451 protein-coding genes, 4 tRNA genes, 9 pseudogenes and 1 other annotated feature (1 of these 465 only partly in view) are annotated in these 456,669 nt (G+C 53.6%); of the genes and pseudogenes, 272 read left to right on the forward strand and 192 right to left on the reverse strand.

The window, feature by feature from the left end:
- Window positions 1-126: 126 nt before the first annotated feature.
- Window positions 127-360: pseudogene (locus tag MUU46_RS19300) on the reverse strand (fimbrial protein); the annotation flags it as partial.
- A 377-nt stretch (window positions 361-737) separates the two neighbouring features.
- Here MUU46_RS19300 and MUU46_RS19305 point away from each other — a divergent pair.
- The gene (locus MUU46_RS19305) at window positions 738-1,184 is read left to right on the forward strand and encodes a KPN_00521 family repetitive protein (protein WP_159761271.1); all 447 of its coding nucleotides are present in this window, start codon (window positions 738-740) and stop codon (window positions 1,182-1,184) included.
- A 59-nt stretch (window positions 1,185-1,243) separates the two neighbouring features.
- On the opposite strand, the gene MUU46_RS19310 is transcribed toward MUU46_RS19305, so the two are convergent.
- Entirely contained in the window at window positions 1,244-1,432 is a 189-nt protein-coding gene (locus tag MUU46_RS19310) for a YegP family protein (protein WP_110509847.1), read from the reverse strand.
- 293 nt (window positions 1,433-1,725) lie between these two features.
- On the opposite strand from MUU46_RS19310, the gene MUU46_RS19315 reads away from it, so the two are divergent.
- Complete coding sequence (locus MUU46_RS19315; protein ID WP_159761273.1) at window positions 1,726-1,953, forward strand: hypothetical protein; 228 nt, start codon at window positions 1,726-1,728, stop codon at window positions 1,951-1,953.
- Here MUU46_RS19315 and MUU46_RS19320 read toward each other — a convergent pair.
- A pseudogene (locus MUU46_RS19320) lies at window positions 1,886-2,161 on the reverse strand (SDR family NAD(P)-dependent oxidoreductase); the annotation flags it as partial. The gene MUU46_RS19315 and the pseudogene MUU46_RS19320 overlap by 68 nt on opposite strands.
- A gap of 180 nt (window positions 2,162-2,341) precedes the next feature.
- Between MUU46_RS19320 and agp the strand changes: the two are divergent.
- Window positions 2,342-3,583 (forward strand): bifunctional glucose-1-phosphatase/inositol phosphatase, encoded by a 1,242-nt coding sequence (gene agp / locus MUU46_RS19325; RefSeq protein WP_258966389.1) that lies wholly within the window; start codon window positions 2,342-2,344, stop codon window positions 3,581-3,583.
- Between the two features lie 35 nt (window positions 3,584-3,618).
- Here the strand turns inward: agp and MUU46_RS19330 are convergent, their stop codons facing one another.
- Complete coding sequence (locus tag MUU46_RS19330; RefSeq protein ID WP_159761277.1) at window positions 3,619-3,846, reverse strand: YccJ family protein; 228 nt, start codon at window positions 3,844-3,846, stop codon at window positions 3,619-3,621.
- Window positions 3,847-3,867: 21 nt separating this feature from the next.
- Window positions 3,868-4,473: an NAD(P)H:quinone oxidoreductase gene (gene wrbA / locus MUU46_RS19335; protein WP_159761279.1), complete on the reverse strand. Its 606-nt coding sequence runs from the start codon at window positions 4,471-4,473 to the stop codon at window positions 3,868-3,870.
- Between the two features lie 430 nt (window positions 4,474-4,903).
- Here wrbA and MUU46_RS19340 point away from each other — a divergent pair, with 430 nt between their 5' ends.
- From MUU46_RS19340 to rutR, 6 genes are all read left to right on the forward strand, one after another.
- The gene (locus tag MUU46_RS19340; protein ID WP_258966390.1) at window positions 4,904-5,470 is read left to right on the forward strand and encodes a hypothetical protein; all 567 of its coding nucleotides are present in this window, start codon (window positions 4,904-4,906) and stop codon (window positions 5,468-5,470) included.
- Entirely contained in the window at window positions 5,437-5,745 is a 309-nt protein-coding gene (locus MUU46_RS19345; protein ID WP_258966391.1) for a YadA C-terminal domain-containing protein, read from the forward strand. Before MUU46_RS19340 ends, MUU46_RS19345 begins: the two co-directional genes overlap by 34 nt.
- An 80-nt stretch (window positions 5,746-5,825) precedes the next feature.
- Complete coding sequence (locus tag MUU46_RS19350; protein WP_159761281.1) at window positions 5,826-6,098, forward strand: hypothetical protein; 273 nt, start codon at window positions 5,826-5,828, stop codon at window positions 6,096-6,098.
- Between the two features lie 327 nt (window positions 6,099-6,425).
- On the forward strand, window positions 6,426-6,602 hold the full coding sequence (locus tag MUU46_RS19355) for a con-10 family general stress protein (protein WP_015964929.1): 177 nt from the start codon (window positions 6,426-6,428) through the stop codon (window positions 6,600-6,602).
- A gap of 144 nt (window positions 6,603-6,746) precedes the next feature.
- Entirely contained in the window at window positions 6,747-7,679 is a 933-nt protein-coding gene (locus MUU46_RS19360; RefSeq protein ID WP_159761283.1) for a DMT family transporter, read from the forward strand.
- A 10-nt stretch (window positions 7,680-7,689) separates the two neighbouring features.
- On the forward strand, window positions 7,690-8,328 hold the full coding sequence (gene rutR, locus MUU46_RS19365) for an HTH-type transcriptional regulator RutR (protein WP_159761285.1): 639 nt from the start codon (window positions 7,690-7,692) through the stop codon (window positions 8,326-8,328).
- Here the strand turns inward: rutR and MUU46_RS19370 are convergent.
- Together MUU46_RS19370 and putA are read right to left on the reverse strand one after the other, a co-directional pair.
- Window positions 8,325-8,717 (reverse strand): lysozyme inhibitor LprI family protein, encoded by a 393-nt coding sequence (locus tag MUU46_RS19370; RefSeq protein WP_159761287.1) that lies wholly within the window; start codon window positions 8,715-8,717, stop codon window positions 8,325-8,327. The genes rutR and MUU46_RS19370 overlap by 4 nt on opposite strands.
- 138 nt (window positions 8,718-8,855) lie before the next feature.
- Window positions 8,856-12,818 carry a trifunctional transcriptional regulator/proline dehydrogenase/L-glutamate gamma-semialdehyde dehydrogenase gene (gene putA, locus MUU46_RS19375; RefSeq protein WP_159761289.1) on the reverse strand — a complete coding sequence of 1,321 codons (3,963 nt, stop codon included), beginning with the start codon at window positions 12,816-12,818 and terminating at the stop codon, window positions 8,856-8,858.
- A gap of 398 nt (window positions 12,819-13,216) precedes the next feature.
- On the opposite strand from putA, the gene putP reads away from it, so the two are divergent.
- Together putP and MUU46_RS19385 are read left to right on the forward strand one after the other, a co-directional pair.
- Window positions 13,217-14,725, forward strand: a complete 1,509-nt coding sequence (putP, locus tag MUU46_RS19380) for a sodium/proline symporter PutP (RefSeq protein ID WP_258966392.1) — start codon at window positions 13,217-13,219, stop codon at window positions 14,723-14,725.
- 102 nt (window positions 14,726-14,827) lie between these two features.
- Complete coding sequence (locus tag MUU46_RS19385) at window positions 14,828-15,256, forward strand: DUF3574 domain-containing protein (RefSeq protein ID WP_258966393.1); 429 nt, start codon at window positions 14,828-14,830, stop codon at window positions 15,254-15,256.
- Window positions 15,257-15,336: 80 nt separating this feature from the next.
- On the opposite strand, the gene MUU46_RS19390 is transcribed toward MUU46_RS19385, so the two are convergent.
- Window positions 15,337-16,521 carry a NupC/NupG family nucleoside CNT transporter gene (locus MUU46_RS19390; protein ID WP_159761295.1) on the reverse strand — a complete coding sequence of 395 codons (1,185 nt, stop codon included), beginning with the start codon at window positions 16,519-16,521 and terminating at the stop codon, window positions 15,337-15,339.
- 251 nt (window positions 16,522-16,772) lie between these two features.
- Here MUU46_RS19390 and efeU point away from each other — a divergent pair, with 251 nt between their 5' ends.
- The 4 genes from efeU to phoH all read left to right on the forward strand — a co-directional run bounded on the left by efeU (window position 16,773) and on the right by phoH (window position 21,505).
- A complete protein-coding gene (gene efeU / locus MUU46_RS19395; RefSeq protein ID WP_159761297.1) occupies window positions 16,773-17,603 on the forward strand; it encodes an iron uptake transporter permease EfeU in 831 nt (276 codons plus the stop codon).
- Between the two features lie 57 nt (window positions 17,604-17,660).
- Window positions 17,661-18,788 carry an iron uptake system protein EfeO gene (gene efeO / locus MUU46_RS19400; RefSeq protein WP_159761299.1) on the forward strand — a complete coding sequence of 376 codons (1,128 nt, stop codon included), beginning with the start codon at window positions 17,661-17,663 and terminating at the stop codon, window positions 18,786-18,788.
- A gap of 6 nt (window positions 18,789-18,794) precedes the next feature.
- Entirely contained in the window at window positions 18,795-20,078 is a 1,284-nt protein-coding gene (efeB, locus tag MUU46_RS19405) for an iron uptake transporter deferrochelatase/peroxidase subunit (RefSeq protein WP_159761301.1), read from the forward strand.
- Between the two features lie 638 nt (window positions 20,079-20,716).
- Complete coding sequence (gene phoH / locus MUU46_RS19410; protein WP_168713829.1) at window positions 20,717-21,505, forward strand: phosphate starvation-inducible protein PhoH; 789 nt, start codon at window positions 20,717-20,719, stop codon at window positions 21,503-21,505.
- 149 nt (window positions 21,506-21,654) lie between these two features.
- Here the strand turns inward: phoH and MUU46_RS19415 are convergent.
- The 9 genes from MUU46_RS19415 to MUU46_RS19455 form a co-directional block, all read right to left on the reverse strand.
- Window positions 21,655-21,742, reverse strand: a tRNA-Ser gene (locus tag MUU46_RS19415).
- 136 nt (window positions 21,743-21,878) lie between these two features.
- Entirely contained in the window at window positions 21,879-22,835 is a 957-nt protein-coding gene (locus MUU46_RS19420) for an ABC transporter ATP-binding protein (protein WP_258966394.1), read from the reverse strand.
- Window positions 22,828-23,814 carry an ABC transporter ATP-binding protein gene (locus tag MUU46_RS19425; protein WP_258966821.1) on the reverse strand — a complete coding sequence of 329 codons (987 nt, stop codon included), beginning with the start codon at window positions 23,812-23,814 and terminating at the stop codon, window positions 22,828-22,830. Before MUU46_RS19425 ends, MUU46_RS19420 begins: the two co-directional genes overlap by 8 nt.
- Complete coding sequence (gene ddpC / locus MUU46_RS19430; RefSeq protein ID WP_159761325.1) at window positions 23,814-24,707, reverse strand: D,D-dipeptide ABC transporter permease; 894 nt, start codon at window positions 24,705-24,707, stop codon at window positions 23,814-23,816. The genes MUU46_RS19425 and ddpC overlap by 1 nt, the downstream gene beginning before the upstream one ends.
- A complete protein-coding gene (locus MUU46_RS19435; protein WP_258966395.1) occupies window positions 24,704-25,726 on the reverse strand; it encodes an ABC transporter permease in 1,023 nt (340 codons plus the stop codon). Before MUU46_RS19435 ends, ddpC begins: the two co-directional genes overlap by 4 nt.
- 57 nt (window positions 25,727-25,783) lie before the next feature.
- Entirely contained in the window at window positions 25,784-27,346 is a 1,563-nt protein-coding gene (locus MUU46_RS19440) for an ABC transporter substrate-binding protein (protein ID WP_258966396.1), read from the reverse strand.
- A gap of 2 nt (window positions 27,347-27,348) precedes the next feature.
- Window positions 27,349-27,927, reverse strand: a complete 579-nt coding sequence (gene ddpX / locus MUU46_RS19445) for a D-alanyl-D-alanine dipeptidase (protein WP_258966397.1) — start codon at window positions 27,925-27,927, stop codon at window positions 27,349-27,351.
- A gap of 18 nt (window positions 27,928-27,945) precedes the next feature.
- A complete protein-coding gene (locus MUU46_RS19450) occupies window positions 27,946-28,812 on the reverse strand; it encodes a MurR/RpiR family transcriptional regulator (protein ID WP_258966398.1) in 867 nt (288 codons plus the stop codon).
- A 348-nt stretch (window positions 28,813-29,160) separates the two neighbouring features.
- Window positions 29,161-30,390, reverse strand: coding sequence for an MFS transporter (locus MUU46_RS19455; RefSeq protein ID WP_258966399.1), 1,230 nt, complete (start codon window positions 30,388-30,390; stop codon window positions 29,161-29,163).
- A 366-nt stretch (window positions 30,391-30,756) separates the two neighbouring features.
- On the opposite strand from MUU46_RS19455, the gene MUU46_RS19460 reads away from it, so the two are divergent.
- The 4 genes from MUU46_RS19460 (at window position 30,757) to hisD (ending at window position 35,478) form a co-directional block, all read left to right on the forward strand.
- Window positions 30,757-31,827, forward strand: coding sequence for a LacI family DNA-binding transcriptional regulator (locus MUU46_RS19460; RefSeq protein ID WP_159761336.1), 1,071 nt, complete (start codon window positions 30,757-30,759; stop codon window positions 31,825-31,827).
- Window positions 31,824-32,795, forward strand: a complete 972-nt coding sequence (locus MUU46_RS19465; RefSeq protein WP_258966400.1) for a nuclear transport factor 2 family protein — start codon at window positions 31,824-31,826, stop codon at window positions 32,793-32,795. The genes MUU46_RS19460 and MUU46_RS19465 overlap by 4 nt, the downstream gene beginning before the upstream one ends.
- Before the next feature lie 232 nt (window positions 32,796-33,027).
- A complete protein-coding gene (locus MUU46_RS19470; RefSeq protein WP_159761339.1) occupies window positions 33,028-34,167 on the forward strand; it encodes a nuclear transport factor 2 family protein in 1,140 nt (379 codons plus the stop codon).
- 3 nt (window positions 34,168-34,170) lie between these two features.
- Complete coding sequence (gene hisD / locus MUU46_RS19475) at window positions 34,171-35,478, forward strand: histidinol dehydrogenase (RefSeq protein ID WP_258966401.1); 1,308 nt, start codon at window positions 34,171-34,173, stop codon at window positions 35,476-35,478.
- 119 nt (window positions 35,479-35,597) lie between these two features.
- Here hisD and MUU46_RS19480 read toward each other — a convergent pair.
- A tRNA-Ser gene (locus MUU46_RS19480) sits at window positions 35,598-35,685 on the reverse strand.
- 268 nt (window positions 35,686-35,953) lie between these two features.
- Between MUU46_RS19480 and ghrA the strand changes: the two genes are divergently transcribed.
- From ghrA to MUU46_RS19500, 4 genes are all read left to right on the forward strand, one after another.
- On the forward strand, window positions 35,954-36,892 hold the full coding sequence (gene ghrA, locus MUU46_RS19485) for a glyoxylate/hydroxypyruvate reductase GhrA (RefSeq protein ID WP_258966402.1): 939 nt from the start codon (window positions 35,954-35,956) through the stop codon (window positions 36,890-36,892).
- A gap of 86 nt (window positions 36,893-36,978) precedes the next feature.
- Window positions 36,979-37,716, forward strand: a complete 738-nt coding sequence (locus tag MUU46_RS19490; protein WP_185153783.1) for a phosphatase — start codon at window positions 36,979-36,981, stop codon at window positions 37,714-37,716.
- A gap of 21 nt (window positions 37,717-37,737) precedes the next feature.
- Window positions 37,738-38,292: a TorD/DmsD family molecular chaperone gene (locus MUU46_RS19495; protein WP_258966403.1), complete on the forward strand. Its 555-nt coding sequence runs from the start codon at window positions 37,738-37,740 to the stop codon at window positions 38,290-38,292.
- 102 nt (window positions 38,293-38,394) lie between these two features.
- Complete coding sequence (locus tag MUU46_RS19500; protein WP_258966404.1) at window positions 38,395-38,880, forward strand: DUF1097 domain-containing protein; 486 nt, start codon at window positions 38,395-38,397, stop codon at window positions 38,878-38,880.
- 60 nt (window positions 38,881-38,940) lie between these two features.
- Here the strand turns inward: MUU46_RS19500 and csgG are convergent, their stop codons facing one another.
- Genes csgG through csgD form a run of 4 tightly spaced genes read right to left on the reverse strand, consistent with a single transcriptional unit; the run spans window position 38,941 to window position 41,296 of the window.
- The gene (csgG, locus tag MUU46_RS19505; RefSeq protein ID WP_159761345.1) at window positions 38,941-39,774 is read right to left on the reverse strand and encodes a curli production assembly/transport protein CsgG; all 834 of its coding nucleotides are present in this window, start codon (window positions 39,772-39,774) and stop codon (window positions 38,941-38,943) included.
- Between the two features lie 26 nt (window positions 39,775-39,800).
- Window positions 39,801-40,220 (reverse strand): curli production assembly/transport protein CsgF, encoded by a 420-nt coding sequence (gene csgF / locus MUU46_RS19510; RefSeq protein WP_258966405.1) that lies wholly within the window; start codon window positions 40,218-40,220, stop codon window positions 39,801-39,803.
- Window positions 40,221-40,241: 21 nt separating this feature from the next.
- Complete coding sequence (csgE, locus tag MUU46_RS19515; protein ID WP_110509818.1) at window positions 40,242-40,631, reverse strand: curli production assembly/transport protein CsgE; 390 nt, start codon at window positions 40,629-40,631, stop codon at window positions 40,242-40,244.
- A 17-nt stretch (window positions 40,632-40,648) separates the two neighbouring features.
- Window positions 40,649-41,296, reverse strand: a complete 648-nt coding sequence (csgD, locus tag MUU46_RS19520; RefSeq protein ID WP_159761347.1) for a biofilm master transcriptional regulator CsgD — start codon at window positions 41,294-41,296, stop codon at window positions 40,649-40,651.
- 728 nt (window positions 41,297-42,024) lie between these two features.
- On the opposite strand from csgD, the gene csgB reads away from it, so the two are divergent.
- From csgB to MUU46_RS19550, 6 genes are all read left to right on the forward strand, one after another.
- Window positions 42,025-42,483, forward strand: coding sequence for a curli minor subunit CsgB (gene csgB, locus MUU46_RS19525; protein WP_258966406.1), 459 nt, complete (start codon window positions 42,025-42,027; stop codon window positions 42,481-42,483).
- Window positions 42,484-42,523: 40 nt separating this feature from the next.
- Window positions 42,524-43,006, forward strand: a complete 483-nt coding sequence (locus tag MUU46_RS19530) for a curlin (RefSeq protein WP_258966407.1) — start codon at window positions 42,524-42,526, stop codon at window positions 43,004-43,006.
- A gap of 60 nt (window positions 43,007-43,066) precedes the next feature.
- Complete coding sequence (gene csgC, locus MUU46_RS19535) at window positions 43,067-43,396, forward strand: curli assembly chaperone CsgC (RefSeq protein ID WP_258966408.1); 330 nt, start codon at window positions 43,067-43,069, stop codon at window positions 43,394-43,396.
- 155 nt (window positions 43,397-43,551) lie between these two features.
- Window positions 43,552-43,875, forward strand: a complete 324-nt coding sequence (locus MUU46_RS19540) for a YmdA family protein (protein WP_258966409.1) — start codon at window positions 43,552-43,554, stop codon at window positions 43,873-43,875.
- Between the two features lie 75 nt (window positions 43,876-43,950).
- Entirely contained in the window at window positions 43,951-44,481 is a 531-nt protein-coding gene (gene ymdB, locus MUU46_RS19545; protein WP_159761351.1) for an O-acetyl-ADP-ribose deacetylase, read from the forward strand.
- Window positions 44,429-45,901, forward strand: coding sequence for a phospholipase D family protein (locus MUU46_RS19550; RefSeq protein ID WP_258966822.1), 1,473 nt, complete (start codon window positions 44,429-44,431; stop codon window positions 45,899-45,901). Before ymdB ends, MUU46_RS19550 begins: the two co-directional genes overlap by 53 nt.
- 29 nt (window positions 45,902-45,930) lie before the next feature.
- Here the strand turns inward: MUU46_RS19550 and mdoC are convergent, their stop codons facing one another.
- Window positions 45,931-47,091, reverse strand: coding sequence for a glucans biosynthesis protein MdoC (gene mdoC, locus MUU46_RS19555; protein WP_159761352.1), 1,161 nt, complete (start codon window positions 47,089-47,091; stop codon window positions 45,931-45,933).
- A 251-nt stretch (window positions 47,092-47,342) separates the two neighbouring features.
- Between mdoC and mdoG the strand changes: the two genes are divergently transcribed.
- The 3 genes from mdoG (at window position 47,343) to MUU46_RS19570 (ending at window position 51,728) form a co-directional block, all read left to right on the forward strand.
- Window positions 47,343-48,896, forward strand: a complete 1,554-nt coding sequence (mdoG, locus tag MUU46_RS19560; protein ID WP_185153784.1) for a glucans biosynthesis protein MdoG — start codon at window positions 47,343-47,345, stop codon at window positions 48,894-48,896.
- Window positions 48,889-51,417 carry a glucans biosynthesis glucosyltransferase MdoH gene (gene mdoH / locus MUU46_RS19565; protein WP_258966410.1) on the forward strand — a complete coding sequence of 843 codons (2,529 nt, stop codon included), beginning with the start codon at window positions 48,889-48,891 and terminating at the stop codon, window positions 51,415-51,417. Before mdoG ends, mdoH begins: the two co-directional genes overlap by 8 nt.
- Window positions 51,418-51,500: 83 nt before the next feature.
- On the forward strand, window positions 51,501-51,728 hold the full coding sequence (locus tag MUU46_RS19570; protein WP_258966823.1) for a YceK/YidQ family lipoprotein: 228 nt from the start codon (window positions 51,501-51,503) through the stop codon (window positions 51,726-51,728).
- On the opposite strand, the gene MUU46_RS19575 is transcribed toward MUU46_RS19570, so the two are convergent.
- The 3 genes from MUU46_RS19575 to MUU46_RS19585 all read right to left on the reverse strand — a co-directional run bounded on the left by MUU46_RS19575 (window position 51,729) and on the right by MUU46_RS19585 (window position 54,530).
- Complete coding sequence (locus MUU46_RS19575; RefSeq protein ID WP_258966411.1) at window positions 51,729-52,103, reverse strand: MysB family protein; 375 nt, start codon at window positions 52,101-52,103, stop codon at window positions 51,729-51,731.
- Between the two features lie 94 nt (window positions 52,104-52,197).
- Window positions 52,198-53,454 carry a multidrug efflux MFS transporter MdtG gene (gene mdtG, locus MUU46_RS19580; protein WP_159761355.1) on the reverse strand — a complete coding sequence of 419 codons (1,257 nt, stop codon included), beginning with the start codon at window positions 53,452-53,454 and terminating at the stop codon, window positions 52,198-52,200.
- Between the two features lie 152 nt (window positions 53,455-53,606).
- Window positions 53,607-54,530: a Kdo(2)-lipid IV(A) acyltransferase gene (locus tag MUU46_RS19585; RefSeq protein WP_258966412.1), complete on the reverse strand. Its 924-nt coding sequence runs from the start codon at window positions 54,528-54,530 to the stop codon at window positions 53,607-53,609.
- 219 nt (window positions 54,531-54,749) lie between these two features.
- Between MUU46_RS19585 and trhO the strand changes: the two genes are divergently transcribed.
- Window positions 54,750-55,799, forward strand: a complete 1,050-nt coding sequence (gene trhO, locus MUU46_RS19590; protein ID WP_258966413.1) for an oxygen-dependent tRNA uridine(34) hydroxylase TrhO — start codon at window positions 54,750-54,752, stop codon at window positions 55,797-55,799.
- A gap of 66 nt (window positions 55,800-55,865) precedes the next feature.
- On the opposite strand, the gene solA is transcribed toward trhO, so the two are convergent.
- The 6 genes and pseudogenes from solA to MUU46_RS19620 all read right to left on the reverse strand — a co-directional run.
- Entirely contained in the window at window positions 55,866-56,984 is a 1,119-nt protein-coding gene (gene solA / locus MUU46_RS19595; RefSeq protein ID WP_258966414.1) for an N-methyl-L-tryptophan oxidase, read from the reverse strand.
- A 116-nt stretch (window positions 56,985-57,100) separates the two neighbouring features.
- Window positions 57,101-57,355: a biofilm formation regulator BssS gene (bssS, locus tag MUU46_RS19600; protein WP_097161273.1), complete on the reverse strand. Its 255-nt coding sequence runs from the start codon at window positions 57,353-57,355 to the stop codon at window positions 57,101-57,103.
- A 291-nt stretch (window positions 57,356-57,646) separates the two neighbouring features.
- Entirely contained in the window at window positions 57,647-57,892 is a 246-nt protein-coding gene (gene dinI / locus MUU46_RS19605; RefSeq protein ID WP_159761359.1) for a DNA damage-inducible protein I, read from the reverse strand.
- Between the two features lie 76 nt (window positions 57,893-57,968).
- Window positions 57,969-59,015, reverse strand: coding sequence for a dihydroorotase (gene pyrC, locus MUU46_RS19610; protein ID WP_258966415.1), 1,047 nt, complete (start codon window positions 59,013-59,015; stop codon window positions 57,969-57,971).
- Window positions 59,016-59,151: 136 nt separating this feature from the next.
- Window positions 59,152-59,712: a lipoprotein gene (locus MUU46_RS19615; RefSeq protein ID WP_258966416.1), complete on the reverse strand. Its 561-nt coding sequence runs from the start codon at window positions 59,710-59,712 to the stop codon at window positions 59,152-59,154.
- Between the two features lie 191 nt (window positions 59,713-59,903).
- Window positions 59,904-60,020, reverse strand: a pseudogene (locus tag MUU46_RS19620) (hypothetical protein); the annotation flags it as partial.
- Between the two features lie 224 nt (window positions 60,021-60,244).
- On the opposite strand from MUU46_RS19620, the gene rimJ reads away from it, so the two are divergent.
- The 4 genes from rimJ to murJ all read left to right on the forward strand — a co-directional run bounded on the left by rimJ (window position 60,245) and on the right by murJ (window position 64,192).
- Window positions 60,245-60,829 (forward strand): ribosomal protein S5-alanine N-acetyltransferase, encoded by a 585-nt coding sequence (rimJ, locus tag MUU46_RS19625; protein ID WP_258966417.1) that lies wholly within the window; start codon window positions 60,245-60,247, stop codon window positions 60,827-60,829.
- A 9-nt stretch (window positions 60,830-60,838) separates the two neighbouring features.
- Window positions 60,839-61,495, forward strand: a complete 657-nt coding sequence (locus MUU46_RS19630) for a YceH family protein (protein WP_258966418.1) — start codon at window positions 60,839-60,841, stop codon at window positions 61,493-61,495.
- A gap of 2 nt (window positions 61,496-61,497) precedes the next feature.
- Window positions 61,498-62,424 carry a Gfo/Idh/MocA family protein gene (locus tag MUU46_RS19635; protein WP_258966419.1) on the forward strand — a complete coding sequence of 309 codons (927 nt, stop codon included), beginning with the start codon at window positions 61,498-61,500 and terminating at the stop codon, window positions 62,422-62,424.
- A gap of 232 nt (window positions 62,425-62,656) precedes the next feature.
- Window positions 62,657-64,192: a murein biosynthesis integral membrane protein MurJ gene (murJ, locus tag MUU46_RS19640; protein ID WP_159761372.1), complete on the forward strand. Its 1,536-nt coding sequence runs from the start codon at window positions 62,657-62,659 to the stop codon at window positions 64,190-64,192.
- A 101-nt stretch (window positions 64,193-64,293) separates the two neighbouring features.
- Here the strand turns inward: murJ and flgN are convergent, their stop codons facing one another.
- The 3 genes from flgN to flgA form a co-directional block, all read right to left on the reverse strand.
- A complete protein-coding gene (gene flgN, locus MUU46_RS19645) occupies window positions 64,294-64,716 on the reverse strand; it encodes a flagella biosynthesis chaperone FlgN (RefSeq protein WP_159761374.1) in 423 nt (140 codons plus the stop codon).
- Window positions 64,717-64,720: 4 nt separating this feature from the next.
- Entirely contained in the window at window positions 64,721-65,017 is a 297-nt protein-coding gene (flgM, locus tag MUU46_RS19650) for a flagellar biosynthesis anti-sigma factor FlgM (protein ID WP_110509794.1), read from the reverse strand.
- A gap of 93 nt (window positions 65,018-65,110) precedes the next feature.
- Complete coding sequence (flgA, locus tag MUU46_RS19655; RefSeq protein ID WP_258966420.1) at window positions 65,111-65,770, reverse strand: flagellar basal body P-ring formation chaperone FlgA; 660 nt, start codon at window positions 65,768-65,770, stop codon at window positions 65,111-65,113.
- 160 nt (window positions 65,771-65,930) lie between these two features.
- On the opposite strand from flgA, the gene flgB reads away from it, so the two are divergent.
- The 11 genes from flgB (at window position 65,931) to flgL (ending at window position 75,812) form a co-directional block, all read left to right on the forward strand.
- Window positions 65,931-66,344: a flagellar basal body rod protein FlgB gene (flgB, locus tag MUU46_RS19660; RefSeq protein ID WP_125353739.1), complete on the forward strand. Its 414-nt coding sequence runs from the start codon at window positions 65,931-65,933 to the stop codon at window positions 66,342-66,344.
- Between the two features lie 3 nt (window positions 66,345-66,347).
- A complete protein-coding gene (gene flgC / locus MUU46_RS19665) occupies window positions 66,348-66,752 on the forward strand; it encodes a flagellar basal body rod protein FlgC (protein ID WP_110509791.1) in 405 nt (134 codons plus the stop codon).
- An 11-nt stretch (window positions 66,753-66,763) separates the two neighbouring features.
- On the forward strand, window positions 66,764-67,453 hold the full coding sequence (gene flgD, locus MUU46_RS19670; RefSeq protein WP_159761378.1) for a flagellar hook assembly protein FlgD: 690 nt from the start codon (window positions 66,764-66,766) through the stop codon (window positions 67,451-67,453).
- A gap of 26 nt (window positions 67,454-67,479) precedes the next feature.
- Entirely contained in the window at window positions 67,480-68,736 is a 1,257-nt protein-coding gene (gene flgE / locus MUU46_RS19675; RefSeq protein WP_258966421.1) for a flagellar hook protein FlgE, read from the forward strand.
- A gap of 20 nt (window positions 68,737-68,756) precedes the next feature.
- Window positions 68,757-69,515, forward strand: a complete 759-nt coding sequence (locus tag MUU46_RS19680) for a flagellar basal body rod protein FlgF (RefSeq protein ID WP_159775163.1) — start codon at window positions 68,757-68,759, stop codon at window positions 69,513-69,515.
- 12 nt (window positions 69,516-69,527) lie between these two features.
- Window positions 69,528-70,310: a flagellar basal-body rod protein FlgG gene (gene flgG, locus MUU46_RS19685; RefSeq protein ID WP_110509787.1), complete on the forward strand. Its 783-nt coding sequence runs from the start codon at window positions 69,528-69,530 to the stop codon at window positions 70,308-70,310.
- 56 nt (window positions 70,311-70,366) lie between these two features.
- Window positions 70,367-71,065, forward strand: coding sequence for a flagellar basal body L-ring protein FlgH (gene flgH / locus MUU46_RS19690; protein ID WP_159761384.1), 699 nt, complete (start codon window positions 70,367-70,369; stop codon window positions 71,063-71,065).
- 11 nt (window positions 71,066-71,076) lie between these two features.
- Window positions 71,077-72,174, forward strand: coding sequence for a flagellar basal body P-ring protein FlgI (locus tag MUU46_RS19695; RefSeq protein WP_258966422.1), 1,098 nt, complete (start codon window positions 71,077-71,079; stop codon window positions 72,172-72,174).
- Window positions 72,174-73,127, forward strand: coding sequence for a flagellar assembly peptidoglycan hydrolase FlgJ (flgJ, locus tag MUU46_RS19700; protein ID WP_258966423.1), 954 nt, complete (start codon window positions 72,174-72,176; stop codon window positions 73,125-73,127). The genes MUU46_RS19695 and flgJ overlap by 1 nt, the downstream gene beginning before the upstream one ends.
- A 74-nt stretch (window positions 73,128-73,201) precedes the next feature.
- Window positions 73,202-74,848 (forward strand): flagellar hook-associated protein FlgK, encoded by a 1,647-nt coding sequence (flgK, locus tag MUU46_RS19705; protein WP_258966424.1) that lies wholly within the window; start codon window positions 73,202-73,204, stop codon window positions 74,846-74,848.
- Between the two features lie 13 nt (window positions 74,849-74,861).
- On the forward strand, window positions 74,862-75,812 hold the full coding sequence (flgL, locus tag MUU46_RS19710) for a flagellar hook-associated protein FlgL (protein ID WP_258966425.1): 951 nt from the start codon (window positions 74,862-74,864) through the stop codon (window positions 75,810-75,812).
- A gap of 78 nt (window positions 75,813-75,890) precedes the next feature.
- Here flgL and MUU46_RS19715 read toward each other — a convergent pair whose 3' ends face one another.
- The gene (locus MUU46_RS19715) at window positions 75,891-77,102 is read right to left on the reverse strand and encodes an MFS transporter (RefSeq protein ID WP_374685029.1); all 1,212 of its coding nucleotides are present in this window, start codon (window positions 77,100-77,102) and stop codon (window positions 75,891-75,893) included.
- Window positions 77,103-77,210: 108 nt separating this feature from the next.
- Here MUU46_RS19715 and MUU46_RS19720 point away from each other — a divergent pair, with 108 nt between their 5' ends.
- Entirely contained in the window at window positions 77,211-78,146 is a 936-nt protein-coding gene (locus tag MUU46_RS19720) for a LysR family transcriptional regulator (protein WP_159761394.1), read from the forward strand.
- A gap of 39 nt (window positions 78,147-78,185) precedes the next feature.
- On the opposite strand, the gene rne is transcribed toward MUU46_RS19720, so the two are convergent.
- Window positions 78,186-81,389, reverse strand: coding sequence for a ribonuclease E (rne, locus tag MUU46_RS19725; protein ID WP_258966426.1), 3,204 nt, complete (start codon window positions 81,387-81,389; stop codon window positions 78,186-78,188).
- A 692-nt stretch (window positions 81,390-82,081) separates the two neighbouring features.
- Between rne and rluC the strand changes: the two genes are divergently transcribed.
- Window positions 82,082-83,035, forward strand: coding sequence for a 23S rRNA pseudouridine(955/2504/2580) synthase RluC (gene rluC / locus MUU46_RS19730; RefSeq protein WP_159761398.1), 954 nt, complete (start codon window positions 82,082-82,084; stop codon window positions 83,033-83,035).
- A 44-nt stretch (window positions 83,036-83,079) separates the two neighbouring features.
- Here the strand turns inward: rluC and MUU46_RS19735 are convergent, their stop codons facing one another.
- Entirely contained in the window at window positions 83,080-83,664 is a 585-nt protein-coding gene (locus MUU46_RS19735; protein ID WP_159761400.1) for a Maf family protein, read from the reverse strand.
- A 141-nt stretch (window positions 83,665-83,805) separates the two neighbouring features.
- Here MUU46_RS19735 and yceD point away from each other — a divergent pair, with 141 nt between their 5' ends.
- The 14 genes from yceD (at window position 83,806) to ptsG (ending at window position 96,232) form a co-directional block, all read left to right on the forward strand.
- Window positions 83,806-84,327, forward strand: coding sequence for a 23S rRNA accumulation protein YceD (gene yceD, locus MUU46_RS19740; protein ID WP_159761402.1), 522 nt, complete (start codon window positions 83,806-83,808; stop codon window positions 84,325-84,327).
- 16 nt (window positions 84,328-84,343) lie between these two features.
- The gene (gene rpmF / locus MUU46_RS19745; RefSeq protein ID WP_000290724.1) at window positions 84,344-84,517 is read left to right on the forward strand and encodes a 50S ribosomal protein L32; all 174 of its coding nucleotides are present in this window, start codon (window positions 84,344-84,346) and stop codon (window positions 84,515-84,517) included.
- Between the two features lie 79 nt (window positions 84,518-84,596).
- A complete protein-coding gene (gene plsX, locus MUU46_RS19750; protein WP_258966427.1) occupies window positions 84,597-85,631 on the forward strand; it encodes a phosphate acyltransferase PlsX in 1,035 nt (344 codons plus the stop codon).
- Window positions 85,632-85,637: 6 nt separating this feature from the next.
- Window positions 85,638-86,591, forward strand: coding sequence for a beta-ketoacyl-ACP synthase III (locus tag MUU46_RS19755; RefSeq protein ID WP_258966428.1), 954 nt, complete (start codon window positions 85,638-85,640; stop codon window positions 86,589-86,591).
- A gap of 14 nt (window positions 86,592-86,605) precedes the next feature.
- Window positions 86,606-87,535, forward strand: a complete 930-nt coding sequence (gene fabD / locus MUU46_RS19760; protein ID WP_159761408.1) for an ACP S-malonyltransferase — start codon at window positions 86,606-86,608, stop codon at window positions 87,533-87,535.
- A gap of 19 nt (window positions 87,536-87,554) precedes the next feature.
- Entirely contained in the window at window positions 87,555-88,289 is a 735-nt protein-coding gene (fabG, locus tag MUU46_RS19765) for a 3-oxoacyl-ACP reductase FabG (protein ID WP_159761410.1), read from the forward strand.
- Between the two features lie 210 nt (window positions 88,290-88,499).
- Window positions 88,500-88,736, forward strand: coding sequence for an acyl carrier protein (acpP, locus tag MUU46_RS19770; RefSeq protein WP_000103754.1), 237 nt, complete (start codon window positions 88,500-88,502; stop codon window positions 88,734-88,736).
- Window positions 88,737-88,824: 88 nt separating this feature from the next.
- Window positions 88,825-90,066 carry a beta-ketoacyl-ACP synthase II gene (gene fabF / locus MUU46_RS19775; RefSeq protein ID WP_159761412.1) on the forward strand — a complete coding sequence of 414 codons (1,242 nt, stop codon included), beginning with the start codon at window positions 88,825-88,827 and terminating at the stop codon, window positions 90,064-90,066.
- Window positions 90,067-90,179: 113 nt separating this feature from the next.
- Window positions 90,180-90,995 (forward strand): aminodeoxychorismate lyase, encoded by an 816-nt coding sequence (gene pabC, locus MUU46_RS19780; protein WP_258966429.1) that lies wholly within the window; start codon window positions 90,180-90,182, stop codon window positions 90,993-90,995.
- A complete protein-coding gene (yceG, locus tag MUU46_RS19785; RefSeq protein ID WP_258966430.1) occupies window positions 90,992-92,014 on the forward strand; it encodes a cell division protein YceG in 1,023 nt (340 codons plus the stop codon). The genes pabC and yceG overlap by 4 nt, the downstream gene beginning before the upstream one ends.
- Complete coding sequence (tmk, locus tag MUU46_RS19790; RefSeq protein WP_159761418.1) at window positions 92,004-92,645, forward strand: dTMP kinase; 642 nt, start codon at window positions 92,004-92,006, stop codon at window positions 92,643-92,645. The genes yceG and tmk overlap by 11 nt, the downstream gene beginning before the upstream one ends.
- A complete protein-coding gene (holB, locus tag MUU46_RS19795) occupies window positions 92,642-93,646 on the forward strand; it encodes a DNA polymerase III subunit delta' (RefSeq protein ID WP_258966431.1) in 1,005 nt (334 codons plus the stop codon). Before tmk ends, holB begins: the two co-directional genes overlap by 4 nt.
- A 53-nt stretch (window positions 93,647-93,699) precedes the next feature.
- Window positions 93,700-94,494: a metal-dependent hydrolase gene (locus tag MUU46_RS19800; RefSeq protein WP_159761422.1), complete on the forward strand. Its 795-nt coding sequence runs from the start codon at window positions 93,700-93,702 to the stop codon at window positions 94,492-94,494.
- Between the two features lie 301 nt (window positions 94,495-94,795).
- Entirely contained in the window at window positions 94,796-96,232 is a 1,437-nt protein-coding gene (gene ptsG / locus MUU46_RS19805; RefSeq protein WP_159761424.1) for a PTS glucose transporter subunit IIBC, read from the forward strand.
- 124 nt (window positions 96,233-96,356) lie between these two features.
- Here ptsG and fhuE read toward each other — a convergent pair whose 3' ends face one another.
- Entirely contained in the window at window positions 96,357-98,543 is a 2,187-nt protein-coding gene (fhuE, locus tag MUU46_RS19810; protein WP_258966432.1) for a ferric-rhodotorulic acid/ferric-coprogen receptor FhuE, read from the reverse strand.
- Between the two features lie 324 nt (window positions 98,544-98,867).
- Between fhuE and hinT the strand changes: the two genes are divergently transcribed.
- The 8 genes from hinT to MUU46_RS19850 all read left to right on the forward strand — a co-directional run bounded on the left by hinT (window position 98,868) and on the right by MUU46_RS19850 (window position 104,982).
- Complete coding sequence (gene hinT, locus MUU46_RS19815) at window positions 98,868-99,224, forward strand: purine nucleoside phosphoramidase (protein WP_159761428.1); 357 nt, start codon at window positions 98,868-98,870, stop codon at window positions 99,222-99,224.
- A gap of 4 nt (window positions 99,225-99,228) precedes the next feature.
- Window positions 99,229-99,603 carry a YcfL family putative periplasmic lipoprotein gene (locus MUU46_RS19820; protein ID WP_159761430.1) on the forward strand — a complete coding sequence of 125 codons (375 nt, stop codon included), beginning with the start codon at window positions 99,229-99,231 and terminating at the stop codon, window positions 99,601-99,603.
- A 13-nt stretch (window positions 99,604-99,616) separates the two neighbouring features.
- Window positions 99,617-100,258, forward strand: a complete 642-nt coding sequence (lpoB, locus tag MUU46_RS19825; protein WP_159761432.1) for a penicillin-binding protein activator LpoB — start codon at window positions 99,617-99,619, stop codon at window positions 100,256-100,258.
- Window positions 100,239-101,063 carry a thiamine kinase gene (thiK, locus tag MUU46_RS19830; protein WP_258966433.1) on the forward strand — a complete coding sequence of 275 codons (825 nt, stop codon included), beginning with the start codon at window positions 100,239-100,241 and terminating at the stop codon, window positions 101,061-101,063. Before lpoB ends, thiK begins: the two co-directional genes overlap by 20 nt.
- 11 nt (window positions 101,064-101,074) lie before the next feature.
- The gene (gene nagZ / locus MUU46_RS19835; protein WP_258966434.1) at window positions 101,075-102,100 is read left to right on the forward strand and encodes a beta-N-acetylhexosaminidase; all 1,026 of its coding nucleotides are present in this window, start codon (window positions 101,075-101,077) and stop codon (window positions 102,098-102,100) included.
- Window positions 102,101-102,136: 36 nt separating this feature from the next.
- Window positions 102,137-102,679: an alpha/beta hydrolase YcfP gene (ycfP, locus tag MUU46_RS19840; protein WP_159761438.1), complete on the forward strand. Its 543-nt coding sequence runs from the start codon at window positions 102,137-102,139 to the stop codon at window positions 102,677-102,679.
- A gap of 236 nt (window positions 102,680-102,915) precedes the next feature.
- On the forward strand, window positions 102,916-104,220 hold the full coding sequence (locus MUU46_RS19845) for an NAD(P)/FAD-dependent oxidoreductase (protein WP_159761440.1): 1,305 nt from the start codon (window positions 102,916-102,918) through the stop codon (window positions 104,218-104,220).
- Between the two features lie 222 nt (window positions 104,221-104,442).
- Entirely contained in the window at window positions 104,443-104,982 is a 540-nt protein-coding gene (locus MUU46_RS19850; protein WP_159761442.1) for a glycine zipper 2TM domain-containing protein, read from the forward strand.
- A gap of 74 nt (window positions 104,983-105,056) precedes the next feature.
- On the opposite strand, the gene MUU46_RS19855 is transcribed toward MUU46_RS19850, so the two are convergent.
- A complete protein-coding gene (locus MUU46_RS19855; RefSeq protein ID WP_159761444.1) occupies window positions 105,057-105,695 on the reverse strand; it encodes a TetR/AcrR family transcriptional regulator in 639 nt (212 codons plus the stop codon).
- Between the two features lie 246 nt (window positions 105,696-105,941).
- Here MUU46_RS19855 and bhsA point away from each other — a divergent pair, with 246 nt between their 5' ends.
- Window positions 105,942-106,199, forward strand: coding sequence for a multiple stress resistance protein BhsA (gene bhsA / locus MUU46_RS19860; RefSeq protein ID WP_159761446.1), 258 nt, complete (start codon window positions 105,942-105,944; stop codon window positions 106,197-106,199).
- A gap of 90 nt (window positions 106,200-106,289) precedes the next feature.
- Here the strand turns inward: bhsA and ldtC are convergent, their stop codons facing one another.
- The 3 genes from ldtC to MUU46_RS19875 all read right to left on the reverse strand — a co-directional run bounded on the left by ldtC (window position 106,290) and on the right by MUU46_RS19875 (window position 112,028).
- Window positions 106,290-107,255: a L,D-transpeptidase LdtC gene (gene ldtC / locus MUU46_RS19865; RefSeq protein ID WP_258966435.1), complete on the reverse strand. Its 966-nt coding sequence runs from the start codon at window positions 107,253-107,255 to the stop codon at window positions 106,290-106,292.
- 149 nt (window positions 107,256-107,404) lie between these two features.
- Window positions 107,405-110,851: a transcription-repair coupling factor gene (gene mfd / locus MUU46_RS19870; RefSeq protein ID WP_258966436.1), complete on the reverse strand. Its 3,447-nt coding sequence runs from the start codon at window positions 110,849-110,851 to the stop codon at window positions 107,405-107,407.
- Between the two features lie 112 nt (window positions 110,852-110,963).
- On the reverse strand, window positions 110,964-112,028 hold the full coding sequence (locus MUU46_RS19875) for an acyltransferase family protein (RefSeq protein ID WP_258966437.1): 1,065 nt from the start codon (window positions 112,026-112,028) through the stop codon (window positions 110,964-110,966).
- Between the two features lie 194 nt (window positions 112,029-112,222).
- Between MUU46_RS19875 and lolC the strand changes: the two genes are divergently transcribed.
- From lolC to MUU46_RS19925, 10 genes are all read left to right on the forward strand, one after another.
- Window positions 112,223-113,422, forward strand: coding sequence for a lipoprotein-releasing ABC transporter permease subunit LolC (gene lolC / locus MUU46_RS19880; protein WP_258966438.1), 1,200 nt, complete (start codon window positions 112,223-112,225; stop codon window positions 113,420-113,422).
- Window positions 113,415-114,116: a lipoprotein-releasing ABC transporter ATP-binding protein LolD gene (lolD, locus tag MUU46_RS19885; RefSeq protein ID WP_258966439.1), complete on the forward strand. Its 702-nt coding sequence runs from the start codon at window positions 113,415-113,417 to the stop codon at window positions 114,114-114,116. The genes lolC and lolD overlap by 8 nt, the downstream gene beginning before the upstream one ends.
- A complete protein-coding gene (gene lolE / locus MUU46_RS19890) occupies window positions 114,117-115,361 on the forward strand; it encodes a lipoprotein-releasing ABC transporter permease subunit LolE (RefSeq protein WP_159761458.1) in 1,245 nt (414 codons plus the stop codon).
- A gap of 54 nt (window positions 115,362-115,415) precedes the next feature.
- Window positions 115,416-116,327: an N-acetylglucosamine kinase gene (nagK, locus tag MUU46_RS19895; protein WP_258966440.1), complete on the forward strand. Its 912-nt coding sequence runs from the start codon at window positions 115,416-115,418 to the stop codon at window positions 116,325-116,327.
- 13 nt (window positions 116,328-116,340) lie between these two features.
- On the forward strand, window positions 116,341-117,162 hold the full coding sequence (gene cobB / locus MUU46_RS19900) for a Sir2 family NAD+-dependent deacetylase (protein ID WP_258966441.1): 822 nt from the start codon (window positions 116,341-116,343) through the stop codon (window positions 117,160-117,162).
- Window positions 117,163-117,895: 733 nt separating this feature from the next.
- Window positions 117,896-118,996 carry a D-alanyl-lipoteichoic acid biosynthesis protein DltD gene (locus MUU46_RS19905; RefSeq protein WP_258966442.1) on the forward strand — a complete coding sequence of 367 codons (1,101 nt, stop codon included), beginning with the start codon at window positions 117,896-117,898 and terminating at the stop codon, window positions 118,994-118,996.
- Entirely contained in the window at window positions 118,993-119,115 is a 123-nt protein-coding gene (locus MUU46_RS19910) for a hypothetical protein (RefSeq protein ID WP_258966443.1), read from the forward strand. The genes MUU46_RS19905 and MUU46_RS19910 overlap by 4 nt, the downstream gene beginning before the upstream one ends.
- Window positions 119,116-119,125: 10 nt before the next feature.
- The gene (locus MUU46_RS19915; protein WP_159761466.1) at window positions 119,126-120,244 is read left to right on the forward strand and encodes an MBOAT family O-acyltransferase; all 1,119 of its coding nucleotides are present in this window, start codon (window positions 119,126-119,128) and stop codon (window positions 120,242-120,244) included.
- Complete coding sequence (locus MUU46_RS19920; RefSeq protein ID WP_258966444.1) at window positions 120,241-121,674, forward strand: AMP-binding protein; 1,434 nt, start codon at window positions 120,241-120,243, stop codon at window positions 121,672-121,674. The genes MUU46_RS19915 and MUU46_RS19920 overlap by 4 nt, the downstream gene beginning before the upstream one ends.
- A gap of 17 nt (window positions 121,675-121,691) precedes the next feature.
- Window positions 121,692-121,910: an acyl carrier protein gene (locus MUU46_RS19925; protein WP_159761558.1), complete on the forward strand. Its 219-nt coding sequence runs from the start codon at window positions 121,692-121,694 to the stop codon at window positions 121,908-121,910.
- 67 nt (window positions 121,911-121,977) lie between these two features.
- On the opposite strand, the gene potD is transcribed toward MUU46_RS19925, so the two are convergent.
- From potD to potA, 4 genes are read right to left on the reverse strand one after another with little or no spacing between them, the layout of a single operon-like run.
- Window positions 121,978-123,012 (reverse strand): spermidine/putrescine ABC transporter substrate-binding protein PotD, encoded by a 1,035-nt coding sequence (gene potD / locus MUU46_RS19930; RefSeq protein ID WP_258966445.1) that lies wholly within the window; start codon window positions 123,010-123,012, stop codon window positions 121,978-121,980.
- A complete protein-coding gene (gene potC, locus MUU46_RS19935) occupies window positions 123,009-123,800 on the reverse strand; it encodes a spermidine/putrescine ABC transporter permease PotC (protein WP_159761472.1) in 792 nt (263 codons plus the stop codon). The genes potD and potC overlap by 4 nt, the downstream gene beginning before the upstream one ends.
- Window positions 123,797-124,654 carry a spermidine/putrescine ABC transporter permease PotB gene (gene potB, locus MUU46_RS19940; RefSeq protein WP_159761474.1) on the reverse strand — a complete coding sequence of 286 codons (858 nt, stop codon included), beginning with the start codon at window positions 124,652-124,654 and terminating at the stop codon, window positions 123,797-123,799. The genes potC and potB overlap by 4 nt, the downstream gene beginning before the upstream one ends.
- Window positions 124,638-125,774, reverse strand: a complete 1,137-nt coding sequence (gene potA / locus MUU46_RS19945) for a spermidine/putrescine ABC transporter ATP-binding protein PotA (RefSeq protein ID WP_159761476.1) — start codon at window positions 125,772-125,774, stop codon at window positions 124,638-124,640. Before potA ends, potB begins: the two co-directional genes overlap by 17 nt.
- Window positions 125,775-126,029: 255 nt before the next feature.
- On the opposite strand from potA, the gene pepT reads away from it, so the two are divergent.
- On the forward strand, window positions 126,030-127,253 hold the full coding sequence (gene pepT / locus MUU46_RS19950) for a peptidase T (protein ID WP_258966446.1): 1,224 nt from the start codon (window positions 126,030-126,032) through the stop codon (window positions 127,251-127,253).
- Between the two features lie 106 nt (window positions 127,254-127,359).
- Here the strand turns inward: pepT and MUU46_RS19955 are convergent, their stop codons facing one another.
- From MUU46_RS19955 to rluE, 8 genes are all read right to left on the reverse strand, one after another.
- On the reverse strand, window positions 127,360-128,481 hold the full coding sequence (locus MUU46_RS19955) for a ribosomal protein uL16 3-hydroxylase (RefSeq protein WP_258966447.1): 1,122 nt from the start codon (window positions 128,479-128,481) through the stop codon (window positions 127,360-127,362).
- Between the two features lie 124 nt (window positions 128,482-128,605).
- Window positions 128,606-130,069: a two-component system sensor histidine kinase PhoQ gene (gene phoQ / locus MUU46_RS19960; protein ID WP_159761482.1), complete on the reverse strand. Its 1,464-nt coding sequence runs from the start codon at window positions 130,067-130,069 to the stop codon at window positions 128,606-128,608.
- A complete protein-coding gene (phoP, locus tag MUU46_RS19965; RefSeq protein WP_159761484.1) occupies window positions 130,066-130,740 on the reverse strand; it encodes a two-component system response regulator PhoP in 675 nt (224 codons plus the stop codon). The genes phoQ and phoP overlap by 4 nt, the downstream gene beginning before the upstream one ends.
- Window positions 130,741-131,132: 392 nt before the next feature.
- Window positions 131,133-132,503 (reverse strand): adenylosuccinate lyase, encoded by a 1,371-nt coding sequence (purB, locus tag MUU46_RS19970; protein WP_258966448.1) that lies wholly within the window; start codon window positions 132,501-132,503, stop codon window positions 131,133-131,135.
- 3 nt (window positions 132,504-132,506) lie between these two features.
- Entirely contained in the window at window positions 132,507-133,148 is a 642-nt protein-coding gene (gene hflD / locus MUU46_RS19975) for a high frequency lysogenization protein HflD (RefSeq protein WP_125353693.1), read from the reverse strand.
- A 30-nt stretch (window positions 133,149-133,178) separates the two neighbouring features.
- Window positions 133,179-134,285, reverse strand: a complete 1,107-nt coding sequence (mnmA, locus tag MUU46_RS19980) for a tRNA 2-thiouridine(34) synthase MnmA (RefSeq protein WP_258966449.1) — start codon at window positions 134,283-134,285, stop codon at window positions 133,179-133,181.
- Window positions 134,286-134,326: 41 nt separating this feature from the next.
- On the reverse strand, window positions 134,327-134,800 hold the full coding sequence (locus MUU46_RS19985; RefSeq protein WP_159761490.1) for an NUDIX hydrolase: 474 nt from the start codon (window positions 134,798-134,800) through the stop codon (window positions 134,327-134,329).
- A 147-nt stretch (window positions 134,801-134,947) separates the two neighbouring features.
- Window positions 134,948-135,604 (reverse strand): 23S rRNA pseudouridine(2457) synthase RluE, encoded by a 657-nt coding sequence (rluE, locus tag MUU46_RS19990; protein ID WP_258966450.1) that lies wholly within the window; start codon window positions 135,602-135,604, stop codon window positions 134,948-134,950.
- Window positions 135,605-135,778: 174 nt separating this feature from the next.
- Here rluE and icd point away from each other — a divergent pair, with 174 nt between their 5' ends.
- Window positions 135,779-137,029 (forward strand): NADP-dependent isocitrate dehydrogenase, encoded by a 1,251-nt coding sequence (gene icd / locus MUU46_RS19995; RefSeq protein WP_125353689.1) that lies wholly within the window; start codon window positions 135,779-135,781, stop codon window positions 137,027-137,029.
- Between the two features lie 336 nt (window positions 137,030-137,365).
- Here the strand turns inward: icd and MUU46_RS20000 are convergent, their stop codons facing one another.
- From MUU46_RS20000 to MUU46_RS20020, 5 genes are all read right to left on the reverse strand, one after another.
- A complete protein-coding gene (locus tag MUU46_RS20000) occupies window positions 137,366-138,325 on the reverse strand; it encodes a carbohydrate kinase family protein (protein ID WP_258966451.1) in 960 nt (319 codons plus the stop codon).
- Window positions 138,325-139,701, reverse strand: a complete 1,377-nt coding sequence (locus MUU46_RS20005) for a NosD domain-containing protein (RefSeq protein ID WP_258966452.1) — start codon at window positions 139,699-139,701, stop codon at window positions 138,325-138,327. The genes MUU46_RS20000 and MUU46_RS20005 overlap by 1 nt, the downstream gene beginning before the upstream one ends.
- Window positions 139,702-139,802: 101 nt before the next feature.
- Window positions 139,803-141,491 carry a glycoside hydrolase family 32 protein gene (locus MUU46_RS20010; RefSeq protein ID WP_258966453.1) on the reverse strand — a complete coding sequence of 563 codons (1,689 nt, stop codon included), beginning with the start codon at window positions 141,489-141,491 and terminating at the stop codon, window positions 139,803-139,805.
- The gene (locus MUU46_RS20015; RefSeq protein WP_258966454.1) at window positions 141,475-142,896 is read right to left on the reverse strand and encodes a glycoside-pentoside-hexuronide (GPH):cation symporter; all 1,422 of its coding nucleotides are present in this window, start codon (window positions 142,894-142,896) and stop codon (window positions 141,475-141,477) included. The genes MUU46_RS20010 and MUU46_RS20015 overlap by 17 nt, the downstream gene beginning before the upstream one ends.
- 122 nt (window positions 142,897-143,018) lie before the next feature.
- Entirely contained in the window at window positions 143,019-144,029 is a 1,011-nt protein-coding gene (locus MUU46_RS20020) for a LacI family DNA-binding transcriptional regulator (RefSeq protein ID WP_258966455.1), read from the reverse strand.
- A gap of 395 nt (window positions 144,030-144,424) precedes the next feature.
- Here MUU46_RS20020 and MUU46_RS20025 point away from each other — a divergent pair, with 395 nt between their 5' ends.
- Window positions 144,425-145,222 carry a hypothetical protein gene (locus MUU46_RS20025; RefSeq protein ID WP_258966456.1) on the forward strand — a complete coding sequence of 266 codons (798 nt, stop codon included), beginning with the start codon at window positions 144,425-144,427 and terminating at the stop codon, window positions 145,220-145,222.
- Window positions 145,223-145,283: 61 nt separating this feature from the next.
- On the opposite strand, the gene MUU46_RS20030 is transcribed toward MUU46_RS20025, so the two are convergent.
- Window positions 145,284-147,260 (reverse strand): alkyl/aryl-sulfatase, encoded by a 1,977-nt coding sequence (locus tag MUU46_RS20030; protein WP_258966457.1) that lies wholly within the window; start codon window positions 147,258-147,260, stop codon window positions 145,284-145,286.
- 342 nt (window positions 147,261-147,602) lie between these two features.
- Here MUU46_RS20030 and MUU46_RS20035 point away from each other — a divergent pair, with 342 nt between their 5' ends.
- Window positions 147,603-148,241: a helix-turn-helix domain-containing protein gene (locus MUU46_RS20035; RefSeq protein ID WP_258966458.1), complete on the forward strand. Its 639-nt coding sequence runs from the start codon at window positions 147,603-147,605 to the stop codon at window positions 148,239-148,241.
- Window positions 148,242-148,493: 252 nt separating this feature from the next.
- Complete coding sequence (locus MUU46_RS20040) at window positions 148,494-151,076, forward strand: bifunctional diguanylate cyclase/phosphodiesterase (RefSeq protein WP_258966459.1); 2,583 nt, start codon at window positions 148,494-148,496, stop codon at window positions 151,074-151,076.
- A 7-nt stretch (window positions 151,077-151,083) separates the two neighbouring features.
- On the opposite strand, the gene MUU46_RS20045 is transcribed toward MUU46_RS20040, so the two are convergent.
- Window positions 151,084-151,326 (reverse strand): DinI-like family protein, encoded by a 243-nt coding sequence (locus tag MUU46_RS20045; protein WP_159761500.1) that lies wholly within the window; start codon window positions 151,324-151,326, stop codon window positions 151,084-151,086.
- 198 nt (window positions 151,327-151,524) lie between these two features.
- On the opposite strand from MUU46_RS20045, the gene MUU46_RS20050 reads away from it, so the two are divergent.
- Entirely contained in the window at window positions 151,525-151,956 is a 432-nt protein-coding gene (locus tag MUU46_RS20050; protein ID WP_159761502.1) for an outer membrane lipoprotein, read from the forward strand.
- Window positions 151,957-152,073: 117 nt separating this feature from the next.
- Here MUU46_RS20050 and MUU46_RS23005 read toward each other — a convergent pair whose 3' ends face one another.
- Window positions 152,074-152,244, reverse strand: coding sequence for a YnfU family zinc-binding protein (locus tag MUU46_RS23005; protein WP_217448705.1), 171 nt, complete (start codon window positions 152,242-152,244; stop codon window positions 152,074-152,076).
- 309 nt (window positions 152,245-152,553) lie between these two features.
- On the opposite strand from MUU46_RS23005, the gene cspE reads away from it, so the two are divergent.
- The 3 genes from cspE (at window position 152,554) to MUU46_RS20065 (ending at window position 153,272) form a co-directional block, all read left to right on the forward strand.
- The gene (gene cspE, locus MUU46_RS20055; RefSeq protein ID WP_159761504.1) at window positions 152,554-152,766 is read left to right on the forward strand and encodes a transcription antiterminator/RNA stability regulator CspE; all 213 of its coding nucleotides are present in this window, start codon (window positions 152,554-152,556) and stop codon (window positions 152,764-152,766) included.
- Window positions 152,767-152,776: 10 nt separating this feature from the next.
- Window positions 152,777-152,971: a cold shock small protein YmcF gene (gene ymcF / locus MUU46_RS20060; protein WP_185153786.1), complete on the forward strand. Its 195-nt coding sequence runs from the start codon at window positions 152,777-152,779 to the stop codon at window positions 152,969-152,971.
- Window positions 152,972-153,044: 73 nt separating this feature from the next.
- The gene (locus tag MUU46_RS20065) at window positions 153,045-153,272 is read left to right on the forward strand and encodes a hypothetical protein (RefSeq protein ID WP_258966460.1); all 228 of its coding nucleotides are present in this window, start codon (window positions 153,045-153,047) and stop codon (window positions 153,270-153,272) included.
- Between the two features lie 63 nt (window positions 153,273-153,335).
- Here the strand turns inward: MUU46_RS20065 and MUU46_RS20070 are convergent, their stop codons facing one another.
- Window positions 153,336-153,731 (reverse strand): YidB family protein, encoded by a 396-nt coding sequence (locus MUU46_RS20070; protein ID WP_159761508.1) that lies wholly within the window; start codon window positions 153,729-153,731, stop codon window positions 153,336-153,338.
- 280 nt (window positions 153,732-154,011) lie between these two features.
- Here MUU46_RS20070 and MUU46_RS20075 point away from each other — a divergent pair, with 280 nt between their 5' ends.
- On the forward strand, window positions 154,012-154,272 hold the full coding sequence (locus tag MUU46_RS20075) for a DUF2534 family protein (protein WP_159761510.1): 261 nt from the start codon (window positions 154,012-154,014) through the stop codon (window positions 154,270-154,272).
- Between the two features lie 32 nt (window positions 154,273-154,304).
- Here MUU46_RS20075 and MUU46_RS20080 read toward each other — a convergent pair whose 3' ends face one another.
- The gene (locus tag MUU46_RS20080; RefSeq protein WP_258966461.1) at window positions 154,305-155,312 is read right to left on the reverse strand and encodes a sensor domain-containing diguanylate cyclase; all 1,008 of its coding nucleotides are present in this window, start codon (window positions 155,310-155,312) and stop codon (window positions 154,305-154,307) included.
- Between the two features lie 334 nt (window positions 155,313-155,646).
- On the opposite strand from MUU46_RS20080, the gene MUU46_RS20085 reads away from it, so the two are divergent.
- The gene (locus MUU46_RS20085) at window positions 155,647-155,889 is read left to right on the forward strand and encodes a putative hemolysin (RefSeq protein WP_159761523.1); all 243 of its coding nucleotides are present in this window, start codon (window positions 155,647-155,649) and stop codon (window positions 155,887-155,889) included.
- A gap of 69 nt (window positions 155,890-155,958) precedes the next feature.
- Window positions 155,959-156,264 carry a hypothetical protein gene (locus MUU46_RS20090; RefSeq protein ID WP_258966462.1) on the forward strand — a complete coding sequence of 102 codons (306 nt, stop codon included), beginning with the start codon at window positions 155,959-155,961 and terminating at the stop codon, window positions 156,262-156,264.
- 14 nt (window positions 156,265-156,278) lie between these two features.
- Here the strand turns inward: MUU46_RS20090 and MUU46_RS20095 are convergent, their stop codons facing one another.
- Complete coding sequence (locus MUU46_RS20095; protein WP_258966463.1) at window positions 156,279-156,779, reverse strand: 2-thiouracil desulfurase family protein; 501 nt, start codon at window positions 156,777-156,779, stop codon at window positions 156,279-156,281.
- 156 nt (window positions 156,780-156,935) lie between these two features.
- Here MUU46_RS20095 and MUU46_RS20100 point away from each other — a divergent pair, with 156 nt between their 5' ends.
- The gene (locus MUU46_RS20100; RefSeq protein WP_258966464.1) at window positions 156,936-157,643 is read left to right on the forward strand and encodes a CTP synthase C-terminal region-related (seleno)protein; all 708 of its coding nucleotides are present in this window, start codon (window positions 156,936-156,938) and stop codon (window positions 157,641-157,643) included.
- A gap of 77 nt (window positions 157,644-157,720) precedes the next feature.
- Here MUU46_RS20100 and MUU46_RS20105 read toward each other — a convergent pair whose 3' ends face one another.
- Window positions 157,721-158,896 (reverse strand): CynX/NimT family MFS transporter, encoded by a 1,176-nt coding sequence (locus tag MUU46_RS20105; protein WP_374685030.1) that lies wholly within the window; start codon window positions 158,894-158,896, stop codon window positions 157,721-157,723.
- Window positions 158,897-159,011: 115 nt separating this feature from the next.
- Here MUU46_RS20105 and MUU46_RS20110 point away from each other — a divergent pair, with 115 nt between their 5' ends.
- Window positions 159,012-159,806, forward strand: a complete 795-nt coding sequence (locus MUU46_RS20110) for an AraC family transcriptional regulator (protein WP_185153785.1) — start codon at window positions 159,012-159,014, stop codon at window positions 159,804-159,806.
- Here the strand turns inward: MUU46_RS20110 and MUU46_RS20115 are convergent.
- From MUU46_RS20115 to MUU46_RS20125, 3 genes are all read right to left on the reverse strand, one after another.
- On the reverse strand, window positions 159,790-160,236 hold the full coding sequence (locus MUU46_RS20115) for a DUF441 domain-containing protein (protein ID WP_159761533.1): 447 nt from the start codon (window positions 160,234-160,236) through the stop codon (window positions 159,790-159,792). The genes MUU46_RS20110 and MUU46_RS20115 overlap by 17 nt on opposite strands.
- Before the next feature lie 107 nt (window positions 160,237-160,343).
- Window positions 160,344-162,380: a glycoside hydrolase family 31 protein gene (locus tag MUU46_RS20120; RefSeq protein ID WP_258966465.1), complete on the reverse strand. Its 2,037-nt coding sequence runs from the start codon at window positions 162,378-162,380 to the stop codon at window positions 160,344-160,346.
- A gap of 16 nt (window positions 162,381-162,396) precedes the next feature.
- Complete coding sequence (locus MUU46_RS20125) at window positions 162,397-163,731, reverse strand: glycoside-pentoside-hexuronide (GPH):cation symporter (protein WP_258966466.1); 1,335 nt, start codon at window positions 163,729-163,731, stop codon at window positions 162,397-162,399.
- A gap of 296 nt (window positions 163,732-164,027) precedes the next feature.
- Between MUU46_RS20125 and yoaI the strand changes: the two genes are divergently transcribed.
- Window positions 164,028-164,132: a small membrane protein YoaI gene (yoaI, locus tag MUU46_RS22900; protein ID WP_309578239.1), complete on the forward strand. Its 105-nt coding sequence runs from the start codon at window positions 164,028-164,030 to the stop codon at window positions 164,130-164,132.
- Window positions 164,133-164,140: 8 nt separating this feature from the next.
- On the opposite strand, the gene MUU46_RS20130 is transcribed toward yoaI, so the two are convergent.
- Complete coding sequence (locus tag MUU46_RS20130; RefSeq protein ID WP_159761539.1) at window positions 164,141-164,641, reverse strand: YbaK/prolyl-tRNA synthetase associated domain-containing protein; 501 nt, start codon at window positions 164,639-164,641, stop codon at window positions 164,141-164,143.
- Between the two features lie 294 nt (window positions 164,642-164,935).
- The gene (locus MUU46_RS20135; RefSeq protein WP_258966467.1) at window positions 164,936-166,114 is read right to left on the reverse strand and encodes an oligogalacturonate lyase family protein; all 1,179 of its coding nucleotides are present in this window, start codon (window positions 166,112-166,114) and stop codon (window positions 164,936-164,938) included.
- Window positions 166,115-166,463: 349 nt separating this feature from the next.
- Here MUU46_RS20135 and MUU46_RS20140 point away from each other — a divergent pair, with 349 nt between their 5' ends.
- Window positions 166,464-168,029: an MFS transporter gene (locus MUU46_RS20140; RefSeq protein WP_258966468.1), complete on the forward strand. Its 1,566-nt coding sequence runs from the start codon at window positions 166,464-166,466 to the stop codon at window positions 168,027-168,029.
- Window positions 168,030-168,333: 304 nt separating this feature from the next.
- On the forward strand, window positions 168,334-169,053 hold the full coding sequence (locus MUU46_RS20145; protein WP_159758673.1) for an alpha/beta hydrolase: 720 nt from the start codon (window positions 168,334-168,336) through the stop codon (window positions 169,051-169,053).
- Window positions 169,054-169,156: 103 nt separating this feature from the next.
- Here MUU46_RS20145 and MUU46_RS20150 read toward each other — a convergent pair whose 3' ends face one another.
- The 6 genes and pseudogenes from MUU46_RS20150 to yeaG all read right to left on the reverse strand — a co-directional run bounded on the left by MUU46_RS20150 (window position 169,157) and on the right by yeaG (window position 177,654).
- Window positions 169,157-171,154, reverse strand: coding sequence for a BCCT family transporter (locus tag MUU46_RS20150; RefSeq protein WP_159758675.1), 1,998 nt, complete (start codon window positions 171,152-171,154; stop codon window positions 169,157-169,159).
- 316 nt (window positions 171,155-171,470) lie between these two features.
- A pseudogene (locus MUU46_RS20155) lies at window positions 171,471-171,614 on the reverse strand (IS5/IS1182 family transposase); the annotation flags it as partial.
- Window positions 171,615-172,043: 429 nt separating this feature from the next.
- Entirely contained in the window at window positions 172,044-173,075 is a 1,032-nt protein-coding gene (locus tag MUU46_RS20160) for a methionine synthase (protein ID WP_258966469.1), read from the reverse strand.
- A 27-nt stretch (window positions 173,076-173,102) separates the two neighbouring features.
- Window positions 173,103-174,086, reverse strand: coding sequence for a DUF1852 domain-containing protein (locus tag MUU46_RS20165; protein WP_258966470.1), 984 nt, complete (start codon window positions 174,084-174,086; stop codon window positions 173,103-173,105).
- A 274-nt stretch (window positions 174,087-174,360) separates the two neighbouring features.
- Window positions 174,361-175,641 (reverse strand): YeaH/YhbH family protein, encoded by a 1,281-nt coding sequence (locus MUU46_RS20170; RefSeq protein WP_258966471.1) that lies wholly within the window; start codon window positions 175,639-175,641, stop codon window positions 174,361-174,363.
- Window positions 175,642-175,719: 78 nt separating this feature from the next.
- Window positions 175,720-177,654: a protein kinase YeaG gene (gene yeaG / locus MUU46_RS20175; RefSeq protein WP_159758683.1), complete on the reverse strand. Its 1,935-nt coding sequence runs from the start codon at window positions 177,652-177,654 to the stop codon at window positions 175,720-175,722.
- Window positions 177,655-178,082: 428 nt separating this feature from the next.
- Here yeaG and MUU46_RS20180 point away from each other — a divergent pair, with 428 nt between their 5' ends.
- Entirely contained in the window at window positions 178,083-178,832 is a 750-nt protein-coding gene (locus tag MUU46_RS20180) for a MipA/OmpV family protein (protein ID WP_258966472.1), read from the forward strand.
- 81 nt (window positions 178,833-178,913) lie between these two features.
- Here the strand turns inward: MUU46_RS20180 and MUU46_RS20185 are convergent, their stop codons facing one another.
- Both MUU46_RS20185 and gapA read right to left on the reverse strand, forming a co-directional pair.
- The gene (locus MUU46_RS20185) at window positions 178,914-179,798 is read right to left on the reverse strand and encodes a D-hexose-6-phosphate mutarotase (protein ID WP_258966473.1); all 885 of its coding nucleotides are present in this window, start codon (window positions 179,796-179,798) and stop codon (window positions 178,914-178,916) included.
- A 195-nt stretch (window positions 179,799-179,993) separates the two neighbouring features.
- Entirely contained in the window at window positions 179,994-180,989 is a 996-nt protein-coding gene (gapA, locus tag MUU46_RS20190) for a glyceraldehyde-3-phosphate dehydrogenase (protein ID WP_159758689.1), read from the reverse strand.
- A 338-nt stretch (window positions 180,990-181,327) separates the two neighbouring features.
- Here gapA and msrB point away from each other — a divergent pair, with 338 nt between their 5' ends.
- A complete protein-coding gene (gene msrB / locus MUU46_RS20195; RefSeq protein ID WP_258966474.1) occupies window positions 181,328-181,741 on the forward strand; it encodes a peptide-methionine (R)-S-oxide reductase MsrB in 414 nt (137 codons plus the stop codon).
- Between the two features lie 42 nt (window positions 181,742-181,783).
- Window positions 181,784-182,062 carry a YeaC family protein gene (locus MUU46_RS20200; protein WP_258966475.1) on the forward strand — a complete coding sequence of 93 codons (279 nt, stop codon included), beginning with the start codon at window positions 181,784-181,786 and terminating at the stop codon, window positions 182,060-182,062.
- Window positions 182,063-182,115: 53 nt separating this feature from the next.
- Here the strand turns inward: MUU46_RS20200 and chiD are convergent, their stop codons facing one another.
- The 4 genes from chiD to sppA form a co-directional block, all read right to left on the reverse strand.
- Window positions 182,116-183,369 (reverse strand): chitinase ChiD, encoded by a 1,254-nt coding sequence (gene chiD, locus MUU46_RS20205; protein WP_258966476.1) that lies wholly within the window; start codon window positions 183,367-183,369, stop codon window positions 182,116-182,118.
- 158 nt (window positions 183,370-183,527) lie between these two features.
- Window positions 183,528-184,169: a bifunctional nicotinamidase/pyrazinamidase gene (gene pncA, locus MUU46_RS20210; protein WP_258966477.1), complete on the reverse strand. Its 642-nt coding sequence runs from the start codon at window positions 184,167-184,169 to the stop codon at window positions 183,528-183,530.
- 9 nt (window positions 184,170-184,178) lie between these two features.
- Window positions 184,179-185,195, reverse strand: a complete 1,017-nt coding sequence (gene ansA / locus MUU46_RS20215; protein WP_159758699.1) for an asparaginase — start codon at window positions 185,193-185,195, stop codon at window positions 184,179-184,181.
- A 52-nt stretch (window positions 185,196-185,247) separates the two neighbouring features.
- Window positions 185,248-187,098 carry a signal peptide peptidase SppA gene (gene sppA / locus MUU46_RS20220; RefSeq protein WP_258966478.1) on the reverse strand — a complete coding sequence of 617 codons (1,851 nt, stop codon included), beginning with the start codon at window positions 187,096-187,098 and terminating at the stop codon, window positions 185,248-185,250.
- Between the two features lie 164 nt (window positions 187,099-187,262).
- On the opposite strand from sppA, the gene MUU46_RS20225 reads away from it, so the two are divergent.
- Window positions 187,263-187,814 (forward strand): NAD(P)H nitroreductase, encoded by a 552-nt coding sequence (locus tag MUU46_RS20225; protein WP_159758703.1) that lies wholly within the window; start codon window positions 187,263-187,265, stop codon window positions 187,812-187,814.
- A 48-nt stretch (window positions 187,815-187,862) separates the two neighbouring features.
- On the opposite strand, the gene phoC is transcribed toward MUU46_RS20225, so the two are convergent.
- Window positions 187,863-188,609: an acid phosphatase PhoC gene (gene phoC / locus MUU46_RS20230; protein ID WP_159758705.1), complete on the reverse strand. Its 747-nt coding sequence runs from the start codon at window positions 188,607-188,609 to the stop codon at window positions 187,863-187,865.
- Window positions 188,610-188,996: 387 nt separating this feature from the next.
- On the opposite strand from phoC, the gene selD reads away from it, so the two are divergent.
- Together selD and MUU46_RS20240 are read left to right on the forward strand one after the other, a co-directional pair.
- Window positions 188,997-190,040, forward strand: a complete 1,044-nt coding sequence (gene selD / locus MUU46_RS20235) for a selenide, water dikinase SelD (protein WP_258966479.1) — start codon at window positions 188,997-188,999, stop codon at window positions 190,038-190,040.
- Between the two features lie 4 nt (window positions 190,041-190,044).
- Window positions 190,045-191,973: a DNA topoisomerase III gene (locus tag MUU46_RS20240; RefSeq protein WP_258966480.1), complete on the forward strand. Its 1,929-nt coding sequence runs from the start codon at window positions 190,045-190,047 to the stop codon at window positions 191,971-191,973.
- Window positions 191,974-192,065: 92 nt separating this feature from the next.
- On the opposite strand, the gene gdhA is transcribed toward MUU46_RS20240, so the two are convergent.
- On the reverse strand, window positions 192,066-193,409 hold the full coding sequence (gene gdhA, locus MUU46_RS20245; RefSeq protein ID WP_258966481.1) for an NADP-specific glutamate dehydrogenase: 1,344 nt from the start codon (window positions 193,407-193,409) through the stop codon (window positions 192,066-192,068).
- Between the two features lie 235 nt (window positions 193,410-193,644).
- Between gdhA and MUU46_RS20250 the strand changes: the two genes are divergently transcribed.
- Entirely contained in the window at window positions 193,645-193,920 is a 276-nt protein-coding gene (locus MUU46_RS20250) for a YnjH family protein (RefSeq protein WP_258966482.1), read from the forward strand.
- On the opposite strand, the gene MUU46_RS20255 is transcribed toward MUU46_RS20250, so the two are convergent.
- Both MUU46_RS20255 and MUU46_RS20260 read right to left on the reverse strand, forming a co-directional pair.
- Window positions 193,886-194,296 (reverse strand): pyrimidine (deoxy)nucleoside triphosphate diphosphatase, encoded by a 411-nt coding sequence (locus MUU46_RS20255; RefSeq protein WP_309582948.1) that lies wholly within the window; start codon window positions 194,294-194,296, stop codon window positions 193,886-193,888. The genes MUU46_RS20250 and MUU46_RS20255 overlap by 35 nt on opposite strands.
- A gap of 208 nt (window positions 194,297-194,504) precedes the next feature.
- Window positions 194,505-194,792, reverse strand: a complete 288-nt coding sequence (locus MUU46_RS20260) for a Bor family protein (RefSeq protein WP_258966483.1) — start codon at window positions 194,790-194,792, stop codon at window positions 194,505-194,507.
- Window positions 194,793-195,079: 287 nt separating this feature from the next.
- Here MUU46_RS20260 and MUU46_RS20265 point away from each other — a divergent pair, with 287 nt between their 5' ends.
- Window positions 195,080-195,646: a carboxymuconolactone decarboxylase family protein gene (locus MUU46_RS20265; protein WP_258966484.1), complete on the forward strand. Its 567-nt coding sequence runs from the start codon at window positions 195,080-195,082 to the stop codon at window positions 195,644-195,646.
- Entirely contained in the window at window positions 195,639-196,289 is a 651-nt protein-coding gene (locus MUU46_RS20270) for a CDP-alcohol phosphatidyltransferase family protein (RefSeq protein WP_258966485.1), read from the forward strand. The genes MUU46_RS20265 and MUU46_RS20270 overlap by 8 nt, the downstream gene beginning before the upstream one ends.
- Here the strand turns inward: MUU46_RS20270 and MUU46_RS20275 are convergent.
- From MUU46_RS20275 to MUU46_RS20315, 9 genes and pseudogenes are all read right to left on the reverse strand, one after another.
- The gene (locus tag MUU46_RS20275; RefSeq protein WP_258966486.1) at window positions 196,286-197,593 is read right to left on the reverse strand and encodes a sulfurtransferase; all 1,308 of its coding nucleotides are present in this window, start codon (window positions 197,591-197,593) and stop codon (window positions 196,286-196,288) included. The two genes, MUU46_RS20270 and MUU46_RS20275, sit on opposite strands and share 4 nt — an antisense overlap.
- Window positions 197,594-197,668: 75 nt before the next feature.
- Complete coding sequence (locus MUU46_RS20280; RefSeq protein ID WP_258966487.1) at window positions 197,669-198,301, reverse strand: ATP-binding cassette domain-containing protein; 633 nt, start codon at window positions 198,299-198,301, stop codon at window positions 197,669-197,671.
- Entirely contained in the window at window positions 198,301-199,848 is a 1,548-nt protein-coding gene (locus MUU46_RS20285) for an ABC transporter permease subunit (RefSeq protein WP_258966488.1), read from the reverse strand. The genes MUU46_RS20280 and MUU46_RS20285 overlap by 1 nt, the downstream gene beginning before the upstream one ends.
- Entirely contained in the window at window positions 199,821-200,984 is a 1,164-nt protein-coding gene (locus tag MUU46_RS20290; protein WP_258966489.1) for an ABC transporter substrate-binding protein, read from the reverse strand. Before MUU46_RS20290 ends, MUU46_RS20285 begins: the two co-directional genes overlap by 28 nt.
- A pseudogene (locus MUU46_RS20295) lies at window positions 200,984-201,616 on the reverse strand (TVP38/TMEM64 family protein); the annotation flags it as partial. The gene MUU46_RS20290 and the pseudogene MUU46_RS20295, both read right to left, overlap by 1 nt.
- A 56-nt stretch (window positions 201,617-201,672) precedes the next feature.
- Window positions 201,673-202,401, reverse strand: a complete 729-nt coding sequence (locus MUU46_RS20300) for a TVP38/TMEM64 family protein (RefSeq protein WP_258966490.1) — start codon at window positions 202,399-202,401, stop codon at window positions 201,673-201,675.
- 154 nt (window positions 202,402-202,555) lie between these two features.
- A complete protein-coding gene (gene xthA / locus MUU46_RS20305; RefSeq protein ID WP_258966491.1) occupies window positions 202,556-203,362 on the reverse strand; it encodes an exodeoxyribonuclease III in 807 nt (268 codons plus the stop codon).
- 126 nt (window positions 203,363-203,488) lie between these two features.
- Window positions 203,489-203,932 carry a hypothetical protein gene (locus MUU46_RS20310; RefSeq protein WP_258966492.1) on the reverse strand — a complete coding sequence of 148 codons (444 nt, stop codon included), beginning with the start codon at window positions 203,930-203,932 and terminating at the stop codon, window positions 203,489-203,491.
- 185 nt (window positions 203,933-204,117) lie between these two features.
- Window positions 204,118-205,228, reverse strand: a pseudogene (locus MUU46_RS20315) (IS3 family transposase).
- A gap of 395 nt (window positions 205,229-205,623) precedes the next feature.
- Here MUU46_RS20315 and MUU46_RS20320 point away from each other — a divergent pair.
- The 6 genes from MUU46_RS20320 (at window position 205,624) to MUU46_RS20345 (ending at window position 209,544) form a co-directional block, all read left to right on the forward strand.
- A complete protein-coding gene (locus MUU46_RS20320) occupies window positions 205,624-206,259 on the forward strand; it encodes a hypothetical protein (RefSeq protein ID WP_258966493.1) in 636 nt (211 codons plus the stop codon).
- A 463-nt stretch (window positions 206,260-206,722) separates the two neighbouring features.
- A complete protein-coding gene (locus MUU46_RS20325) occupies window positions 206,723-206,956 on the forward strand; it encodes a hypothetical protein (protein WP_258966494.1) in 234 nt (77 codons plus the stop codon).
- Window positions 206,957-207,102: 146 nt separating this feature from the next.
- Window positions 207,103-207,432 carry a TonB family protein gene (locus MUU46_RS20330; protein ID WP_258966495.1) on the forward strand — a complete coding sequence of 110 codons (330 nt, stop codon included), beginning with the start codon at window positions 207,103-207,105 and terminating at the stop codon, window positions 207,430-207,432.
- Window positions 207,433-207,771: 339 nt separating this feature from the next.
- Window positions 207,772-208,662, forward strand: a complete 891-nt coding sequence (locus MUU46_RS20335) for an EcsC family protein (protein ID WP_258966496.1) — start codon at window positions 207,772-207,774, stop codon at window positions 208,660-208,662.
- Window positions 208,663-209,040: 378 nt separating this feature from the next.
- Window positions 209,041-209,268 carry a hypothetical protein gene (locus MUU46_RS20340; RefSeq protein ID WP_258966497.1) on the forward strand — a complete coding sequence of 76 codons (228 nt, stop codon included), beginning with the start codon at window positions 209,041-209,043 and terminating at the stop codon, window positions 209,266-209,268.
- A 51-nt stretch (window positions 209,269-209,319) separates the two neighbouring features.
- Complete coding sequence (locus MUU46_RS20345) at window positions 209,320-209,544, forward strand: hypothetical protein (RefSeq protein ID WP_258966498.1); 225 nt, start codon at window positions 209,320-209,322, stop codon at window positions 209,542-209,544.
- Window positions 209,545-210,150: 606 nt separating this feature from the next.
- Here MUU46_RS20345 and MUU46_RS20350 read toward each other — a convergent pair.
- Window positions 210,151-211,059 (reverse strand): AraC family transcriptional regulator, encoded by a 909-nt coding sequence (locus MUU46_RS20350; protein ID WP_258966499.1) that lies wholly within the window; start codon window positions 211,057-211,059, stop codon window positions 210,151-210,153.
- A 206-nt stretch (window positions 211,060-211,265) separates the two neighbouring features.
- Here MUU46_RS20350 and MUU46_RS20355 point away from each other — a divergent pair, with 206 nt between their 5' ends.
- Together MUU46_RS20355 and MUU46_RS20360 are read left to right on the forward strand one after the other, a co-directional pair.
- The gene (locus tag MUU46_RS20355) at window positions 211,266-212,117 is read left to right on the forward strand and encodes an aldo/keto reductase (protein ID WP_258966500.1); all 852 of its coding nucleotides are present in this window, start codon (window positions 211,266-211,268) and stop codon (window positions 212,115-212,117) included.
- A 560-nt stretch (window positions 212,118-212,677) separates the two neighbouring features.
- Complete coding sequence (locus MUU46_RS20360) at window positions 212,678-213,928, forward strand: MFS transporter (protein ID WP_258966501.1); 1,251 nt, start codon at window positions 212,678-212,680, stop codon at window positions 213,926-213,928.
- Window positions 213,929-214,293: 365 nt separating this feature from the next.
- On the opposite strand, the gene MUU46_RS20365 is transcribed toward MUU46_RS20360, so the two are convergent.
- On the reverse strand, window positions 214,294-214,620 hold the full coding sequence (locus MUU46_RS20365; RefSeq protein ID WP_159758746.1) for a winged helix-turn-helix transcriptional regulator: 327 nt from the start codon (window positions 214,618-214,620) through the stop codon (window positions 214,294-214,296).
- Between the two features lie 90 nt (window positions 214,621-214,710).
- Between MUU46_RS20365 and MUU46_RS20370 the strand changes: the two genes are divergently transcribed.
- From MUU46_RS20370 to MUU46_RS20380, 3 genes are all read left to right on the forward strand, one after another.
- Window positions 214,711-215,037, forward strand: coding sequence for a nuclear transport factor 2 family protein (locus MUU46_RS20370; protein ID WP_258966502.1), 327 nt, complete (start codon window positions 214,711-214,713; stop codon window positions 215,035-215,037).
- On the forward strand, window positions 215,037-215,816 hold the full coding sequence (locus MUU46_RS20375; RefSeq protein ID WP_159758750.1) for an SDR family oxidoreductase: 780 nt from the start codon (window positions 215,037-215,039) through the stop codon (window positions 215,814-215,816). Before MUU46_RS20370 ends, MUU46_RS20375 begins: the two co-directional genes overlap by 1 nt.
- 832 nt (window positions 215,817-216,648) lie before the next feature.
- On the forward strand, window positions 216,649-218,067 hold the full coding sequence (locus MUU46_RS20380; protein ID WP_258966503.1) for a DUF1254 domain-containing protein: 1,419 nt from the start codon (window positions 216,649-216,651) through the stop codon (window positions 218,065-218,067).
- Between the two features lie 160 nt (window positions 218,068-218,227).
- On the opposite strand, the gene MUU46_RS20385 is transcribed toward MUU46_RS20380, so the two are convergent.
- The gene (locus MUU46_RS20385) at window positions 218,228-219,778 is read right to left on the reverse strand and encodes a mercuric reductase (protein WP_258966504.1); all 1,551 of its coding nucleotides are present in this window, start codon (window positions 219,776-219,778) and stop codon (window positions 218,228-218,230) included.
- A 309-nt stretch (window positions 219,779-220,087) separates the two neighbouring features.
- Here MUU46_RS20385 and astC point away from each other — a divergent pair, with 309 nt between their 5' ends.
- The 7 genes from astC to ves all read left to right on the forward strand — a co-directional run bounded on the left by astC (window position 220,088) and on the right by ves (window position 227,839).
- Window positions 220,088-221,308 carry a succinylornithine/acetylornithine transaminase gene (astC, locus tag MUU46_RS20390; protein WP_258966505.1) on the forward strand — a complete coding sequence of 407 codons (1,221 nt, stop codon included), beginning with the start codon at window positions 220,088-220,090 and terminating at the stop codon, window positions 221,306-221,308.
- Window positions 221,305-222,339, forward strand: coding sequence for an arginine N-succinyltransferase (astA, locus tag MUU46_RS20395; RefSeq protein WP_258966506.1), 1,035 nt, complete (start codon window positions 221,305-221,307; stop codon window positions 222,337-222,339). The genes astC and astA overlap by 4 nt, the downstream gene beginning before the upstream one ends.
- Window positions 222,336-223,814, forward strand: a complete 1,479-nt coding sequence (gene astD, locus MUU46_RS20400) for a succinylglutamate-semialdehyde dehydrogenase (protein WP_258966507.1) — start codon at window positions 222,336-222,338, stop codon at window positions 223,812-223,814. Before astA ends, astD begins: the two co-directional genes overlap by 4 nt.
- Window positions 223,811-225,136 carry an N-succinylarginine dihydrolase gene (gene astB, locus MUU46_RS20405; RefSeq protein WP_258966508.1) on the forward strand — a complete coding sequence of 442 codons (1,326 nt, stop codon included), beginning with the start codon at window positions 223,811-223,813 and terminating at the stop codon, window positions 225,134-225,136. Before astD ends, astB begins: the two co-directional genes overlap by 4 nt.
- 10 nt (window positions 225,137-225,146) lie before the next feature.
- Window positions 225,147-226,106, forward strand: coding sequence for a succinylglutamate desuccinylase (gene astE, locus MUU46_RS20410; RefSeq protein ID WP_258966509.1), 960 nt, complete (start codon window positions 225,147-225,149; stop codon window positions 226,104-226,106).
- Window positions 226,107-226,447: 341 nt separating this feature from the next.
- On the forward strand, window positions 226,448-226,936 hold the full coding sequence (gene spy, locus MUU46_RS20415) for an ATP-independent periplasmic protein-refolding chaperone Spy (RefSeq protein ID WP_258966510.1): 489 nt from the start codon (window positions 226,448-226,450) through the stop codon (window positions 226,934-226,936).
- Between the two features lie 300 nt (window positions 226,937-227,236).
- Complete coding sequence (gene ves, locus MUU46_RS20420; RefSeq protein ID WP_159759286.1) at window positions 227,237-227,839, forward strand: environmental stress-induced protein Ves; 603 nt, start codon at window positions 227,237-227,239, stop codon at window positions 227,837-227,839.
- Here ves and cho read toward each other — a convergent pair.
- Both cho and nadE read right to left on the reverse strand, forming a co-directional pair.
- Window positions 227,795-228,667: an excinuclease Cho gene (gene cho, locus MUU46_RS20425; RefSeq protein WP_258966511.1), complete on the reverse strand. Its 873-nt coding sequence runs from the start codon at window positions 228,665-228,667 to the stop codon at window positions 227,795-227,797. The genes ves and cho overlap by 45 nt on opposite strands.
- A gap of 117 nt (window positions 228,668-228,784) precedes the next feature.
- Window positions 228,785-229,612, reverse strand: coding sequence for an NAD(+) synthase (nadE, locus tag MUU46_RS20430; protein ID WP_258966512.1), 828 nt, complete (start codon window positions 229,610-229,612; stop codon window positions 228,785-228,787).
- 345 nt (window positions 229,613-229,957) lie between these two features.
- Here nadE and osmE point away from each other — a divergent pair, with 345 nt between their 5' ends.
- From osmE to chbG, 7 genes are all read left to right on the forward strand, one after another.
- Window positions 229,958-230,296, forward strand: coding sequence for an osmotically-inducible lipoprotein OsmE (gene osmE / locus MUU46_RS20435; protein WP_159758770.1), 339 nt, complete (start codon window positions 229,958-229,960; stop codon window positions 230,294-230,296).
- A 296-nt stretch (window positions 230,297-230,592) separates the two neighbouring features.
- The gene (chbB, locus tag MUU46_RS20440; protein WP_159758772.1) at window positions 230,593-230,910 is read left to right on the forward strand and encodes a PTS N,N'-diacetylchitobiose transporter subunit IIB; all 318 of its coding nucleotides are present in this window, start codon (window positions 230,593-230,595) and stop codon (window positions 230,908-230,910) included.
- Window positions 230,911-231,001: 91 nt separating this feature from the next.
- Complete coding sequence (gene chbC / locus MUU46_RS20445; protein WP_159758774.1) at window positions 231,002-232,360, forward strand: PTS N,N'-diacetylchitobiose transporter subunit IIC; 1,359 nt, start codon at window positions 231,002-231,004, stop codon at window positions 232,358-232,360.
- Window positions 232,361-232,414: 54 nt separating this feature from the next.
- Window positions 232,415-232,762: a PTS N,N'-diacetylchitobiose transporter subunit IIA gene (gene chbA / locus MUU46_RS20450; protein ID WP_110507892.1), complete on the forward strand. Its 348-nt coding sequence runs from the start codon at window positions 232,415-232,417 to the stop codon at window positions 232,760-232,762.
- A gap of 30 nt (window positions 232,763-232,792) precedes the next feature.
- On the forward strand, window positions 232,793-233,617 hold the full coding sequence (chbR, locus tag MUU46_RS20455) for a transcriptional regulator ChbR (RefSeq protein WP_159758778.1): 825 nt from the start codon (window positions 232,793-232,795) through the stop codon (window positions 233,615-233,617).
- A gap of 99 nt (window positions 233,618-233,716) precedes the next feature.
- Window positions 233,717-235,063 (forward strand): 6-phospho-beta-glucosidase, encoded by a 1,347-nt coding sequence (locus tag MUU46_RS20460; protein WP_159758780.1) that lies wholly within the window; start codon window positions 233,717-233,719, stop codon window positions 235,061-235,063.
- A gap of 12 nt (window positions 235,064-235,075) precedes the next feature.
- Entirely contained in the window at window positions 235,076-235,834 is a 759-nt protein-coding gene (gene chbG, locus MUU46_RS20465) for a chitin disaccharide deacetylase (RefSeq protein WP_258966513.1), read from the forward strand.
- A 99-nt stretch (window positions 235,835-235,933) separates the two neighbouring features.
- Here chbG and katE read toward each other — a convergent pair whose 3' ends face one another.
- On the reverse strand, window positions 235,934-238,192 hold the full coding sequence (gene katE / locus MUU46_RS20470) for a catalase HPII (RefSeq protein WP_258966514.1): 2,259 nt from the start codon (window positions 238,190-238,192) through the stop codon (window positions 235,934-235,936).
- Window positions 238,193-238,426: 234 nt separating this feature from the next.
- Between katE and cedA the strand changes: the two genes are divergently transcribed.
- Window positions 238,427-238,669, forward strand: a complete 243-nt coding sequence (cedA, locus tag MUU46_RS20475) for a cell division activator CedA (RefSeq protein ID WP_110507897.1) — start codon at window positions 238,427-238,429, stop codon at window positions 238,667-238,669.
- Between the two features lie 58 nt (window positions 238,670-238,727).
- Here cedA and MUU46_RS20480 read toward each other — a convergent pair whose 3' ends face one another.
- The 4 genes from MUU46_RS20480 to hxpB all read right to left on the reverse strand — a co-directional run bounded on the left by MUU46_RS20480 (window position 238,728) and on the right by hxpB (window position 242,531).
- Window positions 238,728-240,119: an L-cystine transporter gene (locus tag MUU46_RS20480; RefSeq protein ID WP_159758786.1), complete on the reverse strand. Its 1,392-nt coding sequence runs from the start codon at window positions 240,117-240,119 to the stop codon at window positions 238,728-238,730.
- 129 nt (window positions 240,120-240,248) lie between these two features.
- The gene (locus MUU46_RS20485; protein WP_159758788.1) at window positions 240,249-240,839 is read right to left on the reverse strand and encodes a metal-dependent hydrolase; all 591 of its coding nucleotides are present in this window, start codon (window positions 240,837-240,839) and stop codon (window positions 240,249-240,251) included.
- Between the two features lie 95 nt (window positions 240,840-240,934).
- Window positions 240,935-241,696 (reverse strand): 2-dehydro-3-deoxy-D-gluconate 5-dehydrogenase KduD, encoded by a 762-nt coding sequence (gene kduD / locus MUU46_RS20490; RefSeq protein ID WP_159758790.1) that lies wholly within the window; start codon window positions 241,694-241,696, stop codon window positions 240,935-240,937.
- Between the two features lie 166 nt (window positions 241,697-241,862).
- On the reverse strand, window positions 241,863-242,531 hold the full coding sequence (gene hxpB, locus MUU46_RS20495; RefSeq protein WP_258966515.1) for a hexitol phosphatase HxpB: 669 nt from the start codon (window positions 242,529-242,531) through the stop codon (window positions 241,863-241,865).
- Window positions 242,532-242,670: 139 nt separating this feature from the next.
- On the opposite strand from hxpB, the gene MUU46_RS20500 reads away from it, so the two are divergent.
- Entirely contained in the window at window positions 242,671-243,207 is a 537-nt protein-coding gene (locus MUU46_RS20500) for a YniB family protein (RefSeq protein ID WP_159758794.1), read from the forward strand.
- Between the two features lie 35 nt (window positions 243,208-243,242).
- Here MUU46_RS20500 and yciA read toward each other — a convergent pair whose 3' ends face one another.
- The 3 genes from yciA to MUU46_RS20515 are packed head-to-tail and all read right to left on the reverse strand — an operon-like array spanning window position 243,243 to window position 244,974.
- A complete protein-coding gene (gene yciA / locus MUU46_RS20505; RefSeq protein ID WP_159758796.1) occupies window positions 243,243-243,641 on the reverse strand; it encodes an acyl-CoA thioester hydrolase YciA in 399 nt (132 codons plus the stop codon).
- A complete protein-coding gene (locus tag MUU46_RS20510) occupies window positions 243,642-244,178 on the reverse strand; it encodes a septation protein A (protein ID WP_159758798.1) in 537 nt (178 codons plus the stop codon). It lies immediately after the preceding gene.
- A gap of 52 nt (window positions 244,179-244,230) precedes the next feature.
- Window positions 244,231-244,974 (reverse strand): YciC family protein, encoded by a 744-nt coding sequence (locus MUU46_RS20515; RefSeq protein ID WP_159758800.1) that lies wholly within the window; start codon window positions 244,972-244,974, stop codon window positions 244,231-244,233.
- A gap of 396 nt (window positions 244,975-245,370) precedes the next feature.
- Here MUU46_RS20515 and ompW point away from each other — a divergent pair, with 396 nt between their 5' ends.
- Complete coding sequence (ompW, locus tag MUU46_RS20520; protein ID WP_159758802.1) at window positions 245,371-246,003, forward strand: outer membrane protein OmpW; 633 nt, start codon at window positions 245,371-245,373, stop codon at window positions 246,001-246,003.
- Between the two features lie 155 nt (window positions 246,004-246,158).
- The gene (locus MUU46_RS20525) at window positions 246,159-246,746 is read left to right on the forward strand and encodes a YSC84-related protein (protein ID WP_159758804.1); all 588 of its coding nucleotides are present in this window, start codon (window positions 246,159-246,161) and stop codon (window positions 246,744-246,746) included.
- 147 nt (window positions 246,747-246,893) lie between these two features.
- Here the strand turns inward: MUU46_RS20525 and MUU46_RS20530 are convergent, their stop codons facing one another.
- Entirely contained in the window at window positions 246,894-247,841 is a 948-nt protein-coding gene (locus MUU46_RS20530) for a quinone oxidoreductase family protein (RefSeq protein WP_258966516.1), read from the reverse strand.
- A gap of 75 nt (window positions 247,842-247,916) precedes the next feature.
- Between MUU46_RS20530 and MUU46_RS20535 the strand changes: the two genes are divergently transcribed.
- On the forward strand, window positions 247,917-248,387 hold the full coding sequence (locus MUU46_RS20535) for a MarR family winged helix-turn-helix transcriptional regulator (RefSeq protein WP_258966517.1): 471 nt from the start codon (window positions 247,917-247,919) through the stop codon (window positions 248,385-248,387).
- A gap of 17 nt (window positions 248,388-248,404) precedes the next feature.
- Here MUU46_RS20535 and trpA read toward each other — a convergent pair whose 3' ends face one another.
- Genes trpA through MUU46_RS20560 form a run of 5 tightly spaced genes read right to left on the reverse strand, consistent with a single transcriptional unit; the run spans window position 248,405 to window position 254,937 of the window.
- Window positions 248,405-249,214, reverse strand: a complete 810-nt coding sequence (gene trpA, locus MUU46_RS20540) for a tryptophan synthase subunit alpha (RefSeq protein ID WP_159758810.1) — start codon at window positions 249,212-249,214, stop codon at window positions 248,405-248,407.
- Window positions 249,214-250,407, reverse strand: a complete 1,194-nt coding sequence (gene trpB, locus MUU46_RS20545) for a tryptophan synthase subunit beta (RefSeq protein ID WP_258966518.1) — start codon at window positions 250,405-250,407, stop codon at window positions 249,214-249,216. Before trpB ends, trpA begins: the two co-directional genes overlap by 1 nt.
- 10 nt (window positions 250,408-250,417) lie before the next feature.
- Window positions 250,418-251,776, reverse strand: coding sequence for a bifunctional indole-3-glycerol-phosphate synthase TrpC/phosphoribosylanthranilate isomerase TrpF (gene trpCF / locus MUU46_RS20550; RefSeq protein WP_258966519.1), 1,359 nt, complete (start codon window positions 251,774-251,776; stop codon window positions 250,418-250,420).
- 3 nt (window positions 251,777-251,779) lie between these two features.
- Window positions 251,780-253,375, reverse strand: a complete 1,596-nt coding sequence (trpD, locus tag MUU46_RS20555; protein ID WP_258966520.1) for a bifunctional anthranilate synthase glutamate amidotransferase component TrpG/anthranilate phosphoribosyltransferase TrpD — start codon at window positions 253,373-253,375, stop codon at window positions 251,780-251,782.
- Complete coding sequence (locus MUU46_RS20560) at window positions 253,375-254,937, reverse strand: anthranilate synthase component 1 (RefSeq protein WP_159758818.1); 1,563 nt, start codon at window positions 254,935-254,937, stop codon at window positions 253,375-253,377. Before MUU46_RS20560 ends, trpD begins: the two co-directional genes overlap by 1 nt.
- Before the next feature lie 34 nt (window positions 254,938-254,971).
- Window positions 254,972-255,066: a sequence feature (Trp leader region), on the reverse strand.
- A gap of 173 nt (window positions 255,067-255,239) precedes the next feature.
- Here MUU46_RS20560 and rnm point away from each other — a divergent pair.
- Window positions 255,240-256,124 carry an RNase RNM gene (rnm, locus tag MUU46_RS20565; RefSeq protein WP_159758820.1) on the forward strand — a complete coding sequence of 295 codons (885 nt, stop codon included), beginning with the start codon at window positions 255,240-255,242 and terminating at the stop codon, window positions 256,122-256,124.
- Window positions 256,121-256,741 (forward strand): L-threonylcarbamoyladenylate synthase, encoded by a 621-nt coding sequence (locus tag MUU46_RS20570; protein ID WP_258966521.1) that lies wholly within the window; start codon window positions 256,121-256,123, stop codon window positions 256,739-256,741. Before rnm ends, MUU46_RS20570 begins: the two co-directional genes overlap by 4 nt.
- Window positions 256,742-256,839: 98 nt before the next feature.
- On the opposite strand, the gene MUU46_RS20575 is transcribed toward MUU46_RS20570, so the two are convergent.
- Complete coding sequence (locus MUU46_RS20575) at window positions 256,840-257,247, reverse strand: DUF2000 family protein (protein WP_159759288.1); 408 nt, start codon at window positions 257,245-257,247, stop codon at window positions 256,840-256,842.
- A gap of 58 nt (window positions 257,248-257,305) precedes the next feature.
- Entirely contained in the window at window positions 257,306-258,160 is an 855-nt protein-coding gene (locus MUU46_RS20580) for an AraC family transcriptional regulator (RefSeq protein WP_258966522.1), read from the reverse strand.
- Window positions 258,161-258,429: 269 nt separating this feature from the next.
- Here MUU46_RS20580 and rluB point away from each other — a divergent pair, with 269 nt between their 5' ends.
- On the forward strand, window positions 258,430-259,341 hold the full coding sequence (gene rluB, locus MUU46_RS20585) for a 23S rRNA pseudouridine(2605) synthase RluB (protein WP_258966523.1): 912 nt from the start codon (window positions 258,430-258,432) through the stop codon (window positions 259,339-259,341).
- A 25-nt stretch (window positions 259,342-259,366) separates the two neighbouring features.
- Here rluB and cobO read toward each other — a convergent pair whose 3' ends face one another.
- Together cobO and MUU46_RS20595 are read right to left on the reverse strand one after the other, a co-directional pair.
- Window positions 259,367-259,957 carry a cob(I)yrinic acid a,c-diamide adenosyltransferase gene (gene cobO / locus MUU46_RS20590; protein WP_159758828.1) on the reverse strand — a complete coding sequence of 197 codons (591 nt, stop codon included), beginning with the start codon at window positions 259,955-259,957 and terminating at the stop codon, window positions 259,367-259,369.
- A complete protein-coding gene (locus tag MUU46_RS20595) occupies window positions 259,954-260,712 on the reverse strand; it encodes a YciK family oxidoreductase (protein WP_258966524.1) in 759 nt (252 codons plus the stop codon). Before MUU46_RS20595 ends, cobO begins: the two co-directional genes overlap by 4 nt.
- A 262-nt stretch (window positions 260,713-260,974) precedes the next feature.
- On the opposite strand from MUU46_RS20595, the gene sohB reads away from it, so the two are divergent.
- Complete coding sequence (gene sohB / locus MUU46_RS20600) at window positions 260,975-262,021, forward strand: protease SohB (protein WP_159758832.1); 1,047 nt, start codon at window positions 260,975-260,977, stop codon at window positions 262,019-262,021.
- Between the two features lie 31 nt (window positions 262,022-262,052).
- Here sohB and MUU46_RS20605 read toward each other — a convergent pair whose 3' ends face one another.
- Window positions 262,053-262,304, reverse strand: a complete 252-nt coding sequence (locus tag MUU46_RS20605) for a YciN family protein (protein WP_159758834.1) — start codon at window positions 262,302-262,304, stop codon at window positions 262,053-262,055.
- A 422-nt stretch (window positions 262,305-262,726) separates the two neighbouring features.
- Between MUU46_RS20605 and topA the strand changes: the two genes are divergently transcribed.
- From topA to acnA, 6 genes are all read left to right on the forward strand, one after another.
- Window positions 262,727-265,327 (forward strand): type I DNA topoisomerase, encoded by a 2,601-nt coding sequence (gene topA, locus MUU46_RS20610; protein WP_159758836.1) that lies wholly within the window; start codon window positions 262,727-262,729, stop codon window positions 265,325-265,327.
- Window positions 265,328-265,521: 194 nt separating this feature from the next.
- Complete coding sequence (gene cysB / locus MUU46_RS20615) at window positions 265,522-266,496, forward strand: HTH-type transcriptional regulator CysB (protein WP_097161090.1); 975 nt, start codon at window positions 265,522-265,524, stop codon at window positions 266,494-266,496.
- Window positions 266,497-266,819: 323 nt separating this feature from the next.
- On the forward strand, window positions 266,820-266,981 hold the full coding sequence (locus MUU46_RS20620; RefSeq protein WP_110507931.1) for a YmiA family putative membrane protein: 162 nt from the start codon (window positions 266,820-266,822) through the stop codon (window positions 266,979-266,981).
- A gap of 2 nt (window positions 266,982-266,983) precedes the next feature.
- Entirely contained in the window at window positions 266,984-267,151 is a 168-nt protein-coding gene (locus tag MUU46_RS23125; RefSeq protein ID WP_509908884.1) for a YciX family protein, read from the forward strand.
- 129 nt (window positions 267,152-267,280) lie between these two features.
- Window positions 267,281-267,379: a small membrane protein YmiC gene (gene ymiC, locus MUU46_RS20625; protein WP_258966525.1), complete on the forward strand. Its 99-nt coding sequence runs from the start codon at window positions 267,281-267,283 to the stop codon at window positions 267,377-267,379.
- Between the two features lie 173 nt (window positions 267,380-267,552).
- Window positions 267,553-270,228: an aconitate hydratase AcnA gene (gene acnA, locus MUU46_RS20630; protein WP_258966526.1), complete on the forward strand. Its 2,676-nt coding sequence runs from the start codon at window positions 267,553-267,555 to the stop codon at window positions 270,226-270,228.
- An 84-nt stretch (window positions 270,229-270,312) separates the two neighbouring features.
- Here the strand turns inward: acnA and trpS are convergent, their stop codons facing one another.
- Complete coding sequence (gene trpS, locus MUU46_RS20635) at window positions 270,313-271,332, reverse strand: tryptophan--tRNA ligase (RefSeq protein ID WP_258966527.1); 1,020 nt, start codon at window positions 271,330-271,332, stop codon at window positions 270,313-270,315.
- 235 nt (window positions 271,333-271,567) lie between these two features.
- Window positions 271,568-272,158 (reverse strand): GTP cyclohydrolase II, encoded by a 591-nt coding sequence (gene ribA, locus MUU46_RS20640; RefSeq protein WP_159758842.1) that lies wholly within the window; start codon window positions 272,156-272,158, stop codon window positions 271,568-271,570.
- A 179-nt stretch (window positions 272,159-272,337) separates the two neighbouring features.
- On the opposite strand from ribA, the gene pgpB reads away from it, so the two are divergent.
- From pgpB to yciH, 5 genes are all read left to right on the forward strand, one after another.
- The gene (gene pgpB / locus MUU46_RS20645; RefSeq protein ID WP_159759290.1) at window positions 272,338-273,102 is read left to right on the forward strand and encodes a phosphatidylglycerophosphatase B; all 765 of its coding nucleotides are present in this window, start codon (window positions 272,338-272,340) and stop codon (window positions 273,100-273,102) included.
- Window positions 273,103-273,253: 151 nt separating this feature from the next.
- A complete protein-coding gene (locus tag MUU46_RS20650) occupies window positions 273,254-273,562 on the forward strand; it encodes a LapA family protein (protein ID WP_159758844.1) in 309 nt (102 codons plus the stop codon).
- A 6-nt stretch (window positions 273,563-273,568) separates the two neighbouring features.
- The gene (gene lapB, locus MUU46_RS20655; RefSeq protein ID WP_258966528.1) at window positions 273,569-274,738 is read left to right on the forward strand and encodes a lipopolysaccharide assembly protein LapB; all 1,170 of its coding nucleotides are present in this window, start codon (window positions 273,569-273,571) and stop codon (window positions 274,736-274,738) included.
- A gap of 192 nt (window positions 274,739-274,930) precedes the next feature.
- On the forward strand, window positions 274,931-275,656 hold the full coding sequence (gene pyrF, locus MUU46_RS20660; protein ID WP_258966529.1) for an orotidine-5'-phosphate decarboxylase: 726 nt from the start codon (window positions 274,931-274,933) through the stop codon (window positions 275,654-275,656).
- On the forward strand, window positions 275,656-275,982 hold the full coding sequence (gene yciH / locus MUU46_RS20665) for a stress response translation initiation inhibitor YciH (protein ID WP_258966530.1): 327 nt from the start codon (window positions 275,656-275,658) through the stop codon (window positions 275,980-275,982). Before pyrF ends, yciH begins: the two co-directional genes overlap by 1 nt.
- 130 nt (window positions 275,983-276,112) lie before the next feature.
- On the opposite strand, the gene osmB is transcribed toward yciH, so the two are convergent.
- The 3 genes from osmB to MUU46_RS20680 form a co-directional block, all read right to left on the reverse strand.
- Complete coding sequence (gene osmB / locus MUU46_RS20670; RefSeq protein ID WP_159758852.1) at window positions 276,113-276,331, reverse strand: osmotically-inducible lipoprotein OsmB; 219 nt, start codon at window positions 276,329-276,331, stop codon at window positions 276,113-276,115.
- 323 nt (window positions 276,332-276,654) lie between these two features.
- Window positions 276,655-277,404, reverse strand: a complete 750-nt coding sequence (gene yciT / locus MUU46_RS20675) for a DNA-binding transcriptional regulator YciT (protein WP_159758854.1) — start codon at window positions 277,402-277,404, stop codon at window positions 276,655-276,657.
- An 18-nt stretch (window positions 277,405-277,422) separates the two neighbouring features.
- The gene (locus MUU46_RS20680; protein ID WP_133459942.1) at window positions 277,423-277,605 is read right to left on the reverse strand and encodes a YciZ family protein; all 183 of its coding nucleotides are present in this window, start codon (window positions 277,603-277,605) and stop codon (window positions 277,423-277,425) included.
- Window positions 277,606-277,795: 190 nt separating this feature from the next.
- On the opposite strand from MUU46_RS20680, the gene MUU46_RS20685 reads away from it, so the two are divergent.
- Window positions 277,796-278,665: a crotonase/enoyl-CoA hydratase family protein gene (locus tag MUU46_RS20685; protein WP_159758856.1), complete on the forward strand. Its 870-nt coding sequence runs from the start codon at window positions 277,796-277,798 to the stop codon at window positions 278,663-278,665.
- On the opposite strand, the gene pdeR is transcribed toward MUU46_RS20685, so the two are convergent.
- From pdeR to MUU46_RS20735, 10 genes are all read right to left on the reverse strand, one after another.
- A complete protein-coding gene (gene pdeR, locus MUU46_RS20690; RefSeq protein WP_258966531.1) occupies window positions 278,662-280,653 on the reverse strand; it encodes a cyclic di-GMP phosphodiesterase in 1,992 nt (663 codons plus the stop codon). The two genes, MUU46_RS20685 and pdeR, sit on opposite strands and share 4 nt — an antisense overlap.
- A gap of 293 nt (window positions 280,654-280,946) precedes the next feature.
- Entirely contained in the window at window positions 280,947-282,887 is a 1,941-nt protein-coding gene (locus MUU46_RS20695; protein WP_258966532.1) for an exoribonuclease II, read from the reverse strand.
- An 81-nt stretch (window positions 282,888-282,968) separates the two neighbouring features.
- The gene (locus tag MUU46_RS20700) at window positions 282,969-284,114 is read right to left on the reverse strand and encodes a carboxymuconolactone decarboxylase family protein (protein WP_258966533.1); all 1,146 of its coding nucleotides are present in this window, start codon (window positions 284,112-284,114) and stop codon (window positions 282,969-282,971) included.
- Between the two features lie 147 nt (window positions 284,115-284,261).
- Window positions 284,262-285,050 carry an enoyl-ACP reductase FabI gene (gene fabI, locus MUU46_RS20705; protein WP_159758864.1) on the reverse strand — a complete coding sequence of 263 codons (789 nt, stop codon included), beginning with the start codon at window positions 285,048-285,050 and terminating at the stop codon, window positions 284,262-284,264.
- Window positions 285,051-285,170: 120 nt separating this feature from the next.
- Window positions 285,171-285,977, reverse strand: a complete 807-nt coding sequence (gene sapF / locus MUU46_RS20710) for a putrescine export ABC transporter ATP-binding protein SapF (protein WP_159758866.1) — start codon at window positions 285,975-285,977, stop codon at window positions 285,171-285,173.
- Window position 285,978: 1 nt separating this feature from the next.
- On the reverse strand, window positions 285,979-286,971 hold the full coding sequence (gene sapD, locus MUU46_RS20715) for a putrescine export ABC transporter ATP-binding protein SapD (RefSeq protein WP_159758868.1): 993 nt from the start codon (window positions 286,969-286,971) through the stop codon (window positions 285,979-285,981).
- Complete coding sequence (gene sapC, locus MUU46_RS20720; protein WP_159758870.1) at window positions 286,971-287,861, reverse strand: putrescine export ABC transporter permease SapC; 891 nt, start codon at window positions 287,859-287,861, stop codon at window positions 286,971-286,973. Before sapC ends, sapD begins: the two co-directional genes overlap by 1 nt.
- The gene (gene sapB / locus MUU46_RS20725) at window positions 287,848-288,813 is read right to left on the reverse strand and encodes a putrescine export ABC transporter permease SapB (RefSeq protein ID WP_159758872.1); all 966 of its coding nucleotides are present in this window, start codon (window positions 288,811-288,813) and stop codon (window positions 287,848-287,850) included. Before sapB ends, sapC begins: the two co-directional genes overlap by 14 nt.
- A complete protein-coding gene (gene sapA, locus MUU46_RS20730; protein ID WP_258966534.1) occupies window positions 288,810-290,459 on the reverse strand; it encodes an ABC transporter substrate-binding protein SapA in 1,650 nt (549 codons plus the stop codon). Before sapA ends, sapB begins: the two co-directional genes overlap by 4 nt.
- A 90-nt stretch (window positions 290,460-290,549) precedes the next feature.
- Window positions 290,550-292,865, reverse strand: coding sequence for a helix-turn-helix domain-containing protein (locus MUU46_RS20735; RefSeq protein WP_258966535.1), 2,316 nt, complete (start codon window positions 292,863-292,865; stop codon window positions 290,550-290,552).
- Window positions 292,866-293,037: 172 nt separating this feature from the next.
- Here MUU46_RS20735 and MUU46_RS20740 point away from each other — a divergent pair, with 172 nt between their 5' ends.
- Window positions 293,038-294,207, forward strand: a complete 1,170-nt coding sequence (locus MUU46_RS20740; RefSeq protein ID WP_258966536.1) for a M20 aminoacylase family protein — start codon at window positions 293,038-293,040, stop codon at window positions 294,205-294,207.
- Between the two features lie 27 nt (window positions 294,208-294,234).
- The gene (locus tag MUU46_RS20745) at window positions 294,235-295,629 is read left to right on the forward strand and encodes an MFS transporter (protein ID WP_159758880.1); all 1,395 of its coding nucleotides are present in this window, start codon (window positions 294,235-294,237) and stop codon (window positions 295,627-295,629) included.
- Between the two features lie 33 nt (window positions 295,630-295,662).
- On the opposite strand, the gene pspF is transcribed toward MUU46_RS20745, so the two are convergent.
- On the reverse strand, window positions 295,663-296,631 hold the full coding sequence (gene pspF, locus MUU46_RS20750) for a phage shock protein operon transcriptional activator (protein ID WP_258966537.1): 969 nt from the start codon (window positions 296,629-296,631) through the stop codon (window positions 295,663-295,665).
- Window positions 296,632-296,804: 173 nt separating this feature from the next.
- On the opposite strand from pspF, the gene pspA reads away from it, so the two are divergent.
- The 15 genes from pspA (at window position 296,805) to MUU46_RS20825 (ending at window position 311,269) form a co-directional block, all read left to right on the forward strand.
- Complete coding sequence (gene pspA / locus MUU46_RS20755; protein WP_159758884.1) at window positions 296,805-297,473, forward strand: phage shock protein PspA; 669 nt, start codon at window positions 296,805-296,807, stop codon at window positions 297,471-297,473.
- Between the two features lie 54 nt (window positions 297,474-297,527).
- A complete protein-coding gene (gene pspB, locus MUU46_RS20760; protein ID WP_110507958.1) occupies window positions 297,528-297,749 on the forward strand; it encodes an envelope stress response membrane protein PspB in 222 nt (73 codons plus the stop codon).
- Window positions 297,749-298,108: an envelope stress response membrane protein PspC gene (gene pspC / locus MUU46_RS20765; protein ID WP_258966538.1), complete on the forward strand. Its 360-nt coding sequence runs from the start codon at window positions 297,749-297,751 to the stop codon at window positions 298,106-298,108. The genes pspB and pspC overlap by 1 nt, the downstream gene beginning before the upstream one ends.
- Before the next feature lie 16 nt (window positions 298,109-298,124).
- Window positions 298,125-298,346, forward strand: a complete 222-nt coding sequence (pspD, locus tag MUU46_RS20770) for a phage shock protein PspD (RefSeq protein WP_159758888.1) — start codon at window positions 298,125-298,127, stop codon at window positions 298,344-298,346.
- Between the two features lie 192 nt (window positions 298,347-298,538).
- Window positions 298,539-300,251 (forward strand): sugar phosphorylase, encoded by a 1,713-nt coding sequence (locus tag MUU46_RS20775; protein ID WP_309582949.1) that lies wholly within the window; start codon window positions 298,539-298,541, stop codon window positions 300,249-300,251.
- Window positions 300,252-300,263: 12 nt separating this feature from the next.
- On the forward strand, window positions 300,264-301,553 hold the full coding sequence (locus tag MUU46_RS20780; protein WP_258966540.1) for an ABC transporter substrate-binding protein: 1,290 nt from the start codon (window positions 300,264-300,266) through the stop codon (window positions 301,551-301,553).
- Window positions 301,554-301,573: 20 nt separating this feature from the next.
- Entirely contained in the window at window positions 301,574-302,455 is an 882-nt protein-coding gene (locus MUU46_RS20785; RefSeq protein WP_133460298.1) for a carbohydrate ABC transporter permease, read from the forward strand.
- Entirely contained in the window at window positions 302,442-303,287 is an 846-nt protein-coding gene (locus tag MUU46_RS20790) for a carbohydrate ABC transporter permease (protein ID WP_159758894.1), read from the forward strand. Before MUU46_RS20785 ends, MUU46_RS20790 begins: the two co-directional genes overlap by 14 nt.
- Window positions 303,288-303,314: 27 nt before the next feature.
- Window positions 303,315-304,367: a D-guloside 3-dehydrogenase gene (ycjQ, locus tag MUU46_RS20795; protein ID WP_159759292.1), complete on the forward strand. Its 1,053-nt coding sequence runs from the start codon at window positions 303,315-303,317 to the stop codon at window positions 304,365-304,367.
- Window positions 304,368-304,385: 18 nt separating this feature from the next.
- Window positions 304,386-305,174, forward strand: coding sequence for a 3-dehydro-D-guloside 4-epimerase (gene ycjR / locus MUU46_RS20800; protein WP_159758896.1), 789 nt, complete (start codon window positions 304,386-304,388; stop codon window positions 305,172-305,174).
- A gap of 11 nt (window positions 305,175-305,185) precedes the next feature.
- On the forward strand, window positions 305,186-306,244 hold the full coding sequence (ycjS, locus tag MUU46_RS20805; RefSeq protein ID WP_258966541.1) for a D-glucoside 3-dehydrogenase: 1,059 nt from the start codon (window positions 305,186-305,188) through the stop codon (window positions 306,242-306,244).
- A complete protein-coding gene (locus MUU46_RS20810) occupies window positions 306,238-308,511 on the forward strand; it encodes a glycoside hydrolase family 65 protein (RefSeq protein WP_258966828.1) in 2,274 nt (757 codons plus the stop codon). The genes ycjS and MUU46_RS20810 overlap by 7 nt, the downstream gene beginning before the upstream one ends.
- On the forward strand, window positions 308,508-309,194 hold the full coding sequence (pgmB, locus tag MUU46_RS20815; RefSeq protein WP_258966542.1) for a beta-phosphoglucomutase: 687 nt from the start codon (window positions 308,508-308,510) through the stop codon (window positions 309,192-309,194). Before MUU46_RS20810 ends, pgmB begins: the two co-directional genes overlap by 4 nt.
- Window positions 309,195-309,198: 4 nt before the next feature.
- The gene (locus tag MUU46_RS20820) at window positions 309,199-310,284 is read left to right on the forward strand and encodes an ABC transporter ATP-binding protein (protein ID WP_258966543.1); all 1,086 of its coding nucleotides are present in this window, start codon (window positions 309,199-309,201) and stop codon (window positions 310,282-310,284) included.
- 73 nt (window positions 310,285-310,357) lie between these two features.
- Window positions 310,358-311,269, forward strand: a complete 912-nt coding sequence (locus MUU46_RS20825) for an OmpG family monomeric porin (protein ID WP_258966544.1) — start codon at window positions 310,358-310,360, stop codon at window positions 311,267-311,269.
- A 31-nt stretch (window positions 311,270-311,300) separates the two neighbouring features.
- On the opposite strand, the gene MUU46_RS20830 is transcribed toward MUU46_RS20825, so the two are convergent.
- Window positions 311,301-312,311, reverse strand: a complete 1,011-nt coding sequence (locus MUU46_RS20830) for a LacI family DNA-binding transcriptional regulator (RefSeq protein WP_258966545.1) — start codon at window positions 312,309-312,311, stop codon at window positions 311,301-311,303.
- Window positions 312,312-312,462: 151 nt separating this feature from the next.
- Between MUU46_RS20830 and MUU46_RS20835 the strand changes: the two genes are divergently transcribed.
- From MUU46_RS20835 to tyrR, 3 genes are all read left to right on the forward strand, one after another.
- Entirely contained in the window at window positions 312,463-313,860 is a 1,398-nt protein-coding gene (locus tag MUU46_RS20835) for a YcjX family GTP-binding protein (protein ID WP_258966829.1), read from the forward strand.
- Window positions 313,857-314,906: a YcjF family protein gene (locus MUU46_RS20840; protein WP_258966546.1), complete on the forward strand. Its 1,050-nt coding sequence runs from the start codon at window positions 313,857-313,859 to the stop codon at window positions 314,904-314,906. Before MUU46_RS20835 ends, MUU46_RS20840 begins: the two co-directional genes overlap by 4 nt.
- A 225-nt stretch (window positions 314,907-315,131) precedes the next feature.
- Window positions 315,132-316,673, forward strand: coding sequence for a transcriptional regulator TyrR (gene tyrR, locus MUU46_RS20845; RefSeq protein ID WP_159758910.1), 1,542 nt, complete (start codon window positions 315,132-315,134; stop codon window positions 316,671-316,673).
- 39 nt (window positions 316,674-316,712) lie between these two features.
- On the opposite strand, the gene tpx is transcribed toward tyrR, so the two are convergent.
- Window positions 316,713-317,219 carry a thiol peroxidase gene (gene tpx, locus MUU46_RS20850; protein ID WP_258966547.1) on the reverse strand — a complete coding sequence of 169 codons (507 nt, stop codon included), beginning with the start codon at window positions 317,217-317,219 and terminating at the stop codon, window positions 316,713-316,715.
- A 102-nt stretch (window positions 317,220-317,321) separates the two neighbouring features.
- On the opposite strand from tpx, the gene ycjG reads away from it, so the two are divergent.
- On the forward strand, window positions 317,322-318,287 hold the full coding sequence (ycjG, locus tag MUU46_RS20855) for an L-Ala-D/L-Glu epimerase (protein ID WP_258966548.1): 966 nt from the start codon (window positions 317,322-317,324) through the stop codon (window positions 318,285-318,287).
- Between the two features lie 303 nt (window positions 318,288-318,590).
- Here the strand turns inward: ycjG and mpaA are convergent, their stop codons facing one another.
- The gene (gene mpaA / locus MUU46_RS20860) at window positions 318,591-319,316 is read right to left on the reverse strand and encodes a murein tripeptide amidase MpaA (RefSeq protein ID WP_159758916.1); all 726 of its coding nucleotides are present in this window, start codon (window positions 319,314-319,316) and stop codon (window positions 318,591-318,593) included.
- A 233-nt stretch (window positions 319,317-319,549) separates the two neighbouring features.
- Here mpaA and MUU46_RS20865 point away from each other — a divergent pair, with 233 nt between their 5' ends.
- Together MUU46_RS20865 and MUU46_RS20870 are read left to right on the forward strand one after the other, a co-directional pair.
- Window positions 319,550-321,166 (forward strand): peptide ABC transporter substrate-binding protein, encoded by a 1,617-nt coding sequence (locus MUU46_RS20865; RefSeq protein WP_258966549.1) that lies wholly within the window; start codon window positions 319,550-319,552, stop codon window positions 321,164-321,166.
- 132 nt (window positions 321,167-321,298) lie between these two features.
- Complete coding sequence (locus tag MUU46_RS20870) at window positions 321,299-321,511, forward strand: hypothetical protein (protein WP_159758920.1); 213 nt, start codon at window positions 321,299-321,301, stop codon at window positions 321,509-321,511.
- A gap of 37 nt (window positions 321,512-321,548) precedes the next feature.
- Here MUU46_RS20870 and MUU46_RS20875 read toward each other — a convergent pair whose 3' ends face one another.
- On the reverse strand, window positions 321,549-322,781 hold the full coding sequence (locus MUU46_RS20875; RefSeq protein ID WP_258966550.1) for a sensor domain-containing diguanylate cyclase: 1,233 nt from the start codon (window positions 322,779-322,781) through the stop codon (window positions 321,549-321,551).
- A 66-nt stretch (window positions 322,782-322,847) separates the two neighbouring features.
- Complete coding sequence (locus MUU46_RS20880; RefSeq protein ID WP_258966830.1) at window positions 322,848-324,968, reverse strand: putative bifunctional diguanylate cyclase/phosphodiesterase; 2,121 nt, start codon at window positions 324,966-324,968, stop codon at window positions 322,848-322,850.
- Window positions 324,969-325,405: 437 nt separating this feature from the next.
- Here MUU46_RS20880 and MUU46_RS20885 point away from each other — a divergent pair, with 437 nt between their 5' ends.
- The 3 genes from MUU46_RS20885 (at window position 325,406) to ynaL (ending at window position 328,194) form a co-directional block, all read left to right on the forward strand.
- Complete coding sequence (locus MUU46_RS20885; protein WP_258966551.1) at window positions 325,406-326,575, forward strand: methyl-accepting chemotaxis protein; 1,170 nt, start codon at window positions 325,406-325,408, stop codon at window positions 326,573-326,575.
- Window positions 326,576-326,798: 223 nt separating this feature from the next.
- Complete coding sequence (gene zntB, locus MUU46_RS20890) at window positions 326,799-327,782, forward strand: zinc transporter ZntB (RefSeq protein ID WP_258966552.1); 984 nt, start codon at window positions 326,799-326,801, stop codon at window positions 327,780-327,782.
- Between the two features lie 274 nt (window positions 327,783-328,056).
- On the forward strand, window positions 328,057-328,194 hold the full coding sequence (ynaL, locus tag MUU46_RS20895; protein WP_159774631.1) for a proline-rich small protein YnaL: 138 nt from the start codon (window positions 328,057-328,059) through the stop codon (window positions 328,192-328,194).
- A gap of 53 nt (window positions 328,195-328,247) precedes the next feature.
- On the opposite strand, the gene ttcA is transcribed toward ynaL, so the two are convergent.
- From ttcA to MUU46_RS21000, 21 genes are all read right to left on the reverse strand, one after another.
- Entirely contained in the window at window positions 328,248-329,183 is a 936-nt protein-coding gene (gene ttcA / locus MUU46_RS20900; protein ID WP_258966553.1) for a tRNA 2-thiocytidine(32) synthetase TtcA, read from the reverse strand.
- Between the two features lie 170 nt (window positions 329,184-329,353).
- The gene (locus tag MUU46_RS20905) at window positions 329,354-329,518 is read right to left on the reverse strand and encodes a hypothetical protein (RefSeq protein WP_159758930.1); all 165 of its coding nucleotides are present in this window, start codon (window positions 329,516-329,518) and stop codon (window positions 329,354-329,356) included.
- A gap of 377 nt (window positions 329,519-329,895) precedes the next feature.
- Entirely contained in the window at window positions 329,896-331,020 is a 1,125-nt protein-coding gene (ompC, locus tag MUU46_RS20910) for a porin OmpC (RefSeq protein ID WP_159758932.1), read from the reverse strand.
- 361 nt (window positions 331,021-331,381) lie between these two features.
- Complete coding sequence (gene nifJ, locus MUU46_RS20915; RefSeq protein WP_258966554.1) at window positions 331,382-334,906, reverse strand: pyruvate:ferredoxin (flavodoxin) oxidoreductase; 3,525 nt, start codon at window positions 334,904-334,906, stop codon at window positions 331,382-331,384.
- 32 nt (window positions 334,907-334,938) lie between these two features.
- On the reverse strand, window positions 334,939-336,240 hold the full coding sequence (locus MUU46_RS20920; RefSeq protein ID WP_258966555.1) for a site-specific integrase: 1,302 nt from the start codon (window positions 336,238-336,240) through the stop codon (window positions 334,939-334,941).
- 52 nt (window positions 336,241-336,292) lie between these two features.
- Window positions 336,293-336,538 carry an excisionase family protein gene (locus MUU46_RS20925; RefSeq protein ID WP_125353927.1) on the reverse strand — a complete coding sequence of 82 codons (246 nt, stop codon included), beginning with the start codon at window positions 336,536-336,538 and terminating at the stop codon, window positions 336,293-336,295.
- Between the two features lie 209 nt (window positions 336,539-336,747).
- A complete protein-coding gene (locus MUU46_RS20930) occupies window positions 336,748-336,978 on the reverse strand; it encodes a hypothetical protein (protein WP_258966556.1) in 231 nt (76 codons plus the stop codon).
- Window positions 336,979-336,986: 8 nt separating this feature from the next.
- Window positions 336,987-337,226 carry a DUF4222 domain-containing protein gene (locus MUU46_RS20935; RefSeq protein WP_032103556.1) on the reverse strand — a complete coding sequence of 80 codons (240 nt, stop codon included), beginning with the start codon at window positions 337,224-337,226 and terminating at the stop codon, window positions 336,987-336,989.
- Entirely contained in the window at window positions 337,204-337,425 is a 222-nt protein-coding gene (locus tag MUU46_RS20940) for a hypothetical protein (RefSeq protein ID WP_258966557.1), read from the reverse strand. Before MUU46_RS20940 ends, MUU46_RS20935 begins: the two co-directional genes overlap by 23 nt.
- On the reverse strand, window positions 337,425-337,643 hold the full coding sequence (locus tag MUU46_RS20945) for a TraR/DksA family transcriptional regulator (RefSeq protein ID WP_258966558.1): 219 nt from the start codon (window positions 337,641-337,643) through the stop codon (window positions 337,425-337,427). Before MUU46_RS20945 ends, MUU46_RS20940 begins: the two co-directional genes overlap by 1 nt.
- Window positions 337,644-337,933: 290 nt before the next feature.
- On the reverse strand, window positions 337,934-338,593 hold the full coding sequence (locus MUU46_RS20950; protein ID WP_258966559.1) for an MT-A70 family methyltransferase: 660 nt from the start codon (window positions 338,591-338,593) through the stop codon (window positions 337,934-337,936).
- Entirely contained in the window at window positions 338,590-338,754 is a 165-nt protein-coding gene (locus MUU46_RS20955) for a hypothetical protein (protein WP_258966560.1), read from the reverse strand. Before MUU46_RS20955 ends, MUU46_RS20950 begins: the two co-directional genes overlap by 4 nt.
- Entirely contained in the window at window positions 338,751-339,188 is a 438-nt protein-coding gene (locus MUU46_RS20960) for a regulator (protein ID WP_258966561.1), read from the reverse strand. The genes MUU46_RS20955 and MUU46_RS20960 overlap by 4 nt, the downstream gene beginning before the upstream one ends.
- Entirely contained in the window at window positions 339,185-339,805 is a 621-nt protein-coding gene (locus MUU46_RS20965; protein WP_258966562.1) for a lambda exonuclease family protein, read from the reverse strand. Before MUU46_RS20965 ends, MUU46_RS20960 begins: the two co-directional genes overlap by 4 nt.
- Window positions 339,805-340,551 (reverse strand): phage recombination protein Bet, encoded by a 747-nt coding sequence (bet, locus tag MUU46_RS20970; RefSeq protein WP_258966563.1) that lies wholly within the window; start codon window positions 340,549-340,551, stop codon window positions 339,805-339,807. Before bet ends, MUU46_RS20965 begins: the two co-directional genes overlap by 1 nt.
- 15 nt (window positions 340,552-340,566) lie before the next feature.
- Window positions 340,567-340,845, reverse strand: coding sequence for a host nuclease inhibitor GamL (gene gamL, locus MUU46_RS20975; protein ID WP_258966564.1), 279 nt, complete (start codon window positions 340,843-340,845; stop codon window positions 340,567-340,569).
- Between the two features lie 8 nt (window positions 340,846-340,853).
- Entirely contained in the window at window positions 340,854-341,858 is a 1,005-nt protein-coding gene (locus MUU46_RS20980) for a hypothetical protein (RefSeq protein ID WP_258966565.1), read from the reverse strand.
- A gap of 71 nt (window positions 341,859-341,929) precedes the next feature.
- On the reverse strand, window positions 341,930-342,085 hold the full coding sequence (gene kil / locus MUU46_RS20985; RefSeq protein WP_258966566.1) for a host cell division inhibitory peptide Kil: 156 nt from the start codon (window positions 342,083-342,085) through the stop codon (window positions 341,930-341,932).
- The gene (locus MUU46_RS20990) at window positions 342,082-342,657 is read right to left on the reverse strand and encodes an LbetaH domain-containing protein (RefSeq protein WP_258966567.1); all 576 of its coding nucleotides are present in this window, start codon (window positions 342,655-342,657) and stop codon (window positions 342,082-342,084) included. The genes kil and MUU46_RS20990 overlap by 4 nt, the downstream gene beginning before the upstream one ends.
- Before the next feature lie 142 nt (window positions 342,658-342,799).
- Window positions 342,800-343,438, reverse strand: a complete 639-nt coding sequence (locus MUU46_RS20995) for a hypothetical protein (protein WP_258966568.1) — start codon at window positions 343,436-343,438, stop codon at window positions 342,800-342,802.
- Window positions 343,439-343,482: 44 nt separating this feature from the next.
- A tRNA-OTHER gene (locus MUU46_RS21000) sits at window positions 343,483-343,613 on the reverse strand.
- Between the two features lie 348 nt (window positions 343,614-343,961).
- On the opposite strand from MUU46_RS21000, the gene MUU46_RS21005 reads away from it, so the two are divergent.
- Window positions 343,962-344,336 (forward strand): hypothetical protein, encoded by a 375-nt coding sequence (locus tag MUU46_RS21005; RefSeq protein ID WP_258966569.1) that lies wholly within the window; start codon window positions 343,962-343,964, stop codon window positions 344,334-344,336.
- 37 nt (window positions 344,337-344,373) lie between these two features.
- Here the strand turns inward: MUU46_RS21005 and MUU46_RS21010 are convergent, their stop codons facing one another.
- Both MUU46_RS21010 and MUU46_RS21015 read right to left on the reverse strand, forming a co-directional pair.
- The gene (locus MUU46_RS21010) at window positions 344,374-344,754 is read right to left on the reverse strand and encodes an SEN1984 family lipoprotein (RefSeq protein ID WP_258966570.1); all 381 of its coding nucleotides are present in this window, start codon (window positions 344,752-344,754) and stop codon (window positions 344,374-344,376) included.
- Between the two features lie 107 nt (window positions 344,755-344,861).
- Complete coding sequence (locus MUU46_RS21015) at window positions 344,862-345,578, reverse strand: LexA family protein (protein WP_258966571.1); 717 nt, start codon at window positions 345,576-345,578, stop codon at window positions 344,862-344,864.
- 106 nt (window positions 345,579-345,684) lie between these two features.
- Between MUU46_RS21015 and MUU46_RS21020 the strand changes: the two genes are divergently transcribed.
- The 47 genes and pseudogenes from MUU46_RS21020 to MUU46_RS21250 all read left to right on the forward strand — a co-directional run bounded on the left by MUU46_RS21020 (window position 345,685) and on the right by MUU46_RS21250 (window position 379,438).
- Complete coding sequence (locus MUU46_RS21020) at window positions 345,685-345,879, forward strand: Cro/CI family transcriptional regulator (protein ID WP_133459895.1); 195 nt, start codon at window positions 345,685-345,687, stop codon at window positions 345,877-345,879.
- Between the two features lie 9 nt (window positions 345,880-345,888).
- Window positions 345,889-346,428, forward strand: a complete 540-nt coding sequence (locus MUU46_RS21025) for a toxin YdaT family protein (protein WP_258966572.1) — start codon at window positions 345,889-345,891, stop codon at window positions 346,426-346,428.
- 89 nt (window positions 346,429-346,517) lie between these two features.
- Window positions 346,518-346,664: a hypothetical protein gene (locus MUU46_RS21030; protein ID WP_258966573.1), complete on the forward strand. Its 147-nt coding sequence runs from the start codon at window positions 346,518-346,520 to the stop codon at window positions 346,662-346,664.
- Window positions 346,657-347,553: a DNA replication protein gene (locus tag MUU46_RS21035; protein WP_258966574.1), complete on the forward strand. Its 897-nt coding sequence runs from the start codon at window positions 346,657-346,659 to the stop codon at window positions 347,551-347,553. The genes MUU46_RS21030 and MUU46_RS21035 overlap by 8 nt, the downstream gene beginning before the upstream one ends.
- Window positions 347,543-348,976 (forward strand): DnaB-like helicase C-terminal domain-containing protein, encoded by a 1,434-nt coding sequence (locus MUU46_RS21040; RefSeq protein ID WP_258966575.1) that lies wholly within the window; start codon window positions 347,543-347,545, stop codon window positions 348,974-348,976. Before MUU46_RS21035 ends, MUU46_RS21040 begins: the two co-directional genes overlap by 11 nt.
- Complete coding sequence (locus tag MUU46_RS23010) at window positions 348,976-349,329, forward strand: hypothetical protein (protein ID WP_374685022.1); 354 nt, start codon at window positions 348,976-348,978, stop codon at window positions 349,327-349,329. The genes MUU46_RS21040 and MUU46_RS23010 overlap by 1 nt, the downstream gene beginning before the upstream one ends.
- Complete coding sequence (locus MUU46_RS21050) at window positions 349,326-349,622, forward strand: DUF4406 domain-containing protein (protein WP_258966576.1); 297 nt, start codon at window positions 349,326-349,328, stop codon at window positions 349,620-349,622. The genes MUU46_RS23010 and MUU46_RS21050 overlap by 4 nt, the downstream gene beginning before the upstream one ends.
- Complete coding sequence (locus MUU46_RS21055) at window positions 349,619-350,170, forward strand: hypothetical protein (RefSeq protein WP_258966577.1); 552 nt, start codon at window positions 349,619-349,621, stop codon at window positions 350,168-350,170. Before MUU46_RS21050 ends, MUU46_RS21055 begins: the two co-directional genes overlap by 4 nt.
- Complete coding sequence (locus MUU46_RS21060; RefSeq protein ID WP_258966578.1) at window positions 350,167-350,481, forward strand: hypothetical protein; 315 nt, start codon at window positions 350,167-350,169, stop codon at window positions 350,479-350,481. The genes MUU46_RS21055 and MUU46_RS21060 overlap by 4 nt, the downstream gene beginning before the upstream one ends.
- Before the next feature lie 2 nt (window positions 350,482-350,483).
- Window positions 350,484-350,765, forward strand: a pseudogene (locus tag MUU46_RS21065) (ead/Ea22-like family protein); the annotation flags it as partial.
- 540 nt (window positions 350,766-351,305) lie between these two features.
- Window positions 351,306-351,686 (forward strand): annotated as a pseudogene (locus MUU46_RS21070) (DUF550 domain-containing protein); the annotation flags it as partial.
- Window positions 351,687-351,803: 117 nt separating this feature from the next.
- Window positions 351,804-351,989: a hypothetical protein gene (locus tag MUU46_RS21075; protein WP_258966579.1), complete on the forward strand. Its 186-nt coding sequence runs from the start codon at window positions 351,804-351,806 to the stop codon at window positions 351,987-351,989.
- A 192-nt stretch (window positions 351,990-352,181) separates the two neighbouring features.
- Window positions 352,182-352,613, forward strand: a complete 432-nt coding sequence (locus MUU46_RS21080) for a NinB/YbcN family protein (protein WP_258966580.1) — start codon at window positions 352,182-352,184, stop codon at window positions 352,611-352,613.
- The gene (locus MUU46_RS21085; protein WP_258966581.1) at window positions 352,606-353,178 is read left to right on the forward strand and encodes an NUMOD4 domain-containing protein; all 573 of its coding nucleotides are present in this window, start codon (window positions 352,606-352,608) and stop codon (window positions 353,176-353,178) included. Before MUU46_RS21080 ends, MUU46_RS21085 begins: the two co-directional genes overlap by 8 nt.
- Window positions 353,171-353,785, forward strand: coding sequence for a recombination protein NinG (locus MUU46_RS21090; protein ID WP_258966582.1), 615 nt, complete (start codon window positions 353,171-353,173; stop codon window positions 353,783-353,785). The genes MUU46_RS21085 and MUU46_RS21090 overlap by 8 nt, the downstream gene beginning before the upstream one ends.
- The gene (locus tag MUU46_RS21095) at window positions 353,782-353,922 is read left to right on the forward strand and encodes a YlcG family protein (RefSeq protein ID WP_125353954.1); all 141 of its coding nucleotides are present in this window, start codon (window positions 353,782-353,784) and stop codon (window positions 353,920-353,922) included. The genes MUU46_RS21090 and MUU46_RS21095 overlap by 4 nt, the downstream gene beginning before the upstream one ends.
- Window positions 353,919-354,608 (forward strand): bacteriophage antitermination protein Q, encoded by a 690-nt coding sequence (locus MUU46_RS21100; RefSeq protein ID WP_258966583.1) that lies wholly within the window; start codon window positions 353,919-353,921, stop codon window positions 354,606-354,608. The genes MUU46_RS21095 and MUU46_RS21100 overlap by 4 nt, the downstream gene beginning before the upstream one ends.
- A 98-nt stretch (window positions 354,609-354,706) precedes the next feature.
- Window positions 354,707-354,781 (forward strand) — tRNA-Ile (locus MUU46_RS21105).
- A 193-nt stretch (window positions 354,782-354,974) separates the two neighbouring features.
- On the forward strand, window positions 354,975-355,373 hold the full coding sequence (locus tag MUU46_RS21110; protein ID WP_133459882.1) for a putative holin: 399 nt from the start codon (window positions 354,975-354,977) through the stop codon (window positions 355,371-355,373).
- On the forward strand, window positions 355,370-355,645 hold the full coding sequence (locus tag MUU46_RS21115; protein WP_133459881.1) for a phage holin family protein: 276 nt from the start codon (window positions 355,370-355,372) through the stop codon (window positions 355,643-355,645). Before MUU46_RS21110 ends, MUU46_RS21115 begins: the two co-directional genes overlap by 4 nt.
- Window positions 355,646-355,648: 3 nt before the next feature.
- Entirely contained in the window at window positions 355,649-356,125 is a 477-nt protein-coding gene (locus tag MUU46_RS21120; RefSeq protein WP_258966584.1) for a glycoside hydrolase family 24 protein, read from the forward strand.
- Entirely contained in the window at window positions 356,122-356,601 is a 480-nt protein-coding gene (locus MUU46_RS21125) for a lysis protein (protein ID WP_258966585.1), read from the forward strand. The genes MUU46_RS21120 and MUU46_RS21125 overlap by 4 nt, the downstream gene beginning before the upstream one ends.
- A gap of 302 nt (window positions 356,602-356,903) precedes the next feature.
- Complete coding sequence (locus MUU46_RS21130; protein WP_258966586.1) at window positions 356,904-357,431, forward strand: KilA-N domain-containing protein; 528 nt, start codon at window positions 356,904-356,906, stop codon at window positions 357,429-357,431.
- 154 nt (window positions 357,432-357,585) lie between these two features.
- Window positions 357,586-358,200, forward strand: a complete 615-nt coding sequence (locus tag MUU46_RS21135) for a DUF2441 domain-containing protein (protein WP_258966587.1) — start codon at window positions 357,586-357,588, stop codon at window positions 358,198-358,200.
- 88 nt (window positions 358,201-358,288) lie between these two features.
- Window positions 358,289-358,507 carry a hypothetical protein gene (locus MUU46_RS21140; protein WP_258966588.1) on the forward strand — a complete coding sequence of 73 codons (219 nt, stop codon included), beginning with the start codon at window positions 358,289-358,291 and terminating at the stop codon, window positions 358,505-358,507.
- Window positions 358,508-358,510: 3 nt separating this feature from the next.
- Window positions 358,511-359,113, forward strand: a complete 603-nt coding sequence (locus MUU46_RS21145; protein ID WP_258966589.1) for a hypothetical protein — start codon at window positions 358,511-358,513, stop codon at window positions 359,111-359,113.
- Window positions 359,113-360,585 carry a terminase large subunit gene (locus tag MUU46_RS21150; RefSeq protein ID WP_258966590.1) on the forward strand — a complete coding sequence of 491 codons (1,473 nt, stop codon included), beginning with the start codon at window positions 359,113-359,115 and terminating at the stop codon, window positions 360,583-360,585. Before MUU46_RS21145 ends, MUU46_RS21150 begins: the two co-directional genes overlap by 1 nt.
- 12 nt (window positions 360,586-360,597) lie before the next feature.
- Entirely contained in the window at window positions 360,598-362,067 is a 1,470-nt protein-coding gene (locus MUU46_RS21155) for a DUF1073 domain-containing protein (RefSeq protein ID WP_258966591.1), read from the forward strand.
- Entirely contained in the window at window positions 361,994-362,998 is a 1,005-nt protein-coding gene (locus tag MUU46_RS21160) for a phage minor head protein (protein ID WP_258966592.1), read from the forward strand. Before MUU46_RS21155 ends, MUU46_RS21160 begins: the two co-directional genes overlap by 74 nt.
- A 40-nt stretch (window positions 362,999-363,038) precedes the next feature.
- Window positions 363,039-363,551 (forward strand): hypothetical protein, encoded by a 513-nt coding sequence (locus tag MUU46_RS21165; protein WP_258966593.1) that lies wholly within the window; start codon window positions 363,039-363,041, stop codon window positions 363,549-363,551.
- A 71-nt stretch (window positions 363,552-363,622) separates the two neighbouring features.
- A complete protein-coding gene (locus tag MUU46_RS21170) occupies window positions 363,623-365,035 on the forward strand; it encodes a DUF2213 domain-containing protein (protein WP_258966594.1) in 1,413 nt (470 codons plus the stop codon).
- A 3-nt stretch (window positions 365,036-365,038) separates the two neighbouring features.
- Complete coding sequence (locus tag MUU46_RS21175; RefSeq protein WP_258966595.1) at window positions 365,039-365,482, forward strand: hypothetical protein; 444 nt, start codon at window positions 365,039-365,041, stop codon at window positions 365,480-365,482.
- An 11-nt stretch (window positions 365,483-365,493) separates the two neighbouring features.
- Window positions 365,494-366,570: a major capsid protein gene (locus MUU46_RS21180; RefSeq protein WP_258966596.1), complete on the forward strand. Its 1,077-nt coding sequence runs from the start codon at window positions 365,494-365,496 to the stop codon at window positions 366,568-366,570.
- Between the two features lie 10 nt (window positions 366,571-366,580).
- Window positions 366,581-366,949 carry a hypothetical protein gene (locus tag MUU46_RS21185; RefSeq protein ID WP_258966597.1) on the forward strand — a complete coding sequence of 123 codons (369 nt, stop codon included), beginning with the start codon at window positions 366,581-366,583 and terminating at the stop codon, window positions 366,947-366,949.
- Window positions 366,950-366,951: 2 nt separating this feature from the next.
- Entirely contained in the window at window positions 366,952-367,332 is a 381-nt protein-coding gene (locus tag MUU46_RS21190) for a DUF7370 family protein (protein WP_258966598.1), read from the forward strand.
- Window positions 367,332-367,502: a 50S ribosomal protein L13 gene (locus MUU46_RS21195; protein ID WP_159752733.1), complete on the forward strand. Its 171-nt coding sequence runs from the start codon at window positions 367,332-367,334 to the stop codon at window positions 367,500-367,502. The genes MUU46_RS21190 and MUU46_RS21195 overlap by 1 nt, the downstream gene beginning before the upstream one ends.
- A complete protein-coding gene (locus MUU46_RS21200) occupies window positions 367,502-367,852 on the forward strand; it encodes a hypothetical protein (protein ID WP_258966599.1) in 351 nt (116 codons plus the stop codon). The genes MUU46_RS21195 and MUU46_RS21200 overlap by 1 nt, the downstream gene beginning before the upstream one ends.
- A 2-nt stretch (window positions 367,853-367,854) precedes the next feature.
- Window positions 367,855-368,319, forward strand: coding sequence for an HK97 gp10 family phage protein (locus MUU46_RS21205; RefSeq protein ID WP_258966600.1), 465 nt, complete (start codon window positions 367,855-367,857; stop codon window positions 368,317-368,319).
- Entirely contained in the window at window positions 368,316-368,699 is a 384-nt protein-coding gene (locus MUU46_RS21210; protein WP_258966601.1) for a phage tail termination protein, read from the forward strand. Before MUU46_RS21205 ends, MUU46_RS21210 begins: the two co-directional genes overlap by 4 nt.
- 61 nt (window positions 368,700-368,760) lie before the next feature.
- The gene (locus tag MUU46_RS21215) at window positions 368,761-369,510 is read left to right on the forward strand and encodes a phage tail tube protein (RefSeq protein ID WP_258966602.1); all 750 of its coding nucleotides are present in this window, start codon (window positions 368,761-368,763) and stop codon (window positions 369,508-369,510) included.
- Between the two features lie 59 nt (window positions 369,511-369,569).
- On the forward strand, window positions 369,570-370,241 hold the full coding sequence (locus MUU46_RS21220) for a DUF6246 family protein (RefSeq protein WP_258966603.1): 672 nt from the start codon (window positions 369,570-369,572) through the stop codon (window positions 370,239-370,241).
- 12 nt (window positions 370,242-370,253) lie between these two features.
- Window positions 370,254-373,196 (forward strand): tail protein (tape measure), encoded by a 2,943-nt coding sequence (locus tag MUU46_RS21225; protein WP_258966604.1) that lies wholly within the window; start codon window positions 370,254-370,256, stop codon window positions 373,194-373,196.
- 2 nt (window positions 373,197-373,198) lie between these two features.
- Window positions 373,199-373,696: a hypothetical protein gene (locus MUU46_RS21230; protein ID WP_258966605.1), complete on the forward strand. Its 498-nt coding sequence runs from the start codon at window positions 373,199-373,201 to the stop codon at window positions 373,694-373,696.
- The gene (locus tag MUU46_RS21235) at window positions 373,696-374,166 is read left to right on the forward strand and encodes a hypothetical protein (protein ID WP_258966606.1); all 471 of its coding nucleotides are present in this window, start codon (window positions 373,696-373,698) and stop codon (window positions 374,164-374,166) included. Before MUU46_RS21230 ends, MUU46_RS21235 begins: the two co-directional genes overlap by 1 nt.
- Window positions 374,159-374,626, forward strand: coding sequence for an NlpC/P60 family protein (locus MUU46_RS21240; RefSeq protein WP_258966607.1), 468 nt, complete (start codon window positions 374,159-374,161; stop codon window positions 374,624-374,626). The genes MUU46_RS21235 and MUU46_RS21240 overlap by 8 nt, the downstream gene beginning before the upstream one ends.
- Window positions 374,538-377,030 carry a host specificity factor TipJ family phage tail protein gene (locus tag MUU46_RS21245; protein ID WP_258966608.1) on the forward strand — a complete coding sequence of 831 codons (2,493 nt, stop codon included), beginning with the start codon at window positions 374,538-374,540 and terminating at the stop codon, window positions 377,028-377,030. The genes MUU46_RS21240 and MUU46_RS21245 overlap by 89 nt, the downstream gene beginning before the upstream one ends.
- Before the next feature lie 56 nt (window positions 377,031-377,086).
- Entirely contained in the window at window positions 377,087-379,438 is a 2,352-nt protein-coding gene (locus MUU46_RS21250) for a tail fiber/spike domain-containing protein (RefSeq protein WP_258966609.1), read from the forward strand.
- A 22-nt stretch (window positions 379,439-379,460) separates the two neighbouring features.
- Here the strand turns inward: MUU46_RS21250 and MUU46_RS21255 are convergent, their stop codons facing one another.
- On the reverse strand, window positions 379,461-380,615 hold the full coding sequence (locus tag MUU46_RS21255; protein ID WP_258966610.1) for an acyltransferase family protein: 1,155 nt from the start codon (window positions 380,613-380,615) through the stop codon (window positions 379,461-379,463).
- A 216-nt stretch (window positions 380,616-380,831) separates the two neighbouring features.
- Here MUU46_RS21255 and MUU46_RS21260 point away from each other — a divergent pair, with 216 nt between their 5' ends.
- On the forward strand, window positions 380,832-381,152 hold the full coding sequence (locus tag MUU46_RS21260) for a hypothetical protein (protein ID WP_258966611.1): 321 nt from the start codon (window positions 380,832-380,834) through the stop codon (window positions 381,150-381,152).
- On the opposite strand, the gene MUU46_RS21265 is transcribed toward MUU46_RS21260, so the two are convergent.
- Window positions 381,153-381,821 (reverse strand): SOS response-associated peptidase, encoded by a 669-nt coding sequence (locus tag MUU46_RS21265; RefSeq protein ID WP_258966612.1) that lies wholly within the window; start codon window positions 381,819-381,821, stop codon window positions 381,153-381,155. It abuts the gene before it with no gap.
- A gap of 554 nt (window positions 381,822-382,375) precedes the next feature.
- On the opposite strand from MUU46_RS21265, the gene MUU46_RS21270 reads away from it, so the two are divergent.
- A complete protein-coding gene (locus MUU46_RS21270) occupies window positions 382,376-382,642 on the forward strand; it encodes a putative hemolysin (protein WP_159758936.1) in 267 nt (88 codons plus the stop codon).
- Between the two features lie 124 nt (window positions 382,643-382,766).
- On the opposite strand, the gene hslJ is transcribed toward MUU46_RS21270, so the two are convergent.
- The gene (gene hslJ / locus MUU46_RS21275) at window positions 382,767-383,186 is read right to left on the reverse strand and encodes a heat shock protein HslJ (protein ID WP_258966831.1); all 420 of its coding nucleotides are present in this window, start codon (window positions 383,184-383,186) and stop codon (window positions 382,767-382,769) included.
- A 116-nt stretch (window positions 383,187-383,302) separates the two neighbouring features.
- A complete protein-coding gene (locus MUU46_RS21280; RefSeq protein ID WP_159758938.1) occupies window positions 383,303-384,292 on the reverse strand; it encodes a 2-hydroxyacid dehydrogenase in 990 nt (329 codons plus the stop codon).
- 256 nt (window positions 384,293-384,548) lie between these two features.
- On the opposite strand from MUU46_RS21280, the gene MUU46_RS21285 reads away from it, so the two are divergent.
- The 3 genes from MUU46_RS21285 to MUU46_RS21295 are packed head-to-tail and all read left to right on the forward strand — an operon-like array spanning window position 384,549 to window position 387,713.
- On the forward strand, window positions 384,549-387,188 hold the full coding sequence (locus MUU46_RS21285) for a YdbH family protein (RefSeq protein WP_258966613.1): 2,640 nt from the start codon (window positions 384,549-384,551) through the stop codon (window positions 387,186-387,188).
- On the forward strand, window positions 387,188-387,379 hold the full coding sequence (locus MUU46_RS21290) for a YnbE family lipoprotein (RefSeq protein WP_159758942.1): 192 nt from the start codon (window positions 387,188-387,190) through the stop codon (window positions 387,377-387,379). Before MUU46_RS21285 ends, MUU46_RS21290 begins: the two co-directional genes overlap by 1 nt.
- A 10-nt stretch (window positions 387,380-387,389) precedes the next feature.
- Window positions 387,390-387,713 (forward strand): YdbL family probable chaperone protein, encoded by a 324-nt coding sequence (locus MUU46_RS21295; RefSeq protein ID WP_159758944.1) that lies wholly within the window; start codon window positions 387,390-387,392, stop codon window positions 387,711-387,713.
- Here MUU46_RS21295 and feaR read toward each other — a convergent pair whose 3' ends face one another.
- The gene (gene feaR, locus MUU46_RS21300; protein WP_258966614.1) at window positions 387,714-388,622 is read right to left on the reverse strand and encodes a transcriptional regulator FeaR; all 909 of its coding nucleotides are present in this window, start codon (window positions 388,620-388,622) and stop codon (window positions 387,714-387,716) included. It lies immediately after the preceding gene.
- A 232-nt stretch (window positions 388,623-388,854) separates the two neighbouring features.
- Between feaR and MUU46_RS21305 the strand changes: the two genes are divergently transcribed.
- On the forward strand, window positions 388,855-390,354 hold the full coding sequence (locus tag MUU46_RS21305) for an aldehyde dehydrogenase family protein (protein WP_258966615.1): 1,500 nt from the start codon (window positions 388,855-388,857) through the stop codon (window positions 390,352-390,354).
- Window positions 390,355-390,440: 86 nt separating this feature from the next.
- Here the strand turns inward: MUU46_RS21305 and MUU46_RS21310 are convergent, their stop codons facing one another.
- The 4 genes from MUU46_RS21310 to paaZ all read right to left on the reverse strand — a co-directional run bounded on the left by MUU46_RS21310 (window position 390,441) and on the right by paaZ (window position 396,957).
- Complete coding sequence (locus MUU46_RS21310; RefSeq protein WP_258966616.1) at window positions 390,441-390,719, reverse strand: helix-turn-helix domain-containing protein; 279 nt, start codon at window positions 390,717-390,719, stop codon at window positions 390,441-390,443.
- 119 nt (window positions 390,720-390,838) lie between these two features.
- A complete protein-coding gene (gene dgcJ / locus MUU46_RS21315) occupies window positions 390,839-392,365 on the reverse strand; it encodes a diguanylate cyclase DgcJ (RefSeq protein ID WP_258966617.1) in 1,527 nt (508 codons plus the stop codon).
- A 118-nt stretch (window positions 392,366-392,483) separates the two neighbouring features.
- Window positions 392,484-394,751 (reverse strand): primary-amine oxidase, encoded by a 2,268-nt coding sequence (tynA, locus tag MUU46_RS21320; protein ID WP_159758952.1) that lies wholly within the window; start codon window positions 394,749-394,751, stop codon window positions 392,484-392,486.
- Between the two features lie 166 nt (window positions 394,752-394,917).
- A complete protein-coding gene (gene paaZ, locus MUU46_RS21325; RefSeq protein ID WP_258966618.1) occupies window positions 394,918-396,957 on the reverse strand; it encodes a phenylacetic acid degradation bifunctional protein PaaZ in 2,040 nt (679 codons plus the stop codon).
- Between the two features lie 287 nt (window positions 396,958-397,244).
- Between paaZ and paaA the strand changes: the two genes are divergently transcribed.
- From paaA to paaY, 13 genes are all read left to right on the forward strand, one after another.
- Window positions 397,245-398,174: a 1,2-phenylacetyl-CoA epoxidase subunit PaaA gene (paaA, locus tag MUU46_RS21330; RefSeq protein WP_258966619.1), complete on the forward strand. Its 930-nt coding sequence runs from the start codon at window positions 397,245-397,247 to the stop codon at window positions 398,172-398,174.
- An 11-nt stretch (window positions 398,175-398,185) separates the two neighbouring features.
- Window positions 398,186-398,473, forward strand: a complete 288-nt coding sequence (gene paaB / locus MUU46_RS21335; protein WP_258966620.1) for a 1,2-phenylacetyl-CoA epoxidase subunit PaaB — start codon at window positions 398,186-398,188, stop codon at window positions 398,471-398,473.
- Between the two features lie 7 nt (window positions 398,474-398,480).
- Entirely contained in the window at window positions 398,481-399,236 is a 756-nt protein-coding gene (paaC, locus tag MUU46_RS21340; protein ID WP_258966621.1) for a 1,2-phenylacetyl-CoA epoxidase subunit PaaC, read from the forward strand.
- 11 nt (window positions 399,237-399,247) lie between these two features.
- A complete protein-coding gene (gene paaD / locus MUU46_RS21345; protein WP_258966622.1) occupies window positions 399,248-399,745 on the forward strand; it encodes a 1,2-phenylacetyl-CoA epoxidase subunit PaaD in 498 nt (165 codons plus the stop codon).
- Window positions 399,746-399,752: 7 nt separating this feature from the next.
- Window positions 399,753-400,823, forward strand: coding sequence for a 1,2-phenylacetyl-CoA epoxidase subunit PaaE (paaE, locus tag MUU46_RS21350; RefSeq protein WP_258966623.1), 1,071 nt, complete (start codon window positions 399,753-399,755; stop codon window positions 400,821-400,823).
- Window positions 400,820-401,587: a 2,3-dehydroadipyl-CoA hydratase PaaF gene (gene paaF / locus MUU46_RS21355; RefSeq protein ID WP_258966624.1), complete on the forward strand. Its 768-nt coding sequence runs from the start codon at window positions 400,820-400,822 to the stop codon at window positions 401,585-401,587. Before paaE ends, paaF begins: the two co-directional genes overlap by 4 nt.
- 2 nt (window positions 401,588-401,589) lie before the next feature.
- Window positions 401,590-402,378, forward strand: coding sequence for a 2-(1,2-epoxy-1,2-dihydrophenyl)acetyl-CoA isomerase PaaG (gene paaG / locus MUU46_RS21360; protein ID WP_258966625.1), 789 nt, complete (start codon window positions 401,590-401,592; stop codon window positions 402,376-402,378).
- A gap of 2 nt (window positions 402,379-402,380) precedes the next feature.
- A complete protein-coding gene (gene paaH, locus MUU46_RS21365; protein ID WP_258966626.1) occupies window positions 402,381-403,805 on the forward strand; it encodes a 3-hydroxyacyl-CoA dehydrogenase PaaH in 1,425 nt (474 codons plus the stop codon).
- Window positions 403,795-404,220 carry a hydroxyphenylacetyl-CoA thioesterase PaaI gene (paaI, locus tag MUU46_RS21370; protein WP_258966627.1) on the forward strand — a complete coding sequence of 142 codons (426 nt, stop codon included), beginning with the start codon at window positions 403,795-403,797 and terminating at the stop codon, window positions 404,218-404,220. The genes paaH and paaI overlap by 11 nt, the downstream gene beginning before the upstream one ends.
- Window positions 404,220-405,425 (forward strand): 3-oxoadipyl-CoA thiolase, encoded by a 1,206-nt coding sequence (pcaF, locus tag MUU46_RS21375; protein ID WP_258966628.1) that lies wholly within the window; start codon window positions 404,220-404,222, stop codon window positions 405,423-405,425. Before paaI ends, pcaF begins: the two co-directional genes overlap by 1 nt.
- A gap of 26 nt (window positions 405,426-405,451) precedes the next feature.
- Entirely contained in the window at window positions 405,452-406,765 is a 1,314-nt protein-coding gene (gene paaK, locus MUU46_RS21380) for a phenylacetate--CoA ligase PaaK (protein ID WP_258966629.1), read from the forward strand.
- A 92-nt stretch (window positions 406,766-406,857) separates the two neighbouring features.
- Window positions 406,858-407,793 carry a phenylacetic acid degradation operon negative regulatory protein PaaX gene (gene paaX / locus MUU46_RS21385; protein ID WP_258966630.1) on the forward strand — a complete coding sequence of 312 codons (936 nt, stop codon included), beginning with the start codon at window positions 406,858-406,860 and terminating at the stop codon, window positions 407,791-407,793.
- An 11-nt stretch (window positions 407,794-407,804) separates the two neighbouring features.
- Window positions 407,805-408,401, forward strand: coding sequence for a phenylacetic acid degradation protein PaaY (gene paaY, locus MUU46_RS21390; protein WP_159758976.1), 597 nt, complete (start codon window positions 407,805-407,807; stop codon window positions 408,399-408,401).
- A 116-nt stretch (window positions 408,402-408,517) separates the two neighbouring features.
- On the opposite strand, the gene azoR is transcribed toward paaY, so the two are convergent.
- A complete protein-coding gene (azoR, locus tag MUU46_RS21395) occupies window positions 408,518-409,123 on the reverse strand; it encodes an FMN-dependent NADH-azoreductase (RefSeq protein WP_258966631.1) in 606 nt (201 codons plus the stop codon).
- 201 nt (window positions 409,124-409,324) lie between these two features.
- Here azoR and hrpA point away from each other — a divergent pair, with 201 nt between their 5' ends.
- Window positions 409,325-413,227, forward strand: a complete 3,903-nt coding sequence (hrpA, locus tag MUU46_RS21400) for an ATP-dependent RNA helicase HrpA (protein WP_258966632.1) — start codon at window positions 409,325-409,327, stop codon at window positions 413,225-413,227.
- 60 nt (window positions 413,228-413,287) lie between these two features.
- Here the strand turns inward: hrpA and MUU46_RS21405 are convergent, their stop codons facing one another.
- The 4 genes from MUU46_RS21405 to MUU46_RS21420 are packed head-to-tail and all read right to left on the reverse strand — an operon-like array spanning window position 413,288 to window position 418,102.
- Window positions 413,288-413,947 (reverse strand): O-methyltransferase, encoded by a 660-nt coding sequence (locus MUU46_RS21405; RefSeq protein ID WP_258966633.1) that lies wholly within the window; start codon window positions 413,945-413,947, stop codon window positions 413,288-413,290.
- Window positions 413,948-413,968: 21 nt separating this feature from the next.
- Window positions 413,969-415,345: an efflux transporter outer membrane subunit gene (locus MUU46_RS21410; protein ID WP_258966634.1), complete on the reverse strand. Its 1,377-nt coding sequence runs from the start codon at window positions 415,343-415,345 to the stop codon at window positions 413,969-413,971.
- The gene (locus tag MUU46_RS21415) at window positions 415,342-416,424 is read right to left on the reverse strand and encodes an HlyD family secretion protein (protein WP_258966635.1); all 1,083 of its coding nucleotides are present in this window, start codon (window positions 416,422-416,424) and stop codon (window positions 415,342-415,344) included. Before MUU46_RS21415 ends, MUU46_RS21410 begins: the two co-directional genes overlap by 4 nt.
- 25 nt (window positions 416,425-416,449) lie before the next feature.
- Window positions 416,450-418,102, reverse strand: coding sequence for an MFS transporter (locus MUU46_RS21420; protein ID WP_374685023.1), 1,653 nt, complete (start codon window positions 418,100-418,102; stop codon window positions 416,450-416,452).
- Between the two features lie 243 nt (window positions 418,103-418,345).
- Here MUU46_RS21420 and MUU46_RS21425 point away from each other — a divergent pair, with 243 nt between their 5' ends.
- The 4 genes from MUU46_RS21425 (at window position 418,346) to MUU46_RS21440 (ending at window position 422,609) form a co-directional block, all read left to right on the forward strand.
- Entirely contained in the window at window positions 418,346-419,143 is a 798-nt protein-coding gene (locus MUU46_RS21425) for a YdcF family protein (RefSeq protein WP_309582950.1), read from the forward strand.
- A 209-nt stretch (window positions 419,144-419,352) separates the two neighbouring features.
- The gene (gene aldA / locus MUU46_RS21430) at window positions 419,353-420,792 is read left to right on the forward strand and encodes an aldehyde dehydrogenase (protein WP_258966636.1); all 1,440 of its coding nucleotides are present in this window, start codon (window positions 419,353-419,355) and stop codon (window positions 420,790-420,792) included.
- 115 nt (window positions 420,793-420,907) lie between these two features.
- Window positions 420,908-421,324 (forward strand): GFA family protein, encoded by a 417-nt coding sequence (locus MUU46_RS21435; protein ID WP_258966637.1) that lies wholly within the window; start codon window positions 420,908-420,910, stop codon window positions 421,322-421,324.
- A gap of 130 nt (window positions 421,325-421,454) precedes the next feature.
- Window positions 421,455-422,609, forward strand: a complete 1,155-nt coding sequence (locus MUU46_RS21440) for an acyltransferase family protein (protein WP_258966638.1) — start codon at window positions 421,455-421,457, stop codon at window positions 422,607-422,609.
- 37 nt (window positions 422,610-422,646) lie between these two features.
- On the opposite strand, the gene MUU46_RS21445 is transcribed toward MUU46_RS21440, so the two are convergent.
- Together MUU46_RS21445 and gap are read right to left on the reverse strand one after the other, a co-directional pair.
- On the reverse strand, window positions 422,647-423,537 hold the full coding sequence (locus MUU46_RS21445; RefSeq protein WP_374685031.1) for an alpha/beta hydrolase: 891 nt from the start codon (window positions 423,535-423,537) through the stop codon (window positions 422,647-422,649).
- A gap of 144 nt (window positions 423,538-423,681) precedes the next feature.
- Window positions 423,682-424,683 (reverse strand): type I glyceraldehyde-3-phosphate dehydrogenase, encoded by a 1,002-nt coding sequence (gene gap / locus MUU46_RS21450; protein ID WP_258966640.1) that lies wholly within the window; start codon window positions 424,681-424,683, stop codon window positions 423,682-423,684.
- 192 nt (window positions 424,684-424,875) lie between these two features.
- On the opposite strand from gap, the gene cybB reads away from it, so the two are divergent.
- Window positions 424,876-425,403: a cytochrome b561 gene (cybB, locus tag MUU46_RS21455; protein ID WP_159758998.1), complete on the forward strand. Its 528-nt coding sequence runs from the start codon at window positions 424,876-424,878 to the stop codon at window positions 425,401-425,403.
- Window positions 425,404-425,494: 91 nt separating this feature from the next.
- Here cybB and MUU46_RS21460 read toward each other — a convergent pair whose 3' ends face one another.
- From MUU46_RS21460 to pcaH, 3 genes are all read right to left on the reverse strand, one after another.
- Window positions 425,495-426,421, reverse strand: coding sequence for a LysR substrate-binding domain-containing protein (locus MUU46_RS21460; protein ID WP_159759000.1), 927 nt, complete (start codon window positions 426,419-426,421; stop codon window positions 425,495-425,497).
- A 162-nt stretch (window positions 426,422-426,583) separates the two neighbouring features.
- Entirely contained in the window at window positions 426,584-427,204 is a 621-nt protein-coding gene (gene pcaG, locus MUU46_RS21465) for a protocatechuate 3,4-dioxygenase subunit alpha (RefSeq protein ID WP_159759002.1), read from the reverse strand.
- Window positions 427,201-427,941: a protocatechuate 3,4-dioxygenase subunit beta gene (gene pcaH / locus MUU46_RS21470; RefSeq protein ID WP_258966641.1), complete on the reverse strand. Its 741-nt coding sequence runs from the start codon at window positions 427,939-427,941 to the stop codon at window positions 427,201-427,203. The genes pcaG and pcaH overlap by 4 nt, the downstream gene beginning before the upstream one ends.
- Window positions 427,942-428,180: 239 nt before the next feature.
- Between pcaH and hglS the strand changes: the two genes are divergently transcribed.
- Window positions 428,181-429,524, forward strand: coding sequence for a 2-oxoadipate dioxygenase/decarboxylase HglS (gene hglS / locus MUU46_RS21475; protein WP_258966642.1), 1,344 nt, complete (start codon window positions 428,181-428,183; stop codon window positions 429,522-429,524).
- A gap of 76 nt (window positions 429,525-429,600) precedes the next feature.
- Complete coding sequence (locus MUU46_RS21480) at window positions 429,601-431,109, forward strand: carboxylesterase/lipase family protein (protein ID WP_258966643.1); 1,509 nt, start codon at window positions 429,601-429,603, stop codon at window positions 431,107-431,109.
- Here the strand turns inward: MUU46_RS21480 and MUU46_RS21485 are convergent.
- A complete protein-coding gene (locus MUU46_RS21485; protein ID WP_159759010.1) occupies window positions 431,048-431,944 on the reverse strand; it encodes a LysR family transcriptional regulator in 897 nt (298 codons plus the stop codon). The two genes, MUU46_RS21480 and MUU46_RS21485, sit on opposite strands and share 62 nt — an antisense overlap.
- Window positions 431,945-431,990: 46 nt before the next feature.
- Window positions 431,991-433,601, reverse strand: coding sequence for an FAD-NAD(P)-binding protein (locus MUU46_RS21490; RefSeq protein ID WP_258966644.1), 1,611 nt, complete (start codon window positions 433,599-433,601; stop codon window positions 431,991-431,993).
- Between the two features lie 148 nt (window positions 433,602-433,749).
- On the opposite strand from MUU46_RS21490, the gene MUU46_RS21495 reads away from it, so the two are divergent.
- From MUU46_RS21495 to MUU46_RS21505, 3 genes are all read left to right on the forward strand, one after another.
- A complete protein-coding gene (locus MUU46_RS21495) occupies window positions 433,750-434,919 on the forward strand; it encodes a pyridoxal phosphate-dependent aminotransferase (RefSeq protein WP_258966645.1) in 1,170 nt (389 codons plus the stop codon).
- A gap of 12 nt (window positions 434,920-434,931) precedes the next feature.
- Window positions 434,932-435,705: an ABC transporter substrate-binding protein gene (locus tag MUU46_RS21500; RefSeq protein ID WP_159759016.1), complete on the forward strand. Its 774-nt coding sequence runs from the start codon at window positions 434,932-434,934 to the stop codon at window positions 435,703-435,705.
- 224 nt (window positions 435,706-435,929) lie between these two features.
- Window positions 435,930-437,585: a glucan biosynthesis protein D gene (locus tag MUU46_RS21505; RefSeq protein ID WP_159759018.1), complete on the forward strand. Its 1,656-nt coding sequence runs from the start codon at window positions 435,930-435,932 to the stop codon at window positions 437,583-437,585.
- A gap of 93 nt (window positions 437,586-437,678) precedes the next feature.
- Here the strand turns inward: MUU46_RS21505 and MUU46_RS21510 are convergent, their stop codons facing one another.
- Entirely contained in the window at window positions 437,679-438,464 is a 786-nt protein-coding gene (locus tag MUU46_RS21510) for an SDR family NAD(P)-dependent oxidoreductase (RefSeq protein WP_258966646.1), read from the reverse strand.
- A gap of 181 nt (window positions 438,465-438,645) precedes the next feature.
- Here MUU46_RS21510 and MUU46_RS21515 point away from each other — a divergent pair, with 181 nt between their 5' ends.
- Window positions 438,646-439,554: a LysR family transcriptional regulator gene (locus MUU46_RS21515; protein ID WP_258966647.1), complete on the forward strand. Its 909-nt coding sequence runs from the start codon at window positions 438,646-438,648 to the stop codon at window positions 439,552-439,554.
- Between the two features lie 71 nt (window positions 439,555-439,625).
- On the opposite strand, the gene hpxO is transcribed toward MUU46_RS21515, so the two are convergent.
- On the reverse strand, window positions 439,626-440,783 hold the full coding sequence (gene hpxO, locus MUU46_RS21520; protein WP_258966648.1) for an FAD-dependent urate hydroxylase HpxO: 1,158 nt from the start codon (window positions 440,781-440,783) through the stop codon (window positions 439,626-439,628).
- Window positions 440,784-440,947: 164 nt separating this feature from the next.
- Here hpxO and rimL point away from each other — a divergent pair, with 164 nt between their 5' ends.
- Window positions 440,948-441,514 carry a 50S ribosomal protein L7/L12-serine acetyltransferase gene (gene rimL / locus MUU46_RS21525; RefSeq protein ID WP_258966649.1) on the forward strand — a complete coding sequence of 189 codons (567 nt, stop codon included), beginning with the start codon at window positions 440,948-440,950 and terminating at the stop codon, window positions 441,512-441,514.
- Here rimL and ydcK read toward each other — a convergent pair.
- A complete protein-coding gene (ydcK, locus tag MUU46_RS21530; protein ID WP_258966650.1) occupies window positions 441,506-442,486 on the reverse strand; it encodes a YdcK family protein in 981 nt (326 codons plus the stop codon). The genes rimL and ydcK overlap by 9 nt on opposite strands.
- A gap of 192 nt (window positions 442,487-442,678) precedes the next feature.
- Between ydcK and tehB the strand changes: the two genes are divergently transcribed.
- Complete coding sequence (gene tehB / locus MUU46_RS21535; RefSeq protein WP_258966651.1) at window positions 442,679-443,275, forward strand: tellurite resistance methyltransferase TehB; 597 nt, start codon at window positions 442,679-442,681, stop codon at window positions 443,273-443,275.
- A gap of 303 nt (window positions 443,276-443,578) precedes the next feature.
- The gene (locus MUU46_RS21540; RefSeq protein WP_258966652.1) at window positions 443,579-444,253 is read left to right on the forward strand and encodes a DUF3313 domain-containing protein; all 675 of its coding nucleotides are present in this window, start codon (window positions 443,579-443,581) and stop codon (window positions 444,251-444,253) included.
- Window positions 444,254-444,308: 55 nt separating this feature from the next.
- Here MUU46_RS21540 and MUU46_RS21545 read toward each other — a convergent pair whose 3' ends face one another.
- On the reverse strand, window positions 444,309-445,217 hold the full coding sequence (locus tag MUU46_RS21545) for a DMT family transporter (protein ID WP_258966653.1): 909 nt from the start codon (window positions 445,215-445,217) through the stop codon (window positions 444,309-444,311).
- Between the two features lie 186 nt (window positions 445,218-445,403).
- Here MUU46_RS21545 and MUU46_RS21550 point away from each other — a divergent pair, with 186 nt between their 5' ends.
- Entirely contained in the window at window positions 445,404-446,276 is an 873-nt protein-coding gene (locus MUU46_RS21550) for a helix-turn-helix domain-containing protein (protein WP_258966654.1), read from the forward strand.
- Here MUU46_RS21550 and MUU46_RS21555 read toward each other — a convergent pair.
- Entirely contained in the window at window positions 446,256-447,416 is a 1,161-nt protein-coding gene (locus MUU46_RS21555; RefSeq protein ID WP_258966655.1) for a benzoate/H(+) symporter BenE family transporter, read from the reverse strand. The genes MUU46_RS21550 and MUU46_RS21555 overlap by 21 nt on opposite strands.
- Window positions 447,417-447,507: 91 nt before the next feature.
- Between MUU46_RS21555 and MUU46_RS21560 the strand changes: the two genes are divergently transcribed.
- A complete protein-coding gene (locus MUU46_RS21560; protein ID WP_159759034.1) occupies window positions 447,508-448,050 on the forward strand; it encodes a helix-turn-helix domain-containing protein in 543 nt (180 codons plus the stop codon).
- A 211-nt stretch (window positions 448,051-448,261) separates the two neighbouring features.
- Window positions 448,262-450,223, forward strand: coding sequence for a peptidase U32 family protein (locus MUU46_RS21565; protein ID WP_159759035.1), 1,962 nt, complete (start codon window positions 448,262-448,264; stop codon window positions 450,221-450,223).
- 70 nt (window positions 450,224-450,293) lie between these two features.
- On the opposite strand, the pseudogene MUU46_RS22905 reads toward MUU46_RS21565, so the two are convergent.
- Window positions 450,294-450,359 (reverse strand): annotated as a pseudogene (locus MUU46_RS22905) (DUF2474 domain-containing protein); the annotation flags it as partial.
- Between the two features lie 173 nt (window positions 450,360-450,532).
- Here MUU46_RS22905 and MUU46_RS21570 point away from each other — a divergent pair.
- From MUU46_RS21570 to patD, 6 genes are all read left to right on the forward strand, one after another.
- Window positions 450,533-451,948, forward strand: coding sequence for an aminotransferase-like domain-containing protein (locus MUU46_RS21570; protein ID WP_258966656.1), 1,416 nt, complete (start codon window positions 450,533-450,535; stop codon window positions 451,946-451,948).
- A gap of 314 nt (window positions 451,949-452,262) precedes the next feature.
- Window positions 452,263-453,408: a putative ABC transporter substrate-binding protein YdcS gene (gene ydcS, locus MUU46_RS21575; RefSeq protein WP_258966657.1), complete on the forward strand. Its 1,146-nt coding sequence runs from the start codon at window positions 452,263-452,265 to the stop codon at window positions 453,406-453,408.
- A 17-nt stretch (window positions 453,409-453,425) separates the two neighbouring features.
- Window positions 453,426-454,439, forward strand: coding sequence for an ABC transporter ATP-binding protein (locus MUU46_RS21580; protein WP_258966658.1), 1,014 nt, complete (start codon window positions 453,426-453,428; stop codon window positions 454,437-454,439).
- Window position 454,440: 1 nt separating this feature from the next.
- The gene (locus MUU46_RS21585) at window positions 454,441-455,382 is read left to right on the forward strand and encodes an ABC transporter permease (RefSeq protein WP_258966659.1); all 942 of its coding nucleotides are present in this window, start codon (window positions 454,441-454,443) and stop codon (window positions 455,380-455,382) included.
- The gene (locus MUU46_RS21590) at window positions 455,372-456,178 is read left to right on the forward strand and encodes an ABC transporter permease (protein ID WP_159759040.1); all 807 of its coding nucleotides are present in this window, start codon (window positions 455,372-455,374) and stop codon (window positions 456,176-456,178) included. The genes MUU46_RS21585 and MUU46_RS21590 overlap by 11 nt, the downstream gene beginning before the upstream one ends.
- 21 nt (window positions 456,179-456,199) lie before the next feature.
- Window positions 456,200-456,669, forward strand: the beginning of a protein-coding gene (gene patD, locus MUU46_RS21595; RefSeq protein ID WP_159759041.1) for an aminobutyraldehyde dehydrogenase. Its footprint extends 955 nt past the window's final position; the window shows 470 of its 1,425 coding nt (coding positions 1-470); its start codon is at window positions 456,200-456,202; its stop codon lies beyond the right edge, outside the window.

Below are 456,669 nucleotides of genomic sequence, written 5' to 3' on the forward strand. Positions count from 1 at the left end.
TTTGGCCATGGTGCGTGCGCTGAACAAAATGACGAAGGCAGGTATGCCAGAAAGTGTACGTATCGGCTGAGAGCCGGAGCTGTTACAGGGGAAACTCGCCTCAAATCTGATTTATTCAACAAAGCCAAGTGTCAGTTTAAAGCTGGTAGGCGAGGTGGTCGAACCGACACCGGTGAATACCGTTTTTGACACTTTACCTAAATCGACGCTTAATGGGCTGGCGAGTGAATCGACAACCTCACAGGCGGAATCCAGAATTTCGCCCGTAAAATTAACTTGCCCTTCACCGGTGGCGGCAAATGTTGCAGGTGCAGTAATAAATGCCCCTGACAACATAGAGAGAGCGATCAGTCTTTTCATTTAATTTCCTTAAAATGATCTGTTTGATATACACACCCACAGTAGGTGTGGCATCAATGTATTCATATGATGTATGTATAACAATCAATCATTCATAAATGATAAATTCACTAAAATGAACATCGAAAAAATTGGCTATAAAATGATAGGGTTAAGTGAGGAGGGCGCTACATGCACGACGTCAGCAGTGGAATGCGCTTGGGGATAAATATCAGCTCGAAGGCAGGCCTCAGGATCAGAGGATAATGTCCAGTATCGTGCACTGACTTTTGTTTCGGGTCGCCCCCACCCTTGAATCAATTAGGATTTATCGCCTTGTCGTTATCGTTCCTGAAAAATAGAGTAATAGCCGGACTCTGATAAAAGGAATAGTTAAAATGAAAAAGACAGCAATCGCTTTGTCCCTTCTGTTTGTCGCTACCGGTGCCATGGCCCAGGGCGAAATGCAGCATGCAACAGATGAGACCGTTCAGTCCGCCCACGCTGGCGCCGACACAGCTAAAGAAAAACTGCATCAGACCGAACATCGTACTCAGGAACAAATGAGCAAAGCGCAAAGCGACGGCTCAACCACTGACACGATGAAGCAGGATGGTCAGAAAGCCTGGAACAATACCAAAGAAGGCAGCGAAAAGGCCTGGGATAAAACCAAACAGGGTTCTGAAAAAGCCTGGAACGGTACCAAAGAAGGTAGTCAGAAAGCCTGGGATAAAACTAAAGATGGCAGCCAGAAAGCCTGGGATGCCACCAAAGAAGGCAGCACCAAGGCATGGGATAAAACCAAATCTGGTGCTCAGGACGTGAAGAAAAGCGTCTCTGAATAATACGGTTCAACCGTTATAAATAATAAAGCCCGCGTTTATCGCGGGCTTTTGCTTTTGGCTTACTCAGTTTTATCACGCACGTCGGTGCTTGCACCGTTTTTCTGCACTGACGCAATGCCTTTTTGCGCCGCCGCCTTGCTGGAATACATTTCGCTGCGGGCGATCACCTCATGATTGCCGGCCTTTAGCACAAAGTAATACGGTTCTTTCGTATCCTTATCGGATTTTTTGATTTCGAAATAGCCCATCGCCTTCTCCTCAGTTGAGTGCACAAATGATTTTATAATCATAGAACGCCAGGACAGCGGTGGGGGCGAAATACGGTTTTAAGTGCGGAAAGTTTTTTGAATCGTGTTTTCATGACCTCCAATCTGATGCGTAAATGCCATTCGTCTCGGGACCGGTCGATTTCATAGGGTATTTCGGACTCAGGTTTTGGACATGTAGCACGGGCCAGGTAACAATCGGCAAATGGAATTTACAGTAAGCTGCAAAGCAGAATGTTAAGGTTCGCCAGAATGAGCCAAGTTCGGAGAGAAAGATGAAATCGACAACGACCCTAACGTTACTGGTGCTGGCGGGGGCGATGATGGCGGGAGCCGTGCAAGCCGCGTCAACCAGCCAACAACAGATGCGTCAGCATTTTACCGACACGATGGTAAAACCGTGTGAAGGTAAAAAAGCCGGAGACACGGTGACGATTACTGACCGACGTGGCGGGAAACATACGGCAATTTGCACGCTGACCGCCTTGCCTGTTGCGGAATAACGGAATACCAGAATACCACCCTGTTTTCATTCGACGCTTCTGTCGACGTCGCCGTGGGCAATATCGCCTGAATGCATACGTTACTGCTGGCAAATTCTTCCTGTAGTCCACGTGTGAAGTTGACCATCCAGGCTTTGGTCGCGCTGTGAACGGCGCTGCCACTACGGGCGTGGAAGGCGAAGACCGAAGCGATGTTGATAATTGTGCCGCATCAACCGCTGGAAGAGGCGCCGATAATGTCCAGCGCGCGGCCGACAGGGCATTGGTTTTATTATAAAACCATTAGTCACAACAGAAGAGAAAATCGCCAGTTTGCGGCCCGCTTCCCGGTAAGTTGTCATAAATCTGTCACACTTACTGCAGTTCATTAACGCATGAGGACAAAGGGATGAGAAAAAGCGTACTGGCCGTGGCGGTTATCGGCTCGATGATGGCGGGCTTTGCGGCCCAGGCAGAAACTACGCCGGAGGGCTATCAGCTCCAGCAGGTGTTGATCATGAGCCGGCACAACTTGCGTGCGCCGCTCGCCAATAATGGCAGCGTTCTTGAACAGTCCACGCCGAATAAATGGCCGGAGTGGGATGTGCCAGGCGGACAGCTCACGACTAAAGGTGGCGTTCTCGAAGTGTATATGGGCCATTACATGCGGGAATGGTTGGCCGAAAAGGGGATGGTGACCACCGGTGAATGCCCGCCGCCGAATACGGTATATGCTTACGCCAACAGCCTGCAACGTACCGTCGCCACCGCGCAGTTCTTCATTACCGGTGCGTTCCCGGGCTGTGATGTGCCTGTTCATCATCAGGACAAAATGGGCACCATGGACCCGACGTTTAACCCCGTTATTACCGACTCGTCAGTGGCCTTCAGCCAACAGGCGGTAAAGGCGATGGATGAAGAGCGGCAGAAGATGAACCTCGGCGAAAGCTACAAGCTGCTGGAAACGCTCGTTGAATACAAAAACTCCCCATCCTGCAAAGAAAAGAAAGTGTGCTCCCTGACCGACGGCAAAGACACCTTCAGCGCGCCGTTTGAAAAAGAACCCGGCGTCGACGGGCCGCTGAAAGTGGGTAACTCGCTGGTGGATGCTTTCACCCTTCAGTATTACGAAGGTTTCCCGGCCGATCAGGTGGCCTGGGGACAAATCAAAACCGACAAGCAGTGGCGCGTGCTATCAGAGCTGAAAAATGGCTATCAGGACAGCCTGTTTACCTCGCCAGAAGTGGCCCGCAATGTGGCTGCGCCGTTGGTAAAATACATCGATAAAACGCTGGTTATCAACGCCGGAAAAGGCCCAAAGGTGACGCTGCTGGTGGGGCATGACTCGAATATCGCCTCGCTGCTAATGGCACTGGATTTCAAACCGTATACGCTCCACGATCAGTACGAACGCACGCCCATCGGCGGCAAAATTGTGTTTGAACGCTGGCGTGACGCGGCCGGAAACCGCGAGCTGATGAAAATCGAATATCTGTATCAGAGTACGCAGCAGCTGCGGAATGCGAATGTGCTGACGCTACAGGCGCCACCGCAGCGCGTCACGCTGGAGCTCAAAGGGTGTCCGATAGATGCAGACGGATATTGCCCGGTAGATAAGTTCAATGAAGTGCTGCATAACGCGGCGAAGTAAACAGTATTCTCCCCCGCCTGGCGGGGGAGTCTGTTTCAGACATTTTTACGTTCGATGGTTTGTTCGCCCCAGAACAGCGAGTCTTTATCGGTTTTCTTAAAGGCCAGCGCCAGCACTTCATCGCTACCTTCTTCCCAGACTTTTTCAGCCAGTTTTTCGTCGTACTTAACCAGTTCGAAAATGGCCTCGGCGATTTCCGGTGAGGTGTTCCGCAAGCTCGCCCATTCACCTACGTGATGCGCTTTCGATTCCTGTGTTGACATAGTATTCCTCCTGACAGAAGTTTAGCTTTTCAATTTCCGCGCCAGATTGGCAACGTGTTGTCCCTGATAGCGGGCAATTGCCAGTTCTTCCTGGCTGGGCTGGCGCGAACCATCCCCGCCTGCAATCGTGGTTGCGCCATACGGCGTACCGCCGCGAACTTGAGAGACATCAAATAATTCCTGCGCGCCATAGCCGATCGGCACAATCACCATGCCGTGGTGGGCGAGGGTAGTCCATGTCGAGGTAATGGTTTGCTCCTGACCGCCGCCGGTGCCGGTGGAGCTAAAGACGCTGGCGAGTTTGCCGTACAGTGCGCCGGATGCCCACAGGCCGCCGGTTTGATCGAGGAAAGTGCGCATTTGCCCGGCCATGTTGCCGAAGCGGGTTGGTGTACCGAAAATGATGGCGTCGTAATCCGCCAGTTCTTGCGGTGTCGCCACCGGGGCGGTATGTGTTTTGCCGCCCGATTTAGCGAATACCTCCGCCGACATCGTTTCAGGCACGCGTTTCACCGTCACATCAACGCCATCCACCTGGTTCGCACCGTCCGCAATGGCCTGCGCCATTGTTTCGATGTGTCCATACATGGAATAAAAAAGAACCAGAATTTTTGCGTTTCCACTCATAGCCTTATTCTCCGTAATGACACTGTGTATAAGGAAGATACTCCTGAAAGTGTTGGTCACATACCGGGTCTGGTCAACTCCCGGTCGGGATTTAAGCGGCAGTGAACAAAGCGGTGGTGATTTTTCAAATGAAACCCTGTTTCACATCTTTCTTACAACTCCTGCCGTCTAAGCTATTCGTGCTGTAACAATCATAAACAGTTACTGTTCTTAATTATTCACAACTCAAATTTTTCTCATGTGAAACATTTTGAAAAATTATCTTAAATCAAATTTTGTACTTTCCGGTGCCTCTAAAATCACTCCCGCTTCACTGGAGATCACCAGGGGAAAAGGATTTTTATTTGTAAGGTGTCATTCCAGGTTTCAGCTCAAGAATATTTGTACTGATATTCCCTCGACCTTTAAATATTGATCTGATGGTAATTTAATGAAATTCGCAATACCTGCCTGTTTGCTTTTCTCTGCTTTGGTTCCTTCAGCCTATGCGTTAACGGGTGCTGATCTTGATGCGGCCAATAAGTACTTTGCTGATCATCCTGATATTAAAACAAACGCACCCTGGATTTATGATGAGGTCATGAGAAAAAATACCCTTCAGGAAGCCAATGATTATCTGTCGAGCAATAAACCGTGGAATCCTGCGACAAACAATTATTTGACATTAGATCCGATTCCACGCCGCACAACCCAGAGCGTGCCAATGGCCAGTCTTACCTCATCGAGCGCATCGACTGTGTCTGTCACCGATACGCACAGCTACACGGATAATCAAATTGCGCCGTTAAAAGCCACGCTTGATCAAGATAACCAACAAATTGCGCAGAACACAGCAGGTATTACGCAGAACCATAATGATATTGCAGAAAACCATCACGATATCGCGAAAACAGAAGATGACGTTGCCCACAATCAGGATGCGATTCAACGTACCATTCCGAAGTGCGTGCTACGCAAGCGCAGGTGCAGAGTAATACCGGGCAAATTAATAAGCTGAATAACAATTTCAGCAACCTCAAATCTGAAGTCGATGAAAATAAAAAAGAAGCTTCAGCGGGAATATCCGGGGCAATGGCGCAGGCCAATATTCCGCAGGTGATTCAGGGGCAAACTTTCTCCATTGGCGCTGGCGTGGGTGGCTACGCAGGCGAAAATGCCGTCGCAGTAGGGATGTCGGCGCGCGTCTCGCAAAGCGTGATCGTTAAAGCCTCCGTGTCAGACGACACCCAACAAACTGTCGGCTATGGCGCAGGCGTGTCAATCGGTTGGTAATCCATTTCTATCGGGGCGAAGCCCCCACAAAAATAAAATTCCGTCCTGAACGGAAATAAAGAGAGTGAATGATGATGAGCATGAAGTCTGTTATGTCAGGTCTGTTGCTGGCTGGAACCTCGTTGTTCTGCCAGGCGGCAACAAATACGTCGTACAGCTATACAGGGTATGGCGTCAGTTTCCACATGGATAATGGCTATTTCGCCTATCTGGATGACAAGCCGTGTGCGCTGGATGAGAAAACATCCAACGCCACTGTTTACAGTTCCGGTTTGTACCAGGTGATTGTTTATAAAACAGGAAAAGTGGCGCTGATGAAGCAAGGCGTTTACGTCGGCAATTTACACGGTTGATGCTGGGCCAGTTAATTCGGGAAACATTCATTAATTCAGTCGGTTGGATGTGATACAAGCGGCAATGACTCTGTAGCAAAATGACACACTTTCCTGTGCGTTTTTTTCATAAGCCATAAGAGTCGCTTATGCGTCGCGCAGCGGCAAACCCACACTTTCCGCTGAGCGCATGTTGCAAGATATTACCGTTTACTGGAGGAATGAGAGGCTTCCACTAAGCTTAGTTCCACGCGGCGATAAACTGGCCTCTGGCCCGTGACCGCGCAGTGGAATATTCCACATCACGTAATGCAATATGATGTCTGAACAATTGATTGGAGGTCCGTAATGGCAAACCATCGTGGCGGTTCGGGTAATTTCGCCGAAGACCGTGATAGAGCATCAGAAGCAGGTCGTAAAGGTGGCCAGCACAGCGGGGGTAACTTCAAGAACGATCCTCAGCGTGCCTCTGAAGCTGGCAAAAAAGGGGGGAAAAACAGCCACGGCAGCAATCGCAATAGCTAGTGGGCTGACGCCGTGCGATGTGGCGACCTGAGCCCCATCGAATCCCCGCCGCCGGGCTTTCCCGGCGGTTTTTTTATGCCTGCTGGTTGCAGCAGTCCGCGGTAATCTGCACACTGTTGGGCTGAATGTTATCCCGGCGGTACTATGTCCTTTCTTTCTCGCTATCAATTTTCCGTTAAGCCTCAGGAAGCGCTACTGATTGTCATCACCATGTTTTGGGGTGGCACGTTTCTGGCGGTGCAATACGCCGTCACCATGAGCGACCCGTTCTTTTTTGTCGGACTGCGCTTCGCCACCGCGGCTATCGCCGTGGGTCTGCTTTCACTACGCTCTCTGCGTGGGTTAACGCGGCTTGAATTGAAAGCGGGCGTGATGATTGGAATCGCTATCGCATTTGGCTACAGCCTGCAAACCTGGGGCTTACAGTCTATTTCCAGCAGCAAATCCGCCTTTATTACCGCGATGTACGTGCCGCTGGTGCCGTTATTGCAATGGCTGTGTCTCGGGCGTATGCCGGGGTTGATGTCCTGCGTCGGGGTTATGCTGGCATTCATCGGTCTGATTTTACTTGCCGGGCCGGACGGAAACTTACTGGCGCTTGGCGCCGGGGAAATCATTACCCTCGCGGGGGCGCTGGCTATCGCCGCAGAAATTATTCTGATCAGCGCCTGGGCCGGGAAGGTCGATGTGCGCCGGGTCACCGTCGTGCAGCTGGCCACCGCGTCGCTGGTCGCCTTCACCATGATGATCCCCGCCGGAGAATCCGTGCCGTCATTTTCACCGGGCCTGCTGGTGGTAGCCCTGGGTTTAGGGATTTTCAGCGCCATTATTCAGGTGGTGATGAACTGGGCCCAGCGCAGCGTTTCCCCGACGCGTGCGACGGTGATTTATACCGGTGAACCGGTGTGGGCGGGCATCTTTGGCCGTATGGCGGGTGAACGCTTACCAATGCTTGCTCTGCTTGGTGCGGCGTTCATCATCGCGGGCGTTCTGGTCAGCGAACTGAAGTTCAAAAAGAAAAAGGCGTTACCGCAGGTTGTGGATGACGCCGAAAACAAATGTACCGCGCAGGAATAAGGAGAGCGTCATGGCTCAGGCAGCCGTAAAAAAAACCGGGAAACGTAGTCTGGCGGTGAGCGCTAAAAAAGAGGCCATTCTGACGGCAGCGCTGAACACCTTTTCTCAGTTCGGCATTCACGGCTCGCGTCTTGAACAGGTGGCGGAACAGGCGGGCGTCTCGAAAACGAATCTGCTTTATTACTATCCGTCGAAAGAAGTGCTGTACGTGGCGGTAATGCGCAATATCCTCGATATCTGGCTGGCGCCGCTGCGCGCATTTCGCGAAGAATTTACGCCACTGGTGGCTATTGGTGAGTATATCCGCCTCAAGCTGGAAGTCTCGCGAGATTACCCGGAAGCCTCGCGCCTGTTTTGTCTTGAGATGTTGCAGGGCGCGCCGCTGCTGATGGCGGAATTAACCGGAGATTTGAAATCCCTTGTGGCAGAAAAATCAGCGATCATTTCAGGTTGGGTCTCGGAGGGCAAGCTGGCGCCCATCGATCCGAACCATCTGATCTTCATGATTTGGGCCGCCACGCAGCACTATGCGGACTTCTCCACTCAGGTCGAGGCGGTCACCGGTAAAACACTGCGTGATGAGGCGTTCTTCCAGCAAACCGTGGAAAACGTACAGCGCATGATTATTGAAGGGATCCGTCTGCGTTAACGCAGCGGGAAGACGCAGCTCACATCGCCTTCTTCACAGGTGAGTGTGCTTTTCAGCAGTTCGGTACGTTCGCGGGTTTTGTCGGTCATGCACTGCGCGTGAACCATTGGGGCGACGGAGGCACCGTCAGCGCCGGAGGTCAAAAATGCGCAGTCAGCGTCGCGAAAGGCGATCCACGCTTTTTGCGCGGTTACGAGCTGAGTTTTCTGCGCGGCGGTGGCGAGTTTCATCGCCTCTTTATAGGTCTGATTGAGCAACTCATCCTGTTTTTTATATTCATTGCTGGCGCACTCGTTAAGTCCCGCCTGGGACGTGGCGGATTCACAGCTGTCCGCCAAAGCGGAAGTGCTCATCAGCAGGGCGGCAGCGGCGATAATGCTCAATTTCATGATGTTATCTCCAAAGAAAAAAGGCCCGTTTCCGAAGCCTTTTGCCCGGTGGCGCATGCTTTCCGGGCCTACTGGGGCGTGGATTGAAGCCCGGCAGACTTGTACCGCCGGGCGCGTTGCCACTCATTAATCACAAGCTTAGCCGATTGTCATCAGACTGGCGTTGCCGCCCGCCGCCGCAGTGTTGACGCTCAGGGAGCGTTCAACGTACAGGCGCTCCAGCAGCAGATTGGTTTCCCCACGCGCAAAGCCCTGTACCGAGATAATCGCCCCATCGCGAGCCGCCACCTGCTGGCACAGTTCACGCAACTGATCTGAATCACCGTGATAAATCACCGCATCAAAATCCGCGTTCACAATCTGCTCGCGTTTGGCGAAGCGAATACGATCGTTGACCGCTTTCGGCAACTGTTTTGCCAGCCCACGATGCAGACTTTCATCCGGCCACAGGATTTCACTGCCGACGGCTGTTACCCCCGCGAGCTGCACCAGCGCGTCTTCTTCATTATCTGCAAGACACAGTACGCGTTCACGTGGCATCAGCGTCCAGGTATTGCGTTCGCCGGTTGGGCCTGGCAATAACCGCTGGGTCCCGGCCTGGGCCAGTTCGCCGTAACGCTGACAAAGTGTGCTCAGTTCTGGACGGCCGTTAGCCCATTCGCGCAGGGCGATCAGCGGTTGTTCCAGCAGTGTTTTTAGCTGCGAATCCACCGGACGCTCGGCATCCTGACGGTTCAGCGTGGTTAACAGCGCGTCTTCCGGGCGGCTGGAGAGCAGGCGATACAGGTACATTGGACCGCCGGCTTTCGGACCGGTACCGGACAAACCTTCGCCGCCGAACGGCTGCACGCCGACGACCGCGCCTACCATATTACGGTTCACGTACAGGTTGCCGACGTTGGCGCTGCCGGTGACCTGGGCGATGGTTTCGTCGATGCGGGTATGCACCCCAAGGGTCAAACCGTAGCCGGAGGCATTAATCTGCTCGACCAGCGCATTAAGGTTGCTGCGGTTGTAGCGCACCACGTGCAGCACCGGGCCGAACACTTCTTTTTGCAGCTCATCGAAACTTTCCAGTTCAATCAGCGTCGGCGGCACGAAGGTACCGGTGGCCCATTCGCGGCGGTCTTCACTGTTATCGCGCGCGGCCTGGAACACCGGGCGCCCTTTGCTGCGCAGGGTCTGGATATGGCGCTCGATATTGCCTTTGGCTTCGGTATCGATAACCGGGCCAATATCCGTGGTCATGCGGCCAGGGTTGCCCATTCTGCATTCTGCCATCGCACCTTTCAGCATCGTCAGGGTGTGGTCGGCGATATCGTCCTGCAAACACAGCACGCGCAGGGCAGAGCAGCGCTGTCCGGCGCTGTCGAACGCGGAGGCCAGAACGTCAATTACTACCTGCTCGGTCAGCGCAGAGGAATCAACGATCATCGCGTTCATCCCGCCGGTTTCAGCGATAAGCGGTGTCGGACGGCCCTGGGGATCGAGGCGGCTGGCAATATTACGCTGTAACAGCGTGGCGACGTCGGTGGAACCGGTAAACATCACCCCGCGCACGCGGTTGTCAGACGTGAGCTGCGCCCCGACGGTTTCACCGCGACCCGGCAGAAGCTGCACCACACCCGGCGGTACGCCGGCTTCCAGCAGGATATTGATGCCCTGAGCGGCAATCAGCGGCGTCTGCTCTGCAGGTTTCGCCAGCACGCTGTTTCCGGCGGCGAGTGCCGCGGCGATTTGTCCGGTGAAGATGGCCAGCGGGAAGTTCCACGGGCTGATACAGACCACCGGGCCAAGCGGGCGATGGGTTTCGTTGGCGAAATCATCCCGGACCTGTCCGGCGTAGTAATGCAGGAAATCCACCGCTTCACGCACTTCGGCGATAGCGTTACTGAAGGTTTTACCCGCTTCGCGTACCAGAATGCCCATTAGCTGCTGCATCTGGCCTTCCATTAATACGGCGGCGCGTTCAAGAATGGCGGCACGTTCATGCGGCGGCGTGGCGAACCAGATAGGTGCGTTATTGACCGCGTTGGTCAGGGCCTGCTCCACTTCGCGTTCGGACGCATCACGCACATAGCCGACGATATCTTTCGGCTCAGCCGGGTTGATCACTGGCTGCATATCGCCGTCGTCAACCGCCTGTTCCAGTATCGGCAGGGCACGCCATTTTTGCAGCGCGCTGTTGAGCAGTGAAGAGGAGAGAGAGGCCAGACGGTGTTCGTTGGCCAGATCCAGACCGGCGGAGTTATTGCGTCCTTCGCCGTACAGCTCACGCGGCATTGGGATCTTCGGATGTGGCAGACCGGCCTGGCCTTCCTGCTGCGCCAGTTTCTCGACGGCGGATACCGGGTCAGCCACCAGTTCATCCAGCGGCAGGGTGGTATCGGCGATTCGGTTCACGAAGGAGGTATTCGCGCCGTTCTCCAGCAGACGACGCACCAGATACGCCAGCAGCGTTTCGTGCGTGCCTACCGGAGCATAAATGCGGCACGGACGGTTCAGTTTTCCGTCGGCCACTTTGCCCACGACCTGTTCGTACAACGGTTCACCCATTCCATGCAGGCACTGGAATTCATACTGGCCCGGATAATAGTTCTGGCCCGCCAGCTGGTAAATCGCCGCCAGGGTGTGGGCGTTGTGGGTGGCGAATTGTGGATAAATCAGGTTCGGTACCGCCAGCAGTTTTTTGGCGCAGGCGAGGTAGGAGACGTCGGTATACACCTTGCGGGTGTACACCGGATACCCTTCGAGGCCGTCCATCTGTGCGCGTTTGATTTCGCTGTCCCAATACGCGCCTTTTACCAGACGAATCATCAGGCGACGGCGGCTGCGGGTGGCGAGGTCAGTCAGGTAATCAATTACTGCCGGGCAGCGTTTCTGGTACGCCTGAATAACAAAGCCGATGCCGTTCCAGCCCGCCAGTTCCGGTTCGAAACAGAGTTTCTCCAACAGATCGAGGGAGATCTCCAGCCGGTCTGCTTCTTCGGCGTCAATGTTGATGCCGATATCATACTGACGCGCCAGCAGGGTCAGGGATTTCAGACGCGGGTACAGCTCTTCCATCACGCGGTCGAACTGCGCGCGACTGTAGCGCGGGTGCAATGCCGACAGCTTAATTGAGATACCCGGGCCTTCATAAATGCCGCGCCCGTTAGAGGCTTTACCAATCGAATGGATCGCCTGCTGATAGGAGACCATGTAAGCCTGCGCGTCGGCGGCGGTTAGCGCTGCTTCGCCGAGCATATCGTAAGAGTAGCGGAAGCCTTTATCTTCCAGCTTGCGGGCATTGGCCAGCGCTTCGGAAATAGTTTCGCCGGTAACGAACTGTTCGCCCATCAGGCGCATCGCCATGTCCACGCCTTTGCGGATCAGCGGCTCGCCGCTCTTACCGATAATACGGTTCAGGGAGCTCGACAGGCTGGCTTCGTTATGCGTCGACACCAGTTTACCGGTGAACAGCAAGCCCCAGGTGGCGGCGTTGACGAACAGTGACGGGCTGCGGCCAATGTGCGAGTGCCAATTGCCGTTGCTGATTTTGTCGCGGATCAGCGCATCGCGAGTGGCTTTGTCCGGAATACGCAGCAGCGCTTCCGCCAGACACATCAGCGCTACACCTTCCTGCGAGGAGAGTGAAAATTCCTGCAACAGGCTCTGTACCATGCCCGCTCGTCCGCTGGCGGTTTTCTGGTTACGCAGTTTTTCGGCCAGCTGGTAAGCGAGGGAATGCGCTTGTTCCGCGATGTTGTGTGGCAGACGGGCCTGCTCCAGCAGCATTGGCACCGCGTCGGTTTCAGCCCGACGCCAGGCGGCGGTAATCGCAGAACGGGTCACCGATTGCGGCAGGATCTGCTCGGCAAAGTCGAGGAACGGCTGAGGCGACTCTTCGGTCTGCACCAGGCCTTCCTCGCTTTCATTCGCCGCCCCTGACAGCAGGGCAGGCAATTCCGGCAACGCTTCGTCGTTTTCCAGTTTTTCCAGATAATTAAAAATGGCCTGTTTAATCAGCCAATGTGGGGTGCGGTCAATGCGTGTTGCCGCGCTTTTAATTCGTTCGCGCGTGGCGTCGTCCAGTTTTACGCCCATGGTGGTGCTGGCCATAAAAAAACTCCCTTAATATTAATTGCTGCTCTCGTTGCACAGAAATATCCATCATGTTGCAACTTTGTGCAACCGTGTTAAGTGTGACTTCGCCAGCAATCAGGAAAAGCAATGACCTGTTAAATCTTTTTAACACTGATTAAGACATGGAGTTGTTGTAGAGAAGCCAGGTTTTATGCGGCGCTTAACACTTTTTCACGGTGCAACCGCGAAAAGCGTGAGCGAGTGCAACCTATAGGAAATTGATCCTGTTGACGGGATGTTTTATCTGTAAATGCAGTGTTAAATCGTTTGTGAATAAATTCAGCATACGGCAGGATACGCTCCGGCCGTAACAAAGAGCCCATTACTTCGTTCCGGTAATAGGGATAAAAAGAGTTATTCTGGAGAATTTTTTGATGGCTACTAGCACACCTATGGTGGTGACGTTTCTAATTTATATATTTGGTATGATCCTGATTGGGTTTACCGCTTGGCGTAATACCAAAAACTTTGATGACTATATTTTGGGCGGGCGTAGCCTGGGTCCATTTGTCACCGCATTATCGGCGGGGGCATCCGACATGAGCGGCTGGCTGCTGATGGGCTTGCCGGGTGCCATTTTCATTTCCGGTATCTCTGAAAGCTGGATTGCCATTGGTCTGTGCCTTGGCGCATGGATTAACTGGAAACTGGTAGCCGGACGCCTGCGCGTTCACACCGAAGTGAACAATAACGCACTGACGCTGCCGGACTATTTCACCGGTCGTTTCGAAGATAAAAGCCGCTTGCTGCGCATTATCTCCGCGTTGGTCATTCTGTTGTTCTTCACCATCTACTGTGCATCCGGCATTGTGGCGGGGGCGCGTCTGTTCGAAAGCACTTTCGGCATGAGCTATGAAACTGCGCTGTGGGCCGGTGCGGCGGCAACCATCCTCTACACATTCATCGGCGGCTTCCTGGCCGTGAGCTGGACCGACACCGTGCAGGCGAGCCTGATGATTTTCGCGCTGATCCTGACTCCGGTGATTGTGATTATCACCGTCGGCGGTTTCGGCGACTCGCTGGAAGTGATTAAGCAAAAGAGCATTGAAAATATCGATATGCTCAAGGGTCTGAACTTCGTGGCCATCATTTCCCTGCTGGGCTGGGGCCTGGGCTACTTCGGACAGCCGCACATCCTGGCTCGTTTCATGGCAGCGGACTCTCATCACAGTATCGTTCATGCGCGTCGCATCAGTATGACGTGGATGATCTTGTGCCTGATGGGCGCGGTGGGCGTAGGCTTCTTTGGTATCGCCTTCTTCAACACCCACGCTGACCTGGCAGGTGCGGTAAACCAGAACGCTGAGCGCGTGTTTATCGAGCTGGCGCAAATCCTGTTCAACCCGTGGATTGCCGGTATTTTGCTTTCTGCCATTCTGGCGGCAGTCATGTCGACGCTGAGCTGTCAGCTGCTGGTGTGTTCTAGCGCGATTACCGAAGATTTGTACAAAGCGTTCCTGCGTAAAGGCGCGAGCCAAAAAGAGCTGGTGTGGGTCGGTCGTTTTATGGTTCTGGCCGTGGCGCTGGTGGCGATTGCGCTGGCCGCAAACCCTGAAAACCGCGTGCTCGGTCTGGTGAGCTACGCCTGGGCCGGTTTTGGTGCAGCCTTCGGTCCGGTGGTGCTGTTCTCAGTGCTGTGGTCCCGCATGACGCGTAACGGCGCCCTGGCAGGGATGATCATTGGTGCGGTCACGGTTATCGTCTGGAAGCAGTTCGGCTGGCTGGGTCTGTATGAAATTATCCCGGGCTTCGTGTTTGCCAGTATCGGGATTGTGGTCTTTAGCCTGCTGGGTAAAGCGCCATCTGTCTCAATGCAGAAACGCTTTGCCGAAGCGGACGCGCATTATCACTCTGCGCCGCCGTCCCGGTTACAGGCCGAATAATCATTCTTGCTAAAGCCCGCTAAAATGCGGGCTTTTTTCTTGCTAATCACCTGAAAATGCGCTGATATCTTGCGGCTAAAAAAACAATGAGGATAGCAGGCAATGACACTAAAAATGGGGTATGCCGCCATCGCTTTGGCATTCGTGCTCAGCGGTTGTACGGCTCCATCGCAAAAATCCGTCGCAGACACGCAAAGCTGCAAAGCGGATAACCAGATGCAGCAAACCACGCTCTATTTCGGCTTGAGTCGTCCGGCGGGGAAAGATATCACGCCCCAGGAATGGCAGCAGTTTGTGGATAATGACGTCACGCCGCGCTTCCGCGATGGGCTGACGGTGCTTGATGCACGCGGTCAATGGCTTGGTAACGACGGCAAAGTGGCCCGTGAGCAGAGCAAAGCGTTGATGCTTGTCCACGGTATAGATGCGCAGAGCGAAAGCAATATTGAAGCGCTGCGTAACGTTTACAAATCACGCTTTGCCCAGGAATCGGTGATGCGGGTCGATAACCCGGTGTGCGTCCAGTTCTGATAAAAAAACGGCGGGAATAAACTCCGCCGTTGTTATGTTATAGCCCCGCGCAAGCGTAGCGTCGCTGGGCATTTAGACGTTTACAGGAACAACCCCGCAAAACTCGCCGACAGCAAACTCACCAGTGTCGCGCCGTACACCAGGCGTAGACCAAAGCGTGAAACCGCATTTCCCTGCTTCTCGTTCAGTCCTTTAATCGCGCCCGCCACAATGCCGATAGAAGCAAAGTTAGCGAATGACACCAGGAACACTGACAGAATGCCCAGCCCGCGGGGCGTCATCTGTGCGGCAATCTTTTGCAGCTCAATCATCGCCACAAACTCATTCGCCACCAATTTGGTCGCCATGATGCTGCCCGCGTTCAGTGCATCGCTCAGTGGAATGCCAATCAGCCATGCCAGTGGATAGAAAACGTAACCGAGGATCTGTTGGAAGCTCAGGCCAAACACTGTCGAGAATAGGGCGTTCACCGCGCTTATCAGCGCAATAAAACCAATCAGCATTGCCAGAATAATCATCGCCACTTTAAAGCCGGCGAGAATATATTCCCCGAGCATCTCAAAGAAACTCTGCGACTCATGCATTTTCTCGAGTTTAATCTCCGCTTCGGCATCCGGACGCGTCGGGTTAATCACCGACAGGATAATGAAGGTGCTGAACATATTGAGGATCAGCGCCGCAACGACATATTTCGCGTCGAGCATGGTCATGTATGCGCCGACAATCGACAGCGACACCGTCGACATTGCGGTAGCGGCCATGGTGAACAGGCGGCGAGAGGAGAGATCAGACAGCACCCCTTTGTAAGCAATGAAGTTTTCCGACTGACCCAGGATAATTGAACTGACGGCGTTAAACGATTCCAGCTTGCCCATGCCATTTACTTTCGACAACAGGGTGCCGATGACGCGAATAAAAATCGGCAGAATACGCCAATGTTGCAGAATGCCAATCAGCGCGGAAATAAAGATAATCGGGCACAGCACGCCTAAGAAGATAAACGCCAGGCCTTTATCGCTCATGCCGCCGAAGACGAAATTGCTACCTTCTGCGGAGAATTTCAGCAGCGATTCAAATACCCCTGAAACCGATTTAATGAGAACTAAACCGCTTTCGGCGTGCAGGAAAAAGAATGCCAGCGCGATCTCGATAATAATGAGCTGTGCAATATAACGAATACGTATGGTTTTGCGGTCAAAACTGACCAGCCAGGCGAGCGCGAGGATGACCACCAGCGCCAGCAGGAAGTGAAGAATATTAGCCATTTCATTTTTGTTTGCAGGTAAACGGGAGGCATATTTAGCCACAGCGCAGCGGCAGGGTAAACGATTACCTGTTAATAAGCTTAGACAAATTGCTTCGCACGATAACGATGACGCTCGCAATCTTTTACAACCTGACATCATTATCCGCACATTTTGCTTGTGTTTCTTTCTGTCGTAATGATAATCACTATCACTCATATTTACGAAACTTTGCATCGATTGACTGCGGTTCACACTGAAGGGTGTCAGGCATGTTTGTTCCATTTCTCATTATGTTACGCGAAGGGCTGGAAGCGGCGCTGATTGTCAGCCTGATAGCAAGCTACCTTAAACGCACGCAGCGAGGACGCTGGATTGGCGTCATGTGGATTGGCGTGTTTCTCGCCGCCGCGCTGTGCCTGGGACTCGGCATTTTCATCAACGAAACAACCGGCGAGTTTCCGCAGAAAGAGCAGGAAATGTTCGAAGGCATCGTGGCGGTTATTGCGGTGTTCATCCTGACCTGGATGGTGTTCTGGATGCGCAAAGTGTCGCGCAACGTGAAGAAACAGCTGGAAGACGCGGTGGATAATGCGCTGCAAAAGGGCAATAACCACGGTTGGGCGCTGATCCTGATGGTCTTTTTCGCCGTGGCGCGTGAAGGGCTGGAATCGGTATTCTTCCTGCTGGCCGCATTCCAGCAGGATCTTGGCATCTGGCCGCCGCTAGGTGCAATGCTCGGCCTGGCGACCGCGGTGGTCCTTGGTTTTCTGATTTACTGGGGCGGCATTCGCCTGAATCTCGGCGCGTTCTTCAAATGGACCAGCCTGTTTATTTTACTGGTGGCCGCAGGGCTTGCCGCCGGGGCGATTCGGGCCTTCCATGAGGCGGGGCTGTGGAATCACTTCCAGGACGTGGCGTTTGATTTCAGTACCACACTTTCTACCCACACGCTGTTTGGCACCCTGCTGGAAGGTATTTTCGGCTACCAGGAAACGCCAAGTGTCAGCGAAGTTGCGGTGTACTTTATCTATCTGATCCCGGCACTGGTGCTGTTTTCCATGCCGCCGCGGGCCTCCACGAGTCCTTCTCGTACGGTGTAATCAGCGACAGCAATGATTGACTAATAGTTACAACATACTTATTGAAAGGGATGGGTCATGACGATTAATTTCCGCCGTAGTGCGCTGCAGCTGGGTATCGCTGCGTTGTTATCTTCTGCGTTCTCTGCGCAGGCCGCCGATATTCCGCAGGTTAAGGTTACGGTCACCGACAAACAGTGTGAACCGATGAACATTACCGTTAACTCTGGTAAAACCCAGTTCATCATCCAGAACCACAGCCAAAAAGCACTGGAGTGGGAAATCCTCAAAGGGGTGATGGTGGTGGAAGAGCGTGAAAACATTGCGCCAGGTTTCACCCAAAAAATGACCGCCAATCTGCAGCCGGGCCGTTATGAAATGACCTGTGGCCTGCTGACTAACCCGAAAGGCCTGTTGATTGTTAAAGGTGAAGCCACTGCGGACGCGGCGAAAGCCAACGCTGTGCTGAGCCTGGGCGATGCGATTGCCGACTATAAAACCTACGTGACGGCACAAACTGCAGAGCTGGTGAAAGGGACTCAGGCCTTCACCGACGCGGTGAAAGCGGGCGATATCGAGAAAGCCAAAGCGCTGTACGCTCCGACCCGTCAATACTACGAGCGCATCGAACCGATTGCTGAACTGTTCTCTGATCTCGACGGCAGCATCGATGCCCGTGAAGACGATTACGAGAAGAAAGCGGAAGACCCGAAATTCACCGGCTTCCACCGCCTGGAAAAAGCGCTATTTGCTGACAACTCCACCAAAGGCATGGATCACTACGCCACTCAGCTGAACAGCGACGTGCAGGAACTGCAGAAACGCATCAGCGAACTGGCCTTCCCACCGTCAAAAGTGGTAGGCGGTGCTGCCGGTCTGATTGAAGAAGTCGCGGCCAGTAAAATAAGCGGTGAAGAAGATCGTTACAGCCATACCGATCTGTGGGATTTCCAGGCTAACGTCGACGGCGCCCAGAAAATTGTCGACTTGCTGCGTCCTCAGCTGCAGAAAGAAAACAGCGCGCTGCTGGCCAAAGTGGATGCCAACTTCAAGAAAGTCGACACCATTCTGGCGAAGTACAAAACCAAAGACGGCTACGAGACTTACGATAAGTTGACTGACGCTGACCGCAATGCGCTGAAAGGGCCGGTAACGACGCTGGCAGAAGATTTAGCGCAGCTGCGTGGGATCCTCGGACTGGACTAAAGCGTTATGACTCAGAGCAAACCGCACGACGTGACCGAGCCGTCACGTCGTCGCTTACTGAAAAATATCGGCGCGCTGGGAGGCGCGCTGGCGTTGACCGGGGGTTGTCCGGTCGCCCATGCGGCGAAACCGCAAAGTGCGCCGGGGACGCTGTCTCCGGATGCGCGAATGGAAACCCAGCCGTTCCACGGACTGCATCAGGCGGGCGTGCTGACTCCTCAGCAGGCATCGATGATGCTGGTGGCGTTTGACGTGCTGGCGAGCGATAAAGCTGACCTGACACGGCTGTTCAAATTACTGACCGACAGGATAACTTTCCTCACCACCGGTGGGCCCGCGCCCGATACGCCGAATCCGCGGCTGCCGCCGATGGATTCCGGGATCCTCGGGGCGTATATCGCGCCGGATAACCTGACTATTACCGTTTCCGTTGGTCAGTCGCTGTTTGACGAGCGCTACGGGCTGGCGGCGCATACACCGAAAAAACTGCAGCGCATGACGCGTTTCCCCAACGATTCACTGGATGCGGCTCTGTGTCATGGGGATCTGCTGCTGCAAATCTGCGCTAACACCCAGGACACCGTTATTCATGCCCTGCGTGACATCATCAAGCATTCGCCGGATTTACTGAGCGTGCGCTGGAAGCGGGAAGGTTTTATCTCTGATCACGCCGCGCGCAGTAAAGGTAAAGAGACGCCGGTGAATCTATTGGGCTTTAAAGATGGCACCGCGAACCCGGACAGCCACGACGCGAAGCTGATGGATAACATCATCTGGGTGACGGACGGGCAGGGTGAACCCGCGTGGGCTACCGGCGGTTCTTACCAGGCGGTGCGCATCATTCAGTTCCACGTGGAGTTCTGGGATCGTACGCCGCTGAAAGAGCAACAGACTATTTTCGGGCGCGATAAGCATTCAGGTGCGCCGTTGGGAATGCAGCTCGAGCACGATGTGCCGGACTACGCCAACGATCCGAACGGCGATGTGATTGCACTAGACAGCCATATTCGTCTGGCCAACCCGCGCACGCCGGAAACTGAATCCAACCTGATGATGCGACGCGGATACAGTTATTCGCTCGGCGTGACCCACTCCGGCCAACTAGAAATGGGCTTACTGTTCGTTTGCTATCAGCACGACCTGGAGAAAGGATTCCTTACCGTGCAGAAGCGGCTCAACGGCGAGGCGCTGGAAGAGTATATTAAGCCGATTGGCGGCGGGTATTTCTTTGTTCTGCCGGGAGTAAAAGCGCGTACTGATTACCTTGCACAAGGCTTACTTGAAGCCTGAGTTGCTCTCGGTTGCTGAAAAAAAAGGTTCATGTCTGGCATGAACCTTTTTTTTCATGTGCTCTAAAGAGAACAGCGACAGAATTCGCTTTAAGGCCTTTATTGAATTTTTACGCCAGAAAATTTCGACACCCTCGTCATCCGCAGGGACAACTCCGGCGCAATAATCTCGCTTTTTCTACGCCTTAAATGAAGACTGACATCTTTCTGTCATTGTTTTGTCAGAGACTCTCTCTGCTGGTGGAGATAGCATGGTTGCCTGTAGGTAAAAAATATGTTGCATTTATGCTAATTCATGATGTAATTATTACAACAGCGGTAGTTTCCGGCAGTGAGTGAAAGTAGCCACTTAGGAGATCGCGGATGGTAAGGTCCTGTTCTGGACATAAAAGTAAAAATAACTGCACCAAACAGCGCGGAGGCCTCACCTCCGGCAGCGATTTCTTCACCACTGAATTTCCCTCTTCGACAACAACTCATGAATCACCCGATGTGATGCGCGGTGCGCGTAGTCGCGTCATCACGTCCGATCAACCGGCAAGCAATGGCTTAAAAGGAAGCCAAACCTCAGACGTTAGTGCGCATAATCGTGTCGAAACGGACACGTGTAATGTTGACCAACAACTCAAGGTGCTATCCATGGGAAGACAAAAAGCAGTGATCAAAGCTCGTCGTGAAGCAAAACGTGTGCTGAGACGGGATTCACGCAGTCATAAACAACGTGAAGAAGAATCGGTCACCTCGCTTGTGCAGATGAGTGGCGTAGAAGCAATTGGCATGGCAAGAGACAGCCGTGATCATTCTCCAATTGAAGCTCGCAATGAAGCTCAGGCGCACTACCTGAATGCTATCGAGAGTAAACAGCTGATTTTCGCCACCGGCGAGGCAGGGTGTGGGAAGACCTGGATCAGCGCAGCGAAAGCGGCAGAGGCCCTTGTTCATAAGGATGTGGACAGGATAATCGTCACCCGTCCGGTTCTGCAGGCCGATGAAGATCTTGGCTTCTTACCCGGGGATATATCCGAGAAGTTCGCCCCGTATTTCCGCCCGGTCTATGACGTTTTGGTCAGAAGACTGGGGGCGTCCTTCATGCAATACTGCCTGCGCCCGGAAATCGGCAAGGTAGAGATCGCGCCGTTCGCCTATATGCGCGGACGTACATTTGAAAACGCGGTTGTTATTCTGGACGAGGCCCAGAACGTAACCGCGGCGCAAATGAAGATGTTCCTGACGCGCCTCGGGGAAAACGTGACGGTTATCGTTAACGGCGACATCACCCAGTGTGACTTACCACGGGGTGTAGTGTCCGGATTGAGCGATGCGCTGGCACGTTTTGAAGAGGACGATATGGTCGGTATCGTTCGCTTTAATAAAGACGACTGCGTGCGGTCCGCGCTCTGCCAACGAACATTACACGCCTACAACTGAGTCTGATTTGCCGAAGATAAAGCCCGCGAAATGCGGGCTTTGCTGTTTCTGAGGTAGGCTATTGTTGCCTGCTGGTGTAGCGCTTATTAGGCCTACGGGTCATAGACGAAAAAAAAGCCCGCATTTTCATGCGAGCTCTTCTTAAAATATGGCGGTGAGAGAGGGGTTCGAACCCTCGATACGTTGCCGTATACACACTTTCCAGGCGTGCTCCTTCAGCCACTCGGACACCTCACCATATTGTATCGCTGCCTTACCTCTCGGGGGCAACGGGGCGCTACTATAGGGAGTTGGATGAAAACGGTCAAGGATAATTTCTGGCTTTTGACGTATTCGGTTAAGCAATGAACACCGCTGTACGATTCAGCTTCATTTACCTTCCTGTCGCTATCACTTTTTCCGCTTTCCAGCAGCGAGTAGCCTGATTACCAGGAAGAGTGCGCAATGGCTGTGGAGCGCTACAGCCACTTTCTGCCCATGGGCAGCGATCGCGAAAATAGCAGCCAGTCGGGAGGTGACGGTTACCGGGCAGTTCGGTATTTTTTGGGGCTTCACCCAATGGAGTGTCAAGGCGCGGTACCGACTCCATCAACAAGCGGGTATAGGGGTGTGCCGGGGCTTCCAGAACGTGTTGGGTATCCCCCATTTCCACCACCTGGCCGAGATACATCACCGCCACACGGTCGCTCATATGGCGTACCACCGAGACGTTATGCGAAATGAGAATGTAGGTCAGATTTTGCTGTCGCTGCAAGGCCACCAATAGATTCAGGATTTGCGCCTGTACTGAAATATCCAGTGCAGAGGTGGGCTCGTCGAGTACCATAATATCGGGCTGAGCAGATAGCGCGCGGGCGATAGCGATTCGCTGTCGCTGTCCGCCGGAAAAGGCGTGCGGTGGGCGGTCAAGATATTCTGGCCGAACCCCGACCTGTTGCGCCAGTTGTTCTGCCAGCGCCCGGCGAACCTTTTCACTGGAGCGCGATGCAATCCATACCGGCTCCGTAATGATGCGCCAGACCGGCAGGCGTGGATCGAGTGAGGAGAGCGGATCCTGAAACACCATTTGCATTCCACCCCCGGGTCTGTCTGCCGGTAAGCGGGAGCGATCGAGCTGGCCTGTGCCCGGCGTCAACATTCCCATCAACAGTTTTGCCAGGGTGCTTTTGCCGCAGCCAGATTCCCCCACAATACCCAGCGTTTCGCCGCGTCGTACCGTTAAATCGAGGCCATTGAGCGCATGAACATACTCGGTCACCTTACCGAGCCAGTTTCTCCGGGACGGGAAGGCAAGGTGAACATTGGTCAGTTCGAGCAGGCAGTCAGACATGCGCGTTCTCCTGTTGTGGATACCAGCAGGCGATGGCCCGACTGCCGTCATCCAGCGGGCGTAAAGGGGGCACGTTGCCACAGGCTTCCCCCGCGGCGAAACAGCGCTCACGGAAGACACAACCTGCCGGTAAGTTTGCCAGGTTGGGCACCGTTCCAGGAATAGAAGGAAGCGTTGAACGAGGTTCGCGGAATTCTGGCGCGCTGTTCAACAAACCGAGGGTGTAAGGATGTTGTGGATGGTTCAACAGGCTGTGAGTATCCCCGCTTTCGATTACCGATCCGGCGTACATCACATACAAACGGTCACATAGCTGGGCGATGATCGCCATATCATGGCTAATAAACAGGACGGCGGTGCCTGTGGCTTTCGCTTTTTGTTTCAGCAGCCGCAGCACCTGGCGTTGGACCGTGACATCCAGCGCGGTAGTCGGTTCATCGGCAATCAACAGGTCCGGGTCGCAGGAGAAAGCGAGAGCAATCATCACCCGCTGACGCATACCGCCGGAAAGCTCAAAAGGGTAGCGGTCCATCACCTGTAACGGATCGGCTATTTGCATATCCGTTAACAGCGTGGCGGCACGTGCGCGGGCTTCGCGGACGGATAAGCGGCGATGCTGACGGATCACATCGACCATCTGCTTGCCAATGCGACGTGTAGGATTGAGGGCGGTCATCGGCTCCTGAAAGATCATCGCCACCCGACTGCCACGTAGCGTTCGCAAGGTTTTCTCCGGCGCAGTCAGCATGTCGGTACCCAGCAGGTTCACGCTGCCGCTGTTTATATGGTAACTATCGGGCGGGATCAGGCGCATCGCGACCATTGCCGTCACTGATTTGCCAGATCCGGACTCACCCACCACACCGACGATTTCTCCCCGGTTAACGTGCAGAGAGACCGCGTTCAGTACATGCGCCTCGCTTTGATAGAGCGGGAAGCTTAAACACAGGTCTTGAATGCTTAATACCCGTTCGCTCATCATTGACGCCCTCCTGATTTCGGATCCAGCAGGTCCTGAATTCCGTCGCCAAACAGATTAAAGCCCACTGCGGTAATCAGAATGGCTGCGCCAGGAAAGGCGCAATACCACCACTGATCAAGCACATAGTTACGCCCATTAGCGACCATCGCCCCCCATTCTGCCGTCGGTTGTTGCGCTCCCAGGCCGATAAACCCCAGCGTTGCGGCCATCAGGATGGCGCTGCCGATATCCAGAGAGGCCTGAACGACCAGAGGGGGCAGGGCATTACGCAAAATATGCCAGCTGATCAAATGCCAGCGGGAGGCACCAAAGGTGACGGATGCCTCCACAAAGGTGTGTTGACGAACCACCAGCGTCTGGCCGCGCGCCAGGCGTACATAAAACGGAATGCGCACAATGGCGATGGCCAGCATTGCGTTAAACAGGCTGGGGCCGAGTGCCGCCGCCAGCGCCATAGTCAGCACCAGTGAGGGAATCGACAACATAATGTCCATCAGCCGCATAATAAGGGCATCGCTGCGCCCGCCGAGCACGCCGGAAAGGCAGCCCAGCAGCGAACCACTGATCCCGGCGATAAGCACCACCGCCAGTCCGGCGGCCACTGATTGCTGGCTACCAATCAGCACCCGGCTGAACAGGTCCCGTCCAACTTCATCGGTCCCAAACCAATGGACGAGAGAAGGGGCTTGCAAGCGGGCGGACAAATCGATGGCATTCGGATCGTGCGGGACCAGCCAGGGCGAGAAGATCATCATCAGCAACACCAGCACCATGATCCCGCCGCCAATAAGGGTCAACGGACTTTTACGTAACAGCCACAGGCGGCGTTTCCAGATAAGCGTGGGGTTCCTTTTCACCACCGCTAGCGGTGGTTGTTGAGTCATCATCATTGTTTTTCTCCCCTACCGACGCGCGGATCAATCCACAAATACAATAAATCAACGGCCAGATTCACCAGCACGTAAGCAAACGACACCACGATGGCGAAGCCCATCACCGCCGGGAAATCGAGGGACTGAATAGAGGTCACCACGTAAGCCCCCATCCCAGGCCAGGAGAACACCGTTTCGGTGAGTACTGCGCCGTACAGGAGATCACCGAGTGCCAGCCCCAGTACCGTGACGGAAGGGATCAGCGCATTCGGCAGGGCGTAGCGCACCACGATGGTGAATTTGCTCAAGCCGCTTGCCAGCGCGGTGCGGACATAATCTTCGCTCAGTTGCTCCAGCATCGCGGAGCGAATCTGGCGGGCGACAATACCGACGTGGACAAAGGCCAGGGTTAATGCAGGCAATATCAGATGCTGGAGTGCGTTGAAGAACACCTCCATGTCGCCGGCCAGCAAGGAATCAATAAGATAGAAACCGGTGATACGGGCAGGTGGGTCAAGCCAGTCATCAAGTCGTCCGCTACCCGGTAGCAGGTTGAGCTTGCCGTAAAACAGCACGATAACCCCGAGTCCCAGCCAGAATGCTGGGGTGGAAATTCCGGTCAGCGCCATCAGTCGCACCAGATGATCGGTCCAGCGATTGCGATAAACCGCCGACAGCACCCCCAGCGGTACACCGACAATCAACGCAATAAACAAGGCACAGATTGCCAACTCAAGGGTTGCAGGGAAAAAGGCCCGCAAATCTTCCAGCACCGGGCGACCGGTACGGATAGAGGTGCCCAAATCGCCGTGGGCCAGGGCGTTGACATAATGGGCAAATTGCTGCCACAGCGGCAGATCCAGCCCAAGTTGATGACGGATGTGCTGCACAATCTCATCGCTGGCGCGCTCACCGGCCAGCAGTCGCGCCGGGTCACCGGGGATCAGGTGTGAAATAATAAAGGTGATCACACAAACCCCGACGACGACCAGAACCAGTCCCCAGCAGCGCTGGCGTAGTAAACTCCAGAAACTCATATTGACGCCCTCTGCCAGGCCCGGAGGCCTGGCATCGTGTGGTAATGATACTGAGGGTTATTTGTGCATCTCCGCGATATTGAAGATCTGCTCCAGCATGGGGTTAAACACGTAGCCTTTGACGTCTTTATTGACGGCGACCTGATAGTTTTTCTGGAACAGATAGACATAAGCCGCCTCATCGATGACCATTTTTTGCGCCGCCTGGTAATCCTGGGTTCGCGCGGTCTGATCGGTGGTTGAGACGGCTTTTTTCAGCAAAGCATCTACCTGCGGATTGCTATAGAACGAGCGGTTCCCCGGTAGCCCTTTTTTGTCTGATTCGAACCAGTAGTTCATGAACATATACGGATCGGCAAAATCGGGGCTCCAGTTACCGATGGCAATGTCGTAATCCCCTTTACCGATTCGCTCGCGCATAGTGGCATTCGCCAGTTTCTCCAGCTTGACGCTTATCCCCAGTTTTTGCAGGTTTGCCTGCGTCGAGAGGGCAATAGGTTCCCAGTTAGGGTCGCTATCGGAATAGAGGAAGGTCAGCGATGACGGCTTGCTGGCAACTTTCTCGAATGCCGATTTGGCCTTGTCGAGGTCGAAACTGTACTGCATGGCGTTGGCGTCGTAACCCCACATCCCTTCCGGAATAGGCCCACGCATCTGTTTACCATTACCGCCGAGGATCCCCTTCACCATCCCCTGATAATCCGTCGCCCAGGAGACGGCATGACGCAAGTCAACCTGATTCATCGGCGGTTTACTGTTGTTCAGATACAGATAGGTGACACGCAGCGCCGGGTAATCATTGACCGTCACTTTGCCTTCTTTTTTCAGTGCCGCGAACTGATCCACCGGCAGGGCGTCGGCAATATCCACATCACCTTTAGTAACCTGGAGGCGCCGGGCTGCGCTTTCACCGATAATTTTCACGCTGACGCGCTTAAAGGCTGGGGCCGGGCCGCTGAAATGCGGGTTAGGGACGAGGATCAGCTGTTGGCCTTTTTGCCAGCGTTGCAGTTTAAAGGCTCCCGAGCCCGCAGTATGTTCTGCCAGATACCCTCTGGCGTCATCGGCGGCGTGTGCTTTTAATACCGTCGGGTTAATGATGGAAGCCCCGTCATTGGCGAGGGTGTGCAGGAAGGGCGCGAACGGTTCACTGAGGGTAAAGCGCACTGTTGTTGGGTCGACAGCGTCGATTTTCAGACTGGCAGGAAAGGCCTCCGACGGGCCTTGTTTGATACGTAACAGGCGTTCGAAAGAGAGTTTTACCGCGTCAGCAGTCACCGGGGTGCCGTCATCGAATTGTGCATTATTGTGTAGGGTAAAGGTCCAGACTTTACCGTCGTCGGAGGTCTGCCACTTTTCCGCCAGGTCACCCTCGACGTCCGTGGAACCTTTTCCGTCCTCGGTTTTGTACTTCACCAGACGCTGATAAGCCGGATAAGTGACAGTCCAGTCGTTGTTATCAATGGTCACCGCTGGATCCAGGGTTTGTGGATCGGCGGCTTTGCCGATAACCAGCATATCTTTAGGAACGGCCGCTAAAGCCGGATGAGCAAAGGCGGCCAGGGCAGCAGCAAGCAGCAAAGGTCGAAAACGTAATGAGGCTGTGTGGGGCTTGTTCATGGCTAAACTCCGTCGCGTTGGTCTGGAGAAATACAGGTGAATAGATCATCAAGCAGCGGATAACCGGCCGCACCCGGCACTTCAAAATGCCACCATTCACTGGTGATCCCGACAAAGCCGCCACCGAACATAATGGCGTTGAGCAGCAGACGATTACGCTGGGCGGTCAGGGGAACGTCCGGGTGGTATGGATGTGAAAGGACATCCATCTCATCAAAATCGGTACCCATATCCAGCGGTTCACCCTGACCGTCCAGGAGTGTGACGTCGATGGCGGTGCCGCGACTGTGGTTCGACCCGCGTGACAGCGGGACGACATATTCCTGATTAGGACAGGCCTCCCACAGATACGCCTGCGCCTGTTGCGGGCGATAGGCGTCCAATACCAGTAGCGTTAATCCGGCGGCATCGGCAATTACCAGACTTTTCTCCAGTGCCTTTGCGGCCTCAGGGTGCAGCAGACAGCGTGCTTCACTGTAAATCGCCCGACCGGTGATGTTATCGGCGGTGGCGTATTTCAGGTCTATCTTCAGCCCGGGAAAGCGGGCGGCGATATCGACCAGTTGTTGTTCCTCACTCATCTCAACGTTCCTGTTTTATTAACGTTCAAATTGCCCAAATTCCTGCTGAAGCTGGCGATTGTGCGCAAGCCGTCCCGGCAGAGCCGGCCCCAGTTGCTCTACCACCGCCGACAGCAGCAGATTGAAAAGACAACTCACCGGCGCGAGGGAGTCCCAGAAGTGGCCGGTATCGGTTTTGACCTGTAATAAATCCAGTGGGTAATCGCGCGCCCACGGACACCAGATATCGGTGACCAGCGCCATTGGGATGTTGCGTGCTGACGCCGCCTGACAAAACTGGCGTGCGGTGATGGAGTAGGCGCGAGTATCCGTCAGCACAATATAGGGATCGCTGTATTCAGAATTTAGCGACTCCAGCCAGCTACCGGAACTGCCGTCGGCATAGATAACCCGTGGGCGCAGATATTCGAGATGGCTGAAAAAGGTATTGGCGATCCCGCGGGTCGACTGGATGCCGACCACGATGATGGAATCAGCCCGCGCAATTCGCTGGCTGATGCGAGCGAAAGTTTCCTGTGCAGCGAGTTGGTAAACGTAGCGTATGGCATCCAGCTCCATCTGCAGAGAGAGGCTTTCCCGGTCGGGCCGGTGTTGCTGCTGCGCCCAGCTATCCAGCCTGTCGGTCACGCCCCAGTGGCGATATGGCGAGCTGGAATGCACTTTCAGGCTGTTTTTAACATCCTCGAGATTGCGGTAGCCAAGCTTGCGCAAATAGCGTCCCACGGTAATGCCGCTGGTGCCGGTCGCCAGAGCAATGCTGTCGGCCGTCTCAAATGGAATATGTTCCCGATGGCTCAGCAGCCAAGAGCCAATTCGTTTTTCACTCGGCGTAAGGAGGCTGAAAGCGGATTCAATTTTTGTGAACAAGTCTGCGTTATCGCTCATGGTCGCCTCGATGACAGCGTGCTCTCATTGTTTCTTAGCGTGTTACTTGAATAACAAAGCACGATGTATGCCATGTTGCCAGTGACGCGGGAAATGCCGTCTGCACGGGCAAGAGTGATTTTTAAGGTGAACGATCAGCGTAGGTGTGGGGAGGAAAACGCACAAAATGGGTGCAGCAAATCCGGATGTTTCATCACAAAAAGAAAACATTACATTAACATTGGCGACGCTTGCATCTGATTATTGGCCCTTCACGCAGGACCAAAAATATTCCGGCTCAGCACCCCGACAGCCGTCGTCGGGGGCAGAGGCGTTGTGGCCCGTCGCAGGGAGGGCCACGGCCGTGGTTTACTCTCTGGCGGCGCTCAGCGCGGCAGTACCGGTGCTGGTTTTAGGCAGTTGTCTGCGTTGCACACTGCGTGCGGCAAATGGGGTGATGATCAGCGACAGTATCGATAACGCGCCAATCACTAAATATCCAGAGGTCAGGTTCACGTGTTGCAACATGAGCCCCATTAACACCGGGCCGACAAACATGCCGCAGGAATAGATAGTCTGAAACAGTCCCATGCGTGTCGATTGTTCATCTTCGGAGGTGTTCACCACACTCAATGACATGGTGACGGCAAAGGCGGCCCCAAACGAGAAACCTGCCATCGCCTGCCAGAGGTAAATGATATACAGATTACTGGTATAGGGAATGGCGACGCTGGAAACTATCTGCATCACGACAGCAATCAGCGCGGTATTCAGCAGCCCGAAGCGGGTATAAAACACCGAACTACACAGCGCGATAGCCAGCGCGTAAAACAGCAAATGAACATTGCTTAACAGGGTCAGGATGCCGGCTTTGCCGCCAAGTTGCTGGGCATAAATTGGCGTTAAGGTATCGCGGGTGGCAAAGGGCACCAGAATAACCAGGGTCGCGAGTAAACCAATCAGCCAGACTGAGGGATCGGCCAGTTGCCGACGGGCACTTACGATACAGGCATTCAATGTTGGTGCCCGCGTTGCATCATGCACATCCTTAATACGTATCGTCAGGATCAGTGCCATAAACGCGGAGATGCTTGAAACAAAATACCCCGCGGCATGGCCGAAAAAGTGGATCAGCGTGCCGCCGATACAGTTGCCGAGAAAGACGCCCAGCGGCCCCGCGAGTGCCAGTAATGCCACCGCCGCAGGGGCATCTTTGCGATCGAAGTAACGAATAAATAAGACGTTGTACAGCACCCAGGTGGCCGCCGTCACCCCGTCGGCTGCTTTCGCCATATAGAGGGTGACTGAATTAGGTTCCAGCCACGCAATCGGCCAGGTGACCAGCGGCAACAGCAGACTGAGCTGGATAAAAATCTTACGGCTCTTCACCACATCAGAGAGGATGCCGATCGGGAAGCGGACAAACAGCGTCGCCAGACCACTGGCTCCCATAATTAATCCCACAACTTCGGGTTGCATCCCGTCACTGATCAGCATCGGGGCCAGAAACGCATCAATGCTGTGAATACAGATGTAAAACAGAACGCTGATGCTAAAAAAAAGTCTGACGTCTGAACGACGAATGAGTGCACGAAACATGGTGGTGAACCTCTTTTAATGAAGGGGGGGATTACCCATCAAGTACGGCATTAACCGGGATCATCCGCTGTCGCAGACCGCATCTTACCGGTATCACTGACGGCATTTTTTAGTGCTTTGCATACGAATGCAAACATTGAAGTTATGAAAACGTTTCAGAGTTGTAAAGGCTAAGTTTGTAAATGTGAAAAAAATAATTTTGTTTGTTGCATACGCATGCAAAGATGGTGTAAGTATAAAAAAAGGCATTGCGCCGAGGACCAAAAACGCCAGTCAGGCGTTGCCTTGCGAGTCCGTTATACTGATACAACAAGAGGTTAGGGGACTTAAGCGTGATGACTGAAATATTAAAAAGGAACCGCGGCAATGAAACGTAAGACTTTTGGTCCGGTGACGTCGCAACAGGTGGCACAGATAGCGGGCGTGTCTCAATCCGCTGTTTCAAGGACCTTTACGCCAGGGGCGAGTATCTCACCGGCGACGCGTGAAAAAGTGCTGAAAGCAGCACGCGAATTGGGGTATCGGCCTAACGCCATTGCCCGTTCGCTCAATACCGCACGTTCGCGGATTGTTGGGGTGGTGATGTCCTACTTCGACAACCAGTTTTATCCGCAGGTGCTTGAAACGCTGGCGCAAAAACTGGATGAGCTTAATTACCATTTACTGCTGTTTGTCGGCGATCGTGACGGCAACGTCGACCGGATTTTTGACCAAATCATGCAGTATCGCGTCGACGGTATCGTGCTGGCGTCAGTCTCGCTGTCGATGGAGTTATCGCAGGAGTGCGTGGCCGCAGGGATCCCGGTGGTGCTGTTTAACCGCAGCGAGGAGAGCGGTATGGTCTCCAGCGTGAACAGCGATAACGAAACGGCTGCCCGACAAATAGCCCACTTTTTGTTGGCCGGAGGGCATCATCGCTTTGCTTATGTCGCCGGGATTGCCGATTCGTCAGTGAATCAGGCGCGGCAGAAGGGATTTACGGAAACCCTTCACCGTCAGGGTATTGCCTCTGTTCATGTGGTTCAGGGAAATTACGATGCGGAGCAAACCCGACGGGCCGCCAGCGAACTCTTCTCTGTATCGCCCACGCCTGATGCCGTGTTCGCCGCAAACGATCATATGGCCCTGATGGTAATGGATGTTGCGCGCTACGAATTTGGTCTGCGCATCCCGGAAGATGTCTCGGTGATTGGCTATGACGATACCGGGCCTTCTGGCTGGCCTTCTTATGCGCTGACTTCAGCCTCGCAGCCCGTAGAAGCCATGGTTCAGGCAACGGTGGCGTTACTGATGAAACAGATTGATAGCGGAACGATTGAACCTGAGCAGGTGGTGGTGCCCGGACTGCTGGTGGTCCGTCACTCTGCCCGGCGGCCACAAGTGGGCGTGGTGGAAAAAGATGGCGTCTCGCTGTTCCAGTTGCAGGAGGTTGAATGAGCAGGTTACCGGGCTTCAGCCCACAGTTTGATTCTATCCAACAATTTATTTTGACCCTGACGCACGTGGTATGGGAGCAAAAGGATATTGGTCAGTTGGCCGACTTCTACGCCACCCCCGTCGTGTTTCAGACGCCGGAAAAGCGGCTCACCGACCTGTCGCAGTTTATGCGGCTAACGCTGGAAGCGATGCACAGTTTTCCGCAGCGTAAAGTCCTGACTGAAGACATCCTGTGCAGTCATTCCGCGCATAACGAATATTATGCAGCGCAGAGATCGCTGGCCTGTATTCAGCATTCGGGCGAAGGCTTTTATGGCTTACCCAGCGGTAACACTGTGTGGGTGCGCACATTTACTGACCGTATTTGTGCCGAAGGCGCGGTGCGTCAGGAATGGTTGTTACAGGACAGAGCGGCGATCATTAACCAGATTGGACTCAATGTCCGGGAGTTCGCGCGTGAAATGGCGCGGATGCGTCAGGAAGCGGGCGTCGAGATGTTGTCGGCAGAAGAGCTGGACGCGCTCTGGGCCGGCGGTCCGGAAGGTGATGACGTTGAAGGCGCGTTGGCGGGGCTTGTGGAGCGCTATCTGTCAATGTGGGCGGGCGGCAACGGCGGTGTGGTGCCTGGGTTGTACCATCCGGCGGCGACACTGCATGGGCCCGGGCATGTGTTACGCACCGGCGAGCAGGACATCGGTGCCTTCCTGTCAGGCTATCGTGCTTCGTTTGCCGATAGCGAAACGCAGCTTCATCATTTGATTATTCGTCGTGATGCAAATGAACCCGTGAGACTCTCTTTGCGCTGGTCGTTATTAACCTGGCATGATGGATATGGTCAATTTGGTGCTCCGTCTCGTCGCCCAATATCGATTACCGGCATTAGCCAACTTGAATTACGCGACGGGTTAATCATACGTGAATATCTGGGGATTGATGAATTAGCCATCTGGTCGCAGATCTACAGTTAATATAGGGGGAGCAACACTCCCCTTAAAATAAAGAATTCCGAAGCGATAAACTGTTTGTTTATTGCGGGAAGCGTTTGTCTACATTTTTTAATCAGCATTATCACCGCGTAATTGGGTGAGGCGTCACTGTAGCCGTAGTCTGTGTAATAAAACGTTATTTCTGCCGCAACGGGGTGGGCATAAATAACCTGTACAGAATACGACATTATATAAATGCAATGCAGGAGGTTATATGTCTTCAACTGAAACTACCCAAAAAGCACCGGCAGTCGCAGAAAAAAGTAATGTAAAATCCAGCCGTGATGAACCTGTATTACAGGTTGAACGTCATGACTTTGTCGATCTGGTACCGGAAAAACGGCCACGTGCGCAATCACTTCGGGGTTTTGATGATTGCTATACCGATATTGTCGATTATATCGTGCGCTGTACCCATAAAATTTGGGACGAACGTGATGTCGGTTTAATTTATACCCACTATACCCACAACTGCGTGTTATATAACGCACTGGGAACGATGTATAACCGCGAGCAGGTTGTACAGGATACTATACAGCGTCTGGTTGCATTCCCGGACCGCCGAGGAATGGCGACCCAGGTTATCTGGAACGGGGATGATATTAACGGTTTTTATACCTCACATCTGGTCACCGGCACCGGTCGCCATACTCAATACAGTCATTTGGGTAAACCTACCAATCGTACGTTTGTGACCCGGACAGTCGCCGACTGTATGATCCACGAAAATAAAATCTATCGCGAGTGGGTGGTCAGCGACAATATGTCAATGATGCGCCAGTTAGGGCTTGATACCGATGCAGTGGCTTACGGAATGGCGAAGGAGCAATTTGATAAAGGTTTCCGCGTCACCGATATTGGCGAGAACCGCCGTATGGTTGGCCAGTATCCACCGGAAATGACGTGTGATGACTCTATCGCTCATACCGATATCGAAGCGCAATGTCTGCAATGGTTCCATGAAATTTATAACCGCCGCATGCTGGGTAAAATCAAGGATGTCTATGCGCCGAATGTGCAATGGCACGGTCCATTGATGAAAGAACTTTACGGCCAAGCCGCTGTGATTCACCAAACGCTGGCGCTGATTGGAATGATCCCGGACGGCGCATGGATCCCGCAGCACGTGTGCTCGAATCCTTGCGATGAAGGCGGCACCAAAGTGGCGATTCGTTGGATAATGGAAGGGCATCATCTTGGCTATGGCGAACTGGGTAAACCAACCGGCGAGCGACTGTTCGTGATGGGGATGTCCCATTACCACATTGTGAATGGCAAGATTGTGGATGAGTGGGTGATTTACGATCATCTGGCTCTGCTGGCGCAAATCAAACTGGGTCAGATGGAGGCCTGAAAAATGAGTCGGATCAGTGATAACGAGGTCCAGTTCGTCAAGCGACCACAGGGACAAGATCTGCAAGCCGATCTTACGTTGAGTACAACCGTGCAGCAGATTATTGAGCAGGTTCGTGCCCGGGGCGATGAGGCGCTACGTGATTTCTCTGCAAAATTCGACCGTACCGTGCCGGAGGCGTTCGAGGTTTCAGCGCAGGAAATAGAGGAGGCACTTGCCGGTATTGACCCGCAGACCCGTAAGGATAGTGAATTCGCTATTGCTCAGGTCAAACGTTTTGCGCAGGCGCAACTGGCGACAATGCAGCCGCTGGAGGTCGAAACGCTGCCTGGCGTACATCTTGGGCACCGTATTATTCCTATTGAAACGGTAGGTTGCTATGTGCCGGGTGGACGTTACCCGATTCTGTCTGCGCCAATTATGTCCATCGTGCCTGCAGTGGTTGCCGGATGCGACAATATCATCGCCTGCTTACCGCCAGGCGCTCACTCTGCGATGATCGCCATTTGCCATCTGTCGGGGGCGCACCGTATTTTCAAAATTGGGGGCGCTCAGGCCATTGCTGCGATGGCCTGGGGTACAGCCTCGATCCCGGTTGTCGATAAAATCGTGGGTCCTGGCAATGCGTTTGTCAATGAAGCGAAACGCCAGGTGTTTGGCAAAGTGGGTATCGATGCGCTTGCCGGGCCGAGTGAAATCTATATCGTCGCTGATGACAGTGCCGATCCGCGTATTCTGGCGGCCGATTTACTGGCGCAGGCAGAACATGATGTTCACACCCGTGTTGGTATGGCCACCACCAGTCAGCGCGTTGCGCAGCAAACCTTGGCTGAAATTGAAAGGCAGTTGCTGAACCTGCCAACGGCAATCACTGCGGGTGAAGCCTGGAAACGGCAGGGCGAAATAGTGATTTGCAAAGATGAAGAGCAGCTGATTGCATGGGCCGATCATATCGCGACAGAGCACCTGCAGGTCCACACTCGCGACCCGCATGGCACCGCCGGTAAGATCCGTAATTATGGTTCCCTGTTCATTGGACAAAACGCCAGCGTGGTGTTTTCGGACAAATGCTGTGGCACCAACCATACGCTGCCAACCATGGCGGCAGCGCGTTACACCGGCGGACTTTGGGTCGGTGCTTATGTGAAAATTTGCACCCATCAATGGATAGATGACCACGGAATTGCTGCCATTGCAGCACCTGCGGTGCGTCAGAGCCGAACCGAGGGGATGCAGGCGCATCGTCGTGCCGCCGAAATCCGCCTGGATCCTCAGGCAATAGATGAAATTACTGCGGGGAAAAAGGATTGACCTGAGCGACGGTAATGTATTTTCCGTACAGGTGTGCAAGGCCGCATGACGTTATTGTGGCCTTGCACACCACAGACGAAAAAAAAGCCCGCATTTTCATGCGAGCTCTTCTTAAAATATGGCGGTGAGAGAGGGGTTCGAACCCTCGATACGTTGCCGTATACACACTTTCCAGGCGTGCTCCTTCAGCCACTCGGACACCTCACCATATTGTCGCCCCAACGCTGCTGGGACGGGCGCTAATGTAGGGAAAAGCGTAACTTACGTCAATCAACTTTTTCAAAAAAACGTCCAATAAGACAAACTTCGTCCAACCTGCTTTCGTAATAACCGCGATTCGCTTTTTTTCTCAGCATTCGCCTTTCCGCCGACAGGCTGCAAAAATTTGCTATGCTGACAATCCAATATAAAACAACGCGAAATCGACGCGCCGCAGACCTGCATAAGAATGGCGCAGTATATAAAGGAGAGCAGTATGGAGATTATTTTTTACCATCCCACCTTCGACACCCAGTGGTGGATCGCCGCGCTGGAAAAACAACTGCCGGGTGCCCGCGTCCGTGAGTGGAAAAGTGGTGACAATGACCCCGCTGATTACGCGCTGGTGTGGCACCCACCGGTAGAGATGCTGCAAGGCCGTGAGCTGAAAGCCGTCTTTGCGCTGGGCGCAGGCGTCGATTCCATTCTCAGTAAGTTGAGAGAACACCCGGAGATGCTCCCGCTTTCCATTCCGCTGTTCCGCCTCGAAGACACCGGCATGGGTCTGCAGATGCAGGAATACGCCGTCAGTCAGGTGCTGCATTGGTTCCGTCGCTTTGATGATTATCAGGGGCTCAAGCAGCAGACGCGCTGGGAGCCACTGCCAGAATTTACCCGCGAAGAATTTACCATTGGCATCATGGGCGCTGGCGTGCTCGGCAGTAAAGTGGCGGAAAGCCTGCTGGCCTGGGGATTCCCGGTACGGGTCTGGAGCCGCAGCCATAAAGACTGGCCGAATGTGATGAGCTTCGCGGGGGAAAGTGAAATGGCTGACTTCCTGCGTGAAACGCGCGTGCTGATTAATCTGCTGCCGAACACGGCGGAAACGGTCGGCATTATCAATCATGCGTTGCTCAATCAATTGCAGGATCAGAGCTATCTGCTGAACCTCGCGCGCGGCGTGCATGTCAATGAAGACGAACTGCTACGTGCGCTGGAAAATGGCAAGCTAAAGGGCGCAATGCTCGACGTGTTCAGTCGTGAACCATTACCGGTGGAAAGCGCGCTGTGGCGCCATCCTCGCGTGACCATGACGCCGCACATCGCGGCGGTGACTCGTCCGCAGGAAGCCATTGCCTATATCGGTAAAACCATCACTGGTCTGGAGCGCGGAGAGACGGTCACCGGGCAGGTCGACAGAGCCCGCGGATACTGAGTTCAACCCGGCTATGCCGGGTTTTTCGCTAATAAAGGCCGCCCATTCCTGCTATGCTTGGACATATAAAGAAAGAGGAGAATGTGATGTATCCTGTTGACCTGCATATGCACACCGTCGCCAGCACCCACGCTTACAGCACCCTTCATGACTATATCGCCGAAGCGAAACGCAAAGGGATCAAACTGTTTGCCATTACCGATCATGGGCCAGATATGGCCGATGCCCCGCATTATTGGCATTTTGTGAACATGCGTATCTGGCCGCGAATGGTCGATGGCGTGGGCATTCTGCGCGGGATAGAATCCAATATTAAAAACACGCTCGGTGATATCGACTGCACCGGCCCAATGCTGACTTCGCTGGATTTCATCATTGCCGGCTTCCATGAGCCTGTTTTCCCGCCGCAGGATAAAGCGACGCACACCGAAGCGATGATTGCCGCTATCGCCAGTGGCAATGTCCACATGATTAGTCATCCGGGAAATCCAAAGTTCCCGATTGATATCAACGCCGTGGCGGAAGCGGCGGCGAAGCACCATGTCGCGCTGGAAATCAACAACTCCTCGTTTGTATCATCTCGTCTGGGCAGCGAAGATAACTGTCGGGCCGTTGCCGCGGCGGTGCGTGACGCTGGGGGCTGGGTGGCGTTAGGTTCTGATTCCCACACCGCGTTTACTCTGGGTAATTTTACCGAATGCCGTAAGATTCTGGACGCCGTCGAGTTCCCGGAAGACCGTATTCTCAACGTTACGCCGCGCCGCTTCCTGGATTTCCTCGAATCGCGGGGCGTGCCGCCGATAGCCGAATTTGCTGAACTGTAATTCTCTGAATGGAATAATTGAATGAACGAGTTTTCAATCCTCTGCCGCGTTCTGGGCTCATTGTACTATCGCCAGCCGCAGGATCCGCTGCTGGTCCCGCTGTTTAACCTCATTCGTGATGGCAAACTGGCGGCGAGCTGGCCGCTCGAACAGGATGAGCTGCTGGAGCGTCTGCAAAAGAGCTGCGATATGCAACAGATCTCAGCAGACTACAATGCACTGTTTGTTGGCGACGAGTGCAGCGTTTCTCCGTACCGTAGCGCATGGGTTGACGGTGCGACCGAGGCTGAAGTGCGCAGTTTCCTGTCCTCACGCGGCATGCCGCTGAGCGACACGCCTGCCGACCATATCGGTACGCTGCTGCTGGCGGCGTCATGGCTGGAAGACAATTCAGCGGATGATGAAAGTGAAGCGGTCGATACGCTGTTCACTGACTATCTATTGCCGTGGGTCGGCACGTTCCTTGGAAAAGTTGATGCGCACGCCACGACGCCATTCTGGCGCACGCAGTCGACTATCACGCGCGAGGCAATCTCAGCGATGTGGGATGAGATCGAAGAAAGTAGCGAACAGTAAGTGTGATATTAATCACATGTAAAATGTAACGGAGTGACATTCGTTGCAAATTTTGTGCTCGTGATCTCATCTGAAAACCGCGCATCTGCTATGATGCGCGACATGAACATACTTCTCTCTCTCGCACTGACAACAGGCATTCTCTCCGGACTCTGGGGATGGGTAGCCGTGTCGCTCGGCCTGCTCAGTTGGGCGGGTTTCCTCGGCTGTACCGCTTACTTTGCCTGTCCGCAAGGTGGGCTGAAAGGTCTCGCCATCTCAACCGCCACCGTCTTGAGCGGCGTGGTATGGGCGCTGGTGATTATCCACGGCAGCGCGCTGGCGCCGCATCTGGAAATCTTCGGCTATGTCATGACCGGAGTGGTGGCGTTCCTGATGTGCCTGCAGGCCAAACAGCTGCTGCTCTCTTTTGTGCCGGGCACGTTCATCGGGGCGTGTGCCACGTTTGCAGGGCAGGGCGACTGGAAGCTGGTGGTGCCGTCGCTGCTGGTAGGGTTGATATTTGGCTACGCGATGAAAAATAGCGGGCTGTGGCTGGCAGCAAGAAGCGCCAGACGGCAGGCACCGGATAACGCCGTGAAGCAATAACTGTCGCACAACAAAAAAAGCGTAGCCTCGAGGCTACGCTTTTTTTTGTCTGAACCGGAATCAGGATTCCGGCGGTGAAGCCATATCGCGGTATTTCGCGAGAATTGGGTTATTGGCTTCTGAAGAACTTTGCAGGTTCCACAGTCCACGATCGATCCCGTCGTTAATCAGATAAATAACGCCTGTTTCAATCGCTGACATCAGACACAACATGACCGGTTCGTTCGAGGTATACCCAATTTCGCCTTCCAGCAGACGCTGGTAGTCAATAAAGCGGAACACCCCGGCCTGAACTTCATAAGACAATATAGTCTTGCTGGTAGTAACAGAGGAAAGGACTTCGCCGGTACTGACGTTAATCACGCGAAGGTTGACGGCAATCTGATCAAGTTGATATTGCGTGTCGCCACCGATACCAAAATAACGCGCGCCAACACCGCCGGATTTCACGTTACTTTCATAACCGATAATCGACCCTTCAATAATGACGTTCGCAGAACTTAACGATTGTAATGGTGCCCGGTTATTTACGCCGACGGTGCCATTTTCCTGCGCTGCTCGAATGATTTTTCGTTCATTGAGCAGGTTTTGTAATCCCTGACGTTCCAGTGGAATGAACCATTTGGAGTCTTTCAACGCCGTCACCAGCATCGCCGTCGCACTTTGTGGTACCGCCGTTGAGAAGTTACTCGCCGGATAAGGTTTAAATTGCCCGGTTTCATCCTGAATATTGTAGACAGAAACGTACAGCTTGCCCTGCGGAGAAGGCAGGTGGGTAAGGTCACGATAGCTTTGCGCCCGTGGCATTAACGTCGGTTTTGCCGCCTCTTTCGGTGGGGCGGTCAGACAGCCACTGAGTAGGACGACCACCAGAAGTATAAATAAACGCTTCATGATTATTTTCCTGTACGGGTCTGTGACTATTGGTCACTCGTAGACGTCTGTTGCACTCCGGAGACCTGGATAGTCGAGGTTTTCCCCGTACTTCTGTCGGTCACGTTAAGCGTGAGCAGGCCACTGCTGTTTTGTATATCGACAATAAAGTCGTTAGTGACGAGGCGACCCGGTTTCCCGGTAGCGACGTTACCCAACAGGCCACTTAATAATTGTGACTGGATAGCTGACGTGAAGTTATCTAACGCCGACGGCGCGGTATAACCAAAATCGTCACTCCCACCAGGTGCTTTATACGAGTTCTGCGCCTGGGCTTCATTTAGCAAAAAAGCGCCGTTATTCGGGTTTCCACCGAAGTTTGGGTTTACGAACTGGAAAACCATATTACCGGCCCAACTTGCTGGTGTAATAAAAACGAGCAAAGCGACAGTACAGGCGATACGCATGATTGCCTCCACCCTCTATGTTTAAAATTCGTCGTGTGCTAAATCGTCCGTTTTTAATAAGGCCTGGTCGATTTGGCGTTTATTGATACCTTCTTGCGTAATTTGTACAGCTGCGTCTACGGTCTTATCAAATTCCCGTCTTATCGGGAATAAAAAGGTCTGGAATAAAATATCCTGATTAACAGTTATTGTTATCCAACTCCCCCAGCGTGCGCTGGGTCTTTCATTTATGGATATATTCTCTCGGGTAGTACTGGCCCATTTATCAGTAAAGGAACGATAAAAATCGTGCCCTACCGATGATACGGTGTGATCGGCCACGATACCCGGTATCTCCACCTCTCCGGCATGCAGAGAGGGCGCAAGCAGCAGCAGGTTTGCAGCTGCAAGCCAGCACAGGGAACGTTTCATGGTGTCTGCCTGTTAACTTAACGCCTGAGATTATCATTGGCCCAGGAGACGGCCTGGGTCCGGTTTTTTACAGCTAACTTCTTGAAAAGATTATAGAGATGTGTTTTAACGGTGTTTTCGCTAATGAACAACGAGCGGGCAATTTCCACGTTGGAAGAGCCGACCCGCAATTTATTCAAAATTTCCCGTTCACGCTGCGTCAGCATTGCGCTTTCGGCATTGTTGTAACGGTAGTTACCTGAATGCGTAATCAAATAGCTGGCGAGCTTATGCGAAAAGTAACAATCGCCATGCATAATCATGTTTAACCCTTCGATCAAACGTGATTCAGTTTCATTGTTATAAAAGACACCGTTGATATGTGGCCAGTTTTCTATGTCCCTGAAAGGGTACTCCTCGGGTGTATTGAGTAATACCAGTTTCATCCCGTTGTTTTTTCGGCCTAAATTTTCCTGCCAGTGAGTGATCAGCCTTTTATCCGCTTCCATCATATCGAAGATCATGATGCTGTCAGGCAACGTCTCTTCGATAATACGATGAATGTTTTGTACTTTTCCTGAGATATCCAGAGTCGATTTTAAATATTGTAAAAGTGCGCTGGCTTGTAAGGACGGCTTTGTTACAAGTACAAGCGTACTGCCTAAACTATGGACTTCATTTAACATGATGAAACTCCAACGTTTTATAGCAGCTATCAGTTTTCCCCGTAAAAATACGGGGGTCCAGAAGTACTGATTGAGGCTGCATTGCTGTGTATACGTATTGTCGAAAACCCTAAGGAGGGTAAAAAGTCAATAAAACAATATTAGATACTTCAGTGTTCAATCTAGTCATTGCTAAATTTTAAGCAAGATCAAACACTGTAACAAAATGTAAGATGGAATATTAAAATGTAAATATCAACTTCGTGAATCATTTAGAAGTGATGATAAAGTTGTACACGGAAATAAAGTCGCAGCAACTTAATAAGTCACACAAATGATCTAATTCGTTAATATCTAAAGGATATATTATTGGCTGTGCGTTGACTTCCCTCGTTAAAATAATACTTGGGTTTGTAACGCTTTTATCTTTAGAAAATTTTGGTCAAATGAGATCGCGATCCTGATCTTCGTGAGTTGTTTTTTTCTGCCGCGCTAAACACCTTGATTTATAAGATTATCCGTTTTTTTAGATATGTTCTGATAATAGAAACACAAATAATCATATTTAAAGACGGGGACATAGCGTAATTCTAATGCTTAGGAATGATCCGAAAAATTTAAAATCAACCTTGCGGGTGACACCATTTAATTTTGGTCAGCAACATACTGTTCATCGTAACGTCGCATTAACAACAACGTCGGCGTTATTTAACAGCAACAGAATTAGCCAGGATTCAAGCGGGTGGAACATGAACAAGAAAGTGTATTTTCTGTCGTTAACACTGCTGGCGATACCTGGATTAGTAGCTGCATCGGGTTATGATCTGGCAAGTCCAGAATATAATCTGGTCGCCAATGGGCTTAACTCTAATCTTGCTAATGAAACGGCAATTGTCGCTCAGCAAGGTTATGGGAATGGCGCGAATACTCAACAGGATGGAAATCATCAAATAGCCGTTGTTTCTCAACGAGGTAATGGTAATCAGGCTGATGTTTCTCAATCCGGTGGGTACAATCTGGCCTACGTAGATCAGGCCGGAAGTAGTAATGATGCAGATATTAGCCAATCAGGCTATGGGAATACGGGGATTATTATCCAGCGAGGTTCGGGTAATCAGGCCAGTATTTCACAGCAGCAGTCCGTAGGTACTAAAACAGTTATTGTGCAAAACTCGTCGCAAATGGCCGTTCGTGTATTAACACGTTAATGGTTATAAGACGAAACCTAATCAAACCAATGGGGGTTTTATGAATATTAAAATGTCTATGATTGCAATGGTTCTTGTTTCTGGCGCAGCATTTGCGGGTGGTCCTGGCAGCGGTGGTCCTGGTGGTCCTGGTGGTCCTGGCGGCGGCGGTAGTCTGCCACAAGTTAATTCCAGTAATGAAACTGTGAATATTTATCAGGAAGGCGGTAATAACGGCGCCAGCGTGGATCAAAGTGGGTCCAAATACGCAGATGTGAACATCTCACAGAAAGGTCTGAACAACCTGGCAACTGCAACACAAAGCAGTGCCTACAACAGTGATATCAACGTGTCACAGGTTGGTTTTAGCAACAGCTCAAGCAACCTGCAAACCGGCGATAACTCCACTATTAACGTCAGCCAGAACAACCTTTACGGCTGGGGGGCGGGTAACTCTGCCAACGTGAATCAGACCGCTGACAGCTCTATTGTCAACGTGACTCAGAACGGCTCTGCTAACTGGGCGAACGTATACCAGCATTAATCTGGGATTCGCACTATATAAAAACAGGGCCTGTGCCCTGTTTTTTTATTGGAGGAAGTCATGAACAGCTTACTTATTGCGGTCGCGCTCACCAATAGCATTGCCTTCAATGTGACCCATCAAGGGGAAATGTACACCATTACGCCTCAGGTCACTATGTCAGAGCCGTGCCAGTGCCGGGTGAGTATCCAGACGATGCGTGAAGGACAGGGTGGAACCAGCAACATTCAGCAGAGTAAAACGTTAAGTTTGCCCGCTAATCAGCCCATTGATCTCTCGCGGATGCAGTTAAATATCACCCAGAACGACACGGTAAAAGTGGTTGTCACGCTCACGGATGGACAGGCCCTGCATCTTTCGGCGCAATGGCCGAACGCAGAAAGGACGTAGCAACGGCATAATTTTAAGGGATTGAGTGGCGCTAAGCCGCAGTGGTGATTACTTTTACGTTAAGGGTTTGCAGTGTCGTGCTGTTGACTACGCACGGTGAGGGGCAGCGTGCGCATTACTCTCTCAGGGATGATAACATTCCTCGGAGCTACGCGATGAAAACCTTAACTAAACAGCTGTGTGCCCTTGCCTGTCTGTCGTCGGCACTGCTCACTGGCACCGCCACCGTAACAACCTCTCAGGCACAGGGTGGCGTCATTCATTTTGTCGGGTCGATTGTCGAAGATCCTTGCAACATTTCTACCGGTTCTCAGCATATTTCCATGAGCTGCCATCGTGCAGGGCAGGTACAAACTTCCGCTATTTCTTTCCAGCAGGCCGCTACGGGACAAGTCGTGAATAACGAGGCGGCAACTGTTAGCATGCGCTACATTAACCCTCAGAAAACACTCGGTGTCGTCACCATCGCTTATCGTTAACCTCTTTACGGATAAACGCTTTCTCCTGCTTTTGACTAAACTTGAACTCAAGTGAACGTTCGGCAGGAGAAATTTATGAACGCGCGGATCCAAATCCTTCAGGCCGATATCACTCTCCTCGATGTCGATGTTATCGTCAACGCCGCCAATCCGTCGTTACTGGGCGGAGGGGGTGTGGATGGGGCCATTCACCGGGCTGCAGGCCCGGCATTACTGGAAGCGTGCAAAAAAGTGCGCCAGCAGCAAGGAGAGTGTCCCGCTGGTCACGCGGTGATAACCGAGGCCGGTAATCTAAACGCCAAAGCGGTTATCCACGCCGTTGGGCCAGTGTGGCGTGGTGGCGAACAGCACGAGGCAGCGTTGCTGGAGGACGCTTACCGCAACAGTCTGCAGCTGGCGGAAGCCAATGGCTATCGTACCCTTGCTTTTCCCACTATCAGTACCGGCGTTTACGGTTATCCTAAAGCCGCTGCGGCAGCGATTGCGTTTACGACCGTGGATCGCTGGCTTGCCAGCCACGCGTTACCTGAACAGGTAACTTTCGTTTGCTTTGATGAGGACAGTGCACATTTATATGCACGATTACTTAGCCAGCAGGGAAACTGACACCCGCCTGCACCAGGCGCTGGCTTCTTCAGAGAACGCCTCGGCAACAGTCTGTGGGATCCACACGCTTGAAGACAGTCTTGAAGCTTTTGCGGCGCGCTATCAGCTCGCTGCCCTGGCAGATCGCACCCTCGATGTGCAGTACTATATTTGGGAAGACGACGTCTCCGGGCGATTGCTGTTTCAGGCATTGATGGACGCCGCAGACCGGGGCGTGAAGGTGCGATTATTACTGGATGACAACAATACCAGCGGGCTGGACGACACGCTCAAAATACTGGATGCCCATCCCAATATCGACGTGCGGCTGTTCAATCCGTTTTCATTTCGTACTCTGCGGATGCTGGGTTATCTGACAGATTTCGCGCGCCTCAACCGCCGGATGCATAACAAAAGTTTTAGTGCGGACTGTCTGGCGACCATCATCGGTGGACGCAACGTGGGTGATGCCTATTTCGGTATCGGTGAAGAACCGCTGTTTACCGATCTCGACGTGCTGGCGACAGGGCATGTCGTCGCAGAAGTGGAACGGGATTTCGAGCGGTACTGGCAGTGTGAATCAGTGAAAACTCTAAAACAGGTGCTTCCGGTGGACAACACGGTAAGGGTAACGTCATCTTTGCCGGGGTTTTCCGACGAACAGCAGATTGCCGCTGAGCGCTATCTGGAAAAACTGACGACAACCGAAATCGCCCGACGCATGTCGCAGGGGGATTTATCCTTTATCCACGCGGAAACCAAACTGCTCAGCGACGATCCGCGCAAAGGGGAGGGGAGAGCCGCCCCGCGCAGTTTGCTGCCTGAACGATTACGCCGCGCAATGGGTACGCCAGAATCAAATATCGATATTATCTCTTCTTATTTTGTGCCGGGCCGCGCGGGCGTGGCGCAAATTCTACAGCTGGTGCGTAAAGGGGTGAAAGTCGCAATTCTGACGAACTCTCTGGCGGCGAATGATGTGGCGGTGGTTCACGCGGGGTATGCGCGCTGGCGTAAAAAGTTGCTTCGTCACGGCGTCGAACTTTACGAGCTAAAACCTACGCAACATCCTCGGCCAGGCATCCGCGATCGCGGTTTGACCGGTAACTCCGGCTCCAGCCTGCACGCCAAAACGTTCAGTATTGATGGCAAAAAAGTATTTATAGGCTCGTTTAATTTCGACCCGCGTTCGGCGCTGCTCAATACCGAAATGGGGCTGGTTATCGATAGCGAGCACCTTGCCCAGCGTATTCACCATCGTTTTCTGAAAAGTCAACGCGACGCCGCCTGGAAGCTCAAGCTAACGCGTTGGGGAAAAATTCACTGGATAGACAGGGAAAACGGGCAGGAAACCGAACTGCGCAAAGAGCCGCAGGCCAAAATCTGGCAGCGTATTTTAGTGCTGATAGCGTATGTGTTGCCGGTGGAGTGGTTGTTGTAATCGGGCCGCACAGAGGGCGGCCCGTTTTATTACTGTGCGGAAGGCTGAACTTTATTCGGCGGCGTCTGCGGTTTGCCTGAGAACAGGAAGCGCAGCAGCGGAATGCGAAGGTGAATTTCGTACAGGATAATTGCAATCCCAACCACGAACACCAGACCGGTGATAAAGCCGACCAGGTTGGAATGGATGTACGGGGTGATCCACGCGCCGTACAACAGGGTCAGCGGATGGTGTACCAGATAAATAAACAGCGAGGCGTTGACGAAATAGGTCACGCGGCTGGATTTGAAATTCAACATCCGGTGGCCAAATGCAAACACCACGTTCACCATCCACAGACCTAACACCATCGTGATTACGTACTCGGTTTCATACATCCAGGCCTCGCCAGAGCCGTATTGCTGGTTCAGACGATAGGCGATAAAGCCGAGAGCCGCGCCGACCATGCACCACGGTGAAGGGGTAGTGAACACATCTTTGAGGCGTGGATTCACGAACGCCTGCGCGCCAAGAATAAAGAACGGCAGATAGAACAGGGTCTGCATCACCACAAAATTAAAAATACCGTCGCTGAGTATCGGGGGGTACACGATGAACAGCGTCCGGCGGATAATGGCGTACACAATGCCCAGTGCAAGGAACAGCCCGGTCAGTTGGCCCATGTTGACATTACTGAAGAACGCCAGAATCGAGGCCTGCTGACGCTTTTTAATCCAATGGAACAGCGCCAGCCCGAGCGTCGTTAGCACCACCAGAACCAACAGGAACCACAGGTGAGACACCAGTTCCCACGCCAGGGTGTTGAATTTTTGATAGCCGGTCAACGTATGCCAGGTTGCCGATTTTCCCTCAACGTGCTGAAGCATTAAAAATTGCGGCAGCGTCAGCAGGGGAATGGCGGTCAACATCGGGATGCCGACGCGCTCCACGCGTACCGTCCACCATTTCTTCATCGGATAGCGCAAAAACAGCATGTACGAGAAATAGCCGGAAATGACGAAAAAGACCTGCATACGGAAGGAGTGCACAAAATCGTTGAACAGCGTCAGCCACCACGAAGGTTCAGCACTGTTGACGTGCCAGGTGTGGCTGGAATAAATCAGGGAAATATGGAAAGGGATACCCAACAGCATCAGCCAGGCGCGGATGGAGTCGAGGAAATATTCGCGTTGCGGTGGTGTATTATTCATAAAGTTAATGAAATCTCAGACTAATCGTCTTATCGGTCAGTACGAAAACAGTTAGATTCGAGCAACCCTACACGAAGTCCGGGAACCTGTCTTTAGGAGTAGCACGCAAAGTGCATCCCGGTGTGGAACGTTGCTTATTCCATAGGCCATTGAGCCGAACAAAATGGGGATTATGTTGTCGGATTGCTTGAGTTTCCATTAAAATGGATCGGATCGATTTAAGCACACAAAGGGGGAAGTGCTTACTACTTATGAAAAATAAACCACAGATGATGAAACTGCGTTGGATAGGCGCAGCCATAATGTTGTCCCTGTGTACTTCATCTGCATGGGCGTTCAGTATTGATGATGTAGCGAAGGAAGCGAAATCGCTAGCCGGCAAGGGCTATGAAGCGCCAAAAAGTAACCTGCCCTCCGTTTTCCGCGACATGAAATACGCGGATTATCAGCAAATTCAGTTCAATCACGACAAAGCTTACTGGAGCAAGGTCAAGACTCCGTTCAAGCTTGAGTTCTACCATCAGGGGATGTATTTCGACACGCCAGTCGCGATTAATGAAGTGACGGCCACGTCGGTGAAGAAAATCAAATACAGCCCGGATTACTTCAATTTTGGCAATGTCCAGCATGATAAAGACACCGTCAAGGATCTGGGTTTTGCCGGGTTTAAAGTGCTGTATCCGATCAACAGCAAAGATAAAAACGACGAAATCGTCAGCATGCTCGGAGCCAGCTATTTCCGTGTTTTAGGCCAGGGTCAAACCTATGGCTTGTCTGCCCGCGGCCTTGCTATTGATACGGCTTTGCCATCTGGCGAAGAGTTCCCGCGTTTTCGTGAGTTCTGGATTGAGCGTCCAAAAGCGAGCGACAAACGTCTGACTATTTATGCATTACTGGATTCCCCACGTGCGACCGGTGCCTATCGCTTTGTGGTGATGCCTGGCCGCGATACCGTGGTTGATGTGCAGTCTAAAGTTTACCTGCGCGATAAAGTGGGCAAACTGGGCGTGGCACCACTGACCAGCATGTTCCTGTTTGGGCCGAATCAGCCATCTCCAACCACCAACTTCCGTCCTGAACTCCACGACTCTAACGGTCTGTCGATTCATGCAGGTAACGGAGAGTGGATCTGGCGTCCTCTGAATAACCCGAAACACCTGGCAGTCAGCAGTTACGCGACCGAAAATCCGCAAGGCTTTGGTCTGTTGCAGCGTGGCCGTCAGTTCTCACGTTATGAAGATCTTGACGATCGTTATGACCTGCGCCCAAGCGCGTGGATAACCCCGAAAGGCGATTGGGGCAAAGGGAAGGTCGAGTTGGTGGAAATTCCAACCAATGACGAAACCAACGATAACATCGTCGCTTACTGGACGCCGGATCAGCTGCCGGAACCAGGTAAAGAGATGAACTTCAAATACACCATCACTTTCAGCCGTGACGAAGACAAACTGCACGCCCCGGATAGCGCGTATGTCATGCAGACGCGTCGTTCAACGGGGGATGTGAAGCAGTCGAACCTCATTCGTCAGCCGGATGGCACTATCGCGTTTGTCGTCGACTACACTGGCGCGGACATGAAAAAGTTGCCGCAGGATACGCCGGTTACTGCCCAGACCAGTATTGGTGACAACGGGGAAATCGTGGACAGCAATGTTCGCTATAACCCGATGACTAAAGGCTGGCGTCTGACGATGCGTGTGAAAGTCAAAGATGTGAAGAAAACGACTGACATGCGTGCGGCCCTGGTCAATGGCGATCAGACGCTGAGTGAAACCTGGAGCTATCAGCTACCTGCCAATGAATAAGATAAACGAATACATCGATGCAATGCCCCTCTCTGATACTGAGAAGGCGGCATTGCCGACCACTGATTTTCGTGCTCTGCATCAGGCGCTGGATACCGAACAGACCCCGATTGCGCGTGAAGATGATTCATCGCTGGGTTCGGTAAAAGTACGTCTTGAGCAGGCGTGGCCGGATTCGCTGGCTGAAGGGCAGTTAATCAAAGACGCGGAAGGACGTACACAGCTTGAGGCCATGCCAAAAGCGACACGGTCTTCAATGTTCCCGGATCCGTGGCGCACTAACCCGATTGGTCGCTTCTGGGACAAAATGCTGGGCCGTGAGGTTCAGCCGCGTTATTTGTCGCGTCTGACTCAGGAAGAGCGTGAGCGTGAAGACAAGTGGCGTACTGCCGGGACTATCCGTCGTTACATCCTGTTGTTGCTGACGCTGGCGCAAACCGTCGTCGCGACCTGGTACATGAAAACCATTCTGCCGTATCAGGGCTGGGCGCTGGTCAACCCGCTGGATATGCGTGGTCAGGACCTGTGGGTTTCCTTTATGCAGCTGCTGCCGTACGTGCTGCAAACGGGGATCCTTATTCTGTTCGCCATTCTGTTCTGTTGGGTATCTGCCGGGTTCTGGACCGCGCTGATGGGCTTCCTGCAATTGCTAATGGGTCGCGATAAATACAGTATTTCAGCGTCAACCGTCGGTGACGAAGCGCTGAATCCTGAGCATCGCACCGCGCTTATCATGCCTATCTGTAACGAAGATGTAGACCGCGTATTCGCGGGCCTGCGTGCGACCTGGGAATCGGTGAAAGCGACCGGTAACCACAAGCATTTCGACGTTTACGTGCTGAGCGACAGTTATGATCCTGATATCTGCATGCGTGAGCAGAAAGCGTGGATGGAGCTGATTGCGGAAGTCGGGGGCGAAGGACAGATTTTCTACCGTCGTCGTCGTCGTCGTGTGAAGCGTAAAAGCGGTAACATCGATGATTTCTGCCGTCGTTGGGGTAGCCAGTACAGCTACATGGTGGTGCTGGATGCAGACTCCGTGATGACTGGTGACTGTCTGTGTGGTCTGGTGCGTCTGATGGAAGCGAATCCGAACGCCGGGATCATCCAGTCCTCACCAAAAGCCTCCGGCATGGACACGCTTTACGCGCGTTGCCAGCAGTTTGCGACCCGTGTTTACGGCCCGCTGTTTACTGCCGGTCTGCACTTCTGGCAGCTGGGTGAATCTCACTACTGGGGTCATAACGCCATCATTCGCGTCAAGCCATTCATCGAGCACTGTGCACTGGCACCGCTGCCGGGTGAAGGTTCGTTCGCCGGTTCTATCCTCTCCCACGACTTCGTGGAAGCGGCGCTGATGCGTCGAGCAGGGTGGGGCGTGTGGATTGCCTATGACTTGCCGGGTTCTTATGAAGAGCTACCGCCGAATCTGCTGGATGAACTGAAACGTGACCGTCGCTGGTGTCACGGGAACCTGATGAACTTCCGTCTGTTCCTCGTGAAAGGCATGCACCCGGTACACCGTGCGGTGTTCCTGACTGGCGTGATGTCGTACCTGTCAGCGCCGCTGTGGTTTAGTTTCCTTGCGTTGTCGACGGCGCTACAGGTGGTTCATGCGCTCACCGAGCCGCAGTACTTCTTGCAGCCGCGTCAGCTGTTCCCGGTCTGGCCGCAGTGGCGTCCGGAACTGGCAATCGCACTGTTCGCATCAACCATGGTGCTGCTGTTCCTGCCTAAGCTGCTGAGTATCATCCTTATCTGGTGCAAAGGGTCGAAAGAGTTTGGTGGTTTCTGCCGCGTGACCCTTTCCCTGTTGCTGGAAGTGTTGTTCTCGGTACTGCTGGCGCCGGTTCGTATGCTGTTCCACACCGTGTTTGTGGTCAGCGCGTTCCTTGGCTGGGAAGTGGTATGGAACTCACCACAACGTGATGATGACTCAACCCCCTGGGGTGAAGCCTTCATGCGTCACGGTTCTCAGTTGCTGCTGGGTCTGGTGTGGGCTGTGGGTATGGCGTGGCTGGACTTACGTTTTCTGTTCTGGCTGGCACCGATTGTCTTCTCGCTGATCCTGTCGCCATTTGTGTCGGTGATTTCCAGCCGTTCAACCATCGGTCTGCGTACCAAACGCTGGAAACTGTTCCTTATTCCGGAAGAGTATTCCCCGCCGCAGGTTTTGCAGGACACCGACAAGTACGTGGTGCTGAACCGCACCCGTTCGCTGGACGATGGCTTTATGCACGCGGTGTTTAACCCGTCATTTAACGCCCTGGCGACAGCGATGGCGACCGCGCGTCACCGTGACAGTAAAGTGCAGGAAATTGCCCGCGACCGTCACGTTGAGCAGGCGCTGAACGAAACGCCGGACAAACTGAACCGCGACCGCCGCCTGGTACTGCTGAGCGATCCGGTGACCATGTCACGCATGCACTATCGCGTGTGGTCTTCCCCGGAGAGATACACTTCGTGGGTGAACCATTACGCGGAAATCACGCTAAATCCACGGGCAATTAAAGCGAAGTAACTTCCGCTGGAACGTGTTTGAAAATAAAATACCGGTCGATTGACCGGTATTTTTTTAATGAGGTTTTGATGAACAGAAACGCGGTGAGGATCCTGGTGGTGTGCCTGATGGCGCTCATGCTGAGCGGCTGCGGCAGCATTATCAGCCGGACCATACCGGGCCAGGGGCACGGAAATCAGTACTATCCTGGCGTGCAGTGGGACGTCAGAGATTCCGCATGGCGTTACATTACCATCCTCGATCTGCCGTTCTCGCTGGTCTTTGATACGTTGCTGTTACCCATAGACGCGAATCATGGCCCTTACGAGTAACTAGCGCTCATCCCACTCGTCGGCTGCCGTCTGGCCCTCTTCGGTGTCCAGAGGCGGTTCGAGCTGAAATTCGCCCTCATCCCACTCGTGGAGTGTATTTTCTTCAATCCACTCCTGCGTCAGTTCAATTTCGTCGAAATCGCCGTCAAAGACGCTCTGCGCACCTTCTCCGCTTACCATCGGCAGGCATTCGCCTTCTTCACCTTCAGTGGCAAAGAATTCGGCCTGCCACATAATATCGCCATCCTGCAGGATGTATTTCTGTAAGTTGAGCTGCTGAACACTGAGTTCGGCTTCTCCGGGGTTAGGGCTGCTGGCAACGAACTCTTCGCGAGCCGCATCAATAGCTTCGTCGAGCGTGGCGTACATAGTCATCTCATTCTCCCTGCGGTTTGACGTGGTTTTCAGGAAAAGAATAGACGAAGTTTCGGTTAAGCAAGAACGTCAGATGAAAAATCATTCAGATGGATTATTCAATGGCCGGACGATCGTCCTTTTTATTCTCGGCAGAAGGGGTTGAGACTGGGCGTGTACGGCGCATACTCAGGCCCGTGTAGATAGCGTTGAACATGACCACGCTCGCGGTCACCAGGAACACTGTGCGAAAACCGTAGCTCGCTGAGACCGAGGCGCCAATCAGTGGTCCAGTGACGTTGCCGATATCGCGAAAAGACTGGTTATAGCTGAAAATGCGCCCGGCAATTTGGTTGGTGGAGTTGTACACCAGCAGCGTCTGAACGGCGGGCAGCAGCGCACCGTCGGCGGCGCCGAGCAGGAAGCGCAGCAGGCCAAGCTGCCAGGGGGTCTGCACAAACGACATCGGAATTAACAGCAGAACAGAGATGATCAGCGCCGCAATCAGGATTTTTTCCGGCCCGATTCTGTCACCCAGTTTGCCCAGACGAGGGGCGCTGATCAGCGCGGCAACGCCTGGCACTGAGGCAATCATCCCGCTGATAAACGCGATATTACTGACGTTACCCGCCAGCTCCCGTACATACAGCGTCAAAATCGGGGCGATGGAGCCGGTCGCCACCTGGATAATCATGGTAGTGATAAACAGGCTGAGTACCAGTTTCGGGCTTTTCAGCGAGGAAAGAACGTCTCTGGCGTGCAGCATCTCTTTTTTCGGCACCGGCTCGAACTGCTCGCGGATAAGTAAAAGTGTCAGCAGGAAACACAAAAACAGCACGCTGGCAGTCATAAAGAACACCGGACGCAGGCCGTAGGTGTCTGCCATCAGGCCGCCCGCTAAAGGGCCAAGTAGCGCACCGCTCACCGCCCCGGTGGAAAGTGTCCCAAGCGCCCAGCCGCTTTTATGGCGAGGGATTTGCGTGGCGATCAGCGCATTGGCGTTCGGCACAAAGCCGCCGAGAAGACCCAACAGCGCGCGCAGAACCAGAAACTGCCAGATATTCTGCGCGAAGCCCATCAGCACCATCACAATCGCCATGCCGAGCGCAGAGCGTAGCAGCATAATTTTTCGACCTTTACGGTCTGCCAGCCCACCCCAAAACGGCGAGGCGATAGCGGAAAACAGAAAGGTGATGCTGAATACCAGTCCGGACCACATGTTTAGCGCGCTGTGTCCGGTGACGCCGAGTCGTTCGACGTACAGCGGCAGGAAAGGCATGACCAGACTAAAGGCCGCGCCAGTGAGAAAGCAGCCGATCCAGGCGATGGTGAGATTCCGTTTCCAGCTTATGGGGGCATCTGAGGAAAGCATAGGGTTCCGCGTAATGACGCTAGGGTCGTTCAAAATGAAGTGATAAGCAGGCTAATTATGCGCTTGCTAAATCATGACTGCAATCAACGACGACGAAACCGGAAAAGAAAAAAGCAGGCCGGGTAACCGCAGAGCCACCCGGCAGGTAAGGGTCAGTAGCGGGAAGGGGTGCCTTCCGGGCGTGTTTTGAAACGGCGATGCAGCCACATGTACTGCTCGGGCGCCATCAAAATGCATTGTTCAATCACTTTGTTCATCCACGCAGCGGTGGTTTCGGCATCGTCCAGCGGCGGGGCGCACTCTGGCTCGAGGATCACCAACTCATAGCCTTTACCCCCCGGCTTTCGGCGCGGCACGAAAGGCACAATGCAGGCCTTCGACATGCGCGTCAGGGTGTAAGTCCCGGAAGTGGTTGCCGCTTTGTCGACGCCGAACAGCGGCACAAACACGCTGCCCTGAGGGCCGTAGTCGTGATCGGGTGCGTACCAAATGACTTCACCTTTTTTAAGGGCACGGATCATGCCTTTTAAATCTTTGCGATCGAGCATGTCTTTATTGGAGCGCATCCGTCCCCTGGTCTGCACCAGATCGATAACCGGATTATCATTTGGGCGATAAACGCCAATCCCTGGAGACGCGTGCAGGCCAAACATGCGGGCGCCGATTTCTAGCGTCAGGAAGTGGATACCGATAAGCAGAATGCCTTTTTTCTCGGCCTCCAGCGCCCGGATATGTTCCACTCCGATAGCGTCGCTCCAGCGAGCCATTCGTTTGTCGGACCAGAACCACGCCATGCCAGTTTCCATCAAACCCATGCCCACGGATTCAAAGTTTTTGACTACCCAGTCGTGACGCGTTTTTTCGTCCATATTGGGAAAGCACAGTTCGAGATTGCGATAGGCAATATGGGAGCGTCGTTTCATTAGACGCAGCGAAAGACGGCCCAGGGAAGTACCGAGACGGTAGAGGATCGGATAAGGAAGCTGAACCAGTAGCCACAACAGGCCGACGCCCAGCCAGGTTAACCAGTAACGCGGGTGAAGGAGCGCGGCGGAAAATTTAGGTAAATGCGTCATCTCAGTCCTGTTCTTTCGAGCAATTGATTCTATTATCGCACTTTTTCGGGCTTCGCCCAAATGACTCCAGGCGGAACGTCTGTTATTGCAGCAAATGTAGTGAGTGTATCTGTTTGAGGTGAGAAAGATGTAGCGCAAAATGTGTGGATGTAAATTCGCAGCACATGCTATATGATGCGGGCCGCGAATTTTCTCATAAACGAATGCAGGAACCACACCATGCCAGTGTTGCATAACCGCATCTCGAATGAGCAATTGAAGGCGCAGATGATGGCTGAAACCGAGCCGCGCACGACAATCTCATTCTATAAATACTTCACCATTACCGATCCAAAGGCGACCCGTGATGCGCTGTACCAGGCGTTCACCGGACTCAGCGTGTTTGGCCGCGTCTATCTCGCCCATGAAGGGATTAACGCGCAAATCAGCGTGCCGGAGAGCAAAGTCGACGCTTTCCGTGAGTTGCTGTACGGTTTTGATCCGGCATTCAACAATCTGCGCCTGAATATTGCTCTGGATGACGACGGTAAATCATTCTGGGTACTGCGCATGAAAGTGCGTGACCGCATCGTCGCTGACGGCATCGATGACCCGTCATTTGACGCCAGTGACGTGGGTGAATACCTGAAAGCAGCCGAAGTGAATGCGATGCTCGACGATCCCGATGCGGTGTTTATCGACATGCGTAACCACTACGAATACGAAGTGGGCCATTTCCAAAACGCACTGGAAATCCCGGCTGACACCTTCCGCGACCAGCTGCCAAAAGCGGTTGAAATGATGGAAGAGTACCGCGACAAGAAAATTGTCATGTACTGTACCGGCGGGATCCGCTGCGAAAAAGCCAGTGCGTTTATGAAGCACAAAGGCTTCAATAAGGTCTGGCACATTGAGGGCGGGATCATTGAATACGCTCGCCGCGCCCGTGAGCAGGGTCTGCCGGTGCGTTTTATTGGTAAGAACTTCGTGTTCGACGAACGCATGGGCGAGCGCATTTCAGACGACGTGATCGCACATTGTCACCAGTGCGGTACGGCGTGCGACAGCCACACTAATTGTCTGAATGACGGCTGTCACCTGCTGTTCATTCAGTGCCCGACGTGCGCGGAGAAATTCCGCGGTTGTTGCAGCGAGATGTGCAAAGAAGAGAGTGTTCTGCCGGAAGAAGAGCAGCGTCGACTGCGGGCAGGGCGTGAAAACGGCAACAAGATTTTCAATAAATCGCGTGGTCAGCTGAATACGCGGCTGGGTATTCCTGACCCTGACTGAGTGATTGCTGACAGCAATTTTCTGATAGCCCGGTAAGCGTAATGCTACCGGGCTTTTTTACGCCTGTTACTGTGCGAAACGCGCGAGGCTAAATGGCGTTAGATCGAACGCTGGCGTTTTGCCTTGAGCAAAATCAGCGGCAATCTCGCCCAGCACCGAGGTGAACTTAAAGCCGTGTCCGCTCAGACCAGAAATCACCAGCGTGTTGTCATGACCGGGCTGGGTGTCGATGATGAAGTCTTCGTCCGGCGAATTATCGTAGGTGCAGGCCGCGCCGTGCAGGCAGCAGCCAATCCCAGGTAGCACGTTACGCAGGAAATTAAAGGCTTCAGAGCCATCCGTTGCCACTGCGCCAAACGGTTTACGTTGTTCAGGTGAATCAATAACTTGTCCCCCGTTGTGCTTACCGATTTTGAGTTCGTTGTCTTCAGCCGGGAAACCGTAATACTGGTCACCGTTAGGCAGCTCGCCGGTAAACGCCGGGAAGTTGTTTTTGCGGCTGTAACGCCCATCGGCCTGGTACCAGGCAAACACTTTACGCACCGGTTGAATCGGCAGTTCTGGCAGAAGCCTGGTGACCCAGGTTCCGGCGCTCACCAACAGACGTTTGGCGGTGTAACTGCCATCGGTGGTTTCAACGGTGACGCCATCCGCGTGATGCGAAACGGCGGTGACAGGGCAATTGAACAGCTGAGCACAACCGGCTTCACGGGCCAGTTCTACCCAGGCTTTGACCGCCAACTCACTGCGCAATACGCCGGAAGCTGGTTCAAACAGCCCGATGTAATCCTCCGGCACGCGGATCTCCGGCCAGCGTGCCATCAGCGCCTGGCTGTCCAGCCGCTCAACGTTCAGACCGAACTGATGGGCGCTCTGCTCAACGTTGGCGAGGAACGGAGAATGAGCCGGCCCCAGGTTGATGACGCCGGTTTTCTCAAAAATCTCTTCACCGCTCAGCGTGGCAAGTTCATCCCACAGGGTTTGTGCGCGAAGAACCAGCGGCACATATTTTTCACCCTCGCCGTAGGCATGGCGAATCAGACGCGTATCGCCGTGGTGGCTGCCTTCGTTATGCGGTGGCAGATGGGCGTCGGTCATCAGAACCGACAGCCCTGCGCGGGAAGCGTAATAACCGGCGGCGGCACCGACAGAGCCACTGCCGATAATTATTAAGTCGTAGTTCATGCGTGTCTCATCTCTGTTCGTTATTAGCAGGGTAATTAATCTGATAATGCGTGACAAGCCAGAAATAATTAAGGCACCCGATGGGTGCCTGTTACGTAAATTTTTGGCATCAAGCGCTAATGCCTTCGATACTCGTTTTCCTGGAAATCGCCGGATTCAATTTTGGCGATGCCCGCTTCTAAAATAGAAATAAACTGGCGGGCTACATCGGTCGTTAACCATAGCGTTTGACCGATTTCTGCTTCGTTGTGACTCGATAGTGTGGGGTTCTGGTAGTGCAGGCGCAGCATCAGCGCGTCATAGCTGTCTACGGTGCTGATGTCCCATCCGACGAGGGGATGGGTCTGGATGACTTCATTATTCTTTTCCATCATAACCCCTTATTAACGTGTTTAAAGACAACGGTTCGAGGTTCAATGCGTGTTTTCTGAAGCATACTAATTATATCAACAACTATGAAAATATTCGAACTTTCGGGTAAATGGCAACATTTTTTTCTGGTTCAATCGTTTTTTTGAACAATAAAGCGACAGTTAGTTCGTTATTTTTTAAAAGAATAGTGATGCAATAAGAAAAGGGTTAAAAAAAGCACAAAATGAAATTAAAAAAGCCGGGGCGACCCGGCAAAAAATTACATAATGGTGGAGCGTTTTTTAATCGAATCAGGCAGGGTTAAACCAGTCATCCGCGCTTTCCCAGGTTTCCTGAAGAATTTCGCTAATGCGGTCTTTGTCTTCTTTAGCGCCGCCGAGAACGGAAAGATTATTACCCGCAGCATAGCGCACGCTGACTTGTCCGTTCTGGTCTGGGAATTGATCGAGAATACGACGGGAAAGCTCGCTGGTGAGCGCATCAATAGCGCCTGCGGGCAGGACAGTAGTTCTGGCGATGGTCACTTCAATACGCATAATTTGTCCCCTGTTGAATATACTGGATATTTATACAGTGAGTTTGCAAAACTTACAACAGGGGACAATCACTTTTTTAGCGCTTAATGCTCCAGTTTACGGTTTCACCGGCGAGGAAAGGGATCAGTGTGTCGTCGGTCAGGGCGATACTGTCGACAACCTGGCTCTCTTTGCGCTCCAGTTCGATGAAGCTTTCATTGACCGGCAGGCCGTAGAAACGTGGGCCGTTCAGCGAGCAGAAGCCTTCGAAGTGTTGTAAGGCGTTCATTTCGTCGAACACCGTGGCATAACTGCCAAGCGCCGTTGGCGCGTTGAAGCAGCCTGCACAACCGCAACTGGCTTCTTTGCGATGACGCGCATGTGGGGCGGAGTCGGTGCCGAGGAACGCGCGCTCAAAGCCGCTGGCAACCAGTTCACGCAGCGCCTGCTGGTGAATATTGCGTTTGAGGATAGGCAGGCAGTACAGATGAGGGCGCACGCCGCCAACCAGCATGTGGTTGCGGTTAAACATCAGATGCTGTGGGGTAATGGTGGCGGCCAGCAGTTCGTTACCCTCGCGCACGTATTCAGCGGCATCTTTGGTGGTGATATGTTCAAACACCACTTTCAGACCCGGCAGACGCTGGCGCATCGGCTCCATCACCGTTTCGATAAAGCGTGCTTCACGGTCAAAAATGTCGATCTCAGCGTGGGTAACTTCGCCGTGGACCAGCAGCGGCATGCCCAGCTTTTGCATACGTTCCAGTACCGGCATGATCGTATCAATGCTGGTGACGCCGTGGCTGGAGTTGGTGGTCGCATTCGCCGGATACAGTTTGGCGGCGGTAAACACGCCTTCATTGAATCCGCGTTCCAGCTCGTTTGGATCAAGGGTGTCGGTCAAATAGCAGGTCATCAGCGGGGTAAAGTCATGGCCCGCAGGCACGGCATCAAGAATGCGCTGGCGGTAGCTGATGGCGGCATCAACGGTGGTCACCGGTGGCACCAGGTTTGGCATCACAATCGCCCGGCCATACACTTCACTGGTGTAAGGCACGACGGTTTTCAGCATATCGCCATTGCGCAGATGGATATGCCAGTCGTCGGGACGGCGGATTTTCAGTAGCTGGGATTGTGCTGTCATGGAAGGCTCCGGCTTGTTGAGAAGGGCTATTTTTGCCGGGCACTAAGATTAAACGTAAACGTTTTCCTTTGCACTCCTTTCCGTAAAAAAAAACGGGCGCTATTTGCGCCCGCATCCAAATCATTAGCCGATTCGATTAGTCCGTCAGTGGAATGACAATCTCGCCCGGTTTCACTTCAATGCCTTTCGCGTATTTTTTCGCCAGCGCCTCGCCTTGGCTTGCGTCTTCACGCAGGACGTAGGCCGGCTGCTTGTTGAAGTAGCTACGCAGGGACTGGTTCAGATACGGCATCATGGTTTGCACCACCGACTGCATCTTCTCAGGCTCAACTTTCGCATCGACCACTTCCATTTCCTGCAGGAAGATGGCGCCTTTTTCTTTATTAAAGACCGGTAGCGCTTTCAGCTTGAGGTTAATCGTTGCTTTCTGATTACCAAACAGCGAGCTCATATCGAGATTTGCGACGCCGGTGAGCGTGATTTTATTCGGTTCTTCGCGGCCAATGGCGCTGGAGAGGTTAGTCAGCACAATGTGTGCGTCAGCCACGCCCGGCAGGCCAATATCTTTCGAGAAATTGTTTCGCTTTTGCAGCGCCTGATTAATTTCTTGCTCACTCACGGTGTACTGCGTGAGCTGGTTACAGCCTACCAGCAGGACGCTCGCAATAAATGCGGCGACTATAAACAACTTTTTCATGGGTTTCCTTAACATGTTGCTTTTGACTCATCCTGACACAAAGCAGCATGCCCTGTCAGCCTAATGCGCACCAGCAGAATCCGCTGAATTGTTACCACACATAACTTCAGGCGCCGGGTGCGACCATCCCGGTTGAGCGCTTTGCCCGCATCGAACAGCCAGCCGCCACCTGCGTAACCGAGCACCGCCAAAATGCCTAAACCTTGCTGAACGAGCTGGCGCAGCCCAAGGGCAATGCCAACCAGCATGTTATCGACAAGCATGAAATATTTTCCCAGGCGGGGAGCCTGTGAAATGCGCGAGGACATTTCCCTTCCAGGGGAATGAAACGGAGAGAGGTTCCTACTTCTACCGTCATAACGCTGATTTTCAGGGGCTGCGGGCAACAATATTTTTTTATCAAAAGACTATTTTGATAGAGTTTATTTATCGAAAAGCGGAAGTGCCTCAGAAAAACGTATGTCGCTGTTTTCACAAGGTGGCGACAGGCAGGTATAGTGAAGGTAATGGCGGTTTGAAGGAGTGGGGGAAGATGTTTGGCTATCGTAGTAACGTGCCGAAAGTGCGCTTAACAACAGACCGTCTTGTGGTGCGTCTGGTCCATGACCGCGACGCCTGGCGGCTCGCCGATTATTACGCGGAAAATAAAACGTTCCTGAAACCCTGGGAACCGATCCGTGACGACAGCCATTGCTATCCTTCAGGCTGGCAAGCGCGCTTGTCGATGATCAGCGAGTTTCACAAACAGGGTTCCGCGTTTTACTTTGTGTTGCTTGACCCGGAAGAAAAAGAAATCGTCGGTGTGGCCAATTTTTCCAACGTGGTGCGCGGATCGTTTCATGCCTGTTATCTGGGCTATTCGATTGGCGAAAAATGGCAGGGACAGGGGCTGATGTACGAAGCGCTGACGTCCGCCATTCGCTACATGCAGCGCACCCAGCATATACACCGCATTATGGCCAACTATATGCCGCACAATCAGCGTAGCGGCGCGCTACTGGCCAAGCTCGGATTTGAAAAAGAAGGATTCGCCAAAGACTATCTGTTGATTGACGGGGAGTGGCGGGACCACGTTCTGACGGCGCTCACCACACGCGAGTGGACGGCGGGTCGATAAGGAGAAATCATGAAGTATCAGTTAACGGTGCTTGAAGCACGTGTGATTGGCTGCCTGCTGGAAAAGCAGGTCACCACGCCGGAGCAGTATCCGTTGTCGGTCAACGCCGTAACCCTGGCCTGTAATCAGAAAAGTAACCGCGAACCGGTGATGACGCTCAGCGAAAATGAGGTTCAGGATTTACTCGATCAGCTGGTAAAGCGGCATTATCTCCGCACCGTCAGCGGGTTTGGCAACCGGGTGACCAAATATGAACAGCGATTCTGCAATTCCGAATTTGGCGATTTGAAGCTAAGTACCGCGGAAGTGGCGCTGGTAACTACGCTGCTGCTGCGCGGCGCGCAGACGCCGGGCGAACTGCGCAGTCGCGGCCAGCGGATGCATGAATTTGCGGACATGGCCGAAGTCGAAAACGCGCTGGAAAATCTGAGCAATCGTGAAGACGGGCCGTTTGTAGCGCGTTTACCGCGCGAACCAGGCAAGCGCGAGCAGCGTTTTATGCATCTGTTTAACGGTGATGTTGAACATGCCGCTGTCACCGCTGTCACCGCTGAGACCGACATGCCGGAGACCAACAGCCTGGTGGCGCGCGTAGACGCGCTGGAGAGCGAAGTTGAAGAGCTCAAGCAGCGTCTCGATTCCTTACTGGCACATCTGGGAGATTAAGCGTGACCGCGAAACTTCGAATTGGCGTGGTGGGCCTCGGGGGCATTGCGCAGAAAGCGTGGCTGCCGGTGGTAAGCGCTGCAACAAACTGGACGCTGCAGGCGGCCTGGTCGCCGGGGCGTGAAAAAGCGCAGCGCGTGTGCGAAACGTACCGTATTCCGCTGGCGGATTCGCTGGCGCATCTTGCGTCCCAGTGCGATGCGGTATTTGTGCACAGCTCAACCGCCACGCATTATGCGGTGGTCAGCGAACTGCTGAACGCCGGGGTTCACGTCTGTGTCGATAAACCGCTGGCAGAAAAACTGAGTGATGCGATACGCCTGATTGAACTGGCCGAGAAGAAAAAGTTAACGCTGATGGTCGGTTTTAACCGTCGTTTTTCGCCGCTGTACCAGGAGCTAAAAGCTAATCTGGCCGATGGCGCATCGCTGCGGATGGACAAACACCGGACCAACAGCGTCGGGCCAAACGATCTGCGATTCACTTTGCTGGATGATTATCTGCATGTGGTGGATACCGCGTTATGGCTGGCGGGCGGAAATCCACAGCTGAGCGGCGGTTTACTGCAAACCACTGAACAGGGTGAAATGCTGTACGCCGAGCACCATTTCAGCCTGCCGCAGATGCAAATTACCACCAGTATGCATCGCCGGGCGGGCAGCCAGCGTGAGTGGGTCCAGGCCGTGACCGACGGCGGGCTTATCGACATTACCGATATGCGTGACTGGCGTGAAGAGCGGGGCGCTGGCGTGATTGTACGTCCTGCATCCGGTTGGCAAAACACGCTCGAACAGCGCGGTTTTGCGGGATGCGCGCATCACTTTATCGAATGCGTGCAAAATCAGACGGTTCCGCAAACTGCTGGCGAGCAGGCGATTGCCGCCCAGCGTATTGTCGAAAAGCTGTGGCAGGACGCAATAAGCGAGTAAACCCCCGTCAGCCTTCACGCTGCATGGGCGTTGGCTACACCTGCTCACCCCTGTCACTTATTTGCGTAAGCGTCTGGGGACTCACAGGCTTGCCTCCTTCCTGCACCTCGAATTATTTTGGGTATTACGATGGGTGTAGTAATTACGGCTAATCCAGGTAGACTATCGCCACTTTCCAACGCCTGTTTTGCTTACAGGCGTTTTTGATCCAGGGTTGTGGAATAACACGTTAATGAACCTATTAAAATCGCTGGCGGCCGTCAGTTCAATGACCATGTTTTCTCGCGTACTGGGTTTTGCGCGCGATGCCATTGTGGCAAGGGTTTTTGGGGCGGGAGTCGCGACGGATGCCTTTTTTGTGGCGTTCAAACTGCCAAACCTGCTGCGTCGTATCTTTGCGGAAGGCGCGTTTTCACAGGCGTTCGTGCCGATTCTGGCGGAATACAAAAGTAAGCAGGGCGAAGATGCGACCCGCGTTTTCGTCTCGTATGTTTCCGGGTTATTAACCCTCGCGCTGGCGGTAGTGACCGTTGTCGGGATGCTCGCCGCACCGTGGGTTATCACCCTGACCGCGCCCGGTTTTGCCAATACGCCAGACAAGTTCGCCTTAACCAGCCAACTGCTGCGCATTACCTTCCCGTATATTCTGCTTATCTCGCTGGCGTCGCTGGTGGGGGCAATTCTGAATACCTGGAACCGCTTCTCGGTTCCGGCTTTTGCGCCGACGTTCCTGAACGTCAGCATGATCGGTTTTGCGCTGTTTGCCGCACCGTATTTCAATCCCCCGGTGCTGGCGCTGGCGTGGGCGGTAACCGTCGGCGGTGTGCTGCAGTTGTTCTATCAGCTGCCGCACCTGAAAAAAATCGGCATGCTGGTGCTGCCGCGCATTAACCTGAAAGATGCCGGTTCTATTCGCGTCGTGAAGCAAATGGGCCCGGCAATTCTCGGGGTTTCCGTCAGCCAGATCTCACTGATCATTAACACCATTTTCGCCTCGTTCCTGGCCTCGGGTTCGGTATCGTGGATGTACTACGCTGACCGTCTGATGGAGTTCCCGTCCGGCGTGCTGGGTGTGGCGCTCGGCACGATTCTGCTGCCGTCGCTCTCCAAAAGTTTTGCCAGCGGCAACCACCAGGAATACAACCGCCTGATGGACTGGGGCCTGCGCCTGTGTTTCCTGCTGGCGGTCCCGAGTGCGGTAGCGCTGGGCATTCTGGCTAAACCGCTCACCGTGGCGCTGTTCCAGTACGGTAAATTCACCGCCTTTGATGCGTCGATGACCCAGCGTGCGCTGGTGGCGTATTCCGTTGGTCTGGTGGGTCTGATTGTGCTGAAAGTACTGGCCCCGGGCTTCTATTCCCGCCAGAACATCAAAACCCCGGTCAAGATTGCGATCGTTACGCTCATCATGACGCAGCTGATGAACCTGGCATTTATCGGTCCGCTGAAACACGCCGGTCTTTCGCTGTCGATTGGACTGGCGGCGTGCCTGAATGCCAGCCTGCTGTACTGGCAGTTGCGTAAGCAAAAAATCTTCACCCCTGAACCAGGCTGGGGCCGTTTCCTGACTCGTCTGATTGTTGCGGTGGTAGTGATGGCTGCCGCGCTGTTGGGCATGATGTACATCATGCCGGAGTGGTCCCAGGGCACGATGCCGTTCCGCATTATGCGTCTGATGGTTGTGGTCGTAGGGGGTATCGCGGCGTACTTCGCAACGTTGCTGGTGCTGGGTTTCAGAGTGAAAGAGTTTACACGCCGTACGGTGTAAATACCTGGCGTGAGTCAGCCATCATTGGGAATAGTCACAACAAACCGCAGGGCATTGGCCGGAATTCACGGCAATGCCACTTGCTGTTTAAGACGGGAAGATTAAACGGAGAATTTCTTGCCACCGCGTGGGGTAGACGAGGTTTGACCATCTTTGCCGTACAGCGTCGGTTCCTGATGCGGTTTTAGCACCTGCAACGCCTGCTGGTTACGCTCAATTTGGCCTTCCAGAAGCCAGCCGTTGTGCTGATTGAGGTCGCGCAACTGCTGGGTTTTTTCGGTAATGGTCTGCCAGCGTTCCGCGACGTCATCATTGGCACAGCGCTGTGCTTCCTGCTCCAGGCGGCGTTGTTTTTCCAGATAATCCAGTGTTGCCAGCAACGAGCTTTTCTCTTCGGTAATACGCTGCAGGGCGCTACTGTTTACGCTGCCCGCGGATAGCTGTTGCTGTTCGGCATCCATCACCTCTTTCAGCGAGTTCAGGATGACTGTCATATGATCCAGTATTTCTGACAGACGACTCATTCTGTTATTTACTCTGCTGCAGCCAGCTCTGGGTATCCGAAATCAGCGAATCGGCAATTTTGCCGGTATCCATTTTCAGCTCACCGTTACGGATAGCGGTTTTCATGGCCTCGACGCGATCCATATTGATGTCGCTGTTGCGCGGTTGCATCAGGCTCGATTGCGCTTCGCTCAGCGTCACGTTAGTGCTGTTCGCGGTTGACGATGTGTCCAGACGGGCTTTCTGCGCCTGGGCTTCATTTGGCTCACGCGGCTGGACGGCGTTAACGGGCTTCAGGGGCGATGTACGATCAATGCTCATTGTCCTGTCCTCATCGAGGTTTCGTGGCGTTACTGCCTGCCATCATCACTTGTTGATTATTTATCGGCAGGCTCTGCAGAATCTTTATATGCATTATAGATTAATCAGAATATTCCCATCCGAATCCACCTGACCGCTCACCACCTGGCCTGACGGCATTCTAACGCGAGCGTTTTGGGCGACGGCGGCATTGTTTAACGCCTGGCCTTCGCCATTAACGCTAAAGCCATCGCCACTGGCAATGACCTGGACTTTTTGTCCGGCTTTTACGCGCCATGACTGGCGTAACATTGACAGCTGAATTGGCTGTCCGGGCGCCAGGTCACGCATAGTCACGGCGTCCTGCGCCTGGTTTATATCAAGCATGGTGCGCGGCGGCAACTGGTCGAGACGCCCACGTTTCAGCGTTACGCTGCCGGGTTGCAGGACCGCACCGCGGGGCACAGACTGCGCCGCTACTACGTAATTCCCCGTCGCTTCAACCATCACCTGAATGTATTTTTTTTCCGTTGCACACTGCGCCACAACGGACTGATTTCCCCACAGACGGGCATTGCCCATCACGGAAAATGCAGGCTGCTCACACTGCGGCAGCTGCGTGTCAGGGCTGCGTACGTTAACCACCACCGAATCGCTGAAGCCAGCAAGACGGTGGCTGAAAAAATCCGTCAGCTGCTGGGTGAGGTTCTGCGCCATGACCGCCGGGCTCAGGAGCGCAAACGCCAGCGTGAGGGTGCTCTTCAGGTTTCGCATTGCTAACTCCGGTCTGTCAGGGAATAGTCGAATTTTACCTGTCAACGAAGAACATCAACGCAACAAATAGCGATGCATTTTGCTTTTATTCCGACGATGGCGGCCCAAAATTGGGATTAATCTGAACACTGAATGAACTATTGCCATCAGCGGAGGAGACATGCTCGATAAACTCGACGCCGCGCTACGTTTTCAACAGGAAGCGTTGAACCTGCGCGCCCAGCGTCAGGAAATCCTGGCCTCAAACATTGCTAACGCCGATACCCCAGGGTATCAGGCGCGCGATGTCGATTTTGCGTCAGAACTGAAAAAAGTGATGGATCGCGGGCGCGCGGAGACCAGCAGCGTGTCACTTACGCTGACCTCCGAGCGCCATATTCCAGCCCAGGCGATGTCCGCCCCTTCTGTAGACCTGATGTATCGGGTACCTGACCAGCCATCAATGGACGGTAACACCGTCGATATGGACCGGGAGCGCACGCAATTCGCCGACAACAGCCTGCAGTACCAGACCGGTCTGACCGTGCTGGGGGGGCAAATCCGCAGCATGATGACCGTGCTACAGGGGAACTAATTCATGGCTCTACTGAATATTTTTGACGTTGCCGGTTCGGCGCTGACGGCGCAGTCCAAGCGCCTGAACGTCGCCGCCAGTAACCTCGCCAACGCCGACAGCGTCACCGGCCCGGACGGTCAGCCGTACCGCGCCAAGCAGGTGGTGTTCCAGGTTGATGCGCCAACAGGGGCAGCGACCGGCGGCGTAAAAGTAGCCGATGTGGTGGAAAGTCAGGACCCGTTCAAGTTGGTGTACCAGCCGGGCAATCCGCTGGCGGACGCCAAAGGCTACGTGAAGATGCCGAATGTCGACGTGGTGGAGGAAATGGTCAACACCATGTCTGCTTCCCGCAGCTACCAGGCCAACGTTGAAGTACTCAACACCGTCAAGAGCATGATGCTCAAAACGCTGACCCTCGGTCAGTAACGGAGATAACGATGTCTATTGCCGTGAATGTCAATGACCCAACCAGTACCGCCAGCACCACCGCGACCAGCGGCAGTCTGACCACCAGTAACGCCTCGGACCTGCAAAGCAGCTTCCTGACGCTGCTGGTCGCTCAGCTGAAAAACCAGGACCCGACCAATCCAATGGACAACAGTCAGCTGACTTCTCAGCTGGCGCAGATCAGCACCGTCAGCGGGATTGAGAAGCTCAACACCACGCTCGGGTCTATCTCCGGACAGATTGATAACAGCCAGTCTTTGCAGGCCACCTCGCTGATTGGTCACGGGGTGATGATCCCAGGATCCGTGGTACTGGCCGGTTCGGACACCGACGGCAATGCCAGCACCACGCCGTTTGGCGTTGAGCTGACCCAGGCCGCCGACAAAGCCACCGCGACTGTCACCGACGCCAGCGGCAAAGTTATCCGCACGATGGATCTCGGCAGCCTGACCGCAGGCGTTCACACCTTTACCTGGGATGGTACTGCCGCCGATGGCTCTACCGTCCCGGACGGCGCCTATAACGTCTCGATTGCCGCCAGCACCAACGGCACGCAGCTGGTGGCTCAGCCACTTAAGTTCGCGCTGGTGCAAGGGGTTACGAAGGGAAGCAGCGGTAATCTGCTGGATCTCGGAACGTATGGCACCACCACGCTCGACGAAGTTCGTCAGATTATTTAAGCCTTCAACCTTATAGGAGTTAAGACATGGCCTTTTCTCAAGCGGTCAGCGGCCTGAACGCTGCATCCACTAATCTCGACGTGATTGGCAATAACATCGCCAACTCCGCGACCTACGGCTTTAAGGCCGGTACCGCCTCGTTCGCCGATATGTTTGCCGGTTCTAAAGTCGGCCTTGGCGTGAAAGTCGCGGGTATCACCCAGGACTTTAACGACGGCACCACCACCAGCACCGGTCGTGCGCTCGACGTGGCTATCAGCCAGAGCGGCTTCTTCCGTATGGCCGACGCCAACGGCTCCGTGTACTACAGCCGTAACGGCCAGTTCAAACTGGACGAAAACCGTAATCTGGTGAACATGCAGGGTCTGCAGTTGACCGGCTATCCGGCCACCGGTACGCCGCCGACCATCCAGCAGGGCGCGAACCCGGTTGGCTTAAGCATTCCGAATACCCTGATGGCGGCGAAAGCGACCGGCACGGCGGCAATGCAAATCAACCTGAACTCCACTGATACGGTGCCGGCGAAAACTCCGTTCGATTCCAGCAACGCGGACACCTATAACAAGAAAGGCACCGTGACGGTGTTCGACAGTCTGGGTAACTCCCACGACATGAACATCTATTACGTCAAAACTGACGCTAACACATGGGATGTTTATACCCAGGATTCCAGCGTGGCGGGTGCAGCTGCGGTGCAACAAGCGCAGATGAAGTTTGGCGGTAACGGTACGCTGGAAGGCGTTTATCAGTACGATCCTACGACCCTGGCGCTGGCGACCACACCGAATGCAGCCCCAGAAATTGAGATTGATATGGCTTCCCTGAACGGCTCCACCAACAGCACCTTCCAGCTGAGCTTCCTGAATTCCATGCAGCAGAATACCGGGTCGAACGACATCGTCGCCACCAACCAGAACGGCTACAAGCCGGGCAACCTGGTGAGCTATCAGATTAACGACGACGGCACCGTGGTCGGGAACTACTCCAACGAGCAAACTCAGCTGCTGGGCCAAATCACGCTGGCGAACTTCGCCAACAACGAAGGTCTGCAATCTGAAGGCGATAACGTCTGGTCGGCGACGCAGTCTTCCGGCGTGGCGCTGCTCGGCACCGCAGGCACCGGCAACTTCGGCACCCTGACTAACGGCGCGCTGGAAGCATCCAACGTTGATCTGAGTAAAGAACTGGTGAACATGATTGTCGCGCAGCGTAACTATCAGTCGAACGCGCAGACCATCAAAACCCAGGATCAGATCCTCAACACCCTGGTTAACCTGCGCTAAGCGCCTGACGGGACGGCTTCATGGATCACGCAATATATACCGCGATGGGCGCGGCCAGCCAGACGATGGAAATGCAGGGTGTTACCGCGAGCAACCTCGCCAATACCTCCACTCCGGGCTTTCGCGCACAACTGACCGCCCTGCGCGCCGTGCCGGTCAATGGCGAAACGTACCAGACCCGAACCCTGGTGACTGGCTCCACGCCCGGCGCCGACATGACGCCGGGCCAGCTTGACTACACCGCTCGTCCGCTGGACGTGGCGCTGCAGCAGGATGGCTGGCTGGCGGTGCAGGGCGCGGACGGTACGGAAGGCTACACCCGCAACGGTAACATTCAGGTGACGCCTGGCGGTCAGTTGACCATTCAGGGTAATCCGGTGATTGGCGACGGTGGCGGTCCGGTGATGGTGCCGGAAGGCTCGCAGGTCACCATCGCCACCGACGGTACCATTTCGGCGTTGAACCCGGGCGACCCGGCGAACACCATTTCGCCCGTCGGCAAGCTGAAGCTGGTGAAAGCCGCTAATACCGAAGTGATTCGTGGTGACGATGGCATGTTCCGCTTAACGGCGGCCGCCCAGGCCACTCGCGGACCGGTCCTGCAATCTGACCCGACAATCACTCTGCAATCCGGCGTACTGGAAGGCAGTAACGTCAAACCGGTGGCGGCGATGGCTGACATGATTGCCAGCTCCCGACGTTTTGAAATGCAGATGAAGGTGATTAGCAGCGTCGATGACAACGCGTCTAAAGCCAATCAGCTGTTATCGATGAGCTAATAAAGGATACCTATGATCAGTTCATTATGGATTGCTAAAACCGGCCTCGACGCCCAGCAAACCAACATGGACGTTATCGCCAACAACCTGGCGAACGTCAGCACCAACGGTTTCAAGCGTCAGCGTGCGGTCTTTGAAGACCTGCTTTACCAGACTGTTCGTCAGCCGGGGGCACAATCGTCCGAGCAGACCACGCTGCCTTCTGGCTTGCAAATCGGTACCGGTGTTCGTCCGGTCGCGACCGAGCGTATTCACACTCAGGGCAACCTGTCTCAGACCGATAACAGCAAAGACGTCGCCATCAAAGGTGAAGGCTTCTTCCAGGTACTGCTGCCGGACGGCACGTCAGCATACACCCGTGACGGTTCGTTCCAGGTTGACCAGAACGGTCAACTGGTGACCGCGGGCGGTTTCCCGGTGCAGCCAGCAATCACCATTCCAGCCAACACCCTGAGCATTACCATCGGGCGTGACGGCGTGGTGAGCGTAACTCAGCAAGGACAAACCAATCCGGTGCAGGTTGGCCAGCTGAACCTGACCACCTTCATGAACGATGCGGGTCTGGAAAGCATGGGTGAAAACCTCTACACCGAAACCCAGGCGTCTGGCGCACCGAACGACAGCACACCGGGCCTGAACGGTGCGGGCCTGCTGTACCAGGGTTATGTCGAAACCTCGAACGTCAACGTGGCGGAAGAGCTGGTCAACATGATTCAGGTGCAGCGCGCGTATGAGATCAACAGCAAGGCGGTGTCGACCACCGACCAGATGCTGCAGAAACTCACCCAGCTGTAAGGCGTCACCGGTGCAGATTTCCTGCACCGGATTTTTGATTCAGAAGATAAAAAGCAATGCAAAAAACCTCAGCGTTTCGTTATCCGCTTTTCGTGGTCCTGGCCCTGACACAGTCCGGATGCGCATTGATTCCCTCCAAACCGCTGGTGGAAGGGGCGACAACCGCACAGCCTGTTCCTGGCCCGGTGCCGGTGGTCAATGGCTCGATTTTCCAGAGCGCGCAGCCGATTAACTATGGCTATCAGCCGCTGTTCGAAGACCGACGCCCGCGCAATATTGGCGATACGCTGACCATCCAGCTGCAAGAAAACGTCAGCGCATCCAAAAGCTCGTCGGCGAATGCCAGTCGCGATGGCAAAACCAATTTCGGCTTCGACACCGTGCCGCGCTATCTGCAGGGCCTGTTTGGCAATGCGCGCGCCGATGTGGATGCCTCTGGCGGCAACTCCTTTAACGGTAAAGGCGGCGCCAACGCCAGTAACACCTTCAGCGGAACGCTGACGGTCACCGTCGATCAGGTGTTGGCTAACGGCAACCTGCACGTGGTGGGCGAAAAACAAATCGCCATTAACCAGGGCACCGAATTCATTCGTTTCTCTGGCGTCGTGAACCCGCGCACCATCAGCGGCAGCAACACCGTACCGTCGACCCAAGTGGCTGACGCCCGCATTGAGTACGTCGGTAACGGCTACATCAATGAAGCGCAGAACATGGGCTGGCTGCAGCGCTTCTTCCTTAACTTATCGCCGATGTAACGAGGTGAATTATGTTTAAAACTCTGGTTGGCATTGCTCTGGTCCTGCTGGCAGGTTTCGCCCAGGCCGATCGCATTCGCGACCTCACCAGCGTACAGGGCGTGCGGCAGAACTCATTGATTGGCTACGGGCTGGTCGTCGGTCTGGACGGCACGGGTGACCAGACCACTCAGACGCCATTCACCACTCAAACCCTGAACAACATGTTGTCGCAGCTCGGGATAACCGTTCCGGCGGGCACTAACATGCAGCTGAAAAACGTGGCGGCGGTGATGGTCACCGGGCAGCTTCCGGCCTTTGGTCGTCAGGGGCAGAACATTGACGTCGTTGTGTCGTCGATGGGTAACGCCAAAAGTCTGCGCGGCGGCACGCTGCTGATGACACCGTTGAAAGGCGTCGACAGCCAGATTTATGCGTTAGCGCAGGGCAACATTCTGGTTGGTGGCGCGGGTGCCTCTGCGGGCGGTAGCAGCGTCCAGGTGAACCAGCTTAACGGCGGACGTATCACCAACGGCGCAACCATAGAACGTGAATTGCCGAGCCAGTTCGGCACCGGCAATACCATCAATTTACAGCTGAACGAAGACGATTTCGGCATGGCGCAGCAGATTGCTGACACCATTAACCGTCGTGGCGGCTTCGGTAATGCCACTGCGCTGGATGCACGTACCGTACAAATTCAGGCGTCAAGCGGCGGCAGCAATCAGGTACGGATGCTAGCGGATATTCAAAACCTCGACGTGAACGTCACGCCGCAGGATGCGAAAGTGATCATCAACTCCCGTACCGGTTCGGTGGTGATGAACCGCGAAGTGACCCTCGATAACTGCGCCGTGGCGCAGGGCAATCTGTCGGTGACGGTGAACCGTTCCGCGCAGGTCAGTCAGCCGGATACGGCATTTGCCGGTGGTTCAACGGTGGTGACGCCGCAGACGCAAATCGATCTGCGTCAAAGCGGGGGCGCGATGCAGACCGTTCGTTCCAGCGCCAATCTGAACAACGTCGTTCGTGCACTGAATACGCTGGGTGCTTCGCCGCTGGAGCTGATGTCGATTCTCCAGTCGATGCAAACCGCAGGCTGCCTGCGCGCCAAAGTGGAAATTATCTGATGCTTGGCGACAGCAAACTGATGAGCAGCGCGGCCTGGGACGCGCAATCGCTGAACGAGCTGAAAATCAGTGCCGGGAAAGACCCGCAGGCGAACGTAAAGCCTGTGGCCCGGCAGGTCGAAGGCATGTTCGTGCAGATGATGCTGAAAAGTATGCGTGAGGCGCTGCCGAAAGACGGATTATTCAGCAGCGACCAGTCGCGTCTTTACACCAGTATGTACGATCAGCAAATTGCTCAGCAGATGACGGCGGGCAAAGGGTTAGGGCTGGCAGATGAAATGGTCAAACAGATGACAGCGAATCAGGGCGGGCCGAAAGAGTTGCCTGCCCAGGTACCGCTCAAGTTTGATCTCGAAACTGTTACCAGCTATCAGAATTCTGCACTGACACAGATGGTGCGCAAGGCCTTGCCGAAAGCGCCGAATGCTTCAGATGCAGCCGATGTGCCCGGCGACAGTCACGACTTCCTGGCGCAGCTTTCCCTACCGGCGAAACTGGCCAGTGAACAAAGCGGTATTCCGCACCACTTGATCCTCGCCCAGGCGGCGCTGGAATCTGGATGGGGTCAGCGGCAGATCCGCCGTGAAAACGGTGAGCCGAGCTTTAACCTGTTCGGGGTAAAGGCTTCCTCTGACTGGAAAGGCAAAGTCACCGAAATCACCACCACCGAATACGAGAACGGTGAGATGAAAAAGGTGAAAGCCCGCTTCCGCGTCTACAGCTCATATCTCGACGCGTTGTCCGACTACGTTGGCCTGTTAACGCGTAACCCGCGCTATGCCGCCGTGACCTCGGCCGCGACGCCGGAGCAGGGCGCTCAGGCACTACAGAAAGCCGGCTACGCTACCGACCCGAACTATGCCCGCAAGCTGACCGGGATGATCCAACAGCTGAAATCGATGAGCGAGAAGGTGGGCAAGGCCTACGGCAACGATATCGAAAATCTGTTCTGAAACGCCTCAAGTTCAGCTGACCGGTGCCGATACTCTTGGTCAGGACCCGTATTTAAAAGAATAAAGGAACCTCCATGTCCAGTTTAATGAACAGCGCAATGAGCGGGCTCGGTGCGGCTCAGGCGGCACTGAACACCGTCAGTAATAACATTGCCAGTTATAACGTGTCCGGCTATACCCGCCAGACGACGGTCCTCTCTGCGGCGAACAGCACGCTGGGCGCGGGCGGTTGGGTGGGCAATGGAGTCACGGTCTCCGGCGTACAGCGCGAGTACAATGCTTTTATCACCAATCAGCTGAATGCGGCGCAAAACCAGAGCAGCGGCCTGACCACACGCTATCAGCAGATGTCGAAAATCGACGATTTGATGTCCGATACCACCAACTCAATTTCCGCCACCTTGCAGGATTTCTTCACCAGCCTGCAAACCCTGGTCAGCAACGCCGAAGATCCGGCGGCGCGTCAGGCGGTATTAGGCAAATCTGAAGGGCTGGTAAACCAGTTTAAGACTACCGATCAGTATCTGCGCGACCAGGATAAGCAGGTCAACGGCGCGATTGCTTCTACCGTTTCGCAGATCAATAACTATTCGCAGCAGATTGCGACGCTGAACGATAAAATTTCCAAACTGACCGGCGTCGGCGCGGGGGCTTCTCCGAATGACCTGCTCGATCAGCGCGACCAGCTTGTTAGCCAGCTGAACCAGCTGGTAGGCGTAGAGGTGAACGTGCAGGACGGCGGCACCTACAACGTCACCATGGCCAACGGTTACAACCTGGTGCAAGGCAGCAATGCCCGTCAGCTGGCGGCAGTACCAAGCAGCGCTGACCCTTCGCGGACCACCGTCGCTTACGTGGATAACGTGGCGGGGAATATTGAAATCCCTGAAAAATTGCTGACCAGCGGTTCACTCGGTGGCCTGCTGACGTTCCGTTCTCAGGATCTGGACCAGACGCGTAACAGCCTGAACCAGATGGCGCTGGCGTTTGCTGATGCGTTCAATACCCAGAACAAGGCCGGGATTGACGCCAACGGCAACAAGGGCGAAGACTTCTTCAGCTTCGGTAAACCGTCGGTGCTGAGCAACACTAAAAACAACGGTGACGCAACGCTCAGCGCAACCATGACCGACAGCACTCAGCTCCAGGCCTCAGACTATAAAGTGAGTTACGACGGCACAAACTGGCAGGTAACGCGCCTCTCGGATAATACTAATGTGATCCCGACGACCGGAAGTGATGGCAGTCTGCAATTTGATGGGCTGAGCGTAAAGATAAGCGGTGGCACGATCAAAGCGAATGACAGCTTTACCGTGAAACCGGTAGCCAACGCGATTGTGAACATGAGCGTGGCGCTGACCGACTCCAGCCAAATTGCGATGGGCATCAATGACGCTGAAACCGGCGAGAGTGATAACCGTAACGGTCAGGCGCTGCTGGATCTGCAAAACAGCAAACTGGTGGGTGGCAATAAAACCGTCAACGACGCGTACGCCTCTCTGGTCAGCGACGTGGGCAACAAAACCTCGACTCTGGAAACCAGTAGCACCACCCAGGGCAACGTTGTGACTCAGTTGACCAAGCAGCAGCAATCTATTTCCGGCGTAAACCTCGATGAAGAGTACGGCAATCTGCAACTGTATCAACAGTACTATCTGGCCAACGCCCAGGTAATGCAGACCGCCAGCACGCTTTTCGACGCGCTGATCAATATTCGCTAAGGAGCCGTGACCGATGCGTATTAGTACCTTAATGATGTATCAGCAGACGATGGGCGGCATTACCAACTCCCAGTCTTCATGGCTGAAATATGGCGAACAGATGTCCACCGGCCTGCGCGTTAACCGTCCGTCGGATGACCCAATTGCCGCATCGCAGGCGGTTGTGCTGTCTCAGGCGCAGTCGCAGACCAGCCAGTTTGCATCAGCCCGTAGTTTTGCTACCCAGCGTGTTTCGCAGGAAGAAAACACGCTGTCATCAGTGACGTCGTCGATTCAGGCGGCGCAGGAAAAAATCGTTTATGCCGGCAACGGCACGCTGAGTGACGATGACCGTGCCTCGCTGGCTACTGATTTGCAGGGCATCCGCGACCAACTGATGAACCTCGCCAACAGCCAGGATGGTAACGGACGCTACATGTTTGCCGGTTATAAGACGGATACCGCACCGTTTGATGCCACCACCGGCACGTACGCGGGCGGCACCACCAACGTTGAACAGCAGGTCGATTCTTCCCGAACCATGGTCATTGGCCACACCGGCGATAAAATTTTTGCTTCGGTGACCTCGAATGCGGTGAAAAACCCCGATGACAGTACGCCTTCGGACCTGTTCAAAATTCTGGATGACGCGATTGCTGCGTTGAAAACGCCGGTCGCGGATAATGATGCGGCACAAGCCACGGCGCAGGCCACTATCGACGTCGCCAACCGCGGCCTGCGTAACTCACTGAACAACGTGCTGAGTGTGCGGGCTGAAGTCGGTACCCAGCTCAACGAACTGGACAAACTGGACGCACTGGGCGATGACCGCACGCTCAGCCAGACTCAGCAGATGAGCGACCTGGTTAACGTGGACTGGAACTCAACGATTTCCAACTACACCATGCAGCAGGCGGCCCTGACGGCGTCGTATAAAGCGTTCACTGATATGCAAGGCATGTCTCTGTTCCAGTTGAATAAATAAGATTTAACGGTTTAGAACATGTCTTGAAACTGGCCATGTTCTCTGTGCCCGCACCACTCACCACGGTGCGGGCTTTTTTTAACGTTGTGGGCAAGCGGTGGCGTTCGCCGTACCCGCCAGACGAATTACCAGCGCGATAACGCCGCTGCTCACCGCCAGTGTAACTACCGCAGGCCAGCCCGCCACGGCGTACAGTTTGCTGCCAATCGCCGATCCCAGCGCCATCCCGATAAACACCACCGTGAACAGCAGGGCGTTCAGGCGCCCACGGGCCTGTGGCTCGAGGCTGTAGACCAAATTCTGGTGCGCGACCAGGCTCGACTGTAAGCCTAAATCAAAGCCAATCGCCGATACGGCAATCAGCGCCAGTTGGGCGTGCAGCGGTAAAAGCGGCAGGAAAAACATCAGTGCGAACGACACCGTGACCAGCATTGCACCTAACTGAGTGACTTTGGTGGCGCCAAGCTTATCGGCGAGACCGCCGGCCAGCGGGGCGGCTAGTGCTCCGGCGGCACCGGCAATACCGTATCCTCCGGCGACGGCACTGCCGAGTTGGTAGTGTTCGGCCAGCATGACAGCGAGCGTTGACCAGAACGCGCTGAAGGCGATCGAAAGAAAACCTTGTGCCAGCGCGGCCCGGCGCAGTTCCGGGAAACGCCGCCATAAATGCACCAGAGAACCCATCAGCGCCGGATAGCTGAGTTCAGAATGCGCGCTGAATTTCGGCAGTACGCGCCACATCACCAGACCAATCAACGCAATGCTGATCGCTGCGGCCTGATACATCATCCGCCAGCCATAGGCTTCCCCTACGATGCCGCTGACGGTACGCGACAGCAGAATGCCGAGCAGCAAACCCGTCATTACCGTACCTACGGTTTTGCCCTGCTTGCCGGCAGGGGCGAGGATCGCCGCCGCCGGTACGATATCCTGCGCCATCGTCGCCGCCATCCCAATCAGCAAACTGACGGCGAGCAAGGCGTGCAGCTGGCTGGTCACGCTACACAGCAGCAACAACACCGCGAGCGAAGCGCTTTTAGTGAGGATCAGCCTACGTCGGTCGTAACGGTCGCCCAGCGGCAACAGGAACAGAATACCCAGCGCGTAGCCCGCCTGGGTCAGCGTCGGAACCAGACCCATTTGTTCGATGCTCAAATGCATGCCGTGGCCAATCAGCGGCAACAGCGGCTGAGAGTAATAAATGGCGGCAACGCTAAAGCCTGCACCTATAGCTAAAGTCAGGATTATCCACGGCGCAAAAGCCGGTGAAACAGCGGGAGTGATGTTCATCATAATGTCCTCAACAGGGTGTGGGCGCATTGTGATGTGAATCACACTGGCGCGGTAGCGGGCGCAGTGGTAAAACAGCTATACGTTAGGCGTATGAGCAAAAAATAAATGAAAAGAACTGAGCGTATAGACAGGCTGGAACTGATGCGAACCTTTATTCGCATTATCGAAGCTGGCTCATTGTCGGCAGCGGCTGTCCAGCTCGGCACCACGCAGGCCACCGTCAGCCGCCGTTTGCAGTCGCTCGAAGCATTGTTAGGCGTAAAGTTGATTATGCGCTCGACCCATGCGATGAAACTTACTGATGACGGCGAGCGTTGCTATCAATATGCGCGACAGCTGGTGGACAGTTGGCTGGCGCTGGAAGACGATTTGCAAATAGTGGACGACAATCCGGTGGGCGTGCTGCGCGTCAGAGCGCCGCATGCGTTCGGGCAGCAGCAGCTATTAACGCCGCTGGTGGATTTTTTGCAGCGCTATCCTCAGCTATCGGTGGAGTGGATGCTTAACGATAAAAATATCGATTTCATCAGTGAGAATATCGACTGTGCTATCCGCGTGGGGGCGGACGTTGATCCGGCGACGGTGTCGGTATTGCTGGCGGAGGTCCCGCGTAGCCTGGTGATTTCACCAGAGCTGCTGGAGACGGTGGAAGATGTGTCTGATCCGATGGCTTTATCGGCGCTGCCTTGGGTAGCGATCAGTACATTTTATCAGCATGAAGTGACGCTGCGAAATCAGGCCAGCCGGGAGAGCATCACCATTCCGATTGTGCCGCGACTGAGCACGGACAGCGTGTACGTGGCCCGTAATACCGCGCTGGCGGGGCTGGGGGCTGCGCTGATTTCTAGCTGGACGGTAGAAGAGGATATTGCACAGGGCAGGCTGGTTGAGCTACTGCCTGAATGGCGAGCGGCGGCGTTGCCGGTGCATTTGGTTTATCCCTGGGCGCGTTATTATCCGGCGCGGTTGCGTAAGTTCCTCGATTTGATGCGGGACGTCATGCCGAAAATTTCGGGGATGCAATTGCCCGCGCCAGAATAAAAAAAACCGCCCGGAGGCGGTTTTTTCATGCTTTGCAGCTTAGTCCACAGACTGCGGACGAGTCGGACCGGCGGTCGCCGTGTGTGTAGCACTGTGGCCACCGGCAGAACCTTTACCTTCAAAACCGAACTCTGGACGAACCCAGTCGCTCTGACTCGGTGCTTCTGGCACGTAGTCTGGCGCTGGAGCGCGTGTCATTGGCGCGGTCGCGGTGGTGCGTTCAACCGCTGGCTTGGCAGCCACAACCGGTTTAACGACAGGCTCAACTACTGGAGCAACAGGCGCGGTTTCCACCACAGCAGGTTGTTCAGTGACGATAGCCTGTTCCACTTCCTCAACCACTGCCGGAGTCGCTTCTTCTGCGGTGACTTCTGCAACAACAGCGTCGGCTGGCGCGATAACCTGAGGTTCTTCGTTCACCGGTGCGGCAATGACTTCCGGATGCGTGGTCTCAACAACCGGAACTTCCGGTTCAGCCTGTACTGGTTGCGGTTCTGCAACCACGACCGGCTCAACTGCGGCGTGTTCAACCACGGACGCTGCAACCTGTTCTGCCACTGGAGCTTGCTCCACGGTCTCTACTGGTGCAACTTCAATGACAGAAGGAACAACGTCCTGATCGCGGGTTTCTTCAACCAGCTGCTCTTGTGGACGCGTTACCGGGTAGCTTACCCACACTTTACCTGACGCCATTTCCGGCGATGCACAGGCAATCGCCAGCGGCATCGGAGACTGAGCCGGGTAACGCTCGTCACGGTAGCGACGACGACGCTGACCACTCACGCGCAGGTGGCGTGGTGAACGACGGGAGCGACGCGGCATGCCTGTGTTATCACGGTTTTCTGCGCTTTCATCTTCTGCCGGAGCATCGATGACGGCTGGCAAATCAACTTTAGCCAGTTCGGTACGCTTAGCCGGAGCCGCTGCTTCAGCCGGTTCGTCAACTGCGGTACGTTCTGCAGTTTCGGCTGCTGTTTCGATGCGCACTTTCTGCGACAGGTTGCGCGGCTTACGGCGCGGCATGGATTGTACGCGTTCTTCCTGCTCGATTTCCTGAGCTGGTTGTTCTTCGTGAACCTGAACTTTGACTTCCTGCGGCGCTGCCTGGCGTTTGTCATCGTTACGACGACGGTTGCGCTCACGGCGTGGCTGCTGCTGTTCATCACGAGATTTCGCTTTATCAGCATCTTCTGCCACGTTCGGCTGACGAGCTTCACGGGTTTCCGCGTTCTGCTGCGGCTTCTCACGACGGTTACGGCGGTTATCTTCGCGGCCTTCTGCGTTTTCACCACGGTTATCGCGGTCACCACGTTCGTTACGCTCACCGCGTTCGCCACGATTATCGCGGTTGTCACGGCGATCGTTGCGGTCACCACGGTCACCACGGTCATTGCGGTCACCACGGTCACGACGGTTAGACTGACGAGAACGGCGACGATCCTGCTGGCGCTCAGGTTTCTCTTCTTTCTTAACCGGCTCAGGCTCAGCCACTACAGGTGCTTCGCTGCTAAACATGGATTTCAGCGCAGAGATAATGCGGGAAACCAGACCCGGTGCTGGCGCAGTGGTTGCTGCTGGGTCGGCTTTCTTCACCTGTGCTGCTGGGGTGGCTTCTTCAAGCGGTGCTGGCGGTGCATCAGGCATCACGAAGGTTGCCAGAGCGGGTTGCTCAGGACGCTTACGTTCAGCCGGTTCTTCTTCAGACGGCATCGCCATTTCTTCTTCGTGCAGTTTCGGCAGCAGATAGCTCAGGATCTGAGTCTCTTCGCCTTTACGGACACGCAGTACGGAGTAGTGCGGAGTTTCCATTTGATCGTTCGGCACGACGATGCAGCGTACGCCACCCTGACGGGTTTCGATGTTGCTGATAGCCGCGCGCTTTTCGTTCAGCAGGTAAGAGGCCACCTGAACGGGAACAATCGCGTGAACTTCCTGAGTGTTTTCTTTCAGTGCTTCTTCTTCAATCAGACGAAGAATAGACAGCGCCAGCGATTCGTTATCACGGATGGTGCCGGTACCGCTACAGCGTGGGCACACGTGATGACTGGATTCACCCAGTGACGGGCTCAGGCGCTGACGGGACATTTCCAGCAGTCCGAAGCGAGAGATGTGGCTAATCTGGATACGCGCACGATCCTGACGCACCGCTTCACGCAGACGGTTTTCAACCGCACGCTGGTGGCGAACCGGGGTCATGTCGATGAAGTCGATAACGATCAGGCCGCCGAGGTCACGAAGACGCAGCTGGCGGGCAATTTCGTCGGCCGCTTCAAGGTTGGTGTTGAAGGCGGTTTCTTCGATGTCGCCGCCGCGGGTTGCACGCGCGGAGTTGATATCGATGGCGGTCAGGGCTTCGGTGCTATCGATAACGATAGAACCGCCTGACGGCAGGCGGACTTCGCGCTGGAATGCAGATTCAATCTGCGATTCGATTTGGTAGTGGCTGAACAGCGGGATTTCACCGGTGTAGAGCTTAATTTTGCTGCTGAAATCCGGACGGCCCAGCGCAGAGATATGCTGGCGAGCCAGCTCAAGCACTTTCGGGTTATCAATAAGGATTTCGCCGATGTCCTGACGCAGATAATCACGGAACGCACGCACGATGACGTTGCTTTCCTGGTGAATCAGGAACGGAGCAGGGCGGCTTTCAGAGGCTTTCTGAATCGCTTCCCAGTGCTTCAGGCGGAAACTCAGATCCCACTGCAGCGCTTCGGCAGATTTGCCAACGCCTGCGGTACGCACGATCAGGCCCATGCCGTCAGGCAGTTGCAGGCTGGAAAGCGCTTCTTTGAGCTCAGTACGATCGTCACCTTCGATGCGGCGAGAAATACCACCGGCACGCGGGTTGTTCGGCATCAGTACCAGATAGCTACCTGCCAGGCTGATAAAGGTTGTGAGGGCTGCACCTTTGTTGCCGCGCTCTTCTTTATCGATCTGAACAATGACTTCCTGGCCTTCGCGCAGAACATCTTTAATGTTCGGGCGGCCATGCGCATTGTAATTAGCAGGAAAATATTCGCGGGCGATTTCTTTAAGAGGAAGGAAACCATGACGCTCAGCACCGTAATCTACGAATGCGGCTTCAAGGCTTGGTTCTATACGGGTAATTTTGCCTTTGTAGATGTTCGCTTTTTTCTGTTCGTGTCCTGGGCTTTCAATATCCAGATCGTACAGACGCTGCCCATCAACGAGGGCGACACGTAACTCTTCTTGCTGAGTTGCGTTGATTAACATTCTTTTCATCGTAACTTACTCATTATTCTTGCATTGACGACTAAGCTACGGGCAGAGTTTTCCTTGCCGGGGGTAAACCGATGGCCTCGTGTCTGTTCACGTCGCCAACCTCACGGTTGTCGCTCGCTTAAGAGGCGCAGAGTGTCGGTAGCCTGCGTTTCAAACGGAACCGCAGCGCAATTATTCAGGGGAACAGCCTGGGAATCATTCTCCAGGTACGGTTCCTTCTATACTCATTGTCTTTCAAGTCGCAGATGGTTGGCTTCACCTGCTTACCCCAGTCATCTACTGGAGTAGCGCCTGGAGATCCCAGGTTTGCCGCCTTTCCGCAGCTTGAAATAGAGAGTATCAACCGGTAAGGACTGCAACCCGCAGCCCGCTAACTGTCTGAAAGATAAATACGTCTTACGCCATTGCTGCATAAAAGATCGCTCAGACAAAATTGGTCATTCCGTTACATGCTTGCTTGAACAAGATTCGACACGGAAAACTGCATCATTATTCCCTGCTAACCTTGTTATAGCAAGATGACTTTTACCATTTATCACCCGGTTACTCACAGTTTTTTCACTTTAGCGAACTGATTGTTGTAATAACCATCAATCCGGGAAGTGAGATTAAAAATGAGTTCCGTTGCGAAGTTAATATAAGCACAGAAAAAGGAGTGGCGCGAATGCCACTGCATCTTTAGAATCGCCCCCATGAAAACTGAGACACCGACCGTAAAAATGGTAGCCATTGCCGATGATGAGGCAGGGCAACGAATTGATAACTTTTTGCGCACCCAGCTGAAAGGCGTGCCGAAAAGCATGATTTACCGCATCCTGCGTAAAGGTGAAGTGCGCGTGAATAAAAAGCGCGTGAAACCGGAATACAAACTGGAAGCGGGCGATGAAATTCGCATCCCACCGGTGCGCGTCGCAGAGCGTGATGAAGAGGCGGTATCGCCACACCTGAATAAAGTGGCGGCCCTGGCTGACGTTATCCTTTATGAGGACGACCATATTCTGGTGCTGAACAAGCCGTCAGGTACGGCGGTTCACGGCGGTAGCGGCTTGAGCTTTGGGGTTATCGAAGGTTTGCGCGCGCTGCGCCCGGAAGCTCGATTCCTCGAACTGGTCCATCGCCTCGACCGTGATACCTCTGGTGTGCTGCTGGTGGCGAAGAAGCGTTCCGCGCTTCGCTCCCTGCATGAACAGCTACGCGAAAAAGGGATGCAGAAAGACTATTTGGCTCTGGTTCGTGGCCAGTGGCAGTCGCATATGAAAGTAGTGCAGGCGCCATTGCTGAAAAATATTTTGCAGAGCGGCGAGCGTATTGTTCGCGTGAACAGCGAAGGCAAACCGTCTGAGACGCGCTTTAAAGTCGAAGAGCGCTTCACCCATGCGACGCTGGTGCGCTGTAGCCCGGTAACCGGCCGTACGCACCAGATTCGAGTGCATACGCTGCACGCGGGCCATCCGATTGCGTTTGACGACCGTTATGGCGATCGTGATTTCGACAAACAATTGGCGGGGACTGGCCTGAATCGTCTGTTCCTGCATGCAGCAGCGCTGAAGTTTACCCATCCGGGTACCGGTGAGACGTTGCGCATTGAAGCGCCGTTGGACAATCAGCTCAAGCGTTGTCTGCAAGTGCTGCGCAGTCAGAAGTAATTAAAGAAAGAATAAAAAACGCCCCGAAAGGGGCGTTTTGCGTTTTAGCGCAGTAGCGGGTTGTACTGCTCGTGCCTGAGCATTTTGCACAGCGAGATAAGCGGCAGGCCAATCAGCGTATTCGGGTCGCGTCCCTCGAGACGCTCGAACAACGTGATGCCCAGCCCTTCACTTTTAAAACTGCCCGCACAGTTCAGCGGCTGCTCCTTTTGGACGTATCGATTGATCTCCGCGTCGGTCAGATGGCGGAAGTGCACATCGAAAGGTTCGCATTCGGTCTGCAAATGGCCCTTAGCGCTGTTATACACCGCAAGACCGGTATAGAAAGTGACGACATGACCGCTCGCTTCACGCAACTGCAAACGCGCATTTTCTACGGTATGCGGTTTGCCGGTGATTTTTCCGCCGAGCACGCAAACCTGATCGGAGCCGATAATCAGATGGTCAGGGAAGCGCGTGGCGAGGGCCTGTGCTTTAGCTTGAGCCAGACGAAGCACCAGCTGGCGCGGTGATTCGCCGGGTAAGGGCAGTTCATCGACCTCGGGGGCGGCGCATTCGAAAGGCACGTCGAGCTTTTGAAGCAGCTCGCGGCGATAGGGTGAAGTAGAGGCAAGAACAAGTTGCAGCATAATTTTTTAAATAGACTCTGGTGATTCGGATTGCGACATTTTAAACTACAGGCCGCAATGTGTGCGAATAATTGGCAAAAGGCGCCTGAGGGTGCCTTTTTCTTTGACTCTATGACGTTACAAAGTTAATATGCGCGCCCTATGCAAAAGGTAAAATTACCCCTGACTCTTGATCCGGTTCGTACCGCTCAAAAACGCCTCGATTACCAGGGTGTCTACACCCCGGACCAGGTGGAGCGTCTTGCCGAGTCTGTGGTCAGTGTGGACAGTGATGTGGAATGCGACATGACATTCGCCATCGACAACCAGCGTCTCGCCGTTATTAAAGGTGATGCAAAGGTTGCGTTGACTCTCGAATGCCAGCGCTGCGGGAAACCGTTCCCACATGCCGTTCACACAACGTATTGTTTCAGTCCGATCAAAAGTGATGAACAGGCTGAAGCACTCCCGGAAGCGTATGAGCCGATTGAGGTTAACGAATTCGGTGAAATCGACCTGCGGGCTTTGGTGGAGGATGAAATCATTCTCTCCTTACCTGTAGTTCCGGTGCATGATTCTGAACACTGTGAAGTGTCCGACGCGGACATGGTATTTGGTGAATTGCCTGAAGATGTGCAAAAGCCAAATCCATTTGCCGTATTAGCCAGCTTAAAGCGTAAGTAATTGAGGAGTAAGGTCCATGGCCGTACAACAGAATAAACCAACCCGTTCCAAACGTGGCATGCGTCGTTCCCATGACGCGCTGACTGCAGTTACCAGCCTGTCTGTAGATAAGACTTCTGGTGAGAAACACCTGCGTCACCACATCACTGCCGACGGTTTCTACCGCGGTCGCAAGGTTATCGCTAAGTAATCACGCGAAAGCGTGATGAAGCTTAGTGAGGATTTCCCCGCTTCTGCGGGGATTTACCAAACCGAGCGGCGACGATACCTTGACACGTCTGACCTTAGCGTTGGATGTCATGGGGGGCGATTTTGGTCCTTCCGTGACGGTGCCTGCAGCATTGCAGGCACTGCACGCTAACCCTCAACTCTCGCTTCTTCTTGTCGGTGACACCGACACCATTACGCCATTACTCGCCAAAGCTGACTTCGAACAACGTTCACGTCTGCAGATAATCCCTGCCCAGTCAGTTATTGCCAGTGATGCACGTCCGGCACATGCTATTCGCAACAGCCGGGGTAGTTCCATGCGCATTGCGCTGGAGCTTGTTAAAGAAGGACGCGCGCAGGCCTGCGTGAGCGCCGGAAATACCGGGGCGCTAATGGGGCTCGCCAAATTATTGCTCAAGCCGATTGAAGGGATTGAGCGTCCGGCGCTGATGACAGTTCTGCCGCATCAGCAGAAGGGCAAAACGGTGGTGCTTGATTTGGGCGCCAACGTCGATTGTGACAGCACGATGCTGGTGCAGTTTGCGGTAATGGGCGCGGTGATGGCTGAAGAAGTCCTCGGCATTACGTCTCCGCGCGTCGCACTCCTCAACATCGGGGAAGAAGAAACCAAAGGCCACGATAGCATCCGTGATGCGTCGGCGATGCTAAAAAAGGTCTCTTCCATCAACTATATTGGTTATCTCGAAGCCAACGAATTATTGACTGGCAAAACGGATGTACTGGTTTGTGACGGTTTTACGGGCAACGTCACACTAAAAACCATGGAAGGCGTTGTCAGAATGTTTCTTTCTCTGCTGAAATCGCAGGGAGAAGGTAAAAAGCGGTCGTGGTGGCTGAAAATTTTGAAGCATTGGTTACAAAAAAACCTCTCGCGGCGATTCAGTCACCTCAACCCCGACCAGTATAATGGCGCCTGTCTGTTAGGATTGCGCGGCACGGTGATTAAGAGTCATGGTGCAGCCAATCAGCGCGCGTTTAGCGTGGCGATTGAACAGGCAGTGCAGGCGGTGCAGCGTGAGGTCCCACATCGGATCGCCGCTCGCCTCGAATCTGTATTACCACCAAAAGACTGAGCGTACATGTATACGAAGATTATAGGTACCGGCAGCTATCTGCCTGAACAAGTGCGTACGAACGCCGACCTGGAAAAAATGGTAGATACGTCTGACGAGTGGATTGTCACACGCACAGGTATCCGTGAGCGTCGTATTGCCGCGCCAGATGAATCCGTAGCAACAATGGGCTTTGAAGCCGCCAAGCGCGCGTTGGAAATGGCTAACATTGATGCAGAGCAAATCGGCCTGATCGTGGTGGCAACCACCTCGTCGACCCACGCTTTCCCAAGCGCGGCGTGCCAGATTCAGTCAATGCTGGGCATTAAAGGTTGCCCAGCGTTTGACGTGGCTGCGGCCTGTGCAGGTTTCACTTACGCGCTGAGCGTGGCCGATCTGTACGTTAAATCCGGTGCGGTTAAAAATGCACTGGTGATTGGCGCAGATGTTCTGGCCCGTACCTGCGATCCTACCGATCGCGGCACAATCATTATTTTTGGCGATGGCGCTGGTGCCGTCGTATTAGGCGCATCCGAACAGCCGGGCATCATCTCCACGCATCTTCACGCTGATGGCAAATACGGTGAACTGCTCATCTTGCCGAACGCCGATCGTGTTCATCCGGAAAACGACATTCACCTGACAATGGCAGGGAATGAAGTGTTCAAAGTGGCGGTGAAAGAGTTGGCGAACATCGTTGAAGAAACGCTGGCAGCTAATAATCTGGATCGTTCTGAGCTGGACTGGCTGGTGCCACACCAGGCCAACCTGCGCATTATCAGCGCGACAGCGAAGAAGCTCGGTATGTCGATGGACAACGTCGTGGTAACCCTCGACCGCCATGGCAACACCTCTGCGGCCTCCGTGCCGTGCGCGCTGGATGAAGCAGTGCGTGACGGGCGCATCAAGGCCGGTCAGCTGGTGCTGCTTGAAGCCTTCGGTGGTGGTTTCACCTGGGGTTCCGCGCTGGTTCGTTTCTAATTAAGGATTACAAGATGACGCAATTTGCATTTGTGTTCCCGGGACAGGGCTCTCAGACCGTGGGCATGTTGGCTGAGTTGGCTGCAACCTATCCGGTTATTGAAGAAACATTCGCGGAAGCTTCTGCGGTGCTGGGCTATGATCTGTGGGCGTTGACCCAACAGGGCCCGGCAGAAGAACTGAACAAAACTTGGCAGACTCAGCCAGCGCTGTTGACCGCGTCTGTTGCACTGTTCCGTGTCTGGCAACAGCAGGGCGGTAAAGCGCCAGCGCTGATGGCCGGTCACAGCCTCGGTGAATATTCTGCGTTGGTGTGTGCGGGCGTGATTCGCTTCGCTGATGCTGTGCGTCTGGTTGAACTGCGTGGCAAATTCATGCAGGAAGCCGTCCCAGCAGGCACCGGTGGCATGTCTGCCATTATCGGTCTGGACGATGCATCTATCGCTAAAGCCTGCGAAGAGTCTGCTGAAGGGCAAGTGGTATCCCCAGTGAACTTTAACTCACCGGGCCAGGTGGTTATCGCGGGCCATAAAGAAGCCGTTGAACGTGCCGGTGCCGCGTGTAAAGCTGCTGGCGCAAAACGCGCACTGCCGCTGCCGGTCAGCGTCCCGTCTCACTGTGCGTTGATGGAGCCTGCAGCAGAGAAACTCGCTACAGAACTGGCGAACATCACCTTCAATGCGCCGCAGATTCCCGTTATCAATAACGTGGATGTGAAGTGCGAAACTAACGCAGATGCTATTCGCGATGCGCTGGTGCGTCAGCTTTATAGCCCAGTACAGTGGACCAAAACCGTTGAGTTTATGGCGTCCCAGGGCACAGAACACTTGTATGAAGTCGGCCCGGGTAAAGTCCTCACCGGCCTGACGAAACGTATTGTTGACACCCTGACTGCCTCGGCCATTAACGAGCCGGCGGCGATGTCAGCGGCGCTTGAGCAATAAGAAGAGGAAGAGCAAAACCATGAGTTTTGAAGGAAAAGTTGCACTGGTTACCGGTGCAAGTCGCGGCATTGGCCGCGCTATCGCTGAAACACTCGTTGCCCGTGGCGCGAAAGTTATCGGTACTGCCACTAGCGAAAGCGGTGCTCAGGCCATCAGTGATTATTTGGGTGCAAACGGTAAAGGTCTGATGTTGAATGTGACCGACCCTGCATCTATCGAATCTGTTCTGGGAAATATTCGCGCAGAATTTGGCGAAGTGGATATTCTGGTTAATAATGCCGGGATCACTCGCGATAACCTGTTAATGCGAATGAAAGATGATGAGTGGAACGACATTCTCGAAACCAACCTGTCATCCGTTTTCCGTCTGTCAAAAGCGGTAATGCGCGCTATGATGAAAAAGCGTCATGGTCGTATTATCACTATCGGTTCTGTGGTTGGTACCATGGGAAATGCTGGTCAGGCCAACTACGCTGCGGCGAAAGCGGGTTTGATTGGTTTCAGTAAATCGCTGGCGCGTGAAGTTGCGTCTCGCGGTATTACTGTGAACGTTGTTGCTCCGGGCTTCATTGAAACGGACATGACGCGTGCGCTTTCTGATGATCAGCGTGCGGGTATTCTGGCGCAAGTTCCAGCAGGTCGCCTTGGCGATGCAAAAGAAATCGCGAGTGCGGTTGCATTTTTAGCTTCTGACGAAGCGGGTTACATCTCTGGTGAAACCCTGCACGTCAACGGCGGAATGTACATGGTCTGACCGTAGTTTGCACAAAATGCTCAGGATCCGCGCAGTCTGTGCGCTTCTGAGTAATATTAGGTGCAAAATGATTTGCGTTATTAGGGCAAACACCCTCAAAATAGCGTAAAATCGTGGTATGACCTGCCGGGATTTAGTTGCAAATTTTTCAACATTTTATACACTACGAAAACCATCGCGAAAGCGAGTTTTGATAGGAAATTTAAGAGTATGAGCACTATCGAAGAACGCGTTAAGAAAATTATCGGCGAACAGCTGGGCGTTAAGCAGGAAGAAGTTACCAACAATGCTTCCTTCGTTGAAGACCTGGGCGCTGATTCTCTTGACACCGTTGAGCTGGTAATGGCTCTGGAAGAAGAGTTTGATACTGAGATTCCGGACGAAGAAGCTGAGAAAATCACCACCGTTCAGGCTGCCATTGATTACATCAACGGTCACCAGGCGTAAGTGAACATCTCCAGGCGGTCATTCGACCGCCTGAGTTTTATCTTTTTGTCCCGCATCTCTCTTTTTTATCCCTCCCTGGAGGACAAGCGTGTCTAAGCGTCGTGTAGTTGTGACCGGACTTGGCATGTTGTCTCCTGTCGGCAATACCGTAGAGTCCACCTGGAAAGCTCTTCTTGCCGGTCAGAGCGGCATCAGCCTAATCGACCATTTCGATACTACCGCCTATGCAACGAAATTTGCTGGCTTAGTAAAGGATTTTAACTGTGAAGACATTATCTCGCGCAAAGAACAGCGCAAGATGGATGCCTTTATTCAATATGGAATTGTCGCTGGCGTACAGGCCATGCAGGATTCTGGTCTTGAAGTGACGGAAGAGAATGCCTCGCGTATCGGTGCTGCTATCGGCTCCGGCATCGGCGGACTCGGCTTAATCGAAGAAAACCACAGTTCATTGGTGAAAGGCGGCCCACGTAAAATCAGCCCCTTCTTCGTACCGTCCACAATTGTTAACATGGTGGCCGGTCATCTGACCATCATGTTCGGCCTCCGCGGCCCAAGTATTTCCATCGCCACGGCGTGCACCTCAGGTGTACACAATATCGGTCATGCGGCACGAATGATTGCCTATAACGATGCTGATGCCATGCTGGCGGGCGGTGCTGAAAAAGCGAGTACACCTCTGGGTGTTGGCGGATTCGGTGCAGCGCGCGCGCTGTCGACCCGCAATGACAACCCGCAGGCGGCAAGCCGTCCGTGGGATAAAGACCGCGATGGTTTCGTGCTCGGTGACGGCGCCGGTATCATCATGCTCGAAGAGTACGAGCACGCGAAAAAACGCGGCGCGAAGATTTACGCAGAGATCGTCGGTTTTGGTATGAGCAGCGATGCCTACCATATGACGTCGCCGCCGGAAAATGGCGCAGGTGCAGCACTCGCAATGGTTAACGCCATTCGCGATGCAGGCCTCGAACCAGGCCAGATTGGCTACGTCAACGCACACGGCACCTCCACCCCTGCGGGCGATATTGCCGAAGCGCAGGCAGTGAAATCCGTGTTTGGCGATGCAGCAAGCCGTATCATGGTGAGCTCAACCAAATCCATGACCGGCCACCTGCTTGGTGCTGCGGGCGCGGTTGAATCGATCTATTCGATTCTGGCCCTTCGCGATCAGGCTGTTCCGCCAACCATCAACCTGGATAACCCGGAAGATGGCTGTGACCTGGACTTCGTCCCGCACGAAGCGCGTCAGGTCAGCGGTATGGAGTACACCTTGTGTAACTCCTTCGGCTTTGGCGGCACCAACGGATCGCTTATCTTTAAAAAGGTTTGATTATTCGTTTGCACTGATAAAGGCCTGCATCGCAGGCCTTTTCTTTAAGGTTTCTCCTCTTGAGATCTCACGTTCCCCCTGCCAGACTAACGGGCCACTGATAAGGAGCCGCTATGTTCTTGATTAACGGTGTGGAACAGGACTCACTCCCGGCCAACGATCGCAGCGTCCAGTATGGTGACGGCTGCTTTACAACGGCCCGGATCCAGAACGGTCTTCCCGCATTTTTTGACCAGCACCTACAACGATTGCAGGACACCTGCCGCGCGCTGATGATCCCCTTTACCGACTGGGAAACGCTCGGCCAGGAAATGCTTTCTCTGGCGAAATCTCACCTCAATGGCGTGCTTAAAGTCATCATTACCCGTGGGAGTGGAGGACGAGGGTACAGCCCTACGGCCTGTCAGGCTCCTAACCGCATTCTTTCCGTTTCCCAGGCACCTGCACATTACCCTGGCTGGCAACAGCAGGGGATCACGCTATCGCTCAGCCCGGTATGTCTCGGGCGTAATGCCACGCTGGCTGGCCTGAAGCATCTTAACCGCCTTGAGCAGGTGTTGATCCGCACGCATCTTGAACAGACGAACGCCGATGAAGCGCTGGTCCTTGACAGTGAAGGGTGGGTTACGGAATGCTGTGCGGCTAATTTGTTCTGGCGAGCAGGCGACACCGTGTTTACGCCGCGTCTCGACCATGCCGGCGTCAACGGCATCATGCGCCAGCATTGTCTTTCCCGGTTGGCACAAAGTCGTTTTCGCGTTGTCGAAATCACTGCAAGGGAAGACGCTGTGCGTAAGGCAGATGAAGTCCTTATTTGTAATGCGCTAATGCCCGTCGTTCCTGTGAATCAGTATGCGGACACTCGCTATCTTTCACGCGAGCTGTTCGAATTTTTGGCCCCACTTTGTGAGCAGTCGATTAAGTCATGAAGAAAATGTTTCGGTTTGTCCTCCTGCTATTGGTTGCGTTTGCGATTGCTGCGGGAGTCGGGATGTGGAAAGTCCGCCAGTTGGCGAACAGTAAAATACTCATTAAAGATGAGACCATCTTTACGCTGAAGGCCGGAACCGGACGCATGGTACTGGGTGACACTCTTTATGCGGAAAAAGTCATTAACCGTCCGCGTGTGTTCCAATGGCTGCTGCGCGTAGAGCCTGAACTATCGCACTTTAAAGCCGGGACGTATCGTCTGATGCCGGGCATGAACGTGCGCGAAATGCTGCAACTGCTGACCAGTGGAAAAGAAGCACAGTTCCCGGTCCGCTTTATTGAAGGGATGCGCGTCAGTGATTACCTCAAAGTGCTGCGTGAAGCCCCGTACGTGAAGCACACGCTGAAAGATGACAGCTACGCCACGCTTGCCGAATCGCTGAAGCTGGAGCATGCAGACTGGGTGGAAGGCTGGTTCTGGCCCGATACGTGGATGTACACCGCCAATACTACCGATCTGCAAATCCTCAAGCGTGCTCATCTGAAAATGGTGACTGCGGTAGAAAGCGCGTGGAAAGGGCGGGCGGAAAATCTGCCGTACCAGAATGAAAATCAGCTGATGACGATGGCCTCTATCATCGAGAAAGAGACTGCCGTAGCCGGGGAGCGCGACAAAGTTGCTTCGGTATTTATCAACCGTCTGCGTATCGGTATGCGTCTGCAAACTGACCCGACGGTTATCTACGGTATGGGCGAAAGCTATAATGGCAAGTTGAGCCGCAAAGATCTTGAGACGCCAACGGCGTACAATACGTACGTCATTGCCGGAATGCCGCCAGGGCCAATCGCTACACCCGGTGAAGCGTCACTCAATGCTGCGGCGCATCCGGCAAAAACGCCTTATCTCTATTTTGTTGCCGACGGCAAAGGCGGGCACACCTTTAACACCAATCTTGCGAGTCATAACCGCTCAGTACAGGATTACCTGAAAGCACTTAAGGAAAAAAATGCGCAGTAAGTATATCGTCATCGAAGGCCTGGAAGGCGCGGGGAAAACCACTGCGCGCAATCTGGTCGTAGAAACCCTCGAGCAGATGGGCGTCCGCGAACTGGTGTTTACCCGTGAACCGGGCGGTACTGTCCTGGCGGAAAAGCTGCGCAGTCTGGTGCTGGACATTAAATCTGTTGGCGATGAAGTGATCACCGATAAAGCCGAAGTGCTGATGTTTTACGCCGCGCGCGTACAGTTGGTTGATACGGTAATTAAACCGGCGCTGGCGGAAGGCAAATGGGTGATTGGCGATCGCCATGACCTCTCCACGCAGGCCTATCAGGGCGGCGGTCGAGGTATCGATCAGCATTTGCTGACCACGCTGCGTGATGCAGTGCTCGGCGATTTCCGACCGGACCTGACGCTGTATCTGGACGTTACTCCTGAAGTGGGCCTGAAACGCGCGCGTGCGCGCGGCGACCTCGATCGCATCGAGCAGGAATCCTTCAATTTCTTCCACCGCACCCGTGACCGCTATCTGGAACTGGCTGCCGCCGATCCGACCATCTGCACTATCGACGCCACGCAGCCGTTGGAAACCGTGATGCAAAATATTCGCAGTACCCTGGCAGCCTGGGTTGAGGAGCAGGGCGCATGAAATGGTATCCGTGGTTGCGGCCACCGTTTGAGGAACTGGTCAGCAGCTACCAGTCCGGACGCGGCCACCACGCGCTATTAGTGCAGGCATTACAGGGCATGGGTGCGGATGCGCTGGTCTATGCACTGGTGCGCTTCCAGATGTGCCACACGCCCGAAGGGCAGAAGAGTTGCGGAAAATGCCATAGCTGCCAGCTGATGCAAGCGGGTACGCACCCGGACTATTATCAGCTAGCGCCGGAAAAAGGCAAAAGTACCCTCGGTGTTGACGCGGTGCGTGAAATCACGGAAAAGCTCTACGAGCACGCTCGCCTCGGCGGCGCGAAAGTGGTGTGGGTCAGCGATGCGGCTTTGCTGACAGAAGCTGCCGCCAACGCGTTGCTGAAAACACTGGAAGAACCACCAGAAAACACTTGGTTCTTCCTGCAATGTGAAGAACCCGCACGGTTACTGCCGACATTACGCAGCCGCTGCCGTCATTTTCATCTGGCTCCTCCCGCAGAAAATTACGGCATTGCATGGCTTGGTCGTGAAGTGACAACGTCACAAGAGAAGTTATTGACCGCATTACGTCTGACGGCCGGAGCACCTGCTGCGGCGCTGGAACTTCTCGGCGAATCGCGGTTTGCTCCTCGCCAGCAGCTATGTGCGGCGTTGGATGCTTCGCTACGAAGCGCAGACTGGCTGTCATTGCTGTCTGCGCTCAATCATGACAGCGTGGCGGAACGGCTGTACTGGCTGTCATCACTGCTGCTGGATGCGCAAAAAATGCAGCAGGGCATTTCACTGTTGACCAATGTGGACGCGTGGGCACTGGTTCAGCGCGTGGCTAACGCGCTTTCTTCGACGCGGTTGCAGGCGATGATCCACGATGCCTGTGCGTGCCGGGAACAGCTTCTCAACGTCACCGGCCTCAATCGTGAGCTGATGCTTAACGACCTGTTATTACGCTGGGAACATTGGCTGCAACCGACAAGCGTGTTGCCCATTCATCACCTATAAACCGTTCACCTGTAAAAATTCACCTGTAAAAGAACACCGCTAAGAGAGACATTATGTTTTTAGTCGACTCCCACTGCCACCTCGATGGCCTGGATTATCAAACGCTGCATAAGGATCTGGACGATGTGCTGGCGAAAGCTGCCGCGCGTGATGTGAAGTTCTGCCTGGCGGTTGCGACGACGCTGCCAGGATATCGCGGCATGCGTGAGCTGGTCGGTCAGCGTGACAACGTGGTATTTTCCTGCGGTGTTCACCCGCTGAATCAGGACGAAACCTACGACGTCGAAGAGCTACGTCGTCTGGCAGCGGAAGAGGGCGTAGTCGCCATGGGCGAGACCGGTCTCGACTATTATTACACGCCGGAAACAAAAGCCCGTCAGCAGGCGTCTTTCGCACACCACATCCGCATTGGTCGCGAGCTCAACAAGCCGGTGATTGTCCACACCCGCGATGCGCGGGAAGACACGCTGACAATTCTGCGCGATGAAAAAGTGACGGATTGCGGTGGCGTACTACACTGTTTCACTGAGGATACGGAGACGGCAGGAAAACTGCTCGATTTGGGCTTCTACATCTCGTTTTCCGGGATCCTGACGTTCCGTAATGCGGAGCAGCTGCGTGAAGCGGCGCGCTATGTTCCGCTGGACCGGATCCTGGTTGAAACAGATTCACCGTATCTGGCACCGGTTCCGCACCGGGGGAAAGAGAATCAGCCAGCGATGACGCGCGATGTGGCAGAGTATATGGCCGTACTGAAAGGGGTGTCGCTTGAGAAATTGGCACAGCAGACCACCGAAAACTTCGCCTCACTGTTCCATATCGACCCCGCACGCCTGCAATCTGCCTGATTCGTCAGTTTATTTTAAAGCTCGTAATTAATAATCAAAGCGAGTAAAGTTCACCGCCGAAAAAAGGGGGTGAACCCATCATTCTGTAACTGGTGGAAACAACTTTTGTAAAATAGTGCAAGGTTTTCCTTGTTTGCTAGCCGAAACGTGATGGCTGTCAAACAAAAACAAACTGAATTATTTTACTCTGCGTAATAAATAAAAAGGGCACTTAGATGTCCTGTTCACGGCGTGGTTCTCCCCGCTCGCCAATGCGTGAAAACGTAAAAAAAAGCATAAATACTCAGGAGCACTCTCAATTATGTTCAAGAATGCATTTGCTAACCTGCAGAAGGTCGGTAAATCGCTGATGCTACCAGTATCCGTACTCCCAATCGCAGGTATCCTGCTGGGCGTCGGTTCTGCAAACTTCAGCTGGCTGCCAGCGGTCGTCTCTCATGTTATGGCAGAGGCAGGTGGTTCTGTTTTTGCAAACATGCCGCTTATCTTCGCAATCGGTGTTGCCCTCGGCTTCACCAATAACGATGGCGTTTCTGCTCTGGCATCCGTTGTTGCCTACGGCATCATGGTCAAAACCATGGCTGTGGTTGCACCGCTGGTACTGCACTTACCTGCTGAAGAAATCGCGGCGAAACACCTGGCTGATACCGGTGTTCTCGGCGGTATCATCTCCGGTGCTATTGCTGCCTACATGTTCAACCGCTTCTACCGCATCAAGCTGCCAGAATATTTGGGCTTCTTTGCTGGTAAGCGTTTTGTTCCGATCATTTCCGGTATGGCTGCTATCATCCTCGGCGTCGTGCTGTCCTTCGTATGGCCGCCAATTGGTACTGCGATTCAGGACTTCTCCCAGTGGGCTGCATACCAGAACCCGGTAGTCGCATTCGGTATCTACGGCTTCATTGAACGCTGCCTGGTACCGTTCGGTCTGCACCACATCTGGAACGTTCCTTTCCAGATGCAGATTGGTGAATACACCAACGCTGCTGGTCAGGTGTTCCACGGTGATATCCCACGTTACATGGCAGGCGACCCAACGGCAGGCAAACTGTCTGGTGGCTTCCTGTTCAAAATGTACGGCCTGCCGGCTGCAGCTATCGCAATCTGGCACTCAGCAAAACCTGAGAACCGTGCAAAAGTGGGCGGCATCATGATCTCCGCTGCGCTGACTGCGTTCCTGACCGGTATCACCGAACCGATCGAGTTCTCCTTCATGTTCGTTGCGCCGATCCTGTACATCATTCACGCCATCCTGGCGGGTCTGGCATTCCCAATCTGTATTCTGCTGGGTATGCGTGACGGGACGTCCTTCTCGCACGGTCTGATCGACTTCATCGTTCTGTCTGGTAACAGCAGCAAGCTGTGGCTGTTCCCGGTCATCGGCCTGTGCTACGCGGCGGTGTACTACACCATCTTCCGTGTGCTTATCAAAGCACTGGACCTGAAAACCCCAGGCCGTGAAGACGCTACCGAAGACTCTAAAGCTGGCGTTGCTAGCGGCGAAATGGCTCCGGCCCTAATCGCAGCCTTCGGCGGTAAAGAAAACATCACTAACCTCGACGCTTGTATCACTCGTCTGCGCGTCAGCGTTGCCGATGTGGCAAAAGTTGACCAGCCAGGCCTGAAGAAATTGGGTGCGGCAGGTGTGGTTGTTGCAGGTTCCGGTGTTCAGGCTATTTTCGGCACCAAGTCCGATAACCTGAAAACCGAAATGGATGAATACATCCGCAACAGCTAATCAGTGATTGGGGAGAGACTAAGGCAGCCGAAAGGCTGCTTTTTTTATGCCTGTTCCACGGGGAGAGTCGTTCCCAAGAGGTTATGCGTAAGCCCGGCAAGCAAAGCGCCGCCGGGCAACTGGATTAGAAATCGTAGCTGGCGGTAACCGAGAAGTTCAGCGGCGCACCATATACGAGGTAAGACCCAACGTAGTCGTAATACTCTTTGTCGAACAGGTTGTTGACGTTAGCCTGTAGGGCAAAGTTCTTCGTCACCTGATAACGGCTGAAGAGGTTCACGAGACCATAGCTGCCTTGGTCAACGTAATCGCGACCGTCTGGACCGCCGCTGACATTAGCCCAAGTTTTGTTCTGCCAGTTCATGCCGCCGCCCACGGAGAATTCTGGCAGCATCGGCAGTTGGTAACGGGTAAACAGTTTCAGCGTGGTACGCGGTTGATCTGAACTGACCGCATTCCCGTCTTTATCTTCTGCCACATAGCGCGTGGCTCCGAAGGTCAGTTGCCAGTTATCGGTCAGCGCGCCGTTAAGTTCAAACTCGACGCCCTGACTGACCACGCCATCCAACGATTCGTAAATGGATTCCCCGCTCGGCAGGTACGTGTAGGTGTTATTCGCCACGTGATCCTGTTCGATACGGAATACCGCCAGCGACGTGGTTAGACGAGTGTTAAACCAGTCGGCCTTGACGCCCGCTTCATAGCTCTTGCCGGTGGTCGGATCGATATATCGACCGTTGGCGTCGCGCTTGTCCTGCGGCTGGAAGATATTGGTGTAGCTGACATACGCGGACCAATCTTCATTGATGTCATAAACCAGCCCGGCGTACGGTGTCACGTCATCTTTGGTACTTTCCAGGCGCGTATCCGGTGCACCAGCCGGGTTGTATTTGATGTTGTAGTTGGTGTAACGCGCCCCAAGTATCAAGTGCAGCGGGTCGGCCAGCGAGAAGCGGGCAGACGTGTAGGCTGACGATTGGTTAATGTCGTCTTTACTGTAAAGCTTCCAGGCGGTCCACTGCGGATCGGTAATATTGCTGTTCCAGTTTTTAAAGCTACCAATGTCGACCATCCCATAGAGAGCGTCGGGCATTGAGTTATCGTAATGATTACGCTGATGGCTCAGGCTACCGCCCACCATCATTTCATGCTGACGACCAAACAGTTCGAAATCGCCACGCAGGAACGCGTCCACCGCATCCTGTTTACGCTCGCCGCGGTTCCAGCCACCGTAACCGATCATTCCACCGCCGGTTTCTCTGTCTGGATAGCCGGACATGTACATGAGTTTGGTATCAAAGTTGGTTTCCGCATGCATACCGTTGACGTGTGCTTCCCAGCCATTGTCGAAGCGCTGTGTGAAGTTGGCGAACACTTTGGTGCTGTCTTTATCGGAATATGCCCAGTCAGGCGCGACAGTATCGCTGCGGTCGTAGTGCGTTTTACTGCCGTCGGCGTACCAGGTCGGTAGGCCGCCCCAAGTTGGATCGGCGGTATTGCTTTCCTGATATTCATATCCGAGTGAAAGGGTGGTGCTGTCGGTGATGTCAGCATCCACTACGCCGTAGAGGAATTTTTTACGGTAGTGGTAGTTATCCATCCACGAGTCATTGTCCTGATAACCGGCAATGACGCGACCGCGAACATTACCGGATTCAACCAGCGGAGCCTGTAAGTCCAGGACATAGCGCTGCTTATCCCAACTGCCATAACTGACGCTGGCGTTGCCCTGGAATTCACGGCTGTCGGCGTGTTTACGCACCATATTAACGTAGGCTGCCGGGTTACCGGTGCCGCTCATCAGGCCCGTTGCACCGCGTACCACTTCAATGCGGTCATAAATAGCAGTGTCGGTGGCGGTGTCGCCAAAATTCCATACTTCGCTGATAGAGGTAGGTAAATCGTCATAGGCATAATTGCTGACGAAGAAACCGCGGGAATAGAACACGGCGCGATCGCTGTCCTGCACTTGCGCCGTCACGCCGGTGGTATTGGTCAGAACCTGGCCGATGGTTTGCAGATTTTGGTCCTTCATGCGCTGCTGGCTAATCACGCTGACGGACTGCGGAATATCGCGCGGAACCAGCAACAGCTTGGTCCCGGTGGTGGTGGTTTTAACGCTGTAATCATGATCCTGTGCGTTGTCCGTGGTGCTATCGGCTTCACTTTCAACCACCACCGTTTCTTCATTGTTCGCATCAGCGGCGTGAACGGTGTGAGGTATTAAGGCGAAGGCGACACACGCCGCGAGACGTGACGGCGAGGCGGGCAGTCTGTGCTGCTTATTCCTGGTGTCAAACGTGAAAGACATCGTGAGCCCTTATGTTGTCAGTTGTTATATGTGCAGTGATATCGCATGGAAATGCAAATGCGAAATATACGCATTCATATTATCGATGTAAACGAATGTAAGCGGGCAGCTGAAACTTTGTTTTAAAATGCAATGAAGCGGGGGAATAAACGGCATTGCTTAAGCATCCAGCGGTAAATCCAGGAATGAGTAAGAAAAACGAGGGATCGGGTTGAAAGAGGGGAACTAAGTCGCTCATACTCTTACGTTGTTATCCGCATCGCACTTCCGGATGCAGGCCTGAATAAAAGATACCGCAAGGTAATCAATAAAAAGGAACATGCCATGGCAGAAGAAACGATTTTCAGCAAAATTATTCGTCGCGAAATTCCGGCGGACATTGTTTTTCAGGATGATCTGGTGACTGCCTTTCGTGATATCTCTCCCCAGGCGCCGACCCATATTTTGATTATTCCCAACATTCTGATCCCAACGGTTAACGAGGTTTCTGCTGAGCATGAGCTAGCGTTAGGCCGCATGTTCACGGTAGCGGCTAAAATCGCCGAAGCGGAAGGGATCGCTGAAGATGGCTATCGCCTGATGGTCAACTGCAATCGCCACGGCGGGCAGGAGGTCTATCATATTCATATGCATCTGCTGGGTGGCCGTCCATTGGGTCCAATGCTTGCGCATAAAGGATAATCAAATGAAAGGTGGCCGAATTGCTGCACTGCTGACGGCGATGCTGTTGGCGGGGTGTTGGTCGCACCCGGAGATCCCGGTGGGCGAACAACAAACGCTGGTCATGGAGGCTAATGTTCTGGCCGCCGGTATTAGCGCCGACAAACCTGAACTCACCACCTCCGAAATCCAGTCGACCGCGTCGTCACAGCTCTACAATGAGCGGACCACGCCTGTCACCGTTCACTATCGTTTTTACTGGTACGACTCCAGAGGACTGGAAATGCATCCGCTGGAGGCACCGCGTGAGGTGATCATTCCAGCCCAGTCTTCGGTCAAACTTTACGGCAGCGCAAACAGCCTGGGTGCGCATAAAGTCCGGCTTTATCTTTATCTTTGAGGGGTAAAAAGTAATGAATAAACTGAGTCGCTATGCGTTTATCGCGGCCGTGGCTATCTTCCTGTCCGGTTGTGTGGCGCAACGTGAAAAGCCCGCTCCGGTTGAAGAAGCCAAACCAACGCCAGAACAGCCACAGACGCCGCCGCCGACCACCGTGCCGGTAGTGCCGACGATCCCGGTGCAGCCAGGTCCGATTGATAACAGCACCGCACCGCCTGAACAACCTGCGCCGCGTGTACGTCACTACGACTGGAACAGCGCCGCGCAGCCGCTGGTGGGCAAAATGCTGCAGGCTGATGGCGTAACAGCGGGCAGCGTGCTGATGGTCGATAACGTCAACAACCGCACCAACGGCTCGTTGAATACCACCGAAGCCACCGCAGCAATTAGCAATGCGCTGAAAGGGAACAACAAATTTACCCTCGTTTCCGCGCAGCAGCTGGCCGTGGCTAAACAGCAGCTGGGACTCTCCCCGCAGGACAGCCTGGGGTCACGCAACAAAGCGATGGGCCTGGCGCGTACCGTTGGGGCGGCCTACGTGCTGTATTCTAACGCGACCGGCAACGTCAACACGCCAACACTCTCCATGCAGCTGATGATGGTCCAGTCGGGCGAGATCCTCTGGTCAGGTAAAGGTGCGGTTGCGCAACAGTAAGCTTTCGCGTGATGACTGTCTGTCACGCTATTTTCCCGGCTATCAACCCCTGGCTCACTCCGCTTCCGCGGGGCTGAGCGGGGGAAGCTGCATTATCGAACATCAGGGGCATCGTATTGTTTTGCGCAAGCATCACGATCCGTCAGCGCCTGATTTTCACTTCCTGCGTCAGTACCGCGCGCTTCGAGCTCTGCCTGCAACGCTTGCGCCGCGGCCACTCGGCTATTTCCCCGGCTGGATGGCGGCGGAATATCTCGAAGGTGCGACTGTGCACACACTCCCGAATGCCCACGCCACCGCGGCGCTGTTGTATCATCTGCATCAGCAAAAAAACTTCGGCTGGCGGGTTTCACTGTGGCCGCTGCTTGAACGCTACTGGCAGTTCAGTAGCCCGCTACGCCGCACGCCGCAGTGGCTACGAATCCTAAAACGGCTGCATCAGCAGAGAGAACCGCAGCCATTGCGACTGGCACCGTTGCATATGGATGTCCATGCGGGCAACATCATCGACACGCCAGCGGGACTTCGGCTGATTGACTGGGAATATGCCGCTGACGGAGATGTCGCGCTTGAACTGGCGGCGGTGTGGACCCAAACCCCGGCACAACGCTCGGAACTTATCGCGGCCTACGCGCAGGCCGCGCATCTGGATGAAGCACGTCTGGTGCAGCAGGTTAATCGCTGGCAGCCGTGGGTCCAGATGCTGATGATCACCTGGTATGAATATCGCTGGCAGCAGACCGGCGACCAACAATTTATTGCGCTTGCCGATGAAGGCTGGCGCCAGTTTTCGCATAAAGGATAAGAGAGGAAAATGTGGGCCCAGTGATGTTAGACGTTGAAGGGTATGAGCTGGATGCTGAAGAGCGGGAAATTCTGGCGCATCCGCTGGTGGGTGGGCTTATCCTGTTCACCCGTAACTACCACGATCCGGCGCAGCTGCGTGAGCTGGTTCGCCAGATCCGCGGTGCGTCCAAAAATCACCTCGTCGTCGCGGTGGATCAGGAAGGTGGACGCGTGCAGCGCTTTCGCGAAGGGTTCACGCAATTACCGGCCGCGCAATCTTTCGCAGAATTGTTAGGGCTGGAACAGGGCGGTGAGCTGGCGAAAGCGGCAGGCTGGCTGATGGCCTCAGAAATGATTTCGATGGATATCGACATCAGCTTCGCCCCGGTGCTTGACGTCGGCCACATCAGTGCGGCGATTGGCGAACGTTCTTACCATGCGGATCCGCATAAAGCGCTGGCGATGGCGCGCCAGTTCATTGACGGTATGCATGATGCAGGTATGAAAACTACCGGTAAACATTTCCCAGGTCACGGTGCGGTAACGGCTGATTCCCACAAAGAAACGCCGCAGGACGCGCGCTCAGAAGCGGACATTCGCGCCAAAGACATGGCGGTATTCCAGACGCTGATCACTGAAAATCGTCTCGATGCCATCATGCCTGCGCATGTGATTTACAGCGACGTGGACCCGCGTCCGGCAAGCGGTTCACCGCACTGGCTGAAAACCGTGCTGCGTGGCGAACTCGGGTTTGATGGGGTAATTTTCTCCGACGATTTGTCGATGGAAGGCGCGGCAATCATGGGCAGCTACGCGGAACGCGGTCAGGCATCGCTGGACGCAGGTTGCGATATGATCCTGGTCTGCAATAATCGTAAAGGCGCGGTCAGCGTGCTGGATACCCTGTCGCCGATCAAAGCAGAGCGTGTTACAAAATTGTATCATAAAGGTTCATTTACCCGTCAGGAGCTGATGGATTCCGCTCGCTGGAAGACGGTCAGCGCGCAGCTGAATGAACTGCACGAGCGCTGGCAGGCCCATAAAGCCGCTCTTTAACCTCCCGAACGGGATTGGCAGTGTTGTGAGGACGTCATGATTATTTATTTGCACGGTTTCGACTCAAACAGCCCGGGAAATCACGAGAAGGTGCTGCAACTGCAGTTCATTGACCCGGATGTTCGCCTGATTAGCTACAGCACGCTTCACCCGAAGCATGACATGCAGCATTTGCTCAAAGAAGTGGACAAAATGTTGCAGCTCAACGCTGACGACCGCCCGCTGATTTGCGGCGTAGGGCTTGGTGGATACTGGGCCGAACGCATCGGTTTCCTGTGCGATATGCGCCAGGTTATCTTCAACCCGAACCTGTTCCCCCATGAGAATATGGACGGCAAGATTAACCGCCCGGAAGAGTATGCGGACATTGGCACGAAATGCGTCAGCAACTTCCGTGAGAAGAACCGCGATCGCTGCCTGGTTATCCTCTCTCGTCAGGATGAGGCTCTGAACAGCCAGCGCACAGCCGAAGAGTTGCACCATTACTACGAAATAATCTGGGACGAAGTGCAGACCCATAAATTCAAGAATATTTCCCCGCATTTGCAGCGCATCAAAGCATTCAAAACCCTCGGCTAATCCCGCTCCGGGCCTGATGACATCGTGTTCATCAGGCCCACAAACGCCTTGCATCAACTACACTTGCTCAACTTTTGGCCGGGAAAACTTGATTAATATCAATTTTGGTATGACCAATGCACCTCGCGTGATATTCTTCACAATATTGTCAAATTTAATGCTTCTAACTTGTTGTTAATTAAAGGTTATTTTTATAACTTTTAATTAACAATTGGTTAATAATTTAGGGGGTCACGTTGACTACGCCATTGAAAAAGATTGTGATTGTGGGTGGTGGTGCTGGCGGGTTGGAGCTGGCTACTCAACTGGGTAGAAAGCTTGGCCGTGGCAAAAAAGCAAAAATTACGCTGGTGGACAGAAACCATAGCCATCTGTGGAAACCGCTGTTGCACGAAGTCGCCACCGGTTCACTGGATGAAGGTGTGGATGCATTGAGCTATCTGGCTCATGCGCGTAACCATCATTTTCAGTTCCAGCTGGGTTCCGTGGTGGACATTAACCGTGAAACCAAAACGCTGACGCTGGCGGAGCTGCGCGACGAAAAGGGCGAGCTGCTGATGCCTGAGCGCAAACTGCCGTACGACACGCTGGTGATGGCGCTGGGCAGTACCTCCAATGATTTCAACACCCCGGGCGTGAAGGAAAACTGCATTTTCCTCGACAACCCGCATCAGGCGCGCCGTTTCCACCAGGAAATGCTGAACCTGTTCCTGAAGCACTCCAGCAACCTGGGCGCGAACGGTAAAGTTAACATCGCTATTGTTGGCGGCGGGGCGACCGGCGTTGAGCTGTCTGCGGAGCTGCACAACGCGGTGAAACAGCTGCACAGCTACGGCTATAAAGGCCTGACTAATGACGCGCTGAACGTCACGCTGGTAGAAGCGGGCGAGCGTATTCTGCCTGCGCTGCCGCCGCGCATTTCCAGTGCCGCGCACAGCGAGCTGACCAAAATGGGTGTGCGTGTTCTGACTCAGACAATGGTCACCAGCGCCGATGCAGGCGGTCTGCATACCAAAGACGGCGAATACATCAATGCCGACCTGATGGTGTGGGCGGCAGGTATCAAAGCGCCAGATTTCATGAAAGATATTGGCGGGCTTGAAACCAACCGTATCAATCAGCTGGTGGTGGAGCCAACGCTACAGACTACCCGTGATGCGGATATCTATGCCATCGGTGACTGCGCGTCCTGCGCGCGTCCAGAAGGCGGCTTTGTGCCTCCGCGTGCGCAGGCTGCGCATCAGATGGCAAGCCTGGCGCTGCACAACATTCTGGCGCAGACCAAAGACAAGCCGCTGAAGTCGTACATCTATAAAGATCACGGCTCACTGGTATCTCTGTCGAACTACTCCACGGTCGGTAGCCTGATGGGTAACCTGATGCGCGGCTCGATGATGGTAGAAGGGCGCATCGCGCGCTTCGTTTACATCTCGCTGTACCGTATGCACCAGGTCGCGCTGCACGGTTATTTCAAAACGGGGCTGATGATGCTGGTCGGCAGTATTAACCGGGTGATTCGCCCGCGTCTGAAACTGCACTAAGCGCGAAAGTGTCCGGCGGCGCTACGCTGTCAGGCCTACGAGTCAGTTCAGGATCTTGATTTGTAGGCCGGATAAGCGTCAGCGCCATCGGGCACAGGTTCAGACTTTTCCTAATCCCACGCTTTCCCCCCGAAAAACCTCTTTTTTTGATCCCAATTCTTATATCCACGTTTCCTTTCAAATAGCAAAATTGTTACTAACAGCAACAAAGGAGGAACTCCCGTGAATAAATCTATGTTGGCGGGTATAGGGATTGGCGTAGCAGCTGCGCTGGGCGTGGCGGCAGTCGCTAGTCTGAACGTACTCGATCGTGGCCCGCAGTATGCGCAGGTCATTTCTGCAACCCCGATTAAAGAGAGCGTGAAAACGCCGCGTCAGGAGTGCCGTAACGTTGCGGTCACGCATCGACGTCCGGTCCAGGATGAGAACCGTATAGCGGGCTCGGTGCTGGGCGCGGTAGCCGGTGGGGTAATTGGTCATCAGTTCGGTGGTGGTCGCGGGAAAGATGTCGCCACCGTGGCAGGTGCGTTGGGTGGCGGTTACGCCGGGAACCAAATCCAGGGCTCAATGCAGAATAACGATACCTACACCTCGACGCAGCAGCGCTGCAAAACAGTATATGACAAGTCTGACAAAATGTTGGGTTACGATGTGACCTACAAAATTGGCGATCAGCAGGGGAAAATTCGTATGGATAAAGATCCAGGCTCTCAGATCCCACTCGATAACAATGGTCAGCTAGTTCTGAATAACAAAGCGTAAAAAAGCGTTTCGTTCGTATTGATTAGCCCTTCAATCGCTCAGGCTGAAGGGCTTTTTTTATGGCGTTTTGTTTATCAGCTGCTTTTCAGCATCTGCGGCCACAGGCGCATCGTGGTATCGGTAATCTGTAACAGCGTCTCCAGGCTGGCGCCTTCGCGGGCGCTGATCGACATCCCTTGCAAAATACAGTTCAGGAACTGCGCCAGCTCGCTAATGCACTTATCGGCTGGGATTTCTCCGCGAGTCTGGCGTTGAGTCAGAAACTCACACAGCGTTTTTTCCTGCATCGCATGACGGGACTTAATGGTGTGCGCTATTTCTTTTGACGACGCAGCAAGCGTCGCGGACGTGTTTATCATAAAGCAGCCCGCAGGGGTGTCTTTGCTGGTAAAACAGGTCGCCACCGCGCTGAAATAATCGCGCAGTGCAGCGTCTACGGATTTCTCTTCGCAGAACAGCTGGGCTTCGTGCTTATCCGCAAAGCGCGAGATATACCTGTCCAGAACTGCTCGGAACAAGCCTTCTTTATTTACAAACTCTGCATACAGCGTAGGCGCTTTTGCCCCTGTCGCTTCGACGAGATCCGCGAGCGATGTGGCTTCATAGCCGTGCTGCCAGAAGAGTGTCATGGCCTTATCAAGCGCCACTTCCCTGTCGAACACTTTTGGTCGGCCACGGCTTTTTTTTACGCAACTTGCGACTTCAGTTGTCATGGTGCCGTTGTACCTCTGTGGTGGTGTTAAGCCTTCATTATAAAAACAAACGCACTGCATAACCAGCAGCCAAGCGCATAAAATAAAATAATCATATAGTTATGAAAAATAAGGCATTAATTATTAATATAATAATCATTATAAAAACAATTTGACGTGTGACTTAGATCACATTATGATTTACCTATCGATCGTTAAATTAATAATAACGACCTGCGAAAATTCATCTGCATAGGTAAAAAAATCATGAAAAGCATCAAAACCCTGGCCGTAGCCGCTGTTCTGAGTTCTCTGTCATTCGCAAGCTTCGCTGCTGTAGAAGTGCAGTCCACCCCAGTTGATCAACAAAAAGTGGGTGTGATTTCGGCTGATGCCGGCACGAATCTGAGCTCTCTGGAAGACCAGCTGGCGCAGAAAGCCGACGCGATGGGTGCTAAATCATTCCGTATTACCTCAGTTACCGGTCCAAACACCCTCCACGGGACTGCGGTAATTTATAAATAAGGCCCTCCTTATTTAACCCTCGGCAATGCCACTGCCATAAAAAAACACCGCGACATCAGTCGCGGTGTTTTTTTTATTACCGATTCGCGATTACAGATTCTGAACCGGCGGCTCGTCATGGCGGGTGACGTTCACCGGCATCCCGGAACGGACCTCCATCGCATGCTCCATCACCTGCGCATCAGTCTGCGGCGAATCCTTGAATGTCGTCATCGTGCCGTTCAGGCTAATCGGTAGCACTTTCGGGTCGTCATCAATGTGTTTCGACAGCGGCTGGTGAACTTCCACCAGATGCACGCCGCCAGGCTCCACGGACGCTTTAATCGGCGTATTGATAATGTTCACTTTCGTGCCTGGCGTAACCTGTTTGAACAGGGTTTCAATATCGCCATCGCGCAGTCGAATACAGCCCGAGCTCACGCGCATTCCAATGCCGAAGTCGGCGTTAGTGCCGTGCAGCAGATACACACCGCCGTACGCTGCAAGCCGAATCGCATGGTGGCCCATCGGGTTTTCCGGCCCGGCAGGCACGACCGCAGGCAAACTTACCCCCATCGCTTTATAACGCGCGCGAATATTAGCCGTCGGCGTCCAGGTTGGATTGGCGCGTTTATCGGACACCGTGGTCACCATTTCCGGGGTGAGCGTCGTACCGCCCAGTTGGCCAATGCCAATCGGGTAAATGGTGACGCTGTTTTTACCCGGCGGGTAGTAGTAGAGACGCAGCTCGGCGAGGTTAATCACCATGCCCTGGCGCGGAGCGTCCGGAAGCAGGGTTTGCAGTGGGATAGTCAACACGCTACCCGCACGCGGAACATACGGATCGACACCAGGGTTCGCCTGTAACAGTGCCAAAAATCCGACGTTATATTTTTTGGCAATAGCCTCAAGTGAACCGCCGTTATCTTCGACGACGTGATAGCGGTTTTCGCCCACCAGGCGGCTGCCAGGCGGGGGAAGGGGCCAGGTGTTAGCGCGCGCGGGAAGGGCCGCGGCAAGAGTTGCGACGACTGACAACAGGGTCAGTACGCGCAGGAAACGCGATTGAATCATCATCACAGCACATCCATAACGGTGATTGAGCAGGGAAAACCCTCATTATGGCGTCAATGCGTGTCTGGATGTTTCAGTGGTTTGCAAAGAGTGTGTAAATTAATGCGCAGTGCAAAGCCCCGGCAGCTTGCGTTGCCGGGGAATGTCAGAGGTTATGCGATGGCGTTTTCTTCCAGTTGCTGCATAAAGTTGCGCACCCACTCCATACGGTTTTTCCGCTCTGTCAGTTCCTGGAAGAACTTCAGGCGCGTCGGCCCATCAAGCCGATAATGCTGCGGCTGTTTTTGCAGCAGACCAATCAGCCAGGCCGGGTTGACGTGGTTTTTCTCGTTGAACTCAATCACGCCGCCTTTTTCGTTGCCTTCAAGCTTACGAATGCCAAGCTTCTGCGCTTGCTGGCGCAAACGGGCGATATCCAGCAGGTTACGCGCGGCATCCGGTAACAGGCCAAAGCGGTCGATAAGCTCGACTTTTAGCTCATCCAGCGCCTGTTCGCCTTTGGCGCTGGCGATCCGTTTATAGAACGACAGCCGCGTGTTGACGTCAGGAATGAAATCCTCCGGCAGCAGAGACGGCATCCGCAATTCGACTTCCGTTTGCTGGCTGGTCAAATCTTCCAGCGACGGCTCTCGACCTTCTTTCAACGCGTCTACCGCATTTTCCAGCAGCTCCATATACAGCGAGAAGCCGATGGTTTCCATCGATCCGCTCTGATCTTCGCCGAGCAGTTCGCCCGCCCCGCGGATCTCCAGATCGTGCGTCGCCAGTGCAAAACCCGCGCCTAAATCTTCCAATGAGGCGATGGCTTCAAGGCGTTTTTGCGCATCGGTGGTCATTGCTTTCGGGTGCGGGGTCAGCAGCCAGGCATAGGCCTGATGGTGCGAACGGCCCACGCGGCCCCGCAACTGGTGCAGCTGCGCCAGACCGAAGTGATCCGCACGTTCGATGATGATGGTGTTGGCGGTTGGAATGTCGATCCCGGTTTCGATAATGGTGGTGCACACCAGCACGTTGAAACGCTGGTGGTGGAAATCGTTCATCACGCGTTCCAGTTCGCGTTCACGCATCTGGCCGTGGCCGATGGCAATTCGCGCTTCTGGCACCAGTTCCGCCAGCTTATCTGCCGCTTTTTGGATGTTTTCTACGTCATTGAAGAGGTAGTAAACCTGCCCGCCACGCAATACTTCACGCAGAATAGCTTCACGAACCACCAGCATGTCGTATTCACGCACGAAGGTTTTAACCGCCAGACGACGCGCAGGCGGCGTGGCAATAATCGACAGGTCGCGCATACCGCTCATCGCCATATTCAGCGTACGTGGAATCGGCGTAGCGGTCAGAGTCAGAATGTCGACGTCGGCACGCATCGCTTTGATACGTTCTTTGTGGCGCACACCGAAACGGTGCTCTTCATCGACGATCAGCAGGCCGAGATCGCGCCACTTCACGTCGCTTTGCAGCAGTTTGTGCGTCCCAATCAGAATATCGATTTTCCCCTCGCTGGCCTGTTCCAGAATTTGCGTCTGCTCTTTGGCACTGCGGAAGCGGGAGAGCATTTCGATGCGCACCGGCCAGTTGGCGAAGCGGTCGCGGAAATTGTCAAAGTGCTGTTGTGCCAGCAGGGTGGTGGGCACCAGCACCGCCACCTGCTTATTATTTTCTACTGCCAGGAACGCGGCGCGCATAGCGACTTCTGTTTTACCGAAGCCCACGTCGCCGCACACCAGACGGTCCATCGCCAGCGGCTGGCACATGTCACTCAGCACAGCGTTAATCGCCTGGGCTTGATCCGGCGTGGTTTCAAACGGGAAGGTATCACAGAAAAGTTGGTACTGGTCGCGATCGTGTTTAAAGGCAAAGCCCGATTTTGCCGCGCGCTGGGCGTAGATATCCAGCAGTTCTGCGGCTACATCACGTACTTTTTCAGCGGCTTTCTGACGCGCGCGCGCCCAAACGTCGCCACCCAGTTTATGCAGCGGGGCGTTGTCTTCCGCACCTCCGGCGTAACGGCTGATCAAATGCAGCGACGATACCGGCACGTACAACTTGGCGTCGTTAGCGTAGGTGAGCATCAGATACTCACCGGTAATGCCCCCGGCTTCGAGAGTGGTCATGCCCGCGTAACGGCCGACGCCATGCTCCAGATGCACCACTGGCTGACCAGGATGCAGCTCGGCCAGGTTACGAATCAGCGTATCCGGGTTGATGGTCCGACGTGAATCCTGACGACGGCGCGCCACGCGCTCACCCAGCAGATCGCTTTCGCAAATCAACGCCCGGTTACGCCGCGTGTCGATATAGCCGTGTTCGGCGGAGCCAATCATCAGATAGCGGCCGTTGCCCTCACACTCATCCAGACGCTGAATGCGTTTTGGCGAGAGTTTAATGCGCGCCAGCAGTTCGCCCAGCGCTTCACGACGCCCTTCACTTTCTACTGAGAAAATAATCGGCCCATCGAAGCCTTCGAGGAAGCGACGCAGACTGTCCAGAGGCGCTTTTTGCTGGGCCTGGACCGCGAGATCCGGCAGCTTCTGATAGCCAAGATTCACGTTCGCGGCTTTATCGGTGAGCACGTCCGTTTTCAGCTGAATGCGTGGCCATTTTTTTAGCTCGCTGAACAACTCATCGGTGCGCAGCCACAGGTTTTCAGGCTCCAGCAGCGGACGCATCGGATCAACGCCACGGTTTTCAAAACGTCCACGGGTGTCGGCTTCAAAACGTTGAGCGCTGGCTTCCGGGTCTCCGGTATTCACCAGCAGCGTATTGGCCGGGAAATAGCTGAACAGGGGCGGTAACGGCTCGCTGAAGAACAGCGGCTGCCAGTATTCGATGCCTGTTGGTAACGTGCCTTTGCTCACTTGCTGATAGATGTGTTCCGCGTCGCGTTTAACCTCAAACTTATCGCGCCATTGGCTGCGGAACAGTTCGATGGCAGTTTTGTCGGTCGGGAACTCGTGCGCAGGCAGAAGGTTGATGGCATCGACCTCCTCCAGCGTGCGCTGGGTATCGGCATCAAATAGCCGCAGACTGTCAATTTCGTCATCGAAGAAATCCAGACGGTACGGTCGGTCGCTGCCCATCGGGAATAAGTCCAGCAGCGCGCCACGGGTGGCGTATTCACCGTGTTCCATGACCTGATCAACATGACGATAACCCGCGCTGTCGAGCTGCGTCCGCAGCGTATCGCGTGAAAGGCGCTGACCTTTTTGCATCACCAGCGCATGACCGTGCAGATAGCTGTGCGGGCACACGCGCTGCATCAGCGTATTCACCGGTACGATCAGCACGCCGCGCTGCATGGTTGGTAGCTGATAGAGCGTCGAAAGGCGCGAGGAGATAATTTCCTGATGCGGCGAGAAACTGTCGTACGGCAGCGTTTCCCAGTCGGCAAGGTTCATGACCAGTTCGTCGGTAAACTGGGCAATTTCATCTTGCAAACGCAGGGCATTTTGCATATCGGGGGCGATAAGCACCACCGGGCCACGGTGGCGTTCGATAATCTGAGCAACTTCTGTTGCGCAGGCGGCGCCGGTTAACTCACCGAGCAGACGCTGCTCGCCCGCCTTCGTCGGTAGGGCGTATCGTTGTTTTTCAGGCATAAATAATGTCGGGGTCCCGTAAAGGTTTACCCCCTGATTATGGGGGCAAACCGCCGCTCTTCAATGAAGATTATTATCCTCAATCGACCGACATTAGCAAATCAGGGCGCGATTATGGCCGACTGGCTGCCAAAGACGGAGGGGAAAAGAAGATATCGCCCGCCAGGCGCTGGGAAAGTCTGCGGGCCAGCATTCCTGTCGCCACGCACATCAGCAGGCTGAAGAACGGATAGAACAACAGGATCGTGAGTTCAACCGACGGCGAGCGCGCCTGGGCGCTAAACCAGCCGATAAGCAGGAGACTGAAAATCTCCACCAAAATTCGGTGGGTGGTGTAAATCGCAATGGTATTTGAACCAACCATATTTAGCAGAGAACGCTCTGACGGTGGGAAGCGGCGACCCATGGCGTAGAACAGCTTCATGATCGCAAAAATCGACAGCAGCGACAGGAACAGCGGCGTGCGCGCGAACCACAGCACAACAGAAAACAGGGCGAATGCACCGAGGGCCAGCCAGCGCTGACGCACGTTAAAAGCCATCATCCACGCCATTAACGCCGTGCCGTACCATGCGCCTAATGCGTAATAGATGACGTTACGCAGCACACTGTTCATACCCCACCACGGCGTCGGCAGGAAATTAATCGCAATGCTGAGCAGCGCCAATCCGGCAATCATCAGCGTTTTACCGCGCGAGGTCAGCTTGCACAGCACGAAGTAGGCAATAAGCGCGTACAGGTACCACAGGCTGGTGCTGGCGGTGAGCATCCCCTGCACAAATTCGCCAAGGTTGTTGGCATAAGCTGCATTCGCGCTGCTGCTTACATCACGATCCGGCGCCAGCCACTGCGTGATATGGCTCAACGCCTGCCATTGTAAAATGCCCCACAGTGCCAGCACCCACAGGATGTTGCCGACTCGTTTGCCAAGGCTGTCACGCCACGAAACCCCGTCGATGTAACGTTGGATCAGAAATCCGGAGATAAAAAAGAACACCGGCATACGGAAAGGAGCCAGATAGAGATTGAAGTACACCCAGCACTTCGCCAGTGTCCCAGACCACGGATGCTGGAAGTCGCTGAGATGCGGATAGAAGGTGATCACCGAGTGGTAAAATACCACCAGGCAGATGCATAGCCCCTTGATTTGATTGAGCCATAATGTTTTTTCTTTCATGACGATCCACGTTTTTCATTGCCATTAACAAAGGACTATCCTCAAGGGCTTTTAACGAGGAGTAATGGGTAACATTCTGTATTTGATTCATTTTCAGATAAAGATCAGGGTGCGGCTATCTGGTATAGCGCATTTACGCTCAGGTCTTTCGCTTATATACTCGGGCTCTAGCTAACAGCAACCAGACGGATTACATGTACCAACCTGTCGCACTATTCATTGGCCTGCGTTATATGCGTGGGCGCGCAGCGGACCGCTTCGGTCGCTTTGTCTCCTGGCTGTCGACCATCGGCATCACGCTCGGCGTAATGGCGTTGGTGACCGTGTTATCGGTCATGAACGGTTTTGAGCGCGAGCTGCAAAACAACATCCTTGGGCTGATGCCGCAGGCGGTTCTGAGCGCAGACCAGGGTTCAGTGAACCCGCAGAAAATTCCTGAAACCGACGCCAAGCTGAACGGCGTGACCCGCGTTGCGCCGCTGACTACAGGTGATGTGGTTATCCAAAGCCCGCGCAGTGTGGCAGTAGGCGTGATGCTCGGTATCGATCCGAACCAAAACGATCCGCTGACGCCGTTCCTCGTTAACGTCAAACAGACCGCGCTGGAAAATGGGCAGTACAACGTCATTCTTGGTGAGCAACTGGCCGGGCAACTGAGCGTCAAACGTGGCGATCAAATCCGCATCATGGTGCCGTCCGCTAGCCAGTTCACACCGATGGGGCGTGTGCCGAGCCAGCGTTTGTTTAACGTCATTGGCACGTTTGCCGCTAACAGCGAAGTCGATGGCTACCAAATGCTGGTCAATATTCAGGATGCCTCTCGCCTGATGCGCTATCCGCTCGGCAACATTACCGGCTGGCGTTTATGGCTCGATAAGCCGTTGGAAGTCGACACGCTGAGCACCCAGAAACTGCCTGAAGGCACCAAATGGCAGGACTGGCGCGAACGCAAAGGCGAGCTGTTCCAGGCCGTGCGCATGGAAAAAAATATGATGGGCCTGTTGCTGAGCCTGATCGTCGCCGTTGCCGCATTCAACATCATTACGTCTCTGGGCTTGATGGTGATGGAGAAACAGGGCGAAGTCGCGATTCTGCAAACACAAGGGCTGACGCCGCGCCAGATTATGGCGGTGTTTATGGTTCAGGGTGCCAGCGCTGGCGTGATTGGCGCGCTGCTCGGTGCACTGCTTGGCCTGCTGCTTGCCAGCCAGCTCAATAATTTGATGCCGATTATCGGCGCGTTCGTTGACGGCGGCGCACTGCCGGTGGCAATCGTTCCGCTGCAGGTGGTCGTCATTGCGCTGGTGGCCATGCTGCTGGCGCTGCTTTCTACGCTTTATCCTTCATGGCGCGCTGCCGCCACCCAACCCGCTGAGGCTTTACGTTATGAATAAGATCCTGTTGCAATGCGACGACCTGTGCAAACGCTATCAGGAAGGCACTGTGCAGACCGACGTGCTGCACAACGTCAGTTTCAGCATTGGGGAAGGCGAGATGATGGCGATTGTCGGTAGCTCCGGCTCCGGCAAAAGTACGCTGCTGCACCTGCTTGGTGGGCTGGACACGCCGACGTCCGGTGACGTGATTTTCAGCGGTAAGCCGCTGTCGAAAATGACGCCAGCGGCGAAAGCGGAACTGCGTAACCGCGAGCTCGGCTTTATCTATCAGTTCCACCATTTGCTGCCGGATTTCACCGCCGAAGAAAACGTGGCGATGCCACTGTTGATTGGCAAAAAAAAGCCTGCTGAAATTCAGGAACGCGCCCGCGCGATGCTGGCGGCAGTGGGTCTCGATCATCGTCGTCGTCACCGTCCATCTGAACTTTCCGGCGGCGAGCGCCAGCGGGTGGCGATTGCCCGTGCGCTGGTCAATAATCCGCGTCTGGTGATGGCGGATGAACCGACCGGTAACCTCGACGCCCGGAACGCAGACAGCATTTTCCAGCTGCTTGGCGACCTCAATAAACAGCAGGGTACTGCGTTCCTGGTGGTGACTCACGATCTGCAGCTGGCAAAACGGATGAACCGCCAGCTGGAGATGCGCGACGGTCACCTGAACGGCCAACTGACCCTGATGGGGGCGCAGTAAATGGCGTCTCCGTTATCCCTTCTTATTGGCTTACGTTTTAGCCGTGGCCGCCGTCGTGGTGGCATGGTGTCGTTGATTTCTGTGATTTCAACCGTCGGCATCGCACTGGGCGTGGCGGTGCTTATCGTCGGTTTAAGTGCGATGAACGGCTTTGAGCGTGAGCTCAACAACCGCGTGCTGGCGGTGGTGCCGCACGGTGAAATCGAACCGGTTAACCAGCCGTGGAACAACTGGCACGACGCGCTGACCAAAGTTGAAAAAGTCAAAGGTGTCGCGGCAGCGGCGCCGTATATCAACTTCACCGGCCTGATTGAAAGTGGCAGCAACATGCGCGCGATTCAGATAAAAGGCGTCGATCCTCAACAGGAAAACCAGCTCAGCGCGCTGCCGAAATATGTACAGAATAACGCCTGGGCCAATTTCAAAGCGGGTGACCAGCAGATTATTTTGGGCAAAGGCGTGGCCGATGCACTGAAGGTTAAACAGGGCGGTTGGGTATCGATAATGATCCCGAACTCTGACAAAGAGCATCAGCTGTTGCAACCTAAGCGCGTGCGTCTGCACGTGAGCGGGATTTTGCAGCTAAGCGGCCAGCTCGACCACAGCTTCGCAATGATCCCGATGCCGGATGCGCAACAGTATCTGGACATGGGCAGCAGCGTGACTGGAATTGCCATCAAGGTGAACGATGTCTTTAGCGCCAACAAACTGGTGCGCGACGCAGGCGAAGTGACCAACAGCTACGTCTACATCAAAAGCTGGATCGGCACCTACGGCTACATGTATCGCGACATCCAGATGATCCGTGCGATCATGTATCTGGCGATGATCCTGGTGATTGGCGTGGCCTGTTTCAATATCGTCTCCACCCTGGTGATGGCGGTAAAAGACAAGAGCAGCGATATCGCGGTACTGCGTACGCTGGGCGCTAAAGATGGCCTAATTCGCGCTATTTTCGTGTGGTACGGCTTACTCGCTGGGCTGCTGGGCAGCCTGTTAGGCGTGGTGATTGGCGTGCTGTGCGCGCTGAATCTGACGGCTATCATCAACGGCATTGAAAAACTTATTGGTCATCAGTTCCTGTCCGGTGACATCTATTTTATCGACTTCCTGCCATCTGAGCTTCATTGGCTGGACGTCTTTTATGTGCTGGTCACGGCACTGGTGCTGAGTTTGCTGGCGAGCTGGTATCCTGCCCGCCGCGCCAGCCGAATTGACCCTGCAAGAGTGTTAAGTGGCCAGTAATTTCGCGTCATGACCCGGCGACGTTGTCGCCTGGGTCAGTTAAGAGGAATTGCTATGTTCTACGGATTTGACATTGGCGGCAGCAAAATTGCCCTTGGGGTATTCGACGCACAGCGGCGTTTGCAGTGGGAAAAACGCACTCCGACACCGCGCGACAGCTATGAATCCTTTCTGCAAGCCGTTTGCGACCTGGTCGCTGAAGCCGATGAACGCTTTGGCGTAAAAGGCAGTGTCGGCATCGGTATTCCGGGAATGCCTGAAACCGCCGATGGCACGCTGTACGCTGCCAACGTTCCGGCCGCCAGCGGTCAAAGGCTGCGTCAGGATCTCTCTGCTCGTCTCGACCGCGATGTGCGTCTCGACAACGACGCCAATTGTTTTGCACTCTCCGAAGCCTGGGACGACGAATTCACACAGTATCCGCTGGTGATGGGGCTTATCCTCGGCACGGGTGTTGGCGGCGGTTTAGTCCTGAACGGGAAATCGATAACCGGTCACAGTTACATCACCGGCGAGTTCGGCCATATCCGTCTGCCCGTGGATGCGCTGGAAATCGTGGGGCGCGATTTTCCACTGACCCGTTGTGGCTGCGGCCAGTTGGGTTGTATCGAAAACTATCTCTCGGGCCGTGGCTTTGCCTGGCTCTATGAGCATTATAATCAGCAGGCGTTAAGCTCACCGGAGATTGTCGCGCAGTGGGAGCAGGGCGAAACCAGAGCCCGTGAACACGTCGAGCGTTACCTCGATTTGCTTGCCGTGTGTCTGGGAAATATTATGACCATTGTCGATCCTGATTTACTGGTGATCGGCGGTGGATTGTCTAACTTTACTGCGATAACAGACGGGCTGGCGACACGCTTGCCGCGCCATCTGTTGCCGGTGGCTCGTGTGCCTCGCATTGAGCGCGCTCGCCACGGCGATGCCGGAGGAATGCGCGGTGCCGCATTCCTGCATCTTACGGATTGATACAGGGGTTATTATGCAGTCGCGTCGCTTCCATCGACTCAGTCGTTTTCGCCTTACTAAACGCCGCCTGCACGATCGTCTGCGCCAGCGGGTTTTCTTCAGAGACAGAGCGGTTCCGGAAGAGATGGTTAAACCCAGAGTGGTGGTGCTGACCGGGGCGGGGATCTCAGCCGAATCCGGGATCCGCACGTTCCGCGCAGCAGATGGTTTATGGGAAGAACACCGCGTTGAAGACGTGGCGACGCCAGAGGGATTCGCCCGTGACCCGGCGCTGGTACAGGCGTTTTATAACGCCCGTCGCCAGCAGCTCCAGCAGCCCGAAATTCAGCCGAATGCGGCACATCTGGCGTTGGCAAAGCTGGAAGAAGAGCTAGGTGACCGCTTCCTGTTGGTGACGCAGAACATCGACAATCTGCATGAGAGGGCAGGGAACAAGCGCATTATTCATATGCACGGCGAATTGTTAAAGGTGCGTTGTGACTGGAGTGGACAAGTTTTTGAATGGACGGGTGATGTTACCGTTGACGATAAATGCCACTGCTGTCAGTTCCCACAGCCGCTACGTCCACACGTGGTATGGTTCGGCGAAATGCCGCTCGGCATGGACGAGATCTACGAAGCGCTGGCGATGGCCGATGAATTTATCGCTATCGGCACTTCCGGACACGTCTACCCGGCTGCTGGTTTCGTGCATGAAGCGAAACTGCAGGGCGCGCGCACAGTCGAACTCAATCTCGAACCGAGCCAGGTCGGCAGCGAGTTCGAAGAGAAACATTATGGCCTGGCAAGCGTAGTGGTCCCTGAATACGTGGCGAAGCTGCTGAAGGGGCTATAAGAGATCAGTTTTTCCACCGATGGATCTCGGGCAGTGCCACGTGCCACTGCCTGAATATCCTCATTTCACACTCATTCTGGTCACTTGCTTGCATGCAAATGCACGATTCTTACCTCCGCATAAAAAATCCCTGAGCCTAAAACATCACCGACAAGACTCGGTGGACTTCGAATATCAACGTTAATATCTTCATGTGAAGCTTACGATTCACAATATTTATTTATCAATACCATCGGGGTTTATTATTCTTCGGTTACATTTAGGCATGTTTGGTAGCAACTATCGAATTGGAAGATGACATTCAGATTGCAAAGTTGTTATCAGAATAAAAATAAAGTCTTCTGACCATCATTTGTGGTATGACAACAGAGTTATTTGCGCCTGGAAACTCTTCGAAATCTTAGGTTTGCTGCTGAAAAGTAACAAAGTATCGAGTCTTTATGCTGTAAATGCGAGTGGTAGAGGGACTGTTTAGGATTTTTTATTTATTAGCTGGATAATGGTAATACACTAAGGGAAAGACGAAAATAATTTCTGGTGCATTCTTTTTTATTGGTTATTCTAAGGGTGTACATATGGTTACATACAAAAAAATCCCCATGCGGTATAGTGCTTATGACTCTAAAAATAGCAGGTTAACGGTCAGATTTTAAAATAAAACAAATTTCAAACATTAAGATATTAACTCCTTTTCATTATGACAATTAATAAAGATATTCTTCTGCATGTCTCCATGGCATTGGCAGCAGTTCTGGTATTGGCGTTACCGCCATTGATTAGTAGTAACCATTCGCTTTTAAAGTTTCAACCGATGATCAATACAATGGAAGGAACACGTAAAGAACAGAACGAAAAAATGATGACAATATCTCATGCTTTGCAGGGGCATGCGATTTTCTTTCTGGGGGCATCAGAGGTCGTATGGTCGGGTGATGAGCCGCATGCGATATTTAATTACTTTAACCAGAATCTTCAGGTACCTGTGGTGGCCTATGGCGGCGTGATGGTAGACAGCGTTATACAATATTCGCTGTTGTCTCGTTTTAAACAGGACCTCAACAACAAAACAAAATTGGTACTGTTGCTGTCACCGGACAGTTTTTTCAGGCCAAAAGTACCGCCGAAGATTTTTGAAGATAATTTACCTGCCGATGTGTTTGCCCCTTTACTTAACGACCGTGACGTCGCTCCTGTCGTTACGCACTATCTGGAGAGCACTCGCGGGGATAAAATCAGTCATATGTCGTTCAGCCAAATGCAAATTCGAGGTTGGAATATCAGTGATATCAAGAAAGAGATGTCCTGGCAATTTGGCTCGTTTTGCGATCTGGTGCGAGATTTCTATAAGGATAAAATCCGACTAAAAAAAGCTCAGCCTGAATTATGGCCATCCTCTTCTGCCAAGTTTGAAGCAGTCGACTGGGAGAACCAGCGTCAACAAGCATTGGACCATAATAAAGAACGCAAGATAACGGCAGCAACCCACTGGATGACACCAGAGTACTTCAAAGCACGTCCGAAGCCTTTTGACTGGAGTTCACGACCTCCAGCCGAGGAACAGATCGTGGCATTTAAAAAGATGATAAAAATGCTACATGATCGCCACGTGCAAGTGATTGCGATTGTTGATCCGATGAACCCTTGGGCTATCAGTCATCGGGAAAGATATAAGAAGGCCGATGATATTGTTAAATCGACGCTGAAAGAATACCAGGTGCCTTATTACGACATGTATGAAATGCCTTATCAGAATGGTTGGAACAAAGATTATCTACACCCAACCGACCTGGCCTGGGTTGATATGGACCACTTTGTCTACGAGCAATTCAAATGATCAAGAAAGCAATCTGCCTGTTTCTGCTCTATTTTTCCCTGGCGCTGACAATTGTCGCCTGGTCGACGTCAAATGACTCAGCGAAACTGAAAGTCCAGTTTGAGTATCAGCAATTTTGATGGTGTCACTATGTATTCGAACGCGTCATTTTTTGTTTATTTATTCTCCTCAGCACTGCTCTTTGCGGGGATCAATCGTTTTTTAAAGTACCGGTTGACGTATTTGGTTTCATTTTCAGTGATTGCCCTGATTGGTTGGGCACATGTATTCCGCGGACAGTTTTTTATCCCGATAGCTGTTTTTCTTTGTTTTTATGTCGTTACCTACCTTAAAGACAAAAAGTACCTCAAGACATGGCAGGCGGTAAGTCTGACACTGTTACCGCTGGTACTGGTCAAACTTCACCTGAACAATCATTGGGGGATGATCGGCTTATCGTTTATGACATTCAGGGCTATCGATGTGCTGCTGTATCGCAAAAAAGAAGAGGCCAAAAGTTTCATTACTTATTTTTGCTATCTCTTTTTGCCATTTGTGATCCTCGCGGGCCCGATGTATCGCTGGAATACTTGGGTAAAAGACATCCGCAAACCGACTTTTACCATGACCACCGAACTTTTCCTGCAGGCGATGCAGCAAATATTCTATGGCATCGTGCAAAAGTTTTTGTTTGCCATGCTCATTGACCACTACGTTATCAGCCATTGGCGTCATCATGATTTTACGCTGACGGTCGGGATTGTGATGTCCGTGGCTTATAGCTTCTATCTCTATTTTGATTTCGCGGGATACAGCAATATGGCGATGGGGGCCGGGCGTCTGTTTGGCCTCAATATTCCTCAGAACTTTAATTTCCCATTGCTGGCCAAAAATCCGCAGGACTTCTGGCGTCGTTTCCACATTAGCCTTTCTGAATGGCTCCGGGACGTAATTTTCATGCCGGTGTATATGCATTTATTGAGGTTTGCGTTCTTCCGTAACAACAAAACCTGTGCACAGAACATCGGTATCTTCTGCACGCTGTTTTGCATGGGTGCCTGGAATGGGCTTGAGAGACACTATGTTATTAGCGGTATTCTTTTTGGTCTTATTTCTGTCTCTCACAACATGCTGTTATGGACGGCAAAAAGGCAACCTCTGCTTGAGCAGTGGTTGAAATACCCGGTTGTGTCGCTGTGTGGTCGATTTTTAACGTTGGCAAGCGCAGCGGTTTCTCTCTACATCTTCAGTGGAATGTCACCGTTATGAACCCTCAACATGATATCCAGTCTTTGCAGGATTATTTGCGTAAAACACTGCTGGATCCCGTCCGGCCAGGACAACTGGCAATCAGTGGTAGCGATGGTGAGTTAACGTGGTCTGAACTTAGCGTGGCGGTGACCGGCTGGATGGAACGTTATCATGCATCCGCCCCGCATCCCGATGCGCCTGTCGTGTTATATGGTCATCAGCAAACAGAATTTGCGGTCGCTATATACAGCTGCCTGCTGTATGGCATCACGTATATTCCTGTTGACTGTATTTATCCGACCGAACGGCTGAAAGAGATCTGCGCGCTTGCGCACGCGCCTTATTACTATGACGTGCTGCAGCGGACATTTGTGCACACTGGCGTGGCTGCCAAGCCACTGCAAGAGAGTCATCTGGCGTACATGATGTTTACCTCAGGCAGTACCGGCCAACCAAAAGGTGTGCAAATTGGCAGAGAGTCGGTGTGGAATTTCATCCAATGGGTTGGAGAATCATTTTCGCTGCCAGATGCTCCGGTTCTGATGAATCATGCGGTATTCAGTTTTGATTTATCTCTCATTCCGCTGCTGGCCAATTTAGCCAAAAATGGCCATATCGTTCTGAATTCAAAAGAGGCCATTGCCACGGAGTCATGGCTGGAATCGCTGCATCTGAAAAAAGTGTCTGCGTGGATTTCTACTCCTTCATTTGCGTATCAGAAACTGCTTTCTCCACAGTTTAATAGCGAATTTTTGCCCGATCTCGCCGTCTTTGTCTTTATTGGGGAAGTGCTGAATAAGGCGCTGGTGAAGCAATTACGCCGACGCTTCCCGAATGCAAAAATCATGAATTCCTACGGGCCAACAGAAGCAACTGTGGCAACCACGGTGGTAGAAATCACAGATGAGATGATGGCCAGCGAATCAGACCTGTTGCCCATTGGCACCATGATGCCTCATTCCTTTATGGACATTACTCCAGAGGGCGAGCTGATCATATGGGGGAAAAATGTGATGCGCGGATATCTTGGCCTGCCTGAAGAGAATGCGACCAAATTGCTTACCCGAGCAGGCACACCATGGCGGGGCTATCGAACCGGGGATCTGGGATTTTCCAAAGATTATCTGTATTGCATGGGCCGCAATGATAGCCAAATAAAGCTCAACGGCTATCGGATTGAAATTAGTGAGATTGAAGCCCGGTTGTTGAACATGGACGGTATTCATGAGGCGGTCGTACTACCGTTGATGAAACCGGGGGGCTCAGTTTTACGCATCGCGGCATTCTGTGTGTCCCATTTATCGACAGAAGAAATAAAACAAGGGCTGGCGAAGGTCGTTCCGTCCTATATGGTTCCGAGTCAGATCCTACTCAAAGATGTATTGCCATTAAATCCTAATGGCAAAATCGATCGTAAGTTGTTAGACGCGCAAGCACGCGTCAGTTGATAATGTGAGGAATAATGATGGAAGAACAAGTTCTGGCTCTGTTTGAGCGCGTGCTGTCCCGCAAGGTTGGTTTCAATGATGAACTTATTGAGTCTGACATTCTCGACTCGATTATGGCAGTCGATGTAGTACTCGAAGTTCAGGATGAGTTTGGCTGTATGATTTCGCCAACAGATGTCGCCAGCGTATTAAAAACGCCGGCGAGTCTGGCAGCCTATATTGAAGAAAACCGTTAATTATTTCGATTAAAAAAACGGCGGAGGGCATGATGCCGTCCGCCGTTTTATTCAGTGCAAGATGTAATTACCTACCCGCTTTCAGCTTCTGGTAATAATCTTCGTAGATACGGCTGGCGTCACCAACATCGTTCTGCCATTCGCCTTTCTTAATGGTTTCCGCATCCGGATACAACGATTTGTCGTTGGCGACTTTTGGATCCAATAGCTTACGCGCCGCCAGGTTTGGCGTCGGATAGCCGATGGTTTCTGCCACCTGTTTGGCGACATCCGGGCGAAGCAGGAAGTTAATCAGCTTCAGCGCACCGTCGACGTTTTTGGCATTCGCAGGAATTGCCAGGCTGTCCATCCAGAAAATACCGCCTTCTTTCGGCCATACCACTTCCAGCGGTGTTCCGGCCTGACGAGCCACGAACGCAGAACCGTTCCACACCATACCCAGATTCACTTCGCCTTCCATATACGGGTTCGCCGGATTGTCGGAGTTGAACGCCGCGACGTTAGGCATCAGTTTTTGCAGCTCTTTGTAAGCCGCTTCAATCTCTTTCGGGTCGGTGGTGTTGCCGGAATAGCCCAGTTTACGCAGTGCAATCTGGAACACTTCGCGCGCATCGTCGGTCAACAACAGGCTGCCTTTATATTCCGGTTTCCACAAATCGGCCCAGCTGGTGACGGTTTTCGGGTCGATAGCCTCGCTGTTTACGCCAATCGCCGTGGCACCCCAGATGTACGGAATCGAGTAGTCATTATTCGGGTCAAACGACTTGTTCAGCATTTCCGGATCAAGATTGCTGAAGTTGGTCAGCTTGCTTTTGTCGATCTTCTGGATCATGCCTTCTTTGCGCATTTTGTCGACAAAGTAGGTCGAAGGAACCACCAGATCGTATGCGCCGTCTTTATAGGTTTTCAGCTTGGCGTACATGGTTTCATTCGATTCATAGGTCGAATAGATAACCTTGATTCCGGTCTCTTTGGTGAATTGCTCCAGCAGGCCCGGCGGTACGTATTCGGTCCAGTTATAGAAATAGAGCGTTTTGCTGTCATCGGCGTGCGCCGCACCCATTCCGAGTACCAGTGCCGCGGCGGCAAGCATTTTTTTCATTTCGATGTCCTCTGAGATTTCGTTTTATCACGAGCAACTATCTGGCTGGCAACCACCATAACCAGAGAAAGCACTAACAGAATGGTCGCCAGCGCGTTCACTTCAGGTGAAACGCCAACTTTAACCATCGAGTAAATCTTGAGTGGTAAAATTTCATAGCCGGGACCGGTGACGAACGAGGAAACCACCACGTCATCCATCGACAGGGTAAAGCTTAGCAGCCATCCGGCAGCGACCGCAGGCATCGCCAGCGGCAAGATGATTTTGCGCAAAATGGTCATTTCGCTGGCACCCAAATCTTTCGCCGCTTCCAGCATCCGCACATCAAAGCCTTTCAGGCGTGAGTAAACGGTGACCACCACAAATGGCAGGCAGAAAGTGATGTGCGAGAATAACAGCGACCAGAAGCCGAGCTGAATGCCAATCAGCATAAACAGCACCAGCAGGGAAATCGCCATCACGATGTCCGGGGACATCATCACCACGAACAGCATGCCACTGACGAACGGCTTACCGCGAAAACGATAGCGAAACAGCGCCACCGCAGTGAGCGAGCCAATCAGTGTGGCGAATGTCGCGGAAAATACGGCCATCGTCAGCGAGTGCTGTGCGGCCTGCAACAGGCTGTCGTTGTTCATCAACAGGCTGTACCACTGCGTGGTGAAGCCCTGCCAGTTAATGCCAAACCGTGAGCTGTTAAAGGAGTTCACGATCAAAATAATGATCGGAATATACAGGTAGGCGTAGATGGCGGTCATAAAGCCGCCGCGAAGCAGACGACCGATCATTCGAGTTCCACCTTTTTGTTCAGCAGCCGCGCGGCGCGCCAGTAAACCAGCAGCATCAGGCCCATCACCAGCGTCAGCGTAATGCTGGTGGCCGCCCCAAACGGCCAGTCGCGAATATTCAGGAACTGGCTTTTGATAACGTTACCGATAAGCAGGTTTTTCGCACCACCCATCAGGTCGGAGACGTAGAACAGCCCCATCGCGGGCAGCATGACTAACAGACAGCCCGCAATAATTCCCGGCATGGTCAGCGGCATGATGATACGAATAAAGGTCTGGAACTTATTGGCGCCTAAATCACGGGCCGCTTCCAGCAGCGGTTTGTCGAGCTTCTCAATGCTGGAATAGAGCGGCATCACCATAAAGGGCAGCAGAATGTAGACCAGGCCGATGATCACTGCGCCTGGTGTATACATAATGCGAATCGGCGTATCAATCACCCCGGTCCACAGCAGGAACGCGTTGAGATAGCCTTTAGTGCTGAGGAAAATTTTAAGCCCATAAATGCGGATCAGCGAGTTGGTCCAGAACGGAACAATCAGCAGAAACAACAGCAGAGGGCGCACTTTTTCCGGCAGGCGCGCCAGGAACCAGGCGAAAGGATAGCCGAGGATCAGGCACGCCAGCGTGGCCAGCAGCGCCATATTCAGCGAGTGCAGTAAAACATCAAAATAGAGTGGGTCGAGCAGACGCGCGTAGTTATCCAGCGAAAAGACCATTTTGACGAAACTGGCGTCATCACGGGTCAGGAAGCTGGTACCGATGATCATCAGGTTGGGCAGAAAGACAAATACCACCAGCCAACCGACGATGGTGGCGATAACCACCTTCTGGAATTTACTGGTGTTCTTCATCAGCCAGCACCACCTCCCAGCTTTCGACCCAATTGATGGCCATTTTTTGATCCAGAGAATGGTCGAAGTCCGGGTCATCTTCATTGAAGAATTCGCTGACCATCACCATTTTCCCGTTTTCCAGCTCAACCACGGATTCCAGGGTCATGCCCTTGTAGTTGCGCTCGCGCACGTAGCCAATCAGGCCCTCTATGTCGTTATCGTGATTAATTTCATCGACGCGCAAATCTTCCGGCCGTAGCAGCACATTAAGCTTCTGGCCTTTTTCTACCGCGAAGTTGACGTAGATATTACACTCGCGGCCTTCAACGTTGGCGCGCACGCGTTGTTCATCCAGACGTTCAATCACTGTGGCGTTGAACATATTGATTTCACCAATGAATCCGGCGACGAACAGGTTCTTCGGTTCTTCATAAATTTCACGCGGCGTGCCGTCTTGCTCGATTTTGCCATCACGCATCACCACGATACGGTCAGACATGGTCAGGGCTTCTTCCTGATCGTGGGTAACGAACACAAAGGTAATTCCGAGCTTGCGCTGCAGGGCCTTCAGTTCGTTCTGCATCTGCTTACGCAGTTTGTAATCGAGCGCAGAAAGGGATTCGTCCAGTAATAATAGCCGTGGTTTATTGACCACCGCGCGGGCGATAGCCACACGCTGTTGCTGTCCACCGGAAAGCTGATGCGGTTTGCGCTGAGCAAACTCGTCCAGTTGCACCATGCGCAGGGCATCGGTGACGCGGGGCGTTATCTCATTGGCAGGCGTTTTTTGCATCCGCAGACCGAAGGCCACGTTCTCGAACACGGTCATGTGCGGGAACAGCGCGTAGCTTTGAAAGACGGTATTAACGTGGCGGTTTTCCGCAGGGACATCGGTGATGTCGATATCTTCAAGATGAATGCGGCCGTGGTCGACATTTTCGAGTCCGGCAATCAGGCGTAAAACCGTGGTTTTACCGCAGCCGGAGGGGCCGAGCAGCGTAAGGAATTCACCATTATTGATGGTGAGATTGAGATCTGAAATGACTGTTTTACCATCAAAGCCTTTGCGAATCCCCGCCAGATGCACTAGCGGTGAAAGCGAACGCGATTGTGTATTCAATTTTTTACTCTGTCCCATGTAAACGCAGCGAATGATCCCCGCTACGGGGTGTGTGGTTAACCACCTTTAAAGGTCTGACACATAATTAAGGGCTGGCATTCTACGGCAATCCCCTGAAATCGCCAATCATTCTGCCTCCTTGTTGACTACCTTTATACAATTCGCACAGGTGATTGAAAAAAAATCTCAATTGCCGGGCCAAAAGTGACCTGACGCAATATTTAGGGATCGGTGCTTACTGATAATGTTGACACTAAAAATGAGGGCGACGACATGGATAAATTACTTGAGCGGTTTTTGCAGTATGTTTCTCTGGATACGCAGTCGAAGCCTGGTGTGCGACAGGTGCCGAGTACCGAAGGGCAGTGGAAATTGTTACGCCTGCTCAAAACGCAGCTCGAAGAATTGGGGCTGATTAACGTTACGCTGAGTGAGAAGGGGACAGTGATGGCCACGCTGCCCGCCAACGTTGAGGGCGATATTCCCGTCATCGGTTTTATTTCTCACGTCGATACCTCACCTGATTTTAGCGGTAAAAACGTGAATCCGCAGATTGTCGAACACTATCGCGGGGGAGATATCGCGCTCGGTATTGGCGATGAAGTGCTGTCCCCGGTGATGTTCCCGGTGCTGCATCAGCTGCTTGGCCAGACGTTAATCACCACCGACGGCAAAACGCTACTCGGCGCGGATGACAAAGCTGGCGTTGCGGAAATCATGACCGCGCTGGCCTTGATGATGACCACTAACGTGCCACACGGCGAAATTCGCGTGGCCTTCACGCCGGATGAAGAAGTAGGCAAGGGAGCCAAACATTTTGACGTTGAGGCGTTCGGGGCTCAATGGGCGTATACCGTCGACGGCGGCGGCGTGGGTGAACTGGAGTACGAGAACTTCAATGCGGCGTCGGTGACCATCAAAATCGTGGGCAACAACGTGCATCCGGGCAGCGCAAAAGGCGTGATGGTGAACGCGCTGTCGCTGGCTTCGCGCATTCACGCGGAAGTACCCGCCGACGAAAGCCCTGAACAGACGGAAGGCTATGAAGGTTTCTTCCATCTGACCAGTATTAAAGGCACCGTCGACAGCGCGCAAATGCACTACATTATTCGTGATTTCGACCGTAAACAGTTCGAAGCGCGGAAGCGCAAAATGATGGAAATCGCGAAAAAGGTCGGCAAAGGGTTGCACCCGGATTGCTACATCGAGCTCATCATTGAAGACAGTTATTACAACATGCGTGAAAAGGTGATGGAGCATCCTCACATCATCGAGGTCGCGCAGCAGGCGATGCATGATTGCGATATCAAACCGCTGATGAAACCGATTCGCGGCGGCACCGATGGCTCGCAGCTTTCGTTCATGGGATTACCGTGTCCGAACATCTTTACCGGCGGCTATAACTACCACGGCAAGCACGAGTTCGCGACGCTGGAAGGGATGGAGAAAGCGGTAAGAGTGATTGTGCGTATTGCGGAGCTAACCGCTAAACGGTAGGCGGAGTTTGCCGGGTAATTTGCCCGGCGGTGCGAATACTGACCGGGCCTACACGATTAACGTATTGTAGGCCGGTGTAAGCGCAGCGCCGCCGGGCATACGGCTATCAGTCCTCGAAGAACCAATAACCGCAGTTCACCAGCGCAGAGAGCATTGCCAGGAAGGAAGGGTCTTCCAGCGCATCGCCAAAATGTTCCGCGTTCAGTTCAATATGACTCGCCAGCGCTTCCAGTGCCGGGCGGTGCGGTGAATCAATCTTCTCACCGTTCACGTATACTTCACCCTCAATGCGCAGCACGCGCAGACCACCCAGACGAACCAGTTTGTCCCCCTGTTGCAGTGCGTCGTAAATCTCATCGGCTTGATACGGCGGCTCCGGCGGAGAAACGTCGAGTTCGTGACGTGTCTGGCTGATGAACTCCCCAAACCACTGAGTAAAGTGTTCCGGCTGGCTTATCATCTCGAGCATCATGGCGCGCAGCTTGTCGAGTTCCTGTGGCACGATATCTGCCGGATGTTCACGCGCAGGCACGTCCGGGTCAGTATAACGGTGCGTACCCAGTTCTCTCTGCAGTACGTAATCAGCGAAACCGCTGATCAGCTCTTTGCCGCTTGGTGCGCGGAAGCCGACCGAGTAGTTCAGCGAGTTCTCCAGCGAATAACCTTCGTGCGGGAAACCGGGTGGAATATAGAGAATATCGCCCGGCTCCATTTCTTCATCGATAATCGCGTCGAAAGGGGAGACCTGTAGCAGGTCCGGATGCGGACAGTGCTGCTTCATCGGCACTTTGTCACCGACGCGCCAGCGACGGCGACCGGTTCCCTGAATGATAAAGACATCGTACTGATCCAGATGCGGACCAACGCCGCCGCCGGGCACGGAGAATGAAATCATCAGATCGTCAATGCGCCAGTCGGGCAGGGCGCGGAATGGGCGCATTAGCGCTGCGGTCGGCTCATGCCAGTGGTTTACCGCCTGTACCAGCAGCGACCAGTTATTTTCACTCAGGTGATCGTAGCTTTGGAAGGGACCGTGGCTGACCTGCCATTTGCCTTCATGGTGGCTGACGAGGCGGCTGTCCACTTCGTCTTCCATGGCGAGGCCCGCCAGTTCGTCAGGGGAAATCGGGTCGACAAAGTCGGTAAAGCCGCGCTTCAACACGACCGGGCGTTTTTGCCAGTAGCGTTCGATAAAGTCGGGCCAGTTGAGCGATAACTGATAATCCATAATGTTTTATTCCACAGGCAGGGTTCTGTTGGGAGTATTGACGCTAAATCATTCGAGTTGCATGAAGTATGACGAGTATAACGGATGCCACTGCCTGACGATGCAAGCGGTGGCAAAAAAAGACTCAGGCCTCTTTGCTTTCCGGATGCTGGCGGCCGAAAATCACTTCCATTTTTGCGCCACCGAGCGGGCTGTCTCCGGGCTGAATTTTGCCGTCATACTGATCAACAATTTCACGCGCCACGGAAAGCCCGACGCCCTGGCCTGGACGCAGCGTATCCGCGCGCTGACCGCGGTCGAACACCAGGTCGCGTTTGCTTTGCGGAATACCCGGCCCGTCATCTTCCACAAAAATATGCAGATGATCGTCCGTCTGGCGCGCTGACACCTCGACGAACTCCAGACAGTATTTACAGGCGTTATCCAGCACGTTGCCCAGCACTTCCATAAAGTCGTTTTTTTCGCCAACGAAGCTGATTTCCGGGGAGATATCGAGAGTGATGTTCACGCCTTTACGCTGATACACCTTATTCAGCGCTGAAGTCAGATTATCCAGCAACGGTGCCACGGGGTGCAGCTCACGGCTGAGTAACGTGCTTCCCGTGCGCATGCTGGCGCGATGCAGGTAATAGCCAATCTGCTGCGAAATACGGCTGATTTGTTCCAGCATCACTGGTTCGGCGGCTTCCACACTGAGCTTGTTACCGCGCAGGGAGCGCAGGGTACTTTGCAGCACCGCCAACGGCGTTTTCAGGCTGTGGGTGAGGTCGGTCAGCGTGGTACGGTATTTGTCGTAGCGGTCGCGCTCGCTTTTCAGCAGGCGGTTAAGGTTTTGCACCAGGCTTGTGAGTTCGCGGGTAGTTTCCGGGTTCAGCGTCTCGCGGTGATGCTCTTCCAGTTCGCGCACCTCTTTCGCCAGCGATTCTATCGGCCGCAAACTCCACCACGCGGCGACCCACAACAGCGGAATAACCAACAGCAAGTTCGCCGCCAGTACATAGATAAACCAGCTCCACACCATATACGAGCGCTTAAGCTCAATGGGAATAGTGTCGACCACCACGATTGTCATCTGCGGTAAATGGGACGTCGCGGGATAGATATTGACGGCGACTGAGTGGGTCATTTCGGAATCGTCATCCTGCTGGCGAATCTCGTTGAGCTGTTGCATCACTGCATGATCGCTACGCAGCAACATGCTTGATGAGCCAACGTCGGCTTCGATTTCGTGGAAACCGTTGGCCTTCAGCCATTCCGGGCGAATCCGGTCCACCAGCCACGGGACGTCGCGCTGCATCCACATTAGTTTGCCGTGTTTGTCGTAAATCAACGCCATCGTTGGGCTTTGCAGGTTGAGGTTTTCAGGGATCTCAACGTTGACTTTATTATTTTCGACACGGGCGAGGGTGTAAAACAGGTTGCTTTCACCGCGCAGCAAACGGAAAGTGGTTTTATCGAAGCTGACGCTATAGCCAACCAGCGCGACCATCCCGTACGCCAGTGATAGCACCAAAACAACCCCAGCAGTCGCCAGCAAAAAGCGGACGCGTAGGGAAAGGGGCAAAATATGCCTGAGTACTTTTTTCATCCGCGCAGTTCGAACAGGTAACCCTGACCTCGTACGGTGGTGATCACGTCCTGTGGGTACTGAGCCTGGATTTTCTTGCGCAGGCGGCCCATCAGCACGTCGATAGTGTGGCTCTCGCGCAGCTCGGCGTCGGGGTAGAGTTGTAGCATCAGCGAATCTTTGCTGACCACTTTGCCGTTATTACGGATAAGCGTTTCCATAATGGTGTATTCAAAAGCGGTCAGCTTAATGACCTCTTCATTCACTGACAGCTCACGGCGTGACAAATCGACCTGGAACGGCGGAAGGGAAATCACCTGCGATGCCAGGCCGCTGTTACGGCGCAGCAACGCCTGCATCCGCGCCACCACCTCTTCGATGTGGAACGGTTTGGTGACGTAATCGTCGGCACCGGCGCTCAGCACTTCAACTTTGTCCTGCCAGCCTTCTCGGGCGGTCAATACTAACACCGGGAGTGAAATTTCGTGGCTGCGCCAGCGGCGGATCATCGACAGCCCGTCTTCGTCCGGTAGCCCTAAATCCACAATCGCAATATCCGGCACATGTTCACCGAGATAGTAATCTGCTTCCTTTGCGTCTTCCGCAGCATCCACCTGGTTGCCCAGTTCCTGCAGCTGAACTTTGAGATGGTGACGCAACAGGGCGTTATCCTCCACGACGAGTACGCGCATGTCTCTACTCCCTTTCATTTACGATTTGAATAGTTTAACGCGATTACGCAAAACCAGTGCATTCCAGTGAAACTTAATCAGACGTTTTAGCCGGTAATATAAACTGACTTCGGTTTGCGGACTTAAGCATTTCTGAGATAACGGCTCTTTGTTTATTTGCCGTTGAGGGCCGGGTATCGAGAGGGGGAAAGAGGTATTACGGGCAGGAAATAATATCCAGATAGATTTTGAATCCCCCTGTGCGGCGGGGCGTTCAGTAGAACTTCGATGTTAAGGTCACGCGGGTACTGTGCAGACTGACACAGACTCACCAGGAGGCACCTGGCACTGCATAACGCTTTCTCCTCGCCAGAGAAGAACCTCTCTCCCGGGGGGAAGAGAGGTGGGATAACTTACTTCAGTTCATCAACCATCGTAATGGCGCGACCGAGGTAGTTGGCCGGGGTCATGGCTTTCAGGCGCGTTTTCTCGTGTTCTGGCAGCGCCAGACTGTCGATAAACGTTTTCATGCCTTCGGCGTCAACACGTTTGCCGCGGGTCAGCTCTTTCAACTTCTCGTACGGTTTTTCGATGCCGTAACGACGCATAACGGTCTGGATCGGCTCAGCCAATACTTCCCAGTTGCTATCCAGTTCTGCCAGCAGGCGATCGCGGTTCACTTCCAGTTTGCTCACGCCTTTCAGCGTGGACTGATACGCAATCAGCGCGTAGCCGAGGCCGACGCCGAGATTACGCAGCACCGTGGAGTCGGTGAGGTCACGCTGCCAGCGGGAAACCGGCAGTTTGCTCGCCAGATGTTGCAGCACGGCATTGGAGAGGCCGAGGTTGCCTTCGGAATTTTCGAAGTCGATCGGGTTCACTTTGTGCGGCATGGTGGACGAGCCGATTTCACCGGCAATGGTTTTCTGCTTGAAGTGGTTCAGCGCCACGTAGCCCCACACATCGCGATCGAAATCGATCAGGATCGTGTTGAAGCGCGCCACGCAGTCGAACAGTTCAGCGATGTAATCGTGAGGTTCAATCTGGGTAGTGTACGGGTTCCACTGGATGCCGAGTGAAGTCACGAACTCTTCGCTAAATTCATGCCAGTCGACTTCCGGGTACGCCGCGATGTGAGCGTTATAGTTGCCGACCGCGCCGTTGATTTTACCGAGGATTTCCACTTGGTTCAGCTGACGATATTGACGCTCCAGACGGTACGCCACGTTCGCCATTTCTTTACCCATGGTGGACGGTGTCGCCGGCTGGCCGTGGGTACGGGAAAGCAGCGGGATATCGCGATACTGCACCGCCAGGTCTTTCACCGCATCGATAAGCTTACGCCAGTATGGCAGCACCACTTCGTCGCGAGCGGTTTTCAGCATCAGCGCGTGGGACAGGTTGTTGATGTCCTCAGACGTGCAGGCGAAGTGAATGAACTCAGACACCGCGTGCAGGGCTGGAACGTCAGCCACTTTCTCTTTCAGGAAATACTCAACCGCTTTCACATCGTGGTTGGTGGTGCGCTCGATGGTTTTAATGCGCGCGGCGTCTGCTTCGTTAAAATCAGCGATGATTTTATCGAGGAAACCGTTTGCGTCCGCGGCAAAAGCTGGAACTTCCTTGACAGCTGTGTGCGCGGCTAATTTTTGCAGCCAGCGAACTTCAACCTGCACACGGAATTTCAGCAAACCGAATTCGCTGAAAATGCCGCGCAGCGCGCTGACTTTATCGCCGTAGCGTCCATCGACAGGGGAAACGGCGGTCAGTGAGGATAATTCCATAGATCACAACTCCGGAGTTATATGAGCAAGAATTTGTTTTGCCTGAGTGGTCAGGCGATTACGGGAAAACATGAGCTGCAGACGACCGCCGCCAACCTGGTGCCACAGCACCGCGGCGCGGATGCCTGCCAGCAGGCCCGCGCGAACTTTGGCCTGTACCTGCGGGCTTTGCAGCACGGCAGGGGAACCGGTGACCTGAATACGCGGCCCCAGCGGGCTAATCACGTCGACATAAATAGCCGCCATCGCGCTCATCAGGGTTTCAGACTGCAAATCGAAATGGTCTAACTGGCGTTGCAGCCCGGCAATGCGTTCGCCGAGCGTGTCCATGGCGCCTTTGGCAGCAAAGAGCTTACGTTCCAGGACCATCAGACTGAGGGTGTAACGCGTCAGTTCGGCGTTGAGGCCCTGACGACTGCTGGCGTTAAGCACCCCAAGCAGCGTTTCAAGGCCGAGGCGAAGATTGGCTTCACTGCCACCGAACACGCCCAGAGTAGAATCCGGATTGAGATCGATAACGCTGTTCAGCGCTACGTGCAGGGCATCGTTGTCGCAGTGACCCTGATGCGCAAGCTGCTGAACCAGACGGGCCGACTGGCAAATCCCGGCCAGCGCGATAGTGATGTCGTAATAGTTCTTCGCCACTAAAACTCCTTTCTGTGTGCTGTCTGAGTCTTAAACCGGCAGCGGCAAACGCTGCTCGATAATGCCGCCGCCGAGGCACACTTCACCGCTGTAGAACACGGCGGACTGGCCTGGGGTTACGGCAGAAACGGGCTCGTCAAAGCGAACCTCAATGCGGTCTTCATCCAGTGCGGTCACGGTGCACGCAATGTCTGACTGGCGATAGCGGGTTTTCACCGTGCAGCGCAGGTTGCCGTTGAGTGGCTCGCGATCGACCCAGTGCAGCTGTTGGGCAATCAGACCGACGGACATCAGGCGCGGGTGGTCGTGACCCTGAGCCACCACCAGAATGTTGTTTTCAAGATCTTTATCGACGGTGTACCACGGCTCTTCGCTGCCGTCTTTGGTGCCACCGATGCCTAAGCCTTTACGCTGGCCGAGGGTGTGATACATCAGGCCCTGGTGCTCGCCAATCACGTCACCATCAACGGTAACGATTTTGCCCGGCTGAGCCGGCAGGTAGCGGCCAAGGAATTCACGGAATTTACGCTCGCCGATAAAACAGATACCGGTGGAGTCTTTTTTCTTCGCAGTGATGAGGTCGAGTTCTTCCGCAATACGTCGGACTTCAGGCTTTTCCAGCTCGCCAACCGGGAACAGGCTTTGGGCAATCTGTTCGTGGCTCAGCGTATACAGGAAATAGCTCTGGTCTTTGTTACCGTCGAGACCGCGCAGCAGCTGGCTTTTGCCATTCACGTCGGCGCGGCGCACATAGTGACCCGTGGCGATGTAATCGGCACCTAAATCTTCCGCGGCGAACTCAAGGAAAGCTTTAAATTTGATCTCTTTGTTGCACAGAATATCCGGATTCGGTGTACGACCGGCTTTGTACTCTTCGAGGAACAGCTCAAACACGTTGTCCCAGTATTCTGCGGCAAAATTGACGGTGTGCAGCTCAATGCCGAGCTTGTCGCACACGGCCTGGGCATCGGCCAGGTCTGCTGCGGCTGTACAATATTCCTCGCCGTCGTCCTCTTCCCAGTTCTTCATGAACAGGCCTTCGACCTTATAACCTTGCTGTTGCAGCAGGTAGGCAGAAACGGAGGAATCGACACCGCCGGACATGCCGACGATCACTTTTTTTGGGCTTTCTGACATTGGAATACTCACGACATTGAACTTCAAGGCGGCATATTCTATCACGCAGCCCCAGGGTTGACACCCTTTGTGAAGGGCCAGTTAAATTCGCCGATAATTTCTAGCGGCAGACGCTGACCGCTCTGCCAGCAGCGGATACTCTCGGCCACTAACGGAGAGCGTAAATGACAGGCGGTGAGGATCTCTTCGGCGCTCAGCCACAGACAGCGATCGATATCATCATCATGAGGTTGCGTCTCGCAGACATCATCCAGTTCGATGGCAAACAGAAAGCGCAGAAACGGCGTGTTGTCCGGCGCAATCCATTGATGCATACGCACCAGCTGCTGCGGCGTGGCGCGAATACCGGTCTCTTCCCACAGCTCGCGCTCAGCGGCCTGAACCAGCGTTTCGTCAGCTTCCAGATGCCCGGCGGGCTGATTCCAGGTGGCTTTTCCATTGACTGTTTCTTCCACAATCAAAAACTTACCTTTGGCGTGAACCAGACAGGCGACGGTGACGTGCGGTTTAAACATGGAGACTCCTGATTTCGGCGCGTGATTATATTTATTCGATATAGATCACATTTGTCTTCCACCACTATACTTCATTCGGGTGTTCGACCGAACACCCGATCGGAGGGAGGTAACATGCAACGGACAACGCGTACCGACCTGACGGCATTACTCTGAAGTCACATCCCGCCATTCGCCGTTGGTGAGATTGTCCAGGGTGTATTTGCCCATCGCGTAACGAATCAAACGCAGGGTAGGGTAGCCAACATGCGCCGTCATGCGGCGAATCTGCCGGTTACGCCCTTCATACAGCGTCACTTTCAGCCAGCACGTGGGAATGGCTTTACGCTCGCGGATTGGCGGATTGCGCGGCCATAACCATTCAGGTTCATCCACAAGTTCAATTCCTGCCGCAAGCGTCGGTCCATCATTTAGCGTCACGCCGGTGCGCAGCGACGTCAGCGCGGCCTCATCCGGCTCACCTTCCACCTGCACAAAGTAGATTTTTCCGGTGCGTTTGCCCGGCTGAGTGAGCTGCGCCTGCAACGCGCCGTCATTGGTGAGGACCAGCAGGCCCTCGCTGTCGCGGTCGAGTCGTCCGGCGGCATATACGCCCTGGACATCGATAAAATCTTTGAGGGTGCTGCGTCCGGCTTCGTCAGTAAACTGCGGCAAAACATCGTAGGGTTTATTGAACAAAATGACGCGTTTTGGCTGGCTTTCTTTGCATTGTCTGGAAGCTTGTTGTGAGCTGAATCGCTTAAGGCGGTGATTTCTAAAAGAAGTTTTATTCATGGTATTTTCAGGCCGTGTCAATTGCAGCATTATAGCCTAATTACGAAGACCTTTCATGGAACCCAACATTCAGGTAGTATCAACCAGCTCATTACAAATCATTAACAAAAAATATTGCTCACACTATTCGCGTTGCGGGGCAGCAACGCTACCCAGGACACGAAAGTCACGAGCAGTCACCAGAAGCGCTCGAAGGAGAGGTTAATGGAAAGCAAAGTAGTTGTTCCGGCGGAAGGCCAAAAGATCACCCTGCAAAACGGCAAATTGAACGTCCCCCACAATCCGATTATCCCATTCATCGAAGGTGATGGTATCGGTGTGGACGTGACTCCGCCGATGATCAAAGTGGTGAATGCTGCCGTAGAGAAAGCCTACAAAGGCGAGCGTAAAATTTCCTGGATGGAAATTTACACCGGGGAAAAATCCACCAAACTGTACGGCCAGGACGTCTGGCTGCCAGCGGAAACTCTGGACCTGATTCGCGATTATCGCGTGGCCATCAAAGGCCCGCTGACCACGCCGGTTGGTGGTGGTATTCGTTCTCTGAACGTAGCCCTGCGCCAGGAGCTGGACCTTTACGTCTGCCTGCGCCCGGTACGTTACTACCAGGGCACCCCAAGCCCGGTTAAACACCCAGAACTGACCGACATGGTCATCTTCCGTGAAAACTCAGAAGACATCTACGCAGGCATCGAGTGGAAAGCTGACTCTGCCGACGCGGAAAAAGTTATCAAGTTCCTGCGTGAAGAAATGGGCGTGAAGAAAATTCGCTTCCCTGAACATTGTGGTATCGGTATCAAGCCATGTTCAGAAGAAGGCACCAAGCGCCTGGTTCGCGCGGCGATTGAATACGCTATCACCAACGACCGTGACTCTGTGACCATCGTTCACAAAGGCAACATCATGAAGTTCACCGAAGGCGCTTTCAAAGACTGGGGTTACCAGCTGGCGAAAGAAGAATTCGGCGGTGAGCTGATCGACGGCGGCCCGTGGCAGAAAATTAAGAACCCGAATACCGGTAAAGAGATCATCGTTAAAGATGTTATCGCCGATGCGTTCCTGCAGCAGATCCTTCTGCGCCCAGCTGAATATGATGTTATCGCCTGTATGAACCTGAATGGTGACTACATTTCTGATGCCCTGGCGGCACAGGTTGGCGGCATCGGTATCGCACCAGGTGCAAACATCGGTGACGAATGCGCGCTGTTCGAAGCTACCCACGGGACTGCACCGAAGTACGCAGGCCAGGATAAAGTGAACCCAGGTTCCGTTATCCTGTCCGCTGAAATGATGCTGCGTCACATGGAATGGTTCGAAGCCGCAGACCTGATTGTTAAAGGCATGGAAGGCGCAATCGCTGCCAAGACCGTGACCTATGACTTCGAACGTTTGATGGAAGGCGCTAAGCTGCTGAAATGTTCAGAGTTTGGTGACGCGATCATCGACAATATGTAATTCGCTTTTAGCGGTTACACAAGAACGGGAGCCTGATGGTTCCCGTTTTTTATTAGTTGTCATTGTTGATAGCAGTTGTCACTGCCAATGAAATAAATTTTTTCGACTCAGGGTTGAATGGCACAGGCCTGGCTTATAAGAGTGAACACTTCCTGGTGGTCTGCGTAAAGTCGGTCGGTTGTGCGCGTCAACTCTGCTCGGATGAAATTCATGAGCAAGACGCGGGACCATAACCTTATAAAGACGAATTCTGTTTCCATCATTGGATATACCAACACAGCGCCAATTTTGGCGCTGGAAAGTTCGGGATATTTCTACCTCTTTTCTCGGAAATCGCTACTCTTTTAAGTATTTCTCAACATCTTGCCAAACTGGGATAGCGTCAATGGCGCCAAATTTCGTGCAGGTCAATGCGCCACAAACATTGGCCCAGCGCACAGCATGCAGGAACTGTAGCTGATCGTCTAACCTGCAACCTGATTGGGAAATTTGTGCCAGTAATGCGCCGATAAACGCATCACCTGCACCGGTTGAATCAATCGCATCAACCGGTAGAGAAGGGATGAGTTGTTGCAAACCTGATTGATGGCTGACCCATGTTCCCCGCTGGCCACAGGTGACGGTGACATAGCTGACACCGGCCTCGTGCAATGTCTGACACCCTTCTGTATTCGTTTTCGCACCCGTAATGAAGTGGAGTTCTTCCTCACTGACTTTCACGATATCCGCCTGCTGAAACCAGGGTGTGCAGCGGGCGATGAATTCTTGCGGATTTTGTCCCCACAAACCGTCCCGATAGTTGGGATCAAATGAGACCAATAAACCGCGCTGTTTAGCTTCATGCAGAAGGCGCTGGTATGTGGCATAGAGTTCACCATCCAGCAGACCGGTGGCGGCACCAAAATGAACGATGCCGACATCGTCAAGAAAACCAGAGGGAATATCCTGCCAGCCAAGCTCGCCATCGGCACCACGACAAAAGGTAAAATCGCGCTCGCCGTCGTCCTGCAATCCGACAAATGCTAACGTTGTGGGAGTGAAGCAGCGCGTCACACCAGTGTGCTCAATGCCTTCCGATTCCAGGGTGTGAAGCAGGAAATCGCCGAAGGGATCGTGTCCAACTTTCGCCGCCAGCCTGGCTTGGCCGCCGCTACGGTTGATGGCTGCGGCAACGTTGGCGGGGGCTCCCCCGGCTTTTTTGAGGAAGCGGGCCCCGTGTTTCAGACCCAGTCCAATGTCGGTGCAGACAAAATCAATTAACAGTTCGCCAATGCAGGCGATGTTTTGACCACGCATTAACGGTGTCCCTCCGTCGTCACTCCGGGAGTGGGTGTTGCTCTGAAGGCATTCACAGTTTTATCAATCGCAACCTGACCGTCAGTGCCTGAATCCAGCACGGTATTTTGCTGCGAGGCCGCTTCTATCTGGACGGTGGTCACTGTCAGCGCTTCAAGGCCGTCGGTCGCCAGTAACGCGCTGACTTGAGTTGAGAAACACGCGCTGGCGTCTGCTGCCTCCTGTACGGTGGAGGTTTCGGTGGTGGCGACAATATGGTTATTAGAAATAGTATTGCCATTGCCAGAAACGACCCGAATAATAACCGGTGTTGCGCCGGCTGGCGTAATATATTGCGTGTCAATGGTCTCAGAAATATGGTTTGAAAAGATTGAGTTATTATCACCGTTAATATACAACAGGCCATATAAATCATCTAATCCGTTATTGTAGGCCTGCATTGGTGCCCATGGTTCCCGTTCGCGGAAGAAATGATTTGACGAGACCAGATTCTCAGCACAGCCGCTTTCCATGATCAGCATGCCTGGGTAAAATGAATGGAAGCGGTTACTGCTAATCGATGAGCGAACCACATTGGAGAAATGAACGCTGCTTTTTCCTCGCGGGAAGATATTATTGGCGGTAATTAACAGACCACCGAAGTTTTCCGCGTAAACAGAATAGCCTCTGTAGCCAGCGCCTATTAAGTTATCGGTTATTTTCGAAGCCTGGCCTGACTCACGTAACTCAATGCAGTTCCCGCATTCAGCGATGAAGTTGTTATGGATAGCCAGGGCGTCAGCATTATAAATCGTCACACCGTGTTCAAGATAGACGAGCCCCATGCCATTGATACGGAATGAGTCTTGCGCGCTGGCAATGTAAATCCCCGTCTTGCCGTTGAGATAGCTGTTCTCCGGGTCATTGCTTCCAGAACCGTCATCGACAAAGTGCAAACCGTCAATACAGAAGTCAGCAAACTCGACTGAACTTATACGTGGGTCGCCACTGCGTGCGATATAGAATGCGGCCCCAGCGGATTCCGTCGCACCTTCTTCCGGTGACATATCCACCAGGATACGGCTGCCCCCCGGCCATAATTCATGCCAGTTTGCCCAATCACTTTCGGGCGTATTAAAGCGGATGCTGGAGGACGTAAAACCATGCCCGGAACCCATTATTTTTAGATAGCTAATATCTATCACGATTTGGGTGAGAAGATGATAATCGCCAGGTGGAATATAAATCACCGCGCCTGGTTTACCGCCTTCATTCACATCGTTGTTCGTTTGTCGGCTCTTAATGTCAGCGATAATGCTATTAATCACTTCACCAATGTCATCATACGGATTACCTGAATTCCATTCCGTGACATCGTAATAATTATTACTCGACATGTGTTAAATCCTTCTGGGCAATTAAAATTAAACTGGGTCACTGGGTCACTGGGTCACTGGGTCACTGGGTCACTGGGTCACTGGGTCACTGGGTCACTGGGTCACTGGTGCGCATAAGCGGCACGATAGTGAGTGATGATTGCCTGAGCGCCTGCGAGCTGTATTTGCGTCAGCGTATTGCACGAATAATATCGACGCGTACCGCAGACGCTGCCCTCATTGGCAAAGACTTCAACGATCCCGGCATCGAAGCTTAATGTGACATCCTTTACATGGGATATCGGCGCATAATAACGGCCATCATCCTGACCTTTTTCCCGCAGTGTCAGCGAATTACCATCATATTCGAGGACGATTTCCTGGCTGCTGTCCCCGCTCAGCGTTAGACAGAACGCGGTTGTCGGGGTGAACGCAATTGTGCAGGCTTTACTGCCCTCAGCACTTGACCAAAGCTCATTATCAGCCAGTCTGCTTTGACTGACTGCCAATGATTCTGGCGGTAAAACTGGGGTCATACACAGTTGTTGCTGCCCGTTGAGATGAAAGCGACGCGGTAAAGACATTTCGCCGCAGTACGTGGAATCGATGTTTTTTTGCGTGGCCCAGTTATACAGCCAGGCAAAACCAGTGCGAGCCTCTTCTTCACCCCAGGTTTGCAGGGCGTAGAAATCTGTGCCGAAATCCAGCATTTGTAGCGGTTGTGCCGAAGGGGTGAAATAGCCGTCGCGAAAATCACCGTTTTGCGCGAACAACAGGTTGTGACGACCGGTGACGGGTTCGGTATAGCCTACGATACCAATGATTAACACCCATACGCCATCCAGGCAGAAAAAGTCGGGGCATTCGACGCAGCGGCCACCATTTTCGCGGAAGTAGGCCGGGGCCACGTACAGCACATGGTGAAATTCCCATTGTTCGCTGTCAGCAGAGTGGAACAGCAGCATCGCCGGGTCGCCATTTACGGAGGCACCGAGGATCATATAAAAGGTGGCATCGGCCTCCTCATACCAGACTTTTGGATCGCGAAAATCACAGTCGACGCCAGGAGGCAGTTCAGTTAACACCGTTGCTACTGACGCGGGTTTGTCGTAACTCTTCAGTGGCACGGCCATTTTCTGAATTTCGCGATAACCGCGATATAAATCATAAGCTGGCAGTCGCTCGGTATACCAGAAACGGGTTTGCCCTTGTGCATCAATGAACGCGCTGCCGGAAAAGGCACCGCCTGTTGCCCCCAGTGCAGCCAGATTTTGCTCCGGCTGGAGGAAGACCGGGTAGTGTCGCCAGTGATAAAGGTCTTTACTCACCGCGTGGTTCCAGTGCATTGGTCCCCACTGCGTGCTGTGTGGATGATACTGATAAAACAGGTGCCACTCCTCGCCTTTGCGATGCAGACCATTAGGATCATTCATCCAGCCAGTGTGCGGAGAGAAATGTAGCGACGGACGTAAAGGGTCCTGCAAGTATCCGGTGGCAATGTCGTGGTCACTCAACAAACGAAGCGCATTGTCCTGAGTGGCGACAAAACTGACCCCAGTTTCACTCAATGAGTCCGGGTGCCAGGTGTAGCACAGTGAGATCTCGCTGTGCTCTGACAGCCAGTCCAGGCAGGCCGTACCGTCCTGCCACGCGGTCCAGGTAAAATAGTGGTAGTACCCGGGGGCTGTGGTGATTTTAAAAACCACCTCATTCTCTATACGGATGGAAAACAGAGGCTGGGTGGCTGGCTTTGTTTCTTTCAGCCATAAATCAACCCGTTGGCCTTGCTTAACATTAAACGACAGGGACATCTTTATACTCCTGAGCTTGGACTGAGCTGTTTTGCAGTTCTCGTTTAGCGAGGTCGACTTTGATTTTTTCGAGGAATGCATCGTTAAGTTTGAAATAGCGCACTATCCAGGCGCTAAAGAAATAGCTCACCATCGGTAATAACGAAAACATCATAATAATGCCCTGGATGGTCTGCGTATTTTGTTGGGGTCTATTAGCTATATAACCGGTGTAAGACAATATCCAAGCGACAATTGCCCCCGCGACGGCCAGACCCATTTTCAGCATGAACAGGTTACCGGCAAACGAAATACCTGTCAGACGTTTGCCTAATTTCCAGTCACCGTAATCGTCAACGTCGGACATCATTGCCCACAAAATAGGGCCAGACTGAATCAGGTGCAGAATATTAATCACAATAAACAGTGTCAGCAGCGGCGTCAGTGAATGCGGATCGACGAACCACAGAGCGAAAGATAGGATGCCGAGGATGATATTAATAATGCGGAACAATTTAATTTTATCAAAACGATCGGTCAGAGGTTTAGCAATGATGCTACCTAACATATTGCAGGCTACACCAAGGGCCATGAAGAAGGTAATAAACCCTACCGAAGCCTGCATTACATAGGTGGCATAATAAATGGTCACTGCCCCGCGAATGAATGCCGGGAAAACGTTCAGGAAGGTAATCGAGATCATCAGGAGCCATTGGTCATTTTTAATAATGTCTTTGAAATCCTTCCTTAAGGTGTCATTGGCTTTAATTGAGACCACACGCTCTTTAATACTGGAGAAACAGAACAGGAACATTAAGGTGGCTGCGATGCCCATAATCATCATCGTTAACTGGAAACCGGATGCCCGGTTGCCGTCACCTAACCATTCGGTTAACGGTAAAATCGAGGAGGAGACAATTAACGTGGCGAGTCCGTTGAGGAAGAAGCGCCATGACAGGCACCCCAGGCGTTCTTTCTGGTTGAGCGTAATGACGCCAGCGACCGAGCAATAAGGGATATTGATTGCGGTATAAATCAGAGACATGACTAAATAAGTGACCCATGCATAGATGATTTTTCCATTCATGCTCAGGTCGGGCGTTGTGAACATTACCACAGCGCCAAGGCCAAACGGCACGGCCATCCATAATAGCCACGGTCGAAATTTACCCCAGCGGGTGCGGGTCCGGTCACAAATCGCGCCCATAACAGGATCGCTGAAGGCATCGAAAACGCGGATCACCAGAAAGAGGGTGCCGACAATCCTGGGATCAAGGCCATAGACGTCTGTATAAAACCAGGTCAGATAGAGCGCCAGTACACTCCAAATCATACAGGAACCGGCATCACCCATACCGTAGCCGATCTTTTCTTTCAGGCTCAATTTTTCATAAGCGCTGTGTTTTTCTGCGGCTGTAGTAGACATACATATCCCTCAATATTGAACAGTCATAATTACAAAACACGGTATATGACGACCCATGCCATAGTAAAAATAGGGGAGTACAATCTCTCCTGTATATTCTATTTCATTGCTAAGTATAATGATTACAGAGCTGTAATATTAATGTTAACACTGCTCTCTCGAATGATTAAGCGAGAGACGATTTCATACATTTCGATACTTTCCCGATTGTTTTTATTGCTAACCATCTGGAATGCCAGATGCGCGATTTCACTTATGGGTTGCGCGATGCTTGTAATTTTTTTAGTTTGCGCCAATAAGGTATTATCGAAACTAACGATAGCAATGTCCTGTGGAACGGAAATGCCCTTATTATTTAGCCCATCAATAATATAACTGGCGGCAACGTCGTTATACACCATCAAACACGTGCAACTGGTTTCCTGGCTAGCTAATTTTTCAATGATATCGTCCAGGATACTGATATGCCCTGATATTTTTTCACCCGCGCCTTTCGCAATCCAGAATTGGTTCTGTGGATTAAGGATTAACCCATGACCGGTAATTTTTTTACTCCATGCTGATACCTTGCGATTGTCGACGCTCTCCTGTGCAATAAAACCTAATGCGGTATGTCCGGTCTGGATAAAATGCTCTGCGATGCTTTCTGCACCTTTGCTCTGATTAATCGATACCGAATTAAAAAACCGGGAAACCTGCGTCACTACCGCAACTGGAATATGGGTGGCCGCGAGCCACTCTGCAAGTTCAGCTTCCGCTTCAGTGGGTACCCACAGTAAACAATCAATTCCCATCCCAATCAGGGTATGAACTATCTGTTTATCCTGCAGCGGTTGGTTCTGGTGTGTTTTAACGATCACCGTCTTGCCAATGTATCGCGCTTCTTCCTCAAAGGTCGCCAGCAGTTCGCAAAAGTGCGGATTGACCAGGTTCGGCAGCACGACGGCGATTAGACCAGAACGTTTGCCGCTCAGTTGAAACGTACTTTTACTGGGCACGTAACACAGGAAGTCCATCGCATCATGTACCGCCTTACGCGTTTCAGGCACCACACTGGGATGATTGTTCAGCACCCGCGATACGGTAGCCGTTGATACACCTGCTTTTTTTGCAACATCTTTAATGGAAGCCATGATGATGAAATGTGTCCTCTAAATCGTGAAGTCACTATAAAGTGTGATAGAGGTCAAAAATGCAAGCCAGGTCACATGTTGTTGCGTTACATGAAACCCGGTTTACGCTCTCACTTCTTCACAGAAAGCGGGTTGCTCATTTTTTGCATAATCTCGACGCTTTATTTTTTTTAAATAACAAATGACTGACAGGTTAGTCATTTATTATGTAACCTAACGAGTTCTAATATTCCATAGGGTATCGAGTTGCCCTGATGAGTAACGGGCGCAACAGTTTCTATAACATGAGGCTGCTGACGAAACCTGGACCGTTAAAAATAAAATCAACGGCGCCGAGCCATATTAATTGGATTTAAAAAACACCAGTGCATAGAGTTTCAATTTTGAGATGTAAAATGACCACAAAAAAAATAGTACTGACTGCAATAGCTTTAGGAATGGCAACTAATGCAATGGCTACTGAAAACAGCGAAGAGTTGGCAAAGAAACTTAATAACCCTATATCTAATTTGATAAGTGTGCCATTTCAGTATGATTATGATAAGGATGTAGGTCCGAATAAAGGTTCCAGAAATCTTCTCAATATACAGCCTGTCATGCCCATTGATTTTTCGGATGATGCGATAATCATTAGTCGAACGATCGTCCCTGTGGTTAGTGAAAGGAATGTGACGCCTGGAAGTGGAATACAAACAGCAGTAGGGGATATTACTCAAAGCTTTTGGTATTCACCAAAGAAAAAAACATCCAATGGCTACATTTGGGGTATAGGCCCGGTATTGACAATTCCTACCGGTTCTTCCATATCCAGCAAAAGCTGGGGGGCAGGCCCCACCGCAATCCTGCTTAAACAGGAAGGGCAATGGACCTACGGCGCTCTGGTTAATCATGTGTGGGATTATGCAGGAAAAAGCAATCGCGCTCATACCAGCCAGACTTTACTTCAACCGTTTGCCAGTTATACATGGCCAACGGCGACCTCTCTTGTCATGAATACAGAATCCACTTATGACTGGAGAGAAAGCCAGTGGAGTGTGCCTGTTAATCTTATGGTGAATCAGGTGGTGAAGGTCGGAGGGCAAATAATGCAGTTCGGTACCGGGGTGAGATATTGGGCGGTCAGTGATGATAATCACGGTCCTGCTGGATGGGGTCTGCGACTGAATGTGACATTCCTGTTCCCGCAAAAATAATCGCTTTTGTGGTGAAATTAAAAAGGGAGCCATCGGCTCCCTTTTATTATTTCAGTTCAGCTTATGGCGTAACGATGTTAAACCAGAATTCGAACTTATCCATATAACTCAGCAACTCATTAAGCTTGTTGGCGTCGCCGGTGATTTTCATCTCACCTTTGTCTTTAGCCTGTTGCATCGTCTCTTCCTTCAGCACAATACGGTCCAGCGTATCGCGGGAAAGAGTGATGGTGGCATCGGCTTTATCGGCCTGAGCATTTGGCGTGTGGTTAAGCACACCGTTCTCCAGTTCAAGCTTGTATTTACCGCCCTGGTCACCGAAGTCGACGTTAAGCGTTACATGCGCATTCGCCGCTTTTTCTCCGTTAATATGAACAGCCATATAATCGAAGAACATTTCCGGCGTCATGGCACGGACGGTATCCGGGCTCGCGGTGTTTGGCGTTGCGGCTTTGACGACACCGTTACGCAGCTCCTTGGCACCCGACAGGTAGAAGTTACGCCATGGACCAGATTCTGCCTGATAACCCATCTGCTCAAGAGCATCGGCTTCCAGATTGAGCGCCGTTTTGTTTGTCGGATCGGCAAACACCACTTTGCTGACAACCTGCGCTACCCAACGATAATTGCCCTGGTCGTAGTCAGATTTGGCTTTTTGCAGGATGTTATCCGCGCCGCCCATATACTCGACGTATTTCTTCGCCGCTTCTGCTGGTGGCAGCTCATCCAGGGTTGCCGGGTTGCCATCGAACCAGCCGAGATAGAACACGTAGGTTGCTTTCACATCGTGACTGACCGAACCGTAATATCCGCGGCTCGCCCAGGTCTTCTCAAGCGTCGGTGGCAGTTTAAAGTTAGCGGCGATTTCATCACGGGTAAGACCTTCATTAGCCATACGCAGCGTCTGGTCATTGATATAACGATACATATCGCGCTGACCTTTCATCAGGTTGACGACGTTATCTTGGCCCCAGGTTGGCCAATGGTGTTGAGCGATAATGATTTCGGCATCGCTACCCCAACGATCGATTGCGGCGTTGATGTATTTAGACCATGCCAGCGGATCACGAATTTTAGCGCCACGCAGAGAATACGTGTTATGCAGGGTGTGAGTGACATCCTCTGCAGCTTCGATCATCTTCTTCTCTTTGACGTACCACAGCATCTCTGAAGGTGCTTCAGAGCCTGGGGCCATCATAAAGTCGTAGGTCAGACCATCAATGACTTCTTCCTGGCCTGTATGGGTGATGTAATCCGTCGGTGCCAGTAACGTTACTGTACCTGCGGAGGTAGTGGTCCCGAGACCCGCACCTACCTGGCCTTTGGCATCAGCCGGCAGCAGGTTGCCGTACATGTAGCTTGCACGACGACTCATGGCATTACCCGCCATGATGTTTTCGTCTACCGCAGCGCCCATGAAGCCTTGCGGAGCATAGATTTTAACTTTGCCAGATTTAACATCAGCCTGGTCAACGACACCGCGAACGCCGCCATAGTGGTCAACGTGGCTGTGGGTGAAAATAACCGCGACGACAGGTTTTTTGCCGCGATTTTTGTAGTACAGATCCAGGCCGACTTTCGCTGTTTCAGCAGAAACCAGCGGGTCGATAACGGTAATCCCGGTCTTACCTTCAATGATCGTCATGTTTGAAAGGTCGAGATTACGAATCTGATAAACGCCGTCGGTGACTTCAAACAGGCCGCTGATGTTGATCAGCTGGGACTGACGCCACAGGCTTGGGTTTACAGTGTCTGGCGCTTTGTCGCCTTCTTTAATAAAGGCATATTTCTGAGGATCCCAGACAGTATTGCCTTTCTCACCCTTGATGACTTCCTGCGGTAACGGAGCAATAAAGCCCTTATGCGCATTGGTAAAGTCGGTGTTATCAGAAAAAGGCAGTTTGCTATAAAGCGCTTCGTTTGCCTGTTTTGTTGCCGCGGTGGCATCGTTGGTCGGGGCCTGAACTGCCGCAGTCACTGACAACGTTGTCAGTAACCCCGCGACAGCCAGACCTCTGGCAATCATATTCAATCTCATTCGTTAACCTCCTGGTAGGATTTAGCGTGTTCAGTTTACTGGGTAGTAGTGTGACTTTGCGTCAGCACCAGCATCGCAGCATAATGATTTGCTTTAAACTGTAGTTCTGGAATGTAAAAATGCAACGTACAGCACTGAAAATGTTGAAAAAATCTTCATTCCCCGGTCGCCAGATTGATCAGGTATTTATTGAGGGTATTTTATGCGCCTTATATTATCTGAATAGTCCCAAATGGTACTGTTTGTTTATTATTGGATGATGGTGAGGTGTAAATGGAAAAAGACGTTGCAGTTTTCAGATGCTATACTGCAGAATGATTTTAAAGTGTATTCAGGTGTGACATGAAAGCCAATTTTGAAAATATCCACCATTATTATCAATCGCTGGATTTGGGGCGTTACATAGATGATGTTTGCAAGGGTGGTGATGTTTTTACCCTTGCGCCTGCAGACTATATAAAAACCTTGCCGGGCTTTATTTATATTGTTCTTAATGGTTCAGTGGCTATTTCTCATAAAGATGATGAACTGACTGTGGGTAATACGATTGAGTATATGCCTATCGGACTGATGGAGGAATATTGTCCGCTGTTGAGTTTTGAATATAAATGCATGACACCCGTGACTGCCGTGAAGATACCGTGCGAAGCTTTTACTGCGCTTTTTTATCAGAGCCCAGAACATATGCGTGCTTTGTCTAAAGTGCTTATTTTTATGACTATATTTTCACTTGAGTTGCTCGCGGAAAGAAAACAGCTAACCAGTTATCAAACCATCAAACCGATGCTACATCGTTATCTCTACCGAACGCGAACATTTGAGAACGAAAAAGAAGGGCTGGCGAATTTTATTATGCGTCGCACGAAGCTCTCCCGGACGCATGTCTTCCGAGTACTCGCGGATCTCAAAGAGGGCGGGTACATCACGATGGAAAAAGGAAAGCTGATTTCAATTAATAAAACGCTTCCGGAAGATTATTAATCCAGCGTACGGTGTTCGGTTCAACAAGACATGGCGCTCGTTCCACTCAAAAAAGTTCAGCCAAGCCAGGATTTACTCAGAGCATTCTTGCTTTTACCGCACGGAATGTCAGGACCCAAAAAATCGTTTGTGTCCTAATTATGCGCTCGATAAAAATTAATTTCTGAAAATGAATCAAGCTAATTCCTGCTCCCTCTATCGTGCTTGCATGACGAGATGTTCTTGGTCATTTAACCTCTTAGTGACAGCGGCATGAAAAACACGATTTCCCACAGTAAATATCCCGTATCACTGGCCTGCGCTTTATCTGGGCTTGCCATCGTATCGTTTTGTATCGCTGGTGCGATGCTGGCGATGTTTGTCAGCACCGGCATGGATGAGACTATCCGCTATACGGGCGAGAGACTCATTCAGTCCAGCGGTGCGAATGTCGTGCAAACGCTGGAAGACTATATGGATCTTCCGACCGTCACCAACCAGCTTTTTGCGCGCACCTACGAGAACAGTGACCTCGATGCGTTAAGCGCCACGCAGGTTGCGGAAACCTTAAAGCAGCTGATCAAAACCGATCGCTTTGGTCATGTTTCGGTCGACAGGATGTCCTTCACCACGCCTGACGGGAATTATGTTGCGTTCAATCGCCTCGATGTTAATAACAAAAAAATCCTCAACATGGAGAAGACATCTGGAGATGAGCATAACATTCTGAACGTCTATGAAGGATCGACGGAGTACTCACGGGTTGTTAAAACAGTATATGGTTTCAATAAGTTGGTTCAGCCGTGGCTTGAAAAAGCAGAGCAGTCTAAAAAGTCATTTTGGTCCCACATTTATCCGCGCTCATATAACAAAAATGCCAGAATGTTGGCATACAGAACGCCGGTATATAATCGCGCAGGCAAATTTCTGGGGGTTATTGCATCGGAGATTATGCCCGATAGCATGAGCCGCTATGTCTGTGAAGTGTTGCCTTTTAAAGACAACACCATACTGATAATGGACAGCGACAATAATATTGTTTCTTCGTCAGAAATGCCGATATCGCCTGCGCTCATGCAGCCCGAACTGGCAAGCGCGGCAAAAGAGCATCACCAGACCGATGGAAAGAGACTGGCAACTAAAGAGTTGCGCCAGCTTTTAACGCCTGAAATTATGGAAAAGAGTAGCCATCAGGACAGTCCGGCAGAGATTACGTCAGGTAAAGGCGATAAGTATATTGTTCATACCATAAAATATAGCAGCACCGATCGAGAGCTTTACGGCCATGTATTGCTGATAACATCGCAGGACTCATTGTCGGGCACCATCAAGAAAACGATTATTGCGTTTGCTATCAAAATCATGGGGCTGTTTGCCATTGTGTACCTCATTGCGGCCATTGTTCTGCGTAACTTTTTCAGTCCGCTTAACAATATCATTGGCAAAAACAAAGACCTGTTGAACATGCAGTGGAAGCCGGAGGAGAACAAAAGACTGTTCCCGGAAGTGGCGACGCTGGATTCCAGTTTCTTCAGACTTTCCCGTGAGCTGGCCTCCCGTACTGAAAAGCACCGCAAGTTGGTTGAGGAAGACAAACTGACTGCCCTGCCAACACGCGCCGGGATGCTCAGCAAGCTGGAGTCCTACGAAGGTAGAAACCTGCTTGCCCGTATTCACGTGAGCAATGCCGCAAATATTTCCCGGGTGATGGGGCTTGAGTATTCCGGCCGCTTCCTGCGGAGTTTTGTTAGCCGAATGAAGAATACCTTACCTGACGGGACGCTGCTGTGCCGTGATGACTATGGCAGTTTTCTGGCGATATTCCCTGAGGTTTATGAACAAAAAGATTTGATGTTCTTTGAGGATATTCTGCAGTCACTGTTCCTTGATATTAAATCCGATGGAGACGCTGAAACTGAACGTTACTGCTTTATCGGGAATTCTGGGGTGTTCTTTGGTCACCTGACACAGGAACGCATGCCGGAAGTGATCTTGAATTCCGGGATTGCCGTGCAGCACGCTGAAAAAATAGGCAATGGCGAGTCGTTGGTCTTTGTGCAGGAAATGCAGGAGCAGGGGCTGGAGAATATTCGTCTGCATGAAAAATTACAGCATGCTATCGCCAACGACGAATTCCATATCGTAATGCAGCCGATCATTAATCTCGATAATCAGAATAGCTGCAATGAAGGTGAGAGCCTGATTCGCTGGCAAACGCCGGACGAAGGGTTTATCTCGCCGATCAAGTTCATTAGCCTTGCGGAAGAGTCGGGGCTGATCATTCCGATTGGGCGTTGGGTCATCGCTGAATCCTGTAAGCAATTGGCGAAGTTTATCGCGCGCGGTGGTCCGAAAAACTTCAAACTGCACGTCAATATTTCAGCAATGCAGCTGCAGCAGCCTGATTTTGCTTCGCATTTGTTCACCTGTATTCAGGAGAACGAACTGATGAACGGCAACATTTGCGTCGAAATCACCGAAAGTACGCTGATGAAACATACCGATCAGATTGTCGATACGCTTAAGTATTTGCGCCGCCTGGGCGTGAGTGTGGCGATTGATGATTTCGGTTCCGGCTATTCGAGCCTCTCTTATTTGCACTCTTTCCCCTTCGACTGCCTGAAAATCGACAGGACGTTTGTCTCTGACATTCTGACTAATGAAAAAAATGCGGCGGTGGTTTCGTCGGTGCTGACGCTCGCCAAAAGCTTTAACGTGCCGCTGGTGGCTGAGGGCATGGAGACGCTGGAGATGGTTGAGAAGCTACAGGAAATGGGATGTGAACTGGTGCAGGGGTACTACTTCTCCAGACCACTTCCCTTCGATGACTTTACGGCAACGGTGAATCGAGGCTGACGGCGCGTTATTCGTCGACCAACCACATGTCCGCTTCTTCGAACATTTCCTGAACGGCGCGGCTAATCTGTTCCTTTTCATGCTTGCTGGCGTCAGTGTTGATCGCCGGCAGCGTCATCATTGGCTTAACGCGAATGTCTGCCTCCGGGAAAATCTGCTGAACGCGACGGGTGAGTTCATTCAGAATTTTTTCTTGCGCGCCAGGCAAGCCTGCGAAATTTCGTTTGTCATAAATCAGTTCGACGAACATGACTGCTTCCTTTGTACAGTTTAGATGTACACTTTTATACTGTATGGATACTCAGTGTCAAGGCCGCAGTGGCGGCGATAAGCACAAGTATGTTCTGTTAAAGCCAGTCAGGGAGTGCTGTAGCATTAATGACTTAGAGGAAACATGCGGAGACTGGCAGAATCGCGACTACGTTTAAAACGATAAAAAGTGGCCATCATGAAAAAAAGTGCACTCATCGCAGTCAGTTTTCTGTTTCTCGCCAGCCAGTCCAGTTTTGCAGGAAGCAAAACTCTGGTGGAGTACGGCGTGGTTCAGCAGAGCCGTATCATCAGCGAGGCTAACGGGCAGTATCATCCATTACGAACCGTTGCAGCCGGGGCCTTGGGTGGCGTTGTTGGTCACCAGTTCGGCAAAGGAAAGGGCAAAACCGCAATGACCGTGGCTGGCGCAGTTGCCGGGTCGGGGGCTTCACGCTACCACCAAAGCACACAGCAGGCGCCACAGCAGGTGGATTTGCTGATCAAAACTGACTCTGGGGCTACTATCGACGTCGTCCAGTCGTATACCGGCGGGGTTGTTTTCAATCCAGGCGACAAAGTACGCATCCTGACCAAAGGCTCAGACACCACGGTCGATAAATCAGTGTAACCGCGCTACTCCGCAGATAACAAAAACGGGAACCTTTGGGTTCCCGTTTTTATACCTATTGCCTGACAGCGCTCAGGGTGATGCACTCAGCGCGTGCCTCAGCAGTAAGGTGTCGAATTACCTGGCAGCGAGCTGCGACGCTGAAAAGAGCGTGCCACAATAAGGGCAGAGCAAAGGACTATTTTTCTTGATTCTTGATGGGCTGTGCATTGATTTCTTTGCACATTTCGGACATGAACATTCCGCGGGTTGGGAAGGGCGAAGTTGACGATTTTTACGTTCAGCCATGTGTATTCCTTATATGTTGGCGCAAAACAATACCTCAATAGTTCGCGAAAAGCCCTCATTCATTTTTTTATTTTTAACAAAGCAGACTTTTCCCGACACTGACAAATCTTTTGAGATAAGCCTTGCTTAATAAAGTTAATCATGCGTTAATGCTCTATCGGTTTGAACATACACGTTATCTGAAACAGTTCTCTTAAGTCGTCCTCATCATTTTTTCTCCTTGATGTACCTTCTTCAGTCCTCTTAGAAACAACAGGTTTTCAAACCAACACTGCCTGCGGGCGAAATAATAATTAAAGGTAAAAAAACATGTCTAACCAAATGACTGGTATTGTTAAATGGTTTAATGCTGAAAAAGGTTTCGGCTTTATTACACCAAAAGACGGAAGCAAAGATGTCTTCGTACATTTCTCTGCTATCCAGAGCAACGATTTCCGTACTCTGTATGAAAATCAAGAAGTTGAATTCGCCGTTGAAGCAGGTCCTAAAGGTCCTTCCGCTGTCAACGTGGTTCCACGCTGAGGGCCTGACTATTACTGACTCAATTCACTTCCGCTGCCCTTGCTGCCACGGTTCGCAATATCGGACTTCATCCTTCGATGTTACTGAAAAAAATCCGTTCGGTGCAAAATGTATTTTTTGCAAATCAGCAATGATCACCGCCGATAATATTTACACCTGGCAACGTCCTGTTTCTGTTTCCGCAATTACTGAAATCAGAAAGTAATATTCACGACGTTATCAGATAAATACTATTTTAATTAGGACAGGTGACAGACTTACATCCATCCGGAGAACGAATGAAAAAAGTGCTCGTGTTTTTTAACGCCGAACCTCTTACCGTCGTCTCCGTAATGCCTGATGAACAGTCAATACGTCGTGAATATCCGAACGGAGAGGAGGCAAATTTGATAATAATGTCTGCCAGTTTTCCCTCTCTGACCGGCGATCATAATGTAATCCACGTTGCCACAGACAGAGAACTTGCTGCAGAAGATATCCTCAAAGCAGCCGAAAAGTACCTGTAAAACTGATTGTCCAGATAACCGCCCAATGGGCGGTTTTTTTATGCCTGTTGTTTGTGGGTATCGTTAGCTAAAAAGCTTACCTTTCAGCAGCCCCATACCTTCAGACAGCAGGTCTTGTTGCTGATTGACCTGACCGTCAGGTGAAAGCGTATCGACGACCTTCGGCAAATGCTCGGCAATCAGGTTCGACGCACTTTGCGTGTCGATGCCCAGTTTGGCGGCGAGATCCGCAACGGCAGGAGAACCCAGAGCGGACGTTATCTGGTCACCCGATACCGGGTGGTTTGTACCGGTGCTTATCCATGATTCAACCACGGCACCCAAGCCACCCTGCTGAAATTTTGCCAGTAGTCCGGATACGCCGCCTTGCTCGTTAATCCACGTTAATATCGCCTGATAGGTACCAGCCTGTCCGTCCTGACCGCCGAACATACCTGCCACCTGGTCGAATAAACTCATAATGTCATTCCTCACTGTTCACTGCGTGAATTCATCGGCCCAAACCGAAGTGCATTTAGCGGGATGAGTCAAAAAGAATGCGAGGCGAGCCTCACAACACTTAAGTATAAAACACCCTACTGGGTTCTGTTTTTCTTTACCTGGAGGGCGGGAGAGAAGGGCTGTCAGGGCCATTCGCTGCTAAAAAGAGCAACCGTACCGCTATGGACTAAAAACAGATATCCGCCGGGTTAATTTAGTGTTAAAACTGCGCCGGAAAATTCCATCAGAGAAGTCTGTAATGCAGCTGGAACAATTTAAAACAAAGAACGGTAAGCGTTTTATTCTGGCGGTCACCGTCATCTTTGTCATCGCGCTGACGCTTGTGGGACATGCAACTTTTGGCGGGGTGGTCGAGGAGTACGATTTACCGTATCACGTCTGGTCTAATTCGATGTTCATCATGCAGGGTGCGATGGTGCTGGTATACAGCATTGTTTTCACGCTGCTGTGCTCCATTCCGCTGGGATTCATTCTGTTAGAGCCTGACCGCGACCAATAAGTGTTTCAGCCTGAACGCCGGGCAGCGGGCGTTCAGGATGCGTTAATCCTCTGCTGACGGGCCTTTTTATCCAGATACATAGCGGCATCGGCCGCCTGAATGGCGCTCTCTGCGTCCAGCTCATGCGGGTTGACGTCGATGGTGCCAATGCTGGCGCCAGGATAATTAATCGTGTGGCCGCTCAGTAGATAATGGCCGCGGATTTGACGGCGCAGCAGGTCGATAAACGGCGCTGTCTGACCGCTGGACGTGATTTCACAAGCGATGAGAAACTCATCTCCGCCCAGACGCCCAACGATATCCTCATTGCTCATCACAGAGGTCAGTCGCTGGCCTACCTGAGTTAAGAATGCATCCCCGGCCTGATGGCCATGAACATCATTAATTTCTTTAAAATCGTCGAGATCGATAAATGCCACCAGGACGTGGGACTGGTTCACTCGTGCACGTTCAAACAAAATATCGAGGTGCTCATAGACGGCGCGTCGATTGGCAAGGCCCGTCAGCGCATCGGTGTAGGAGTGAGCGATCAGCGCCTCGTTGGCCTGACGCAACTGCGTCACCAGTGACTCTTTTTCGATGTAGCGCGCAATCAGGCTCGCGAACAGGTGTAGCACGTGTTCGCTGTTAATGCTGTAACTGTGCTGGTCGCGGCTGGACGCGCAGAGCGTGCCGTACAGTGAACCATCAGTTAGATGCACGGGCGTGGTGAAAAAGGTGCTGATCCCCAGCGCCTGCGCGGCATGGCAGTCCGGCCAGCGCGTCTTCACGTCATTGCTGAAATAGTGCTGTTCGTCTACCGCGCGTTTGCACAGCGTTTCATCCCACGGAACGGCAAAACCTTCAGGGATCTGCATATCGCTGCTGTTACGGGCGTACACGATATGCTGTAAACGGGTTGCCGTATCGATTCTGGTCAGATAGGTCGATTCCATATGCGTCACCATCGCTAGCATTTCCAACAATTGGCGCACTAAGCTCTCGAGTGACTGTTCGGTGGCGAGGGTTTGTGAGACGCGGGCAAGAATAATATCTGACATGACCTGAAAACTCCCGTGCAGTAACGGCAAAAACTGCACGCTATGCTGAAAATATCGACTATCTAAAAATAGTAAACCATGAATACATCACGTGTTATACATCGAACAAGCAAGAATGCGAGACTTCTTGGGCAAAAAAAGGTTCATCATGGATAAGCGTGAACCAAAAAAAAAGCCCCGCCGGGGGAGGCGGGGCAAAAACTCATTGATTATGGAATGATGTGTTCTCGGGTCATAACGAGAACGCTCCTAATCTAATTTGCAAAAGTGCAGTTAAAATGAAGAAATAGTGAAGATTAAGTCAAATTAGCCACACATAAAGGATGCTATCTCAATGAAATATGCTGGATTACTGCTGCCGCTTCTGCTGGCAGGTTGCACGACCGCTGAACAAAGCGACGCACCCCCTCCGCCAAATATCGGCATGGCAAACCCTGCTGCGGTTTACTGCCAGCAAAAAGGCGGCACGTCTGTGCCCGTACAAAGCCCTCAGGGAGTGCGTTCAGACTGTAAGCTGCCTGGCGGGGAAGTGATTGACGAATGGACTCTGTATCGTCGGGATCATAAGCAATCGTGACAGCACGCTGCTCTCCAGGATACAATTGAAGATAAGATTAATCTTAATTTCAGAGTGTGTGAGAGCAGCATGTTTCAGCTTAAACCGGGCACATTGGCGATGATCATCGCTGCCCGTACGCCCGCAGGCCGGGCGAATATCGGTAAATCAGTATCGCTGTTTGCCCTATGCCAGCCGGGTGAACGTGTCCTGAACCCTGTCAACGGCGTGGTCACCGAACTGCCGTGTGAGGCCCAGCGAGCGCTGTGGCTGGTGACGGGTGAGGTTCAGTCTGCGGACGGTCAGTCTGGTTTTTCATTTGTTCGCCCTGAACATCTGATGCCACTGACGCCTGACATGCTCCCCGCCGATGAGCTGGAAAAAGTAACGGAGTAACACGGTTAACAGGATTACGCCTTCTCGTCCTGTTCCGCAATCCAGGCCAGCAGCGCCGGAATTTGCTCATGTGAAAACACCACAATCCCATGTTGGCGCAAAAGCGCGGCGGCAACGCCGTTGCCTGCGATTTTTTTGCCGCTAAAGCTCCCGTCATAAATTTCGGTGCTCCCGCAGGTAGGGCTGCCGTCCGTTAACAGCGCCGCAGAGCATCCCGTGCTTTGAGCCGCCTTAAGCGCCAGCCAGGCCGCAAGCTGATAATGGGCGGTGACATCGGCCCCGGTGCTTTCGATAATACGCGCCTGGTCCGTCATCACCTGTTCACCCGTACCGGCGACAATTTCGGCCGACGGGCGCGGAGTCGGTAAACCGGCCGCGAGTTCCGGACAATGAATGATCAACCTGTCTTCTGCCCGCAACATTTGCAGCAATTCACCCAACTGGGTTTTGGCGCTGGCGTTATAGCGCACCGGATGTCCCATCAGACAGGCACTCACCAGAATTTTCGTTTTCATCGCAGCTCCGTATTTTCCCGCTGAAAGAGTAATACGAACCGCGAACAGATGAAACGATCGCCAACTGCACATTCTGGGGATTGTTCTGCACGCAAAACCCCGGTAGGCTGGTGTTCCTTATGTAGTCCGAAAACTGCACAGCATAAGGAACCCTTCATGGAACTTGCTTCAAATAAAAAGACACTACGAATTGCACTGGTCGGTGATTTTAATCCTGAGGTGATTGCGCACCAGGCGATCCCGCTGGCGATTGACGATGCCGCCGCCGTTCAGGAACTCACCGCCGATTACGATTGGGTCGCCACCACCGACATCAAAAGCGCTGACGATCTGGTGGGCTATGATGCAATCTGGCTGGTTCCCGCGAGCCCATACCAAAACGCTGAAGGGGCGTTGATCGCTATCCGCTACGCGCGCGAAAACAGCATTCCGTTCCTCGGCACCTGCGGCGGTTTCCAGCATGCGATCCTCGAATATGCTCGCAACGTGCTGGGCTGGCGCGATGCGGCACACGCCGAAACGGACACCGAAGGCCGAATGGTGATTGCGCCACTGGCCTGCTCGCTGGTGGAGAAATCAGACACCATCGAACTGCGCGCCAACACCATCATCGCCAAAGCGTATGGTCGCCTCAGCATTGAAGAGGGCTATCACTGCAACTACGGCATTTCACCGGATTTCGCGGCAGAACTTGAGGAAGGCGCGTTGCGCGTCACCGGCTGGGACGAAGAAGGCGAAATCCGCGCGATTGAACTCATGACTCACCCGTTCTTTGTCGGCACCTTGTTCCAGCATGAGCGCAACGCGCTGGCTGGCCGCCCGGCACCTCTGGTCCACGCGTTTCTTCGCGCAGCAGCAAATTAAGAATCGCCCGGCGACACGTCGTTTGCACGGGCCTACAATATGGCGTAGGTCCGGTAAGCGTAGCGCCACCGGGCAATTTACATCTGTCCGCCGATTTCCCGTTCACGCCCTGCTAATCCCCCAAACACTGCCATCACCAGCGAGATAACGGCGACCGCAATCAGCGGAATGTGCCAGTCTCCGCTAACGTCATGAATTCGACCCATCGCCGGAGGCCCACAGGCCGCCAACAGATATCCGACCGATTGCGCCATACCGGATAACGCCGCCGCCTGATGTGCAGAACCGGCACGCAGGCCAATAAACGTCAGTCCGAGGATCATCGTCGCGCCACAGCCAAAGCCGAAGATCAGCGTCCACAGCATCGCCTGCTGCGGGAATAGCCAGAAGCCGACGGCGCTCACGGCGCACATCAGCGCTACACTGATGGCAATCCCGCGCTGGTCTTTGAGTTTAAACAGTACCAGCGGGATCAGCAGCCCCGGTACGGCGGTCGCCAGCTGCAACAATCCGTGCAGAGAACCGGCCTGCGCTTCACTGTAGCCGTGACTGATTAGAATGGCGGGCAGCCAGCCCACGATCACGTAATACACCAGCGAGTTAAGCCCAAGGAACAGCGTCACCTGCCAGGCCAGCGCCGAACGCCAGATACCTTTGCTGTGCAGGCTGCGCGCACCAGTCACCGTGCCCGGCGTGTGATTGCGCAACTGCGGTAACCAGACGACCAGCGCCAGCAACGGAAACGCCATCAGCGCCAACAGTGCGCCGTGCCAGCCCGCGCCGCTCAGGGCAATCGGCACCACCATAGCGGAACCTACCGCCGCAGCAATCCCCATTGTCAGCGAGTAAGCGCCGGTCATTTTCGCCACGTGACCGGAAAAATCACGCTTGATCAGGCCCGGCAGCAAAACGTTCCCCAAGGCAATGCCGCAGCCGATGATGGCGGTTCCGACGAACAGCAGGCTATTCGAGGGCAGTGAACGCACGGCTACCCCGGCGCAAATCAGCAGCAGGGCAACGATAAGGCTGCGCTCCATGCCAAAACGGCGCGCAACGCCTGCAGCCAGTGGTGAAATCAGACCAAACGCGAGTAGCGGCAGGGTAGTCAGCATCCCGGTTTGGGCGGTGGACAGCCCGTAGTCGGCACGAATGCTGTCAAGCAGTGGGGCGGCACCAGTAAACGTCACGCGTAAACAAGTGGCAATTAACAGGATGCCCGCAATTAAAAGCAGATTCTGGCGTGGGGTAGTCATGGACACAGTACTCATGGTGTTCTCTTTCATTCTTTAGTGCGACTACGATAGCGCCTTTTCGCTATGATGAAATCAAGCTAAAATGACAAATAATCGCTAATATCGGACAAAAGTAATGATGGCAGGACTGGGGCTTGAAGGGTATGAACCCGATAGCCAGCACGACGCAGCGGCGGCGTTTCGCGTTCAGGTTGTGGAAGACGAGCAGCACATCCCGGAGCATCAGCACCGCAAAGGTCAGCTGATCCTGGCCCTGCACGGAGCAATTACGTGCGAAGTGGAAAATGCGCTTTGGATGGTGCCGCCGCAGTATGCGGTGTGGATCCCCGGCCAGGTCCCCCACAGCAACCGCGCGACGCCGGGAGCCAGGCTCTGTTTTCTTTTTATCGAACCCGGCGCGGCGGCGTTACCGACACACTGCTGTACGTTGAAAATCTCACCGCTGGTGCGGGAACTCATTCTGAATCTGGCGGTTCGCCACGAATCTCCGCAACGGGACCCGGCGACGCTCCGGCTGATCCAGGTGCTGTTTGACGAGTTGCCACAGCAGCCGCAGGAACAGCTCCAGTTGCCGGTTTCTGCCCATCCAAAAATTCGCCTGATGGTGGAAAAGATGGAGGCGGAACCGGCGGTGTGGCAAACGCTGGGGCAGTGGGCGAGTTATTTTGCGATGAGCGAACGCAATCTGGCCCGGCTGGTGGTGAAAGAGACCGGGCTGAGTTTTCGCCGCTGGCGGCATCAGCTACAGCTGATCCTGGCGCTACAGCTGTTGATCCGTGGTCAGAGCGTGCAGCAGGCCGCACACGCGTTGGGCTATGACTCAACCACTGCGTTCATTACCATGTTTCGTAAAGGATTAGGCCAGACGCCGGGCCGATATCTCAGCGGGCTGGCTACCCCTTCCCAATAAGTATCGAGACCAGTCCGGCAGCGATAAGCGGTCCGACCGGTACGCCGCGAAACAGCGCCACACCGAGCACGGTCCCCACTAAAAGGCCCGCGACCAGCTGCGGTTGTGTCCCCATCAGTTGAACGCCGCGCCCGCCCAGCCACGACACAAACACACCAACCGCAATCGCGATCAGCGATTTCCAGTTCACGAACGAGTGCAGCAGCGTTGACGCCGGCAGCGTCCCGCTGGCGATAGGTGCCATCACGCCGATGGTTAGCACGATAATACCCATCGTCAGACCCTGCTTTTCAATCCAGGGGAAGAAGGTATTCAACGGCGTAACGCGCACGATGATCAGCACCAGAATGGAAACGGCGACGGTGGTGTTGTGACTGACCAAGCCGAGCGCTGCCAGCCCCAGAAGAATTAACAGGGTAGGGTCAAACATTAGGGAGTCCTTGCCAAAAAAAGTAAGCCTGTTCACTGTACGCGAAATAGCGTGCATAAACAGGCTTCTATATAACAATCTTATTTTTTTGGGCGTCTGCCCGAAGGTCAGTTTGTTAAGACGCTGACCAGCTGACTGCCTTCACGGATAAATACCGGGATTGTCTCCAGCGGGGCATCCACGCAGATGCGTTCGCCACCGCGATAGCGTTCACCGTTGAGAGCAACCCAGTTAGCACCCGCCGGGAGCCAGACGTCGCGCTGACGTTGCCCGGCGTGAATCACCGGGGCAATCAGCAAATCTTCGCCGAACAGGTATTGGTCTTCGATTTCCCAGCTCTGTTTTTCCTGTGGATAGTGCCAGAACAGCGGACGCATCAGCGGATCGCCGTGCTGATGTGCATTGTCATAGAGCTCATCTATATACGGACGCAGTTTTTCGCGCACCGACAGCCAGTGTTGCATGATGTCGAAATTGGCTTCGCCGTAGCTCCATAGCTCATTCGGTGCACCGCTGTTACATTGCGCAATGCCGTCGCGGTAGCGCTCCGGTGGCTGAATTTGCGGCTCGCGATAACCGTGCATACGCAGAACCGGGCAGAAGACCGCCCACTGGAACCAGCGGATCAGCAACTCGTGGAAGGCGGGATCGTTAACGTTACCCCCCTGGAAACCGCCGATATCCGTCGTCCACCACGGAATGCCCGCCAGCCCCATGTTCAGCCCCGCGGCAATCTGGTTACGAAACGCATGGAATGAAGAGTGCACATCGCCCGACCAGGCCAGCACGCCATAGCGCTGGCTGCCGGCCCAAGAGCAGCGCACCAGGTTGACAATATCCTGCTCGCCATTGGCTTTCAGCCCATCGTAAAAACCCTGGGCAAAATCACGGGGGTAGCGGTTGCCGACTTCCAGCACCGGGCCTGCGTGATAGCGGTAGTTGTCAAAATCGTAGGCGCGGTATTCTGGCTCGGCTTCATCCAGCCAGAAGAGTTTGATGCCCAAATCGTAGTAATTTTCCTTCACCGTTTCCCAGACAAACTGCCGCGCCTGCGGATGTGTGGCATCGAAGAACGTGGTGTTGCCCATAAAATCGAGATTGACCTGCACGCCGCGTTCGCTGCTGACCAGCCAGCCTTTGGCCTTCATTTTCGGATACAGCGGGCTGCGCGCTTCCACCGTCGGCCAGACCGACACCATCAACTCAATACCCAACGCGCTGAGCTCGTCGACCATCGCTTTCGGGTCGGGCCAGTCAATCGGGTCAAAACACCATGTGCCCTGATTCGGCCAGTGGAAGAAATCAATCACCATCACCGACAGTGGCAAGCTGCGACGACGGTACTCGCGCGCCACGTCGAGAACTTCCTGCTGGGTGCGATAACGCAATTTACACTGCCACAAGCCGCTGATGAACGCGGGCGCGGGCGGAGGAGTCCCTGTGGCTTTCGCATACTGTCGCGTGATATCGACGATGCTATCGGCGGCGGTTATCCAGTAGTCCATTTCGCCGGTGACGCGGGCCCGCCATTCGGTCTGGTTTTTGGCGAAATTTACTTCGCCAATCGCCGGGTTATTCCACAGCAGGCCATAGCCGAGGCTCGACTGCATAAACGGCACGCTGGCCTGAGAGTTACGCTGCGCAAGTTCCAGCGTGCAGCCTTTGAGATCCAGCCACGGCTGCTGATACTGACCCATTCCGTAGAGTCGTTCCTCAGGGCGCGCCTCGAAGCGCACGGTCAGTTGATATTTACCGCCCGCCAGTGGCGTGAATTCACGGCCATCGAGCTTCAGGGCGCTGACGTATTTATCCTGGCCTTTTTCGCTGGAGCCAATCCCTACGGTTGAGCGTTGCCGCCACATCTCTTCGAGCAGCAGTTCCCCGCGCTGGTTATAGAACGCCAGCTGGCCTTTCAGATTCAGCATGGCGGTAATATTGCCGTTGCGCAGAGTCAGGCTTTCTGCTCCAGAAGTCAGTTCTGCATCACACGTTTCGGCGGGAAGCAGCGCCTGTAAGTCGTCAGTAAAATCTGGCGCACAGGTGGCTCTGACGCGCAGGCTGTTGCGGCCCCAGGTTTCGATGCGCAGGATTTGGCGTTCAAAGCGCCACTCAATGCTATTGGAATGTGAAATGAGCTCACTCATGGATAAAAAGGTCCTTTTACGAAATAGGGTGTCTGGCGAGATTGATAGATTTCATGGTGCTGTCGTCGAGCTTGTACCAGCGCAGCGTGGCGAATGCGGCCAGTGAAAGCAGGCCCGGCACGACGGTGAAGAGGGCGATAATGCAGTACATGGCGGTAGAGGTTTGCGCCGTAGCGTTAGGGACGTATCCGCTAAAGCCCAGCGTCCAGCCAACGATGGCCCCGCTGATGGCCATGCCCAGTTTAAGTACGGCCAGGAAGGTGGAGAAAATCACGCCGTCCATGCGTTTGCCCTGTTTCCATTCAGCGTAGTCAGCCACGTCAGCCATCATCACCCACATCAAGGTGGTGGTGGCCTGGTAAAGCGTGGAGATTACGAAGGTGAGTGGCACAAGGATGAAGACGGATTTTGGCGCGAAGAACAGGGCGATACTCAGCACGCCTGCCAGCACGGCGCAGTAGCCGAACATTTGTACTTTGCTGTAGCTGCGCGTCAGGCGTTTGGCCAACGCGCTACCGGCGGCTTTGCCCAGAATGTGCGCCCCGAGCATCCACATGAAATAGCTGGCGCTGCCGAGATAATAGGTGACGAAATACATCATGGCGCCAAGGCGAATAACCCCAAAGCCAATATTGTTTAATACCAGAACCGCGACCACGCGCCACTGATCGTTGCGCAATAAATCCCTCAATTCAGAGAGGTAATTATTGTGGGTCGCCGGTGCATTAATACGTTCCCGGGTATTGGCGAAACAGAACCAGAACATAACGACCGCTACGGTGGCCATAATACCCATGGCCCAACGATAGCCGAGTAATTTATCAGCGCCGCCTAAGAATTCGGCTAAAGGCATCATAAAGAAAGTGGATAATGCCCCGCCGAGGGTGGCGAGAAAGAAACGATAAGATTGCAAGGAAATACGCGCGTCGTTATCCGGGGTAATTACTGCCCCCATCGAGCAATAAGGGATATTAATAGCGGTGTACATTAACATCATCAGGGTATAGCTCACGGTCGCGAAAATCATCTTTCCGTGCAGGTCTAACGATTCCGGTACAGCGTAGGTCAGCAGGCAGCTGGCCCCGAACGGTAGCGCCAGCCACAGCATCCACGGCCTGAATTTACCCCAGCGCGTTTTTGTGCGGTCAGCAATATACCCCATTGCCGGATCGATAATTGCGTCAGCGGTACGGGCCAGCAAAAACATAGTTCCGACAAAAGCCGCCGGAAGCCCAACCACATCGGTGTAATAAAAGGTCAGAAAGATAATGACGTTATCCAGTCCAATATGACTGGCCATATCGCCTAACCCATAACTGATCTTTTCTTTACGGCTAATTGTCTCGGTCATGGTATTCACCTTGCCAGTGTAAGGTTTATTTCGGAGGTGTTCTGGCACTGATGGTTAACCATGGAATGAAACTTAACAATTGCGAGATTTGGCAATGGACTTATGGAAAATCCTTTTCGTGATACCGGTAACAATAATCAATATTGCTATTGCTGGTTCGGTTTTACGTCGCGAGGAGAATATTTTTAGGGCGAATCGTTTCAGTATTTGAAGCAGCGAACGGCGCGACATCTGGCTGTCATGCGGTTGTCATGAACGGGGCGTAATACGGATAAGGTGAGCACAGGAGGGTGATGATGTACGATCAACAATTTGTCGAAACGCTGATTATCTTTCTCTCATTTCTCTCGGTAGGCGGGATTCTGGTGGCGTCCGTTTTGTATCTGGAAAGGCGCCACTGACAGGGTTATCACTCGGCGCGGCGGAAATCGACCAGCTCCGGCTGAGCGATGCGCAGATAGTCCTGGGTATCCATCACGATAGATTTTTCCAGCAGACCCGCGTTAAACGCGATTTCATCGAAACGTTCGAACAGCAAGGGATCGGCCACCAGTTTCAGGGCGGGATGAAAGCTGAACGGTGGGATTGCGCCAAACACGCAGGCAGTAAGTTCATCCACTTCAGCCGGGCTCGCCAGTGAGGCTTTCAGCCCGCCAAGATGCGTCGCCAGGCGCGATAAATCGGCCTGCTGATCCGCGGCTAAAATGGCCAGCACATGCTGTTTCACGCCGTTGCCTTTTACTTTGCAGACCAGCGCTTTTGCGCCTTGTCCTAGCGCCGTACCGCGAATATCCGACACTGCCTCGCATTTACCCATCGCTTCATGTTCCATCACCCGAAAACGGGCCTGTTGCTGCTCCAGCACCGCAAGCAAATGCTGGTGGACGTCGCGGGAAGTGATTTCAGACATAATGACTCCATGAAAAATACTGGGGTGTCAGGATAGTCTTTCGGATGAAGTAGGGCAAGGTGGGGTTGGCAGGGATACTTACACCAGATATCCAATTGAGCAATGTGTCTCCCGGATTATAGAATCCCTTTCTCAATCACATAATCGATAGTCCACTGAAAAACGGTGCAGTTATTTGGCTCACTATGAGCCTCTCCCCTACGATTATTACAGTGGGGGTTATTCATGTCCGCTCCTCCCTGAAGCGTTCAATACGAAATGGAGGGCAACGAATTGCCCTCAAAGAGCTAAAAATTAAGAACGCAAAGCACCAGACAGCACTTCAGATACCTCAGCTAGATATAAAGCAGGAAGTCCCTCTTGGTCAGACGTGAACAACACGTGTCGATTGTCCGGTGTAAAAGACGGATGCGGGTGCGTGACCTGGCGGTCGCCGTCCAGTACTTTCCACGAGCTGTTATGCGCGGCCAGCAGAGCGTATTTGCGGGTCTTTGTGTCGAAGATGTAGAGCCACGGGTCGTTTTCGATGATATGGCTGGCGGTATCCTTTACGTCTACCGGCGTGCCGGATCCGTCGCCGACCAGCAGCGTGCCGTCTTCGTTGCTCATCAGGTGTGAGCAGTTGGGCATCACCATAACGGCGGAATCTTCGCCCGTCTGCGGGTCGAAGCGGCGGATACAGCGGTCGCTGCGACCTTTCTGATACGAGACGTAAATCAGCGCCGATCCATCCGGCACCCAAAACTCATGGGTGCAGCTTTCTCCTTCCGCATGTTCCTTTACTTTGCGTACGTTACTGCCGTCTTCGTTCACCAGCCACATGCGGGCATCAACCAGGTCGTGCGGGCCTTCATGGCAAAAGGCGACGGTACTGTCGTCATACGGACGATAGATAGGGTGGCCCAGCCAGCCATTCTCTTCATGAATAACACGGGATTTACCGCTATGCAGATCAACGCGCAGCAGACGACAGTGCGGCTTGCGGTGATAAAACGCCTGGAAAATTTTCCAGTCGGAGAGGGGAGTCCAGTCTTCGCGGGCGATTTCGATGCCGACCAGGCTAGTGCATTCACTGTTGGCGACCCAGGTGCCGTAGCCGACCCACTCTTCAGGGACCTGGTAAACAGTCTGTTCGCTGAAATCTGCCAACGAAACTCGCTGAAGGCTACGCTCATTTTTCACGTAATAAAGATGCTGGTCGTCCGGCGACAGGAAGCCACCAAAGGTATTATCACCCGCTCCCTCCGTCAGCTGTACTGCCATTTGCGTAGTTAAATCCAGCAGGTAATAGTTGCGGTTACCGTCGAATTCCCCAGCAAACAGAAGGCGATTGCCTTCGCGATTGAAGCATTTCTGATAGAAATAGTTACGGTGGCACAGCACGTCCGCTGGTGTCAGCCGCGTGACTTTTGCACCGGTCTGCGCATCTGCAACGGTGTGGAAACTGAATTGAATCTGAGAACCTTTAGCCATGGTTCGCTCCCTTCGGTAGCTGTGAACGTGATTGCTGGTCGGTGCCGATCAGTGATTGAAATGCAATTTCATTTATATAAAAACACGCTATCACTAAATAAAAAGAGCGTCGTCGGGGACGACTGAAAATGTAATGTCGATCACAAAGTAGCGGATTCAATATTCGACTGAGGTAGAGGCTGCGCGTGGAAAACTGTTACATGGGTTACGAAGTGACGAAAAAAACATCGCCAAGTGAAGTAATTGTGAGCGATTTCACATCAATTAATGCTCTCGCTTTCTATAAAATGCCGTACCTACAAAAATAAAACATCGGTTTGTTTTTTAAAATCCTTGGGGCGGAACGTATATGAACGCAGAAAAACCTATTCTTTTCAGGCATCAGCTGGCATATGGCGGCGGCAATCTGCTGGGAAGTGGCGCATTAGCTATCGCCGGTATCTGGCTTCTTTATTTCTACACGACCTTCTGCGGCCTGACGCTACTCCAGGCATCGGTTATTTTCTCCGTTGCCAGTATCATCGATGCTATCAGCAACCCGCTGATGGGCTTTCTATCTGATAATTTTGGTAAAACCCGCCTCGGTAAACGATTTGGCCGACGCCGCTTCTTTATTCTGCTGGGTATTCCTCTGATGATGTTCTACCCGCTACTTTGGGTCGAAGGCTTCGGCTTCTGGTATTACCTGTCCACCTATGTGTTGTTCGAACTTATCTATACATCAGTGATGGTCCCGTACGAAACGCTCGCCACGGAAATGACCACTGACTTCTCGGCTCGCTCTAAGCTAACCGGCTACAAGGCTATTTTCGGTAAGATTGCCAACTTCCTGGCCGCGTTTATTCCAGGTCAGTTCATTCTGATCTACGGGAAAGACTCTGCGCAGCCGTTTTTCTTCACGGCGCTGACCTACGGGGCGATCCTTTGCTTTGCGATTGGCATGCTGTACGTCTCTTCCTGGGAACGTCCCGTGGAGGAAACCATGCCGAATGACGAGAAAAAAATGACACTGGGTAAAACCATCATGACGCTGATGCGCGACATGAAATCAACCTTCCACTTACGTGTGTTCCGCAAACACCTTGGCATGTATCTGTGTGGCTTCGGTGCTGAGTGGTTGTTCGCTTCGGTTTTCACCTATTTTATTATCTTCGTATTGCAATATGATCCGACGATGGTAGCGGGGTTGAGTAGCCTCAACTCTATTCTTCAGCTGTTCTCGACAGCCATCTTTATCGCAATCTGTGTGAAGCACGGCTTCAGCAAACCATACATTCTGGCACTGATCATCGTCGTGTTCTCGGTTGTCTGCTACAGCATGCTGCACTTGCTTAACTTGCCGCAGCAGTACGCGACGGCAGCAATGCTGGCGATTACCGTAGTTTTCGGCATCGGTACGGGCGGCGTGTATTACATTCCCTGGACGGTTTATACCTTCCTTGCTGATATTGACGAAGCGTTCACCGGACGCCGTCGCGAAGGTATTTACGCCGGGGCGATGACCTTCTCCGGCAAACTGGTGCGCTCGGTTATCGTTTTCGTGATGGGCGCCATCCTTAGCGTCTACGGCTTCCAGTCAAAATCGCACACCCAGCCGGAAAGCGCCGTGACCGCTATCGCTGTAGTATTCTGCGTGGGCGTAGTCGCGTTGGCATTGATGGCGATGGTATTCAGCGCGCAGATGAAGCTGAACCGAAAAACGCACCTGGTCGTGCTGGGGGAAGTGGCCCGTATTAAAGCAGGGGGACAGATTGCGCAGGTCGAGCCGGACGTGCGCGCGGTAATGGAGGAACTGATTGGCTATCCTTATGAAGAGTGCTGGGGCAATAGCAAGGTGTGCCGCAAAATCTTCGATACGACGGCCGTTGAGGTGACCGAACCCAATCCTTCCCTCGGTACGACGCAGCATCCATGATCAAAAAAAAACCATTTCATCAATGAGTCATGACCTGGCCGGGAAACCGGCCAGCAACGGCTTATGCAGAAAGGGTCGCGAGCAATAGGCCAGAAAAAATCGAAAGGGCAGATCTTGTCACGAAGTTAAATTTATGACCACGCCAACAAACAAGCGGAACATGAAATACCTGTTAATGGTATCTCTTATGTACGTTTGCACTGTGAGTTCAACCGATGTCTGCTCTGTGCCAACAGCGGACCTCAAGGAAATCTTTTAATCATTAAAAATGGTATATTTCCCGCTGTTTACGGGAAGGGGGGGAATGGATACAAGAGTTAATCAAGAAACATTAGAACTTGAAATTGCGGAGAAAAATTTTGATGTGGCCTTATTTCAGGTAAGGGATGCTACAAAGTGTATTCTTTTTGCTCCAGGACTTGGCGGCAGCCCGCTACGGCACATAGGACTCATCCAGACATTTGCTCGTCACGGAATATCAGTTGTAGCTCCACATTTCGAACTATTGAATTCGCCCTTTCCGACTAAAGCTGAATTGACAGAACGTGTCCAGCGACTTGACCTGGCGGCTGAGAAATTCTGCACACAATATGGTTCAGTTTCAGGTGTTGGTCATTCACTTGGGGCAGTAATTTTACTTATACACGCTGGAGCTACAGCCTGGACCAGTGCCAGAGAACCTGTTACGTTTGAAGGCCATAATGTCCTGAATCGACTTGTTCTTTTGACGCCACCCGCCGATTTTTTTCCAGCACCTCTGTCATTGGCCTCCATAAATATTCCGCTTCAGATTTGGGCGGGTGATAAGGACGTAATTACTCCACCTGCACAGGCAACATTCCTCCATCAGTCATTAAATGTCCACACATCTTCTGAATTGCACATTGCTGAGAACGCAGGTCACTTCACCTTTATGAATAAGCTCCCCCCGCACGCAACAGAACCTCATCCATCGCGAAACGATTTCCTTCTGAGACTGGGAGAAACAATAACTCAGTTCATATCATCGCCTGGAGTTAGATAATGTGTGATTCTTGCATAATGTAGATCCGCTGTTCGCTCATACCCGTCTGGAGGAGATCTCGGCAGTATAAAGAAAAACACCGCCGAAAGGCGGTGTTTTTGTATTAGCGAACCAGATGTAAGAAGTGAAGATGCTTTTCATACTGGTCGAGAATATCGTTGATAATCTGTTCCTGATTCCAGCCCATCACATCGTAATCCTGACCGCCTTCTTTCAGGTAGATTTCAGCCCGATAGTATTTATGCTGCTCTGCCTGCTGCTCCTCATTATCCAGCCCGGAGATTGCAAAGGTAGGAGCAATATAACCGCGGAGTCTGACTTCGTAGATGAAGTTAAGCTCATTGCCTAAATCCACTTCGAAGCGAATACGGTCTTCGCCACTGTTGTTGATATGGCTTACGGTGCTCTGTTTGGTCAACTCATCCTGAACCATTGTCATGGCAGGCTGAATGACATCATCCATAAAACGTTTAACCAACGAACGTTTTGGCAGATGGGCGATATTGCGCAGTCTGCGCTGCCACGGAATAGGATTACGCGCAGCGGTAGGTGCAATGGTGGTCATATTCTGACTGTCGCGCTTGGTGATGTCCCGTCGTAATGCTTTCAGCAATCCGTATATCGATATCAACAAAATCACCGAGAATGGCAGAGCGCTGGCAATGGTCACCGTCTGCAAGGCGCTAAGACCGCCTGCAATCAGCAACGCAATGGCGACCACCCCCATCAGTGCAGCCCAGAAAATACGCTGCCAGACGGGCGTATTGCTGGAGCCCCCGGAGGCCAGGGTATCCACCACCATCGCTCCGGAATCTGCCGAGGTGACAAAAAATACGATGACCATCGCCATGGCGATGAACGACAGAATGCTGGAGAACGGGAAGTGCTCAAGGAAATTAAACAGCGCCAGGGCCACATCCTGCTGGACGGTATTGGCGAGGTCCGTAGCCCCTTCATGCATGATCAGATAAATCGCGCTGTTTCCGAAGACGGTCATCCATAACAGGGTGAAACCCGCCGGGACGAAGAGCACGCCGGTCACAAATTCGCGGATGGTTCTGCCGCGCGAGACGCGGGCGATAAACATGCCGACAAACGGCGACCAGGAGAGCCACCAGCCCCAGTACAGCAGCGTCCAGCCACCTAACCAGTTGCTCGATTTAGGCTCGTAGGCATACAAATTAAAGGTTTTACTGACCATTTCGGACAGATAACCGCCAGTGTTCTCAACGAACGATTTCAACAGCAGAACCGTAGGTCCCAGCAACATCACCAGCGCCAGCAGCAACAGCGCCAGGCTCAGGTTGATCTCGGACAAAATACGAATGCCCTTATCCAGCCCCGAGACCACCGAAATCGTTGCCAGGCCAGTGATGACCACGATCAGGATCACCTGCACCGTTTCATTAATTGGCACGCCGAAGAGATGATTAAGCCCGGCGTTAACCTGCAGCACGCCATAACCGAGGGAGGTGGCCACGCCAAACACGGTGCCGATAACCGCAAAGATATCGACCGCATGGCCAATCGGTCCGTAAATACGATCCCCGATAATCGGATACAGCGCCGAACGCAGGGTCAGCGGCAAGCCGTGACGATAGCTAAAGAAGGCCAGTATCAACGCCACTATCGCGTAAATCGCCCATGCATGGAGTCCCCAGTGGAAGAAGGTCAGGCGCATGGCCTGCTTGGCGGCTTCGACCGTTTCCGGGGTACCAACCGGCGGAGAGAGGTAATGCATCACCGGTTCTGCCACCCCGAAGAACATTAGGCCGATCCCCATCCCAGCGGAAAACAGCATTGCGAACCAGGAGTGATAGCTGAAATCAGGTTGGGCGTGGTCGGGCCCAAGTTTAATATCGCCGTAGCGCGACAGCCCGAGGAACGTCACGCTCAGGAGGATCAGCGCTACGGCCAGAATGTAAAACCAGCTGGCGTTGGTGAAGATTTGATTCTGCAGAAGTTTGAAGTTTTTATCGGCCAGATCGGGGAAAGCCGCGGCAAAGGCGACAAGAAGAAATATTAACAACGCCGAGGTGAAAAACACCGGCTTGTTAATATGATTTTCAGACTTTTTTATTGGGGTTTCATTCTCACTCATAAGCTCATTTATTCCATTGTGTGTTCACTTCGCCCTGGATGGATGAATTTTGTCACAGCCCGATCCTAACAAAAGAAAAGGAGTGATGCCTAATGACCTTAAGAATAAGCTGAATCCCTTCTACGATACCTATAATGATACTCGCTGTTCAGGCTTGTGCCAGGATTTGCTCCGCCGCCAGATCCGCAAGCGTATCAATGAAGTGCACTATCCCGACATCGCAGAGCGACAGCTCCAGAACCTCCCCCTGACGGCGTGCGCGCGGCTTTGTTGAATTAATCAGATTTAGATAAAGCGCTCCTCGTGACTGACTTCCTCAGGCAATTCGTACACTTTCTGGCATGCCTGCACACGTCATTTTGTTTAAGGCACGGATCATGGCCATAGCCTCTCCAACCTGCGCATCATAATCCCGAAACGTAAGATGCCCGCCAAACAGCTGTTTGACACGGTACAAGGCAGGGCAATAATGACCCTGAGTTCACAGCTGGACGGTTTGCTATAAAGTGAGGTGCAGACATTGTCACAGACTTCCGCTCCTCGCTCAGAGGGGACCTTCACCATCGGCGTTCCGTCCGCGGTCAGCGACCCAGTCTTCCAGCACCAGACCCGCAAAACGCTCTCACATCATTGGGTACCAGAATAGCCACAGCCGCTATGGCTTGTTCCCCATTGATTAACACAACGTGTTGTTAAAAATATCCGCACCCCCAAAAAGGCCTTTTCTGCTTTGCGTTGACAGGCGGGGTTGGCAGGGCTGGCGGAGATGCAAAGTCATCGCAAATGCAGCGGCAATCGTTATCTCATGGGCCAATAGTTGAGCAGGAAGGAGGGCGATCGACGCGATCGCCAACCCAGGTAGTATTCGTTATCGGTTCTATTCGTATCGTTATTTCGCCAACAGCTCTTTACGAACAATTTCAGCGCCGGCACTTAACGCATCCAACTTGCCTTTTGCGATGCCACGCGGCAATGGGATCATCCCGCAGTTGGTGCAAGGATAGAGCTTGTCAGCGTCGACAAACTGCAGTGCTTTTCGCAGCGTCGCGGCAACTTCTTCAGGTGTTTCAATGGCATTGGTTGCCACATCAATAGCCCCAACCATCACCTTTTTACCGCGAATAAGCTCCATTAGCTCCATCGGGACGTGAGAGTTTTGACATTCCAGCGAAATGATATCGATATTGGATTTTTGCAGCTTTGGAAAAATTTCTTCATATTGACGCCATTCAGTACCCAGCGTCTTTTTCCAGTCTGTATTGGCTTTAATGCCGTAGCCGTAGCAGATATGCACCGCGGTTTCGCATTTCAGCCCTTCGATGGCTCTTTCTAAAGTGGCGATTCCCCAGTCATTCACCTCATCAAAAAAGACATTAAATGCAGGTTCATCAAACTGGATAATATCGACACCCACGGCCTCTAACTCTTTAGCTTCTTCATTGAGAATTTTGGCGAATTCCCAGGCGAGTTTTTCACGGCTTTTATAGTGATTATCATAAAGCGTGTCGATCATTGTCATAGGCCCCGGGAGGGCCCATTTAATAGGCTGTGTAGTTTGCTGACGTAACAGTCTGGCATCTTCAACGAAGACGGATTTTTGGCGACTTACCGGGCCAACGACGGTAGGCACACTTGCTTCGTAGCGATTACGAATTTTAACTATCTCACGGTTCTCGAAATCAACGCCGTTGAGGTGCTCAATAAAGGTGGTGACAAAATGCTGACGCGTTTGCTCGCCATCACTGACAATATCAATCCCGGCCTGTTGCTGATCGTCCAGACACAAACGCAAGGCATCCTGCTTACCGTCGATTAATTCCTGACCCTGCAATTTCCAGGGTGACCAAAGTGTCTCAGGCTGTGCAAGCCAGGAGGGCTTAGGTAAACTGCCGGCAGTTGAAGTGGGTAATAATTTTTTCATTACAGGTGACCTTATACTTTTCGTCAATCAAAGAACGGAATGAGCAGACCAGAGTTCAAGAACAGTTTGATAGGGTTTGATGAAATGCTGTTCAGTAAATTTCCCTTGTTCAATAGCCAACTGGCTACGTTCTTCGCGATCGTAAACAATGCGTGTCAGAGAATAATCCTGATAGTTCAGGCTAGGTTGATACTGCAGTCCTGCCGCGGAATTAGCATTGTATATTTCTGGACGGTATATTTTCTGGAACGTCTCCATCGTGCTGATGGTGCTAATCAGCTCAAGGTCGGTGTAATCACTGAGTAAGTCGCCGGTGAAGTAAAACGCCAACGGTGCAACGCTGTTTTCAGGCATAAAATAGCGCGCCCGCAACCCCATTTTTGAAAAATAGGTATCGGTCAACGACGGTTCATCCTGCTGATACTCAGCGCCTAATACAGGATGCTGATTACCGGTGCGGTAATAGGTGTTTTTACTGGAGACGCTCAGGCAGATAACCGGTGCTTTAGCAAAGTTGTTCTTGTATGCTTCTGAATTAACAAAGCACTTAAAAATATTCCCGTGTAATTTACCAAAATCATCCGGAAGGCTAAGCTTAGCTTTGTTTTTATTATGTGCGGGCAGTAATACGCTGAAATCATAATCGCGCACATAAGACGAAAAGTTATTGCCCAGAATTCCTTCAAAGCGCTCATTGGTTTTTTTATCAACGATATGGGTTTTTAATATTTCAATAACAGGGAAGGCATCGACCTTTCCTTCACGTTGAATATTCAATTGCGCAGTAATAATTTCAAGTTCGACAGAATAACGGTCGCCCTTTGGGTTATCCCAGTGGGCCAGGGAATTGAAACGGTTGTCAATCATCACTAAGGTGTTGCGCAAGTTATCCTGGCGCTTGTCACCTCTTGCCAGATTAGCAAAGTTGGTTGTAATACGCGTATTTTCTGAAGGGTTATAATCCTCATCGAAACGAATGCGCGTAAGGGTGAAAGTAAATTCTCTATTCATCGTAATCTGGCATCCTGGCGGCTGAGATAAAACCGGGTTTTAATTCAGCAGTCTTCAAAATTTATTTAATAACAGAATTCATTTTATGCCTGAGTCATTGATTGAGGAAAAGTGATTTAATTTCATTCAACATGAACGATATTCATGATCGTTATACGTGCGGGAAGGTGATAGGGCGGAAATTCAGCGGCCATGATTGATTAACCTGCTGATTTAAACGTTCGCAGTCATCAAAAGACGTCAGCCAGATGTGGATAATCTGGCTGACGAAGGGTTAGCTGGTGGTAGTGCCCTGTTTGTGGAAAAGCTCCCTGAAGACCGGATAAATGTCTTCCTGGTCGCGGATATGCTGCATGGCAAAGTTCTCAAACATCGATTGCAGATGTTCGTACTCGCGCCACAGCGTTTGATGCGCACGGCGGGTGATTTCGATATAGCTGTAGTAACGCACCACCGGCAGAATTTTCTTCGCCAGAATTTCATGACACAGCGGGGAGTCGTCGGCCCAGTTGTCGCCATCGGACGCCTGCGCAGCATAGATATTCCACTGTGCCGGGTCATAGCGCTCTTTCACCACTTCATCCATCAGCTTCAGGGCGCTGGAGACAATCGTGCCGCCGGTTTCCTGGGAGTAGAAGAACTCGTGCTCATCCACTTCTTTCGCCTGAGTGTGGTGGCGGATATACACCACATCCACGTTTTTATAGGTCCGACTGAGGAACAGATACAGCAGGATGTAAAAACGCTTCGCCATGTCTTTGGTGGACTGGTCCATCGAACCGGACACGTCCATCAGACAGAACATCACCGCCTGGCTTGAAGGCTCAGGGCGTTTTTCGTAATTTTTGTAGCGCAGGTCAAAGGTGTCGATGAACGGTACGCGTTCGATTTTGGCCCGCAGTTCAGCAATCTCCTTACGAAGCCGCTCTTCCTCCAGCAGTTGCACCGGTTCGCTTTTGGCGACGGTGTCGAGGCTCGCTTCCAGTTCACGCAGCTCACGACGCTTTCCGGCGGTCATCGCGGTACGCCGCGCCAGCGAATTCTGCAATGAACGCACAACACTGATGTTGGCTGGTACGCCGTTGGCGGTGTAGCCAGCCCGATGCGTTTTATACTCCGTAAGCTGACGCTGCTGATTTTTCTTCAGATTCGGCAGTGCCAAATCCTCAAACAGCAGGTCCAGATATTCATCTTTCGAAATCTGGAACACGAACTCGTCCTGGCCTTCACCATCTTGGCTCGCGTGGCCCTGACCACTCCCACCGCCACCGCCGCCACCCTGAGGGCGCTCGATGCGATCGTTCTGCACAAAGTGATCGTTACCGGGGTGTACACGATGGCGCAGGCCACCGCGTCCCTGATGGAACATCGGTTCGCTGATATCATCCGTCGGAATGGAAACCGACTCACCGCTGTCTATATCTGTCACCGAGCGTTTGTTGATAGCCTCGGAGATTGATTGTTTTATCTGCGCCTTATAGCGGCGCAAAAAGCGCTGGCGATTCACCGCACTTTTATTCTTACCGTTCAGGCGCCGGTCTATGAACCAGGTCATATGCCCCTCCCGTACTGCATTTGCCAACCTTCTGCTGCGTAGGCCCGGCAGCGATGCGCCGCCGGGCTACATTCGACATTATGACGATTTGCGCACGCGCAGATACCATTCGCACAGCAGGCGTACCTGTTTACGGGTGTAGCCTTTCTCCATCATGCGATCGACAAAATCGTCGTGTTTTTTCTGCTCGTCGGTTGAGGTTTTGGCGTTAAACGAAATGACTGGCAACAGCTCTTCGGTATTGGAGAACATTTTCTTCTCGATAACCGTGCGCAGTTTTTCGTAGCTGGTCCAGTTCGGGTTACGTCCGCTGTAGTTCGCTCTGGCGCGCAGCACGAAGTTGACGATTTCGTTACGGAAGTCTTTCGGGTTGCTGATCCCGGCAGGCTTTTCAATTTTTTCCAGTTCTGCATTCAGGGATTCACGGTCAAACAGCTGGCCGGTATCCGGGTCGCGGTATTCCTGGTCCTGGATCCAGAAGTCTGCATACGTAACGTAGCGGTCGAAAATGTTCTGCCCGTACTCAGAGTAAGATTCCAGGTAGGCGGTCTGAATCTCTTTGCCGATGAACTCAGCGTATTTCGGGATAAGATAGCCTTTGAGGAACTCGAGATAGCGTTCAGCCTGCTCTTGTGGGAACTGTTCGCGTTCAATCTGCTGCTCCAGCACGTAGAACAGATGCACCGGGTTAGCCGCCACTTCGACGTGATCGAAGTTGAACACCCGTGAGAGTATTTTGAACGCAAAGCGCGTCGACAGCCCGTTCATGCCTTCGTCCACGCCCGAGTAGTCGCGATACTCCTGATAGGATTTCGCTTTCGGGTCGGTGTCTTTCAGACTTTCACCGTCATACACGCGCATTTTGGAGTAGATGCTCGAGTTTTCCGGTTCTTTCAGACGCGACAGAATCGAGAAGCGGGACAGCGTTTCGAGCGTGCCTGGCGCACAAGGCGCATGGGTCAGCTCACTGTGATTAAGCAGTTTCTCGTAGATTTTGATCTCTTCGGAAATCCGCAGGCAATAAGGCACTTTGACGATGTACACACGGTCAAGGAACGCCTCATTGTTTTTGTTATTACGGAAAGTCACCCACTCAGATTCGTTCGAGTGCGCCAGAATGATGCCGTTGAACGGCAGGGCGGAGATGCCTTCGGTCCCGTTGTAGTTACCTTCCTGAGTCGCGGTCAGCAGCGGATGCAGCACCTTAATAGGGGCTTTAAACATCTCGACGAATTCCATCAGACCCTGGTTCGCGCGGCACAGCGCGCCGGAGTAGCCATACGCATCTGGATCGTTCTGTGCGTGGTTTTCCAGCTTACGAATATCGACTTTGCCGACCAGCGCTGAGATATCCTGGTTGTTCTCATCACCCGGTTCAGTTTTGGCAATAGCAATCTGCGCCAAAATCGACGGCCATACTTTCACCACGCGGAACTTGGTGATGTCGCCGCCAAATTCGTTCAGACGTTTTGCCGCCCACGGAGACATAATGGTGCCGAGATAGCGGTTCGGGATGCCGTACTCTTTTTCAAGAATCTGCGCATCTTCCTGCGGATTAAACAGGCACAGCGGGTGATCGTTTACCGGGCTGCGTTCGCCGTTAGCACTGAGCACATAAATGGGTACACGCTGCATCAGCGCTTTCAGTCGTTCAGCCAGCGACGATTTACCACCACCCACCGGGCCCAGTAAATAGAGGATCTGTTTCTTTTCTTCCAGACCCTGAGCGGCATGTTTCAGGTAGGCGACGATTTGTTCGATAGCGTCTTCCATACCGTAGAACTCTTCAAACGCCGGGTAGCGTGCGACCACCCGATTCGAAAATAGACGGGACAGCCGTGGCTCATGGGCAGTATCGACCATGACTGGCTCACCGATAGCCATTAATAGCCTTTCTGCCGCATTGGCATAGGCACTGCGATCTTGCTTACAGGTTGCAAGAAATTCCTGCAGTGTGAACTCTTCGTCCTTGGCAGCTTCATAACGCTGGCGATAGTGATCGAATATATTCATGGCATGCCGTCCTTTCGTTTTTTAGCACAGGATAAGAGCCGTTCGTATGAATAATAGAGGCTCCCGGAAGGGATAAGCTGAACGACGCTTGTTCAATCTCCAGCAACCCTTGTGCCAGGTTGTTGGGCCTGAAAACATAACGTGCCCCGCGATTACACCTTCTGAATTTAAGCGTAGATGGCATTTGGAAAACTTGCATGTTGGCAAAAGTCAATTTCAATGACATATCAATAACTCATCAAAAAATACCGCGACTTAAAGGCGAAGATAATTCATGGCTTAACCGGGTTGTCTTCTGTCTGTAAGCGAGCTGTCATGTGACGGTGGCAGGTTGATTGGTTAAATCCTGTCTATGGATGTAAAGAATTTGAGGTAAGCGGAACGGGGGGGTAAACTTCAGCCGCTTTTATTTGAAAGGGATATGCAACGTGAAAACAATCAAACTTTTGACAACGGGTCTGCTCTTCGCAACAGCAGCGACCGTTGCACATGCGGCTGACAGCAAGCTGACGCTGGGAGCTGGCGTTGGGGTGATAGGGCATCCGTATAAACAGTACAGCAGCGACGTTTACCCGGTGCCTGCTATTGATTTTGAAAGTGATAACTTCTGGTTCCATGGTCTCGGCGCAGGGTATTACCTGTGGAACGATACCACCGATAAGCTCTCCATCACCGCCTACTGGTCGCCGTTGTACTTCAAACCGGGCGACAGCGATAACAATCAGCTGCGTAAGCTCGATCGTCGTCAGTCGACGATGATGGCTGGCCTGTCTTACCTGCACTTTACGCAGTACGGCTTCCTGCGCACGACGCTTGCTGGCGACACGCTGGACAAGAGCAATGGTATCTCATGGGATATGGCCTGGTTGTACCGCTACAACACCGGAGCGTTGACCGTGACGCCAGGAATTGGTGTGCAGTGGAGCAGCGATAATCAGAACGAATACTACTACGGTGTTTCCAAAAACGAATCACGGAAAAGTGGCCTGCGCAGCTACGATCCGCAAGATGGCTGGAACCCGTACGTTGAGCTTTCTGTGAACTATAAGCTGAATGAGGCCTGGAGCGTGTACGGAGTCGGGCGTTATACCCGCTTGTCGGATGAAGTCACCGACAGCCCGATGATCGACAAAGACTGGACCGGACTGCTGTCCACCGGTATAACCTACAGCTTCTGATAATGCACCGATGAGGTGCGCAGAGTGCAATAAAACAGGGCGGAGACGCCCTGTTTTGCATTGTGTTAGTGCAGGATGTGATTAGCGTTTAGTCACGCGAATCGACTGCGACAAACGCGTAGGTTTTTCTTCTGACGCATGCTGCGGTACGGTCACGCAGGCAGTTTCCACGCAAACGAAGGTTTTGTATCCGTCGTCTGGCATATCACCCATGCTAACGGACAGCGCAGAACCAGGGTTCCAGCCAACTACATTACTCTGATGACCGTGGATAACGTCAATATTACGGCTCAGTGCACCGTCGTGGATCACGCTGCAACCTTCAGCATTCAGGTACACGCGGTCGGTGCGGTCCGGGAAGGTCTGGACGCCATCGGCCAGCACGCCTTCTTCGGCATTTTTCACTTTATCGATGTAGCGGTCGCCAAAGCCACTCACTTTCACCGCGCTGATGTCACCGACATTGAAATAGGTGTGCAGGGCAGAAGTGGTCTCGAAATCACCGTGCGCTTCCAGCTCGATTTCACAAGTTTTGCCCACTTTGAAGCGCGCATACAGTGTGAAGTCGTGCGGCCACAGTTTCTTGGTTTCTTCGCTGCTCTGCAGCTCGAAAGTCAGAACCACGCCATTGTCGTCTTCGTTATGGGCTTTCAGGTTCCACGGCAGATTACGCGCAAAACCATGAGCAGGCAGCCCCTGCTGTTCCGCCGGGCCGAACCATGGCCAGCAGATTGGTACGCCGCCGCGCAGTGCGACACCGTTTTTGAATGGGGTGTTATCGCTGAGCCACAGTACGTCAGTTTCTCCTGCTGGTTTCCAGGAGAGCAGGTGTGCGCCCTGAAGTGCAAAAGAGGCTTTAGCCTGTGGGTGATCGACGACAATCAGTTCCAGATCGTCAAACTGACGACGAGAAAGGACAGGGGTAAGTTGTTCAACTACCGGGAGAGCAAAAATTTTGTTAATCATGGTGCAATCCTTGGTTAGCGTGACACTCAATCATGAAAGTTGCATCAAGGCGGCAAGCCGGAGGAGATCCGGGAGCATAGAACGCATGTGACCGGAATCCGAGGGTGAAGCCAACACAGAGGCAGCTTGCAGGATGACGTGTACATAAAAAAAGGCGACCGAGGTCGCCTTTTTGGATCAGATTCTCATCTTAACTTATTTGGAGATGTGAGCAATCAGGTCCAGAACTTTGTTTGAGTAGCCAGTTTCGTTGTCGTACCAGGAAACCAGTTTCACAAAGTTGTCATTCAGTGCGATACCCGCTTTAGCATCGAATACTGAAGTGCAGATTTCGCCGTTGAAATCAGTAGATACAACGTCGTCTTCGGTGTAACCCAGAACGCCTTTCATTGGGCCTTCAGAAGCCGCTTTGATTGCTTTCTTGATTTCTTCGTAAGACGCGCCTTTCTCCAGACGAACGGTCAGGTCAACAACAGACACGTTTGGAGTAGGAACGCGGAACGCCATACCAGTGATTTTACCGTTCAGCTCTGGCAGTACAACGCCTACAGCTTTAGCAGCACCGGTAGAAGAAGGGATGATGTTCTGAGCTGCGCCGCGGCCGCCGCGCCAGTCTTTGTGAGACGGGCCATCAACAGTTTTCTGAGTAGCGGTAGTTGCGTGAACAGTGGTCATCAGGCCTTCAACGATACCGAAGTTGTCGTTGATAACTTTTGCCAGTGGAGCCAGGCAGTTGGTGGTGCAAGATGCGTTAGAAACGATATCCTGGCCAGCATATTTTTCGAAGTTAGCACCTTTAACGAACATAGGAGTGCTGTCTTTAGAAGGACCAGTCAGAACAACCTTTTTAGCGCCAGCGGTGATGTGCTTACGCGCGGTTTCGTCGGTCAGGAACAGACCCGTTGCTTCAGCAACGACGTCAACGTTAACTTCGTTCCATTTCAGGTTAGCCGGGTCACGCTCTGCGGTAACACGGATAGTTTTACCGTTAACAACCAGGTGGCCGTCTTTCACTTCAACGGTGCCGTTGAAACGACCGTGAGTTGAGTCGTACTTCAGCATGTAAGCCATGTATTCAGCGTCTAACAGGTCGTTGATTGCAACGATCTCGATGTCAGAACGTTCCTGAGCAGCACGGAAAACAATACGGCCAATACGGCCAAAACCGTTGATACCTACTTTGATAGTCATATATTCCACCAGCTATTTGTTAGTGAATAAAAGGTTGCCTGTAAAATTACAAAAACCTTACGCAGCGTCAAGCGGAATCGTGTCAATCATTGCGACAAATCAATCCTGTGCACAACCTTTGCGCGACTGACTGCCTCACTCATCCATTGGGCTCATTTCCATATGCGGCCTGCGGCGGGAATTTTAAAGGCCATAAGAGATAAAAATGTGATGTGCGTCACAATTTTCTGGCTGCCCTTTCGCAACGAATAAGTTTAGAACAAAAGTTCGCACCTCATTGTTAATGTTTTGTTAGAATCGTGGCAGAAGTGGTCCCTTATACAGCGAGATGTGAGCATATGGCTAACAAACCTTCCCCGGAAGAGCTGAAAAGCGCTCTTAGCGAAATGCAGTTTTACGTGACGCAGAATCACGGCACCGAACCACCATTCACCGGCCGCCTCCTGCACAACAAGCGTGATGGCCTATATCACTGCCTGGTATGCGATGCGCCGCTGTTCAACGCGGAAAGCAAATTCGACTCTGGCTGCGGCTGGCCGAGCTTCTACGAGCCGGCAAGCGATACGGCTATTCGTTATCTGAATGATTACTCCCATGGTATGCAGCGCACAGAGATTCGATGCGGAAACTGTGACGCGCATCTCGGTCACGTGTTCCCGGATGGGCCGCAACCGAGCGGAGAACGCTATTGTGTCAATTCGGCCTCTTTGAGCTTCACCGATGACCAAAATGGCGATCAAACCAAGGGCTGAAGAAACGATTCAGCAAATTATTCCTGAGGAGTGGACCCGATCGTGGAAATTGAGCAAATTATCGACGGTATGACAGAGGACGTTTATCAGCGTCTTGCGACAGCCGTAGAGCTGGGAAAATGGCCGGATGGCGTCGCGTTAACGCCAGAACAGAAAGAGAACTGTTTGCAGTTGGTAATGCTCTGGCAAGCGCGTTACAACACCAACGCGCAGCATATGACTATCGACACCCAGGGACAGATGGTGATGAAAAGTAAACAGCAACTGAAAGAAGATTTTGGCCTCGCACCAAAACCGATTGCGACACTGAAAATGCAGTGAGTGGTTTGTTGCCCGGCGGCGTTTGCCGTGCCTACCGGGCAGTTTGACTCTCGTTAGTGTTTAATCCCCAAAGACGTCGCCAACTGCTTCGCCAGTTGGTTGTTATCGTCCGCGCCATACTCCCAGAACATCGCCCCTGCCAGACCTTTTTCTTTGATGTACTGCGCCTTCAGGTCAACTGAGCGTGGGTTTTCATAGGACAGCGCAAACAGCGGTTTGCCTTCGCCTGATTTCACCGACAACCACGGCACCTTCGCCTGATCGTCCCAGTGCTGAGTAAAGCGTTTCTGCGGATCGTTAATCAGCTTGCCGACAATATCGTTGTACTTCACGTAGGTATCTTTCGTCAGGTCATAGCCCAGCGATTTGAACAGTTCTGTTTCCTGCGCGCCGAAGTAGGGTTGCGTCACTGGGTTTTTCGCCGCATCCGGTTTTGACCAGTCGACACCAGGTTCCACGCTGCGTTTCGGCACACGGCCATAGAAACCAATGCCCAGGTTCATCTGCTCAGGTTTCAGTCCAGCCGCGAGATAGTTGTTCACCACAAAATCGACGCTGTACTTATCGGCAGCGGCAACCGTTGGCCAGTGGTTTGAGTCGTACAGATTAGAGTTGAAGTACTGCGTGCCATAGGCCATATCGTAGGTCATCAGGTTGATGTAGTTCAGATACGGTGCGATGGCTTTCACATCAACCCAGCTTTTCGGGCTCTCGGCGTTGGCGCCCAGTGCGACGGTCACTAACTTCTCTTTCGGTAATGCTTCCCGCATCTCTTTAAGCAGGGCGGTAAAGTTGTTTTTATCCTCCGGTTGCTTATCGACCAGACCCCAGGCGCCGTTGACCGGGTATTCCCAGTCGAGGTCGATGCCATCGAGTCCGTAGGTTTTGACGATGTCAGCGGCGGAGCGGATAAACACCTCCCGGCTCTCTTTGCTGTTTGCGGCACCGGAAAACCCGCGGGCACCCCAGCCACCGATCGAGAGCAGTACTTTCAAACGTGGATTTTGTTTGCGCAGTTCCGGGAGCTTGTGCAGGTCGGCTATCACTTTTGGCGATAGCCAAATGTGGTGGAGTTTGCTGGCGTCTTTCAACGCGTCGTTGGTTTCACCCGCTTCATTGTTGTAGATAAGGCCAAACGAGTAGTTAAGATGGGTAATCTGGCGCACATCCAGCTTATCGATGTCACCGCCGGGGCCTGCGGTGACATCGCCTCCGCCGTTGAAATAACCAACCGACATCATATCAGCAGCAAAAACACAGGGAGCGCAGAGCAGGGGTAAGGCTGCCAGAACAGGCATAAGCTTCATACAATTTCCTCTTTGACTGATAAATAAACACGCACGCCACACAAGGCGTGGCGAAAAAACAGCCAAAAAAGAGTAGCACTGCCGCTTCGCTAAAACTGCGAGAAAGCTTCACTTATTGTCATTTGGGGAGAAATGCCCGACGGGATGTCGGGCAGGGGTCAGGCCTGTGTTTCCTGCCAGTCGGCGAAGGTGTAGAGCGTAGCGCCCTCGGCGGCCATCTCCATAAATGCCTGAGCGCTATCCTGCGGGTTGATATTTACGCCGCGACAGCCGTCGGTGATCACATTCACTTCATAACCAAGCTTCAACGCATCCAGCACGGTAAACTTCACGCAATAATCCGTCGCCAGGCCCATCACGATCAACTCAGAGACTTTCTGAGCTTTCAGCCAGTCGTCCAGCCCGGTTTTCTGCCGATGACCGTTGTCGAAAAAGGCGCTGTAGCTGTCGATATGGACCGCTTCGCCTTTCGGAAACACCACGTCGATAAACTGATCGGCCAGCAGAGGATGCAACTCAGCACCCTCTGTATTCTGCACACAGTGATCGGGCCAGAAGGTTTGTGGCAGACCATCTAGCTGGCCTTGCGTATAGGGCTCAACGTGATGCTGACTGGCAAAGCTTCCATGATTAGAAGGATGCCAGTCCTTACTTGCGACAATCGCGTCACCGCGCACCAGACACCAGTGGATCAGGGCATTCGCCACGTCCACCGTGCTGTCGCCTTCCGGCACCGCGAGAGCACCCCCAGCACAAAAATCGTTCTGCAAATCCACCAGTAACAGCGCGCGTGCGTTCATTTTGGCTCCTTACTCGTCTGGCGTCAGTTCACCACGAAGGTTTTGCTGCATCGCGGTACGCACCGCATCGACGTCCAGCCCCTGCGTTAACAAATAGTGTAGCTTGGTCAGCGTGGCTTCTACGGTCATGTCGAACCCGCTGACCACTCCCGCTTGGGCGAGGGCGTTACCGGTGGCATAGCCACCCATATTCACCTTCCCGGACATGCACTGGGTGAGATTGACCACGACGATGCCGCGCAGGCTGGCTTCGGCCAACTCTTTGAGGAATTCACCGTTTTGCGGTGCATTACCGACACCATAGGAGCGCAGGATCAGTGCTTTCACTGGCTGGCGAAGGAAATTGCGCACCACGTCGGCTGAAATCCCAGGGTAAATCGTCACCACACCAATCGGCTGCGGAGTAATGCGATGCACGATTAACTCGCCGGTACCGTACGGCGCAGGAGGGGTGCCGAGGCGACGAATGTGGATCCCGGCTTCCAGCAGCGGTTGCAGGTTTGGTGAAGCAAAAGCATCAAAGCCATCGGCATGGGCCTTGGTCGTACGGTTGCCTCGATACAGCCGATTATTGAAAAATAGCGTCACTTCGTTAATCGGGTAGTTCGCCGCCACGTACAATGCATTTAGCAGATTGATTTGTCCGTCGGAACGCAACTCGGCCAGTGGGATTTGTGACCCTGTCACAATTACCGGTTTGCCGAGATTATCCAGCATGAACGACAGCGCCGAAGCGGTAAACGCCATGGTGTCGGTGCCATGCAGGATCACGAACCCATCGTATTCATCGTAATGCGCCTGAATATCTTCGGCGATATGCTGCCAGTCGTCGGGCGTCATATCGGAAGAATCCATCAGCGGGGCGTATTCATGGATGGTGAAGTCCGGCATTTCCGGACGATGGAATTCAGGCATCAACGCCAGTTGGCGCTGGAGGTGACCGGACACGGGGATGTAGCCCTGTTCAGAGCGTTGCATCCCAATGGTGCCGCCAGTGTAGGCAACGTAGATTGATTTCTTTTGCATGATGACTTACTGAATCTGAAAGAAAAATCCCCTCCAGTGGAGGGGATATGAATTAACGTATATTAGCGCAGGTCAGGCAGAAGGCGTAGCGGTTCTGCGGGTCGTTGAAGGCGGCGAGTTTGTCGCCCTCCGCTTTCACCGCATTTGCGGCACTGACCAGTGGCGCAGGCAGGTAAGCCTGCAGGGCTTCAGGCAGTGCGGCGCGAACCGAACCGCTCAGGCTGTCGATAACAGAATTGAACAGCGTCGGCTCTTCCTGATAGTAATCAATGTGCCACTGTTTGAGTTTCGCCAGCTGCGCCGCTTTCGCGACCGCATCATCGAAATCGCCAAGGCTGTCTACAAGGCCGTTAGCTTTCGCATCCTGACCGGTCCACACGTGGCCCTGGGCTATTTTATCGACCTGTTCCGGCGTGCTGTGACGCGACTGGGCTACCAGCGTAATGAAGCGTTTATAGCCGTTCTCGATGCTGAGCTGCATCATGTCCTGCACTTCCTGCGGCAGCGCTTTGGTCATCGAAATATCTGCCAGCGGCGAGGTTGATACGCCGTCGGTGTGTACGCCGATGGAATCCAGGCTGTTTTGAACGGTGTTGATTACGCCGAAGATGCCGATAGAGCCGGTGAGGGTACTGGCGTTCGCGACGATGTAATCTGCCGGGGTTGAAATCCAATAACCGCCGGAGGCCGCCATGCCGCCCATGGAAACGACGACCGGTTTCCCGGCTTCGCGTGCAGCGGCCAGTTCAGAGCGAATCACTTCTGAAGCGCTGACGCTGCCGCCAGGGCTGTTGACGCGCAGTACAATGGCTTTCACTTTCGGATCAAGGCGCGCATCGCGGATTTGCGACGCGGTGGTATCGCCGCCCACGTTACCCGGCGTTTCTTCCCCGTCAATGATGGCGCCGTTGGCGAAGATAACCGCAATGCTGGCGCCTTTAGCGGCAGGCGTTTTCAGAGAGTAATCGTAGATGCTGACGGCGCGATAATTATTATCCGCTTTGCTCCAGCCGAACTGTTTGGACAGCACTTTCTCCACTTGGGCGTTAGACGCCAGTACGTCAACCAGCTTGTTATCCAGTGCGTATTTGGCAGTATCGCCGTCAACGTTGCGCAGGCCATCAAGCATGCCTTTCGCACCCGGGAAAATTTGCTCCGGCGTGGCCTGGCGGTTAGCCGCCACGGTGGTCAAATAATTCTGCCATAGCTCGCCAATCCAGCGGCTGTCCGCATCACGTGCGGCCGGGGACATATCGTCACGGATAAACGGTTCAACGGCGGATTTATAAGTGCCGACGCGGAACACGTGGGTAGTGACTTTCAGCTTATCCAGCAGGGATTTGTAATACAGCCCGTTGGTGGCAAAACCGTGTAAATCGACGGTGCCCTGTGGGGAAAGATAAATTTTGTTGGCGAAGCTCGCGAGGTAATACTGGCCCTGGGTGTAGCTGTCGCCCACGGCGTAAACCGGCTTGCCGCTGTCACGGAATTCGCGCAGCGTTTTACCAATGTACTGCATCGACGGCTGATCGGCCCCAGCGAAGTTTTTCAGATCCAGCACAATTCCGGTAATGTTCCGGTCGTCCTTCGCCTGGCGAATGGTGTTTACAATGTCGAACAGGGAGTTTTCCTGCAGGCGGTCAGAGCTCGCGCCCAGCAGTTGACGGCCAATGGCGCCAAATTTACTGCTAGTGGATGGCTTATCGACCACCACGCCGGTTAAATCCATCAACAGCGCGCCACGGCCTGCGCTTTCAGTTGTGCTGCTGAGTTGCATCCAGATGCCCACGCATACCAGCACCAACAGAATAAAGAACAGGTTCAGTACCAGTTCACGGATGAAGTTCAACAGACGCCACGTCCATTTAAAGAATCCGGCAATAAATCGCCAAAGGGTTCGCATGTTTATTCCCTGTCTGAATGAAAAGGTGTCCGCCCGCGAAGGCGCGACGTGAGGCTATCCTAATGACACCGCTGCCGGTTGTCAGCAGGAATCGCCTCCGGCGCTGTAACAAATTCTGCTGTCATGTTAATTTTATGGAAAACCCCGTAACAGGAGATTTATCAATGGATGCACTCGAATTACTCGTTAACCGCCGCAGCGCTTCCCGTCTGGCAGAACCCGCACCGGAAGGGGAAACGCTGGAAAATATCCTGCGTGCGGGCCTGCGCGCGCCTGATCACGGCACATTACAGCCGTGGCAGTTCTTCGTGATTGAAGGCGAAGGCCGTGAGCGCTTTAGCCAGCTGCTTGAAAAGGGTGCGGTTAACGCCGGACAGGACGATAAAGCCATCGATAAAGCCCGTAACGCGCCGTTCCGTGCGCCGCTGATTATTGCGGTGGTGGCGAAGTGTACGCCGGATCATAAAGTGCCGGTGTGGGAGCAGGAAATGTCTGCAGGTTGTGCGGTGATGGCGATGCAAATGGCAGCCGTTGCGCAAGGGTTTAACGGCATCTGGCGTAGCGGTCCGCTGACCGAAAGCCCGGTGGTTCGAGAGGGTTTGCAGTGTCGCGAACAGGATAAAATTGTCGGCTTCCTGTATCTCGGCACGCCACAGCTGAAGGCGTCAACAACGGTATCCATCCCGGATACCACGCCGTTTGTTGTAAAATTCTGAATCAGAAAACAGGCCCGGCAGGCCGCGTGCTACCGGGCACTTTCGGGATTATTTCTGTGTCTTCGCAAACTCGTCTTTGGCTTTCTGCAACTGCTGCTGGAACGCCGGGTTGGAATGCAGCGTAGCCACGACCGCCGAACCGACAATCCGCGCCGCATCTACATCGCTCTGCCAGTGATAACCGCAAATCACCCGGCTTTCGCCCAGGTCATACCCGCGTTTCAGGATATCGTTCTGACGCGCCGGATTCACTTCTGCCAGTACCAATGCCGTTGCCCAGCCGATCGACGTATGGCCTGACGGATATGAACCATTTTTCGCCAGTTCGTCCTGCTCTTTGGTATTGCAGGTCGGTACGCCGTAGAACGCGAACGGGCGGACACGCATGTATTTCTGCTTGGCCGAACGGGTGGCAAGGTCGCCCGCATCTTCAATCATATTGGTCAGCAGTTTATGCAGTTCAGGGCTGTCTTTCGCGGTAATAGGTGAACCAAATGCACCGGCGAAGGCATTGGCCACGCCGCCGCTGCTCAGGTTGGCATCTTCCGCTGCCTGCTTACCGCGCGCGGTAGAACGCAGCAAACGCCCCTGTTCATACATCGCCTGGTCGTTCAGGAACGCAATGCTGCCCACTTCCGGCGGCGGTGGCAGCAGGGCAAGGCTGTCGATAGCCTGGGCATTTTTCAGATAATAGAGGTCAGGTTTGGTGGTCGCGTCATTCCCGGAGGGCACAAGCGCGAAGGCATTCAGGGAAAACAGGCTGGCAACGCAAAACGCAAGCATACTTTTCTTCATTGATGATTCCTTTTTTATGTCATTCGTCCAGGGTAAAGCTGTCACATTTCTGTCATAAATGACGGCTGAATACATTGCGGTGTCTCGCAAAATGGCAAATACATAATCTACACGAATGAATTAATGCCTCACGGCGGCAGGTCTTCAATGCCTGATTGCGCGCTTAATGAGCAACAAGGCGCGAAATCAGATAGTCGCTCTTACTCCCTCCGCAAATGGGCGCTAACATATACACGTCATCCTTCGGGCTGCCTCTTTGTTGGCTATGCTTTCAGACCTCAGTCATATAGTTATCTATGCGTCTGGGCTCTTCAGGCTTGCCACCGCGACGCAACCCGAATGATTTTGTGTATGAACCGGGATCGGTTGCAATGACAGGAGATGTCCATGAGCGAGCAAGCCATTCGTTTGACGCAATACAGCCACGGAGCCGGTTGCGGGTGTAAAATTTCCCCCAAAGTGCTGGAAACCATCCTACACAGTGAGCAGGCTAAGTTTGTCGACCCGAACCTGCTTGTCGGCAATGAAACGCGCGACGACGCCGCCGTTTACGATTTGGGAAACGGGACGTCGGTTATCAGCACCACCGATTTCTTCATGCCAATTGTCGATAACCCGTTTGATTTCGGGCGTATCGCCGCGACCAACGCCATCAGCGACATCTTCGCGATGGGGGGGAAACCGATCATGGCCATCGCCATTCTCGGTTGGCCGATTAACACTCTGGCACCAGAAATTGCCCGCGAAGTGATTGAAGGTGGGCGTTTTGCCTGCCAGCAGGCCGGCATTGCGCTGGCCGGTGGTCATTCCATTGACGCCCCTGAGCCGATTTTTGGTCTCGCGGTGACCGGCATCGTGCCAACAGAGCGCGTGAAGAAAAACAGCACCGCCCAGGCGGGCTGCAAGCTGTATCTCACCAAACCACTGGGCATTGGCGTGTTGACCACCGCCGAGAAAAAATCGCTGCTTAAACCTGAACATCAAGGATTGGCAACGGAAGTCATGTGCCAGATGAATATCGCGGGCGCGGCCTTCGCCAATATCGATGGCATCAAAGCGATGACCGACGTGACCGGTTTTGGTCTGCTTGGACACCTGAGCGAAATGTGCCAGGGCGCGGGCGTACAGGCGCAAATCCGTTTTGCCGACGTGCCGAAACTGCCGGGCGTGGAAGAGTACATCGCACAGGGCGCGGTTCCGGGCGGCACGTCCCGTAACTTTGCGAGCTACGGCCACCTGATGGGTGATATGCCGGAAGCGTGGCGCAACCTGCTGTGTGACCCGCAAACCTCCGGCGGTCTGCTGCTGGCGGTCCTGCCGGAAGCGGAAACGGAAACCAAAGCCACCGCAGCGGAATACGGCCTCACGCTCACCGCGATTGGCGAGCTGGTGACCGCGCGCGGCGGACGACCGATGATCGAGATAAGTTAACCGCATGCGCTTGTTTATTGCGGAAAAACCAAGTCTGGCTCGTGCCATCGCCGACGTGCTGCCCAAGCCGCATCGCCGGGGCGATGGCTTTATCGAATGTGGTAACGGCCAGGTGGTCACCTGGTGTATCGGTCACCTGCTGGAACAGGCGCAGCCGGATGTCTACGACAGCCGGTATGCGCGCTGGAACCTGATGGACTTGCCGATTGTGCCGGAAAAATGGCGGCTGCAACCGAGGCCGTCGGTGACCAAACAGCTAAACGCTATCAAACGTCTGCTGCACGATGCTACCGAAGTCATCCACGCGGGTGACCCGGACAGAGAAGGGCAACTGCTGGTGGATGAAGTGCTGGATTATCTTGAGATGCCAGCGGAAAAACGTCGGCAGGTACAGCGTTGTCTGATTAACGATCTTAATCCCTCGGCGGTCGAACGCGCGATTTCCCGCCTGCGTTCCAACAACGATTTCATCCCGCTGTGCGTGTCCGCGCTGGCCCGTGCGCGCGCCGACTGGCTGTACGGCATCAACATGACCCGCGCTTACACGCTGCTGGGGCGCAACGCGGGCTATCAGGGCGTGCTTTCTGTTGGCCGGGTACAAACGCCGGTGCTCGGGCTGGTGGTGCGTCGAGACGAAGAGATTGAAAACTTCGTTTCGAAGGATTTCTTCGACGTAAAGGCGCACATCGTCACCCCTGCCGAGGAGCGTTTCACCGCCACGTGGCAGCCGAGCGAAGCCTGCGAACCGTATCAGGATGAAGAGGGGCGATTACTGCATCGCCCGCTGGCCGATCACGTGTTGGGGCGCATTGCCGGGCAACCGGCGGTCGTCACTGCGTATAATGATAAACGGGATTCAGAACCGGCCCCGCTGCCGTTTTCGCTTTCGGCTTTACAGATTGAAGCCGCCAAACGCTTTGGTTTCAGCGCGCAGAACGTGCTGGATATCTGCCAGAAGCTGTACGAAACCCACAAGCTCATCACCTATCCGCGTTCCGACAGCCGTTATCTGCCGGAAGAACATTTTGCCGGACGCCAGGCGGTGCTGAACGCCATCGGCGTGCACGCCTCTGGTTTACTGCCGCAACCGATTGTTGATCCTGAAATTCGTAACCGCTGTTGGGATGACAAAAAAGTCGATGCGCACCACGCCATCATCCCTACGGCGCGCAGCTCATCGGTGAGGATGACTGACAACGAAGCCAAAGTGTATGAGCTGGTGGCCCGTCAATATCTGATGCAGTTCTGCCCGGATGCCGTGTTCCGCAAATGTCAGATTGATTTGGATATCGCCAACGGGAAATTCATCGCCAAAGCGCGTTTCCTCGCAGAAGCTGGCTGGCGGACGCTGCTCGGCAATAAAGAGCGTGACGAAGACAATGACGGCACCCCGCTGCCGGTGGTGGCGAAGGGCGACGAACTGCTGTGCGAAAAAGGCGAAGTGGTTGAACGTCAGACCCAGCCACCGCGACATTTCACCGACGCCACAATCCTTTCCGCAATGACCGGGATTGCGCGTTTTGTGCAGGATAAAGACCTGAAGAAGATCCTGCGCGCGACGGATGGTTTAGGTACCGAAGCGACGCGTGCCGGAATCATCGAGCTGCTGTTTAAGCGCGGTTTCCTGAGCAAAAAAGGGCGCTACATTCATTCATCTGAAGCGGGAAGGGCGCTGATCCACTCGCTGCCGGAAATGGCCGGACGACCGGACATGACCGCGCACTGGGAATCAGTGCTGACGCAAATTAGTGAAAAGCAGTGTCGCTATCAGGATTTCATGCAGCCGCTGGTCGGCACGTTATTTGATTTGATTCAGCAAGCGCGCAGCACGCCGGTGAAACAGTTCCGTGGTCTGGTCGCCCCGGGCGGCGAGCAGCAGCAGAAAAAGAAAACGTTCAGTAAGGCGCGTAAGAAAAAAACTGAAGCGTCGTAAATTACCCGGCGGCACTGCGTTTGTCAGGCCTACACCCCCGTAGGCCCGTGCAAACGTCAGCGCCACCGGGCAATCAACATGACTAAAAAACCCTAAATCACGCCCTGCGCCAGCATTGCATCCGCCACCTTCACGAACCCGGCGACGTTCGCCCCGCGCACGTAATGCGTTTGTTTGCCTTCTCCGCCGTACTCGACGCACGCCTGATGAATATCCAGCATGATGTGATGTAAACGGGCATCGACTTTCTCAGCCTTCCAGCCCATTCGCGCGGCGTTCTGCGCCATTTCCAGGCCGGACGTTGCCACGCCGCCTGCGTTCGCCGCTTTGCCTGGTGCAAACAATACGCCGGCTTCGAGGAACAAATCGGTGGCGGCGATGGTGGTTGGCATATTGGCGCCTTCGGCTACTGCTTTCACGCCGTTGGCAATCAGCAGGCGGGCCGCATCGGCATCCAGTTCGTTTTGCGTGGCGCATGGCAGAGCGATATCCACCGGCACGGACCACGGCTGTTGGCCTTCGAGATACTGCAGGCCAAACTCACGGGCGTAATCGGACACGCGGCCATCGCGGCTACTCTTGATTTCTTCCAGCCGCGCCAGTTTTTCCGGCGTAAACCCGGCTTCATCCACCACGGTGCCGCTGGAGTCTGACGCGGTCACCACGCGGGCGCCCAGTTCCATCGCTTTTTCAATCGCGTACTGCGCCACGTTGCCGGAGCCGGACACGGCTACGCGCATCCCTTCGAAGCCCAGTCCGTGGCGTTTAAGCATCGCGTCGGTGAAGTAGATTAAGCCGTAGCCTGTCGCTTCCGGACGGATCAGACTGCCACCAAACGACAGCCCTTTGCCGGTAAACACGCAGGCGGTGTTGTTGGAGAGCTTTTTCATCATCCCGGCCATAAAGCCCACTTCACGCGCGCCGACGCCTATATCACCTGCCGGAACGTCAGTGTCCGCGCCTAAATGGCGGTACAGTTCGGTCATCAGCGCCTGGCAGAAACGCATGATTTCGCCTTCGCTTTTGCCTTTCGGATCGAAATCGCTACCGCCTTTACCCCCGCCCATCGGCAGGGTGGTGAGCGCGTTTTTGAAGGTTTGTTCAAAGCCGAGGAATTTGAGTATCGACAGGTTTACCGATGGATGAAAACGCATCCCGCCTTTAAACGGGCCAATCGACGAGTTGAACTGCACGCGCCAGGCGCGGTTAACCTGTACCTGATTACGGTCATCGACCCACGTTACGCGGAACTGGATCACGCGTTCTGGTTCAACCAGGCGCTCCAGCAGCGACATCTGACGATAGCGCGGATTGGCATCCAGGAACGGCCACAGAGTGGACATTACTTCGCGTACGGCCTGAGCAAATTCGCCCTGATGCGGATCGCGTTGCTGAACGCTGTCCAGGAATGTTTCCAGAGAGAGAGTCGTTTCCATGAAGATAAGTTCCTCTTATGTCTATAACAGTATGATGTTTGTGTGTTTATTATTCGCGGTTCGCTTTCTTTCGACTATCTCCGCTGACGGCGCGGCAGGCAAGGAAAAATCGCCTCGGAAGGGGAAAATTTATAATGGGTGGTTTGTCATAACAAAAAACGATGAAAGCGAAAATTTAAGAAAACGGCGAAAGGGTCGATATAGTTATCTGAGAACACAGAAAAAAGGAATGAAAATGAAACGATATCTGATGGCGGGGTTGTTGTTGCTTCTCGGCAACGGCCTACAGGCTGCAGAGCGCTTCGGGCCGGATGTGGAAGTGAACGTGCCGCCGGAAGTGTTTAGCAGCGGCGGCCAGCGCGGGCAACCTTGTTCCCAGTGCTGCATTTATCAAAACCAGAACTACAGCGAAGGCGCGGTGGTGAAAGCCGAAGGCGTATTATTACAGTGCCAGCGCGATGAAAAAACGCTCAGCACTAATCCGCTGGTCTGGCGTCGCGTAAGGCAATAAACGCTTCCAGCAAAGGGATGTCGGCAGGTGCCAGTGCCCATTTAAATGCATCTTCAGGTGTCACCCAAACCAGCTGGCTGTGCTCGTGCGCGGTCAGCTCGCCGTGATACTCCGGCACGTGCCAGGCATGCAAATGGATAATGCGCCCGGACACTTCCCGCTGATGACTCGCCACAAAAGCCACGGGCAGGGCATCAATGCCCAATTCTTCATGCAGCTCGCGGATAAGGGCCTCGGGCTGCGATTCTCCCGCTTCCACTTTACCGCCGGGAAATTCCCACAGGCCCGGCTGGTCAGCGTGCGCAGGGCGTTGGGCCAGTAAAATCAGTCCGTTTTTTTCGATGATCGCGGCGACGACATCCAGGGTTTTCAGCATAGAGGCAACCTTGCTGCTAAATGTGGGTGAGGAGTTTATCAGGTAAAAAGGTGGGGTGCGCTATCGTCATGCTGTGGCGATTTTATTACGGCGGGAATTCACCATTGAGTTTTTTACGCACGCAAAGGTCATTATAAGAGCGGTACAGACATTATTTTTGATGTGCATCATCAGCAGGTCTTCGGCGAAGACCTGCTGATGTATTGGATTAAGAACAGTAGACGCGGGCTTCGCGAGGGGTGTAAATCCCGAGTGTTACAACACGCAGGAAGACATCCATCCCGGATTCCTGGACCTCAGTACGGACAACTTTATCTGCACCACCGCACACTAATGCTGCGTCAATTACCTGTGATTGTCCGATACCCTGAACAAAAAAGGTTTGTTTGGTCACATGCGCGGGGGATTTAACAATATCATCATTGAGCTTGAAAGTTTGTTGAGCACAACCGGACAGCACCATAGAAGTGAGAACTGAAATCATTAACTTTTTCATAGTAACCATTAATTATAGTAAGTTTAAGAAATCATTTGCCGCAGCATACTCACTCTTTAGCCTGCCCGGATGCAAGAGTAATGCGGAGGGAAATGAACAGTATTTAAGCATCGTTGAACTATGTGAGTGACTGGAATGTAATTTGTTACGCGATATAGTCGTAGTGTTCCTGTTTGTTTTTGTCAGGCAAAACGACAACAGCTATGACCTGATTCAATGATCTTCCTGCTCATCGCATGTCATACTCTCTGCCGTTGATAAATCTGAAGATCTGCAGGAGCGTCCGGGTGAAAAATCGTCAACCGTGGGTACCACCGCTGAGCAAAATCCCGCCTTCGCTTGCCCCTATCGTCAAAATGCAAAAGAAACACTACGGTGAGGTGCTGAACCCGACCCGCTGGTGGGGACGGATGCCGCGTCTTTTCTGGCTGGTGGCGCTGTTTGTCGGCTGGCTGGAACGGAAAAAAGCACGCCTTTCACCGGAGCTGCGGGCGCTGTTGATGACCCGTGTTTCGCAGCAGTGCCACTGCGCGTTTTGTATTGATGCCAACAGCCTGCGACTGGCGCAGCGCACGGACACGCTGGAAAAAGTGCAGGCGGTGGCGCACTGGTCCTGTTCGACGCTGTTCAGCGAAGCCGAACGCGCGGCGCTGGAATATGCCGACGCCATGACCGCCACGCCGCCCCTCGTCAGCGACGCGCAAAAATCGGCGCTCAAGCGCTTTTACGACGACGAAGTAATCTGCGAAATGACCGCGCTGGTGGCGTTTCAGAATCTGTCGGCCCGTTTTAATGCCGCACTGGATATCCCTTCGCAAGGGCTGTGCGACCTGCAGGGGAAACCGCATGCTTGACCGTCATTTACATCCTCGCCTCAAACCGTGGCTCAATCGGGCGGCCGAGCAACTCGACCGGCCAGGCATCACGCCGGATGGCATTACGCTGGTTGGTTTTGCGATTGGCGTGCTGGCACTGCCATTTCTGGCGCTGGGCTGGACTATTCCGGCGCTGGTGGCCATTGTTCTCAACCGCCTGCTGGATGGGCTGGATGGTGCACTTGCACGGCGTCGTGGCCTGACAGACGCCGGTGGTTTTCTGGATATCGCCCTTGATTTCCTGTTTTACGCTTTGGTGCCGTTCGGTTTTATTCTGGCGAATCCGCAGGCGAATGCGCTGGCGGGTGGGTGGTTACTGTTTGCGTTTATCGGTACCGGCAGCAGCTTTTTAGCTTTTGCGGCGCTGGCGGCGAAGCACCAGATAGACAACCCCGGCTATGCGCATAAATCGTTTTATTATCTCGGCGGGTTTACCGAAGGCAGCGAAACCATTGCACTGTTTGTATTGAGCTGCCTGTTGCCAGGCTACTTTGCGTGGATGGCGTGGATCTTCGGCGGCTTGTGTTGGCTGACGACGTTTACGCGAGTGTGGAGTGGCTATGTCACGTTGGCGTCACTGGAAGCCCGGCAGCAGGGCACTGCCGGACAGAGTGATGATTAAAGTGCGGAGTCCGGACCACGGTCACCGCGACTGACCGGGTTCTTCGCGTTCTGGCTCCATTCGTACCATCCGCCGTCGTATACCGACACGTTCCGCCAGCTCATGGCGCGAGCGTACATAAAGGCTTCAGAGGCGCGCCAGCCAGTACCGCAGTAGAACGATACCTCCTGCGTCGGCAGAATGTGCCATTGCGCCCACATCGCCGCGATATCATCGGCGCTGCGCATGGTGCCGTCCGGGTTGTGGAAATCTTCCATATGGGTCGAGTCACTGCCCGCATGACCCCAGCGTGCCCCAGCGATCTCACCTTTTGGCTTGATGTAGTTGTAGCCGCTGGTGGTGCCGATAAATTCCGGCCATGAACGAATGCTGACCAGCGAGGCATCTTTCCGATGCACTAAACCGCGCGCTTGCTCGGTATCCAGCATTAGCTGTGGTTGGGCCGGAATGGTCGCGCCAAAATCAGGAGCGGGTACAACCTTACCTGGCGTGCCGCGTTCAACCGGCAGGCCCGCGTCGGACCAGGTTTTCCAGCCGCCGTCTAACAGACGCACATCTTTCACCCCGGCATACAGCAGAATTTGCGCCACGCGCGCGGCGGCGTACACGTCACGCCCATACAGAATGACGGTGGTGTCGTAGCGGATACCCTGTTTTGCCAGCAGCGCTTTCAGCTTATCGTCAGACACTTTGTTCCACAGTGGTTCGCTTTCGACGTCGTTAGTGTCGATGTAGCCCGCGCCGGGAATATGGCTCAACAGGTAAAGTTTCGGTGCGCCCCAGGCCGCTTCGATCACTTTCCAGTGACCTTTTGGCGCGGCGGTCACGGCTTTTCCTTCCTGCATGTCATGCAGCCACTGCGGATACACCAGTTGCTCAACGTGCGGCAGCTTTTGCAGGCGTTCCGGTTGGCTGAGCGCATCGCCGAGCAGGCTGACATGGGAGATGCCCGCTTTTTTCAGGCGTTCAGCCACGGTGGCGTTATCTTTATCGGCTCCGTACAGCGCCACCGGTGTGGTCGGCTGTAACTGATGCTGCTTGATCCAGTCGGTCAGTTGAGCGTCATTCATGGCCGAAAGCCAGCTGGCAGAGAGATTGAGCGCCGCCGGTTCATGGCCTTCGCTGCCGTTCAGCGTCTGCGGCCAGCCGTTGTAGAACGCGCTCAGACGGGTGTCGATGGCGACGCCTTTCTGCTGCTGAAGCTGAGTGAAGGTGAGTGGCGAAAGCATATCAGCCGCGAAAGAAACCGAAGAAGACAGCCCGATCAGCAGGGCCAGCGCGGTCAGTTGAGAAACACGTTTCATCGAATTGCCCGTCAGAAGAAAAAAGAAGCGTCATTCTGAACCCTCGTTTTGGGAAAATCCTTGCGCTGGCGCAGTTTAGTCCCAGCTTTCAAGCCGCAGACAGCGGCCATCGGCGGGGATATCGGCCACGTCATGCGTCACCAGAATTACCGGGATGTGGCGCTGTTTCACTTCGACAAACACCCAGGAACGGAAACTGTCGCGAAGCGCGGCATCCAGCCCGCTAAACGGTTCATCCAGCAACAGCGCATCGGGCTGTGCCAGCAGGGATCGCAGCAGCGCCACCCGCGCGCGCTGCCCACCAGAAAGCGTAGCCGGGTCGCGGGCATAAAACCCGCTTAGCCCTGCGCTGTCGAGCGCGGTTTCAGCCTGGGCACGCCGCTGCTGGCGTGGTACGGAAGTGGGCAATGCTAACAGCAGATTTTGCCCCACGCTGAAATGATCAAACAGCAGCGCATCCTGAAACAGAATGCCGATGCGCCGCGCTTCGGTGGGTAAGGTGTCACAACGCCGCTCATTCAGCCACAATTCGCCGCGAGCCTGAAATGCACCGTCCAGCACGCCCGCCATCCAGGAAAGCAGCGTCGATTTTCCGCTTCCGGACGCGCCCATAAGCGTCAGAATTTCGCCATTTTGAGCCTGGAAATCCACGCCATTGAGCAGCGTTTTGTCGCGATGTGTCACCGTCAGACCATCCACTTTCAGCATTAACGGAGTCCTTGTCGATAATGGCCCAGCCACCGTAACAGCAGGGCGATGAGCAGGAAAAAACAGCCGGGCAGCAGCAGTTGCCACAGGGCCTGAGTGGCGAGCATCGGCGTACTGCCGCCGCTGCTGAGCGCCACTGCGTCGGTAGTGAGGGTGGTAATGCGCCCGGCCCCGAGCCACAGCGTCGGCAAATATTGCGCGATGCTGACGGAAAAGCCGACTGCCAGCGCGGCGAGGATCGGGCGCAGCAGTAAAGGGGTTTTCACCTGCCAGAAGCAGCGCCAGCGACTCCAGCCGAGCGTGCGGGCGATCGTCAGCAGGCGCGGGTCGAGCCGTTGCCAGGCGGGCAGCAGAATAAACAGCATCCATGGCACTACCCACAGCAAATGCCCCCACAGCACCGTCAACCATTCGCCGTCCTGCCAGCTTAGCAGCGCCAACCGATATTGCCCGGCGGCGAGGGGCAGCGCGGGCAGCACCAGCGGCAGCCAAATCCAGGCCCAGAGCAATGAATAGCAGCGCTGCGGGCCGTATTCCAGCCACAGCAAACAGAGAATCAGGCTGAGCAGCGCTGCGCCAAGTGCCAGCCACAGACTGTTGTTGATACTGTCGATATTCGCCAGTTCGCTGTCGGAAAATAGCCCCAGCGTCACCGCGCACAGTACACCGCTGAGCGGCAGCAGCCAGGCCAGCATTTTACCCGGTAAAGCCAGCGACTGCGGGCGGCGAATGCCCTGAAAATCAGGCACCTGGACGCGGAATCCTCGCCACAGCAGATGAGCAATGAGCAGCCACGCTGCCAGCATCAGCAGCAGAAGTAGGCACACCAGCGAGCCTTGTGCCTGCTGTAAGGCATCCCCCTGAGACAGCCACTGCCAGGCCAGCACGGCCAGCGTCGGCGGGTTGCCGGGACCGAGGATCAGCGCCACATCGACGGCAGAGAGCGTCCAGGCGGCGGTAGCCAGTAGCGCAATATGCAACTGCGGCAGCAAACGAGGCAGAACAATCCACCCCACACATTGCCAGCGGCCGTAACCCAAGCTGCGCAGCGTCAGGCACTGTTCGGCTAATCCCTTTTCACTGGTCAGGGCATAAATCGCCCACAGCAAAAACACGCTCTCTTTAACCGCCAGCGTCAGGCCCAGCCCGATGCCATAGCGGTCAATCGGCGGGGTAAACTGCGGGAGCAGGCGGAAAAACCAGCCGTCTTCGGCAAACAGCAATAACGCCGCGCTGGCGAACGCCACATGAGGCAGGGCGAGCAGCAGCGGCAGACGGGCAGCCAGCCGCTGCCATTGCTGAGAGGGCCATAGCGCCGCCACTACCGATAACGCGAGGGCGAAGGCGACGACGACGGCGATAAGCGTGGAGACCATCGTCGCCAGCGCAGCCTGCGGGAGCTGCGGGTCGCTCAACAGCGCTTGCCAATTGGCGAGCGTCAGCGCGGGCAGCAGCAGCTGCATGGCCGCGGGCAGCAGGGGCAAATAAATCAGCCCCATCGCGGCCCACAGCAGCGCCGTCAGTGCGTGCCGTAGCGGCGCAGCCATTCTTGCTCCAGCGCATTAACCCAGGCGGCATGCGGTTCAGCCAACATCGGCGGCGTTTTTTCCGACTGTGTGGCAGGCCAGGACGTTGGGAGTTTACTCATGTCCAGCACCGTCGGGTCGCCCCAGACCGCTGGATCGGCTTTACGCTGCTGGGCCGCGGGTGACAGCAGGAAGTTCGCCACCACCTGCGCGCCAGCTACCGCCCGGGCATTCGCTGGGATCGTCACAAAATGCACGTTACCGAGCATTCCCTCGCTAAAGCCGAAGCTGTAGCTATCCTGGGGAAGTTCGCCGCTGGCGACTTTTTGGCTGGCGTGCATCGGGTTGAAGGTCAGCGACAGGCGCAGCGTGCCGTTGGCCAGCATTGCATCCATCCGGGCGGGAGACGCCGGGAAATCGCTGCCGTTGCGCCACAAATGCGGGTGCAGTTTATCGAGATATGCCCACAGCGGCGCGGTGACAGCGGCGAAAGTAGCGTCGTTCGGTGGCTGCTTTAACGCGTCAGGCTGGGCGGTCAGATTCAACAGCAGCTGTTCCAGCAATGCGGTGGCGGTGAAATCCGGCGGACGCGGATAGGTCACGCTGCCCGGGTGCGCAGTGGCAAAATCCAGCAATGCCTGCGCTGTTTCTGGCGCCTGCGGCGTCTGGCTCCGACGGGCAATAAACGTTAATTGTGCGCTGCCCCACGGCGATTCCGCCCCATCCGTCGGGAGGGAAAAATCTTCCAGGACCGGCTTCTGCTGGTCGACATACTGCCAATTAGGCAGGGCCTGTGCCCAATTGGCTTGCAACAATCCCGCCTCTTTCAGGGTGCGGAAGTTTTCGCCGTTGACCCACAGTAAATCCACCGAGCCACCGTGCGTACGCCCGGCGCGGGCTTCGGTCTGAATGCGTTTCACCGCATTCGCCGCATCGGCCAGATGCACAATTTTAAGCGTAACGCCGTAGTCGCGCTGCACCTCGCTACTGACCCAGTCGAGATAGCGGTTAACTGCCCGATCCCCGCCCCAGGCGTTGAACCACACGGTTTGTCCGCGAGCGTCGTGTTCGGTTTGTTGCCAGTTTTGGGCCGATAGTGCCCACGGGCTGACGGCGAGCAGAGTTATCCATAACAAACGGCGGGAGAGCAGGCGCATTATCGGGGCCTCTTTTGGCGTTCAGCGTAGAATTTTTTAATCATCATCATCAGGATAGCCAGGACGAACAGAGTCAGCAGTCCGGTGACCAGCCAGTAAGTGCCGCCCGTCAGCCAGCTGCCTACGCAGGAGTAGACGATAGTGGCGGGCAGTTGGCCGAGCCCGGTTGCCAGCATAAAAGAACGAAAGCGCAACGACGTTAGCCCGGCGGCGTAGCTAATCGGGTCGAATGGCACGAAAGGCAGCAGGCGGCAAATGAGGATCGTGTGTTTGCCGTAGCGAGTGAAAAAGGTGTCCATGCTGTCGAGCACCGTTTTGCCAGTCAGCTTTTCCACCGCGCCGCGCCCGAGGATTCTGGCGATATAAAAGCATAATGCCGCGCCCACCATCGCGCTGGTCCACGACAGCACGCCGCCCCAGAAGGCGCCAAACAGCGAGGCGTTGGCGAAGGTAATTAAAAAGGCGGGGAGTGGGGCGACAATGGCCTGCAGGATCATCAAAAAGAAAGAAACGGCAGCCGCCTGCGGACCCCAGGATTGAATGAAACGTTCCAGGTCGGCGCTGTCGAGGTGAGCAAAGGCCGCGAAGCTGCCATCAACAAACGCTTTCATGCCCGGTAACAGCAGGTACGCGCCCATCATCACGCAGACAGCCAGCAACAGCGCTGCGCGGGCACGCCAGGCGCGCGTCACTGCGGGCCTCGTTCAGCCGTTTCGGCAGGAGCAAACAGTGCGATATCAATGCCCCGATGCCGCGCCCAGGCTTTTGCCAGCTGCACGAGGGCGAACAGCGCCAGCCCGGCGAGACTCAGCGTGAGCATCAACAACCACGTCATGCCCTGTGTCGCGAGGGAACTGGCCATCAGGGTATAAATCAGCAGCCCCGGCAGGGTGGTTATCGCGGAAATCAGGATGAAAGGCCAGAAGGAAATCGACGTCAGACCGTAGGCATAGTTTTGAATATTATACGGAAACAACGGAATGAGCCGGGTCAGCAGCAGAAAATCCAGCCCGTAGTGGGCGATCCCGCGTTCAATTGCCTGAAAGGTGGCGGTGTGCCCGACGGCCCGCACCAGCGCCCGTCGGCCCAGCCCCCGGGCCAGTAAAAAAGAGACCGCGCAGGCCAGCGTCGAGGCCAGGACTGAAAGCAGCGTGCCGTAAAGCGGGCCGAACAGCAGGTCTCCGGCAATGACCAACAGGCTGCCGGGGATCAGGCAAACCGCAGCGATGACGAACAGTAGAACGTACACCACGCCGCCTAGCGGCCCGCAGTGTTGAATAAGCTGTTGTAACTGCTGGAGTTGAATGAGCAAGGCGGCGAGGCCGCTATGATGAACAACGAAAAGCACAATGCCGGAGAGAAGTAAAAGCAGGAGCAGCTTACATTCTGTCCTTTTCAGGGCTTCTTTGGCATCCATGTTCTCCGTGGGATGTGAGGGGCATTCAGGACGCGCATTTTACCCTGCGCCCGGCGGGCCACGTCTTTGATATCACGCAAGTAAAGAGGCTACGGCGCGTATTTCTCGGGACAAAAACGCCTGACGTCGGCGACAACGCCAGGCAACGCAGGGATTATTTCTTAAATGTCGCCCACACCGGCGCATGGTCGGACGGTTTTTCCATGCTGCGAATTTCGTAGTCGATCCCGGTTTCGATGCAGTGCGGCGCCAGGCCCTGGCTCGCCAGCAGCAGGTCGATACGCAGGCCGCGGTTGTCATCAAACCCTTTTGAACGGTAGTCAAACCACGAGAACTGGTCCTGCGTTTCCGGGTTCGCATGACGGAAGGTGTCCACCAGGCCCCAGCCAACCAGGCGGTCCATCCACTCGCGCTCTTCAGGCAGGAATGAACACTTCCCGGTACGCAGCCAGCGTTTGCGGTTGTCTTCACCGATACCAATGTCCAGATCTGTTGGGCTGATGTTTACGTCGCCCATGATCAAAACCGGGTTCTCAGGCTTCAGTTCGCTGGTGAGGTAGTTTTGCAGGTCCTGGTAGAACTTCTCTTTTGCCGGGAATTTGGTCGGATGGTCGCGGCTTTCACCTTGCGGGAAATAGCCGTTGATCACCGTGACGTTGCCAAACGGGGAGGGAACTTCCGCCATGATAATGCGGCGCTGGGCCTCTTCATCGTCGCCCGGGAAACCACGACGCACGGAGATCGGCGTCTCTTTGGTCAGCAGCGCCACGCCATAGTGGCCTTTCTGCCCGTGATAAAACACGTTGTAGCCGAGCTTCGCGACATCTTCGAGCGGGAACATATCGTCGTGAACTTTGGTTTCCTGCAGACCGATAACGTCTGGCTGGTGCTTGGCGACGATAGCGTGTAGCTGGTGTGGGCGGGCGCGCAGGCCGTTGATATTAAAAGAAAGAAATTTCATAGTCGCTGCCACTGTGCAAGGTGAATGATGCACGGATGTTAGCAGAATTTCTGCTGTGTGACTCGTCTGTTGTCCGATTGAGATTGTGCCCGCTCGATTCGCGGGCACAACCCCTCCGTTATCCAATCAGTGTTCTGCTGACTGACGCTCCCAGCGTGGGGCTTTCATATCCGCCGCGAACATCCACACCAGCTCGCACAATAATGCGCGTAACGTTCTTTCCGCATCAGGCAGCAACGCTTGCTGGGACAGCAGCTGTGTCAGCGTCTGGCAGTACTCACACAGCGCCTCGTGATCGGGGTCGCAATAGGGTTGTGGCTCCGGCAGTTTATCGACGGTCAGACGCTCAACCAGATGTGGCGGAATGGCATCGTTCAGCGTCGGGGCCAGCAATGCCAGACAGCTGCTGAGGCGGCCTAACAGCGCCAACTTATAAACGTTATCATCGCTATCGCATTCAATCAGGGTTGCCGCAAAGCGGTCGCAGCAGTCGGCCAGATCGAGGAAATGGGTTGAGGCGCTAAAGGGGATAGTCAGTAAATCGCAGCCAGGGGGAAAGAGGGTTGTCATAGGATGAACTCCACTACACCAAGTGAAATATTCAACGGCGTAAATCCGCCATTGTGTCTCCACCAAGTTTTTCTGGAGGCTAATCCAGGCACCGGATGTTGCAGATGCCGGGCGAGATTACTGCAATGGGGATGGGCGAACAAGTATGCTTCCGGAGGTTGTGTGGGAGTGTAAGCACACCCATTTTAGTTCCATGCCTTTTTGAGATTTCCGTGTTTCCGGCCATCAGCCTGTATTCTTCCGGCGTCAGGTTATTCAGGGATTCATGAGGCCGCTCACTGTTATATTCAGCCAGCCAGCGCTCTGTGATTTCCCGTGCCTCGTTCAGGGTCCTGAACAGGTAAAAATCCAGTATTTCTGTCCGGTACGTCCGGTTAAATCGTTCAATAAAGGCATTCTGTGTCGGCTTACCCGGTTTGATAAACTCCAGCATCACCCCGTGTTCTTCCGCCCACTGTGCCAGTGCCAGCGACACCAGTTCTGGCCCGTTATCCATCCTCATCTTCAGCGGATATCCGCGGTTTGCTACTATCCTGTCCAGTACCCGGACGACACGCTGAGCCGGAATATTCAGGTCGATTTCTATCGCCAGCGCTTCACGGTTAAAATCATCCACCACGTTGAAGGTTCGAAAGCGTCTGCCGCAGACGAGCGCATCGTGCATAAAATTGATCGACCAGCTCTGGCTTAACGCTTGCGGTGTTGCCAGCGGGGTCGGGTTGCGTACCGGCAGGCGTTGTTTACCCTTACGACGAAAATTCAGTTTCAGCAGGCAGTAAATCCGGTGAACGCGTTTATGGTTCCAGGTATTGCCCTGCCTGCGCAGCAGCTGGAACAGCTTCTTAAAACCGTTGCGCGGATAGCGTTCTGCCAGTTCAGTCAGCGCATGGATCACCGATTCATCACGCCGGGTATCGGGCTGATAAAAATACACCGTCCTGCTCAGCGATAACGTCCTGCAGGCCTGGCGTAAACTCATGGCAAATTGCGCAGTCAGATAGCTGACAAGTTCACGCTTTATCGCTGGTTTTAAAGCTTTTTTTCGATGACGTCTTTTAACGCTCGATTTTCCAGACTCAGGTCAGCAAACATCTGTTTGAGGCGTCGGTTCTCGTCCTCAAGATCTTTGATTTTTTTGATATCAGCGGCTTCCATCCCGCCATATTTTGCCTTCCAGTTGTAGTCGCTGGCTTCGGAAATAGCGGCCTCGCGGCACACATCTTTGACGGTGCGCCCGGCTTCGACAGACTTCAGAACGGCGATGATCTGGTGTTCGGTGAATCGGATCTTACGCATAGCGATCTCCTGAGGGGACATAATCAGTATGTCGGAAGATCTCTAAAAGTGGATAGTTCGGAGTAGAGGGATACTTACATCTGTATGTTAAATTTAAAGCAGCAGTAGCAATTAACAGTACAAGTATAATCTCAGTTATACAACCTGCGATTAAACAGTGGGTTAGAGAAAATGGTTTCCCGAGTATAAAAAATCAATTATTTACTATTCTAATAGGGGATCTTCCTCCTTTCTTTTCATTTGAAACTTCCTATCCAAGAAAATTGATCCAAATCAAGATTCGACTTAAATTTACATTAATAGAATCAATTAATTCGCGATTCAAAATAAATTTGGTGTATGTTTATTTCAGTTTGAAATTGTCTAATTCTAATTATTTCATGATGGTGATAGTAATGAATAAATTGTTAATTGTATTGGGTGTGGTTTGTACATTTTCTGTAAATGCTATGGATGTATCACAAGCTAATGAAGCTGTATCTCATGCTGAAAGAAATTATTCTGCATCGGTAGGATCTTATAAAGGTGCCGCATATCAATTAGGGTCTGGTGTAGTAGGTTCACCTGCTGAATCACATCTTAACGATGCAGCAGCAGCCCGTTCACAAGCTTATACAGATCAAAAAAGTGCTATTCTGAATCAGAAATCACAAGAAATCAGTAACTACGGTATTAAAACTAATTCAGCAGGCAACCCAGTTACTATGGTTGCAGGTACTAAAGTTAATTCTGCTGGTCATAGTGTTATTAATGTCTCCGCTTCTACGCTTTCACCTTCCACCAAAGTAAAAACAGATAAAGGCGTTGTTACGGTTGGGACACTTCCAAAAAATACACAGGTTTCTGTTCCCTTTGACAGTGCATTTAATACATCGGTGAAAGGTGGTCATAGCCACGACACCGTAAACAGTCATGGTGAACATGGAACCGGGAACGGTAGCAATAATGCAGCAAACAGCCTTAGTGCCCATGGTTTAGGAGGCAGTGAGTCTATCGGTGGTGGTCATTCAGGTGGAAGCTTTCACTACTAATGTTTTTATTTATATAGTTATTCATATGCCCTCATGACTTTTGAGGGCTTTTTTATGGATGAATTTTGAAAATACCTGCGGTATCAAACAGACGCTCCTGATCTCGAAAAAGCCCTTCTTCGTTTTGCAGATATCCGAAATGAAGAGATCGTGACAGAGCACGCTTTCATAACAGGTGCCGTATTCAGTACTATCAGCAGTATATTTCTTAAATATGCTTTCATCCGGCTGTTTTTCACCTGACGTCGTCATGAGGTTTTGCCATAAAGGCTCATTTAACGAAACATTAGTTACTAATTGTAGTGTTGGACAAAAAGTGGTCACCATATTAGCGGTTTTAGAGAATCGTTTTAATGTCCGCTGCTAGGAGAAGGGTGACATTTACGCGACGATAGGCAGAGGAAAGGAACCAGCATTCTTTAAATCACCATGCAGGGGGCCTCTAATAAAAAAATTAATCGCAATGATCGTCCTGGCGCTGTCCGTTTCCGCCGCACCTGCACACGCTGATAAAGCCACCGCTACGGCGCTGTGCACTGGCGAGGTGCTCGGCGTTATGAAACGCGTCGCGGTCAGGCATGGCGGATCGCCAGAAAAATTAGATATGACACCGGAGAAGATGTTACCGGGAATGATGCAGGTTTTTGGCGCGAATTATGACTTGGGTGCAGGAACGCGCGCGGCTGGGCTACCGTAAAAACCTGCGGATATTCAGGAGTGGCGCACGGCCTTCATGAAACAAGCGCAGATCTCGAAAGATATGGCGCTTTATAACTAAGAAGAAAAGGGCGAGTTTGCCGACATGTTAATGGCATTGGTCAAAGATGGTGCGGAAGGTAAATAATGAAAAAGTTAATCTTCGCGGCGGCGTTCGTATTACTCACCGGCTGCGCGGCGCATCACACACAGGCACGCTCGCAATGTAACGGGAACATTATCCGCCAGGAACCATTGTACCCAGCGAAGGCTGTAGCGCGGAACATAAAAGGCGTGGTTAAGGTCCGTTATACGTATGGCCTGGATGGCGCTGTTGAAAACGTAGCGATCCTTTCCGCCGAACCGCCGGAAATTTTCAATCGCGAAGTAATAACCGCAATGAAAAAGTGGTGCGGAAAACCTGGCACCACTGAAACGCGCATCTTCACCCCTTTACCATTAATGGTGAAGGGGTGAAGGGGTAAAATTACTCGCAAAGGCGTTCGTAGGGGTCCGCATGGAAAACGGGAAATATCCTACGTTAAGCCTGTTTTTTAAGCAGCAATGACAGGCAACTTTGAGCGAGGAGCGGAAGTTGGAGAATCGTGAATGGAAGTTATACAGCTTTGACATGCCAAAGTGTTCTTTTCCATCGACGAACCTCACAATCCAGTATACTTCTAAACTCTCCCTATTCTTTTTGCGGTCTATTTTCAAAAGAACTTTAAAGCACTCATCTACACGTTTTTATTGCCGATAACTTTAGTATCAAATTCACGTCATACAAATACTGATGACCGGCAGGCAAGGGATAACATGGAACTGATTGATTACGATAAAAATGCACTTCAGAAAATCCACGACTGGAAAAACCCACCGCGCGGTTTTCTGGCTAAATCATTTGAATTAATAAGTAAGCCTCTAAACAGCGCCGGTGAGTTGGTTCTTTCAACGCCTGTCGTCGGCGAAGCCATTCAATCTTCTGTGCAGGGTCTTGTGGGAGTCTGTAACGATGCCGCGCTGTGGTCAGTACGACCAGAGGCGATCTTCGAAGAGTTCCGTAACAACGGGCATGTCCACATCAATCACTACGAAGATATTGAAACGTTACGTCTTGAGGACATCGATAAAACCGTCGGCTGGCTAGCAGCCAAATATAAGGGCATCGCACTGGCGGAAGGTGCTGGTACGGGCGTGATGGGGATTGCAGGGATGGCCATCGATATACCTACCCTCATTACATTGAATCTGCGAGCCATCGGAGAATATGCGACGTATTACGGTTTTGATATCACTCGTCAGGAAGAACGGCTTTTTGCCTTTAACATATTAGGGCTCTCTGCTGCTTCATCGACTATGGCGAAAAACGTCGCCATGGCGCAACTGGTAAAAATATCGCAGCAGGTCGCCAAGAAAGTAGTCTGGGAAGAGTTGGAAAAACAAGTATTTGTGAAGATTATTCAGCAGATTGCCCACAGCCTGGGGATTCGTCTCACAAAAGCAAAACTGGCCCAAACGATTCCTATCGCTGGCGCGGCCGTTGGGGGTGGTTATAACGCCTATTTCACCAGTAACGTCTGCGATGCGGCCTACCACCTTTATCGCGAGCGCTTCCTAGCAATAAAATACGATCCGTCTGTGATTGATCTCACGGTAAAACCTGCGGATGGTTTTTTCCCCGGCGACGGCGATCCGGTTTTCGAATGAGCAAAAACGGGTCGTTTTTCGACTCATTTTTCCGTACGAAAGCCTGATTTCAGAAACGATAACTGAATCTGAATAGCCTCGAGTTTAACAGACACTTTATAGTAGCCATTTTTCAAGTTGGCAAAAAATACCAACTTGCATTCTTGGCACAGAGCTGCTGTTGCAGCCCTGATAACTTAAGACTTCAATCGACTCAGAGATCTCTAACGCATCATCGAGACAAAGTTTTGCTGCCCATCCATGAAAAATGCGATTTTATTGTCGGGCTGAGATATGTTGGCAAGAACCGACCCCATCAAGTTTGCGTAGTCGTAGCCTTTTTCGTAACATAAATTCCCCCAAAGCATTCCGGTCAATTCTTCTCTAAAAGGATTTAAAATGTCCATAGAAATCATGAAGCTTACATTTCTGAGTTATCGATTAGGTATTATCGGATTGATCGAATATCAGGAGCGTCTTGAAGTATACAGATGTCTTATAGACAGCAGCAGCAGTGTTGCTGACCCACGCAACGCTCCTGGGGAAGATTATGCATTTCCGGAAGAAAGTAGGGTACATTATGAGGATGAATGGGATAGAAATAACAGAATGAAAGATTCACAATAAAGTGGTAATTGTGCTGGAAGAGGTCAAGCAAGCGAGGATGAAGATGATTCGATGCATTTCTTAGCTTTCAACAAATGGCTATTTACAGTCGGTGATGCAGATTGTTTCCCTTCAGTTCCGCACGGCCATTACAAACGAAAAACCAAACCGTGGCCAAAGTTAAATCCCTATATCGGTGTGGTATTCAGCAGCATGCAAACTGAAGACGTTTCTTCCCGGCTAACCAAAAAAGAAATGAAATTATTGTGGAATGAATCTAAGTTTATTGAAGAATGAAGAATGAAGAATGAAGAATGAAGAATGAAGAATGAAGAATGAAGAATGAAGAATGAAGAATGAAGAATGAAGAATGAAGAATGAAGAATGAAGAATGAAGAATGAAGAATGAAGAATGAAGAAAGCAGATTGTTTGGTATAGTAAGTTTGCGCCGAATTATTTTTTTTCCTAATGCACGATTTGGCAGGCATATTCTTCCACGCTGGTAATTCATGAGGATAATCCATAAAGGGGAATAAGCTTTAGCCGTGTTTACAGTGCCGCAACGTGAGACACTCGATAAAACTGAACTTCATGAGGGCAAACAGATGCAAATTTTTGAGCGCGCAGTAAAGAGATGTTTGGTCATCAAGTGAATAGAGCTGACATTATCTAAGATTATTTTTTTACTAAATTCTGACAACTTAGCTAAAGTCCGGTCATTTCAGCTCAGTGACCTTCCCCCCGTAAACTAACATAACTTAATGCAAGTAACGTCTTCTCCTGGCACAAAGGAGATGTTTGATTGATTCCGGTCCGCTGTGAGCGATGAGCAGACACTATCCAATACAGCTGGCGAGGTGAGCCTCGACGCTATAGTTGATCTCATGCGTAGCTTTCAACTGTTAAAAGCCACTTTTTCGTCGATGTTCCATGGGGGAACAACCATAGATCCTTTTAAAGGCTGTGCTGAAAGCGCTTTCCGACCCGTATCCTAGTGAAAATCCGATTTTTTTAACCGGCTCAGAAGTGGTCCTTAGAGCCTTACTGGCAATGTGCATCCGCCATTCTGCGAGATAATTAAGCGGAGTCGTGCCGGTAAGTTGTGAGAATCGTCGCAGGAATCCGGCGCGTGACATACCGGCTATCTCAGCCAGTTCCGGTAAACGCCAGTTGTTGGAGGGGGTCTGATGAATGGCAGTAAGAGCACGCACTATTCGCGCATCATGAAGCGCGCTCAGCCAGCCCGGTTGCGTGTCAATATTTTGCGCCACACCCCGTCGTATCCCTTCTACCATCATTAAATGCATGAGATGGTCTGTAACAATGTCTGAACCGGGCAAAAGTGAAGCTTTCTCTGTCCTGATGTAATTCATCAGCAGAGTAAAAACTGACGTGCTGTCGCTATCTGAAATAATCCTGATAACGTCCGGTAGCTGCCGGGTAAGCAGATCCGCGGAAGATTTGTCGATTTCCATCTTTCCGGCAATCATTATCAGCGCATCGCCACCGTAATCAGCAATACCCTCCTTCAAGAGGTAAGGGGTCACTTCAGACTCTGCCTGAACCTTCCCGTCAGCCGTTGTAACAGCAAAACTGCATGCCCGGGTAAGGATGATGCCGTCGCCCTGATGCAGGGTTATCCACTCATCGCAACTATCAGCTTTAAATCGGGCGACACCGCTCTGGACCGCAAAAAACTTGAGGCCATCAAAACCCGGATAGTGGAGTCCCCAGCCAGAGGGAGCACTCAACCCGGAGGTCGTATAGCTTCTGGCCGAAAGCAAATTGAGAACGTCAGATAAAGGATCCATGCGATTTTCAGTAAAGTAAATGTGACTTTAGATTATTAATTATCTATCACGAATGTATTAAAGTAACAAATATCCTTGTGCAGTTGTGGGGATGTTTGCTGTCATTTTTCGATGCTACATTGACCAGGCATCGCCTCATTGCAAAAGCAACTGCCACCTTTAAATCCACCCGGCGCGAACGCTTAGTGCCCCGAAGAGGTAAATCTATGAACTTTGTCACGCTTAAATCCGGTGCTCTTATGCCCCAACTGGGGTTTGGCGTTTATCAGATACAGGATGCGCTTGAGTGTGAAGAGGCAGTATATGCAGCACTTCAGGCCGGTTATCGTCTGATCGATACAGCCGCCGCTTATCAGAATGAAGAGGCGGTTGGTAAGGCCATTATACGCAGCGGCATTCCCCGCGATGAACTCTTCATTACGACAAAAGTGTGGGTGCAAGATATGGGGTACAGCCAGACCCTGAAAGCCATAGACCGTTCGCTATCGAGACTTGGGCTTGATTACCTGGATTTATACCTTATTCACCAGCCTTACTCAGACGTATTCGGTTCGTGGCGCGCGATGGAAGAAAAGCATGATGTCGGGATATTACGTAACATTGGTGTCAGCAACTTTTCGCCGGACAGGCTCACCGATCTCACTGTTTTCAGTCACGTTGCCCCGGCACTCAATCAGATAGAAATCAACCCGTTCTATCAGCAGCACGACAACGTCGCCTTCATGCAGGCGAACGGGGTACAACCTCAGTCGTGGGCTTCATTTGCCGAAGGGCGCAACAATCTTTTCCAGATGCCAGTACTGCAAACTATTGGTGGGAAGTACGGTAAGAGTGTTGCCCAGGTGGTTCTTCGCTGGCTTATTCAACGCGGAATTGTCGTTATTCCAAAGTCAGTCAGCCCGGAGCGAATGGCACAAAATATTGATGTCTTTAATTTCGAGCTGAATGAGGAAGAGCTGAGCCTCATTGCCGGGCTTGATACCGGCGTTAGTTGCTTCCATTCACATACGGATCCTGAACGTATAAAAAACATTGCCGGTCTCCATTTCGATATATGAAACCGACCGGATGAAAGCATGCCGCTGTATTAACTAAATATTTCTGCAAAACTATTTATGTTGAGAACAAGCGTCTTTGTCCCCGCTATTGCACTGTGCGTTATGACGGTTCTCCCTGGTCTGCAAACCCGAAGAAAAATGGGAATCTTGAAAAGCCCCTGTCATGCTCAGTGACATGGGCAGTTTTATGTTCGGTGGCCCAACAAAAACTGATATGGATGGTGGCACCTTCAATGGCGATCATGAATATGCGCAATCTCGCCCGGTCCATCTTTGGACTACAGCCGCGCGCACGTCACAAAAAAGTGCTGATGCGCCATTAAGTCGCCAACAAGTGTAAATCTGGTGCCTGGTGGGAATACTGCGCTGGACGATGGCAAAACACATTTTTATCCGCAAGGTGTATGCGCTGGCTGGGAGTCTGGTATGAGCGAAGAGCTGCCCCTATGTCTGTCTATATTGAAAATCCATAATATTGTGCACTCTTAAGTTTATGCTCAAATATTGTTGAAATGCAGGTATTCTAAAAAACATCCTCTATCCTGGAAGCCAGTACCTCAATGAATTCGTGTAACAAAAGAACTCGCGCTTATCAGTTCAAAGCCTTTCGTTATCTATTTGTCGCACGCCTGTTTACCGTACTGGGTAATGGTATTGCACCGATCGCACTTGCGTTCGCAGTCCTTGATATTGGCGGGGCCGTCACTGATTTAGGTATCGTCGTTGCATCACGTTCCATTTTTAACGTTGCATTCTTGTTAATTGGTGGCGTACTGGCGGACCGTTATTCACGTAGCCTCGTTTTAGTCTCTTCTTCAGTAATAGCCGCCGTTTCACAAGCTATCGTTGCATGGTCGGTGCTGGATGGTTCAGCCACTGTGATGAGCCTGGCATTACTTGGTGCGTTGAACGGAGCGGCTGCCGGTATCGCATTACCTGCGTCCTCTGCGCTGGTTCCTCAGACTGTTCCAGCACAGAATTTGCGGGAAGCCAACGCATTAATCCAGCTCGGTATTTATAGCTGTACCGTAATCGGCGCTTCACTAGGTGGAATATTGACCAGTACAGTCGGTCCGGGTTGGGGACTCGCAATTGATGCGCTGGGTTTCGCAGTCTCTGCACCACTTTATTTCTTCATTCGCGCCACATCAATTGAGGCATGTCCATCCCAGGATAATATCTTGCAAGATTTAAAAGAGGGGTGGCAAGAATTCGCCAGTCGAGCTTGGGTCTGGTCGATTGTTGTCCAGTTTACTATTGTTAATGCTGCTTTTAGTGGTGTTGTTATGGTACTTGGGCCAGTGATTGCTGATAGCTCTTTTGGACGAACTAATTGGGGGATTATCGTTGCCGCGCAAAGTATTGGCCTGATTGCAGGATCGTTCCTTGCTCTGCGATGGCGTCCACGGCGAGATCTCTTTATTGGTGTCATGTTGATATCACTTTGCGCAGTGCCGATTTTTATGCTCAGCCAGCTTGCTTCGGCATTGTGGCTTATAGCCACGTTTTTTATTGCCGGCGTCGCTTTTGGCCTGTTCGGCGTGTCCTGGGCTCATTCGCTACAAACGCATATTCCGCCGGAGAAATTGGCTCGCGTATACGCCTATGATGCAGTGGGTTCGTTTGTGGCTATTCCGTTCGGTGAACTGGTCGCCGGACCGCTTGCAATACATTTTGGGAGCAGCCATGTGCTCTTAGTTTCAGCGATGGCGGTAGTCATCGCCACTATTGCTGCCAGTATGGTTCCTGCAATTAGGCTGTTGGATAACTCATCACAGATTAAGTCCCAAAAGGTTACCAATTCCTTATGATGATGCTCAAAAATATGCTGCGATGTCAGGAACGTGCGCTGTTGGCACTTGGCGGACGAACTGACTAAGCGCTGTGAATTCGTAGTGGCTCATTAAATTGTGTCATCTGAACAGAGGTGTACCACTTGCGCTCATGGCACTGAGCAGAAGGGTATAACGTACATAAAGTCTGCTCTGATCGAGGAACGGACGCTAATGCCATCAACACTTAAGTCATCCTGTTGGCTACTTATCGGGTCTATCCAGCTAAAGATAATCCAAATAACCCTCTTCATTGAAATGATAAAACCACTCGCTATCAATCGCGGATTTATAGCCATTTGGAGAAGTGATTTTCGCTCGCAACAAAAAGGCCCCAACGACAACTAATCCTCGCGTTTCTCCGCCCATTTCAGCATTGCATCAAGGGCCGGGCACAGCGCTTGCCCCCACTCGGTCAGGCGATATTCTACTTTCGGAGGCACCTGAGGGTACACCGTGCGAGATACGATGCCGTCGGCTTCCAGTTGTCGCAGTTGCTGCGCCAGCATCTTCTGTGAAATACCCGGGATCAGTTTTTCAAAATCAGAATAGCGCTGTACCTTTCCATCGAACAGATGAAAAAGAATAATTAATTTCCAGCGACCTTCCAGTAGTCGCAGCACATGCTCAACGCCGCTTGCGGCAGATGCTGGTGTATATAACTTACTCATAATTCAGTCGCTCACTTTTTTGTGCGTACTTGTCAATTTTACAGTTTATGTTGAATATTCCGGTACTGTAAATAACGGGAGTTAACAGCTATGTCATTAGCCCTACCGCACGCTATTTGTGACTATTTCGCGATCAGCAACGGCGCAGATATTGCCAACGTTAAGCACTGTTTTACTGCCGATGCTGACGTGAGAGACGAAGGTAAAACGCATAAGGGACACGCAGCGATTGAGGCTTGGCAACGTGCCGCACAGGCCGCGTTTGATTACAGCGTTGAGCCGATTCAGTTCCTCACCGAAGGCCATCGGGTGACGGTCATATCAAACGTTGTCGGTAATTTTCCCGGCAGCCCAATAGTGCTTACACATGCTTTCGGCCTGGTCGGCGACAAGATCAACACACTGGAGATTATCTGATGTCGTTAGATATTGATTTTCAGGGTAAACGCATCCTGGTTACTGCAGGTACCAAAGGTGTCGGCAAAGCGGTCGTTGGATTATTAAAGCAACTGGGTGCCAGGGTATTAACCACCGCGCGTCATACGCCCACAGAATGTATCGCAGACACCTTCGTGGCGGCGGACCTGACCACGGTCAGCGGGTGTGCTTCAGTAGCAGAAGCCGTTCAAATGCATCTGGGCGGTGTCGACGCCATCATCCATGTTGCGGGCGGTTCTACTTCACCAGGTGGTGGTTTTGCAGCCTTGGGTGAAACGGAGTGGCAGCAGGAGCTCAACCTTAATCTGCTGCCAGCGGTACGCTTAGATCGCGCGCTGCTACCAGGGATGGTGGCGCAGGGCTGTGGGGTTATCATTCACGTGACCTCTATCCAGCGTGAACTACCGTTACCGGACTCAACCACCGGCTATGCAGCGGCAAAAGCGGCGCTGTCAGCATACAGCAAGAGCCTGTCGAAAGAGGTATCCCCGAAAGGGGTTCGGGTGGTTCGTGTTGCGCCCGGCTGGATCGAAACTGAAGCTTCGGTTGCGATGGCAGAGCGACTGGCGAAGCATGCGGGAACGGATTACGAAGGCGGTAAGCAACTCATCATGAATGCACTCGGGGGTATCCCTGTTGGCCGTCCATCAAAGCCTATTGAGGTGGCGAATCTCATTGCCTTCCTCGCGTCGTCTCATGCTGCCACCATCACTGGCACCGAATATGTGATAGATGGTGGCACCATCCCGACGGTGTAATGATGTATCTTACTCGGCTCGAATTATGAGCTGATTAAGATTGTCAGAGGCAGAAAATGGTTAATCCTGGTGTCCGCTTTGGCGCAAAACGGCCTGACGTAAGCGGGCAGTCCGTTATGAGTGGACATTCGCATTATCTTTAGTTGAAAGGGCATTATCCATTACTTGGCCCTGCTTGATTATCCACATCAAACTGGAAGGGTACAGAGATTAAGTTTGCTTTTTGGTTATTAAGTTGATTTTCCAGTGCGACATTTTATTCAGCGAAAACATGTCCTGATAACAGCAATGTAGAATATGGGAGCAAAAGCTAAAGTTTATGGGGTTCCATAGTATTCATGATCGGTAAGTCTCGTACGCGTTATTCATTTTATTAAAATCGGAAGCACAGCCAGTCAGGTATGAGTGAATGGTTTCCTTAACTTACTTATTTGTTATATCCAAACGCAACGTTTAATAATAAATATATAAAGATGCGTCGATTGGAAAATAACACTTTTATAATCTGAGACATTCATCTTGCCATGGTTTGCTAAACTTATGACACATCGACACTTAACACTGGCACCGTTTTTAGTGAACTACCTAAAGGGGCCGTCATTCTGGAATTGCCTTTGCTTTCCGTTCGGTTCTGTCTAAGGGAAACTGTCGAAGATGTACACTATTACTCTAAACGCCTGCGCATGTATTATTTGTCGGAAGCCGGTCAGAGAGCAAGGTAACTTCATGATGGGTATACTTTCATTTTAGTTAAATGACGTTGAATTAATCAGTGACTGATTCGTATGAAAGGTCAGTCACAAATGAACATGTTACGTGACAGGAAAAAACCATGATCAAAATAAAACCGTTAGCGCAAGCTCTTCTCTTAACCGGCCTGCTCGGAGGCTCCGCCTCCGTACTGGCCCAGGCGAATACTCAGTCCTACCACGATCCTTTGCTCACATTGCAAGGTACACCTGATGTTGTGAACAAAGGACTGGACGTGGATGGTTACAGCTCTGCTGTTTCAGCCTGGAATTGGGGGTATCCGATTGTGCGTATGGAGCAGGTTGTTCGTGATTACATCAATGTGCCGTCACCAAAACCAGCAACCAGTTACCGGGCCCCACTGAACCAGATTGGCTGGGCAACAGAACTGGCGACACCTGCAGCAAAAGATATGCCGAGCGCCAACAACGACACGCTGTATATGAGCGCTGTGGTAAAACTTGATGAGCCTTACGTCCTGACCGTGCCGGATACTCATGACCGCTATTACGTGGTGGATGTGTTCGATATGTGGCAGGAGCTGGAGCACTACATCGGCAGAAGAACCACGGGCACTGCGGCCGGGAAATTCGTTTTAGTTCCGCCAGGCTGGGAAGGTAAACTGCCCGGAGACGCGAAGGTTCTGCATGTTTCAACCAATAAAATCTGGCTGTGGGGTCGCCTGCGCGTTAAGCAGGGTGAAGATATGGCACCACTGCACACGCTACAGAAAGAATTCAAGCTCACCTCACTCAGTGGCAAGGTCTACTCCGACACATTACCGCCGCTGCCGGAGTTGAAAAATGACGGACTCGATTTCTTCCGTCTGCTGGCTGCAGCGTTAAAAGAGAACCCGGTCAAACCTGAGGATAAAGGTCTGTATGGTCAGTTCAGCCGTATTGGTCTGACCGACAGCGGTTACAACCCTGAACATGTGCCTCAGGTCATGCTTGACGGCGTTAAACGTGGCCTGGCCGATGCGCCAGCCGTTGCAGCGTCGACGCTAACCAGTACCTCTGAAATCCGTAATGGCTGGAGCTATGTGCGCGGTCTGGATTCCTTCGGTTATAACTATCCGTTGCGCTCTCTGGTTTCCGGGCCTTATCTCGGCGGTCAGGGTGAGAAAGAAGCGGTCTATCCAATCCGCTACAACGACAGTGAAGAACAGCCGCTGACAGGCGCGAATGATTACACCATTAGGCTGCCAACTCAGCCGCCGGTGAACGCATTCTGGTCCATCACGATGTACGATGCTAAGACCAAAATGCTCGTGAATAATGAGTTGAATCGTTACAAAGTTGGTACCGACACTGAAGGTCTGGTCGTGGGCAAAGATGGCAGTGTGACCATCACCCTGAGCCATAAAAAACCGACCGACCCGAATGCCAACTGGTTGCCTGCACCTGAAGGCAACTTCTATATGTTGTTCCGTATGTATCAGCCGCAGGATGCCGTCATGAAAAATGACTGGAAACTGCCGCAGGTGACAAAAAGTCACTGATAATTGGCAGTTATGATTGAGAGATGAAGGCTCGACTCCGAAGTGAATACCCTTCCAAAGCCAGGCTGAACGCGTCGTTGTTGTATAAGGGCCGTAATATTTTTGATATTGCGGCCCTTTTTACTTAAAACTTTTCCCTGGTAAGCAACGTCCCTTGTTTTTAGATCAGCGGTTTAAGCCTTGCCAACACTGTCGGGAAAAATTCCGCCACGGTCGGGTGCACGGGCAGCGCCTGGAGCATCAGCCGGTAACTGGCCCCGGTGGCCATATAATTGGAAATCACCGAGATGATCTCATCGCCGCCGATACCGAGGATTGCCGCCCCGAGGAAGCGCTCGCTTTGCGCATCGACAATCAGGCGCATCATGCCGTAGATTTCGCTTTCTTCTTTGGCCCGGCTGACATCGGCCATGTTGAAATCGGCCACCAGGATTTGCGCCCCTTGTTTCACTTGTTGCCGAGCCTGTGCCAGCGTAATGCCCACCCGACCCAGCGGCGGGTCGGTAAACATGGCGTAACTCAGTGCGCGCCTGTCTGCGTCGTGCCATTGCCCGTCCGACTGCTGGCCGTCAATTTCCGCCAGCACTATTTGGAAATCGTGATAGCTGGTGTGGGTGAACGCGCCACGCCCGTTGATATCGCCCAGCGCTTTAATGCCTGCGATGTTGGTATTGAAGTTCGCATCGGTGCGAATAAAGCCGCGCGCGTCGGTTTCTATCCCAACGGCCTCGAGATTCAGTCGTTCTGAATTAGGCTGGCGGCCGGTCGCAATTAACAGATGGTTGGCGCTTATTTCATGGCCGTCCGCGAGCTGAATGCTCAGCCCGTCTGCGGCGGGGGCCAGGCTGTTTATGCTGCTGTTGAGATAAAACGTAATCCCTTCATCGCGCAGGAAATCGGTAATGTGCTGGCTGATGTCGGCGTCTTCACGCTCGGCAATGCGATCCGCACGGTGAATAATCGACACGACTGCGCCAAGGCGACGAAAGAGTTGCCCCAGCTCCAGCCCGATATAGCTGGCCCCGAGTATAACCAGATGCTTCGGGCATTCGGTCAGCGCCAGCAGGCTGGCGTTATCGAGGTACGGCACGGTCTCCAGGCCGGGCAGCGAGGGGATAAACGCCCGAGTGCCGGTATTGAGATACACCTGCGCGGCAGACAGCATTTCACCGTTGACCTCAAGCAGAAAACGCTCGCCGTCGCGCCCGACAAAACGCGCCCAGCCGTGGATCGTTTCTACATTGTCGGTGCCCTCCAGCCACTGAACCAGCCCGCTGCGCGAGGACTCAACCCGGGCGTGCATCCGCGCCATCGCAGCGGAAAAATCAACGCTCACCGGCCCGGTGTTCACACCAAAATCCGCAGCCCGACGCGCCATGTGCGCCACCCGGGCGGATTTGCGCAGGGTTTTGGTCGGCGTGCAGCCGAAATTGACACAGGTGCCGCCAAAAAAATTGCCTTCAATCAGCGCGACGTGCTGACCGCGCGCCGCCAGTTCAACCGCCAAAGACGGGGCCGCCTGGCCTGCACCAATCAGTACCGCATCAAAAAGCCGCATAGGTTTCCTCGCCAGGTTGCCAGTGAAATAAACCTCTTGAGCGTAGTGCAGCGGAAGAAGGGCGACAAACAGGACGCGATAGGTGCAAACGGAATGGCGGTCTGGCGGTTTAATAACCGATTTATCCTCCAGCGATGCGACTTTTTGGCGCACGACGCCCCGTTTTGGGGCGGGAATTTACGACAAATGTCGCAGCCCTCACAAATCACGAATTAAGATTTACTAATGCATAATGTTGCTCTTATTAATCCTTCTAATGGCGCTGAAATCGGTTTCTATTCACTTTATATGCATTAATGGTGAATGGGTGTGGGTTGTAAGTTATTGATATTTAGTTGCCGGCTTCCATTTATGCACTTTTGTCGCTGGCTGGCACGATGCCTGCAATATACATTTACAGCACAAGTGCTCATATTAATTAACATCACAATAACGTTGTGTTTACCGGAAGAAGAGGTTGCTATGTCTCAGTCAGTTACGCGTGGAAATTTTGACGATTGGATGATGCCGGTCTACGCCCCGGCGCCTTTTATTCCGGTACGTGGAGAAGGGTCTCGCCTGTGGGATCAGCAGGGCAAAGAGTACATTGATTTTGCGGGTGGGATCGCGGTGAACGCCTTGGGCCATGCGCATCCGGCGATGGTTCGCGCCCTGACCGAACAGGCCGGAAAGTTCTGGCATACTGGCAACGGCTACAGCAATGAACCGGTGCTGAAGCTTGCAAAACAGCTGATTGACGCCACTTTTGCCGACAAAGTATTTTTCTGTAACTCCGGGGCGGAAGCCAACGAAGCGGCGCTGAAGCTGGCGCGTAAATATGCCCACGACAAATTTGGCCCACAGAAAAGCGGCATCGTGGCCTTCAAAAACGCATTCCACGGCCGCACGCTGTTTACCGTCAGCGCGGGCGGACAGCCTTCCTATTCGCAGGATTTCGCGCCGCTGCCACCACAGATTCAGCACGCGGTGTATAACGACATCGACTCCGCGAGAGCGCTCATCAACGACGACACCTGCGCGGTGATTGTTGAGCCTATTCAGGGCGAAGGCGGCGTGGTACCTGCCACTCCGGCCTTCCTGAAAGAACTGCGTGAACTGTGTGACCGTCACAACGCGCTGCTTATCTTTGACGAAGTGCAGACCGGCGTGGGCCGTACCGGCGAGCTGTACGCTTATATGCATTACGGCGTAACGCCTGATGCGCTGTCGACGGCGAAAGCGCTCGGCGGCGGTTTCCCGATTGGCGCGCTGCTGACCCGCGAGGAATTTTCCCGCGTAATGACCGTCGGCACCCACGGCACCACCTACGGCGGCAATCCGCTGGCCTGCGCGGTAGCCGGGGAAGTGCTTTCTATTATTAATACCCATGACGTACTGAATGGCGTGAAGCAGCGCAACCAGTGGTTTACCGAACGCCTGAGCGCCATCAATGCCCAGTTCGGTTTATTCGACGACGTGCGCGGCATGGGCCTGCTTATCGGCTGCGTGCTGAAAGCGGAATATGCCGGAAAAGCCAAGCAGATTAGCCAGCTCGCCGCTGAAAACGGGCTGATGGTGCTGATCGCCGGGGCCAACGTGGTGCGCTTTGCGCCTGCGTTGATTATCAGCGAAGCAGAGGTGAAGGCCGGTCTCGACCGCTTTGCCAAAACCTGCGAGCGCTTTGTCTCTGAGGTGTCATCATGATGGTGATCCGTCCGGTCGGACATGAGGATTTGCCCGGCCTGCTGGCGCTTGCAGGGAAAACGGGCGGCGGTTTAACGTCGCTTCCTGCCGATGAAACCACACTGTCGGCGCGCATTGAACGCTCGATCAACACCTGGAATGGCAGCCTCGAGAAAGGCGAACAGGGCTACGTTTTCGTGCTGGAGGATACGTCCACCGGTCGCGTGGCGGGGATTTGTGCCATCGAGGTCGCGGTCGGCCTGCACGACTCCTGGTACAACTATCGCGTCGGTACTCAGGTTCATGCGTCGAAAGAGCTGAACGTTTACAACGCGTTGCCGACGCTGTTTCTGAGTAACGATCACACCGGCAGCAGCGAACTCTGTACGCTGTTTCTTGACCCGGAATGGCGTAAAGAGGGCAACGGCTACCTCTTGTCAAAATCCCGATTCCTGTTTATGGCCGCCTTCCGTGACCGCTTTAATGACAAAGTGGTGGCAGAGATGCGCGGCGTGATCGACGAGCACGGCTACTCCCCGTTCTGGGAAAGCCTCGGCCAACGTTTCTTCTCAATGCCGTTTGCCCGCGCGGACTACCTGTGTGGCACCGGGCAAAAAGCGTTTATCGCCGAATTGATGCCCAAACATCCGATTTACACGGATTTCCTTTCCGAAGAGGCGCGGGCGGTAATTGGCGAAGTACACCCGCAAACCGCACCCGCGCGTGCGGTGCTGGAAAAAGAAGGGTTCCGTTACCGTAACTACGTCGATATTTTCGACGGCGGCCCGACGCTGGAGTGTGATATTGACCGCGTGCGCGCGATCCGCAAAAGCCGTCTGGTGGAAGTGGGCGAAGGCCAACCTGCGCCGGGCGAGTTACCGACCTGTCTGGTCGCCAACGAACAGTATCAGCAGTATCGAGCGATGCTGGTGGAGGCTGACCCGCACACCGACAGACTGTTGCTGAGTGCGAAACAGCTCGATGCCCTGAAATGCCATGCGGGTGACCGCGTACGGTTGGTTCGCCTTTGCCCTGAGGAGAAAAAAGCATGAGTTTATGGATCAATGGCGACTGGGTCGCCGGGCGCGCAGAGGCACGCAGCAAAACTAATCCGGTTACGCACGAAGCGGTGTGGCAAGGGAATGACGCAGATGCCGAACAAGTTACCGAGGCGGTAAAAGCGGCGCGTGTAGCGTTCCCCGCCTGGGCAAAACAACCGTTCAGCACGCGGCAACAGATTGCTGAGAAATTTGCCGCGCTGCTGGAAAGTAATAAAGACGCGCTGACGGAGGTTATCGCCCGCGAAACCGGCAAACCACGCTGGGAAGCGGCGACGGAAATCGGCGCGATGATCAACAAAATTGCCATTTCGGTGAAGGGCTATCACAGCCGTACCGGTGAACAGGAAACGCCGATGCCTGACGGCGCGGCCACGCTGCGTCATCGTCCACACGGTGTACTGGCGGTATTTGGTCCGTATAACTTCCCCGGCCATTTGCCGAACGGACACATCGTTCCGGCGCTGCTGGCGGGCAATACCGTGGTTTTCAAACCGAGCGAGTTAACGCCAATGAGCGGCGAAGCCGTGGTGAAACTGTGGCAGCAGGCGGGCTTACCGGCGGGCGTGTTGAACCTGATTCAGGGCGGGCGCGCGGTCGGTGAAGCATTAAGCGGACAGGCCGATCTCGACGGGCTGCTGTTTACAGGCAGCTCGAATACCGGTTTTACGCTGCACCGCCAGCTGGCGGGACAGCCGCAGAAAATTCTCGCGCTGGAAATGGGCGGCAACAATCCGCTGATCGTCGATGAACCGCAGGAAATTGATGCCGCGGTTCACGTGGCGGTGCAATCGGCGTTTATTACCGCCGGACAGCGCTGTACCTGCGCCCGTCGTCTGCTGGTGAAACGCGGTGAAGCAGGGGATGCGTTCCTGAAACGTCTGGTGGAGGTCACCCGTCGGATCGTGCCTGACAGCTGGCACGCCGAACCGCAGCCGTTTATCGGCGGCCTGATTTCTGAACAGGCCGCGCAAAATGTGCGTACTGCCTGGCTGCAGCACGTTGCCAACGGCGGTGTGTCGCTGTTGGAGCCGCGATTGCTAAAACCCGGCACGTCATTAGTGACTCCGGGCATTATTGATATGACCGAAGCGCAAAATGTGGCGGATGAAGAAGTGTTTGGCCCGCTGCTTTGCGTCTGGCGTTACGACACTTTTGATGAAGCGATTATTCTGGCGAACAACACCCGTTACGGCCTCTCGTGCGGGCTGGTGTCTGCCGATCGTGAGAAATTTGACCAGTTGCTGCTGGAAGCCCGCGCAGGGATCGTCAACTGGAATAAACCGTTGACCGGCGCGGCGAGTACGGCCCCGTTTGGCGGCGTGGGTGCGTCGGGCAACCATCGACCGGGCGCATGGTACGCCGCGGATTATTGCGCATGGCCGATGGCAAGCCTGGAATCTCCGGGACTGAGTCTGCCGGGCACGCTCAATCCGGGTCTCGATTTTTCCTCTGAGGTGAAATCATGAAAGCCTGGGAAGTTAACTTTGACGGGCTGCCGGGACTGACGCACCACTATGCCGGGCTGTCCTTCGGCAATGAAGCCTCGACGAAGCACCGTTTCCGCGTGTCGAACCCGCAACTAGCGGCGAAACAGGGCCTGCTGAAGATGAAGGCCCTGGCGGATCTCGGTTATAAACAGGCCGTGCTACCGCCGCAGGAGCGCCCGAACGTACCGCTCCTGCGCCAGCTTGGCTTTACCGGTAGCGATGAGCAGGTCATCGAAAAAGCGGCAGCCCAGTCGCCGCAGCTGTTATCCGCCGTGAGTTCCGCTTCGTCGATGTGGGTGGCGAATGCCGCGACGGTTTGCCCGTCGGCCGATGCGCTGGACGGCAAAGTGCATCTGACGGTGGCGAATCTCAATAATAAATTCCACCGCGCCAGCGAAGCCCCGACCACCGAAGCGGTGCTGCGGGCGATTTTCAATAATGAGCAGACATTTGCCGTTCACGGCGCATTGCCTCAGGTGGCGATGTTTGGCGACGAAGGGGCGGCAAACCATAACCGCCTCGGCGGCGATTACCATCAGCCGGGCCTGCAAATGTTCGTGTATGGGCGTGAAGAGGGCGGCCCGCAGCAGCCGCAGCGCTACCCGGCTCGTCAGACGCTGGAGGCCAGCCAGGCGGTGGCCCGACTCAACCAGGTGAACCCGCAGCAGGTTATCTTTGCGCAGCAGAATCCAGCGGTGATCGACCAGGGCGTGTTCCATAACGATGTGATTGCGGTCAGCAACCGTCAGGTGCTGTTCTGCCATCAACAGGCGTTTTTGGATCAGCCACAGTTATTGGCCCAGCTGCGTGAGCGCGTGCCGGGCTTTACGCCGGTGGAAGTGCTGACCTCTCGCGTGTCGGTGAACGATGCGGTGTCGACGTATCTGTTTAACAGCCAATTGCTCAGCAAGCCCGATGGCAGCATGATGCTGGTCCTGCCGCAGGAGTCGTGTGAACATCAGGGCGTGTGGTCGTATCTGAATGATATGTTGGCGCAAGACAACCCGATTAACGAACTGAAAGTGTTTGATCTGCGCGAAAGCATGGCCAACGGCGGCGGTCCGGCGTGTTTGCGCCTGCGAGTGGTGCTGAATGAGGCCGAACTTCAGGCTGTGAATCCGTCGGTGCTGATGAACGATTCGCTGTTCGACACGCTGAATACCTGGGTCGACAGATATTATCGTGATCGCCTGACTCAGGCGGATTTGGCTGACCCGCAGCTATTGCGCGAAGGGCGCGAAGCGCTGGATCAGCTGACGCAAATTCTGGATCTCGGTTCGGTGTACCCGTTCCAGCAGTAAAGGAGGCAGGATGGAGGACTTTCTGGCGCTGACGCTCTCGGGTGAAAATCCGGCGCAGACGCGCGGCGAAACGGCACACTTTCACTGGCAATGGCACGAACGTGGCATTCTGGAATTGACGCCGTTCGCGAGTTGTTCCCAGGCACTGGTGCTGTCGGCGGGCATTCATGGCAATGAAACCGCACCGGTAGAAATGGTCGATTCGCTGCTGAACGGCCTGTTCAGGGGCGAAATTGTTCTGGGCTGGCGGTTGTTGCTGGTGTTGGGGAATCCTCCGGCGCTGGTGGACAACAAGCGTTATCTGCACAGTGATATGAACCGGATGTTCGGCGGGCGCTGGCATGAGTTTGTGCCGTCGCTGGAAACGGCCCGCGCGGCGCGGCTCGAGCACGCGCTGTCCCAGTTCTGGCAACCGCTGGATTCCCTGCGTTGGCATCTCGATATGCACACCGCCATTCGCGGCTCGCATCATGTGCGCTTTGGCGTGCTGCCGATGCGCAAAGAGCCGTGGGACGATACCTTCCTGCACTGGCTTGGCGCGGCAGGACTGGAGGCGCTGGTGTTCCATCAAAGCCCTGGCGGAACGTTTACCCATTACAGCACCGAGCGCTTTAGCGCGTTTGCCTGCACGCTTGAGCTTGGTAAGGCGCTGCCGTTTGGGTGCAACGATTTAAGCCAGTTTGCGGCCACGCAAACTGTGCTGGCGCAGCTGCTCGGCGGGGAGATAGCGTCCGCGCCGCTGCCGCTGAAATATCGCGTTGCACAGCAAATCACCCGCCACGACGATCGTTTCCAGCTGCATATGTCCACTGAGACGCTGAACTTCACGGCTTTCCCCGCAGGCACGCTGCTGGCGGAAGAGGGCGATACGCGCTGGCTGGCGAAGCATGACACTGAATATGTGCTGTTTCCCAATCCGAACGTCGCCCCCGGGCTTCGGGCCGGATTGATGCTGGTACGCGAAGCCTGAATCAATTGACGGCGGCGATGAATTCCCTTCATCGCCGCCTTTTTATTTGTTAGGCGAAACGTGTTTACCGCGGAGATTGCGGAGTATTCTTATAAACCGCTTTTTAATTAATCAAGATTGCGTTAGACTTCTTCATAATCTCTTCCAGAACAGCCAGTTACCTATTTCCTCTTGCAACTCTCCACACTTTTTCCTTATTTCCTCCACAATTGACGAAAAATTGCTTTTTATACTTTCACTGTTTTACGCTTGCTCTGACTAATTGACGTTAAAGCCCGTAAAGTTAATCACGTCAACACGGCAATGCGCCGTAAAAAATAACTGAAAGTAAGGAACATATTATGAAAAAGATGACAACTGCTCTGATTATCGCTTCTACCCTGGCTCTGGGCGCTGCTAACCTGGCTCACGCCGCAGACACGACAACGACCACCACCACTGAAAGCGCGCCGATGATGCACCATAAAGGCAAGCCGGGCATGCATCACGACATGATGTTTAAAGGCCTGAACCTGACCGACGCGCAGAAACAACAGATCCGCGACATCATGAAAGAGCAGCGCGGCAAAATGCAGCGTCCGTCCCTCGACGAACGTCGTGCCATGCATAACCTGATTGCCAGCGACTCCTTCGATAAAGCGAAAGCCGAAGAGATGGTGACCAAAATGGAAGCCCAGCACAAAGACATGGCGGTTTCCCGTATGGAAACGCAGAACAAGATCTACAACATCCTGACCCCGGAACAGAAAAAGCAATTTAATGCCAATTTTGAGAAGCGTCTGACAGAACATCACGCGCCAGAAGGTAAGATGCAGTCATCTGCTGAGTAATTCCAGCCGAGCTGACTTAAAGACCGCCGGTCTTGCCCACACGCCCATTACAGGCGGTGGGCAGGACCGGCGGTTTTTCTTTATTGCCCCCTTGCCAGTTGTCACATTCCCGGTATTCTCATGGCACGCCCGTTGACTCTTTCTTCCCGGATATCAGACCGTTACTGGTCATTCATAGCAATAAGTGCATAAAGCCGCTAAGGCTCTTCATGCCTTCTGCCGATACTCCGTGTGTGGTGAAAAAAAGATAATAAGCATGGCTGCCGCCGTAGCAGCCTGAGTCGTTCTTCAGGAGTGATGATGGAATACTTTGATATCCGCAAGATGCCAGTCAGTCTGTGGAAAAATGGCGCGGGTGAAACCCGTGAGCTTTGCTGTTTTCCACCTGCCACCCGTGATTTCAACTGGCGCGCCAGTATCGCGTCGATTGCGGGCAGCGGTGAGTTTTCAGCATTTCCCGGCGTGGACAGGGTGATAACGCTGCTCGAAGGCGGCGAAGTGACGCTCGACGGCGGGAATGCCTTCCATCACACCTTAAAGCGTTTCCAGCCGTTCCGTTTCTCCGGGGAGCAAACGGTGCGGGCGCAGCTTTCTGAAGGGCAGATGTCGATGGATCTTAATATCATGACCCGACGCGAACGCTGCCAGGCCAAAGTGCGCGTCGCTGACCGGACGTTTACCACTTTTGGCGCGCGCGGTGGCATGGTGCTGGTGCTGAGCGGCGCGTGGCAATTGGGGGACAAACTGCTGACCGCCGAGCAGGGCGCGTACTGGCAGGACGAACATCACACTATTCGCCTGCTGAAAGACGAAGGCAAAATCCTTTACAGCGCCATCAGCTGGAATCCGGCGTGGCCGCTAACGGCGGTCAGCCAGGTCGATGATCTCAGCCTGGCCGGTTAACAGCGGCTTGCAGAGAATTTTATAACCGTCGTGATCGAACCCGGCAGGTAATCGGCGCAGCGCGTCGGCGGCAGAGAGGCTGGATACCGAACCGAGCCACAGCCAGTTGTGGATGATGTGATATTCGGTCATATCTGCCGCATCTTCTTTCAGCGCGATCGACCCTTGCCAGGGCCAGCAAATCAGCTGCAGTTTTGCCAGCGCAGCTCGCAAACGCTGGAGGTGCGCTTCCACGCTCTCTTTCCCACAACATGCCCCGGCGCAGCGTTTCAACGCTGAGCGAAAACATCCGCGCCCGCGAGTGAGGGTTTCCAGACCCAGTAATCCGTAACACAGTTGGTGCTCATCGGCGAGCGTTTGCAGCGCCTGAAGCGCCGCCCGGCGATTAGCAAATAAGCCGTACAGACCCGGCTGATGGGCAAAGTCAATCTCTTTGGCGTAAACCACCTGCGGCTGCGTGTCGTATAACAGCAGCGAGCACAGCTGACGATTGCGGCGCAGACGCTTGTTGAACAGCGGCTGCTGCTCTTTGATCAGTTTCGCTTCGAGCAGGAGGGCGCCTACTTCGCCCGCCGTACGCACCCAGCTGATGCGCCGTGACTGGCGCAGCATGGCGGCTTCGTCTGGCGTACGCAGGTGCGAGAGAATCCGGCTTCTCAGGTTGATGCTTTTACCGATGTACAGCGGCAGCGTGTCGCTTTCGCCATGAAAGGTGTATACGCCGGGCAGGGAAGGCAGTGCTTCCAGCGACGGACGCAGATGTTCGGGATATTCGTAGATTGCCGCCGCTTCAAATTCAAGACGCGGGGCGGATTGACGCCTGACCACATTGACTCCTGATACTGTTTATCCGAACAGTATAGCAGCGTCGCGCAGGATGAAAAAGGTGAAAAAATCAGCAGAGGGTTGCCGGGTAAACGAGAGTTACCCGGCAATGGTGAGTTATTAACGCTTCCAGAAATCGTCGAAAACGGTGATCGGAGGACGACGTTTGTGTTCAGTTTTCAGGTACCAGCCTTCGATGATGCGGGCAGTGGCGGCATCGACAGGCTTACCTTCAAGATAATCGTCAATGTTTTCATAGGTGACGCCAAGTGCTGCTTCGTCCGGCAGAGAAGGGCGATCATCTTCCAGGTCGGCGGTTGGGGCTTTCTGATACAAATGCTCCGGGCAGCCGAGAGTGGCTAACAGCTGCTTGCCCTGGCGTTTGTTGAGTCGGAAAATCGGGTTGATGTCGGTGCCGCCGTCACCGTATTTGGTGAAGAACCCGGTCACCGCTTCGGCCGCATGATCGGTGCCGACCACCACACCTTTGGTCATTCCGGCAATGCTGTACTGTGCTTTCATGCGCTCGCGGGCTTTTTCATTGCCGCGCACGAAGTCGCTAAGCTCAATACCCGCTTCACGCAGCGCTTGTTCACTCGCCAGTACCGCGCCCTTGATGTTGACCGTAAGCACGCGATCCGGCTGGATAAACGCGATTGCATCCTGGCAATCCTGTTCATCGGCCTGAACGCCAAACGGCAGGCGTACGGCGATAAATTCCAGGCTGTCGTCACCGTTTTCTTTGCGCAGTTCACTGATAGCCATCTGGCACAGTTTGCCGGTGAGCGTGGAGTCCTGACCACCGCTGATCCCCAACACCAGTGACTTAATAAACGGCAAGGTGGTGAGATACGACTTCAGAAATTCCACGCTACGGCGAATTTCTGCTTCGCTGTTGACCTGCGGCTGAACGCCGAGCGCCTTAATAATCTCTTGTTGCAGAGCCATTTACCCCTCCCATAAAAGGTTGTCTTCTATCTGCTAAAGCTACCTCTTTGCTGAGAAAACGACAAGGATCACATTTTTGAATGCCGTAAAATGTCGCAATTCAGCAAGATATCGCTTTATTACTAGATTTATCTGAAAGTTAAGTCAGTTTGCCTCTTGGGTTGATAATTAGCACTATTTATTCCAGGCTTATAACACACTGATAACTCGTCATACTTCAAGTTGTTGGTGCGTTGGCTGCATCTGTGCGCCCCAGTCACATAGTTTTCTATGCTCTTGGGGATTGACAGGTTTGCCGCCTGCCAACAACTCGAATTATGTTGAGTAAAAAAAAGAGGACGATGTATGAACAAGAATGTAGCGGGAATCTTAGGTGCAGCAGCAGTACTGACCATGTTGGCGGGTTGTACCGCGTACGATCGTACGCAAGACCAGTTCACCCAGCCGGTGGTGAAAGACGTTAAAAAAGGCATGAGCCGCGATCAGGTTTTGCAGGTTGCCGGTAAGCCTTCTTCTGAAATTACCATGGCTCATGCGCGTGGTACCTGCCAGACTTACATCCTGGGTCAACGTGATGGTAAAGCTCAAACATATTTCGTCGCGTTGGATGACACCGGTCATGTGATCAATTCTGGCTATCAGACCTGTGCAGAGTATGACACTGACCCACAGACTGCGAAGTAATCAACTCACACATTTAGCTTAGTTCTGAGCAAGCCCGACCAACTGGTCGGGCTTTTTATTGCCTGATACCGCTTATTTAATTGCGCGAATTATTTGGCCAAAATGTGAGGGTAGTCATAACCGAAGGTCAATGAGAGACAATTTAGGTCTACCAGGAATTATCCTGCTCCTCTGCGATGCCGTATACTCACCTCACTAACACAAAGTAACAATTCGTTACCGTCATAAGCCCGCCTCGTTGAATTCGGGATGAATAACCCGGCGGCGGTCAGTAAATACCTATTGAGGAAGCGAGTATGGAAAAGAAACATATCTACTTATTCTGTTCTGCGGGCATGTCCACCTCTCTGTTGGTGTCGAAAATGCGCGCACAGGCTGAGAAGTACGAAGTGCCGGTTGTTATCGAAGCTTTCCCTGAAACCCTCGCGGGTGAAAAAGGTGTTAACGCCGATGTCGTATTACTCGGCCCGCAAATCGCTTATATGCTGCCGGAAATTCAGCGTCTGCTGCCGAATAAGCCGGTAGAAGTTATTGATTCAGTGTTGTATGGCAAGATAGATGGTTTAGGTGTACTGAAAGCTGCTGTTGCGGCGATTAAGAAAGCATCAGCATAGTAATTTTTGATTTATTTTAATTTTCCCGTCAAAGAGTAATTTCACACACAATCGCCGCAATACTTTATTGCGGCCTTTAAGGGTATTTTCTATGAGTAAATTTATTAGCTCTCTTGAAAAGGTACTCCTTCCTTTTGCTGTAAAAATAGGAAAGCAGCCGCATATTAATGCGATTAAAAACGGTTTTATTAAACTGATGCCGTTGACCCTCGCAGGGGCCATGTTCGTTTTAATTAATAACGTCTTTTTAAGTTTTGGCGAAGGCTCGTTTTTCTATTCTATGGGCATTCGGTTAGACGCTTCCACCATTGAGACCCTGAATGGTTTTAAAGCCATCGGCGGCAACGTGTACAACGGTACGTTGGGCATTATGTCGCTGATGGCGCCTTTTTTCATTGGTATGGCGCTGGCTGAAGAACGCAAGGTTGATCCCCTGGCGGCGGGCCTGTTATCCGTCGCGGCCTTTATGACCGTCACCCCTTATAGCGTGGGCGAAGCCTATGCGGTGGGGGCTAACTGGTTAGGTGGGCAAAATATTATCTCGGGCATGGTCATAGGCTTGATTGTGGCGGAGATGTTTACCTTCGTCATACGCCGTAACTGGGTGATTACGCTGCCGGATAGCGTACCGACCTCGGTTTCCCGCTCTTTCTCGGCGCTGATCCCTGGCTTCCTTATCCTGACCGTGTTCGGTGTTATCTCCTGGGCGCTGGCCACCCATGGCAGCAACTTCCACCAGATTATCCTCGACTCCATCTCCAAACCTCTGGCGTCAATGGGCAGCGTCGTGGGCTGGGCATACGTTATCTTTAACTCACTGCTGTGGTTCTTTGGTGTACACGGTTCACTGGCACTCACCGCGCTGGACAACGGCATCATGACCCCATGGGCGCTGGAAAACATCGCGTTGTACCAGCAGTACGGCTCTGTCGAAGCGGCTATCGCTGCCGGGAAAGAGTTCCACTTCTGGGCCAAGCCGATGCTCGACTCCTACATCCTGCTAGGGGGGTCCGGTGCGACGCTGGGTCTGATTATCGCCATCTTTATCGGTTCACGTCGTGCTGACCATCGTCAGGTCGCGAAACTGGCGCTGCCATCGGGCATCTTCCAGATTAACGAACCGATTCTGTTTGGTCTGCCGATCATCATGAACCCGGTGATGTTTATTCCGTTCGTGCTGGTTCAGCCGATTCTGGCCGCTATCACACTGCTGGCGTACTCGATGGGTATCATCCCACCGGTAACCAACCTGGCACCGTGGACTATGCCGACCGGCCTGGGGGCTTTCTTCAACAGTAACGGTAGTGTAGCGGCGCTATGTGTAGCGCTGTTTAACCTCGGGGTGTCGGTGGTGGTGTACCTGCCGTTCGTGGCGGTCTCCAACAAAGCACAGGCCGTTATTGAGCAGGAAGAGAGCGAAGAAGATATCGCTAACGCACTGAAATTCTGATGTAACGCGGTACGGGGACATCCCCGTACCGCCAGACGTAAAGAGGGAATAGCTATGTTCGATCTGGATAAAATCGTGGCAGATGAGGTTGAAGTGAACGACCTCGAAGAAGTGGTGATGGGGCTTATTATTAACTCCGGACAGGCGCGCAGCCTGGCGTACACCGCGTTGAAACAGGCCAAGCAGGGCGATTTCACGACGGCAAAAGCCACAATGGAACAATCCCGCGTCGCGCTGAGTGAAGCGCACCGCGTGCAAACGCAGCTCATCGAAAGCGATGAAGGCGAAGGCAAAATGAAGGTCAGCCTGGTGCTGGTACATGCGCAGGATCATCTTATGACCTCAATGCTGGCCCGTGAGCTGGTTGCCGAATTGATTGAGCTTCACGAGAAGGTACAATAACGGGCAGATACCACGATGAGGCAACCAAAGATGACGACCCTGGAAATCAGTACCGCGTTTGAACAACAGCTGTTTAACGGTAAGAATTTTCACGTCTTCATCTACAATAAAACGGAAAGTATCAGCGGCTTACACCAGCACGACTACTACGAGTTTACCCTCGTTTTAACCGGGCGCTATTACCAGGAAATCAATGGCAAACGGGTGATGCTGGAGCGCGGGGATTTTGTCTTCATCCCGATGGGGTCTTACCACCAGAGCTTTTATGAGTTCGGCGCGACCCGCATCCTGAACGTCGGCATCAGCAAACGTTTCTTTGAAGAGCATTATCAGCCGCTGTTACCCAGTTTTTTGGTGGCCTCACAGGTCTACTCGGTTAAAAGTACCTTTCTCAGCTATATAGAGTCGGTTATTGCCTCACTCAATTTCCGCGAAAGTGAATTTGATGAGTTTATTGAAGTGGTCTCGTTCTATGTGATTAATCGTCTGCGCCATTTCCGTGAGGAGCAGGCTCAGGATGTGATTCCTCAGTGGTTAAAAACAACCGTAGAAGAGATGCACGATAAACATAAATTTGGTGAAGGTGCGCTGGAAAATATGGTCGCGCTATCCGGTAAGTCGCAGGAATATCTGACCCGGGCAACGCAACGCTTTTACAGTAAGACGCCGATGCAGATAATTAATGATATCCGCATCAACTTCGCCATGAAGCAATTGGAAATTACCAATTATTCGGTGACCGATATTGCGTATGAATCAGGTTACAGCAGTCCGAGTCTGTTTATTAAGACCTTCAAAAAGCTGACCTCATTTACACCAAGTAATTATCGAAAACAGCTCACCGTAATTAATTAACGCAGTGCGGTTCACCGCATGCACCGAATTCGTTTAGCTATCCGCGCGTCACGTGGAGAGTCAGCCACACGCCGTTTGCGGATCACGAGGGAGAAAGTTATGAGCCAGAAATTAAAAGTCGTTACTATCGGCGGCGGTAGCAGCTATACCCCGGAATTACTGGAAGGGTTCATCAAGCGTTATGCTGAATTACCGGTGACCGAGCTGTGGCTGGTGGACGTAGAAGAAGGGCAGGAAAAGCTCGATATCATCCATGCCCTGTGCGAACGCATGGTGCAGAAAGCGGGTGTGCCAATGACGGTACACAAAACCCTGAACCGCCGTGAAGCGCTGAAAGACGCGAACTTTGTTACCACTCAGCTGCGCGTTGGCCAGCTGAAAGCCCGCGAAAAAGACGAACGTATTCCACTGAGCCACGGTTATCTCGGTCAGGAAACTAACGGCGCAGGCGGCCTGTTCAAAGGTCTACGCACCATTCCGGTGGTGTTTGATATCATCAAAGATGTGCAGGAAATCTGCCCGGACGCGTGGGTGATTAACTTCACTAACCCGGCTGGCATGGTGACCGAAGCCGTTTATCGTCACACCGACTTCAAACGCTTTATTGGTGTGTGTAACATTCCAATCGGTATGAAAATGTTCATCACCGATGTGCTGAACCTCACCGATAAAGACGATCTGTCAATTGACCTGTTCGGCCTGAACCACATGGTGTTCATTCGCGACGTTATCGTGAACGGCGAATCCCGCTTTGCCGAACTGCTGGACGGCGTAGCCTCCGGTAAACTGACCGCCAATACCGTGAAAAACATCTTCGATATGCCGTTCAGCGAAGGCCTGATTCGTTCCTTGAACCTGCTGCCGTGTTCTTATCTGCTGTATTACTTCAAGCAGAAAGAGATGCTGGCCATCGAAATGGGCGAGTATTACAAGGGCGGTGCGCGTGCACAGGTGGTGCAGAAGGTCGAGAAACAGCTGTTCGAGCTATACAAAGATCCTGACCTCAATATCAAGCCGAAGGAACTGGAGCAACGCGGTGGGGCGTACTACTCCGACGCCGCGTGCGAAGTGATTAATGCTATCTACAATGACAAGCAGGCTGAGCATTACGTCAATGTTCCGCACTACGGTCACGTGGATAATATCCCGGCGGACTGGGCGGTCGAAATGACCTGTATTCTGGGTCGCGATGGCGCGAAACCGCATCCGCGACTGACCCATTTCGATGATAAAGTGCTGGGGTTGATTCACACCATTAAAGGCTTCGAAGTCGCGGCCAGCCACGCGGCACTGAGTGGTGAGTTTAATGATGTTCTGCTGGCGCTGAACCTCAGTCCGTTGATTCATTCCGACAAAGATGCAGAAGTGCTGGCCCGCGAGCTTATCCTCGCCCATGAAAAGTGGCTGCCGAATTTTGCCGAAACGGTGAAAACCCTCAAGCAGTAAAAGGAGTTGCAGATGGAACGTGTGCTAATCGTCAATGCCGATGACTTTGGTCTGAGCAAAGGGCAAAACTACGGCATTGTCGACGCCTGTAAAAACGGGCTGGTAACGTCCACTACCGCGCTGGTGAACGGCGCGGCCATTGAACATGCGGCTCAGATGAGCTGCTGTTTACCGGAGCTGGCAGTGGGGATGCATTTTGCTCTCACCCTTGGAATGCCGCTGTCCGCAATGCCAGGCTTGACGCGTGAGGGCAGGCTGGGCAAATGGATCTGGCAGATGGCGGAAGAAGACACGCTGCCGCTGGAAGAGATTGCCCGTGAACTGGACTGCCAGTATCACCGCTTTGTCGACCTGTTCGGCTGCGAACCAACGCACATCGACAGCCATCACCATGTGCATATGATCCCGCAGATTTTCCCGATTGTGGCGGCATTTGCCAAAGCGAAAGGCGTGGCGATGCGTATCGACCGTAACCTGCAAAGATTGCACGGGCTGGATGATTTGGGCGTGCGCAGCAGCGCCGGGCTTGCGGTTGAGTTTTATGGCGATGCCATCACCGAAGAGCTGTTCCTGCAAACGCTGGGAACCTCCGCACGGGCAGGGGAAAAGTCCGTCGAAGTGATGTGCCATCCGGCGTTTGTGGACAACACGATTATGGGCAGCGCCTATTGCTACCCACGTTTGGCGGAACTCGACGTATTGACGTCGCCGTCACTGAAATATGCCGTCGCTGAGCGCGGCTACCGTCTCGGGACTTACCGCGACGTTTAAGAATGTCACTGTTGGTGCCTGATTTTCCCTGGGCACCGTGTTAGGGGTTAGGCCGGGCGCAGTCGCACCCGGCATTTTTTTTGCACATAACCCAGTAGATTACGCTGGAATGGACGGGATTTTACTTGCCCGCGACCACACGCGATGCGCAGCGAGATGGGTCAGCAGAGATTTCATTAATTTATCCGTGACACTGTCACCTTCAATTAAACCTTCCTCACCTTTCTCGCTTACCTGTAACAGCGTTTTGAACTGACGCGCATCCCCGGACAGCAGGATCGGCTTCAGGTGTTTATACGCTTCGAGCAGGTAATACCGGGCATCACCCTGTTTTTCCAGACTGGCAATATCCCCGCCAGGTACAATCACTGCATCGACCGTCAGCGAAGGGGAGCCTGCAAAAGTTGCTGCCACCGGCAACACCGAACCATCATCGGCGATGACTTCACCCATCCGAGAGTAAAGCAGCTTAGCGTGTACGCCCTGTGCCTTAAGTGCCTTCAGTAGCACCAGCACCTCTTTTGCCACCGGTTTATCGCTCAACAGAACGGCCACCACGCGGCCTTTCACACCGCCGCTCGGAATAGCGTACAGACTTAACGTCGGGTCTTTGCTAATCCCGTTGATGGCGGCTGGCGGGGCAATGTTTCGTTGCTCTTTAGTCAGTGTAATTCCTAAGTTATCGGCCACGGCATTCGCCAGCTGATGATCGATGTGGGCCAGCTGATCAACCACCCGCTCGCGGATATACGCTCGGGCAACTTTGCTCAGCTCAAAGCTAAAGGCACTGACGATATGCTGCTGCTCAACCGCCGTCTGGCTGTTCCAGAACAGACGCGGATGTGCATAATATTCGCCGAACGAAGGGCTGCGCTCACGAATTTTATCGCCGTCGACCCGGGCGTGATGAGACTCAAAACCACCGCGATGCGGGCCGGGTGGGGTTTCTCGCGGCCAGTTATCGTTGATGGAGTTGGGCTCGTAGTTCGCCGGATTAGTGTCGATATCCATCCGATGCATGCCGTCACGCTGGAAATTGTGATACGGGCAGGCAGGGCGGTTAATTGGAATTTCATGGAAATTTGGCCCGCCGAGGCGGCTGATTTGCGTATCGGTGTAGGAAAACAGTCGCCCCTGCAACAGCGGGTCATTACTGAAATCAATGCCCGGCACGATATGCCCCGGATGGAACGCGACCTGTTCGTTCTCGGCAAAGAAGTTATCGGGGTTACGGTTCAGTACCATTTTCCCTACCAGCTGTACCGGGACCAGTGCCTCGGGAATAAGTTTGGTCGGGTCGAGCAGGTCAAAGTCGAATGTAAACTCGTCTTCTTCGGGGATCAGCTGTAGGCCCAGTTCATATTCTGGATAATCTCCGGCTTCAATCGCTTCCCACAGTTCACGACGGTGGAAATCGGGGTCACGACCCGTCAGTTTTTGCGACTCATCCCAGACCATCGACGCTTTGCCCGCCACGGGTTTCCAGTGGAAACGCACAAACGTGGATTTCCCTTCAGCGTTGACCAGCCGGAAGGTGTGAATGCCGAAGCCTTCCATGGTGCGATAGCTGCGCGGCAGACCACGGTCTGACATTGCCCACATCACGTTGTGCAGCGTTTCAGGCTGCAGGGAAACGTAATCCCAAAAGGTGTCGTGGGCGCTACCGCCCTGCGGAATGGCCCAGTGCGGTTCGGGTTTTACCGCGTGAACGAAATCCGGAAACTTCATCGCATCCTGGATGAAAAATACCGGCGTATTGTTGCCTACCAGGTCGAAATTCCCTTCGTCGGTATAGAATTTTGTCGCGAATCCGCGAATATCACGCACCGTATCCGCTGAGCCTGCGCCGCCCTGAACCGTGGAGAAGCGCACGAAGACAGGGGTGATTTTATCAGCATCGCCCAGAAAGCTGGCTTTGGTCAGTTCACTCAGGTCTTTGTAGGCCTGAAAATAGCCGTGCGCCGCGGAACCTCTGGCGTGCACGATGCGTTCAGGAATGCGCTCGTGATCAAAATGGGTGATTTTTTCACGCAGGATGAAATCTTCCAGCAGCGTCGGGCCACGCGCTCCGGCGCGAAGGGAGTTTTGATCATCGGCAATGCGCAGTCCCTGATTGGTGGTCAGCGGCACATCGTCGCCGCCCTTACGAAAGGTCTCCAAAGCATGAAGTTTTTCATTGCCGATATCGGGTGCTTTCAGGCTGCCCGGTGCAGTGGGCTCTTCGCCAGGTGCCGTTGGATGCGGACTGGAACGATGTGAATTGTCGTCAGGGGCAAGGGAGTCCAGTCCGGGCTGGGATTCGGTGACATCGTGTACCGGGGATTGATGCGGTGGGTTTTTATTGTTTCTTTTCGACATTGCACTCGTCTCCTGTTTTCGTTTTTAGAAAAGGGTCGTTGTTGCGTCAAACATTGCGTCAAAACCTGTTAACTATAGAACACAGTGTGCTTCTCTCCGGCCATCACAGGCGTAATTCCGATTCATCTCACTGGGGCAGGCATGATTTCGCACACAGGGCGCGACGGTGGCAACCACAATCGGCTATGATAGGTTTTTACTGACTTTGATTTCCGTTCTGGTGCTTTTCCGCTTATGAAACCGCTGCGTCAACACAACAATCGCCCCGTTATCAGCTATGTGCCTCGTGTCGAACCGGCACCGCCCGATCACGCCTCGAAAGTCGATGGCTATCGGGATGTCTGGAAGCTGCGGGGGAAGTATGTCGCGTTCGTGCTGATGGGTAATCAATTCCAGCGTTCACAAGCTTTTACCGGCCCGGAGTCAGCCCAGCGCTGGGCGGCGCAAATGCGCCAGGAAGGGGAAATCGAAGAGTAGTTTGAAAGATAAAAAAAAAGCGCCGAGTCGGCGCTTTTTTTATGGGAAGCGGCACGGCTTAACGGTGTGCCAATTCCACTTCGTCCTCACTTTCCATCACCGTTTTATCGGTCTGACGCAGCCACTGGCTGGTCAGCGTCCCGGCGGTCATGGAACCGTTCACGTTTAGCGCCGTGCGGCCCATATCGATCAGCGGTTCGATGGAAATCAGCAGCGCGACCAAGGTCACCGGCAGTCCCATCGCAGGCAGAACAATCAGAGCAGCAAACGTTGCACCGCCACCGACGCCAGCAACACCAGCTGAGCTGACGGTGACGATGCCGACCAACGTCGCAATCCACAGCGGATCCAGCGGGTTAATCCCCACGGTTGGCGCAACCATTACTGCCAGCATTGCCGGGTACAAGCCTGCACAACCGTTCTGACCAATCGTGGCGCCGAAAGAAGCGGAGAAGCTGGCGATAGATTCAGGCACGCCCAGACGACGGGTCTGCGCTTCGATATTCAGAGGAATAGACGCAGCGCTGGAACGGCTGGTGAATGCGAAGGTCAGCACCGGCCATACTTTGCGGAAGTACTTGAGCGGATTCACACCGTTAGCCCCCAGTAGCAGAGCGTGGACCACAAACATAATCGCCAGACCGAGGTAAGACGCCACCACAAAACCGCCGAGCTTGATGATGTCCTGCAGGTTAGAACTGGCCACCACTTTGGTCATCAACGCCAGCACGCCATAAGGCGTCAGCTGCATCACCAGACGCACCAGCTTCATCACCCAGCTTTGCAGTGTGTCGATGGCAGTCAGTACGCGTTTGCCTTTTGGCTCGTCGTCTTTCAGCAATTTCAGCGCGGCCACCCCGAGGAAGGCTGCGAAAATCACGATGCTGATAATAGATGTTGGGCTGGCACCGGTCAGGTCAGCAAACGGGTTTTTCGGCACGAAGGAGAGCAGCAACTGCGGCACGCTCAGGTCAGCCACTTTTCCAACGTAGGTGCTCTGAATCGCGTTCAGACGCGCGGTTTCAGCGGTACCCTGAATCAGACCTTCAGCGCTCAGGCCAAACAGGTTGGTCACCAGCACACCGACCAGCGCAGAAATCAGCGTGGTAAACAGCAGGGTGCCGATGGTCAGGAAGCTGATTTTACCTAGCTGAGACGCATTGTGCAGGCGCGCCACGGCGCTAAGAATAGAAGCGAAGACCAGCGGCATGACGATCATTTGCAGCAGCTGAACATAACCGTTGCCCACGACGTTGAACCACTGAATGGATTCTTTCAGAACCGCGCTGTCTGCGCCATAAATGAGCTGCAACGACAGGCCAAAGACCACACCCACCGCGAGGCCGACCAGGACTTTCTTGGCCAGACTCCAGTTTTTATTTCGTGTTTGCCCCAGAGCAAACAGCAATCCCACGAACACCACAATGTTCGCAATTAATGGAAAATTCATCCCCGTTCTCCTGATCTCATTATTTTGCCTAAAATAGACAGGCTCTAATGGCGCAAGATTATCAGAAGTGTGATTTGACGCTTATATTCAAATGGAATGGATTATTCCAAAAGCTCGTTAATCGACGATTTAATGCTCACTCTGATGATTAATGAATCTGTCGAAGCGAAATTGCAGTTCGCTAATGAGGCTTGATGACCAGCGTACGGCGCTATTGTCCGGCATCGATTGCGGCATCCACACGGCGTACACGAACAACGCCATGCACAGCACGCGTTCCAGCTGATTCCCTTTACGCGGTGCGAGAATAGGTAGGCGGAAACGCCAACGGCACGGCCACAGTAACGGCACGCCCGCAGGCGTCAGCATGTCGGCCAGAATATGGCTCAGATAGCCGAGCACCATGCCCTGCAGCACATCAGCAGGAATAAACCAGGTCTCGGGCACTTTTAGATAGAACAGGGTCAGGCTGCCGAATACCGCCAGCAGACTATGGGTAAAGCCGCGGTGGCCGAATATTCGTGCCACCGGTTTAGCTATCCAGCTCAGACGCTGCCCAAGGAAAGACTTCGGGTGATCGATGTCCGGCAGCAGACAGGTTAATACCGCAGCGGGAACAATATGCCACCAGTCACCCTGCGCCAGAACTGGAGTCAGTTCGGCATTTTTGGCAAACACCGCGCAGGCTATTGAAAAAAGCAGGTGGCCTTCCGCCGTCATGATAAAACCCGTTAAACTGTCAATTCATACAGTATAGGGTTTTTATACAGGGGGCGGAAGAGGTGACGGTGTAACTGTTTGTCAAAATCCTGCGTTTAGCGGGCCAGCCAGCCGCCATCTACCGCAAGTGTGTAACCGTTGACGTAATCAGATGCCGCTGAGGCCAGGAATACCACCGGTCCTTGCAGATCTTCCGGGCTTCCCCAGCGTCCGGCCGGAATGCGCTCAACGATAGCCTTATTGCGGTCTTCATCTTCGCGCAGGGCTTGGGTGTTGTTGGTCGCCATGTAACCAGGGGCAATGGCGTTCACATTGATGTGGTGCGTTGCCCATTCATTCGCGAGCAGGCGGGTGATGCCCAACACGCCGCTTTTTGACGCGGTGTAAGAAGGCACGCGGATCCCACCCTGGAAGGATAACATTGAGGCGATATTAATGATTTTGCCGCCTTCGCCCTGACGGATGAACTGGCGGGCGGCGGCCTGTGCGAGGAAAAACACCGATTTCAGGTTCAGGTTCATCACCTCGTCCCAGTCCTTTTCGCTGAAGTTCAGCGCATCTTCCCGCCGAATGGTTCCTGCATTATTGACCAGAATATCGATGCGGCCCATTTGGGAAACCGCACGGGTGACTATCTCTTCAACTTTATCCTGCTGGCTGAGATCGGCCTGAACGAAGCTGAATCGGCGGCCCAGAGCCTGAACACGCTCTGCCGTTTGCTGTGGATTTTTGCGACTCACGCCGACGATGTCACACCCGGCTTCGGCAAGTCCTAACGCCATGCCCTGGCCTAAACCGGTATCGCAGCCGGTGACGATCGCCACTTTTCCGGAAAGATTGAACGCATTGAGAATCATAAGCACTCCTCTGGCCTGTTTTTATCGTTGTGATGCAGGTAATGCGAGAAGCATAGAGGCGAGGAGGTGAAAACTCAAACTAAAATAAAACGATGTTTTAATTAATTTGACGATGACGACGTTTTTATGACAATTGCCCGGCAACGATGCTGCCGGGTAGAAGGGCTCAACCGAACAGGTGCTCGGTAGTCAGCTGCTCCAGCGAGGAGAGTTTCACGTTTGCGAGGACATAGCGTGGGTCAGCCTGGTTTTCATGTTCAGGTACCACGATTGAGCGCATACGTGCGGCTTTACTGGCGATCATTCCGTTAACGGAGTCTTCCAGCGCCACGCAGGTCAGAGGATCGACGCCGAGCCTCGCAGCGCAGTCCAGATATACCTGCGGATGCGGTTTGCTGAATTGCAGCTTTTCGGCGGAGGCGAGGGCGTCAAACTGCTCACGCAGGTCAAACATTGCCAGCACTTTTTCCAGCATGTGCAGTGGGGAAGCAGACGCCAGACCAACTTTCAGACCCTGAGCTTTGCACAGCGCAATAGCTTCGCGCGCCCCTGCCAGCAGTGGACGTTTTTCTTCAACCAGGGAAATCGCACGGCTAATGATGCGCGCGGTGACTTCTTCACGGCTCGGCCCGTTCCATGGCTGTTGGGCGAACCAGAGTTCTACCACCATGTCGATACGCAGACCGAGCGTGTCGGGCAATTCGTTACGGCGCGAAATATCGACACCCAAACCGGCAATAACATCCAGTTCGGCACGATCCCACAGCGGTTCGGAATCAATCAGTAAACCATCCATATCAAAGATAGCGGCAAGAATTTGACGCTGGGCTGTCATAAGGCAACTCCTGTAGAGGTAAAAAGGCCTGAGATTCGACCTAATCGTACACCATATCGCTTTTAAAGCGCAGGCGAAAAGGCACAACTAAAGGTAGACTTACAGCGAAACAGAAAGCGCGTCTGAACAAGGGGAACCCATGACGTATCAACAAGCTGGACGCATCGCCGTACTGAAACGTATTCTGGGCTGGGTCATTTTTATCCCGGCCGTGATTTCCACGTTAATATCCGTGTTCAAATTCATGTTTGAGCACAGTGAGAAACAGCCAGGCATCGACGCCGTTCTGCTCGACTTTGCTCATGTAATGATTGAGATGATCCGGTTTAATACGCCTTTCCTGAATTTTTTCTGGTACAACTCGCCGCAGCCAGATTTTCACCACAGCCTGAATATCGGGTTCTGGATTATCTTCGCCTTGGTGTTTGTCGGCCTGGCTCTGCAGTCCTCTGGCGCGCGCATGAGTCGTCAGGCGAAGTTTGTGCGTGAAGGTGTGCAGGATCAGCTGATTCTCGAGAAAGCGAAGGGGCCGGAAGGGTTAAGCAAAGAACAACTTGAGGCCAAAATTGTGGTTCCACACCACACACTCTTTTTACAGATTTTCGAACTGTATGTTCTGCCGGTGATTGTGATTGTGGCGGGATATTTCTTCTTTAAACTGTTGGGTTTCCTGTAATAAAAAAAACCGGTCTTTGAGACCGGTATATGTTTTTATGCTTGCGGAAATGGCCGCGGCTTTCCTTCATTGTCCACCGCCACATAGATAAACAGTGCTTCGGTTGCTTTATAACGCTGACCGATAGGCTCGGAAGAAACTTTCTTCACCCACACTTCAATGTTTACCGTAATCGACGTTGTGCCGCGTTTGGTGCAGCGTGCGTAGCAGCAGACTACGTCACCGACCGCGACCGGGCGCAGGAACGTCATGCCATCCACACGCACCGTCACCACACGACCCTGGGCAATCTCTTTGGCCATAATCGCGCCGCCGAGGTCCATTTGCGACATAATCCAGCCGCCAAAAATATCGCCATTGGCGTTGGTGTCCGCGGGCATCGCCAGCGTACGCAGAACTAAATCGCCCAGTGGCGCTTCACTGCTTGAGGTCATTTACTTGTCGTCCTGCGGCATGTGGCGGTAGATATACACGCCACTCAGCAGCGTGAAAATCAGGGTAAGGGCGGTTAGGCCGAAGACTTTAAAGTTTACCCAGATATTTTGCGGCAACCAGAAGGCGATATAAATGTTTGCCAGACCGCACACGATAAAGAATAGCGCCCAGGCAATATTCAAACGAGACCAGACGAACTGCGGCAGGGTCAGCTCTTTACCCAGCATGCGCTGGATCAGAGGCTTTTTCATGATCCACTGACTGAACAGCAGCGCACCGGCGAACAGGCCGTAAATCACCGTGACTTTCCATTTGATAAATTCATCGTTATGGAAGAACAGCGTCAGGCCACCGAATACCGCGACCAGCAAGAAGGTAATCAGCGCCATTTTTTCAACTTTGCGATAGCGTATCCAGCAGTAAATCAATACCACCGCGGTAGCGATGATCAACGCCGTAGTCGCGGTGTAAATGTCATAAAGTTTGTAGAAAACAAAAAACACCACCAGCGGTAAAAAATCCAGAAACTGCTTCATACATCGGTTCCGTATTTCAGTATCGGCCCGGAAGCTCCGGGCCTGGGAGAGATCAGTTACGAATAAGCATATACAGGCGGAATAAATAGATCAGCAATAAAGCGGAAATAAGGTTGCTGATGCAGTTCACCACCACAGCACCTACGTTTGGCGTAAGTACGGCAAAGTTTGGCGCGAAGATAAGCAGCAGCGTTTTCGCCAGCAGCCAGCCGATGACCGCCGGAGCCACCAGACGCATATTCGCCCACGCCAGACGCATACTGCTGCGCAACGAGGTGAAAATCCCCAGTTTGTCCTGGACCAGCATAATCGGTGCAAAGCAGAACACGATTGCCAACAGCACGCCAGGAACCACAATCAGCATCACGCCCATCTGTACCAGGAACGTGGTGAGGAAGATGAGCAGCAGCAGTTTCGGCAGCACCGGAGCGCTGGCTCCGATGGCACGCAGAGCGCTGACGCGCTGACCCGCAGAGATCATCTGGATAAGCAGTAGTACGCCGCCCGCGAGAATGGCATTACCAATCAGGCCAGAGAACGTCGATGCCGCTGACGCGCGCAGCAGGATCTGCTGTTGTTCCGGCGTCATGTTTTGCACCAGCTCAAACAGCCCCACGCTACCCGCAAGGTTATCGCCACTGCTCAACAGTGCGAGCTGTTCGTCGCTTGGTGAAAACGCATGGCCAAGCACCACCGTGATAAACGCACACAACAACGCAATCAGCAGAACCGTAACGAACTGATTACGAAAAAAATTACCCGTGTCACGGTAAACCGACTTAGCCGTGATAGACATGCACTCTCCTTGAGTCTGGCTGGTAGTAATAAGCCGGCAATTGTAACTCACCCGACGTCAAAGTGGCAGCATCAACACCTGTATGGAAAGGCATATCTTTGTAAAGGAGTAGTAAGCAAAAACGGGGTCTGGAAGCATTTAGCACATAATTTCATCATTTGCGTCGTCTTTGGTCTGACAGGAAAGCGAGACGAACCTTCCAGACCGCTTTTTTGTAACAGAGAAAAGCCAAAAATTGATGCAAAGTGGTTTTGTTTGTAAGTAATCCGCCGCAAAAAATTAATCCAGATCAATGAATGTTAAATCTCAGGAATGAATGTGATCTGAGTTGGATCGTTTTTACTTATTTGTGGGTATATTCAGCGCGCTTATAAAAACCATAGGGAAAGAATGGATATGAAAAAGTTAGCAGTGGCAGCGCTGGTTTTAAGCAGTCTCTCTGGCGGAGCCTGGGCGCATGAAGCGGGCGAGTTCTTTATACGTGCAGGTACCGCGACGATTCGCCCAACGGAAGGTTCGGATAACGTGCTGGGCCTCGGAAGTTTCACCGTCGATAACAATACCCAGCTCGGTTTAACCTTCACCTATATGGCGACGGATAACATCGGTATCGAGCTGCTGGCCGCCTCGCCGTTCCGCAGTAAAGTCGGCACCGGCCCAACCGGAACCATTGCAACGGTGAATCTGTTACCGCCTACGTTGATGGCACAGTGGTATTTCTTCGATGCCAGCAGCAAAGTGCGTCCGTACATCGGGGCAGGTATCAACTACACCACCTTCTTTAACGCTGATTTCAACGATACCGGTAAAGAGAGTGGTCTGTCCGATCTCAGCGCCACTGACTCCTGGGGTGCTGCAGGTCAGGTGGGGGTTGATTATCTGATTAACCGCGACTGGCTGATTAACGCCTCGGTCTGGTATATGGACGTGGATACCGATGTGAAATTTAAGGCCGGGGGTGAGAATCAAACCATCCATACCCGCCTTGATCCGTGGGTATTTATGTTCTCGGCAGGTTATCGCTTCTGAGTGTCATTAGAGTGGCTGCCTGGCAGTCACTCTTTGCGGTAACAATCTCGCTACATATCTGAAATTTATAAATAAATTCCTTACAGTTACACCTGCCGCTTCGCTCGCATTCTGCCTACAATAACGCGCTCAATTATTAGACGCAGATGTTAACGATGAAATTTAAATCCCTCTTTCTTATTTCGGCACTCGTTATTGCCGGTTGCAGTGCCAGCGGTGACACCGCCCGCGAACAACGTGCCAGCATTCAAAAAATGCGCACCGACACCTTAACCCAACTGTATAACCTGCATCCTGAAGCGCGCAGTGATATTCAGCACTCCAATGGCTACGCGGTCTTCTCCAGTAACAGCAGCAAGATTTTCGTGGTTGGTTTCGGCGGCGGTTACGGCGTCGTGAAAGATCTGCATTCCGGCAAAGATACCTATATGAAAGTGGCTCAGGGCGGTGCGGGCGTTGGCGTGGGTATCAAACAGATGAGCACCGTGATCGTCTTCCACGACAGTAAATCCCTGAATAAATTTATCACCGATGGCTACGTTGTTGGCGCAGATGCAAATGCGGCAGCAAAGTATGACGACAAAGGGGCAGGTACCGGCGCATCAGCGAGCGGCGTAGCGACCGACGCACAGTCTTTGCCATCTAAAGTCAGCGTTTATGAAATCACCGAGAAAGGACTGGCGGCGCAAGCGATGCTTAACGGCTACAAATACTGGCCGGATGACGACCTGAACAAAAAGTAAAAAAAAGCCCGCGCAAGGCGGGCAAGTCATACTGGAAGCAATGTGAGCAATGTCGTACCGAATACCTGAGTGATTTACTCAACTACTCGGTATTGAGAAAGATAATACTTCTCATTAATAACTTCAACCCCTTCTTTTTTGGGGATGTTATTTGATGAGAAAGACGGTCCGGTTCTGGCTGTTATCCTGCGGCCAGACCTGAGCAACATCAGCTAACGGCACCGTCTGATGGGCAATGGTAAATTTCCCGGCGACAGCGGCCTGCAGCATTTCTCCTGTGGCCTGCACTAGCTGGGGAAGGGAAAGGCTGCCAATCCCGCTGCCCAACAGTTGAATCGGTGATGAGCGCAGCACCGCGCCGGGCAAGGTAATCTCCTGACCTGCAAGTGATCCGACCTGCACATAGCGCACCGGAGCACGACCGGGCGTATGTTTTGCTAGCGCATAAAGCAGGCGTTCTGCGCTATTTCCCCACAAATAGTCGACCACCACATCAATTTGCTCCGACGCGTGTGCGGCGAATGCCGCATTCTGCACATCATCTTCTTCGGTCAACAATACGGTGGCGTCGGCCCCGAGACTGGCGAGCACCTCTGCATTGCGCCCGGTGGCGATAATTTTCTTCGCACCCAGATAGCGTGCGATTTGCACCGCAAGCTGTCCGGCACTTCCCGTCGCACCGTTAATCAACACGGTTTCACCGGCTTTGAATTCTGCCCGATTGACCAGCGCCGCCCAGGCCGACATTCCCGGATTGGCCATCGCGGCCGCGGTAGCGTCGTCCAGACCCTCCGGCAGCGGCAGGCATTGGGCGATATTGACCGGTGCGTACTGCGCCATACTTCCCCATGGCGTCGGTGGGAAGACGAAATAAACACGTTGTCCGTCTGGGGTTGTGCCTGTGCCATCGATCCCCGCGATAAATGGCAGAGTGCCGTCAAAGCTGTAATGTTTACCCGAGGCGCGATTTTTCACCACGTGACTGATCGCCGAGGCGGTGATGCTAATCAGTTGCTGCTTTTCTCCGGCAACCGGCATCGCGAAGTCGCTGTATACCGGGCCTGTAGCGGGGTCATAAACCACTGCTGCTTTCATATTCTTTCTCCTGAAACAAGATATGTGTAAAATGCACATATCAGATAAGAGCACTGTACGCGGAGAAGATAATATATGCAATATGCACATAAAAAAATTGATGTAACCGATTTTCACGGAGCGTTGCTGGATATCATCAGCATCATGAATCAACCACAGCGGGACGAAGCGCTGCTGGCTGCCGCAAATGTGAAACTCGATCAGGCGTTGTTTCCGCTCCTGGTGACTATCGGGCGCTGTGTTGTGGCAGGGGTGGTGGAGCTTGCAGACCATCTGGGACGCGATTACACCACCGTCAGCCGGCAGGTGAAGCGCTTAGAGGCGCTGGGTCTGGCGCAGAAACAGCCCGCTGCGCGTGATAAACGCATCAGTGAAGTGACACTGACCGAACAGGGTAAGGCTCTAATAGACAGTATTGATGACGCCAGACAGACGCTGATGAACCGAATTTTTGCCGACTGGCCGGAAGAGGAGATTGGGGAGTTGTTTCGCCTGGTGCGAAAATATGCGGACGTGGTGAAAAAGGAAGCGCCGTCCAGCGAATAAACCGGACGGCGAGAAGATTATGCGCTGCGGGTAGCCGCCTTCATGTTTTGCACGAAGGTTTTCAATTCCGCCAGCATTGTTGCTGGATTCTCGAGATTCTTCTCGATAATTTTCACAATCGCCGAACCGGAAATTGCGCCAGCAGCACCCGCACCGACGGATGCCGTGACCTGATCAGGGGATGAAATACCGAAGCCCTGCAGCGGAGGTGCGGCGTGGTATTCAGTCAGCTTTTCAATCAGGTGATGCAGCGGTAGTGCGGCGCGGTTTTCCGCCCCGGTCACGCCCGCACGGGACAGCAGATAGGTATATCCGCGACCGTGTGAAGCAATCTGGCGCAGCAGGTCATCATCGGCATTTGGCGGGCAGATGAAGATTGGCGCCACGTTATGGCGCATCGCTGCCTGACGAAACTCTGTCGACTCTTCCACTGGCACATCCGCTACCAGCACGGAATCCACGCCCACACGTGCGCATTCCGCGTAAAATGCGTCAATGCCACGGTTAAAGACCAGGTTGGCGTACATCAGCAGGCCAATTGGAATGGTCGGGTGCTTCTGGCGAATCGCCGCCAGCATTTCAAAGCACTGGGTCGGCGTCACGCCGGAGGCAAATGCGCGCAGGGTAGCGTTCTGAATGGTCGGGCCATCGGCCAACGGGTCGGAGAACGGAATACCCAACTCCAGAGCATCGGCACCGGCTTCAATCAGGGTGTCGATAATTTTCAGCGACTGTTCCGGGTTCGGATCGCCCAGCGTAACAAAGGGAACAAACGCGCCTTCCTTGCGGTTTTTCAGCTCAGCAAACAGGTTGTCATAGCGTTCCATCAGATTTCCCCTCGCGCTTTCAGAATGTCATGTACGGTGAAAATGTCTTTATCGCCGCGACCGGAGAGGTTAACCACCAGCAGCTGCTCTTTTTCTGGGTTCTCGCGCATCATTTTCAGCGCGTGGGCCAGGGCGTGAGAAGATTCCAGCGCCGGGATGATACCTTCGTGACGGCTCAGCGCCTTGAATGCATCCAGCGCTTCGTTATCGGTAATCGACACATATTCCGCGCGACCGATGCTATTCAGGAACGCGTGCTGTGGCCCAACGGATGGGAAATCCAGTCCGGCAGAAATGGAGTAAGACTCTTCAATCTGGCCTTCATCGGTCTGCATCATCGGCGATTTCATACCGAAGTAGATGCCGACGCGACCGTGTTTCAGCGGTGCGCCATGCTCACCGGTTTCAATTCCGTGCCCGCCTGGCTCAACGCCAATCAGGCCGACGGCGGTGTCGTCAATGAAATCAGCAAACATACCGATGGCATTAGAGCCGCCGCCGACACAGGCGATGACGGCGTCCGGCAGACGGCCTTCACGTTCTTTAATCTGCACTTTGGTTTCTTCGCCGATCATGCGCTGGAATTCACGCACTATGGTCGGGAACGGGTGCGGACCAGCGGCGGTGCCGAGCATGTAATGCGCGGTTTCATAGCTGCCAGACCAGTCTCGCAGCGCCTCGTTACAGGCATCTTTCAGCGTGGCTGAACCGCTGTGTACCGGGATCACTTCTGCGCCCATCAGACGCATACGGAATACGTTTGGCGACTGGCGTTCAATGTCTTTGGCACCCATATAGATGCGGCATGTCAGGCCGAGCAGGGCACATGCCAGAGCAGATGCTACGCCGTGTTGACCGGCACCGGTTTCTGCGATGATTTCGGTTTTACCCATGCGTTTTGCTAACAGCGCCTGGCCCAACACTTGGTTGGTTTTGTGCGCGCCGCCGTGCAGCAAATCTTCACGCTTGAGGTACAGCGTGGTTTTGGTGCCTTCAGTCAGGTTCTGACACTTCGTCAGCGCCGTCGGGCGACCTGCGTAGTTCTTCAGCAAATCGGTGAACTGGGCCTGAAATTCCGGGTCCTTCTGCGCGCTCACAAACGCCTCTTCCAGCTGGCGCAGGGCGGGCATCAGGATCTGCGGCACGTACATGCCGCCAAATTCACCAAAGTACGGGTTCAGTAATGTATTCATGTCCATTTCCTTAATATGCGCGCAGCGTCTGAAAGACCGAGGCCAGTTTGCTGGCATCTTTAATGCCCGGTTCAGACTCTACGCCAGAATTGAAATCGAGCCCCGCGCAGCCGCTTTTCGCCGCATCTACACAGTTATCGGGGCTGAGGCCGCCAGCCAGCAGGACGTTACTTAAGTCCTGGCCGTTGAGCAGTGACCAGTCGAAACGTTGCCCGCTGCCGCCCTGGCCGTTATCCAGCACGTATTTGTCGACGTGATTCAGGTTACGGGCAGGGAGGGAATTGTTGACGCTTAGCGCTTTCCAGATTTGCACGTGTGCAGGCAGAGCCGCGCGAAGTTCGTCGATATAGGTCTGGTCTTCGTTGCCATGCAGCTGAACTGCGGCCAGTGACAGGCTTTCGACTTTCGCTGCCACTTCGCGAATGGCTGTATCACGGAACACGCCAACGTAGCTCAGCGGTGCGCTGTTAATGACGTCACGCGCCTGGGTTTCATCCACAAAACGTGGCGATGAAGGCACAAAAATCAGTCCGCCGAATACAGCACCGGCTTCATACGCGGCCTGTGCATCCTGGGCGCGAGTTAACCCGCAAACTTTGTTTTCACCCAGTAACACACGGCGCACGGCGGCATTCAAATCATCGTGTGACATCATCGCCGAGCCAATAAGGAAACCGTTGGCAAAGTGGCTCAGTTCGCGCACCTGACCGTAGGTATTGATGCCGGATTCACTGATCACCGTCACGCCTGCGCCTAAACGTGGCGCCAACTGGCGGGTGCGGTTGAGATCGATGGAGAGGTCACGCAGGTCCCGGTTATTGATGCCGACGACTTTGGCGTTAAGCGCGATGGCACGCTCCAGTTCTTCTTCGTTACTCACTTCGGTCAATACACCCATGCTCAGGCTGTGCGCCACCGCAGAAAGCTGGCGGTACTCGTCATCGTCGAGCACGGACAGCATCAGCAGACAGGCGTCGGCCTGATAATGACGAGCGAGGTAAATCTGGTACGGGTCAACAATGAAGTCTTTGCACAGGATTGGCTGCGGGGCGATGCCGCTGACAATTGGCAGGAAATCGAAGCTGCCCTGGAAATACTTTTCATCCGTCAGGACGGAAATCGCCGACGCATAGTGTTTGTAGATCCCCGCGATACGTGCCGGGTCGAAGTCTTCGCGGATCACCCCTTTAGACGGGGACGCTTTTTTGCACTCCAGAATGAAGGCGGTGCGTGCGCCTTGCAATGCGTCATAGAAATGACGCGTGCTCGGCTGGATCTCATTCTGAAAACTGGCTAACGGTTGCTGCACTTTACGGGCGTCGACCCAGATGCGTTTATCAGCAACGATTTTAGCTAAAACGGTCTGCATTTCTTATCCTCTGGCCGCTAATGCGGTCACGCGATCGTAGGCTGCACCACTGTGCAGGACGTCCAGCACCTGTTGCACGTTGGCTTTCAAATCTTCATGGCCGTGAAGGCGCATCAGCATGGCGACGTTGGCGGAGACAGCAGCCTCGTGGGCGGCTTCACCTTTACCTTGTAGCAAGCGTGAAAGAATGTCACGGTTTTCTTCCGGCGTGCCGCCAGCCAGCTGTTCTTGGTGATAAGGTGTCAGGCCAAAGTCATCGGCGGTCAGCTGATAGCTCTGAATCTCTCCGTCTTTAAGCTCGGCAACCACGGTCGGCGCATGCAATGAAACTTCATCCATGCCGCCGCTGTGAACCACCGCCGCACGCTGATATCCGAGCACGCGCAGGGTTTCGGCAATCGGTAGCACCAGCTCCGGGCTATATACGCCAATCAGCGCAATCGGCGGGTGCGCCGGGTTAATCAAGGGGCCGAGCACGTTAAACAGGGTGCGGGTTTTTAACTGCTGACGAACCGGCATAGCGTGGCGGAAACCGGTGTGGTATTTCGGTGCGAACAGGAAACACACACCCAGCTCATCCAGGGCTTCTCGCGATTTCTCGGCATTCATTTCCAGATTAATACCAAAGGCGGCCAGTAAATCGGACGAACCAGATTTGCTCGATACGCTGCGGTTGCCGTGCTTCGCTACTTTCAGGCCACACGCTGCCGCCACAAAGGCGCTGGCGGTGGAAATATTGATGCTGTTGCTGCCGTCACCGCCGGTGCCGACGATATCGGCAAACGGATAATCCGGACGCGGGAATGGCGCGGCGTTTTCCAACAGGGCGGTAGCGGCCCCGGCGATTTCCTGCGGTTGTTCACCGCGAACTTTCATGCTCACCAGCGCGGCGGCCAGCTGTTCTGGTTTCACTTCTCCGCGTACGACGGCAGAAAACAGCTGGTGGCTTTCCGGCTGGGTCAGGGTTTGCGCCTGATACAGTTTTTCCAGAATCGGTTGCAGAGTGTTAGCCGGTTCGAGTTTCTGTAACGCCCATTCCAGAGTCTGCTCCAGCAGGCGTGCGCCGTGGCTGGTCAGAATCGATTCGGGATGGAACTGGAAACCGACGACGCGGTCGGCGTCATGACGCACCGCCATCACCATGCCGTTATAGCTGGCGTTGATGGTCAGCCCGGCGGGAATATTGCTTCCGACAAGCGAGTGGTAACGCGCCACCGGCAGCGGATTTGCAAGCCCCGCAAACATCCCCTGACCGTCGTGCTCAATGCTGGAGGCTTTACCATGCAGGATTTCCCCCGCTTGACCGACATAACCGCCATAGGCTTCGACAATCGCCTGATGTCCCAGACAGATGCCGATAATTGGCAGCTTGCCGCGCATACGGGTCAGTAGTTCAGGCATACAGCCTGCTTCCGACGGCGCGCCCGGGCCTGGCGATAGCATCAGAACGGGATTATCCATGGTCGCCAGACGTTCAATCAGGGTCTGAGCCGGGACGTGGTTACGGTAAATCACCACGTTATGCCCGCTCGCACGCAGCTGGTCTGCCAGGTTGTAAGTAAAGGAGTCGATATTGTCGAGTAGCAGAATGTCAGCCATTAGAAAATCTCCTTCGCGTGGTGGGCCTGGGCAATGGCGCGCAGTACCGCGCGAGCTTTATTACGGGTTTCATCGGCTTCGGACTGCGGCACGGAATCAAGCACCACGCCAGCGCCAGCCTGGACGGTGGCAATGCCGTTTTCAACAAAAGCGGAGCGGATAACAATGCAGGTATCGAGGTCTCCGTGGGCGGTAAAGTAACCCACTGCGCCGCCGTAGCTGCCGCGACGTTCGCCTTCAGCCGCCGCGATAAGCTGCATGGCGCGGACTTTCGGTGCGCCGCTCAGCGTGCCCATGTTCATGCAGGCGCGGTAGGCGTGCAGCACATCCAGATCCTGACGTAGTTCGCCGACCACGCGGGATACCAGGTGCATGACGAAGGAGTAGCGGTCCACTTTGGTGAGGTCCGCCACGTAGCGGCTGCCCGGCGTACAGATGCGAGCCAAGTCGTTACGCGCTAGATCTACCAGCATCAGATGCTCGGAAAGCTCTTTGTGGTCAGTACGCATTTCAAGTTCAATGCGGCTATCGAGGTCACGATCGAGTGAACCGTCGGCGCGGCGACCGCGCGGGCGGGTCCCGGCAATCGGGTAAATTTCAATCTGACGGTTGCTGGCATCGTATTTCAGTGAGCTTTCCGGCGAAGCGCCGAACAGGCTGAAATCGTTGTCCTGCATAAAGAACATATATGGGCTTGGGTTACTTTTCTTCAGCACGTCATACGCGGCCAGCGGCGACGGGCACGGTAGAGAGAAGCGGCGGGACGGCACGACCTGGAAAATTTCCCCGGCACGAATGGCGCGCTGCATTTTACGCACTACAGCGCCATACTCATCATCGCTCTGGTTTACTTCGGTTTTCATCTGCTCAATTGTGGTCACCGGCAGAGGCAGAGGTGGCTCGTTAAGCTGCTGGCGAAGCTGTGCCACTCGCTGGATAAGTCGCTGTTTCTCGGTTTCCAGGGGAGTAAACAGACTAGCCTGAATGCGGGTGGTTTTGGTCTGATGGTCGATAACCAGCAACGTTTCTGCTAAGTAGAAGCAGTAATCAGGGCAGGAGGTGTCGCTATTGAGCTGCGGCAAATCTTCAAAACCGGCGACCAGGTCGTAGGCAAACAAGCCGCCGAAGAACATCGCTTCGCGCTCGTCAACCGGGACGGTAACCAGCGTTTGCAGCAGGCGGAAGGCATCGAACACCGACAGCGAACACAGGCGTGCATCTTCATCGAGCAGGTTGCTCACTGCCGGGAAGTGCAGGATACGGCCATTCGGCTGACGCTGATTGTTGATGCCGGAAGGCAGGGCGGCGTCGAGTAATTCCAGCAGCGCCGCGCCATTGTCAGAAAGAGCCTGAATAGTGACGGTGTCACCTAAAGCAGTGATGCGCAGCGCGCTGTCGACTAACAGCAGGCTTTTTAAATCGTCTTTACTGTCGATATCCGCCGATTCCAGCAGCAGGGTCGCCGGACGGGCGCCGCACAGCTGATGGAACAGCGCGGTCGGATTTTCCCGGTAAATAGCGTCACTGGTCAGAAGTTCGAGCGCGGGTTTTTGTGTTTGCATTATCGTTCTCACCATCTCGGATATGTTTTTATTCAAAAAAAAGCCCGCTCATTGGCGGGCTTGGTATCTGTGTGTCTTATGCAGACGCGTAGCTACAGCCCGATATCAGGTTGTACGCCACCAGCCATGCAGAGTGAAAGAGAAATATGTCATCGCAGATACCTCGTCGTGTGAACTTGCGTACTAGTTAACTAGTCCGAAGGGGCAAAGTCAACCCCTGATTTCAGAAATTCATTCAGTAAGGCTATGATGGGCACCGTCAAACCCAAACCTGATAGTGATAACTGAACACCGGAGTGATTTTGAGCGACCATCCCTACGCCGTGATTTACGACCTGCACAGCCACACCACCGCCTCTGATGGCCGTTTGACGCCGGAGGAACTGGTGCATCGTGCGCTGGAAATGCGCGTGGGTACGTTGGCGATTACCGATCACGACACCGTGGCGGCCATCCCTGCCGCGCGGGCCGAAATCGCCCGCGCCGGATTACCGCTTGAACTGATTAACGGGGTGGAAATTTCCACCGTCTGGGAAAATCATGATATCCACATCGTCGGCCTGAACATCGATATTGAAAACCCGGCGATGACTGCGTTTCTGGCGGAACAAACGGAACGTCGCCAGCAACGCGCCAAACTTATCGCTGAACGTCTGGAAAAAGCGCAGATCCCAGGGGCCTGGGAAGGGGCGCTGGCCCTTGCGGACGGCGGGGCGGTGACGCGTGGCCACTTCGCCCGTTTTCTGGTGGAATCAGGCAGGGCGAGCAACTTTAACGACGTGTTTAAAAAGTATCTGGCCCGCGGTAAAACCGGATACGTTCCGCCGCAGTGGTGTACAATAGATCAAGCTATTGATGTCATTCATCATTCTGGCGGCAAGGCGGTAATCGCCCATCCGGGGCGTTATAATCTTTCTGCTAAGTGGCTAAAAAGACTGCTGGCTCATTTCAGTGAATGTGGTGGCGATGCCATGGAAGTCGCCCAGTGTCAGCAGGCTCCCCATGAACGCGCGCAGCTTGCCACCTATGCGCGTCAGTACGGTTTACTGGCGTCTCAGGGCTCTGATTTTCATCAGCCCTGTCCGTGGATAGAGCTCGGACGCAAGCTGTGGCTCCCCGCCGGGGTAGAAGGCGTGTGGCAAAGTTGGGAAAAACAGCCCCAAAAGATCAACGAGAGGGAAGTATGAGTCAGTTTTTTTATGTCCATCCGGACAACCCACAGCAACGTCTGATTAATCAGGCCGTTGAAATTCTGCGCAAGGGCGGTGTTATCGTTTATCCCACTGATTCCGGTTATGCGCTGGGCTGCAAAATTGAAGATAAGGGCGCGATGGAGCGAATCTGCCGGATTCGTCATCTGCCAGACGGTCACAACTTCACCCTGGTGTGCCGCGACCTGTCTGAAATATCAACGTACGCCTATGTTGATAACGTGGCGTTTCGCCTGATTAAGAACAATACGCCGGGCAACTACACTTTCATCCTTAAAGGGACGAAAGAGGTGCCGCGCCGCCTGTTGCAGGAAAAGCGCAAGACCATCGGGATGCGTGTACCGTCGAACCCGATTGCGCAGATGCTGTTGGAAGCGCTAGGTGAACCAATGCTCTCAACGTCACTGATGCTGCCGGGGAACGATTTTACCGAATCCGACCCGGAAGAAATAAAAGATCATCTGGAAAAGCAGGTCGATCTAATTATTCACGGCGGTTATCTCGGTCAGCAGCCGACCACAGTTATCGACCTCACGGACGATTCACCGGTGGTTCTGCGTGAAGGCGTGGGCGACGTGAAACCATTCATGTAAGCCATAAAAGCGGCATTGATTGCCCGTTATCCGTGGACCGCAGGTAAATAACGATTTTATAAGCACCGACAGCGGCTGGTTGCGCTGTCGGTATCAATTTATGGATGCAGTTTCAGCCCTTTAATGACTTTGTCCACAGCCTTTTTTGGCCCGCGAATCGCCAGGCCCACCAGATTCAATCGCTCGGCATCCTCAGCAAGAAACACTTCCCGGTTTGCTTCATCATGACCTGTTGAAAACATCGCTTCAACGTAAGGCGTCAGGGTCAATTCGCGTTCGATGCCCTTGAGATGAGCCTTTTGCAGGTCTTCCAGATCGGCTTCAAAAATCAGCATCGGTTCACCCGCGAGTTGACCATACTGGCGGCCAAGCCCGTCGATGTAAGGCTGGCCCAGGATTTCAGGGGCTGAAGCGGTAATGCCCGTGGCCAGAAATGCCACGACGTTCAGGCGCTGCCAGACGGCTAAATCATTGCGGACGATCAGCGCATTTTTGGTGTCAAAAATCACAGGTTTTCTCCATTCGTTCTTGTTGTGAATAGACAGAATGTGAGTTTGGAGGGGATCAAGATAGAACGTTTGTGCACTGGCGCTGGTAAGCGGCAGGCGAAAGGCGGTAAGCGCGCTGGAACCAGCGTCCCATATGGCTTTGGTCGGCAAACCCAACAAGCGACGCGACATGCGCCAAATCTTCGCCTTTGGCCAGTAGCATTCTCGCTGTACGTAAACGCAGGCGAATCAGCCATGCATGGGGGCTTAAGCCGAAGGTGTTTTTAAACTGACGGCTCAGCCGGAAGCGGTCGATCCCAGCCCAGACGGCCAGCTCATCAAGCCCAATATCACTGCCCATTCGGTCATGAAGATAATCCCGCACCTGATACATCTGGCGCTGGGCATCATTCAGCGCCGACGCCGGCCGTTGGCGGATATGCGTTGAAAGTATTTCCAGCAACTGGTCCAGGCTTTGATCGCGCGCCAGCCGGCCTTCCCGGTGGTGCAGGGCAAAGAAACTCTGCTGGATAGCCTGCGTCAGCGCGATATCGTCGGTCAGCGTGTTGCGAAAGGCCGAACCCAGGGCGGAAATATCGCCCAGCCCACGGGCGTTCATCATCCCGGTAAACCAACGCTGCGGAATGTAGAGCATCGCGTATGTAAACCCCCCGGCATCCGGCGCGTGCCCGTCATGCACAGCACCCGGTTCAATCAAGATAGCCCGTCCCGGTGTGCTGGTGTGCAGCGCCCGATGACAATGAAAGCGCTGCAACCCTTGCTGCGTCACGCCGAGCAGAATTTCATCGTGGTCATGCGGATCGTAGGCATGACCCTTAAAGTGCGCACTGACGCTCTCAATACCGGTATCTGCATCGTGCTTAAGCATCAGCCAGCTGTCATGGTGAGGCTGCTCATGAGTGTCTTTCATTGACCTTCTCCGGGAAACGAGAGGTCTTCATTATTGACATGAATGTGTACCAGGTAAAGTTCAGCGACCTAAGCCTGGCGTCGGGTATAACGAGATGAATCATTTAGCCTAAAATTCATGTAAGATGTGCGGTCACGCAGCGCCATGCGGGTTGAGAATGATTCACCCGGGGCGAAAAATGAGTTCTGTTGATGCGTTCAGTGTTATCTAACGTGTTGATTTTGCATATATACCAGACGCCTGGGAAGGCGACACCTAAAGGATGCTCGATGAGCGAGAAATTACAGAAAGTGCTGGCCCGCGCTGGCCACGGCTCCCGCCGTGAAATCGAAACCATGATTCAGGCCGGTCGTGTCAGCGTTGATGGCAAAGTTGCCACGCTGGGCGATCGCGTTGAAGTTATTCCCAGTCTTAAAATTCGTATCGACGGACACCTGATTTCCGTTAAAGAATCCGTGGAACAGATTTGCCGCGTGCTGGCGTACTACAAGCCGGAAGGTGAACTGTGCACCCGTAGCGACCCGGAAGGGCGTCCGACGGTATTTGACCGTCTACCAAAACTGCGCGGCGCGCGCTGGATTGCCGTAGGGCGTCTGGACGTGAACACCTGCGGCCTGATGCTGTTCACCACCGACGGTGAACTGGCGAACCGCCTTATGCACCCGAGCCGTGAAGTTGAGCGTGAATACGCGGTGCGCGTGTTCGGTGAAGTTGACGAGAATAAAATTCGTCAACTGTCACGTGGCGTGCAGCTTGAAGACGGCCCCGCAGCATTCAAAACCATCAAATTTACCGGTGGCGAAGGGATCAACCAGTGGTACAACGTGACCCTGACCGAAGGGCGTAACCGCGAAGTGCGTCGCCTGTGGGAAGCAGTAGGCGTGCAGGTTAGCCGTCTGATTCGCGTGCGTTACGGTGATATTCCATTGCCAAAAGGCCTGCCGCGCGGTGGTTACACCGAGCTGGATCTTGCCCAGACCAACTACCTGCGTGAGCTGGTAGAGCTGAAGCCGGAAACCGAATCCAAAGTGGCGGTCGAGAAAGATCGTCGCCGCGTGAAGGCGAATCAGATCCGCCGAGCGGTGAAACGCCACACCCAGGTGGCGGGTAAACCTGCTAAACCTAAAGGCGGCGGCAGTGCTCGTCGCTCCAGCAGCCGTAACAGCGGCAGCGGATCGTAAGAAAAAAGGCCCTTCGGGGCCTTTTTTAATAGTCGATACCGAGCTGTGCTTTAATGCCCGCATCGAAGGCATGCTTCACCGGGCGCAGTTCGCTCACCGTATCCGCTATCTCCAGAATATCCCGATGACATCCGCGACCCGTGATGATTACCGTCTGGTGATGCGGACGGTTGCGCAGCGCCGTTAACACCTCTTCCAGCGGCAGATAATCGTAAGCCACCATGTAGGTCAGCTCGTCGAGGATCACCATATCCAGGCGGGTATCGGCCATCATACGCTTCGCATGTTCCCAGACCGCTAAACAGGCGGCGGTATCGCCCGCTTTATCCTGCGTGTTCCAGGTAAATCCAGTCGCCATCACCTGAAATTCTACGCCATGTGGCTCCAGCAAATTTCGTTCGCCGTTCGGCCATTCGCCCTTGATGAACTGAATAACGCCGACTTTCTTGCCATGACCCACCGCGCGCGTCGCCGTGCCAAACGCTGCCGTGGTTTTGCCTTTGCCGTTACCGGTCAGCACCAGCAGGATACCGCGCTCTTCCTGGGCGTCAGCGACGCGAGCGTCGACTTTTTCTTTCAGGCGTTGCTGTCGTTCGCGATGACGGTCATCACTCATTGTGAAATCCCTGGTTTGCGGCCCGGCTGGGCGTCGAAAGTCATCCCGGTTTTGCGACGGCTGTCGTCGCCCATCAGCCATAAATACAACGGCATGATGTCGGCCGGGGTTTTTAGCTTCTGAGGATCTTCCGTTGGAAATGCGTTGGCCCGCATCCCGGTGCGGGTGCCGCCTGGGTTTATGCAGTTGACGCGCAGCTGACCCTGATATTCTTCGGCCAGAACCTGCATCATGCCTTCGGTGGCGAATTTGGAGACCGCATACGCGCCCCAGTTGGCGCGGCCTTGTTGCCCGACGCTGGACGAGGTGAAGACCAGTGAACCGGAATCCGATGTGAGTAATAAAGGAAGAAGCGCCTGGGTGAGGTAAAATGTGCCGTTGACATTAACCTGCATCACATCCTGCCAGACATCCGGCTTTTGCTGGTCCATCGGTACGACGTCACCTAACAAACCCGCGTTATGCAGCACGCCGTCCAGGCGCGGAGTGTGAATGCTGATTTTCTGCGCCAACTGGTGACAGGTTTCTGGCGTGCAGGTGAGCAAATCAAGAATAAACCACTGTGGTGCAATGCCGCCTTCCTGTTGGATCTGCTGGGCAACGGCGCGCAGTTTATCTTCATTGCGACCCAAGAGAATGACGCTCGCACCGTAGCGGGCATAGGTCAGAGCGGCTTCACGACCAATACCGTCGCTGGCGCCGGTGACCAGAATGATGCGATGTTGTAGCAATTCGTGTTGCGGTTGATAATGCACGGACTCTCTCCTGTGGCGCTTCGTTGCCCCACGTTACTGTTCTGATTCTGTTTGTTCGCTTTTCGGCTTTATGCCCTAAACGGGCGGGTATTTCAATCAGCCAGACGGAAAGCCTGTTCAGAATTAACATTTTGCAATCATTTCATTGCCCATGAAAAAAACGGGAAGCATGCTCGCATCGTACAATTCAGGCGGGAGACGCACTGTATGGGCTGTTGTACACTGTGCGCGATAACCGAGTGATTCTTTTCAAGGTGGAAGCGTGGAACTACTTTCTCAATATGGGTTGTTTTTGGCGAAAATCGCCACGATTGTGGTCGCGATTGCGGTAGTTGCTACGCTAATCGTGAATCTTACCCAACGTAAAAGGCAGCGCGGAGAGCTGCGGATCACGAATCTCAGTGAACAATATAAAGAGATGCAGGAAGATATGAGCGTGGCGCTGCTTGACGGCCCACAGCAAAAGCTCAGGCACAAAGCGCAGAAGAAAAAGCACAAACTTGAAGCCAAAACGGCGAAGGCTAACGCGAAAAGGGGCGTAAAAGAAACCGGCGATAAGCCCAAAGTCTGGGTGCTGGATTTCAAAGGCAGCATGGACGCCCATGAGGTCACCGCGCTGCGCGAAGAAGTTACTGCCGTGCTGGCGGTGATCAAACCGCAGGATCAGGTGGTAGTGCGTCTGGAAAGCCCTGGCGGCGTGGTGCATGGTTATGGCCTTGCCGCGTCACAGCTCCAGCGCCTTCGCGATAAGCAGATCCCGTTGACCATTGCGGTCGATAAAGTGGCGGCCAGCGGCGGCTATATGATGGCCTGCGTCGGGAACAAAATTGTTTCCGCACCGTTCGCCATTATCGGCTCCATTGGCGTGGTCGCGCAAATTCCGAACTTTAACCGTTTCCTGAAAAATAAAGATATCGACATCGAATTGCATACGGCGGGCCAATATAAACGCACGCTGACGCTGCTTGGTGAGAATACCGAAGAAGGGCGACAGAAGTTCCGCGAAGATCTCAACGAAACCCATCTGCTTTTCAAAGAGTTTGTGCATCAAATGCGCCCGCAGCTAGATATTGACCAGGTGGCGACAGGCGAACACTGGTACGGTCAACAGGCTCAGGAGAAAGGGCTGGTGGATGAAATTGGCACCAGTGATGACCTGCTGCTCGGACTGATGGACGGACACGACGTGCTGAACGTTCGTTATCTGCAACGCAAGAAACTGATGGACCGTTTTACCGGCAGTGCTGCAGAAAGCGCAGACCATCTGTTGATGCGCTGGTGGCAGCGTGGGCAAAAACCGATGATGTAAATGAAATGCGAGGCCTGAGCCTCGCATTTTTTTAATCGACCAGGTGGTATTTTTCTGACAGCTGGTGAGCCAGATATTTGAACATATTGAACACCGCGGTGCTCTTTGGCGTCGGCAGGCCTTGTTCATCAAGATAGTATTCGCCGCTGAACACCAGCACACCGTTGAGCTGTTTCACACCGGTCGCTTCGATACCTTTCATCGTATCATCATGTTCACGGATCAGGCGGTTAGCTTCTACTAGCAGGGACTGGCTATCGATAGGTTGGGATGTTTCTTGCATCACTGACTCCTCTAAAACATGCCGATAGTTTACTCCCGGCGCGGCGCGCGGGCAAATTTTCCCTGTTAAACACAAGGACATCGCGAGGTCGCGTCGGCTGGCGGGAATTGCTTTTGCATGCTAATAAAGTTGCGTAACAGATTTTATCAGGTACAGTGTGACGCTTTCGCATTCTGGCAACAGAATTGCTTGACATTCGACCGAAAATTCTTCGTGCTATACCACCTGGCAGGAAAAGGCCAGCAAACTCAATCCTCTGACTCAGGCTTCTGGGGCCGGACCAGAGAAGGGGTTGATATCCATTGACGCCGCCTCAAGATTTAGGCACGTCGCCAGTGGAAGGTGAATTCAAGTGCGATATATGCACCATCTCCTTTTGGAAGTGCGTATTCCTGGAAGAATCAAATTAGGTAAAGGTGAATATGGGTAAAGCTCTCGTTATCGTTGAGTCCCCGGCAAAAGCCAAAACGATCAATAAGTACTTGGGTAATGACTACGTTGTGAAATCCAGCGTGGGTCATATCCGTGATCTGCCGACCAGTGGCTCAGCAAGCAAAAAGAGCGCCGACTCTACCGCCGCCAAACCGGCCAAAAAGCCGAAAAAGGATGAACGCGGTGCGCTTGTAAACCGCATGGGCGTCGATCCGTGGCACGACTGGGCTGCCCAGTATGAAGTGCTGCCAGGTAAAGAAAAGGTTGTCGCTGAACTCAAACAGTTAGCTGAAAAAGCTGACCATATCTATCTCGCAACTGACCTTGACCGCGAAGGGGAGGCCATTGCATGGCACCTGCGGGAAGTGATCGGTGGTGATGACTCACGCTATAGCCGCGTGGTGTTTAACGAGATAACCAAGAATGCGATTCGTCAGGCGTTTGACACGCCAGGTGAACTGAACATCGACAGGGTTAATGCTCAGCAGGCGCGTCGTTTCGTCGATCGCGTGGTGGGTTACATGGTCTCTCCACTGTTGTGGAAAAAGATTGCTCGTGGCCTGTCTGCAGGACGCGTACAGTCTGTTGCCGTACGTCTGGTTGTCGAGCGCGAACGTGAAATTAAAGCGTTCGTTCCGGAAGAGTTCTGGGAAATTGACGCCAACACCGCGACGCCGTCAGGCGATGCGCTGCCGCTGGAAGTCAGCCATCATCACGATAAGCCGTTCCGTCCGGTTACCCGCGATGAAACCATGGCCGCAGTTAGCCAGCTTGAAAAAGCGCGCTACAGCGTACTCGAACGTGAAGATAAGCCGACCAGCAGCAAGCCGGGCGCGCCGTTCATTACTTCCACGCTCCAGCAGGCGGCAAGCACCCGTCTCGGCTACGGTGTGAAGAAAACCATGATGATGGCTCAACGTCTCTATGAAGCGGGTCACATCACTTATATGCGTACCGACTCCACAAACCTGAGTCAGGACGCGGTAAGCATGGTTCGCGACTATATTGGCGAAAATTTCGGTAAGAAATATCTGCCGGAAAACGCTAATCAGTACGCCAGCAAAGAGAATTCACAGGAAGCGCACGAAGCCATTCGTCCTTCTGATGTTGCGGTTGTGGCCGAATCTTTGAAAGATATGGAAGCTGACGCGCAGAAACTGTATCAGCTGATTTGGCGCCAGTTTGTGGCGTGTCAGATGATGCCAGCGCAGTACGATTCCACCACGCTGACCGTTGGCGCGGGTGATTTCAAACTGAAAGCACGCGGTCGTACGCTACGCTTCGACGGCTGGACGAAAGTCATGCCTGCGCTGCGTAAAGGCGACGAAGACCGTACGTTGCCGCCGGTGAAAAAAGGCGAAGAGCTGACCCTGGTTGAGCTGCTTCCGGCTCAGCACTTTACCAAGCCACCAGCGCGATTCAGCGAAGCGTCTTTGGTTAAAGAACTCGAAAAGCGTGGCATAGGCCGTCCGTCTACCTATGCGTCGATCATTTCGACTATTCAGGACCGTGGTTATGTTCGCGTTGAAAACCGTCGTTTCTACGCCGAGAAAATGGGCGAGATCGTCACCGATCGTCTGGAAGACAACTTCCGCGAGCTGATGAACTACGACTTCACCGCGCAGATGGAAAGCAGCCTTGACCAGGTCGCAAACCATCAGGCCGAGTGGAAACAGGTTCTGAACGACTTCTTTGGCGACTTTACCCGTCAGCTCGAAACGGCGGAGAAAGATCCGGAAGAAGGCGGTATGCAGCCAAACCCGATGATCATGACCAGCATCGACTGCCCAACATGTGGCCGTAAGATGGGTATCCGTACTGCGAGCACCGGCGTGTTCCTGGGCTGTTCCGGCTATGCTTTACCGCCGAAAGAGCGTTGCAAAACCACCATTAACCTGGTGCCGGAAAACGAAGTGCTGAACGTGCTGGAAGGCGACGACGCGGAAACCAACGCGCTGCGTGCTAAACGCCGTTGTGCCAAATGTGGCACGGCGATGGACAGCTACCTTATCGATCCGAAACGTAAGCTGCATGTCTGTGGTAACAGCCCGACCTGCGACGGTTACGAAATCGAAGAAGGTGAGTTCCGCATCAAGGGTTATGACGGCCCAATCGTTGAGTGTGAGAAATGTGGTTCTGAAATGCACCTGAAAATGGGACGTTTTGGGAAGTACATGGCTTGTACCAACGACGATTGCAAGAATACCCGCAAAATCCTGCGTAACGGTGAAGTGGCTCCGCCGAAGGAAGATCCTACTCCGCTGCCAGAACTGCAGTGTGAGAAATCAGATGCGTACTTCGTGCTGCGTGATGGCGCTGCGGGTGTGTTCCTGGCGGCGAACACCTTCCCTAAATCACGTGAGACGCGTGCTCCGTTAGTGGAAGAGCTGTACCGCTTCCGTGACCGACTGCCGGAAAAACTGCGCTATCTGGCAGATGCTCCGCAGGAAGATGGTCAGGGTAACAAAACCATGGTGCGTTTCAGCCGTAAAACGAAGCAGCAGTATGTATCTTCTGAAAAAGATGGCAAAGCGACCGGTTGGTCCGCCTTCTTTATCGACGGCAAGTGGCAGGAAGTCGCGAAGAAGTAACGCGTTTCTGAATCACTGAAAACCCCGTTAAGGGCCGCTCTGCGGCCCTTTCTTTTGGCAAAAAAAGCCACGTTATTATTTTTTCTTCGCATCTATACACATCCGGTATAAATGATATAGTGGTTATAGTTAACCATTTTCTTATTATTAAATCGTATTAGGCAACCGCGCCGTACGCATATCGGATACCGGTCATGAAACTACAGCAACTCCGTTATATCGTTGAGGTTGTGAACCATAACCTCAACGTTTCCTCGACCGCTGAAGGGTTGTATACCTCTCAGCCAGGCATCAGTAAACAGGTTCGCATGCTCGAGGATGAGCTGGGTATCCAGATATTTGCCCGCAGCGGAAAACACCTAACGCAGGTGACACCGGCGGGGCAGGAAATTATTCGCATCGCCCGCGAAGTCCTGTCTAAAGTCGATGCGATAAAGTCGGTCGCCGGGGAACATACCTGGCCGGATAAAGGCTCGCTTTACGTAGCGACCACCCATACACAGGCGCGTTATGCGCTGCCGGGCGTTATCAAAGGCTTTATTGAGCGTTACCCGCGCGTGTCGTTGCATATGCACCAGGGGTCGCCGACACAAATCGCCGAAGCGGTCTCCAAAGGCAATGCCGATTTCGCCATCGCTACCGAAGCGCTGCATCTGTATGACGATTTGGTCATGCTGCCATGTTACCACTGGAACCGTTCTATTGTGGTTACGCCGGATCATCCGCTGGCAGGGAAAGGGTCGGTGACCATCGAAGAACTGGCGCAGTATCCGCTGGTAACGTACACCTTTGGTTTCACTGGGCGTTCAGAACTGGACACTGCTTTCAATCGCGCAGGGCTTACGCCGCGTATCGTATTCACGGCGACCGATGCCGATGTTATTAAAACCTATGTGCGCCTGGGCCTGGGCGTCGGTGTGATCGCAAGTATGGCTGTGGACCCGGTTTCCGACCCTGACCTTATAAAACTTGAGGCAGGCGACATCTTTAGCCATAGCACCACTAAGATTGGTTTCCGTCGCAGCACTTTCCTGCGCAGCTACATGTATGATTTTATTCAGCGCTTTGCACCGCATCTGACCCGCGACGTTGTCGATACCGCCGTGGCGTTGCGATCCAATGAAGATATCGAAGAGATGTTTAAAGATATTAAATTACCGGAGAAATAATTTCGCCGGGTATTAATGGTATCCCTGGCAACGGGGATATCGTGAATTAGATCACTTAACGTAAATTAAAATCTCCCTCATTTGCATTTATCCTTTTTCTGTTTTCCATTCCCAAGCCCTCTAATCCATTAATCTGCTGTTAAAACTCGACAAAAGTAGAAACTATTTTGCCTCTACGCAAATTTTTTCCGTCAATTATTTATTTGCCGTCAAAGATTGAAGATCCAATGGGTAACCATTCGTAAAATCACTGGATTTTTAGCGCTTTTTTAATTAGGATTTATCTCAATGATGATTACTGGTACCGATTGTTCGGTGCAACAATGATAAGTGACGCCGATTGTATGAGGTTAGCAATGCCATCAGGACGAGAAGAACCGCAGAGGGATGCTGAGCTGAAACGAAAAGCCTGGCGGGCGGTATTCCTGGGCTCTGCGCTGTTTTGGGTGGTTGTTGCACTACTCATCTGGAAATATTGGGGTTAAAAATGGTTGTTTCTGGTCAGAGTCTGCCCGTGAAGGCCACATGTCAGTCAAATGACAAACCGCAAGACCACAAAAAGGGGCCGGTAACCGTTCCTGCTTCCTGGAAACTGACGACCCAGCAGAAGGCTTTTATTGATTCCTTCGCTGATGCCGACGATAAAAAAAGTTAATCATTCAACAGAATGTTTTCGGTGAGTTTGCAGTACGTTCGTTTTTGTACTCGTTAATAAATACACCACAGCAATAAGACCACTGCCTGAATAGGCAGTAAGAATGAATAACTATGGGTGTTAAATATAATGAATACGAACCGTAACCTGAAATACTGGTCATGGATTGGAACATTTACACTTTCAGTCCTTTTCTGGTGCCAGCTAGTCTGGATGCTTAGCAAATAATCCTCTGATAAACCCGGCGCTTACGCTGGGTTTTCTTTTTTCCGCCTGTCACGTTTCCCTGCCATTTATCAATTCGGGTTGTTATCAAAGCGTTACGTTCTGGTTGTGTTATCTTTATAGACAGACCCTGAGGAGCATCAGGGTATCGCAATCCCTGTCATTAAGGAGGAGCTATGTCGTCAACCCTACGAGAAGCCAGTAAGGACACGTTACAGGCCAAAGCCAAAACGTATCACTATTACAGCCTGCCGCTCGCCGCCAAAACTCTGGGCGATATTTCTCGCCTGCCAAAATCACTCAAGGTCCTGCTTGAAAACCTGCTGCGCTGGCAGGACGGTGATTCCGTAACTGAAGACGATATTCAGGCGTTGGCGGGCTGGCTGAAAAATGCCCATGCCGATCGTGAAATTGCCTATCGTCCAGCGCGCGTGCTGATGCAGGACTTTACCGGTGTGCCTGCCGTGGTCGATCTCGCGGCGATGCGTGAGGCCGTGAAACGCCTCGGCGGTGACACCGCGAAAGTAAACCCACTTTCACCGGTCGACCTCGTGATTGACCACTCGGTTACCGTCGATCACTTCGGTGATGACGACGCGTTTGGCGAAAATGTGCGCCTGGAAATGGAACGTAACCACGAACGCTATGTATTCCTGCGCTGGGGCCAACAGGCATTCAGCCGCTTCAGCGTCGTGCCGCCAGGCACCGGTATTTGTCATCAGGTTAACCTGGAATATCTCGGCAAAGCGGTGTGGAGCGAGCTGCACGACGGAGAGTGGATTGCTTATCCGGATACGCTGGTCGGTACCGATTCCCATACCACGATGATCAACGGCCTCGGTGTTTTAGGCTGGGGCGTCGGCGGGATTGAAGCCGAAGCCGCGATGCTCGGCCAGCCGGTATCCATGCTTATCCCGGATGTTGTCGGATTCAAACTGACCGGCAAATTGGCCGAAGGCATCACCGCTACTGACCTTGTTTTGACCGTCACTCAGATGCTGCGTAAGCACGGCGTGGTGGGTAAATTTGTTGAATTCTACGGTGACGGGCTGGACTCATTGCCGCTGGCGGACCGCGCCACCATCGCCAATATGGCACCGGAATACGGTGCGACCTGCGGTTTCTTCCCTATTGATGGCGTTACGCTTGAGTACATGCGCCTCAGTGGTCGCAGCGACGATCAAATCGAACTGGTGGAAGCCTACGCCAAAGCGCAGGGCATGTGGCGCAATACCGGTGATGAACCGGTGTTTACCAGCACGCTTGAACTGGATATGAAAGATGTAGAAGCGAGTCTTGCTGGGCCGAAACGCCCGCAGGATCGCGTGGCGCTCGGCGACGTGCCGAAAGCCTTTGCACAGAGTTCTGAGCTGGAACTGAACACTGCGCAAAAAGACCGCAATCCGGTCGACTATACGTTGAACGGGCATCAGTATCAGCTTCCGGACGGTGCGGTGGTTATTGCCGCCATTACCTCCTGCACCAATACTTCCAACCCGAGCGTACTAATGGCTGCCGGGCTGCTGGCGAAAAAAGCTGTCAAAATTGGTCTTCAACGTCAGCCGTGGGTGAAAGCGTCGCTCGCGCCGGGCTCAAAAGTGGTATCGGATTACCTGGCCCATGCCAAACTCACGCCGTACCTCGATGAGCTGGGCTTTAATCTGGTGGGTTATGGTTGCACCACCTGTATCGGTAACTCAGGTCCGTTGCCGGATCCGATAGAAACGGCCATCAAGAAAGGTGATTTAACCGTGGGGGCCGTGCTTTCCGGGAACCGTAACTTTGAAGGTCGTATTCATCCACTGGTGAAAACCAACTGGCTGGCGTCACCGCCGCTGGTGGTAGCGTATGCGCTGGCGGGTAATATGAATATTAATCTGATGACCGACCCGCTGGGACATGATCGCAAGGGCGATCCGGTGTATTTGAAAGATATCTGGCCGAGCGGCAAAGAGATTGCTCGCGCAGTGGAAGAAGTCTCGACCGAGATGTTCCGCAAAGAGTACGCAGAAGTGTTTGAAGGCACGCCGGAATGGAAAGCCATTCAGGTGGATAAATCAGACACTTATGGCTGGCAGCAGGACTCAACCTACATCCGCCTGTCACCGTTCTTTGATGAAATGGGCATAGAGCCGGACCCGGTGCAGGATATTCACGGCGCGCGCATTCTGGCGATGCTCGGTGACTCCGTGACTACTGACCACATTTCCCCGGCAGGGAGTATTAAACCGGACAGCCCTGCAGGGCGTTATCTGCAAAATCATGGCGTCGAACGCCGCGATTTTAACTCCTACGGCTCACGGCGCGGCAACCATGAAGTGATGATGCGCGGCACCTTCGCCAACATCCGTATTCGTAATGAAATGGTGCCCGGTATTGAAGGCGGTATGACACGACATCTGCCTGGAACGGAAGTTGTTTCGATTTACGATGCCGCGATGCGCTATCAGGAGCAGAGTACGCCCCTGGCGGTAATCGCCGGGAAAGAGTACGGCTCGGGTTCCAGCCGCGATTGGGCAGCAAAAGGCCCGCGTCTGCTGGGCATTCGGGTGGTTATCTCGGAATCATTCGAGCGTATTCACCGTTCTAACCTGATCGGGATGGGGATTTTGCCGCTTGAGTTTCCGGCAGGCGTTACCCGCCAAACGTTGGGGATGACTGGCGAAGAGCAGATTGACATCGTTGACCTGCAAAAGCTGAAACCAGGTGCCATTGTGCCGGTGACGCTGACCCGCGCGGATGGTAAAAAAGAGGTGATTGATTGCCGCTGTCGTATCGACACGGCGACGGAGTTGACCTATTACCAGAACGACGGGATCCTGCATTATGTGATTCGTAATATGTTGCGTTAAGCCTATTTGCTTGTGTAGTCCCGGTGAGCACTGGCGCCAGCGGGCAAACAATAAGGGCCTGCAAAAAATTGCAGGCCCTTTCGTTCAAAACATCACCGGCAACCCCATCCCGCGTTTAACGGCAAGCAGCGTTTTTTGCGTATGCTCATGGGCTTTCTCACTGCCTTGCTTCAATAATCCCAATAACATTTCTTTGTCGGTAATCAACCGCTGACGGCGCTCGCGAATCGGGAACAGCAGCGTCTGCAGGCAGTCTTCCAGCTCATTTTTGCACTGTCTGTCGCCGAGTCCCCCTTGTTGATAGTGCGCTTTCATCTCCGCCACTTTTTCGCTATCGGGATGGAATGCATCGAGGTAAGTGAACACAACGTTGCCTTCAATTTTACCTGGATCGCTAATGCGCAGATGCGAGGGATCGGTATACATCGCGCGAACGGCACGCTGGATCTCCTGTTCGCTGGCGGAAAGCGTCAGCGTATTGCCGAGCGATTTCGACATTTTGGCTGAACCGTCAATGCCCGGCAGGCGTCCGGTGGCGCTCAGTAAGGCCTGACAGTGACGCAGAACCGGGGCGTTCATCAGGCTGTTCATCTTGTGCACAATTTCATTGGTCTGCTCAATCATCGGTAACTGATCGTCACCGACAGGCACAAGGTCAGCGCCGAACGCGGTGATATCGGCGGCCTGACTGATGGGATAGATCAAAAATCCCGTGGGCACTGAGCGGGCAAAGCCTTTCTGCTGAATTTCATGTTTGACCGTTGGATTACGCTCCACGCGTGAGACGGTGACGATGTTCATATACAGCATCGTCAGTTCTGCGAGCGCGGGAAGGGCGGATTGCAGGCAAATAATGGTCCGCAGAGGATCGATGCCCACCGCCAGGTAATCGGCCATCACCTCGAGGATATTACTGGCGATTTTTTCGGGCCGGGATCCGTTATCGGTCAAGCCCTGCAAATCGGCAATCAGAACAAATTGCGGGTGCAGTTGCTGGAGCGCAACGCGCTGGCGCAGTGAACCGGCATAGTGGCCGAGATGCAATTGCCCGGTTGGACGGTCGCCGGTTAAAATACAATGAGATGTCGCGGTTGGATGTGTCATCAGAAGCTCCTGTTTTGACCACCGGAGACGGTTCTGTTGACAGAATGGACGCCTTCCGGCGGCCTGAACTAAAAAAAGATAAAGGGATATCAGGCGGCCTAAATTAAGGCTGCCACCAACGATAAGTGAGGGAGGTACGAGTGATATTCATGTTTCGACCTTACACCCATTCAGGCACAGGCACAATCAACAGATTCATGCAGGAGAGGCGGTGCCCGCAGGCACCGCAGCATAATTAATTGCCGAGCAGATGGCCCATCTTGGCGGCTTTGGTATCGAGATAATGTTCGTTCTTCGGATTGCGACCGACAATCAGCGGCACGCGTTCAACGATGTTGATCCCGGCTTCTGTCAGGATTTCGACCTTCTTCGGGTTGTTGGTCAGCAGACGCACTTCATCCACGCCCAGTAGCTTGAACATATCCGCACACAGGGTGAAATCACGTTCATCGGCGGCAAAGCCCAACTGGTGATTTGCTTCCACGGTGTCATAGCCCTGATCCTGTAACGCATAGGCACGAATCTTATTCAGCAGCCCAATGTTACGACCTTCCTGACGATGATAAAGCAGAATACCGCGACCTTCTTCAGCGATGTGCGTAAGCGCGGCTTCCAGTTGGAAACCGCAGTCGCAGCGCAGGCTGAACAAGGCGTCTCCGGTCAGACATTCGGAATGTACGCGCGACAGTACCGGTGTTTTCCCAGAAATATCGCCGAACACCAGGGCGACGTGATCTTGCCCGGTTGCCAGTTCTTCAAAGCCCACCATCAGGAAATCGCCCCAAGGGGTTGGCAGTTTGGCTTCTGCCACACGTTTAAGCTGCATGTGATTCTCCAGATTATATCGGCATGCATGTGCCTTCTGTTTGCGCCTATTTTGCCACAATGCCGGGGCTTCACCTAATGGCTGACGGTTGTCTGCTGCTTAAGCGCACAATTCGACCTCTTTCACCGTTATGGCTTTTTTCAGGTATGATTGTGATGTTTAAGGAAAAAGGAGACATGATGCTTTCAATCGCCAGACGAACCGCGGCAGGAGCCGCCATGCTACTCGTGATGCCGGTTGCGGTTTGGATTTCCGGCTGGATGTGGCAACCCGGACACAATGCCTGGTGGTTGAAGATGCTCTACTGGGTAACAGAAACTGTGACGCAGCCGTGGGGTATCATCACTCATGTGATTCTTTGCGCCTGGTTTTTGTGGTGCCTGCGTTTTCGCCTACGCGCTGCCTTAACGCTCTTTGCCATCCTGGCTGCGGCAATTCTTATCGGGCAGGGGGCTAAATCCTGGGTGAAGGACCGGGTCCAGGAACCAAGACCCTTTGTCATCTGGCTGGAAAAAACGCAGCAGGTGCCGGTGGAGGAGTTCTACACTTTAAAGCGTAAGGACCGGGCACACTTAGTGAAACAACAGCTGGCCGACAAGAATGATTTACCCACATTTTTACGACATCACTGGCAGAAAGAGACCGGATTTGCCTTCCCGTCAGGTCATACGATGTTTGCTGCCAGTTGGGCGCTGCTGGGCGTGGGGCTGTTGTGGCCGCGTCGTCGCACAATAACCATCGTGGTGCTGCTGGTGTGGGCGACAGCGGTAATGGGCAGCCGGTTGCTGCTGGGGATGCACTGGCCGCGCGATTTAGTGGTCGCCACGCTAATGTCCTGGCTGCTGGTGACGCTCGCCACCTGGCTTGCGCAAAAACTCTGTGGACCGCTGACGCCGCCGGGGGAAGAAGCAAGGGAAATCCGAAACCGCGAGTCGGAAGAGTGACGCAGGTTGATTTCGGTCGTTCCCGCCCACACATCCATAGCTGGCAGCACGCTTGACAGTTTCGCCGTTGCGGCGAAGATGGTACTTTATAAGGCTGGAAGCGAAAAATCGAACATGTTTTATTCACATAAACCACATAACGGGAAGTAATGTGAAATATTTACTCATTTTCTTATTGGTGTTGGCGATTTTCGTTGTCTCCGTCACCCTTGGCGCACAAAACGATCAGCAGGTCACCTTTAACTATCTGTTGGCGCAAGGGGAGTTTCGGATCTCCACGCTTTTAGCGGTACTTTTTGCCGCTGGATTTGCGATCGGCTGGCTGATTTGCGGCATGTTCTGGCTGCGTACTCGCGTCTCACTGCTGCGTGCTGAGCGCAAAATTAAACGCCTTGAGCAACAAATTATCCCGGTCACTCCCGCTTCGTCTGCGCCGGTCGTTCCGGCTGTGAAGGAATAACTTTCTATGCTGGAGTTGTTGTTTCTGCTTTTGCCCGTCGCCGCCGCGTATGGCTGGTACATGGGCCGCAGAAGTGCACAACAGTCCAAACAGGACGATGCTAGCCGCCTCTCCCGTGACTACGTTGCGGGCGTTAACTTCCTGCTCAGCAATCAGCAGGACAAAGCGGTGGACCTGTTCCTCGACATGCTTAAAGAGGATACAGGTACCGTCGAGGCGCACCTGACGCTTGGCAACCTGTTCCGCTCGCGTGGTGAAGTCGACCGCGCTATTCGCATTCACCAGACCTTAATGGAAAGCGCCTCGCTGACCTACGACCAGCGCCTGTTAGCGGTGCAGCAGTTGGGCCGTGACTACATGGCTGCGGGTCTGTATGACCGCGCAGAAGACATGTTCAGCCAACTGGTGGATGAAACTGAATTCCGTATTAGTGCGCTCCAGCAGCTGCTGCAAATTTACCAGGCGACCAGCGACTGGCAAAAAGCCATCGACGTCGCAGAGCGTCTGGTCAAACTCGGAAAAGAAAAACACCGTCATGAAATCGCCCATTTCTGGTGCGAATTGGCCCTGCAGCAAATGGGCAACAGCGACATGGATAAAGCCATGACCTTGCTGAAAAAGGGCGCTGCCGCCGATCGCAACAGCGCACGTGTGTCCATCATGATGGGCCGGGTATTCATGGCCAATGGTGATTACGCGAAAGCGGTGGAATCACTGCAGCGCGTTATCGATCAGGATCGTGAACTGGTCAGCGAAACCCTGGAAATGCTGCAAACCTGCTACCAGCAACTCGGCAAAGACGAAGAGTGGGAACACTTCTTGCGTCGCGCGGTGGAAGAGAATACCGGTGCGACCGCCGAGCTGATGCTGGCGCAAATCATGGAACAGCGCGAAGGCGCAGATACCGCACAAACCTACGTCACCCGCCAGCTTCAGCGCCATCCGACCATGCGTGTGTTCCATAAATTAATGGATTACCACCTCAATGAAGCAGAAGAAGGGCGCGCGAAAGACAGCCTGATGGTGCTGCGTGACATGGTTGGTGAACAGGTACGCAGCAAACCGCGCTATCGCTGCCAGAAATGCGGCTTCACCGCCTACACGCTTTACTGGCACTGTCCTTCCTGCCGGGCATGGTCCTCGGTCAAACCTATCCGGGGCCTCGACGGCCAGTAATTTTTAAAAACGACTGCATTAGTTACAACATACTTATCAATTTTCTCCACCCCCTTTGTAGCATCGAGCCAGCCATCGTCTGGCAGGTGAAAACGGGAAAATGCAGCCTGTCAATTTCGCGCTGTCGCAGGTAGAATGCTCGCCGTTTACCGTTTTTACGCCGGTTGCGGCCCACAACAAGAAGGTCTGGTCATGACGTCTGAATCCCGTATTGTTACTTCCTCTCCCGTAGTTGTTGCCCTTGATTATGATAATCGCGACAAAGCGCTGGCTTTCGTCGATCGTATCGACCCGCGCGACTGCCGTCTGAAAGTAGGCAAAGAGATGTTCACGCTGTTTGGGCCACAGCTGGTGCGAGACCTGCAACAGCGCGGGTTCGATATCTTCCTCGACCTGAAATTCCACGATATTCCTAACACCACTGCGCATGCGGTTGCCGCTGCCGCTGATTTAGGTGTCTGGATGGTGAATGTCCACGCCACCGGTGGTGCACGTATGATGACCGCCGCGCGTGAAGCGCTGATGCCGTTTGGCAAAGATGCACCGCTGCTGATTGCCGTCACCGTTCTGACCAGCATGGAAGCCAGTGATTTACAGGATTTGGGGATTTCGCTTTCTCCGGCAGATCACGCGGCGAAGCTGGCGGCGTTAACCCAACGCTGCGGCCTGGATGGCGTTGTATGCTCAGCGCAGGAAGCCGTACGCTTCAAACAGGAACTGGGCCAGGCATTTAAACTGATTACTCCGGGTATTCGCCCTGCGGGAAGCGATGCTGGCGATCAGCGTCGGATCATGACCCCAGAACAGGCGCAGGTGGCAGGCGTTGATTATATGGTGATTGGACGCCCGGTGACTCAGTCAGCTGACCCGGCGAAAACGCTGCGTCAGATTAACGCATCGCTTACAAAGGAGGCCTAATGAACGATTCCAACAGTCGTCTGGTGTATTCCACCGACAGCGGTCGAATTGACGAGCCGAAAGCGGCTGCTGAGCGCCCAAAAGGCGACGGCATTGTGCGTATTCAGCGCCAGACCAGCGGGCGTAAAGGCAAAGGCGTGTGCTTGATTACCGGCATTGATGCCGATGATGCCGAACTTGCGAAAATTGCTGCCGAACTGAAAAAAAAATGTGGCTGCGGTGGGGCACTGAAAGACGGCGTGATTGAGATTCAGGGTGATAAACGCGACCTGATTAAATCACTGCTGGAAGCCAAAGGCATGAAGGTCAAACTGGCTGGCGGTTAACGTCAGCTATTTTCCAGTATTGTCGTCAGAAATAAAAAGGCCACGCAATTGCGTGGCCTTTTTGCAGGTAAAATGAGTGTGCGTAAGTCAGATCTGAATATCGTTTTCTTTATTATTTCCCTAAAGGGAATTATTTACCGACCTGGTGACCAATAATACCACCGACTGCTGCGCCACCCAGAGTACCCAGTGTGCTACCGTCAGTCAGCACTGCGCCACCGAGGGCACCTGCACCCGCACCGATAGCCGTGTTACGGTCACGTTTGGACCAATTTGAACATGCGCTCAGGGACATGATCAGTGTTGCAGCCAGCACGGCCGCGGTCATTTTTTTGCTCATTGAAGTCATAAAGTTCTCTCCTGAATAATCTCTCCACGAAAGTGCCTGCATTGAGTTTAGTTCCAATTGGGAACCGTGCGGCATTCATGGAATTGTGTTGCGCAGGTGTTACTAAAATCACGCAAGTGATAGTCACTTCCTGTTATATCGCTAATATTAATTTTACGTCGATGTGCGAGAACAGGGAGGTAAAAAATCTTAATTGGTGCGTCAGAAGAATCCTAGATGTAACGGGGTGTTGAAGAATGAAACAGAATGGAAATATCGAATCGTGGAGTATATGAGCTGAATGTGATGCGGGACAAAACAACCCCCGCGGACGGGGGCTTTTCTCACGGACGTTTAACGATGTCTACCGTTAAACCGGCGTGTTCGAGCAGATGCTGATGGTCGGCAGAAAGGCCATCATCGGTGATGACTCGATTAAACTTCTGCGTTGGGCCAAGTGGATAAGGATGAACCGCGCCAAACTTCGAGCTGTCGCTCAGTACAATGGTTTCACACTCTTTATCAAGCACAGCGCTCACTACATCCGCACGCATCATATCGCGACCGGTGAAGCCAGTATCACGTTGCCAACCGTCCACCCCGATAAAGGCTTTGTTGAAATGCACCTGCTGGATGTACTGGCGGGTTAGAGGTCCAACCATACTTTCGCTTTTCTTCTGATAAATGCCCCCGAGCAAAATGACTTCGCCGGGTGTTTCTTTCAGGAGATGCGCAATATAGCTGCTGACGGTGATGATGGTGATCCCCGGTTGCTCTGCAAGCGCGCGGGCGAGCAGGGCGTTGCTGCTGCCGTTCTCGATAAACACCGTTTCGCCTGGGCTGACCAGACGGGCAGCCCAGGCGGCAAGTTCACGTTTGAGCGAGAAATTGTTCATCATTCGCGTCTCGACGTCTTCGCTGTCGAGCGGCACGGCAAAGCCATGAGTACGGCGCAGATAGCTTTGTTTTTCCAGCAGATTCAGATCCTGACGGATAGTCACCTCTGAAACCCCGGTCATCAGGGCGAGATCGGCAACGCTCATGCGGCCTTTGTCGATCACCATTTGCAAAATAGATTGTTGTCGGGCGTTCATATCAAGGTCACTACTGTTTTAAATTTCCCAAGGGGATTTCGGCTGAGCTGATTTCTGTTCCAGCTCGCCGGACGCCTGAGCCAAAAGCTCTGCTTTCAGGATTTCGAGATTGTTAATTGCAGAGTGGTAATCACCCGCCACCAGAATATCCAGTACGGTATCAACACGTTGAGCTAACTGGCGCGCATCGAGGTTTGACATAGGCAATCCTGAGAGAAAAGTAAGAAAAATCAATGATGCAAAAAAAGGGGACAAAAGAGAAGCGGAAAATGACATGGGTTAAAAACACATAACGAAAAATTATAAATTACGACTCCTGGATTTGCGCGAGAAATGGCCTGAATTAGTCTGATAATGCGCGCAACGCGCTTTATTTTATGAGGATCAGATTATGACCGTGATTAATCAGCCTACCTGTAAACTGTTTACCGATACTGAACGATTCACCCAGCTCTCTGCATACTATGAGGAGGAGCGCCGCACCGTCTGGATGATGCTTCGTGCCCAGCCGCGTCCGTGCTTCAACCATGCACTGATAGAAGAGATCATGAATCTGTCATGGTTGGTCAAACAGCAGGGTTTTGTTGTCGATTTCTGGGTGACCGGCTCGCTGGTCTCGGGCATCTACAATACCGGCGGCGATTTGGACTTTTTCGTGAAGTGTATTCGCAACGGGCGACGTGAAGCGCTGCGAGCCTATGCGCGGGCCTGTGTGGACTGTATTCATGCTGCGTCTCGTGCATTTGATACGGGTGCCATCAGCATAGCAATGGTCGAAGGCAGTGCATTGGGTGGCGGTTTCGAGGCGGCGCTGGCGCACCACTTCATTCTCGCGCAGCGTGATGCCCGAATGGGGTTCCCGGAGATTGCATTTAATCTCTTCCCTGGTATGGGCGGATACTCGCTGGTTAGCCGCCGGTCAGGCATGAAGCTCGCCGAGCAGCTTATCTGTCGCGGGGAAGCACATACTGCGGAGTGGCATGAGCAGCGCGGTCTGGTGGACGTACTGTTTGAGCCAGACAACAGCTACGTGTCGACGCGGACGTTCATCGACACGCTGATACCGAAGCTCAACGGTGTTCGTGCCATGCTGCGGGCGCGCCAACGAGTATTGGTCTTGCCGCGCAGTGAGCTGATGGATATCACCGAGGATTGGGTGGACGCCGCGTTCTGTCTCGAGGACAAAGACATCTCCTACATGGAGCGTCTGGTCATGTTGCAGAACCGGCATACACAGGTCTCGCTGCGCAAAGCCAGTTAACGCAGCTTGCGGGTCTGACGTCGCTTTAGCCAGCGCTCGAATACGGCAGTGGGCATTGGCTTAGCAAATAAAAAACCTTGCCGTTCGTTGACGCCATTCTTGGTCAGAAAGGCGTCTTCTTTCGCGCTTTCCACGCCTTCAGCGATCACCTGTAAATTCAGCGCTTGCGCCACCGCCACGATAGCGCGCACCAGCGATTGCGCGACGGGCTGCTTATGCACATCGCGCACAAACACCTGATCCAGTTTGATAGCGTCAATGGGGAAACGGGCCAGTTGTGAAAGTGACGAATATCCGGTACCGAAGTCATCCAGATGCACCTGCGCGCCGAGTGCGCTGAACTGCTGGATAACCGACTGCGCCAGCTCTTCGTTTTCAATCAGGCAGCTTTCCGTCAATTCAACATCGATAGGGCAATATTCAAAATTCAGGTCACGTAGCGCCTGTTTTAAATCACTGAAAATGGTCTGGTCAGCAAGCTGACGCGCCGACACGTTCACCGCCACGCGCAAGTTGATGCCTTTGTCACGCCACAGCGCCACCTGCCGCACTACATCGAGCATAACCCAGCGCCCGAGCGGCACAATCAACCCGGATTCTTCGGCGTAGGAGATAAATTCGTTCGGCGCTATTAGTCCGCGCTCTGGTGATTCCCAACGAACTAAGGCTTCAAGGCTGCGAACTTCACCACGCCAGGTGATTTTCGGCTGGTAGTGAATCACCAGCTGGTTGTTATCCAGAGCTTTACGCAGGTTGGTGTCGAGCCACAGATACTCAAACACCCGCTGGTTCATCTCCGGGGAGAAGACGCAGAATTTACCGCGACCGCCTTCTTTGGCGGTATACATGGCGGTGTCGGCGTTACGGATCAGGCTTTCTTTGTCGTTCCCGTGCTGTGGCGCGAGGGAAATGCCGAGTGAACAGCCGGAATAGACTTCAATCAGCCCAATGCGGAAGGGGTCACGCAGGCGATTGAGAATGCGCGACGCCATCGCCTCCAGGCTGCTCTGAGAGGTTTGGGTCGCCAGTACGATAAACTCATCGCCACCGAGGCGTGCCAGAGTCTGGCCTTCCTCCAGGCAGCTTAAAATTGATAACGCCACCGACTGCAGGAGCTGATCGCCAAACATATGCCCGTAGGCATCGTTCACCTTTTTGAAGTTATCGAGGTCGAGATACACAATACCGACCTGATTATCTTCGCGGGTGTTAATCGCGTCGGTGATCATGTCATTGATGGCATTACGGTTAGGCAAACCGGTAATGGTATCGGTATTGGCGAGAACCCGCAGACGTTCCTGGGCGCGACGCTCTTCGGTAATATCGGTACCAGAGCAAATCAAATATATTTCGTTTTTACCGCTGCCGCTGTGCACGAATTTATTGCGGAATAAAAACAGACGCTGACCTTTGCGGGTTTTAACCCAGCGCTCGACTTCATATGAACTGCCGTTTTTAAAGAAACCGCTAATATTACGGCGCGAGGCGGCGGCTTCCGCTGGGCTCATAAACAGCTTAAAAACGTTCTGCCCAATCACCTCTTGTTCTTTCATCCCGGTATATTCTTCGCTCAAACGATTAAAACGCTGAATATTGCCGTGGCGATCGAGAATAACGATTACGGAGTTGGCTTCGGAAACGACTTGCTCGGCGAAGGAGAGTCCTTGCACAAGGTCGCGAGCAACTGAGCCGGTATCATCCCAGGCGGATGCGCTACCAGACCATTGAGATTTATTGATTTTACGGCCGACAAGATGCACCGGAACCGGGTTGCCATAAAGATTCAGATTCAGCGTCAGACTGGAGGTGATCACCGTCATCTCGCGAATATTGTCTGCCTGATCCGCACTTAGCGCCACCACCTGACTCGTGTCGGTTTCCTCGCTGGCCGCCAGGTGCAGCGCGTTGCTGTCACCGGACAATCGCCAGTAGGGACTGCTGGTCCCCAGATACCGAAAGAGCAGGTTTTTCTCCATTTCCTCTGCCATGTCTTCTCCCAAACCAACTTAGCGCATCATGGAATCATTGATTAAAAATCGGCACAGCCAGTTCATCCAAAAGACTTAGGCCAAAACATAGTGCATTGACTTGTCTTTGTATCACTGTCCTAAGGAAGTAAAAAGAACACTGACCAGCAGGTCATTGTTTTCCGCTGCGATACCTTATTTGATTGTGACCGCTTTTGGGGGATTGTGGAGGAATTGTGGAAAAAAAGTGTGGAAGGAATCGCATTGCAGAAGAAGAAAAGGGCGGCTAACCAATGATTAGTCGCCCTTAAGTATTACGCCTGGAATGGACGCGCGATAACGCTGCGGGTTTCCATTCTGACTTCGGCGATCGTGACGTCGATAACATCGGTCACTTTATAAACGGTTTCGCCTTTAATTTGTACGGTGCCACTTTCCTGGCTGCAGACCATTTCATCACGGACGGCGTGCAGGAACGGTGCCGGAATAAACGCGACGGCGCCGTTATCCACCAGACGAACGCGCATCCCACCGCGGCTGATATCAATGATTTCAGCGGCAAAACGGGTATCGGTGCCTGCTTTGTCATTCAGGAAACGCGCATACAGCCAATCGGCCACATCACGTTCGGCCATACGGTTCAGGCGGCGACGTTCTGCCATCTGAAGAGTAGCGTCTTCCTGCGGACGAGACGCGGTTTCACCTTTGATAATCGCTTTCAGCAGACGATGGTTGACCATGTCGCCATATTTACGAATCGGTGAAGTCCAGGTGGCGTAAGCCTCAAGACCCAGGCCGAAGTGCGGACCCGGCTCGGTGCTGATTTCAGCGAAGGACTGGAAGCGACGAATACGGCTGTCGAGGAAGCCAGTCGGCATCGCATCGAGTTCGCGGCGCAGCTTACAGAAACCGTCCAGCGTCAGCACTTCCTGCGGGTCGACATGCACATCATGGGTCTTCAACAGCTCAGAAAGTTGTTCCGTTTTCGCCGGGTCAAAACCGGTGTGAACGTTGTAGATACCGAAACCGAGCTTATCACGCAGCACACGAGCGGCGCAGATGTTGGCGGCAATCATAGACTCTTCAACGATGCGGTTGGCGATGCGGCGTGGTTCAGCGACGATATCCAGCACTTCACCTTTTTCACCGAGCACGAAGCGGTAGTCAGGACGGTCTTTAAACACCAGCGCGTGGTTATGACGCCACTCGCCGCGCAGGGCGCAGATGCGTTCCAGCAGTTTGATTTGTCCGGCGATCGCGTCATTCTGCGGCTGCCAGCTGCCGTTGCCTTCCAGCCAGTCAGAAACATCGTCGTAGGCCAGCTTGGCTTTGGATTCGATGGTCGCGGTAAAGAATTCGATATCGTCTTCGATGGTGCCATCGGCAGAGATAATCATGCGGCAGGCGAGAACCGGACGCACTTCATTCGCACGCAGGGAGCACAAGTCGTCGGACAGTTCGCGCGGCAGCATCGGGATGTTGAAGCCCGGCAGGTAGTTGGTGAATGCGCGAATTTTCGCGGCGTTATCCAGCTTGCTACCTTCTGCAATCCACGCGGTCGGATCGGCAATGGCGACGGTGAGATGCAGTTTTCCGTCAGCGACTTCTTCTGCATACAGCGCATCGTCCATATCCTGGGTGCTGGCGCTATCGATAGTCACGAAGTCCAGCGCGGTCAGATCGCGACGCGCCAGACCTTCGTCCAGCATCTCGGTTGCAGTGCCTTCCGGGGCCACCTTCTCAAGATTATGGCGCGCCAGCGTCACCCACCATGGAACGAAATGATCGTCGCCGTAAGTGATGAAGTGGGTGAGTTCAGCGTAGAAACTGCGGTCGCCTTTCAAAGGATGACGGCGCATTTCTGCCACGGCCCAGTCACCCTCTTTAAAATCGTGTTCCAGGCCGCGCACAGGGCGGCACTGGATAGCATCTCTCAGCAGCGGATGATCGGGTACGATCGACAGACGATCGTCCTTCTTCTGCACGCGGCCAACAAAACGCGTCAGGAACGGCTCGACCAGTTCTTCTGGTTCGGCGCTTTCTTTTCCTTTGTCGCCACTATGGATGGTGGCAATGATACGGTCACCATGCATTACTTTTTTCATCTGTGGAGGAGAGATGAAATAGCTTTTCTGGGCATCGACTTCGAGAAAACCAAAGCCTTTTTCGGTACCTTTCACCACCCCTTCAGCGCGAGGGGTCTGGGAATGAAGTTGCTGTTTTAGCTGTGCAAGCAGCGGGTTATCCTGAAGCATAATTATGTATTTTCGTGGCCAAAAGAGCGGCTGACAGTTTTACGCGAATATGCTTGTCGCAGCAAGCTAACTTTAAGCCTTTTACGCATCCTGAGACACCTCTCCAAGGCCGATTTTCAGGCGGTTCAGCCAGCCGCATAACCCACTCCAGGCCAACAGAGCTAAGGCTTGTTCAGCAGAAAGTCCCTGTTCGGTGAGGGGAGTAAACTGCGCGGCGCTGAATCGGTCAGGCGCACGAGTGAGCAACTGCGTCGCCTGGATGATTGCATGATAAAGCGGCTCCTGCTGGCCCCAAATCAGCAGCGCCCGATCGCCCTGTAAGGCGGCTTCTTTCAACGTATCCTGAACCGCGTTTTGCTGAAAACAGCTGACGCTGCCGTTAATGCGTGCGCTAACAAGAGCCGCTAACGGTGCGGCGTCATCCTCGATCGGAAGTGCGTGCAGTAATTCGCTCAATCGTTCGAGCAGGGTTTCATCCCACACCAGCAGCGGTGCCAGCGTTTCTAATGCCGTTTGCGAGGCGCAATGGGTGAGGGCATCCATCTGTTCGACGCTGGCATAGCGGATTTCAACGGTTTCAAGACCTGGCTGCCATCGTCCTGTTTCGAAGGCAAAAAGAGCGGCAGGGGCGTCATCCTGCATTGGCATACCGGGGATCCAGCGCACTGGCAAACCTTTTAATGCCTGACCGGCGGCAATCACGCGCGCCTGATAGCCAATGAAGCCCACGATTTGTGTAATCAGCACGATATCCGGCGTGGTCAGACCGACGGCATCCAGCTGCTGACGAGCGCGTGCGCAGATAACGGACGGCGAGCCTGCCAGTTGACGGGCGTACTGGGTAATTTGCGCCAGACGGTGATTACTCTCGCGGGACGAATCTGGCCCCGGCAGCGGTGCCAGTCGCGCGGCGTAGTGATTACACAAACGCTGCACGCCAAAGACCTGGGCGACGGTTAACGCGGTGCTCAGACGCTCGTAAGCGCTAAACGTATTCAGCCGCGTGGGCGTAAAGGTGTCAGGAAAAAGGTGTTCAGAAATACGCAGCGACACGTTCAACCAGGGCTGACAGGGTGAGGTAACTGAATCGGGCAGGGCTAAATCCAGTAAAAAACGGTTTGCAACGTGGGCGGCTTCCGGAACCAGTGGCAGCACATCGGCAGCCTGGTTTCTCGCTTGCGTTTCATGATACCAATGGCTTTTGCCGTGAGAGCGGCTTTGCTCCATGGGAGTTCCTTCAGGACGTCGTATCGTTGTGAGATAGCTATCCTGACGTAAGGCGGGAGCAGGTAAAAATATTGAAGCGTGATAACAAATAACAGACTGGAATAACGGCGGGATTTCCGCCCTGCGTAAACAGGGCGGAAGAAGAACTTATTTCAGTTCCAGTTCGTTCATTGCGGCGATGCTGAAACCACCGTCAACGTGAACGACTTCACCGGAGATACCGGAAGACAGGTTAGAACACAGGAATGCTGCGCTGTTACCCACGTCTTCGATGGTCACTGTGCGACGGATTGGGGTAACCGCTTCGCAATGAGCCAGCATCTTACGGAAATCTTTGATACCGGACGCGGCCAGAGTACGAATTGGGCCAGCGGAGATACCGTTAACGCGCACGCCTTCTGGACCCATCGCGTTCGCCATGTAGCGCACGTTAGCTTCCAGGGATGCTTTAGCCAGACCCATCACGTTGTAGTTAGGGATAGCACGTTCCGCGCCCAGGTAGGACAGAGTCAGCAGAGCAGAGCCTGGATTCAGCATTTCACGGCAGGCTTTAGCCATCGCGACGAAGCTGTAAGAGCTGATGTCGTGTGCGATTTTGAAGCCTTCACGGGTTACAGCGTTAACGTAGTCACCGTCGAGTTGGTCGCCCGGCGCGAAGCCGATGGAGTGTACGAAGCCGTCAAATTTCGGCCACACTTTTCCCAGTTCGGTGAACAGAGCGTCGATGCTTTCGTCCTGCGCAACGTCGCATTCCAGAACAATGCTGGAACCCAGGTTTGCAGCAAACTCTTCAACACGGCCTTTCAGCTTCTCGTTCTGATAGGTGAACGCCAGTTCAGCACCTTCGCGGTGCATAGCTTGTGCGATACCGTAGGCGATGGACAGTTTGCTGGCAACGCCAGTTACCAGAATGCGCTTACCGGAAAGAAAACCCATAGCTTTTAATCCTTATGTCATTTTTGTAGCGGCTGCATCAATTATAGGCAGGCCGTCGTTAAACGTCGCGATTCTAGCATAGAGTGGAAGGAGAGTTAATCCGACCACTTAAGATAGTCCTCAGCGGTCTTTGCGCCACGCATCCGCCGTTAACGCTTCACCGAAATGCCCAGCAATCAGACGCTTGGTGAGGTCATGCAGCGGGGAAGCGAGCACGTCGGCGGTGCTGCCGCGTTCGACAACTTCGCCCTGATGCATCACCAGCACCTGATCGCTGATGTGTTTCATCATGCCGAGATGCTGAGTGACGTAGATGTACGAAATCCCCTGTTTCTCCTGCAATTCGAGCATCAGGTTAATGAGCTGAGAACGCATCGACATATCCAGCGAGGCCAGCGCTTCATCACAAACGATAACCTTTGGACGCAGGATCAGTGCACGAGCCAGACCCAGACGCTGTTTCTGGCCAGGGGCAAGCATGTGCGGATAATAGCTCACGTGATCCGGAAGCAAACCCACCAGACGCAAAGTGTCGATGATCTGTTTGCGACGGGCCTCTGGATCTAAATCGGTATTCAGAAGCAGCGGGAAATCGAGGATTTGCGAAATACGCTGACGCGGGTTCAGTGAGGTCGATGGGTCCTGGAAAATCATACGGATGCGCTGGCTGCGGAACGAATAATCGCCGTATTCCAGCGGGTGATCGTCAATCAGCAGCTCACCGGTGGTGGGTTCCACCATTCCCGCCAGCATTTTCGCCAGCGTCGATTTACCGGAACCGTTCTCGCCGATCACCGCCAGGGTCTGTCTTTCACGCAGGGTAAAGCTCAGCGGTTTAACCGCTTCGACCGTCTGACGGTGGAACAACCCGGTACGGTAGCGAAAGGTCTTACTCAGATTGCGGACTTCCAGCAGGGTCTCGACCATTTCACTCTTTCTCCATGTTCAGCGGGAAATGACAGGCGAAAAGATGGTTTTTCGCGCCGGTCAGCCGCGGTCTTTCAATGCATTTACGCTGGGCGTAAGGGCAGCGAGGTCCAAGACGACAGCCAATCGGCAGCGATTGCAGCAGAGGAATGGCGCCGGGCATAGTGTTCAGACGACTTTTATGCGGCATTGAGCGGCCAAAGTCCGGCATCGCACGGATCAGCGCCTGAGTGTACGGGTGATGCGGAATGCTCACCAGATCTTCACTCGGCGCAGTTTCAACCGTTTGCCCGCAGTACATCACGTTAATTTTGTCTGCCCACTGGCTCAGCATTTGCAGGTCGTGGCTAATCAGCAAAATGGTCGTGTTGTTGTTCTGGTTGAGTCGGCTGAGCAGGCGGAAAATCTGAGCCTGAGTGGTCGGCTCCATGGCGTTGGTCGGCTCATCGGCAATCAGTAATCGTGGCTGATTAGCCAGCGCGATGGCAATCATCACCTTCTGACATTCGCCGTCCGTCAGTTCATACGGGAAGCTTCGCATCGCATCCTTATGGTCTTTAATACCGACGCGGTGCAGCAGTTCAATCGCCCGACGTTTACGCCAGCCGACGCGTTGCCACCAGCGGCCTTTGTAGGTCCAGCTTGGGATGTTTTGCATCAGCTGACGGCCAATACGCTCGGACGGGTCAAGACAGGACTGCGGTTCCTGGAAAATCATCGACACGTTATGGCCGACGAGCTTACGACGTTCACGGTTAGACAGGCGGAGCAGGTCGATATCATCAAAGCGCATACGGTCGGCAGTAACGCGCCAGTTATCTTTGGTCACGCCGCAAATCGCTTTAGCTATAAGGCTTTTGCCCGAACCTGATTCACCCACCAGACCACGAATTTCCCCTTCCGCGAGGGTCATGCTGACGCGGTCTACCGCTTTTACCCAGCCTTCGCTGGTGCGAAATTCGATGGTCAAATTACGAATATCAAGTAATGGCATTATTGCACCCCCGCATTAATGGCACGGCGAATACCGTCGCCCAGCAGGTTCACCAACAGTACGCTGACCATAATCGCCGCCCCTGGTAGCATCACGGTCCACGGCGCGACATAAATCAATTCCAGCGCATCGCCCAGCATCGCTCCCCATTCTGGGGAAGGGAGCTGCGCGCCCAAATCGAGAAAGCCCAGCGCGGCGATATCGAGGATCGCCATCGACAACGCGCGGGTGATTTCAGTCACCAGGCCAGCAGCGATGTTAGGCAGCACCGCATACCACAAAATGTTGCGTGTTGTTGCGCCGTCAAGACGGGCGGCAACCACGTAATCTTTTTCCAGCTCGTCATGCACCATGCTGTAAACCGAGCGCACCATGCGTGGCAGCAGCGCCAGCCAGACGGCGAACATCGCGTGCAACAAATGCGGCCCCGAGAAAGCGACGACAATAATCGCCAGCAGCAGGGACGGAATAGAGAGCAGGGTGTCCAGAATATGATTCAGTACCGCCGAACGCAGGCCGCGAGTGGAACCGGCAAACGCGCCAAGCACCAGCCCGAAAATCGTGGCGCCGAGGGTGACGACAAAGGCGCCGCCAACGGTCGGAGCCGCGCCGCTGAGCAGACGGCTCAGCACATCGCGCCCGAGATCGTCGGTTCCGAGGAAGAACGACACTTCACCGTAGCGGGACCACGACGGCGGCAGCAGCTGATAACCTAAAAACTGCTGATCGATACCGTAAGGTGCAAACCAGGTGCCGAAAACACACAACAGCGCCAGACCCGCGCAGCCGTACAGGCCAATCATCGCGGTCGTATCGCCGTAGAATTTACGCCAGACGGTGCGTATTACACCGGGAGGGCGTTTTTCCAGATAGACGCTATCGTAAGGCATACCATTCCTTATGTTTCAACGGGTTAGCCATGGCGCCCAAAATGTCCGAAATCACGTTCACAATAATGACCAGCGCACCAATCACCATTACACCTGCGGAAATCGCCGCATAGTCCTGCTGGCGAATGGCGTTAATCATCCAACGGCCAAGCCCCGGCCAGCTGAACACCATTTCGGTGATCATCGCCAGCGTCAGCATGGTGGAAAACTGCAGGCCGAGACGCGGAATCACTGGCGGCAGGGCGTTGTGCAGTACGTGGCGACGTAAAATCGTAAAGCGAGAAACGCCGCGTGTTGCCGCCGCCTTCACATAGTTGGTGTCGTAGACGTCAATGGTACTCAGGCGCATCAGACGGACCACTTCGGTAGTCGGCGCAACGGCCAGCGTCAGCACCGGCAGCACCATGTGGCGCAAGGCGCTCATGATCATCTCATCGCGCCAGGGAGAATCCGACAGCCACGCATCGATCAGCGCAAAACCGGTGACATTTTTCACCTCGTACAAAAGGTCGAAACGCCCGGAAACCGGCAGCCAGCCCAACGTTAATGAGAAAAACAGCGTCAGTAGCAGCGCCAGCCAAAATACGGGAATGGAGAAGCCGAGCAGGGCGAAGGCGCTGATGGTGTTGTCCTGCCATTTGTTGCGCATGATGCCCGCCAGCATTCCGACCGGAATGCCGACCAGCAGTGCAAAACCAAAGGCCAGAATGCACAGTTCCATGGTCGCCGGGAACACGTCTTTCAGCTGCTCAGAAATCAGCTGCCCGTTGATGCTGGACACACCGAAGTCCCAGTGCAGCAGGCCTTCGAACCAGAACAGCCAGGCGTTCCAGATCGATGCACCCTGTAACGGCGCATGAGGTGTGAAGTAGCTCAGGCTGAAGCCGACGAAGGTCAGGAGAAACAGTGTCACCATCAGTAAAAGCAGGCGGCGAAGGGTAAAAATGATCATGGTTTTTTGACCTCTTCCTGCTTTTCACGCGACACGCCCGCAAAGGAGGCGTTGCCAAACGGGCTCAGCACCAGGCCTTTGATGTCATAGCGATAGGCCTGCAACCGCAGCGATGAGGCGAGCGGCAGTACGGGCAATTCTTTTGCCAGAATCTGCTGTGCTTCGTCGTACGCGTCGATGCGGGAAGCCAGCTGTTGTGAGGCCAATGCCTTTTGCAGTACGGTGTCAAATTCGCGGTTACACCAGTGCGCAAAGTTAGTCTGGGAGCCAATCGCCGCGCAGCTTAGCAGTGGGCGGAAGAAGCTGTCGGGGTCATTACTGTCCGTTGCCCAGCCGGTGAGGGTCAGGTCGTGGTTCATGTCCATCAGACGCGCTTCCTGGAAACGACCTTCCACCGGAACGATGATCACTTTCACCCCCACCTGAGCCATATCGGCCTGAATCAGTTCGGCGGTTTTTAGCGGACTTGGGTTCCACGCCTGTGAGGTGGTCGGCACCCACAGGCGCAGCGTCAGGTTTTCCAGACCCAGCGCTTTCAACTGCTCGCGCGATTTTGCCGGATTGTATTCGGTAATTTTAGCTTCATTATCGTAGGCCCACGATGCGCGCGGCAGAATTGACGCGGCGGTTTCGGCGGTTCCGTAATAAATCGACTGCATCAGACGCTGGTTATTGATGGCCAGCGCCAGCGCGTGTCGTACCGCCGGATTGTTCATTGGCGGCTTATCTGTATTAAACGCCAGATAGGCGATGTTCATGCCAGGGCGCAGCGTCAGACGTAAACGCGGGTCGTCGCGCAGAATAGTGAGCTGGCTGGCAGCAGGCCAGGCGAGTACGTCGCACTCCCCGGTCAGCAGCTTGGACAGACGCCCTGTGCCGCCGGAACCTAAATCCACCACCACCTGCGGCATCAATGGTTCACCGCGCCAGAATCCTGGATGCCGCTGCAGGCGAATGTACTGCCCGGCGCGGTATTCATCAAGCTGAAAAGGCCCGGTGCCGACGGGCTGGCGGTCCATCAATTCCTGCTTGCCGATTTTAATGAGATTCGCCGCGTATTCGGCGGACATCACCGAGGCGTAGTGTGTGGCTAAATGCCACAGGAACGAGGCATCCGGGCGTTTCAGGCGAAATTCAACGGTGTGGCCGTCGAGTTTGCGCACGCTTTTGACGCTATCGGCAAATTGCAGGCTGTCGAAATAAGGGAAATTTGGCCCGTTAACGTTATGCCACGGATGATTGCGGTTAAAAATGCGCTCGAAGGTAAAGACTACGTCATCGGCATTCAGCGCGCGCGTGGGCTGGAACCACGACGTTTTCTGGAACTGTACGCCATTGCGCAAATGGAAGCGGTACGTTGCGCCGTTATCCAGCACTTCCCAACTCTCGGCGAGCTCCGGCACCAGACGGTAGGTATACGGGTCAACGTCTAACAAGCGGTCGTAAATTTGTGCCGCAAGGGTGTCGACAATCAGGCCGCTGCCCGCTTTCTGCGGGTTAAAGGTATTCACCTGGCCGCTGACGCAGTAGACGAAACCGCTGTCGCGAATGTCGCCATGCGGTGCCAATGCGGGCGGCGTGGCAGCCATCACGCTGCCGCACAGTAACCCCATCACTGCCAATAAAGATGATAATTTCAGGCGCATAATTTCTTCATAATTCAGACCGATCTGCAAAGTGTATCGCACTTACCGCAGCCAGGTACAAAACTCTGCGACTAACCGCTGCAAAAGTCATCAGGTTAGTGGGGTTAACTCGTAAAGCACCAGCGCATTACTCTCCAGTGAATCGGTGGTCTGCCAGCAGTCATGCAGATGTTCGTCGCAGACCGCAAGCGTCGGGCGGGCTTTATGCCTTACCCAGCGCCACACTTCTTCGTCGGGGCCGCTGGCGACGGTGAACGCGTCCAGTAGCGGGAACAGCGCGCCGTTGTGCTGGTCGTACAGATGCGATTTGATGCGCCATTTTCCGCTGAGCCCTTGCAGCTGAATGCGGTACTGCTGGCGAAAGCGCTGAATAAACGCCTCTTCGCTCGAGAGCCATGGGTTGAAAACCACCGTGTTGCGCAGCAGCAACTGGTAACGTCCTTCGTGGCGCAACAGCAGCAGATTTTTGTCGTTAACCAGCACTTCGCCACGCAGCCTTTGCCATAGCCACAGCACCCAATAAATCGGTCGCGGCAGGCCATGGTTGTACTGCAACGCCAGGCTTGAAGTGTCGAGAGTGTCGTTGGCGCGCGCTTCGCCCTGCAAACCTGAATTGAGCCAGAACCCCGCCAGCCAGACCTGTTCTGACAGTCCCAAGAGATTGTGCATCAACAGCGCGCCGCGGAAAAACCAGCCGTTGGTGGCGCGGGTATTGCCGGTCAGTGTGTTCCAGGAGAGCAGCCACAGCGGCAGGGTACGCTGTTGCTGGCGAAGCGCAGTTTGAATTTGCCGAATCTTTTGTACCGGGTAGTTTTCCGTCGATGCCAGACGGGCAGGGTCGAGCTGTGCCAAATCCAGTAGTTCATTGGCATCTGCCGGACAGGCCAGAAAATCGGCCTGTTTTAATATTGATGAGTTATAAAGTGCCTCGTCATGCTCGGGCAAACTGTTCACCGCAAAGCGGTGCCACAGGCCAAATTTGGCACGTGGCAGGTATTCACTGAGCGTCAATCGTTGCGTCTGCCAGACGTTTTGCCGTGCATCTTCACTGGCCTGCGAGGACCAGTGCCAGACGAACTGCCAGCCCGCGGTTACGTCCGCAGGAAAATGGTTGACCGACTGTTGCAGGAAATGACGCAGCAAATCGGCTCGAGTTGTCAGCCCGGTATGCAGTAGCACGGTCCATTTTTTCTCGGCAAGCCAGGTGAAAATCTGATGCAGGTTATACCAGCATGCATAACCCGCCATCAGCGGGTCGTCCCAACCGGTGGCAAACAGGCGGCTGCTAAGGAACGGTTCGCTGATGTCGATCCCGTAAATCGGGATCTGCGCATCAAGCGCTTCCAGTTCCCGGCGCACGTCTTCTCGCAGCAAATCGTCGAGTTCGCGCAGGGTAATCATCACCCGCGAGTGGCGAAGCGGGGCGACGCGCGAGTCAACATCACGTAAATCAACTACGCGTTCCTGCTGCTGGTGTAGCGTCAACGGTGACGGCTCCCAGCCACACGTTTCCGGCTCATTCAGCAGGCTGAACAATCGGTCGACCGCTACCGGAAACAGGCTGTTGCTGGTGGCCATGCGTGGGCGAGCGCCAGCGGCCGTATTCTGTCGCAGGCGACGAAATTCACGCGGGGTCATATTGTGATGACGACGGAACAGGTCACTCATCATACGGGTGCTGGCGAACCCTTGTTCAAGAGCAATCTGGTGCAGCGGGCGGTTGGTCAAACGCAGCGCATCCGCCGCCTTTTCAAGTCGCAGGGTGGTGATGTACTGCATAAAGCTGACCCCGACTTCCTTGCGAAACAGCCGGGAAAGCCAGGCTTCGGACACAAACTCCGCCATGGCAATTTCCGCCAGGGTGATGCGTCGTGTATAGCTGGCGTCAATACGTTCCACGACTTGCGTAATTCGCTTGCTCCAGCCCGGATTGTCTACCCGCTGGCTAATGCGTGCCGGTTGTTGAAAACGGGTGGTCAGTAATAGCAGTATTTCGCCGAGCCAGCGGTTGGCCTCCAGCGGGTAGCGGCTCTGGTGATTAATCAACGTAACGACTAATAGCTGGCGTAATAAATGCCGCAGTTCATCGCACTGCGGCCAGCTGCCGCTGGTTTCATCGGGAATGTGGTAGTCATGGGTAAAAATATCGCTGTACAGCCGCGTAAGCCAATGGCCGGAAAGCGTGACCTGTAATGTGGCGTTTGGGACTACGCTCGAAAGCTGCCAGCGCTGATTACGGTTGATGACGGTCAGATTATCGGCCTCGAGCAGTTGCCGCCTCTCCTGGGTTTGCAGCTCAGCGCTGCCTTCCAGCATCCACAGCAGCGTCAGGCCATTGCTTTCTTCCTGGCTGAGCTGACGCACGTCCAGAACTGTAACTGCAAACTCGCTGCCGCTTTGATCCATGACTTACCTCACATCAAGACAAAATAAAACCTGTTGTTTTTTGTCATAACTGAATTGTATGAAAAACAGTCATTAAGAATGCGTTACTTCACAACAAAAAAACGCACTTTGCCGGGGTTGTGGCGGCATAAACTCGACATTATCACTGTGAAGCAATAAAGGGATAACAAAAATGACACATCCAATTGTTGAAGCGCTGCAGGACACCGAAGAGCAGTTCATCGAACTGCGCCGTCACTTCCATCAGAATCCGGAAATTGGCTTCGAAGAACATCAAACCAGCGACCAAGTAGCACGACTGCTGACCAAATGGGGATACGAGGTGCATCGCGGCCTGGCAGGCACCGGCGTGGTTGGTACCCTCAAGGTGGGCAACGGCAGCAAACGGCTTGGTATCCGCGCCGACATGGATGCGCTGCCGATGCAGGAAAGCAGTGGCAAAGAGTGGGCCAGTAAAACAGACGGTAAATTCCACGGTTGTGGCCACGATGGTCACACCACAACGCTGCTGTATGCGGCGGAATATCTGGCGCGCACGCGCAACTTCAGCGGCACGCTGCACGTGATTTTCCAGCCTGCGGAAGAACTACTGTACGGTGGGCGCGTAATGGTTGAGGACGGCTTATTCGATAAGTTTCCCTGTGACCATATTTTCGGTCTGCACAATATGCCATCGCAAAAGCTTGGCAAAATTGGCCTGCACGATGGCGCAATGATGGCCTCATCCGACACGTTGCACATCGAAGTGACGGGTAAGGGCGGTCATGGCGCGGTGCCAGAACACACCGTAGATGCCACTCTCGTGGCGTGCCATATCACGGTGGCGTTACAGTCAATTGTGTCGCGCAATATCACGCCGTTTGAGCCAGCGGTCGTCACCGTCGGCAGCATCCAGGCCGGACATGCGCCGAACATCATCAACGAAAAAGTGCTGATGAAACTCACCGTGCGTACCCTCAGCGAAAAAGTACGCCAGACCGTGCTGCAGCGCATTCATGACATCGCCATCGCCCAGGCGGAAAGCTTTAACGCAACGGCCACTTTGACGCACGTCAACGGCAGCCCGGTGCTGAAAAACGATCCGGCTGCAAACGACATGGTACGCAGCGTAGCGGGCGATCTGTTTGGTAAGGATGAAGTGGTCACCATCGGTTCGTTTATGGGCAGTGAAGATTTCGCCTTCATGCTCGAAAAGAATCCGAACGGCTGCTATTTCACCATCGGCGCAGGCGACGAACCGGATCGCTGCATGGTGCATAACCCGGGATATGACTTCAACGACAAGATCCTCATCACCGGCGCGGCATTGTGGAGCGGGCTGACCGAACACTATCTGCGTTGATGACCGAACACGAAGGAGGGCCGCACGATGACTACCGTTCCCCTGACAGAAACCCGTCCGTTTGCCGGTAATGACCGGCTGCTGATGGGCATTGTTCTGAGCGTTTTGACCTTCTGGCTGTTTGCCCAGTCGGTCATAAACGTGGTTCCGGCGATGAAAAGCAGTCTCGACATTTCACTGGAAACGTTGACCCTGGCGGTCAGTCTTAGCGCCTTATTCAGCGGCTGCTTTGTGGTGGCCAGCGGCGGGCTTGCGGATAAATTTGGCCGCGTACGCCTGACGCTTATCGGTCTTGTGCTCAGCATTGTCGGCAGCGCGCTGCTGGTGATGTCACACGGCCCGGTGCTGTTTCTGGCGGGTAGGGTGATTCAGGGATTATCGGCGGCGTGCATCATGCCTGCGACTCTGGCGCTGATCAAAACCTGGTATGAAGGTAAGGCCCGTCAGCGGGCGATCAGCTTCTGGGTGATTGGTTCCTGGGGCGGCAGTGGGTTGTGTTCGTTCGTGGGTGGCGCAATCGCTACCGGCCTGGGCTGGCGCTGGATTTTTGTGTTCTCGATGGTGGCAGCGCTGGTGTCCTTTTTGTTGATTCGCGGGACGCCGGAAAGCCGAAGTGAAAGTGCACAAAACCGTAAGCTGGATCTCGGCGGACTGTTCAGCTTCGTGACAGCGCTGGTGATGCTGAACCTGTTTATCACCAAAGGTCACAGCTGGGGATGGAGCAGCGGCCTGTCGCTGTCCATGCTGAGCGGGGCGGTGCTGGCGACGCTGTGGTTCGTTCGTTCGGGCTTGCGTAAAGGCGATGAGGCGTTGATTGATTTTGCCCTGTTTAAAAATCGCGCCTACAGCGGAGCGGTGCTGTCGAACTTCATGCTTAACGGTTGCATCGGCACGCTGATGATCACCAGCATCTGGCTGCAGCAAGGGCATCACATGTCGGCGTTCCAGACGGGTATGATGACGATGGGGTATCTGGTGACGGTGCTGGTGATGATCCGCGTCGGTGAAAAGCTGCTCCAGCGCTACGGGGCGCGTCTACCAATGATGTTCGGCCCGGTGATTGCCTGTATCGGTGTGGCGCTGATTTCGTGCACCTTCCTCGAAAAATCGGTTTACATCGGCATCGTGTTCTTCAGCAACATTCTGTTGGGATTAGGCCTCGGCTGCTACGCCACGCCGTCAACTGACACCGCCGTCGTGAATGCGCCGGAGGAGAAAGTAGGCGTGGCCTCCGGCATCTACAAAATGGGCAGCTCCCTCGGTGGTGCGATGGGCATTGCGATCACCGCGTCGATTTACGCCATGCTGCTGCCCTTAGGCATGGCTCACGCCGCGCAGTATTCACTGTTGTTCAACAGTGCATTGTGTCTGGGTTCGATGCTGGCAAGTGCCGCCCTGCTGAGTAGGCCCGTGCAAGCGTAGCGCCGCCGGGCAATGGATGGCTGGGATAGGCTCTCAGAGCTGATGCTTCTTCAGCAATGCACGCAGCTGGTGGTAGGTAAGACCCAAGAGTTCAGCTGCTTTTTTTTGATTGAATCGGGCCTGTTGTAGCGCTTGCTGCAACAGGCCTTTTTCTTGCTGCTGCTGAAACTCCCGTAAATCCAGCGGCAGAGAAAGGGCGTGGGTTTCAGCTGCTTCTTCTACCGTGACCGGGCGCTGAAACGGGTCGAGAATGATGTTATCCAACGGCGCTTCAAAACTGGCGTGGCGATAAACCGACCGTTCCACAACGTTTTTCAGTTCACGAATATTTCCCGGCCAGCGATAGCTGAGCAGGGTTTCGCGCGCATGGTCGGTAAAGCCGGGAAACAGGGGTTGGTTTAGCTCGCGACACATCTGAATCGCAAAGTGTTCCGCCATCAGCATGATGTCCGTTTGCCGTTCGCGCAGTGGTGGAAGCTGCACCACGTCAAAAGCCAGGCGGTCGAGGAGGTCAGCGCGGAAGGTTCCGTCGCTGACCATCTGTGGCAGATCGGCATTGGTGGCGCATACCAGACGCACGTTGACCTGCAGCGGTTGGCTGCCGCCCACGCGCTCCAGTTCGCCGTACTCAATCACCCGCAGTAATTTCTCCTGCACCAGCATCGGGGCGGTTGCCAGTTCGTCGAGGAACAGCGTGCCGCCATCGGCGCGTTCAAATCGCCCTGGGTGGCGCTTCTGCGCGCCAGTGAAGGCGCCCGCTTCGTGGCCGAAAAGCTCTGAGTCGAGCAGGTTTTCATTCAGCGCCGCGCAGTTCAGTGAAATAAACGGACCTTGCCAGCGCGAAGAAAGAAAGTGCAGGCGGTTGGCGATAAGCTCTTTCCCGGTGCCGCGCTCGCCGATAACCAACACTGGCTTATCCAGCGGCGCCAGCCGTGAAACCTGTTCCAGCACCTCGAGAAAGCTGTTCGCTTCGCCGAGCAGGTTGTCCTTGTATTCTGCCATGATGAAATTCGCCACTAGTTAGTGTAATTCGCCATTTCACTGTAGCCGTCCGAGAGACACAATTCAACCATGGCGTGTAAAATCAATAACATAAAAAGTTGGCACGGCATTTGTATTATCTCATCAGCAGGGCCATGCCCGATAACAGAACTGAACGTATGAGGATTTGAATTATGGGTATTTTTTCTCGTTTTGCCGACATCGTGAACGCCAACATCAACTCACTGCTGGAGAAGGCTGAAGATCCGCAAAAACTGGTCCGTCTGATGATTCAGGAGATGGAAGACACGCTGGTGGAAGTGCGTTCCACTTCGGCCCGTGCGCTGGCAGAAAAGAAACACCTGACTCGCCGCGTAGAACAGGCTAACGCGCAGCAAGCTGAATGGCAGGAAAAAGCTGAGCTGGCACTGCGTAAAGAGAAAGAAGATTTAGCGCGTGCGGCGCTGATCGAAAAACAGAAGCTGACCGACATTATCGGCACGCTGGAAGGTGAAATCACGCTGGTCGATGAAACGCTGACCCGCATGAAAAAAGAGATTGGTGAGCTGGAAAATAAACTCAGTGAAACCCGCGCTCGTCAGCAGGCGCTGACCTTGCGTCATCAGGCGGCGAGTTCTTCCCGCGATGTGCGTCGTCAGCTGGATAGCGGCAAAATCGACGAAGCGATGGCGCGTTTTGAGTCCTTCGAACGCCGTATCGACCATATGGAAGCCGAAGCGGAAAGCCACGGTTTTGGCAAACAGAAAACGCTGGATCAGCAGTTTGCAGAACTGAAAGCCGATGACCACATCAGCGCGCAAATCGCTGAGCTGCGCGCCAAAATGAAACAGGATAACGAATAGTCATTTTCAGGCGGTGCTGAACACACCGCCGCTCATCATCTGTAAGGAGACCCCATGAGCGCGCTATTTCTGGCCATACCGTTGACGTTGTTTGTGTTGTTTGTCCTGCCGGTTTGGCTGTGGCTGCATTATAGCAACCGCTCCGGCGCTGATTTGTCGCAGAGCGAGCAGCAGCGTTTATCGCAGCTGACGGATGAGGCGAAACGGATGCGGGAACGCATTCAGGCGCTGGAACACATTCTCGACGCGGAACATCCGAACTGGAGAGAACAATAATGGCGGGATTAGATTTCAGTAAGAAGCTGTGGCGAATTCCACAGCAGGGCATGGTGAAGGGCGTGTGTGCCGGGATTGCACATTGGCTCGACGTTCCGGTGAAACTGGTGCGTCTGATTACCGTGCTGGCCATGATTTTTGGCTTGTTTTTCTTCGTGGTGGTGGCTTATATCATTATGACGTTTGCCCTCGACCCGATCCCTGACAATGAAATGTACGGCGAGAAAATGCCGTCCAGCGGCGAACTGCTTAACGCGGTGGATGCCGAGCTGGCGGCGAGTGAAAAGCGTTTGCGTGAAATGGAGCGCTACGTCACTTCCGACACTTTTTCGCTGCGCAGCCGTTTTCGCCAGCTGTAACTGAGAGAGGCATTTGATGAATTCAACATGGCAACGTACCGGGCAGAAGTTGAAACCCGGCCTGAAAATCGCGGGTAAGTTGGTTTTGCTGACTGCATTGCGTTACGGCCCGGCGGGCGTTGCCGGTTGGGCTATCAAATCCGTTGCTCGCCGCCCGATTAAAATGCTGCTGGCGGTGGCGCTTGAACCGGTGCTGGCACGTTTTGCCAGCCGCATGTCACGCAAGTATTTCTCCTGACAGACGGGGAGGGCTCTCCCCCTTTCTTTTTCCTTACCTTCCTTTTTTCTCGCCTTTCTTTGCATCGCATTACCTCATTTTTTTGCGGCAGCTCACAATTAATGCATTCCAGTGGACACAGATCCTCTTTTTGCGTTTTTTCCCATGCTCATCGCGTTGACATCGCATTTTCCGGAGAGTAGATTTCAGTCCGTGGGACCGCTACCATGGAAAATAAACGTGAAAGAAAAAATAAAACCTCTGATTGACAGTGTGTATGGCAATTCATTTTTAACGCACCAGATGACGCAACTTTTTTCAGATATTGAAAAAGCAAAACTACGTATTAGCGAACGACGTAAAATGAGCTGGGATCAGCAGGATGTAGTATTAATTACCTATGCTGATCAAATTCGTTCAGAGGGAAAGAAAAGCCTGCCGATATTTACTGGTTTTTTTAATCGCTGGCTGAAGGAAAGTTTTTCCCACGTTCATCTTTTACCTTTTTATCCTTGGTCTTCTGACGATGGTTTCTCTGTGGTGGATTATCATCTGGTCGAAGCGACGTCGGGTGACTGGCAGGACGTTGCCGACCTCAAGCGCTCGTCAAATCTGATGTTTGATTTTGTCTGCAACCATATGTCCGCGAAAAGCGAATGGTTTTCCCGCTATCTGCGTCAGGAACCTGGCTTCGAAAACTTCTTTATCGCCGTTGACCCCGACACCGACCTTTCCGCTGTGACCCGTCCGCGAGCCTTGCCATTGCTGACGCCGTTTACCTTAAGCGATGCGTCAGTGCGCCATCTATGGACGACCTTCAGCAACGATCAAATCGACCTTAATTTTGCCGAGCCGGAGGTGCTGATTGCGATGGTTAACGTTCTGTTGCATTACCTGGAGCAGGGTGCAGATTATGTTCGTCTGGATGCCGTCGGTTTCATGTGGAAAGTGCCGGGCACCTCCTGCATTCATCTGCCGCAAACTCACACGTTAATTAAGCTCTTTCGCGCAATCGCGGAAGAGGTCGCTCCGGGTACGGTGGTCATTACTGAAACCAACGTCCCGCACAAAGACAACGTCGCCTATTTCGGTAACGGCCACGACGAAGCGCAGATGGTATACCAATTCTCTCTGCCGCCACTGGTGCTGCATGCCATGCACAGCGCAAATGTAGAAACGCTTTGCCAATGGGCGCAGAGTTTGATGCTTCCATCGGCGGACACCACCTGGTTTAACTTCCTTGCCTCTCATGACGGGATTGGGCTCAACCCGCTGCGTGGGATCCTGCCAGAAGACGATATCCTGCAACTTGTTGAAAAATTGCAGCAGCAGGGTGCGTTGGTAAACTGGAAAAACAACCCGGACGGCAGTCGTAGCCCGTATGAAATCAACGTTACCTACATGGATGCGTTAAGCCCGAAATCCAGCAGTGATGACGACCGAATTGCCCGCTTTGTGCTGGCCCATGCGGTATTGCTCAGTTTTCCGGGCGTACCAGCCATCTATATCCAAAGCATCCTTGGTTCACGTAATGACTACGCTGGCGTTGAAAATGCAGGTTATAACCGGGCGATCAATCGTCAGAAATATGACCTGGATGAAATCGAAGCGGCAATGTCTCAAGCGGGCAGTCTGCGTCAACGCGTCTATCATCGACTGGCGCGCCTGATTGTTTTGCGTCGTGAACACCATGCTTTTCATCCGAATGCGAAAGCCGAATTTACCGCGATCAATCGCAGCGTAATGCAAATTACCCGAACGACGGAAAACAACCAACGTATTACAGGTTTATTTAATTTCAGCGATCGCCCACAGAGTATTCATCAGCAGTATAACCATGCCCGAGAATTAATAAGCGACTGCGATTTAACTGATTGTGAATTGAATCTTGCGCCATGGCAGGTAATGTGGATTCAGGATAAATAAAAGGAAGAATAAATGAAAATGGCAAAAACTGTGCTGGTAACGGCTCTGGTTTCCTGCGTCCTAATTTCAGGGTGCCGGGATGATAATAAAACCGTCACGATTGAATTTATGCACTCGTCGGTGGAGCAAGAGCGCCAGGCAGTGATCACGAAATTAATTGAGCGCTTTGAAAAAGAGAATCCGGGCATTGTCGTTAAACCGGTTCCGGTCGAAGAAGATGCCTTTAACACCAAAGTCATCACCCTGGCGAGGACCGGGGCGCTGCCTGCGGTGATGGAAGTCAGCCACGACTACGCCAAAGTACTGGATAAAGAGCAATTGCTGGACCGGGGTGCCATCGCCAAATCCATCAGTGATATCGGTGAGGATCAATTCTACGACGGCGTATTACGCATCGTGCGCACCGAAGACGGAAAAGCCTGGACTGGGGCACCCATCAGTGCCTGGATTTCTGGAGTCTGGTATCACAAAGACGTGCTGGCGGCCGCGGGAGTCGCGGAACCTCATAACTGGCAGGAATTATTAGCCGCAAGTAAAGCGCTGAACAATCCGGCGAACAAAAAGTATGGTATTGCGCTGCCTACCGCAGAGAGTGTAATGACCGAGCAAGCATTCTCACAGTTTGCACTTTCGAACAACGCCAACGTATTTAACAGTCAGGGTGGCATCTCACTCGATACCCCAGAAATGCGCAACACGCTGGCGTTCTATCGCGATTTAGCCACCACCACGATGCCTGGGTCCAACGATGTGATGGAGATAAAAGATGCCTTCATGAATGGCTCTGCGCCGATGGCGGTCTATTCCACCTACATTCTCCCGGCGGTTTACAAAGAAGGCAATCCGGCCAATCTGGGCTTTATGGTGCCGACGCAAACGACGCCTGCGGTATACGGCACAGTGACGTCTCTGACCATCACCGCAGGTCAGGAAAAGGCACAAACAGAGGCGGCAGAGAAGTTCGTCGTATGGATGGAGAAGCCACAGAATTCCGCCGACTGGGTAATGATGTCACCAGGCGCGGCATTACCGATGACCAAAAGCGTGGTCGACACCGCGACATGGAAAGAAAACCCGGTTATCAAAGCGTTTGGTCAGTTGCCATATGAGCTGATTGCCCAATTTCCGAACGTGAAGGTGTTCGGTGCTGTTGGCGATAAAAACTTTACCCGAATGGGCGATGTCACTGGTTCAGGAACCATCAGCGCCATGGTCAATGCCGCGACGGTAGGTAAAAAACCGATTGAACCGCTGCTGGCTGAAGGGCAAAAACGCCTCGATGCCCTCGTACAACAGCCATGAAACAGGCAGGATACGGGATGATGAAGAAGTTGATGTCGGGTCGCTCCGACTTACCGTTTGCCATGATGCTGCTCGGCCCAAGCCTGTTGCTGCTGGCCGGTCTGGTGGCCTGGCCGATGGTCTCCAATATCGAAATCAGTTTTCAGCACCTGCCGTTGAACCCACGCATTGCGTCGACCTTCGTCGGGCTGGATAACTACACACGTATTCTCAGCGACCCGGGTTTCTGGCACTCATTGTGGATGACCTTCTGGTACACCGCACTGGTGGTGCTGGGCAGTACCGGGTTAGGGCTAGCGGTGGCGGTGTTTTTCAACCGCGAATTCCGTCTGCGCAAAACGGCACGCTCGCTGGTGCTGTTGTCCTACGTGACGCCATCAATCTCGTTGGTCTTTGCGTGGAAATACATGTTCAACAACGGCTACGGGATCGTGAACTACCTCGGCGTAGATGTGTTGGGACTGTATAAGCAGGCACCGCTGTGGTTTGACAACCCGAACAGCAGCTTTGTCCTGGTGGTGCTGTTCGCCATATGGCGTTATTTCCCTTACGCCTTTATTTCGTTTTTAGCCATATTGCAGACCATTGATAAATCTCTGTACGAAGCGGCGGAAATGGACGGGGCAAATGGATGGCAGCGTTTTCGCATCGTCACGCTTCCGGCGATCATGCCGGTGTTGGCGACCGTGGTAACGCTACGCACTATCTGGATGTTCTACATGTTCGCTGATGTCTATCTGCTGACCACGAAGGTCAATATTCTTGGCGTCTATCTGTATAAAACGGCGTTTGCCTTTAACGATTTGGGTAAAGCCGCCGCGATTTCCGTGGTGCTGTTTGTGATCATATTTGCAGTGATTCTGCTGACCAGAAAACGGGTGAATTTCAATGGCAACAAATAAACAACGTCGCAGGAGTGCCGTGCTTTTTTACGTCGGGCTGGCGCTGTTCCTCGGCTTCACACTGTTTCCGTTCTTTGTGATGCTGATGACCTCGTTTAAAAGTGCGAAAGAGGCTATTTCACTGCATCCGACGCTGCTGCCGCAGCAATGGACCGTAGAGCACTACATCGATATTTTTAATCCGCTGATTTTCCCGTTCGTCAGCTATTTCCGTAACAGCCTGGTGGTGTCGATTGTTTCGTCGGCTATCTCGCTATTCCTCGGGACGCTCGGTGCGTGGGCATTGTCGAAACTGCGCTTTCGCGGCCGTGAAACCATCAATGCCAGTTTTTACACCGTCTACATGTTCTCCGGGATTCTGCTGGTGGTGCCGCTGTTCAAAATCATCACCGCTCTGGGCATTTACGACACCGAACTGGCGCTGATCGTCACCATGGTGACGCAAACGCTGCCAACAGCCATTTTCATGCTTAAAAGCTACTTCGACACTATCCCGAATGAAATCGAGGAGGCAGCGATGATGGACGGCCTGAACCGGCTGCAAATCATCTTCCGTATCACGGTGCCGCTGGCGATGTCCGGCCTGATATCGGTGTTTGTGTACTGCTTTATGGTGGCGTGGAACGACTATCTGTTTGCGTCAATTTTCCTCTCCAGTGCAGAGAATTTCACGCTGCCAGTGGGACTGAACACGCTGTTCAGTACGCCGGATTATATCTGGGGACGAATGATGGCCGCATCGCTGGTGACCGCGCTGCCCGTCATTATCATGTACGCGCTTTCCGAGCGCTTTATTAAGAGTGGTTTGACAGCCGGCGGCGTTAAGGGCTAAGGCAGTCAGTTTGACAAGGTATGAATGATGAAAAAATTAGTGGCAACTGCTCCGCGCATCGCGGCACTGGTGGAATATCAGGACCTGCCGGTAGCAGCAAATGAAGTTAAAGTTCGTGTGCGTTACGGCGCGCCAAAGCATGGCACCGAAGTGGTTGATTTCCGTGCGGCCAGCCCCTTTATTGATGAGCAGTTTGATACCGAGTGGCAGCTCTTTACCGCTCGGGAGGCTAACGCGCCGCGCGGCATTGAGTTCGGCAACTTCCAGCTCGGAAATATGGTGGTTGGCGACATCATTCAGTGTGGTGCCGATGTGACAGACTATCGTGAAGGTGACAGTGTCTGCTGCTACGGCCCACTGGCAGAAACCGTCATTGTTAATGCCGTGAATAATTACAAACTGCGCAAAATGCCTGCTGGCGCGTCGTGGAAAAATGCGGTCTGTTATGACCCGGCGCAGTTCGCGATGAGCGGTGTGCGCGATGCCAATGTTCGCGTGGGCGATTTTGTGGTGGTGATTGGCCTGGGGGCTATTGGTCAAATTGCGGTGCAGTTGGCGAAAAAAGCTGGTGCATCGGTTGTTATTGGCATCGATCCGATTGACCATCGTTGTGAGATAGCGCGTCGCCACGGGGCCGATGTGTGTCTGAACCCGATCGGCACCGATGTCGGCCTTGAAATCAAAAAACTGACCGGTAGGCAGGGCGCTGACATCATCATCGAGACCAGCGGTTACGCTGACGCGCTGCAATCCGCGCTGCGGGGCCTGGCCTATGGTGGCACGATTTCATACGTCGCATTTGCCAAACCGTTTTCCGAGGGCTTCAACCTCGGGCGTGAAGCACATTTCAACAACGCCAAAATCATCTTCTCCCGCGCGTGTAGCGAACCTAATCCGGACTATCCGCGTTGGAACCGTAAGCGTATCGAGGAAACCTGCTGGGAATTGCTGATGAACGGTTATCTCAACTGTGACGACCTGATTGACCCGGTGGTGCCGTTCAGCGAAAGCCCGGAGAGCTACATGAACTTCGTCGATAAACAGCCTGAACTGAGTATCAAAATGGGCGTCACTTTTTAAGCGCAAGGAAAGCAAATTATGAAAATCGCAACTCAGAATCAGCCCTTTTTTCCGGAAAGTATTCTGGCGAAATTCCGCTATATCAAGGCGATGGGTTTTGACGGCTATGAAATTGACGGCCGTCTGCTGGTGGATAATCTGGACGAAGTGAAAGCGGCTATCAAAGAGACGGGGCTGCCGGTGACTACCGCATGCGGTGGCTATGACGGTTGGATTGGTGATTTCATCGAAGAGCGTCGTCTCAATGGATTACAGCAAATCGCGCGCATTCTCGAAGCCCTGGCGGAAGTGGGTGGAAAAGGCATTGTGGTACCTGCCGCATGGGGGATGTTCACCTTCCGTCTGCCGCCGATGACCTCGCCGCGAAGCCTCGAGGGCGATCGTAAAGCAGTCAGCGAATCGCTGCTTTTCCTGGATGAGATCGCAGCCCGCACCGGGACGACCGTTCTGCTCGAACCACTCAATCGTTATCAGGATCATATGATCAACACCCTGGCAGATGCCCGCAGCTATATCACCGAAAATAAGCTCAAGCACACGCAAATCATCGGCGATTTTTACCACATGAACATCGAAGAGGACGATATTGCGGGGGCACTGCACGCGAACCGTGACCTGCTCGGGCATGTGCATATCGCTGATAATCACCGTTATCAGCCGGGGAGCGGGAGCCTGAATTTCGCCGCGCTTTTTGACCAGTTGCGGGCTGACCATTATCCGGGTTTTGTCGTGTACGAATGCCGAGTGCGTGCTGCCGACCCGGCAAAAGCGTACCAGGATTCCCTCGTTTATCTGCGTGAGTGCTGAGAGGAAATCGAGTGAACAATGCTACAGCTGTCGCCCCGTTGCGAGTCGCCATCATCGGCGCGGGGCAGGTGGCGGACAAAGTCCATGCTACATACTATGCCACGAGGTGTGACCTCCAGATAGTGGCTGTCTGTGACAGCCGCCTGGAGCAGGCGCAGGCGTTTGCGGCAAAATTCGAGATTGCAGACTCCTATGATGATGTGCGCTTGATGTTGCAGGAAGTGCAGCCTGATGTTGTCAGCGTCTGCTCGCCGAACCGTTTTCATTTTGAGCACGTTTTAGCCGCTCTGGAAGCTGGCTGTCACGTGATGTGTGAGAAGCCTCCGGCGATGACACCACAGCAGGCCAACCAAATGCGTGCTATGGCGCGTCAACAGGGCAAAGTGCTGGCGTATGATTTCCATCATCGCTTCTCGCTCGACGCCCAGCTTTTGCGTGAGCAAGTACAGAGTGGCGTATTGGGTGAAGTGTATTTCACTACCGCAACTGCACTGCGACGTAGCGGTGTTCCAGGCTGGGGTGTGTTTACCAATAAAGCGATGCAGGGCGGTGGTCCGCTGATCGATATCGGTATTCATATGCTGGATACTGCGATGTATGTACTGGGCTTTCCCGCGGTGCGGCGCGTAATGGCCCACAGTTTCGAGAAGCTCGGTACCGTGAAAAGCAGCGGTCAGTTTGGCGAATGGGACCCGACGCAATACACCGTTGAAGATGCTCTTTTTGGCACCATTGAGTTTGAAAATGGAGGTCTGCTGCGGATTGAGACGTCCTTTGTGTTGAACATCACTGAACAGTCGCGGATGAACGTCACCTTTTGCGGGGATAAAGCCGGGGCCACGCTGTTCCCGGCGCATGTTTATAACGATGTAAATGGCGAGCTCAACTCGCTTTTTCAACGCGATCAGGCCGACGATAACCGCCATTTTCGCAGTATGGACGCCTTCGTACGCCACATACAGGGCGAGCCGGTCACGATTGCCGACGGTGAACAAGGCTTCATTATTCAGCAACTGGTTGCGGCGTTGTATGAGTCTGCGGAAAAAGGCGAATGGGTAACGATATGCTGAACATTTCCACGTTGAAAGATCCCATTTTCAGCCCGCACAGCCTGAATAAATATGGGTCGCTGATGACCAGCGCTAACGGTTATATGGGCGTGCGCGCAAGCCATGAAGAGGACTATACCCAGCAGGTGCGCGGCCTGTATCTTGCCGGACTGTATCACTGTGCCGGACGTGGTGAAACGAATGAACTGATTAATCTGCCAGACGTTGTGGGTATTCAGCTTGAGGTGAACGGTGCGCCCTTTACGCTACTGAGCGGCGAGACTGAGCATTGGCAACGTGAGCTGGATTTTAGCGACGGCGAACTACGGCGGGATTTAATCTGGCGCTCGCCATCGGGCGCTCGTGTGCGCATTGCCAGCCGCCGTTTTACGTCAATGGCGCAGATGCCGCTATTGGCGATGCAATTCACCATCACCGCGCTGGACGAAGATGTCAGCCTCGCATTTTCCACCGGCATTGATGGGACCCAAACCAATAGTGGTCGCCAGCATCTGGATGAGCTTTCGCTGCGGGTCTTTGACCAGCAGGTGTTGCAGGGCGCGTGGGCGACACAGTCGGCGGATGCTGAAGTAGTGATCACCAGCAGCATTCAGTTGAGTAAGAATGTGGAAAGCTGCTTTGCGGCGAAGAATCGCCGCTTGATGCAAAACAATACGCTGTGCCTCGAAGCAGGTCGCAGTGTCACGATCGAGAAAATCAACTGGATAGTGCAGCGTGGGCGTGAAACCTTATCTTTGGAAAGTTTCAGCCGACGCTGCCTGAATGATTTGCAGACGTGTGCCGCTCAGGGCTACGAAGCGCTGCTGGCCGCTTCGCGTGCTGAGTGGCTGAAAGGTTGGCAGGCTCGACGGGTCGTTGTGGATTCCGCCATCGCAGCCGATCAGGTCGCACTCGATTTTGCCCATTATCATCTGGCTGCCATGACGCCACTGCATGACGAGCGCAGCAGTATTGGGGCCAAAGGGTTGACGGGTGAAGGCTATAAAGGTCATGTGTTTTGGGATACCGAAGTCTTTTTACTCCCTTATCATCTGTTTACCGCGCCATCCACAGCACGCTCGTTATTGCGCTATCGCTATCTGAATCTGCCAGGCGCCCGTGAAAAAGCACGGCGCAATGGCTGGCATGGGGCATTGTTCCCGTGGGAGAGCGCGTGCAGCGGCGAGGAAGAAACGCCAGAATTTGCCGCCATCAATATCCGCACTGGCCTGCGGCAGAAAGTCGCGTCCGCACAGGCGGAACATCATCTGGTCGCAGATATTGCCTGGGCGGTGGTGAACTACTGGCACGCTACCCATGATGAGGCGTTCATGCGTACCGAAGGGGTCTGCTTATTAACCGAAACCGCAATGTTCTGGATTAGCCGGGCGGTGGAGGCCAACGGGCGGCTGGAGTTGCACGACGTCATCGGCCCGGATGAATACACCGAGCACGTTAATAATAATGCCTTCACTAACTACATGGCGTGGCACAACGTGGCGCAGGCGCTGCATTTTGTGCCGAAGTTTGGCGAGCTTCACCCTGGATTAGCCGTCAAGGGTGCCGATTTTTTGCAACGTCTGTGGCTGCCTGAATCGGATGCGCAGGGCGTGCTGGCGCAGGACGATACGTTCATGCAAAAGCCAACCATTGATCTCGAAAAATATAAAGCACACGCCGGGAAGCAGACCATTTTGCTCGACTACTCACGGGCGGAAGTCAATGAGATGCAGATCCTTAAACAGGCTGATGTGGTGATGCTGAATTATATGTTGCCGGATCGTTTTTCTGATGCTGAATGCCTGGCGAATCTGGCGTACTACGAGCCGCGAACAATCCACGACTCATCGCTCAGTAAAGCCATTCACGGCATCGTCAGCGCACGCTGTGACCGTGTAGAGGAAGGGTACCGACTGTGGCGAGACGGGACGATCATTGATTTGGGCGATGAGCCGCATAGCAGTGACGACGGTATTCATGCCGCCGCTACGGGGGCTATCTGGCTGGGGGCTGTACAAGGTTTTGCCGGGCTGAGGATTTGCAATGGCGAACTGCATTTGGCTCCAACATTACCGGCGCAATGGCAGCGGCTGTGCGTGCCGGTTTGCTGGCAGAGCGCGAGACTGACCCTGGATATCACCCCGGATGCGGTCACTCTGAACACCACCGCAGAAGTCCATTTGTGGCTGTGGGGCCGTGAAATTTTCCTGAATGGCCAACAGCGCTATCAGCAGTCTGATTTTTTTAGCACCCGAATTGGGACCGCTACCATGGAGAGGGCCAAATGAAACTGGACGCCGTAATATTCGATCTCGATGGGGTAGTGACCGACACGGCGCATCTTCATTATGTCGCCTGGCGCGATGTGGCGCAGGAAATCGGGATCACCATTGACGAAACATTCAACGAGCAACTGAAGGGCATCAGCCGAATGGCGTCGTTGCAGCGTATTTTGCAACACGGCGGTAAAGCGGTACATTTTTCCACCGCTCAGTGTGAGGCGCTGTGCGCGCGTAAAAATAGTCGTTACGTCGCCACGCTGGCATCGCTCACCCCTGAGTCGATTTTGCCGGGAATCACTGAACTTTTGCAGGACCTTCGGGGCCGGGGAATATGCATCGGACTGGCATCGGTATCACTCAATGCTCCGGTTATTCTGAATGCACTGGGAATTTCGCACCTCTTTGACTATTGCGCAGATGCATCGCGTATTGTGCATTCCAAGCCCGACCCGGAGATTTTCTTGCTGGCCTGCCAAGGCTTAGGCGTAGTACCGCGGCATGCTATCGGGATTGAAGATTCCCTGGCCGGGATTCAGGCGATTAACGCCAGCGGCATGGCGTCAGTCGGGATTGGCAAAGATTTGATGGGGGCAAGACTGTTATTGCCGTCTACGCGGGAACTGAACTGGCATCGGTTGGATGCGTACTGGCGACGCCTTCATCCGACCTCTGCAACTGTAAAGGAATAAACCCATGGCTCAATTATCACTGCAACATATACAGAAAATTTATGACAACCATGTGCACGTGGTGAAGGATTTCAATCTAGAAATTGAAGACAAAGAATTTATCGTGCTGGTCGGGCCGTCCGGCTGCGGTAAATCCACCACCCTGAGGATGATTGCTGGGCTGGAGGCGATCAGTCACGGCGAGTTAATGATTGACGGTGTCCGGATGAACGACGTTCCGGCGAAATCGCGTAATATCGCGATGGTTTTCCAGAACTACGCGCTCTATCCGCATATGACGGTGTACGACAACATGGCCTTTGGTCTCAAGATGCAAAAAATTGCGCCGGAAGTCATTGAAGAACGTGTCAGTTGGGCCGCACAGATTTTGGGTTTGCGGGAGTATCTAAAGCGCAAACCTGGCGCGTTGTCTGGTGGCCAGCGCCAACGTGTGGCCCTCGGGCGGGCAATTGTGCGTGAAGCAGGCGTTTTTTTGATGGATGAACCGCTGTCGAACCTCGACGCCAAGCTGCGAGTGCAGATGCGGGCTGAAATCTGCAAGCTGCACCAAAAACTCAATACAACCATGATTTACGTCACGCACGATCAGACAGAAGCCATGACCATGGCGACACGGATAGTGATTATGAAAGACGGTATTGTGCAGCAGGTGGGGGCACCGAAGCAGGTCTACAACCAGCCCGCAAATATGTTTGTCGCCGGGTTTATTGGCTCACCGGCGATGAATTTTATCCGTGGCGCTATCGACGGTAACGACTTTGTCACCGAAACCCTGCGGTTGCCGATACCGCCGGACAAGATGGCGGTACTCAACGCGGCGGGCTATCAGCGCAAAGCGGTTGTGTTGGGCATTCGTCCGGAAGATATCTTAACCGGCGCGGAGTCGAATATACCGATAGCGGCGCGGATTAGCGTGGCAGAATTAACCGGCGCGGAGTTTATGCTGTATATCACTATTGGTGGTCATGAACTGGTGGTTCGTGCGCCATCCACCAGTGATTATTTCGCCGGGGATAATATCGCGCTGTCATTCGATATGGCGAAAAGTCATTTCTTTGATATTGAAAGTGAACGAGCCATCCGCGAATAAAAGAAAATAAAAATATGGGAGGGTTTAATTTCTCCCATGTTAACCATGCAGTTAATTTTTCAGGATGAATAATATGAACACACTACCTCGGTGTGCAGCACTGCTATTGGGTGCTTGTACTCTCACAGCTTATGCACAAAATGACGATGGCTGGAAATTTAATATTGGCGCGATGTATGAGAGCGAAAATATTGAAGGGCAAGCCGATGATATGGACGGATTATACGAGCCGTCGGTGTGGTTTAATGCCTCGACGGGACCATGGAAAATATCACTGGCGATGTATCAGGAAGGACCGGTAAATTACAGCAGTGGAACTCGAGGGACCTATTTCAATCGCCCTGAAATGGAAATTCGTTATCAGGTTCTGGATAGCGATGACTTTACCCTCGGCCTGACCGGTGGCATTCGTAATTATGGCTATCACTTTAAGGATGAACATAATAAAGAGGCGGGAACCGCTAATATGCAGCGTTATAAATTTCAGCCAGACTGGAATTTGCGATTGACGGATGATGTACATTTCAACGGTTGGCTGGCGGCCTATCAGTTCGTTAATGACCTGGAGCAAACCGGTTATTCCGACAGCCGGGTTGAAACCGAAACCGGGTTGACGTGGAAGCTGACAGAGACAGTCTCATTGCTCACGAATTATTACCTGGAACGTGGGTTTAATCTTAATAAGAGCCGGAATAATGGCGAGTTTTCTACCCAAGAAATACGCCTCTATCTGCCTGTCTCTTTCGGTTCGAGCACGCTGACGCCGTATACACGTCTCGGTCTGGATCGCTGGACAAACTGGGACTGGCAGGACGATCCGACACGCGAAGGGCATGACTTCAACCGGTTGGGATTACAGTTCGCCCACGACTTTGATAACGGTGTTTCTGTTTCACTTGAATATGCCTATGAGTGGGAACATCACGATGAAGGCGACGACGATCGCTTCCACTACGCGGGTGTGGGCATCAACTACGCGTTTTAATGCTATGTGGCCGGAGGGCACACCTCCGGCGTTATGCCAGTGAATCGGTCAGCGACACGTGGGTAGAAACAATAACCCGGCGTGGCCCTGGCTTACCGGCGATGCACTGGAACAACCGATCGCAACTCTTGAGCCCCAGCTCGTAAGTCGGTACATCAATACCTCCCGGAGCGGGAGACAAAATGAACGACAGCGTTTCATTACTGTAGCCAACGACGGCAAGCTGTTGCGGTATTTGAATACCAGCCTCAAATGCTGCACGGTACAGGCTTAACAGCTTCATGCTGTCGGTGGCGAAAACCGCACCCGGACGCGGTTCCATGGCGAGCAACGTCTTTGCCGCGACCAGGGCGGTTTCATGGGTATAACCGCTATCAATGACCCATTCCTCGCGCAGCGGAATATGATGCTGACTGAGACACTCTTTATATCCTGCGAGGCGATCAACGGAAACGTGATAATCCAATGGGGCGTGCAGGCAGGCGATATTATTATGCCCACGAGAAATGAGTGCTTTGGTCAGTTCAATGCTGTCTTGATAATTATCAGTGTCGACAGAATAAACGTGCTGATAATCGCCTTCAACTTTGCCAATGACTACCACAGGAACTTGATACTCATCGACGCGCGAGAAAAAGGATTCATCGGCCGGGGAACTCAGCATAATGATCCCTTTGATCATCTTTTGCCGAATTTTGCTTTCGCATTTAAGCAGGTCATCTTCGGTGCTGTGCGATGTTTGTAATATCACATCAAAGCCTTCTTCCTCTGCCCGGGAAGTAATGGCGTGAAGCACTTCAGCAAAGAAAGGATTGCCTGCCGTGGTTTTCGTTGAGCGAGTAGAAATGACCATAATAGCGTCAAACCCAGAAGACGTTAGCGCCCGGGCAAGCTTATTCGGTTGATAATTAAGATCCTTAATCGCTTTCTGCACTTTTTCCAGCGCCTCTGGCGAAATATTGGTTTGATTATTCAGTACTCGCGATACGGTAGATTTTGAAACGCCAGCAACCCTGGCAATATCATATATGGTCGGTGACATACACCAGTCGAGCTCCATCGTAGAGTCAATCAGATGCATCTTACTGGAGAAAAAGCCTGAAATACAGCGAAGTGCGGTTGATAATTATCTTCAGGAACCTTATGTCATGTATCCTAAAGGACAGGCGAGACCAGGACAAAACGGGATGGCGATGAAGCGACTCAAAACTGAATTTAATGCACTGCTCAATCGCGGCGTGGACCGACATCTGCGCCTGGCGGTGACCGGGCTTAGCCGTAGCGGCAAAACCGCGTTTATCACCGCGATGGTGAATCAGTTGCTGAATCTTCACGCAGGCGCGCGTTTACCGTTGCTCAGCGCGGTGCGCGAAGAGCGTTTGCTTGGCGTGAAACGCGTGCCGCAGCGCGACTACGGTATTCCCCGTTTTACCTACGACGAAGGCCTGGCGCAGCTGTACGGCACGCCGCCGACGTGGCCGACGCCGACGCGTGGTGTGAGCGAGATTCGTCTGGCGCTGCGTTTTCGTTCTAACGATTCCTTACTGCGCCACTTCAAAGACACCTCCACCCTGTACCTGGAAATCGTCGATTACCCGGGCGAATGGCTGCTGGATTTGCCGATGTTGGCGCAGGACTACCTGAGTTGGTCGCGGCAGATGACGGGGTTGTTGACCGGGCAGCGTGCCGAGTGGTCTGCTCGCTGGCGACAGCTGTGTGAAGGGCTTGACCCGCTGGCAACGGCGGACGAAAACCGTCTGGCGGAAATCAGCCAGGCGTGGACCGATTATCTGCACGCCTGCAAACAGGAAGGTTTGCACTTCATTCAGCCAGGCCGTTTTGTGCTGCCGGGCGAAATGGCAGGCGCACCAGCCTTACAGTTCTTCCCATGGCCGGATGTGGATACCACAGGCGAGGCCAGGCTGGCGCAGGCGGACAAACACACCAACGCCGGGATGCTGCGGGCGCGTTTTGACTACTATTGCGAACATATCGTTAAAGACTTCTATAAAAATCACTTCCTGCGTTTTGATCGCCAGATTGTGTTGGTCGATTGTCTGCAACCCCTGAACAGCGGGCCGCAGGCATTTAACGACATGCGCCTGGCACTCACGCAGTTGATGCAAAGTTTCCATTACGGGCAGCGCACACTGTTCCGCCGCCTGTTTTCCCCGGTTATCGACAAACTGCTGTTTGCCGCGACCAAAGCCGATCACGTCACCGTCGATCAGCATGCGAACATGGTTTCCCTGTTGCAACAGCTGATCCAGGATGCGTGGCAGAACGCGGCCTTTGAAGGCATCAGCATGGATTGTCTGGGGCTCGCGTCAGTGCAGGCCACACAAAGCGGGCTGATTGACGTCAATGGCGAGAAAATCCCCGCGCTGCGAGGAAACCGTCTGAGCGATGGGGAACCGTTGACGGTGTATCCTGGCGAAGTGCCTGCGCGTTTGCCAGGGCAGACATTCTGGGAACAGCAGGGTTTTCAGTTCGAAGCCTTTCGCCCGCAAACAATGGATGTCGACAAACCGCTGCCGCACATACGCCTTGATGCGGCACTGGAGTTTTTAATTGGAGATAAATTGCGATGAGCGAACCGTTAAAACCGCGTATCGATTTCGCCGGGCCACTGGAAAAGGACAAAGCAGAGCACCTGCGTGGGGCTCAAACATTTGAACAGAGCCAGGCCGAAAACTTTGCGCCAACGGTGATTGACGATCCGTTGGAAGACGAAGGGCAGGCCGAGGCCGTGGTCGAAGCGGCGCTGCGCCCAAAACGCAGCCTGTGGCGGCGGATGGTTACTGCGGGGCTGGGTATTTTCGGCATTAGCGTGGTGGCGCAGGGTGTGCAGTCGACGATGCACGCCTGGCAAATGCAGGACTGGGTGGCGCTCGGCGGATATGCGGCCGGAGCGCTGATTATCGGCGCTGGCGTGGGGTCAGTGGCCACCGAATGGCGGCGCTTATGGCGCTTGCGACAACGGGCGGAAGAGCGTGATGAAGCGCGTGACCTGCTGCACAGTCACGGTACCGGCAAAGGGCGGGCGTTCTGCGAACAGCTTGCAGCGCAGGCCGGAATCGACAAATCGCACCCGGCACTCCAGCGTTGGTATGCTGCCATTCACGAAACACAGAACGATCGGGAAGTGGTCACGTTGTATTCCCATATCGTGCAGCCGGTACTGGACGCTCAGGCGCGGCGCGAAATCAGCCGCTCGGCGGCAGAATCAACGCTGATGATTGCCGTCAGCCCGCTGGCGCTGGTGGATATGGCGTTTATCGCCTGGCGCAATCTGCGCCTTATCAACCGCATCGCCATGCTGTACGGCATTGAGCTGGGTTATTACAGCCGCTTGCGACTGTTCCGCCTGGTGCTGCTGAATATTGCCTTTGCCGGAGCCAGCGAACTGGTGCGCGAAGTCGGCATGGACTGGATGTCGCAGGATTTGGCGGCGCGACTTTCCGCTCGTGCGGCGCAGGGGATCGGCGCTGGCCTGCTGACCGCACGTCTGGGCATCAAAGCGATGGAAGTGTGCCGTCCGTTACCGTGGATCGATAACGACAAACCGAAGCTTGGCGATTTCCGCCGCGAGCTTATCGGGCAGTTGAAAGAAACCATCAATAAGAAACCGACCTAACTTTTCGTTTGCCATGACTCCCTCTCTTCAGCGAGAGGGAAAATGTCACGTTGCCGCCTTCCCAAAAATCACTTCTGGCCTTGTCTCTTTGTGCGTTACCCGCCGGGTTTACGGCAAAGTGCCTGATTTTCCGCCATACTGTCAATAATTGTTGACAGCCATCTTCCCGCAGGCGGAGAACTGTCTTATCATCCATGCGTTATTGGCTATGAGGGTGATACTCCCATGCGTCTTGAAGTCTTTTGTGAGGACCGTCTTGGTCTGACCCGTGAATTACTCGATCTGTTGGTGCTGCGTGGGATTGACCTGCGCGGGATCGACATTGACCCCATTGGCCGAATTTACCTTAATTTTGCGGAGCTGGAATTTGACAGCTTTCGTACTCTGATGGCGGAAATCCGTCGTATTGCTGGAGTCACTGATGTGCGCACCGTGCCGTGGATGCCGTCGGAACGTGAACACCTGGCGCTGAGCGCGTTACTGGAAGCGATGCCGGAACCGGTGCTGTCGCTGGATACTAAGAGCAAAGTCGAACTGGCGAACCCGGCGAGCTGCCAGCTGTTCGGTCAGTCGCAGGATAAACTGCGCAGCCACAACGCCGCGCAGCTGATCAACGGCTTCAACTTCCAGCGCTGGCTGGAGGGTTCTCCGGTGGAATCGCATGCCGAACATGTGGTTATCAACGGGCAAAACTTCCTGCTGGAAATTACCCCGGTCACGCTGGAAGGCGAAAATGCCACGCGCGTATTAATGGGCGCTGTCGTGATGCTGCGTTCTACATTGCGCATGGGGCGTCAGCTGCAAACCATGACCAGCCAGGACGTCAGTGCCTTCAGTCAGATAATCGCCGTCAGCCCAAAAATGCGTCATGTGCTTGAGCAGGCCCGTAAGCTGGCGATGCTGAGCGCACCGCTGTTGATTGTTGGTGATACCGGCACCGGTAAAGATTTGCTGGCGAACGCCTGTCATCTGGCAAGCCCGCGAGCGCAGAAGCCGTACCTGGCCCTGAACTGCGCATCGATTCCGGAAGATGCGGTCGAAAGCGAACTTTTCGGCCATGCACCGGAAGGCAAAAAAGGCTTCTTTGAGCAGGCCAACGGCGGCTCGGTGCTGCTGGATGAAATCGGTGAAATGTCGCCGGGGATGCAGGTCAAACTGCTGCGTTTCCTGAACGACGGTACCTTCCGTCGCGTCGGAGAAGACCACGAAATTCACGTCGATGTGCGGGTGATTTGCGCCACCCAGAAGAACCTCGTCGAACTGGTGCAAAAAGGGTTGTTCCGCGAAGATCTCTATTATCGTCTGAACGTGCTGACCCTGAATCTGCCGCCGCTGCGCGATCGCGCGCAGGACATCATGCCGCTGACGGAGTTGTTTGTGGCCCGTTTTGCCGATGAGCAGGGAATTGCGCGTCCGAAGCTGGCCGCCGATTTAAACACGGTGCTGACCCGCTACGGCTGGCCGGGTAACGTGCGTCAGCTGAAAAACGCCGTATACCGTGCGCTGACACAGCTGGACGGTTACGAGCTGCGCCCGCAGGACATCTTACTGCCGGATTACGACACCACCACGGTGGCGGTCGGGGAAGATGCAATGGAAGGTTCGTTGGATGATATCACCAGCCGCTTTGAGCGTTCGGTGCTGACCCAGCTTTATCGTAGCTATCCGAGCACGCGTAAGCTGGCCAAACGCCTGGGCGTTTCGCATACAGCGATTGCAAATAAGTTGCGGGAATACGGCTTAAGCCAGAAGAAAAACGAAGAGTAAACACGATGCCGCCTTCAGTGATGAAGGCGGCATTTTTTATCAGGCTTTCAGTGCTTCCAACGCAGACTCATAGTCCGGCTCGTTGGTGATTTCGTTCACCAGCTCGCTCAGAACCACGTTGTCGTTTTCATCAAGCACGATGACCGCGCGAGCGGACAGGCCTTTCAACGCGCCGTCTGCGATGCCAACGCCGTACTGCTGAAGGAACTCTGGCGCACGCAGGGTAGACAGAGTAACAACGTTGCTCAGGCCTTCTGCACCGCAGAAGCGGGACTGGGCGAACGGCAGGTCAGCTGAAATGCACAGCACGACAGTGTTGTTCAGTTCGGTTGCCAGCTGGTTGAATTTACGCACGGATGCAGCGCATACGCCGGTATCAATGCTCGGGAAAATGTTCAGCACTTTACGTTTACCAGCGAACTGGCTCAGTGCGACGTCGGAGAGATCCTTAGCAACCAGTGTGAATGCTGGTGCTTTGGCGCCCGCCTGCGGAATGGAGCCCTGAACGGAAACGGGGTTGCCCTGGAAATGCACAGTTTGTGACATGATTATCTTCCTGTTTACATATAGTTAACGTCGCGGCTAGTGTATGACATCAACAGTTAACACGGCAAATCCTTTTAGTGCTGGTAAATCGAGGGGCAGGGAATGAGAAGTTTGAGAGTGTACGAGGAAGCCTGGCCACTGCATACGCCATTCGTCATCGCCCGCGGCGCGCGCAGCGAAGCGAAAGTGGTCGTGGTGGAAATCCAGGAAGACGGTGTGACAGGGACTGGAGAATGTACCCCATATCCGCGCTATGGCGAGAGTATTGCCTCGGTGATGGCGCAGATTGCCAGCATTGGCGAACAGCTTGAATCCGGCCTGACGCGCGAGGCGTTGCAGCAGCTTCTGCCCGCGGGCGCGGCGCGAAACGCCGTGGATTGTGCGTTGTGGGATATTGACGTGCGTAAAGCGGACCGCTCTCTGTCGAATTTGGTGGGCAGCGAATTAGCCTCCAACGTGACAACGGCGCAAACCGTGGTGATTGGCACGCCGGATCAGATGGCAAATAGTGCTAAGGCGCTGTGGGATAAGGGGGCGCGGCTGTTAAAGGTTAAGCTCGATGATCATCTGATCAGCGAAAGAATGTTCGCCATTCGTGCAGCCGTCCCGGAGGCCACGCTGATTGTCGATGCCAACGAATCCTGGCATAGCGATGGGCTGGCTTCACGCTGTCAGTTGCTGGCAGATTTGAACGTCGCGATGCTGGAACAGCCGTTACCCGCAGGGGAAGATGGTGCGCTGGCGAACTTTATTCATCCGCTGCCTGTTTGCGCTGATGAAAGCTGTCACACGCGTGAAAGCCTGGCGAAACTCGCCGGACGCTACGAAATGGTCAATATTAAACTTGATAAAACCGGTGGATTAACCGAAGCGCTGGCCCTGGCGACGGAAGCCAAAGCGCAAGGTTTTGACCTGATGCTAGGCTGTATGTTGTGCACCTCTCGCGCCATCAGCGCCGCACTGCCTTTGACGCCGAAGGTGCGCTTTGCCGATCTCGATGGCCCGACGTGGTTGGCAATCGATGCCGAACCCGCGCTGCGTTTTGGCACCGGCACGCTTTACCTATGAAATCGTTAATTTATTTATAAACCGGATCCGGCACAAAACGATCATCCTGCATACGCTAGCGCGTTTAGGATACGCCCGTCACAAATTTGAGGGTGCTGAGATGATTGAGTGGGAAGACGAAAGCGTCGCAACGCAGGACGAGCTGATGAAACGGATGATTGATACCGTGGCTGCCGTCGTGCTTGTCGTCATCGTGGTAGCTGGGTTGTATTTTGCCTGACGTACCAGATGATTTGTAAAAGAACCCGCATCGCTCCGGCCATGCGGGTTTTTTATTGGCTGAATTGTCACCGTAAAATAATTTCAACGCGTTGATGATAATTCCGGATGCCAGTGCAGCAGGCTGGTCATCGCCGCCAGATATTTTTCGCTCGCTTCATCGGATGAAATCGGCGGGAATTCCGCAGTGATGCAGTGCAGGCTGAGATCGGCACACCAGCTGCCGAACGAGCCTGGCGTCGCGTAGCCAACGCTTGTCACCAGCGGCAGTTCAAAGCTGTCTGCCAGCCATTGACCCAGTACCGTTTGCTGCGGATCTTCAATACAGGCCAGCGGATCGTGGAACGATACCACCCATGCCGGGTGAATTTTGTGGATCAGTTGACACAGAGCTTCGGTTTCCGGCTCGGAGCCGGGGTTATCCCCCGTCAACAGCACCACGTCACGGCTCTCTGCGGAGCTGTTCCAGCGATAAACCGTTTCACCGGCTTTCCAGTTTGCAGCCGGAAAGTTACGGTTGAGGTCGACCCCGTTAGCGTTGGCGCGTAACCCCAGTTGGCAGCCGTCCGGGTTGACGGTCAACACCACGTGATGGCGTCGCAGGTCAGGGGCCAGCGTGCGCAGTGCGCAGGAAAGGGTGACGATGGATGAGTTTTCATCGCCATGCGTGCCCGCAATAATCAGCCCGCTGTTGTGATCGGCGAGCGGGGCGGGGAACCAGATCAGCGGTGCGCCCAGCAATGAACGGCCATAGTGTTGAGTTCCAGGCGGAAACGCGCCGCGCTGCTGGCGTGGTCGGGTGGAAGGCATGCTTAATCCTGCTTTATGGTGTTGTTTCTGGCAGTGTTGTTCATAACTAACCGAGAATCAAATAGTTTCCTGTCAGTCATTTCTGAAACCCATTAGCGCTGCCCTTTAAGTCATTTCTTAATCCTTTTAGCTATCCCCCTCAATATTTTGTCACAAGTCATTTGCAATTCTTCCTGTTGAAACAAATAATTACCCGACTAAGTTGGCTGGTTTTTTTGGAACAAGGGGATCCCATGAAGTTTCCTGTATCGTCTATCTGTTTTGCGTTGGCGCTAAGTGGCGTTTCTTCTCTTTCCTTTGCGGCCGACGTTCCGCAGGGAACCGTTCTGGCGCAGCAGCAGATGCTGGTTCGTCACATTAAAGATGAGCCTGCGTCGCTGGATCCGGCGAAGGCGGTGGGCTTACCGGAAATTCAGGTGATCCGCGACCTGTTTGAAGGCTTGGTGAACCAGGACGGGAAGGGCAATATTATCCCGGGCGTGGCGACCAAATGGCAAACCAACGATAACCGCACCTGGACTTTCACTTTGCGCGATGACGCGAAATGGTCCGACGGCACGCCGGTAACAGCACAGGACTTTGTCTACAGCTGGCAGCGCCTTGTTGACCCTAAAACGACGTCGCCGTTTGCCTGGTTTGCCGCTCTGGCGGGCATTACCCATGCGCAGGATATTATCGATGGCAAAGCGACGCCGGATAAGCTGGGCGTGACCGCAGTCGATGCCAAAACCTTGCGCGTTCAGTTGGATAAACCGCTGCCGTGGTTCGTGAACCTGACCGCCAACTTCTCCCTTTATCCGGTGCAAAAGGCCAACGTCGAAAGCGATCCTAACTGGACCCGTCCTGGCAAGCTGATAGGTAACGGCGCCTACGTGCTGAAAGAGCGCGTGGTGAATGAAAAGCTTGTGGTTGTGCCAAACGCAAACTACTGGGATAACGCTAAAACCGTCATCAAGCAGGTGACGTTTGTGCCGATTAATCAGGAATCGAACGCCACTAAACGCTATCTGGCGGGCGATATTGATATCACCGAATCGTTCCCAAAAAATCAATTCAAGCAGCTGCAGAAAGACATTCCGGGGCAGGTGTATACGCCGCCGCAGCTTGGGACGTATTACTACGCGTTTAACACCCAAAAAGGGCCAACTGCGGATCCTCGCGTGCGTCTGGCGTTGAGCATGACCATTGACCGTCGCATCATGGCGGAAAAAGTGCTCGGCACCGGCGAGAAACCAGCCTGGCACTTTACCCCGGATGTGACTTCTGGCTTTACGCCACAGCCAACTGCCGCGGAAAAAATGAGCCAGGAAGAGCTGAATGCGCAGGCGAAAACGCTCCTATCGGCCGCAGGCTATGGACCGGGGCGTCCGCTGAAACTGACGCTGCTGTACAACACCTCTGAAAACCACCAGAAAATCGCCATCGCAGTGGCGTCGATGTGGAAGAAAAATTTGGGCGTTGATGTGAAGCTGCAAAACCAAGAGTGGAAAACCTACATCGACAGCCGCAACACCGGCAACTTTGACGTGATCCGCGCGTCGTGGGTAGGGGATTATAATGAACCGTCAACCTTCCTGTCGTTGCTGACTTCCACGCACACTGGGAACATTTCTCGCTTTAACGATCCGGCGTACGACAAAGTTATCAACAAGGCTACGCTGGAAACTACCGAAAAAGCGCGTAATGACGACTATAATGAAGCCGAGAAAATCATAGCGGCTCAGGCTCCGATTGCGCCGATTTATCAGTACACCAACGGGCGTCTGATTAAACCGTGGCTGAAGGGCTATCCAATCGGTAACCCGGAAGACGTGGCGTACAGCCGCACGATGTACATCATTAAGCACTGATTCCTCTGAATCGCAACGAAGCCCGGCGTGAAGACGTCGGGCTTTTATTTAGGATAAATAACCACTCTATGGACATGGATAACGCAGCGTAGGCGAACTATGCTTAGTTAATATCCTGTATCAGGAGGGGATATGTTGACGCATTCTGAAGCAAAACGATGGGCCGCGATCATGCTGAAATCCGCACTGTGCGATGGTATGAACGCAGAAGAAATTTTCAGACAAGTGCATCTGGTGTGCGATAAACATGGGAAAGAGTGTCTTGAGGAATTAATAGAAGAGATCCTGGTGGAAGCCGGGCGAATCGGGCCTCAGCATAGCGCCGGTGAGTACAAACACCATTGACGCCAACGTGCATCAAAACCGCCTGCGGGCGGTTTTTTTATGCCGCCAGAACTCTATTGCGCCCGTCGTGCTTGGCCTGATAAAGCGCTTTATCGACGCGTTTGAAAAGATCATCGATGGTCTCTTGTGCCTGATGACAGGCCACGCCGATGCTAACGGTAAAGCCGGGCAGACCCTCGCCGCTCAATTTTGTGACGCTGTCACGAATGCACTCCGCAATTTCCAGTCCCGTATCCAATGCCGTTCGCGGCAGCAGCAGCACAAACTCTTCACCTCCCCATCGGAAGATAAAATCACCGCTGCGACTACTCGATTCCAGAATTCTTGAAAGTTGTACCAGTACTTCATCTCCCTTCAGATGACCGTGAATATCATTGATCGCTTTGAAATTATCGGTGTCCACCAGCAGCAAGCAGTAATCGTTTTTCAGCGGCAGATGGCGTGAGGCCTGGCCTTCAGTGAGGGCATAGAACTGGCGGCGGTTCAGCAGACCGGTAAGAGAGTCACGTAGTGCGGCGTATTCCAGTTCCTGCTCCAGCCGTTTTTGCTCGGTAATGTCGTGAATAATGCACAGCATTAGTCGATCGCCGTCAATGACGATTGGCCCGGCGTAGGTCTGCACATGTCGCGTCGAGCCATCGGCCATCTGGTGTACGAAGTAGAGTGGTTTATGCCCTCCGGGCAGCCGCGCAATTTCTGCCATCACCGGTAGCACCTGGCGTCCCAGGGTGTTGATTTCCCAGGTGTGCTTCTGGCACATCTCTTCCCGGCGATAACCGTAAAAACGCAGCGCCGCGAGATTGGCATCGACAATCAGCCCATCGCGAGCGGTGTCGATAAGCAGCATTGGCGCAGTAGTGGTCATGAAAAAGCGTTGGTAGAAATTGTGACGGCCGGATTTATAGCTGACGGAACGGGCATAACTTTCCGTTGCCGCGTGAGGAATGTTCGCCCCTTCAAACAGGATGACCGGCGCCAGGCCAGGAAAGGAGGCTAACGTCAGCCGACAGCGCAGCGCTAAATCACCGGCAAGAGTCGCCAGCGTCCAGATTTCGACGATTTCATGCTGATGCTGAAGGTCATTGAGGTACAGCGACAGCCGCGTTTGCGCACAGGCAGAAAGTGGCCCGAAGCGCAGGGCCGATAACGAGCTTTCCCCCGTCAGCGCCTGCGCGGCATAGTTGGCAAAAATTAAACGCTCGTCGAGCGGATCCACCACCCAAAGTGGCGTGGTCAGGTGATGGTAAGCGGACAATTCGGCTGGCAACATTGCATTATCTCCCTGGGCGAATGTCATCCGCCACCGGCACGTATTAAACATAATGCATTTACAGTTTCACGCCTGTTTTTTTTGCACCGCCGTGACGATGGGCGCGACGATAATGTTTTTCGCACTTTCGATTTGCGCCAGCAGCTGCGGGATCTCTTTTACCGGCAGGGCTTTGGAAAATAAAAATCCTTGTAAATAGCCGCAGCCGAGGCTGGTTAATAGCTGCTGCTGATCCTGCGTTTCGATACCTTCGGCCACGACATGCATGTTCATCGAATGGGCGATATCAATAATAGTGGCGACAATTTTGACGTTCTTGCTGTTGTCGCGAATATCGCGCACGAAACTTTTATCTATTTTCAGCTCCCGCGCAGGCAGGTTTTTCAGCGTCAGCATGTTCGAATAGCCGGTGCCGAAATCATCGATTGAAACGGTGATGCCCATCCGGTTGAAGTCGTTAAGGATGTCGATGCTGCGCTCAAGATTACGCAGGGCAGTACTTTCGGTCAGCTCAATGGTCAGGCGCGACGGCGGTACCGCGTGACGAGCCAGTGCCCCGCAAATGGTGTCATAAATATCGAATTGCTCAAACTGCGCCGCAGAAAGATTAATCGACAGACTCCAGTCCTGATGGCCCTGATCCCCCCATTGACGCAGCTGCATACAGGCCTGGTCAATAACCCAATAGCCGACCGGAATGATAAGACCGGTGTTTTCCAGCGTTGACAGGAACACGTCCGGCAGCAGGATACCCTTCGCCGGATGACGCCAGCGCAGCAGCGCTTCGAAGCCGTGAATACTTTTATTTCCTGCGTGATACTTTGGCTGATACCACAGCTCTAACTGATCGCGCTCCAGCGCCTGAGTGAGATCTTGCAGAAACTCCGCGCCTTCCCAGGCTTTTTGCACCATATCAGGATGGTAAATCGCCCAGCCGTTTCGGCCCTGCTGCTTGATGTTGTACATCGCGGTATCAGCTCGCAGCTTCAGCTCCTGCAACGTTTTACCGTGCTGCGGGAACAGGCTGACTCCGGCGCTCAGCGACACCTGCAGAATTTGCCCGGCCTCGTAAAACGGACGGCGAACGCATTCCACCATGCGCGCCACTAAATCTTCGACGTCACCCTGTGTGGCGTCCGGAACCAGCAAAATAAACTCATCGCCGCCCAGGCGGGCGAGGGTCATTTTGGCTGAAAGGCAGGCGCTGATGCGGTTGGCGACGGACACCAACAGGTGATCGCCGACGTGATGCCCCCATGCATCATTCACCAGTTTGAAACGGTCCAGATCCATAAAAATCAGGGCAAATGGCGAGTGAGTCACCTGCGATTGTTGCAGGCAGGCTTCGAGACGTAAATCAATCTGGCTACGGTTCGCCAGACCCGTCAGGCCGTCAAAACGTGCCTGCTGTTCGAGCTGTTGGTTGAGCAGCTGCAGATTCTCCGTAAGCCGGTTGGTTCGCAGCTGTGAATCAACCATCGAGATTATCAGCATCACGCCGAGGATGGCCAGGGTTGTGGCCGATACCCAAATGGACAGCCCGAGCTCGCTCACGCCACCGGTCATGGCCATATTGTGGCTCTGATCCTCGAATTCTGCGGCACTCATGCCTGTGTAGTGCATGGCGGCGATGGCGATGCCCATCACAACCGCTGCGGTCATACGATTAATCAAAGCACCTTTGCTGTTGAGTCGCAGACTGAACGCCAGCCACAGGCCGACTCCGGAGGCGACAATGGCGATGATTATTGATAGCGCCACCAGGCCGTAATTCCAGCTAATGTTGTCATGCATCATCAGCGCAGCCATGCCGACATAGTGCATGATAACCACGCCGCTACTGAGAATGGCGGTGGCGAGGCACAGACGTTTGAGAGATAACACATTGCCGTTAACAGCAATATTGATAGATAACGTCGCAGCAACGACTGCCACCAGTAATGACACTGCTGTTATTGCAAAGTCATAATGCATCATCATAGGCATTTTCATCGCCAGCATGCCAATAAAATGCATCGACCAGATCCCAATTCCCAGCGTTGAACCGCCGGCAAGGCGCCAGAAAAGTGCAGCTTTTTTATTGGAAGCAGCAATCTTTGCCGCGCTGTCCAGCGCCACAAATGACGCAATAAAGGCGACTAAAAAGGAAATGCCGACCAGAACCGGGTCCCACGAAACATACAGCATCATGCAATCCACTTCTTTTTAAGATTGTTAAAGCAATGTAACAGTAAATCCTTGGGCGATGCTAATGAAATAAAGGAGAAGAAATGCCGTATTTCTGCCGATTGGATCTGCCATTTTGATTTTTTACTGAAAGGTAAAAAATATCGCGCAGGAAGTACACTAAGGCTTAAGTATCACTTAACTGTTATGCAGTGGCAGTAAAATGAAATGCGATTTGTGAGGTTGTTTGGGCGATAAACTATCGCATTGTTGGCGTGAAATGTTAATTTTTAGGAGAAGGTACTGGAAAGCTACTGATGTGTCAGATAAACCATTCGCCAAAGTCAAACTCACCATCTTTAACGGTGAATATTAATTTGTAATGGGAATTATATTGAAATGGTGAAAGCAACTGCTATAACCATATCACCCCTCCGAGTATCTCTGTGAGTCTGATTATGTTAAGAAATATTAGTGTCAGAACATTCATATTGATGTTTTTACTGGTGGTTTTCTTAATTGTCGATATTTTTGCTGTTCTGTTATCTGCGAGCGTAGCGGTAATGGTCATGTTTAATATTTCATGGCTGGTGGCGATATCGTTGTTATGGCTTTATATGACTAAATATCTGGTGACGCCAATTAATGCGGTAAAGCGCAGTATTGATGAAGTCACGTCAGGTAATTTATCGGTGTATATCCCTGAGTTTGGCAATAACTGCGCCGGACGATTAATTCCAGGCATTAATAGTCTGTCGACAAATATTTCAACGCTGGTATCGGAGATCCGCGCGTCGTCACAAACTGCGATGACCTTGTCTGAGCAACTGGCGAATCGTAGTGCAGAGCTCTCGGTGACATCAGAACAGCAGTCTGCAACCCTGATGCAGACCGCTTCCAGCATGGAAGAGATCGCCGCCAGCACCAAAAACAATGCGGAAAATACCCGTCTTGCCAGCGGGCGTGCGGGCGATGCTACGCTCTGTGCCCGTAAAGGCGGTGAATTGATGGGCGAAGTGGCGACCAATATGCAGTCTATTACCGACTGTGCCCGTCAAATGACGGAAATTATTAGCCTGATTGACGGCATTGCGTTCCAGACTAATATTCTGGCACTTAATGCAGCGGTAGAAGCGGCGCGGGCGGGCGACCACGGAAAAGGATTCTCTGTGGTGGCTGGTGAAGTGCGAAATCTGGCTCATCGCAGCGCCGAGGCGGCGAAAAATATTAAAACCCTGATCAGCGTCACCAGCGATAACGTGACCCAGGGGGCCAGTATTGTTGCCGAAGCCGAGAAGAATATGCAGGACATAGTTTCCGGCTCCGGATTATTGAGTAACCTGATGGAGCAAATTTCCTGCTCGACGCTTCAGCAGGAGAAAGGGATTGAACAAATAACGCAGGCATTATCTGAGCTGGAAAAAGTGACGCAGAGTAACGCGGCGGTGGTAGAGGAATTAGCCGGTTCGTCAGATGTTTTAAAACATCAGGTTGTCGAGTTGCAGACCCGGACACGAAATTTCCGTCTCGGCAACGATGCGTCAGCGCCAGTCACTCCGGCGATAACGCCACAGCCAATGCCTGCGGCAGCAATCGGCACTGACAGAAACTACTGGCACTCGTTTTAACGGCACATAAATCTCGCTTAACGGGTCTGCTTTGGCAGGCCCGTTTTATTTCGCGCTGCCAATATTTCATTCTTGTTAACGATTTGCACATTGCGCTGCGCATCGGCCTGCCAGATAATTCTGCTTTCATGAACAAATTCAGTGCGATGCCGGTGCGGCATTTTGCGTATTGCCCTTGCGGGGCTAGACTTCATTGCATATTCAGAAGATTAATGGAGGCGTTGTGGAAGCCATTAAGGGAGCCGATGTGAACGTACCTGATGCGGTTTTTGCCTGGATGCTGGACGGAAAAGGCGGGGTTATCCCGCTGGATGATGACAGGGCTATCGATAAAGAGACCCCGTGCTGGCTACATCTTAACTATACCCATCCTGAAAGCGCAGAATGGCTGGCGACGACACCCCTGCTACCAAACAGTGTGCGCGATGCGCTGTCAGGCGACAGCCTTCGCCCTCGTGTAACCCGCATGGGCGAAGGGACGCTGATTACGCTGCGCTGTATCAACGGCAGCACTGATGAGCGTCCGGACCAACTTGTGGCGATGCGTCTGTATATGGACGAGCGACTGATTGTGTCGACTCGTCAGCGTAAAGTGTTGGCGCTGGACGACGTGGTAAAAGATCTGGAAGAGGGCACCGGCCCCACCGATTGCGGCGGCTGGCTGGTAGATGTCTGCGATGCCCTGACCGATCACGCCAGTGAATTCATTGAGGAGCTGCACGATAAAATCATCGACCTCGAAGATAATCTGCTCGATCAGCAAATTCCCCCGCGTGGCTTTCTGGCTCTGTTGCGTAAACAGCTGATTGTAATGCGCCGCTATATGGCGCCACAGCGAGACGTCTTTGCGCGTTTAGCGAGCGAACGTTTCCCGTGGATGAATGACGATCAGCGCCGCAGAATGCAGGATATCTCTGACAGACTTGGCCGTGGGCTGGATGAAATTGACGCCTGTATCGCGCGCACAGGAGTGATGACCGATGAGATCGCGCAGGTGATGCAGGAATCCTTATCGCGCCGAACCTATACCATGTCACTGATGGCAATGGTGTTTCTGCCCAGCACGTTCCTGACGGGGCTGTTTGGCGTTAACCTCGGCGGCATTCCGGGCGGCGGATGGCATTTCGGCTTTTCGCTGTTCTGTATCGGGTTGGTGGTGCTGATTGGTGGTGTTACGTGGTGGTTACATCGCAGTAAATGGTTGTAAGAAATAGGCTTTATGACAACTTATGCGCCTAAAAACACCGCCAAATTTGAGCGAGGTCAATAAACGCTATACCCATTCAGGGCAATATCTTTCTCGCAGGTGAATGCAACGTCAAGCGATGGGCGTTGCGCTCCATATTGTCTTACTTCCTTTTTTGAATTACTGCATAGCATAAATTGATTCGTACGACGCCGACTTAGATAAGTCGGCTTTTTTTTGCCTCATACTCCAGAACAACTACCCTTAAAGAACACACAAAGAACTGGAGGCAAAAATGACGTGGCGACTCAGCGACCCAATTCCCACCGATCCCGTGCCAGTACCTGACCCCATTCCACGACCTCAGCCGCTGCCCGATCCGCCTGGTGATCCAGACCCGCATCCGATTATCGATCCGCCGCCGTTTGGCTAGCAAACGGACATAAAAAAGCCCTCGTGTAGAGGGCTTAATCATTGATTGCGGGCTTATTTGATTTCGACGATATCGAGACGGTTAGCAATAATATCCGTTTCTTCATCTTCCGGCTGCCAGCCAGCAGGCTGCAACGGGATTTCTTCTCTGTCGAACGCCAAATCGCCGCCGTTCACTACTTCTGCACCATGTTTCAGACCTTTAAAGTCAAACAGTTCGGTATCGCACAGATGCGAAGGCACCACGTTTTGCATCGCGCTAAACATGGTTTCGATACGGCCAGGGTAACGTTTGTCCCAGTCGCGCAGCATATCGCCAATCACCTGACGTTGCAGATTAGGCTGAGAGCCACACAGGTTGCACGGAATGATCGGATACGCTTTCGCTTCGGCGAAACGTTCGATGTCTTTTTCGCGGCAATAGGCCAGCGGGCGAATGACAATGTGCTTTCCGTCGTCGCTCATCAGCTTCGGTGGCATCCCTTTCATTTTTCCACCGTAGAACATGTTCAGGAAAAGCGTCTGCAGGATATCGTCGCGGTGATGGCCGAGGGCGATTTTAGTCGCGCCAAGCTCCGTGGCGGTGCGGTACAGAATGCCGCGGCGCAGACGTGAGCACAGTGAGCAGGTGGTTTTGCCTTCCGGGATCTTCTCTTTAACGATGCCGTAAGTGTTTTCTTCGACAATCTTATACTCAACGCCGAGCGTCTCGAGATAAGCCGGAAGGATGTGTTCCGGGAAACCTGGCTGCTTCTGATCGAGGTTAACCGCGATCAGGCTGAAGTTCACCGGCGCGCTCTGCTGCAGGTTGCGCAGAATTTCCAGCATCGTGTAGCTGTCCTTACCACCGGACAGGCACACCATAATGCGATCGCCTTCTTCAATCATGTTGTAGTCGGCAATGGCTTCACCCACGTTACGGCGCAGGCGTTTTTGAAGTTTGTTCAGGTTGTACTGGTCTTTCTTACTCGTTTCTTGATTTTGCGACATGTAATGATGGCTCTGGTCGTAGGTAAATGGCAGCCAGCGTCAGGAGCACTGACGATCACCGGGATCATTGATGGATTGTAGCAATAATCTGCGGCTGCCCTATCGAAAGTCTGGCGTGTATGGTACGGATTACAGCACCGAATACCAGCGTGATTTATGTCGCAATGCGTTTACTTACCGGGTTTTTTGATTTCGCTGATTGGCATCATCAATTCTTTCAGCAGCGCGTAGCGTTGCGCTGGGGTCAGATACAGCGGACCAAGGCGATTGATACCCGTAGGCTCTTGCAGCCAGGTGGCTTTGAAATTGAGAAGCAAGGTATGAATACTGTTCATGATTTCGTCTCCTGTTGTGATGAATTCACTTTAGAACAGTAAAACCGGAAGAGAATAGGATGGTATTAAAAATATAGTTCCGGGTTTGTTGCAGCAGGCTGAAAGTGAGCAATAAACAACCAGGTAACAATCATTTTTATCCATATTGTGCGATAGAAAAAAGATTGAACTTATCCGTCACTGTTACATTTTAAATGGTCGTTTCTTTCTCAATGGGGTAATAAAGGGAACTTGCCAGACAAACCGCTGACACTTTTCGGGAAGAAAAAAGACCAATTAAGTTCATTCTCAGCCTCAACGCGATTTCTGATTGTATTTTTCGGGCATAAAAAAACCCGCCGTTAACGGCGGGTTTATTACAACAAGCTTCGACTAAATTAGAACTGGTAAACCAGACCCAATGCTACAACGTCGTCAGTGTTCACGCCGTTGTCTTTGGTGAAGGTGTTGTCGTCCAGCAGGTTGATTTTGTAATCAACGTAGGTAGACATATTTTTGTTGAAGTAGTAGGTCGCGCCCACGGATACATATTTAACCAGATCCTGATCGCCAGCAGAGGTGCCGTCGACGTTGTTCAGTTCCTTACCTTTAGACTGCAGGTAAGATACTTCTGGACGCAGACCGAAGTCGAACTGGTACTGAGCAGTCACTTCGAAGTTCTGAGTTTTGTTCGCGATGGTGTTGTTGTATTCGCTGCCGTAAGAAGTCATGTTACGGGTTTCAGAATACATGGTCGCCAGGTAGACGTTGTTCGCGTCATACTTCAGACCAGCAGTCCATGCGTCAGCTTTGTCGCCGCCTGCAGTGGAGAAGTTGGTCTGATCGTTGGTACGGTCAGAAGACGCGTACGCAGCACCTGCGCTGAAACCAGCACCGAAGTCATAAGTGGTGGAGAGACCCCAGCCGTCGCCGTTCGCATTTTTCATGTTACGGCCGTTGCTGTTGTTGGTGCCTTCGCCAGAACCTGGGTTTTCGTTTTTACCCTGGTACTGAACTGCGAAGTTCAGGCCATCAACCAGACCGAAGAAGTCGCTGTTACGGTAAGTTGCAACACCGTTAGCACGGCCAGTCATGAAGTTGTCGGCTTTGGTGTAGGAGTCGCCACCGAACTCTGGCAGAACGTCGGTCCATGCTTCTACGTCGTACAGTACGCCGTAGTTACGACCGTAGTCGAATGAACCGTAGTCGCCGAATTTCAGACCCGCAAAGCCCAGACGAGTCCATGCCTGATCGCTGGAGCCTTCAGTGTTGTTTGCCTGAACGTTGTATTCCCACTGGCCGTAACCGGTCAGCTGGTCGGTAATCTGAGTTTCGCCTTTGAAGCCAATACGGATGTAGGACTGATCGCCGTCTGCACCCTTGTTATCGGAGAAGTAGTGCAGGCCATCGACTTTGCCGTACAGATCAAGTTTGTTGCCATCTTTGTTATAAATTTCTGCTGCGTGAACTGCGCCTGCAGTTAATAACGCAGGGATTACGAGTGCCAGTACTTTTCTTTTCATTTTAATAATCCTTTAAGCTGTTTTTATACTCTGCCTTCCTTACGGGAAGTAAGGCCATGCTAATGTAGAGATATCTAAAGAAGGTAAGCCTCAATTGTTACTATATGAGTAAAATCTAAATAAAATAATACAGCTGAAATCTTGATTGGTTTGGTGAATGAATGGGATGGAGACATTGATGGTGGGAATTATACAGGGGAAGTAAATCGATCTATTATGGCGTCGTTATATGCCTAATTTGCCACACAAATTGAGACGTTGCTGTGTGTCGTTATGTGATTTCTATATTAGTCAATATCAAATGACAAGCCCGAACAGATGTTCGGGCTTTTTTTGTTTATTTTTGGATTATGAGTGAGTATTAATCACTGGTTGACTTTTCCGCCTTACCGGCCATTTGCGCAAGGAAATCATAGCGTTTTTGCAAATCGGCTGCGGCGTCTTTCCACAGTTGTTCGGCCACCTCAGGCTGCTGTGCGTTCAGACGACGGAAACGCTGCTCTTTCATCAACGTGTCGGCGAGGGCATCTGACGGCGGACGTGAATCCAGTGCCAGCGGCAGTTTACCCTCATCAGCACGACGCGGATCGAATCGATACAGCGGCCAAAAGCCGGTAGCGGTGAGCTGACGCATCTGATCGTGGCTCAGAGCTAAATCATAACCATGTTCCTCACAAGGGCTATAGGCAATGATAAGCGACGGTCCCGGATACGCTTCCGCTTCCTGAATCGCTTTCACTGTCTGGTTAAGCTGCGCGCCGAGCGAGATCTGTGCCACATAGACATGCCCGTACATCATCATGCTCACGCCCAAATCTTTGCGCGATTTACGCTTTCCGTGCTCGCCGAATTTGGTGACTGCGCCGAGCGGCGTTGCTTTCGACGCCTGTCCGCCGGTATTGGAATAACACTGCGTATCCAGCACCAGAATATTGACGTTTTCCGTCAGACTCAGAACGTGGTCGAGACCGCCAAAGCCGATATCGTAAGCCCAGCCGTCGCCGCCAATCAGCCAGATGGATTTTTCCACCAGCGCATCAGCGTCGGTGAGCAGCTCCGTTGCGCCGTCCACGCCCTGTAAATGCTGGCGTAACGACGAGACCTGTTCACGGCGTTCTTCCGGCGTGGCTTCGGCGTGCAGCGCCTCGTTCAGCTCAGCCGGGAGTTTATCCGCGAATGTTTCGAGCAGGCGCATCACACGTTGGCGGTGTTGATCGACAGATAAACGGAAGCCCAGGCCGAATTCGGCGTTGTCTTCGAACAATGAGTTCGCCCATGCCGGGCCACGACCGTTAATGTCAGTGGTGTATGGCGTTGAGGGCAGGTTGCCGCCGTAAATAGATGAACAGCCGGTGGCGTTGGCGATCATCATTCTGTCACCATACAGCTGAGTCAGCAGCTTGATGTACGGCGTTTCACCACAGCCGGAGCAGGCACCGGAGTATTCAAACAGCGGGGTTATCAGCTGCGAAGTACGGATGTCGATACGTTCCAGTTTGGTTCTGTCGATTTCCGGCAGGTCGAGGAAGAAGTCATAATTCACTTTCTCTTCTTCAACGTGATCCAGGCGAGACATCATATTGATGGCTTTAATACTTGGATCCTGACGGTCTTTCGCCGGGCAGACTTCCACGCACAGATTACAGCCGGTGCAGTCTTCCGGTGCGACTTGCAGCACATATTTCTGGCCACGCATATCGCGGGATTTTACGTCCAGGGAATGCAGGCTCCCTGGTGCGTTATCCATATCCTCAGGTGAAACGACTTTGGCGCGAATGGCCGAATGCGGGCAGGCCGCGACGCAGTGATTACACTGGGTGCACAGATCTTCTTTCCATATTGGAATTTCTTCGGCGATATTGCGTTTTTCCCAGCGCGTGGTGCCGACTGGCCAGGTACCGTCCGGCGGTAGCGCGGAAACCGGTAACGCATCGCCAAGCCCGGCCAGCATCGCTGCGGTCACAGTTTTGACAAAATCAGGCGCGGCATCGGAAACCACCGGCGGGCGATTTGGACTGTTGGTATCGACCGGCTGCAGCGCCACTTCGGCCAGCAGTTCCCGCGCCATCGCCAGTGCCTGCCAGTTGCGTTCGACCAGCTCCTGGCCTTTGCTGCTGTAGCTTTTGGCAATCGCGCCCTGAAGTTCAATTAGCGCGCTGTCGCCCGGCAGTATTTGTGTCAGCTGGAAGAACGCCATTTGCATCACGGTGTTGATGCGCGCCGCCAGCCCACATTCGCGGGCGATTTTCGCCGCGTTGACGATATAAAAGCGGGCCTGCTTCTGATTCAGAACGGCCTGAACTTCACGCGGTAGTCGAGACCACACTTCCTCGACACTGTAAGGCGTGTTGAGCAGGAAAATCCCACCAGGCTTCAGGCGTTCGGCCATTTGATATTTGTCGATGAACTGCAGCTGGTGACAGCCCACAAAATCTGCCTGCGACACCAGATACGCCGAGCGAACCGGCTGCTCAGAGACGCGTAGATGCGACACTGTCAAACCACCGGCTTTTTTCGAGTCATACACGAAATAGCCCTGGGCGTACCACGGCGTCGAGTTGCCAATGATCTTGATATTGTTCTTGGTTGCCGACACGCTGCCATCGCTGCCCAGCCCGTAAAACAGGGCTTCGAGTTTGGCGGTAGACGGTAGCGTGTTTTCCGGCAGCGGCAGAGACAAATTGGTCACATCGTCGTAAATACCGACGGTGAAACGTGGCTTCGGTTTGGCGGCGCTCAGCTCGTTAAAAACAGCCAGCACGCAGTCAGGGCCAAACTCTTTCGACGACAGGCCGTAGCGGCCACCAATGACGCGCGGCAGCATTTCGCGCTCGCCGCTGTTAAAGGCTTCCGCCAGGGCGGTCATTACATCGAGGTACAGCGGTTCGGCATGAGCGCCAGGCTCTTTGGTGCGATCCATCACCGCCAGCGTTTTCACGCTTTGCGGGATCTCTGCCAGCAGATGAGCGGCGGAGAACGGACGATACAGACGCACTTTCAGCACGCCGACCTTTTCGCCGCGAGTCAGCAATTCATCAACCACTTCTTCGCAGGTGCCAATCGCCGAACCCATTAGAACGATAACGCGTTCGGCCTGCGGATGGCCGTAGTATTCGAACGGCTTATACTGGCGGCCGGTAGCGCTGGAAAAATCATTCATCGCCTGTTCAACGTGGCTGTAAACCGCGTCATACCACGGATTGGTCGCTTCGCGAGACTGGAAATAAGTATCCGGGTTAGCAGACGTACCGCGAATCACCGGATGCTCCGGGTTCAGCGCGCGGGTGCGGTGTGCGTCGATTTCGGCCTGTGGCAGTAGATTGCGAAGGGTGTCATCGGCCAGCGGCACAATTTTGTTGATCTCATGGGACGTGCGGAAACCATCAAAGAAATGAATGAACGGCACCCGGCTTTTGAGGGTCGCGATATGTGAAATCAGTGCAAAATCCTGCGCTTCCTGCACGTTAGCCGCGCTAAGCATCGCACAACCGGTTTGGCGCACGGCCATTACATCCGAATGATCGCCAAAAATAGACAGGGCGTGGGTTGCGACGGTACGCGCCGCGACGTGCAGCACAAACGGCGTTAGCTGCCCGGCCAGTTTGTACAGCGTCGGGATCATTAATAACAATCCCTGAGAAGAGGTGAAGGAAGTGGAGAGGGCGCCAGTCTGTAACGCGCCGTGAACCGCGGCAATCGCGCCCGCTTCAGACTGCATTTCCACCACCCGGGGCACGTCGCCCCAGATGTTTTTCAGCCCATTCCCCGCCCAGGCATCAGCCTGTTCCGCCATCGTCGAGCTTGGCGTAATCGGGTAGATGGCAATCACTTCGCTGGTGCGAAACGCCACCGACGCGCAAGCGCCGTTACCGTCTGTTGTAATCATATGGTTGGTCTCATTGCTTAACTATAAGATTTTCATGGCCTTTTGGCTGTATGTTGTACAGCCTGGGGCACCACTGGGGCAGTAGCAGGCATTTTTTGATTTAGTATCCCAACCTGATCTGCATTGTTCTCACTCATCCATGCTCCATATACGATGTAGACCATCTGAGCGTTCCGGTGCCCCATCTGAGTTGCTATAAACGTCGGGTTTGCCCCAACAGCTAATGCCCAGCATGCGTATGTGTGGCGGGACTGGTATGGATTTCGATATCTGATCCCGGCTCGTTTAGTCAATCCCTCCCAGGAGGAGGACAACGACGTTACTGAATAGTGGTTCGTTCCCGCCGGATTTTTTCTGGTGACCTCTGGGTTAAACACAAAGGTGCAGGGGTGAGTGCTTGAGCGTCCGTACTCGCGCAACTTCACTTCGACCTTTTTTTGTTTTCCCAGCCGGGTCAATTCAAGCTGGCTTTTCAGAGCTTCGATAGCCGGCTGGATCAAATGGATGATTCGATCAGTGCCAGAATCTGTCTTCGGCAGCGTGAATTCTTTCGCGCGCGTATACGTCCTTCTAACAATGATAGTCCCGGCTTTCAGATCTATGTCTTCCCAGGCAAGGGCACAAAGTTCACCATGTCTCATTCCAGTATAGACAGCGAGGGACCATAGATTCTTGATCTGCGGATGATTGGCTGCCTCTATCAACCGTACAAACTCATCTCTTTCTAATGGATCAGGCTCCGGCTTTGATTTCTTCAACAACGAAATCCCTTCAAACGGGTTCTTTTCGATATACCCATTTGATGCCGCAAACTGGAACATGCCACCAGTTATCACCATGTACCCATTAACGGTAGGTGCTTTTCGCCCCATTTTCGCCTTCTTCTGTCCGCCCTTCAGAAGGTGAGCGCCGGTCAGGAGTTCTTTTCGCAAGAACAAAAGATCTTCCTGGTTCACCGCTGAAATCAACTTCCTTGCTCCAAGCCAGTTCACCATAATTTTGATCACGGATTCGTAGCTACGCATCGTGTTGTTTGAGGTTTCCATCCTCTTCAGATCCAGCCACTTTTCAGACAGGTCTGACAGCGTGATTTCTTTACTCTGTAGGCCGAAATGACGCAGATTCACAGAGTCCGGAAACTGAGCCGCGTAGTTAAAACTTCCTGTCTTAATCGCAAAACAAACTGATGTCCTCAGCTCGCCAGCTATTTTTCTGTTTTTCGGTGTATCAGGCACGCCCAAGCTTTCGCGTATGCGCCTGCCTTTGTAATGGAAAACGATACGCAGTTTTCCACCGTGGTTTTCAACGCCGGTTGGATATGTTGGTTTTACCATTTGTCCTCCTGCGCCCAAGAGCTCAATTAGAGTAACCACACAGCAGGGCACATCAAAGGTCTATTCCCGGCTGTTTTGATATTTGATTCTCTATCCAGCGATCTACGGCTTCGCGATTATAGAGACACTCACTTGTTGGCTTTGGGACGCCGTCAGGGGACACATGTACGTATTCTCTGCCGACCATCCAAGATTCTTTTCTTGCTCTGAGAATGGTTCCTGGCTTTAAGCCAGTCACCGCGATCAGCACTTTTTCAGCTACCCATTTATTCGGAGTCAGCTGGATAATGTGTTCCATAGTCACCTCGGTTCAATGCAAGGCCACTACATCGGAAAGATACCGCAAAATTTCATGCAGGATTTTCCCGTGAGTAGCACTACCAGATATTGATTGGATGAATTTTCGCAAGTACGTAGATAAAAACGCCCGGACGAACCGGGCAAAAGGGATAACGGTGGCAGTGCTTTCGCACCCAATAGCCAGCTCATAACTGGCTATCAGTTGCGTCAATCGTCTTCATCCTCTTCCCAGTCATCGTCGTAATAAGGCGAGGCCAGAAGAGGGTTGGTAGCGGAAAGAATCTCGCCAGCTGCACCCTGGCGCTGAAGTCGGCGAAGCGCTTCGTATAGCTCGAAAGCTTCGGTTCGCTCATCACCAATCTCTAAGGTGCACGCTACTTTATGCGCCTCGGTGACCAGGGTTGATAGCTGGTTTCGGATGTCCTGGATGGTGCTCATAGTTCTCCTTAAGCCGCACGCTGGGCGCGCAGCTTCTTCAGGTGTTCTGCTGTTTCGATTTCTTCGGCGATCCGCTCGGCCTGAGCCTTGGTCAGCGGCTCGAATTCATGCTGAAAACGGCCCATGCTGGCGATGCAGGTGCGTCCGTTGCGGATGTAGTGGATGACTTCGTGGGTCGCGCGGAGGATTTTGCAGGGCGCTCCGTGGGGATCGGCGTACCAGGTATTAGGCTGGATTATCCTGAACATTGGCTGAGTCCTGATTGATCCTCAATTCCTCGCGGTATGCCGCAACCTCTTTAGCCTTTCTTTTCTGCTGAGGTGAAGGCTTCGCATGCTCCCAGACAAAAGGCCAGTTGCTTCCCCATACCTGCCAGCGTCTATTGCTGATCCGGTACGTGTTATTGATGTGGGCGCCAACCAGTCGCCGGGCTTTTCTGTTATCCATCACCAACCCCTCTGCTTATTCCGTAACTCGACAATCTGAAGGCATGCAACACACATCGTGCATCCCGGATACGCCTTCCTGCGCTCATCGCTAAGTGAGTCACCGCACTCTGCGCAATGCTCAGCTGATACGGCGTTGCGGTTGAGTCGGTGAGCGGCGAGGGCATTGTTACGTTGTAACTCTTCGGTTTCTGATGCTGAATCAATGATATCTGGCATATCAGTTGTCCTTTAAAATGCCGTTGACCCTGCCCATTTCAACGAGAAATCGGGAGAATGGCTGGCAGATTGCTTTTATCTGGTCGTAATGGCGCAGGATGATCGGCCTGGTGACAGAGTCGCGATTACCGACGAAATTGGAGGTGGCTCTTTTGCATTCGCCGATACATTTGCGAGCCTGACATCTAATGATGTTGTGCTGCTCTGGTGTCATTGAAGCAATCCCATATTGGCAAGCATTAACACGCATACAACGAAGCCAAGAGCCAGAAGCAGGCATTCAGTTGTTGTCATGCAGCCTCCGTTTTTACAACGTCGATTGCACAGCCGGGCAACAATTCAACCGCGGCGGTAGCGCATTGATTTCCCCAGTGATGCCAACCTGGTGCAGCGCTGCGGCTAAACAGCTCGATGCGCGGCACGTCACCGTAAAGCAACTCCAGCCGGTGGCGGACTTCCCATGGCTTTTCGCTGTGAGCGCCGAGAGGGCTGTACACTACCTGCTTAATTCCGGCATTCAGGCGTTCCAGGCCGGTGCCGCAGGTGGCAATAAGCAGGTCTTCTGTATTGGCCCGGGTATGGTTACCGCCATTCATGCGGGTCTCGGCGTTCAGCACATCGAGAAAGTCGTAGAAGTCGGTGATTTCAGCCTCGGACAGCGCCTTGTTAATGCGTATCTCGGTATTCTGATTCAGCTTCACCCATGTGAAGGCCTTCATCGTGCGAACGGTAAACCCCCAGGCCTCGGCCAGTTCGATTGCTTCCTGGTTATGCGTGCCGGTGTACCACATCGCCAGCACCGAGTTTTTAGCGGCAAGCTCCCACACTGGAAGACGCTTGATGTCGATCAGCTTCATGGTGGAGTAGTGGTCTGTGGCGGCACCATTGCTGATGGTGTTGCTGTAAGACCAGGGGGGATCTGCATAGATAAGAGAGTATTTTCCGGTCATTGCACACGCTCCGGGTCAATCCGATCCCAGCCATTCCGCTCGATGTTGGCCTGCAACCGACGTTCGGCGACCTCCTCAACGCTTCGACCTGTTAGCTCTGCCACCTTGGCGTTGTTGTGGCGCCAGAGCAGCGCCAGTTCATCTGGTTTCCAGTCCGTCATAGAACCGCCTCGAATTCGTTTATGTACAGGCCTGCAGCAATCAGGCGACTGCGGCGTGCTGCTTTCTCGATATGCTCTTGGCGTCGACCCTCTGCCGCATGAAAGATTGCGCGGCGAGTACATAACCGAGTCTTTGCTGTCAGTGACGTTTGCACGACATACCGTGCCGGGGTCGACATCGTGAAGTGCCGATCGACAATTCCGGTCTCAGTTATCCACGTAGGTGAAGCAACGATGTTTGCCACCAGGCCGCCGCCGCGAGTAAGCGTCCGGGCTACCCGGTTAAACTCGATGAGGGTAATGCCGAGCATCGCCGCCAGTTCGGCACCGGTTGCCTGGCCGCCGCGCTTGGTGATGAGCCAGGCCGCGCGCTCTCGCATACCTGATAACTTGCCAGGGCGGCCAGAATGCCGGTATTGAGGGACTCGTTTCATGCGGCGTGATCTCGATGGGTTATTTTTTCAATTTCCGCATCCAGTTCGGTGAGAAACTGAATCACCTCTGTTTCGATTTCCTTCGCCAGCACCTCATCCAAATTGATTCGTTTTTTGAAATAGGAGAGATTGGCGGGCAGGCGATCATCAAAGCTGACGAAGTCGCACCATTTGCGACCGGTACACATCATTTGCGCATGCATTTGCAGCATGTACTGCCGCTTTGGCTCGCCAGTTTTCAGCGTTTCAAGATGGGTCCAGGTGTTGGGGCACTTGATTTCGATAAGCCCGTCGTCGTTAACAAGTCCGTCAGGGCTAGCAGCGAATCCGGGTATTGCGGGGTGGTCCATGAGCCCAACTTCAGTGATTTCTGCATCGAACTCATTCAACGCGTACATCTCTCTCGCCACAGGCTCAAGTTCAGTGCCGCGCATCATCGCTGCATTAGAAAAACCTTCTTCAAGTTTCCCGGTCAGCCTCTGGCAAATTAACTCGGCCATGTAGTTATGCCGGCTGGCAGAGTAGCCCGACTTGGTGCGGGCCATAACATCAGCCAGGCGGCTGGCTGTGACCTTTCCACAGCGCGCGGCAAACCATTCTGGTGTACGTTGTTCCATTATTCAGCCTCCATCTCGACGGCATTGGCAGGTTCTGCGTTGTCGACAGCAAGACTCATGTCATACATGCGGCGTTTCTCAACTACGCCGATCACCTGTTTTTCTTCGGCGCTCAGCGCCACCCAAAACTCTTGATACTTAACAGTTCCAAGGCGCGCGGCAGACTCACCTTTCGCGATCAGTTCTGGCCGACGGCTGTCTGATTCATGACCCGCATGAACTTCTGCCGTTGTGCCTTCAATAACTCGTTCAGCTTCATCCTGGTCGAAAATGCCAGCGAATCCAAAGGCGAGGCGCGCACATTGGATCAGCGTTTTATGGCGGAGCATGCGGGTAGGGTGAGACTGCCATGGCTGTGTATTGCGCTTACACTCACCCATGTATTCAGTGACGATGGTGGGGTGCTTGCGATCCTTGCGGTAAATTTTGCAGGTGCATGCGCCTTCATCTTTGTCGTAGGAGAACTCCATGCCATCAAACTGTGGGTGCTCGTTGATAATGCGAGCCCATCCGTCAACCCCGACGACAGGGACAATTCCGCCTTTATCGGGGAATGCATAAATCTCTTTTGTCCATGGGTTGAGGCCGTACTGGTTAGCAACGATCAGCAGGGCAGTAAATTGCTCATCGGTAACGTTGCCGCCTTTGAATGCTGTATTCTTCAGCGTATTCATCAGGTCTGTCCCAGCATCCATTCCGAGGCGCGCGGCCAGTTTCCCGGCCATCGTTGAGAGTGCTGTGCTCATGTGGTTTTCCTTAAATTAAAACTGGCATGGCGCCCGGCGCTGCCATTCTTCTTCGGCGCGGGCGTAGCAAATGCGGGAGATGTAGTCGTTGTATATTTCCTGAGCCTCAGACCCAATCAGTGCGAGGCACGCCTCTTTCGAGATGAATAGGGAGCGCATTTGAAGCGGGTCAGTTGGAAACATGGCGATCAGCTCATTGGCCCGGTCGTCGATCCACTTCTCTTTCTCTTCGGTGAGCTGTTGCTCAACCCAGCGCCGTTCTTCGATTCGGTCGTAAGCTCGAAATGCGTTCATGGGCCACCTCAGTAATGAATTTTGGTGCGTGGAACCAGGCCATCTTTCAATGCCGTAAGCACTTCGATAGCTTGCTCGCGGGTCAGACTGGTATTGGCGGTGAGAGCGTTGACGATATCGGTGCCGACAGCTTTGCGATGCTTCACGTCGGCTTCACGTTTAGCCGTTTCATCAGCGATGCGTTTCTCTTCTGCCAGCCGGGCCGATTCCTTTGCTTCGGCTTCGCGCTTAATGAGATCAGCTTCTTCTTGCGCTTTGCGCTGCTCTGCCGCAATGGCTTCCTGCTTCTCGCGCTCCGCTTTCTCGGCTGCGGCCTTCTTGTCGGCCTCGGCTTTCAACTCGGCGGAGATACGGTCACGTTCAGCTTGCTCGGCCTGTGCTTTCAGAGCTGCTTCACGGTGAGCAGCTTCAGCGCGTTCTCGCTCTGCTTTCTCTTCAACTTCACGCTTGGCCTGCTCAGCAGCCTGGCGTTTCAACTCTTCTTCGTGAGCGATTCGCTGGCGTTCTACTTCAGCTGCTTCATCAGCCCTCTGACGGTCAATATCCTTATTCATCAGCAGCGCCATTTCGTGATCTGATTCAAACTGAATCGCGCGCTGTAAATCGATGTTTTCATTCATCACCAGCGCTTCAGTGTGCAGCGTATTCATGGCTTCCTCAGCCTTGATGCGCTCCTGCTCGACTTCCCACTCATCACGGGGCTTTAGAATTGCGTCACGAATGGCATCGCACTCACGGGTGAATAATCGCAACTCATCTTCAGCGGGCTTAACCTCTTCCTTCAATCGCTTGAGGTATTCGCGACCAGGCTTCTCAATAGCTGTTTTGCTGGACCCAACCATGCGCGCAAGGCTGCCAATACGGTCACGGCCTTGTTTAGTGGTAACGTCTGGCACTTCTTTAGCCAGCTCGCGGATTTGCTCGAGAAAGCTGTTGAGCCCTCCCGCGCTATATAGCATTGGCGCCTGGTCCGGTTTAATTTCGATGACTGTTAAATCCGTTACTTCGCTCATGATTACTCCTGATTTTGGCTGTGCGAATCCCGGCACCGTTCAGGCTGCCTGGTCGTTTAATGGGGTGAGTGTTAGTGAGTGGTGGTGCGACCGCGATACCACGGCATGCCAGCGGCTTTCTTCATTTCTTCGTTGGCTTCCATCCACTTGGCACCATCACCGTTCTGACGGGCTACGCGGGCCTTCTGCTGTGCCAGACGAAGGAGTGGGTGATTGATTGTCATCATTCCGATACCTCCGCCAGACGCAATTTGATTACCGGGATTAACGCCAGATAAATATTTCCATGATCGTTATCGCCATGGTGTTCGGTTACAGCACGCTCGAACTCATCAATCGTTCCGGAGAAGCAACCTCGACGCACAATAATGGAGTTATCTTTCTGTCGGAACGCAGTGAGAAAGCCATTTTCTGAGCCGATTGGGCCAACGGTGATCCAGTGCGCATCGCCGTACACCCGCGCATTGCCGTACACCCACGCATTGCCGTACACCTGCGCATCGCCGTACACCCGCGCATCGCCGGACACCCACGCATTGCCGTACACCTGCGCATCGCCGTACACCCGCGCATTGCCGTACACCCACGCATTGCCGTACACCCGCGCATTGCCGTACACCTGCGCATCGCCGTACACCCACGCATCGCCGGACTGATCCAGACATTCCTCTTTCTCTACCCAACCACCCACCTCGCCTTCACCAACATCACCAAAGGAGACAAGAGCACGTATGCGGAATAATTTTTTGCCGAAAAACTCTTTAGTTAATTCGGCGACGAGTTCGAATTTCTTGGTCATGGTTATTTCCTTGTGATGCCGATGACGCTCGGCTAACGGAACGAAATTGACTTCTGCGCTTAATCTCTGGCGGTGGATGGCCGCCGGTTGTCATAACTAAGCCGCCTCGGTGAAGCGACTGAGGTATGAAAAAAGCCGCTGATTAGGCGGCTTTGATTGCTCGAATTGTTGTCCAAGTTACGGAGTGCTCCGCCGTCAGTTTGAAGTGGCGCTCGCACTCATGGCATTTATGCTCTTCCTGGCAGGCGTCGTATGATTCATCGGTGGATATTTCAGCCTTACACCATGGGCAGTGAGCCTCATCTTCGTGCCAAAAATCCATCTCATCATATTCATCATCAGGAACGATCCGCGCTTCAGCTTCTGCGAGACGCTTTCTGTTAATCTGTTCCTGACAGTCATTGCAACGCCATCCGTCACTACAACCCCAAACAGCACCCATTCCATCAATGCCAGGTGATTTCGCTGCATGCTCTCTGTCTACGCCGCAATCAACGCAGACATCATGTTTATCACAGCGAACATAGGCCCATTTCTCAGGCGAGCCATTGCAACGATCACAACCCTCAACCCAATGCCAAACCCCATCAATTTCCTTTGAGTACCAGCTCCTTTCTGGTGGCGTGATCTCAAAGTCGCACTCCTGGATGCACTTCCCGCCCTGGACAATCCGCTTTCCGAACATCTGAACTCTGCCACTTCTGACCCGTTCAATTCCTGAGAAGAGGCGAGGGTCGTTAATGACACCCCGGATAATCTCCCCATCAATTCGTTTACACATACCCTTACCCTCTGTAGTTACCCGCTTATGCGGGAGAAATGCTTTGGTGGTGTGCAATGGGGCTTGAACCCATATACCGTCTGGCCAGCCGGATGAGATAACCTGTGTTGCGAACATTGGTTAGTGCTCAACTCCCTCTGCTGAGGGCGCTCTATCCAATTGAGCTATACACACCCCAAAACATTCCTGCTTTGGTGCACCCGACGTTGTCCGCCGCCTGCCCAGGTATGACGTGACCCCTTAAGGTCCGGTGATAGCCAGGGAACTGAGTTATGCGAATCTCTCCGCTCAACCTCGAATGCAAAACTGATTGTTAATGAGCAGGCGACTTGCTGTCCGCCGCGACTCTATTGCCGCATCGCTGTGTTGTCGCGATGAATAAACAATACTAGCGGTATTAATATAAAGCAATACTGGCGGTATTATTAATTCTCGGGAAGGTATTAATTTGCTGAAAGTTAAGAGATTTTATTTTCAGTTGTTATGCATGGTATGCTCGAAAAAACATCATTGAGGACATGTGATGGATAGAAAGGAGTGGGTGGATGGTCTCCGTTGGCTAAGCTCAGAGCAGATTGTGGATCTTCACTTCAAGCTGCAAGAAAGAATCAAGGAGCACTACAAACTTCGCGAGTCTGGAAATCACCTTGAGCGCGCAATTCAGTTTTGCGAACAACAGATCGCATTGGCTGAACTGGCTTTACCTGCCTTGAGGACCAAGCACGATAGGCAAGCAAAAGAATATGAAAACTTAACTGGGAAGAAATATCCCATGGAATTCTATGAGCCCAGTCACCATGGTTATCGTCAATTGATCGTTATTATGAAGAAACGTAAAGATATGGGCAGGGTAGTAGAGTTGGAGGAAAAAAGGGATGCAGAAGGATGGCGGCAGTAGGGCATGAAAACCCCGGCGTGTAGGCCGGGATCAGCGCTTAGTCTGCCCAGCCAGATTTCGTATTAATAGCAGACTCGGACATTGTGTATTTCTGAACGGTATCATCCTTGAAGAGAATGGTTAGCTCTTTCTTCGTACCGTTGGTTCCGTTGTGGAACAGGCCATAGAACGGAATATAAGTAGTCCCGTCTATTTTTACCTTGGCAAACGAGTACTTCCAGATCTCATTTCCACCATCAGTGTATGAAACATTATCCGGAGAACCGAAGAAAGTTTTCACCTCAGGTTTAGTGGTTTTACCCTCATGAATCTTTGCCTGAACACTAGTTTCAGTTTCTTTGCTTAATTGCTTGTTACCTGAAGACGCACACCCTGCCATAGTTGCTGCGATCATCACAGCCATAACAATCTTTTTCATTTTTATGTTTCCCGCTTGTTGCAATCGGAAACATCCTAGCACGCTAATTATTTTTGTAAAAATGCAGGGTTGTGAACTGCTTGGCATTATTTTATCTAAAGTTTTTTCTAAATCAGCCGTAGCTTGGTCTCTATTGCCACGCCTATTATTCTGCAATTGCCGTTTATCGGTACAAGTGGCCACTGTGGATTTAAGCCCTTCAAGTACTTTTGACCACCATCGATAACCAGCTTCTTGAACGTCGCTTCGTTTGAATCAGATAGCTTCGCAATCACTAAGCTTCCGTTGATCGGCTCACGTCCTGTATCAAACAATACGAATGTACCCTCCGGGATGCTCAAGCCAGCTGGAGCTGTCATTGAGTCACCATCTACCAACAACCAGAATGCATCACCCTGGATGTGTGCATCCGATTCAAGCCAAATATCAATGTCCTTTAGAGAATACGCTTCAACAGCTTCACACCAAGACCCGGCCTGAACGCTGCTAATTACAGGGTATTTCCCGCTTGGGGAGTATTTTCCTGCATAAGAGATATTCGACTCTGCAACTGAAGAAAGCCCTATCGCGGAAAGCTCTTTTGAAAGAGCAGGGCTGAAATCTTCTACTGGCACTTGAAGCATGCGAGCGAATGCAGATGCGACCTGAAGATTAAGGGGATTCCTTCCATTCAGGTAATGGCCCACAGCTCCTTGGGTAATATCCAGTTCGTCAGCAATCGACTGCTGGGTTACGCCGAGCAGCTTCTTCTTCGCCTCGTATATGGCCTTAAGTCGCTTTGCGTCTTCTGCCTGGGCTGGGGTGATGTCTTTTTTCTTTTCCATATTCAGATAGTAATACCTGAGCTATTAAATTAAAAATACCGGCGGTATTGCATGTTTTAATACTTATGGTATTGTTTGATTAAGTCATGCCACGGAGCAACACAACATGAAAATTTCCCTTGCTGAATATGTCGACGAAGTAGGTCAGGCAAAAGCAGCAATTGCCATCGGTGTTCACCAGACGGCAATCAGCAAAGCCATCCGAGTAGGGCGCCAGATTTATGTCAACAAACTGCCTACCGGTGAGGTAAAGGCGATCGAGTATCGCGAATTCCCACATAGCAAAAAGCAGGACGATTAAGGAGTTTCAATGCAATCACTTGCGTTTCAACACAATACCGGATTCGTTCCGGCAACGATGATAAATCGAGATCAACTCAAAAATGATGCTGGCCATGATGCCATTCGCGATGCGGTTCGTGCATGGGCGGCATCCGCAGGTCAGGATGTTGTCTCGGCCCACATCGTCGAAGAGTGGCGCCAGCAAGGCGGGCAGGGTATCGAGTTCCCGGATGATCACAGTCGCGCCCGTCAGAAACTATTCCGCTTCCTGGATAACCGTTTCGATTCAGAGCAATACCGCGACAACGTTCGCCAGATGACACCGGCTATTCTCGCCGTTTTGCCGCTGCAACACCGAACTCGTTTGATTGGTGCCGACTGCAAGCTGGCACGCCTGGCCGAAGCTGAGAAGGAAGTCGCTGAAGCTAAGCAAGCGGTCATTCTGGACGCGCCAGAGCATCAGAAGCTGAAAGAGGTAAGCGAGGGCATTGCGTCGTTGTTCAGGCTCATGCCGGAGCAGGTAGGACCGCTGATGACGATGGTGACAACCATGCTGGGGACTATGTGATGGGAAGTATCAAAAAGGCGAAAGCCCCTCTGCGCGAACAGAAAGGGCTCTCAGGTGCAAATCGTTGCGTACTCATTGCAGGAGGAATAATGGCAAAAAAATCTCGCCATTACCAGGCCGCTGTACATAAAAGCATTACTCGCGACCACTTTATCCGCTCCGTGAACCCGGCGGTGGCAGTGAAGTTGCGCGCCATCCTGGAAGATCTGAAACGTAAGGAGAGTGAGCGTGGGTAACGTATCCAATTTAGCCGAAGCCAGAGAGGCCAGAAGGCTCCAACAACCGCGTCAACAAGGCGGTAAGGGGTTTGCCTTGCTGCACCGTAAAATTATGGATGTGCCGTTCTACAAGGATGCTGAGGCGGCTCATTTATGGGTCCATCTGCTTCTTCGTGCCAATCACGAGCAGACATTGGTATCGACCGATGTTGGTGATGTTACCTGCGAGCGCGGAGAATTTATCACCGGCCGTAACACCCTGGCCATTGAAACTGGACTGACACCTGATCGGGTAAAATCATTGCTTCGCAAGTTCCAGCATCTGGGCATGATCACCACCAAATCAAACAACCGTTTCACTGTTCTAAAAGTGGTCAAATATGACGAATATCAGTCAAATTTTTGTCCAGCCGATGTCCAGCCAGTGTCCAGCGCAAAGCCGCATGATTCATGGCCTAAGGGCGCATCGTGTCCAGCCGATGTCCAGCCAGTGTCCACAGATAACAATATAACTAATAACTCTCTTACTAACGTAAGAGAGAGTGCATCTCCATCGAAGAATCCAGACCAGAAAAAAACGCCTCTCAGCTGTGAGCAGGTCGTCGATATTTACCGCGCTGTTCTGCCAGAAGCTCAGGGCATAAACATCCTGACTGAAAAACGCCGCAATCTGATCCGCTCATTCTGGCAGAAGGCCAGCAAGGTTACTCGCCAACTCGATGGTCATGGGTTCACGTTGAACGACTGGGAGGTTTACCTCCGGTATATATCCACCAACTGCCGCTGGATGCTGGAGAACCGCCCGGATCAGCGCACCGGCCGCACCTGGCGCCGCAAGTCACTTGAGTACTTCCTGAACGTTGACGTGTACGCAAAAACTCGTGAGGGGGCCTGTGATGACCTCTGATCTCATGACCGTACCTCAAAACCTCGAAGCGGAGCAGAGTGTTATCGGCGGCCTGTTACTCGACGACAACAGCAGCGAGCGCACCCAGAAGGTTCTGGCAATGCTCAAGCCGGAGTCGTTCTACAGTCGGGCTCACCAGGTGATTTTCGCCGAGATGCGGCAGATGCATCGCGACAACAAGCCGGTAGACGGCCTGACACTGTACGACGCACTTGAAAGCAAGGGGCTTACTGCGCAGGTAGGAGGATTCGCCTACATCGCTGAGCTGTCGAAGAACACACCCAGCGCCGCGAACATCGTCGCCTATGCGCTATCGGTCCGGGAAGCTGCGATGGAGCGCTACGGCATCCAACGTATGACCGAGGCTACCGAGCTGCTGTTCGCTCGTAACGGGATGACGGCAACTCAGAAGTATGAGTCCATCCAGGGAATTTTCACGCAACTCTCTGACCATGCAAAAACCGGAAGTCGCCGCGGGCTGCGCTCATTTGGCGAAGTCATGGAGGATTGGGTTGAGGATCTGGAGAAGCGTTTCGACCCATCTGGAGAGCAGCGCGGAATGAGCACTGGCATCCATTCTCTTGACCGAATGTTAGCCCCTAAGGGCCTGGTGAAAGGTTCGCTTTTCGTTATCGGTGCTCGCCCAAAGCAAGGAAAAACAACTCTCTACGGGCAGATGGCAATCAACTGCGCGATACGCGAGAAGAAACCTGCGCTGCTGTTTAGCCTGGAAATGCCAGGTGACCAGATTCTGGAAAAACTGGTTGGCCAGAAGTCTGGAATCAACCCGAGCATTTTCTACATGCCAGCAACCGAAGACGCCGATGACAAGTATCAGGGTGACTACGACGGCGATTTCAAAAAGGCGATAGATATAGCGGGCAGGCTAAGTGAAATCGACATGCTCTATATCGATGACACGCCCGGGTTATCACTGGCTCACATCGTTAGTGAAAGCCGCAGAATCAAGCGTGAAAAAGGTGTTGTGGGGATGATCCTCGTCGATTACCTGACCCTGATGACCGCTGAGAAAGCCGATCGCAACGACCTGGCCTACGGGATGATTACGAAAGGGCTGAAGAATCTGGCGAAAGAGCTTGGATGCATTGTGGTGCTGCTGACGCAGCTCAACCGAGAACTGGAAAAGAGGACCAACAAACGACCTCTTCCAAGCGACTCGCGCGACACCGGGCAGATTGAACAGGATTGTGATTACTGGGTCGGGATACACCGAGAGGGCTCGTTTGACAGCAGCGTTCCTCCAGGAGAGACAGAGCTCCTGCTGCGACTTAACCGCCACGGAAACACTGGCGTTGTCTATTGCGACCAGAGAAATGGAGCGATTTACGATTGCAATCAGATCGACGCAGAAGAGAAACGTCGTTCCCGCGAAGAAAAACCAACGAAGAAAGGTGGATTCTGATGATCACCCTGAAAGAGCAAGTTAAACAAATCATCCACTCCCAGCCGATAACGCTCCGCCGGGAAATTATCAGCCAGTTACATGTGTCATCGAAAACACTGACGCACTATCTGCATCAACTGGTTCGTGATGGTGAAGTGGTGCTGTATCGCGGACGAGGCTACTTCAAGGACGACAGCGCATACGACAACTGGCATACGGATAACCGCCGCCGATTTGGCGCAAAGGCTGGAGCAGCGCTTCGCTCGCGGACCTGCAAGCAGTCCAGTGGCGAGAACGCCATATTCAACGAATGCCGCCAAAGTGGGGCGATGCAGCGAGTTTTGATCGTGTACGGGAGAGCGTCAGCATGAAAATTTACATCGCAGGGCCAATGACCGGCTACTCAGACTTTAATCGCCCGATGTTCAACCTGGTAGCCAGTCATATTGCCAATGATGGGCATGTTGCGCTTAACCCGGCAATTCTGCCAAACGGACTAACCCAGTTTCAGTATATGGACATCTGCCTGGCAATGATCCGCTGTGCTGACGCCATTCACATGCTGCATGGGTGGCAAGAGTCAGAGGGCGCGGTGGCCGAGCGTGCGCTGGCAATGAAACTTGGCCTGAAAATTAGTTACCAATTCGAGGAAAGCGCAGCATGAACATGACAATCGAACAAATCACAGCTGCGTATCCGAACGTAGCGAAACTGGAATCACAGGCTGGACGGGAGTTGCTGGCGCAGGTTATGGGGCAGTTGAGCGCGCTGGCTGCGGAGAATGCGGGATTGAGGTCAGCGGCTGAATTCGCGACAGCGCCTGATATGTGGATTGAACAGGCTGACGGCATGCTGGATTACCGATATTGCGAGTGGTATGTCGATGTACTGAATGCTGCTATGACAACACCAGCAACGGACGCTTTCCTGGCTGAAGTGCGGGCAAGTGTCATTCCAGAAGGTTACGTGCTTGTCCCTCAACAAATCTTCCTTGACCCATCCGATATTGAGTCTATTTGCTCACAATGTGGTGACGGACATGAATCCGGGTACGGTGATTTTACTGACGGACTGCTGTGGGTTGGCAACATTCAATGCGACGACGGCAGCATTGTCCATGGCCTGCATATCTCGTCAGCAGATTACACAGAGGAAGGTGGCATGACTATTTCCGAGTTCGACGCCGAACTTCGCCAGGGAGCAGCACTATGAGCACTGTAATCAATAAAGAGCTTCATATCACCATGCCCGACGGTAGCGTCTGGGCGGTTCCAGTTCAGCTAATCGCAACAAACCGCGCTGATTATTACGCCAAAGAGTTCGGCGGAGATATCAGTCGAAGCCTGGCAGAAGACACGCTTCCGTTATTCCACATGGATGACTTTGAAATAGAAGACTGGGCCATCAACAACATGAACTGGAGCGATGTTCAGCATGCGGCACGCTGTGTGTCAGCAGCTGGCGACGTTGATTACCAGGAAGGCTGGGTGAATGGCGATAAGAGCGTGGAGGTCGCCAAATGAGCATGACTAAGACGGATAAGCAGGCGTTACGCGCCAAGGCGGAAATGGCTACACAGGGCGAATGGTGGATTGACTCTCACGGTTCCGCGATGGTGGCGTTCCCCAGCACAACTGAAGTTCTGGTGGTGTTCGTTACTGACTCTAATGCTATGGGTCCAGCGGTTCGGCATGAAGACACTGGCAATTTGTCTCACTGGCGCAACGATAACGATGCATCTTTCATCGCCGCAGCCAATCCTGCCACAGTTCTGGCGCTGCTGGATGAGCTGGAGGCAGGCATGGCGCAGGGGCAACAAAGCAAGGCTGCGGTCGCCACTCTGGAACATCACGGATTTACCTGGCATGGCGGTGAGCAGTGGAAGCCACCACTCGGCCTTCCACCTGAGTTCGTCAGCAATGACCGTGCGGAGCTTCAGGAATACCGGAAAGCGGAAGGCGTGCCGGTGGCGTGGATGTACGATGGCGACAGAGCGCTACCACCGCCGTTTATTCTGGGCCCGACCGACCCGTCGGAATACTGGAAAGTGGAATATCAACCGCTATACGCAACCCCACAGCCATCCCCAGCAGTAGGGGTTATGCCGATAGCTTTCTTTGATGGCGATATTTCACCTGCTGACGCCGAGAAACTGACAGCGGTGATTCGTGAATTCAATGAAGACACGGAGCGACCAGCAGCCAAAATGGCTCGGATTATTCGTGAAAACCCGCACCCAAAAAACATGTGCGATATGCCAGCAGTAGAGGCGATGCCGGTAGTGCCTTCTTTTGAAGAGTGGCTTGCTAACACACAACAGAAGCCGCTCGGATGGGTGAAAGAAGCGATGCAAGAAGCCTATGAAGGCTGCCGCGCCGCAATGCAGCAACCTGTAAGTAATCGTGATGAGTTGCCAGAAGAAACCGGCTCATTGCTGCAGTTACGCAATCTCATTCGCCAGCGCCATGCTGAGTGGTCACAGGCCACGTTCGGCGATGTTGGCCCTGTTGGCCCGCTCAAGCACCTATCGAAAGAAGCGCTTGAGGCCGCAGCCGAACCAGGCGACCTGAGTGAGTGGGCTGATATGCAGTTTCTGTTGTGGGACGCACAGCGCCGCGCCGGTCTCAGCGATGGTGAAATCACTGCAGCGATGGAAGAAAAGCTGAAGGTGAATATGGCGCGCCAGTGGCCAGAGCCGAAAGACGGCGAACCGCGACAGCATATCAAAGCAGCACCGCAGCAGGAGGTGAAGCGAGGCCAGGGTTGTAGATAACCAGCATTTATTGACCATATCCAACCCTGCAATAGACTTAGCATTGTGGGGTTTTTATTTATGGGGCTTTGCATGAACACAGAAAAATATATCTCAGTTGGAAAGGTTGCACTGGTGGTTGCAGGCGAGATGGCAATATCGTTTTTGGTCGGGGTAACTGGAACGTATGAGAATCCGCAGACTTTAGCTGGTGTGATGCTGTTTATCGGGCTGGAGGCGTTAAGACACTGGAGAGTGCAAATGCGTCGCGGTGGATAATCTTTGATGCGTTGATTAATCAAAATCAGTGGGCCATACTATGTCTGTCGTCGGCTTGAACACCCGGCGGTGACTTCTGCGCTAAACGGGGACGTTTATGCGCAAACACAAAGAGCACCGCACCACCTCATCACAGATGCAGAAATGCACCTGCGATTTTCTGCATTCAGCGGTTTCCGTTAAGGAGGCCGTATGAACCTGCAAAAAGACGGCATCCGTCTGCACAAATCAAACTTCAACGCTATCGGTCAGCAGATCCAGCCAATGCTGGAATCTGGCGACTGCTATCGCCTCATCATCAAGCCGTGGAAGGACAAGCGTAGCCTCTCCCAAAATTCCCTTCTCTGGATGTGGAATAGCGACGTTGCATCTTCCGTCAACCACCACTCCGAAAGCAAGTTAACTGAAGAAGACCTTCATGAGTTTCTGAAGGACATGTTCTGTCCCGCCAAGCCAGTAACCGTTCTTGGTGAAACCAAGATGGTGAAGTCAACCAAGCTACTCGACACCGAAGAGATGACCTTCTACCTGCGCCGCATTGAAGTCTGGTGCGCTGAGCGCGGTATCAAACTGCGGATCCCCGCCAACTCCGAATATCACGAAAAAGGACACGACCATGTTTGAGAGTGAAATCTGGAAAGAATCATTCATCTCCCCAGAGTATGAGGTAAGCAATCTTGGTCGTGTTCGTTCAGTTGACCGCAAGAAGGTTGTTAGTTCTGGTTACTCAAGGAGATTTGATGGGCAAATCCTAAACCCATTCATTGCAAAATCCACAGGGTATTTGCAAGTGAAGATTCACGGTAAGAAATACTCAGTTCACAGAATGATCGCGTTTGCCTTTTGCGATGGATACGAGGAAGGACTTCATGTTAACCACAAAAATGGAGCCAGGGATGATAACAGGGCGGAAAATCTTGAATGGGTAACGCCATCTGAGAACGTTTTACATGGCTACCGAGAACTCGGAAGGATCCCGCAACAGCTCGGTAAATTTGGGGAGTTACATAGTACCCATAAACCTGTCATCGCAATTTGTATGAAAACTGGAAAGAGAAAACGCTACGGCGCAGCAATGGATGCGGTAAGGGAAGGCTTCGATAGTTCAAGCATTAGTAGATGCTGCAATGGGATTAACGCTTATCACAAAGGGTACTACTGGCTCTTTGAGGACGGTGACCATGCGTAAACCAACTCGCCGCACCTGCAAAATCTGCAAGACCAAATTCATTGCCACGTTCGCCAACGTCTGGTGGTGCTGTCCTGATCATGGCTTCGAATACAGCCAGCAACTCCTCGCTAAGAAGAAGATTGAAACCGAGCGCAAAAGAAAGCAGGAAGCGCAGCAGGAACGCCGTGAGCTGAAGATTCGCAAGGTAGCACTCAAGACCAGGCCGCAGTGGAAGAAAGAAGCTCAGGCTGCGTTCAATAAGTACGTGCGTCTGCGTGATGCCGGTCTGCCATGCATCAGTTGCGGAGCGACACCTGAGCAAAAGTTTGGCGGCACTATGGATTGCGGGCACTACCGATCGCGCGGTGCAGCAGCGCATCTGTCCTTCAACCTCCACAATACGGCAGGCCAGTGCGTCCGCTGCAACCGGAACCAGTCCGGCGCGCAGAAGGCGTTTGAGCAGGGCCTGATTGGGCGCATTGGTGCTGAGAAGGTTGAGGCGCTGAATAACGACAACTCAACCCGCAAGTTCGACATCCCATACCTGCAACGCATCAAATCCATCTTCACCCGCCGGGCCTGCGCGTTGGAGAATCGCCGCGCTCGAAAACAGGAGGCAGCGTGAAACCAGAACTCATCGAATCACTCCGCCGGCGCTGGCAAAGCCTCCGCATTTATCGCCGTCCAGGCTCGGTGCTCATTGACTACCGGATCCTAAAAAACCTCATTCGTATTTACCAGAGAGCAGGAGCATCAGCATGAACACTCAACACCTGGAATTTATACGCCAGCAGCTGATTATTGCGACTGCCGATCTGAGCGGGGCGACGAAAGGACAACTGGTTGCTTTCGCTGAGAATGCGCAATTTACCGCGACGGCACGCAGCCGGGGCCGCAAGAAGATTGTCGACCAGGCAAGCGGCCGCATGGTCAATCCGAGCGGACCGGCAATGAGCGGAAACCAGTCGCGCGCCAAGGGGTCATCCATCGCGCTGGTTCAGCCGGTAGAGTTTGGCACTGCATCATGGCGCAGGGCGGTACTGTCTCTCGATGAACATCAAAAGGCCTGGTTGCTCTGGAGCTACAGCGAGAATATCCGCTTCGAATACCAGATCGCGATAACTCAGTGGGCGTGGGCCGAGTTCAAAGAGCAATTAGGCGCGCGCAAGGTTGCCGGGAAGACTATGGAGCGGCTGAAGCAGCTGATTTGGCTGGCGGCTCAGGACGTCAAGGCCGAGTTAGCAGGGTACGAGACATATGAATATCAACTGCTGGCGTCGCTGGCTGGCGTAGCTAAATCCACCTGGACAGAAACATACCTTCCTCACTGGTTGGCAATGCGTGGCGTCTTTACTCGGCTTGATACTGGAGCTTTGATTGCAGTAACGCGATCACGTTCACAACAAAAGGCAGCTAATTGCGAGCAAGTTATTGCAAAACCGAACTGAAAAGGCTATATTTCGTGTAAATCTGATATCGTCGCCATAGCTTTGGTTGTCGACAGAAAAAGAATTCAAGCCACTGGTTAACACCGGTGGCTTTTTATTTGCCTGTAGCTAAGCGGTAAAGCACCCAACTCATAATTGGATGATCGCTGGTTCGAATCCAGCCAGGCGAACCAGACCCGCTACCCGGGACATTCGGCTCACGTAACGATAAATGATGAGCCGATTACAAGAGCCATTCGGCTCAATGCCACACCCTCATATTGCTCGCCACATGGTGAGCTTTTTTATTTGTGCCGTCGGGACCATCCCTCTGTGCTTTGTCGTTAAATCGCCCGGCGGCACTTTCTCTCTACACACGGAATGCTTATGTCTGAGCCAATCACTATTGCTGGCGGGGTTACATCGGCTGCGGTCGGGGTAACTTTCGCCGCGCTGTTCCCGGAGGCAACTCCTGCAGTAATGCTCGGGTCGTTGGCCGGTACGGCGCTTTATGTGTTGACCTCAGATCCCCATCAACTCTGGAAGCAGACCATCTTTGCTGTCATCTCGTTTATTGGCGGTGTGACGTTCTCGGTGCCGATGGCGAAAATCATGGCCGGTATTATCAATACCCCTTTGAGCATGATGAAGCCGCCGACCAGCATTGAAGTGTCCCCAACTGTCGGGGCGATAGTCTCTGCTTCCATTTCCGTGGCAGTCCTGCTGCGTATTCTTCGTCGGTCGAAAGACGGGAAAATGCCGGGGCTGGGGGAGGAAGACAAATGACATGGCAAGTTTTCATGATGGATGCAAACGCTATTGTTTGTCTCCTGATTGTCATGCGGCTGATGTTCTTCAGCAAGGCTGGCAAGCGGAGCCGCTTCGGTGTGGCGTTCATTGCTTATCTGCTGATTCTGGCTGCGGGCGGCACTGCGTTTCGAATCATCATGGGACAGTACGTCCAGGTTGATCCAGCGGAACTGGTGCTGAATTCAGTAATGTGCGCAGCAATCTGGATGGCGCGCGGAAATCTGGCGCGTGTCGTCATAACGGAGTAGGTGATGCAGGCAATGAACCCACAGCGTAAAGCGTTCCTCGATATGCTGGCCTGGTCAGAAGGCACAGACAAACCTGGGCAACCAACGAAAAACCACGGTTACGACGTCATCGTCGGTGGATCACTTTTTACTGACTACTCCGATCACCCGCGAAAGCTGGTTACGCTGAACCCGAAACTTAAATCCACTGCCGCCGGTCGTTACCAGCTGCTGTCCAAATGGTGGGACGCATACCGCAAGCAACTCGGCCTGAAAGATTTCTCTCCTGCCAGCCAGGATGCCGTTGCATTGCAGCAGATTAAAGAGCGTGGCGCGCTGCCTCTTATCGATAAAGGCGACATCCGGCAGGCTATCGACCGTTGCAGCAATATTTGGGCATCGCTTCCAGGGGCTGGTTATGGCCAGTTCGAGCACAAGGCCGACAACCTCATCGCCAAGTTCAAAGAGGCGGGCGGGAAAGTTAATGAGTCGACGTCATGACCGAAGCCATCGTTGCGCTACTGAAAAAGTTCTGGCTGCCAATCGTGGTGCTCGTTGTAATTAGCGGCCTGGCATGGTCTGCAAACCACTACCGCGACAACGCCATCGAATACAAAAAGCAGCGTGATGATAAAACCCAGGCGCTGAATCTGGCCAACGACACAATCACCGACATGCAGACCCGTCAGCGCGACGTCGCTGCACTCGATGCCAAATACACCGGAGAACTGGCCGATGCGAAAGAAACCATTGAGCGTCTGCATAGCGATGTCATTGCTGGCCGTAAGCGGCTGCAGATCAACGCAAACTGTCCCGCAAACGGAGCGACCGGCACCGGCGGCGTGGTCGATGCTACCAGCCCCCGACTTACTGACTCCGCTGAACGGCATTATTTCACCCTCAGAGAGCGAATCGTCACAGTGACTAAGCAGATCGGCTATCTGCAGGGCTACATCAAAGATCAGTGCCTGAAATAAAAATATTTTCGAGTGGTCATGGTTATTCATGACTATTCAAACGTATTCATAGCTATTGATTGGATGCCTATATCTAGTTGAAATTTAATGATTTAATCAAGCCTCGCATTCGTGAGGCTTTTTATTTTGCGGTGACAGCCCGCACGAAGAACTGCCGACCGAATCGGTAGAGCATAAGCAAAAACACACCGAACCCTGACCTGTGAAATGAGCCTTTGGAGACGTCAGTTTAGTGCTGGCGAGCCTTCGGTGGGCTGGCGTTTCATTTCGGCAAAGGTTCATTTCACTGTAAGGTAAACGTTATGCAACACCCAACAGTAATTGTTAATGGCATTTCAGTTCGCGTAGATCACGATGGTCGATACAGCCTCAACGACCTGCATGCCGCCGCCGTAATGAAAGGTGAGGCAAATGAATCTCAGCGACCCGGTGAATTTCTTAAAAGCCGTCAAATAAAGCGATTCATCAAGGCATTGAGCGATGCGACAAAAATCGCATCGGTAAAAACCATACGTGGCGGGAAAGAACAGGGTTCTTGGGGATTGGAGTTAATCGCCATTCGATATGCAGCCTGGCTGAATCCAATGTTTGAAATCCGGGTATACAACACCTTCCGTGAGGCGGTTCTCAACGGAATTAGCAATATGACCCGCCTTAACCGTCTCGATCTTCTTATCGCGAACGAAACGAAAGAAGTGAGCAACTGCGCGAAGATCATGAATAAGTGGGGCGTAGGTGGGCGAAAGCAATTACTAAATGGCGCACGTGAGCGAATCATCGACCAGATGGATCCTGACATGGTCGCGCTGATGGAAGCTAATGCTGGGTAACCAGCTCAGAATTAAGCTCGCCACAAAGAGAGCCACTTTCACAACGGCTTTCATCACAAGGCGCATTTGCGAGTGCACCTGATGATGATTAATTTCGCTTCACCCGGATTAATCCTAACGCTAATGTGTAACTTCCATTTGATAAGGAGGTTATATGTCAGCCGATTATTTCTACATCACATCAAGCAGAACAGAACCCTGGAACCCGCACCCGCCTATATCTGAAGACGATGTTATTACCACGGGTGATGTAAATCCATTTTTCAACTTTTTCCTTTCCGCTAACTTGCCCACACAGCTTGTTAATAATGGTGGGACTGAAGAGCAGTGGTCGTGGATGCGGTTTCTGGGGGCCATCAGGAATGGGGATATGCAGACTGGAATGTCTCAACAAGACATTGCTACAAGGGGCCATTATTTGGCAATGCATTTCTGCAAGTACACTAGAGAGCTAATCTGGGAGTCAGTGCGGAGAGAACATTTTCCAGACAAGCCATCCAGGCAAAAATGTTTGTGGGTATCACAAGGTGAAGAAAATCTTAACTATTGGATTTCACAACTTGGGCTGGGAGGTAATCAGGCTGTGTTCAGAGTTGAGCTGGACGGAGTTTTACATGAAGCGAGTGATGAGCATTTGATGAATGATGATATACCGTACGATCTTGCCCTAGAAAAAGCTCATAAATATTGGAGTGGCGAAATAACCAATCCGTTAGCCAAGGAAATACTTTTCGAAGGGAATATGCAGATTCTAGAACGCGTTTCATAGCCACCTCCGGGTGGTTTTTTTATTGCCATCACAATGGGCAGACCCATCGTAATGGAAATACCCCCTCAAGCGGATAAAGAGGCTCTCAATGTCCGACATCTACATCATCAAATTGACGACGAATGACGGTGGCGAATACACGGGCAAGATGTCACGACGTCAGCCTGAGCTGGTTAATGGCTTTGTGCCGCTGGCGACCGAAACGGGCGAGTGGCTGTATTTCGCTCCGGCCGATGTGAAGCGTGTGCAATTCACGCCAGTACTAGCAGAACAGACAGAACAGCCGGCAGAAGAAGCAGCGGAGTAACGAATGAGCAAACCGGACTGGGAGGCTATCGAAACGGCTTACCGGGCCGGAGTGATGTCTCTCCGTGAAATAGCATCACAACACGGTATCAGCGAAGGCGCTATTCGTAAGCGTGCTAAGCGTGACGACTGGTCTCGTGACCTGAACGGCAAGGTAAAAGAACGCGCAGACGATCTGGTACGCAAAGCTGAGGTACGCAAACAGGTACGCAGTGAAGTCACTTTGAACGAACGCGTACTCATTGAGGCTACCGCGGAGGTTATCGCGAATGTTCGAATGGAGCATCGCGGCGACATTAAGCGAGCCCGGCAGATAACCAATGCATTGTTCGATGAACTTGGTGCTGAATGCGCCGACGTGGCCGCGCTGGAGAAACTGGGTGAGCTGATGTTCAACCCGGACGATAAAGGCCAGGACCGTCTGAACGAGATTTATCAGAAGGTGATCAGCATGCCGGAGCGCGTCAAATCGGTTAAGGCTCTGAGCGAAGCACTCAAGAACCTCATCGGCCTGGAGCGACAGGCGTACGATATCGACGGACCGGAAGGCGACACTTCGGTTAAGAAACTTTCTGACCTGATGGATTCCTTGTCTCAGGGGGCGTAATGAAACCTGAGCACCTCAAGCTGCTGGCCGATAAAGACTGGCGGCTGAACAATCTCTACTGGATCACCGACAAAGAAGGAAAGCCGACCCGGTTCAGGATGACCCCTGAGCAACGCGAATACTTCGAGGGGATCCACACCCGCAACATTATTCTGAAGGCTCGCCAGCTCGGTTTCACAACAGAGGTGTGCATCATTCAGCTGGATGCAGCGCTGTTCGAGTCGGCCAAGTGCGCATTGATAGCCCACACGTTGAACGACGCTAAGCGCCTGTTCCGCGAAAAGGTGAAGTACGCATACGACAATCTTCCGGACGAAATCAAAGCTGCCAACCCGGCGAGTAATGACTCTGCTGGTGAGCTGGTATTCAAGAAGGGCGGCTCACTCTACGTCAGTACGTCATTTCGTGGCGGCACGCTGCGTTACCTGCACGTTTCAGAGTTCGGGAAGATATGCGCCAAGTATCCTGACAAGGCTCGTGAGATTGTCACAGGTGCGTTTGAGGCGGTATCGACCGGTTGCTTCGCGACGATTGAAAGCACAGCAGAAGGTCGGGCCGGTTATTTCTTCGATTATTGCCAGACAGCTGAGAAAGCTCAGTTGCAGGGCAAACCTCTATCACCGCTGGACTGGAAGTTTTTCTTCTTCTCATGGTGGAAGAACCCGCAGTACGCAATCGACCCGGTTGAATCTCTGCCGGTGCGCCTGCTTGAATACTTCGCAGAGATGGAGGCGAAGCACGGCGTCGTCGTCAACGACCGCCAGAAAGCCTGGTACTACGCCAAAGAGAAAACGCTCGGCGACGACATGAAGCGCGAATACCCGACCATTCCGGCCGAGGCGTTCCAGCAATCGGTCGAGGGAGCGTACTACGCCAAACAATTCCGCTGGCTCTACACCAACAAGCGGATCGGCCAAATCCCGGATAACTCACACCTCCCGGTTCACACGTTCTGGGATATCGGTGTGGGTGACTCCACGGCCATCTGGTTCGTTCGTGAAGTGGGTGAAGAGTTCCATGTCATCGACTACTACGAAAACTCAGGCGAAGGTCTCCGTCACTACATGAAGGTGCTGAAAGACCGTGGCTATGAGTATGGGGAACACTGGGGCCCGCACGACATCGATAACCGTGAATTCGGGTCTGACGCCAAATCGCGCCGGGAACTTGCCCGGGAGGGTTACGAAATCGATGGACAGACATACTCCATGACATTCCGGGTCGTTCCGAAAGTAGGAGTCGATACCGGCATTGAGTCGGTGCGCGAAATACTCCCATTCTGCGTCTTTGACGAAGAGAAATGCTCTGAGGGGATCTCTCATCTCGAAGGGTACCGCAAGGAGTGGGACGACAAGCGAGGATGCTGGAAAGACAAACCCCTTCACGACTTCACATCACACGGCGCTGACGGCTTCCGTTACTTTGCAGTAGCGAAGAATAACCGTAAGCAAGTCGGCACAGTATTCTTCTAAGGAGCGTCGCCAGTGAGCGAACCAAATAACAGCCTTGAACTGGCTGTGAATAGCCTCGCCACTGAAATGAGGCGAGCTAACTACTTGCAGGGCAACCTCGGATTGTCGGGAAATACAAAGCGGCCGACGCTTTATCAGGAATTCGGATACCCGCGGTCAGTCGCTTTCGGTGACTTCTACAATATGTACCGCCGCAACGCCGCCGGGTTCGCAGTTGTTCACCGGCTGCTGGATGGTTGCTGGCAGGACTATCCGGTCATTATTGACGGTAACGAGGCGCAAGAGGCGAAGAAGACCAACGCCTGGGAAAAAGACATCACTCGCTTCATGAAGAAGTGGTGGTCAAAGGTTAAAGATGTCGATCGACGCAATATGGTTGGCCGGTATTCAGCTTTACTACTGCAATTGAAAGATAACAGGAGCTGGAATCAGGAAGTAGACATAACCCTGGTGAGCCAGCTCGGCGAGGACGCGCTGGTCAAGCTGATCCCCGCGTGGGAGCCGCAGCTCACGGTTGCTGAATGGGATAACGACCGTTTGTCGCCAACCTTCGGCCAGCCGCTGATGTTCAACTTCAATGAGCAGCCGATTGGCGATGAAATCTTTGTCGGGCCGACTCGCGGTGAACCGGTGCATCCGAGCCGCGTTATTCTCTTCTGTGAAGGATCTGAGGACGACAACACGCTGTCGGGCATCCCTCTGTTGGAGGCCGGTTATAACAAGCTACTGGACATCGAGAAGATTTCCGGCGGCGGTGCGGAAGGTTTCCTGAAGAATGCCAGCCGTCAGATTGCGGTTGAGTTCAGCAAAGAAACCGACATGAACACGCTGACCAGTCAAGCCAAAGACGCGGGGTATAAAGACCTCGGCGAGGCTATGGGCGACAAGGTCAACAAGTTGAACAGTGGCACCGATGCAGCCGCTGTGATGCAGGCCGGGCAAATGCATGTGCTCAGTGTCACACCTGGTGACCCGGGGCCGACGTGGGAGGTCACAGCGAACGAACTGGCCGCATCCGTACAAATCCCGTTCACCATCCTGTTCGGTCAGCAGACCGGGCGCCTGGCGAGCGACGAGGACAAGACAGATTGGGCCATCCGTCGCAATACGCGCCGCAATACGTTCCTTACCGACCGCATCACCGCATTACTCGAGCGATTCTGGACACTCGGCATCATCGATCCGCCGACAAACGGTGAAGTCACCATTGCGTGGACTGACCTTCTGGCGCCAGGGGAGAAGGAGAAAATTGAGAACATGTCCAAGCTGGCCGACGTGGTCCAGAAAACTACGGGCATGTATGGCGGCGAACCGCCAGTGGCCATCAACGAACTGCGCGAAATGATTGGCCTTGAACCACTACCCGAACCGAAAGAACCGCCGAACCCGGACGATAAGGTGACAACTGATGATCCACTGGCCCCTGACGATGGAACAGACGGTAAAGGTGGGTCTGCCGATCGTTCCGCGCAGCAAGGTTGACCCGACTCGTTCATCAAAGCCGGTCTCAGCGATGTTCATGGATATCGAGGACCGATATCTCGGCATCAAGCGCGCGCTGAAAGCTCTGTTCGACCAGCGACTGACCGGGCGGGAGCGTGAGACCAACAGCCATAACTGGCACTTCCTGTGCCACGATAACGGCGAGGATATGCGGCTCTACCAGGTCAACGCTGGTAAGTTCATCTACGACATGTCGGCGCAGGAACTGGCGGCGCTACTCGAGTCAGTGCAGGGCATCCTCGATGACTATTTGCTTGAGGGTGGCGAACAAAACCTCTGGGCGATGGATTACGTAGCCGCAGAAGCTAATCGTGGGACACTGGAAGCGTTCAATAACCTGTCGCAGCAGTCTCAGGTCTACGCCAGCCAGACGACATTACAGCAGCTATTAAGCAGCCCCGGTCACCTTAATCAGATTGCGGTCGCCAGGCTGACGACGTTCAGTGAATGGAAGGACATCAGCGACACTGCCAGAAAAGACCTGACGAGCGTCATTACCGATGCGGTGGCGCGCGGTGTTAATCCCCGCGAGACGGCCAGTGTCATCAGCAAACGCCTCGATGTGAGCATGTCGAAGGCCAAAACCATTGCTCAGACTGAGCAGGTCGGCGCGCTGCGGCAGGCACAATGGAATGAAACGGACTGGGCCGCTGACCGGTTGGGCCTGAATACCGGACTGCTGTGGATTTCAGCACTCAAACCTACGACGCGAACCTGGCACGCCAGCCGTCACGGCAAGGTCTTCACCACCGAAGAGGTGCGCGACTTCTACGCTGAGAACGGCAACCGTTGGAATTGCTATTGCAGCCAGATACCGGTGCTGCTCAACGACGACGGCAGCATATTCAACGAAGGGCTGACGGATAAGTTGAAGAAAGAGCGCAACCAGTGGAAACCTGATGCTGATTAGTGCTAAATAGGTTCATCATAATTTTCATGACATTATATCGATGAGCATTACACCTCAGGAAGTTGGTTCGTTTTTTCTAACACTTGTTGTGCCAATAGCGACAGGGATCGCCGCTGCTTGGTTTACTGCCAAATTTGCTTTAAGTCGTTTCTACCATGAGAAATGGTGGGAGAAAAAGCACGCGGCCTACAACCAGCTAATTGACATCCTTTTCGAAATTAAAGCGATGTATGACTATGCCTCAGATTATTATGAGACAGTCGCAGAAAGGGGGCGCCGCCTACAGCCACTGCCGGACGGGAAAGTAGACTGGGTAAGGTTTCGTGAGTTAAACGCTCAACTTCATCGATTTTACGTACTTGCGCCAATTTCTCTAAGCCCCTTAACGAGGGAGCTTTTGAATAAATTCTTTCTAGATGACGCAGCGGCACAACACAGCGTTCATGAGGAAGGTTATCCAGACTTCATTGCGTATGATGAAATGGCTAAAACCACACGAAATCTCATTGATGCAATAGTTTTAGATGCTGAGTTCGAGCTGAAATTTAAATAGCTACTGAATCCCACAACAGGTCGCCTCGGCGGCCTTTTTTATTGCCTGAAATCCACCAATGAGGATCCAGCATGAAACGCAACCGCGTTAACGTGCTGACCGTCGTCAACTCCGCTTCAAACATCACAACTGAAACCGTCAACGGCAAGCCACATATCGTGGTTCGCGGCATCACGCCTGTCGTGGACGATATCGTGATGAACCGGAAGTTGTACCCGGCAGCTGAAATCGAAAAGGCCTATAACACACTCGAGCGTAATCCGATGCCGCTGGGCCATCCGAAAGTGGACGGCAAGCACGTTTCGGCGCGCGATGTCCAGGCTGTAAATGAGTACCACGTCGGCGCCTGGCTGCAAAACGTCAGTCATAAAGACGGGAAAGTGACTGGTGATATGTACGTCAATCGTCAGTACGCCGAGTCGAGCGAGAAGGGTAAGCGCCTGATTAACCGCCTGGATGAGATGCTGGCCGGTGCAAACTCAGACCCCATCCATATCTCTACCGGCCTTCTGTATTCCGGTATCGCGGCGAACGGCGAGTCAAGGGGCAAAAAGTACAACGAGATCGCCACCAACATGATGTTTGACCATGTGGCGGTGCTGCTTGATGAGCCGGGCGCAGGAACGCCGAGCGAAGGCGTTGGCATCTTCGTTAACGCCGAAGGTGATGAGACTGAAATTGAAGTCTGTAACCTGCAAGATGCGATTGTTATCGATAACCGCAAAGATGGCTGGCTTAACAAAATTAAGTTCTTCGTCGCTAATGACGGCGGTATGTCTTTTGATGAGATCGCATCATCGCTGCGAGAAGCTATCCGCTCAAACACTTCGGATTCCTGGCGTTACGTCGTTAGCATTTACCCGGACTATCTGATTTTCGAAGAAGAGAAGAAGAACACCTCTGGCCTGTCCCTTTTCAAACAGAAGTACCTCATCTCTGACGGGGCGGTATCGCTCGTCGGCGAACCTGTAGAAGTCGTGCGCAAACCCACTGAGTACGAGATTAAAACCAACGGAGAGAACGATCCGATGAAAGAACTGATTATCAATGCGCTGAAAGCCGCTGGTAAGCCGACTGATGGCAAGTCCGATGCTGAGCTGATGGATGCATACAACCAGATGGCCGCCGAAAAGGCAGCACCAAAAGAAACGCCGGAAGAGAAGGCCGCTCGCGAGAAGAAAGAGGCTGACGACAAGAAGGCTAAAGAAACCGCAACCAACAGTGACGACATGCCTGCCTGGGCGAAGTTACTCACCGAGCGAGTCGACACTGTCGTCAACAGCTTGAATGCAAATTCTGACAAAGAAAAGACCGATCAGCGCGCTGCGGTAAAAGCCAAATTCGGCATGACCGATCTGGCAGTTAACGCTCTGGACGGCGAACCGCTGAAAGAGCTGTTTGCTCAATGCCAGACCTCAACCGGCCTGAATGGTGCATTCCGCCAGGTCAATTCCAATGAATCAGTCAGCGAAATGCCGGAGTAAAAAATGGCTAAAGATGGAAAGCACGTAATTCACGCCGGTGGCGTATTCCCTAATCCACTCCTCAATCGTGAAGGTATGGCGTCAACAGCCTTCAAACCGGGGGCTGTCGGTATCTTCCTCGCTGGCATCTTCCAGCCAGCATCCGCCGTGACAGAAACGGCTATTTCGTATGTCGCAAACTTCGATTATCTCCGCTGTAAGACAGTGGATGATCAATATGCGGCCCAAGACTTGGTTGTAGCTATCCAGCCACTGCCCGGCATGTTCCTGAATGTTCGTGCAGCGGCAGGTACGTATGAAAAAGGGGAGCCGCTGACAGTGCTTAATGGGCAGGTTAAAGCAGCAACCACTTCTGGCGATACCCCGGATGTCGTTTTCGCTTACTGCGAAGAGGACAAATCAACCACAGTCGCTGCTGGCGATCTGCTTCGCGTCGTATTCAAGTAAGGAGTCACTGAATGTTTGCATTTTCCGTTAAGAAGGCGACCGAAACAGGAAACCTTGAGGCCAACCAGGCTCAGTTTAATAAGCTGAAGTTTGCCCGAAACTCCAGCGCTCAGGCGGTGGCTGATTTTATTGCCCGCACTCGCGTGCGTGGTGATGCTGATAACGCTCCGCAGCTTGATGCAGTTAACGCAGTCGATGATATCCGGCGCCTGTATAAAGCCTACGACCAGACAGTTCTCAAAGAGTTTGAGCCGACTACTGAGTTCACTTTGCTGAACGACCTGATGCCGCTGTCTCGCTCTGTGCGCCTGGAAGAGTCTGTGTACGAGTACGCTCGCACCGGCGGCCGTGGTTGGGCACACACTTCAATGTCCGGCCAAATTGGTGCCGCGCTTGATGCGAAGTCGTACACCTTCGACGGCACGATGGTTCCAATCCACGACAGCGGCTTTAAGTTCAACTGGCGCGACCCTGTGTTCAACAAGGGCTCCGCACTGGCGTCTCTCGCTGATGCGCAGTCCGGGTCCGTTGACGATGTTCGTCGTCAATATGTCGATTACATCTGGGAAGGTTTCCGTGATGCGAATGGCAATTACATTCGTTATGACGACAAAACCTGGAAAGGGTTGCGTAACGACGAACGTGTTGCTCAGGTAACGCTGACCGTCGATTTCTCTACCAGCACCGATCCGAAAGCTATGCGCGCTGCAGCCATCGCTCTGCGTGACGTGATGAAGATTCAGAACCTGCAGTACGGCCAGCAGACCTGGTACGTATCAAGCGAAATCATGTCGAACTGGGAACAGTACTTCGATGTGAACTCGCTGCGCACCGTGCTGGAAGAGATTTCAAAACTGTCCGGCATTGCAGCCATCAAAGAAGATGCTGAGCTGTCAGATAACGAAATCCTGATCGTGCCGCTGACCGCGGGCGTCATTGCGCCAATCGTGGGCCAGGCGTTCGGGACCGTTGCCGATCCACGCCAGTTCTACAACTCAGATTATGTGTGGCGCACCTGGGGTGCTGCGGGCCTGATGGTCAAGCAGGACATCAACGGCCACTACTCAGTCATCCACGCTTCAAGCTAAGGGAAATAAAATGGCACTCGTAAAGGTATTGGTAGCAAACCTCTTTGCCGGTGCCAGCCTTCAAAAGCTGGAGGCTGGACAGGTTTATGACGTAGATGATGCGGTCGCTGAAAAGTGGATCGGGCAAGGAAAGGCCGAGAAAACCACTGAGAAGAAGGGTGAAAAGCTCGTCTTTGAAGTGGCAACGCCATCAGCGCCAGTGAATGCAGATTTAACCGGCATTCAGAAGCAACTAACTGAAGCTCTTGAGCAAGTGAAGTCGCTCACCGATGAAGCGGAAGCGAAAGATAAGGCCCACGCTGATGCTCTGGCAGCAGAGACGAAGCGAGCCGATGAAGCGGAAGCGGCACTGGCGGCGGCGAACAAAAAGGACAAGTAACCATGGCTGACCCAATCACGGCGGCGGACGTACAGCAGTTCCTCAGTGAATTGGGTTACGCCATTCCTGGCTCGCTACTGGAACCAATCCTCTGCCTGGTGAATAAAATTATCCCCTGCATGGTTGGTGCCGGGTACGACAACTGCAGTCAGAAACTCATTCTGATGTATGCCGCCGCTCTCATGGCTACATCGTCAGGTGCTCGGCGCATCAAATCGCAGGGCGCACCATCTGGCGCGTCACGCTCGTTTGATTACGGTGAGGATGGAGTGACCTGGCTGCGTGATTCACTGGCGCAACTGGATACGAGCGGATGCACTGGCGAATTGCCGATTAGCGCAGGTAGCTCGGTCGGGCTCTTTCTCGTCGTGGGCGGCCGCTGATGTGGAAACTCATAACTGAAAGCTTGCCCAAGCCATTCGTGCGCGTCTGGGTGAAAACGGATGCCGGGCGGGAAACCACCGGTTATCTGAAATCTGACGGTGAGTGGGTTATCAACTGCGTGACCATTCGCGCTACGGGCGCGGTAGTGGTTAGCTGGAGGGATGGATAATGTCGGCAGTAGCCAGCTGGTCTTACACCGCCACTGCGACTATCTGGCGCAAGTTGGAGGGCAACGACGAATACGGCGACCCAATGGGCTATGCCGAGCCAGAGCAAATCCTCTGTGATTATGAGGGCGGATTGTCTAAGCGCATCGGCAGCCTGGGCGCTGAAATCGTCGTGAAGAACACAGTCTGGAGCGAGTTCGCACTGGCGGCCGCTGGCGATTATCTGCTTATTGGAGTGTCGACCGAATCCGACCCGGTTGTGGCCGGTGCCGACGAAGTGCGGCAGGTTATCCGCTACGCCGACACGTTCGAGCGCCTGGCGGATGACTATGCCATCCTGACCGGAGTGTAGTCATGGGCATCAAAGTGAAGGGTATCAGCCAGGCCAAAAAGAACCTGAACAATACCATCAATGATGTTAAGGGCCGCAAGGTCATTCGCGCGTTGCAGTCGGCGATGCTTCTAATTGGTGCCCGGGCTGCATATTACACCCCTATCGACACCTCCACGCTGATTGACAGCCAGTTCCGAGAAATCGACGCTGGCGGTGTGCTCATCACTGGGCGCATCGGATATTCAGCCAACTATGCCGCGTATGTGCATGAAGCGTCCGGCAAGTTGAAAGGGCAGCCGCGTGCACACTTCGGCATAACCAGTAACCGTTCGTCTGTCGGGCCACAACAGCCGAAAGAATTCGGTGGCGGCACTGGCACCGGAAATTATTGGGATCCGCATGCTGAGCCTCAATTCCTGACCAAAGGTGCTAACGATGAACGCGATAATGTTGATGCTGTGATGCGCAAGGAGCTTTCGCTATGACGCCAATGATGTACGAGCGGGTGCGTAACATGTTCGGCGATGCCGGGCTAACAAACGGATTCACGGTGCAGCAACTGATGTACGACGACCCGAAAGACCTGACGAAAGCGATAATGGTGTTCAGGCCAAACGGCGGTTCGAACATCCGCACAGATCTCGGGTCCGAGTATCACGTCCTGGTTGACGTCGTCGGCGCGAAAGATAAGCGCAAAGACGCGCTAAATGCCGTGCAGCGAATCGTCGATTACGTCCAGGCCAACCCCATGGCTGACGAATGTGTCGGCTACATCCAGAACATGGGCGCAATCCCCGCGCCAGTGCTCACAGAAGAAGGGCGAATAGTCTTCCGACTGCAATTCGCCTGCACATTTGGCGATTAGCCATTCCCAACCAAATGACCCGCTTCGGCGGGTTTTCTTTTATGTAAGAGAGGAGTTTCACATGGCTAATTGCCAGAACTCGAACGAGCGCCTGTTCGGCGGCGCGGTCGTGCTCGAAGTGGCCGACGGCTGCCCGGATGTAAAACCAGCTGAGGATGAATGGCTGGCGCTGGCAGCGGGAACGTCGAAAGGCTTCGATTTCAACCCAAACACGGTTACCTCCGATGCGGATGACGGCGGCGGCTACGTTGAAACGATCGTCACCAACTCAGACTTCACCATCAGTTTTGAAGGTGAAGTACGCAAGAAGGATAAGCTCGACCAGTATGGTGTCGGCCGCTTCATCGAATATTTCGCAGGTGAACTGAAGGCCAAGCGTCAGCCTGGCATTTGGGTGCGCATGGATTATGGCCCGGTTGAATTCCTGGGTTATATGAACGTGACTGCACTCAGTTCCGACGGTGGCACTAACGATATCGTCACCTTCTCCACTGAGTTCAAAGTCGGCGATGCCAGCACTATCGAAGTCACTGCGGCTGAGGCTCTGGCATTGACGACTGACCTGACGGCCACCAAAACGGTAGCGACCGGCTCTGCATTGAACATGGCTGTTGTAGTTGCTGGCGGTACCGCACCGTATACCTACGTCTGGAAGAAAGACGGAACCACGGTATCCGGACAGACCACTGCGACCTTCAACAAAGCCAGCGCCGCCGCAGGCGATGCCGGGGTGTATACCTGCGTCGTTACAGACTCCTCACTCCCGGTGCAGACCATCACATCCACGGCATGCGCCGTCACCGTCAGCTAACGGCTATTCCAAAGGGTGGCCGTGGCTGCCCTTGATAATATCTGTTATCGGAAAGAATCATGACTGCACTACTTGAGATCGGCGAGGTGTCTGTCTGCGACGGTCGCGACGGCGGGAAGGATTACCTCCTGAGGCCATCACTTTTAGCGATGACCAGAATCGGCACTCCGGCCGAGATTGTCCAAACGTATGCAACCATCCATGGAAGCGATGTGGCGCGCCTGATTGAAGTGTGCTCTGTAATGCTTGGGCGCTTTCCGGATTGGCTTTCACCGTCATTCAATCGCATTGCTGAGAAACTGCTATCAACGTGCATGCAGGTGCTCCAGGCGTGCTGTGACGAAGATTTGACGCCAGTTATCGGCGAGTGGGAGGGATGGAAACGCTACATTGTCTACCGTCCCGGCCAGCTACCGAAGAACGATATTATCGTGCTGGCGCAGCATTTGCTGCAGCATGGCGTGGTCGGTAAAGCCAAGGTCAGACAGTTGCAGCGTCACGAGACCGGCGAAACGACTAATGAGTTTAAGGCGTTCGATTACATCAGTGCTGCGCGCAACCACTTCAGCATGAGCAGGGAAGAAGCATCACAGCTAACGATGACCGAATTCCAACTGTTGCTGGCAGCAAAATACCCTGATCAGAAAGGCTTCACGCGCGAGGAATACGATGCGGTTGCCGATGGGTACCTTGCCAAACAGGCCGCCAGGCGGGCCAGAGCGAAACAATAACTGGAGAAAGACATGGCAGGTGAGAAAAACGCCGGGAGCATCGTCTACGAAATCAGTGCTGATGTTGAGCCACTTCTTCAGGCCGGTAAGCAGGCAGAAGGCGCACTGGATAAACTGGATTCATCTGCGCAGGCAGCTGGCAAAGGGATGGATACCCTTGATAAAAGCACCTCTGAAACAGGCTCGGCTTTCACTGAACTGGCCGGTTACGCCAACTCGATGGATAACCAGCTCAAGAAGCTGAATACTAACGTAAGCGGTATTGCCCGAGCCATGGAGGAGGCGCGGAGTGGCACTGGTGGTGCTAATAGTGAGTTCAGCCGTGCAGAGTCCATCATTGAAGCGCTGGGCAACCAACTTGCTGTGCTGGATGAGGCACAGGAAAACGGCGCCCGTAGCGCTGCTGTACTGGCTGCACAGTTGCGGGCTGGATCTAAGGCAACGGAAGAGGAAAAGCAGGCAATCGGGGATCTGACCGGCCGTCTGTTTGACATGAAAACCGGTGTTGAAACTGGCGCAAAAAGTCACGGCACCTGGAAAACCAGCATGCAACAGGCTGGCTATCAGGTTCAAGACTTCATTGTGCAGGTGCAAGGCGGGCAGTCGGCGCTGGTTGCATTCTCTCAGCAGGGGTCACAACTTGCTGGTGCATTTGGGCCAGGTGGGGCCGTCATCGGTGCTGTCCTTGCATTGAGCTCAGTTATTGCGGGAGCGTTGATCACGTCACTTAATGGCGGAAAGAACGCCATGGAAGCGATGAAAGACGCAGCCGAGGCGATGGACAAAGTCATCACGGTTTCGCAGAACGGTGTGGCGGCATTATCTGATAAGTACGCCTTGCTGGCGAAAACCAATGCTGAAGTGGCAACTCTGATGCGGAATCAGGCGCTGCTTGAGTACAACGAAGCGATCAACAAAATACCTAAAGCCATTAGCGAGGCCTCCAGCTCGCTTCTGTCCTTTGGCGACAAGGCTCTTTCAGCCTTTGCCGGAGGATACGCTTCCGTTAATGGATTCAATGATCGCCTTGCCTCGCTTGAAATAACGACCAATGACTTCTCCGATGCGATGAAACAGGCCTATGGTGCCGGTCAGGCATTTCAGGCTACGGCAAACAGCATTGGCAATACAGTAGGCGCGGTTGCCGATAAATTTGGCATATCAGAGCAGCAAGCATTCGCGTTCAGCAAGCAATTATCTGACATCGCGAAAAATCCAACACCAGAAGCGCTTCAGCGTCTCGCCACCGAGATGCAGAACACTCAGAGTTCAACCGAGAAAGGGCAGACCGCTCTTACGGCTTTCGTAGGCACACTGGTTAATCTTTCTCGTGAGGCCGTGATTGCCAAAGGTAACGTTGCAGCCCTTAAGCAGGAGACAGACAACCTTACAGCCGGGCAGAAGAACCTCATCAAGCAGTCTGAGCGTAACCTGGCCCTGTCGAAGCTTCAGGGAGAGGCTCGGGCTAAACTTCAGGCGCAGTATGCCGCCGAAGATGCCGGTTTCTCGAAAGACGACCCGCACGCCAGGCAGATGGAAGACGACGCCGCGGCGACGTACCGAAATACCCAGGCCCAAAAGACGCTTCAGTCTGAGCAGAAAAAGGGCGCCTCGCAGTCCGACAACGTTGCTCAGAAACTGGCAAACCTGAAACAGCAATCCGAACTGGCTGCCGACTCGACAAATAATCTCAGCCGGGAACAGGCAATCCTCAATGCGCAGCTCTCATTAGGTAAAGGTGCAACGCAAGAGCAGATTGCGCTGGCCGGGAAATATGCTGCTGCAAAATGGGACACCGCCAACGCGCTGAAAGCTCAGGCAGCTGCCGAGAAGTTATTGCCGGAGTCCAGAGAGAGCGCCTCCTATAAGCAGGATGTTCAGGATCTGAATACGGCACTGGCCGCTAAGAAAATCAGCCAGGAGCAATACAACGAAACGTCAGAGCGCCTCGAACAAACGCATATGGCCGCGCTTGCCAAGATTCGCGCCGATCAGGTAGTTACGCCTGTGCAGGAGGCTGCGGGTGCCGTTGATCCGGTGCAAGCTCTGGCGAATCAGCATGCTAAACAGATTGCTCTGATCCAGCAGTATGAGCAGCAAGGAGTGTTAACGCATCAGAACGCGCTGGCGCAACGAAACGCAGCAGACACGCTGTATGAGCAGCAACGAATTAACGCCCAGTGGGAAATCTGGAAAAATCAGGACATCAGCAACCAAATGTTGGCGGCATCGTTTGAGTCTCTTGCTGGCAACGCCTCTAATGCATTCACCGGAATCATCACTGGCAGCATGTCTGCGCAGGAGGCCATGCAGTCGCTTGCCAGCAATGCTCTGAACAGCCTGATCAACGGCTTCGTCCAGATGGGTGTCGAGTGGGTCAAATCAGCCATCACAGGCAGCGCTGCGCAAATCAGTGCGACCGCAGCTACGACATCAGCATCGGTGGCGGGCATTGCAACTACCACTGCTGCAAGCACAGCCTCAGCCGCCACGACTACAGCATCCTGGCTTCCTGCTGCCGCAGCTGCATCCATCGGTTCGTTCGGTGGTGCTGCAGTCATCGGTATTGGCGCCCTGGTCGCAGGTATGGCACTGGCCAATGGATTGGCGGGTAAGCGTAAGAATGGCGGTCCAGTATCCGCTGGTTCGATGTACCAGGTAGGTGAGGGTGGCATGCCTGAAATCTACCAGGCATCGAACGGAAGCCAGTACATGATCCCCGGAGATAACGGGTCGGTAATCAGCAACAAGGATATGCAAAGCAGTAGCGGCCAGATGGCGGTGAGTATCGTTTTCAATGATTACTCATCCAACCAACACAACTTTGATGCCCAGGCCTCTCAGGACGGCAACACGCTTACGGTTCAGGCATTTATCCAGGACATGGATCAGGGCGGCCCGATGCGTCAGTCAATCACCCGCAATACCAGCGCAACGCCACGAGCAACGGAGTAAAGATGCCAATACCTTACCCTGACTGGCTCCCGTTGGCCCAGAAGTCGAAAACGCCGAAACCTGATACCGGGTTCAGAACCGACCAGCCACAGATCGGCGCGCCGATATTCCAGAAACTGACCGACGACCTGAAAACCGGGTTCTCGTTGACGTGGATTTTCACGCTGGCAGAACACCGGGCTTTCATGCAGTGGGAGCGGAGTCCGAACTATCTCGATAACAGCAATCAGTGGTTCACGATGCCTGTAGGGATTGGTTCGGGAGCCTACGGTGAGCCAGAGATGCAGGAACTGCATTTTACGGCACGACCTACATGGGCGCAGTCTGGTGGCGTGTTCACCTGGACAGGCGATGTGGTCACCAGGAAGTTACTGAATTCTGACGATGACTACGACGACATTGTCGTTGAGTTGCCGCCGCCATGGGCAAGCTTCCTCGACATTATCGTGACCGGGTATCCGGATAACCGCGACCCTGAGTCGCTTCCGAGGGCGTCGTAATGCCAACACTGAGAGAGTTCCAGAGCCAGCGCCCTAATCGGGTGCTGTACGAAACCATCACATTCAGCAATGACGTGTTCGGGGGGATCCCGTTGGTAGCGAACCAGATATTCCCGAAGGCGTTCGCCGGGCAGGAGTATCAACCGTGCAGAATGGAGGTGGTCGAAAGCCAGCAAAGTAACACGCCGGTGATCGGCGCTTCGGTTAAGTTCGGCCGCCTGGCCATGGATTTCAAGCAGGCACTTAAGCAATGGAAGGCATTCGCACGCATTACGCCGATCGCCGTAACGTATCAGCGTTTTGACTCTGCAGACATGGACACGCCGCTAAAGCCCTGGACGCTGTATGCCAACGATACGTCGATGGACCAGAACGACGTGACCTGCGAGCTCACGCTGAAAAATCCGCTCAATAACAACGTCAGCCCGCTCTATACGCCAGAGTTATTCCCGGGCCTCCAAAATGCATAAACAGGAATTCATCGACAGGGTTACTGGCCTGCCGTGGGCTAACCGCGCGTGTACGTTTGATGCCCTGGACTGTTGGGGCCTGGTCGTCCTGTACTACCGGCACGTTCTGGGCATTGAGTTACACCATTCACCGGATTACGAAGCCGGCAGTGAGTTCAGGACGTGCTTTGACGGTGAGGTTGTCTACTGGCGGCGGGCAGACATCTTCCATGAGGACGGCATATTCGTTGCCTGGTACGGCAAACAGCCTGTGCACGTCGGCCTGATAGTCAACGGAATGGCGCTTCACAGTCGCTGCGAAGGCGGACATGTTCGGTCTGACCCGGTCAGAACCATTCAAAGACTTTATTCAAAGGTTGAATTTTACTCCTATGCCGATAATCGAAATTCAGAGAATGCCGGGACTGCCGAAGGAGAGGGTGGTTGCGCCGGTGGGGGTGGTGTTCTGCGAGTGGCTTGATAAGCAAAATCTGCACGCAGATGTGCGCATTAACCTTAACGGCCGAGAGCTGACCGATAACGACGACGTCGGGTTTGTGCTGAAAGAGTCAGACCGGGTTGCCATCTTCGATCAGCCAAAAGGCGGCGGGTTCATGAAGGGCAGCGCCATTATTCTTGGCATGTTCACGTATAAGCAGGACATCAAGTTTATTGGCAAGGTCATGTCGAAACTTGTGGCTCAGCCGAATGCCTCCGGTGCTGGTAACTCGAAAACCTCCCCGAATAACAGCCTCAAGGGACAGACCAACATTGCCCGTAACGGGGAGGCCAGGCCGGATAACTTTGGACTGGTTCGCGCATTCCCGGACCTGATTCAGGAGTCGCTTTTCCAGTACACCGACAATCTGAAATACGTTACTGAGTTGATGGACTTTGGCCTGGGTAAATACGACGTATCATCGATCCGCTATTCAGAATCAAATCTCGGAGCTATGGCTGGGTCGTCATATACCATTTATCAGCCCGGGCAGGTCATCCCGCTTATTACAGAGGGCTATCAGTTCGATGATGTCGACGGACAGGAGGTGCCTGGGCGCAACGAGTCTGACGATTTCCCGATAGAAACAGCAACGGCCAATACCGTCATCAGCGGGCAGTATGCAGGCGGCCAGATTGCGATGAAGATAGTCAAGCAAGACGATTTTGACTACTTCATGGACCTGACACTTCCTCACCCTGTGACGTTCACTATCAACGTTACCTATCCGGTGCCTGGTGGCACAGCCACTGAAGATATCGATGTGTCGGGAGACCTGATTGCCGTGTCGACAACCGACGACGGTGCCATCATTAATCCTGTGATTTATTACAATTTCACATTCAATGACCTGACGGGGCCGGATGGCGTAGACGTTTCTACGGCAACAATCAATACGACCAAATTCGTACTGAATGATAATGGCGCGCTGATTGTCGGGCCGGTGTTTTCGCCGGTGGATTCGACAGAGCTCTGGATCCACACCCAGTCCGCGCTGGGTGGCAAGAAGCAAACCAACTGGTCAGTGACACTCTGGAAGGTAGATGCCGACAACAATATGGTGCCTGGCACCCAACAGGTATTCACCTACCAGCAGACAACGCCAAACAAAAGCTCAAGCGAGACGTTCTACCGAACCGACAAGATAACGCCTACCGGTGGATACGGGCGGTATGCCATCTCATTCCAGCGCACAGACAACAGCTCTGATGTGAGCCGCCTGAAGGTGGAAGCCATCCACGCCGTCAACAAGCGCACCAATGTCGCTTATCCGGATGACACCATCGTTGAGGTTACAGTCAGGTCGACAAAAGAGGCAACGAGCGGCAGGGAGCGGAAATATAACGCGCTGTTGGGCAGACACGTAATCAGCTACAACACGACCACGCAAACGGTCGACTACTCACTGCGATATTCGCGCAAATTCGCTGATATTGCACTATTTAACTGGCTAGTTCGCGGCAAGCAACCAGAAGATACGATCGACATTTACGGCCTGTATCAAATTCAGGCTGAAATCGATGCTATCGACCCGCGCCTGGGGTATTTCGATTACACCTTCGATGATGAAGATGTGGCTCTTGGAGCGCGCATGCAGATGATCTGTGATGCGGCCAGCGTGAGTATTTTCTGGGATGCAGGGGTGCTGTCGTTCACCAGAGACAAGAAACAAGCCACGCCAGTGACCGTTTTCAACCGCAGCAATACTGTCGATACTGGCTACTCACTCAGCTACGACATGACGTTGCCGGGTGGGTTTGACGGAGTCGAACTGCAGTATCGAAACCCGACAACGAATAAACAGGATTTCATTCGCTACCGAATCGCTAATGGATCAATCACCTCCGGCGCACCGACGAAGGCGAAGAAGTTCGAGATGATGTACATCCGCGATACATTCCAGGCGAATGAAAGGGCGCTCAGGGAGTGTAAGCGACTCATCTATTCAAGAATGACAATGTCGATCACGGCGCTGGCAGATGGTGAATGGGTGAACGTCGGCCAGATGGTTCAGGTGCCGGATACGTACGACACGAACCAGCAGGCGGGTTACATCACGGCGCGCAACGGGAATGACTTCGATACAAGTGAGCGGATCAATTTCTCCGGCAACATGTTTGTGGTGGTTACTGACTCACTCGGGAACCCAACAGCACGCTATCCGGCGACCCAGCGCAGCGACACGGCGTTTGGATTCACGGCTGCCATACCCAACATCAGCCTGAACATTTATGACGGCTTCGACGTACAGTCTCCGTCGCGTTATGTCATCGCCACTTCAACAGAATTGGATGCAACGCAGTGGACCATCACCGCCAAGCAGCCAAACGGTGACGGAACTACCGCGCTGACTCTGGAAGAATACAGCGACCTGATTTACCCCTAACCGAACCTCTCAAACCACAAGCCAGCCTATGTGCTGGCTTTTTTTATGGGCAAAACATGACTACTACACCATCACAAAAAGCCGTTCCTTCAGAGTTGCCGCAGGACCTGAAATTCAACTCAGGGAAAATTGACGAGTTCGTTACCTCCATGGGCTGGTCTTATATCGACCGATTCGGCATGAAGCATTACACCATTGAGGGGATCACTTATCTTGCGCAGCAGGTAATGAATGCCTTCGGTTATATAACTTTAACTGGAGTTGACTTCGATACAGGGGCTACTGTCTCCACGCCAAATGAAGTGTTATTCAACCCTGCTGATAACTCATATTATAAATGGACTGGTCCATTTGCATCTGGTGGGAAAGTAGTTCCTGTAAATTCAACCCCGCAATCAGCAGGTGGAATTGGGCCAGGTAAATGGTTGAGTGTCGGCGATGCCTCAGCACGGGAATATATCAATGAGAACTTTAAGCACAAAATCACACAGTTGGCTGAATTCTCGGATATTAGTACATACAGCCCATTGACTGGTGAAATTGTTGAAATCAACGGCAAGCAGTTCCTCACGTCTGATACGCGTAGCATGAACGCCGCAGTTCCTACTATTCTGCTCGGGAATGGTAAGTATGCGATTCCATATAAGGGGACTGTAACTGGCCTGGCTTATCGATTTGATGAAGACGCATATATCACCAACCCTGCATTTGATGGCACGAATAACTATCAGGGTCTTGAGGTCGACGTAACTGCCGGGACTATTTTTTATACTCGTGTGACGACGCCAGGTGCAACGGTTGAAACCTGTACTATGTATGAGCAGGAATTTGACTCAACAAGCATGACGGCTGGCGAGATTGTGAAAACTGTCCCTCTGGTCCCTATGGGACATGGTGATTATTTTGCGGTTGTTCGTAATGCTGACGGCACAAGAACTATCTTGTTCGGGAAGCCGCAATCTGCAACATTCGGCGTAACTAAAATCACGAAAATGGATTGGGATGTGACCACCCCAGTCAGCACAGTAACTGACCTTCTGGATTTCACTGGCTCTCAGTACCCTGCGCGCACGAATATCACCTGGGGCGAGGAAGGGCAGTTCAATATCCACGCCGTGAACCACAGCCTGTTTGACTGTGCTGCCGAGGACGTTCTTGCTGGCGTATTCAAACCATTAAAGACGGTAGAGGACACTGTTGTTTCAAATGCAGGTCTGATCATTATCCCTAGCCAGAACATCAAGAAGGCACCTGTTGGCGGGCTGTATTATGCTGTTGGTGGATACAATGCGCGGGTGTCCCGTGGGTGCTATCTAGGAATTACGGATGCCGTTGGTAATCAGAGACTCGCCCAAGAGCTGTACCGTAATTATGCGACCACAACGGTATATGAGCCGGAGACGGTAACATGGATGTGGGACGCGACACTGAACCGGTACAAGACCGTAGTCGGACTGTACGACTTCGGTGGGTCCAAGATGCTGCTATCGAGCATTGATTCTGGCACCAAGGTGAATACGCCTACAGTGGTAGGTCCGGGCTTTAAGCGTATTGCGGAAGCGGATAATATAGCCCCGCAGTGGCAAGGAAACAGCATCCTGATGCAGTACCCTGGAAGGTTAGGTGCGCAGCAAGGTATCTGTCCGGGAAGTATAAGCACGGACCCAACGGATATTGCAAACTTCAACCCGTTCCTGTTCCAGATTAACAACTACTCTCATGGAGCAGGTGGTCGGTACGGTTCACGGATTCGTTATGGCTCCAGCTTGACGGACTGGATGGAGCTATTGATTGATGGGGCTGGAGACACGGCAGTCGGTAAGGGTATGCGTATTATAGCCTCTGGAGGCATTCCCGTTGCTCAGTTCGCCCCAGATGGGTCGTGGATTGGTGGACTGAGGCCCGCTGTCGGAACAGCACCTCTTGCGCAGCTGAATGTCACAGCACCAAGCAGCAAGATAGCCATCCGAGCAAGTGCCTCAACGGGGCTACCAGCGTATCACAATGCCAGCAATGGCCCGACAGTAACTGGAACAACTGCGTTTGCTGCGGGTCTGTATAATGAAACCAGCCTGGTTTACACGGAACTGCTGAGAGCAACTTCCGCTAACTACACCTGGAACGTTCCTGCCGCATCAGCGCGATGGCTGAAAGAGGACTTTGATTACGATTATGTAACGGGACTCGAATTCATCAACGCACTTAAGCCACTGGCGTATACCTGGAGGGATACCAAGCAGCGTCGTATCGGTTTTGTTGCTGATGAAGTTCCCGATGAGTTGGCGATAGGGCGTGATGAAGAAGGTCGGGCTTCTGGAGTGTGGGATATGGCTATTATCGCGCACCTGGTTAAATCTGTTCAGCAGTTATCTATGGAAGTCGAAGACCTTAAAAGGTCTACTAAATAGTGAATAAAAAAAGCAAAGCCCCTTACGGGGCTTTTTTGTGTTCAATTAATGCATCATTTGGTATCGGAGTCTTTTTTCTTATGAATGGATACTCTATATATTTAAATGTCATCGTGCATATTGAAACAGTGACAACACAGTATGATAACAAAAGAGTGTAAAAATATACATTATTTATTTCACCTGGAGACACGTAGTTTTTGATGAATGCCCCAAATAAAAAGAACAAAAATACATGCATTAAGTAAACGCTGTAGCTTATCTCTCCCATAAACACAAGAGGCTTTGACGATAATATCTTTGGCTTCGCCATAATTACGGAGACAAAGAATAAGGTGGATAGCATGAATCTTTCCCATCCATATTTTGGTATATCTATGAACGCACTGTAAACTATGGCGGCTGTTGTCATCAAGAAAAATATAGTAGCCATTATATGCTTGCGATTATTGAATTTTGAGTTGACTACAGCGGCTATCGCCCCACTAACGAAATAAACCCAGACATTGAAAACATCAGCATAGAGCAGGCTACATAACAGGATAATGGTGAACGACCAGCCTAGTAACAAGGTTCTTGTTGTAGACATTAGCGCGGCAATCAGTGGAAGGATTGCATAAAACTTCCACTCAAAAGGCAATGTCCAGAGAACGGTGATTAGATGGCTTCCATCGTAGCTTGCTGTTTTATACGTTTGACCAAACAAACCAAACGCCATCATCTTTACGGTGCCTGGAATCATTTCCACTCCGAAAGATTTTGAGTTGTATGCCGTAATAGTGACTAGTAATAAAATAGCCAATGAATACAATGGGGCAATTCTCTTAAATCGCGAAAGGAAAAATTTGTACCAATCCTGTCTTTTGTTTGATGATATTTTCTCATAGAATAAAAATCCTGTAATACAGAAAAATATCTGAACCCCTATCGCACCGAAGTTAGGGTTGTAGAAGTAATCAGCCTTGAGAATCTCATCGTTGGAGAACCCCATAAGATTGACCCTCCAACTATGAGCGCACACAACAAGAACGGCGGCAATGCCCCTCAGTCCGTCTATGTATCCATAGCGAGGCGTAGATTCCTCTAAATGAGGTAGTACCTTTAGATTGGAGAACGCCCAACATATCAAAATAAACATCAACATGATGGCCGGAGTTAACAAATAGGATGCATTCATAAATTCGTCTAATTTTGGTTGAAGTGAGATTAGCCTCAGGATGCTAGCGTATTCCGGTGTTCACGACACCAACAGAAACATAACTACTAAAGATCTTTAACATTACAGGAATCAATTAGTTTTGAGTTTGGTAAAGTCTATCACCCTAATCTGACTTGATCGAATCTTAAAAATGATAATACTGTATGCATATACAGCTTATCCAAGAGGTGCATCATGGGTTTTCCATCGCCAGCAGCAGACTACGCAGAAAGAACTCTATCTCCTGAGGTACTGTGCGGCGTGACTGCAAACAGCAGGATAATCGAGACGGACAACGGCTATGCGGTGATCGAGCCAGCCACAAGCAAGCCGAAAGAGGGGGTTCTGCTGATTCTCTGTGACGGTCGCATGCAATTTGCGAAGCTAATGGGTGCCTCGTTAATTACAGAAGACGGAGAGGCTATAGAAGGGACCGCGCTTGAAGACGTTGAGGTTCTCGGTAGAGCGACGTTCTTCATTAACCGCACTTCAGATGATGATTGCCCAATAATGTAATCAGATTCGGGCAATCAAATCCGGCCCCTGATTCTTCACATTCCCCACAGCGCGCGTAACTGCGTGCCAGATAAACGCTTCGGCCGGAACTGTGCCGTCGGCAATAACCTCCTCAGCTTCTTTCCCTCCAATATCCTGACTCATCCAGGCGCGCGCGGCTTCTGGTGTAAGAACCAGCGGCCGCCGGTCATGAATATCAACCAGCCCTTTATCAGCCGCAGCTGTCACAATCAGAAAGCCCTCTGCGTCATCGCCACGCTCAAACGGTGTGCTTCCTATCGATGCCATGAATATTGGTTTACCATCAGCCCGGTGAATGAAGTAGGGCTGTTTCTTGTCGCCTTCTTTCTTCCATTCGAACCAGCCGTCAGCAAAGCAGATTGCCCGGCCATGTTGCCAGAGCGGTTTGAACATACGGCTTGTTGCTGCAGTCTCAACCCAGGTATTAATCAGCGGTGGTTTATCCCACCATCCCGGTGCGTAACCACAATGAACAGCATCGAGGTGTAATTGTTCGTCGCGTTCGCTCACCAGAAGCACTTTGGTGCCGGGGGCGACGTTGAAACGTCCGATCGGTTCCGGGTCATAGGGAATGTCGCGCTCTGCATCTTCAGCCAGGTAGGCCAGGTAATCTTCGCGTGTCATGGATTGAGAAAAACGTCCACACATAGGCACCTCCAGTCTTCAGACTGAAAGTATAGGGGACGGGGAAAATTGGTGTGTATCGGTTAAGTCATATGACGGATCTGGGGTGACATTCGTGGGGAGATTTTTGATGTATCGTCAGGAGAGATTCGAGAATGGGGCAGGAATGGGGCAGATAAGAACACACAAAGATCGGTTTAGAACGGATTGCGTGGTGAGGCAGTGATGCAACAAACTGAAAAACAACCTGCTCTTGGGCGATCTTCAGTAAGTTTTAAAAAAATACGGCCATAGTAATCATTTGACACCCTTACATTGCGTAAGAAAAAGGGACCCGTGATACGTCGACGTGTCCTGTAGTTATTTATGTATTCATTTTAGCAAAGCACCGGGAAATCCATTTTTGCTTTTGTGTCCTTGGGGGGGGCTGGACGTTGTGCGGATCAATTCTGGCAGCATTAAATTGGCAGAAAATGTTTCAGAACGCCGAAATACGCGCCTCGTCTCTCGACGGCAGGCCGCTTGCTGCCTATTATGAACAGGTTTTGCGAACCGTACTTGATAGGGGAAAGAAGAGAATGCGAGCAGCTTTTTGGGTAGGGTGTGCGGCACTGTTATTATCAGCATGCAGCAGTGAACCAGAGCAACAGGCCACGGCGGCCCACGTCACGCCAGGGATGCGGGCAGCAATGTCAGACTCGGGTCAGGCAAACTGTGCGATGGTCGGTGGCGCATTATCGGTAGCCCGTCAGCTGGACGGTTCTGCCATCGGGATGTGTGCATTACCTAACGGCAAGCGATGCAGTGAGCAGTCTCTTGCAACGGGAAGCTGCGCCAGCTATTAATCCATACCCGGCATACTTCGAGCTGCAAATGCGTTGGCTGCGCGCGCTCATTCCAGTCACTTACTTCAGTAAGCTTCTGGAGTTCGCTCTCTTGCTGCCATTTTGCAACTCGAATTATTAGGGTCTAGTTCATCAGATCAGAGCGTTTATAAACCAGCGAATCATTAGACGTTCCCAGTGTTAACTGGTCTTCGGTCAGGTCTACCTGCACGCCATCCCGCAACATGGTTTTGAGTGTACTGTCCAATTTATTGAGTTGCGGGTCTGTGCACATCATTCGTGTTATCGCGAGCTTTTGCACGGTCAAATCACCGTCAGAAAGCTTTCCTTCACCGGTAAACTGATTACACATGTTGCCGGAGATATGCATATCCTCACCAAAACTCAGTTCCAGCGGCTTCTGGCTGGTAACATTCGTTCCATTCACGCTTTCCAGCACAAAACGATGATGCTGCAGTTGCTCCGGTTGAGTGGTCACATCGCTGGTTGATACACAGCCTGCCAACATCATTCCGGCCGCTAACAGGGCGACGGTCATTTTCATACTGCTCATTAAACATTCACCAAATAAATAATACAAAATCAGGATGACACTTTAGTGCGATGCGGGCGAGTGGAGATTGTCTGAAAGTGCTCCCCGCGGCCGGGGAGCAAGAATGGTTAAACCAGCGCGTTCGGTGTGGTTTCACCCTTATCGATTTGACGCAGGTTTTCCAGCGTGGTCTGCGAAATACTGGTCAGCGCTTCGGCGGTCAGGAAGGCCTGGTGGCCGGTGAACAGTACGTTGTGGCAGGCCGACAGACGGCGGAACACGTCATCCTGGATCACGTCGTTAGATTTATCTTCAAAGAACAGATCGCGTTCATTCTCATACACGTCCATTCCCAGCGCACCGATTTTCTGGTTTTTCAGTGCTTCTATGGCGGCCTGCGAGTCGATAAGCCCGCCACGGCTGGTGTTGATGACCATCACGCCGTCTTTCATCTGCTCGAACGCGTTGTGGTTCAGCAGGTGGTAGTTTTCCGGGGTCAGCGGACAGTGCAGGGAAATGACGTCCGACTGTGAAAACAGCGTCGGCAGGTCAACATATTCCACGCCGAGTTCCAGCGCTGCGTCACTTGGATACGGGTCGAACGCCAGCAGTTTCATGCCGAAGCCTTTCAGAATACGCAGCGTTGCCACGCCGATTTTACCGGTACCGACCACGCCTGCTGTTTTACCGTGCATAGTAAAACCGCAAAGGCCTTCCAGCGAGAAGTTGGCATCACGGGTGCGTTGATAAGCGCGGTGAATACGACGGTTCAGCGACATCATCAGCCCGATGGCATGCTCCGCGACCGCTTCCGGTGAATAGGCTGGCACACGAACCACATGCAGACCCAGCTCTTTAGCCGCATCGAGATCGACGTTATTAAAGCCCGCGCAGCGCAGGGCGATATATTTCACGCCTTGTTTTTTCAACTCTTCCAGAACCGGGCGGCTGCCGTCGTCATTAACAAAAATGCAGACGGCTTCGCAACCGTGCGCAGTTTTGGCGGTCTTTTCGTTTAAAAGGAAGTCGAAAAATTCAAGTTCAAAGCCAAATGCATCATTAACATCTAGCATGTACTTTTTATCGTACTGCTTTGTGCTGTAAACTGCGATTTTCATAAGACTTTTCTCCAGTGATATTAACGTCACGGTAGCATATTTAAAATAATCATACAAATTTTAAAATTTAGTTTAATCATCAGGTTATAACAAAGAGTGTAGAGCATAACGTGCAGAGGTTTGGTGGATTTTAAGGAAGGCCGCAAATGCACCATCTATGCTTAAACCTGACGGTGACTTTAACAGGTGGGCTAAACATGCCACAATATGCGCCACTTCGGCTTTTAATCACAAAGAATCAGGATGTTAACCACCCATGAAGGGTACCTGGAAAGCCGCGATTGCGCTACTGCTGTTACTGATCCTCCTGCCGCTGACGCTTCTGCTGACATTGACGCACTGGGTGCCGACGCTCGCGGGTATCTGGCTTCCGGCCGGTACGCGAATCGCCATAGAGAAAAGCCCCCGCTTAACCCGCAATTCGGTGCATATCCCTGAGTTGCGTTATCTGGTGGGGGACTGCCAACTTGCAGAGGTTCACGATCTCGAGTTGTCACACCCCAGCCGCTGGCAGGTGCACGTGGGTCAACTCGACATGAATTCCACCTGCCTGAGTAAGCTTCCCGAAAGCACGCCGACGCCTGGTGCGCCGCGAAGTCTTGCCGAATGGCAATCCATGCTGCCAAACAGTTGGCTGATTATCGATCAGTTACGCCTTTCGCCATGGGAAAAATGGCAGGGAACACTGGCGGTATCATTGACTCCATCAATGCAAACGCTGACCTACGACGGTGGTGCGGTGCATTTACAGGCCAACCTGAAAGGGCAGCAGCTGACCGTCAACCGCTTTGAAGCAAAAATTCAGGCCGATGAACCCCCGATTAAACTGGTAGGCGAATTCACCATGCCGCTGGTGCCGGACGGTTTGCCCGTTAGCGGCCATGCGGTCACTACCTTCCAGGTGCCAAATCCCTCTGCGCTGGTAGACGCCGAACTTGAGTGGCGTGAAAATCAGGGCCAGCTGGTAATGAGGGAACGCGGTAATACAGAGCCACTGCTTGATTTGCCGTGGGAGCTGACCCGCGAACGGTTGACGATCAGCGACGGCCGCTGGAACTGGCCGTGGCAGGATGGCGTCCCGCTGAGCGGACGCGTCGGCTTAAAAATCGATAACTGGCAGCAGGGCATCGATAAGATGCAGATTTCAGGGCGGCTCAATGTGCTGACTCAAGGGGACGCTGGGAAGGGTAACGCAGTACTGACCATCGGGCCGGGCACGTTGAGCATGGACAATAGCGCCATGCCGCTGCAGCTAACCGGCGAAGCTAAATACGACGATCTGGTGTTGTATGCGATTCTTCCGGCCCAGCTCAGCGGCCCGCTAATCGACCCAAAACTCAGCTTTGGACCTGGCTCACTGTTGCGCTCGCGCGGTCGTATTATAGATTCCCTGAATATAGATGAAATCCGCTGGCCATTGGCTGGCGTGCACATCAGCACGCAGGGCGTTGATGGGCGTCTACAGGCGATCTTGCGTGCCCACGAGCAGGAAATGGGGGATTTCGTCCTGCACCTCGACGGCCAGGCGAATAATTTCTTGCCCGACAAAGGCAGCTGGCGCTGGCGTTACTGGGGCGACGGACATTTCACGCCGATGAAGGCGCGCTGGGATATGAAAGGCGACGGGGAATGGCGTGACAGTTCTATCGTGCTCAACAGTCTGTCGACGGGTTTCGACAAACTGCAGTACGGCACTATGAATGTCAGTCAGCCGCGCCTGGTGCTCGAAAAGCCGATTCACTGGATTCGCAACGAGCAGCACCCGTCGCTGACTGGGGCACTTTCCCTTGATGCGGGCGAAACGCAGTTCAGCGGCGGCAGCATGTTACCGCCGTCGACGCTCAAATTCAGCGTTGACGGCCGTGACCCGACATGGTTCCAGTTTAAGGGCGATCTGCACGCGGCGGACATTGGCCCGGTCAGAATTAACGGACGCTGGGACGGCGAACGCCTGCGCGGCGAGGCCTGGTGGCCGAAACAGTCGTTGACGGTGTTCCAGCCGCTGGTTCCCCCGGGTTGGAAAATGAATCTGCGTGACGGCATGCTGTACGCTCAGGTGGCTTTTTCCGCCGCCGCTGGGCAGGGTTTTGAAGCCGGTGGGCACGGTGTTCTGAAAGGCGGAAGCGCCTGGATGCCGGATAACCAATTCAACGGTGTCGACTTTGTCCTGCCGTTCCGCTTCAGCGAAGGCACCTGGGAGCTAGGCACGCGCGGCCCGGTGTCGCTGCGCATTGGTGAAATCGTCAACCAGGTGACGGCCAGCAATTTTTCGGCTGATTTACAGGGCAGTTATCCGTGGGACGAACGCAACCCATTGATGCTCAGCGACGTAAACGTCGATGTTCTCGGTGGCAAGCTTTCGATGCTACAGCTGCGGATGCCGCAGCACGACCCGGCGCTGCTGCGGGTGCAGAATATCTCCTCCAGCGAGCTAATCAGTGCAGTGAATCCAAAGCAGTTTACGATGTCCGGGCCGGTGAGCGGGGCATTGCCACTGTGGCTCGACAATGAAAAATGGATAATCAAAGACGGCTGGCTGACCAACCCCGGACCAATGACGCTGCGTATTGATAAAGACACTGCCGATGCGGTGGTGGAAGATAATATGGTCGCGGGTGTGGCGATTAACTGGCTGCGTTATATGGAAATATCCCGCTCGTGGACCAAAATCAATCTCGATAATCTCGGCCTGCTGACGCTAAAATCTACCGTGACCGGCATCAGCCGGGTGGACGGCAAAAGCAGCACCGTGAATTTAAACTATACCCATGAAGAGAACGTGTTCGATCTTTGGCGCAGTCTGCGCTTTGGCGACAATCTTCAGGCATGGCTTGAGCAAAACGCGGTCCTTCCCGACCCGCGCTGCCGGGCAGGCAAGGACTGTAAGGAGCAATAATGAAAGTGACAATCGCCATGCTGAGCGGGCTGGCCGCACTAAGCCTCAGCGGCTGTACGCCGCGAATAGAGGTTGCGGCCCCCAAGGAGCCAATAACCATCAATATGAATGTCAAAATCGAACATGAGATCCACATCAAGGTTGATAAAGACGTCGAAAACCTGCTGAAATCACGCAGCGATTTATTCTGAGGCCGCAGCGATGAAAAAATTACTGTTAATGGCGGTTCTGAGCCTGGGGCTAATCAGTCAGAGCGTTTTGGCGCTGACGCTTGACCAGGCGCGTGCCCAGGGTCGCGTCGGGGAAACCTTGACCGGCTATCTGGCGCCGGTGGCACAGGATAAAGAAACGGTAGCGCTGGTAAAGCAAATCAACGATGCGCGCAGCGAAAGCTACCAGCAGCTGGCAGACAACAACAATTTACCGGTGGATGAAGTCGCGAAGATGGCCGGGAAAAAGCTGGTTGCGCGGGCACAGCCGGGAGAATACGTGAAGGGCCTGAACGGAAAATGGCTGAAGAAGTGATCAGCGATTGTGTTTACGGTACTCGCCAGGCGACATACCGAAGCGCTGGCGAAAGGCGGTAGAAAAATGGCTGTGATCGGTAAAGCCCCAGCTGAACCCGATTCCCGCCAACTTCTCGTCATCGGCGGCGCTGCGTATCGCTTTGGCGCAAAGATCCAGCCGCCGGTTTTTAATGTATTGCGCGACCACCAGGCCTTTATTGGCGAACATCCGGTAAAGGCTTCTCACTGACATCCCCGTTTCATTGGCCAGCCATTCCGGGCGCAGCATTTCTGACTGCAAATGGCTTTCAATCAGTTGCACAACCTTATCAAACTGTTTATCACGGCGTGACGGTGTCACATCTTGCTGCTGCAATACCGGGCGCAGCAGGCACACAATCGCCTCCAGCGCGGCTTCACTTTCGCGACCGGACAGCTCGCGGTTATTCATACTTTCCTGCAACAGGCGATGGCTCATTTGCACCATCGGCAAGTTTTTTCCTAAACGTTGAACACAATGGCTTTCGCCCACGCGCAGCTGCTGTTCCAGCAAGCTTCTTGGTAACAACAGCGAAGTCTGACGGGAGCGTTGTTGCCAGATGATAGAGCACGGGCGGGATGCATCAACCAACGTAATGTCGCCGGGCTGGATAACCGTTTGACGTTCGTTTTGTTCAATGATTGCCTGGCCTTCCAGCTGGAAAACCGTGTAGAACCAGCTGTCATTTTGTTTACTGATCTCATTTTTGGTGCGGTAGAGATTAACGTTGGCGGTAGTGACGGTGCTGAGTTTTAACCCTCGCGCATAGCCCGTTTCCAGATGCCCCGAAAACTCGCCTTCCAGCGGGCGAGCGGCAAAATTGCCACATTCCTGGTTAATCTGGGCCAGCCACTTCTGGAACTGCTCATTGCCAGTCATCTGCGCCATTTCCTGCCTCGGTCATTGAAGTGCCAATACATTGTTGCATTTATGTTGCGTAAACAAGCTTGTCGTGGTGACTATACGAAAGAACTATCACTGGCGACAGGAGGCAGCATGACTATTGTCACTGTTTGCGAGGGCTGTCACAGGCGACAAAGCGAATGACACAGAGACAAAAACCGAAAAGGCGCGCGGCTTCTACACTGGTTAAAACCGTGAAAGGTAATAAGGAGCTGATATGTCTGATTCACAGGTCGCGCTGCTTGAGAGCGTACAACAATTTCTGGCGCGCCAGCACGGGCTTTATATTGACGGAAAGCAACAGGACTCGCGCAGTGACAAGCGCCTGACCGTCTGGGACCCGGCGACGGGCAAATCCATCGCTACCACCGCGGATGCGAATAGCGCGGATGTCGATGCCGCGGTAATGTCTGGCTGGCGTGCGTTCGTTGACCGCCGTTGGGCCGGGCGTATGCCCGCGGATCGCGAACGTATCCTGCTGCGTTTTGCTGATTTAGTGGAAAAACATTCGGAAGAATTGGCGCAGCTGGAAACGCTGGAACAGGGCAAGTCGATCAATATTTCCCGCATGTTCGAGGTAGCCTGTACGCTGAACTGGATGCGTTACACCGCGGGGCTGGCGACCAAAATCACCGGGCAAACGCTGGATGTTTCTATTCCGCTGCCTGCGGGTGCGCGCTATCAGGCGTGGACGCGTAAAGAGCCGGTGGGCGTGGTGGCCGGGATTGTGCCATGGAACTTCCCGCTGATGATAGGTATGTGGAAAGTGATGCCTGCGCTGGCGGCTGGCTGTTCTATCGTTATCAAACCGTCCGAAACGACACCGTTGACGCTGCTGCGCGTGGCGGAGCTGGCGACCGAAGCGGGTGTTCCAGAAGGCGTATTTAACGTGGTAACCGGCAGCGGTGCTGAATGTGGCTCAGCGCTGACGTCGCATCCGCACGTCGCCAAAGTGAGCTTTACCGGTTCAACCGCGACGGGAAAACAGATCGCCCGCACGGCGGCGGACAGACTGACGCGCGTCACGCTGGAACTGGGCGGAAAAAACCCGGCGATCGTGCTGAAAGACGCCGACCCGCAGTGGGTGATTGAAGGCCTGATGATGGGCAGCTTCCTTAATCAGGGCCAGGTGTGCGCGGCCAGCTCGCGTATTTACATTGAAGCGCCGCTGTTTGACACCCTTGTCACCGGTTTTGAGCAGGCGGTGAAATCCCTGAGCGTCGGGCCGGGTATGTCCGAAAGCGCACAGATTAACCCGCTAGCCTCACGCGCGCACTGCGATAAAGTCGCGGCGTTCCTGTATGAGGCCGAGCAAAACAAAGCTGAACTGATTAGCGGTACTGCCGGACCGGAAGGCCAGGGTTATTACGTTCGACCGACGCTGGTGGTCAACCCTGATGCGCGTCTGCGTTTAACGCGCGAGGAAGTTTTTGGCCCGGTGGTGAATCTGGTACGCGTCGCGGACGGCGACGAAGCACTGCGGCTGGCAAATGAAAGTGAATACGGCCTGACCGCAAGCGTCTGGACGCAAAATCTCTCTCAGGCGTTGAGCTATAGCGATCGCTTACAGGCGGGTACGGTATGGGTAAATAGTCATACGCTGATTGACCCGAATCTGCCGTTTGGTGGTATGAAACAATCCGGTACCGGACGCGATTTCGGCCCGGACTGGCTCGACGGCTGGTGTGAAACCAAATCAGTGTGCGTGCGGTATTAAAGAAACTATGAGCCCTCTGATCCGGGGGGCTATCTCTCTCTGGCTGCCAATACGTGAAGAAGGCAGAGGCCGTCTGACCGTGAAACCTATTCCGGCAGGTCGAAAACCTGCAGCATGTAACCGCCGCGCGCAAAGTTAATGAATTTGTCTGTTTTCAGCGACGAAATGATATTGAGAATGCTGCTGCGTGACAGCCCGGTACGTTCCTGAATGTAATTGAGAATATTGACGCGGGCTTTTGTTTCTTCCGGTAGTTTATCGAGCTCACGAAGGTAGTGGCACACGACGGGGAAGGTGCGTTGGTTTACGATTTGCAGATCTCGATAAAGCATGGTGTTGGTGTGATACGCCTGTACTTCCGCCACGTTGCGCCACAGGCCATTTTGTTCAATCGCATGGGTGACGTTCTGATGTTCCAGTCGGGAAAGTAGACACTGGGTTTCTGCGCGTAATTACCATTTAAAATCAATAAGCCAGATATTTATTAATGGACGTTGCGATTGCGCGGTGCATATTTTCGCTCTTTATGTTCATACAGTAATTCATCTGCTTTAATAAGCGCAGTTTCCAGCGTGTCCTGTTTCGACATCTGATAAATACCCCACGAAAATGCCACCAGTCGACGATTATCGGTTTGCTGTAGCCTATCGGTAATACGCTGGATAACTTCACGCGCTTTGTCCAGTCCGGCATCCAGCAAGATAATGTTAAATTCATCGCCGCCAAGACGAATACCGTAGTCGCTTTTGCGCAAAGAGGTGGCAATGGCGGTGCCAAGCAGTTTGATCGCTTCATCACCGATATGATGACCGAATGTATCATTAATACGCTTAAGCCCGTCGCAGTCAATGGCGATCACTGTCACGATAATCTGCTTATCCAACAATTCACGAATTTTGTCGTCCAGTCGCGCATTGAGAATTTTGCGATTAAACAGACCGGTTAAAACGTCGGTGACATTGTCGCGTGCAAGCGATGCGGTGCGATTAAAATGATAGCGGGCATACTGGCAAAGCAGCAATGTGGTAACTACATACATAATAATCAGCAACAGCTGGCTTAAAATGAAAAATTGGACATCGAGCCGAATATGGAGCGTGTAGTAACGGGTGATTGGTGCCTGATAATTCACAAGAGGAAACGATATCCAGGATGGCTGATGGAACTGGATGATTTTCCCACTGCGATTATCCTCAACAAACATCGTGAGAAAAGACCACAGCAGCGGTCGCTCTGATGTGTAAAAAGAAGTGGCCAGATCTGAAATATTAAAATCAGTTACCAGGACCCCCTTGATTTTACCGTGCACAAAAATTGGGTTTAGGGTGCTGATGATATTTTTACCAGTGTAACCGTCTTTATAAATGTGGGAGGCGATATTATTTCCCAACAGTAAATCGGCGAGTGCTTTTTTACCAATCTCGAGCGAAATGGCGTTGGTATCTATGCTGATTTTTTTACCATCAAACAATAACCAGTTACGGAATGTATATTTTCGTGAGTCTATCAGGCGATCCAGGTAAATATAATGTTTGTCAAGATCGATATAATAACGCAGGTTGTCAAACTTATAGCCGGTATAATTCGAAAAGCTGTATTGCGGTAACGGACTGATACGGTCGTTCAAAAAACTCGCGAGAGCAGGCACATCATCAGCCCATGAGTGGCATTCCTGGGCGCGTGTTTGTAATGTTCCCCCGAGTGCCGGCAGCGTATGGGCGGTAAGATTCAGACCATAAATATTGTCGATATGCTCCATATGCTGGCATAGGGTGGTGGGATCATTTTCACCTATCGTCGGAGCAACGGTTGCGGTTAATGCCGTAGAGAGGTTAAAGGCAACACGTTGATTGATATATTCTTCATGAAAAAGGGCAGATTTGCCGTTTTCGGCAATATATCCCATATAACTCTTTAAATTTCTGTATTCCCGGACCAGTAAAACAGCAAAAACTGTGGTCGTGATAATGACAATGGCCGCAAGGGTGATCGTCCGTTTTTTCTTAACCAAGATGCCCCCGTTCCATCCCCAACTCTGTTCATACTTACAGTATAGCGCGGGAAATATACCATCCCTGTCTCATTTTAATGGAGGTTGAGATCAAAAAAGGGGCCGAAGCCCCTTTTCTTTATTTCTTCTGTTCGCCTAGCGTCGGCGTTTCATTGAAGAAGTTCCACGGTTTAAGCAGCGCGTGAACCCATTCGGTTGGCATAATCGGCCATTCTTCCGCGCGGGCCACGTGCGTGGTGCCAGTCGTAATCCACACCACGTCATCCTGGTTATCCACTGACTCGTTGTCTTTGGTGTACTGACCAAGACCGGTGTCGTGGGTTGAACGGTTAGGGTATTTGCCTTCCGGATAACGTTCATCTGCTTTGTAGCGGGTCACCCACAGCTGTTTATCCATAAAGCTCAGGCGGTGATAAATCCACTCGTCTGGCGAGAATTTTGCCCCGGTCGCCACCGGATGGGTGCCACCGGCGTACGGGATTATCTGGTACGAAACCGGATTGCCCATACGGTTCTCTTTGCTGGTATTGCTCAGCAGGCGAATCGTACCCGGGTCGAATTTCTGCGCCGCCTGCTGCTCACTGTCGATGGTATGCTGGTCAATCTGCATGGTACTGGTACGCGGACCCCCTGCGGTGTTCGGCTTCACATCAGGATCCATTGCCACCAGACGGTTATTTTCCCCATCCACATCCAGGTCGAGACGGAAGTTGTAGATGTGCTGGTGGGTGGTGCCGACGATGTTATGGTCGATAAGCGTGCCGTATTTAGTGTCATCTTTGGCGGTCGCGTCGTGCATGGTTTTGGACTGCACCCCTTTCACCGCTTCGATTCCCGTCGCGCCGGCATCAATGCCAATGGTGCCGTTTTCGTGGAACACCCAGTCAAAGATGTAGTCGTAGTTGCCAACCGTGCTTATCCAGCGGATAACCAGCTCACGGCGTTCAGTACTGACGTTCGGCTGGCCCATTTCCTGATGCTTATATTCTGGCCCGGCGTAACGTTCAAAGACCGCGATAGCGTGCGGAATGTTCATTGGCGCACCGGTGTAATCGGCGATGGTTTCATCCAGCAGCACGGCATTCGACGGCGCATCTTTACCGCGGGCGATAGGCGAGGTCAGGGTACCCATGCCGTAGTCGCCGGAATCAAGATACGCTTTGAAGTACCAGCCCACGTCCGGATCGCCATAAGGCACGATCATCCCGCCGAGTGAACCTTCGTACATGATTTTGCGTTTGGTGCCGTTGTCGTTATAGGTCACGGTCGATAAAATCGGCCCTACGCGAGAATCCAGGCGCAGGTGGAAATCCCAATTTTGCCAATGAACCATATCGCCGGTGATGGTGTAGTTTTTGCCTTCCGGCTCGATGATATCCAGCGGTTTAAGCTGTTTAGCGATGCGGTCACGTCCATCATACGGGCGCGGCGCCATCGGTACTGGAATTACCGGGCCTTCTTCAATCTTAATGATTTTTTTCTGCTCAAGGTCGACAACCGCCACCAGGTTTTCAATCGGGTGTGCCCAGTAGTTGCCGTCACCAACGTCCAGATAACTGACCACTTTTAGCAGACGATCTTCCTGTTTCAGTCCGTCTTTACCGTCGAAATAGCCGACGGTAAGTGGGGTGGTGATAACTTTGGATGGGTCAGTAATACCGTGTTTTTTCAGTACTTCAGCAAATTCTTTGCTGGCGTTTATGATGTTCTGCACGGAAGAGAAATCGTCCAGTAGCACCATGCCGTGCGCATCTTTGATGGGCGCCCAGCGCAGGACCTTTTTATTCTTTAAATCAACCTGGCTTTCAATCACATGTTTGCCGTCGAGCATCGTCACGTTCGCCAGACGATCTTCATCGATCGCGGTACCGCTCATGACGAAATTCCAGACTTTCGCTTTTTCAGGCTCGGCGAGGGCAATCTGCGTGAAGCGCGTATTCGGTTTGAAATCCGGCGAGGCTTTAACAATCTCAACTGCTTCTTTGATCTCGTTGGCGGTCAGCGCATTCAGGGGATGCGGGAGTTTCTCGACCTGGAACGTCTGATCCAGTCCGGACTGGAATACGTCGTTGATAAAGGTATCCGAAATCCAGGCTTTGTTATTTTTCATCACCACTGGCACCTGCAATGCCAGGGTTTTGCCGTTGACGATGGCGGTTTTAGCACCCGGTTTCACCTTCACAAACGCGCCGTCTTTGGCAATGGTGAACATCTGGGCGTAATCATCCCACTGCACGTCGGCCCCGAACTCTTGCAACGTTTTGTCCATTGGAACCATATGGGCTTCGCCGCCGTGCGCGAAAACAGGGGCTTGCCAGTTGCACATCAGAGCGACCGCAAGGGCCAGCGCCGTTTTACGGGCGGAAAAAGGAGAAAAGCTTCCCATTTGTTAACCTCGTATAGTTATGTTCTTAGAGTCACGACACCCTCACCCTAACAGCGAGCAGACGCACGACGTTTGCCTGCACCTGCCAGGTGTTTTGTCAGATTTGCCAGATTAGGAAATTGAACTGTAGCCCCGGTGAGCGTGGTGCCACCGGGCAACAGAAAGGTTAGAAATCGCTTTGCTGACGGGCCACCAGCGTCAGGATCGAATAGAGCGCGACCGGTTGCTGATGCTGGTTGAATACTTCCACCGCCCATTCCACCACGCCGGTCGGTTTATCGTCGGCGGTTTTCTGGCGCTTAACGGTTTTACGTTTCACGGTTAAGCGTACCTGGATGGTGTCGCCCGGTTTCACCGGTTCGATAAAGCGCAGGTTTTCCATGCCGTAGTTGGCGATAACCGGGCCGACGCCCGCATCGACAAACAGACCTGCGGCAGCAGAAATCACGAAATAACCGTGCACCACGCGTTCGCCAAACATGGATTCTGCGGCACCGATTTTGTCCATATGCGCATAGAAATGGTCGCCGCTCAGGCAGGCAAAATTCACGATATCCGTTTCGGTCAGGGTGCGGCGCGGGGTCAACAGGCTGTCGCCCGGCTGCAATTCTTCAAAATATTTGCGGAACGGATGCACGCGGTCTTCCTGTACCTGAGCCCCGCGAACCCATTGCCGGCTGACGCTGGCCAGCATCGTTGGGCTGCCCTGAACGGCGGTGCGTTGCAGGTAGTGTTTCACCGCGCGCAGACCGCCCAGCTCCTCGCCGCCGCCCGCGCGGCCTGGGCCACCGTGCAGTAGCTGCGGCAGCGGAGAACCGTGTCCGGTGGATTCTTTCGACGACTCTTCGTTAAGAATTTGAATACGACCGTGGGCGCGGGCCGCACCGAGAATAAATTCGCGGGCAATCGCCGGATCCGTGGTGACCAGCGTGCCAGCCAGGCTGCCCTGACCGGCGCGGGCCAGCGCCAGACTCTGCGCGCGGGTCTGATACGGCATCAGCGTGGCGACCGGGCCAAAGGCTTCAATGGCGTGCACCGCCGGGCTTTCGTCCGGATGCGGACAAAACAGCAGGGTCGGTGGGAAGAATGCGCCTGCCGCCTGCATATCCGCTTTGCCACCCAGACGTACTTGGCAGCCAGCGGCCAGCAGCGCATCGACTTTTTCCTGCACGTCAGCGCGCTGATCGGCGTTGACCAGCGATCCCATTTTTACGCCTTCTACGGCCGGGTCGCCCATTTTCACGCTCTGTAAACGGGCAATCAGCGCGTCGCTCACCCCCTGAATCTGCGCCTGAGGCACGATGATGCGGCGAATAGCGGTACATTTTTGTCCCGCTTTGGCGGTCATCTCACGCACCACTTCGCGGATGAACAGTGCGAATTCAGGCTGCTCCGGCGTGACGTCTTCACCCAGCACGCAGCAGTTCAGCGAGTCGGCTTCCATGGTGAACGGAATCGAATTTTTAACGATGTTCGGATGAATGCGCAGCGACTGCCCGGTTTGCGCCGAGCCGGTAAAAGTCACTACGTCCTGGAAATCGAGGTGGTCGAGCAGGTCGCCCGCGCCGCCGCAAATCAGACTGATCGCGCCGTCTGGCATTAAACCGCTGTCGATGATGGATTTGACCATCGCCTGCGTCACCTGCGCGGTGGCGGTGGCGGGTTTGATGATGGCGGGCATCCCGGCGAGCCACGTTGGTGCCAGTTTTTCCAGCATTCCCCAGCACGGGAAGTTGAACGCGTTAATGTGCACCGCGACGCCTGATTTTGCACTCAGTACATGGCGAGCGGCGAAACCACCGTTTTTCGACAGCGGAATCAGTTCATCTTCCGGCCATAACACGTCATCAGGTAATTCGCGTGCGCCGAGCCCCGCGTAGGTAAACAGCGTGCCAATTCCGCCTTCGATATCCACCCAGCTATCAGCCCGGGTTGCTCCGGTTTGTGCGGAAAGGGTATAGAACACCTCTTTTTGCTCCAGCAAATGTTTTGCCACCGCTTTTAGCATGGCGGCACGTTCAACAAACGTCATTTTACTGAGCGCTTCACCGCCATTCTCAATGGCGTAACGGCGCGCCTGCGCCAGATCCAGTCCTTCACTGGTCACTTCCCACAGGGGTTCGCCGGTAATCGCATGATGGATTGTCCGCGCTCGGCCGCGGCCAGACTGCCAGCTGCCGGATAAGAAACTGGTTAACTGCTGCATTGTGTTTCTCCGTAAATGTTACGTTGTTTCGTCATATATAGTTTGATTATGAATCATAAAAATCAATGCTGATTTTAATAATTTATTAACAATGCGATCTTTGTCTGTATTGGCTTATTTGTTACTTCATTGTTGTATAAAGATATTGTTATTTACCTTGCGAAGGGCGTCACAGAATACACAAACCATTCTTGGGGTTTTAGTTAACCTTTATGTAACTTCACATAAACAATATGATTCACGATGAGGCGTTATGTGAATCAAATGGGAATCATAAAGGTGACAATGTGACTGAAGAACAACGCTTTGAAGCGCGCATCGCCGAAGAGACGGCCATCGAGCCGCAGGACTGGATGCCCGAGGCGTATCGCAAAACCCTGATCCGCCAGATTGGCCAGCACGCGCACTCTGAGATTGTTGGCATGCTGCCGGAAGGCAACTGGATAACCCGCGCCCCGACGCTGCGCCGCAAGGCCATTCTGCTGGCGAAAGTGCAGGACGAAGCGGGGCACGGCCTTTATCTCTACAGCGCGGCGGAAACACTCGGCTGCGCCCGAGAAGACATCTATCAAAAGATGCTCGATGGACGAATGAAGTACTCCTCCATCTTTAACTACCCGACGCTGAACTGGGCCGATATCGGCGTGATTGGCTGGCTGGTCGACGGGGCTGCCATCGTCAATCAGGTGGCGCTGTGCCGCACGTCTTATGGGCCGTATGCCCGGGCGATGGTGAAGATATGTAAGGAAGAGAGCTTCCATCAGCGTCAAGGATTCGACGCCTGCATGGCGCTGGCGAACGGCAGCGAAGAGCAGCGCGCGATGTTGCAGGACGCAATCAACCGCTTCTGGTGGCCTGCGCTGATGATGTTCGGGCCGAACGATGACAGCTCGCCGAACAGCGCCCAGAGTCTGACGTGGAAAATCAAACGTTTCGGTAATGATGAACTGCGTCAGCGCTTTGTCGACAACACCGTTCCGCAGGTGGAAATGTTGGGTATGACCGTGCCGGACCCAGACCTAAAGCTCGACGACACTACCGGAGAGTACCGCTTCGGCGATATCGACTGGAATGAATTTAATGAGGTGATTAACGGGCGTGGCATTTGCAACCACGAACGTCTGGCCGCCAAGCGTAAAGCCTGGGAAGAGGGCGCCTGGGTGCGGGAAGCCGCGCTGGCGCATGCCAAAAAACAGCAGGCCCGTAACGTGGCGTAAGGAGAACAACAATGAACAATGTCTACTGGCCGTTATATGAAGTGTTCGTTCGCAGCAAACAGGGTTTATCGCACCGTCACGTGGGCAGTCTGCACGCCGCCGACGATCGCATGGCGCTGGAAAATGCCCGTGACGCCTACACCCGCCGCAGCGAAGGCTGCTCAATCTGGGTGGTTAAAGCGAGCGAAATCGTGGCCTCACAGCCGGAAGAGCGCGGCGAATTTTTCGACCCGGCGGAGAGCAAAATCTATCGCCACCCGACGTTCTACACACTGCCTGACGGCATCGAGCATATGTGAGGCAGTCATGAACAATCACGATCCTATCGCGACTTACGCATTGCGTCTCGGCGATAACTGCCTGGTGCTTTCTCAGCGTCTTTCTGCCTGGTGCGGTCACGCCCCGGAGCTGGAGATCGATTTGGCGCTGGCCAATATCGGCCTCGACCTGATGGGGCAGGCGCGCAATTTCCTGACCTACGCCGCTGAACGTCAAGGCGAAGGCGATGAAGACACGCTGGCGTTTGGTCGCGACGAACGCCAATTCTGCAACATTCTGCTGGTGGAGCAGCCGAACGGTAATTTTGCTGACACGCTGGCGCGCCAGCTGTTTATTGATGCCTGGCATGTGGCACTGTTCAGTCGACTTACGAGCAGCAAAGACGCGCAGATTGCCGCCATTGCCGCCAAAGCCATCAAAGAAGCGCGTTATCACCTGCGCTTCAGCCGTGGCTGGGTTGAGCGTCTGGGCGGTGGAACCGAGATTTCCGCCGCGCGGATGCAGGCCGCCATCGACAATCTGTGGCGCTTTACCGCCGAATTGTTCCAGGCCGATGCGCTGGAAGAGGAGCTGATTGCTCAGGGTATCGCCGTCGATCCGCGTGAACTGAAAGCGGACTGGCTGGCAGAAATATCCAGCGTACTGTCCGCCGCGGAACTCAAGGTGCCGCCAGAACCGCCGTACCGCACTGGCGGCAAACAAGGGCTGCACACCGAACATCTGGGACCAATGCTGGCAGAAATGCAATATCTGCAGCGTTCATATCCCGGTCAGCAGTGGTAACGGAGGTCGCTATGCAACGTCTCGCCAGTATTGCTCCCGCTGAAGTCCACGATATTTGGATGCTGTTAAGTCAGATTTCAGACCCGGAAGTGCCGGTGCTGACCATCACCGATCTCGGGATGGTGCGCAGCGTGGTGCCGCAGGGCGACGGCTGGGTGGTTGGATTCACACCAACCTATTCAGGCTGCCCGGCAACGGAGTATCTGCTCGGTGAGATCCGCACCGCAATGACCGTGCATGGCTATACGCCGGTGCATATCGTCCTGCAGTTGGACCCGCCGTGGACCACGGACTGGATGACGCCGGATGCCCGCGAACGCTTGCGCCAGTACGGCATCAGCCCGCCGCAGGCTCACGTTTGTCATGCGGGAATGCCGACAGATGTGGCGTGTCCGCGCTGCGGGAGCACCCACACGTCGATGATCAGTGAATTCGGCTCCACGGCCTGCAAAGCGTTGTACCGCTGCGACAGCTGCCGGGAGCCCTTTGATTACTTTAAATGTATTTGAGGTTGCCATGACGACGTTTCATTCGCTTACGGTGGCAAAAGTTGAGCCCGAAACCCGCGATGCGGTGACGATTACCTTCGCCGTACCGCAAACGCTGCAAACCGCCTACGCGTTTCGCCCCGGTCAGCATCTGACCCTGAAAACGAAACTGGCAGGTGAAGAGCTCCGCCGCTGTTACTCCATTTGCCGCCGTGCCGTACCGGGCGAAATCAGTGTGGCGGTGAAAGCCATTGAAGGCGGGCGCTTCTCGCGCTATGCCCGGGATGAAATCAAAGCTGGAATGACCCTTGACGTGATGATCCCGCAGGGCAATTTTGGTTATCAGCCACAGCCCTCGCGCCGAGGACACTATCTGGCAATCGCCGCAGGATCTGGGATCACCCCAATGTTGGCGATTGTGGAAAGCACTTTACAGGCCGAGCCGGACAGCGCGTTCACCGTGATTTACGGCAACCGCAGCAGTCAGAGCATGATGTTCCGCCAGCAGCTGGCCGACCTGAAAGACACTTACCCGACGCGTCTGCAATTGCTGAGTATTTTCAGCCAGGAAACGCTCGACAGCGCGTTGCTGCATGGCCGCATCGACGGCGAAAAATTGCATGCACTTTCCCGTTCACTGCTCAATTTCAGTCAGTTTGATGAGGCCTTTATCTGCGGCCCGGCGGCGATGATGGACGACGCCGAAACCGCACTGGTCTCACTCGGCATGTCGCAAAAAGCGATTCATCTTGAACGCTTCAACACCCCGGGCACCACCGTGCGCCATGCATCGAGCGTTCAAGCCGATGGCCAGACGGTCACTCTGCGTCAGGATGGCCGCGACCGCGCAATCGTCCTTTCCGCTGACGACGAAAGCATTCTCGACGCCGCCCTGCGGCAGGGCGCGGACTTACCTTACGCCTGTAAAGGCGGGGTGTGCGCCACCTGTAAATGCAAGGTACTGCGCGGCGAGGTGTCGATGGCAACCAACTACAGCCTCGAGCCGGATGAACTGGCCGCAGGCTACATACTGAGCTGCCAGTCACTGCCACTGACCGCCGACGTGATCGTCGATTTTGATGCGAAGGGGATGGCATGAGCGAATTATTGATTAGCCGCCACGACCGCGTATTGCAGTTGACGCTGAACCGTCCGCAGGCACGTAACGCGCTGAATAATGCCTTATTGACTCAAATCGCCGACGCGCTGGAATCAGCCCAACAGGACAGCAACGTGGGCGCGGTGATCATTACCGGCAGTGACCGCGTGTTTGCCGCCGGGGCCGATTTACAGGAGATGGCCGAGAAAGATTTAGCCGCGACCTTGAATGATATTCGCCCACGCATTTGGGCGCGCATCGATGCCTTCAGCAAACCACTGATTGCCGCAGTGAACGGCTACGCGCTGGGCGCAGGCTGTGAACTGGCGCTGCTGTGTGATGTGGTGGTAGCGGGTGATAACGCGACCTTTGGATTACCGGAAATCACGCTTGGCCTGATGCCCGGCGCGGGTGGCACACAGCGTCTGATCCGCTGTGTGGGCAAGTCTCTGGCGACACAAATGGTGCTTACCGGACGCAGCATTGATGCTCAGCGCGCGCAGCAGGCTGGGCTGGTGAGTGAGATTTACCCTGTTGGCCTGACCACAGAATACGCCATCAGCCTGGCGGCAGCGATGGCGAAGCACTCCCCGCTGGCGTTGCAGGCTGCGAAGCAGGCGCTTCGGCAGTCGCAGGAAGTGACGCTCAGTGCCGGACTCGCTCAGGAACGCCAGCTGTTTACGCTGCTCAGTGCCACCGACGATCGTCGGGAAGGTATCGCTGCGTTTCTTGCCAAACGCCAACCTGAATTCAAAGGACGCTAACGATGGACGCTTTTATTCTCAGTCACGTTGAGCACGGGGTGATGACGCTAACGCTGAATCGGCCGGATCGACTGAACAGCTTTAACGAGGTGATGCACGGGCAGCTCGCCGAGTGCCTGACACAGGCCGAACGCGATGACGCGATTCGTTGCCTGGTCATCACCGGTGCCGGACGCGGATTCTGCGCCGGACAGGATCTGAACGACCGTAACGTTGACCCGAGCGGCCCGCCGCCGGATCTCGGTTACTCCGTAGAAACGTTCTGGAACCCGCTGGTTCGCCGTCTGGCAACGCTGCCGAAACCGGTTATTTGCGCCGTCAACGGCGTGGCAGCAGGCGCAGGCGCAACCTTAGCGTTGGGCTGCGACATCGTGGTTGCTGCGCGTTCAGCGAATTTCGTGATGGCGTTCAGCAAGCTGGGTCTGATTCCGGACTGCGGCGGCACCTGGGTTTTACCGCGAGTGGCGGGGCGCGCACGGGCAATGGGCCTGGCGCTATTGGGAGACAAACTCAGCGCCGAGCAGGCTCAGCAGTGGGGCATGATCTGGCAAGTGGTGGATGACGCGCAGCTCAGCGACACCGCCAATCAGCTGGCGCGCCACTTTTCCACGCAGCCGACATATGGCCTCGGGCTTATCAAACAGGCGATCAACGCGGCGGAAACCAACGGCCTGGACGCACAGCTCGACCTCGAGCGTGACTACCAGCGCATGGCGGGGCGCAGCGCGGATTACCGCGAAGGCGTCAGCGCCTTCCTTGCCAAACGTCAACCACAGTTCACCGGGAAATGACCATGAGCCAACAGATTCGAACCGTGGCGGTAATTGGCAGTGGCACCATGGGGGCAGGTATTGCTGAAGTGGCGGCGATGGCTGGGCAGCAGGTGCTTTTGCATGACATCTCTGCCGATGCCATGACTCGCGCTATCGATGCGCTGCGTCAGCGTCTGGCGTCCCGAGTCGTGCGCGGAAAACTCAGTGCCGAGGCCTGCGAACGTGGTCTGGCGCGCATTGTGCCGGTGACTGACATTGCCGCACTCGCTGCTGCCGATTTAGTGATTGAGGCAGCAGCTGAAAATCTCGATGTCAAAAAAGCACTGTTTTCGCAACTGGGTGAAATCTGCCCACCGCACACGCTACTGACCAGCAACACCTCATCCATTTCGATTACCGCCATTGCGGCGGGCGTGAAGCACCCGGAGCGCGTGGCCGGGCTGCATTTCTTCAACCCGGCACTGGTAATGAAGCTGGTGGAAGTGGTAAGCGGTGTGGCGACGTCCGCAGAAGTGGTCACCCAACTGAGCCAGTGCGTTCAGGCTTGGGGCAAACAGCCGGTTCAGTGCCACTCCACGCCGGGTTTTATCGTCAACCGCGTGGCCCGTCCGTTCTATGCCGAAGCCTGGCGCGCGCTGGAAGAGCAGGTTGCCGCCCCGGAAGCGATTGATACCGCGCTGCGTGAAGCGGGCGGTTTCCCGATGGGACCCCTGGCGCTCACCGATTTGATTGGTCAGGACGTGAATTTTGCCGTCACCTGTTCCGTGTTCAATGCCTTCTGGCAGGAACGCCGCTTTCTACCGTCGCTGGTGCAGCAGGAGCTGGTGCTGGCGGGGCGCTACGGTAAAAAAAGTGGGCAGGGCGTTTATCCCTGGCCGCAAGGGGCCGCCGAGCCTGCGTTTTACCCGGCTGTGCCTGCGCATCGACAAGGGGCCAGCGTGCAAAAAGAGCGTGACGTTGTCACGATTGATGAGGTGCTGCTGATAGAAACCAACGGTGAAACTGCTCAGGCTGCGGCCACACGCACTCGCCAGCCGGTGGTGATGATCGACCGCAGCGAAGGCGCGGTGGTGGTGATTGCCGCCGCACCGGGCAACCGGCTGGAGTCGACAGAAAAAGCCATTCACTGGTTGCAGCAGCAGGGCAAAAAAGTGCTATTGGTCGCCGATTATCCGGGGCTGCTGGTGTGGCGCACCGTGGCAATGCTGGTCAACGAAGCGTTGGACGCGCTGCAAAAAGGCGTCGCCAGCGAAGAGGATATCAACACCGCCATGCGCTTGGGCGTGAATTACCCGCGCGGCCCGATCCAGTGGGGTGAACAGCTCGGCTGGCAGCGCGTGCTGGTGCTGCTGGAAAACCTGCAGCGTCATTACGGCGAAGAACGCTATCGTCCGTGTTCCCTACTGCGCCAGCGTGCGCTTCTGGAGAGTAGCTATGAGTCATAACGACGCCTGGCATAACGCCCGCGTGATGTATGAACGCGACACCTGCGCCCAGGCGCAGGGGATCGACATTATCGAGATGGGCGAAGGTTTTGCGGTGCTGACGATGACCATCACCGCCAACATGCTTAACGGCCATCAAACCTGCCACGGCGGACAGCTGTTTTCGCTGGCGGATACCGCGTTCGCCTACGCCTGCAACAGTCAGGGCCTGGCGGCAGTCGCTTCGGGCTGCAACATCGACTTTCTGCGCCCGGGCTTTGCCGGAGATAAACTCACCGCCACCGCGCGAGTGATGCATCAGGGCAAATTAACCGGCGTGTACGACATCGAAATCGTTAACCAACAACAAAAAGCTGTGGCCCTTTTTCGCGGTAAATCACACCGCATTGGCGGCAGCGTAACGGGAGAAGCCTGATGCGTGATGCATTTATCTGTGATGGGGTGAGAACGCCGGTGGGGCGCTACGGCGGTGGACTTTCCGGTATTCGCGCCGACGATTTAGGTGCAGTGCCGCTGCGGGCGCTGCTCGACAGGCATCCACAACTGGATGCTGAACGTATCGACGATGTGATTTTCGGCTGTGCCAACCAGGCGGGGGAAGATAACCGTAACGTGGCGCGTATGGCATTGCTGCTGGCGGGTCTGCCACAGACGGTATCCGGCACCACCATCAACCGGTTATGCGGTTCTGGACTGGATGCGATTGGCTTTGCTGCTCGCGCTATCCGTTCGGGTGATGCGGATTTACTGATTGCTGGCGGCGTGGAATCAATGTCTCGCGCGCCGTTTGTGATGGGTAAAGCCACCACCCCGTTCCAGCGTCAGGCTGAAATGTTCGACACGACTATCGGCTGGCGTTTTGTGAACCCGCTCATGCAGCAGCATTTTGGAACTGACAGCATGCCGGAAACGGCAGAGAATGTAGCTGAATTGTTAAAAATAAGCCGTACCGATCAGGATGCGTTTGCCTGGCGTAGCCAGCAGCGCACCGCAGTCGCCCAGCAAAATGGCATTCTGGCCGAAGAAATTGTGTCGGTGAGCGTGAAGGGAAAAAAGGGCGCGTTGACCGAAGTAACGCAGGATGAGCATCCGCGTGCGGAAACAACGCTCGAACAACTCTCCGCACTGAAAACGCCGTTTCGCGCGAATGGCACAATCACCGCCGGCAATGCCTCAGGGGTTAACGATGGGGCGGCAGCGCTGATTATCGCCAGCGCAGAAATGGCCGCACTTCAGGGTTTAACGCCACGAGCGCGCATTGTGGCTATGGCCAGCGCTGGCGTCGAGCCGCGTCTGATGGGCCTTGGCCCAGTGCCTGCTACCCGCAAAGTGCTGGAGCGTGCGGGGCTGAGTATCAACGATATGGACGTCATCGAACTGAATGAGGCCTTTGCCGCCCAGGCGCTCGGTGTCATGAGACAGTTGGGGCTCCCGGACGATGCCCCGCATGTAAATCCCAACGGTGGCGCCATCGCGTTAGGCCATCCGTTGGGGATGAGTGGTGCCCGACTGGCGCTGGCCGCCAGCAATGAACTGCACCGTCGCGGGGGGCGTTACGCCCTGTGTACGATGTGTATCGGTGTGGGTCAGGGCATTGCCATGATCCTGGCGCGCGTGTGAGCTGATTAACCTGCGAGTACCCTACAATGACAACAACAAAATTAGAATCGATTGAGACCGCGTCCGTTGATGAACTGCAGGCCTTACAGACCGAACGCCTGAAGTGGACGCTGAAACATGCTTACGACAATGTGCCGATGTACCGCCGTAAATTTGACGCAGCGGGTGTTCACCCTGACGATTTCAAAGAACTGAGCGATATCCGCAAATTCCCGTGTACCACTAAACAGGATTTGCGCGATAACTATCCGTTCGACACCTTTGCCGTGCCGATGGAACAGGTGGTGCGTATTCACGCCTCGTCTGGCACCACTGGCAAACCGACGGTAGTCGGTTATACGCAAAACGATATTGATACCTGGGCCAATCTTGTTGCTCGCTCCTTGCGTGCCGCGGGCGGCAGTGCGAAAGACAAAATCCACGTCGCGTACGGATATGGTCTGTTCACCGGGGGACTGGGTGCGCACTATGGTGCCGAGCGACTGGGGGCGACGGTCATTCCGATGTCCGGCGGTCAGACTGAAAAACAGGCGCAGCTTATTCATGATTTCAAGCCTGACATGATCATGGTCACGCCTAGCTACTGCCTCAATTTAATTGAAGAGATGGAGCGCCAGATGGGCGGGGATGCGAGCACATGCAGCCTGCGCGTTGGTGTGTTTGGCGCAGAGCCGTGGACCATGGCGATGCGCAAAGAAATTGAACGACGTCTCGGGATCACGGCGCTGGATATTTATGGTCTGTCCGAGGTGATGGGGCCGGGTGTGGCGATGGAATGTCTGGAAACCGCCGATGGCCCGACTATCTGGGAAGATCACTTCTACCCGGAAATCGTTAACCCGAACGACGGCACGCCGCTGGACGACGGTCAACAGGGCGAACTGCTGTTCACCACGCTGACTAAAGAAGCGTTGCCGGTTATTCGCTATCGTACCCGAGATCTGACCCGCCTGCTGCCAGGCACCGCGCGTACAATGCGTCGTATGGACCGCATCAGCGGGCGCAGCGACGATATGCTGATTATTCGCGGCGTAAACGTCTTCCCGTCACAGCTGGAAGAGGAAATCGTTAAGTTTGAGCATTTGTCGCCGCACTATCAGCTGGAAGTGAATCGTCGCGGGCATCTGGATTCGCTGTCGATCAAAGTTGAGCTGAAAGAGAGCAGTCTGACGCTGTCGCATGAACAGCGCTGTCAGGTGTGTCATCAGCTGCGGCACCGCATCAAATCGATGGTCGGAATTTCTACCGACGTGACCATCGTCAACTGCGGCAGTATTCCGCGCTCTGAAGGTAAAGCGTGTCGTGTGTTTGATCTGCGTAAGCTGGCGGCGAATGGCTAACCGTGTATTGCCCGGTAGCGCTGCGCTTACCGGGCAAACGGAGTGCCCGGTAATCTATGCTATGATTCAGCCAGGACAAAAATCACAATAGAATGAATCAGATGAGTAAACTTGATCTCTTTATCCAGCAGGCCGTCGCAGCAGTGCCAGTCAGTGGAACCTCTCTAATCTCCTCCCTTTACGGGGATGCATTATCCCATCGTGGCGGTGAAATCTGGCTTGGGAGCCTGACGGCGCTGTTGGAAGGCCTTGGTTTTGGCGATCGCTTTGTTCGCACCTCGTTATTCCGACTCAATAAAGAGGGCTGGCTGGATGTCTCGCGTATCGGACGGCGTAGTTTTTACCGTCTGAGCGACAAAGGGCTGCGTCTGACCCGACGTGCCGAGAGCAAAATTTACCGCGCTGAACCACCCGCGTGGGACGGCACCTGGCTGCTGTTGCTGTCGGAAGGGCTGGATAAAAACACGCTCCTTGATGTGAAAAAACAGCTGATTTGGCAGGGCTTCGGCACGCTGGCCCCGAGCCTGATGGCGTCGCCGTCGCAAAAGCTGGCGGACGTTCAGGCACTGCTGCATGAGGCGGGCGTGGCGGAAAACGTCATCTGCTTTGAGGCCCGCTCTCCGCTGGCGACCTCCGTCAGCGCATTGCGCGCGCGCGTTGAAGAGTGCTGGCAGCTTACCGAACAAAATCAGATGTATGAAAATTTCATCAATACCTTCAGACCGTTGCTGCCGCTGCTGCGGGATGCTGACCCTGCTGAGTTGACGCCGGAGCGCTGCTTTGCAATTCAGCTGCTGGCTATTCACCTTTACCGCCGGGTTGTCCTCAAAGACCCGTTACTGCCTGAAGAACTGTTGCCTGCACACTGGGCTGGCCAGGCCGCCCGTCAGCTGTGCATCAATATTTATCAGAGCGTGGCGGCTGGCGCACTGGCGTGGGTGGGTGAGAAGGGCGAAACCTCTGTCGGCCCGTTGCCGCAGCCCGCAACGCCGTTTTATCAACGTTTTGGTGGTCTGAATCTTAAATAAGGAGTGTGACCATGCCGGTATATCAAATTGATGGCTTAACACCCGTGGTGCCCGAAGAGAGTTACGTCCATCCAACGGCGGTGCTGATTGGCGACGTTATTCTCGGAAAAGCCGTTTACGTCGGTCCGAATGCCAGCCTTCGCGGCGATTTCGGGCGAATCGTGGTTAAAGATGGGGCCAATATTCAGGATAACTGCGTCATGCATGGCTTCCCGGAGCAGGACACCGTGGTCGAAGAAGACGGGCATATTGGACACAGTGCGATACTGCACGGCTGCGTTATCCGCCGTAATGCGCTGGTCGGAATGAACGCTGTGATTATGGATGGCGCGGTCATCGGCGAAAATAGCATTGTTGGCGCGGCGGCCTTTGTGAAAGCGAAAGCTGAAATGCCTGCGAATTATTTGATTGTTGGCAGTCCGGCAAAGGCCATTCGTGCGCTGAGTAGCGATGAAATGGATTGGAAAAAACGTGGCACGCGAGAGTATCAGGTGCTGGTGGAACGCTGCAAACTGACGATGCACCAGGTAGAGCCCCTGCGTGAAATCGAAGAGGGACGTCAACGGCTGGAATTCGACGAGAATTTGCGGCCAAAATCTGCGACATAAACACCGCGAACCGCCTGTATTCAATATCGGTTATAGCGGAAAATTGCCACAGAGGTGATAACGGAACCCGTCTAAGGGGAAAGACCCTCTCGCCGGGCGGCAAGAGGGTAACGCTCTTATGCAGCAACCAGACTGTTGATTGCGGCTTTGGCATCAGACTGCGCTTTGGCGGCAACTTCTGGACCATAAGCCACGCCTTCAGCGAACACAAAGTTCACGTCAGTGATGCCGATGAAGCCCAGGAACAGCTTCATGTACGGAGCCAGCAGGTCAGTTGGGGTATCTTTATGGATACCGCCACGGCTGGAAACAACTACCGCACGTTTACCTGTGACCAGGCCTTCCGGACCGTTTTCGGTGTAACGGAAAGTCACGCCGGCACGCGCTACCAGGTCAAAATAGTTTTTCAGCTGAGTCGGGATGTTGAAGTTATACATCGGGGCTGCGATAACAATAACGTCGTGCGCCTGCAACTCAGCGATAAGTTCGTCAGACAGCGCCAGCGCTTCTTGCTGACGTGGAGACAGTGGGGCATCGCCTGGACGCATTGCGCCAACCAGTTCACCATCCAGCACCGGGATTGGCTGTGCAGCCAAGTCACGAACGGTGATTTGGTCTGCCGGATGTTTTTCAGCCCACTGTTCAACAAAATAGTCAGTCAGCTGACCAGACTGAGAGTACCCTGCCAGAATACTGGATTTGAGAACTAAAACTTTGCTCATGGGTGTTTCCTTTTATGAGATTGACGGGCCTGTGCCCAGTTGCTTGATGACATGCTATTCACAATCCTGTCGCAGGGATAGCGCAATATATCGAAGCCTTCGTTCAAATTTATTGATGAAGGAAAGGGCGGCTGCGATGTGGTACTCTAACACTAAAGAAAACAGAGACATTTTTCCGGCAGTGCGCTGCCCGTTAACGCTATGACAGAACAACACAAAATGACCTTTTCGCAGCTCCATCAACAGCTCGACTGCCTGATGCTGCGCGATAAAACCCGCTTTGCCCGTCGTCTGCATGGCGTGAAGAAGGTTAAAAATCCTGAATCACAACAGGCCATTATGCAGGAGATGGCGAAAGAGATTTCTCAGGCTGCGGGTAGAGTCCTGCTGCGTGAAGCCGCGCGCCCGGCGATAACCTACCCGGAAAATCTGCCGGTCAGTCAGAAAAAGCAGGATATCTACAACGCTATTCGCGACCATCAGGTGGTGATTGTTGCGGGGGAAACCGGCTCAGGGAAGACCACTCAGCTGCCGAAAATCTGCATGGAGTTGGGCCGCGGCGTTAAAGGGCTGATTGGTCATACTCAGCCGCGCCGTCTGGCCGCGCGCACCGTGGCGAACCGTATTGCCGAAGAGCTGCAAACGGAGCCGGGCGGTTGCATCGGTTATAAAGTGCGTTTTAGCGATCACGTCAGCGACAACACCATGGTCAAACTGATGACCGACGGTATTTTGCTGGCAGAAATCCAGCAGGACCGACTGCTGATGCAATACGACACCATCATTATCGATGAAGCCCACGAACGCAGCCTGAACATCGATTTTCTGCTCGGCTATTTCCGTGAACTGCTGCCTAAGCGTCCGGATCTGAAAATCATCATCACCTCGGCGACCATCGATCCGGAACGTTTCTCAAAACATTTCAATAACGCGCCGATAATCGAAGTTTCTGGCCGTACCTTCCCGGTCGACGTTCGCTATCGTCCGATTGTCGAAGATGCCGACGATACAGAGCGCGATCAGCTGCAGGCCATTTTCGATGCGGTTGATGAACTGGGGCAGGAGAGTCCGGGCGATATCCTGATATTCATGAGCGGCGAGCGCGAAATCCGCGACACCGCCGATGCGCTCAGCAAGCGCGACCTACGCCATACCGAAATTCTTCCGCTCTACGCTCGCCTGTCAAACAGCGAGCAAAACCGCGTATTCCAGTCGCACAGTGGGCGCCGCATCGTGCTGGCGACCAACGTGGCGGAAACCTCGCTGACCGTGCCGGGGATTAAGTACGTTATTGACCCGGGCACCGCGCGTATCAGCCGCTACAGCTACCGCACCAAAGTGCAGCGCTTGCCGATTGAACCGGTTTCTCAGGCCTCGGCAAATCAGCGTAAGGGCCGCTGCGGACGTGTCTCGGAAGGTATTTGTATTCGTCTCTATTCGGAAGACGATTTCCTGTCGCGTCCTGAATTTACCGATCCGGAAATTCTGCGTACCAACCTGGCGTCGGTTATCTTGCAGATGACCGCGCTGGGGCTCGGCGATATCGGTGCATTCCCGTTCGTCGAAGCGCCGGATAAACGCAATATTCAGGATGGTGTGCGCTTGCTGGAAGAGTTGGGGGCGATCACCACCGACGAACAGCAAACGGTGTATAAACTCACCCCGATGGGCCGCCAGTTGTCGCAATTGCCGGTAGACCCACGTCTGGCGCGCATGGTGCTGGAAGCACAAAAACACGGCTGTGTACGTGAGGCGATGATCATCACCTCGGCTCTGTCGATTCAGGATCCACGCGAACGTCCAATGGACAAACAGCAGGCCTCTGACGAAAAACACCGCCGTTTCCATGATAAAGAGTCCGACTTCCTGGCGTTCGTCAATCTGTGGAACTACCTTGGCGAGCAGCAAAAAGCGCTGTCGTCGAATCAGTTCCGTCGCCTGTGCCGCACCGAATACCTTAACTATTTGCGCGTACGTGAATGGCAGGATATTTATACCCAGCTGCGTCAGGTGGTGAAAGAACTGGGCATTCCGGTGAACAGCGAGCCCGCCGAATACCGTGAAATTCACGTTGCCTTGCTGACTGGTCTGCTTTCGCATATCGGGATGAAAGACGCTGATAAACAGGAGTTTACCGGCGCGCGCAATGCCCGTTTCTCCATCTTCCCGGGTTCCGGTTTATTCAAAAAACCGCCGAAATGGACGATGGTCGCCGAGCTGGTTGAAACCAGCCGGCTGTGGGGGCGCATTGCCGCACGTATCGATCCTGAATGGGTCGAGCCTGTTGCCCAGCATTTGATCAGACGTTCGTACAGCGAGCCGCACTGGGAGCGCTCGAAGGGCGCAGTCATGGCCACTGAAAAAGTGACCGTTTACGGCTTGCCGATTGTCGCCGCCCGCAAGGTCAACTACAGCCAGATTGACCCGCCGCTGTGCCGCGAGCTGTTTATTCGCCATGCGATGGTGGAGGGCGACTGGCAAACGCGCCACGCCTTCTTCCGCGATAATTTGAAGCTGCGCAACGAAATTGAAGAACTTGAGCACAAATCCCGTCGCCGCGACATTCTGGTAGACGATGAATCACTGTTCGAGTTTTACGACCAGCGCATCAGCCACGACGTGATTTCCGCTCGCCATTTCGATAACTGGTGGAAAACCGCCAGTCGCGAAACGCCTGATTTGCTCAACTTTGAAAAAAGTATGCTGATTAAGGAAGGGGCCGATGATGTCAGCAAACTCGACTATCCGAACTTCTGGCATCAGGGCAATCTTAAGCTGCGCCTGAGTTACCAGTTTGAACCGGGCGCTGACGCCGACGGCGTGACGGTGCATATTCCGTTGCCGTTGCTCAATCAGGTCGAAGAATCCGGGTTTGAGTGGCAAATCCCTGGCCTGCGTCGCGAGCTGTTAATCGCACTGATTAAATCACTGCCGAAACCGGTGCGCCGTAACTTTGTTCCAGCGCCGAACTATGCCGAAGCGCTGTTAGGGCGCATGACGCCGCTGGAGCTGCCGCTGCTGGATTCGATGGAGCGCGAGCTACGCCGGATGAGCGGGGTGACGATTGACCGCGACGACTGGCACTGGGATCAGGTGCCCGATCACCTTAAAATGACCTTCCGCGTCATTGATGACAAAAACAAGAAGCTTCAGGAGGGCCGTGACCTGACGGCGCTGAAAGACGCATTGAAAGGCAAAGTTCAGGAAACGTTGTCTGCGGTGGCGGACGACGGTATCGAGCAGAGCGGGTTGCATCTCTGGAGTTTTGGATCGCTGCCTGAAAGCTATGAGCAGAAGCGCGGCAATTACAAAATGAAAGCCTGGCCTGCGCTGGTGGACGAGCGCGACAGCGTGGCCATCAAACTGTTTGATAATCCGCTGGAGCAGCAGCAGGCGATGTGGCGTGGTCTGCGTCGTTTATTGTTGCTGAACATTCCGTCGCCGATCAAATATCTGCATGAAAAGCTGCCGAACAAAGCCAAGCTGGGCCTGTACTTTAACCCGTATGGCAAAGTGCTGGATTTGATTGACGACTGCATTTCCTGCGGCGTCGACAAGCTTATCCACGAGGCCGGTGGCCCGGTGTGGACTGAAGAAACCTACGCGGCGTTGCATGAGAAAGTCCGCGCGGAGCTGAACGATACGGTGGTGGAGATTGCCAAACAGGTCGAGCAGATCCTGACGGCGGTATTCAATATCAACAAACGCCTGAAAGGCCGAGTAGATATGACGATGGCGCTGGGCCTGTCTGACGTGAAAGCGCAGATGGCCGGGCTTGTGTATCGCGGTTTTGTCACCGGCAATGGCTTTAAGCGTCTCGGCGATACGCTGCGTTATCTCAACGCGATTGAGAAACGACTGGAAAAATTAGCCATCGATCCACACCGGGATCGCGCGCAGATGCTGAAAGTTGAAAGCGTGCAGCAGGCATGGCAGCAGTGGCTTAACAAGCTGCCGCCGTCACGTCGTAATGACGACGACGTGCTGGAAATTCGTTGGATGATTGAGGAACTGCGGGTGAGCTATTTCGCCCAGCAGTTGGGCACGCCGTATCCGATTTCTGACAAACGGATATTGCAGGCGATGGAGCAGATTACGGCATAATTCCTGGCTGCATGCTGCCCTCTCCCTGTGGGAGAGGGCAAAGGGGTAACGCGTAAACTCTCAACGCTTCACCCACGCCAACGTAAAACCATCCCAGCCTTTCAGGCCTACGGTTTGCAGCCCCGTGCAGGTCAAACGCGGGTTGTTCCCCATCATCTCAATAAACTTCCGCACGCCCTGAACGCTTTTGTCTTTGCTCTCCGGATGCGTCACTTCGCCCTCCCGGACCACGTTATCGCCGATAATCAGCGTTCCTGGGCGGGAAAATTTCAGCGCCCATTCCAGATAACTTGGATTATTCGGCTTATCCGCATCGATAAATATCAGGTCAAAAACCGTATCCGGCTTAAATGCCGCCAGCGAATCAAGCGCCGGACCTTCGATAACCTCCACCTTATTTTCCACACCTGCCAGCTGCAGATTTTGGCGGGCAACCTGTGCGTGAAGCGGACTGAATTCCAGCGTAATTAGCTTACCGTCAGCGGGCAATTCCCGCGCCATCCACACGGTGCTGTAGCCGCCGAGCGTGCCAACCTCCAGCACTCTTTTTGCACCGGTCATGCGTACAAAAAGCGCCAGCAGCTGCCCCTGATTCGCCGCGACATCAATGGCGGGCAAACCTTCCTGCTGGTTATTTTTCAGTATTTTTTCAAGCACGGGATCCGCTGGAAGAAGTTGCTTAATCAGATAGTTATCAACGTCTGACCACAGATTTTGCATTTCTGAACCTCATGTTAAACGTCAGCCTGACAGAGAAGACCAGCCGCCTCCCAGCGACCGGTAAAGGGAGATTTGCGCCAGCAGCAGATTGTTTTTCACTTGAACCACGCTGAGTTGAGTCGAGAATAAAGTGCGCTGCGCGTCGAGCACGTCCAGATAAGAAGAATAGCCATTGCGATAGCGATTTTGCGCGATGCGCAAGGTTTCTTCAGCCACCTGCTGCTGTTCACGCAGGGCTTCCAGTTGTTCACCGTAGCGGGTAATGGCGTCGAGGCTGTCATTCACTTCGCCAAACGCCCCGCGCACCGTTTTCTCATAGCCATACAGCGCCTGATTGCGTTGCGACATCGATACATCCACCTGCGCATTCAGCGCCTGGCGGTTGAGCAACGGCGCGAGAATACTCCCGCCGACGCTCCACAAACGCAGCGGATTATCCAGCAGACCCGACAGCGCATCGGCCTGATAGCTACCGCCGGCAGTCAGTGAAATCGATGGCAACAGCTGGGCTTTTGACGAGGCCAGCGTTTCATCAGCGGCAAGCAGTTCACGCTGGGCCTGCACGATATCCGGGCGGCGGTTTAGCAGCGTAGAAGGCAGCTGCGACGGGGCTATCAGGGGGGTTAAGGCATCAAACGTATTGCGTGGTACGCTAGCCGGATTTTGTCCCAGCAGCAGGCTCAACGCGTTTTCCTGCTGCGCAATCTGATGTTGTAACAGCGGCACCTGCGCCCGGGTACCGCGCAGTTCGGAGTCCGCCTGCATCAGCTCAAGGCGCGAGGTGTAGCCCGTTTCATACTGACGTTTTGCCAGCCGGTATGCTTCTTCGCGTGATTTCAGTGTGTCCTCGGTGACGCGCAGCTGTTCGTCGAGCGATAACAGCGTGACGTAACCGGCGGCGACGTTCGAGGCGATGGTCAATTCTGCGGCCGACGCTGCGGCTTTTTGCGCATCCAGCGAGGCTTCGGCGGCTCTCGATGCCGCACGGTTTGCGCCCCACAAATCGACGTCGTAATTGGCCGTCAGGCTGCCTCTGTAAAGCGTGCTGTGAACCGGTAGGCCGGTTGCCGCCGACTGCGCCCGGGCGCGAGTGCCGCTCAGTCCTGCATCCAGTGACGGAAACAGCGAGCCTTCGGTCGCATAGGCGCGGGCCTGATATTCATTCACCCGTTCGCGGGCGATCAGTACGTCGCTGTTATAGCGCAGGGATTGCTCGACGTACTGATTCAGGTGGCTGTCGTGAAAATTGCGCCACCACACCCTTTCCGCCGGGCTGTTTGGACCAACGTTCTGACGCCAGGTGGTCGGAATTTCCAGGTGCGAATCTGCTTTCTGCACATCCACCGAGTGGCATCCGGCCAGCAGCAGTGCCAGTGCCAGGCAGGTCAGACGGTTCATTTTTCCTCTCCGTGGGTATCAATCGTCACCTGCACCGACATCCCTGGCCGCAGGCGCTCGGCGTTTTTCTGTCCGTCGTTAACCGTAATGCGCACCGGAATGCGCTGGGCAATTTTGACGAAGTTACCGGTGGCGTTATCTGGCGAAATGGCGCTGAATTCGACGCCCGTTGCCGGGGAAATGCTCTGCACGGTACCGTGGAATTGCTCGTTATTCAGCGCATCGACGGTAAAGGTCGCTGACTGGCCGACTTTCAGCTCCGCCAGTTGCGTCTCTTTGATGTTGGCGATAACCCAGTGCTGCGGCGGCACCAGCGTGGTGAGATGCGTCCCGGCGGTGACGTACGCGCCAAGGCGAACGCTGATTTGTCCTAACTGGCCATCGCGCGGGGCAACCACCCGGGTGTTTTGCAGATCAATTTGCGCCAGTTCCAGCGCCGCTTTGGCGCTTGCCACATCGGCTTCCAGCGAGGCGCGATTGACGATAGTGGTTTGCAAGTCCTGACGCGACATTTCTAGCGTCGCCTTAGCCTGCGCGATATCGGCATTGCCCTGCGCTGCGCTCGCCAGCGCCGCATCGCGTTCGCGAATCGACAGCGAGCCGTCCGAGGTCAGCTCCTTCACGCGTTTCAGGTCAGCCTGTGATTTCAGGTTTTGCGCTTTGGCATTCTCCAGCGCGGCGGCGTTGCGCGCAATGACCGCCTCGGCGCTTTTACGCTGCTGAAGATTATTGTTCAGCGCCGCGTTTTTCATCGCGACCTGAGCGTCTGCCTGATGCACGCGCTGGCGGTAAATGCGGTCATCAATCTGGATAATCACGTCACCCGATTTGACCTGATCAAAGTCTTTTACATTCACCGCAGTGATATAACCGTTAACCTGCGGGCTGATAAAGGTGGTCATTCCGCGCACATACGCGTTGTCCGTAAACTGGCTGTGGCGCGTGAAGGGCGGCAGTTGCCAGGCATATAAAATGACCAGTACGCCGATCAGTCCGATGGCGGCGGCGGTGAAAATTGAAACGACGCGCAGGTTATTGCGCGTGTGGGCCTGCTCGGTAGCGGCATCCTGCTGACTCATAACGACTCCCGTACATCGAAGATATTCATTTGTTTCCTGTCGCCTTTTTCAGTGCCAGATGCGCAGTAATGCGCAGGCGCAACAGACGCCATAAAATCCACACCAGCGTGGCCCCCGCAATGGCGGCGGTCAGCAGATAGGTATCGTTGTACGCCAGAATATTGGCCTCCAGCGTGCCGATCGTTTGCAGCTGCGTCAGGGCCTGCACACCCAGTAAGGTGCTGTCGCCAATTTGGCTTTGGAACAGTTGGGTATATTGCTGAATACGGTCGTTCACCAGCGGGCTGAGGGTGGTGAGCTGTTCGGCAATCATCGCAGAATGGAATTTTTCACGCCAAATCTGGAAGGTGCCGAGAATTGCGGACCCGAGCAGGCCGCCAATGTTTTGGCTCATGCCGAACAGCACCGAAAAGCTGACCAGATTGCGCGGGTCGGCAATCACTCCACCGATCCCGGCCAGCATTGAAGGTGCGATAAAAAAGGCGCTGGCGAAGCCGAGTAAAAATTGGCTGACCATGAGCTGGTCAGGGCGCGTCAGGCTGCTGGACTGACTGTCCATCAACGAGGCAACAATCATCAGCGCCAGCGACGTGACAATCGGCCACGCCAGCCGCTGTGGTTTGAGGGTTAAACAGCTGGCGACGATCCCGCAGGCAATCCCAGCAAAAATCGACCACGCGAGGGGGATCATCTGCTCGTTTTGCAGGCCTACATATTGCAACCAGCCCATCACTCCGGTGTTCTGCTCCGCCAGCACGATGCGGATCAGCAGCATGATCAGACCCAGCCGCACGATGCTGCCGCTCGACAACCAGCGGGTATTGAGCAGCGGATTGCTGCGGTTATGTTCAAAAAGCATCGCACTGATGATAAGTACCGTCGCCAGCGCTAAAGACCAGCCAATCCACGGCGCTTCAAACCACCAGTCGAGCCTGCCGAGCGACAGCACCGCGCACAGTAGCGCCATGCCTGGAGCGAGCAAGAAAAAAGTGACGAAGTCTTTTTTCTCGAACACTTTTTTGCGATCGCTCGGCGGCAGTTTCAACGCAATCACGCAGGCGAGACAAATCAGCGCCAGCCCGAGTTCAAAGAAGTACAGGCCGCGCCACTCGTCCAGTTGCAGCAGTTCGGTAGAAAATAGTCGGGCGAGGGGAATGGCGAGCGAGGAGCCGGTGATGCCAATCGTCAGACCCTTCAGGCGATGGCGCGCGGGCCAGGCCTGAATCTGATAATAAATGCCCAGCGAACTGAGCGCTGCAGCCACCATGCCGTGTGCGGCGCGCACCATCAGGGCACTGCTGAGATCGTTGACGAACAGGTGGAAGAAGGTGACAAGCACGTACAGCACCAAAAAACCTTCGGTGAAGGCCCGCAGCCCAAACTGCTGACGGAATTTCACCAGCAGCAGGTTGATGGAAACGTTGGTCATCACGTACACGGCAGGCAGCCACGCAATCTCCGTCGACCAGGCGGCAAACGTGCCCTGCAAATTTTGCAGATTGGCGGTGACGACGGCGTTACCGAGCGCTCCGGTCAGGCAAACCAGCAGGCCCACGATCCCATAAGCGATGCGCTTTGATGTGGGGTGTTCCGGCGTGGAGGGCGAGCCGAGCAGGGTGGGTTTTTCGTGCGGCGCCCAATCGTGTGGCGCGTAGGGATCGCGTTTCGGCAGGCGCATCTTGTCCTTTTGACGGTGCAGGAAATGTTGTCTGTATGTTAATCGTTAGCGGGCTAATGATTGTAGTGCTGTTACAAAACATTATTCAAGTGAATATATCCATGATGTAACAAAATTATGCTGAATTAAAGTCCCTATTAACTACGCGGGTAAAAGGGCGATAACTCGCTTTCGGAGTGATCTCCTGTCATCCTCCGCGCAGGACGTTACCCTGTGGTACGACTCACGAAAGTAGGGAGTATTATGCTGACCACCTTTCCACATCTGAACGAAACGACTTTGCAAGCCGCCAACCGCGTAGGTGAATGGCTGGCGCAGAATGATTTTCCCACGCCACCGGTCAATGTCGATGCCGATCTGGTCGTGCTGGCGGGCAATGCGGTGATGCCGACCATTGACGCCGCCTGCCGTCTGGCGGCAGAAAACCGCACGTTGTTGATCAGCGGAGGCATCGGCCATTCCACCACTTTCTTGTATGCCGCCGTGGCCCGTCACCCGCGTTACAACGCTCTGCGCACCACCGGATGTGCCGAAGCGACAATTCTCGCGGAAATTGCGCATCAGTACTGGAATATTCCGCAGGAGCGCATTGTGGTGGAACCGCGCTCCACTAACTGCGGGGAGAATGCCCGTTTCACGCGTGACATAATGGAAGAGCGTGGGATCCGCTGTCATTCCGGGATTGTGGTGCAGGACCCGACCATGCAGCGCCGCACTATGGCGACGTTCGCACACGTCTGGCAGGACGATGCGCATGCTCCACAGTGGCGCAGCTATCCGGGTTATTTACCGGTGCTGCGTAACGGGAATCATGGCCTGACCTTCGTCGAGGAAGCGCATAACGTCTGGCCCGTTGAACGGTATCTTTCCTTATTGCTGGGCGAACTGCCGCGTATTCAGGATGATGGAAACGGCTATGGGCCGCGCGGAAAAGGTTTTATCGCGCACGTCGATATGCCTGACGACGTGCTGGAGGCATGGCGCGTTCTGCGTGAAGACGCGCTGCTTCGCGAGGCGTTGTCGAGCCGTTCTCTGCTGTAATTCCCTCCCGTTAATGCCCGTTTGCGACAAAATATCCGCAAACGGGCATTCGTTGTTATCGAGTTGTTGACGCTGAATCGCGTTCATTGGCTTACTTTTATGAGATGTCTCACAAAAACAGGATCATAGGGTTGGGATTTGTACTGTGAATTCCCGATATTTAACAATATATTCACTTGTTAAAAACGATGCATTCACAGGAGCAGCACATGACAGCACCCGTACAACACCCTATGTATATCGACGGTCAGTTTGTGTCCTGGCAGGGCGACGCCTGGATTGATGTGGTCAATCCCGCAACCGAGGCGCTGATTTCGCGCATTCCTGACGGTTCCGCAAAAGAAGCGCAGCAGGCCATCGACGCTGCCGAACGGGCACAGCCTGCCTGGGAAGCGCTCCCGGCGATTCAGCGTGCGGGTTGGCTGCGTAAAATTGCAGCGGGCATTCGCGAACATGCCGAAGAAATCAGCGCGCTGATTGTCGCGGAAGGCGGCAAAATTCAGCAGCTGGCGGATGTCGAAGTGGCATTCACCGCTGACTATCTCGAGTACATGTCAGAGTGGGCGCGCCGTTACGAAGGTGAAATTCTGCAAAGCGACCGTCCGGGCGAAAACATCTTCGTGTTCAAACGCGCGCTGGGCGTCACCACCGGCATTCTGCCGTGGAACTTCCCGTTCTTCCTGATTGCCCGCAAGCTGGCTCCGGCGCTGATCACCGGCAACACCATTGTTATCAAGCCGAGCGAATTTACCCCGAACAACGCCATTGCGTTTGCAAAAATCGTCCATGAGATTGGTCTGCCAAAAGGCGTCTTTAACCTGGTCCTGGGACGCGGTGAAACCGTCGGTCAGGAGCTGGCGGGCAATCCGAAAGTGGCGATGGTTAGCATGACTGGCAGCGTCGGCGCGGGTGAAAAAATCATGACCGCCGCGGCGAAAAATATCACCAAAGTGTGTCTGGAACTGGGCGGTAAAGCCCCGGCAATTGTGCTGGACGATGCCGATATGGAGTTGGCAGTGAAAGCGATTGTTGATTCCCGCGTCATTAATACCGGGCAGGTCTGTAACTGTGCCGAGCGCGTGTACGTGCAGAAAGGCATTTACGACCGTTTCGTTAACCGTCTGGGCGAAGCGATGAAAGCAGTGCAGTTTGGCGACCCGGCACAGCGCACCGATATTGCGATGGGGCCGTTGATCAACGCCGCCGCGCTGGAACGCGTGGAGCAGAAAGTTGCGAAAGCGGTTGAACAGGGCGCGAAAGTGGCGATCGGCGGAAAAGCGGTGGAAGGAAAGGGGTATTTCTACCCGCCGACGCTGCTGCTCGACGTGCGTCAGGATATGACCATCATGCATGAAGAAACCTTCGGCCCGGTGCTGCCAGTATTGGCATTCGATACGCTGGAAGAGGCGCTGAAAATGGCCAACGACAGTGAATTTGGTCTGACGTCATCGGTCTACACCCAAGATTTAAACAAAGCGATGAAAGCGATTAAAGGACTTAAATTCGGCGAAACCTACATCAACCGCGAAAACTTTGAAGCGATGCAGGGCTTCCACGCGGGCTGGCGTAAATCCGGGATTGGCGGCGCAGACGGGCGTCACGGGCTGGAAGAATATCTGCAAACTCAAGTGGTATATCTGCAGTCTTAATCGCGAATACGAGAATATGGGCCCGGAGATGGGCCCTTTTTTATGGATGCTGCTGGGCAGCACAATGGCTTCTGTGCTACATCTTTTCACTCTATTCCTTGGCAGTGAGGTGTCTGTGTCAGAGAAATTGAATGCGCAATGTCACTGTGGTGCAGTGATATTTACAGTTGACCTGTTGGACGGGTTTAACACCATCAGGCGCTGTAACTGTTCGTTTTGTCGAATGCGCGGCGCGGTCGTGGTGTCGGCACCGTTATCCGGCATTCAGGTGACGGAAGGGAAAGACAAGCTGACGGAGTACCGCTTTAATACCGGCACCGCAGTGCACTATTTTTGTGCGGTGTGCGGCATTTACACCTTCCATCAACGACGCTCGGATCCACAACAGTACGGAGTGAACGTGGCCTGTATTGAAGGCGTTTCGCCGTTTGATTTTACCGACGTGACGGTGTCGAACGGGATACATCATCCCTCCGATGGTGGGGGCGGCGTGGCGGGGATCCTGACGTTTACCCCGACGTCCAAAAGCTAAATGGATTTCAGGCGGAGCGACCGCGTGCGGTCTGTTCCGCTGGCCTTATTCTGAAAGTCGTAGCCGGGGCGGGCATTCGGAATTAGCCCAACGCGTAAGTTGTTATCATCCCGCTTTTAAAGGGGTAATTATGGCAACGACGAAAAACTGGTCTCCGGAACTGGAGGGACTGCGCGGTGTCGCGTCTCTGTGGGTTTTTCTGGGGCATATTGCACTGCTGGTTAACTGCAAAATCCCAATCATTGCGGTGCCTAAATTAGGCGTTGATTTGTTTATTTTGTTGTCCGGTTATCTGATGACCAAAAACTATATTGAGCGTCAGGACAAGGAACCGTGGGATCGCTGGCAAACCATCACAACCTTCTGGTTACGGCGCTATTTTCGTATCGCCCCGCTGTATTATGTGATGCTGTTTGTCGCATTACTGGGCGGCCATTATCTGGGCGATGTGCGCCACATCATTGCCGAAGTTTTCCCGTCTACCGCCACTGAAACCTCCCGCTATAGTGACCTCTCATTTTTTAACGTACTTGCCCATTTGACCTTCGTTTTTGCCGACCTGCCACAGTACGCCTATAACACCGCGCTGCCGGACTGGAGCCTCGGCCTGGAAATGCAGTTTTACCTGCTGTTCCCGTTCATCATGTTGCTGACGCTGCGCTGGGGATTTGCCCTGACGCTGGTGTCTGTCATGGTGCTGGATGTGCTCGGGCGTTATTTGCTGCCAGAAATGTACGATGCGTTCCCGATGCCGTCGATGATCCTGATTAAGCTGCACATGTTTATCGCTGGGATGTTTATGGCCGAGGCGGTACGTCGACGTCGGGTGCTGTTCGTGGTGCTGGCCCTGCTGGCGCCGGTAGTCAGCGACCTGCTCAATATCCGCATGGATGACGTCCAGGTGGGGGTGGAAGCGCTGATGATCCTCGGCATGACCGGCGTGCTGTGGTCCTGGCAGCAGCCCGGTTTGCTCCAGCGTCTCTTTGCATTGCCGCGTATGCTGCTCAGCCACCGGATATTCACCTGGCTCGGCGACGTGTCGTATTCTGTCTATTTATTGCACTTATTGATTGTGATGCCGGTAATTGCGTTGCTGCTCAATCATTTCCATATTGCGAACCATTCCAGCGGCGCGCGTTACCTGTTAACGGTGGGCATTTGTATGCCAGTGGTCTATTTGTTGGCCACGCTTTTACACCGTAAGGTTGAAATGCGCGGGATTACGCTCGGAAAGCGGATCATCCAGAACAAGGCTGCTAACGAAAAAGCGATTAATCTGCCGTGAAATAACAGGGCATGAGGCGATACTCATGCCCTGAAAATTACACCTTCGTTTCTATCCAGGCCATCATCAGTTCGGGCCAGACCGACACCGGCAGGCCCTGGGCGTCACGAATGCCGAACCCGTGTTTCCCTTGCTCGAACAGATGCATTTCCACCGGCACACCGAGTCGGCGCAGGGCGCTGAACATCACCACGCTGTTTTCCACTTTGACCGACGGGTCGTCTACCGCATGCAGCAGAAACGTCGGCGTTGTTTGCGTGCTGGCGCGTTGTTCGAGGGAATAATGTCGGATTTGCTGTTCGTCGGGGCTATTGCCAATTAATTCTTCACGCGAGCCGGGATGATCAATATCTGCCACCATGGTGATAACCGGATACACCAGCGCCATAAACGCCGGGCGAGCGGAAAGGGCGTCAACCTCATCTTCCGGTTCGTACACTGTTTCATCGTAACGGGTGCCGAGACTGGCGGCGGCATGACCTCCGGCAGAAAAACCCATCACTCCGAGCTTATCGGCATCCAGCTGCCAGCGATGCGCATTGGCCCGCAGCACCCGCATCGCGCGCTGCACGTCTGCCAGCGGCGCGTTGGCACCTTCCGCATGACCGTCGCCCGGCAGGCGATAGGTCATCACAAACAGCGTATAGCCGCGCGCGTTGAAAAACGGCGCCAGCGCGCTGCCTTCTTTATCTAATACCACGCGTCGATAAGATCCGCCCGGCGTGACCAGGATCCCAACGCCGTTCGGTTCCGCCGGAGCATACACCGTTATCTGCGGGGCGCGTACGCCGGTAACCGAGCGGTCCCAGGCTGATGGGCCAGTATGTTGCTCTTCGAGCACGAACTGAACAGCGCTCTGATGCGCGCCGGGCGCATCTCCCTGCGGCCAAACGGGAAAATTGGCGGCCTTGCGTGAGGCTTCTGCCATCAATTGCAGCAGTTCATCCGGATTGAATGTCGTCATGTCCACTCTCGCTTAGGGTAAAACAACGTTTTAGCACAGGGTGGGAAAGAGGTCAGGGCGAAGGGGGTAAATGTGTGAGGCGGATGGGCGTGCCATCCGCCGTAGGGTTTATAGCTTAACGAATTTTTCCAGGACGCGTATAAGCTGGGTGACGAATCCATATTCGTTATCGTACCAGGAGACGGTTTTCACCAGCTGCACATCGCCGACTTCAGTGATTTCGGTCTGAGTGGCGTCGAACACCGAGCCAAAGTGGCTGCCGATGACATCGGAGGAAACAATTTCTTCATCGGTATAGCCGAACGATTCATTGTCGTTGGTGGCTTTTTTCAGCGCCGCGTTCACTTCATCTTCGGTGACGTTTTTACCCAGAATCGACACCAGTTCGGTGACGGAACCGGTTTTTACCGGGACGCGCTGTGCATGGCCTTTGAGTTTCCCTTTGAGTTCGGGGATAACCAGCCCGATAGCCTTAGCCGCTCCGGTGGTGTGTGGAATGATGTTTTCTGCGGCGGCACGTGAGGCGCGTAAATCTTTGCCACGCGGGCCATCAACCAGTGCCTGGGTGCCGGTGTAGGCGTGAATGGTGGTCATGGTGCCGACTTTGATTTCAAACGTGTCGTGCAGTGCTTTCGCCATTGGCGCGAGGCAGTTGGTGGTACAGGACGCCACGGAAATAATGGTGTCGTTGCTGTCCAGCGTATCGTTGTTGACGTTAAAAACGATGGTTTTCATGTCGCCGGCCGGGGCGGAAATTAGCACCTTTTTTGCACCTGCTTGAATGTGCGCCTGTGCTTTATCGGTGGCGGTATAGAAACCGGTACATTCGACGACGTATTCAACGCCCGCTGATTTCCAGGGAATATTTTTGGCGTCTTTCTCGGCGTAGACGGCGATTTTTTTACCGTCGACAATTAGCGCGTCGTCGGTGTGATCGACACTCCACGGGAACGGGCCGTAGTTAGAGTCGTGTTTCAACAGATACGCCAGCACGTGCGGCGACGTCAGATCGTTAATTGCTACCACTTCCTGTGCGCTTTTCACTTCCAGCATGCGGCGTAACACCAGGCGTCCAATGCGTCCAAAACCATTAATGCCTATTTTGCTCATTGACCTTCTCCTTCGAGGGTTATCTCACGATGCGAGTAAAACTCCTCCAGGCTTAGACCAGCCGGTCCATTTGGGCAACTGAACAACGTGCAGGCGGCGCTAACGGTTTGAAAATCTATCCAGAAAAGTTAATGAATTTTTTAAGTGGGGCCGCTATGTTAGCTCTCTCACAGTTTTTCGGGAATCATAACGATGCGAGATAAATACTCGAGCCTGCAAATTGGCATCCACTGGCTGGTGTTTCTGCTGGTGATTGGTGCGTACTGCGCGATGGAGCTGCGCGGCTTCTTTCCACGCACTTCTCGTCCGTACTTCAATATGGTGCATGTCTCCTGCGGGATTTCGATTCTGGTGTTAATGGTGGCGCGACTGCTGGTGCGTTTGAAGCATAAAGCACCGCCGATTGTGCCGAAACCAAAACCTTGGATGACCGGAATGGCGCACCTGGGTCATCTGGTTATTTATCTGCTGTTCATTATTCTGCCGATTATCGGGCTGGTGATGATGTACAACCGCGGCAATCCGTGGATTGCGTTTGGCATCACCATGCCGCACGCCGCAGAAGCGAATTTTGATCTGGTCGATAACCTGAAGGAATACCACGTGTGGCTGGCGAATTTCGGCTATTACGTGATAGGTCTGCACGCGCTGGCGGCGCTGGTGCATCATTATTTCTGGAAGGACAACACGCTACTGCGCATGATGCCGCGTAAGAAGTGACATGATGTGCCGGGTGGCGCTGCGTTTACCCGGCCTACCTTTCTCCGTATCCCCGTAGGTCCGTGCAAACGAAGTGCCGCCGGGCAGCGTATTAATGCCCCGGCATGGATTTACGAATGGCGCTCAAGAGCGTCTGGGCGCCGGTCGATAGCGGTGAATCCACCCGGGTCAATATTCCAATCGGTTCGCCTGTACCCTGCGTTGGCACCGGCAGCGCAACCAGTGTGCCATGACGTAAATCATCTTTCACCGCGCCGGAAGGTACAAACCACACGTAGTCAAAATCCACCGTTAGCTGGCGCGACAGCGATGCCGACAGCGTTTCAATACAGCCGGACGGAATTTTACAGCCCTGGCTCAGTACCAGCGCCTCGGCGTTTTGCCGTGGCACCGTGCCTTTGGGCGACACGACGACAGGCCACTCCATCACTTTGCTCAGGGTGATTGTTTCCTGCAACAGCGGGTGATTCGGACGCACCACCAGTTTCAGCGATTCCAGGAACAGCAACTCGTAGTTCAGACCGCTCATCAGGTCCGGGTCCGACATGCGGCCAATGCCTAAATCGATTTCAGCGGATTTCAGTCCTGCCAGCAGCATGGTGTTATTCATGGTGGCCACCTGCAGCGTAATGTCTTTTTGCTGCTTGTGGAATTCTCCAATCACCGCCGGAAGAATACCCAGCGCGGCGGTCGGCAGAGCACCGATACGCACCACGTCGCTACCGATCCCCTCTTTGCGGTTCAGTGCCTGACCGGCAGTATTCAACGCATCAAGCACTTTTACCGCGTGAGTCAGAAACTGTTCCCCGACCAGCGTTAGCTGCGCGCCCATACGACCGCGGTTAAAAAGACGCGTACCGGTAAGCTGTTCCAGTTCGTTGAGTGTTTTCGACAGCGCGGGCTGACTGAGGTTAAGCGTTTCCGCTGCACGGCCCAACGTACCTTGTTGAGCGACGGCGACAAACGTATGCAAGTGGCGCAAACGAATGCGCTGACTGAAGAGACCATTTTTTTCCATAACCGGATGTTAAAGAGAGTGCGGGGCGGGTATCAAGGTAACTTGTTTGAATTTGATAACTTGCTAGCAAAATATAATTAACATAATGGCTGATTGTGTTACATGTGGTTATGGAATAGCCGAAAAAAGCCCGGCATCTTGTTTTGCCGGGCTGATTTGCGCTTAGAGATCGAAGAAAACCGTTTCAGCTTCACCCTGGAGGTGAATATCAAAGCGGTAAACAACCTCGCCGCCGCGCTGTTCGCGCTGGCCTATCAGCGTCTTGCGACGGACTTCCCATTCAATCAGGTTCAGTACCGGGTCGCGCTGATTGGCATCCTGCTCGTCGGAGAAATACATCCGGGTGTTCAGGCCGATGTTGATCCCACGGGCGACAATCCACAGATTTACGTGAGGAGCCATCAGGCGACCGTCACGGCCAACGACCGCCCCGGGTTTGATGGTTTCAAAGCGCCAGACGCCGGAGTCGAAATCAGAGCAGCCGCGCCCCCAACCGCGAAAATCATTATCGAGGGGCTTTTCCTGTTGTTGATCGGCAGGGTGGTTATAACGCCCTGCGGCGTTGGCCTGCCAGATTTCCAGCAGGACATCACGCACCGGCGTGCCGGACCCGTCGAACACGCGGCCTTCAATGGTAATGCGCTCGCCTTCGGTGTGGCTGTTCGTCAGAACCGGGCCGAAATTTTTCTCGAAGATATGAAAACCGGCGGCGTCTGGTGCCAGACCGATGTGCACGTATGGCCCGGCGGTTTGCGACGCTGTTTCAGCTAAATAGTCTTTCATCGCGCGGCTCCCTGAGTGCGGTTTTCAAACAGCGTGGCGCGACTGCCGCGCAGCACTAAATCGAAGCGATAGGCCAGGCAGTCCAGCGGTACGGCGGCGTGTGTGTCGAGTTCGGCGATCAGGGTACGAATGGCATCATCATTATTGATGGTCTTCACAATCGGACACTGTTTGATAAGCGGGTCACCCTCGAAATACATCTGTGTAATCAGTCGCTGGGCGAAGGCTTCGCCGGACAGTGAAAAGTGGATGTGCGAAGGGCGCCAGTCACTGGCTTGATTACGCCACGGGTACGGGCCGGGCTTAATAGTACGGAAGAAGTAATAGCCGTTTTCGTCGGTTAGCACGCGGCCACAGCCGCCAAAGTTCGGGTCAACGGGGGCCAGATACTGATCTTTCTTATGCCGGTAACGGCCGCCCGCATTGGCTTGCCACACTTCGACCAGGGTGTTTTTGATCGGACGACCAAAGCCGTCGCGCACGTATCCGTGGACGATAATACGTTCGCCAATCGGCAGCCCATCTTTGGCGTAGTTAAGGATAAGGTCGTTATCCTGCGGGCCAAGATCGTCACTGCTAAATATCGGGCCGGTGATTTCCGATAGCGAGTTTTGCAGGGAGATCAGCGCATTGCGCGGCGAACGCAGTACGCTGGTTTTATAGCCGGGTGCAAAGGCAGGCGGGTGATTATTGTAATCACGATGCACCACTTCGCGTGGTGTCCATTTTTCTGTCATAGGGTGCTCCGGGTCAGAGGACTTCTTTATTGTTGTGATATCGTCATTCGGAGTGTGTGTAATCATATTGTTAATTTAAAGTGAATTTATACGGTATTTTACATAACGCCAGGTTATAAACCGCATAAGAGCAGGGCGTAAAGCCAGAGGTTATCCGCGATCACAATTCGTAAATTCTTCCTCCCGGCGGCAAATGGCTTATGTACACTCCAGGTAATATTCACTGGAGACATGACATCATGGCGAACACCATCACGGCTGATGAGATTCGGGAAAACTTTTCGCAGGCAATGTCAGCGATGTACCAGCAGGAAGTTCCACAGTACGGCACGTTGCTGGAACTTGTGGCGGATGTAAATCTGGCGGTGCTGGAACATAATCCACATTTACATGAGCAGTTGGCGAACGCCGACGAACTGGCGCGACTCAACGTTGAGCGCCACGGTGCGATTCGCGTAGGTTCAGCTGATGAACTGGCTACTTTGCGCCGTATGTTTGCGATCATGGGAATGAAGCCGGTCAGCTATTACGATCTCTCCCAGGCCGGTGTTCCGGTTCACTCGACGGCGTTTCGCCCAGTGGAAGACGCCGCGCTGGCACGTAATCCTTTTCGCGTATTTACTTCGCTGCTACGCCTTGAGCTCATCGACAACGTTGCGCTACGCGACAAAGCCGCAGCAATTTTGACGAAGCGCGACATCTTCACGCCGCGCTGCCGAGAATTAATCAGCCACTTCGAGGCACAGGGCCAGTTTACGGCGGCCGAGGCGAAACAGTTCGTCAAAGAGGCGCTCGAAACCTTTCGCTGGCACAGCCACGCCACGGTGGAGCAGGACACGTACCTCGCGCTGCACAATGAACATCGCCTGATTGCCGACGTGGTGTGCTTCCCCGGCTGTCACATCAATCACCTCACGCCGCGCACGCTCGATATCGACCGCGTGCAACAGCTGATGCCGGAATATGGCATTGAGCCGAAGGTCCTGATTGAAGGGCCACCGCGTCGTGAAGTGCCGATTTTGCTGCGCCAGACCAGCTTTAAAGCGCTGGAGGAGCCAGTGCTGTTCGCCGGAGAACATCGCGGCACCCACACTGCGCGTTTCGGTGAAATCGAACAACGCGGCGTGGCGCTGACCCCGAAAGGACGCGCGCTGTACGACACATTGCTTACAGAAGCCGGAACCGGCAAAGACAATCTCAGCCATCAGCAGCATTTATCGGAGATGTTCAAAGCGTTCCCGGACAGCGAAATGTTCCTGCGCCGTCAGGAACTGGCCTATTTCCGCTATCGGCTGACGCCGACCGGGGAATCACATCGCCACGCATTTCGTCCCGGCGACGACCCGCAGCCCCTGATCGAACGCGGTTGGCTAGTGGCGCAGCCCATCACTTACGAAGATTTCCTGCCAGTGAGCGCCGCGGGTATTTTCCAGTCCAATCTCGGGAATGAAACACAGGCCCGAAGCCACGGCAACGCCAGCAAAGCCGCGTTTGAAGCCGCGCTCGGTTGCCAGGTGCTCGACGAGTTCCAGCTCTATCAGGAAGCCGAAGACCGCAGTAAGCGGCGCTGCGGGTTGTTGTAAACCACACACTCGCGGCGTTGCGAATCAGGCTAAAACCCGCATAAACTGGGTGCATTGCTGATTAAGGAAGTACGCGATGCATAATCCCTCCACGCCGCTGGTGCACACCCGGCAGGGCTCCCTGCTGGGGCTGACCGACAACGATATCCACATCTGGCGCGGTATTCCGTTTGCGGCACCTCCTGTTGGTCCGTTGCGCTGGCGTTCTCCCCAGCCTGTTACTTCGTGGCACGGTGTGCGGGAAGCGCAGACATTTTCACCTGCCAGTTGGCAAAATATTGAATATTGCCGCGAACTGGGCGGCGGTGACCCCGGTCGTTTCTCCGAAGATTGCCTTTTTCTCAACGTCTGGGCGCCAGTGTCACCGGCGAAACCATTGCCGGTGATGGTCTGGCTGCACGGCGGCGGGTTTACCATTGGCGCGGGCAGTTTACCGCCATATGACGGACACGCGCTGGCGAAGCGCGACGTAGTGGTGGTCACCGTTAACTATCGGCTCGGGCATCTGGGCTGTTTTGCGCATCCGGCGCTGGACGGAGAAGAGGGCGAACGGATCTGCAATTTCAGTCTGTTAGATCAAATTGCAGCGCTGAAATGGGTGCAAGAAAATATTGCGGCCTTTGGTGGTGATAGTGACAACGTCACGTTATTTGGGGGGTCAGCCGGAGCGCGCAGCGTGCTGTCGCTTTTGGCTTCCCCGAAAGCCAAGGGATTGTTTCATAAAGCGATTATTCAGAGTGGGTATACGCTGCCAGACACGCCGCATGATAAAGCGATGGCCCAGGGTGAAGCCGTCGCTGCCCATTTCGGCCTGGAGAATGCCAGCGCGGAGCAGCTGCGTGCGATTCCGCCAGAGGCGTTCTGGCCGCTGGAAGGCAGGCTAAAACCGGGGCCGGTCCCGGTGTACGGCGATGTGGTTTTGCCGCAGTCGATGCTGGAGATGTTCTTCACTGCGCGTCAGCACCCGGTGCCGATTATGGTGGGCTCGAACAGCGATGAAGCCAGTGTGATGGCGGTGTTTGGCGTGGATCTCGCAGGGCAAATCCAGAAACTTCGTCAGGAACGTCGCTTAGGACTGGGGCTGATTAAGCTGCTGTATCCGGGTGTGAAGGGCGATACCGAACTGGGCCGCCAGGTGTGTCGCGATATGGCGTTTACCACGCTCGGATATGTGGTGATGCAGGCACAACAGCGCGTCGGGCAGCCGTGTTGGCGTTACTGGTTCGATTATGTGGCGGAGGCGGAGCATCACACCTATAAAAACGGGGCGTGGCACGGCAACGAAGTGCCGTATGTGTTCGACACGTTAACTCTGGCAGAGCCATCGCGTAATTACGTCAACGAGCGGGATGTGGCATTTTCTGCACAGGTGGCCGATTATTGGGTGAATTTTGCCCGCAATGCGAGCGTGGTGAGTGACACGCTGCACGGTCCGGTGCGCTGGCCTGCATCAATCAAAGGGCGTGACCGTCTGTTGAGAATCGGGCTGAACAAACTGGCCGGGTTCAAAGTGGAAAACCGTTTTATGCGTGCGCGTCTGGCGCTGTTTCGGCGAGTGATGCGTCATCACGTGACGCTGGATTAAGCAGCCCGCTACGGAACTGGGTCAGCCCGATGGCTTTGGCGGAGACTTCTCGCACCACCAACCGGTAGCTGGCCCCGGTCCTGACGCTTAGCGCGTAGGGCCGCACCAGCCGTCCGCTGAGCAAATCCTCTTCCACCAGTGTTTCGTCGGCAATTGCCACGCCAAATCCCTGGATTGCGGCGGTGATCGCCAGGTCCATGGTGTCGAAATGCTGATTCTTTTGCATCGCTGCCGTTAACGGCACGGGCAGCTGCGCCAGCCACAATGACCAGTCGGTTTTATCGCGAGTGGGATGCAAAAATGTCATGCCTGAAAACTGCGTATTATCTGCCAGCCGATGGCTGACCACCGGCGTCAGCGACTCCTCAAACAATAAATCGCCTGCATTCATATGGGTGCCAAAAACAATCGCCGCATCAAAGGGTTCGGTTTTGAAATTCACCGAATGTTCAGTGGTGGTGGTGAGCGCAATCTGCATGTCGGGGAAACGCTGTTCGATTTCCACCAGCCTTGGCACCAGCCAGCGCATGGCGCAGGTCGGTGCCTTCAGGCGCACCACGGTCTGCTGTTGACGTGCCTGTTCTGCGACCATCACCATCTGGTTAAACGAGGTCATTAACTCCGGATAGAGCGCGCTGCCCTGAGGCGATAAACGCAGGCCGCGCGCCAGCCGCTCAAACAGCGGAAAACCAAACCAGGCTTCCAGAGTGGCAATCTTACGACTCACCGCGCCCTGAGTCAGACACAGCTCTTTCGCCGCGTGCGTCAGGTTGAGATGACGTGCGGTCACCAGGAAGGTTTCGATGGTGTTCAGGGGCAACTGGCTACGTGACATGCTGGCTCCAGCTATGCAATTTATTCATGGCGAGTATGACATAGCGCTACAGCTCGATAAACGGCAATCGCCTGCGGCAACGATCGGCTGGTTTCGACACCGCACTGGCGATGTTTTTTCCGATTTCCGCACTGACCGTCAGGCCTTGTACAAACGGTCTGTCATGCATCAAATACGGCAGGGCGCCAAAGGCGATACGCCCGCGCATGCAAGGCGGCTCCAGCAAGGTGTAATCATCGGCGACGTCGGGGAAATCCTCTCCGGTGGTCTGAAGTTGCTGGCGTAAAGAGGGAAACGGCAAATCTTTTATCTTCATCGATTTCTGCCCTCGGGCATCAATAAAGGTATCGAATTCGTAAGTATCACCTTGACCCGAAATAACGGTACCGTTGTCTTTCACGGTCATGGTGTAATCCTCGCCGAGGGCGTGCAGGCTCAGGATCCCGGCTTCGCGCAGGGCCAGCAGCCGACGAATTGATTGCGGCGGAATCGCGGTGTAGTTATCGATAAACACCTTTGACAGCCCGTGCTTAAAGCGTTCCCGGTCAGCGTCAGTCAGCGACGGCACGATATCTTCCACCGGCTCGTGAAGTCTCAGAATGGTGTAGCGCCAGGGCACGGTGTGTTTTTCTCGTTTATTACGTTCGACTTCCTGCAAATTCGCCTCCGCCCAGTGAAACGGCCCGTGCTGATGACGGTCGGCAAACCAGGCCCTGGAGAAGGTGTCGGCATTCAGCGAGTGAAGGGCGATTTTCGCGCTCCACTTCGGGTCAGCACATTCAAGTTCCTTCACGATAAGCGCAAATACGCGGTCCAGTAATCCCTCACTTCCGGCGGCGATTTCCTGCTGTAGCGCTGATTCTGTTACTACGGCGAGCGGCTCATAGGGGATAGGACAGTAAAAGTCGGCTTCGGGCAAAATCCCGGAGCGGGACAACAGCGTAATCTGCAACGCCTCGCTGCCGTCGTCGAGCGTAAATTGCGCCGGTTGATTATCAGATTCGGTGAAGGTGCCGTGTTGCACGACGACAGCCATCGCGGCGTCGATGGCGCTTAACGAGGCACCCATAATGCCGATTCTGCCCGCATCGATGTGAGCTTCAATCAAGCCGGACCACGGGCTGGGGAAATAAGAGCGCGTCGCCGTGTCGTCGTCCGGCCAGACGTGCCCGGTGGCGATCACCGCTAAATCAAAGAGTTCAGATACCGCTTCGCCTTCAGCCCACAGGGCGACGCCATCGTCCGTAACCTTGAGGTCCGTGACTTCGCAGGATTCATGCACCGTAATCTCAAAGCCCTGGTTTTTTGCCTGGTCCACTAACTGCAGAAACTGGTCGCGATAGTATTCCCCAAGCAAAATGCGCGGCAGAAACTGGCGCTCGTGCAGGGTGTCGACCGCCACGCCATAGCGTGCCAGATGCGCCGGGCTCTGGCTTTTGAGCCATTCCAGATAGCGGCTAAATATCGGCGGAATTTCAATGCTGGCAATATTCGCCAGCATCAGTCGGGAGTTGTCTTCATCAGCATAAGGCATTCCGACGCCCGCTTCGTCGGCGCGTTCATACAGCGTAATGGCGACCGGGGTCGGGTTCTTCAGTATCGAGTAAAAGGTGTAAATGCCGGTTGGGCCACTGCCGACTATCGCGATTCGTTTCATTGTTGCTCACCTGAATTTGACTGCTGTAAGTCTAGACTCAGATGCCAGCTATGCAATTTTCTCATGGCTACTATGACAACAATTCGATTGTCGGCTTCCGAGGCTTTGTATTGAATAGTTATGCACATTTACTGAGAAAGGATTGGCAATGACTCTGCGTTCTCCGGTGAAAACCCGTACCAAGCTGCCCGATGTGGGCACCACCATCTTTACCGTGATTGGCCAGCTTTCTTCTCAGCATAACGCCATTAATCTATCCCAGGGCGCACCAAATTTTGCCTGCGATACGCGACTGGTGCAGGGCGTTACGCGCGCGATGGAAGAGGGGCATAACCAGTATGCGCCAATGACCGGGCTGCGTGCGTTGAAAACACGCGTCGCGGAGAAAATTGCTGATTTGTACGGCACCCAATACGACGTTGACAGCGAAGTGCTGATCACCGCCAGCGCCAGCGAAGGTCTTTATTCCGCAATCAGCGGGTTGGTTCATCCGGGCGATGAAGTCATTTATTTTGAGCCGTCATTCGATAGCTATGCGCCGATTGTCCGTTTGCAGGGCGCCACGCCGGTGGCTATCAAGCTGACGGTCCCGGATTTCACCGTCAACTGGGACGAAGTGCGCGCGGCAATCACGCCACGTACGCGGATGATCATCATCAACACGCCGCATAACCCTAGCGGGAAAGTGTTTGATGCCAACGATTTACAACAGCTTGCGGCGTTGACCCGCAACACCGATATTGTTGTCCTGTCTGACGAGGTGTATGAGCACGTGGTGTTCGACGGTCAGCCGCATCACGGTATGGCGACACACCCGCAGCTGGCTGAACGCAGCGTGATTATTTCATCGTTCGGCAAGACTTATCACGTCACCGGCTGGCGCGTGGGTTACTGCGTGGCTCCGGCGGAAATAATGGATGAAATCTGCAAAGTGCATCAGTTTTTGATGTTCTCCGCCGATACTCCAATGCAGTATGCATTCGCGGAACATATGAATGATCCGCAAACCTGGCTGTCGCTGTCAGCATTTTATCAGCGCAAGCGCGACCTGTTGCAAACCCTGCTGGCGGAGTCGCCGTTTAAGCTGCTGCCCAGCCAGGGCTCGTTCTTCCTGTTAGCCGATTACAGCCATTTCAGTGATGAAAGCGACAGTGAAATAGTGAAACGCCTGATTGTTGATCATGGCGTGGCGACCATTCCGCTGTCGGCGTTTTACACCGATGGAACAGATAACAAACTGATTCGCCTATCTTTTGCTAAAGATGAGGCTACATTACGGGCAGGCGCTGCGGCCCTGTGTCAGGTTAAATCACGTTAAGGGGCGTTGGCGATGAAACTGAAAGCACTGATTGTGGGCATGGGCCTGTTTTGTTCGGTCTCTTCCTTTGCGGCAGGCGAGCTGCGTTTCGGCGTGGAAGCGGAATATCCGCCGTTTGAAAGCCGGAATGCTACAGGCGAACTGCAGGGTTTTGATATCGATTTGGGTAATGCCATCTGTAAAGCGGCAGAGCTGAAATGCAGTTGGGTGGAAAGCTCGTTTGATTCGCTGATCCCAGGGCTGGTGGCCAAGAAATTTGACGCCATTAACTCGGCGATGAACATCACCGAGCAGCGCCGCAAAAGTATCGATTTCACCCAGCCGATTTACCGCATTCCATCGCAGTTAGTCGGCAAAGAAGGGAGCGGGATGCAGGCCACGCCGGACGGCCTGAATGGTAAAACTATCGGCGTATTACAGGGCTCTATCCAGGAAACCTACGCCAAAGAGCATTGGGAAAAGCACGGCGTGACAGTGGTATCCTACAAAGATCAGAATATGGCGTGGGCCGATTTGCTCAACGGTCGTATCGACGCCTCGTTGGTGATGTCTGCCGCCGGGCAGGCCGGATTCCTCAGCAAGCCGCAGGGCAAAGGTTTCGGCTTTATCGGCAAACCGGTAGCGGATGACACCATTCTGGGCAGCGGCATTGGTTTTGGCTTGCGTAAAGGCGATGCCGCGGAGAAGAAACAGCTGGATGCGGCAATTGATAAAGTGCGCGCCGACGGCACGATTACCAAACTCGCAGCAAAATATTTCCCCGGCATAGACGTTAGCGTTAAGTAAAAGACCCCACTTATAAGGCTCCAGCAGCGTTATCGCTCCTGGAGCTTTGGCTTTTTAAGGATTGACCAAAATTTACAGCACGATTCAGGGTCTTCCGATCGCAATTATTTATTTCCCGGTTTAGGCGCATTTTGTACCGCCAGTAATTGGATTATCAGCGTTTTTTGTCTAGAGTGGGCGATTCTTAGCGAAGTCGATTATCACAGAAGGACGCTGACTCAGGCATGAACCGCAGACACTTTATAAAATCTTCAATGGCTGTAGCCGCGGTGAGCGCTACAACTGGAATCGCCTCACTATTCTCCAAAGCGGCACTGGCTGACGACTCGTCGATTGCCGATGGACAAACCCGCCGCTTTGACTACTCCGTTCTGCAATCCATGGCGCGCGATCTGGCGAGCCAGTCGTGGGGCGGCGCACCGAAAGATCTGCCGAAAACCCTGGCAGAGCTGACGCCGCAGGCTTACAACAGCATTCAGTACGACGCCTCTCAGTCGCTGTGGAATAACATCGAAGACCGCAAACTGGATATCCAGTTCTTCCACGTCGGGATGGGTTTCCGCCGCCGCGTGCGCATGTTCTCTCTCGATACGGCTTCACAGCAGGCGCGTGAAATTCACTTCCGCCCGGAGCTGTTCAAATACAACGACGCGGGCGTCGACACCAAACAGCTGGAAGGGCAGACCGATCTCGGCTTCGCCGGTTTCCGCACCTTTAAAGCGCCTGAGCTGGCGCGCCGCGATATCGTGTCGTTCCTCGGCGCGAGCTACTTCCGTGCGGTTGACAGCACTTATCAGTACGGTTTGTCCGCCCGAGGCCTGGCGGTGGATACTTTCACCGACACGCCGGAAGAGTTCCCGGACTTCACCTCGTTCTGGTTTGAAACCGTCAAACCGGGCGCCACGGTATTCACCGTTTATGCGCTGCTCGATAGCCCAAGCGTCACCGGTGCCTACAAGTTCACCGTCAACTGCCAGGAAACGCAGGTGATCATGGATGTGGAAAACCACATCTTTGCGCGCAAAGACATCAAACAGCTCGGCATTGCGCCGATGACCAGCATGTTCAGCTGCGGCAACAACGAACGCCGCACCTGCGACACCATTCACCCGCAAATCCACGACTCCGATCGCCTGGCGATGTGGCGTGGCAACGGCGAGTGGGTTTGTCGCCCGCTGAACAACCCACAGAAACTGCAGTTCAATGCGTTCCAGGACAAAAACCCACGCGGATTTGGTCTGCTGCAGCTTGACCGCGATTTCTCACACTATCAGGACGTAATGGGCTGGTACGACAAACGCCCAAGCCTGTGGGTCGAGCCGCGTAACCAGTGGGGCGAAGGGGCGGTATCACTGATGGAGATCCCGACGACCGGTGAAACGCTGGATAACATCGTCTGCTTCTGGCAGCCGAAGAAAGCGGTGAAGGCGGGCGATGAGCTGGACTTCAAATATCGCCTGTACTGGGCTGCACAGCCGCCGGTACGTTCCCCGCTAGCGCGCGTGATGGCAACCCGCACCGGCATGGGTGGTTTCCCGGAAGGATGGGCGCCGGGTGAGCATTACCCTGAGAAATGGGCGCGTCGTTTCGCTATCGATTTTGTGGGTGGTGACCTGAAAGCCGCGGCGCCGAAAGGCATCGAGCCGGTTATCACGCTTTCGAATGGCGAAGCGAAGCAGGTAGAAATCCTGTACGTCGAACCGTTCGACGGCTACCGGATCCTGTTTGACTGGTATCCGACCAACGACTCTACCGACCCGGTTGAAATGCGCATGTTCCTGCGCTGTCAGGGTGATGCGGTAAGCGAAACATGGCTCTACCAGTATTTCCCACCGGCAGCGGATAAACGTAATTACGTTGATGACCGCGTAATGAAATAAAGCGTGTCAGGCCCGGAGGCGTTAACGCTTATCGGGCCTATGATTGAAACGTCGTAGGCCCGGTAAATGGCAATGCCGCCGGGCTATACACTTTTACTGATAACGCGTCGCCAGTTTCGGCGATTGTCCGTTAAACGCCTGCAAATTAGCGTTCAATGCCCGACCCAACAGCGTCACATCTTCCACGCCCGGCGCGCAAATCACTTCTCCGATTTCCAGCGAACGTAAACTGGCGGTAACCACCTCTTCGGCGCTCATGCGTGGCAATGCGCTTAAATCCATTCCCTGACGCTCGTGAAACTCGGTCGCAACCACCCCCGGACACAGTATCTGCACATTCAGTCCCGCAGGCTTCAGTTCCTCATTCAATGCCAGCGACAGCGACACCAGATGGGACAGGGCGGCAACGTAGGTCGCACGGCCCGCGGCCTGTCCGAGCGGGGCGGTTGCACCAAAGCCCAGCATCCCGGCGACATTAATGATAGTGCCGTTTTGCCGAGCTACCATGCCTGGTGCGGCAGCGTGGGCAAGCAGCGTCGGTGCGACCACTTTTACCTGCAACAACTCGCTGGCTTTTTCCACCGGCAGCGCGATGAAGGCCATATAATGCGCCACGCCTGCATTGTTGATGAGCAGCGTCAGCGGTTCCTGACGGCACAGTTCCGCCACGCGGTTCTGACCATCGGGCTGGCTTAAATCGGCAACCACGGGGCGAATTTTCCCAGCCGGAAATTCAGCGACCAGAGCGTTAAGGCGGTCCTGGCGCCTGCCAACGGCAATCACGTCATAGCCGCTGTTCGCCAGCCGACGAGCGAAGGCCTGGCCAATTCCGGAAGTCGCGCCGGTGACGAGGGCGATACGTTGGGTTGAATCTGACATAAAAAGTGCTCCTGGTTGACGCCGAAACGGTTCCGGCCTGCAGTTGATGTCGGTCATCTTAGTGAGTAATTGCGCGAACGATAATCCCCCAGCGAGCGCACGGCCCGTTCGCCATGGCGCACAATGACGTGGGTTACGCTATTCTGTAGCACCAGAAATGGCGAAACAGGCGGATATAAAAATGCCAAAACGAACAACTGACGAACTGAGTGACCTGAAAGCCTTCGCCAGCGTGGCTCATGCGGGCGGTTTTCGTGAAGCGGCCAGACTGTTGCAGTTAAGCCCTTCGGGCCTGAGCGACGCGGTGCGGCGGCTGGAGAATCATCTGGGGGTGCGGTTACTGCATCGCACCACCCGCAGCGTTTTGCCGACGGAGCAGGGCCAGATATTGTTGGAGCGGGTTGCGCCCGCGTTTGCCGAACTGGAACTGGCGCTGCAAATCGTGAACTCCGCCCGCGATAAACCTGCCGGAAATTTGCGCCTGAACGTACCGGTCAATGCCACGCGGCTGTTTCTGGCCCCGCTGCTGACGCGTTTTCTGCACCGTTTTCCTGACATAAGCGTAGAGGTGATCGCCGAAACCGGGGTGATTGATATTGTTGCCGCCGGGTGCGATGCGGGGATCCGCTACGACGACCGGTTGGAACAGGACATGATTGCGATTCCTATTGGGCCGCGCGAACAGCGATTTGCCACCGCTGCCACGCCAGCACTCCTGGAAAAGTATGGCCTACCGCAGCACCCGGGCGATCTGCTGAAAATGCCGTGCATCCGTGGGCGCTTTGCCAAAGGGAATCTCGAGCGCTGGAGCTTTCAGCGTGGGGATGAGGTTTGTCACATAGAGCCACAAGGCCCACTAATTTACAGCGGCGGCACGGGGGCGGATTTAGGCGTTAGCCTGGCGCGGGAAGGGGTCGGCGTTATCCATCTGTTCGAAGGATGGCTGCAGCCATATCTCGACAGCGGCGAGCTGGAGCCTGTACTCAAAACCTGGTGGCAACCTTTCGCCGGGCCGTTTCTGTACTATTCCGGGCGTAAACTGCTGCCGCCCCCGCTGCGTGCGTTTATCGATTTCATCAGAGAAGCGTAGTTCTGGTAAGCGCAGCGCCACCGGGAGCCCGGCGGCACTTCTTTTTTGCGGGCCTACAGGATCTGGTATTCTCAACCCAATGGGCCGCCGATAATTGTTTCGCGCATTCCTGCCAAAATGCGGTCGCCGGTTTCCTGGTACAAATCGGCGTACCAGGCTTTGGTTTCCTGCATATCTTTGCCGTGGGTGACGTCGCAGCGTTTACGTGCTTTGAGAACCAAATCCTTCACCCGCCAGGCGCGTTTTTCCTGGTAGCGCAGCAGGGCGTCTTCAATCCCGAGCGAATGCGTTTGCAGAGTCATCGCCAGTACTACCGCGTCTTCCATCGCCGCGCACCCGCCCTGACCGATATCCGGTGTGGTGCTGTGTCCGGCATCGCCGAGCAACGCCACGCGGCCGCGAACCAGAGTTTCCAGCGGTTCGATGTCGTGAATTTCAATGCGGTTGATGGTCTGCGGATCAATCTGCGCAATCAGCTGTTGCACCGGGTCAGCCCAGCCGCTGAAATAGCGCTGTAAATCTGCGCGGGCGGTATCCCGGTTTTCCGCCAGTCCGGTTGGCAGCGGCACGTCGAAGAAGAAGTAGAAGCGATTCCCGGCGACTGGCATCAACGACACGCGTTTGCCTTCGCCCACCCAGGTCGTCCACTGGTTGGCGGGCGCGAGGGAGTCATCGATGGTGACCAGACCGTTCCAGTTGACGTAACCGGCGTAGCGGCGTTCCGTCTGATAGCCAATCACCCATGAGCGGATGGCCGAATGCGCGCCATCGGCGGCGATCAGCAGGTCGGCTTCGGCGGTGTGTCCATCTTCAAACGTGGCGCGAACGCCGTCTGCGAAGGATTCGACGCTGACGACGCGTTTGCCGAACTGCACGTCGTCGCGTCCGTAGGTGTCGAGCAGCATGTCCTGCAATCCGGCGCGGGCCACTGGCCACGGGCGTTCGCCGACGCTTTGTACCAGCGGGTCGAGGCTGAAACGCGTCATGGTCTGGTTATGGCGGAAATCGCGATAGGACATATACTCCAATGGCCCCCCTAATTTTCGCAGCTGCTCTTTCATACCCAGCCAATTCAAACATTTAACGCCGTTTGGCCAGATTGAAATGGCGGCGCCAACCGGTTTAATCTGTTTAACAGCTTCATAAACCTCGGTTGCAATGCCGCACTGCTTCAGGGCGATGGCCGCAGAGAGGCCACCAATGCCACCACCAATCACGATTGCTTTCATCTTGTTGTCTCTCCTTTGGGTTACAAATGAATAAAGCAAGAGACGTGCCAGTCAGGCGTGCCGCGTCAGCCGTGGGTTTTTGCGCACGTTGCCCCGCCATGGCGCACATTTGTGATGAGGGCGTGCATTGTTTTAGTGCGTTTTCGCTGAAAAAAGGAGTCATCATGACCGAAGAATTTGCGCTACAGGACGAAACAATCCCGATTTCAGAGGGGCTTTCGCTGCATGCGGCGCATGAGCGTTTTGTTTCACCGTTGCATCAATTGGTTCTTAATAATCGTCACTGGCTACAGCATTCGCTTAACTGGCCGCAGTTTGTCGGTGGTGAAGACGACACCCGGCAAAACTTACTCAGCAACCGGATGCTGCACCAGCGCGGTTATGCCAAGGTATTCATGATCGTGCAGGATGATGAGGTGGTGGGTGTGCTGTCGTTTAACGCAATTGAGCCGCTAAACAAGACCGGCTACATCGGCTACTGGCTGGATGAAGCGCATCAGGGGCAGGGGATTATCACCCATTGTCTGCAGGCGTTCATGCACTATTACGCGCAGCAGGGCGAAGTACGGCGGTTTGTGATTAAGTGTCGCGTGGAGAATGAGCGCAGCAACCAGGTGGCGCTGCGTAACGGATTTTTACTGGAAGGTTGCCTGAAACAGGCGGAGTTTCTCAACGGTCATTATCACGACCAGAATATCTACGCCCGGATAATTGACGAGGTTTTAGAGTGAGCCGAGCAGCGGTGTACGGGTCACGCGTTCGTCGCCGTTGATGACCTTGCGCCCTCGAATGTGAATGCTGTCGCCGTCATAGGCTTCGATAATGGCATTGCCGCAAATTTCAACGCGATGCTCAATAATCACATCGCCGATGACCCGCGCGTTGCCTTCAATCAGGATTTTGTCGTCGAGCAGAATCGGGCCGCCACGCAGCCAGGCGTGACCGCCGATCAGCACGTGATGCTTGAGCACGCAGTTGCCTTCGACCACCGCGTTTTCTGCGACCTGCGAGCTGTATCGCAACGTGGGAATCGCGTCCTCACCGGTGCCTGCCACTACGCGCGCATTGCCGTAGACTTTCGCGCAGTCGCAGACCCAGACATTATTCTCTTCGTTACCCTGCAACAGCGCGGCGTCGAACACTTCGGCCCTGTGCTCGATAAATGCCTGATCGACAATCGCGTCGCCGTAGATTTGCGCCTGATGCACCACGCGGGAGCGGCTGACGGTGGCGCGATCGTAGATTTGCAGAATTTGTGTGCTGTCGGGCGTTAAGCCCATGGCGGCGATAATGTCGCACTCGTTGAGAATGCGTGCCTCGCCGAAAATGTGGCATTTCCCACGTACCCGTGAACACTGAATGGTGACATTGTCACTTATCTGGGCCTCGTGGCTAATAATCGCGTTATCTATCCAGGCGTTATCCTCAATCACCGCACCGTGCGACAGGGTGCAGGCCTGTGTAATGCGCGCATTGCCCGTTACCTTCGCCTCGGCAAACACCACGCTGTTTTCGTCGTAAATCCAGCCGTTACCGTCCTGGCTGAGTGCGGTTTCAGCGTTTATCCAGCCGCCCACTGAGCCTGCCGACACATCAGCAAAATCGCGCAGGGCGATAATTTGCCACAGGGTGACGCTTTTCTTTTCACCATTTTCTTGAAAGCTGAACGCACGCGAGGTGTCACTGAGGCGGTACTTGTTCATTGTTATTCTCTTGATGTGTGATTAGCTTAAACGTAGCAAAGATTCTGCGTGACGCGACGGATAAGGTTCCTTTAAAATGCAACTTCAAATATTTTTGAATGCTTAAATAAATGAAGAGTGTGGATCTGCACAGCAACGTTCTACCTCTACTCGCGTGGAACGACACACTCTGCTACCTGACAAGGACTCACAATGACCGCTCGTGATGAAAACTACTTTACCGACAAATACGGCCTGACCCGCACCCACTCGGAAGTACTGCATGCGGCAACGAAAATCGCGCCAGGAAAAACCCTCGATTTAGGCTGTGGCAACGGGCGTAACAGCCTGTATCTGGCGGCCAACGGTTTTGATGTCACGGCGTGGGATAAAAACCCGGCGGGCATTAATAATCTGGAAACCATTCGTCAGGCGGAGGGGATCGAGAACCTGCGCTCGAAAGAACTCGATCTCAATACGCTGTCGTTTGAAGGCGAATACGACTTTATTCTGTCAACCGTGGTGATGATGTTCCTTGAAGCCAGTACCATTCCGGGTCTTATCGCCAATATGCAGCGCTGCACCAAACCGGGCGGCTGGAACCTTATCGTAGCGGCGATGGATACCGACGATTATCCGTGTAACGTCGGTTTTCCGTTTGCGTTTAAGCAGGGCGAGCTGAAGGAATACTACGCCGGCTGGCAATGTGATCGTTATAACGAGGACGTCGGTGAGTTACACCGCACCGACGCCAACGGCAATCGCATTAAACTGCGTTTCGCCACTATGCTCGCGCGCAAACCCGCTTAACGCGCGGCCAGCAGACACAGCTGAAGGGCGACGTTGTACGAGGCCTCGAACGATTTCAGCGGCAAAAACTCAAACTTCGAGTGGAAGTGAACCGGTGCGTAAAGACGTCAGCGGCTATGAAATCGACCCGTTTGGCAAGCATTTGTTCTATCCCGTTGACATCAAATAGACCTCCCATCACCCACTATTTTTGGTGGGTGATAATTAAATCTGGAATATTAACGCAACCGCTTTTTTTCCCACAAAAATTATAAGGTCGTTTGTTATAAAGAGCCCGCAATTGCACTTTTACAGGGACTCTTTATGCGTAGCAAAACTTTATTGAAAGTGGCCGCACTTGCGGGCACGTTAGCGCTCACTGGTTGTGCTTCAAAGCTTGCTTCACCGGATAAGTATTCTGGTTTTCTGAAAAAATATTCTGATCTGAAAGAGGCAACAACCGCATCGGGTAAAACGGAACTGCGTTGGATCGATCCAAAGTACAACTCCGCTAACTACGACAATATTGTCTATAACCCGATTGTGTATTACCCGGTGCCTAAGCCGAGCACCCAGTTTGGTGAACAGGCGATGGCTGAACTGCTCAACTACACTAATGCTCAGTTGAAACAGGCGATTTCTGAACGCAAACCATTGACCACCATTGCAGGCCCGCGCAGCCTGATTTTCCGTGGTGCGATTACCGGTGTGGACAGAAGCAGCGAAGGGTTGCAGTTCTACGAAGTGGTGCCGGTGGCGTTACTAGTCGCCGGTACGCAAATGGCAACTGGTCACCGGACGATGGACACCAGCCTGTACTTTGAAGGCGAGCTCATTGACGCAAAGACCAACAAGCCGGTCATCAAAGTGGTGCGGATGGGCCAGGGGAAAGACCTGGCAAATGAAAACACCCCGCTAACGGCTGAGACGCTGAAAGAGGTGATTGATGACATGGCAATTGATGCCGTGAAATTCAAGATTGAAGATCAAGAGCAGTAAGTCTTATTTTCTGTAAACAACCGGCGGCATTGACCGCCGGTTTTTTTATGTAATTTTATGCCACGCTTTTGCGCATCACGCCGCGTTTAAACCAGGTTCCCGGTTTCGCGAACATCACCAGATTGCCTACCAGAATCAGCGCCAGGCCAAATACCGCATTGGCGTGCCAGACGTAACCCTCGTAAAACGTAGAAATGGTCAGCGCCACCAGTGGGAAAAGTAGGGTGCTGTAGGCTGCGTTGGACGGCCCGATGCGCCCGACAAGAGTGAAATAGGCACCGAAGGCGATAACCGATCCGAAAATCGCCAGGTACAGCAACGCGCCCATGTAGCTTAAGGTGAATTCCGGCATGAAATTATCGCCGCGAATCAGCGCAATCGCGCCCATCACCATAGTGCCATACAGCATCGCCCAACTGTTGGTGGTCAGCGTTTCCAGACCGCGTCGCTGGTGGCGAATGCTCAGCATGTTGCCCAGCGAGAAGCCATACGTGCCCAACGCGCTCAGACCGATACCCATCAGCAGTTCGGTGCTCAGGCCGCTGGCCTGCAAATCATCCCAGAACAGCGTCACGATCCCGATTAAACCGAGCAGGGCGGCGAGGTAAAAACGTCCCGGTGGCAGCTGGCGGTAAAAAAGAACGCTGTTGATGGCGTTAAACAGCACCGCCATCGAGAAAATAACCGACTCCAGCCCAGTGTTGATCCACTTCGCCGCGGTGTAAAAACACCAGAAATTAAAGCAGAACACGCAGCAGCCCTGAATGATGCAGAACAGATGATCGCGCACCTGCAATTTACGCAGTCGACCCATCACTTTCAGCACCACCATCAGAGTGACGCTGGCGACGGCAAAGCGCCAGAAAATCGACACCGGTGCAGCCACCGGCCCCTGTTGCAGGAAAATCGCAATCCAGGTCGTTCCCCAGATAACCACCACCAGAAAATAGAGCAGCACATTCATTATTTTTTTCTCTGTTCAGTCAGTAATAGTCCGAAGTGTGACCGAAGACACAAAAGCGGGCTTGCAGGAGATTGCGGCGGAGTTGCATATTCTTGCGCATTTTTTCAATCGCAGACGGAGTAACGCTGGCAAGGGCGGGCAACAATTCATAGACTGTCACCCTGATCCACTGCCACAGCGACAACGATGTCTGAAACCTACGGTACGTTTGAAACCCTGCGCCAACAAAACGCCGTCTTGCGGGACACGGTGGCGTTGAATTCCGGCATTCAGCTGGCGGCCTGGTTCAATCAAAACGATACCGTGACGGTGCAGAGCGACCATCACACGCTCAGCCTGTATGTGGCCGATGGCTATGAGAGCTATCACAAAACGCCGTATGGCTGGAAAAATGGCGGGGGGCCGGACCGTTTTTGTCTGATGCCGAAAGACAGTGAGTCGAGTTGGGATATCCGCGACAACCTGTCATTTGTGCATCTGTATTGCACGGATGAACACCTGCGCGAAACCGGAGAGAAAATCTGGGATCGCAGCCCGACGTCGTTTCGTCTTGACGAAAAAACCTTCGCCATCGATGACAAAATCACCGCGCTGTACCGTCATTTTCTACTCGATGCCGACTGGCAACAACAGGCCAATCATCTGGCGCTCAGCTCGGCGACCACGCTGCTGTTAACGCATTTAATACAGCATTACACCAATGCGCAGTGGCAGTTGCCGAAAGTGACCGGTGGGCTGGCACCGTACGTGCTGCGTAACGTCCTGGCCTACATGGAAGCGAACCTTGCCCAGCCCATGACGCTGGCGGATTTAGCGCAGGAAGCGGCGCTCAGCGAATATCACTTTGCGCGTATGTTTACGCTGTCGATGAAAATGGCGCCGCATCAGTACGTGATGCAGCGCCGGATGGCGCGGGCGCAGGAGCTAGTGCGGCACACCGCGCTGCCGCTGACGGAGATCGCGTTGGCCTGTGGTTTTAGCTCCGCCAGCCATTTCAGCAACCGCTTCAAAAGTGCGCTGGGCATGACGCCATCCCAGCTACGCGCGGCGGGAAAATGACAGCACGCTAAAGCAAATTCCGCCCGCGACTAATCCCCAAAATGCCGAACCGACTCCGGCCAGTGTTAATCCGCTGGCGGTGACCAGGAAGGTAACAATTGCCGCATCCCGTTCGTTTTCCTTCGCCAGCGCCTGCACCAGACTGCCGCTGATGGTGCCGAGCAGCGCCAGGCCAGCCAGCATCTGGATCCAGGCGATGGGCAACGCCGCCATTAATGACGTAATCGACCCACCGAAAATGCCTGCCAGTAGATAAAAACCGCCTGCCGCGACGGCGGCTTTCCAGCGCTGATCTGCCTGCGGATGCGCTTCCGGGCTTTGGCAAATCGCGGCGGTGATCGCTGCAATACAAATCGAATAAACACCAAACGGCGAAAAGGCTAATGCGATGCCGCCGGTGATGACGATTAACAATGATACAGGGGCCGGATATCCGGCGGCTTTCAGGGTGGCAATACCCGGCGCGTTCTGCGACGCCATCGTCACCAGGAAGAACGGCAGGCCGACGCTCAGCAGCAGGGAAGGCGTAAATTCCGGCGCGATGTAGCGAGGCATCACAAACGTCAGATGCAGCATATCGCAGTGCAGTTCACCGGATAAAATGGCGACCGCGCTGCCCGCCAGCAATGCGGCAACCACCGCATAACGCGGGGTGAGGGCTTTAAACATCAGCCATGTCGTCAGCATACTGCCGCATAGCAGAATATTGTCTTGCAGGCTGGTGAAAGCCTGCAAACCAAAACGCAGCAAAATCCCGGCCAGCATCGCTGCCGCAAGTGAATGCGGGATAATTTTCATCAGCCGCGCAAACAGTCCGGTCAGCCCGCAGAGCACGATCAATGCATTGGCGAAAATGAAAATGCCCACCGCCTGATTCAGCGTCACACCCTGTAATCCCGTCACCAGCAGCGCCGCACCCGGCGTCGACCAGGCCGTCAGCACCGGAACTTTGCGCCACAGCGTCAGAATCAGTGTGCTGACACCCATCGCCAGGCCCAGCGCTGTCATCCATCCCGCGATAGTGCGCGCATCGGCACCGGCGGCGGCCGCAGCCTGCCAAATAATGGCGGCGGAACTGGCGTACCCCACTAAAACCGCGACAAAACCAGCGAGCAGAGTAGAGAAAGGAAATGCGCGCATAAAATTCCCTTGTGCGTTATAACGTCCGGACGGAATGTAGCATTGGGCGTTATAGCGCACAAGTGGTAAGCTTTAGAAAAAAGGAGCCGCCATGAATATTGCACAACATTTGGCCACCACTCTGAAAACCCTGCGTCAGCAGCGCGAGTGGAGCCTGTCAAAACTTGCGGAAGAAACCGGAGTGTCGAAGGCGATGCTAGGACAAATCGAGCGCAATGAGTCCAGCCCGACGGTCGCCACGCTGTGGAAAATTGCCACCGGACTGAACGTGCCGTTTTCGCTGTTTATCAGCCCGCCGGAAAGCGACGTCACGGCCTACGATCCGCAGCAGCAGGCGATGGTCGTCACGCCCATTTTTCCGTGGGATCCGGTTTTACATTACGATCATTTCGCGATTACCCTCGCGCCTGGCGCAATGAGCGAATCCACGCCGCATGAAACCGGCGTGATTGAGCACGTTGTGGCGATTAACGGCACCCTGGAAATGTGTATCGATGGGGAGTGGCAACCCGTTCAGCAGGGCCAGGGATTACGCTTTGCCGGGGATAAGGCGCATGCGTACCGCAACAGCACCGACAGCACAGTGCTGTTCCATTCATTAATCCATTACCCAAAAGAAAAAGCCGCAGACTAAGCTGCGGCAAGAGTGACAGTTCACAACGTGACGAGGAAAAATCCGGAATACGCAGTCACCGTACACCGCTGCCGCTGCGCCCGAAAATAGCAATTTCTTCAATGCTTTGCGGGTATCTGGAAAAAGCCCATTCTTATGGCGTGGAAAATGATTTCGTCGCGCCTCACTTCTGACTACAATAGCCGCCATTTTGACCCAACGGATAATAACGATGCGCCTGCGAAACCATCATCTTGAACTCCTGAGCCCGGCCCGTGATGCCAGCATTGCCCGTGAAGCGATTCTTCATGGCGCGGATGCGGTGTATATCGGCGGCCCTGGCTTTGGTGCCCGTCACAATGCCAGCAACAGCCTGAGCGACATCGCCGAGCTGGTGCCGTTTGCCCATCGCTATGGCGCAAAAATATTCGTGACGTTGAACACCATTCTTCATGATGATGAGCTGGAGCCTGCGCAAAAGCTGATCACCGACCTGTATCAGACCGGCGTGGATGCGCTGATTGTGCAGGACATGGGCGTTATGCAGCTCGATATCCCGCCGATTGAACTGCACGCCAGCACCCAGTGCGATATCCGTAGCGTTGAGAAAGCCAGGTTCCTGTCTGACGTTGGCTTCAGCCAAATCGTGCTGGCGCGTGAGCTGGACTTGCAGCAGATCAAAGCCATTCACGAAGCCACAGACGCTAACATCGAATTCTTCATTCACGGCGCGCTGTGCGTGGCGTATTCCGGCCAGTGCAACATTTCTCACGCCCATACCGGACGCAGCGCCAACCGTGGCGACTGCTCCCAGGCGTGCCGTCTGCCCTATACCCTGAAAGACGATCAGGGCCGCGTGGTGGCGTACGATAAACACCTGTTGTCGATGAAAGACAACGATCAGACTGCCAACCTGGCTGCGCTTATCGACGCGGGTGTGCGCTCCTTCAAGATTGAAGGGCGCTACAAAGATATGAGCTACGTGAAGAACATCACCGCGCACTATCGCCAGATGCTGGATGCGATCATCGAAGATCGTGGCGACCTGGCGCGGGCTTCCGCCGGGCGCACCGAGCATTTCTTCATTCCGTCGACCGACAAAACCTTTCACCGCGGTAGCACCGACTATTTCGTGAATGACCGTAAAGGTGATATCGGAGCCTTCGATTCGCCGAAATTTATCGGCTTGCCGGTGGGCGAAGTGCTGAAGGTCAGCAAAGAAAGTCTCGACGTCCAGGTGACCGAAGCGCTGGCGAACGGTGACGGCCTGAATGTGATGATTAAACGTGAAATAGTCGGTTTTCGCGCCAATACGGTTGAGAAAATCGGCGAAAATCGCTATCGCGTGTGGCCGAACGAAATGCCTGCGGATCTGTATAAAGCGCGCCCGAATGCCGCGCTTAACCGTAACCTCGACCATAACTGGTCTCAGGCATTGACCAAAACCTCCAGCGAACGCCGCATTGCGGTGGATATCGAACTTGGCGGCTGGCAGGAACAGCTGATCCTGACTCTGACCAGCGAAGACGGCGTGACCGTGACCCATACGCTTGATGGCAATTTTGAAGAAGCGTCAAATGCCGAAAAAGCGATGAGCAATTTGCAGGACGGCGTGGCGAAACTCGGCCAGACCATTTACTATCCGCGCGACGTGCAGGTGAATCTGCCTGGCGCACTGTTTGTGCCTAACAGCCTGCTGAACCAGCTGCGTCGTGAAACGGTGGAAATGCTCGACGCTGCGCGTCTGGCAGCGTATCAGCGCGGGAGCCGCAAAGCCGTTTCAACGCCTGCGCCGGTGTACCCGGAAACGCATCTGTCGTTCTTAAGCAACGTTTACAACCATAAAGCGCGTGAGTTTTATCATCGCTATGGCGTGCAGTTGATTGACGCGGCCTATGAAGCACATGAAGAGAAGGGCGACGTGCCGGTGATGATCACCAAACACTGCCTGCGTTTTGCGTTTAACCTGTGTCCGAAACAGGCGAAGGGCAACATTAAGAGCTGGAAAGCCACGCCGATGCAGCTGATCAACGGCGACGAAGTGCTGACCCTGAAATTTGACTGCCGTCCATGCGAAATGCATGTTATCGGCAAAATGAAAAATCACATCTTCAAGATGCCACATCCGGGCAGCATTGTGGCATCGGTCAGCCCGGATGAATTGATGAAGACCTTGCCGAAACGCAAAGGCTAGCGCCATCAGGCAACACCGTTGATACGGATTCTGTAGGCCCGGCAAGCGTTAGCGCCGCCGGGCAATATATTCAGGATTTAAAACCCGCCGCACTCATCAGCAGTCGAAAAAACATTCCTACCGCCGCCAGCGCCAGGTGGAAAGCATCAACACCAAACATGAACAACCTCGACATGAAACAGCGACCGCAGACTTGGTAAGGATTACGGCCCTGGCGTAGCAGAAACAGTCGAGGTTTATTTATCTATAACAGTGACTAAAATAATGATATTTTTCATCACTGTTATGAAAATGGCGGCGAAATCGACGATGAAAAAATACCAGCGCCTGGCACAGCAAATAACCGAGCAGATTAGCCTTGGTGTATGGCAACCGGGCGATCGTCTGCCGTCCCTGCGCGAGCAGGTCACCATCAGCGGCATGAGCTTTATGACTGTCGGTCATGCTTATCAACTGCTGGAAAGCCAGGGCCGAATCATTGCCCGACCGCAGTCCGGTTATTACGTCGCACCGCGTCCGGTGAAACAGCTTAAGGCCACGCCGCCTGCACAGGTGATGCGCGATGAAGCGGTGGACATCAATACCTATATTTTTGGCGTTCTGCAGGCCAGCCGCGATGCGACGGTGCTGCCATTTGCCTCGGCCTTTCCCGATCCGCATCTGTTTCCGCTCCAGCAGCTCAATCGTTCCCTGGCGCAAGTGAGTAAAACCGCCACTGCCATGAGCGTGATTGAAAATCTGCCGCCGGGGAATACCGAACTGCGTCACGCCATCGCACGCCGTTATGCCTTGCAAGGGATGAACATTTCACCGGATGAAATAGTGATCACCGCCGGTGCCCTGGAAGCGCTGAACCTCAGCCTACAGGCGGTGACGGAGCCAGGCGACTGGGTGATCGTAGAAAATCCCTGTTTCTATGGTGCGCTCCAGGCACTGGAACGCTTGCGTTTAAAGGCGCTGTCGGTGGCGTCAGACGTGAAAGAGGGCATCGACATGGCAGCGCTGGAACAGGCGTTGAAAGAGTATCCGGTGAAAGCCTGTTGGCTGATGACCAACAGCCAGAATCCGCTGGGATTCACCTTAAGCCCGGAGAAAAAAGCGCAGCTGGTCGCGCTGCTCAGCGCACATAACGTGGTGCTGATTGAGGACGACGTGTACAGCGAACTGTGGTTTGGCCGCGATAAACCGCTTCCGGCCAAAGCCTGGGATCGCGATGATATGACGCTGCACTGCAGTTCATTTTCAAAATGCCTGGTGCCTGGCTTTCGCATTGGCTGGGTGGCGGCGGGCAAACACGCGCAGCGCATCCAGCATTTGCAGCTGATGAGCACGCTGTCGACCAGTTCGCCGATGCAAATGGCGCTGGTCGATTATCTCGGTACCAAGCGCTATGACGCCCATCTTCGCCGTCTGCGCCGTCAGTTGGCGGAGCGCAAGCATCAGGCGTGGCAGGCACTGCTGCGCCATTTACCCGCCGAAGTGAAAATCCACCATAATGACAGCGGCTACTTTTTATGGCTGGAACTGCCTGCCGGTCTCGATGCCGGAGAGCTTGGCGCCCGGGCGCTGGCACACAAAATCAGCATCGCGCCGGGTAAAATGTTTGCGACCACCGACAGCTGGGCGTCTTTCTTCCGCTTTAACACCGCCTGGGGCTGGAGCGATCGCGAAGAGCAGGGCGTAAAAAAGCTCGGCCAGCTTATTATCGGAATGCTTAACGAATAGCCATTCTTATTTCCTGAATATCTTTTTCTCGAAATGAAAATAACCCGACCAATAATTGAAAAATGACCGTCGGGTTATTTTTTTTACGCGCCATAGGAAATTCGCATACCTCGCCTCATGCCTTAACACCTTGTCTATACTGGATTTAGTTAAGATATATCGCTGGATTTTTAGCGTAATGCGCCCTTTGTCACAACCTGGTGAAAATTCCCGGTGCAGGCAGGTCGCCGTGCATTCCGCCGTCTACGGTTATTAGGGGACATATTTTTACGGCACGGCTGCCGCCTGATTAATTCCGACAGGAGTAAAACACGATGAGCAAACAATTTGCCCGCAGCAGCCTGTGCGCGCTGGGTATGACTATCATGACAGCACACGCCGCCGAACCACCGACCACGCTGGGTAAAGCAGAAGGTCGCCTCGATATTATTGCCTGGCCAGGCTACGTCGAACGCGGCCAGAGCGATAAAAACTACGACTGGGTAACGCAGTTTGAAAAAGATACCGGCTGCGCGGTAAACGTCAAAACAGCCGCCACCTCTGACGAAATGGTCAGCCTGATGGCCAAAGGCGGTTATGACCTGGTCACCGCATCGGGCGATGCCTCACTGCGTCTAATCATGGGCAAACGCGTTCAGCCGATTAACACCGCGCTCATCCCTAACTGGAAAACCCTCGATCCGCGCCTGGAAAAAGGCGCCTGGTTTAACGTTGGTGGAAAAGTATATGGTACGCCGTATCAGTGGGGTCCGAACCTGCTGATGTACAACACCAAAACGTTCCCGACGCCGCCGGATAGCTGGAAAGTGGTATTCGTCGAACAAAATCTGCCGGACGGAAAAACCAACAAAGGACGCGTGCAGGCTTATGACGGCCCGATTTACATCGCTGATGCCGCGCTGTTCGTGAAGGCCACCCAGCCGCAGCTCGGCATTTCTGACCCCTATCAGCTCACCGAAACCCAGTACGCCGCAGTGCTGAAAGTGTTACGTGATCAGCACGCGTTGATTCACCGCTACTGGCACGATGCCACCGTGCAAATGAGCGACTTCAAAAACGAGGGCGTGGTGGCGTCGAGTTCCTGGCCATATCAAGCCAACGGTCTGAAAGCGGATAACCAGCCGATTGCGACCGTGTTCCCGAAGGAGGGGGTCACTGGCTGGGCTGACACCACCATGCTGCACGCGGAAGCCAAACACCCGGTGTGCGCTTATAAATGGATGAACTGGTCGCTGGAGCCAAAAGTACAGGGCGATGTTTCCGCCTGGTTCGGCTCGCTGCCGGTGGTACCGGAAGGGTGTAAAGCCAGTACGTTGCTCGGCGAAAAAGGCTGTGAAACGAACGGCTACACCTTCTTCGACAAAATCGCATTCTGGAAAACACCTATCGCCGAAGGCGGTAAGTACGTGCCTTACAGCCGCTGGACGCAAGATTACATCGCCATTATGGGTGGTCGTTAACGCCCGGGAGTTTGAACATGACGTACGCAGTTGAATTTCAGGATGTCTCGCGACTGTACGGTGATGTTCGTGCGGTGGATGGCGTCAGTATCGCCATCGAAGATGGGGAGTTTTTTTCAATGCTGGGGCCGTCAGGCTCCGGCAAAACCACCTGCCTGCGACTGATCGCCGGGTTCGAACAGCTTTCCGGCGGCGCCATCAAAATCTTCGGTCAAGAAGCCAGCGTTCTGCCGCCGTGGCAGCGCGACGTCAACACCGTATTTCAGGACTACGCGCTGTTTCCACACATGTCGATTCTCGATAACGTTGCCTACGGGCTGATGGTAAAAGGCATCGGCAAAAAACAGCGTCATACGATGGCGCAGGAAGCGCTGGAAAAAGTGGCGCTCGGTTTTGTGCATACGCGTAAACCGTCGCAGCTTTCCGGAGGCCAGCGTCAGCGCGTGGCGATTGCCCGGGCGCTGGTCAATCAGCCACGCGTGCTTCTGCTCGATGAACCGCTGGGCGCACTGGATCTCAAACTGCGCGAACAGATGCAGTTCGAACTGAAAAAACTGCAACAGGATTTGGGTATCACCTTTATTTTCGTCACCCACGATCAGGGCGAAGCGCTGTCGATGTCTGATCGCGTGGCGGTGTTTAACAACGGCCGTATTGAGCAGGTCGACACGCCGCGCGAGCTGTACCTGCACCCACGCACGCCGTTCGTCGCCAGTTTTGTCGGCACGTCAAACGTGTTTGATTCCGCGCAAACGTTGAAACTGTGCGGCATGACCGGGCAATGGTCGCTGCGCCCGGAGCATATTCGTCTTGATACGGGCGGCGATATTCAGGTCAACGGCGTGGTGCAGGCGGTGCAGTATCAGGGGGCGGCGACACGCTATGAAATTCGGTTATCCGGTGGTGAAAAGCTGCTGGTGAGTCAAGGGAATTTCACCGGTGGCAGCGTGCCAGAAGGCCCGACACCGGGCCAGAACGTACTGGCGTCGTGGTCGCGGGAGGCCATGGTCCCGCTGGATGGAGGGAGGTGAGATGACCATGAGTATTGCCCCGTTACCTTCCGCCAACCGCGCCAGGCGGGTGTCAGGTTTGTTCTGGCGAAAACCGTCGCTGGCACTGTTTTTGCTACTTCTCGGGCCGCTGATGTGGTTCGGTGTGGTGTATCTCGGTTCGCTGTTGACACTGTTGTGGCAGGGTTTCTACACCTTCGACGATTTCACCATGTCGGTAACGCCGGACCTGACTCTCGCCAATCTTAAAGCACTGTTTAACCCGGCCAACTACGACATCATCGTGCGTACGCTGGTGATGGCGATTTCCGTGACTATCGCCAGCGCTATTCTGGCGTTTCCGATGGCGTGGTATATGGCGCGCTACACCCGGGGCAAATGGAAAGCTTTCTTTTACATCGCGGTGATGCTGCCGATGTGGGCGAGTTACATCGTCAAAGCCTACGCCTGGACGCTGCTGCTGGCGAAAGACGGCGTGGCGCAGTGGTTTCTTGGTCACATGGGGCTGGAAGGGCTGCTCAACGAATTTCTGCTGCTGCCCGCAGTCGGCGGCAACACGCTGTCGACGTCGGGCTTTGGCCGCTTTCTGGTGTTCGTCTACATCTGGCTACCGTTCATGATCTTACCTGTTCAGGCCGCGCTCGAGCGTTTGCCGCCGTCGCTGTTACAGGCATCGGCGGATTTAGGGGCCTATCCGCGCCAGACGTTCCGTTATGTGGTTTTACCGCTGGCGATTCCGGGGATCGCGGCGGGGTCGATTTTTACCTTCTCGCTGACGCTCGGTGATTTCATCGTGCCGCAGCTGGTCGGCCCGCCGGGGTATTTCATCGGCAATATGGTCTACGCGCAGCAGGGGGCGATCGGCAACATGCCAATGGCGGCGGCGTTCACCATCGTGCCGATTGTGTTAATCGCCCTCTATCTGGCGTTCGTGAAACGTCTGGGAGCATTCGATGCACTCTGAAAGAGCACCGTGGTTCCTGAAACTGGCGGCCTGGGGCGGGGTTATCTTCCTGCATTTCCCACTCGCCATCATCGCCATCTATGCTTTCAATACGGAAGATGCTGCGTTTAGCTTTCCACCGAAGGGTCTGACGCTGCACTGGTTCAGCGTGGCAGCAGGACGAGGGGATATTCTTGAGGCAGTGACGTTGTCACTTCAAATCGCCGCACTCTCAACAACCATTGCGCTGGTGCTTGGCACGCTTGCTGCAGCGGCGTTATGGCGCAGTGAGTTTTTCGGCAAAAACGCCATTTCGCTGCTGCTGTTATTACCGATTGCGCTGCCGGGGATCATCACCGGGTTGGCGCTGTTGACGGCATTCAAGGCCATCAACCTTGAACCGGGTTTTTTAACGATTGTCATTGGGCATGCCACGTTTTGCGTTGTGGTGGTCTTTAACAACGTGATCGCACGCTTTCGCCGCACTTCATGGAGTCTGGTGGAAGCGTCGATGGATTTAGGTGCAAGCACCTGGCAAACCTTCCGCTACGTCGTGCTGCCGAATCTCGGTTCGGCGCTGCTGGCGGGGGGAATGTTGGCGTTTGCGCTGTCGTTTGATGAAATCATTGTCACCACATTTACCGCAGGCCACGAGCGCACACTACCGCTGTGGCTGTTGAACCAGTTAGGCCGACCGCGCGATGTGCCGGTGACTAACGTGGTCGCGCTGCTGGTGATGCTGGTAACGATGCTTCCGATTTTGGGTGCCTGGTGGCTGACCCGCGACGGCGAAACGGTCGCCGGTAGCGGTAAATAATTGAAAAGTACGGAGCGGAATATGCAACACAACTTATTGATTAACGGTGAACTGATCGCTGGCGCAGGGGAAATGCAGCCAGTATATAACCCGGCGACGGGAGAAATCATTCTGGAAATTGCCGAAGCCACGGCGGCGCAGGTCGATGACGCAGTGCAGGCCGCCGATCGGGCATTTTGCCAATGGGGCCAGACCACACCGAAAGCACGCGCCGAATGCCTGTTGAAACTGGCGGATGTGATTGAACAAAACGCCGAAGATTTGGCGAAACTAGAATCCCTCAACTGCGGCAAACCGCTGCACTGTGTTATCAACGATGAACTGCCTGCGGTAGTCGACGTGTTCCGATTCTTTGCGGGTGCGGCGCGTTGCCTGAACGGGCTGGCGGCGGGTGAATATCTGGAAGGGCACACCTCGATGATCCGCCGTGACCCGGTGGGCGTAGTGGCCTCAATCGCGCCGTGGAACTATCCACTGATGATGGCGGCGTG

Origin of the sequence: Scandinavium tedordense (assembly GCF_024764965.1) — a bacterium.
In the GTDB taxonomy this organism is placed as follows: domain Bacteria; phylum Pseudomonadota; class Gammaproteobacteria; order Enterobacterales; family Enterobacteriaceae; genus Scandinavium; species Scandinavium tedordense.

Coding starts and splice junctions, on each gene's coding strand:
- MUU46_RS19305 (WP_159761271.1), top strand. CDS start 738: ATGAAAAAGACAGCAATCGCTTTGTCCCTTCTGTTTGTCGCTACCGGT.
- MUU46_RS19310 (WP_110509847.1), bottom strand. CDS start 1,432: ATGGGCTATTTCGAAATCAAAAAATCCGATAAGGATACGAAAGAACCG.
- MUU46_RS19315 (WP_159761273.1), top strand. CDS start 1,726: ATGAAATCGACAACGACCCTAACGTTACTGGTGCTGGCGGGGGCGATG.
- agp (WP_258966389.1), top strand. CDS start 2,342: ATGAGAAAAAGCGTACTGGCCGTGGCGGTTATCGGCTCGATGATGGCG.
- MUU46_RS19330 (WP_159761277.1), bottom strand. CDS start 3,846: ATGTCAACACAGGAATCGAAAGCGCATCACGTAGGTGAATGGGCGAGC.
- wrbA (WP_159761279.1), bottom strand. CDS start 4,473: ATGAGTGGAAACGCAAAAATTCTGGTTCTTTTTTATTCCATGTATGGA.
- MUU46_RS19340 (WP_258966390.1), top strand. CDS start 4,904: ATGAAATTCGCAATACCTGCCTGTTTGCTTTTCTCTGCTTTGGTTCCT.
- MUU46_RS19350 (WP_159761281.1), top strand. CDS start 5,826: ATGAAGTCTGTTATGTCAGGTCTGTTGCTGGCTGGAACCTCGTTGTTC.
- MUU46_RS19355 (WP_015964929.1), top strand. CDS start 6,426: ATGGCAAACCATCGTGGCGGTTCGGGTAATTTCGCCGAAGACCGTGAT.
- MUU46_RS19360 (WP_159761283.1), top strand. CDS start 6,747: ATGTCCTTTCTTTCTCGCTATCAATTTTCCGTTAAGCCTCAGGAAGCG.
- rutR (WP_159761285.1), top strand. CDS start 7,690: ATGGCTCAGGCAGCCGTAAAAAAAACCGGGAAACGTAGTCTGGCGGTG.
- MUU46_RS19370 (WP_159761287.1), bottom strand. CDS start 8,717: ATGAAATTGAGCATTATCGCCGCTGCCGCCCTGCTGATGAGCACTTCC.
- putA (WP_159761289.1), bottom strand. CDS start 12,818: ATGGCCAGCACCACCATGGGCGTAAAACTGGACGACGCCACGCGCGAA.
- putP (WP_258966392.1), top strand. CDS start 13,217: ATGGCTACTAGCACACCTATGGTGGTGACGTTTCTAATTTATATATTT.
- MUU46_RS19385 (WP_258966393.1), top strand. CDS start 14,828: ATGACACTAAAAATGGGGTATGCCGCCATCGCTTTGGCATTCGTGCTC.
- MUU46_RS19390 (WP_159761295.1), bottom strand. CDS start 16,521: ATGGCTAATATTCTTCACTTCCTGCTGGCGCTGGTGGTCATCCTCGCG.
- efeU (WP_159761297.1), top strand. CDS start 16,773: ATGTTTGTTCCATTTCTCATTATGTTACGCGAAGGGCTGGAAGCGGCG.
- efeO (WP_159761299.1), top strand. CDS start 17,661: ATGACGATTAATTTCCGCCGTAGTGCGCTGCAGCTGGGTATCGCTGCG.
- efeB (WP_159761301.1), top strand. CDS start 18,795: ATGACTCAGAGCAAACCGCACGACGTGACCGAGCCGTCACGTCGTCGC.
- phoH (WP_168713829.1), top strand. CDS start 20,717: ATGGGAAGACAAAAAGCAGTGATCAAAGCTCGTCGTGAAGCAAAACGT.
- MUU46_RS19420 (WP_258966394.1), bottom strand. CDS start 22,835: ATGTCTGACTGCCTGCTCGAACTGACCAATGTTCACCTTGCCTTCCCG.
- MUU46_RS19425 (WP_258966821.1), bottom strand. CDS start 23,814: ATGAGCGAACGGGTATTAAGCATTCAAGACCTGTGTTTAAGCTTCCCG.
- ddpC (WP_159761325.1), bottom strand. CDS start 24,707: ATGATGATGACTCAACAACCACCGCTAGCGGTGGTGAAAAGGAACCCC.
- MUU46_RS19435 (WP_258966395.1), bottom strand. CDS start 25,726: ATGAGTTTCTGGAGTTTACTACGCCAGCGCTGCTGGGGACTGGTTCTG.
- MUU46_RS19440 (WP_258966396.1), bottom strand. CDS start 27,346: ATGAACAAGCCCCACACAGCCTCATTACGTTTTCGACCTTTGCTGCTT.
- ddpX (WP_258966397.1), bottom strand. CDS start 27,927: ATGAGTGAGGAACAACAACTGGTCGATATCGCCGCCCGCTTTCCCGGG.
- MUU46_RS19450 (WP_258966398.1), bottom strand. CDS start 28,812: ATGAGCGATAACGCAGACTTGTTCACAAAAATTGAATCCGCTTTCAGC.
- MUU46_RS19455 (WP_258966399.1), bottom strand. CDS start 30,390: ATGTTTCGTGCACTCATTCGTCGTTCAGACGTCAGACTTTTTTTTAGC.
- MUU46_RS19460 (WP_159761336.1), top strand. CDS start 30,757: ATGAAACGTAAGACTTTTGGTCCGGTGACGTCGCAACAGGTGGCACAG.
- MUU46_RS19465 (WP_258966400.1), top strand. CDS start 31,824: ATGAGCAGGTTACCGGGCTTCAGCCCACAGTTTGATTCTATCCAACAA.
- MUU46_RS19470 (WP_159761339.1), top strand. CDS start 33,028: ATGTCTTCAACTGAAACTACCCAAAAAGCACCGGCAGTCGCAGAAAAA.
- hisD (WP_258966401.1), top strand. CDS start 34,171: ATGAGTCGGATCAGTGATAACGAGGTCCAGTTCGTCAAGCGACCACAG.
- ghrA (WP_258966402.1), top strand. CDS start 35,954: ATGGAGATTATTTTTTACCATCCCACCTTCGACACCCAGTGGTGGATC.
- MUU46_RS19490 (WP_185153783.1), top strand. CDS start 36,979: ATGTATCCTGTTGACCTGCATATGCACACCGTCGCCAGCACCCACGCT.
- MUU46_RS19495 (WP_258966403.1), top strand. CDS start 37,738: ATGAACGAGTTTTCAATCCTCTGCCGCGTTCTGGGCTCATTGTACTAT.
- MUU46_RS19500 (WP_258966404.1), top strand. CDS start 38,395: ATGAACATACTTCTCTCTCTCGCACTGACAACAGGCATTCTCTCCGGA.
- csgG (WP_159761345.1), bottom strand. CDS start 39,774: ATGAAGCGTTTATTTATACTTCTGGTGGTCGTCCTACTCAGTGGCTGT.
- csgF (WP_258966405.1), bottom strand. CDS start 40,220: ATGCGTATCGCCTGTACTGTCGCTTTGCTCGTTTTTATTACACCAGCA.
- csgE (WP_110509818.1), bottom strand. CDS start 40,631: ATGAAACGTTCCCTGTGCTGGCTTGCAGCTGCAAACCTGCTGCTGCTT.
- csgD (WP_159761347.1), bottom strand. CDS start 41,296: ATGTTAAATGAAGTCCATAGTTTAGGCAGTACGCTTGTACTTGTAACA.
- csgB (WP_258966406.1), top strand. CDS start 42,025: ATGAACAAGAAAGTGTATTTTCTGTCGTTAACACTGCTGGCGATACCT.
- MUU46_RS19530 (WP_258966407.1), top strand. CDS start 42,524: ATGAATATTAAAATGTCTATGATTGCAATGGTTCTTGTTTCTGGCGCA.
- csgC (WP_258966408.1), top strand. CDS start 43,067: ATGAACAGCTTACTTATTGCGGTCGCGCTCACCAATAGCATTGCCTTC.
- MUU46_RS19540 (WP_258966409.1), top strand. CDS start 43,552: ATGAAAACCTTAACTAAACAGCTGTGTGCCCTTGCCTGTCTGTCGTCG.
- ymdB (WP_159761351.1), top strand. CDS start 43,951: ATGAACGCGCGGATCCAAATCCTTCAGGCCGATATCACTCTCCTCGAT.
- MUU46_RS19550 (WP_258966822.1), top strand. CDS start 44,429: ATGAGGACAGTGCACATTTATATGCACGATTACTTAGCCAGCAGGGAA.
- mdoC (WP_159761352.1), bottom strand. CDS start 47,091: ATGAATAATACACCACCGCAACGCGAATATTTCCTCGACTCCATCCGC.
- mdoG (WP_185153784.1), top strand. CDS start 47,343: ATGAAAAATAAACCACAGATGATGAAACTGCGTTGGATAGGCGCAGCC.
- mdoH (WP_258966410.1), top strand. CDS start 48,889: ATGAATAAGATAAACGAATACATCGATGCAATGCCCCTCTCTGATACT.
- MUU46_RS19575 (WP_258966411.1), bottom strand. CDS start 52,103: ATGACTATGTACGCCACGCTCGACGAAGCTATTGATGCGGCTCGCGAA.
- mdtG (WP_159761355.1), bottom strand. CDS start 53,454: ATGCTTTCCTCAGATGCCCCCATAAGCTGGAAACGGAATCTCACCATC.
- MUU46_RS19585 (WP_258966412.1), bottom strand. CDS start 54,530: ATGACGCATTTACCTAAATTTTCCGCCGCGCTCCTTCACCCGCGTTAC.
- trhO (WP_258966413.1), top strand. CDS start 54,750: ATGCCAGTGTTGCATAACCGCATCTCGAATGAGCAATTGAAGGCGCAG.
- solA (WP_258966414.1), bottom strand. CDS start 56,984: ATGAACTACGACTTAATAATTATCGGCAGTGGCTCTGTCGGTGCCGCC.
- bssS (WP_097161273.1), bottom strand. CDS start 57,355: ATGGAAAAGAATAATGAAGTCATCCAGACCCATCCCCTCGTCGGATGG.
- dinI (WP_159761359.1), bottom strand. CDS start 57,892: ATGCGTATTGAAGTGACCATCGCCAGAACTACTGTCCTGCCCGCAGGC.
- pyrC (WP_258966415.1), bottom strand. CDS start 59,015: ATGACAGCACAATCCCAGCTACTGAAAATCCGCCGTCCCGACGACTGG.
- MUU46_RS19615 (WP_258966416.1), bottom strand. CDS start 59,712: ATGAAAAAGTTGTTTATAGTCGCCGCATTTATTGCGAGCGTCCTGCTG.
- rimJ (WP_258966417.1), top strand. CDS start 60,245: ATGTTTGGCTATCGTAGTAACGTGCCGAAAGTGCGCTTAACAACAGAC.
- MUU46_RS19630 (WP_258966418.1), top strand. CDS start 60,839: ATGAAGTATCAGTTAACGGTGCTTGAAGCACGTGTGATTGGCTGCCTG.
- murJ (WP_159761372.1), top strand. CDS start 62,657: ATGAACCTATTAAAATCGCTGGCGGCCGTCAGTTCAATGACCATGTTT.
- flgN (WP_159761374.1), bottom strand. CDS start 64,716: ATGAGTCGTCTGTCAGAAATACTGGATCATATGACAGTCATCCTGAAC.
- flgM (WP_110509794.1), bottom strand. CDS start 65,017: ATGAGCATTGATCGTACATCGCCCCTGAAGCCCGTTAACGCCGTCCAG.
- flgA (WP_258966420.1), bottom strand. CDS start 65,770: ATGCGAAACCTGAAGAGCACCCTCACGCTGGCGTTTGCGCTCCTGAGC.
- flgB (WP_125353739.1), top strand. CDS start 65,931: ATGCTCGATAAACTCGACGCCGCGCTACGTTTTCAACAGGAAGCGTTG.
- flgC (WP_110509791.1), top strand. CDS start 66,348: ATGGCTCTACTGAATATTTTTGACGTTGCCGGTTCGGCGCTGACGGCG.
- flgD (WP_159761378.1), top strand. CDS start 66,764: ATGTCTATTGCCGTGAATGTCAATGACCCAACCAGTACCGCCAGCACC.
- flgE (WP_258966421.1), top strand. CDS start 67,480: ATGGCCTTTTCTCAAGCGGTCAGCGGCCTGAACGCTGCATCCACTAAT.
- MUU46_RS19680 (WP_159775163.1), top strand. CDS start 68,757: ATGGATCACGCAATATATACCGCGATGGGCGCGGCCAGCCAGACGATG.
- flgG (WP_110509787.1), top strand. CDS start 69,528: ATGATCAGTTCATTATGGATTGCTAAAACCGGCCTCGACGCCCAGCAA.
- flgH (WP_159761384.1), top strand. CDS start 70,367: ATGCAAAAAACCTCAGCGTTTCGTTATCCGCTTTTCGTGGTCCTGGCC.
- MUU46_RS19695 (WP_258966422.1), top strand. CDS start 71,077: ATGTTTAAAACTCTGGTTGGCATTGCTCTGGTCCTGCTGGCAGGTTTC.
- flgJ (WP_258966423.1), top strand. CDS start 72,174: ATGCTTGGCGACAGCAAACTGATGAGCAGCGCGGCCTGGGACGCGCAA.
- flgK (WP_258966424.1), top strand. CDS start 73,202: ATGTCCAGTTTAATGAACAGCGCAATGAGCGGGCTCGGTGCGGCTCAG.
- flgL (WP_258966425.1), top strand. CDS start 74,862: ATGCGTATTAGTACCTTAATGATGTATCAGCAGACGATGGGCGGCATT.
- MUU46_RS19715 (WP_374685029.1), bottom strand. CDS start 77,102: ATGAACATCACTCCCGCTGTTTCACCGGCTTTTGCGCCGTGGATAATC.
- MUU46_RS19720 (WP_159761394.1), top strand. CDS start 77,211: ATGAAAAGAACTGAGCGTATAGACAGGCTGGAACTGATGCGAACCTTT.
- rne (WP_258966426.1), bottom strand. CDS start 81,389: ATGAAAAGAATGTTAATCAACGCAACTCAGCAAGAAGAGTTACGTGTC.
- rluC (WP_159761398.1), top strand. CDS start 82,082: ATGAAAACTGAGACACCGACCGTAAAAATGGTAGCCATTGCCGATGAT.
- MUU46_RS19735 (WP_159761400.1), bottom strand. CDS start 83,664: ATGCTGCAACTTGTTCTTGCCTCTACTTCACCCTATCGCCGCGAGCTG.
- yceD (WP_159761402.1), top strand. CDS start 83,806: ATGCAAAAGGTAAAATTACCCCTGACTCTTGATCCGGTTCGTACCGCT.
- rpmF (WP_000290724.1), top strand. CDS start 84,344: ATGGCCGTACAACAGAATAAACCAACCCGTTCCAAACGTGGCATGCGT.
- MUU46_RS19755 (WP_258966428.1), top strand. CDS start 85,638: ATGTATACGAAGATTATAGGTACCGGCAGCTATCTGCCTGAACAAGTG.
- fabD (WP_159761408.1), top strand. CDS start 86,606: ATGACGCAATTTGCATTTGTGTTCCCGGGACAGGGCTCTCAGACCGTG.
- fabG (WP_159761410.1), top strand. CDS start 87,555: ATGAGTTTTGAAGGAAAAGTTGCACTGGTTACCGGTGCAAGTCGCGGC.
- acpP (WP_000103754.1), top strand. CDS start 88,500: ATGAGCACTATCGAAGAACGCGTTAAGAAAATTATCGGCGAACAGCTG.
- pabC (WP_258966429.1), top strand. CDS start 90,180: ATGTTCTTGATTAACGGTGTGGAACAGGACTCACTCCCGGCCAACGAT.
- yceG (WP_258966430.1), top strand. CDS start 90,992: ATGAAGAAAATGTTTCGGTTTGTCCTCCTGCTATTGGTTGCGTTTGCG.
- tmk (WP_159761418.1), top strand. CDS start 92,004: ATGCGCAGTAAGTATATCGTCATCGAAGGCCTGGAAGGCGCGGGGAAA.
- holB (WP_258966431.1), top strand. CDS start 92,642: ATGAAATGGTATCCGTGGTTGCGGCCACCGTTTGAGGAACTGGTCAGC.
- MUU46_RS19800 (WP_159761422.1), top strand. CDS start 93,700: ATGTTTTTAGTCGACTCCCACTGCCACCTCGATGGCCTGGATTATCAA.
- ptsG (WP_159761424.1), top strand. CDS start 94,796: ATGTTCAAGAATGCATTTGCTAACCTGCAGAAGGTCGGTAAATCGCTG.
- fhuE (WP_258966432.1), bottom strand. CDS start 98,543: ATGTCTTTCACGTTTGACACCAGGAATAAGCAGCACAGACTGCCCGCC.
- hinT (WP_159761428.1), top strand. CDS start 98,868: ATGGCAGAAGAAACGATTTTCAGCAAAATTATTCGTCGCGAAATTCCG.
- MUU46_RS19820 (WP_159761430.1), top strand. CDS start 99,229: ATGAAAGGTGGCCGAATTGCTGCACTGCTGACGGCGATGCTGTTGGCG.
- lpoB (WP_159761432.1), top strand. CDS start 99,617: ATGAATAAACTGAGTCGCTATGCGTTTATCGCGGCCGTGGCTATCTTC.
- ycfP (WP_159761438.1), top strand. CDS start 102,137: ATGATTATTTATTTGCACGGTTTCGACTCAAACAGCCCGGGAAATCAC.
- MUU46_RS19855 (WP_159761444.1), bottom strand. CDS start 105,695: ATGACAACTGAAGTCGCAAGTTGCGTAAAAAAAAGCCGTGGCCGACCA.
- bhsA (WP_159761446.1), top strand. CDS start 105,942: ATGAAAAGCATCAAAACCCTGGCCGTAGCCGCTGTTCTGAGTTCTCTG.
- ldtC (WP_258966435.1), bottom strand. CDS start 107,255: ATGATGATTCAATCGCGTTTCCTGCGCGTACTGACCCTGTTGTCAGTC.
- mfd (WP_258966436.1), bottom strand. CDS start 110,851: ATGCCTGAAAAACAACGATACGCCCTACCGACGAAGGCGGGCGAGCAG.
- MUU46_RS19875 (WP_258966437.1), bottom strand. CDS start 112,028: ATGAAAGAAAAAACATTATGGCTCAATCAAATCAAGGGGCTATGCATC.
- lolC (WP_258966438.1), top strand. CDS start 112,223: ATGTACCAACCTGTCGCACTATTCATTGGCCTGCGTTATATGCGTGGG.
- lolD (WP_258966439.1), top strand. CDS start 113,415: ATGAATAAGATCCTGTTGCAATGCGACGACCTGTGCAAACGCTATCAG.
- lolE (WP_159761458.1), top strand. CDS start 114,117: ATGGCGTCTCCGTTATCCCTTCTTATTGGCTTACGTTTTAGCCGTGGC.
- nagK (WP_258966440.1), top strand. CDS start 115,416: ATGTTCTACGGATTTGACATTGGCGGCAGCAAAATTGCCCTTGGGGTA.
- cobB (WP_258966441.1), top strand. CDS start 116,341: ATGCAGTCGCGTCGCTTCCATCGACTCAGTCGTTTTCGCCTTACTAAA.
- MUU46_RS19905 (WP_258966442.1), top strand. CDS start 117,896: ATGGCATTGGCAGCAGTTCTGGTATTGGCGTTACCGCCATTGATTAGT.
- MUU46_RS19910 (WP_258966443.1), top strand. CDS start 118,993: ATGATCAAGAAAGCAATCTGCCTGTTTCTGCTCTATTTTTCCCTGGCG.
- MUU46_RS19915 (WP_159761466.1), top strand. CDS start 119,126: ATGTATTCGAACGCGTCATTTTTTGTTTATTTATTCTCCTCAGCACTG.
- MUU46_RS19920 (WP_258966444.1), top strand. CDS start 120,241: ATGAACCCTCAACATGATATCCAGTCTTTGCAGGATTATTTGCGTAAA.
- MUU46_RS19925 (WP_159761558.1), top strand. CDS start 121,692: ATGGAAGAACAAGTTCTGGCTCTGTTTGAGCGCGTGCTGTCCCGCAAG.
- potD (WP_258966445.1), bottom strand. CDS start 123,012: ATGAAAAAAATGCTTGCCGCCGCGGCACTGGTACTCGGAATGGGTGCG.
- potC (WP_159761472.1), bottom strand. CDS start 123,800: ATGATCGGTCGTCTGCTTCGCGGCGGCTTTATGACCGCCATCTACGCC.
- potB (WP_159761474.1), bottom strand. CDS start 124,654: ATGAAGAACACCAGTAAATTCCAGAAGGTGGTTATCGCCACCATCGTC.
- potA (WP_159761476.1), bottom strand. CDS start 125,774: ATGGGACAGAGTAAAAAATTGAATACACAATCGCGTTCGCTTTCACCG.
- pepT (WP_258966446.1), top strand. CDS start 126,030: ATGGATAAATTACTTGAGCGGTTTTTGCAGTATGTTTCTCTGGATACG.
- MUU46_RS19955 (WP_258966447.1), bottom strand. CDS start 128,481: ATGGATTATCAGTTATCGCTCAACTGGCCCGACTTTATCGAACGCTAC.
- phoQ (WP_159761482.1), bottom strand. CDS start 130,069: ATGAAAAAAGTACTCAGGCATATTTTGCCCCTTTCCCTACGCGTCCGC.
- phoP (WP_159761484.1), bottom strand. CDS start 130,740: ATGCGCGTACTCGTCGTGGAGGATAACGCCCTGTTGCGTCACCATCTC.
- purB (WP_258966448.1), bottom strand. CDS start 132,503: ATGGAATTATCCTCACTGACCGCCGTTTCCCCTGTCGATGGACGCTAC.
- mnmA (WP_258966449.1), bottom strand. CDS start 134,285: ATGTCAGAAAGCCCAAAAAAAGTGATCGTCGGCATGTCCGGCGGTGTC.
- MUU46_RS19985 (WP_159761490.1), bottom strand. CDS start 134,800: ATGTTTAAACCGCACGTCACCGTCGCCTGTCTGGTTCACGCCAAAGGT.
- rluE (WP_258966450.1), bottom strand. CDS start 135,604: ATGCTGCAATTGACACGGCCTGAAAATACCATGAATAAAACTTCTTTT.
- icd (WP_125353689.1), top strand. CDS start 135,779: ATGGAAAGCAAAGTAGTTGTTCCGGCGGAAGGCCAAAAGATCACCCTG.
- MUU46_RS20000 (WP_258966451.1), bottom strand. CDS start 138,325: ATGCGTGGTCAAAACATCGCCTGCATTGGCGAACTGTTAATTGATTTT.
- MUU46_RS20005 (WP_258966452.1), bottom strand. CDS start 139,701: ATGTCGAGTAATAATTATTACGATGTCACGGAATGGAATTCAGGTAAT.
- MUU46_RS20010 (WP_258966453.1), bottom strand. CDS start 141,491: ATGTCCCTGTCGTTTAATGTTAAGCAAGGCCAACGGGTTGATTTATGG.
- MUU46_RS20015 (WP_258966454.1), bottom strand. CDS start 142,896: ATGTCTACTACAGCCGCAGAAAAACACAGCGCTTATGAAAAATTGAGC.
- MUU46_RS20020 (WP_258966455.1), bottom strand. CDS start 144,029: ATGGCTTCCATTAAAGATGTTGCAAAAAAAGCAGGTGTATCAACGGCT.
- MUU46_RS20025 (WP_258966456.1), top strand. CDS start 144,425: ATGACCACAAAAAAAATAGTACTGACTGCAATAGCTTTAGGAATGGCA.
- MUU46_RS20030 (WP_258966457.1), bottom strand. CDS start 147,260: ATGAGATTGAATATGATTGCCAGAGGTCTGGCTGTCGCGGGGTTACTG.
- MUU46_RS20035 (WP_258966458.1), top strand. CDS start 147,603: ATGAAAGCCAATTTTGAAAATATCCACCATTATTATCAATCGCTGGAT.
- MUU46_RS20040 (WP_258966459.1), top strand. CDS start 148,494: ATGAAAAACACGATTTCCCACAGTAAATATCCCGTATCACTGGCCTGC.
- MUU46_RS20045 (WP_159761500.1), bottom strand. CDS start 151,326: ATGTTCGTCGAACTGATTTATGACAAACGAAATTTCGCAGGCTTGCCT.
- MUU46_RS20050 (WP_159761502.1), top strand. CDS start 151,525: ATGAAAAAAAGTGCACTCATCGCAGTCAGTTTTCTGTTTCTCGCCAGC.
- MUU46_RS23005 (WP_217448705.1), bottom strand. CDS start 152,244: ATGGCTGAACGTAAAAATCGTCAACTTCGCCCTTCCCAACCCGCGGAA.
- cspE (WP_159761504.1), top strand. CDS start 152,554: ATGTCTAACCAAATGACTGGTATTGTTAAATGGTTTAATGCTGAAAAA.
- MUU46_RS20065 (WP_258966460.1), top strand. CDS start 153,045: ATGAAAAAAGTGCTCGTGTTTTTTAACGCCGAACCTCTTACCGTCGTC.
- MUU46_RS20070 (WP_159761508.1), bottom strand. CDS start 153,731: ATGAGTTTATTCGACCAGGTGGCAGGTATGTTCGGCGGTCAGGACGGA.
- MUU46_RS20075 (WP_159761510.1), top strand. CDS start 154,012: ATGCAGCTGGAACAATTTAAAACAAAGAACGGTAAGCGTTTTATTCTG.
- MUU46_RS20080 (WP_258966461.1), bottom strand. CDS start 155,312: ATGTCAGATATTATTCTTGCCCGCGTCTCACAAACCCTCGCCACCGAA.
- MUU46_RS20085 (WP_159761523.1), top strand. CDS start 155,647: ATGAAATATGCTGGATTACTGCTGCCGCTTCTGCTGGCAGGTTGCACG.
- MUU46_RS20090 (WP_258966462.1), top strand. CDS start 155,959: ATGTTTCAGCTTAAACCGGGCACATTGGCGATGATCATCGCTGCCCGT.
- MUU46_RS20095 (WP_258966463.1), bottom strand. CDS start 156,779: ATGAAAACGAAAATTCTGGTGAGTGCCTGTCTGATGGGACATCCGGTG.
- MUU46_RS20100 (WP_258966464.1), top strand. CDS start 156,936: ATGGAACTTGCTTCAAATAAAAAGACACTACGAATTGCACTGGTCGGT.
- MUU46_RS20105 (WP_374685030.1), bottom strand. CDS start 158,896: ATGACTACCCCACGCCAGAATCTGCTTTTAATTGCGGGCATCCTGTTA.
- MUU46_RS20110 (WP_185153785.1), top strand. CDS start 159,012: ATGATGGCAGGACTGGGGCTTGAAGGGTATGAACCCGATAGCCAGCAC.
- MUU46_RS20115 (WP_159761533.1), bottom strand. CDS start 160,236: ATGTTTGACCCTACCCTGTTAATTCTTCTGGGGCTGGCAGCGCTCGGC.
- MUU46_RS20120 (WP_258966465.1), bottom strand. CDS start 162,380: ATGAGTGAGCTCATTTCACATTCCAATAGCATTGAGTGGCGCTTTGAA.
- MUU46_RS20125 (WP_258966466.1), bottom strand. CDS start 163,731: ATGACCGAGACAATTAGCCGTAAAGAAAAGATCAGTTATGGGTTAGGC.
- yoaI (WP_309578239.1), top strand. CDS start 164,028: ATGTACGATCAACAATTTGTCGAAACGCTGATTATCTTTCTCTCATTT.
- MUU46_RS20130 (WP_159761539.1), bottom strand. CDS start 164,641: ATGTCTGAAATCACTTCCCGCGACGTCCACCAGCATTTGCTTGCGGTG.
- MUU46_RS20135 (WP_258966467.1), bottom strand. CDS start 166,114: ATGGCTAAAGGTTCTCAGATTCAATTCAGTTTCCACACCGTTGCAGAT.
- MUU46_RS20140 (WP_258966468.1), top strand. CDS start 166,464: ATGAACGCAGAAAAACCTATTCTTTTCAGGCATCAGCTGGCATATGGC.
- MUU46_RS20145 (WP_159758673.1), top strand. CDS start 168,334: ATGGATACAAGAGTTAATCAAGAAACATTAGAACTTGAAATTGCGGAG.
- MUU46_RS20150 (WP_159758675.1), bottom strand. CDS start 171,154: ATGAGTGAGAATGAAACCCCAATAAAAAAGTCTGAAAATCATATTAAC.
- MUU46_RS20160 (WP_258966469.1), bottom strand. CDS start 173,075: ATGAAAAAATTATTACCCACTTCAACTGCCGGCAGTTTACCTAAGCCC.
- MUU46_RS20165 (WP_258966470.1), bottom strand. CDS start 174,086: ATGAATAGAGAATTTACTTTCACCCTTACGCGCATTCGTTTCGATGAG.
- MUU46_RS20170 (WP_258966471.1), bottom strand. CDS start 175,641: ATGACCTGGTTCATAGACCGGCGCCTGAACGGTAAGAATAAAAGTGCG.
- yeaG (WP_159758683.1), bottom strand. CDS start 177,654: ATGAATATATTCGATCACTATCGCCAGCGTTATGAAGCTGCCAAGGAC.
- MUU46_RS20185 (WP_258966473.1), bottom strand. CDS start 179,798: ATGATTAACAAAATTTTTGCTCTCCCGGTAGTTGAACAACTTACCCCT.
- gapA (WP_159758689.1), bottom strand. CDS start 180,989: ATGACTATCAAAGTAGGTATCAACGGTTTTGGCCGTATTGGCCGTATT.
- msrB (WP_258966474.1), top strand. CDS start 181,328: ATGGCTAACAAACCTTCCCCGGAAGAGCTGAAAAGCGCTCTTAGCGAA.
- chiD (WP_258966476.1), bottom strand. CDS start 183,369: ATGAAGCTTATGCCTGTTCTGGCAGCCTTACCCCTGCTCTGCGCTCCC.
- pncA (WP_258966477.1), bottom strand. CDS start 184,169: ATGAACGCACGCGCGCTGTTACTGGTGGATTTGCAGAACGATTTTTGT.
- ansA (WP_159758699.1), bottom strand. CDS start 185,195: ATGCAAAAGAAATCAATCTACGTTGCCTACACTGGCGGCACCATTGGG.
- sppA (WP_258966478.1), bottom strand. CDS start 187,098: ATGCGAACCCTTTGGCGATTTATTGCCGGATTCTTTAAATGGACGTGG.
- MUU46_RS20225 (WP_159758703.1), top strand. CDS start 187,263: ATGGATGCACTCGAATTACTCGTTAACCGCCGCAGCGCTTCCCGTCTG.
- phoC (WP_159758705.1), bottom strand. CDS start 188,609: ATGAAGAAAAGTATGCTTGCGTTTTGCGTTGCCAGCCTGTTTTCCCTG.
- selD (WP_258966479.1), top strand. CDS start 188,997: ATGAGCGAGCAAGCCATTCGTTTGACGCAATACAGCCACGGAGCCGGT.
- MUU46_RS20240 (WP_258966480.1), top strand. CDS start 190,045: ATGCGCTTGTTTATTGCGGAAAAACCAAGTCTGGCTCGTGCCATCGCC.
- gdhA (WP_258966481.1), bottom strand. CDS start 193,409: ATGGAAACGACTCTCTCTCTGGAAACATTCCTGGACAGCGTTCAGCAA.
- MUU46_RS20250 (WP_258966482.1), top strand. CDS start 193,645: ATGAAACGATATCTGATGGCGGGGTTGTTGTTGCTTCTCGGCAACGGC.
- MUU46_RS20255 (WP_309582948.1), bottom strand. CDS start 194,296: ATGCTGAAAACCCTGGATGTCGTCGCCGCGATCATCGAAAAAAACGGA.
- MUU46_RS20260 (WP_258966483.1), bottom strand. CDS start 194,792: ATGAAAAAGTTAATGATTTCAGTTCTCACTTCTATGGTGCTGTCCGGT.
- MUU46_RS20270 (WP_258966485.1), top strand. CDS start 195,639: ATGCTTGACCGTCATTTACATCCTCGCCTCAAACCGTGGCTCAATCGG.
- MUU46_RS20275 (WP_258966486.1), bottom strand. CDS start 197,593: ATGAAACGTGTTTCTCAACTGACCGCGCTGGCCCTGCTGATCGGGCTG.
- MUU46_RS20280 (WP_258966487.1), bottom strand. CDS start 198,301: ATGCTGAAAGTGGATGGTCTGACGGTGACACATCGCGACAAAACGCTG.
- MUU46_RS20285 (WP_258966488.1), bottom strand. CDS start 199,848: ATGGCTGCGCCGCTACGGCACGCACTGACGGCGCTGCTGTGGGCCGCG.
- MUU46_RS20290 (WP_258966489.1), bottom strand. CDS start 200,984: ATGCGCCTGCTCTCCCGCCGTTTGTTATGGATAACTCTGCTCGCCGTC.
- MUU46_RS20300 (WP_258966490.1), bottom strand. CDS start 202,401: ATGGATGCCAAAGAAGCCCTGAAAAGGACAGAATGTAAGCTGCTCCTG.
- xthA (WP_258966491.1), bottom strand. CDS start 203,362: ATGAAATTTCTTTCTTTTAATATCAACGGCCTGCGCGCCCGCCCACAC.
- MUU46_RS20310 (WP_258966492.1), bottom strand. CDS start 203,932: ATGACAACCCTCTTTCCCCCTGGCTGCGATTTACTGACTATCCCCTTT.
- MUU46_RS20320 (WP_258966493.1), top strand. CDS start 205,624: ATGAATAAATTGTTAATTGTATTGGGTGTGGTTTGTACATTTTCTGTA.
- MUU46_RS20325 (WP_258966494.1), top strand. CDS start 206,723: ATGATCGTCCTGGCGCTGTCCGTTTCCGCCGCACCTGCACACGCTGAT.
- MUU46_RS20330 (WP_258966495.1), top strand. CDS start 207,103: ATGAAAAAGTTAATCTTCGCGGCGGCGTTCGTATTACTCACCGGCTGC.
- MUU46_RS20335 (WP_258966496.1), top strand. CDS start 207,772: ATGGAACTGATTGATTACGATAAAAATGCACTTCAGAAAATCCACGAC.
- MUU46_RS20340 (WP_258966497.1), top strand. CDS start 209,041: ATGTCCATAGAAATCATGAAGCTTACATTTCTGAGTTATCGATTAGGT.
- MUU46_RS20345 (WP_258966498.1), top strand. CDS start 209,320: ATGCATTTCTTAGCTTTCAACAAATGGCTATTTACAGTCGGTGATGCA.
- MUU46_RS20350 (WP_258966499.1), bottom strand. CDS start 211,059: ATGGATCCTTTATCTGACGTTCTCAATTTGCTTTCGGCCAGAAGCTAT.
- MUU46_RS20355 (WP_258966500.1), top strand. CDS start 211,266: ATGAACTTTGTCACGCTTAAATCCGGTGCTCTTATGCCCCAACTGGGG.
- MUU46_RS20360 (WP_258966501.1), top strand. CDS start 212,678: ATGAATTCGTGTAACAAAAGAACTCGCGCTTATCAGTTCAAAGCCTTT.
- MUU46_RS20365 (WP_159758746.1), bottom strand. CDS start 214,620: ATGAGTAAGTTATATACACCAGCATCTGCCGCAAGCGGCGTTGAGCAT.
- MUU46_RS20370 (WP_258966502.1), top strand. CDS start 214,711: ATGTCATTAGCCCTACCGCACGCTATTTGTGACTATTTCGCGATCAGC.
- MUU46_RS20375 (WP_159758750.1), top strand. CDS start 215,037: ATGTCGTTAGATATTGATTTTCAGGGTAAACGCATCCTGGTTACTGCA.
- MUU46_RS20380 (WP_258966503.1), top strand. CDS start 216,649: ATGATCAAAATAAAACCGTTAGCGCAAGCTCTTCTCTTAACCGGCCTG.
- astC (WP_258966505.1), top strand. CDS start 220,088: ATGTCTCAGTCAGTTACGCGTGGAAATTTTGACGATTGGATGATGCCG.
- astA (WP_258966506.1), top strand. CDS start 221,305: ATGATGGTGATCCGTCCGGTCGGACATGAGGATTTGCCCGGCCTGCTG.
- astD (WP_258966507.1), top strand. CDS start 222,336: ATGAGTTTATGGATCAATGGCGACTGGGTCGCCGGGCGCGCAGAGGCA.
- astB (WP_258966508.1), top strand. CDS start 223,811: ATGAAAGCCTGGGAAGTTAACTTTGACGGGCTGCCGGGACTGACGCAC.
- astE (WP_258966509.1), top strand. CDS start 225,147: ATGGAGGACTTTCTGGCGCTGACGCTCTCGGGTGAAAATCCGGCGCAG.
- spy (WP_258966510.1), top strand. CDS start 226,448: ATGAAAAAGATGACAACTGCTCTGATTATCGCTTCTACCCTGGCTCTG.
- ves (WP_159759286.1), top strand. CDS start 227,237: ATGGAATACTTTGATATCCGCAAGATGCCAGTCAGTCTGTGGAAAAAT.
- nadE (WP_258966512.1), bottom strand. CDS start 229,612: ATGGCTCTGCAACAAGAGATTATTAAGGCGCTCGGCGTTCAGCCGCAG.
- osmE (WP_159758770.1), top strand. CDS start 229,958: ATGAACAAGAATGTAGCGGGAATCTTAGGTGCAGCAGCAGTACTGACC.
- chbB (WP_159758772.1), top strand. CDS start 230,593: ATGGAAAAGAAACATATCTACTTATTCTGTTCTGCGGGCATGTCCACC.
- chbC (WP_159758774.1), top strand. CDS start 231,002: ATGAGTAAATTTATTAGCTCTCTTGAAAAGGTACTCCTTCCTTTTGCT.
- chbA (WP_110507892.1), top strand. CDS start 232,415: ATGTTCGATCTGGATAAAATCGTGGCAGATGAGGTTGAAGTGAACGAC.
- chbR (WP_159758778.1), top strand. CDS start 232,793: ATGACGACCCTGGAAATCAGTACCGCGTTTGAACAACAGCTGTTTAAC.
- MUU46_RS20460 (WP_159758780.1), top strand. CDS start 233,717: ATGAGCCAGAAATTAAAAGTCGTTACTATCGGCGGCGGTAGCAGCTAT.
- chbG (WP_258966513.1), top strand. CDS start 235,076: ATGGAACGTGTGCTAATCGTCAATGCCGATGACTTTGGTCTGAGCAAA.
- katE (WP_258966514.1), bottom strand. CDS start 238,192: ATGTCGAAAAGAAACAATAAAAACCCACCGCATCAATCCCCGGTACAC.
- cedA (WP_110507897.1), top strand. CDS start 238,427: ATGAAACCGCTGCGTCAACACAACAATCGCCCCGTTATCAGCTATGTG.
- MUU46_RS20480 (WP_159758786.1), bottom strand. CDS start 240,119: ATGAATTTTCCATTAATTGCGAACATTGTGGTGTTCGTGGGATTGCTG.
- MUU46_RS20485 (WP_159758788.1), bottom strand. CDS start 240,839: ATGACGGCGGAAGGCCACCTGCTTTTTTCAATAGCCTGCGCGGTGTTT.
- kduD (WP_159758790.1), bottom strand. CDS start 241,696: ATGATTCTCAATGCGTTCAATCTTTCCGGAAAAGTGGCGATCGTCACC.
- hxpB (WP_258966515.1), bottom strand. CDS start 242,531: ATGACAGCCCAGCGTCAAATTCTTGCCGCTATCTTTGATATGGATGGT.
- MUU46_RS20500 (WP_159758794.1), top strand. CDS start 242,671: ATGACGTATCAACAAGCTGGACGCATCGCCGTACTGAAACGTATTCTG.
- yciA (WP_159758796.1), bottom strand. CDS start 243,641: ATGACCTCAAGCAGTGAAGCGCCACTGGGCGATTTAGTTCTGCGTACG.
- MUU46_RS20510 (WP_159758798.1), bottom strand. CDS start 244,178: ATGAAGCAGTTTCTGGATTTTTTACCGCTGGTGGTGTTTTTTGTTTTC.
- MUU46_RS20515 (WP_159758800.1), bottom strand. CDS start 244,974: ATGTCTATCACGGCTAAGTCGGTTTACCGTGACACGGGTAATTTTTTT.
- ompW (WP_159758802.1), top strand. CDS start 245,371: ATGAAAAAGTTAGCAGTGGCAGCGCTGGTTTTAAGCAGTCTCTCTGGC.
- MUU46_RS20525 (WP_159758804.1), top strand. CDS start 246,159: ATGAAATTTAAATCCCTCTTTCTTATTTCGGCACTCGTTATTGCCGGT.
- MUU46_RS20530 (WP_258966516.1), bottom strand. CDS start 247,841: ATGAAAGCAGCAGTGGTTTATGACCCCGCTACAGGCCCGGTATACAGC.
- MUU46_RS20535 (WP_258966517.1), top strand. CDS start 247,917: ATGCAATATGCACATAAAAAAATTGATGTAACCGATTTTCACGGAGCG.
- trpA (WP_159758810.1), bottom strand. CDS start 249,214: ATGGAACGCTATGACAACCTGTTTGCTGAGCTGAAAAACCGCAAGGAA.
- trpB (WP_258966518.1), bottom strand. CDS start 250,407: ATGAATACATTACTGAACCCGTACTTTGGTGAATTTGGCGGCATGTAC.
- trpCF (WP_258966519.1), bottom strand. CDS start 251,776: ATGCAGACCGTTTTAGCTAAAATCGTTGCTGATAAACGCATCTGGGTC.
- trpD (WP_258966520.1), bottom strand. CDS start 253,375: ATGGCTGACATTCTGCTACTCGACAATATCGACTCCTTTACTTACAAC.
- MUU46_RS20560 (WP_159758818.1), bottom strand. CDS start 254,937: ATGCAAACACAAAAACCCGCGCTCGAACTTCTGACCAGTGACGCTATT.
- MUU46_RS20570 (WP_258966521.1), top strand. CDS start 256,121: ATGAGTCAGTTTTTTTATGTCCATCCGGACAACCCACAGCAACGTCTG.
- MUU46_RS20580 (WP_258966522.1), bottom strand. CDS start 258,160: ATGAAAGACACTCATGAGCAGCCTCACCATGACAGCTGGCTGATGCTT.
- rluB (WP_258966523.1), top strand. CDS start 258,430: ATGAGCGAGAAATTACAGAAAGTGCTGGCCCGCGCTGGCCACGGCTCC.
- cobO (WP_159758828.1), bottom strand. CDS start 259,957: ATGAGTGATGACCGTCATCGCGAACGACAGCAACGCCTGAAAGAAAAA.
- MUU46_RS20605 (WP_159758834.1), bottom strand. CDS start 262,304: ATGCAAGAAACATCCCAACCTATCGATAGCCAGTCCCTGCTAGTAGAA.
- topA (WP_159758836.1), top strand. CDS start 262,727: ATGGGTAAAGCTCTCGTTATCGTTGAGTCCCCGGCAAAAGCCAAAACG.
- cysB (WP_097161090.1), top strand. CDS start 265,522: ATGAAACTACAGCAACTCCGTTATATCGTTGAGGTTGTGAACCATAAC.
- MUU46_RS20620 (WP_110507931.1), top strand. CDS start 266,820: ATGATAAGTGACGCCGATTGTATGAGGTTAGCAATGCCATCAGGACGA.
- MUU46_RS23125 (WP_509908884.1), top strand. CDS start 266,984: ATGGTTGTTTCTGGTCAGAGTCTGCCCGTGAAGGCCACATGTCAGTCA.
- ymiC (WP_258966525.1), top strand. CDS start 267,281: ATGAATACGAACCGTAACCTGAAATACTGGTCATGGATTGGAACATTT.
- acnA (WP_258966526.1), top strand. CDS start 267,553: ATGTCGTCAACCCTACGAGAAGCCAGTAAGGACACGTTACAGGCCAAA.
- trpS (WP_258966527.1), bottom strand. CDS start 271,332: ATGACACATCCAACCGCGACATCTCATTGTATTTTAACCGGCGACCGT.
- ribA (WP_159758842.1), bottom strand. CDS start 272,158: ATGCAGCTTAAACGTGTGGCAGAAGCCAAACTGCCAACCCCTTGGGGC.
- pgpB (WP_159759290.1), top strand. CDS start 272,338: ATGCTTTCAATCGCCAGACGAACCGCGGCAGGAGCCGCCATGCTACTC.
- lapB (WP_258966528.1), top strand. CDS start 273,569: ATGCTGGAGTTGTTGTTTCTGCTTTTGCCCGTCGCCGCCGCGTATGGC.
- pyrF (WP_258966529.1), top strand. CDS start 274,931: ATGACGTCTGAATCCCGTATTGTTACTTCCTCTCCCGTAGTTGTTGCC.
- yciH (WP_258966530.1), top strand. CDS start 275,656: ATGAACGATTCCAACAGTCGTCTGGTGTATTCCACCGACAGCGGTCGA.
- osmB (WP_159758852.1), bottom strand. CDS start 276,331: ATGACTTCAATGAGCAAAAAAATGACCGCGGCCGTGCTGGCTGCAACA.
- yciT (WP_159758854.1), bottom strand. CDS start 277,404: ATGAACGCCCGACAACAATCTATTTTGCAAATGGTGATCGACAAAGGC.
- MUU46_RS20680 (WP_133459942.1), bottom strand. CDS start 277,605: ATGTCAAACCTCGATGCGCGCCAGTTAGCTCAACGTGTTGATACCGTA.
- MUU46_RS20685 (WP_159758856.1), top strand. CDS start 277,796: ATGACCGTGATTAATCAGCCTACCTGTAAACTGTTTACCGATACTGAA.
- pdeR (WP_258966531.1), bottom strand. CDS start 280,653: ATGGCAGAGGAAATGGAGAAAAACCTGCTCTTTCGGTATCTGGGGACC.
- MUU46_RS20695 (WP_258966532.1), bottom strand. CDS start 282,887: ATGCTTCAGGATAACCCGCTGCTTGCACAGCTAAAACAGCAACTTCAT.
- MUU46_RS20700 (WP_258966533.1), bottom strand. CDS start 284,114: ATGGAGCAAAGCCGCTCTCACGGCAAAAGCCATTGGTATCATGAAACG.
- fabI (WP_159758864.1), bottom strand. CDS start 285,050: ATGGGTTTTCTTTCCGGTAAGCGCATTCTGGTAACTGGCGTTGCCAGC.
- sapF (WP_159758866.1), bottom strand. CDS start 285,977: ATGGTCGAGACCCTGCTGGAAGTCCGCAATCTGAGTAAGACCTTTCGC.
- sapD (WP_159758868.1), bottom strand. CDS start 286,971: ATGCCATTACTTGATATTCGTAATTTGACCATCGAATTTCGCACCAGC.
- sapC (WP_159758870.1), bottom strand. CDS start 287,861: ATGCCTTACGATAGCGTCTATCTGGAAAAACGCCCTCCCGGTGTAATA.
- sapB (WP_159758872.1), bottom strand. CDS start 288,813: ATGATCATTTTTACCCTTCGCCGCCTGCTTTTACTGATGGTGACACTG.
- sapA (WP_258966534.1), bottom strand. CDS start 290,459: ATGCGCCTGAAATTATCATCTTTATTGGCAGTGATGGGGTTACTGTGC.
- MUU46_RS20735 (WP_258966535.1), bottom strand. CDS start 292,865: ATGGATCAAAGCGGCAGCGAGTTTGCAGTTACAGTTCTGGACGTGCGT.
- MUU46_RS20740 (WP_258966536.1), top strand. CDS start 293,038: ATGACACATCCAATTGTTGAAGCGCTGCAGGACACCGAAGAGCAGTTC.
- MUU46_RS20745 (WP_159758880.1), top strand. CDS start 294,235: ATGACTACCGTTCCCCTGACAGAAACCCGTCCGTTTGCCGGTAATGAC.
- pspF (WP_258966537.1), bottom strand. CDS start 296,631: ATGGCAGAATACAAGGACAACCTGCTCGGCGAAGCGAACAGCTTTCTC.
- pspA (WP_159758884.1), top strand. CDS start 296,805: ATGGGTATTTTTTCTCGTTTTGCCGACATCGTGAACGCCAACATCAAC.
- pspB (WP_110507958.1), top strand. CDS start 297,528: ATGAGCGCGCTATTTCTGGCCATACCGTTGACGTTGTTTGTGTTGTTT.
- pspC (WP_258966538.1), top strand. CDS start 297,749: ATGGCGGGATTAGATTTCAGTAAGAAGCTGTGGCGAATTCCACAGCAG.
- pspD (WP_159758888.1), top strand. CDS start 298,125: ATGAATTCAACATGGCAACGTACCGGGCAGAAGTTGAAACCCGGCCTG.
- MUU46_RS20780 (WP_258966540.1), top strand. CDS start 300,264: ATGAAAATGGCAAAAACTGTGCTGGTAACGGCTCTGGTTTCCTGCGTC.
- MUU46_RS20785 (WP_133460298.1), top strand. CDS start 301,574: ATGAAGAAGTTGATGTCGGGTCGCTCCGACTTACCGTTTGCCATGATG.
- MUU46_RS20790 (WP_159758894.1), top strand. CDS start 302,442: ATGGCAACAAATAAACAACGTCGCAGGAGTGCCGTGCTTTTTTACGTC.
- ycjQ (WP_159759292.1), top strand. CDS start 303,315: ATGAAAAAATTAGTGGCAACTGCTCCGCGCATCGCGGCACTGGTGGAA.
- ycjR (WP_159758896.1), top strand. CDS start 304,386: ATGAAAATCGCAACTCAGAATCAGCCCTTTTTTCCGGAAAGTATTCTG.
- MUU46_RS20810 (WP_258966828.1), top strand. CDS start 306,238: ATGCTGAACATTTCCACGTTGAAAGATCCCATTTTCAGCCCGCACAGC.
- pgmB (WP_258966542.1), top strand. CDS start 308,508: ATGAAACTGGACGCCGTAATATTCGATCTCGATGGGGTAGTGACCGAC.
- MUU46_RS20820 (WP_258966543.1), top strand. CDS start 309,199: ATGGCTCAATTATCACTGCAACATATACAGAAAATTTATGACAACCAT.
- MUU46_RS20825 (WP_258966544.1), top strand. CDS start 310,358: ATGAACACACTACCTCGGTGTGCAGCACTGCTATTGGGTGCTTGTACT.
- MUU46_RS20830 (WP_258966545.1), bottom strand. CDS start 312,311: ATGTCACCGACCATATATGATATTGCCAGGGTTGCTGGCGTTTCAAAA.
- MUU46_RS20835 (WP_258966829.1), top strand. CDS start 312,463: ATGAAGCGACTCAAAACTGAATTTAATGCACTGCTCAATCGCGGCGTG.
- MUU46_RS20840 (WP_258966546.1), top strand. CDS start 313,857: ATGAGCGAACCGTTAAAACCGCGTATCGATTTCGCCGGGCCACTGGAA.
- tyrR (WP_159758910.1), top strand. CDS start 315,132: ATGCGTCTTGAAGTCTTTTGTGAGGACCGTCTTGGTCTGACCCGTGAA.
- tpx (WP_258966547.1), bottom strand. CDS start 317,219: ATGTCACAAACTGTGCATTTCCAGGGCAACCCCGTTTCCGTTCAGGGC.
- ycjG (WP_258966548.1), top strand. CDS start 317,322: ATGAGAAGTTTGAGAGTGTACGAGGAAGCCTGGCCACTGCATACGCCA.
- mpaA (WP_159758916.1), bottom strand. CDS start 319,316: ATGCCTTCCACCCGACCACGCCAGCAGCGCGGCGCGTTTCCGCCTGGA.
- MUU46_RS20865 (WP_258966549.1), top strand. CDS start 319,550: ATGAAGTTTCCTGTATCGTCTATCTGTTTTGCGTTGGCGCTAAGTGGC.
- MUU46_RS20870 (WP_159758920.1), top strand. CDS start 321,299: ATGTTGACGCATTCTGAAGCAAAACGATGGGCCGCGATCATGCTGAAA.
- MUU46_RS20875 (WP_258966550.1), bottom strand. CDS start 322,781: ATGTTGCCAGCCGAATTGTCCGCTTACCATCACCTGACCACGCCACTT.
- MUU46_RS20880 (WP_258966830.1), bottom strand. CDS start 324,968: ATGCTGTATGTTTCGTGGGACCCGGTTCTGGTCGGCATTTCCTTTTTA.
- MUU46_RS20885 (WP_258966551.1), top strand. CDS start 325,406: ATGTTAAGAAATATTAGTGTCAGAACATTCATATTGATGTTTTTACTG.
- ynaL (WP_159774631.1), top strand. CDS start 328,057: ATGACGTGGCGACTCAGCGACCCAATTCCCACCGATCCCGTGCCAGTA.
- ttcA (WP_258966553.1), bottom strand. CDS start 329,183: ATGTCGCAAAATCAAGAAACGAGTAAGAAAGACCAGTACAACCTGAAC.
- MUU46_RS20905 (WP_159758930.1), bottom strand. CDS start 329,518: ATGAACAGTATTCATACCTTGCTTCTCAATTTCAAAGCCACCTGGCTG.
- ompC (WP_159758932.1), bottom strand. CDS start 331,020: ATGAAAAGAAAAGTACTGGCACTCGTAATCCCTGCGTTATTAACTGCA.
- nifJ (WP_258966554.1), bottom strand. CDS start 334,906: ATGATTACAACAGACGGTAACGGCGCTTGCGCGTCGGTGGCGTTTCGC.
- MUU46_RS20920 (WP_258966555.1), bottom strand. CDS start 336,240: ATGGTAAAACCAACATATCCAACCGGCGTTGAAAACCACGGTGGAAAA.
- MUU46_RS20925 (WP_125353927.1), bottom strand. CDS start 336,538: ATGGAACACATTATCCAGCTGACTCCGAATAAATGGGTAGCTGAAAAA.
- MUU46_RS20930 (WP_258966556.1), bottom strand. CDS start 336,978: ATGAGCACCATCCAGGACATCCGAAACCAGCTATCAACCCTGGTCACC.
- MUU46_RS20935 (WP_032103556.1), bottom strand. CDS start 337,226: ATGTTCAGGATAATCCAGCCTAATACCTGGTACGCCGATCCCCACGGA.
- MUU46_RS20940 (WP_258966557.1), bottom strand. CDS start 337,425: ATGGATAACAGAAAAGCCCGGCGACTGGTTGGCGCCCACATCAATAAC.
- MUU46_RS20945 (WP_258966558.1), bottom strand. CDS start 337,643: ATGCCAGATATCATTGATTCAGCATCAGAAACCGAAGAGTTACAACGT.
- MUU46_RS20950 (WP_258966559.1), bottom strand. CDS start 338,593: ATGACCGGAAAATACTCTCTTATCTATGCAGATCCCCCCTGGTCTTAC.
- MUU46_RS20955 (WP_258966560.1), bottom strand. CDS start 338,754: ATGACGGACTGGAAACCAGATGAACTGGCGCTGCTCTGGCGCCACAAC.
- MUU46_RS20960 (WP_258966561.1), bottom strand. CDS start 339,188: ATGAAACGAGTCCCTCAATACCGGCATTCTGGCCGCCCTGGCAAGTTA.
- MUU46_RS20965 (WP_258966562.1), bottom strand. CDS start 339,805: ATGGAACAACGTACACCAGAATGGTTTGCCGCGCGCTGTGGAAAGGTC.
- bet (WP_258966563.1), bottom strand. CDS start 340,551: ATGAGCACAGCACTCTCAACGATGGCCGGGAAACTGGCCGCGCGCCTC.
- gamL (WP_258966564.1), bottom strand. CDS start 340,845: ATGAACGCATTTCGAGCTTACGACCGAATCGAAGAACGGCGCTGGGTT.
- MUU46_RS20980 (WP_258966565.1), bottom strand. CDS start 341,858: ATGAGCGAAGTAACGGATTTAACAGTCATCGAAATTAAACCGGACCAG.
- kil (WP_258966566.1), bottom strand. CDS start 342,085: ATGATGACAATCAATCACCCACTCCTTCGTCTGGCACAGCAGAAGGCC.
- MUU46_RS20990 (WP_258966567.1), bottom strand. CDS start 342,657: ATGACCAAGAAATTCGAACTCGTCGCCGAATTAACTAAAGAGTTTTTC.
- MUU46_RS20995 (WP_258966568.1), bottom strand. CDS start 343,438: ATGTGTAAACGAATTGATGGGGAGATTATCCGGGGTGTCATTAACGAC.
- MUU46_RS21005 (WP_258966569.1), top strand. CDS start 343,962: ATGGATAGAAAGGAGTGGGTGGATGGTCTCCGTTGGCTAAGCTCAGAG.
- MUU46_RS21010 (WP_258966570.1), bottom strand. CDS start 344,754: ATGAAAAAGATTGTTATGGCTGTGATGATCGCAGCAACTATGGCAGGG.
- MUU46_RS21015 (WP_258966571.1), bottom strand. CDS start 345,578: ATGGAAAAGAAAAAAGACATCACCCCAGCCCAGGCAGAAGACGCAAAG.
- MUU46_RS21020 (WP_133459895.1), top strand. CDS start 345,685: ATGAAAATTTCCCTTGCTGAATATGTCGACGAAGTAGGTCAGGCAAAA.
- MUU46_RS21025 (WP_258966572.1), top strand. CDS start 345,889: ATGCAATCACTTGCGTTTCAACACAATACCGGATTCGTTCCGGCAACG.
- MUU46_RS21030 (WP_258966573.1), top strand. CDS start 346,518: ATGGCAAAAAAATCTCGCCATTACCAGGCCGCTGTACATAAAAGCATT.
- MUU46_RS21040 (WP_258966575.1), top strand. CDS start 347,543: ATGACCTCTGATCTCATGACCGTACCTCAAAACCTCGAAGCGGAGCAG.
- MUU46_RS23010 (WP_374685022.1), top strand. CDS start 348,976: ATGATCACCCTGAAAGAGCAAGTTAAACAAATCATCCACTCCCAGCCG.
- MUU46_RS21050 (WP_258966576.1), top strand. CDS start 349,326: ATGAAAATTTACATCGCAGGGCCAATGACCGGCTACTCAGACTTTAAT.
- MUU46_RS21055 (WP_258966577.1), top strand. CDS start 349,619: ATGAACATGACAATCGAACAAATCACAGCTGCGTATCCGAACGTAGCG.
- MUU46_RS21060 (WP_258966578.1), top strand. CDS start 350,167: ATGAGCACTGTAATCAATAAAGAGCTTCATATCACCATGCCCGACGGT.
- MUU46_RS21075 (WP_258966579.1), top strand. CDS start 351,804: ATGAACACAGAAAAATATATCTCAGTTGGAAAGGTTGCACTGGTGGTT.
- MUU46_RS21080 (WP_258966580.1), top strand. CDS start 352,182: ATGAACCTGCAAAAAGACGGCATCCGTCTGCACAAATCAAACTTCAAC.
- MUU46_RS21085 (WP_258966581.1), top strand. CDS start 352,606: ATGTTTGAGAGTGAAATCTGGAAAGAATCATTCATCTCCCCAGAGTAT.
- MUU46_RS21090 (WP_258966582.1), top strand. CDS start 353,171: ATGCGTAAACCAACTCGCCGCACCTGCAAAATCTGCAAGACCAAATTC.
- MUU46_RS21100 (WP_258966583.1), top strand. CDS start 353,919: ATGAACACTCAACACCTGGAATTTATACGCCAGCAGCTGATTATTGCG.
- MUU46_RS21110 (WP_133459882.1), top strand. CDS start 354,975: ATGTCTGAGCCAATCACTATTGCTGGCGGGGTTACATCGGCTGCGGTC.
- MUU46_RS21115 (WP_133459881.1), top strand. CDS start 355,370: ATGACATGGCAAGTTTTCATGATGGATGCAAACGCTATTGTTTGTCTC.
- MUU46_RS21120 (WP_258966584.1), top strand. CDS start 355,649: ATGCAGGCAATGAACCCACAGCGTAAAGCGTTCCTCGATATGCTGGCC.
- MUU46_RS21125 (WP_258966585.1), top strand. CDS start 356,122: ATGACCGAAGCCATCGTTGCGCTACTGAAAAAGTTCTGGCTGCCAATC.
- MUU46_RS21130 (WP_258966586.1), top strand. CDS start 356,904: ATGCAACACCCAACAGTAATTGTTAATGGCATTTCAGTTCGCGTAGAT.
- MUU46_RS21135 (WP_258966587.1), top strand. CDS start 357,586: ATGTCAGCCGATTATTTCTACATCACATCAAGCAGAACAGAACCCTGG.
- MUU46_RS21140 (WP_258966588.1), top strand. CDS start 358,289: ATGTCCGACATCTACATCATCAAATTGACGACGAATGACGGTGGCGAA.
- MUU46_RS21145 (WP_258966589.1), top strand. CDS start 358,511: ATGAGCAAACCGGACTGGGAGGCTATCGAAACGGCTTACCGGGCCGGA.
- MUU46_RS21150 (WP_258966590.1), top strand. CDS start 359,113: ATGAAACCTGAGCACCTCAAGCTGCTGGCCGATAAAGACTGGCGGCTG.
- MUU46_RS21160 (WP_258966592.1), top strand. CDS start 361,994: ATGATCCACTGGCCCCTGACGATGGAACAGACGGTAAAGGTGGGTCTG.
- MUU46_RS21165 (WP_258966593.1), top strand. CDS start 363,039: ATGAGCATTACACCTCAGGAAGTTGGTTCGTTTTTTCTAACACTTGTT.
- MUU46_RS21170 (WP_258966594.1), top strand. CDS start 363,623: ATGAAACGCAACCGCGTTAACGTGCTGACCGTCGTCAACTCCGCTTCA.
- MUU46_RS21175 (WP_258966595.1), top strand. CDS start 365,039: ATGGCTAAAGATGGAAAGCACGTAATTCACGCCGGTGGCGTATTCCCT.
- MUU46_RS21180 (WP_258966596.1), top strand. CDS start 365,494: ATGTTTGCATTTTCCGTTAAGAAGGCGACCGAAACAGGAAACCTTGAG.
- MUU46_RS21185 (WP_258966597.1), top strand. CDS start 366,581: ATGGCACTCGTAAAGGTATTGGTAGCAAACCTCTTTGCCGGTGCCAGC.
- MUU46_RS21190 (WP_258966598.1), top strand. CDS start 366,952: ATGGCTGACCCAATCACGGCGGCGGACGTACAGCAGTTCCTCAGTGAA.
- MUU46_RS21195 (WP_159752733.1), top strand. CDS start 367,332: ATGTGGAAACTCATAACTGAAAGCTTGCCCAAGCCATTCGTGCGCGTC.
- MUU46_RS21200 (WP_258966599.1), top strand. CDS start 367,502: ATGTCGGCAGTAGCCAGCTGGTCTTACACCGCCACTGCGACTATCTGG.
- MUU46_RS21205 (WP_258966600.1), top strand. CDS start 367,855: ATGGGCATCAAAGTGAAGGGTATCAGCCAGGCCAAAAAGAACCTGAAC.
- MUU46_RS21210 (WP_258966601.1), top strand. CDS start 368,316: ATGACGCCAATGATGTACGAGCGGGTGCGTAACATGTTCGGCGATGCC.
- MUU46_RS21215 (WP_258966602.1), top strand. CDS start 368,761: ATGGCTAATTGCCAGAACTCGAACGAGCGCCTGTTCGGCGGCGCGGTC.
- MUU46_RS21220 (WP_258966603.1), top strand. CDS start 369,570: ATGACTGCACTACTTGAGATCGGCGAGGTGTCTGTCTGCGACGGTCGC.
- MUU46_RS21225 (WP_258966604.1), top strand. CDS start 370,254: ATGGCAGGTGAGAAAAACGCCGGGAGCATCGTCTACGAAATCAGTGCT.
- MUU46_RS21230 (WP_258966605.1), top strand. CDS start 373,199: ATGCCAATACCTTACCCTGACTGGCTCCCGTTGGCCCAGAAGTCGAAA.
- MUU46_RS21235 (WP_258966606.1), top strand. CDS start 373,696: ATGCCAACACTGAGAGAGTTCCAGAGCCAGCGCCCTAATCGGGTGCTG.
- MUU46_RS21240 (WP_258966607.1), top strand. CDS start 374,159: ATGCATAAACAGGAATTCATCGACAGGGTTACTGGCCTGCCGTGGGCT.
- MUU46_RS21245 (WP_258966608.1), top strand. CDS start 374,538: ATGCCGATAATCGAAATTCAGAGAATGCCGGGACTGCCGAAGGAGAGG.
- MUU46_RS21250 (WP_258966609.1), top strand. CDS start 377,087: ATGACTACTACACCATCACAAAAAGCCGTTCCTTCAGAGTTGCCGCAG.
- MUU46_RS21255 (WP_258966610.1), bottom strand. CDS start 380,615: ATGAATGCATCCTATTTGTTAACTCCGGCCATCATGTTGATGTTTATT.
- MUU46_RS21260 (WP_258966611.1), top strand. CDS start 380,832: ATGGGTTTTCCATCGCCAGCAGCAGACTACGCAGAAAGAACTCTATCT.
- MUU46_RS21265 (WP_258966612.1), bottom strand. CDS start 381,821: ATGTGTGGACGTTTTTCTCAATCCATGACACGCGAAGATTACCTGGCC.
- MUU46_RS21270 (WP_159758936.1), top strand. CDS start 382,376: ATGCGAGCAGCTTTTTGGGTAGGGTGTGCGGCACTGTTATTATCAGCA.
- hslJ (WP_258966831.1), bottom strand. CDS start 383,186: ATGAAAATGACCGTCGCCCTGTTAGCGGCCGGAATGATGTTGGCAGGC.
- MUU46_RS21280 (WP_159758938.1), bottom strand. CDS start 384,292: ATGAAAATCGCAGTTTACAGCACAAAGCAGTACGATAAAAAGTACATG.
- MUU46_RS21285 (WP_258966613.1), top strand. CDS start 384,549: ATGAAGGGTACCTGGAAAGCCGCGATTGCGCTACTGCTGTTACTGATC.
- MUU46_RS21290 (WP_159758942.1), top strand. CDS start 387,188: ATGAAAGTGACAATCGCCATGCTGAGCGGGCTGGCCGCACTAAGCCTC.
- MUU46_RS21295 (WP_159758944.1), top strand. CDS start 387,390: ATGAAAAAATTACTGTTAATGGCGGTTCTGAGCCTGGGGCTAATCAGT.
- feaR (WP_258966614.1), bottom strand. CDS start 388,622: ATGGCGCAGATGACTGGCAATGAGCAGTTCCAGAAGTGGCTGGCCCAG.
- MUU46_RS21305 (WP_258966615.1), top strand. CDS start 388,855: ATGTCTGATTCACAGGTCGCGCTGCTTGAGAGCGTACAACAATTTCTG.
- tynA (WP_159758952.1), bottom strand. CDS start 394,751: ATGGGAAGCTTTTCTCCTTTTTCCGCCCGTAAAACGGCGCTGGCCCTT.
- paaZ (WP_258966618.1), bottom strand. CDS start 396,957: ATGCAGCAGTTAACCAGTTTCTTATCCGGCAGCTGGCAGTCTGGCCGC.
- paaB (WP_258966620.1), top strand. CDS start 398,186: ATGAACAATGTCTACTGGCCGTTATATGAAGTGTTCGTTCGCAGCAAA.
- paaC (WP_258966621.1), top strand. CDS start 398,481: ATGAACAATCACGATCCTATCGCGACTTACGCATTGCGTCTCGGCGAT.
- paaD (WP_258966622.1), top strand. CDS start 399,248: ATGCAACGTCTCGCCAGTATTGCTCCCGCTGAAGTCCACGATATTTGG.
- paaE (WP_258966623.1), top strand. CDS start 399,753: ATGACGACGTTTCATTCGCTTACGGTGGCAAAAGTTGAGCCCGAAACC.
- paaF (WP_258966624.1), top strand. CDS start 400,820: ATGAGCGAATTATTGATTAGCCGCCACGACCGCGTATTGCAGTTGACG.
- paaG (WP_258966625.1), top strand. CDS start 401,590: ATGGACGCTTTTATTCTCAGTCACGTTGAGCACGGGGTGATGACGCTA.
- paaH (WP_258966626.1), top strand. CDS start 402,381: ATGAGCCAACAGATTCGAACCGTGGCGGTAATTGGCAGTGGCACCATG.
- paaI (WP_258966627.1), top strand. CDS start 403,795: ATGAGTCATAACGACGCCTGGCATAACGCCCGCGTGATGTATGAACGC.
- pcaF (WP_258966628.1), top strand. CDS start 404,220: ATGCGTGATGCATTTATCTGTGATGGGGTGAGAACGCCGGTGGGGCGC.
- paaK (WP_258966629.1), top strand. CDS start 405,452: ATGACAACAACAAAATTAGAATCGATTGAGACCGCGTCCGTTGATGAA.
- paaX (WP_258966630.1), top strand. CDS start 406,858: ATGAATCAGATGAGTAAACTTGATCTCTTTATCCAGCAGGCCGTCGCA.
- paaY (WP_159758976.1), top strand. CDS start 407,805: ATGCCGGTATATCAAATTGATGGCTTAACACCCGTGGTGCCCGAAGAG.
- azoR (WP_258966631.1), bottom strand. CDS start 409,123: ATGAGCAAAGTTTTAGTTCTCAAATCCAGTATTCTGGCAGGGTACTCT.
- hrpA (WP_258966632.1), top strand. CDS start 409,325: ATGACAGAACAACACAAAATGACCTTTTCGCAGCTCCATCAACAGCTC.
- MUU46_RS21405 (WP_258966633.1), bottom strand. CDS start 413,947: ATGCAAAATCTGTGGTCAGACGTTGATAACTATCTGATTAAGCAACTT.
- MUU46_RS21410 (WP_258966634.1), bottom strand. CDS start 415,345: ATGAACCGTCTGACCTGCCTGGCACTGGCACTGCTGCTGGCCGGATGC.
- MUU46_RS21415 (WP_258966635.1), bottom strand. CDS start 416,424: ATGAGTCAGCAGGATGCCGCTACCGAGCAGGCCCACACGCGCAATAAC.
- MUU46_RS21420 (WP_374685023.1), bottom strand. CDS start 418,102: ATGCGCCTGCCGAAACGCGATCCCTACGCGCCACACGATTGGGCGCCG.
- MUU46_RS21425 (WP_309582950.1), top strand. CDS start 418,346: ATGCTGACCACCTTTCCACATCTGAACGAAACGACTTTGCAAGCCGCC.
- aldA (WP_258966636.1), top strand. CDS start 419,353: ATGACAGCACCCGTACAACACCCTATGTATATCGACGGTCAGTTTGTG.
- MUU46_RS21440 (WP_258966638.1), top strand. CDS start 421,455: ATGGCAACGACGAAAAACTGGTCTCCGGAACTGGAGGGACTGCGCGGT.
- MUU46_RS21445 (WP_374685031.1), bottom strand. CDS start 423,537: ATGGCAGAAGCCTCACGCAAGGCCGCCAATTTTCCCGTTTGGCCGCAG.
- gap (WP_258966640.1), bottom strand. CDS start 424,683: ATGAGCAAAATAGGCATTAATGGTTTTGGACGCATTGGACGCCTGGTG.
- cybB (WP_159758998.1), top strand. CDS start 424,876: ATGCGAGATAAATACTCGAGCCTGCAAATTGGCATCCACTGGCTGGTG.
- MUU46_RS21460 (WP_159759000.1), bottom strand. CDS start 426,421: ATGGAAAAAAATGGTCTCTTCAGTCAGCGCATTCGTTTGCGCCACTTG.
- pcaG (WP_159759002.1), bottom strand. CDS start 427,204: ATGAAAGACTATTTAGCTGAAACAGCGTCGCAAACCGCCGGGCCATAC.
- pcaH (WP_258966641.1), bottom strand. CDS start 427,941: ATGACAGAAAAATGGACACCACGCGAAGTGGTGCATCGTGATTACAAT.
- hglS (WP_258966642.1), top strand. CDS start 428,181: ATGGCGAACACCATCACGGCTGATGAGATTCGGGAAAACTTTTCGCAG.
- MUU46_RS21480 (WP_258966643.1), top strand. CDS start 429,601: ATGCATAATCCCTCCACGCCGCTGGTGCACACCCGGCAGGGCTCCCTG.
- MUU46_RS21485 (WP_159759010.1), bottom strand. CDS start 431,944: ATGTCACGTAGCCAGTTGCCCCTGAACACCATCGAAACCTTCCTGGTG.
- MUU46_RS21490 (WP_258966644.1), bottom strand. CDS start 433,601: ATGAAACGAATCGCGATAGTCGGCAGTGGCCCAACCGGCATTTACACC.
- MUU46_RS21495 (WP_258966645.1), top strand. CDS start 433,750: ATGACTCTGCGTTCTCCGGTGAAAACCCGTACCAAGCTGCCCGATGTG.
- MUU46_RS21500 (WP_159759016.1), top strand. CDS start 434,932: ATGAAACTGAAAGCACTGATTGTGGGCATGGGCCTGTTTTGTTCGGTC.
- MUU46_RS21505 (WP_159759018.1), top strand. CDS start 435,930: ATGAACCGCAGACACTTTATAAAATCTTCAATGGCTGTAGCCGCGGTG.
- MUU46_RS21510 (WP_258966646.1), bottom strand. CDS start 438,464: ATGTCAGATTCAACCCAACGTATCGCCCTCGTCACCGGCGCGACTTCC.
- MUU46_RS21515 (WP_258966647.1), top strand. CDS start 438,646: ATGCCAAAACGAACAACTGACGAACTGAGTGACCTGAAAGCCTTCGCC.
- hpxO (WP_258966648.1), bottom strand. CDS start 440,783: ATGAAAGCAATCGTGATTGGTGGTGGCATTGGTGGCCTCTCTGCGGCC.
- rimL (WP_258966649.1), top strand. CDS start 440,948: ATGACCGAAGAATTTGCGCTACAGGACGAAACAATCCCGATTTCAGAG.
- ydcK (WP_258966650.1), bottom strand. CDS start 442,486: ATGAACAAGTACCGCCTCAGTGACACCTCGCGTGCGTTCAGCTTTCAA.
- tehB (WP_258966651.1), top strand. CDS start 442,679: ATGACCGCTCGTGATGAAAACTACTTTACCGACAAATACGGCCTGACC.
- MUU46_RS21540 (WP_258966652.1), top strand. CDS start 443,579: ATGCGTAGCAAAACTTTATTGAAAGTGGCCGCACTTGCGGGCACGTTA.
- MUU46_RS21545 (WP_258966653.1), bottom strand. CDS start 445,217: ATGAATGTGCTGCTCTATTTTCTGGTGGTGGTTATCTGGGGAACGACC.
- MUU46_RS21550 (WP_258966654.1), top strand. CDS start 445,404: ATGTCTGAAACCTACGGTACGTTTGAAACCCTGCGCCAACAAAACGCC.
- MUU46_RS21555 (WP_258966655.1), bottom strand. CDS start 447,416: ATGCGCGCATTTCCTTTCTCTACTCTGCTCGCTGGTTTTGTCGCGGTT.
- MUU46_RS21560 (WP_159759034.1), top strand. CDS start 447,508: ATGAATATTGCACAACATTTGGCCACCACTCTGAAAACCCTGCGTCAG.
- MUU46_RS21565 (WP_159759035.1), top strand. CDS start 448,262: ATGCGCCTGCGAAACCATCATCTTGAACTCCTGAGCCCGGCCCGTGAT.
- MUU46_RS21570 (WP_258966656.1), top strand. CDS start 450,533: ATGAAAAAATACCAGCGCCTGGCACAGCAAATAACCGAGCAGATTAGC.
- ydcS (WP_258966657.1), top strand. CDS start 452,263: ATGAGCAAACAATTTGCCCGCAGCAGCCTGTGCGCGCTGGGTATGACT.
- MUU46_RS21580 (WP_258966658.1), top strand. CDS start 453,426: ATGACGTACGCAGTTGAATTTCAGGATGTCTCGCGACTGTACGGTGAT.
- MUU46_RS21585 (WP_258966659.1), top strand. CDS start 454,441: ATGACCATGAGTATTGCCCCGTTACCTTCCGCCAACCGCGCCAGGCGG.
- MUU46_RS21590 (WP_159759040.1), top strand. CDS start 455,372: ATGCACTCTGAAAGAGCACCGTGGTTCCTGAAACTGGCGGCCTGGGGC.